This is a genomic window from Bacillus sp. SD127, from assembly GCF_058566445.1.
Genome location: NZ_CP191226.1, coordinates 1,614,089 through 2,068,176 on the forward strand (window position 1 = coordinate 1,614,089; position 454,088 = coordinate 2,068,176).

At 41.1% G+C, this 454,088-nt stretch carries 540 protein-coding genes, 1 tRNA gene, 1 other RNA gene, 9 pseudogenes, 4 riboswitches and 1 other annotated feature (1 of these 556 cut by a window edge); of the genes and pseudogenes, 432 read left to right on the forward strand and 119 right to left on the reverse strand.

The annotated features are described in order from the left end of the window. The 22 genes from floA to ACQVGS_RS08420 form a co-directional block, all read left to right on the forward strand. On the forward strand, positions 1–166 hold the 3' portion of the coding sequence (gene floA, locus ACQVGS_RS08315; RefSeq protein WP_024122095.1) for a flotillin-like protein FloA. It extends 830 nt beyond the left edge of the window; the window shows 166 of its 996 coding nt (coding positions 831–996); the start codon falls outside the window, past its left edge; it ends in the stop codon at positions 164–166. Between the two features lie 27 nt (positions 167–193). After that, positions 194–619, forward strand: coding sequence for a YqfB family membrane protein (locus ACQVGS_RS08320; protein ID WP_024122094.1), 426 nt, complete (start codon positions 194–196; stop codon positions 617–619). 55 nt (positions 620–674) lie between these two features. Further along, positions 675–956 carry a sporulation protein YqfC gene (gene yqfC / locus ACQVGS_RS08325; RefSeq protein WP_024122093.1) on the forward strand — a complete coding sequence of 94 codons (282 nt, stop codon included), beginning with the start codon at positions 675–677 and terminating at the stop codon, positions 954–956. Between the two features lie 18 nt (positions 957–974). Then, on the forward strand, positions 975–2,171 hold the full coding sequence (gene yqfD, locus ACQVGS_RS08330; protein ID WP_024122092.1) for a sporulation protein YqfD: 1,197 nt from the start codon (positions 975–977) through the stop codon (positions 2,169–2,171). Beyond that, positions 2,168–3,127, forward strand: a complete 960-nt coding sequence (locus ACQVGS_RS08335) for a PhoH family protein (protein WP_024122091.1) — start codon at positions 2,168–2,170, stop codon at positions 3,125–3,127. The genes yqfD and ACQVGS_RS08335 overlap by 4 nt, the downstream gene beginning before the upstream one ends. Positions 3,128–3,198: 71 nt before the next feature. Beyond that, positions 3,199–5,334 carry a cyclic-di-AMP phosphodiesterase PgpH gene (pgpH, locus tag ACQVGS_RS08340; RefSeq protein ID WP_106020117.1) on the forward strand — a complete coding sequence of 712 codons (2,136 nt, stop codon included), beginning with the start codon at positions 3,199–3,201 and terminating at the stop codon, positions 5,332–5,334. Beyond that, the gene (ybeY, locus tag ACQVGS_RS08345) at positions 5,335–5,808 is read left to right on the forward strand and encodes an rRNA maturation RNase YbeY (protein WP_010334982.1); all 474 of its coding nucleotides are present in this window, start codon (positions 5,335–5,337) and stop codon (positions 5,806–5,808) included. It abuts the gene before it with no gap. Continuing rightward, complete coding sequence (locus tag ACQVGS_RS08350) at positions 5,789–6,166, forward strand: diacylglycerol kinase family protein (protein WP_101864544.1); 378 nt, start codon at positions 5,789–5,791, stop codon at positions 6,164–6,166. The genes ybeY and ACQVGS_RS08350 overlap by 20 nt, the downstream gene beginning before the upstream one ends. Positions 6,167–6,279: 113 nt before the next feature. Further along, positions 6,280–6,690 (forward strand): cytidine deaminase, encoded by a 411-nt coding sequence (gene cdd, locus ACQVGS_RS08355; protein WP_024122088.1) that lies wholly within the window; start codon positions 6,280–6,282, stop codon positions 6,688–6,690. Then, positions 6,671–7,576, forward strand: coding sequence for a GTPase Era (gene era / locus ACQVGS_RS08360; protein ID WP_101864543.1), 906 nt, complete (start codon positions 6,671–6,673; stop codon positions 7,574–7,576). The genes cdd and era overlap by 20 nt, the downstream gene beginning before the upstream one ends. A 143-nt stretch (positions 7,577–7,719) precedes the next feature. Continuing rightward, positions 7,720–7,863: a YqzL family protein gene (locus tag ACQVGS_RS08365; protein ID WP_024122087.1), complete on the forward strand. Its 144-nt coding sequence runs from the start codon at positions 7,720–7,722 to the stop codon at positions 7,861–7,863. A 36-nt stretch (positions 7,864–7,899) separates the two neighbouring features. Next, a complete protein-coding gene (recO, locus tag ACQVGS_RS08370) occupies positions 7,900–8,667 on the forward strand; it encodes a DNA repair protein RecO (protein ID WP_127696758.1) in 768 nt (255 codons plus the stop codon). Between the two features lie 39 nt (positions 8,668–8,706). Continuing rightward, positions 8,707–8,881 (forward strand) — a binding site (T-box leader). 82 nt (positions 8,882–8,963) lie between these two features. Then, on the forward strand, positions 8,964–9,851 hold the full coding sequence (glyQ, locus tag ACQVGS_RS08375; RefSeq protein ID WP_010334976.1) for a glycine--tRNA ligase subunit alpha: 888 nt from the start codon (positions 8,964–8,966) through the stop codon (positions 9,849–9,851). After that, positions 9,844–11,883, forward strand: coding sequence for a glycine--tRNA ligase subunit beta (glyS, locus tag ACQVGS_RS08380; protein WP_400153481.1), 2,040 nt, complete (start codon positions 9,844–9,846; stop codon positions 11,881–11,883). The genes glyQ and glyS overlap by 8 nt, the downstream gene beginning before the upstream one ends. Before the next feature lie 133 nt (positions 11,884–12,016). Then, complete coding sequence (ccpN, locus tag ACQVGS_RS08385; RefSeq protein WP_024122084.1) at positions 12,017–12,655, forward strand: transcriptional regulator CcpN; 639 nt, start codon at positions 12,017–12,019, stop codon at positions 12,653–12,655. A 25-nt stretch (positions 12,656–12,680) separates the two neighbouring features. Next, the gene (locus ACQVGS_RS08390; RefSeq protein ID WP_003237056.1) at positions 12,681–13,493 is read left to right on the forward strand and encodes a pyruvate, water dikinase regulatory protein; all 813 of its coding nucleotides are present in this window, start codon (positions 12,681–12,683) and stop codon (positions 13,491–13,493) included. A 253-nt stretch (positions 13,494–13,746) separates the two neighbouring features. Next, complete coding sequence (locus tag ACQVGS_RS08395; protein WP_024122083.1) at positions 13,747–14,241, forward strand: YaiI/YqxD family protein; 495 nt, start codon at positions 13,747–13,749, stop codon at positions 14,239–14,241. A gap of 33 nt (positions 14,242–14,274) precedes the next feature. After that, entirely contained in the window at positions 14,275–16,086 is a 1,812-nt protein-coding gene (dnaG, locus tag ACQVGS_RS08400) for a DNA primase (RefSeq protein WP_185848816.1), read from the forward strand. A gap of 199 nt (positions 16,087–16,285) precedes the next feature. Then, the gene (gene rpoD / locus ACQVGS_RS08405) at positions 16,286–17,401 is read left to right on the forward strand and encodes an RNA polymerase sigma factor RpoD (protein ID WP_003226225.1); all 1,116 of its coding nucleotides are present in this window, start codon (positions 16,286–16,288) and stop codon (positions 17,399–17,401) included. Positions 17,402–17,729: 328 nt separating this feature from the next. After that, the gene (gene cccA, locus ACQVGS_RS08410) at positions 17,730–18,092 is read left to right on the forward strand and encodes a cytochrome c550 (RefSeq protein WP_003237051.1); all 363 of its coding nucleotides are present in this window, start codon (positions 17,730–17,732) and stop codon (positions 18,090–18,092) included. A 244-nt stretch (positions 18,093–18,336) separates the two neighbouring features. Then, positions 18,337–19,005, forward strand: a complete 669-nt coding sequence (trmK, locus tag ACQVGS_RS08415) for a tRNA (adenine(22)-N(1))-methyltransferase TrmK (RefSeq protein ID WP_400153669.1) — start codon at positions 18,337–18,339, stop codon at positions 19,003–19,005. Next, positions 18,998–20,119 (forward strand): Nif3-like dinuclear metal center hexameric protein, encoded by a 1,122-nt coding sequence (locus tag ACQVGS_RS08420; RefSeq protein ID WP_024122080.1) that lies wholly within the window; start codon positions 18,998–19,000, stop codon positions 20,117–20,119. Before trmK ends, ACQVGS_RS08420 begins: the two co-directional genes overlap by 8 nt. A 22-nt stretch (positions 20,120–20,141) precedes the next feature. Here ACQVGS_RS08420 and ACQVGS_RS08425 read toward each other — a convergent pair whose 3' ends face one another. Beyond that, a complete protein-coding gene (locus ACQVGS_RS08425; protein ID WP_024122079.1) occupies positions 20,142–21,086 on the reverse strand; it encodes a 4-hydroxy-3-methylbut-2-enyl diphosphate reductase in 945 nt (314 codons plus the stop codon). Between the two features lie 123 nt (positions 21,087–21,209). Continuing rightward, positions 21,210–21,917 (reverse strand): VrrA/YqfQ family protein, encoded by a 708-nt coding sequence (gene vrrA, locus ACQVGS_RS08430; protein WP_400153482.1) that lies wholly within the window; start codon positions 21,915–21,917, stop codon positions 21,210–21,212. Between the two features lie 168 nt (positions 21,918–22,085). On the opposite strand from vrrA, the gene cshB reads away from it, so the two are divergent. Both cshB and ACQVGS_RS08440 read left to right on the forward strand, forming a co-directional pair. Then, on the forward strand, positions 22,086–23,402 hold the full coding sequence (cshB, locus tag ACQVGS_RS08435; RefSeq protein ID WP_024122078.1) for a DEAD-box ATP-dependent RNA helicase CshB: 1,317 nt from the start codon (positions 22,086–22,088) through the stop codon (positions 23,400–23,402). 9 nt (positions 23,403–23,411) lie between these two features. Continuing rightward, positions 23,412–24,305: a deoxyribonuclease IV gene (locus ACQVGS_RS08440; protein WP_095713289.1), complete on the forward strand. Its 894-nt coding sequence runs from the start codon at positions 23,412–23,414 to the stop codon at positions 24,303–24,305. 32 nt (positions 24,306–24,337) lie between these two features. Here the strand turns inward: ACQVGS_RS08440 and ACQVGS_RS08445 are convergent, their stop codons facing one another. Further along, positions 24,338–24,592: a DUF2624 domain-containing protein gene (locus ACQVGS_RS08445; protein ID WP_024122076.1), complete on the reverse strand. Its 255-nt coding sequence runs from the start codon at positions 24,590–24,592 to the stop codon at positions 24,338–24,340. Between the two features lie 116 nt (positions 24,593–24,708). Here ACQVGS_RS08445 and ACQVGS_RS08450 point away from each other — a divergent pair, with 116 nt between their 5' ends. Further along, entirely contained in the window at positions 24,709–25,590 is an 882-nt protein-coding gene (locus tag ACQVGS_RS08450; RefSeq protein WP_010334965.1) for a YitT family protein, read from the forward strand. A gap of 140 nt (positions 25,591–25,730) precedes the next feature. After that, a complete protein-coding gene (gene zur / locus ACQVGS_RS08455; protein ID WP_010334964.1) occupies positions 25,731–26,168 on the forward strand; it encodes a zinc uptake transcriptional repressor Zur in 438 nt (145 codons plus the stop codon). Positions 26,169–26,210: 42 nt separating this feature from the next. On the opposite strand, the gene ACQVGS_RS08460 is transcribed toward zur, so the two are convergent. Continuing rightward, a complete protein-coding gene (locus tag ACQVGS_RS08460; protein WP_024122075.1) occupies positions 26,211–26,792 on the reverse strand; it encodes a nucleotidase in 582 nt (193 codons plus the stop codon). A 132-nt stretch (positions 26,793–26,924) separates the two neighbouring features. Between ACQVGS_RS08460 and ACQVGS_RS08465 the strand changes: the two genes are divergently transcribed. Further along, positions 26,925–27,314, forward strand: coding sequence for a DUF308 domain-containing protein (locus tag ACQVGS_RS08465; protein WP_082687864.1), 390 nt, complete (start codon positions 26,925–26,927; stop codon positions 27,312–27,314). Positions 27,315–27,339: 25 nt separating this feature from the next. On the opposite strand, the gene ispG is transcribed toward ACQVGS_RS08465, so the two are convergent. Both ispG and ACQVGS_RS08475 read right to left on the reverse strand, forming a co-directional pair. Beyond that, entirely contained in the window at positions 27,340–28,458 is a 1,119-nt protein-coding gene (ispG, locus tag ACQVGS_RS08470; protein WP_173400513.1) for a flavodoxin-dependent (E)-4-hydroxy-3-methylbut-2-enyl-diphosphate synthase, read from the reverse strand. Positions 28,459–28,595: 137 nt separating this feature from the next. Next, on the reverse strand, positions 28,596–28,895 hold the full coding sequence (locus ACQVGS_RS08475; protein WP_095713288.1) for a LysM peptidoglycan-binding domain-containing protein: 300 nt from the start codon (positions 28,893–28,895) through the stop codon (positions 28,596–28,598). A 187-nt stretch (positions 28,896–29,082) separates the two neighbouring features. Here ACQVGS_RS08475 and ACQVGS_RS08480 point away from each other — a divergent pair. Next, positions 29,083–29,230 (forward strand): annotated as a pseudogene (locus tag ACQVGS_RS08480) (transposase); the annotation flags it as partial. 892 nt (positions 29,231–30,122) lie between these two features. After that, positions 30,123–30,551: a cell wall-binding protein YqgA gene (gene yqgA, locus ACQVGS_RS08485; protein WP_044154538.1), complete on the forward strand. Its 429-nt coding sequence runs from the start codon at positions 30,123–30,125 to the stop codon at positions 30,549–30,551. A 535-nt stretch (positions 30,552–31,086) separates the two neighbouring features. On the opposite strand, the gene ACQVGS_RS08490 is transcribed toward yqgA, so the two are convergent. Beyond that, positions 31,087–31,848 carry a DUF1189 domain-containing protein gene (locus ACQVGS_RS08490; RefSeq protein WP_491831388.1) on the reverse strand — a complete coding sequence of 254 codons (762 nt, stop codon included), beginning with the start codon at positions 31,846–31,848 and terminating at the stop codon, positions 31,087–31,089. Between the two features lie 128 nt (positions 31,849–31,976). Here ACQVGS_RS08490 and ACQVGS_RS08495 point away from each other — a divergent pair, with 128 nt between their 5' ends. The 9 genes from ACQVGS_RS08495 (at position 31,977) to pstB (ACQVGS_RS08535) (ending at position 41,473) form a co-directional block, all read left to right on the forward strand. Next, positions 31,977–32,459, forward strand: coding sequence for a DUF456 domain-containing protein (locus ACQVGS_RS08495; protein ID WP_216394004.1), 483 nt, complete (start codon positions 31,977–31,979; stop codon positions 32,457–32,459). Positions 32,460–32,636: 177 nt separating this feature from the next. Continuing rightward, positions 32,637–33,245: a superoxide dismutase SodA gene (sodA, locus tag ACQVGS_RS08500; RefSeq protein ID WP_024122071.1), complete on the forward strand. Its 609-nt coding sequence runs from the start codon at positions 32,637–32,639 to the stop codon at positions 33,243–33,245. 107 nt (positions 33,246–33,352) lie between these two features. Further along, on the forward strand, positions 33,353–34,645 hold the full coding sequence (locus ACQVGS_RS08505) for an MFS transporter (protein ID WP_024122070.1): 1,293 nt from the start codon (positions 33,353–33,355) through the stop codon (positions 34,643–34,645). Between the two features lie 113 nt (positions 34,646–34,758). Then, positions 34,759–36,912, forward strand: a complete 2,154-nt coding sequence (gene pbpA, locus ACQVGS_RS08510; protein ID WP_216394005.1) for a penicillin-binding protein 2A — start codon at positions 34,759–34,761, stop codon at positions 36,910–36,912. Positions 36,913–37,065: 153 nt separating this feature from the next. Continuing rightward, positions 37,066–37,968, forward strand: a complete 903-nt coding sequence (locus ACQVGS_RS08515) for a phosphate ABC transporter substrate-binding protein (protein ID WP_400153483.1) — start codon at positions 37,066–37,068, stop codon at positions 37,966–37,968. A 68-nt stretch (positions 37,969–38,036) separates the two neighbouring features. Next, positions 38,037–38,966, forward strand: coding sequence for a phosphate ABC transporter permease subunit PstC (gene pstC / locus ACQVGS_RS08520; protein WP_024122067.1), 930 nt, complete (start codon positions 38,037–38,039; stop codon positions 38,964–38,966). Further along, a complete protein-coding gene (gene pstA, locus ACQVGS_RS08525; protein WP_024122066.1) occupies positions 38,966–39,850 on the forward strand; it encodes a phosphate ABC transporter permease PstA in 885 nt (294 codons plus the stop codon). Before pstC ends, pstA begins: the two co-directional genes overlap by 1 nt. Before the next feature lie 20 nt (positions 39,851–39,870). Then, a complete protein-coding gene (gene pstB / locus ACQVGS_RS08530) occupies positions 39,871–40,680 on the forward strand; it encodes a phosphate ABC transporter ATP-binding protein PstB (RefSeq protein WP_127696765.1) in 810 nt (269 codons plus the stop codon). A 10-nt stretch (positions 40,681–40,690) separates the two neighbouring features. Next, on the forward strand, positions 40,691–41,473 hold the full coding sequence (gene pstB, locus ACQVGS_RS08535) for a phosphate ABC transporter ATP-binding protein PstB (protein ID WP_024122064.1): 783 nt from the start codon (positions 40,691–40,693) through the stop codon (positions 41,471–41,473). A 30-nt stretch (positions 41,474–41,503) separates the two neighbouring features. On the opposite strand, the gene ACQVGS_RS08540 is transcribed toward pstB (ACQVGS_RS08535), so the two are convergent. Continuing rightward, positions 41,504–41,965, reverse strand: coding sequence for an MltG/YceG/YrrL family protein (locus ACQVGS_RS08540; RefSeq protein WP_106020104.1), 462 nt, complete (start codon positions 41,963–41,965; stop codon positions 41,504–41,506). Continuing rightward, positions 41,962–42,315: a hypothetical protein gene (locus ACQVGS_RS08545; RefSeq protein WP_010334943.1), complete on the reverse strand. Its 354-nt coding sequence runs from the start codon at positions 42,313–42,315 to the stop codon at positions 41,962–41,964. Before ACQVGS_RS08545 ends, ACQVGS_RS08540 begins: the two co-directional genes overlap by 4 nt. Before the next feature lie 179 nt (positions 42,316–42,494). Between ACQVGS_RS08545 and ACQVGS_RS08550 the strand changes: the two genes are divergently transcribed. From ACQVGS_RS08550 to ACQVGS_RS08605, 12 genes and pseudogenes are all read left to right on the forward strand, one after another. Then, the gene (locus ACQVGS_RS08550) at positions 42,495–42,965 is read left to right on the forward strand and encodes a hypothetical protein (RefSeq protein WP_223203881.1); all 471 of its coding nucleotides are present in this window, start codon (positions 42,495–42,497) and stop codon (positions 42,963–42,965) included. Beyond that, positions 42,962–44,047, forward strand: a complete 1,086-nt coding sequence (locus tag ACQVGS_RS08555; RefSeq protein WP_106020103.1) for a glycosyltransferase family 4 protein — start codon at positions 42,962–42,964, stop codon at positions 44,045–44,047. Before ACQVGS_RS08550 ends, ACQVGS_RS08555 begins: the two co-directional genes overlap by 4 nt. Positions 44,048–44,131: 84 nt before the next feature. Further along, positions 44,132–44,281 (forward strand): 50S ribosomal protein L33, encoded by a 150-nt coding sequence (gene rpmG / locus ACQVGS_RS08560; RefSeq protein ID WP_003153056.1) that lies wholly within the window; start codon positions 44,132–44,134, stop codon positions 44,279–44,281. An 82-nt stretch (positions 44,282–44,363) separates the two neighbouring features. Beyond that, complete coding sequence (locus tag ACQVGS_RS08565; protein WP_106020102.1) at positions 44,364–44,927, forward strand: 5-formyltetrahydrofolate cyclo-ligase; 564 nt, start codon at positions 44,364–44,366, stop codon at positions 44,925–44,927. 66 nt (positions 44,928–44,993) lie between these two features. Further along, the gene (gene yqgO, locus ACQVGS_RS08570; RefSeq protein WP_024122059.1) at positions 44,994–45,167 is read left to right on the forward strand and encodes a protein YqgO; all 174 of its coding nucleotides are present in this window, start codon (positions 44,994–44,996) and stop codon (positions 45,165–45,167) included. Between the two features lie 88 nt (positions 45,168–45,255). After that, entirely contained in the window at positions 45,256–46,776 is a 1,521-nt protein-coding gene (gene yqgP, locus ACQVGS_RS08575) for a rhomboid protease YqgP (protein WP_400153484.1), read from the forward strand. A gap of 130 nt (positions 46,777–46,906) precedes the next feature. Then, positions 46,907–47,123 (forward strand): annotated as a pseudogene (locus ACQVGS_RS08580) (YqgQ family protein). Between the two features lie 10 nt (positions 47,124–47,133). Beyond that, positions 47,134–48,099 carry a glucose kinase GlcK gene (gene glcK / locus ACQVGS_RS08585; protein ID WP_024122056.1) on the forward strand — a complete coding sequence of 322 codons (966 nt, stop codon included), beginning with the start codon at positions 47,134–47,136 and terminating at the stop codon, positions 48,097–48,099. A gap of 117 nt (positions 48,100–48,216) precedes the next feature. Further along, positions 48,217–50,133, forward strand: coding sequence for an LTA synthase family protein (locus tag ACQVGS_RS08590; protein ID WP_024122055.1), 1,917 nt, complete (start codon positions 48,217–48,219; stop codon positions 50,131–50,133). An 81-nt stretch (positions 50,134–50,214) separates the two neighbouring features. Then, positions 50,215–51,345, forward strand: a complete 1,131-nt coding sequence (locus ACQVGS_RS08595; protein WP_491831791.1) for a M14 family metallopeptidase — start codon at positions 50,215–50,217, stop codon at positions 51,343–51,345. A gap of 67 nt (positions 51,346–51,412) precedes the next feature. After that, on the forward strand, positions 51,413–52,471 hold the full coding sequence (locus ACQVGS_RS08600; RefSeq protein ID WP_024122053.1) for a YqgU-like beta propeller domain-containing protein: 1,059 nt from the start codon (positions 51,413–51,415) through the stop codon (positions 52,469–52,471). 3 nt (positions 52,472–52,474) lie between these two features. Continuing rightward, complete coding sequence (locus tag ACQVGS_RS08605) at positions 52,475–52,789, forward strand: MTH1187 family thiamine-binding protein (RefSeq protein ID WP_010334936.1); 315 nt, start codon at positions 52,475–52,477, stop codon at positions 52,787–52,789. 32 nt (positions 52,790–52,821) lie between these two features. Here ACQVGS_RS08605 and ACQVGS_RS08610 read toward each other — a convergent pair whose 3' ends face one another. Then, positions 52,822–52,995 carry a DUF2759 domain-containing protein gene (locus ACQVGS_RS08610; protein ID WP_010334935.1) on the reverse strand — a complete coding sequence of 58 codons (174 nt, stop codon included), beginning with the start codon at positions 52,993–52,995 and terminating at the stop codon, positions 52,822–52,824. A gap of 156 nt (positions 52,996–53,151) precedes the next feature. Here ACQVGS_RS08610 and ACQVGS_RS08615 point away from each other — a divergent pair, with 156 nt between their 5' ends. Next, positions 53,152–53,787: an MBL fold metallo-hydrolase gene (locus ACQVGS_RS08615; RefSeq protein ID WP_400153485.1), complete on the forward strand. Its 636-nt coding sequence runs from the start codon at positions 53,152–53,154 to the stop codon at positions 53,785–53,787. Positions 53,788–53,826: 39 nt separating this feature from the next. On the opposite strand, the gene ACQVGS_RS08620 is transcribed toward ACQVGS_RS08615, so the two are convergent. After that, a complete protein-coding gene (locus tag ACQVGS_RS08620) occupies positions 53,827–54,072 on the reverse strand; it encodes a DUF2626 domain-containing protein (protein WP_003226300.1) in 246 nt (81 codons plus the stop codon). A 233-nt stretch (positions 54,073–54,305) separates the two neighbouring features. Here ACQVGS_RS08620 and mgsR point away from each other — a divergent pair, with 233 nt between their 5' ends. Next, positions 54,306–54,686, forward strand: coding sequence for a transcriptional regulator MgsR (gene mgsR / locus ACQVGS_RS08625; RefSeq protein ID WP_026014741.1), 381 nt, complete (start codon positions 54,306–54,308; stop codon positions 54,684–54,686). Between the two features lie 65 nt (positions 54,687–54,751). On the opposite strand, the gene ACQVGS_RS08630 is transcribed toward mgsR, so the two are convergent. Then, a tRNA-Gln gene (locus tag ACQVGS_RS08630) sits at positions 54,752–54,822 on the reverse strand. Between the two features lie 96 nt (positions 54,823–54,918). Between ACQVGS_RS08630 and ACQVGS_RS08635 the strand changes: the two genes are divergently transcribed. Beyond that, positions 54,919–55,758 carry an STAS domain-containing protein gene (locus ACQVGS_RS08635; protein ID WP_286109036.1) on the forward strand — a complete coding sequence of 280 codons (840 nt, stop codon included), beginning with the start codon at positions 54,919–54,921 and terminating at the stop codon, positions 55,756–55,758. Between the two features lie 79 nt (positions 55,759–55,837). Here the strand turns inward: ACQVGS_RS08635 and ACQVGS_RS08640 are convergent. Further along, a pseudogene (locus ACQVGS_RS08640) lies at positions 55,838–57,167 on the reverse strand (hemolysin family protein). A gap of 143 nt (positions 57,168–57,310) precedes the next feature. Between ACQVGS_RS08640 and corA the strand changes: the two are divergent. The 10 genes from corA to ACQVGS_RS08690 all read left to right on the forward strand — a co-directional run bounded on the left by corA (position 57,311) and on the right by ACQVGS_RS08690 (position 63,250). Then, positions 57,311–58,264: a magnesium transporter CorA gene (corA, locus tag ACQVGS_RS08645; protein WP_095713277.1), complete on the forward strand. Its 954-nt coding sequence runs from the start codon at positions 57,311–57,313 to the stop codon at positions 58,262–58,264. Positions 58,265–58,326: 62 nt separating this feature from the next. Next, complete coding sequence (locus tag ACQVGS_RS08650) at positions 58,327–58,737, forward strand: CBS domain-containing protein (protein WP_024122048.1); 411 nt, start codon at positions 58,327–58,329, stop codon at positions 58,735–58,737. A 321-nt stretch (positions 58,738–59,058) separates the two neighbouring features. Beyond that, positions 59,059–60,129 (forward strand): competence protein ComGA, encoded by a 1,071-nt coding sequence (gene comGA / locus ACQVGS_RS08655; RefSeq protein WP_024122047.1) that lies wholly within the window; start codon positions 59,059–59,061, stop codon positions 60,127–60,129. Continuing rightward, positions 60,116–61,153 (forward strand): competence type IV pilus assembly protein ComGB, encoded by a 1,038-nt coding sequence (comGB, locus tag ACQVGS_RS08660; RefSeq protein ID WP_024122046.1) that lies wholly within the window; start codon positions 60,116–60,118, stop codon positions 61,151–61,153. The genes comGA and comGB overlap by 14 nt, the downstream gene beginning before the upstream one ends. A 13-nt stretch (positions 61,154–61,166) precedes the next feature. Continuing rightward, entirely contained in the window at positions 61,167–61,463 is a 297-nt protein-coding gene (gene comGC, locus ACQVGS_RS08665) for a competence type IV pilus major pilin ComGC (RefSeq protein WP_010334925.1), read from the forward strand. Further along, complete coding sequence (gene comGD, locus ACQVGS_RS08670) at positions 61,453–61,884, forward strand: competence type IV pilus minor pilin ComGD (protein WP_400153489.1); 432 nt, start codon at positions 61,453–61,455, stop codon at positions 61,882–61,884. Before comGC ends, comGD begins: the two co-directional genes overlap by 11 nt. Then, positions 61,868–62,215, forward strand: a complete 348-nt coding sequence (gene comGE, locus ACQVGS_RS08675; RefSeq protein WP_400153490.1) for a competence type IV pilus minor pilin ComGE — start codon at positions 61,868–61,870, stop codon at positions 62,213–62,215. The genes comGD and comGE overlap by 17 nt, the downstream gene beginning before the upstream one ends. 25 nt (positions 62,216–62,240) lie before the next feature. Beyond that, on the forward strand, positions 62,241–62,624 hold the full coding sequence (comGF, locus tag ACQVGS_RS08680) for a competence type IV pilus minor pilin ComGF (RefSeq protein ID WP_038954226.1): 384 nt from the start codon (positions 62,241–62,243) through the stop codon (positions 62,622–62,624). Then, the gene (gene comGG, locus ACQVGS_RS08685) at positions 62,625–62,999 is read left to right on the forward strand and encodes a competence type IV pilus minor pilin ComGG (protein ID WP_268544912.1); all 375 of its coding nucleotides are present in this window, start codon (positions 62,625–62,627) and stop codon (positions 62,997–62,999) included. It begins immediately after the preceding gene. A 71-nt stretch (positions 63,000–63,070) separates the two neighbouring features. Continuing rightward, entirely contained in the window at positions 63,071–63,250 is a 180-nt protein-coding gene (locus ACQVGS_RS08690; RefSeq protein ID WP_003236949.1) for a YqzE family protein, read from the forward strand. Positions 63,251–63,292: 42 nt separating this feature from the next. Here the strand turns inward: ACQVGS_RS08690 and ACQVGS_RS08695 are convergent, their stop codons facing one another. After that, positions 63,293–63,616, reverse strand: a complete 324-nt coding sequence (locus ACQVGS_RS08695) for a YqzG/YhdC family protein (RefSeq protein WP_101864527.1) — start codon at positions 63,614–63,616, stop codon at positions 63,293–63,295. A gap of 276 nt (positions 63,617–63,892) precedes the next feature. Here ACQVGS_RS08695 and tapA point away from each other — a divergent pair, with 276 nt between their 5' ends. The 3 genes from tapA to tasA all read left to right on the forward strand — a co-directional run bounded on the left by tapA (position 63,893) and on the right by tasA (position 66,060). Further along, positions 63,893–64,654 (forward strand): amyloid fiber anchoring/assembly protein TapA, encoded by a 762-nt coding sequence (tapA, locus tag ACQVGS_RS08700; protein WP_106020093.1) that lies wholly within the window; start codon positions 63,893–63,895, stop codon positions 64,652–64,654. Continuing rightward, positions 64,626–65,210, forward strand: coding sequence for a signal peptidase I SipW (gene sipW / locus ACQVGS_RS08705; RefSeq protein ID WP_105955579.1), 585 nt, complete (start codon positions 64,626–64,628; stop codon positions 65,208–65,210). The genes tapA and sipW overlap by 29 nt, the downstream gene beginning before the upstream one ends. 64 nt (positions 65,211–65,274) lie before the next feature. After that, positions 65,275–66,060 (forward strand): biofilm matrix protein TasA, encoded by a 786-nt coding sequence (gene tasA, locus ACQVGS_RS08710; RefSeq protein ID WP_106020091.1) that lies wholly within the window; start codon positions 65,275–65,277, stop codon positions 66,058–66,060. A gap of 86 nt (positions 66,061–66,146) precedes the next feature. Here the strand turns inward: tasA and sinR are convergent, their stop codons facing one another. The 4 genes from sinR to ACQVGS_RS08730 all read right to left on the reverse strand — a co-directional run bounded on the left by sinR (position 66,147) and on the right by ACQVGS_RS08730 (position 69,360). Next, the gene (sinR, locus tag ACQVGS_RS08715) at positions 66,147–66,482 is read right to left on the reverse strand and encodes a transcriptional regulator SinR (protein WP_003226345.1); all 336 of its coding nucleotides are present in this window, start codon (positions 66,480–66,482) and stop codon (positions 66,147–66,149) included. A gap of 33 nt (positions 66,483–66,515) precedes the next feature. Further along, positions 66,516–66,689, reverse strand: coding sequence for an anti-repressor SinI (sinI, locus tag ACQVGS_RS08720; RefSeq protein ID WP_024122036.1), 174 nt, complete (start codon positions 66,687–66,689; stop codon positions 66,516–66,518). 183 nt (positions 66,690–66,872) lie between these two features. Beyond that, on the reverse strand, positions 66,873–67,667 hold the full coding sequence (locus tag ACQVGS_RS08725; RefSeq protein ID WP_127696773.1) for a YqhG family protein: 795 nt from the start codon (positions 67,665–67,667) through the stop codon (positions 66,873–66,875). A 19-nt stretch (positions 67,668–67,686) separates the two neighbouring features. Then, positions 67,687–69,360 (reverse strand): DEAD/DEAH box helicase, encoded by a 1,674-nt coding sequence (locus ACQVGS_RS08730; protein ID WP_127696774.1) that lies wholly within the window; start codon positions 69,358–69,360, stop codon positions 67,687–67,689. A gap of 168 nt (positions 69,361–69,528) precedes the next feature. Continuing rightward, positions 69,529–69,630: riboswitch (glycine riboswitch) on the forward strand. A gap of 173 nt (positions 69,631–69,803) precedes the next feature. On the opposite strand from ACQVGS_RS08730, the gene gcvT reads away from it, so the two are divergent. From gcvT to gcvPB, 3 genes are read left to right on the forward strand one after another with little or no spacing between them, the layout of a single operon-like run. Continuing rightward, a complete protein-coding gene (gcvT, locus tag ACQVGS_RS08735) occupies positions 69,804–70,892 on the forward strand; it encodes a glycine cleavage system aminomethyltransferase GcvT (protein WP_188323131.1) in 1,089 nt (362 codons plus the stop codon). A gap of 28 nt (positions 70,893–70,920) precedes the next feature. Then, positions 70,921–72,267: an aminomethyl-transferring glycine dehydrogenase subunit GcvPA gene (gene gcvPA / locus ACQVGS_RS08740; RefSeq protein WP_103672264.1), complete on the forward strand. Its 1,347-nt coding sequence runs from the start codon at positions 70,921–70,923 to the stop codon at positions 72,265–72,267. Further along, on the forward strand, positions 72,260–73,741 hold the full coding sequence (gene gcvPB, locus ACQVGS_RS08745; protein ID WP_095713266.1) for an aminomethyl-transferring glycine dehydrogenase subunit GcvPB: 1,482 nt from the start codon (positions 72,260–72,262) through the stop codon (positions 73,739–73,741). Before gcvPA ends, gcvPB begins: the two co-directional genes overlap by 8 nt. A gap of 34 nt (positions 73,742–73,775) precedes the next feature. Here the strand turns inward: gcvPB and ACQVGS_RS08750 are convergent, their stop codons facing one another. Then, complete coding sequence (locus ACQVGS_RS08750) at positions 73,776–74,156, reverse strand: rhodanese-like domain-containing protein (RefSeq protein ID WP_024122030.1); 381 nt, start codon at positions 74,154–74,156, stop codon at positions 73,776–73,778. A 190-nt stretch (positions 74,157–74,346) separates the two neighbouring features. Here ACQVGS_RS08750 and lipM point away from each other — a divergent pair, with 190 nt between their 5' ends. The 3 genes from lipM to ACQVGS_RS08765 all read left to right on the forward strand — a co-directional run bounded on the left by lipM (position 74,347) and on the right by ACQVGS_RS08765 (position 76,714). Continuing rightward, positions 74,347–75,183 (forward strand): octanoyltransferase LipM, encoded by an 837-nt coding sequence (gene lipM, locus ACQVGS_RS08755; protein ID WP_024122029.1) that lies wholly within the window; start codon positions 74,347–74,349, stop codon positions 75,181–75,183. A 100-nt stretch (positions 75,184–75,283) separates the two neighbouring features. Beyond that, positions 75,284–75,712: a transcriptional regulator MntR gene (gene mntR / locus ACQVGS_RS08760; RefSeq protein ID WP_010334908.1), complete on the forward strand. Its 429-nt coding sequence runs from the start codon at positions 75,284–75,286 to the stop codon at positions 75,710–75,712. Positions 75,713–75,838: 126 nt separating this feature from the next. After that, complete coding sequence (locus ACQVGS_RS08765) at positions 75,839–76,714, forward strand: patatin-like phospholipase family protein (RefSeq protein ID WP_024122028.1); 876 nt, start codon at positions 75,839–75,841, stop codon at positions 76,712–76,714. Here the strand turns inward: ACQVGS_RS08765 and ACQVGS_RS08770 are convergent. Continuing rightward, positions 76,711–77,106 (reverse strand): SA1362 family protein, encoded by a 396-nt coding sequence (locus tag ACQVGS_RS08770; protein ID WP_263463234.1) that lies wholly within the window; start codon positions 77,104–77,106, stop codon positions 76,711–76,713. The two genes, ACQVGS_RS08765 and ACQVGS_RS08770, sit on opposite strands and share 4 nt — an antisense overlap. A 39-nt stretch (positions 77,107–77,145) precedes the next feature. After that, positions 77,146–78,099: a DUF1385 domain-containing protein gene (locus ACQVGS_RS08775; RefSeq protein ID WP_255003458.1), complete on the reverse strand. Its 954-nt coding sequence runs from the start codon at positions 78,097–78,099 to the stop codon at positions 77,146–77,148. A gap of 231 nt (positions 78,100–78,330) precedes the next feature. On the opposite strand from ACQVGS_RS08775, the gene ACQVGS_RS08780 reads away from it, so the two are divergent. The 28 genes from ACQVGS_RS08780 to ACQVGS_RS08915 all read left to right on the forward strand — a co-directional run bounded on the left by ACQVGS_RS08780 (position 78,331) and on the right by ACQVGS_RS08915 (position 101,450). Further along, on the forward strand, positions 78,331–78,864 hold the full coding sequence (locus tag ACQVGS_RS08780; protein ID WP_024122025.1) for a YqhR family membrane protein: 534 nt from the start codon (positions 78,331–78,333) through the stop codon (positions 78,862–78,864). A gap of 87 nt (positions 78,865–78,951) precedes the next feature. Continuing rightward, positions 78,952–79,392: a type II 3-dehydroquinate dehydratase gene (gene aroQ, locus ACQVGS_RS08785; protein WP_024122024.1), complete on the forward strand. Its 441-nt coding sequence runs from the start codon at positions 78,952–78,954 to the stop codon at positions 79,390–79,392. 2 nt (positions 79,393–79,394) lie between these two features. After that, complete coding sequence (papA, locus tag ACQVGS_RS08790; protein WP_263463235.1) at positions 79,395–80,456, forward strand: aminopeptidase PapA; 1,062 nt, start codon at positions 79,395–79,397, stop codon at positions 80,454–80,456. A gap of 24 nt (positions 80,457–80,480) precedes the next feature. Then, on the forward strand, positions 80,481–81,038 hold the full coding sequence (gene efp / locus ACQVGS_RS08795) for an elongation factor P (protein ID WP_024122022.1): 558 nt from the start codon (positions 80,481–80,483) through the stop codon (positions 81,036–81,038). Between the two features lie 143 nt (positions 81,039–81,181). Continuing rightward, complete coding sequence (locus tag ACQVGS_RS08800) at positions 81,182–81,463, forward strand: YqhV family protein (protein ID WP_010334901.1); 282 nt, start codon at positions 81,182–81,184, stop codon at positions 81,461–81,463. Positions 81,464–81,538: 75 nt separating this feature from the next. Next, positions 81,539–82,462 carry a stage III sporulation protein AA gene (spoIIIAA, locus tag ACQVGS_RS08805; protein WP_044154635.1) on the forward strand — a complete coding sequence of 308 codons (924 nt, stop codon included), beginning with the start codon at positions 81,539–81,541 and terminating at the stop codon, positions 82,460–82,462. Next, positions 82,456–82,971 carry a stage III sporulation protein SpoIIIAB gene (spoIIIAB, locus tag ACQVGS_RS08810; protein ID WP_400153491.1) on the forward strand — a complete coding sequence of 172 codons (516 nt, stop codon included), beginning with the start codon at positions 82,456–82,458 and terminating at the stop codon, positions 82,969–82,971. Before spoIIIAA ends, spoIIIAB begins: the two co-directional genes overlap by 7 nt. Positions 82,972–82,993: 22 nt before the next feature. Continuing rightward, positions 82,994–83,200 carry a stage III sporulation protein AC gene (gene spoIIIAC, locus ACQVGS_RS08815; protein ID WP_003153142.1) on the forward strand — a complete coding sequence of 69 codons (207 nt, stop codon included), beginning with the start codon at positions 82,994–82,996 and terminating at the stop codon, positions 83,198–83,200. 12 nt (positions 83,201–83,212) lie between these two features. Further along, on the forward strand, positions 83,213–83,608 hold the full coding sequence (gene spoIIIAD / locus ACQVGS_RS08820; RefSeq protein WP_081638335.1) for a stage III sporulation protein AD: 396 nt from the start codon (positions 83,213–83,215) through the stop codon (positions 83,606–83,608). 18 nt (positions 83,609–83,626) lie between these two features. Beyond that, positions 83,627–84,826 (forward strand): stage III sporulation protein AE, encoded by a 1,200-nt coding sequence (gene spoIIIAE, locus ACQVGS_RS08825; protein WP_069487194.1) that lies wholly within the window; start codon positions 83,627–83,629, stop codon positions 84,824–84,826. A gap of 13 nt (positions 84,827–84,839) precedes the next feature. Continuing rightward, positions 84,840–85,460, forward strand: coding sequence for a stage III sporulation protein AF (spoIIIAF, locus tag ACQVGS_RS08830; RefSeq protein ID WP_044154638.1), 621 nt, complete (start codon positions 84,840–84,842; stop codon positions 85,458–85,460). Continuing rightward, entirely contained in the window at positions 85,453–86,142 is a 690-nt protein-coding gene (gene spoIIIAG, locus ACQVGS_RS08835) for a stage III sporulation protein AG (protein WP_010334895.1), read from the forward strand. The genes spoIIIAF and spoIIIAG overlap by 8 nt, the downstream gene beginning before the upstream one ends. Then, complete coding sequence (spoIIIAH, locus tag ACQVGS_RS08840) at positions 86,143–86,793, forward strand: stage III sporulation ratchet engulfment protein SpoIIIAH (protein ID WP_024122016.1); 651 nt, start codon at positions 86,143–86,145, stop codon at positions 86,791–86,793. Between the two features lie 152 nt (positions 86,794–86,945). Continuing rightward, entirely contained in the window at positions 86,946–87,428 is a 483-nt protein-coding gene (gene accB, locus ACQVGS_RS08845) for an acetyl-CoA carboxylase biotin carboxyl carrier protein (RefSeq protein ID WP_024122015.1), read from the forward strand. An 11-nt stretch (positions 87,429–87,439) separates the two neighbouring features. After that, a complete protein-coding gene (gene accC, locus ACQVGS_RS08850; protein WP_044154640.1) occupies positions 87,440–88,792 on the forward strand; it encodes an acetyl-CoA carboxylase biotin carboxylase subunit in 1,353 nt (450 codons plus the stop codon). Between the two features lie 20 nt (positions 88,793–88,812). Then, positions 88,813–89,220 (forward strand): fatty acid biosynthesis protein YqhY, encoded by a 408-nt coding sequence (yqhY, locus tag ACQVGS_RS08855; protein WP_024122014.1) that lies wholly within the window; start codon positions 88,813–88,815, stop codon positions 89,218–89,220. A gap of 264 nt (positions 89,221–89,484) precedes the next feature. After that, a complete protein-coding gene (nusB, locus tag ACQVGS_RS08860; protein WP_024122013.1) occupies positions 89,485–89,880 on the forward strand; it encodes a transcription antitermination factor NusB in 396 nt (131 codons plus the stop codon). Positions 89,881–89,891: 11 nt separating this feature from the next. Further along, positions 89,892–90,743 (forward strand): bifunctional methylenetetrahydrofolate dehydrogenase/methenyltetrahydrofolate cyclohydrolase FolD, encoded by an 852-nt coding sequence (folD, locus tag ACQVGS_RS08865; protein ID WP_024122012.1) that lies wholly within the window; start codon positions 89,892–89,894, stop codon positions 90,741–90,743. 138 nt (positions 90,744–90,881) lie between these two features. Beyond that, positions 90,882–92,228 carry an exodeoxyribonuclease VII large subunit gene (gene xseA, locus ACQVGS_RS08870; RefSeq protein WP_024122011.1) on the forward strand — a complete coding sequence of 449 codons (1,347 nt, stop codon included), beginning with the start codon at positions 90,882–90,884 and terminating at the stop codon, positions 92,226–92,228. Beyond that, positions 92,225–92,479, forward strand: a complete 255-nt coding sequence (locus tag ACQVGS_RS08875) for an exodeoxyribonuclease VII small subunit (protein WP_024122010.1) — start codon at positions 92,225–92,227, stop codon at positions 92,477–92,479. The genes xseA and ACQVGS_RS08875 overlap by 4 nt, the downstream gene beginning before the upstream one ends. Continuing rightward, positions 92,469–93,359, forward strand: coding sequence for a polyprenyl synthetase family protein (locus tag ACQVGS_RS08880; RefSeq protein WP_101861024.1), 891 nt, complete (start codon positions 92,469–92,471; stop codon positions 93,357–93,359). The genes ACQVGS_RS08875 and ACQVGS_RS08880 overlap by 11 nt, the downstream gene beginning before the upstream one ends. A 177-nt stretch (positions 93,360–93,536) precedes the next feature. Continuing rightward, positions 93,537–95,438, forward strand: a complete 1,902-nt coding sequence (gene dxs / locus ACQVGS_RS08885) for a 1-deoxy-D-xylulose-5-phosphate synthase (RefSeq protein ID WP_024122007.1) — start codon at positions 93,537–93,539, stop codon at positions 95,436–95,438. Beyond that, complete coding sequence (locus ACQVGS_RS08890) at positions 95,435–96,280, forward strand: TlyA family RNA methyltransferase (protein WP_024122006.1); 846 nt, start codon at positions 95,435–95,437, stop codon at positions 96,278–96,280. Before dxs ends, ACQVGS_RS08890 begins: the two co-directional genes overlap by 4 nt. A 96-nt stretch (positions 96,281–96,376) precedes the next feature. Next, positions 96,377–96,826 (forward strand): arginine repressor ArgR, encoded by a 450-nt coding sequence (gene argR, locus ACQVGS_RS08895; RefSeq protein ID WP_010334883.1) that lies wholly within the window; start codon positions 96,377–96,379, stop codon positions 96,824–96,826. A 35-nt stretch (positions 96,827–96,861) separates the two neighbouring features. Further along, positions 96,862–98,592, forward strand: a complete 1,731-nt coding sequence (gene recN / locus ACQVGS_RS08900; protein ID WP_069487198.1) for a DNA repair protein RecN — start codon at positions 96,862–96,864, stop codon at positions 98,590–98,592. Positions 98,593–98,766: 174 nt separating this feature from the next. Then, on the forward strand, positions 98,767–100,044 hold the full coding sequence (gene spoIVB / locus ACQVGS_RS08905; RefSeq protein WP_024122004.1) for a SpoIVB peptidase: 1,278 nt from the start codon (positions 98,767–98,769) through the stop codon (positions 100,042–100,044). Positions 100,045–100,319: 275 nt separating this feature from the next. Continuing rightward, positions 100,320–101,123 carry a sporulation transcription factor Spo0A gene (gene spo0A / locus ACQVGS_RS08910; protein WP_010334880.1) on the forward strand — a complete coding sequence of 268 codons (804 nt, stop codon included), beginning with the start codon at positions 100,320–100,322 and terminating at the stop codon, positions 101,121–101,123. 147 nt (positions 101,124–101,270) lie between these two features. Beyond that, positions 101,271–101,450 (forward strand): hypothetical protein, encoded by a 180-nt coding sequence (locus ACQVGS_RS08915; RefSeq protein ID WP_024122003.1) that lies wholly within the window; start codon positions 101,271–101,273, stop codon positions 101,448–101,450. Positions 101,451–101,687: 237 nt separating this feature from the next. Here ACQVGS_RS08915 and ACQVGS_RS08920 read toward each other — a convergent pair whose 3' ends face one another. Beyond that, positions 101,688–102,806, reverse strand: a complete 1,119-nt coding sequence (locus ACQVGS_RS08920; protein ID WP_127696780.1) for an NADH-dependent flavin oxidoreductase — start codon at positions 102,804–102,806, stop codon at positions 101,688–101,690. Between the two features lie 72 nt (positions 102,807–102,878). Continuing rightward, positions 102,879–103,013 (reverse strand): hypothetical protein, encoded by a 135-nt coding sequence (locus tag ACQVGS_RS08925; protein ID WP_024122000.1) that lies wholly within the window; start codon positions 103,011–103,013, stop codon positions 102,879–102,881. 328 nt (positions 103,014–103,341) lie between these two features. Between ACQVGS_RS08925 and yqiH the strand changes: the two genes are divergently transcribed. The 9 genes from yqiH to prpB all read left to right on the forward strand — a co-directional run bounded on the left by yqiH (position 103,342) and on the right by prpB (position 111,983). Beyond that, positions 103,342–103,632: a lipoprotein YqiH gene (gene yqiH, locus ACQVGS_RS08930; RefSeq protein ID WP_024121999.1), complete on the forward strand. Its 291-nt coding sequence runs from the start codon at positions 103,342–103,344 to the stop codon at positions 103,630–103,632. 22 nt (positions 103,633–103,654) lie between these two features. Then, the gene (locus ACQVGS_RS08935) at positions 103,655–104,275 is read left to right on the forward strand and encodes an N-acetylmuramoyl-L-alanine amidase family protein (RefSeq protein ID WP_095713255.1); all 621 of its coding nucleotides are present in this window, start codon (positions 103,655–103,657) and stop codon (positions 104,273–104,275) included. A gap of 89 nt (positions 104,276–104,364) precedes the next feature. Further along, entirely contained in the window at positions 104,365–105,108 is a 744-nt protein-coding gene (locus tag ACQVGS_RS08940) for a glycerophosphodiester phosphodiesterase (RefSeq protein ID WP_400153494.1), read from the forward strand. A 122-nt stretch (positions 105,109–105,230) separates the two neighbouring features. After that, positions 105,231–106,412 carry an acetyl-CoA C-acetyltransferase gene (locus ACQVGS_RS08945; RefSeq protein WP_400153495.1) on the forward strand — a complete coding sequence of 394 codons (1,182 nt, stop codon included), beginning with the start codon at positions 105,231–105,233 and terminating at the stop codon, positions 106,410–106,412. 25 nt (positions 106,413–106,437) lie between these two features. Then, positions 106,438–107,304: a 3-hydroxybutyryl-CoA dehydrogenase gene (locus ACQVGS_RS08950; RefSeq protein ID WP_400153496.1), complete on the forward strand. Its 867-nt coding sequence runs from the start codon at positions 106,438–106,440 to the stop codon at positions 107,302–107,304. Positions 107,305–107,332: 28 nt separating this feature from the next. Continuing rightward, a complete protein-coding gene (locus ACQVGS_RS08955; protein WP_024121994.1) occupies positions 107,333–108,472 on the forward strand; it encodes an acyl-CoA dehydrogenase in 1,140 nt (379 codons plus the stop codon). Positions 108,473–108,503: 31 nt separating this feature from the next. Continuing rightward, complete coding sequence (mmgD, locus tag ACQVGS_RS08960) at positions 108,504–109,628, forward strand: citrate synthase (RefSeq protein ID WP_491831422.1); 1,125 nt, start codon at positions 108,504–108,506, stop codon at positions 109,626–109,628. A gap of 14 nt (positions 109,629–109,642) precedes the next feature. After that, the gene (locus ACQVGS_RS08965) at positions 109,643–111,061 is read left to right on the forward strand and encodes a bifunctional 2-methylcitrate dehydratase/aconitate hydratase (protein WP_487445878.1); all 1,419 of its coding nucleotides are present in this window, start codon (positions 109,643–109,645) and stop codon (positions 111,059–111,061) included. 16 nt (positions 111,062–111,077) lie between these two features. After that, positions 111,078–111,983, forward strand: coding sequence for a methylisocitrate lyase (gene prpB / locus ACQVGS_RS08970; RefSeq protein WP_106020077.1), 906 nt, complete (start codon positions 111,078–111,080; stop codon positions 111,981–111,983). 35 nt (positions 111,984–112,018) lie between these two features. Here prpB and ACQVGS_RS08975 read toward each other — a convergent pair whose 3' ends face one another. Beyond that, positions 112,019–112,261 carry a DUF2627 domain-containing protein gene (locus ACQVGS_RS08975; RefSeq protein ID WP_024121990.1) on the reverse strand — a complete coding sequence of 81 codons (243 nt, stop codon included), beginning with the start codon at positions 112,259–112,261 and terminating at the stop codon, positions 112,019–112,021. A 151-nt stretch (positions 112,262–112,412) separates the two neighbouring features. Here ACQVGS_RS08975 and ACQVGS_RS08980 point away from each other — a divergent pair, with 151 nt between their 5' ends. The 8 genes from ACQVGS_RS08980 to ACQVGS_RS09015 all read left to right on the forward strand — a co-directional run bounded on the left by ACQVGS_RS08980 (position 112,413) and on the right by ACQVGS_RS09015 (position 122,472). After that, positions 112,413–114,491: a sigma-54 interaction domain-containing protein gene (locus ACQVGS_RS08980; protein WP_106020076.1), complete on the forward strand. Its 2,079-nt coding sequence runs from the start codon at positions 112,413–112,415 to the stop codon at positions 114,489–114,491. A gap of 124 nt (positions 114,492–114,615) precedes the next feature. Then, positions 114,616–115,515, forward strand: coding sequence for a phosphate butyryltransferase (gene yqiS / locus ACQVGS_RS08985; protein ID WP_059293634.1), 900 nt, complete (start codon positions 114,616–114,618; stop codon positions 115,513–115,515). 11 nt (positions 115,516–115,526) lie between these two features. Beyond that, positions 115,527–116,621: a branched-chain amino acid dehydrogenase gene (gene bcd, locus ACQVGS_RS08990; protein ID WP_024121987.1), complete on the forward strand. Its 1,095-nt coding sequence runs from the start codon at positions 115,527–115,529 to the stop codon at positions 116,619–116,621. A gap of 23 nt (positions 116,622–116,644) precedes the next feature. Then, complete coding sequence (gene buk, locus ACQVGS_RS08995) at positions 116,645–117,730, forward strand: butyrate kinase (protein ID WP_024121986.1); 1,086 nt, start codon at positions 116,645–116,647, stop codon at positions 117,728–117,730. Between the two features lie 19 nt (positions 117,731–117,749). Further along, positions 117,750–119,174, forward strand: a complete 1,425-nt coding sequence (lpdA, locus tag ACQVGS_RS09000) for a dihydrolipoyl dehydrogenase (RefSeq protein ID WP_106022131.1) — start codon at positions 117,750–117,752, stop codon at positions 119,172–119,174. A 21-nt stretch (positions 119,175–119,195) separates the two neighbouring features. Beyond that, positions 119,196–120,188 carry a 3-methyl-2-oxobutanoate dehydrogenase subunit alpha gene (gene bfmBAA / locus ACQVGS_RS09005; RefSeq protein ID WP_024121984.1) on the forward strand — a complete coding sequence of 331 codons (993 nt, stop codon included), beginning with the start codon at positions 119,196–119,198 and terminating at the stop codon, positions 120,186–120,188. A 13-nt stretch (positions 120,189–120,201) separates the two neighbouring features. Then, complete coding sequence (bfmBAB, locus tag ACQVGS_RS09010) at positions 120,202–121,185, forward strand: 3-methyl-2-oxobutanoate dehydrogenase subunit beta (protein WP_103672249.1); 984 nt, start codon at positions 120,202–120,204, stop codon at positions 121,183–121,185. Positions 121,186–121,206: 21 nt separating this feature from the next. Next, positions 121,207–122,472 carry a dihydrolipoamide acetyltransferase family protein gene (locus ACQVGS_RS09015; protein ID WP_400153499.1) on the forward strand — a complete coding sequence of 422 codons (1,266 nt, stop codon included), beginning with the start codon at positions 121,207–121,209 and terminating at the stop codon, positions 122,470–122,472. 61 nt (positions 122,473–122,533) lie between these two features. Here ACQVGS_RS09015 and ACQVGS_RS09020 read toward each other — a convergent pair whose 3' ends face one another. The 3 genes from ACQVGS_RS09020 to ACQVGS_RS09030 form a co-directional block, all read right to left on the reverse strand. Further along, positions 122,534–123,370 (reverse strand): MerR family transcriptional regulator, encoded by an 837-nt coding sequence (locus ACQVGS_RS09020; RefSeq protein ID WP_024121981.1) that lies wholly within the window; start codon positions 123,368–123,370, stop codon positions 122,534–122,536. Between the two features lie 71 nt (positions 123,371–123,441). Then, on the reverse strand, positions 123,442–124,611 hold the full coding sequence (gene bmr, locus ACQVGS_RS09025; protein WP_024121980.1) for a multidrug efflux MFS transporter Bmr: 1,170 nt from the start codon (positions 124,609–124,611) through the stop codon (positions 123,442–123,444). A gap of 123 nt (positions 124,612–124,734) precedes the next feature. After that, a complete protein-coding gene (locus ACQVGS_RS09030; RefSeq protein WP_151175132.1) occupies positions 124,735–125,628 on the reverse strand; it encodes a YegS/Rv2252/BmrU family lipid kinase in 894 nt (297 codons plus the stop codon). Between the two features lie 161 nt (positions 125,629–125,789). Between ACQVGS_RS09030 and brxB the strand changes: the two genes are divergently transcribed. The 6 genes from brxB to ACQVGS_RS09060 all read left to right on the forward strand — a co-directional run bounded on the left by brxB (position 125,790) and on the right by ACQVGS_RS09060 (position 130,337). Continuing rightward, positions 125,790–126,227, forward strand: a complete 438-nt coding sequence (gene brxB / locus ACQVGS_RS09035; protein ID WP_024121978.1) for a bacilliredoxin BrxB — start codon at positions 125,790–125,792, stop codon at positions 126,225–126,227. 266 nt (positions 126,228–126,493) lie between these two features. Continuing rightward, entirely contained in the window at positions 126,494–127,261 is a 768-nt protein-coding gene (gene artP, locus ACQVGS_RS09040; protein ID WP_127696787.1) for an arginine ABC transporter substrate-binding protein ArtP, read from the forward strand. A 79-nt stretch (positions 127,262–127,340) separates the two neighbouring features. Next, positions 127,341–128,000 (forward strand): arginine ABC transporter permease ArtQ, encoded by a 660-nt coding sequence (artQ, locus tag ACQVGS_RS09045; RefSeq protein ID WP_014664528.1) that lies wholly within the window; start codon positions 127,341–127,343, stop codon positions 127,998–128,000. Next, complete coding sequence (gene artM / locus ACQVGS_RS09050; RefSeq protein WP_024121976.1) at positions 127,993–128,715, forward strand: arginine ABC transporter ATP-binding protein ArtM; 723 nt, start codon at positions 127,993–127,995, stop codon at positions 128,713–128,715. The genes artQ and artM overlap by 8 nt, the downstream gene beginning before the upstream one ends. Before the next feature lie 71 nt (positions 128,716–128,786). Beyond that, positions 128,787–129,755, forward strand: coding sequence for an aromatic acid exporter family protein (locus ACQVGS_RS09055; protein WP_400153501.1), 969 nt, complete (start codon positions 128,787–128,789; stop codon positions 129,753–129,755). A 51-nt stretch (positions 129,756–129,806) separates the two neighbouring features. Continuing rightward, the gene (locus ACQVGS_RS09060) at positions 129,807–130,337 is read left to right on the forward strand and encodes a L,D-transpeptidase (protein ID WP_106020071.1); all 531 of its coding nucleotides are present in this window, start codon (positions 129,807–129,809) and stop codon (positions 130,335–130,337) included. Between the two features lie 19 nt (positions 130,338–130,356). Here ACQVGS_RS09060 and prli42 read toward each other — a convergent pair whose 3' ends face one another. Continuing rightward, complete coding sequence (gene prli42 / locus ACQVGS_RS09065; protein ID WP_003226489.1) at positions 130,357–130,449, reverse strand: stressosome-associated protein Prli42; 93 nt, start codon at positions 130,447–130,449, stop codon at positions 130,357–130,359. An 89-nt stretch (positions 130,450–130,538) separates the two neighbouring features. On the opposite strand from prli42, the gene mce reads away from it, so the two are divergent. The 3 genes from mce to ACQVGS_RS09080 are packed head-to-tail and all read left to right on the forward strand — an operon-like array spanning position 130,539 to position 133,610. After that, positions 130,539–130,961: a methylmalonyl-CoA epimerase gene (mce, locus tag ACQVGS_RS09070; protein WP_127696788.1), complete on the forward strand. Its 423-nt coding sequence runs from the start codon at positions 130,539–130,541 to the stop codon at positions 130,959–130,961. Further along, a complete protein-coding gene (locus ACQVGS_RS09075; protein WP_127696945.1) occupies positions 130,954–132,477 on the forward strand; it encodes an acyl-CoA carboxylase subunit beta in 1,524 nt (507 codons plus the stop codon). The genes mce and ACQVGS_RS09075 overlap by 8 nt, the downstream gene beginning before the upstream one ends. Positions 132,478–132,494: 17 nt before the next feature. Next, positions 132,495–133,610, forward strand: coding sequence for a tripeptidase T (locus ACQVGS_RS09080; protein ID WP_044154721.1), 1,116 nt, complete (start codon positions 132,495–132,497; stop codon positions 133,608–133,610). Positions 133,611–133,659: 49 nt separating this feature from the next. On the opposite strand, the gene ACQVGS_RS09085 is transcribed toward ACQVGS_RS09080, so the two are convergent. The 3 genes from ACQVGS_RS09085 to ACQVGS_RS09095 form a co-directional block, all read right to left on the reverse strand. Further along, the gene (locus ACQVGS_RS09085) at positions 133,660–134,388 is read right to left on the reverse strand and encodes a YqjF family protein (RefSeq protein WP_491831432.1); all 729 of its coding nucleotides are present in this window, start codon (positions 134,386–134,388) and stop codon (positions 133,660–133,662) included. Between the two features lie 127 nt (positions 134,389–134,515). After that, entirely contained in the window at positions 134,516–135,343 is an 828-nt protein-coding gene (locus ACQVGS_RS09090; protein ID WP_024121969.1) for a membrane protein insertase YidC, read from the reverse strand. A gap of 29 nt (positions 135,344–135,372) precedes the next feature. Further along, on the reverse strand, positions 135,373–135,660 hold the full coding sequence (locus ACQVGS_RS09095; RefSeq protein WP_491831794.1) for a hypothetical protein: 288 nt from the start codon (positions 135,658–135,660) through the stop codon (positions 135,373–135,375). A gap of 72 nt (positions 135,661–135,732) precedes the next feature. Here ACQVGS_RS09095 and ACQVGS_RS09100 point away from each other — a divergent pair, with 72 nt between their 5' ends. From ACQVGS_RS09100 to ACQVGS_RS09110, 3 genes are all read left to right on the forward strand, one after another. After that, a complete protein-coding gene (locus ACQVGS_RS09100) occupies positions 135,733–136,977 on the forward strand; it encodes a DNA polymerase IV (RefSeq protein WP_491831434.1) in 1,245 nt (414 codons plus the stop codon). A 109-nt stretch (positions 136,978–137,086) separates the two neighbouring features. Beyond that, entirely contained in the window at positions 137,087–138,496 is a 1,410-nt protein-coding gene (gnd, locus tag ACQVGS_RS09105; RefSeq protein ID WP_044154734.1) for an NADP-dependent phosphogluconate dehydrogenase, read from the forward strand. 64 nt (positions 138,497–138,560) lie between these two features. After that, positions 138,561–139,241 carry a DUF3885 domain-containing protein gene (locus tag ACQVGS_RS09110; RefSeq protein WP_127696791.1) on the forward strand — a complete coding sequence of 227 codons (681 nt, stop codon included), beginning with the start codon at positions 138,561–138,563 and terminating at the stop codon, positions 139,239–139,241. 32 nt (positions 139,242–139,273) lie between these two features. On the opposite strand, the gene zwf is transcribed toward ACQVGS_RS09110, so the two are convergent. After that, positions 139,274–140,743 carry a glucose-6-phosphate dehydrogenase gene (zwf, locus tag ACQVGS_RS09115; RefSeq protein ID WP_491831437.1) on the reverse strand — a complete coding sequence of 490 codons (1,470 nt, stop codon included), beginning with the start codon at positions 140,741–140,743 and terminating at the stop codon, positions 139,274–139,276. A 223-nt stretch (positions 140,744–140,966) separates the two neighbouring features. Here zwf and rnz point away from each other — a divergent pair, with 223 nt between their 5' ends. Both rnz and rpmG (ACQVGS_RS09125) read left to right on the forward strand, forming a co-directional pair. Beyond that, a complete protein-coding gene (gene rnz / locus ACQVGS_RS09120; RefSeq protein WP_127696792.1) occupies positions 140,967–141,890 on the forward strand; it encodes a ribonuclease Z in 924 nt (307 codons plus the stop codon). A 74-nt stretch (positions 141,891–141,964) separates the two neighbouring features. After that, on the forward strand, positions 141,965–142,114 hold the full coding sequence (gene rpmG / locus ACQVGS_RS09125) for a 50S ribosomal protein L33 (protein ID WP_003226511.1): 150 nt from the start codon (positions 141,965–141,967) through the stop codon (positions 142,112–142,114). 34 nt (positions 142,115–142,148) lie between these two features. On the opposite strand, the gene ACQVGS_RS09130 is transcribed toward rpmG (ACQVGS_RS09125), so the two are convergent. Then, on the reverse strand, positions 142,149–142,919 hold the full coding sequence (locus ACQVGS_RS09130) for an alpha/beta fold hydrolase (protein ID WP_188323120.1): 771 nt from the start codon (positions 142,917–142,919) through the stop codon (positions 142,149–142,151). A gap of 119 nt (positions 142,920–143,038) precedes the next feature. Beyond that, positions 143,039–144,055 carry an NADPH dehydrogenase NamA gene (gene namA, locus ACQVGS_RS09135; protein WP_106020066.1) on the reverse strand — a complete coding sequence of 339 codons (1,017 nt, stop codon included), beginning with the start codon at positions 144,053–144,055 and terminating at the stop codon, positions 143,039–143,041. Between the two features lie 170 nt (positions 144,056–144,225). On the opposite strand from namA, the gene ACQVGS_RS09140 reads away from it, so the two are divergent. Further along, on the forward strand, positions 144,226–145,857 hold the full coding sequence (locus tag ACQVGS_RS09140) for a M20/M25/M40 family metallo-hydrolase (protein WP_254518316.1): 1,632 nt from the start codon (positions 144,226–144,228) through the stop codon (positions 145,855–145,857). Between the two features lie 47 nt (positions 145,858–145,904). Here the strand turns inward: ACQVGS_RS09140 and proC are convergent, their stop codons facing one another. Then, the gene (gene proC / locus ACQVGS_RS09145; protein WP_106020065.1) at positions 145,905–146,741 is read right to left on the reverse strand and encodes a pyrroline-5-carboxylate reductase; all 837 of its coding nucleotides are present in this window, start codon (positions 146,739–146,741) and stop codon (positions 145,905–145,907) included. A 402-nt stretch (positions 146,742–147,143) separates the two neighbouring features. On the opposite strand from proC, the gene ACQVGS_RS09150 reads away from it, so the two are divergent. The 5 genes from ACQVGS_RS09150 (at position 147,144) to ACQVGS_RS09170 (ending at position 151,767) form a co-directional block, all read left to right on the forward strand. Beyond that, on the forward strand, positions 147,144–148,103 hold the full coding sequence (locus ACQVGS_RS09150) for an MBL fold metallo-hydrolase (RefSeq protein ID WP_024121959.1): 960 nt from the start codon (positions 147,144–147,146) through the stop codon (positions 148,101–148,103). A gap of 5 nt (positions 148,104–148,108) precedes the next feature. After that, complete coding sequence (locus ACQVGS_RS09155) at positions 148,109–148,888, forward strand: SDR family NAD(P)-dependent oxidoreductase (RefSeq protein WP_106020064.1); 780 nt, start codon at positions 148,109–148,111, stop codon at positions 148,886–148,888. Between the two features lie 92 nt (positions 148,889–148,980). After that, the gene (dsdA, locus tag ACQVGS_RS09160) at positions 148,981–150,327 is read left to right on the forward strand and encodes a D-serine ammonia-lyase (protein ID WP_106020063.1); all 1,347 of its coding nucleotides are present in this window, start codon (positions 148,981–148,983) and stop codon (positions 150,325–150,327) included. Positions 150,328–150,415: 88 nt separating this feature from the next. After that, a complete protein-coding gene (gene coaA / locus ACQVGS_RS09165; RefSeq protein WP_024121956.1) occupies positions 150,416–151,375 on the forward strand; it encodes a type I pantothenate kinase in 960 nt (319 codons plus the stop codon). Positions 151,376–151,380: 5 nt separating this feature from the next. Then, the gene (locus ACQVGS_RS09170; RefSeq protein ID WP_106020062.1) at positions 151,381–151,767 is read left to right on the forward strand and encodes a VOC family protein; all 387 of its coding nucleotides are present in this window, start codon (positions 151,381–151,383) and stop codon (positions 151,765–151,767) included. Here ACQVGS_RS09170 and ACQVGS_RS09175 read toward each other — a convergent pair. Together ACQVGS_RS09175 and ACQVGS_RS09180 are read right to left on the reverse strand one after the other, a co-directional pair. Then, a complete protein-coding gene (locus ACQVGS_RS09175) occupies positions 151,764–151,925 on the reverse strand; it encodes a hypothetical protein (protein WP_024121954.1) in 162 nt (53 codons plus the stop codon). The two genes, ACQVGS_RS09170 and ACQVGS_RS09175, sit on opposite strands and share 4 nt — an antisense overlap. A 53-nt stretch (positions 151,926–151,978) precedes the next feature. Then, positions 151,979–153,208: an MDR family MFS transporter gene (locus ACQVGS_RS09180; protein ID WP_268544978.1), complete on the reverse strand. Its 1,230-nt coding sequence runs from the start codon at positions 153,206–153,208 to the stop codon at positions 151,979–151,981. A gap of 136 nt (positions 153,209–153,344) precedes the next feature. Between ACQVGS_RS09180 and ACQVGS_RS09185 the strand changes: the two genes are divergently transcribed. Next, entirely contained in the window at positions 153,345–153,719 is a 375-nt protein-coding gene (locus tag ACQVGS_RS09185) for an MBL fold metallo-hydrolase (RefSeq protein ID WP_095713227.1), read from the forward strand. 12 nt (positions 153,720–153,731) lie between these two features. Here the strand turns inward: ACQVGS_RS09185 and ACQVGS_RS09190 are convergent, their stop codons facing one another. Further along, positions 153,732–153,938, reverse strand: coding sequence for a YqzH family protein (locus tag ACQVGS_RS09190; protein ID WP_010334838.1), 207 nt, complete (start codon positions 153,936–153,938; stop codon positions 153,732–153,734). 165 nt (positions 153,939–154,103) lie between these two features. Here ACQVGS_RS09190 and ACQVGS_RS09195 point away from each other — a divergent pair, with 165 nt between their 5' ends. The 7 genes and pseudogenes from ACQVGS_RS09195 to ACQVGS_RS09225 all read left to right on the forward strand — a co-directional run bounded on the left by ACQVGS_RS09195 (position 154,104) and on the right by ACQVGS_RS09225 (position 158,283). Further along, positions 154,104–155,342 (forward strand): DNA polymerase IV, encoded by a 1,239-nt coding sequence (locus ACQVGS_RS09195; RefSeq protein ID WP_491831444.1) that lies wholly within the window; start codon positions 154,104–154,106, stop codon positions 155,340–155,342. Beyond that, complete coding sequence (locus ACQVGS_RS09200; RefSeq protein ID WP_024121949.1) at positions 155,339–155,677, forward strand: YolD-like family protein; 339 nt, start codon at positions 155,339–155,341, stop codon at positions 155,675–155,677. The genes ACQVGS_RS09195 and ACQVGS_RS09200 overlap by 4 nt, the downstream gene beginning before the upstream one ends. Before the next feature lie 183 nt (positions 155,678–155,860). After that, entirely contained in the window at positions 155,861–156,331 is a 471-nt protein-coding gene (locus ACQVGS_RS09205; RefSeq protein ID WP_127696800.1) for a GNAT family N-acetyltransferase, read from the forward strand. Between the two features lie 12 nt (positions 156,332–156,343). After that, positions 156,344–156,701 (forward strand): annotated as a pseudogene (locus ACQVGS_RS09210) (antibiotic biosynthesis monooxygenase family protein). Next, on the forward strand, positions 156,679–157,710 hold the full coding sequence (locus ACQVGS_RS09215; protein ID WP_491831447.1) for a GNAT family N-acetyltransferase: 1,032 nt from the start codon (positions 156,679–156,681) through the stop codon (positions 157,708–157,710). Before ACQVGS_RS09210 ends, ACQVGS_RS09215 begins: the two are co-directional and overlap by 23 nt. Further along, complete coding sequence (locus ACQVGS_RS09220) at positions 157,707–158,030, forward strand: iron-sulfur cluster biosynthesis family protein (RefSeq protein WP_024121945.1); 324 nt, start codon at positions 157,707–157,709, stop codon at positions 158,028–158,030. The genes ACQVGS_RS09215 and ACQVGS_RS09220 overlap by 4 nt, the downstream gene beginning before the upstream one ends. Positions 158,031–158,043: 13 nt before the next feature. After that, the gene (locus ACQVGS_RS09225) at positions 158,044–158,283 is read left to right on the forward strand and encodes a DUF2552 family protein (RefSeq protein ID WP_024121944.1); all 240 of its coding nucleotides are present in this window, start codon (positions 158,044–158,046) and stop codon (positions 158,281–158,283) included. Positions 158,284–158,319: 36 nt separating this feature from the next. On the opposite strand, the gene ACQVGS_RS09230 is transcribed toward ACQVGS_RS09225, so the two are convergent. Continuing rightward, complete coding sequence (locus tag ACQVGS_RS09230; RefSeq protein ID WP_151175122.1) at positions 158,320–159,225, reverse strand: alpha/beta hydrolase; 906 nt, start codon at positions 159,223–159,225, stop codon at positions 158,320–158,322. 170 nt (positions 159,226–159,395) lie between these two features. Between ACQVGS_RS09230 and ACQVGS_RS09235 the strand changes: the two genes are divergently transcribed. Next, positions 159,396–159,620, forward strand: coding sequence for a YqkE family protein (locus ACQVGS_RS09235; protein WP_151175121.1), 225 nt, complete (start codon positions 159,396–159,398; stop codon positions 159,618–159,620). Positions 159,621–159,649: 29 nt separating this feature from the next. On the opposite strand, the gene ACQVGS_RS09240 is transcribed toward ACQVGS_RS09235, so the two are convergent. Both ACQVGS_RS09240 and mciZ read right to left on the reverse strand, forming a co-directional pair. After that, positions 159,650–160,570 (reverse strand): aldo/keto reductase, encoded by a 921-nt coding sequence (locus ACQVGS_RS09240; protein WP_491831451.1) that lies wholly within the window; start codon positions 160,568–160,570, stop codon positions 159,650–159,652. 62 nt (positions 160,571–160,632) lie between these two features. Continuing rightward, positions 160,633–160,755, reverse strand: coding sequence for a Z-ring formation inhibitor MciZ (mciZ, locus tag ACQVGS_RS09245; protein ID WP_010334819.1), 123 nt, complete (start codon positions 160,753–160,755; stop codon positions 160,633–160,635). Positions 160,756–160,828: 73 nt separating this feature from the next. Between mciZ and nudF the strand changes: the two genes are divergently transcribed. Together nudF and ACQVGS_RS09255 are read left to right on the forward strand one after the other, a co-directional pair. Then, positions 160,829–161,380, forward strand: coding sequence for an ADP-ribose pyrophosphatase (nudF, locus tag ACQVGS_RS09250; RefSeq protein ID WP_044154761.1), 552 nt, complete (start codon positions 160,829–160,831; stop codon positions 161,378–161,380). 2 nt (positions 161,381–161,382) lie between these two features. Continuing rightward, on the forward strand, positions 161,383–162,546 hold the full coding sequence (locus ACQVGS_RS09255) for a TIGR00375 family protein (RefSeq protein ID WP_254517705.1): 1,164 nt from the start codon (positions 161,383–161,385) through the stop codon (positions 162,544–162,546). 7 nt (positions 162,547–162,553) lie between these two features. On the opposite strand, the gene ACQVGS_RS09260 is transcribed toward ACQVGS_RS09255, so the two are convergent. Beyond that, positions 162,554–162,904: a helix-turn-helix domain-containing protein gene (locus tag ACQVGS_RS09260; RefSeq protein WP_024121939.1), complete on the reverse strand. Its 351-nt coding sequence runs from the start codon at positions 162,902–162,904 to the stop codon at positions 162,554–162,556. 182 nt (positions 162,905–163,086) lie between these two features. On the opposite strand from ACQVGS_RS09260, the gene ansA reads away from it, so the two are divergent. The 23 genes from ansA to lysA all read left to right on the forward strand — a co-directional run bounded on the left by ansA (position 163,087) and on the right by lysA (position 182,956). Further along, positions 163,087–164,076, forward strand: a complete 990-nt coding sequence (gene ansA, locus ACQVGS_RS09265) for an asparaginase (RefSeq protein WP_024121938.1) — start codon at positions 163,087–163,089, stop codon at positions 164,074–164,076. Between the two features lie 45 nt (positions 164,077–164,121). Beyond that, positions 164,122–165,549, forward strand: a complete 1,428-nt coding sequence (aspA, locus tag ACQVGS_RS09270; protein WP_491831455.1) for an aspartate ammonia-lyase — start codon at positions 164,122–164,124, stop codon at positions 165,547–165,549. Between the two features lie 140 nt (positions 165,550–165,689). Beyond that, complete coding sequence (gene mleN, locus ACQVGS_RS09275; protein ID WP_024121936.1) at positions 165,690–167,096, forward strand: malate-H+/Na+-lactate antiporter MleN; 1,407 nt, start codon at positions 165,690–165,692, stop codon at positions 167,094–167,096. Between the two features lie 15 nt (positions 167,097–167,111). Further along, on the forward strand, positions 167,112–168,434 hold the full coding sequence (locus ACQVGS_RS09280) for an NAD-dependent malic enzyme (RefSeq protein WP_095713217.1): 1,323 nt from the start codon (positions 167,112–167,114) through the stop codon (positions 168,432–168,434). Between the two features lie 114 nt (positions 168,435–168,548). After that, on the forward strand, positions 168,549–168,746 hold the full coding sequence (gene brfA, locus ACQVGS_RS09285; RefSeq protein WP_254517701.1) for a ribosome rescue factor BrfA: 198 nt from the start codon (positions 168,549–168,551) through the stop codon (positions 168,744–168,746). A 97-nt stretch (positions 168,747–168,843) separates the two neighbouring features. Continuing rightward, positions 168,844–169,488 carry a stage II sporulation protein M gene (gene spoIIM / locus ACQVGS_RS09290; protein WP_024121933.1) on the forward strand — a complete coding sequence of 215 codons (645 nt, stop codon included), beginning with the start codon at positions 168,844–168,846 and terminating at the stop codon, positions 169,486–169,488. 112 nt (positions 169,489–169,600) lie between these two features. Further along, positions 169,601–170,050, forward strand: coding sequence for a ferric iron uptake transcriptional regulator (fur, locus tag ACQVGS_RS09295; RefSeq protein WP_024121932.1), 450 nt, complete (start codon positions 169,601–169,603; stop codon positions 170,048–170,050). Between the two features lie 124 nt (positions 170,051–170,174). Further along, positions 170,175–170,402, forward strand: coding sequence for a YqzK family protein (locus ACQVGS_RS09300; RefSeq protein WP_010334808.1), 228 nt, complete (start codon positions 170,175–170,177; stop codon positions 170,400–170,402). Between the two features lie 7 nt (positions 170,403–170,409). Beyond that, positions 170,410–171,300, forward strand: a complete 891-nt coding sequence (gene xerD, locus ACQVGS_RS09305) for a site-specific tyrosine recombinase XerD (protein ID WP_095713215.1) — start codon at positions 170,410–170,412, stop codon at positions 171,298–171,300. A gap of 161 nt (positions 171,301–171,461) precedes the next feature. Next, entirely contained in the window at positions 171,462–172,646 is a 1,185-nt protein-coding gene (gene deoB / locus ACQVGS_RS09310) for a phosphopentomutase (RefSeq protein WP_024121929.1), read from the forward strand. Between the two features lie 12 nt (positions 172,647–172,658). Continuing rightward, complete coding sequence (locus tag ACQVGS_RS09315) at positions 172,659–173,474, forward strand: purine nucleoside phosphorylase I, inosine and guanosine-specific (protein WP_024121928.1); 816 nt, start codon at positions 172,659–172,661, stop codon at positions 173,472–173,474. Positions 173,475–173,631: 157 nt separating this feature from the next. Further along, positions 173,632–174,801 (forward strand): D-alanyl-D-alanine carboxypeptidase family protein, encoded by a 1,170-nt coding sequence (locus tag ACQVGS_RS09320; RefSeq protein ID WP_127696805.1) that lies wholly within the window; start codon positions 173,632–173,634, stop codon positions 174,799–174,801. 95 nt (positions 174,802–174,896) lie between these two features. Continuing rightward, positions 174,897–175,250 (forward strand): anti-sigma F factor antagonist, encoded by a 354-nt coding sequence (gene spoIIAA, locus ACQVGS_RS09325; protein WP_010334804.1) that lies wholly within the window; start codon positions 174,897–174,899, stop codon positions 175,248–175,250. Then, positions 175,247–175,687 carry an anti-sigma F factor gene (gene spoIIAB, locus ACQVGS_RS09330; protein WP_010334803.1) on the forward strand — a complete coding sequence of 147 codons (441 nt, stop codon included), beginning with the start codon at positions 175,247–175,249 and terminating at the stop codon, positions 175,685–175,687. The genes spoIIAA and spoIIAB overlap by 4 nt, the downstream gene beginning before the upstream one ends. A gap of 11 nt (positions 175,688–175,698) precedes the next feature. Further along, on the forward strand, positions 175,699–176,466 hold the full coding sequence (gene sigF, locus ACQVGS_RS09335) for an RNA polymerase sporulation sigma factor SigF (RefSeq protein WP_024121925.1): 768 nt from the start codon (positions 175,699–175,701) through the stop codon (positions 176,464–176,466). Between the two features lie 127 nt (positions 176,467–176,593). Beyond that, positions 176,594–177,214 (forward strand): stage V sporulation protein SpoVAA, encoded by a 621-nt coding sequence (gene spoVAA, locus ACQVGS_RS09340; protein ID WP_106020337.1) that lies wholly within the window; start codon positions 176,594–176,596, stop codon positions 177,212–177,214. Beyond that, positions 177,204–177,629, forward strand: coding sequence for a stage V sporulation protein SpoVAB (gene spoVAB, locus ACQVGS_RS09345; RefSeq protein ID WP_106020050.1), 426 nt, complete (start codon positions 177,204–177,206; stop codon positions 177,627–177,629). Before spoVAA ends, spoVAB begins: the two co-directional genes overlap by 11 nt. 12 nt (positions 177,630–177,641) lie before the next feature. Next, entirely contained in the window at positions 177,642–178,094 is a 453-nt protein-coding gene (gene spoVAC, locus ACQVGS_RS09350) for a stage V sporulation protein AC (RefSeq protein ID WP_024121922.1), read from the forward strand. 12 nt (positions 178,095–178,106) lie between these two features. Continuing rightward, positions 178,107–179,123: a stage V sporulation protein AD gene (gene spoVAD, locus ACQVGS_RS09355; protein ID WP_106020049.1), complete on the forward strand. Its 1,017-nt coding sequence runs from the start codon at positions 178,107–178,109 to the stop codon at positions 179,121–179,123. Next, the gene (gene spoVAE, locus ACQVGS_RS09360; protein ID WP_003230467.1) at positions 179,124–179,474 is read left to right on the forward strand and encodes a stage V sporulation protein AE; all 351 of its coding nucleotides are present in this window, start codon (positions 179,124–179,126) and stop codon (positions 179,472–179,474) included. 7 nt (positions 179,475–179,481) lie between these two features. Further along, positions 179,482–180,099, forward strand: coding sequence for a stage V sporulation protein SpoVABEA (gene spoVAEA, locus ACQVGS_RS09365; protein ID WP_095713213.1), 618 nt, complete (start codon positions 179,482–179,484; stop codon positions 180,097–180,099). After that, positions 180,044–181,531, forward strand: coding sequence for a spore germination protein SpoVAF (spoVAF, locus tag ACQVGS_RS09370; protein WP_106020048.1), 1,488 nt, complete (start codon positions 180,044–180,046; stop codon positions 181,529–181,531). Before spoVAEA ends, spoVAF begins: the two co-directional genes overlap by 56 nt. Before the next feature lie 105 nt (positions 181,532–181,636). Then, positions 181,637–182,956 carry a diaminopimelate decarboxylase gene (lysA, locus tag ACQVGS_RS09375; protein WP_101860571.1) on the forward strand — a complete coding sequence of 440 codons (1,320 nt, stop codon included), beginning with the start codon at positions 181,637–181,639 and terminating at the stop codon, positions 182,954–182,956. A gap of 28 nt (positions 182,957–182,984) precedes the next feature. On the opposite strand, the gene ACQVGS_RS09380 is transcribed toward lysA, so the two are convergent. Beyond that, a complete protein-coding gene (locus ACQVGS_RS09380; protein ID WP_106020047.1) occupies positions 182,985–183,857 on the reverse strand; it encodes a DUF1002 domain-containing protein in 873 nt (290 codons plus the stop codon). Positions 183,858–184,114: 257 nt separating this feature from the next. Here ACQVGS_RS09380 and ACQVGS_RS09385 point away from each other — a divergent pair, with 257 nt between their 5' ends. The 4 genes from ACQVGS_RS09385 to ACQVGS_RS09400 all read left to right on the forward strand — a co-directional run bounded on the left by ACQVGS_RS09385 (position 184,115) and on the right by ACQVGS_RS09400 (position 186,504). Further along, a complete protein-coding gene (locus ACQVGS_RS09385; protein WP_003223931.1) occupies positions 184,115–184,546 on the forward strand; it encodes a peptidylprolyl isomerase in 432 nt (143 codons plus the stop codon). 461 nt (positions 184,547–185,007) lie between these two features. Beyond that, entirely contained in the window at positions 185,008–185,214 is a 207-nt protein-coding gene (locus tag ACQVGS_RS09390) for a zinc ribbon domain-containing protein (RefSeq protein ID WP_010334793.1), read from the forward strand. A gap of 154 nt (positions 185,215–185,368) precedes the next feature. Continuing rightward, positions 185,369–185,923, forward strand: a complete 555-nt coding sequence (gene sipS, locus ACQVGS_RS09395; RefSeq protein WP_106020046.1) for a signal peptidase I sipS — start codon at positions 185,369–185,371, stop codon at positions 185,921–185,923. Between the two features lie 236 nt (positions 185,924–186,159). Next, positions 186,160–186,504 carry a hypothetical protein gene (locus tag ACQVGS_RS09400; protein WP_024121915.1) on the forward strand — a complete coding sequence of 115 codons (345 nt, stop codon included), beginning with the start codon at positions 186,160–186,162 and terminating at the stop codon, positions 186,502–186,504. 62 nt (positions 186,505–186,566) lie between these two features. On the opposite strand, the gene ACQVGS_RS09405 is transcribed toward ACQVGS_RS09400, so the two are convergent. Further along, positions 186,567–187,717, reverse strand: a protein-coding gene (locus ACQVGS_RS09405; protein ID WP_188323054.1) for an IS3 family transposase whose coding sequence is annotated in 2 segments (ribosomal slippage) — positions 186,567–187,444 and positions 187,444–187,717 — 1,152 coding nt in all. Because the reading frame shifts where the segments join, the coding sequence is not laid out codon by codon here. A gap of 198 nt (positions 187,718–187,915) precedes the next feature. After that, positions 187,916–188,061, forward strand: a riboswitch (FMN riboswitch). 131 nt (positions 188,062–188,192) lie between these two features. Between ACQVGS_RS09405 and ribD the strand changes: the two genes are divergently transcribed. The 5 genes from ribD (at position 188,193) to ribT (ending at position 192,130) form a co-directional block, all read left to right on the forward strand. Further along, positions 188,193–189,278 carry a bifunctional diaminohydroxyphosphoribosylaminopyrimidine deaminase/5-amino-6-(5-phosphoribosylamino)uracil reductase RibD gene (gene ribD, locus ACQVGS_RS09410; protein WP_106022134.1) on the forward strand — a complete coding sequence of 362 codons (1,086 nt, stop codon included), beginning with the start codon at positions 188,193–188,195 and terminating at the stop codon, positions 189,276–189,278. Positions 189,279–189,288: 10 nt separating this feature from the next. Then, a complete protein-coding gene (gene ribE / locus ACQVGS_RS09415) occupies positions 189,289–189,936 on the forward strand; it encodes a riboflavin synthase subunit alpha (RefSeq protein WP_106020044.1) in 648 nt (215 codons plus the stop codon). A 14-nt stretch (positions 189,937–189,950) separates the two neighbouring features. After that, positions 189,951–191,147 carry a bifunctional 3,4-dihydroxy-2-butanone-4-phosphate synthase/GTP cyclohydrolase II gene (locus tag ACQVGS_RS09420; protein WP_024121912.1) on the forward strand — a complete coding sequence of 399 codons (1,197 nt, stop codon included), beginning with the start codon at positions 189,951–189,953 and terminating at the stop codon, positions 191,145–191,147. 32 nt (positions 191,148–191,179) lie between these two features. Further along, entirely contained in the window at positions 191,180–191,644 is a 465-nt protein-coding gene (gene ribH / locus ACQVGS_RS09425) for a 6,7-dimethyl-8-ribityllumazine synthase (protein ID WP_106020043.1), read from the forward strand. A 111-nt stretch (positions 191,645–191,755) separates the two neighbouring features. Beyond that, positions 191,756–192,130, forward strand: a complete 375-nt coding sequence (ribT, locus tag ACQVGS_RS09430; protein ID WP_003223910.1) for a GNAT family N-acetyltransferase RibT — start codon at positions 191,756–191,758, stop codon at positions 192,128–192,130. Positions 192,131–192,143: 13 nt separating this feature from the next. Here ribT and ACQVGS_RS09435 read toward each other — a convergent pair whose 3' ends face one another. Further along, positions 192,144–192,668 carry a DUF309 domain-containing protein gene (locus ACQVGS_RS09435; protein WP_106020042.1) on the reverse strand — a complete coding sequence of 175 codons (525 nt, stop codon included), beginning with the start codon at positions 192,666–192,668 and terminating at the stop codon, positions 192,144–192,146. An 87-nt stretch (positions 192,669–192,755) separates the two neighbouring features. Continuing rightward, complete coding sequence (locus ACQVGS_RS09440) at positions 192,756–192,845, reverse strand: YjcZ family sporulation protein (RefSeq protein ID WP_024121909.1); 90 nt, start codon at positions 192,843–192,845, stop codon at positions 192,756–192,758. 214 nt (positions 192,846–193,059) lie between these two features. Between ACQVGS_RS09440 and ACQVGS_RS09445 the strand changes: the two genes are divergently transcribed. The 15 genes from ACQVGS_RS09445 to aroD all read left to right on the forward strand — a co-directional run bounded on the left by ACQVGS_RS09445 (position 193,060) and on the right by aroD (position 206,937). After that, positions 193,060–193,815: a segregation/condensation protein A gene (locus tag ACQVGS_RS09445; protein ID WP_106020336.1), complete on the forward strand. Its 756-nt coding sequence runs from the start codon at positions 193,060–193,062 to the stop codon at positions 193,813–193,815. Then, positions 193,805–194,398, forward strand: a complete 594-nt coding sequence (scpB, locus tag ACQVGS_RS09450; protein WP_044154877.1) for an SMC-Scp complex subunit ScpB — start codon at positions 193,805–193,807, stop codon at positions 194,396–194,398. Before ACQVGS_RS09445 ends, scpB begins: the two co-directional genes overlap by 11 nt. A 57-nt stretch (positions 194,399–194,455) precedes the next feature. Beyond that, positions 194,456–194,995, forward strand: coding sequence for a YpuI family protein (locus ACQVGS_RS09455; protein WP_038954213.1), 540 nt, complete (start codon positions 194,456–194,458; stop codon positions 194,993–194,995). Positions 194,996–195,115: 120 nt separating this feature from the next. Continuing rightward, the gene (locus tag ACQVGS_RS09460) at positions 195,116–196,264 is read left to right on the forward strand and encodes a D-alanyl-D-alanine carboxypeptidase family protein (protein ID WP_106020041.1); all 1,149 of its coding nucleotides are present in this window, start codon (positions 195,116–195,118) and stop codon (positions 196,262–196,264) included. After that, the gene (gene spmA / locus ACQVGS_RS09465) at positions 196,252–196,842 is read left to right on the forward strand and encodes a spore maturation protein SpmA (protein ID WP_024121904.1); all 591 of its coding nucleotides are present in this window, start codon (positions 196,252–196,254) and stop codon (positions 196,840–196,842) included. The genes ACQVGS_RS09460 and spmA overlap by 13 nt, the downstream gene beginning before the upstream one ends. Positions 196,843–196,846: 4 nt before the next feature. Then, positions 196,847–197,383, forward strand: coding sequence for a spore maturation protein SpmB (gene spmB, locus ACQVGS_RS09470; RefSeq protein WP_010334782.1), 537 nt, complete (start codon positions 196,847–196,849; stop codon positions 197,381–197,383). Positions 197,384–197,474: 91 nt separating this feature from the next. Beyond that, complete coding sequence (gene rluB / locus ACQVGS_RS09475) at positions 197,475–198,209, forward strand: 23S rRNA pseudouridine(2605) synthase RluB (protein ID WP_491831469.1); 735 nt, start codon at positions 197,475–197,477, stop codon at positions 198,207–198,209. A 93-nt stretch (positions 198,210–198,302) separates the two neighbouring features. Then, positions 198,303–198,842 carry a thiol-disulfide oxidoreductase ResA gene (gene resA / locus ACQVGS_RS09480; RefSeq protein WP_044154915.1) on the forward strand — a complete coding sequence of 180 codons (540 nt, stop codon included), beginning with the start codon at positions 198,303–198,305 and terminating at the stop codon, positions 198,840–198,842. Beyond that, positions 198,839–200,467 (forward strand): cytochrome c biogenesis protein ResB, encoded by a 1,629-nt coding sequence (gene resB, locus ACQVGS_RS09485; RefSeq protein WP_106020040.1) that lies wholly within the window; start codon positions 198,839–198,841, stop codon positions 200,465–200,467. The genes resA and resB overlap by 4 nt, the downstream gene beginning before the upstream one ends. A gap of 19 nt (positions 200,468–200,486) precedes the next feature. Next, entirely contained in the window at positions 200,487–201,662 is a 1,176-nt protein-coding gene (ccsB, locus tag ACQVGS_RS09490; RefSeq protein WP_024121900.1) for a c-type cytochrome biogenesis protein CcsB, read from the forward strand. Between the two features lie 82 nt (positions 201,663–201,744). Further along, positions 201,745–202,467 (forward strand): DNA-binding response regulator ResD, encoded by a 723-nt coding sequence (resD, locus tag ACQVGS_RS09495; protein WP_095713202.1) that lies wholly within the window; start codon positions 201,745–201,747, stop codon positions 202,465–202,467. Then, complete coding sequence (resE, locus tag ACQVGS_RS09500) at positions 202,464–204,230, forward strand: sensor histidine kinase ResE (RefSeq protein ID WP_024121899.1); 1,767 nt, start codon at positions 202,464–202,466, stop codon at positions 204,228–204,230. The genes resD and resE overlap by 4 nt, the downstream gene beginning before the upstream one ends. Positions 204,231–204,433: 203 nt before the next feature. After that, positions 204,434–205,018, forward strand: coding sequence for an RNA polymerase sigma factor SigX (gene sigX / locus ACQVGS_RS09505; RefSeq protein ID WP_024121898.1), 585 nt, complete (start codon positions 204,434–204,436; stop codon positions 205,016–205,018). Continuing rightward, positions 204,954–206,063, forward strand: coding sequence for an RsiX family anti-sigma factor (locus ACQVGS_RS09510; protein WP_491831473.1), 1,110 nt, complete (start codon positions 204,954–204,956; stop codon positions 206,061–206,063). Before sigX ends, ACQVGS_RS09510 begins: the two co-directional genes overlap by 65 nt. Positions 206,064–206,175: 112 nt before the next feature. Then, positions 206,176–206,937, forward strand: a complete 762-nt coding sequence (gene aroD / locus ACQVGS_RS09515) for a type I 3-dehydroquinate dehydratase (protein ID WP_106020038.1) — start codon at positions 206,176–206,178, stop codon at positions 206,935–206,937. A gap of 58 nt (positions 206,938–206,995) precedes the next feature. Here aroD and serA read toward each other — a convergent pair whose 3' ends face one another. Continuing rightward, on the reverse strand, positions 206,996–208,573 hold the full coding sequence (gene serA, locus ACQVGS_RS09520; RefSeq protein WP_101860353.1) for a phosphoglycerate dehydrogenase: 1,578 nt from the start codon (positions 208,571–208,573) through the stop codon (positions 206,996–206,998). A gap of 206 nt (positions 208,574–208,779) precedes the next feature. After that, positions 208,780–208,914: riboswitch (FMN riboswitch) on the forward strand. A gap of 156 nt (positions 208,915–209,070) precedes the next feature. Between serA and fmnP the strand changes: the two genes are divergently transcribed. Beyond that, a complete protein-coding gene (gene fmnP, locus ACQVGS_RS09525; protein WP_024121894.1) occupies positions 209,071–209,643 on the forward strand; it encodes a riboflavin transporter FmnP in 573 nt (190 codons plus the stop codon). Positions 209,644–209,682: 39 nt separating this feature from the next. Here fmnP and ACQVGS_RS09530 read toward each other — a convergent pair whose 3' ends face one another. Beyond that, the gene (locus tag ACQVGS_RS09530; protein ID WP_003225461.1) at positions 209,683–209,931 is read right to left on the reverse strand and encodes a ferredoxin; all 249 of its coding nucleotides are present in this window, start codon (positions 209,929–209,931) and stop codon (positions 209,683–209,685) included. Between the two features lie 265 nt (positions 209,932–210,196). On the opposite strand from ACQVGS_RS09530, the gene ACQVGS_RS09535 reads away from it, so the two are divergent. The 17 genes from ACQVGS_RS09535 to fni all read left to right on the forward strand — a co-directional run bounded on the left by ACQVGS_RS09535 (position 210,197) and on the right by fni (position 226,075). Continuing rightward, positions 210,197–211,255 carry a YpbB family protein gene (locus ACQVGS_RS09535; protein ID WP_188323813.1) on the forward strand — a complete coding sequence of 353 codons (1,059 nt, stop codon included), beginning with the start codon at positions 210,197–210,199 and terminating at the stop codon, positions 211,253–211,255. Next, positions 211,248–212,738, forward strand: coding sequence for a RecQ family ATP-dependent DNA helicase (locus tag ACQVGS_RS09540; RefSeq protein ID WP_106020037.1), 1,491 nt, complete (start codon positions 211,248–211,250; stop codon positions 212,736–212,738). Before ACQVGS_RS09535 ends, ACQVGS_RS09540 begins: the two co-directional genes overlap by 8 nt. A gap of 14 nt (positions 212,739–212,752) precedes the next feature. After that, positions 212,753–213,334, forward strand: a complete 582-nt coding sequence (locus ACQVGS_RS09545; RefSeq protein WP_283912421.1) for a CPBP family intramembrane glutamic endopeptidase — start codon at positions 212,753–212,755, stop codon at positions 213,332–213,334. Next, positions 213,318–214,058 (forward strand): LysM peptidoglycan-binding domain-containing protein, encoded by a 741-nt coding sequence (locus ACQVGS_RS09550; RefSeq protein WP_127696814.1) that lies wholly within the window; start codon positions 213,318–213,320, stop codon positions 214,056–214,058. The genes ACQVGS_RS09545 and ACQVGS_RS09550 overlap by 17 nt, the downstream gene beginning before the upstream one ends. Positions 214,059–214,122: 64 nt before the next feature. After that, positions 214,123–214,566 carry a YpbF family protein gene (locus tag ACQVGS_RS09555; protein ID WP_127696815.1) on the forward strand — a complete coding sequence of 148 codons (444 nt, stop codon included), beginning with the start codon at positions 214,123–214,125 and terminating at the stop codon, positions 214,564–214,566. 85 nt (positions 214,567–214,651) lie between these two features. Next, on the forward strand, positions 214,652–215,431 hold the full coding sequence (locus tag ACQVGS_RS09560; protein ID WP_151175112.1) for a metallophosphoesterase: 780 nt from the start codon (positions 214,652–214,654) through the stop codon (positions 215,429–215,431). Between the two features lie 151 nt (positions 215,432–215,582). Beyond that, entirely contained in the window at positions 215,583–216,167 is a 585-nt protein-coding gene (locus ACQVGS_RS09565; protein ID WP_010334765.1) for a genetic competence negative regulator, read from the forward strand. 155 nt (positions 216,168–216,322) lie between these two features. Continuing rightward, a complete protein-coding gene (gene gudB, locus ACQVGS_RS09570; RefSeq protein WP_044154979.1) occupies positions 216,323–217,597 on the forward strand; it encodes an NAD-specific glutamate dehydrogenase in 1,275 nt (424 codons plus the stop codon). 108 nt (positions 217,598–217,705) lie between these two features. Further along, complete coding sequence (locus tag ACQVGS_RS09575; RefSeq protein ID WP_024121886.1) at positions 217,706–218,680, forward strand: YpdA family putative bacillithiol disulfide reductase; 975 nt, start codon at positions 217,706–217,708, stop codon at positions 218,678–218,680. Between the two features lie 120 nt (positions 218,681–218,800). Then, complete coding sequence (prsW, locus tag ACQVGS_RS09580; protein ID WP_024121885.1) at positions 218,801–219,457, forward strand: glutamic-type intramembrane protease PrsW; 657 nt, start codon at positions 218,801–218,803, stop codon at positions 219,455–219,457. 143 nt (positions 219,458–219,600) lie between these two features. Further along, positions 219,601–220,515, forward strand: coding sequence for a spore cortex-lytic enzyme (sleB, locus tag ACQVGS_RS09585; RefSeq protein ID WP_024121884.1), 915 nt, complete (start codon positions 219,601–219,603; stop codon positions 220,513–220,515). A gap of 36 nt (positions 220,516–220,551) precedes the next feature. After that, entirely contained in the window at positions 220,552–221,904 is a 1,353-nt protein-coding gene (gene ypeB, locus ACQVGS_RS09590; RefSeq protein ID WP_024121883.1) for a germination protein YpeB, read from the forward strand. 93 nt (positions 221,905–221,997) lie between these two features. Then, positions 221,998–222,654 (forward strand): cyclic di-GMP receptor DgrA, encoded by a 657-nt coding sequence (dgrA, locus tag ACQVGS_RS09595; protein ID WP_127696817.1) that lies wholly within the window; start codon positions 221,998–222,000, stop codon positions 222,652–222,654. 44 nt (positions 222,655–222,698) lie between these two features. Continuing rightward, a complete protein-coding gene (locus ACQVGS_RS09600; RefSeq protein ID WP_095713192.1) occupies positions 222,699–222,875 on the forward strand; it encodes a YpfB family protein in 177 nt (58 codons plus the stop codon). A gap of 78 nt (positions 222,876–222,953) precedes the next feature. Then, entirely contained in the window at positions 222,954–223,628 is a 675-nt protein-coding gene (gene cmk / locus ACQVGS_RS09605; protein WP_044155003.1) for a (d)CMP kinase, read from the forward strand. A 236-nt stretch (positions 223,629–223,864) separates the two neighbouring features. Then, positions 223,865–225,013 carry a 30S ribosomal protein S1 gene (gene rpsA, locus ACQVGS_RS09610; RefSeq protein WP_024121879.1) on the forward strand — a complete coding sequence of 383 codons (1,149 nt, stop codon included), beginning with the start codon at positions 223,865–223,867 and terminating at the stop codon, positions 225,011–225,013. Between the two features lie 12 nt (positions 225,014–225,025). Then, the gene (gene fni / locus ACQVGS_RS09615; RefSeq protein ID WP_127696818.1) at positions 225,026–226,075 is read left to right on the forward strand and encodes a type 2 isopentenyl-diphosphate Delta-isomerase; all 1,050 of its coding nucleotides are present in this window, start codon (positions 225,026–225,028) and stop codon (positions 226,073–226,075) included. 49 nt (positions 226,076–226,124) lie between these two features. Here fni and ACQVGS_RS09620 read toward each other — a convergent pair whose 3' ends face one another. Further along, on the reverse strand, positions 226,125–226,256 hold the full coding sequence (locus ACQVGS_RS09620) for a YpzI family protein (protein WP_010334754.1): 132 nt from the start codon (positions 226,254–226,256) through the stop codon (positions 226,125–226,127). A gap of 77 nt (positions 226,257–226,333) precedes the next feature. On the opposite strand from ACQVGS_RS09620, the gene ACQVGS_RS09625 reads away from it, so the two are divergent. From ACQVGS_RS09625 to ypjB, 36 genes are all read left to right on the forward strand, one after another. Then, positions 226,334–226,936 carry a YphA family membrane protein gene (locus tag ACQVGS_RS09625; RefSeq protein ID WP_059336631.1) on the forward strand — a complete coding sequence of 201 codons (603 nt, stop codon included), beginning with the start codon at positions 226,334–226,336 and terminating at the stop codon, positions 226,934–226,936. Continuing rightward, positions 226,933–227,826 carry a YIEGIA family protein gene (locus tag ACQVGS_RS09630; RefSeq protein WP_491831487.1) on the forward strand — a complete coding sequence of 298 codons (894 nt, stop codon included), beginning with the start codon at positions 226,933–226,935 and terminating at the stop codon, positions 227,824–227,826. Before ACQVGS_RS09625 ends, ACQVGS_RS09630 begins: the two co-directional genes overlap by 4 nt. Beyond that, positions 227,823–228,017 carry a capping complex subunit for YIEGIA gene (locus ACQVGS_RS09635; protein ID WP_024121875.1) on the forward strand — a complete coding sequence of 65 codons (195 nt, stop codon included), beginning with the start codon at positions 227,823–227,825 and terminating at the stop codon, positions 228,015–228,017. Before ACQVGS_RS09630 ends, ACQVGS_RS09635 begins: the two co-directional genes overlap by 4 nt. 153 nt (positions 228,018–228,170) lie before the next feature. Further along, on the forward strand, positions 228,171–229,481 hold the full coding sequence (der, locus tag ACQVGS_RS09640) for a ribosome biogenesis GTPase Der (RefSeq protein WP_010334750.1): 1,311 nt from the start codon (positions 228,171–228,173) through the stop codon (positions 229,479–229,481). Between the two features lie 16 nt (positions 229,482–229,497). Further along, positions 229,498–230,535 carry an NAD(P)H-dependent glycerol-3-phosphate dehydrogenase gene (locus ACQVGS_RS09645; RefSeq protein ID WP_103671758.1) on the forward strand — a complete coding sequence of 346 codons (1,038 nt, stop codon included), beginning with the start codon at positions 229,498–229,500 and terminating at the stop codon, positions 230,533–230,535. A gap of 336 nt (positions 230,536–230,871) precedes the next feature. After that, on the forward strand, positions 230,872–231,075 hold the full coding sequence (locus tag ACQVGS_RS09650) for a DUF2768 domain-containing protein (protein ID WP_024121873.1): 204 nt from the start codon (positions 230,872–230,874) through the stop codon (positions 231,073–231,075). Between the two features lie 21 nt (positions 231,076–231,096). Then, positions 231,097–231,831 (forward strand): YphF family lipoprotein, encoded by a 735-nt coding sequence (locus ACQVGS_RS09655; protein WP_024121872.1) that lies wholly within the window; start codon positions 231,097–231,099, stop codon positions 231,829–231,831. A 182-nt stretch (positions 231,832–232,013) separates the two neighbouring features. After that, positions 232,014–233,492 (forward strand): stage IV sporulation protein A, encoded by a 1,479-nt coding sequence (gene spoIVA / locus ACQVGS_RS09660; RefSeq protein WP_010334746.1) that lies wholly within the window; start codon positions 232,014–232,016, stop codon positions 233,490–233,492. A 372-nt stretch (positions 233,493–233,864) separates the two neighbouring features. Beyond that, a complete protein-coding gene (gene hbs, locus ACQVGS_RS09665) occupies positions 233,865–234,143 on the forward strand; it encodes a non-specific DNA-binding protein Hbs (protein ID WP_003153447.1) in 279 nt (92 codons plus the stop codon). Positions 234,144–234,318: 175 nt separating this feature from the next. Continuing rightward, on the forward strand, positions 234,319–234,891 hold the full coding sequence (gene folE / locus ACQVGS_RS09670) for a GTP cyclohydrolase I FolE (RefSeq protein ID WP_010334745.1): 573 nt from the start codon (positions 234,319–234,321) through the stop codon (positions 234,889–234,891). Between the two features lie 21 nt (positions 234,892–234,912). Continuing rightward, positions 234,913–235,140: a trp RNA-binding attenuation protein MtrB gene (mtrB, locus tag ACQVGS_RS09675; protein WP_024121871.1), complete on the forward strand. Its 228-nt coding sequence runs from the start codon at positions 234,913–234,915 to the stop codon at positions 235,138–235,140. Positions 235,141–235,305: 165 nt separating this feature from the next. Further along, positions 235,306–236,061 (forward strand): heptaprenyl diphosphate synthase component 1, encoded by a 756-nt coding sequence (gene hepS / locus ACQVGS_RS09680; RefSeq protein WP_024121870.1) that lies wholly within the window; start codon positions 235,306–235,308, stop codon positions 236,059–236,061. A 5-nt stretch (positions 236,062–236,066) separates the two neighbouring features. Next, positions 236,067–236,768: a demethylmenaquinone methyltransferase gene (gene menG, locus ACQVGS_RS09685; RefSeq protein ID WP_263463246.1), complete on the forward strand. Its 702-nt coding sequence runs from the start codon at positions 236,067–236,069 to the stop codon at positions 236,766–236,768. 25 nt (positions 236,769–236,793) lie between these two features. Further along, the gene (hepT, locus tag ACQVGS_RS09690; RefSeq protein WP_024121868.1) at positions 236,794–237,756 is read left to right on the forward strand and encodes a heptaprenyl diphosphate synthase component II; all 963 of its coding nucleotides are present in this window, start codon (positions 236,794–236,796) and stop codon (positions 237,754–237,756) included. Between the two features lie 115 nt (positions 237,757–237,871). Beyond that, on the forward strand, positions 237,872–238,321 hold the full coding sequence (ndk, locus tag ACQVGS_RS09695; RefSeq protein WP_081638330.1) for a nucleoside-diphosphate kinase: 450 nt from the start codon (positions 237,872–237,874) through the stop codon (positions 238,319–238,321). 232 nt (positions 238,322–238,553) lie between these two features. Continuing rightward, on the forward strand, positions 238,554–239,324 hold the full coding sequence (cheR, locus tag ACQVGS_RS09700; protein WP_024121866.1) for a protein-glutamate O-methyltransferase CheR: 771 nt from the start codon (positions 238,554–238,556) through the stop codon (positions 239,322–239,324). Positions 239,325–239,398: 74 nt separating this feature from the next. After that, the gene (aroC, locus tag ACQVGS_RS09705) at positions 239,399–240,571 is read left to right on the forward strand and encodes a chorismate synthase (RefSeq protein WP_024121865.1); all 1,173 of its coding nucleotides are present in this window, start codon (positions 239,399–239,401) and stop codon (positions 240,569–240,571) included. Then, positions 240,571–241,659, forward strand: a complete 1,089-nt coding sequence (gene aroB, locus ACQVGS_RS09710) for a 3-dehydroquinate synthase (protein ID WP_024121864.1) — start codon at positions 240,571–240,573, stop codon at positions 241,657–241,659. Before aroC ends, aroB begins: the two co-directional genes overlap by 1 nt. Further along, a complete protein-coding gene (gene aroH / locus ACQVGS_RS09715; protein WP_127696820.1) occupies positions 241,656–242,039 on the forward strand; it encodes a chorismate mutase in 384 nt (127 codons plus the stop codon). Before aroB ends, aroH begins: the two co-directional genes overlap by 4 nt. A gap of 217 nt (positions 242,040–242,256) precedes the next feature. After that, positions 242,257–243,804 carry an anthranilate synthase component I gene (gene trpE, locus ACQVGS_RS09720; RefSeq protein WP_101860364.1) on the forward strand — a complete coding sequence of 516 codons (1,548 nt, stop codon included), beginning with the start codon at positions 242,257–242,259 and terminating at the stop codon, positions 243,802–243,804. Beyond that, on the forward strand, positions 243,776–244,792 hold the full coding sequence (trpD, locus tag ACQVGS_RS09725; RefSeq protein ID WP_127696822.1) for an anthranilate phosphoribosyltransferase: 1,017 nt from the start codon (positions 243,776–243,778) through the stop codon (positions 244,790–244,792). Before trpE ends, trpD begins: the two co-directional genes overlap by 29 nt. Further along, entirely contained in the window at positions 244,785–245,537 is a 753-nt protein-coding gene (gene trpC, locus ACQVGS_RS09730; protein ID WP_095713181.1) for an indole-3-glycerol phosphate synthase TrpC, read from the forward strand. The genes trpD and trpC overlap by 8 nt, the downstream gene beginning before the upstream one ends. Positions 245,538–245,541: 4 nt before the next feature. Next, positions 245,542–246,195, forward strand: coding sequence for a phosphoribosylanthranilate isomerase (locus tag ACQVGS_RS09735; protein WP_024121859.1), 654 nt, complete (start codon positions 245,542–245,544; stop codon positions 246,193–246,195). Next, on the forward strand, positions 246,176–247,378 hold the full coding sequence (gene trpB / locus ACQVGS_RS09740; RefSeq protein ID WP_491831497.1) for a tryptophan synthase subunit beta: 1,203 nt from the start codon (positions 246,176–246,178) through the stop codon (positions 247,376–247,378). The genes ACQVGS_RS09735 and trpB overlap by 20 nt, the downstream gene beginning before the upstream one ends. Beyond that, a complete protein-coding gene (trpA, locus tag ACQVGS_RS09745; protein WP_024121857.1) occupies positions 247,371–248,174 on the forward strand; it encodes a tryptophan synthase subunit alpha in 804 nt (267 codons plus the stop codon). The genes trpB and trpA overlap by 8 nt, the downstream gene beginning before the upstream one ends. Before the next feature lie 11 nt (positions 248,175–248,185). Further along, entirely contained in the window at positions 248,186–249,268 is a 1,083-nt protein-coding gene (gene hisC / locus ACQVGS_RS09750) for a histidinol-phosphate transaminase (protein WP_024121856.1), read from the forward strand. Positions 249,269–249,316: 48 nt separating this feature from the next. Then, positions 249,317–250,432: a prephenate dehydrogenase gene (locus tag ACQVGS_RS09755; protein WP_491831501.1), complete on the forward strand. Its 1,116-nt coding sequence runs from the start codon at positions 249,317–249,319 to the stop codon at positions 250,430–250,432. A gap of 10 nt (positions 250,433–250,442) precedes the next feature. Continuing rightward, positions 250,443–251,729 carry a 3-phosphoshikimate 1-carboxyvinyltransferase gene (aroA, locus tag ACQVGS_RS09760; protein ID WP_254517688.1) on the forward strand — a complete coding sequence of 429 codons (1,287 nt, stop codon included), beginning with the start codon at positions 250,443–250,445 and terminating at the stop codon, positions 251,727–251,729. A 350-nt stretch (positions 251,730–252,079) separates the two neighbouring features. After that, positions 252,080–253,351, forward strand: coding sequence for a tetratricopeptide repeat protein (locus ACQVGS_RS09765; protein ID WP_059336621.1), 1,272 nt, complete (start codon positions 252,080–252,082; stop codon positions 253,349–253,351). 69 nt (positions 253,352–253,420) lie between these two features. Continuing rightward, on the forward strand, positions 253,421–253,960 hold the full coding sequence (locus tag ACQVGS_RS09770; protein ID WP_003225551.1) for a ReoY family proteolytic degradation factor: 540 nt from the start codon (positions 253,421–253,423) through the stop codon (positions 253,958–253,960). A gap of 58 nt (positions 253,961–254,018) precedes the next feature. Then, positions 254,019–254,465, forward strand: coding sequence for a YpiF family protein (locus ACQVGS_RS09775; protein WP_101860372.1), 447 nt, complete (start codon positions 254,019–254,021; stop codon positions 254,463–254,465). Between the two features lie 142 nt (positions 254,466–254,607). Next, the gene (locus ACQVGS_RS09780; protein WP_010334725.1) at positions 254,608–255,111 is read left to right on the forward strand and encodes a Rieske (2Fe-2S) protein; all 504 of its coding nucleotides are present in this window, start codon (positions 254,608–254,610) and stop codon (positions 255,109–255,111) included. A gap of 1 nt (position 255,112) precedes the next feature. Next, positions 255,113–255,787 (forward strand): menaquinol-cytochrome c reductase cytochrome b subunit, encoded by a 675-nt coding sequence (gene qcrB / locus ACQVGS_RS09785; RefSeq protein ID WP_003225560.1) that lies wholly within the window; start codon positions 255,113–255,115, stop codon positions 255,785–255,787. A gap of 32 nt (positions 255,788–255,819) precedes the next feature. Then, positions 255,820–256,587, forward strand: coding sequence for a menaquinol-cytochrome c reductase cytochrome b/c subunit (locus tag ACQVGS_RS09790; protein WP_010334724.1), 768 nt, complete (start codon positions 255,820–255,822; stop codon positions 256,585–256,587). 110 nt (positions 256,588–256,697) lie between these two features. Continuing rightward, positions 256,698–257,291 carry a lipoprotein heptaprenylglyceryl N-acetyltransferase LhaT gene (gene lhaT / locus ACQVGS_RS09795; protein WP_167492252.1) on the forward strand — a complete coding sequence of 198 codons (594 nt, stop codon included), beginning with the start codon at positions 256,698–256,700 and terminating at the stop codon, positions 257,289–257,291. 68 nt (positions 257,292–257,359) lie between these two features. After that, positions 257,360–258,154 (forward strand): sporulation protein YpjB, encoded by a 795-nt coding sequence (ypjB, locus tag ACQVGS_RS09800; RefSeq protein ID WP_101860373.1) that lies wholly within the window; start codon positions 257,360–257,362, stop codon positions 258,152–258,154. A gap of 43 nt (positions 258,155–258,197) precedes the next feature. On the opposite strand, the gene ACQVGS_RS09805 is transcribed toward ypjB, so the two are convergent. After that, entirely contained in the window at positions 258,198–259,070 is an 873-nt protein-coding gene (locus tag ACQVGS_RS09805; RefSeq protein ID WP_044155146.1) for a YitT family protein, read from the reverse strand. A gap of 139 nt (positions 259,071–259,209) precedes the next feature. Here ACQVGS_RS09805 and ACQVGS_RS09810 point away from each other — a divergent pair, with 139 nt between their 5' ends. The 18 genes from ACQVGS_RS09810 to ACQVGS_RS09895 all read left to right on the forward strand — a co-directional run bounded on the left by ACQVGS_RS09810 (position 259,210) and on the right by ACQVGS_RS09895 (position 275,436). Beyond that, positions 259,210–259,545, forward strand: coding sequence for a nucleotide pyrophosphohydrolase (locus ACQVGS_RS09810; protein WP_106020022.1), 336 nt, complete (start codon positions 259,210–259,212; stop codon positions 259,543–259,545). Positions 259,546–259,556: 11 nt separating this feature from the next. Then, entirely contained in the window at positions 259,557–260,360 is an 804-nt protein-coding gene (gene dapB / locus ACQVGS_RS09815; protein WP_095713173.1) for a 4-hydroxy-tetrahydrodipicolinate reductase, read from the forward strand. A gap of 15 nt (positions 260,361–260,375) precedes the next feature. Further along, a complete protein-coding gene (gene mgsA / locus ACQVGS_RS09820) occupies positions 260,376–260,789 on the forward strand; it encodes a methylglyoxal synthase (protein ID WP_044155160.1) in 414 nt (137 codons plus the stop codon). Continuing rightward, a complete protein-coding gene (gene bshB1, locus ACQVGS_RS09825; RefSeq protein WP_127696827.1) occupies positions 260,782–261,492 on the forward strand; it encodes a bacillithiol biosynthesis deacetylase BshB1 in 711 nt (236 codons plus the stop codon). The genes mgsA and bshB1 overlap by 8 nt, the downstream gene beginning before the upstream one ends. Next, complete coding sequence (bshA, locus tag ACQVGS_RS09830) at positions 261,489–262,622, forward strand: N-acetyl-alpha-D-glucosaminyl L-malate synthase BshA (RefSeq protein WP_024121846.1); 1,134 nt, start codon at positions 261,489–261,491, stop codon at positions 262,620–262,622. Before bshB1 ends, bshA begins: the two co-directional genes overlap by 4 nt. Before the next feature lie 4 nt (positions 262,623–262,626). Further along, complete coding sequence (locus ACQVGS_RS09835; RefSeq protein ID WP_487445859.1) at positions 262,627–263,820, forward strand: CCA tRNA nucleotidyltransferase; 1,194 nt, start codon at positions 262,627–262,629, stop codon at positions 263,818–263,820. After that, positions 263,805–264,788 (forward strand): biotin--[acetyl-CoA-carboxylase] ligase, encoded by a 984-nt coding sequence (locus tag ACQVGS_RS09840; RefSeq protein WP_445601604.1) that lies wholly within the window; start codon positions 263,805–263,807, stop codon positions 264,786–264,788. The genes ACQVGS_RS09835 and ACQVGS_RS09840 overlap by 16 nt, the downstream gene beginning before the upstream one ends. A gap of 240 nt (positions 264,789–265,028) precedes the next feature. Further along, a complete protein-coding gene (panB, locus tag ACQVGS_RS09845) occupies positions 265,029–265,862 on the forward strand; it encodes a 3-methyl-2-oxobutanoate hydroxymethyltransferase (protein ID WP_487445858.1) in 834 nt (277 codons plus the stop codon). Between the two features lies 1 nt (position 265,863). Beyond that, complete coding sequence (panC, locus tag ACQVGS_RS09850; RefSeq protein WP_487445857.1) at positions 265,864–266,724, forward strand: pantoate--beta-alanine ligase; 861 nt, start codon at positions 265,864–265,866, stop codon at positions 266,722–266,724. Between the two features lie 2 nt (positions 266,725–266,726). Then, complete coding sequence (gene panD / locus ACQVGS_RS09855; protein WP_101864651.1) at positions 266,727–267,110, forward strand: aspartate 1-decarboxylase; 384 nt, start codon at positions 266,727–266,729, stop codon at positions 267,108–267,110. A gap of 125 nt (positions 267,111–267,235) precedes the next feature. Next, complete coding sequence (dinG, locus tag ACQVGS_RS09860) at positions 267,236–270,031, forward strand: ATP-dependent DNA helicase DinG (RefSeq protein ID WP_491831508.1); 2,796 nt, start codon at positions 267,236–267,238, stop codon at positions 270,029–270,031. A gap of 142 nt (positions 270,032–270,173) precedes the next feature. Then, entirely contained in the window at positions 270,174–270,344 is a 171-nt protein-coding gene (locus ACQVGS_RS09865) for a YpmA family protein (protein ID WP_003225588.1), read from the forward strand. Positions 270,345–270,352: 8 nt separating this feature from the next. Beyond that, on the forward strand, positions 270,353–270,838 hold the full coding sequence (tseB, locus tag ACQVGS_RS09870; protein ID WP_024121839.1) for a cell wall elongation/penicillin-binding protein regulator TseB: 486 nt from the start codon (positions 270,353–270,355) through the stop codon (positions 270,836–270,838). 22 nt (positions 270,839–270,860) lie between these two features. Continuing rightward, a complete protein-coding gene (gene aspB, locus ACQVGS_RS09875) occupies positions 270,861–272,042 on the forward strand; it encodes an aspartate transaminase AspB (protein WP_185848880.1) in 1,182 nt (393 codons plus the stop codon). A gap of 140 nt (positions 272,043–272,182) precedes the next feature. Then, positions 272,183–273,475 (forward strand): asparagine--tRNA ligase, encoded by a 1,293-nt coding sequence (gene asnS, locus ACQVGS_RS09880; protein ID WP_095713169.1) that lies wholly within the window; start codon positions 272,183–272,185, stop codon positions 273,473–273,475. Positions 273,476–273,568: 93 nt separating this feature from the next. Continuing rightward, positions 273,569–274,267 (forward strand): DNA replication protein DnaD, encoded by a 699-nt coding sequence (dnaD, locus tag ACQVGS_RS09885; protein WP_185848882.1) that lies wholly within the window; start codon positions 273,569–273,571, stop codon positions 274,265–274,267. 18 nt (positions 274,268–274,285) lie between these two features. After that, the gene (gene nth, locus ACQVGS_RS09890; RefSeq protein WP_010334708.1) at positions 274,286–274,945 is read left to right on the forward strand and encodes an endonuclease III; all 660 of its coding nucleotides are present in this window, start codon (positions 274,286–274,288) and stop codon (positions 274,943–274,945) included. Beyond that, entirely contained in the window at positions 274,942–275,436 is a 495-nt protein-coding gene (locus ACQVGS_RS09895; protein WP_255003232.1) for a YpoC family protein, read from the forward strand. Before nth ends, ACQVGS_RS09895 begins: the two co-directional genes overlap by 4 nt. A gap of 73 nt (positions 275,437–275,509) precedes the next feature. Here ACQVGS_RS09895 and ACQVGS_RS09900 read toward each other — a convergent pair whose 3' ends face one another. Beyond that, positions 275,510–278,254 carry a PBP1A family penicillin-binding protein gene (locus ACQVGS_RS09900; protein ID WP_188323086.1) on the reverse strand — a complete coding sequence of 915 codons (2,745 nt, stop codon included), beginning with the start codon at positions 278,252–278,254 and terminating at the stop codon, positions 275,510–275,512. 21 nt (positions 278,255–278,275) lie between these two features. After that, positions 278,276–278,896 carry a Holliday junction resolvase RecU gene (recU, locus tag ACQVGS_RS09905; RefSeq protein WP_044155259.1) on the reverse strand — a complete coding sequence of 207 codons (621 nt, stop codon included), beginning with the start codon at positions 278,894–278,896 and terminating at the stop codon, positions 278,276–278,278. A 40-nt stretch (positions 278,897–278,936) separates the two neighbouring features. Here recU and ACQVGS_RS09910 point away from each other — a divergent pair, with 40 nt between their 5' ends. Beyond that, a complete protein-coding gene (locus tag ACQVGS_RS09910) occupies positions 278,937–279,899 on the forward strand; it encodes a DUF2515 domain-containing protein (RefSeq protein ID WP_188323085.1) in 963 nt (320 codons plus the stop codon). A gap of 25 nt (positions 279,900–279,924) precedes the next feature. Here ACQVGS_RS09910 and sspM read toward each other — a convergent pair whose 3' ends face one another. After that, on the reverse strand, positions 279,925–280,029 hold the full coding sequence (sspM, locus tag ACQVGS_RS09915; RefSeq protein WP_010334703.1) for an acid-soluble spore protein SspM: 105 nt from the start codon (positions 280,027–280,029) through the stop codon (positions 279,925–279,927). A 197-nt stretch (positions 280,030–280,226) separates the two neighbouring features. On the opposite strand from sspM, the gene ACQVGS_RS09920 reads away from it, so the two are divergent. Both ACQVGS_RS09920 and ACQVGS_RS09925 read left to right on the forward strand, forming a co-directional pair. Further along, positions 280,227–280,472: a DUF5446 family protein gene (locus tag ACQVGS_RS09920; RefSeq protein WP_095713163.1), complete on the forward strand. Its 246-nt coding sequence runs from the start codon at positions 280,227–280,229 to the stop codon at positions 280,470–280,472. A gap of 45 nt (positions 280,473–280,517) precedes the next feature. Continuing rightward, positions 280,518–280,889: a YppE family protein gene (locus ACQVGS_RS09925; protein ID WP_024121830.1), complete on the forward strand. Its 372-nt coding sequence runs from the start codon at positions 280,518–280,520 to the stop codon at positions 280,887–280,889. Between the two features lie 34 nt (positions 280,890–280,923). Here ACQVGS_RS09925 and ACQVGS_RS09930 read toward each other — a convergent pair whose 3' ends face one another. Beyond that, entirely contained in the window at positions 280,924–281,112 is a 189-nt protein-coding gene (locus ACQVGS_RS09930; protein ID WP_101864425.1) for a YppF family protein, read from the reverse strand. A 187-nt stretch (positions 281,113–281,299) separates the two neighbouring features. Here ACQVGS_RS09930 and ACQVGS_RS09935 point away from each other — a divergent pair, with 187 nt between their 5' ends. Beyond that, entirely contained in the window at positions 281,300–281,674 is a 375-nt protein-coding gene (locus ACQVGS_RS09935; RefSeq protein WP_263463253.1) for a YppG family protein, read from the forward strand. Positions 281,675–281,695: 21 nt separating this feature from the next. On the opposite strand, the gene ACQVGS_RS09940 is transcribed toward ACQVGS_RS09935, so the two are convergent. Further along, a complete protein-coding gene (locus ACQVGS_RS09940) occupies positions 281,696–282,115 on the reverse strand; it encodes an Hsp20/alpha crystallin family protein (protein WP_106020010.1) in 420 nt (139 codons plus the stop codon). Between the two features lie 136 nt (positions 282,116–282,251). Here ACQVGS_RS09940 and ACQVGS_RS09945 point away from each other — a divergent pair, with 136 nt between their 5' ends. The 9 genes from ACQVGS_RS09945 to ACQVGS_RS09985 all read left to right on the forward strand — a co-directional run bounded on the left by ACQVGS_RS09945 (position 282,252) and on the right by ACQVGS_RS09985 (position 289,626). Next, positions 282,252–282,758, forward strand: a complete 507-nt coding sequence (locus ACQVGS_RS09945) for a PTS sugar transporter subunit IIA (protein ID WP_106020332.1) — start codon at positions 282,252–282,254, stop codon at positions 282,756–282,758. 104 nt (positions 282,759–282,862) lie between these two features. Beyond that, complete coding sequence (gene mrfA / locus ACQVGS_RS09950; protein ID WP_263463254.1) at positions 282,863–285,112, forward strand: ATP-dependent helicase MrfA; 2,250 nt, start codon at positions 282,863–282,865, stop codon at positions 285,110–285,112. Positions 285,113–285,128: 16 nt separating this feature from the next. Further along, positions 285,129–286,370 (forward strand): ribonuclease H-like domain-containing protein, encoded by a 1,242-nt coding sequence (locus tag ACQVGS_RS09955; protein ID WP_263463255.1) that lies wholly within the window; start codon positions 285,129–285,131, stop codon positions 286,368–286,370. Between the two features lie 100 nt (positions 286,371–286,470). Beyond that, entirely contained in the window at positions 286,471–286,599 is a 129-nt protein-coding gene (locus tag ACQVGS_RS09960; protein ID WP_003230707.1) for a hypothetical protein, read from the forward strand. 85 nt (positions 286,600–286,684) lie between these two features. Beyond that, entirely contained in the window at positions 286,685–286,912 is a 228-nt protein-coding gene (gene cotD / locus ACQVGS_RS09965; protein WP_081638329.1) for a spore coat protein CotD, read from the forward strand. Positions 286,913–287,001: 89 nt separating this feature from the next. Then, positions 287,002–287,547, forward strand: a complete 546-nt coding sequence (locus tag ACQVGS_RS09970; protein WP_024121823.1) for an SLOG family protein — start codon at positions 287,002–287,004, stop codon at positions 287,545–287,547. 78 nt (positions 287,548–287,625) lie between these two features. Beyond that, complete coding sequence (gpsB, locus tag ACQVGS_RS09975) at positions 287,626–287,922, forward strand: cell division regulator GpsB (protein WP_010334692.1); 297 nt, start codon at positions 287,626–287,628, stop codon at positions 287,920–287,922. A 66-nt stretch (positions 287,923–287,988) separates the two neighbouring features. Next, positions 287,989–288,370: RNase P RNA component class B (rnpB, locus tag ACQVGS_RS09980), an RNA gene on the forward strand. 98 nt (positions 288,371–288,468) lie between these two features. Beyond that, positions 288,469–289,626: a THUMP domain-containing class I SAM-dependent RNA methyltransferase gene (locus tag ACQVGS_RS09985; RefSeq protein WP_095713153.1), complete on the forward strand. Its 1,158-nt coding sequence runs from the start codon at positions 288,469–288,471 to the stop codon at positions 289,624–289,626. 52 nt (positions 289,627–289,678) lie between these two features. Here the strand turns inward: ACQVGS_RS09985 and ACQVGS_RS09990 are convergent, their stop codons facing one another. Beyond that, entirely contained in the window at positions 289,679–289,831 is a 153-nt protein-coding gene (locus ACQVGS_RS09990) for a YpzG family protein (RefSeq protein WP_003153548.1), read from the reverse strand. Positions 289,832–289,992: 161 nt separating this feature from the next. Between ACQVGS_RS09990 and ACQVGS_RS09995 the strand changes: the two genes are divergently transcribed. Continuing rightward, positions 289,993–290,187 (forward strand): hypothetical protein, encoded by a 195-nt coding sequence (locus tag ACQVGS_RS09995; RefSeq protein ID WP_024121821.1) that lies wholly within the window; start codon positions 289,993–289,995, stop codon positions 290,185–290,187. Positions 290,188–290,289: 102 nt separating this feature from the next. Further along, positions 290,290–292,215, forward strand: coding sequence for an ATP-dependent DNA helicase (locus ACQVGS_RS10000; protein WP_024121820.1), 1,926 nt, complete (start codon positions 290,290–290,292; stop codon positions 292,213–292,215). A gap of 45 nt (positions 292,216–292,260) precedes the next feature. Here ACQVGS_RS10000 and kduD read toward each other — a convergent pair whose 3' ends face one another. Continuing rightward, positions 292,261–293,025 (reverse strand): 2-dehydro-3-deoxy-D-gluconate 5-dehydrogenase KduD, encoded by a 765-nt coding sequence (gene kduD / locus ACQVGS_RS10005; protein ID WP_095713151.1) that lies wholly within the window; start codon positions 293,023–293,025, stop codon positions 292,261–292,263. 1 nt (position 293,026) lies between these two features. Continuing rightward, positions 293,027–293,854 carry a 5-dehydro-4-deoxy-D-glucuronate isomerase gene (kduI, locus tag ACQVGS_RS10010; RefSeq protein ID WP_024121818.1) on the reverse strand — a complete coding sequence of 276 codons (828 nt, stop codon included), beginning with the start codon at positions 293,852–293,854 and terminating at the stop codon, positions 293,027–293,029. Between the two features lie 220 nt (positions 293,855–294,074). Between kduI and ACQVGS_RS10015 the strand changes: the two genes are divergently transcribed. The 14 genes from ACQVGS_RS10015 (at position 294,075) to ACQVGS_RS10080 (ending at position 308,719) form a co-directional block, all read left to right on the forward strand. After that, a complete protein-coding gene (locus ACQVGS_RS10015; RefSeq protein WP_127696831.1) occupies positions 294,075–295,094 on the forward strand; it encodes a LacI family DNA-binding transcriptional regulator in 1,020 nt (339 codons plus the stop codon). A 34-nt stretch (positions 295,095–295,128) separates the two neighbouring features. Further along, on the forward strand, positions 295,129–296,103 hold the full coding sequence (kdgK, locus tag ACQVGS_RS10020; protein WP_127696832.1) for a 2-dehydro-3-deoxygluconokinase: 975 nt from the start codon (positions 295,129–295,131) through the stop codon (positions 296,101–296,103). A gap of 1 nt (position 296,104) precedes the next feature. Then, complete coding sequence (gene eda, locus ACQVGS_RS10025) at positions 296,105–296,695, forward strand: bifunctional 4-hydroxy-2-oxoglutarate aldolase/2-dehydro-3-deoxy-phosphogluconate aldolase (protein ID WP_127696833.1); 591 nt, start codon at positions 296,105–296,107, stop codon at positions 296,693–296,695. 49 nt (positions 296,696–296,744) lie between these two features. Continuing rightward, positions 296,745–297,740 (forward strand): 2-keto-3-deoxygluconate transporter, encoded by a 996-nt coding sequence (gene kdgT, locus ACQVGS_RS10030; protein ID WP_024121814.1) that lies wholly within the window; start codon positions 296,745–296,747, stop codon positions 297,738–297,740. Between the two features lie 112 nt (positions 297,741–297,852). Further along, entirely contained in the window at positions 297,853–299,358 is a 1,506-nt protein-coding gene (locus ACQVGS_RS10035; protein WP_445601609.1) for a carboxypeptidase M32, read from the forward strand. 144 nt (positions 299,359–299,502) lie between these two features. Further along, positions 299,503–299,602: riboswitch (purine riboswitch) on the forward strand. A gap of 91 nt (positions 299,603–299,693) precedes the next feature. After that, complete coding sequence (xpt, locus tag ACQVGS_RS10040) at positions 299,694–300,278, forward strand: xanthine phosphoribosyltransferase (RefSeq protein WP_491831520.1); 585 nt, start codon at positions 299,694–299,696, stop codon at positions 300,276–300,278. Continuing rightward, positions 300,275–301,591 carry a xanthine permease PbuX gene (gene pbuX, locus ACQVGS_RS10045; RefSeq protein WP_106020004.1) on the forward strand — a complete coding sequence of 439 codons (1,317 nt, stop codon included), beginning with the start codon at positions 300,275–300,277 and terminating at the stop codon, positions 301,589–301,591. Before xpt ends, pbuX begins: the two co-directional genes overlap by 4 nt. A gap of 72 nt (positions 301,592–301,663) precedes the next feature. Then, positions 301,664–302,761, forward strand: a complete 1,098-nt coding sequence (locus ACQVGS_RS10050; protein ID WP_127696834.1) for a type III polyketide synthase — start codon at positions 301,664–301,666, stop codon at positions 302,759–302,761. A gap of 3 nt (positions 302,762–302,764) precedes the next feature. Next, the gene (bpsB, locus tag ACQVGS_RS10055) at positions 302,765–303,271 is read left to right on the forward strand and encodes an alkylpyrone methyltransferase (RefSeq protein ID WP_127696835.1); all 507 of its coding nucleotides are present in this window, start codon (positions 302,765–302,767) and stop codon (positions 303,269–303,271) included. Positions 303,272–303,341: 70 nt separating this feature from the next. Next, a complete protein-coding gene (gene fbpC / locus ACQVGS_RS10060) occupies positions 303,342–303,431 on the forward strand; it encodes a Fur-regulated basic protein FbpC (protein ID WP_100069434.1) in 90 nt (29 codons plus the stop codon). A gap of 178 nt (positions 303,432–303,609) precedes the next feature. Next, on the forward strand, positions 303,610–307,191 hold the full coding sequence (gene dynA / locus ACQVGS_RS10065; protein ID WP_127696836.1) for a dynamin GTPase: 3,582 nt from the start codon (positions 303,610–303,612) through the stop codon (positions 307,189–307,191). Positions 307,192–307,255: 64 nt separating this feature from the next. Next, on the forward strand, positions 307,256–307,513 hold the full coding sequence (locus ACQVGS_RS10070; protein WP_024121807.1) for a YpbS family protein: 258 nt from the start codon (positions 307,256–307,258) through the stop codon (positions 307,511–307,513). Positions 307,514–307,587: 74 nt separating this feature from the next. After that, on the forward strand, positions 307,588–307,734 hold the full coding sequence (locus ACQVGS_RS10075; protein ID WP_003230761.1) for a hypothetical protein: 147 nt from the start codon (positions 307,588–307,590) through the stop codon (positions 307,732–307,734). 97 nt (positions 307,735–307,831) lie between these two features. Next, complete coding sequence (locus tag ACQVGS_RS10080) at positions 307,832–308,719, forward strand: 5'-3' exonuclease (RefSeq protein ID WP_095713142.1); 888 nt, start codon at positions 307,832–307,834, stop codon at positions 308,717–308,719. Positions 308,720–308,727: 8 nt separating this feature from the next. Here the strand turns inward: ACQVGS_RS10080 and sspL are convergent, their stop codons facing one another. From sspL to ACQVGS_RS10095, 3 genes are read right to left on the reverse strand one after another with little or no spacing between them, the layout of a single operon-like run. After that, a complete protein-coding gene (sspL, locus tag ACQVGS_RS10085) occupies positions 308,728–308,856 on the reverse strand; it encodes a small, acid-soluble spore protein L (protein ID WP_010334670.1) in 129 nt (42 codons plus the stop codon). Positions 308,857–308,897: 41 nt separating this feature from the next. Further along, positions 308,898–309,296 carry a reverse transcriptase-like protein gene (locus ACQVGS_RS10090; protein WP_024121805.1) on the reverse strand — a complete coding sequence of 133 codons (399 nt, stop codon included), beginning with the start codon at positions 309,294–309,296 and terminating at the stop codon, positions 308,898–308,900. Beyond that, entirely contained in the window at positions 309,296–309,985 is a 690-nt protein-coding gene (locus ACQVGS_RS10095; RefSeq protein WP_024121804.1) for a queuosine precursor transporter, read from the reverse strand. Before ACQVGS_RS10095 ends, ACQVGS_RS10090 begins: the two co-directional genes overlap by 1 nt. An 82-nt stretch (positions 309,986–310,067) precedes the next feature. Between ACQVGS_RS10095 and ACQVGS_RS10100 the strand changes: the two genes are divergently transcribed. Both ACQVGS_RS10100 and ACQVGS_RS10105 read left to right on the forward strand, forming a co-directional pair. Next, positions 310,068–310,748, forward strand: a complete 681-nt coding sequence (locus tag ACQVGS_RS10100; protein ID WP_106020330.1) for a ribonuclease H family protein — start codon at positions 310,068–310,070, stop codon at positions 310,746–310,748. After that, positions 310,741–310,923, forward strand: coding sequence for a zinc-finger domain-containing protein (locus tag ACQVGS_RS10105; RefSeq protein ID WP_024121802.1), 183 nt, complete (start codon positions 310,741–310,743; stop codon positions 310,921–310,923). Before ACQVGS_RS10100 ends, ACQVGS_RS10105 begins: the two co-directional genes overlap by 8 nt. Positions 310,924–310,950: 27 nt before the next feature. On the opposite strand, the gene ACQVGS_RS10110 is transcribed toward ACQVGS_RS10105, so the two are convergent. Next, complete coding sequence (locus tag ACQVGS_RS10110) at positions 310,951–311,220, reverse strand: DUF2564 family protein (RefSeq protein WP_024121801.1); 270 nt, start codon at positions 311,218–311,220, stop codon at positions 310,951–310,953. A gap of 156 nt (positions 311,221–311,376) precedes the next feature. Here ACQVGS_RS10110 and degR point away from each other — a divergent pair, with 156 nt between their 5' ends. Next, positions 311,377–311,559 carry a transcriptional regulator DegR gene (gene degR / locus ACQVGS_RS10115; protein WP_010334663.1) on the forward strand — a complete coding sequence of 61 codons (183 nt, stop codon included), beginning with the start codon at positions 311,377–311,379 and terminating at the stop codon, positions 311,557–311,559. Positions 311,560–311,602: 43 nt separating this feature from the next. Here degR and cspD read toward each other — a convergent pair whose 3' ends face one another. The 3 genes from cspD to metA form a co-directional block, all read right to left on the reverse strand. After that, positions 311,603–311,803, reverse strand: a complete 201-nt coding sequence (cspD, locus tag ACQVGS_RS10120) for a cold-shock protein CspD (protein ID WP_003153604.1) — start codon at positions 311,801–311,803, stop codon at positions 311,603–311,605. 245 nt (positions 311,804–312,048) lie between these two features. Beyond that, positions 312,049–313,197, reverse strand: a complete 1,149-nt coding sequence (locus ACQVGS_RS10125; RefSeq protein WP_024121800.1) for a diglucosyl diacylglycerol synthase — start codon at positions 313,195–313,197, stop codon at positions 312,049–312,051. 230 nt (positions 313,198–313,427) lie between these two features. Then, positions 313,428–314,333, reverse strand: coding sequence for a homoserine O-acetyltransferase MetA (gene metA, locus ACQVGS_RS10130; RefSeq protein ID WP_024121799.1), 906 nt, complete (start codon positions 314,331–314,333; stop codon positions 313,428–313,430). Between the two features lie 353 nt (positions 314,334–314,686). On the opposite strand from metA, the gene ACQVGS_RS10135 reads away from it, so the two are divergent. The 11 genes from ACQVGS_RS10135 (at position 314,687) to ACQVGS_RS10185 (ending at position 323,763) form a co-directional block, all read left to right on the forward strand. After that, on the forward strand, positions 314,687–315,169 hold the full coding sequence (locus ACQVGS_RS10135) for a glutathione peroxidase (protein WP_127696837.1): 483 nt from the start codon (positions 314,687–314,689) through the stop codon (positions 315,167–315,169). Positions 315,170–315,200: 31 nt separating this feature from the next. Beyond that, a complete protein-coding gene (locus ACQVGS_RS10140) occupies positions 315,201–315,806 on the forward strand; it encodes an HD domain-containing protein (RefSeq protein ID WP_127696948.1) in 606 nt (201 codons plus the stop codon). 59 nt (positions 315,807–315,865) lie between these two features. Then, positions 315,866–316,996: a conserved virulence factor C family protein gene (locus tag ACQVGS_RS10145; protein WP_491831529.1), complete on the forward strand. Its 1,131-nt coding sequence runs from the start codon at positions 315,866–315,868 to the stop codon at positions 316,994–316,996. Positions 316,997–317,288: 292 nt separating this feature from the next. Beyond that, complete coding sequence (ilvD, locus tag ACQVGS_RS10150) at positions 317,289–318,965, forward strand: dihydroxy-acid dehydratase (RefSeq protein WP_024121795.1); 1,677 nt, start codon at positions 317,289–317,291, stop codon at positions 318,963–318,965. Positions 318,966–319,071: 106 nt separating this feature from the next. Beyond that, positions 319,072–319,506 (forward strand): bacilliredoxin BrxA, encoded by a 435-nt coding sequence (gene brxA, locus ACQVGS_RS10155; protein ID WP_024121794.1) that lies wholly within the window; start codon positions 319,072–319,074, stop codon positions 319,504–319,506. 39 nt (positions 319,507–319,545) lie between these two features. Then, entirely contained in the window at positions 319,546–320,331 is a 786-nt protein-coding gene (locus ACQVGS_RS10160; protein WP_106020000.1) for a class I SAM-dependent methyltransferase, read from the forward strand. 259 nt (positions 320,332–320,590) lie between these two features. Next, positions 320,591–321,205: a YpjP family protein gene (locus ACQVGS_RS10165; RefSeq protein ID WP_106019999.1), complete on the forward strand. Its 615-nt coding sequence runs from the start codon at positions 320,591–320,593 to the stop codon at positions 321,203–321,205. Positions 321,206–321,222: 17 nt separating this feature from the next. Beyond that, the gene (locus tag ACQVGS_RS10170) at positions 321,223–321,756 is read left to right on the forward strand and encodes a phosphatidylglycerophosphatase A family protein (protein ID WP_003230797.1); all 534 of its coding nucleotides are present in this window, start codon (positions 321,223–321,225) and stop codon (positions 321,754–321,756) included. Between the two features lie 85 nt (positions 321,757–321,841). After that, on the forward strand, positions 321,842–322,636 hold the full coding sequence (locus ACQVGS_RS10175) for a thymidylate synthase (protein WP_010334650.1): 795 nt from the start codon (positions 321,842–321,844) through the stop codon (positions 322,634–322,636). Then, positions 322,633–323,142 carry a dihydrofolate reductase DfrA gene (gene dfrA / locus ACQVGS_RS10180; protein ID WP_024121790.1) on the forward strand — a complete coding sequence of 170 codons (510 nt, stop codon included), beginning with the start codon at positions 322,633–322,635 and terminating at the stop codon, positions 323,140–323,142. The genes ACQVGS_RS10175 and dfrA overlap by 4 nt, the downstream gene beginning before the upstream one ends. Continuing rightward, the gene (locus ACQVGS_RS10185) at positions 323,143–323,763 is read left to right on the forward strand and encodes a lysophospholipid acyltransferase family protein (protein ID WP_103671792.1); all 621 of its coding nucleotides are present in this window, start codon (positions 323,143–323,145) and stop codon (positions 323,761–323,763) included. A 32-nt stretch (positions 323,764–323,795) separates the two neighbouring features. On the opposite strand, the gene trhA is transcribed toward ACQVGS_RS10185, so the two are convergent. Then, on the reverse strand, positions 323,796–324,437 hold the full coding sequence (gene trhA / locus ACQVGS_RS10190; RefSeq protein WP_044155470.1) for a PAQR family membrane homeostasis protein TrhA: 642 nt from the start codon (positions 324,435–324,437) through the stop codon (positions 323,796–323,798). A gap of 23 nt (positions 324,438–324,460) precedes the next feature. Continuing rightward, complete coding sequence (locus tag ACQVGS_RS10195; protein WP_254517665.1) at positions 324,461–325,465, reverse strand: sigma 54-interacting transcriptional regulator; 1,005 nt, start codon at positions 325,463–325,465, stop codon at positions 324,461–324,463. A 250-nt stretch (positions 325,466–325,715) separates the two neighbouring features. Here ACQVGS_RS10195 and ilvA point away from each other — a divergent pair, with 250 nt between their 5' ends. From ilvA to ACQVGS_RS10230, 7 genes are all read left to right on the forward strand, one after another. Continuing rightward, positions 325,716–326,984, forward strand: coding sequence for a threonine ammonia-lyase IlvA (gene ilvA, locus ACQVGS_RS10200; RefSeq protein WP_095713134.1), 1,269 nt, complete (start codon positions 325,716–325,718; stop codon positions 326,982–326,984). 90 nt (positions 326,985–327,074) lie between these two features. Next, entirely contained in the window at positions 327,075–327,326 is a 252-nt protein-coding gene (locus tag ACQVGS_RS10205) for a DUF2535 family protein (RefSeq protein ID WP_024121785.1), read from the forward strand. A gap of 157 nt (positions 327,327–327,483) precedes the next feature. Continuing rightward, complete coding sequence (locus ACQVGS_RS10210; protein WP_106020328.1) at positions 327,484–328,065, forward strand: SCO family protein; 582 nt, start codon at positions 327,484–327,486, stop codon at positions 328,063–328,065. Positions 328,066–328,142: 77 nt separating this feature from the next. Beyond that, complete coding sequence (locus ACQVGS_RS10215; RefSeq protein ID WP_095713132.1) at positions 328,143–328,910, forward strand: SGNH/GDSL hydrolase family protein; 768 nt, start codon at positions 328,143–328,145, stop codon at positions 328,908–328,910. Positions 328,911–328,919: 9 nt separating this feature from the next. Continuing rightward, positions 328,920–329,483 (forward strand): YpmS family protein, encoded by a 564-nt coding sequence (locus ACQVGS_RS10220; RefSeq protein ID WP_491831537.1) that lies wholly within the window; start codon positions 328,920–328,922, stop codon positions 329,481–329,483. An 11-nt stretch (positions 329,484–329,494) separates the two neighbouring features. Beyond that, complete coding sequence (gene ypmT / locus ACQVGS_RS10225; protein WP_044155479.1) at positions 329,495–329,689, forward strand: protein YpmT; 195 nt, start codon at positions 329,495–329,497, stop codon at positions 329,687–329,689. A gap of 72 nt (positions 329,690–329,761) precedes the next feature. Then, positions 329,762–331,099: an MATE family efflux transporter gene (locus ACQVGS_RS10230; RefSeq protein WP_106020327.1), complete on the forward strand. Its 1,338-nt coding sequence runs from the start codon at positions 329,762–329,764 to the stop codon at positions 331,097–331,099. 45 nt (positions 331,100–331,144) lie between these two features. Here the strand turns inward: ACQVGS_RS10230 and ACQVGS_RS10235 are convergent, their stop codons facing one another. After that, complete coding sequence (locus ACQVGS_RS10235; RefSeq protein ID WP_024121778.1) at positions 331,145–331,570, reverse strand: MarR family transcriptional regulator; 426 nt, start codon at positions 331,568–331,570, stop codon at positions 331,145–331,147. 133 nt (positions 331,571–331,703) lie between these two features. Here ACQVGS_RS10235 and msrA point away from each other — a divergent pair, with 133 nt between their 5' ends. Next, complete coding sequence (gene msrA / locus ACQVGS_RS10240; protein WP_127696847.1) at positions 331,704–332,252, forward strand: peptide-methionine (S)-S-oxide reductase MsrA; 549 nt, start codon at positions 331,704–331,706, stop codon at positions 332,250–332,252. Next, the gene (gene msrB / locus ACQVGS_RS10245) at positions 332,239–332,673 is read left to right on the forward strand and encodes a peptide-methionine (R)-S-oxide reductase MsrB (RefSeq protein WP_024121776.1); all 435 of its coding nucleotides are present in this window, start codon (positions 332,239–332,241) and stop codon (positions 332,671–332,673) included. Before msrA ends, msrB begins: the two co-directional genes overlap by 14 nt. 44 nt (positions 332,674–332,717) lie before the next feature. Here msrB and ACQVGS_RS10250 read toward each other — a convergent pair. Together ACQVGS_RS10250 and sprA are read right to left on the reverse strand one after the other, a co-directional pair. Then, positions 332,718–333,338, reverse strand: a pseudogene (locus ACQVGS_RS10250) (polysaccharide biosynthesis protein); the annotation flags it as partial. 15 nt (positions 333,339–333,353) lie between these two features. After that, positions 333,354–335,000: a serine-type integrase SprA gene (gene sprA / locus ACQVGS_RS10255; RefSeq protein ID WP_491831541.1), complete on the reverse strand. Its 1,647-nt coding sequence runs from the start codon at positions 334,998–335,000 to the stop codon at positions 333,354–333,356. A 495-nt stretch (positions 335,001–335,495) separates the two neighbouring features. Here sprA and ACQVGS_RS10260 point away from each other — a divergent pair, with 495 nt between their 5' ends. From ACQVGS_RS10260 to ACQVGS_RS10275, 4 genes are all read left to right on the forward strand, one after another. Continuing rightward, positions 335,496–335,696, forward strand: a complete 201-nt coding sequence (locus ACQVGS_RS10260) for a hypothetical protein (RefSeq protein ID WP_491831543.1) — start codon at positions 335,496–335,498, stop codon at positions 335,694–335,696. 296 nt (positions 335,697–335,992) lie between these two features. Then, positions 335,993–336,781 (forward strand): hypothetical protein, encoded by a 789-nt coding sequence (locus ACQVGS_RS10265; RefSeq protein ID WP_491831545.1) that lies wholly within the window; start codon positions 335,993–335,995, stop codon positions 336,779–336,781. Between the two features lie 113 nt (positions 336,782–336,894). Beyond that, a complete protein-coding gene (locus ACQVGS_RS10270) occupies positions 336,895–337,545 on the forward strand; it encodes a hypothetical protein (protein WP_491831547.1) in 651 nt (216 codons plus the stop codon). Between the two features lie 25 nt (positions 337,546–337,570). Next, positions 337,571–337,906: a hypothetical protein gene (locus tag ACQVGS_RS10275; protein WP_491831549.1), complete on the forward strand. Its 336-nt coding sequence runs from the start codon at positions 337,571–337,573 to the stop codon at positions 337,904–337,906. Positions 337,907–337,967: 61 nt separating this feature from the next. Here ACQVGS_RS10275 and yokF read toward each other — a convergent pair whose 3' ends face one another. Further along, complete coding sequence (yokF, locus tag ACQVGS_RS10280; protein ID WP_491831551.1) at positions 337,968–338,858, reverse strand: endonuclease YokF; 891 nt, start codon at positions 338,856–338,858, stop codon at positions 337,968–337,970. Positions 338,859–339,125: 267 nt separating this feature from the next. Here yokF and ACQVGS_RS10285 point away from each other — a divergent pair, with 267 nt between their 5' ends. The 4 genes from ACQVGS_RS10285 (at position 339,126) to yobK (ending at position 343,061) form a co-directional block, all read left to right on the forward strand. Next, positions 339,126–340,112: an HNH endonuclease signature motif containing protein gene (locus tag ACQVGS_RS10285; RefSeq protein ID WP_219144883.1), complete on the forward strand. Its 987-nt coding sequence runs from the start codon at positions 339,126–339,128 to the stop codon at positions 340,110–340,112. 21 nt (positions 340,113–340,133) lie between these two features. Next, positions 340,134–340,682, forward strand: coding sequence for an SMI1/KNR4 family protein (locus ACQVGS_RS10290; protein WP_491831553.1), 549 nt, complete (start codon positions 340,134–340,136; stop codon positions 340,680–340,682). A gap of 108 nt (positions 340,683–340,790) precedes the next feature. After that, entirely contained in the window at positions 340,791–342,593 is a 1,803-nt protein-coding gene (gene yobL, locus ACQVGS_RS10295; RefSeq protein ID WP_491831555.1) for an LXG family T7SS effector ribonuclease toxin YobL, read from the forward strand. 9 nt (positions 342,594–342,602) lie between these two features. Further along, positions 342,603–343,061 carry a type VII secretion system immunity protein YobK gene (gene yobK, locus ACQVGS_RS10300; RefSeq protein ID WP_491831557.1) on the forward strand — a complete coding sequence of 153 codons (459 nt, stop codon included), beginning with the start codon at positions 342,603–342,605 and terminating at the stop codon, positions 343,059–343,061. A gap of 651 nt (positions 343,062–343,712) precedes the next feature. On the opposite strand, the gene ACQVGS_RS10305 is transcribed toward yobK, so the two are convergent. Next, entirely contained in the window at positions 343,713–343,802 is a 90-nt protein-coding gene (locus ACQVGS_RS10305) for a putative holin-like toxin (RefSeq protein WP_072692678.1), read from the reverse strand. A gap of 227 nt (positions 343,803–344,029) precedes the next feature. Between ACQVGS_RS10305 and ACQVGS_RS10310 the strand changes: the two genes are divergently transcribed. Together ACQVGS_RS10310 and ACQVGS_RS10315 are read left to right on the forward strand one after the other, a co-directional pair. Continuing rightward, positions 344,030–344,497 (forward strand): DUF4879 domain-containing protein, encoded by a 468-nt coding sequence (locus tag ACQVGS_RS10310; protein ID WP_316274377.1) that lies wholly within the window; start codon positions 344,030–344,032, stop codon positions 344,495–344,497. 5 nt (positions 344,498–344,502) lie between these two features. Further along, positions 344,503–344,859, forward strand: a complete 357-nt coding sequence (locus ACQVGS_RS10315) for a hypothetical protein (protein WP_099043164.1) — start codon at positions 344,503–344,505, stop codon at positions 344,857–344,859. 41 nt (positions 344,860–344,900) lie between these two features. Here the strand turns inward: ACQVGS_RS10315 and ACQVGS_RS10320 are convergent, their stop codons facing one another. After that, entirely contained in the window at positions 344,901–345,236 is a 336-nt protein-coding gene (locus ACQVGS_RS10320; RefSeq protein ID WP_491831560.1) for a YolC/YozM family protein, read from the reverse strand. A 173-nt stretch (positions 345,237–345,409) separates the two neighbouring features. Here ACQVGS_RS10320 and ACQVGS_RS10325 point away from each other — a divergent pair, with 173 nt between their 5' ends. Both ACQVGS_RS10325 and ACQVGS_RS10330 read left to right on the forward strand, forming a co-directional pair. Then, on the forward strand, positions 345,410–345,742 hold the full coding sequence (locus ACQVGS_RS10325) for a YolD-like family protein (protein WP_491831562.1): 333 nt from the start codon (positions 345,410–345,412) through the stop codon (positions 345,740–345,742). Further along, positions 345,735–346,983 (forward strand): annotated as a pseudogene (locus ACQVGS_RS10330) (Y-family DNA polymerase). The gene ACQVGS_RS10325 and the pseudogene ACQVGS_RS10330 overlap by 8 nt, the downstream one beginning before the upstream one ends. Positions 346,984–347,145: 162 nt before the next feature. On the opposite strand, the gene ACQVGS_RS10335 reads toward ACQVGS_RS10330, so the two are convergent. The 10 genes from ACQVGS_RS10335 to ACQVGS_RS10380 all read right to left on the reverse strand — a co-directional run bounded on the left by ACQVGS_RS10335 (position 347,146) and on the right by ACQVGS_RS10380 (position 364,982). Further along, the gene (locus ACQVGS_RS10335) at positions 347,146–348,306 is read right to left on the reverse strand and encodes a response regulator aspartate phosphatase (protein ID WP_095533086.1); all 1,161 of its coding nucleotides are present in this window, start codon (positions 348,304–348,306) and stop codon (positions 347,146–347,148) included. Positions 348,307–348,459: 153 nt separating this feature from the next. Continuing rightward, positions 348,460–348,711: a phage holin gene (locus ACQVGS_RS10340; protein WP_042976275.1), complete on the reverse strand. Its 252-nt coding sequence runs from the start codon at positions 348,709–348,711 to the stop codon at positions 348,460–348,462. A 20-nt stretch (positions 348,712–348,731) separates the two neighbouring features. Next, the gene (locus ACQVGS_RS10345) at positions 348,732–349,124 is read right to left on the reverse strand and encodes a hypothetical protein (RefSeq protein WP_017696898.1); all 393 of its coding nucleotides are present in this window, start codon (positions 349,122–349,124) and stop codon (positions 348,732–348,734) included. Positions 349,125–349,239: 115 nt separating this feature from the next. After that, entirely contained in the window at positions 349,240–350,343 is a 1,104-nt protein-coding gene (blyA, locus tag ACQVGS_RS10350; RefSeq protein ID WP_491831565.1) for an N-acetylmuramoyl-L-alanine amidase BlyA, read from the reverse strand. A 170-nt stretch (positions 350,344–350,513) separates the two neighbouring features. Beyond that, a complete protein-coding gene (locus ACQVGS_RS10355) occupies positions 350,514–353,069 on the reverse strand; it encodes a peptidase G2 autoproteolytic cleavage domain-containing protein (protein WP_041337019.1) in 2,556 nt (851 codons plus the stop codon). A gap of 42 nt (positions 353,070–353,111) precedes the next feature. Next, positions 353,112–353,933 (reverse strand): hypothetical protein, encoded by an 822-nt coding sequence (locus ACQVGS_RS10360; RefSeq protein WP_491831803.1) that lies wholly within the window; start codon positions 353,931–353,933, stop codon positions 353,112–353,114. Positions 353,934–353,947: 14 nt separating this feature from the next. Beyond that, entirely contained in the window at positions 353,948–356,590 is a 2,643-nt protein-coding gene (locus ACQVGS_RS10365) for a DUF7361 domain-containing protein (protein ID WP_283912385.1), read from the reverse strand. Between the two features lie 12 nt (positions 356,591–356,602). Continuing rightward, positions 356,603–357,364, reverse strand: coding sequence for a distal tail protein Dit (locus ACQVGS_RS10370; protein ID WP_283912384.1), 762 nt, complete (start codon positions 357,362–357,364; stop codon positions 356,603–356,605). A 43-nt stretch (positions 357,365–357,407) separates the two neighbouring features. Further along, positions 357,408–364,301 (reverse strand): phage tail tape measure protein, encoded by a 6,894-nt coding sequence (locus tag ACQVGS_RS10375; RefSeq protein ID WP_491831568.1) that lies wholly within the window; start codon positions 364,299–364,301, stop codon positions 357,408–357,410. Positions 364,302–364,355: 54 nt separating this feature from the next. Further along, positions 364,356–364,982 carry a hypothetical protein gene (locus ACQVGS_RS10380; protein ID WP_041337015.1) on the reverse strand — a complete coding sequence of 209 codons (627 nt, stop codon included), beginning with the start codon at positions 364,980–364,982 and terminating at the stop codon, positions 364,356–364,358. Between the two features lie 214 nt (positions 364,983–365,196). Here ACQVGS_RS10380 and ACQVGS_RS10385 point away from each other — a divergent pair, with 214 nt between their 5' ends. Continuing rightward, on the forward strand, positions 365,197–365,607 hold the full coding sequence (locus tag ACQVGS_RS10385) for a hypothetical protein (protein ID WP_072557207.1): 411 nt from the start codon (positions 365,197–365,199) through the stop codon (positions 365,605–365,607). A 153-nt stretch (positions 365,608–365,760) separates the two neighbouring features. Here the strand turns inward: ACQVGS_RS10385 and ACQVGS_RS10390 are convergent. The 23 genes and pseudogenes from ACQVGS_RS10390 to ACQVGS_RS10500 form a co-directional block, all read right to left on the reverse strand. Next, a pseudogene (locus ACQVGS_RS10390) lies at positions 365,761–366,769 on the reverse strand (tyrosine-type recombinase/integrase). A 13-nt stretch (positions 366,770–366,782) separates the two neighbouring features. Then, positions 366,783–367,202, reverse strand: a complete 420-nt coding sequence (locus ACQVGS_RS10395) for a YomN family phage-derived protein (protein WP_069323067.1) — start codon at positions 367,200–367,202, stop codon at positions 366,783–366,785. After that, entirely contained in the window at positions 367,202–367,690 is a 489-nt protein-coding gene (locus ACQVGS_RS10400) for a hypothetical protein (protein ID WP_491831570.1), read from the reverse strand. Before ACQVGS_RS10400 ends, ACQVGS_RS10395 begins: the two co-directional genes overlap by 1 nt. 78 nt (positions 367,691–367,768) lie before the next feature. Next, the gene (locus ACQVGS_RS10405) at positions 367,769–368,608 is read right to left on the reverse strand and encodes a glycerophosphodiester phosphodiesterase family protein (RefSeq protein WP_491831572.1); all 840 of its coding nucleotides are present in this window, start codon (positions 368,606–368,608) and stop codon (positions 367,769–367,771) included. Between the two features lie 18 nt (positions 368,609–368,626). Beyond that, on the reverse strand, positions 368,627–368,779 hold the full coding sequence (locus ACQVGS_RS10410) for an XkdX family protein (RefSeq protein ID WP_491831574.1): 153 nt from the start codon (positions 368,777–368,779) through the stop codon (positions 368,627–368,629). Then, the gene (locus ACQVGS_RS10415; protein WP_032721617.1) at positions 368,779–369,069 is read right to left on the reverse strand and encodes a YomQ N-terminal domain-containing protein; all 291 of its coding nucleotides are present in this window, start codon (positions 369,067–369,069) and stop codon (positions 368,779–368,781) included. Before ACQVGS_RS10415 ends, ACQVGS_RS10410 begins: the two co-directional genes overlap by 1 nt. 17 nt (positions 369,070–369,086) lie before the next feature. Further along, positions 369,087–370,145 (reverse strand): hypothetical protein, encoded by a 1,059-nt coding sequence (locus ACQVGS_RS10420; protein ID WP_491831576.1) that lies wholly within the window; start codon positions 370,143–370,145, stop codon positions 369,087–369,089. After that, positions 370,145–370,504 carry a CBM20 domain-containing protein gene (locus ACQVGS_RS10425; RefSeq protein WP_491831578.1) on the reverse strand — a complete coding sequence of 120 codons (360 nt, stop codon included), beginning with the start codon at positions 370,502–370,504 and terminating at the stop codon, positions 370,145–370,147. Before ACQVGS_RS10425 ends, ACQVGS_RS10420 begins: the two co-directional genes overlap by 1 nt. Before the next feature lie 63 nt (positions 370,505–370,567). Beyond that, positions 370,568–370,795 carry a hypothetical protein gene (locus tag ACQVGS_RS10430; protein ID WP_491831580.1) on the reverse strand — a complete coding sequence of 76 codons (228 nt, stop codon included), beginning with the start codon at positions 370,793–370,795 and terminating at the stop codon, positions 370,568–370,570. Then, the gene (locus ACQVGS_RS10435; RefSeq protein ID WP_213383400.1) at positions 370,795–371,406 is read right to left on the reverse strand and encodes a hypothetical protein; all 612 of its coding nucleotides are present in this window, start codon (positions 371,404–371,406) and stop codon (positions 370,795–370,797) included. The genes ACQVGS_RS10430 and ACQVGS_RS10435 overlap by 1 nt, the downstream gene beginning before the upstream one ends. 17 nt (positions 371,407–371,423) lie before the next feature. Further along, a complete protein-coding gene (locus tag ACQVGS_RS10440) occupies positions 371,424–372,218 on the reverse strand; it encodes a YomU family phage tail tube protein (RefSeq protein ID WP_010328117.1) in 795 nt (264 codons plus the stop codon). A gap of 35 nt (positions 372,219–372,253) precedes the next feature. Next, positions 372,254–372,982, reverse strand: coding sequence for a hypothetical protein (locus ACQVGS_RS10445; protein WP_491831582.1), 729 nt, complete (start codon positions 372,980–372,982; stop codon positions 372,254–372,256). Then, positions 372,979–373,485, reverse strand: a complete 507-nt coding sequence (locus ACQVGS_RS10450) for a hypothetical protein (RefSeq protein ID WP_491831584.1) — start codon at positions 373,483–373,485, stop codon at positions 372,979–372,981. The genes ACQVGS_RS10445 and ACQVGS_RS10450 overlap by 4 nt, the downstream gene beginning before the upstream one ends. Beyond that, positions 373,482–374,132 carry a hypothetical protein gene (locus ACQVGS_RS10455; protein ID WP_491831586.1) on the reverse strand — a complete coding sequence of 217 codons (651 nt, stop codon included), beginning with the start codon at positions 374,130–374,132 and terminating at the stop codon, positions 373,482–373,484. The genes ACQVGS_RS10450 and ACQVGS_RS10455 overlap by 4 nt, the downstream gene beginning before the upstream one ends. Beyond that, positions 374,116–374,370: a hypothetical protein gene (locus ACQVGS_RS10460; protein ID WP_491831588.1), complete on the reverse strand. Its 255-nt coding sequence runs from the start codon at positions 374,368–374,370 to the stop codon at positions 374,116–374,118. Before ACQVGS_RS10460 ends, ACQVGS_RS10455 begins: the two co-directional genes overlap by 17 nt. Then, complete coding sequence (locus tag ACQVGS_RS10465) at positions 374,367–374,762, reverse strand: hypothetical protein (RefSeq protein ID WP_068947513.1); 396 nt, start codon at positions 374,760–374,762, stop codon at positions 374,367–374,369. The genes ACQVGS_RS10460 and ACQVGS_RS10465 overlap by 4 nt, the downstream gene beginning before the upstream one ends. Positions 374,763–374,776: 14 nt before the next feature. After that, the gene (locus ACQVGS_RS10470; RefSeq protein ID WP_019712890.1) at positions 374,777–375,247 is read right to left on the reverse strand and encodes a hypothetical protein; all 471 of its coding nucleotides are present in this window, start codon (positions 375,245–375,247) and stop codon (positions 374,777–374,779) included. Between the two features lie 35 nt (positions 375,248–375,282). Further along, the gene (locus tag ACQVGS_RS10475) at positions 375,283–376,299 is read right to left on the reverse strand and encodes a YonB family capsid-like protein (RefSeq protein ID WP_041337005.1); all 1,017 of its coding nucleotides are present in this window, start codon (positions 376,297–376,299) and stop codon (positions 375,283–375,285) included. Positions 376,300–376,337: 38 nt separating this feature from the next. Then, a complete protein-coding gene (locus tag ACQVGS_RS10480; protein WP_491831591.1) occupies positions 376,338–376,874 on the reverse strand; it encodes a hypothetical protein in 537 nt (178 codons plus the stop codon). Positions 376,875–376,898: 24 nt separating this feature from the next. Next, complete coding sequence (locus ACQVGS_RS10485; RefSeq protein WP_491831593.1) at positions 376,899–378,335, reverse strand: DUF8531 domain-containing protein; 1,437 nt, start codon at positions 378,333–378,335, stop codon at positions 376,899–376,901. 30 nt (positions 378,336–378,365) lie between these two features. Continuing rightward, entirely contained in the window at positions 378,366–379,886 is a 1,521-nt protein-coding gene (locus tag ACQVGS_RS10490; RefSeq protein WP_491831595.1) for a hypothetical protein, read from the reverse strand. Between the two features lie 17 nt (positions 379,887–379,903). Continuing rightward, the gene (locus tag ACQVGS_RS10495; protein WP_160245132.1) at positions 379,904–381,673 is read right to left on the reverse strand and encodes a terminase large subunit domain-containing protein; all 1,770 of its coding nucleotides are present in this window, start codon (positions 381,671–381,673) and stop codon (positions 379,904–379,906) included. Then, the gene (locus ACQVGS_RS10500; protein WP_491831597.1) at positions 381,660–382,580 is read right to left on the reverse strand and encodes a YonG family phage-derived protein; all 921 of its coding nucleotides are present in this window, start codon (positions 382,578–382,580) and stop codon (positions 381,660–381,662) included. Before ACQVGS_RS10500 ends, ACQVGS_RS10495 begins: the two co-directional genes overlap by 14 nt. A 188-nt stretch (positions 382,581–382,768) precedes the next feature. On the opposite strand from ACQVGS_RS10500, the gene ACQVGS_RS10505 reads away from it, so the two are divergent. Then, positions 382,769–383,494, forward strand: a complete 726-nt coding sequence (locus tag ACQVGS_RS10505) for a hypothetical protein (RefSeq protein WP_491831599.1) — start codon at positions 382,769–382,771, stop codon at positions 383,492–383,494. Between the two features lie 320 nt (positions 383,495–383,814). On the opposite strand, the gene ACQVGS_RS10510 is transcribed toward ACQVGS_RS10505, so the two are convergent. Both ACQVGS_RS10510 and ACQVGS_RS10515 read right to left on the reverse strand, forming a co-directional pair. After that, positions 383,815–385,032, reverse strand: a complete 1,218-nt coding sequence (locus ACQVGS_RS10510; RefSeq protein ID WP_283933497.1) for a hypothetical protein — start codon at positions 385,030–385,032, stop codon at positions 383,815–383,817. Between the two features lie 12 nt (positions 385,033–385,044). After that, positions 385,045–385,236, reverse strand: a complete 192-nt coding sequence (locus tag ACQVGS_RS10515; RefSeq protein WP_010328101.1) for a YonK family protein — start codon at positions 385,234–385,236, stop codon at positions 385,045–385,047. Positions 385,237–385,506: 270 nt separating this feature from the next. Here ACQVGS_RS10515 and ACQVGS_RS10520 point away from each other — a divergent pair, with 270 nt between their 5' ends. Then, the gene (locus ACQVGS_RS10520) at positions 385,507–385,680 is read left to right on the forward strand and encodes a hypothetical protein (RefSeq protein WP_491831601.1); all 174 of its coding nucleotides are present in this window, start codon (positions 385,507–385,509) and stop codon (positions 385,678–385,680) included. A gap of 439 nt (positions 385,681–386,119) precedes the next feature. On the opposite strand, the gene ACQVGS_RS10525 is transcribed toward ACQVGS_RS10520, so the two are convergent. The 4 genes from ACQVGS_RS10525 to ACQVGS_RS10540 form a co-directional block, all read right to left on the reverse strand. Next, on the reverse strand, positions 386,120–386,635 hold the full coding sequence (locus tag ACQVGS_RS10525) for a hypothetical protein (RefSeq protein WP_061187729.1): 516 nt from the start codon (positions 386,633–386,635) through the stop codon (positions 386,120–386,122). A gap of 982 nt (positions 386,636–387,617) precedes the next feature. Beyond that, positions 387,618–387,893 (reverse strand): HU family DNA-binding protein, encoded by a 276-nt coding sequence (locus ACQVGS_RS10530; RefSeq protein WP_491831603.1) that lies wholly within the window; start codon positions 387,891–387,893, stop codon positions 387,618–387,620. A gap of 252 nt (positions 387,894–388,145) precedes the next feature. Beyond that, the gene (locus ACQVGS_RS10535; protein ID WP_491831605.1) at positions 388,146–390,674 is read right to left on the reverse strand and encodes a hypothetical protein; all 2,529 of its coding nucleotides are present in this window, start codon (positions 390,672–390,674) and stop codon (positions 388,146–388,148) included. A gap of 39 nt (positions 390,675–390,713) precedes the next feature. Then, complete coding sequence (locus tag ACQVGS_RS10540) at positions 390,714–390,908, reverse strand: hypothetical protein (RefSeq protein ID WP_072692657.1); 195 nt, start codon at positions 390,906–390,908, stop codon at positions 390,714–390,716. 979 nt (positions 390,909–391,887) lie between these two features. Between ACQVGS_RS10540 and yonT the strand changes: the two genes are divergently transcribed. The 21 genes from yonT (at position 391,888) to ACQVGS_RS10645 (ending at position 404,375) form a co-directional block, all read left to right on the forward strand. Then, on the forward strand, positions 391,888–392,064 hold the full coding sequence (yonT, locus tag ACQVGS_RS10545) for a type I TA system toxin YonT (RefSeq protein WP_326365409.1): 177 nt from the start codon (positions 391,888–391,890) through the stop codon (positions 392,062–392,064). Between the two features lie 18 nt (positions 392,065–392,082). Then, on the forward strand, positions 392,083–392,334 hold the full coding sequence (locus ACQVGS_RS10550; protein WP_213417645.1) for a hypothetical protein: 252 nt from the start codon (positions 392,083–392,085) through the stop codon (positions 392,332–392,334). Positions 392,335–392,378: 44 nt separating this feature from the next. After that, positions 392,379–392,567: a hypothetical protein gene (locus ACQVGS_RS10555; RefSeq protein WP_332276186.1), complete on the forward strand. Its 189-nt coding sequence runs from the start codon at positions 392,379–392,381 to the stop codon at positions 392,565–392,567. 85 nt (positions 392,568–392,652) lie between these two features. Further along, positions 392,653–393,885, forward strand: a complete 1,233-nt coding sequence (locus ACQVGS_RS10560; RefSeq protein ID WP_491831608.1) for a YonV family putative phage-derived protein — start codon at positions 392,653–392,655, stop codon at positions 393,883–393,885. 341 nt (positions 393,886–394,226) lie between these two features. Next, the gene (locus ACQVGS_RS10565; RefSeq protein ID WP_491831610.1) at positions 394,227–396,107 is read left to right on the forward strand and encodes an LPD29 domain-containing protein; all 1,881 of its coding nucleotides are present in this window, start codon (positions 394,227–394,229) and stop codon (positions 396,105–396,107) included. A 49-nt stretch (positions 396,108–396,156) separates the two neighbouring features. Next, complete coding sequence (locus ACQVGS_RS10570) at positions 396,157–397,758, forward strand: DUF4942 domain-containing protein (RefSeq protein WP_491831612.1); 1,602 nt, start codon at positions 396,157–396,159, stop codon at positions 397,756–397,758. Between the two features lie 52 nt (positions 397,759–397,810). Next, the gene (locus ACQVGS_RS10575) at positions 397,811–397,948 is read left to right on the forward strand and encodes a hypothetical protein (protein ID WP_491831614.1); all 138 of its coding nucleotides are present in this window, start codon (positions 397,811–397,813) and stop codon (positions 397,946–397,948) included. Then, complete coding sequence (locus ACQVGS_RS10580; protein WP_491831616.1) at positions 397,935–398,138, forward strand: hypothetical protein; 204 nt, start codon at positions 397,935–397,937, stop codon at positions 398,136–398,138. Before ACQVGS_RS10575 ends, ACQVGS_RS10580 begins: the two co-directional genes overlap by 14 nt. A 15-nt stretch (positions 398,139–398,153) precedes the next feature. Beyond that, the gene (locus ACQVGS_RS10585; RefSeq protein WP_491831618.1) at positions 398,154–398,381 is read left to right on the forward strand and encodes a hypothetical protein; all 228 of its coding nucleotides are present in this window, start codon (positions 398,154–398,156) and stop codon (positions 398,379–398,381) included. Positions 398,382–398,513: 132 nt separating this feature from the next. Beyond that, a complete protein-coding gene (locus ACQVGS_RS10590) occupies positions 398,514–398,804 on the forward strand; it encodes a hypothetical protein (RefSeq protein ID WP_491831620.1) in 291 nt (96 codons plus the stop codon). A 325-nt stretch (positions 398,805–399,129) separates the two neighbouring features. Next, positions 399,130–399,492 carry a beta barrel domain-containing protein gene (locus ACQVGS_RS10595; RefSeq protein WP_491831622.1) on the forward strand — a complete coding sequence of 121 codons (363 nt, stop codon included), beginning with the start codon at positions 399,130–399,132 and terminating at the stop codon, positions 399,490–399,492. A gap of 75 nt (positions 399,493–399,567) precedes the next feature. After that, a complete protein-coding gene (locus tag ACQVGS_RS10600; protein WP_306644869.1) occupies positions 399,568–399,798 on the forward strand; it encodes a hypothetical protein in 231 nt (76 codons plus the stop codon). Between the two features lie 68 nt (positions 399,799–399,866). Beyond that, positions 399,867–400,178 carry a hypothetical protein gene (locus tag ACQVGS_RS10605; protein WP_491831624.1) on the forward strand — a complete coding sequence of 104 codons (312 nt, stop codon included), beginning with the start codon at positions 399,867–399,869 and terminating at the stop codon, positions 400,176–400,178. A gap of 77 nt (positions 400,179–400,255) precedes the next feature. Further along, complete coding sequence (locus ACQVGS_RS10610) at positions 400,256–400,657, forward strand: UPF0715 family protein (protein ID WP_491831626.1); 402 nt, start codon at positions 400,256–400,258, stop codon at positions 400,655–400,657. An 89-nt stretch (positions 400,658–400,746) separates the two neighbouring features. After that, positions 400,747–401,184, forward strand: coding sequence for a hypothetical protein (locus tag ACQVGS_RS10615; RefSeq protein WP_032721662.1), 438 nt, complete (start codon positions 400,747–400,749; stop codon positions 401,182–401,184). A gap of 91 nt (positions 401,185–401,275) precedes the next feature. Then, entirely contained in the window at positions 401,276–401,503 is a 228-nt protein-coding gene (locus tag ACQVGS_RS10620; protein ID WP_491831628.1) for a helix-turn-helix domain-containing protein, read from the forward strand. 94 nt (positions 401,504–401,597) lie between these two features. Beyond that, on the forward strand, positions 401,598–401,834 hold the full coding sequence (locus ACQVGS_RS10625; protein ID WP_061187748.1) for a hypothetical protein: 237 nt from the start codon (positions 401,598–401,600) through the stop codon (positions 401,832–401,834). A 599-nt stretch (positions 401,835–402,433) separates the two neighbouring features. Beyond that, positions 402,434–402,985, forward strand: coding sequence for a hypothetical protein (locus ACQVGS_RS10630; protein WP_491831630.1), 552 nt, complete (start codon positions 402,434–402,436; stop codon positions 402,983–402,985). A gap of 79 nt (positions 402,986–403,064) precedes the next feature. Further along, complete coding sequence (locus tag ACQVGS_RS10635; RefSeq protein ID WP_491831632.1) at positions 403,065–403,721, forward strand: AlbA family DNA-binding domain-containing protein; 657 nt, start codon at positions 403,065–403,067, stop codon at positions 403,719–403,721. A 34-nt stretch (positions 403,722–403,755) separates the two neighbouring features. Then, positions 403,756–404,190, forward strand: a complete 435-nt coding sequence (locus ACQVGS_RS10640) for a hypothetical protein (RefSeq protein WP_491831634.1) — start codon at positions 403,756–403,758, stop codon at positions 404,188–404,190. Then, positions 404,187–404,375 carry a hypothetical protein gene (locus ACQVGS_RS10645; RefSeq protein WP_075747637.1) on the forward strand — a complete coding sequence of 63 codons (189 nt, stop codon included), beginning with the start codon at positions 404,187–404,189 and terminating at the stop codon, positions 404,373–404,375. Before ACQVGS_RS10640 ends, ACQVGS_RS10645 begins: the two co-directional genes overlap by 4 nt. 28 nt (positions 404,376–404,403) lie before the next feature. On the opposite strand, the gene ACQVGS_RS10650 is transcribed toward ACQVGS_RS10645, so the two are convergent. Beyond that, positions 404,404–404,583: a DUF8096 family protein gene (locus ACQVGS_RS10650; RefSeq protein WP_491831636.1), complete on the reverse strand. Its 180-nt coding sequence runs from the start codon at positions 404,581–404,583 to the stop codon at positions 404,404–404,406. Between the two features lie 70 nt (positions 404,584–404,653). Here ACQVGS_RS10650 and ACQVGS_RS10655 point away from each other — a divergent pair, with 70 nt between their 5' ends. From ACQVGS_RS10655 to ACQVGS_RS10725, 15 genes are all read left to right on the forward strand, one after another. Beyond that, on the forward strand, positions 404,654–404,905 hold the full coding sequence (locus ACQVGS_RS10655; RefSeq protein WP_491831638.1) for a hypothetical protein: 252 nt from the start codon (positions 404,654–404,656) through the stop codon (positions 404,903–404,905). A gap of 3 nt (positions 404,906–404,908) precedes the next feature. Then, positions 404,909–405,124: a hypothetical protein gene (locus tag ACQVGS_RS10660; protein ID WP_086343972.1), complete on the forward strand. Its 216-nt coding sequence runs from the start codon at positions 404,909–404,911 to the stop codon at positions 405,122–405,124. Positions 405,125–405,134: 10 nt separating this feature from the next. Next, entirely contained in the window at positions 405,135–405,266 is a 132-nt protein-coding gene (locus tag ACQVGS_RS10665; protein WP_491831640.1) for a hypothetical protein, read from the forward strand. Between the two features lie 55 nt (positions 405,267–405,321). Next, the gene (locus ACQVGS_RS10670) at positions 405,322–405,594 is read left to right on the forward strand and encodes a permease (protein ID WP_437368094.1); all 273 of its coding nucleotides are present in this window, start codon (positions 405,322–405,324) and stop codon (positions 405,592–405,594) included. Positions 405,595–405,682: 88 nt separating this feature from the next. Continuing rightward, entirely contained in the window at positions 405,683–406,171 is a 489-nt protein-coding gene (locus tag ACQVGS_RS10675) for a hypothetical protein (protein ID WP_491831642.1), read from the forward strand. 55 nt (positions 406,172–406,226) lie between these two features. Beyond that, positions 406,227–407,069 (forward strand): DUF6414 family protein, encoded by an 843-nt coding sequence (locus tag ACQVGS_RS10680; RefSeq protein WP_491831644.1) that lies wholly within the window; start codon positions 406,227–406,229, stop codon positions 407,067–407,069. A 167-nt stretch (positions 407,070–407,236) separates the two neighbouring features. Continuing rightward, entirely contained in the window at positions 407,237–407,662 is a 426-nt protein-coding gene (locus tag ACQVGS_RS10685) for a hypothetical protein (RefSeq protein WP_491831646.1), read from the forward strand. Between the two features lie 170 nt (positions 407,663–407,832). Continuing rightward, positions 407,833–408,993, forward strand: a complete 1,161-nt coding sequence (locus tag ACQVGS_RS10690; RefSeq protein WP_491831648.1) for an AimR family lysis-lysogeny pheromone receptor — start codon at positions 407,833–407,835, stop codon at positions 408,991–408,993. A 26-nt stretch (positions 408,994–409,019) separates the two neighbouring features. Beyond that, a complete protein-coding gene (locus tag ACQVGS_RS10695) occupies positions 409,020–409,148 on the forward strand; it encodes a lysogeny pheromone AimP family peptide (protein ID WP_134819006.1) in 129 nt (42 codons plus the stop codon). 328 nt (positions 409,149–409,476) lie between these two features. Beyond that, the gene (locus ACQVGS_RS10700) at positions 409,477–409,677 is read left to right on the forward strand and encodes a hypothetical protein (protein WP_004399418.1); all 201 of its coding nucleotides are present in this window, start codon (positions 409,477–409,479) and stop codon (positions 409,675–409,677) included. 2 nt (positions 409,678–409,679) lie between these two features. Next, the gene (locus tag ACQVGS_RS10705; RefSeq protein WP_116315981.1) at positions 409,680–409,997 is read left to right on the forward strand and encodes a hypothetical protein; all 318 of its coding nucleotides are present in this window, start codon (positions 409,680–409,682) and stop codon (positions 409,995–409,997) included. A 48-nt stretch (positions 409,998–410,045) separates the two neighbouring features. Continuing rightward, on the forward strand, positions 410,046–410,258 hold the full coding sequence (locus tag ACQVGS_RS10710; RefSeq protein ID WP_116315982.1) for a helix-turn-helix domain-containing protein: 213 nt from the start codon (positions 410,046–410,048) through the stop codon (positions 410,256–410,258). Continuing rightward, positions 410,248–411,324, forward strand: coding sequence for a tyrosine-type recombinase/integrase (locus ACQVGS_RS10715; RefSeq protein WP_019712297.1), 1,077 nt, complete (start codon positions 410,248–410,250; stop codon positions 411,322–411,324). Before ACQVGS_RS10710 ends, ACQVGS_RS10715 begins: the two co-directional genes overlap by 11 nt. A gap of 106 nt (positions 411,325–411,430) precedes the next feature. Further along, positions 411,431–412,813, forward strand: a complete 1,383-nt coding sequence (locus ACQVGS_RS10720) for a DNA sulfur modification protein DndB (RefSeq protein WP_003231030.1) — start codon at positions 411,431–411,433, stop codon at positions 412,811–412,813. A gap of 23 nt (positions 412,814–412,836) precedes the next feature. After that, entirely contained in the window at positions 412,837–413,814 is a 978-nt protein-coding gene (locus ACQVGS_RS10725) for a phage lytic cycle repressor MrpR family protein (protein WP_491831652.1), read from the forward strand. A 188-nt stretch (positions 413,815–414,002) separates the two neighbouring features. Here ACQVGS_RS10725 and ACQVGS_RS10730 read toward each other — a convergent pair whose 3' ends face one another. Beyond that, positions 414,003–414,227, reverse strand: a complete 225-nt coding sequence (locus ACQVGS_RS10730) for a helix-turn-helix domain-containing protein (RefSeq protein WP_004399410.1) — start codon at positions 414,225–414,227, stop codon at positions 414,003–414,005. 182 nt (positions 414,228–414,409) lie between these two features. Between ACQVGS_RS10730 and ACQVGS_RS10735 the strand changes: the two genes are divergently transcribed. The 18 genes and pseudogenes from ACQVGS_RS10735 (at position 414,410) to ACQVGS_RS10820 (ending at position 422,742) form a co-directional block, all read left to right on the forward strand. Continuing rightward, on the forward strand, positions 414,410–414,628 hold the full coding sequence (locus ACQVGS_RS10735; protein ID WP_491831654.1) for a YopT family protein: 219 nt from the start codon (positions 414,410–414,412) through the stop codon (positions 414,626–414,628). Between the two features lie 71 nt (positions 414,629–414,699). After that, positions 414,700–414,897 (forward strand): hypothetical protein, encoded by a 198-nt coding sequence (locus ACQVGS_RS10740; protein ID WP_017697045.1) that lies wholly within the window; start codon positions 414,700–414,702, stop codon positions 414,895–414,897. Positions 414,898–415,008: 111 nt separating this feature from the next. Further along, positions 415,009–415,203: a hypothetical protein gene (locus ACQVGS_RS10745; RefSeq protein WP_003231036.1), complete on the forward strand. Its 195-nt coding sequence runs from the start codon at positions 415,009–415,011 to the stop codon at positions 415,201–415,203. 88 nt (positions 415,204–415,291) lie between these two features. Further along, positions 415,292–415,621 carry a hypothetical protein gene (locus ACQVGS_RS10750; RefSeq protein ID WP_283912356.1) on the forward strand — a complete coding sequence of 110 codons (330 nt, stop codon included), beginning with the start codon at positions 415,292–415,294 and terminating at the stop codon, positions 415,619–415,621. Further along, positions 415,618–416,040 (forward strand): YopX family protein, encoded by a 423-nt coding sequence (locus ACQVGS_RS10755; protein WP_283912355.1) that lies wholly within the window; start codon positions 415,618–415,620, stop codon positions 416,038–416,040. Before ACQVGS_RS10750 ends, ACQVGS_RS10755 begins: the two co-directional genes overlap by 4 nt. Beyond that, positions 416,037–416,237, forward strand: a complete 201-nt coding sequence (locus ACQVGS_RS10760; RefSeq protein WP_491831657.1) for a hypothetical protein — start codon at positions 416,037–416,039, stop codon at positions 416,235–416,237. Before ACQVGS_RS10755 ends, ACQVGS_RS10760 begins: the two co-directional genes overlap by 4 nt. A gap of 37 nt (positions 416,238–416,274) precedes the next feature. Beyond that, positions 416,275–416,565: pseudogene (locus tag ACQVGS_RS10765) on the forward strand (hypothetical protein). Continuing rightward, positions 416,562–416,744 carry a hypothetical protein gene (locus ACQVGS_RS10770; RefSeq protein WP_283912354.1) on the forward strand — a complete coding sequence of 61 codons (183 nt, stop codon included), beginning with the start codon at positions 416,562–416,564 and terminating at the stop codon, positions 416,742–416,744. The pseudogene ACQVGS_RS10765 and the gene ACQVGS_RS10770 overlap by 4 nt, the downstream one beginning before the upstream one ends. Before the next feature lie 58 nt (positions 416,745–416,802). Beyond that, positions 416,803–417,012, forward strand: a complete 210-nt coding sequence (locus ACQVGS_RS10775; RefSeq protein WP_491831659.1) for a hypothetical protein — start codon at positions 416,803–416,805, stop codon at positions 417,010–417,012. A gap of 12 nt (positions 417,013–417,024) precedes the next feature. After that, positions 417,025–417,759, forward strand: coding sequence for a hypothetical protein (locus tag ACQVGS_RS10780; RefSeq protein ID WP_491831661.1), 735 nt, complete (start codon positions 417,025–417,027; stop codon positions 417,757–417,759). Then, positions 417,759–418,106: a hypothetical protein gene (locus ACQVGS_RS10785; protein WP_491831663.1), complete on the forward strand. Its 348-nt coding sequence runs from the start codon at positions 417,759–417,761 to the stop codon at positions 418,104–418,106. Before ACQVGS_RS10780 ends, ACQVGS_RS10785 begins: the two co-directional genes overlap by 1 nt. A gap of 28 nt (positions 418,107–418,134) precedes the next feature. Then, positions 418,135–420,333, forward strand: a complete 2,199-nt coding sequence (locus ACQVGS_RS10790) for an RNA ligase (RefSeq protein ID WP_491831665.1) — start codon at positions 418,135–418,137, stop codon at positions 420,331–420,333. A 44-nt stretch (positions 420,334–420,377) separates the two neighbouring features. Continuing rightward, positions 420,378–420,584, forward strand: a complete 207-nt coding sequence (locus ACQVGS_RS10795) for a hypothetical protein (RefSeq protein ID WP_326128486.1) — start codon at positions 420,378–420,380, stop codon at positions 420,582–420,584. After that, a complete protein-coding gene (locus tag ACQVGS_RS10800) occupies positions 420,574–420,711 on the forward strand; it encodes a hypothetical protein (protein ID WP_326128487.1) in 138 nt (45 codons plus the stop codon). Before ACQVGS_RS10795 ends, ACQVGS_RS10800 begins: the two co-directional genes overlap by 11 nt. A gap of 39 nt (positions 420,712–420,750) precedes the next feature. Continuing rightward, positions 420,751–420,987: a hypothetical protein gene (locus ACQVGS_RS10805; RefSeq protein ID WP_061187771.1), complete on the forward strand. Its 237-nt coding sequence runs from the start codon at positions 420,751–420,753 to the stop codon at positions 420,985–420,987. A 191-nt stretch (positions 420,988–421,178) separates the two neighbouring features. Next, a complete protein-coding gene (locus tag ACQVGS_RS10810; RefSeq protein ID WP_254061191.1) occupies positions 421,179–421,691 on the forward strand; it encodes an SLOG family protein in 513 nt (170 codons plus the stop codon). A 17-nt stretch (positions 421,692–421,708) separates the two neighbouring features. Next, the gene (locus ACQVGS_RS10815; RefSeq protein WP_491831668.1) at positions 421,709–422,326 is read left to right on the forward strand and encodes a hypothetical protein; all 618 of its coding nucleotides are present in this window, start codon (positions 421,709–421,711) and stop codon (positions 422,324–422,326) included. A gap of 185 nt (positions 422,327–422,511) precedes the next feature. Continuing rightward, positions 422,512–422,742, forward strand: coding sequence for a hypothetical protein (locus ACQVGS_RS10820; RefSeq protein WP_072557195.1), 231 nt, complete (start codon positions 422,512–422,514; stop codon positions 422,740–422,742). A gap of 14 nt (positions 422,743–422,756) precedes the next feature. On the opposite strand, the gene ACQVGS_RS10825 is transcribed toward ACQVGS_RS10820, so the two are convergent. Further along, complete coding sequence (locus ACQVGS_RS10825; protein ID WP_163113709.1) at positions 422,757–423,131, reverse strand: YoqO family protein; 375 nt, start codon at positions 423,129–423,131, stop codon at positions 422,757–422,759. A gap of 119 nt (positions 423,132–423,250) precedes the next feature. Here ACQVGS_RS10825 and ACQVGS_RS10830 point away from each other — a divergent pair, with 119 nt between their 5' ends. Genes ACQVGS_RS10830 through ACQVGS_RS10840 form a run of 3 tightly spaced genes read left to right on the forward strand, consistent with a single transcriptional unit; the run spans position 423,251 to position 425,024 of the window. Beyond that, positions 423,251–423,766 carry a hypothetical protein gene (locus ACQVGS_RS10830; protein WP_255002992.1) on the forward strand — a complete coding sequence of 172 codons (516 nt, stop codon included), beginning with the start codon at positions 423,251–423,253 and terminating at the stop codon, positions 423,764–423,766. A gap of 43 nt (positions 423,767–423,809) precedes the next feature. Then, positions 423,810–424,565, forward strand: coding sequence for a Rha family transcriptional regulator (locus ACQVGS_RS10835; RefSeq protein ID WP_255002991.1), 756 nt, complete (start codon positions 423,810–423,812; stop codon positions 424,563–424,565). 60 nt (positions 424,566–424,625) lie between these two features. Continuing rightward, the gene (locus ACQVGS_RS10840; protein ID WP_283912353.1) at positions 424,626–425,024 is read left to right on the forward strand and encodes a YoqU family phage-derived protein; all 399 of its coding nucleotides are present in this window, start codon (positions 424,626–424,628) and stop codon (positions 425,022–425,024) included. Positions 425,025–425,098: 74 nt separating this feature from the next. On the opposite strand, the gene ACQVGS_RS10845 is transcribed toward ACQVGS_RS10840, so the two are convergent. Both ACQVGS_RS10845 and ACQVGS_RS10850 read right to left on the reverse strand, forming a co-directional pair. Beyond that, complete coding sequence (locus tag ACQVGS_RS10845; RefSeq protein WP_283912352.1) at positions 425,099–425,911, reverse strand: ATP-dependent DNA ligase; 813 nt, start codon at positions 425,909–425,911, stop codon at positions 425,099–425,101. A gap of 69 nt (positions 425,912–425,980) precedes the next feature. After that, positions 425,981–426,655 carry an SOS response-associated peptidase gene (locus tag ACQVGS_RS10850; protein WP_491831672.1) on the reverse strand — a complete coding sequence of 225 codons (675 nt, stop codon included), beginning with the start codon at positions 426,653–426,655 and terminating at the stop codon, positions 425,981–425,983. A gap of 70 nt (positions 426,656–426,725) precedes the next feature. Here ACQVGS_RS10850 and ACQVGS_RS10855 point away from each other — a divergent pair, with 70 nt between their 5' ends. From ACQVGS_RS10855 to ACQVGS_RS10965, 23 genes are all read left to right on the forward strand, one after another. Then, the gene (locus tag ACQVGS_RS10855; RefSeq protein WP_283912350.1) at positions 426,726–426,944 is read left to right on the forward strand and encodes a hypothetical protein; all 219 of its coding nucleotides are present in this window, start codon (positions 426,726–426,728) and stop codon (positions 426,942–426,944) included. A 2-nt stretch (positions 426,945–426,946) separates the two neighbouring features. Continuing rightward, complete coding sequence (locus ACQVGS_RS10860; protein WP_491831674.1) at positions 426,947–427,651, forward strand: HNH endonuclease; 705 nt, start codon at positions 426,947–426,949, stop codon at positions 427,649–427,651. A 56-nt stretch (positions 427,652–427,707) separates the two neighbouring features. Further along, positions 427,708–427,851: a hypothetical protein gene (locus tag ACQVGS_RS10865; RefSeq protein WP_216394158.1), complete on the forward strand. Its 144-nt coding sequence runs from the start codon at positions 427,708–427,710 to the stop codon at positions 427,849–427,851. 114 nt (positions 427,852–427,965) lie between these two features. Then, positions 427,966–428,790, forward strand: a complete 825-nt coding sequence (pghZ, locus tag ACQVGS_RS10870) for a gamma-polyglutamate hydrolase PghZ (protein ID WP_283912349.1) — start codon at positions 427,966–427,968, stop codon at positions 428,788–428,790. Then, entirely contained in the window at positions 428,787–430,547 is a 1,761-nt protein-coding gene (locus ACQVGS_RS10875; RefSeq protein ID WP_491831677.1) for a right-handed parallel beta-helix repeat-containing protein, read from the forward strand. The genes pghZ and ACQVGS_RS10875 overlap by 4 nt, the downstream gene beginning before the upstream one ends. An 87-nt stretch (positions 430,548–430,634) precedes the next feature. Next, entirely contained in the window at positions 430,635–430,928 is a 294-nt protein-coding gene (locus tag ACQVGS_RS10880; protein ID WP_240304174.1) for a hypothetical protein, read from the forward strand. 64 nt (positions 430,929–430,992) lie between these two features. Beyond that, positions 430,993–431,373: a hypothetical protein gene (locus ACQVGS_RS10885; RefSeq protein WP_283912347.1), complete on the forward strand. Its 381-nt coding sequence runs from the start codon at positions 430,993–430,995 to the stop codon at positions 431,371–431,373. A 76-nt stretch (positions 431,374–431,449) separates the two neighbouring features. After that, positions 431,450–431,764: an XkdW family protein gene (locus ACQVGS_RS10890; RefSeq protein ID WP_033885452.1), complete on the forward strand. Its 315-nt coding sequence runs from the start codon at positions 431,450–431,452 to the stop codon at positions 431,762–431,764. A 173-nt stretch (positions 431,765–431,937) separates the two neighbouring features. Then, complete coding sequence (locus tag ACQVGS_RS10895) at positions 431,938–432,309, forward strand: hypothetical protein (RefSeq protein WP_491831680.1); 372 nt, start codon at positions 431,938–431,940, stop codon at positions 432,307–432,309. A gap of 21 nt (positions 432,310–432,330) precedes the next feature. Further along, complete coding sequence (locus tag ACQVGS_RS10900) at positions 432,331–433,245, forward strand: hypothetical protein (protein WP_072692914.1); 915 nt, start codon at positions 432,331–432,333, stop codon at positions 433,243–433,245. Between the two features lie 82 nt (positions 433,246–433,327). Further along, positions 433,328–434,299 carry an ATP-binding protein gene (locus ACQVGS_RS10905; RefSeq protein WP_342412658.1) on the forward strand — a complete coding sequence of 324 codons (972 nt, stop codon included), beginning with the start codon at positions 433,328–433,330 and terminating at the stop codon, positions 434,297–434,299. Positions 434,300–434,341: 42 nt separating this feature from the next. Beyond that, a complete protein-coding gene (locus tag ACQVGS_RS10910) occupies positions 434,342–434,812 on the forward strand; it encodes a hypothetical protein (RefSeq protein ID WP_124058372.1) in 471 nt (156 codons plus the stop codon). 14 nt (positions 434,813–434,826) lie between these two features. Next, a complete protein-coding gene (locus ACQVGS_RS10915) occupies positions 434,827–436,341 on the forward strand; it encodes a replicative DNA helicase (protein ID WP_491831683.1) in 1,515 nt (504 codons plus the stop codon). A gap of 15 nt (positions 436,342–436,356) precedes the next feature. Continuing rightward, positions 436,357–437,493, forward strand: a complete 1,137-nt coding sequence (locus ACQVGS_RS10920; protein ID WP_491831685.1) for a hypothetical protein — start codon at positions 436,357–436,359, stop codon at positions 437,491–437,493. After that, entirely contained in the window at positions 437,493–439,223 is a 1,731-nt protein-coding gene (recJ, locus tag ACQVGS_RS10925; RefSeq protein ID WP_491831687.1) for a single-stranded-DNA-specific exonuclease RecJ, read from the forward strand. Before ACQVGS_RS10920 ends, recJ begins: the two co-directional genes overlap by 1 nt. A gap of 12 nt (positions 439,224–439,235) precedes the next feature. Next, positions 439,236–443,153, forward strand: coding sequence for a DNA polymerase III subunit alpha (dnaE, locus tag ACQVGS_RS10930; RefSeq protein WP_491831689.1), 3,918 nt, complete (start codon positions 439,236–439,238; stop codon positions 443,151–443,153). Positions 443,154–443,180: 27 nt separating this feature from the next. Beyond that, positions 443,181–443,897 (forward strand): 3D domain-containing protein, encoded by a 717-nt coding sequence (locus ACQVGS_RS10935; RefSeq protein WP_491831806.1) that lies wholly within the window; start codon positions 443,181–443,183, stop codon positions 443,895–443,897. Between the two features lie 108 nt (positions 443,898–444,005). After that, on the forward strand, positions 444,006–444,164 hold the full coding sequence (locus ACQVGS_RS10940) for a hypothetical protein (protein WP_491831691.1): 159 nt from the start codon (positions 444,006–444,008) through the stop codon (positions 444,162–444,164). 36 nt (positions 444,165–444,200) lie between these two features. After that, positions 444,201–444,401, forward strand: a complete 201-nt coding sequence (locus ACQVGS_RS10945) for a hypothetical protein (RefSeq protein WP_491831693.1) — start codon at positions 444,201–444,203, stop codon at positions 444,399–444,401. A 32-nt stretch (positions 444,402–444,433) separates the two neighbouring features. Further along, positions 444,434–444,649, forward strand: coding sequence for a YorP family protein (locus ACQVGS_RS10950; RefSeq protein ID WP_019712328.1), 216 nt, complete (start codon positions 444,434–444,436; stop codon positions 444,647–444,649). Continuing rightward, on the forward strand, positions 444,642–444,797 hold the full coding sequence (locus ACQVGS_RS10955; RefSeq protein ID WP_010331040.1) for a hypothetical protein: 156 nt from the start codon (positions 444,642–444,644) through the stop codon (positions 444,795–444,797). The genes ACQVGS_RS10950 and ACQVGS_RS10955 overlap by 8 nt, the downstream gene beginning before the upstream one ends. After that, a complete protein-coding gene (locus ACQVGS_RS10960; protein ID WP_491831696.1) occupies positions 444,797–445,294 on the forward strand; it encodes a nucleoside/nucleotide kinase family protein in 498 nt (165 codons plus the stop codon). The genes ACQVGS_RS10955 and ACQVGS_RS10960 overlap by 1 nt, the downstream gene beginning before the upstream one ends. Positions 445,295–445,318: 24 nt before the next feature. Further along, positions 445,319–445,546, forward strand: a complete 228-nt coding sequence (locus ACQVGS_RS10965; protein ID WP_491831698.1) for a hypothetical protein — start codon at positions 445,319–445,321, stop codon at positions 445,544–445,546. A gap of 169 nt (positions 445,547–445,715) precedes the next feature. Here ACQVGS_RS10965 and ACQVGS_RS10970 read toward each other — a convergent pair whose 3' ends face one another. Next, a complete protein-coding gene (locus ACQVGS_RS10970) occupies positions 445,716–445,973 on the reverse strand; it encodes a hypothetical protein (protein ID WP_217020734.1) in 258 nt (85 codons plus the stop codon). 121 nt (positions 445,974–446,094) lie between these two features. Here ACQVGS_RS10970 and dcm point away from each other — a divergent pair, with 121 nt between their 5' ends. The 6 genes from dcm (at position 446,095) to ACQVGS_RS11000 (ending at position 448,931) form a co-directional block, all read left to right on the forward strand. After that, complete coding sequence (dcm, locus tag ACQVGS_RS10975; RefSeq protein WP_491831700.1) at positions 446,095–447,552, forward strand: DNA (cytosine-5-)-methyltransferase; 1,458 nt, start codon at positions 446,095–446,097, stop codon at positions 447,550–447,552. Between the two features lie 51 nt (positions 447,553–447,603). Next, a complete protein-coding gene (locus ACQVGS_RS10980) occupies positions 447,604–447,822 on the forward strand; it encodes a hypothetical protein (protein WP_414958324.1) in 219 nt (72 codons plus the stop codon). 2 nt (positions 447,823–447,824) lie between these two features. After that, entirely contained in the window at positions 447,825–448,190 is a 366-nt protein-coding gene (locus tag ACQVGS_RS10985; RefSeq protein WP_491831702.1) for a hypothetical protein, read from the forward strand. Positions 448,191–448,229: 39 nt separating this feature from the next. Further along, positions 448,230–448,457 (forward strand): hypothetical protein, encoded by a 228-nt coding sequence (locus tag ACQVGS_RS10990; protein WP_414956937.1) that lies wholly within the window; start codon positions 448,230–448,232, stop codon positions 448,455–448,457. A gap of 12 nt (positions 448,458–448,469) precedes the next feature. Continuing rightward, positions 448,470–448,652, forward strand: a complete 183-nt coding sequence (locus tag ACQVGS_RS10995; RefSeq protein WP_106021389.1) for a hypothetical protein — start codon at positions 448,470–448,472, stop codon at positions 448,650–448,652. 66 nt (positions 448,653–448,718) lie between these two features. Beyond that, complete coding sequence (locus tag ACQVGS_RS11000; protein ID WP_414956938.1) at positions 448,719–448,931, forward strand: hypothetical protein; 213 nt, start codon at positions 448,719–448,721, stop codon at positions 448,929–448,931. A 120-nt stretch (positions 448,932–449,051) separates the two neighbouring features. Here ACQVGS_RS11000 and ACQVGS_RS11005 read toward each other — a convergent pair whose 3' ends face one another. Further along, positions 449,052–449,153, reverse strand: a complete 102-nt coding sequence (locus tag ACQVGS_RS11005; protein ID WP_437370846.1) for a YjcZ family sporulation protein — start codon at positions 449,151–449,153, stop codon at positions 449,052–449,054. A gap of 128 nt (positions 449,154–449,281) precedes the next feature. Between ACQVGS_RS11005 and ACQVGS_RS11010 the strand changes: the two genes are divergently transcribed. The 12 genes and pseudogenes from ACQVGS_RS11010 to ACQVGS_RS11065 form a co-directional block, all read left to right on the forward strand. Next, a complete protein-coding gene (locus tag ACQVGS_RS11010; protein ID WP_491831705.1) occupies positions 449,282–449,461 on the forward strand; it encodes a hypothetical protein in 180 nt (59 codons plus the stop codon). A gap of 207 nt (positions 449,462–449,668) precedes the next feature. Beyond that, the gene (locus ACQVGS_RS11015) at positions 449,669–449,791 is read left to right on the forward strand and encodes a hypothetical protein (RefSeq protein WP_491831707.1); all 123 of its coding nucleotides are present in this window, start codon (positions 449,669–449,671) and stop codon (positions 449,789–449,791) included. Beyond that, the gene (locus ACQVGS_RS11020) at positions 449,791–450,111 is read left to right on the forward strand and encodes a hypothetical protein (RefSeq protein ID WP_326235859.1); all 321 of its coding nucleotides are present in this window, start codon (positions 449,791–449,793) and stop codon (positions 450,109–450,111) included. Before ACQVGS_RS11015 ends, ACQVGS_RS11020 begins: the two co-directional genes overlap by 1 nt. A gap of 66 nt (positions 450,112–450,177) precedes the next feature. Further along, positions 450,178–450,531, forward strand: a complete 354-nt coding sequence (locus ACQVGS_RS11025) for a hypothetical protein (RefSeq protein WP_411809764.1) — start codon at positions 450,178–450,180, stop codon at positions 450,529–450,531. A 14-nt stretch (positions 450,532–450,545) separates the two neighbouring features. Further along, on the forward strand, positions 450,546–450,893 hold the full coding sequence (locus ACQVGS_RS11030) for a hypothetical protein (protein WP_491831709.1): 348 nt from the start codon (positions 450,546–450,548) through the stop codon (positions 450,891–450,893). Between the two features lie 13 nt (positions 450,894–450,906). Further along, positions 450,907–451,032 carry a hypothetical protein gene (locus tag ACQVGS_RS11035; RefSeq protein ID WP_219144940.1) on the forward strand — a complete coding sequence of 42 codons (126 nt, stop codon included), beginning with the start codon at positions 450,907–450,909 and terminating at the stop codon, positions 451,030–451,032. A gap of 359 nt (positions 451,033–451,391) precedes the next feature. Beyond that, positions 451,392–451,862 carry a YosH family protein gene (locus tag ACQVGS_RS11040; RefSeq protein ID WP_326235856.1) on the forward strand — a complete coding sequence of 157 codons (471 nt, stop codon included), beginning with the start codon at positions 451,392–451,394 and terminating at the stop codon, positions 451,860–451,862. A gap of 31 nt (positions 451,863–451,893) precedes the next feature. Next, positions 451,894–452,139 carry a hypothetical protein gene (locus tag ACQVGS_RS11045; protein ID WP_326235855.1) on the forward strand — a complete coding sequence of 82 codons (246 nt, stop codon included), beginning with the start codon at positions 451,894–451,896 and terminating at the stop codon, positions 452,137–452,139. Between the two features lie 33 nt (positions 452,140–452,172). Further along, complete coding sequence (locus ACQVGS_RS11050; protein ID WP_326235854.1) at positions 452,173–452,523, forward strand: hypothetical protein; 351 nt, start codon at positions 452,173–452,175, stop codon at positions 452,521–452,523. A 51-nt stretch (positions 452,524–452,574) separates the two neighbouring features. Next, entirely contained in the window at positions 452,575–452,922 is a 348-nt protein-coding gene (locus ACQVGS_RS11055; protein WP_396280704.1) for a hypothetical protein, read from the forward strand. After that, positions 452,922–453,317 (forward strand): class Ib ribonucleoside-diphosphate reductase assembly flavoprotein NrdI, encoded by a 396-nt coding sequence (nrdI, locus tag ACQVGS_RS11060; RefSeq protein ID WP_326235852.1) that lies wholly within the window; start codon positions 452,922–452,924, stop codon positions 453,315–453,317. Before ACQVGS_RS11055 ends, nrdI begins: the two co-directional genes overlap by 1 nt. Next, a pseudogene (locus ACQVGS_RS11065) lies at positions 453,280–453,999 on the forward strand (ribonucleotide reductase barrel domain-containing protein); the annotation flags it as partial. The gene nrdI and the pseudogene ACQVGS_RS11065, both read left to right, overlap by 38 nt. Positions 454,000–454,088 lie beyond the last annotated feature (89 nt).

Here is a 454,088-nt window from a genome sequence, read left to right on the forward strand (position 1 = left end):
TGAAGCCGAAGCGGAAGTGCCGCTTGCGATGGCCGAAGCCCTGCGCGAAGGAAATATCGGTGTCATGGACTACATGAATATTAAAAACATTGATGCAGACACAGATATGCGTGATTCATTCGGTAAATTAACGAAAGACCAATCGGATGAAGACCGCAAATCATAATCTCTCTATGCAGAAGGGAGAATAGTGATGGAAGATATACTGACGAATCCGCTTGTTATTGCAGCGATTATCGGAATTATTTCCACGATTTTCGGCAAAGTGAAAAAAGAAGAAGAAAAAAACAATCAAAATCAAAAAAGAAAAAAGCCGCAGACAATGAAACCTGCTTCTGTTCAAAATAAACAATCAGCTGAAGAAACGCCAGCACCTATTCCAAACCGCTTGGAACAGATGAGACAAGAAGCTGAAGACAGACGGAAGGAAACGGAAAGAAACCTGAAAGGGCTTGAGCGGGATCTTACTGCCGCCAAACATAAATCTGTGTATACCAAGCAAAAACTGCTTCAGGTCAATAAAGACACTGTGGTGCAAGGCATTGTCTTAGGCGAGGTATTCGGTCCGCCAAGGGCAAAAAAACCTCATCACACAATGCGAGCAGCCCGCAAAAATTAAGTGTTAGAACCCTCTTTCAAATCATACATATGAGATGAAAGGGGGTTCTTTTTGTATGGGGCAAAGAAAGAATCGTTTAAAAGCTTGGCTGACAAGAGCATTGGAAATTCCCCCGGACGTTATGATGGATCTGCCGCGGATCACAATGGTCGGCAGACTTCATATCTACATAGAAAACCACAGAGGCCTTCTGCTGTTCAGTGAGAATGAAGTGAGGCTGATGCTGAAGCAGGGCCAGTGCATCATATCAGGAAAAAACTTTGTTATCAAAGCGATTCTTCCGGAAGAAATACTTTTGGAGGGTACGATTGATGTCGTTCGATATGTTGAGTCATAAAGCCGAGGGGGAAATGTTGTGAAAAATAAATGGCTGTCTTTTTTTGGTGGTAAGGTCCAGCTTGAAGTGACGGGACGAGGCATTGAACGGCTCCTTAATGAATGCACAAGAAGAGGGATTCCAATCTTTCATCTGAAAAAAAAGAAAGAAGCCGTCTTGTTATATATACAGCTTCAGGATGTACATGCCTTTCGGCGTGTCAGAAGAGAATTTGACTGTAAAGCCCGTTTTATCAATCGAAAAGGTTTCCCGTTCTTATTGCTGAAATCCAAACTGAATTTAGGTTTTACCATTGGTTTTGCGCTTTTTTTTATCCTATTGTTTTTGCTCTCCAATATGGTGTGGAAAATTGAAGTGACTGGTGCAAAGCCTGAAACGGAGCACCAAATGATGCAGCATTTGAAGGAAATCGGCGTCAAAAAAGGGCGATTGCAATTTTTAATGCAGTCTCCCGAAAAAATACAAAAATCGTTAACCAACGGAATAGACAATATCACTTGGGTCGGAGTCGATTTGAAAGGCACGACCATCCACATGAAAGTTGTGGAGAAAAATGAGCCTGAAAAAGAAAAGTATGTCAGTCCGCGCCACATTGTCGCCAAAAAGAAAGCAACCATTACAAGAATGTTTGTCCAGAAAGGCCAGCCCATGGCCGCAATCCATGATCATGTGGAAAAGGGGCAAATGCTTGTCTCCGGCTTAATCGGAAGCGAAGATGAGCAGCAGGAAGTCGCCTCTAAAGCTGAAATTTACGGCGAGACCTGGTACAGATCTGAAGTAACGGTGCCCCTTGAAACATTATTTAACGTCTATACGGGCAAAGTAAGGACAAAGCACAAGCTTTCTTTTGGCTCATGGGCTTTCCCAATCTGGGGGATAACGCTTAAAAAAGAAGAATTAAAACATCCAAAAACAGAACAAGAGAAGCATTCGCTTCATTTTCTCGGTTTGGAGCTCCCTGTTTCTTATATCAAAGAGCAAACGAGAGAAAGTGAAGAGGCTTTGCGAAAATATACGAAAGAAGAAGCAGTTCAAGAAGGAATCAAAATGGGTAAACGGGATGTAGAGAGTAAAATAGGCGAGGACGGCGAGGTGAAAAGTGAAAAAGTTTTGCACCAGACAGTCGAGAATGGTAAAGTAAAGTTGATTATTCTCTACCAAGTTATAGAAGATATCGTTCAAACCACACCTATTGTCAGGGAGACTGAAGAATGACAGAACATTTACTTGCGATGAATCAAAAACTGAAAAGCCCGGACGAAGCGCTTTCACTGTTCGGGAATCAAGATTCTTTTTTGACACTGATGGAGAAAGATCTGGATGTAAATATCATTACGCGAGGCGAAACGATTTATATTTCAGGCGATGAAGAATCGTTTCAGATTGCCGACAGGCTGCTGGGATCACTTCTCGCATTAATTCGCAAGGGGATAGAGATCTCTGAACGTGATGTGATTTCCGCCATCAAGATGGCAAAAAAGAATGAACTTGAATATTTTGAAAGCATGTACGAAGAAGAAATTACAAAAAACGCAAAAGGCAAATCGATCCGTGTGAAAACCATGGGACAGCGGGAATACGTAGCCGCCATGAAACGAGATGATCTTGTATTTGGCATTGGCCCGGCAGGAACTGGAAAAACGTACCTTGCTGTCGTAAAAGCAGTCCACGCATTGAAAAACGGACATATTAAAAAAATCATTTTAACAAGACCTGCGGTAGAAGCCGGTGAAAGCCTCGGTTTTTTACCAGGTGACCTGAAAGAGAAAGTAGATCCTTATTTGCGCCCGCTGTATGACGCTCTTCATGATGTGCTTGGAACAGATCATACAGAACGTCTGCTGGAAAGAGGAGTCATTGAAATCGCTCCGCTCGCTTATATGAGAGGCCGGACACTTGATGATGCCTATGTTATACTTGATGAAGCACAGAACACTACGCCTGCCCAAATGAAAATGTTTTTGACGAGACTGGGTTTTGGCTCTAAAATGATCATTACAGGTGACGTTAGCCAAATTGATCTGCCGAAAGGCGTCAAATCGGGACTTGCAGTAGCGAGAGAGATGCTGAAAGAAATCGACGGCATTTCTGTGATTGAACTGGACCAGACAGACGTGGTCAGACATCCGCTTGTTGCGAAAATTATTGAAGCATACGATAAGCAAAATTAATCCTGAATGACCCGATCGCGCGTTATCGGGTCATTTTTGCTTATCAGCTTGATTTTCTAGAGGAGGTTCTTGTGTTGAAAAAGAAGGGGAAGACCAAAAGCGGCTCAAAAAATTGGCGCGGCTTTAAAAATGCCCGCTCCATGCATGTACTGCTGTATCTTCTGCTGGCTGCGATTATGTTCGCATTGCTTTTTGTACATGTGAAGCCGGAAACGCTTGATTTAGACCTGTTTTCAGTCAGCGACAAGACCATTTATGCTCCGGCAACCGTGGAAGATCAAAAAGCGACAGAGGAAAAAAAGCAAGCTGCTGAGGATGCGGTCGAAGATCAATATACCTTAAAGAAAGATTATACAGACAATCGAATTGATCTTGTGTCATCGATATTCGACAGTATCAGTGAAGTGAAAAAATCAGCAGAAGAAGACAGCAGTTCACCATCAGAAAAAACAATGATTAAGTCGGTGAAAAATAAGCTGACGTCAGATGTGAATGATTCTATATCAGAGGATGCCATCAAGACTTTGCTGAAGGCGGACCATGAAGATTTTTCATTTGTCAGAGATACTGTCATAACAGCAGTAAACTCAGTGATGAGCAGTGAAATCCCGTCGGATAAATTATCTGAAGCAAAAGATAAAGTGCAAAAAGAACTGAAGAGTAATTCTATCCCGTCTAAATATTTAGGAGCCGCCACGGAAATCGGGCGTTACGCCATTATTCCGAATTACGTCTTCGATCCAAAAGCAACAGAGGCAAAACGCCAGGAAGCGTCAGACAATGTTCAGCAGGTTCAGATCAAACAGGGGCAGGTGCTCGTGGAAGAAAATGACCTCATTGATCGGGAAGTGTACAGAAAACTTGAGCTGACCGGATTGTTAAATAACTCCAATTTGTTCAAACCGATTAGCGGCCTTTTGATTATGATCGGGCTTTTCATTGCTACACTCGTTTACTATTTCGAAAAACAGAATCAAAATCTGAAATTCAAAAACAAGTCGATCCTATTATTCTCCATTATTACAACGCTTTTGCTTGTTATTATGGAGGTTGTCAGTTTATTTCAAAAGATGGAATATAACAATATTGGCTATCTTGTTCCCATTGCGGCCGGTGCAATCTTAATCAAGCTGCTGATGAATGAACGGATCGCTATTTTAGGAAGTATCATTCTTGCGATTTGCGGAAGTATGATGTTTAATCAAGGTGTGACAGGAACATTTAATTATGTCATTGGTATTTATTATTTGATCAGCGGTATTTCCGGTGTTTTGTTTTTAGGAAAACACAATGGCAGATCAAAAATTTTGCAGACCGGGCTTTTTGTGGCGTTTATCAATATGATTGTGGTTCTATCTCTATTATTGATCCAAAACACCGCGCTGTCAGGCTTGGAAATCGGGACGCTCATGCTGATGGGGGTTGTGTCGGGTTTTGCTTCCTCCGTATTAATTATCGGACTTATGCCGTTTTTTGAGACAGGTTTCGGCATTTTGTCCACAATGAGGCTGATCGAGCTGTCCAACCCTAACCATCCGCTGCTTCGAAAAATACTGACAGAAACACCAGGTACATATCACCACAGCGTCATGGTCGCCAATTTGTCAGAGGCCGCCTGCGAGGCGGTAGGGGCAAATGGTTTGCTTGCAAGAGTCGGTGCGTATTATCACGACCTCGGAAAAACAAAGCGGCCGCAATATTTTATTGAAAATCAAATGAATATTGACAATCCGCATGATAAGCTTTCTCCGCAGCTCAGTAAAAATATCATTATTTCGCATACCACTGACGGGGCGAATATGCTGAGAAGCTATAAATTTCCAAAGGAGCTTGTGGATATTGCTGAGCAGCACCACGGGACCTCTCTTTTGAAATTCTTTTATTATAAAGCGAAGGAAAAAGGCGATCAGATTACAGAGGAAGAATTCCGTTACCCGGGGCCGAAGCCGCAGTCGAAAGAAGCCGCGATTATATCAGTGGCAGACAGTGTCGAAGCGGCTGTCAGATCGATGCATAATCCAAATCCTGAACGAATTGAAAAGCTTGTCAGGGGCATTATATCCGATAAGCTTCAGGACGGACAGTTTAGTGAATGCGATTTGACATTTAAAGAGCTTGATACAATCGCAAAAACGCTTTGTGCAACATTAAAAGGAATTTTCCACTCCCGGATTGAATATCCGGAGGCTACTAAGAAGGTGAAATAGATGAGTTTATTGATTGATATCGTAGATGAAACCGGAAGTGTCTCTGAAGAGATGCTTAAAGAAGTAGAAAATCTGCTTCAATTTGCCGCTGAGCGCGAAGGAGTTCAGGACCAGGCTGAGGTTTCTGTCACGATCGTTACCAATGAAGACATTCAGCAGATCAATAAAGAGTATCGGGGAAAGGATACGCCGACAGACGTCATCTCTTTTGCTCTTGAAGAAGAGGGAGAAGACGAAGTTGAAATTGTCGGTGCTGAAATGCCGCCGGTTCTAGGTGATATTATCATCAGTGCAGATCGTACAAGAGAGCAGGCTGAAGAATATAACCATTCTTTCAAGAGAGAGCTTGGCTTTCTAGCGGTACATGGATTCCTGCATCTTTTAGGATATGACCATATGACGAAAGAGGAAGAAGAGGAGATGTTTACTAAGCAAAAGGATTTGCTGGACGCCTATGGACTCAAGAGATCATAGAAATGAGCTGAAGCGATTCCTAATGAGCTTCGTGCACGCAGGGCGGGGCATATGGAGAACGGCGCGGACGGAGCGGAATTTTCAATTTCATGCCGCGGCTGCCTGCGCCGTTATCATTTGCGGTTTTCTCGTTAATCTCAGCCTGACAGAGTGGGCTATTATTTTTCTTTTGATTGGCGGAATGCTTTCACTGGAGCTTTTAAATACAGCTATTGAACACACGGTTGATTTAGTAACAGATAAACATCACCCGCTTGCTAAGGCGGCTAAGGACGCTGCTGCCGGGGCTGTTTGCGTTTTTGCCGTGATTTCGTGTATTATTGGTTTACTTATTTTTTTGCCAAAGCTGTATGGCTGAAAATTCTTACATTTATTTTACATTTTTAGAAATGGGCGTGAAAAAAGGAGCGCCATTATGTAAAATATAAAGTGATAGCGGTACCATTATAGGTAAGAGAGGAACATGTACACATGAACAGACAGAAATTGATAACAGAAGCTTTAAAAGCGCGTGACATGGCATATGCACCGTATTCCAAGTTTAAAGTAGGAGCCGCTCTTCTTACCAAAGATGGAAAAGTGTACAGAGGCTGCAATATAGAGAATGCGGCATACAGCATGTGCAACTGCGCTGAGCGTACCGCTTTGTTTAAAGCTGTTTCTGAAGGCGATACTGAGTTTCAGATGCTGGCAGTAGCTGCTGACACCCCGGGCCCAGTATCACCGTGCGGAGCCTGCCGGCAGGTGATTTCTGAGCTCTGCACAAAGGACGTTATTATCGTGCTGACCAATTTACAAGGACAAATACAAGAAATGACTGCAGAAGAATTATTGCCAGGCGCATTTTCATCGGAGGATTTACATGACGAACGAAAGCTTTAAATCAGGATTTGTATCCATTATCGGAAGACCAAACGTAGGAAAGTCTACTTTTTTGAACAGAGTGATCGGCCAAAAAATCGCGATCATGAGTGATAAACCCCAAACAACAAGAAATAAGGTGCAAGGGGTATTAACGACAGGCACATCACAAACGATTTTTATTGACACACCAGGAATTCATAAGCCTAAGCATAAGCTTGGAGACTTTATGATGAAAGTGGCGCAAAATACATTAAAAGAAGTCGATTTGATCTTATTTATGATCAATGCTGAGGAAGGCTATGGCAAGGGCGACGAGTTCATTATTGAGAAATTGCAGAATACCTCGACACCTGTTTTCTTAATCGTAAACAAAATTGACAAGATCCATCCTGATCAATTGCTTCTGCTAATTGACGAATACCGCAGGCGATATCCTTTTAAGGAAATTGTTCCGATCTCTGCATTAGAGGGAAATAACATTGAAACATTGCTGGCGCAGATTGAAGCATATTTGCCTGAAGGTCCGCAGTTTTATCCGAGTGACCAGGTGACCGATCATCCGGAACGCTTTATCATTTCTGAGTTGATCAGGGAAAAGGTGCTGCATCTGACAAGGGAAGAGATCCCGCACAGCATTGCGGTAAGCATCGAATCGATTAAAGGGCAGGACAACGGGTCCGTGCACGTGGCGGCAACAATTGTGGTCGAACGGGATTCTCAAAAAGGCATTGTCATCGGGAAAAAAGGCAGCCTGCTGAAAGAAGTCGGAAAAAGAGCGAGAGCGGATATCGAGGCCCTCTTAGGTTCTCGCGTCTATCTAGAATTGTGGGTAAAAGTGCAGAAAGACTGGCGTAACAAAATGTCCCAGCTTCGCGACTTCGGCTTTAAAGAGGATGAATATTAATCACTTGCTGTGTCATTATCTCACATGAACAGGGATACATTAGCAAATTTTGTTTAACATGAAATGGAGGACATCTGGTCAAGATAAAGGTAAGAATTTGGAGTTTAGGTAAGCTAGTTTAACTACAGAAAGGTGGGTTTCTTGTGTTGAATTTTACCTGGAACGTATTTTCTCAAACAGGAAATGTTGATACGTATCTTCTTTTTAAAGAACTGGAAAAAGAGAACATGGAAAGACCCGAAGAACTAGAAGATGAGCTAGCCCGATTTGATTTTCCAATTTTATAGACCTCTTGACCGCTCCTGTTTTAGGAAGGTGCGGAAATGCTGACAAAATGTGAAGGAATCGTTCTTCGTACCAATGATTACGGAGAGACGAATAAAATTGTTACTTTACTGACAAGAGAACACGGAAAAATAGGTGTTATGGCCAGAGGAGCCAAAAAACCGAACAGCCGTTTATCAGCAGTCAGCCAGTCCTTTTTGTATGGTTCATTCCTAATGCAGAAAACAACAGGCCTCGGAACCCTTCAGCAGGGTGAAATGATCCTCAGCATGAGAGGTATCAGAGAGGATTTGTTTTTAACTGCATATGCAGCTTTTATTGCTGAGCTCGTTGACAAAGGCACAGAAGAAAAAAAACCAAATCCCTATTTGTTTGAATTTATTTTAGAATCCTTTAAACAGCTTGACGAAGGAACAGACCCGGATGTTATTACCTTCATTGTTCAAATGAAGATGCTTGCTGTGATGGGACTGTATCCTGAGCTTAATCACTGTGTGCATTGTAAAAGCCAGGATGGGACATTCCATTTTTCTGTTCGCGATAACGGTTTTATTTGTCATCGCTGCTTTGACAAAGACCCTTACAAGGTGCCGATTAAACCGCAAACGGCAAGGCTTTTGAGACTGTTTTATTACTTCGATCTTTCAAGGATTGGCAATGTGTCTTTAAAGCAGGAAACGAAAAATGAATTAAAGCAAGTTATTGACTTGTACTACGAAGAATATTCAGGGGTTTATCTGAAATCGAAGCGTTTTTTAGATCAAATGGAGAGCATGAAACATCTTATGGGTGAAAACAAAAGTTGACATATGGCCCATCTTTTTATATGATCATTTATTATAAAATATGTTGCAGTGAGAGAAAGAAGTACTTGCGTTTACCTCATAAAAGCGACCTTAGGACGGTGTAAGCTAAGGATGAGCGCGCAACGAAAGGCATTCTTGAGCAATTTTAAAAAAGAGGCTGGGATTTTGTTCTCAGCAACTAGGGTGGAACCGCGGGAGAACTCTCGTCCCTATGTTTGCGGCTGGCAAGCATAGAGACGGGAGTTTTTTGGTTGCTGCCGCAGCAATTTTATGAAAGAAAAGTGGAGGTGCTTGAAATGAATATTCAAGACATGATTCTAACCCTGCAGAAGCATTGGTCTAATGAAGGCTGTGTGCTCATGCAGGCATACGATGTAGAAAAAGGGGCCGGCACGATGAGCCCGTATACATTTTTGCGCAGTATCGGTCCTGAGCCGTGGAAAGTGGCTTACGTTGAGCCGTCAAGACGCCCAGCTGACGGCCGATACGGAGAAAACCCGAACAGACTCTATCAGCATCATCAATTTCAGGTCATCATTAAACCATCACCTGATAACATTCAAGAGCTGTATTTAGACTCTTTGCGCGCTCTCGGAATTGATCCGCTTGAGCATGACATCCGTTTTGTTGAGGACAACTGGGAGAATCCGTCTTTAGGCTGTGCGGGTCTTGGCTGGGAAGTCTGGCTTGACGGAATGGAAATTACACAATTCACGTATTTCCAGCAGGTTGGGGGACTTGAGTGTAAGCCTGTTTCCGTGGAAATTACATATGGAATTGAGCGTCTGGCCTCTTATATACAGGATAAAGAAAATGTATTTGATCTTGAGTGGACGTCAGGGTTTACTGTGAAAGATTTATTTATGATGGCTGAGTACGAGCATTCCGTTTATACATTTGAAACATCTGACGTTGATATGCTGTTCCAATTATTCAGCACGTATGAAAAAGAAGCGATCAAGCAAATGGATAACGGTCTTGTGCATCCCGCATATGACTACGTGCTTAAATGCTCGCACACATTCAACCTTCTTGACGCCAAAGGGGCAATCTCTGTTACAGAGCGGACAGGCTATATCGGAAGAGTGCGGAATTTAGCAAGAAAAGTCGCAAAAACCTATTATGAGGAACGAGAAAAACTAGGGTTCCCAATGCTTAAAGGGGAGGGTTCTTCTCATGAGTAAACAGGATTTACTTTTAGAGATCGGATTAGAGGAAATGCCGGCGCGCTTTTTGAATGAAAGCATGGTTCAGCTTGGCGAAAAGCTGACAGGCTGGCTTGCAGAAAAAAATATTGTACACGGTGAAGTGAAGCTTTTTAATACACCGAGACGCCTTGCTGTTTTCATAAAGGGTGTAGCAGAAAAGCAGGATGATATAAAAGAAGAAGCAAAAGGGCCTGCAAAAAAAATCGCCCTTGATGCTGACGGCAACTGGACAAAAGCGGCGATTGGGTTTTCAAAAGGCCAAGGTGCCAGCGTGGAAGACTTGTACATGAAAGAAATAAAAGGCACGGAATATGTTTTTGTGCAAAAATTCCAAGCAGGACAAGAAACCAAAACGCTTCTGCCTGAACTGAACAGCTTAATTACAAGCCTCCATTTCCCGAAAAACATGAGATGGGGAAATGAAGATCTGCGTTATATCCGTCCGATTAAATGGATTGTCGCTTTATTTGGCCAGGATGTCATTCCGTTTGCAATCACAAATGTTGAGTCAGGCCGGACGACACAGGGGCACCGGTTCCTGGGGCATGAAGTGTCTATTGAATCACCTTCAAGTTATGAAGAACAGCTGAAACAGCAGCATGTTATTGCTGATCCAAATGTTCGCAAACAGATGATTCAATCGCAGCTGGAAGCAATGGCCGAAGAAAACAATTGGAGTATTCCGGTTGACGAGGATCTCCTTGATGAAGTCAATCATTTAGTAGAATATCCGACGGCTCTTTACGGCTCATTTGAATCTGAGTTTCTGTCCATTCCTGAGGAAGTGCTTGTAACGACAATGAAAGAGCATCAGCGCTATTTCCCTGTTAAAGACAAAAACGGAGATTTGCTGCCTTACTTTATCACAGTCCGTAACGGAAACAGCCACGCGATCGAAAATGTCGCACGAGGCAATGAAAAAGTGCTGCGTGCTCGTTTGTCAGATGCTTCTTTCTTCTACAAGGAAGACCAGAAACTGAACATTGATGAAAATGTGAAGAAGCTTGAAAACATTGTGTTCCATGAAGAGCTTGGCTCTCTTGCTGATAAGGTAAGAAGAGTAACAGCGATCGCAGAGAAGCTTGCTGTCCGTCTTCAAGCTGATGAAGATACATTAAAACATGTGAAACGTGCTGCTGAAATTTCTAAATTCGACCTTGTGACACACATGATATATGAGTTCCCTGAGCTTCAAGGAATTATGGGTGAAAAGTATGCGAGAATGCTTGGCGAACATGATGCTGTAGCCGCAGCTGTCAACGAACACTATATGCCTAGATCTGCAGGCGGAGAAACGCCTTCCACTTTCACTGGGGCGGTAGTTGCCATGGCGGATAAGCTGGATACAATCGCATCCTTCTTCTCTATTGGCGTCATTCCGACTGGTTCACAGGATCCTTACGGTTTGCGCCGCCAAGCGAGCGGGATTGTCGCTATTCTGCTTGACCGGAACTGGGGCATTTCGTTTGAAGAGCTGCTGACTTTCGTACAAACCGAAAAAGAAACCGAACTGTTAGATTTCTTCACTCAGCGTCTAAAATACGTCTTAAATGCGGAGCAGATCAGACATGATGTAATAGATGCCGTGCTGGAAAGCTCTGAGCTTGAGCCATATTCGGCGCTCCACAAAGCACAAGTGCTGGAACAAAAACTGGGTGCGCCAGGCTTTAAGGAAACAGCAGAAGCTTTAGGCCGAGTGATTTCTATCAGCAAAAAAGGAGTTCGCGCGGAAATTCAGCCTGATTTATTCGAAAATGAATACGAAGCGAAGCTGTACGAAGCTTATCAAACTGCTAAACAAAATCTGCAGGAAAGCTTCAGCAAAAAGGATTATGAGGCGGCACTTACTTCCCTTGCGGCCTTGAAGGAACCGATTGATGCTTATTTCGACCATACGATGGTTATTGCTGATAATGAGACATTAAAGGCAAACCGATTAGCGCAAATGGTAAGCTTGGCGGATCAGATCAAGTCCTTTGCTAATATGAATGCCCTTATTGTAAAATAAAGAAAGAAAAGGCGGTTGCTGTGTGATCGGTAATCGTCTTTTCCCCATTTGAAAGTTTTTTTGTTTGATTACAAAGCATTTACGTTATAATATGGTTTATTATTTCTTTACATAGATACGAAGTGAAAAGGTGGTGAGTACGATCGAACTAAATAAACGGCAAGAACATATTTTGCAGATTGTAAAAGAAAACGGACCGATTACAGGGGAGCATATTGCCGAACAGCTGAATTTAACAAGAGCAACACTGCGTCCGGATTTAGCCATACTCACCATGTCAGGTTTCCTTGAGGCGCGCCCGAGAGTCGGTTATTTCTATACTGGAAAAACCGGCACGCAGCTTTTGGCAGATAAACTGAAAAAGCTTCAGGTGAAAGACTTTCAATCTATCCCCGTTGTTATTCACGAGAACGTTTCTGTATATGATGCGATTTGCACCATGTTTTTAGAAGATGTAGGTACTCTGTTTGTAGTGGACCGTGATGCTGTTTTAGTCGGAGTGCTTTCACGAAAGGATTTACTACGAGCCAGCATCGGCCAGCAGGAGCTTACTTCTGTCCCTGTGCACATTATTATGACTAGAATGCCGAATATTACAGTGTGCAGACGCGAGGATTATGTGATGGACATTGCAAAGCACTTAATTGAAAAACAAATCGATGCGCTGCCTGTCATCAAAGATACCGATAAAGGATATGAAGTGATCGGCAGAGTGACGAAAACAAATATGACCAAAATACTTGTCAGTTTATCAGAAAATGAAATCCTATAAGAGCGCAGACTAACGGGGGGATAATATGAATAACCGCATCATCTATGTTGTATCGGATTCCGTCGGTGAAACGGCCGAATTGGTAGTCAAAGCTGCATTAAGCCAATTTAACGGCTCAGCGGATGATACACATGTAAGAAGAATTCCTTATGTTGAAGACATTGGCACTATCAATGAAGTGATTTCACTTGCAAAAGCAGATGGAGGCATTATCTGTTTTACACTTGTGGTGCCGGAAATAAGAGAATATTTGATTGCCGAAGCGGAAAAAGCAAATGTTTTATATTATGATATTATCGGCCCGTTAATTGATAAAATGGAAACAGCCTACGGTTTAACGGCGAAATATGAACCGGGACGGGTCCGCCAGCTTGATGAAGATTATTTCAAAAAGGTCGAAGCGATTGAATTTGCTGTTAAATACGATGATGGGCGTGACCCACGAGGCATTTTAAAAGCTGATATCGTTTTGATCGGTGTATCGAGAACCTCTAAAACACCGTTATCTCAATATCTTGCCCACAAGCGGCTGAAGGTTGCCAATGTTCCGATTGTTCCGGAGGTTGACCCGCCGGAAGAGCTCTTTAATGTTGACCCGAAAAAATGCATCGGCCTGAAGATTAGTCCGGATAAACTGAATCATATCAGAAAAGAACGGTTAAAATCGCTTGGCCTCAATGACAAGGCCATCTATGCAAATATCAACAGAATTAAAGAGGAACTGGAATATTTCGAAAAGATCGTGGATCGAATCGGCTGCCAGGTTGTAGATGTTTCAAATAAAGCAGTAGAAGAAACAGCAAATATTATCCATCATCTCAAAACGAAAAACATGTAACTCAGGACGCTCTATCCTGGGTTTTTGACTTTGCCAAAAGGGAATAATGAAAAACAATAGCATCTTTGTGAAGTTTGTATTATAATAAAAAATTGTGATAAAATGATTAATTTTAGGTTTAAGGTTAGTGTGATACGAATAAACTATTATGGGTAAGATGTCAAGAATTTCTCCCGGAAATTTTTCGACAAATTCATATACACCCGCATTTTTGCAGGGTGTGCGATTTTGCTTGCTTTTATGCAGGAGTTTAATGGAGGGATGGAGAATTACTCTTCTTAATGAAAAAGAAAAGACGATTTTTGTCGATGCTGATGCTTGTCCCGTAAAAGACGAAATTTTACAAACAGCATCCGATTATGAAGTTCAAGTTCTTTTTGTCGCTTCATTTGAACATTACCAGCTTTCAAGAAGTCAGGAAGAAAAATGGAAGTATGTTGATCCTCATAAAGAAGCTGCTGATTTATATATCGCAAATCATGTAAAACCGGGAGATGTCGTGGTGACGCAGGATATTGGTTTAGCATCCCTGCTTGTGAACAGGAATGTCACCGTCATGTCGGAGAGAGGGCGTCTTTACAAGGAAGATACGATTGATTTTGCCCTTGAAGGCCGTCATGTTTCCGGCAAACAAAGGAGAAAAGGCATATATGCCAAAGGGCCTAAAAAATTGAATCATGAAGATCGAGAACGATTTGTTACACTGCTGCAAAAAATCCTGTCGAACGATGAAGGGATTTTGCACTAAAACATCGAATAATGTACGACGGAGTGTTATAAGATGGGAAATCGGATACCAGATGAAATTGTAGACAAGGTGCAAAAGTCGGCAGATATCGTTGAAGTCATAGGTGATTATGTTCAATTAAAGAAGCAAGGCCGAAACTACTTTGGACTCTGTCCTTTTCACGGAGAAAGCACACCTTCGTTTTCCGTATCGCCAGACAAACAGATTTTTCATTGCTTCGGCTGCGGAGCGGGCGGCAATGTTTTCTCTTTTTTGAGGCAGATGGAGGGCTATTCGTTTGCGGAGTCGGTTTCCCACCTTGCGGACAAATACCACATTGATTTTCCAGATGATATAACGGTTCACACCGCAGTCCGGCCAGAATCCTCCGGAGAACAAAAAATGGCGGAGGCTCATGAGCTTCTGAGGAAATTTTACCATCATTTGTTAATAAATACAAAAGAAGGTCAAGAAGCGCTGGATTATTTGCTTGCAAGAGGGTTTACAAAAGAGTTGATTGATGAATTTCAGATCGGCTATGCTCTTGATTCTTGGGATTTCATAACAAAATTTCTCGTCAAGCGGGGCTTCAGTGAAACACAAATGGAAAAAGCGGGTCTGCTAATCAGACGCGAAGACGGAAGCGGATATTTTGACCGTTTCAGAAACCGGATCATGTTTCCGATCCATGACCATCATGGAGCTGTTGTGGCTTTCTCAGGCCGAGCGCTTGGCAGCCAGCAGCCGAAATATATGAACAGTCCGGAAACGCCGCTTTTTCATAAAAGCAAGCTGCTTTATCATTTTCACAAGGCCCGGCTTCATATCAGAAAGCAGGAAAGAGCTGTCTTATTTGAGGGATTCGCTGATGTCATATCAGCGGTAAACTCAGGCGTAAAAGAGAGTATAGCGACGATGGGCACGTCTCTGACAGATGATCATGTAAAGATTCTGAGAAGAAACGTGGAGGAAATCATTCTTTGCTATGACTCTGATAAAGCCGGATATGAAGCCACCTTGAAAGCTGCGGAGCTTCTTCAGAAAAAAGATTGTAAAGTCAGAGTCGCTATGATCCCTGACGGATTGGACCCTGACGATTACATTAAACAGTACGGCGGAGAAAAATTCAAAAACGACATTGTCGATGCAAGCGTTACGGTAATGGCGTTTAAAATGCAATATTTCCGCAAAGGAAAGAACCTGGCCGATGAAGGCGATCGATTAGCCTACATTAAAGAAGTGCTTAAAGAAATCAGCGCGCTGTCAGGATCACTTGAACAGGAAGTCTATGTGAAACAGCTTGCTTCCGAATTTTCGATTTCCCAGGAGTCATTAACTGAGCAGCTGACTGTATTCGGCAGGCAAAACAAACCTGCTGACAGCAGCGGTGAAACGAAAACAAGAAGAGCGCATTTGACAACTAAGGCAAGGCAAAAGCGGCTGCGCCCGGCGTATGAAAATGCAGAAAGGCTTTTACTGGCGCATATGCTTCGTGACAGGGGCGTCATAAAAAAAGTCATTGACCGGGTCGGGTTTGAATTTAATATTGATGAACACCGCGCTTTGGCAGCCTATCTGTACGCTTTTTATGAAGAGGGTGCCGAGCTGACGCCTCAGCACCTTATGGCCAGGGTGACGGATGATCATATAAGCCAGGTACTGTCTGATATTTTAATGCTTCAGATTAATCAAGAACTCAGCGAGGCCGAGTTATCAGATTATGTGAAAAAAGTGTTGAATCACAGAAAATGGTCAATGATAAAAGAAAAAGAGGCGGAAAGAGCCGAAGCCGAAAGGCAAAAAGATTTTTTGAGAGCGGCATCTCTGGCTCAAGAAATCGTTACTTTGAACCGATCTTTAAAATAACCGGGACAACTGATGAGGAGCTTTCATTGGCAATGATTCCTTGCGGAGGAGCAAATAGATCGCTTGACCTCATCATGAATTGTCATTTCATTATTCGCACATTGTTAAAGGCAGTTCACATAGAAAACGCCTGAATGGACCGAATAAGAATCATACCGCTTTTAGAATTCGTTGCAAGCTTTGGAAGGAGGGATCCATAATGGCTGATAAACAAACCCACGAAACTGAATTAACATTCGACCAAGTGAAAGAACAATTAACCGAGTCTGGTAAAAAACGTGGCGTTTTGACATATGAAGAAATTGCTGAGCGTATGTCCAGCTTTGAGATTGAATCAGACCAAATGGATGAGTATTATGAATTTTTAGGTGAACAAGGTGTTGAATTAATTAGTGAGAATGAAGAAACAGAAGATCCTAATATTCAGCAGCTTGCCAAAGCCGAAGAAGAATTTGACCTTAATGACCTAAGTGTACCGCCTGGTGTCAAAATCAATGACCCAGTTCGTATGTATTTAAAGGAAATCGGCCGGGTTAACCTTCTTTCTGCAAAGGAAGAAATCGCCTATGCGCAAAAAATTGAAGAAGGTGATGAAGAATCCAAACGCAGATTGGCTGAAGCGAACCTGCGGCTTGTTGTCAGCATCGCCAAACGGTACGTCGGACGCGGAATGCTGTTCCTTGACCTGATCCAAGAAGGTAACATGGGTCTGATGAAAGCCGTTGAGAAATTTGATTACCGTAAGGGTTATAAATTCAGTACGTATGCTACGTGGTGGATCAGACAGGCGATTACACGCGCCATTGCCGATCAGGCGAGAACGATCCGGATCCCCGTTCATATGGTTGAAACCATTAATAAATTAATCCGCGTACAGCGTCAGCTATTGCAAGACTTAGGCAGAGAGCCAACACCTGAAGAAATTGCGGAAGACATGGATTTGACACCTGAAAAAGTACGTGAAATCTTAAAAATAGCACAAGAGCCAGTGTCTCTTGAAACACCGATCGGTGAAGAGGATGATTCCCATCTTGGTGATTTCATCGAAGATCAAGAGGCTACTTCACCTTCAGATCACGCGGCATACGAGCTATTGAAAGAGCAGCTTGAAGACGTGCTTGATACGTTAACAGATCGTGAAGAAAATGTATTGCGGCTTCGATTCGGTCTTGATGACGGACGTACAAGAACATTGGAAGAGGTCGGCAAGGTATTTGGAGTTACGAGAGAGCGTATTCGACAAATCGAAGCGAAAGCGTTGCGGAAACTAAGACATCCTAGCAGAAGTAAACGTTTGAAAGATTTTCTAGAATAAGATGGAACGGGTCTTGCAGATCCGTTCTTCTTTTTTTAAAAAGATATATGGATAATATGCCTTTATTTTACTGAAAAATGGTGTCATTTGCAAATGAACATTGTGATGAAAAATTTCAATATACCAATCCATATTTTCTATTGTAAGCGTATACAATACATTATACAATAGAATAAAAGGAATGTTAGAGAAATAGGCATGTTTTGATTCAATTTTGTATAAAGTGTGAATAAAAAACTTTTGTATGCCAATCCATTTACTTTTTGTAAAAATAAGTTAGAATTAGAAGTGTTTACATAGGGGGAAGGATCATAAAGGGGGAAGGGAAATGAAATGGAATCCGCTTATTCCATTTTTACTGATCGCTGTTTTAGGAATTGGTCTGACTTTCTTTTTATCAGTAAAGGGGCTTGATGACTCTCGTGAGATTGCGAGCGGGGGAGAAAGCAAGTCTGCTGAAAAAGATGATGCGAACGCTTCACCGGAAGACATTTACAAGGCAAATTGTATCGCGTGTCACGGGGAAAATTATGAAGGAGTTTCGGGTCCGAGTTTAAAAGGTGTAGGAGATAAGAAGGATGTCGCTGAAATCAAAACAAAGATTGAAAAAGGCGGTAATGGAATGCCTTCCGGTCTTGTTCCGGCTGATAAGCTTGATGACATGGCAGAATGGGTGTCTAAAATTAAATAAAGGATGTATCTTTCTCCTTATACGTTCTCAGGCCGCCGAGATGTTCTCGACAGCCTTTTATTTTTGTCCGTCATCCCATACTTGATGTTGTTCCTGCAAAGAAATAAACTGAAAATCATTCGCTCAGCTTGGATTCCGGGCTGATTTTTTATATGATAGAAAAGGAAAAAATGATTGAGAAAAGTTGTGATGACTAGTGAACGAATTAAAATTATCAAAACGATTACAAACAGTAGCGGAGTACATACCGGTTGGAGCAGTAGTAGCGGATATTGGTTCTGACCATGCTTACCTTCCCTGTTATGCGGTGCTGAATCATAAAGCCAGCAAAGCTATTGCTGGAGAAATAACAGACGGTCCATTCTTGTCTGCCAAACGGCAGGTCGAAAAATCGGGCTTAAGCGCACACATAACGGTAAGGCAAGGAGACGGCCTGGAAGTGCTTCAGAAAGGTGAGGCTGACGCCATAACAATTGCCGGAATGGGCGGGTCACTGATCGCTCATATTTTAGAAGCAGGCAAAGAAAAACTGACAGGTAAAGAACGGCTTATTTTACAGCCGAATATTCATGCCGTTCATATTAGAGAGTGGCTGTATAAAGAAGGATACGCACTTATTGATGAAGTGATTCTTGAGGAAGACGGAAAGTGCTATGAGGTACTTGTCGCCGAATCCGGAGACAGAGATGCAGCTTATGCAGGAATTTCTTTGCCGGCCGGAATGCTCGTAGGCCCATTTTTGGCAAAAGAAAAGAATGCTGTATTTTTGAAAAAATGGACACAAGAGCTTCAGCATACTCAAAATATATATGAACAGATCAGCCGTGCTGCAACATCTGAAGATAACAAACAGAAATTGAAGGAACTAACCGATCGAATGAAGCTATTAAAGGAGGTTATCGATCATGGCTAAAACGGTAAACGGACAGCAAGTCATCCAGCTGTTTGAACAATTTTCTCCGAAAGCCTATGCAGTTGAGGGCGATAAAATCGGTCTGCAAATCGGCAGTTTAAATAAACCGGTTAAAAATGTGATGGTTACGCTGGATGTATTGGAAAGCGTTGTCGATGAAGCGATTGAAAAAGATGTTGATTTAATCATTGCGCACCATCCTCCTATTTTCCGGCCGCTAAAGCATATTTCAACTGATCAGCCCGGCGGAAGGCTGATTGAAAAGTGTTTGAAGCATGATATTGCTGTCTATGCGGCTCATACTAACTTAGATGTTGCTGATGGCGGCGTAAATGATCTGCTTGCTGAGGCCTTGGAGCTGAGTGAAACTGAAGTATTGGCCCCTACTTATACCGATCCTCTTAAAAAGCTGGTCGTATACGTGCCGAAAGAATATGAGGAGCAGGTCAGAGGAGCGCTGGGAAATGCGGGGGCAGGCCATATCGGTGAGTACAGCCATTGTGCGTTTTCATCTGAGGGCATTGGCAGCTTTAAGCCACTGGACGGCGCACAGCCTTTTATCGGAGAGGTAGGAGAGCTTGAGCTCGTTCATGAAGTCAGACTGGAGACTGTGTTTCCTAAAAGCATAGAAAAAGCCGTTATAAACGCAATGATAAAAAGCCATCCATATGAAGAAGTGGCTTATGATGTTTATCCTGTCGAACAGTCACCAGCTGAAAAAGGGCTAGGCCGTGTCGGAACACTTAAAAATGAAATGACGCTTCAGGAATTCGCTTTGTTTGTGAAAGACAAGCTTCAAGTGAACGGCGTCAGAATGGTGGGACAGGCTGACAGCATGGTGAAGAAAGTAGCTGTTCTCGGAGGAGACGGGAACAAGTATATCCACCAGGCAAAACGAAAAGGCGCAGATGTTTACGTTACAGGTGATCTATATTTCCATGTTGCCCATGATGCGATGATGCTTGGTCTGAATGTCATTGATCCAGGCCATTACGCTGAAAAAATCATGAAAGAAGGCGTCACAAAAAAACTGACGTCAATGTGTAAGGATAAAAAAGTAGACGTCAATATCTTTATTTCTGAAACGGATACAAATCCATTTACTTTTCTATAAAAAAACTGAGGCTGTGAGGGCCTCAGTTTTTTGCTTTCACTTTCGGAAGGATTTTTTTGAGCGGAACATTGTGTTCGATTGTCCAAGTTGATGGGTCTTCATGATCGAACTGTTCTAAAAAGCGAATCACTTCTTTGGTGATCGGTGTCGGTGTTGAAGCTCCGGCAGTAACGGCAACGGTATTTACGCCTTTAAGCCATTCCAATTTTAATTCGCTTAGATCGCCGATTCGGTACGCTTTTGTTCCGGCTATTTCCTCTGACACTTGAGCGAGCCGGTTTGAATTGTTGCTTTTCGGGTCGCCGACAACGATCGTTAAGTCCGCTTTTTTCGCCTGTTCCGATACAGCTTCCTGCCGTACCTGAGTAGCCAGGCAAATCTCTTGGTGATATTCAACGTGAGGATATTTTTCCTTCACAAGCTCCATAATATCGTGAACATCCCATTGAGACATTGTCGTTTGGTTTGTTACGATCAATTTTTCAGCTTGGGTATCGAGATTTTTGACATCTTCCGGCGTTTCAACCAAGTGAACGATATCAGGCGCAACGCCAACCGCTCCTTCCGGCTCCGGATGGCCTTTTTTGCCGATATAGATTACGTGGTATCCTTTTTCTTTCATTTCTAAGATTAAATTGTGGGTTTTCGTTACATCCGGACATGTAGCATCTATTGCGACTAATCCTTTTTCTTCGGCGATTCGTCTAACCTCGGGAGAAACGCCGTGCGCTGTGAAAATGACAGTTCCTTTGTCAACCTGCTTCAGGATGTCCAGTCGATTAGCGCCGTCCAATGTATAAATGCCATCTTCCTCAAACGCATCAGTGACGTGTTTATTATGAACAATCATCCCGAGTATATAAATGGGTCTTGGCAAGCTTTTATCCAGTGCCGCGTTTTTAGCGATTACCATAGCGTCAACAACACCATAGCAATAGCCGCGCGGCGAAATTTTAATTACGTCCATTTTCGGTTGTCCTCCAATACAGAAGTGAGTAAAGGCAATATAAAAAGCCGTAATCAAACGGCTCTAATCTTGCATTCTTCTGATCTCCATTATAGCCAAACTCACTCCAGATATCAAAGAATGTTAAATATATAATCTCGGCTTAGAACTGCCGGATGTTTTTTTCGGGGAAGGAGAGGGCGTTTCCTTTTTCTGTGAGACAGATGTTTTTGATTTTTGTTCCTTTAAGTCCGGTGCTTCTGTTTTTTTTGCAGGTGATGAACTGCTTGCTTTTGATTTTTTCTTTTCGGCAGAGTCGTTGGACGCAGTTTTCTTTTCTGTTTCTGCACTTTCTTCCGATTCTGTCTTCGTTTCTTCTTCAGTGCCCTCTGTATCATCGTTTTTGCTTAATTGACTGTAAAGCTTTATCATTGCCGGCAGATTGCGGACTAAGGGTCCGTACTGCTGGATCATTGGGGTGACTTGCTGCGCCATGCCGAGCACTTTTTGCACATTGTTGAGCATACTGGATAACGATGCCGGATTGGCGAGATTTTGAATGCCTTGCAGACCTGCTCCTCCGCCTGCGGCTGCTCCGGGGGCCCCTGTGCCTCCTGCGCCGGGCAAAAATTTAGACAGCATCCCTTTTAAGCCTGTACCCGCCCCATTTCTTGCTCCGGCGTTTGGCTGAGGAAGAAATTGCTGACCTGATTGCTGGAAACCTTGCTGCGGCGGACCAAATGAAGGCCTTCGCATTTCAGGCGCTGTTCTTCCCATCATGCGCTGGTTTTGCATAGGGCGGGGAGGACCGGGCTGCGGATAGTTTCTCATTGGCTGCTGCTGTGAAAACATACTTGTACCTCCTTTCAGTTCTCTCTGCTATTACAATATGCATGGGTTTCGGTATTTGCTTTCCTTATCTGAATAAAACAAACGCCTTCCAAACGTGGTGTTTTTAACGTAAATCGGGTATAATGTGATGATGGACACATAATGTGCCGCTTTAAGGAGCTGGGAAAAATGAAAGAAACTAAATTTGATGTGTATGAATTGAAACCGTTTATTATAGATGCAGTACATCGCCTTGGTTTTTATGAACCGACTGATATTCAAAAAAGGCTGATTCCTGCTGTATTAAAAAAAGAAAGCGTCATCGGACAGTCTCAGACGGGAACCGGAAAGACTCACGCTTACTTACTTCCTTTGTTAAATAAAATTGATCCTGCTAAGGATGTCGTTCAGGTGGTCATCACGGCTCCGACGCGCGAGCTTGCCAACCAAATTTATCAGGAAGCGCTGAAAATCACGCAGGGTGCAGAAGGCGATTCGATCCGTTCGAAATGTTTTATCGGAGGAACAGATAAGCAGAAAGCCATTGATAAACTGAAAACGCAGCCGCATCTAGTCGTCGGAACGCCGGGACGGATTGCGGATTTAATCAAAGAACAGGCATTAAGTGTTCATAAAGCTGAGTCTCTTGTTATTGATGAAGCGGATTTAATGCTGGATATGGGGTTCCTTGCAGACGTTGATTACATTGGTTCACGCATGCCGGAGAATCTGCAGATGCTTGTGTTCTCTGCAACTATTCCGGAAAAGCTGAAACCGTTTTTGAAAAAATATATGGAAAATCCGAAATATGCCCACGTGGAGCCGAAACAGGTCACTGCTGCAAAAATTGAGCATATTCTTATTCCTTCAAAGCACCGTGATAAGGACAAGCTCCTTTTCGATATCATGTCTAATCTGAACCCATACTTAGGCATTGTGTTTGCCAATACGAAAAACACTGCCGACCATATTGCCAAATATTTGATGGGCAAAGGTATGAAAATCGGACTTCTGCACGGCGGCTTAACGCCTCGTGAGCGGAAAAAAGTCATGAAGCAGATTAATGATTTGGAATTCACTTATGTAATTGCAACTGACCTCGCCGCAAGAGGCATTGATATTAAAGGTGTCAGCCATGTCATCAACTATGAGCTGCCTGATGATCTTGATTTCTATGTTCACCGTGTGGGCAGAACAGCGCGCGCGGGTTCTTCAGGACAGGCCATGACAATTTATGAGCTTTCTGATGAGGATGCATTGGTGAAGCTTGAGAAAATGGGTATTGAGTTTGATTACCTGGAGATTGAAAAAGGCGAATGGAAAAAAGGCGATGACCGCCAGCGCCGCCAAAAGCGTAAAAAGACGCCAAACGAAGCAGATGAAATCGCCCATCGTCTCGTGAAAAAGCCGAAGAAGGTTAAGCCGGGTTATAAAAAGAAAATGAGCTACGAGATGGAGAAAATTAAGAAAAAACAGCGAAGAAATCAATCTAAAAAAAGAAAGTAGGGGAACCGGTTGTTGAGAATAGGTTCACACGTCTCTATGAGCGGAAAACATATGCTTCTGGCTGCGAGTCAGGAAGCAGTCTCTTACGGGGCGAACACGTTTATGATTTATACAGGTGCGCCGCAAAATACGCGCCGAAAAAAAATTGAAGACTTAAATATAGAAGCCGGCCGCGCTCACATGCAGGAAAACGGGATCGACGAAATTATCGTACACGCGCCTTATATTATTAATATTGGCAATACGACCAATCCGGCTACGTTTGAGCTTGGTGTTGATTTTCTCCGCTCTGAAATTGAGCGGACAGCTGCTATCGGCGCGAAGCAAATCGTCCTTCACCCGGGTGCTCATGTTGGCGCGGGAGCCGAAGAAGGCATTAAAAAAATTATTGAAGGTTTAAATGAAGTCATTGATCCGAATCAAAATGTGCAGATTGCATTAGAAACAATGGCAGGCAAAGGATCTGAATGCGGCAGAAGCTTTGAAGAGCTTGCGCAAATTATTGATGGCGTGACACACAATGAGCATTTGTCTGTATGCTTTGACACATGCCATACACATGATGCCGGCTACAATATTGTCGAAGATTTTGACGGAGTGCTGAATGAGTTCGATAAAATTGTCGGTATTGACAGAATCAAAGTGCTCCATATCAATGACAGCAAAAATATCAAAGGCGCGAGAAAAGACCGTCATGAAAATATTGGCTTCGGGGAAATCGGGTTTGACGCATTGCAATATGTCGTTCATCATGAGCAGTTAAAAGACATTCCGAAAATCCTTGAAACGCCGTATGTCGGTGAAGATAAAAAGAACAAAAAACCACCGTACCGTTTTGAAATTCAAATGCTGAAAGAAAAGCAATTTGACAACACATTACTCGAAAAGATTTTACAGCAATAAAAAAAGGGGGGGGATTGAATTCCCCCCTTTTTTCAGCTTGTGAACTGTTTGAAAAGTTCATGAACGGTTTGAGCTGTTTCTTTTGAAGTAATGGATTCTACTTGTTTCAGCAGCCGCGTACGTTCCTGCTCATTAAAAATATTCACATTTTTCCCGTATAACAGGTTTGCTACTTCAACTGCCTGCGGTTTTGACAGACTGATTCCGTATTGCTTAGAGTACTTCAATAAATCTTCAGCAGTGGCTTGATTGAGCCTCTGCAAAATAATTCTTTGAAATAATATCATCGAACATTCCACCTCTCAGACATAATGTATGGGCAAATCAGTAAAATGTGTCAGCATTTCATGGTAAAATAGAGTCATAGTCTATTTAAAATAGTTATTGCAGGAAAGGAGATTTTATGACCCCAACAAAACAACACAAAAGAGAATCATTTACCCATTTTATATTCAGGGTCATCATGATTCTGATTGGAGCTGCGTCTGCGGCGGTAAGTATTGAATTATTTTTAGTCCCCAATGATTTTATTGATGGAGGCATTATCGGTGTATCACTTATTTTAGACCACCTCTTTATGTCAAACCCCTTTCTGAATTTCGCTGTATTCGTTGTCATCTTAAACATTCCTTTTATGATCTTCGGATATAAATATATCGGTAAGACCTTCCTCGTTTCTACTGTTATCGGGATTGTCGGCCTTGCCTTAATCGAATCCTCGCTTCACCACGTAGAAGCCATTACGACACAGCCTATTCTGGCTACAGTATTCGGAGGTCTTTTGCTCGGCTTTGGTGTCGGGCTGGTGATTCGAAACGGTGGTTCAATGGACGGCACAGAAATTCTCGGTATCCTTCTAACGAAAAAACTGCCGTTTTCAGTTGGTGAGTTTGTGATGCTCATCAATGTATTTATCTTTATTTGGGCCGGTTTTGTGTTCGGTCCTGAGCAAGCTATGTATTCTTTCATGACTTACTACATTGCCATGAAAACCATTGATGCGGTCATCCAAGGGCTGGATGAAACAAAAGCTGTGATTATTGTCTCGGACCAGTATGATGAGATTTCCGACGCAATATTACACCGTCTCGGACGCGGAACAACGAAGCTGAAGGGAAAAGGCGGCTATACAGACGAGGAAAAAGATGTGATTTATGCAGTTGTCACAAGGCTGGAAGTGACCAAGCTCAAATCCATTGTGTTTGAAGTCGACGATAATGCATTTATTACAATTATGAATACTCATGAAACAAGAGGCGGTAAATTCAAAACCGCAATCCACTAGGCTTTCATTTACTTTTATTCATTTTATGGGTATAATTTTATCAGTAGTAAAGAAAATGGCTTGCTGGTCAGACAGCTGCCATTTTCTTTTTGATATATAAGATACGTTCGTTCTTAAGCAAAGCGAAAAGGGGGCCCTTCATGAACGTACAAGAAGCGCTGAACTTACTGAAAGAAAACGGATATAAATATACAAGCAAACGGGAAGATATGCTTCAGCTTTTTGCTGATTCGGACAGGTATCTGACCGCTAAAAATGTACTGTCTGCACTAAATGATGATTATCCCGGTTTAAGCTTTGATACGATTTACAGAAACCTTTCTTTATATGAAGAGCTAGGTATTTTGGAAACGACTGAGCTCTCCGGTGAAAAGCTGTTCCGATTTAAATGCTCATTTACTCATCATCACCATCACTTTATTTGCTTGGCTTGCGGCAAAACAAAGGAAATTGAGTCTTGTCCGATGGATAAGCTCTATGATGATCTAGATGGCTATCAGATCAGCGGGCATAAATTTGAGATTTACGGGACATGTCCAAGCTGTGAACAGGAAAAGCAAGATCAACCTTCTGCGTAAGAGTTAAGGATAGAGAAAAAGGAGCCTGATCAGGCTCCTTTTTTAATTTTTCACACGTATGAAATAATGTTTATTTTCATTTATCCATTGAACCGCTTCGAGCCAGTTGTTAACTCTAATGATATTTGAATCGATCGGAAGCTGGTTATAAGGCGAATTGAATAAAATCACCGGTATACCGGCTTCTTTTGCAATCATCATTGCGTTTCCGTGATGATCCTCAAAAAACAAGTCGATGTCATGTTTTTTGACCGCTTCGACTTTATGATGCCCGCCCACGAGCTCTATGTGGTCATAATGGATGTTTTGTCTGTCAAACCATTCGAACGTAACATCGCTTAAATGAGTCCTTCTCGCCGTAATATAAATCAGCCGGTGCTCCTCTTTGAGGAGGTCAAGGGACTGTTTTGCATGCTGCGCAAGAAGTGCTTCTTTATATATGATTGCTTCATTTTGATTCATCCAATCCCAAAATTCTTCCTGTGTAATATGTAACAGTTTTGTTAAATCATAATCCGTCATATCGTTTAATGAAATGGAAAGATTAAACGAGCGGTTTAAATAAGGGACGAATGTATCCTGAGCCGTGATTGTGCCGTCAATATCTATTCCTAACCGTAACATGCCCACACTCCTTCAGTTTCATCCTTTCAAGTGTAACATAAACAATTAACATTACCAGAAAAGTTTAGCAAACATGAATCAGCAAAAATGGATCAAACTATAAAAGCTCCTTTAATAAAACAGAAGGGGGAATTGAAGGTGGCAAACGATTACGAAAAACGTGATAACAACAGTTACTATGTAGATCATGGTTCTGAAGGAACAAATATTACCCGCGACAATGATGGTTTTTTTGAGGAAACGGCTGCTGAAATTGCAGAGCCTTTCCGTGCTTCTGACCGAAGCGGTGACCAAGAGAATGACCGCAGCGGCGGAAATGTCAATGAAGGACGGGGGATAGGTTATATCGCTTTAGCCTTGTCCATTATTTCATTGTTTGTTCTTCCTGTTTTGTTGGGAGCTGCCGGTATTATTGTCGGCTATATCGCAAGAAGAAGAGGAGCCCAAAGCCTGGGTGCATGGGCTATGGGGATTGGTGTTGTTTCATTAGTGCTTGGAATATTTATTATTCCATTTTTCTAATACAAAAAAGCTTGACGGGTTTCCGTCAAGCTTTTTGTGTTTCTTCATCTAATTTCGCTTTTTCAGCCTCAAGCTTTGCGTAGTGCTCTTCAGCAAGTATGTCGATTTCTTTTTTCAGTTCTTCAACCATTGTTTCTTCTGGAACCTTACGGACAATTTTACCTTTTCGGAACAGAAGGCCTTCGCCGCGTGCTCCAGCGATGCCGATATCAGCTTCTCTTGCTTCACCCGGGCCGTTTACCGCACATCCGAGAACGGCGACTTTAATCGGCGCTTTCACTTTAGAAATATATTCTTCCACTTCGTTGGCGATACTGATCAAATCAATCTCGATACGGCCGCAAGTCGGGCATGAGATGAGGGTTGCAGCGTTAGAGGCCAAACCAAAGGATTTCAATAGCTCTCTCGCTACTTTAACCTCTTCAACCGGGTCTGCGCTTAATGAGATACGCAGGGTGTTACCGATGCCCTTGCTTAAAATCGCGCCAAGTCCTGCTGCGCTTTTTACTGTACCGGCAAACAGCGTTCCTGACTCGGTGATTCCGAGGTGAAGCGGGTAATCAAATGCTTTTGACGCTTTTTCGTAAGCCTCGATGGCAAGGTTTACGTCAGAAGCCTTCATGCTGACGATAATATCGTGAAAATCTAGATCTTCAAGAATCTTAATGTGATGAAGAGCGCTTTCTACCATGCCGTCTGCTGTCGGATATCCGTATTTTTCTAAAATCCGTTTTTCCAATGAACCTGCGTTTACACCAATTCGGATTGGAATCCCTTTTTCTTTTGCCGCTTTAACGACCGCTTCGACTTTTTCACGGCGGCCGATGTTGCCTGGGTTGATTCGTATTTTATCTGCGCCGCCTTCAATGGCTTTTAACGCAAGCTTATAATCAAAATGAATGTCAACAACGAGCGGAATGGAGATGCGTTTTTTAATATCCGCAATGGCGTTTGCCGCCCGTTCATCCGGACAAGCCACCCGCACGATTTGGCATCCGGCTTCAGCCAGCCGGTTAATTTCCGCAACCGTTGCTTCTACATCATGTGTTTTGGTTGTTGTCATGCTTTGGATAACGACTTCATTGTTACCGCCTATTGTTAAAGGTCCCACTTTAACGGGACGCGTTTTTGTACGATGGGTGATTTCACTCACTTGTCAATCGCTCCTTAATTGTAGTTGCCGCTTCTAGATAGAATAAACCTAGTATGGTGTATGTCAATGTATTTTACAAATTATATTGTAACAGTGTATTCGCCGAACTGACAAGAAATTAACGTTAATTATGGGTAGACCGGGAATTTGTATGCTGTTCCTGCTTGAATCGTATTGGCTTTTACACTTGGATTAAGCGTTTCAAAATCCTTTACAATATCGTCAGGGGAACTTGCAGACCCGACAATTGACATGACCGTGTCACCCGGTTTTACCGTCACCGTTTTATACGCTGTTTCCTGTACAGCTGTTTTTGCCGATGCTTTATAGACAGGGAGGTTCTGAATGGGGATCGTTCCAATTTTAAGATCATAAAAAATAATAAAAAGGATAAAGAGAATGCTGAATACAAAAGTGAGACGTTTCATTGATTTTGCCTCCCGCATACAAAATTTTTATAACATTGTATGCTTGTCCGTGTTGATTCATGACAAAAGAAAACCCTAGGCTAGACCTAGGGTTCCAAGAAAATTCCAGTATGACATGAAAAATACTCTCCAGAGTGCTATATATGTTTGGTTCGCCAACCAAAAATGAGCATACGGAGGAGTTATGATGTCAAAAGACAGTAATAGTTCAGCGCATACTACTTGGAATTGTAAGTACCACATCGTAATTGCTCCGAAGGACAGAAGACAAGTAATTTATAGGAAAATCAAAAAAGGTATTTCAGAATATCCCCCACCCCTTATGTGAAAGAAAAAGCGCGTTGAGAAGTTTCGTAAGTGTTTTGTATTCTGCATCGACTGCGATTGTATGAGGCATAGCTACGCGTTCATTTTTACTTTACTGAAAAAAATGTAAACACTTGACTGTCACGAACCATTGACAGATTCAACCACTGTCCCTCCAAGACAAGTCCGTTTCGGTTGAAAGTCATATGCAAATAAACGTTCCAATTTTATTTTTCAGAAAGTATCACTCTCACAATCGATTGTGCTCAATTTAAATTTCTCGATCCTCTGAGTAGGACTAGGCTCTAACGGTTTTTTGTTTACTTCGCGATCTATTTTTAATTTCTTGGGTCAACTTGATTTTGAATAGGCGCCGCATATTTTCTTCATAATGGCTTTGAGTGCGTCCTGTCGATGGAGGATAGACAAGATTGAGATTCATAGCTTCCGGTATACGATATTTGTGGAATATGGCCGATGGTCTCGCGAATGGAATGATGCTCAAATTCATATAGGATGAATACCGCCGAATCAACACTAGGCAGTCCATAATGGAAAATTAAGAAGTAGATTCACCATAAATTAAAAAAAGTACAATGTTTCTTATGATTTTCACACCAGTCCAAATGATCAGCTAAACAAGTTTACTCACTGCACAACGATTTGTTCACGTTGTTTTTTCGCTTTACATATTGAACAAAAAAGATTGTCGTTATATCCAACGAATGGACTTTGTCTCTTTTTTTATGTGATCGATTTTTGAAGGAATCTCTTTGACTAAAATATAATGCAGTCAAAAAGATGAGTGAGCTATAATAAAGTGGTGATTTATTATAATATAAAACGCATATACCATTATTTACAAAAGCTGAAGGATTTGTTAGGATTACATAGTAATAGTTTTAAAGGAGGAACATAGTAATGAAGCAAAGAAAATTTTCAGTGTTTTTAATTTTGCTGCTAATGGCAATGCTCGTAGCACTACCTAAAGAAAAAGCAGAGGCAGCAAGCAGTGGTTGGCAATCAGTAAGTGGTATCTCTGGTTGTAAGATAAGAGTTATTACTGATGCGTATACATATACTAAAAGTGCTACCTCTATTGATGCTTATGCTGAGACAAATGGAAAATGTGGTAAATTAAATTATAAGAGTTTTGGTGTTTCTATTGTCGAAGGTGGGGACATCGGTCCTCAATACTCAGGGTATTTTTCGAGTAGAACACCAACTAAAAAGTTTTATTTCAGTAAATTACCAAAACCGACAGGTGTACCTTGGGCAGTAGGTTTATCTGTGTACAAGGGGAAAGCTAAGGGAGCAGCATTTGTTTATATAAATCCTCAGAAAAGATAATAATATATTATTGCTAAAGCTCAAGAGGATTGGAAGAGATAATTCTAGTTTTTTTGGTACTAAATTTGAATTCGAATTAAAAAGCTAGGTGCCTGTCGGCACCTAGCTTTTTAATATATATTTTTAGACAAAATTATTTCATAGCACTTTTTTGAAAAATGTGGATATAAATTTATTTTCTGTTGGTGACTAAAAAAGAAAAAAGTTTTATATATCTTTACCCTGCGCTTCAATATTTTACAAAGGATTTGTTCTGAAGGATAGATTCTGGAAATTCAACGGTAATCATTACTGTTTTTTTAGACATTGTTTTAATTGGCTGAGATTAAAACATCAAATTATTTCACAACTGAAAATTTCCGGACCCAGTTCTCGTACAAAAAACTATTTATTTAGAATGAAATTCCTTCCCAAGAAAAGAAAGGGTAGCATCCAAGTTGTTAGATTGGCCTTTTTACACTGTTTGCTTAAAGAGAAAGTTACACATGTACCAGCCTTTTTTTGAAAAGATTCCTGAAAATTAACCGCTATTTTTTTAAGATTTCTTTTTTTTAGTCGGGAGCTCTTTTAATACGAGAAACAGGATGACAAAGTTAACAAACCAGTTGACTAAAAATTCACTTGGCACCGTTGTTTCTAACGCACGCATAATCGTAAAAAATATTGTTGAAAGGGTAATGGAGTAAGCAGAAAGCTTCCATAGCTGCTGGTAAGACAGCTGCTTTTGCTGAGCGTTCTTTATGATTAGCCCGATAAGCGCCAAGAATGATACCTCAATAAATTTTCCCGCCGCTGTCACGAGAAAAATGAGTACCGAGAGAACAGTCACGATCATTGTTTTATTTTGGTTTAACCCTGCAGTGACATCTTTTTTGGTTAAATCTGACGGCATCATTGAGTAAGCCATCTCTTGGGCCTGTCCGTCAATGGCCAAAACAAACTTATCCTGAAGTATACCTATTGCGTTTTGCTTTGCTTCGACTTGTTCCGTGCCATATGCATCCGTCGGATCAAACACAATGACAAAGCCGTTTGCCTTTGATTCTGTGGCTTTTTTTTCATCCGTCTGAAGTTTGCCGTTTGAAATTGTGAAATCAGGGAAATCTTTGTTTAATACGGATTTAAAGCCGTTCATAGATTGGACGGTCCCTGAGCTTACATAATAAGCAGTGGGGATCGCAAAAAGGACAGAAAGCAAAAATACATAAAGAATCGCTTTTCCGATTCCTTGAAATCTTGTTTTTGCAATATCCCGTGGAGAGTATGTACTTTTGATGAAAAGCTGAAATACATTCACTGTCTTCACTTCCTAGCTATACAATATATTTGCTTATTGTATCGTTGCCTGCGTATGAATACAAGGAAGACCTGCATTGGCAGAAGTGTAAGATAAGAGATGTAAGCATAATGAGGAGGATGGATTCTATGGATATTTTGTATTGGCTGTTGATCGCGGCACTATTTATCATCGCTTTTATCGGGCTTGTGTATCCTGTTATTCCAAGTGTTGTATTTATCGTTGCCGGTTTTGTATTATACGGATTTTTGTTTTCTTTCAGTCCGTATTCCTATATGTTCTGGCTGGTTGAAGCTGTATTCGCCGCAGTATTATTCGCCGCAGATTACGTTTCCAATCTGATTGGTGTAAAGAGGTTCGGCGGAAGCAAAGCTGCTATTTGGGGGAGTACGATCGGGTTGTTGATCGGTCCCTTTGTGATTCCGGTTGCGGGGATTATTTTAGGGCCGTTTATCGGAGCTGTTTGCGCAGAGCTTATCGTACATCAAAACGATGTAAAATCAGCGTTTAAAATTGGGCTAGGCTCATTGATCGGCTTTTTAACGGGGGTCATTGCAAAGGGAATTATTCAGCTTTTAATGATCGGATATTTTTTATGGACTGTCCTGTAAGAATTGCTGTCAGAAGGTTTAAGGGGGCAAAGTAACGGTTAAAGTGAAATATGTCTGCTGAAATAGCCAAATTGTGAGCTTTTTCATTGATTACACGGCGTTCTTTTGTTACATTGAATGAAGAAAGGCTCGCTGTGAAGCGGCATTTCAGTACATATATATTAAGGAGGAATTATCATGGCTTACGAACTTCCAGAATTACCTTATGCGTACGATGCTTTAGAACCGCATATCGACAAGGAAACTATGAATATTCACCATACGAAGCACCATAACACATACGTTACAAATTTAAACAAAGCGGTTGAAGGAAACACTGCTCTTGCAAACAAATCAGTTGAAGAGCTTGTTGCAGATCTAGATTCTGTTCCTGAAAACATCCGCACAGCAGTACGCAACAATGGCGGCGGACACGCGAACCACAAATTATTCTGGACACTTTTATCTCCAAACGGCGGTGGCGAGCCAACTGGCGAGCTTGCTGAAGAGATCAACAGTGTATTTGGAAGCTTGGACAAATTCAAAGAACAATTCGCTGCAGCAGCAGCTGGACGTTTCGGTTCAGGCTGGGCATGGCTTGTTGTAAATAACGGCAAACTTGAAATCACAAGCACGCCAAACCAAGATTCTCCGCTTTCTGAAGGCAAAACGCCTATCCTAGGTCTTGATGTTTGGGAGCATGCTTACTACCTTAACTATCAAAACCGCCGTCCTGATTACATTTCAGCTTTCTGGAATGTGGTAAACTGGGACGAAGTTGCTCGTCTTTACAGCGCAGCAAAATAATAACGCAAAACAAGGCCCTCATAAAAGGGCCTTGTTTTTTTATGTCTTCTCTTTACATATCTCGGTTTCAGTGAGACAGACTAAGGGGTAGTAAAGGGGAGTCAGTAATGAGCAAACTAAAAAAGGTAATTGGAGATGTAAATGTAAATAAAGGATTACTTCTTCTGCTGACCGTTGGCGGTCTTTACTCGTTAGGAATTGCGCTTTCCAATACATTTGTGAATGTGTATCTCTGGAAGCAGTCAGGAAAATTTATTGATTTGGCGATATACAACTTATCGATTGTGACGATGCAGCCGATAACATTTTATTTAGCTGGCCGTTTAGCCAAAAAAATAGACCGGGTTTTCATTCTTAGATTTGGAGTGATTTTTTTAGCAGCATTTTATTTAAGTGTGCTGCTGGCTGGAGAAACTGCTGCATCACGTCTTGTTCTCATCGGAGCGGTGCTCGGAGTAGGCTATGGATTTTACTGGCTCGCGTTTAATGTGCTCACCTTTGAAATAACAGAGCCTGATACGCGGGATTTTTTCAACGGCTTTATGGGCATCCTGTCCTCATCTGCAGGAATGATTGGTCCGATTGTTGCAGGATTTGTCATCTCAAGGCTTGAAAATAATACGGGTTACACTGTCATTTTCAGTCTCTCCCTCAGTTTATTTGCACTGGCTGTCGTGATGAGCTTCTTCCTAAAACGGAGAGAATCAAAGGGCCAATTTATGCTGAGTAAGGTATTTGGAGAACGCCACACTAATATGAACTGGCGGCGAATTACAAATGCGCATTTTTTTCAGGGCTTGAGAGAAGGGATTTTCGTCTTTTTAATCAGTGTTTTTGTGTTTATTGAGACAAACAGCGAACTGGCCCTCGGAACCTTTGGTCTCGTCAACTCCGCTGTTTCCTTTTTTGCCTATTATTTTGCATCAAGGCTGATCAAGAAAAAGGCCCGTAAAAAATCAATTTTGCTGGGCGGCCTTATTTTGTACGGTGCGCTGTTTTTGATACTCTTTCATATGAGCTTTACGACATTATTGACGTACGGCGTGTTTATTGCGATCGGCTATCCTCTTTTGCTCGTGCCTTATGTATCACTTACATATGATGTCATAGGACGGGCCAGACATGCCAGAAAAGCGAGAATTGAATATATCGTGCTGAGAGAAATGTTTTTAAACGCCGGCAGAATTGTTTCGATTTTATGCTTTCTCCTTATCGTGGCCCTTTTTAAAGAAGATATGGGTATACCGTTGTCGCTTGCCATCTTGGGTATCGGACATCCGCTCATTTATTACTTTGTCAAGGATATTCGTTTTAAAGAGAAAGAAGAGGAAAATGAAACTATGGAAGAAGACGGCCACAAACGGGTGACTGAACCGAACCTTTTAAAAGGCGAAAGATAATTTTTTGGCAATAAGGGGTTATCTGTAGAAAAAAGTCGAAAAAACCTTTAAAATGAAAAATGGCACTCTTACTTGAGTGTCTTTTCTTTCTGTAAATAGAAAAAGGTGATGTTATGAGGAGAAATAAACAAAAAAAGCAAAATCATAAAGAGAAAAAGAAGTCGCTTCCGATCCGGCTGAATATTTTATTTTTGGCCGCTTTTGTCATATTCACCTGGATTATTGTGGAGCTTGGCATTAAGCAGATCGTTCAAGGCGATGATTACAAAAATCAAGCCAATCAGCAGGAACAAAGTGAAGTCAGCTCGGCGGTGCCGCGCGGGAAAATTTATGATCGGAATTTTAATGCCATTGTAACAAATAAGGCTTTAAATGCGATTACATACACCAGATCTAAATCTACAACGCAAGAACAGCGTTTGAAAATCGCAAAAAAGCTGGCGGATATGATTAAAGTCGACACAAAAAAAGTAACAGAACGGGATAAAAAAGATTATTGGATTTTGACTAGACCAAAAGAAGCGAAAAAGCTGATTACTTCTAAGGAAAGACAGCAGGTAGAAAATAAAAAATTATCAGATGATGATTTATACCAGCTCCAGCTGAAACGGATTACCGATAAGCAGCTGAATGAATTGAATGATAAAGACATGCAGATTCTCGCCATTAAAAGACAGATGGACTCCGGATATGCGTTAACGCCGCAATACATCAAAAATGAAGATGTATCAGCGAAAGAAATGGCAGTTGTAAGTGAACATTTAGATGAGCTGCCGGGTGTTGATGTCACATCAGACTGGGAACGTGAATATCCGTATAAAAATCTTCTCCGCTCAGTGCTTGGAAGTGTATCAAGCTCTGATGAAGGATTGCCATCCAACTTGCTCGACCATTATCTGTCGCTTGGCTACAGCCGAAATGACAGGGTCGGAAAAAGCTACTTAGAATATCAATATGAAAGTCTTTTGCAGGGGCAAAAAGCGAAGGTGCAAAATATTACAGACTCTAAAGGCAATGTAACTGGGACAAAAACGGTGTCGGAAGGAAAAGCCGGTAAAGACCTTGTGCTGACAATTGATATTGATCTGCAAAAATCAGTCGAAAAAATTATTGAAAAAAAACTTAAAGCTGCTAAAGCAAGACCAAGTACTGAATTGTTAGACCGTGCCTTCGTTGTCATGATGGATCCTAGAAATGGTGAAGTACTGACAATGGCAGGGAAGCAGATTAAACGGGAAAATGGTGCCTATAAGTTTGACGATTATGCATTAGGAAATATGACTTCATCCTACGCTATGGGATCAGCTGTTAAAGGTGCAACTGTTTTGACCGGTCTTCAAACTGGAGCCATTAATTTGAATACGATATTTAAGGACGAACCATTATATATCGGTCGTCAAGATAAAAGAGGAAAAAAATCTTGGCAAAACTTAGGTCCGGTTGGTATTCAAACTGCTTTGGAGAAGTCTTCTAACGTGTTTATGTTTAAGACAGCGATAGCAGTTGGTAAAGGTGAATATAAACCTCACCAAGCCTTGCCTCTGGATACTTCTGCGTTTGATACGTTCAGAAATTATTTCAGCCAATTTGGTTTAGGGGTAAAAACAGGAATTGATCTACCAAATGAAATGACGGGATATAAAGGTACAAACAGATTATCAGGTTTCTTGCTTGACTACGCGATTGGGCAGTATGATACTTATACACCGCTTGAATTGGCTCAATATGTCTCTACCATAGCAAATGGCGGCTATCGCATGAAGCCTCAGCTTGTAAAAGAAGTCAGAAAATCAGATGCGAAAAAAGGAATCGGAGCTGTCGTTGAATCTGTTCAGCCTGAAGTATTGAATAAAGTCGATATGAAGAGTAGCTATATTAAAGAGGTTCAGGCTGGCTTTAGACGGGTCGCTACTAAAGGGACAGCCGCAGGTCAACTTGCTTCAGCATCATATAAACCGGCTGCTAAAACAGGAACAGCGCAGTCTTTCTATGATGGACCAGATAAATCAAAAACAGGAACAGCAACTTACAATACGACACTTGTCGCTTATGCACCTGCTGATAATCCTGAGATCGCCATTTCTGTGGTGGTTCCTTGGACCTACATTGATTATAATGACAGATATTCAATTACGAACGAAATCGGCAGAGAAGTATTGGATAAATATTTTGAGCTGAAATCGAAGCAGGACAAAGAAGATACTCAGCAAAAGAATAAAGACAAAATCGAAGAAAAAGCAGAAAACACCTCGTCTTCTGCTAACTAAACAGAAACGTCCACATCATGTGGGCGTTTTTTTATACAAAAAAATGCACGGATTTACAAAACCTTAACATTCGATTTAAACCTATTTTACATAGAACCTTTACTCTATACGTGTAGGACAAATTACACATTATACGCAGGGGGAATTCAGGAAATGAAAAAAAACAAATTGGTGCTTATGCTTCTGATGGCTGCTTTTATGATGGTTGCAGCTGCATGCGGAAACGCAGGAGAAAGTGAAAAAACAAATAGCGGCTCTGCAAAAGGAGAAGAAAAGGCATCAGGTTCTTTAACCATTTCTGGTTCATCGGCCATGCAGCCATTAGTACTTGCAGCTGCAGAAAAATTTATGGAAGAAAACCCTGATGCTGATATACAGGTACAAGCAGGGGGGTCTGGAACAGGGCTTTCTCAAGTATCTGAAGGGGCTGTTCAAATCGGAAATTCAGATGTTTTCGCTGAAGAAAAAGAAGGTATCGACGCAAAAGCGCTTGTAGATCATCAAGTTGCAGTAGTCGGTATGGCAGCGGCTGTAAACCCTGATACAGGTGTAAAAGATATCTCAAAAGATGAATTGAAAAAAATCTTCACTGGCAAAATCAAAAACTGGAAAGAGCTTGGCGGAAAGGACCAAAAAATTACGCTTGTAAACCGTCCTGATTCTTCAGGTACACGTGCTACATTTGTAAAATACGCGCTTGACGGAGAAGAACCGGCAGAAGGCATTACTGAGGATTCTTCCAACACTGTGAAAAAAATCATTGCTGATACTCCGGGAGCGATTGGATATCTTGCATTCTCATATTTAACAGATGACAAAGTAACAGCTTTATCTATTGACGGTGTGAAGCCCGAAGCGAAAAACGTTACAACTGGAGAATATCCAATCTGGGCTTATCAGCATTCTTATACAAAAGGCGAAGCGAAAGATCTAGCGAAAGAATTTCTTGATTATCTAAAGAGTGAAGACATTCAAAAAAGCATTGTAACTGACCAAGGGTACATTCCGGTGACTGATATGAAAGTGACTCGCGATGCCAAAGGGAAGCAAAGCTGATCTAAATAAAAAGAGGAGTGCGGAGACTTCCGTTTCTCCTCTTAACACATTCATAGGAGTGTAAAACAATGATAAACAATAGAGAAAATATGTCTGTGAGCGAACGTTTAATCAGCTCAAGGCAAAATAGGCAATTGGATGAAGTTCGGGGAAGAATGATCGTGACAGCCTGCGCGCTTATAATGATAGCGGCATCTGTGGCGATCACTATTTTCCTCGGCATTAAGGGGCTGCAATCTTTTCTTGTAAATGGTGTAAGCCCAATTGAATTCTTAACGAGTCTGAATTGGAACCCTACAGATTCTGATCCGAAATACGGAGTGCTGCCTTTTATCTTTGGCTCATTTGCAGTAACGATTCTCTCCGCTCTCATTGCTGCGCCGCTCGGCATAGCAGGTGCGATCTTTATGACAGAAATTGCGCCGAATTGGGGGAAGAAAGTGCTGCAGCCGGTGATCGAATTATTGGTCGGCATCCCATCTGTTGTTTATGGATTCATAGGTCTTACAGTATTGGTGCCTTTTATTGCTCAGTTCAAAACGAGCGGAACAGGACACAGTTTATTGGCGGGAACGATTGTGCTTTCCATTATGATTCTGCCGACGATCACATCTATCTCAGCCGATGCGATGGCATCACTTCCGAAAAGCTTAAGAGAAGGTTCTTACGCTCTCGGTGCGACAAGATGGCAGACCATTAGAAAAGTGCTCATCCCTGCAGCTTTTCCGACATTAATGACTGCCGTTGTCCTAGGTATGGCGCGTGCGTTTGGTGAGGCTCTGGCTGTCCAAATGGTCATTGGAAATACAAGAGTATTGCCTGAAAGTCTGTTTGACACCGCAGGAACATTGACAACCATTATTACGCTGAATATGGGCCATACCACATACGGAAGCGTTGAAAATAATACACTGTGGTCAATGGGACTTGTTCTGCTGGTGATGTCATTCTTATTCATCCTGCTTATTCGCTACTTGTCATCTAGGAGGAAAGTGTAATGAACCGCAAATTAACAGATAAACTGGCGACTGGAATGTTCGGTTTATGCGCAGCCATTATCGCCGCGATTCTAGTCGGTCTGTTTTCCTATATTATTATTAACGGTGTTTCTCAGCTCAGCTTTGATTTTATTACGACAAAATCAAGCGCCATTGCCGCAGGAGGCGGGATACGAGACCAGCTGTTTAACTCCTTTTATATTCTGTTTATCACGATGCTGATTACCATCCCGCTCGGAGTGGGCGGCGGAGTGTTCATGGCGGAATACGCGCCTAACAACAAAGTGACAGATTTTATCAGAACGTGTATTGAGGTCCTTTCATCTCTTCCATCAATTGTCATTGGAATGTTCGGCTTACTGATGTTTGTTAACCTGACAGGCTGGGGATATACGATCATAGGCGGGGCGCTGGCATTAACGGTCTTTAATCTTCCTGTTATGGTGCGTGTGACAGAAGACGCGGTCCGTTCAGTCCCTAAAGATTTGAAGGAAGCATCGCTCGCTTTAGGTGTTTCTCGATGGCATACCGTAAAAACTGTTTTAATACCAAGTGCGATCCCTTCCATCATTACAGGTGCCATTTTAGCGTCAGGAAGGGTGTTCGGGGAAGCGGCGGCTTTATTATTTACAGCAGGGCTTACAACGCCGCGCCTCAATTTTGCAGAGTGGAATCCGTTTTCTGAAACATCGCCGCTTAATATTTTCAGACCCGCTGAAACACTTGCGGTCCACATTTGGAACGTAAATACGCAAGGGATGATTCCGGATGCTGAAGCGATTGCCAACGGCGGTTCTGCAGTGCTGGTGATTTCAGTCCTAGTCTTCAATCTCGCGGCGAGATGGCTTGGAACAATAATCTATAAAAAGCTTACGGCAAATTAGACCGGAAAGAGGCGAAAACAATGTCTGAACAAATGGTAAAAGAAAAGCCTGAGAGTGCGGTTATGCTTCCTCAGCAGCAAAATGTGCTCGAGGTGAAGGATCTGTCTATTTTCTACGGAAACAAACAGGCCGTTCGTCACGTGAATATGGAGATTGAAAAAAATGCGGTGACTGCTTTGATCGGGCCGTCAGGATGCGGCAAATCTACTTTTCTTAGAAATATTAACCGCATGAATGACTTAATTCCTTCTGCAAGAAGCGAAGGTGAAATTTTGTATGAAGGATTAAATATACTGGGAAGCAATATTAACGTTGTCAGCTTAAGAAGAGAAATCGGCATGGTCTTCCAAAAGCCGAATCCATTTCCAAAATCGATCTACCATAATATCACGCATGCATTAAAATATGCCGGAGAGCGGAACAAATCAGTGCTCGATGACATCGTGGAAGAAAGCTTAACAAAAGCGGCGCTCTGGGATGAAGTAAAGGACCGTTTGCATTCATCTGCACTTTCGTTATCAGGCGGTCAGCAGCAGCGTTTATGTATTGCCAGAACGCTCGCGATGAAGCCGGCCGTTCTTCTTCTTGATGAACCTGCTTCAGCGCTAGATCCGATTTCGAATGCGAAAATAGAAGAATTGATTACGGAATTGAAAAGCGAATACTCAATTATTATTGTCACTCACAATATGCAGCAGGCTTTGCGGGTGTCTGACCGGACGGCTTTCTTTTTAAACGGCGAGATCGTTGAATACGGACAAACCGAACAAATTTTCACAAGTCCGAAGCAGCAAAAAACAGAGGATTACATTAACGGGAAATTCGGATAGGAGGCTGGCAATGAGTATTGCTACCGAAGCTGTAAAGAAACAGGAAGTATATCAAGTCAACGGAATGAATTTATGGTATGGGGAAAACCATGCCTTGAAAAATATCAATTTGAGCATTAATCAAAACGAAGTCACGGCGATTATCGGGCCGTCAGGATGCGGCAAATCGACATTTATTAAAACATTGAATTTAATGATTCAGATGACGCCGAATGTAAAGCTTGCGGGTGAGCTGAACTATAATGGCAGCAACATTTTAAAGGATAAAGTCGATATCGTAGATCTACGCAAAAATATCGGCATGGTATTTCAGAAAGGAAACCCGTTTCCGCAATCAATTTTTGATAATGTTGCTTACGGACCGAGAGTTCACGGCATCAAAAATAAAAAGAAGCTGCAAGACATTGTAGAAAAGTCATTAAAAGACGTGGCGCTGTGGGATGAGGTGAAGGATCGTTTGCATTCATCTGCACTCTCATTATCAGGCGGCCAGCAGCAGCGTCTCTGTATCGCCAGAGCTCTTGCGACAAATCCTGATATTTTGCTGATGGATGAGCCGACATCTGCGCTAGATCCAATTTCGACGAGAAAAATTGAAGAGCTCATTCTTCAGCTGAAAAATAAATACACCATCGTTATCGTGACGCACAACATGCAGCAGGCAGCGAGGGTTTCTGATCAAACTGCATTTTTCTACATGGGTGAGCTTGTTGAATGCGACAATACAAATAAAATGTTCTCTCAGCCGAGAGATCAAAGAACACTCGATTATATTACAGGGAAATTCGGATAAAAAAAACAGGCTGTTACATAGCCTGTTTTTTTATCGTGTTAATGTTTTAACGATCTTTTTGAAGGTCATATCTGATTTAACTTTAAATTCTCCGGCACGAATCTCCTTGTGATACCCAGCGTCGATCACGTAGTCATTAAAGTCCTTAGCTGAAGAAATAATGCCTTCTTTTTCAAGAATAGCTGATACATCTGCGGTGCTCATGCCGTCTTTAATGATGAGCTTGTACGTTTTTACTTTGTTTTTCGAGTCTGAGCTGCTGTCATCGCTCAGAGATTTCTCTTTTGAGTCGAGAAGCTTTTGATATTCATCACGGTTAACAGAAACCATTTTTTTAGAATCGAGATAATTGTTCACGTCCTGCTCGGTTACTGTTTTTTGTTCTTTTACAGCAGCGGCTTGATCTTCATCTGTCAGATAAAAAACACTTGCGAGAACGGCTGTCGCTAATATGATACCGCCGGCAAATGCCTGAATGCCTCGTTTTGTCATACGAGCACCTTCTCATTATCTTTTATAATCGTATTCACGTCTTCTACTGATACATGCTCAGCTTTAGCAATTGCTTCAGCTGACATGCCGTTATTATATTTAGAAAGTATTTGTTTGGCGATCTTTTGATTGATGCCGCTGTTCTTTGCTTTGCGGATCACAAGGTTTGTTTCAAGTAATTCTTCCTCAAGCACTGTCATTTTCTTTTTGAGCTTATAAATTTCCTGCATAGCAGAAAGCTGCAATGTTTCAAGCTCCTGCTCGACATCTTTCATCGGATCTCGTTGAGAATATGAGAATGCAATTAGCGCTATACTGACGATAAACAACGCAATAATAGCAATTTCCACGTTTCATCACCTTCTATTCTTTTTTTATCCTTCTTTTTTATACCATAAAACAAGTGGATTCTAAAGGAATTCGCGAAAAAAACGAGTTTTTGTCGAGAAATCTTTCTTTTCTTCCTTTATGGGTAATGGTTTAATAGGATCACCGAGCCAATGGAAGGAAAGGAGAATGTGAGAAGCCTATGGACAAACACTCATTTCCCCATAACATTCGAAGCGGGATTCCTTTTTTTAGGGACATATTCGACATGAACATCCAAAACTCTCACACATTGACAGTCCGATGGAATCTTTCAGTTGAGACGATGAAACTGGCGGAAACCGTGCTTTTCGAAAAAGCGCCGGACATGATAAAAGAAATCCGTATTTTCGTGAAAAGAAACGGTATAGAAGCTGTCAGGACGAAACGCATAAAACGGGGCAAAGGGAAATGGATCATTGTTCAGGTGCCTGGTCATGCTTTATATCGCGCAGAATGCAGAATACTGAATTCAATGAATGTTTCTCTCAAACTAGCTGAAACAGAGGACATCTTTCTTGCAGAAAACGGTGTCAGCGACATAAACAGTTTCCGCAATGCAGAAATACATACCAGGTGGGAGGAGCAATTTTCTGCTTATACCTGCTATCGCACTGAGGGAAAAGGGAAATGAACATCCTTATGCTTTCATTCGAGCATCCTAATAAACCGAAAAGCGGGCTTGGCGTTCATTTGAGCCGTCTTATTTCTTATTTAAATCCGCATATCAAAATAACGGTATGCGTTCCAAGCGGTAAGCTATGTTCCAATGCGAATGTTGAAGACTTTATAGCTGATGTCAATGTCAGAATGGTTCAACAAGTGTTGTCATGCAATGAACGCTTTGATCTGATTCATGCCCATGATGACATGACGGCTCCTGCCGCTCATTATTTGAAAAAGCAGCTTGGCATTCCGCTTGCTGCAACGATCCACGGGCTTGAAAGCAGAAGGAAGCGTGCATGCAAAGAAACGCCTCATCCGTACAGGCTGCTGACGGAGAGGCTCCTCCTTGAAATTTCCGACGAACTGATTGTGTTAAGCAGTTTTATGAAGAGATCGATGAATAAGGCGTATCCGTTTCGTGAAAAAATAACCGTCATCCCAAGCCCTCTGTCTCTGCAGGCAAAAAGTGGCCTAGCTGAAAGGATCATTCATAAAAGATACTTGTTTTCGTTTGGAAGGTTTGTTCCGGAAAAAGGGTTTTCACAGCTGTTGAAGGTATTTTCTATTCTGAACAAATGCCGGCCTGACCTTCAGTTGGTGCTAGCTGGACAAGGCCCGTTTCTGGCTGCCTATAAGAAACTGGCTGAGCAATTGAGCATAAAGGAAAGTGTAATGTTTTATCCTTTTTTAAATAGAAGAGAGATCGTGACGTTACTGTCTCAATGTGAAATGGCTGTTTTCCCAAGCTTTTATGAACCCTTTGGGCTCGCTGCACAAGAAAGCATGGAACAAGGCGTGCTGACAGCTGTTTCACAGTCGGGCGGTTTTTGTGACTTTGCCGTTCATGACAAAACTGCAATTGCTGCTGATTTTTCGCAAGAACGGGAAGCGGCCGATAGGCTTCACAACATATTAATAGATGAAGAAAAGGCCCGCCGGATAAAAGAAGCGGGCAGAGAACAGGTGATGAAACTGCATCATCCACGGATCATCCAAGCATCATATTTGCAGCTTTATCAGCGTCTATCCAATAATTCATCATTTCATTGAAAAACATCCTAGCATTCCGTGCATTATAGTGGTATTATATATAAGTCTGAATAAGTAAATGATATTTAGTTTGGAGGGAAAACAATGCGCGTTAATATTACTTTGGCTTGCACAGAATGTGGTGAGCGTAACTATATTTCTAAAAAGAACAAACGCAACAATCCAGACCGCGTTGAATTTAAAAAATATTGCCCACGTGATAAAAAATCTACGTTACACCGTGAAACAAAATAACAGCATAGCTGTTTGAGGTGTAAGAAAAAAGCCAGAGCTTTGAAAAAGGTTCTGGCTTTTTTCTATTCCGAGGGGGATGGAAATGAAATCACAATTAAGAAAAAAAACAATAGAAACGTTATCAGCGATATCGAATGAAGAACTGTCTAAGAAAACTGCGCGTATCAACGAGCATTTATTTTTTCTCCAAGAATGGCAAAATGCCAGCACCATAGCCGTCACCATTTCAAGAGGGCTGGAGGTACCGACACGGCCGATCATCGAAAAAGCCTGGGGCGAAGGGAAAGAAGTTTGTATTCCAAAGTGTGATTCCGACACGAAAAGAATGCAGTTCCGCACTTTCCAAGCGGATGATCAGCTTGAAACGGTTTACGCCGGACTTCAGGAGCCAATGATTGAGAAAACGAATGAAGTGATCCAATCACAGATTGATTTGATGATCGTGCCTGGCGTATGTTTCGATGCCAACGGCTATAGGATTGGCTTTGGCGGCGGTTATTATGATCGTTATTTAAGTGATTATAAAGGGAACACAGTTTCTTTGCTTTTAGAATGCCAGCTGTATGATCACGTGCCGCATCTGTCACATGATATCCCGGTTCAAATGCTGGTTACTGAGGATCGAATCATTTCTTGCTTTTCATAGCTTTCTCGTCCCTCCGTCAAGAATAAATAAGAAAGAATAACAAACCCTAATGGCAGGAGGGATATAATGAAAAAATTTATGATCTATGCCATTTGTGCTGTTTCTGCCGTGATGTTTTACCAAAACCGTTACCGTCTCATGAATACCGTGCTCAGCCAGCCGGGAATCAGACGGTCCTTTATTCATCTTTTTTTAAGAATTCCGTTTATCCGCAATAAGTTTATACAGCAAGCTTTTTAAAAATCCCGTTTTCACGGGATTTTTTGCTTTTAGTAGGCGTCAAGAGCACCAGCTGTTATAATGAAAAAAAACCATTGGAGCGGTAAACATGTATTTGTTGGAGTATACATATTGGAAGATCGCGGCGCATTTAGTAAGAAGAGGGTATGGCGTCATACAATCCGGTGAATCTGATGAAATATGGCTGGAAGCACCGGACAAATCCTCTCATGATCTGATTCGCCTCTTTAAACAGAATATTGATTTTCGCCAAGAAATTGCAAGGGACATAGAAGTGCAGGCGGAGCGAGTAGAGCATGTCAGGAAGTCTATCGGCAAGCGGCATTTGAAGCTGCTGAATGTGCTGATTACAGCGGAAGCCCCTGTCGATGACTGGGAGGAAATCGCTGAAAAGCCTTTTGAAAAAGGACAGGTATCCGTTGAAACGGCACTTGTGACTGGCACTTCGCTTCATGAAGATCTGCAGGCAGTTTTTCCCTCACTTGATGCTGTTGAATGGACGGAAGACCGAGACTCATTGGAACACGCGCAAATGGCGAAAGAACGCTTTTTTTCACTAGTGCAGAAACAAGAGGAACAGCGAAAAAAAGAAGCGGCGTTTTTCCAGAACGGAAAACCGATCTTTACATATTTGTTCATCGCGTTGCAGCTCGTGATGTTTTTCCTGCTCGAAATAAACGGAGGCAGCACCAATACGGAGACGCTTGTTGCTTTCGGTGCTAAGGAAAACGGCCTGATTGCAGCCGGAGAATGGTGGCGCCTGCTGACGCCGATTGTGCTTCACATCGGCCTTGCGCATTTAGCCTTTAACACGCTGGCTTTATGGTCGGTTGGAACCGCTGTTGAGCGCATGTATGGATCAGGCAGATTTTTGCTGATTTATTTGGCGGCGGGTATCACGGGATCGATCGCCAGCTTCGTGTTCAGTCCGTATCCTTCAGCCGGTGCTTCAGGCGCCATATTCGGATGCTTAGGCGCATTGCTGTATGTAGCTGTGTCAAACCGAAAAATGTTTCTAAAAACGATAGGCACAAATATTATTGTTATTATCCTGATAAACCTGGGTTTTGGCTTTGCGGTCTCAAATATTGATAATTCGGGGCATATTGGCGGCTTGGCCGGCGGTTTTCTTGCTGCGGCAGCACTGGGTTTGCCAAAAGCAAAAGACTGGGGCAAAAAACTGGTGTCAGCGATTCTGCTGGCTGCCCTGGCCGGCGGGTTTCTCTCTTACGGATTGCATTCACCGTCCCATCAGGAGACAGCGCTGATCCGGCAGGCAAATGAGCTTTACCAGGAAGGGAAATATAAGGAAGTAACCGAATTGCTGAACGGTGAAGCAGAGCAGAAAGACGCTTCAGCTGATCTTCTGAAAGTCCTGGCAGTTTCTGATATTCAAATGGGCGAATATGAACAGGCGATTTCTCTTTTGGAAAGAGCAGTGCAAAAAGAGCCTAAAGACCATGCGTCCTATTACAATTTGGCATTGCTGTATGCGGAAAAAAATGAACTTGGTCAAGCTGATCAGGCAATCAGGACCGCTGTAAAGCTGAAGCCGAAGGAGAAGCGTTACATAGAACTGCAGCAGCAAATTGAAAATAATAAAGAATAAATGACTGGATGAGAAAACGTTGAATTTGCCAAGGAATGAATCCCGGGTATTTTTGTCAGCGTTTTCTTCTTGACTGGCCGGTTCTTTATGACTACGCTATTTATAGTTAAGATCAAGAATGGTGAGGAATATGAATACATTTTATGATGTACAGCAGCTGTTAAAAACATTTGGACACATTGTTTACTTTGGTGACAGAGAGCTTGAAATTGAGTTTATGCTTGATGAATTAAAGGAACTATATATAAATCATATGATTGAGAAGGAGCAGTGGGCTAAAGCGGCAGCTGTCCTTCATAAAGAGCTGGAACAAACAAAAAAACGGAAGAGATTTACGTAAAGGTTAAGGTGATAAAAATGGACGAGATATGGTTTGCGGGAATCGATCTTGGAGGAACGACGATAAAACTCGCATTTATTAATCAATATGGAGAGATTCAGCATAAATGGGAAGTGCCGACCGATAAGTCCGGTGACACCATTACCGTGACAATAGCAAAAGCGATTGACAGCAAGCTGGATGAGCTTCATAAACCGAAGCACATCGTCAAATATATAGGAATGGGCGCACCGGGGCCAGTAGATATGGCAACTGGGGTCGTTTATGAAACGGTAAATCTGGGCTGGAAAAACTATGCTTTAAAAAATCATCTGGAAACGGAAACAGGCATCCCTGCGGTTATAGAAAATGATGCGAATATTGCCGCGCTCGGAGAAATGTGGAAGGGTGCGGGTGATGGCGCAAAAGACGTCATTCTCGTTACTCTAGGCACAGGAGTTGGCGGCGGTATTATTGTGAATGGGGAGATTGTGCACGGGATAAATGGCGCTGGCGGAGAAATCGGCCATATTTGCAGCATCCCTGAAGGCGGGGCGCCGTGCAACTGCGGTAAAACAGGCTGTATTGAAACCATCGCGTCAGCAACTGGCATTGTTAGAATTGCAAAAGAGAAAATTGCAAAAGCTAAAAAGCCGACTCAATTAAAAGCATCTGATCATTTAACGGCACGAGATGTATTTGAAGCAGCAAATGAAAATGATGAATTAGCTCTTGAAATTGTCGATTATGTAGCTAAGCATCTCGGCCTGGTGCTTGGCAATCTGGCCAGCTCGCTTAATCCGTCAAAAATTGTTCTCGGCGGCGGCGTTTCAAGAGCCGGAGAATTGCTGAGATCCAAAGTCGAGAAAACATTCCGTATATGTGCCTTTCCGCGCGCTGCGGAAGCGGCTGATATATCTATTGCGGCGCTTGGAAATGATGCGGGCGTTATCGGAGGGGCTTGGATTGCTAAGAATGAATGGCTGAAACACCAAAATTGTTAAATTTGTGAAAATGAAATTGATTTTTTGTTATGTTCAGGTTAAGATTTAATTTGATGTGTTAATGAGAATGTTGTGAATAGACTGATTTATTTGAGCGTGCTTGCATAGGAGGTTGAAATGCGAAAAACGTTTTTTTCGATGATTTCATTTATGCTGATTGCCATTTTAATGATGTGGCTGAAAACGTATGTTGTTTACAAAACCAGTTTTCATATTAAAATTGACAATCTTACGCAGGAATTTATTCTGTTTATCAACCCATTGAGCTTTTTGCTGCTTATTTTTGGCTTCAGCCTGTTTTTAAAGGGAAGAAACAGAAATCGTTACATTATTGCCATGAGTTGTGTTGTCACATTTGTTTTGCTGGCGAATATGGTTTTTTATCGTTTTTACAATGATTTCCTAACGATTCCGGTTCTTTTTCAAACAAGCAATATGGGCGATCTGGGAAGCAGCATCGGAACGCTTCTTGAGCCGACAGACCTCCTATTGGCTGTAGATATCGTGATTTTAATATGGCTTTATATGCGTCAAAAAGCCTTTCAATCAGACATCCCCTCCACGAAAAATGAACGGGCGGCATATTTTTTGTTTGTGGCTTCCGTTTATTTTTTCAACTTAGGTCTGTCTGAGGCAGAACGGCCGCAGCTATTGACACGCTCATTTGACAGAGAAATGCTCGTTAAAAATATCAGCCTGTTTAATTTTCATATTTATGACGGAGTACTTCAGTCGAAGCAATCCGCACAAAGAGCGCTGGCTGACAGCAACAGCCTGACGGAAATTGAAAACTATGTCACAGCCAATGCGAAAGATGCCAATAAGAACTTATTTGGCGCCGCAAAAGGCAGAAACGTCATACTCGTATCTCTGGAGTCGACACAAAGCTTTGTGATCAATGAAAAGGTGAACGGAAAAGAAATCACCCCGTTTTTGAATGATTTTATAAAAGAAAGCTATAACTTTAGTAATGTTTACCACCAAACCGGGCAGGGGAAAACCTCTGATTCTGAATTTATCGTTGACAATTCACTTTATCCGCTTGGACGAGGCGCTGTGTTCTTTACAAATGCGGGCAATCAATACATGGCCGCGCCGGAGATACTCAAAAATAACGGATATTATTCAGCGGTGCTCCATGCCAATAATAAAAGCTTTTGGAATCGCGACTTAATGTACGATTCATTTGGGTATGATTCATTTTTTGATATTGAATCGTATGATGTCAATGACGATAATTCAGTCGGCTGGGGGCTGAAGGATAAAGAATTTTTTGAACAGTCTTCAGAGCTGATGAAAAACCTGCCTCAGCCGTTTTACTCCAGGCTGATCACACTCACGAACCACTTTCCGTTTGACCTTGATGAAGAGGACAAATTGATTGAGGAATATGATTCAAGCAGCCAAACGTTAAACAAGTATTTCCCAACTGTTCGCTATCAGGATGAGGCGCTGAAACGATTTATCGAAAAGCTGAAGGAAGACGGGTTATATGATAACTCCATTATTGTTTTATACGGTGACCATTACGGGATATCGGAAAACCATAATGAAGCGATGGGGCAGTTTTTAGGGAAAGAAATTACACCATTTGAAGAAGTGCAGCTCCAAAAAGTGCCGTTTGTCGTTCACATTCCTGGAATTACAGACAAGAAGCCGAAAACGATTGATAAGGTAGGCGGACAAATCGATATCCGGCCGACGCTGATGAATCTGTTAGGTATTGATACAAAGAACTTCATTCAATTCGGCAACGATCTGCTTTCTGACGACAAACTGGACTTTACAGTGCTGCGGGACGGAAGCTTTATCACAGACCAGATCGTGTATACTGACGGTCTATGTTATGACAAAGCGAGCGGAAAGCCTTTGAAAGAGGCAAAACAATGTGAAACATTTGCAGATAAAGCGAAACAGGAGCTTTCACTTTCTGATGAAATCATTTACGGAGATTTGTTACGATTTTATGATCAGGAAAGACTGGACAATTCGTCAAAAAGAAAAGAAAAACAAATTCTTGATCAGGCTTCATGATCACAAAGTCTCCCGTATCAAAAAATGCGGGAGGCTTTCTTTTTTAAAAAACGCCGTCATATAGTAACAAAAAGGGGGATGATGATGGCGTTTATTTCGATAAAACCTGAGATCAAATACAATTTGGCTTTATTGGCAAGAGAACTGCAGGTAGATGAGACATTGCTTAGAAGTGCCAATCAAACAGCACAGAAACATCAATTGTACTGTCCGGGTTATAAGATTGAAGAAAGCACTGATAAGGAGCTTCAATCCATTCAGGAAGTAAAGCGCTTTTTACACCCGCTGCAGCTGCAGCCTGCTGATGACTGGCTGGAGCAAGAAAAAATCTATGACTTTCTAGCTGCCGAAGAGGAAATTAAAAAAATAATCAATGTGTTTCCGTTTGTTTCGTGCCGGGAAATCGGACGTTCCGTTTTGGGCAGGCCGATCTGGGAGCTGGCAGTTGGGGGAGAGCATACCTCCAAAAAAGTTCACATGAATGCATCGTTTCATGCAAATGAGTGGATTACCACGTCTGTACTGCTGAAGTGGCTGAAGGAATATTGCCTTTCTTTATGTCATAATACGAATTTCTTTGGTTTTACTCCTTTGGAGCTGTTCAGCCGAACCTCTCTGTCTCTTGTTCCTCTTGTGAATCCGGATGGCGTTGATCTTGTCTTACACGGATCAGCGGGCATGGGAGACAGGAGAGATGAACTTGATAGACTAAACTGCCATCGTCCGAATTTTAATGAATGGAAAGCAAATATTAACGGAGTTGATTTAAATAAACAATTCCCGTCTTTATGGGAAATTGAAAAATACCGCAAATCAAAAACGCCCAGCTACCGAGATTTTCCCGGAACTTCTCCGCTCACGGAGCCGGAATCCATTGCGATGCAGCAGCTGATAACAGCGGATCCGCCTGACAGGCTGGTGGCCCTTCACACTCAAGGAGAAGAAATCTATTGGGGATATAAAGGCCTTGAGCCCGAAGAATCGGCTGCAGTAATAAAGGATTTTGAGACGATAAGCGGAAACATTTATAAAGGAGTCAAGGATATTGACAGCTATGCGGGATTCCGCGACTGGTTTATTCATCACTATTTTAAGGAAGGTTATACGGTGGAGCTTGGAAAAGGTCAAAATCCCTTGCCGTTTGAGCAGTTTTCACATATTTTTCAGGCGACAAGCGGGATCTTATGGAGGTCGTTATTTTTTCCTGAATAACTGAAACTTTTTCTTTTTCGTACCGTATCAAATATGGGACAATAAATATGATCGGAGGGGGAGGCTGATGAGATCAGTTTGTTTGATTCTGCTGTCAGCATTGCTAGTTTGTTTATCGGCATGCGAACCATCTCATCAGCAGCAAAAACAGGCAGCGACGGCAAAAAGTGAGGAAAAAGAGATTGTTCCGCTGCCAGCAGGAAAAGCGGACGGAGCGGAAGGCTGGCTCAATAACAACACCATTCTGTATACAGCCTCAGATCCGACAAAAACAGAGCTTCTTGCATATCAAATCTTTAATGGCAAAACGAAAAAGCTCTATCAGACGGATGGTCAAATCGTTGATGTTCAAATCAATCCCAAGAAACAGATGATTCTGCTGCAGATCACGCATAGCCAACAGACAGCAGTAGTTTTGCTGAATCAAAAAGGGGAGAAGCTGTACCAGAAAGAATACGAAACGTACGAGCTGGAGGCAGCATGGAATCAGTATGATCCGTATCAAATGATGGTCACGGTATTCACTGAAAACTGGGACTTCAATACATATCACGTGGATGCCAAAAAAGACAAGTCTGCTTTAAGTCGAATACAGGTACCGTTTGTCCATTGGACCTCAAAAGACACATTTGACTATCTAAAAGAGGGAAGAAACGATAAAGAAGGCCCTTTGTATACGTATGATATTGCTTCTGAAGAGGAGAAAAAGCTGGAGGAGGATGTCCTTTACTTTGATTCTTTTCATAATATGAACTTTACCGTCAAAGCAGATTCCGGAGAGAACGGCTTGTATAAATTTACATCACCGCAATTGAATGGTGAAGCAGTTACGGCAGAATGGCCGCTCCAAACCAAATATACAAGTCTGGCTCCGATGGAGTATGATTTTGATGAGGATGGCGGTCTGTTTTACACGTTTAAAGAAAGCGGAGACGCATATAAGCTGTCTGCGATCGATATGAAATCAGGAGAGGTACAGGATCTTCTTACTTTGCCTGAAATGGAGCCGATCCAAGTATCCCCGAACGGAAAATATGCGTTGTACGGTTTTCATTTTGAGCGCATAATTTCATTAATATCACATGAAATGAAGCCAATCATCATTGATAAAAAGGAGATGGAATAATTAATGGCTATCGCAGATGTAACCATTATCCCAATCGGAACAGAAACACCTAGTGTGAGCGCCTACGTGGCGGATGTGCAGAAAATTTTAGAGGGCTACAAGGCAGAAGGGAAAATCAAATATCAGCTGACACCAATGAACACACTGATTGAAGGCGAACTCAGCGACCTTTTTACTGTGATTCAGGCGATTCACGAAGCGCCGTTCCAAAAAGGGCTTCACAGAGTGGCGACCAACATTCGCATCGATGACAGACGGGACAAAAAAACGACGCTTGAAAGTAAAATAGAAAGCGTGAATAAACATTTACAGCAATAAAAAATAAACCTGTATCCCATTGGATACAGGTTTTAATGTGCAGTAGGATAACCGCTGTTTATCACCGTCATCACTGTAAACCAGCCAAACACACACAAGGTGGCTCCGGCTAATAAAAATCCAAGTATATTTTTGTTTTTCACAGAACGCAAGACTCCCCATAAAGCGAAAAGAGCGACAAGGCCGAAAATCACGACAAGTAACATTACGCAGCCCCCTTTACATTGAAAAACCTGCAATTCTTTCCATTTTTATTCTACCCGTTTTCAGTGTGTTTGTCGATAGCGTTTTCATAGCGATTGTTTGAATCTTTTTTCAAAAACCCTCATAATAGGAGCATAAAAAGGAAAGAGGTGAGAAAAGTGAAATGGAGAAGAATGCCTGTAGGACCGATTCAAGCGAATGCATATTTTTTAATCAGTGATGATCAATGCCTGATTTTTGATCCGGGCGGCGAAGGAGATAAAATCAACCAATACATAAAAGAAAAAGGATTAACGCCTTTAGCCATTTTACTGACACACGCCCATTTTGACCATATTGGGGCGCTGGATGACGTGAGAGACAGATGGGATATTCCTGTCTATCTGCATCAAAATGAAAAGAATTGGCTTACAGATGCCTCATTAAACGGCTCAGGAATGCTGAGAGGGGTAGAAGTGACAGCTAAGCCGGCAGATCATTTGATTGAAGGGGACGGTGAGCTGAATATTGGGCCTTTCCATCTGGAGACGCTATTTACACCGGGACATTCCCCGGGAAGCGTTTCATATTACGTGAAGGATGCCGACCTGGTGATTTCCGGTGATGTCCTGTTTCAAGGCGGGATAGGCCGTACAGATTTACATGGAGGCGACCAAGAAACGCTGCTGACGTCTATCCATGAAAAATTGCTTACGCTGCCGGAGCACACATTGGTGTTAAGCGGACATGGCCCTGAAACTGACGTGCAGACTGAGCAGGATCAAAATCCGTTTTTAAATGGTTTTTCATTATAGAAAAAGAGACAAACCGATGAGGTTTGTCTCTTTTTGGCTTTAATGTCCTCCGCCGCCTGGTACCATAATAAAAATGGAATAGTATGTGAAGCCGGCAAAGAAGATGGTTAAATAAGCGCCAAAGATATAAATGTACATCCGTTCTGTTAAATTCAAATACGATAGAAACACAAATAAGATCGTCTGTCCAAAAAATAAAAGGGAAGCATCTTTCATATCACCTAAATAAAACATGACTGCAAATATTCCCGTCCAAAATCCTAACACCCGGAACATGCGATTCATTTTTTATCCCCTCCCGAGAGTCCCTCTGACTGTTATTATAATAGATCACGGACAAAAATGTAAACATTTTCATTATTAATATGAAAAATGGTATTTAACCCTTTGATTGCGTTTTCTATTATATGTGCGGTTTTTTAGAAATAACCCGAAAAAAAGTTCGATAAATGGTTTAAAGAAAAATTGTTACGGGTAGTTATTCTACAAAGAGATGGTTAACTGGAGGAGGAAAAAACATAATGGAACAATTAACTTTTTACTCATACCCAAGCTGCACGTCATGCCGAAAAACAAAACATTGGCTCAAAGCGCACCAGATTGAATTTAACGAACGGCACTTATTCAGAGAAACTCCAACGATGGATGAATTAAAGTATATTTTATCTTTAACGACAGAAGGAATTGACGAAATTTTAGCAACAAGAAGCCAAACCTTCAAAAATTTAAATTTAAACATTGAAGATATGACTGTAAACGAAGTGCTGGAACTTTTAATTGAGAAACCGAAGCTTTTGCGCCGTCCGATTCTCGTGGACAACAGGAAGCTTGTTATCGGATACAATCCGGGAGAACTGTTAAAGTTATCGAAGAAGAAAACGGTTCATCAATCTGCATGATGAAAAACCGAAGATCCGCTGATTTGCTTGAATCAGCTTATCTTCGGTTTTTCACGGTTCAGAAACTGGGCTAGCTGGATTCGAACCAACGATCACGGAGTCAAAGTCCATTGCCTTACCGCTTGGCTATAGCCCATTGAATATAAAAATAGTATGTGTAACGTGAGACAAGTTATACATATCAATCATACACTTTTTGAAAGATAAACTTCACAGGAGGTAACCGATTGAAATGAAAGCTCTAGAACAGTATTTAACAGAGCACAAAGAAGACATTACACTCCAATGGCTGGAAACATGCACGTTAAAAGGAAGTTTGCTGTATTCTGCAAAAGATCAGCAAAAATTAGAACGAAAATTAAAAGAGCAGCATGAATCATTGGTAGCCATTGTAGCAAAATCCATTAGAAAAGAAGAGGTGAAGGATCAGCTTAACCAATGGTCACTTCAATGTGCCAGAGACCGTGCTGTTCATGAAGTGACCGTGACGGAAAGTGTCAGTCAGTTTAACGCTTTCAGGCACATCATGTGGCAATGGATTCAAGACTTCAGCGAAGCCGCTTCTTCCCAAGAAATCGGCATTCAGGAGATATTTGAGTGGAGCAAGATTTTGAATCAAACGATTGATGAGATTATCGAGGTATTTACAGAAGAATATCATCAGGTCACGGTGATCCAATTAAATGCGCAAAAAGAAATGATCAATGAATTGAGCACACCGATTATGCCGATTTCTAAAGAGATTGGGATTCTTCCCCTTGTTGGTGAAATTGACACGTACAGAGCGAGAACCATTTTGGAATCCGTTTTGGCCCAATGCTCGGCGTTAAAGCTTTCATATTTATTTTTAGATATATCCGGTGTTCCCATCGTCGATACGATGGTTGCCTATCAAATCTTTAAAGTGATTGACAGCACCAAACTGCTGGGCATTGAGACGATTATTTCAGGAATCAGGCCTGAAATCGCCCAGACTGTTGTGAAGCTCGGATTAGATTTTTCGAATGTGAAAACAGAGCAAAGTCTTGCTAAAGCTTTAGCCAACAAAGGATTTAAGATAGAAGAATCTTAAGATGTCCCTTAAGGGATGTATTTTTTTGAAGTACGTTCAACAATGAAGAGAAGCAACAGCTGAACAGCCTGTGCTAGGGCTATTCAGCTTTTTTTACTTCGATAAACAAAATATGGTGACTGTCGATGTCTTTTACCTTGAATGAGTAGCCGTCATATTCAATGACACTTTCAGGCTCGGCGTCTATGTTTTGTGTGAGAAACCAGCCTCCGAGCGTATCGACTTCAGCATCTGATAAATCAGTTCCAAGCAGGTTATTCACGTCACTGATTAATAACTTCGCATTTAATAAATAATGATCTTTTCCCAGCTCACGAACATGAGGCACTTCATCTGCATCAAATTCATCGCGTATTTCTCCTACAATTTCTTCAATAATATCCTCGACGGTGATCAATCCTGAAGTTCCGCCATACTCATCAATAAGAATCGCCATATGAGTGCGTTCCTTTTGCATTTTGATGAGTAATTTGTAAATCGGAATGGTCTCAATGACATGAATGACGGGCTGTATGAAGGGTTCAATTTTGTGCTTCTGAAAAGAAAAATCTTTCGTCAGCAATGAAAACAGCACTTCTTTCATATTGATCACGCCGATGACGTTATCTTTATCTTCTTTTACAACCGGGTAACGGGTATATTTGGTCTGCTTAACCGTTTCCCTCATGCTTGGAATCGAGTCATCCTCAATAGACAAACTGACCATTTCGTTTCGCGGGACCATGATCTCCTTTGCCATTCGTTTATCAAATGTAAATATATTATTCATATATTTTAATTCGCTTTTTCTGATTTCTCCGCTTTTATAGCTTTCGGTCAACAGTACTCTAAGCTCTTCCTCCGTATAAGCCAGTTCATGCTCTGATGCCGGCTTCAGCCCAAAAAGTCCTGTGATCATTCTGGCAGACTGGTTAAGGAGCCAAATGAACGGAAACATGATTTTATAAAACCAGATTAATGGCTTCGCGAGCATCAGCGTAATGCTTTCTGCTTTTTGAATCGCGAAGCTCTTCGGTGCCAGTTCCCCGATGACGACATTTAAATACGTGACCACTAAAAAGGCGATAATAAGGGAAAGAAGATGGGTAAGCGACTCGTTTAAACCTGCCTTATGAAAGAGCGGACGAAGCAGAGTCTGTACAGTCGGTTCACCCAGCCAGCCGAGTCCTAAAGCTGCGACCGTGATGCCCAGCTGGCAGGCTGATAAATATTCGTCAAGATGTGTGACCACATGTTTTGCCGCTTTAGCGCCTTTTTTGCCTTTTGCGACAAGCTGATCAATTCTGGATCGCCTGACTTTTACGATCGAAAATTCTACGGCGACAAAAAATCCCGTTAACAAAATTAAAAACACGACTGCTAATAAATTGATAAATTCCAAAATAAACTGCCTTCTCCAAGGAAGGCATGCACCTCCCTTTCCGATGTCTTTCTACATTCCATACCACCGGCAAAAGCTCACAAAACATGTGATGAAGTGCCTAAATGGTTTAGGAATGCTTCTCCTTGGGCAATTAAAGAACAAAAGAATAAAAGTCTGGAGGATCGTAACATGAAGGTACATACAGGTGGGGATTGGTTTTGGTACCAAATGGGGCCTCAGGAAAGAGATAAGGCAAGAGATCTGATCCATTTTTCTCATTGGCCGCAATGTGAAAAGTGGTTTGAAAATAATCATCATATTAACTTTTTGCGCGTGGATACAACAGAAGCTGAGAATGAAGCGGTATTTGGCTCGATCGTATATGATCAGGGGCTTGGCGAGGAAAAAGACCATACCGTTTTTCATTTCTATATTACTAGGCAATATTTTTTCACAATTAACTTTGATTTTGCGATTTTGGAGGGGATTAAGGGAAAACAAGTTGTCCAGCAAATGGAGAGAGCGGATAGTACCATGGAGGGATTTTTGATCCTTCTCGGCGAGTTAATGAATGCGTATTTAATCGGTGTAGATGAATTTGAAGTAAAGCTGAGAAAGCTCAGATGGCAAATCAAAGACGACAATAGCAAAAGCATTTTAAACCGTGTTCATCTCCTGCACCATGAGCTGATGGTCTGGAAAAACTTAATCCTAAGCGCTAAAAAAATTGAAATGGCATTGAAAGAAACCTTTTTGCTCCAAAATGATAGTAAAAAGGTTTATCAGCGGATACAACTCAAAATTGACAGGGGGTTTACATACATCAGCGAATTTGAAGGGGAGCTTAATAGTCTGTTGCATTCAGAGGAAGTCATTACCTCTCACAGGGGAAATGAAATATTCAAAGCGCTGACCATTTTCACGACGCTTTTTACGCCGGTTACAGCACTCGGTGCCCTCTGGGGGATGAACTTTTCCGTGATGCCTGAGCTGAATTGGAAATACGGTTATGTCTTTTCTCTCTTATTGATTATCACTTCTACAGTCTTAATCTACCTATATTTGAAGAAGAAAGGCTGGACGGGAGATATGCTGCAGGAACGGAAGGATAAAAAGAAATCTCGAAAACGGCGGATCCTGTAGAATGTTTCATTTTTTGTGCAGCGGATAAAGAATAAATAGAACACGGTAAAGGAGGAATTGAAATGAAAGTAAGAGATATCATGACTGCGAATGTAGAATGCTGTGAGCCAACCGCATCAGTCACTGAACTAGCCAAAAAGATGAAAGACTCCAATGTCGGTTCTATTCCAATTTGTGAAAGCGGCAGACTTCAAGGCATCGTTTCTGATCGGGACATTGTCACCAGAAGCTTAGCTGAAGATCAAATGGAAGCGAAAGCAAGTGATATCATGAGCACCGAAATCGTTTCCGGTCATCCTGATATGTCTGCTGATGAAGCGAGTCAGCTCATGGCAGAGCATCAAATCCGCCGTTTACCGATTCTTGAAAATGAACGTTTAACGGGTATTGTTGCGTTAGGCGACCTTTCCGTTAAGAAAGACACAGACCAGAAAGCCGGAAAAGCATTAAGTGAAATTTCTAAATCAGCATAACAAACAGTTTGGAAGAGGTAACTGCCTCTTCCTTTTTATTTTGTATACAATAAACTGATTCGCCAATTTTAGAAAGCATCAAACTCCGATTTATAAATCCCTCTTTGGGTGCCAGAGCCGGACTGCGTACATCTGTCCATCAATCTCTTTTCAAATCCTTATTAAAATTAAAAATGATGTGATACATATAGCTGAATTTCTATTTTTGGTAGGGGCGAAATGTTTTTTTAGGTTGTAAATACATCAGAAAATCACATTTTCTTTGTTTGATTACCATGTCTTCTTTTTCTACAATACGCTTTGAAAGGAGAGGGAATCAAATTGGATTCGATAGAAAAAACAAGCAAAACTTTAATTGAAGAGGCATATAGGACGAAGGCCTCTGACATTCACATTGTGCCGAGGGAACGGGACGCAATCATTCATTTTCGGGTTGACCATGCATTGCTGAAAAAGCGAAACATGAAAAAAGAAGAGTGTGTAAGACTCATTTCTCATTTTAAGTTTCTCTCAGCTATGGACATAGGGGAAAGAAGAAAGCCGCAAAATGGATCTCTTACTCTAAAATTAAAAGAGGGTGACGTTCACTTAAGGATGTCAACGCTCCCGACAATTAACGAAGAAAGCCTCGTCATCAGAGTGATGCCTCAGTATAATATCCCTTCGATTGACAAACTGTCTTTATTCCCAAAGACAGGAGCCACCTTGCTTTCATTTTTAAAACACTCCCACGGCATGCTGATTTTTACCGGACCAACAGGCTCTGGGAAAACAACAACATTATATTCTCTGATCCAATATGCAAAAAAACATTTTAATCGAAACATTGTCACACTTGAAGATCCAGTGGAAACGAGGGATGAAGATGTTCTTCAAGTGCAGGTGAATGAAAAAGCCGGTGTCACATATTCCACAGGGCTGAAGGCTATTTTGCGCCATGACCCCGATATGATCATCTTAGGTGAGATTAGAGACGCTGAAACAGCCCAAATTGCGGTGCGGGCAGCGATGACTGGTCATTTAGTGCTGACGAGCCTTCATACGAGAGATGCGAAGGGCGCGATTTACAGGCTGCTTGAATTTGGCATTAATATGAATGAAATCGAGCAAACGGTTATTGCGATAGCGGCTCAGCGTTTAGTTGATTTGGCTTGCCCGTTTTGTGAAGACGGATGTTCATCAGTGTATTGCCGCCTGTCACGAAATGTCAGGAGAGCAAGCGTATACGAGCTGCTTTACGGGAAAAACCTTCAGCAGTGTATCCAGGAAGCGAAAGGGGACAATGCAAATTACCAATATCAAACGCTGCGTCAAATTATAAGAAAAGGGATTGCGCTCGGCTATTTAACGACAAACAACTATGACCGGTGGGTTTATCATGAAACAGATTAGAAAAGTTTGGCCGTTAAAGGATCAAGCCTATTTACTGAAAAGGCTGGGTGAAATGACAGCGGGCGGATACAGTCTTTTAGACGGATTGCGCCTGGTGCAGCTGCAAATGAATAAAAGGCAGCTGGCGGACTTGGCTAACGCAATAAGCCGGTTGAGAGAAGGGGAATCGTTTTACCATGTATTAAAGAGCTTGTCATTTCATAAGGAAGCCGTCGGTATTTGTTATTTTGCTGAAACACATGGGGAATTGCCGGCTTCCATGATTCAGAGCGGAGAGCTGCTGGAACGAAAAGCAGGTCAGGCAGAACAGATAAAAAGGGTGTTGCGATATCCTCTTTTCCTCATCTTTACCGTTGGTGTCATGCTTTATATGCTGCAATACATCATCATCCCTCAGTTTTCCGGTATTTATCAATCGATGAATGTAGAAACGTCACGCACAACAGACATCATTTTTGCGTTTTTTCAGCACCTTGATGCTGTGTTCATATTAATGGCCATTTTGGCTGCAGGAATAGGTCTTTATTATTGGTTTGTGTTCAAGAAAAAATCCCCTGACCATCAAATGCTCATTTGCGTAAGCATTCCTTTGTTTGGAAAGCTGGTCAGGCTGTTTAACAGCTACTTTTTTTCTTTACAGCTGAGCAGTCTGCTAGCATCAGGTCTTTCTATTTATGACAGTTTGAAAGCATTTAGGCATCAAACGTTTCTCCCTTTTTACCGCCATGAAGCTGAACAAATGATTGAACGGTTAAAAGCCGGTGAAACCATTGAAGCTGCTTTATGCAAACGGCCTTTTTACGAAAATGATTTTTCAAAAGTGATATCTCATGGCCAGCTAAGCGGCCGCTTGGATCGGGAACTCTTCACATACAGCCAGTTTATATTGCAGCGGCTTGAGGACAAGTCACAAAAATGGACAGGCATTCTTCAGCCCATTATTTACGGATTTGTCGCAGGGATGATTTTAATTGTTTATCTATCGATGCTCCTGCCTATGTATCAGATGATGAATCAAATGTGAAAGGAAGAGGCGGATGAATGAGAAAGGGTTTACACTTGTGGAAATGCTGATCGTGCTCTTTATTATTTCTATTTTGCTATTGATCACCATACCGAATGTAACAAAACATAATCAAACCATTCAGAAAAAGGGCTGTGAAGGCCTGCAAAACATGATAAAGGCGCAGGTAACGGCATATGAACTCGATCATGACGGGAAGACACCAAGCCTCGGCGATTTACAGGCAGAAGGTTATGTGAAAAAAGATGCGGTTTGTCCAAATGGAAAGCAAATTATCATTACCGGCGGGGAGGTTAAGGTTGAACATTAAATTAAAAGGGGAAGCTGGATTCACCTTTTTAGAAAGCCTGCTTGTTTTAAGCCTCGCCTCTATTATGCTGATTGCGGTGTTTACCACGCTTCCTCCTGTTTATGAAAATACAGCATTACGGCAGACAGTATCCCAGCTGAAAAATGATATTTTACTTGCGCAGCAGACCGCAATTTCCAATCATCAAAGAACAAAGATTCTTTTTCAAGAGAAAAAATATCAATTAATCATAGGTGACACTGTTATAGACCGTACTTATCATAACGGGCTTTCGGCAGAGTTACTGACATTAAAAGACCGCTTGGAATTTAACGAGAAAGGGCACCCGAATATAGGCGGGAAAATCCGTATAAAAGGACGTGCCGCCTATGACATAACAGTTTATTTAGGGAGCGGAAGAGTGAATGTGGAGAGAAAATAAAGGCTTTTCTACAATTGAAACAATGGCTGCCCTCAGCATATGGCTCTTTATGCTTCTGACGATCGTGCCGTTGTGGAACAAGCTGATAGCTGATGAACATATAGCGGAGTCGAGAGAAATGGGTTATCAGCTTGTTAATGAAAGCATAGGCAAATATATGCTGACAGGAAAAAGAAATTCGTCACAAACTGTTTCGATGAACAATAGCAAATACTCGATGACATGGGAGGAGGAGGGAAAGTATCAAAACGTATGCATCACATCAGACGCCTATAAAGACAAGCCATTTTGCCTCAGCATTTTGCGGACAGACTGGCTATACGCTTCTTAATGTATTATTTTCGCTCTCTGCTTATTTGCTCATATCAGGATCGTTAGCGATATTCTTTCATCTATTTTTGTCACGTCAACAGGAGAATGAGGGCTTCATGCAGCGGGAATGGGTCATTTCGGTAGAGCAGATCATGAATGAGTGCAAGCAGTCGCAGACAGTGCAGACAGATGAGCATGGCAGCGTCTTAATCTGCAGAAATCTGTCAGGGCAAGAGGTCCGTTTTGAAATCTACCATTCAATGATCAGAAAAAGAGTAGACGGAAAAGGGCATGTTCCGATTCTTGATCATATTAAAACAATGAAAGCCGGGGTTAAAAACGGGATGCTTTGGCTGAAAGTCAAGAATGAGAATGATAAAGAGTATCAAACCGCTTTTCCGGTATATACGTCGTTAGGAGGTGGGTGAATGTACTACTCAAAAGGGTTTATCTATCCGGCCGTTCTTTTTACATTTGCCCTTGTGATGCTGATTGTGAATTTCACCGCCCCTCAATTTGTTTCACGCCATATGTTTGAGCAGGAAACAAAAGAGTATTACACAGGAGAAAATCTGCTGCAAAATGGCGCGCTTCTATCCATCAGGCATATACTTGAGCACAGACCAGGCCGAAAGGGTTCACAGCAGTTTCAATATGGACATGTATCTTATGACATTCGCAAAACAACCATAAAAGAACAGCAAGAAATCACTCTTAAAGCCATCACAGAGTCGGGAACAGAAAAAAACGCTCAGCTGCTGTTCGATCAAAATCAGAAAAAACTGCTGAGCTGGACAGAATAAACCAGCGGTATGTGTATAAAAAAAGTCGTGTGAGCCAACACTTCATAATAACTGAATGATGAGGTGATCACGTGAAAACGAATGATTATGTCAAATATATGACTCAGCAATTTGTGAAATATATAGACACTCCAAAAGATGAGCGAAAAGAACGAAAAGAGGTTCGAAAAGAAACAAAAACGCCTGCTTCTCAGCATTGGTTCGGTATTTTACCTTATGGTTTTAGGCTATGGCTGAAAAGAAAAAAATAAATTGTACCAATATAACGAACAAGGTCCTTCACATGGAGGACCTTATTGATATTCTTCTAAAATTACAATTTTATTCACCTTTTGACTATGAGGATCGAAAGAAATTGTGACAAACACGCCAAATTCCTTTGAGCCTTCTCTCAGGGTTAAATGATATTGCTTCACAGCTTCGTCTTTTCTTTTGCGGTCCCAAACTTTTTGTTTAACCAGTACCTGTGCGAGCGGGTACCTTTTTTTTGCTTCTTTTACAGCAAGCTCTTCCCATTTTGACATGTGGCGGGCGGTTACAAGCGGCCCTTCTTCTGCTTGAGCGGCACTGGTGCCGAAACCGAGAAGAGACAGACAAATCACACATTGTTTGATCATAAGCCGTCACCCTTTCTTTGTTGTTTATTATTGCCAAATGTTAACCGGATATGCGTTTAATTTCTCACATAACAATCCCAAAAAATTCTAAAAACTTAAAAAGGTGAGCAATATTGAGTAAGGCTATGCAATATGATGAAAACATTCTTTTAAACGAACAAAATGGCGGATTTTGGTGTTTTTAAATCCTTCAATCGTTGATTATACTCAGTTTGTGTGGTTCTTAAAAGAGAACGATTGTCACATCAAGTTACAGTGTTTTACAGGGGGTAAGGTATGTTTCGATTGTTCCGCAATCAGCATAAGGCTAAGACAAAATTAAGAGTGCTGCTTGTTTTTCAGCTTTCAGCCATATTCAGTCTGACAGCCGCTATATGCTTACAATTTACCGGAGATACAAGCGCTGCTTTTTATGATATTGAAAACTTTGATGTTTCGCTTCAAACGTGTGAGAACTTTCAGCATACAGATAAAAACTGTCATTACGATAAACGGTGGGACCAAAGTGATTTACACGTGGTGAATCAAACAGATACAAAAGGTACTGTCTGTTCCCCTGTTCGTCTATTTGCCGAGCTGGAAAACAGAGGCGAGAAACTTAAGAAATCGAAATGGAAGTGGGAGCTTCATAAACTGGCAAACACCCGCAAACCGCTAAAAGACGGGAACGTAATAGATAAAGGATACGTTTCCACCCAAATAGGCGAATCACTTTACAAAATTGAAACAAAGAAAAAAGTGAAATCCGGCATTTATGTGTTTAAAGTATATAAACCGGCCGGCTATCCGGCGGACGGAAGCAAGTCTGAGTGGTCGGATCCAATGACAATTGTGAAGTGTGACGAAAAACCGACGACACCGAAAAAGGAAAGTCAGCCGGCTGTGAAAAAACAGCACAATCAAGCAGACAGTGACAGAAAAGACAAAACAGATAAAGAAAAAACAGCTGACAAAGCCGTAACTGAAGACAAAGAAAATCAACCAGTTCAGAAGGAAAGCGGGGAAGAGGATGAAGAAAGCATTAAAGCTGATCAGTAATATCCTTTACGTAATCATCTTTACTCTGATTATTGTGTTAACGCTAGTTGTCATTTCAACACGTTCATCCGGGGGAGAGCCGGCAGTGTTCGGATACACGCTGAAATCAGTACTGTCCGGCTCAATGGACCCTGAATTTAAAACGGGCTCATTAATTCTTGTTAAAGAAATCACGGATGTGAAAAAGCTCCAAAAGGGCGACGTGATCACATTTATGCAGGATGCAGACACAGCGGTGACCCATAGAATTATTGATATGAAAAAGCAAGGCGATCATTTGTTATTCCAAACAAAAGGGGATAATAACGCCGCAGCTGATTCTGCGCCTGTGTCGGATGAAAATGTCCGCGCGCAATATACAGGTTTTCAGCTTCCTTATGCCGGCTACATGCTTCATTTTGCCAGTCAGCCGATCGGCACTGCTATTTTACTGATTGTTCCCGGCGTTATGCTGCTGATCTACTCCTTTGTGACAATCAGCAGTGCGATCAGGGAGATTGAAAGAAAGACGAAAGCCTTGGAAACAGAGACAAAGGACAATACGATGTCCACTTAACATCAGTTGTAAACCTGGCAACAGGTTTCGATAATATAATCATTCAATAAAAGGGGAGTTTACCATGGGTATGAAAAAGAAATTGAGTTTAGGAGTTGCATCAGCAGCACTAGGGTTAGCTTTAGTAGGAGGAGGAACATGGGCAGCATTTAACGACATTAAATCAACGGATGCTACTTTTGCATCAGGCACGCTTGATTTAGCAGCGAAAGAAAATTCAGCCAGTGTCAACTTATCAAATCTAAAGCCGGGAGATAAATTGACGAAAGATTTCCAATTCGAAAATAACGGCTCACTTGCGATCAAAGAGGTATTAATGGCGCTGAGTTATGGAGAATTTAAAGCAAACGGGGGAAGTAATACATCCCCAGAAGATTTTCTCAGCCAATTTGAGGTTACATTATTGACAGTCGGCAAAGAGGGAGGCAATGGCTATCCGAAAAACATCATTTTAGATGATGCCAACCTTAAAGACTTATATTTAATGTCTTCTAAGAATGATGTTGCGGCGACTGAAAAAATTAAAAAACAAATTGATCCTAAATTCTTAAACGCAAGCGGAAAAGTCAATATAGCGACAATTGACGGTAAAACCGCTCCTGAATATGACGGTGTTCCAAAAACGCCGACTGATTTTGACCAGGTTAAAATGGAAATTCAATTTAAAGACGATAAAACAAAAGATGAAAAGGGACAAATGGTTCAAAATAAATATCAAGGCAACTCATTACAGCTTCAATTCTCATTTGAAGCAACACAGTGGAATGGCTTGACAATCAAAAAGGAACATACTGATAAAGACGGTTATATTAAAGAAAATGAAAAAGCGCATAGCGAGGATAAACATTAATAGAAAAAAGAGGTGGCTCAGTACATGCGTACTGAGCCATTCTTATGTTCATTGACAAAAGAGGAGTAAGTGCCTCTGCTCAGGCACTACTCCTCTTTTTGGGATTTTCTCCATTTTTGATAATCTAAAAATTCACGAAATTGTTTTTTCGATACCCCAGATGTCATCGCATCGCGAACCAATTTCTCCCATTCACTATCTAATTGACCATCGTATTCGGTTTCATGTTTTTCATCAAGCAAAGTATGAACCGAGACGTCCAGAACAGCGGAGACTTTTTCGAGAAATTGAATGGAGGGGTTCGTTTGTAGATTTCGTTCTATTGAGCTTAAATAAGACTTCGCTACCCCAGCTTTTTCTGCTAGTTCTGATAGTGAGTAGCCTTTTTCTTTACGGTATTGTTTAATACGCTGGCCAATCAATGTCATCACCTTCCTTGTGATATTATAGCACATTCAGAAAGGATTTATGGTATGACTTCTGGCTGCCGGACCAGGATGAGCAGACTTTTTGTTTAAAAGTAAATATTTGCGTATTTCCTCAGGGCTGATATTTGCTTCTCTGGCTTCCATCATTAATTCAACCCATTCTTGATCTAATTCGAAGTGCTCTTGTTTTGCATTTTTCATGCAGTTTCTCCTCCTAAAATACTTGTTTATGTATTTCAGCCAGTCCGGCCATGACCATTGTACGCCTTCTGTGGTCTCTGGAAGTCATTTGCCAATTGAATAGCCAGAATTTTTTTCCAATATACCTTTATTATAATAGCATTTTTCCAAAAAAAACGAGAACGATGTCGAATCTGAAAAAAGTTAGCTCGAAATATTATTTTGCAGAAAAAATAATCCGCCATTTTCGATCTGAACTGATATCTTTGGTTGATACAAGGCTTTTAACGCTTGTTTTTCAAGATGGTACTCTTCTGGTTTTTCTTCTGTATGCTCATAAAACTGATCAAGCAATTTCATATCGTTTTGCCACCTGTTTACCGCCTGCTCTGCCCAGTCTGACGGTTCTTGCATAGCGGCTTGGGTAATGTAGCTCTCCATCCGCTTAAGACCGCTTTCAGGTTTGATCATAGGCGATATGGTGAAACAATAGTCACATATTTGTGATGTCAATGAAAGCTGTACGAGCTTACTTTGAAAATCTTCAATCATGGTTCCAGAGACAAGGTGAAGACCTAGTGACAATAGCTTATCCTTTTTCATGTCGGACTGGTATGAAATCATGACATTTATACCAAGCCAAGGCTGAAGCGGAATTTTCGCTCCGGCTGATTCAATTTTCTCATACATTCTGGTAAATCTCCCATTTTGTTTAACTGCTTTAAATATTTGAAAAAGGCGTGGCGCCCCGAAGTAAATAAATTCGCCTTCTAGGTCTTTTGGAGTAGATTCCTTATCTGTAATGAACGTCATTTTCATCGGATTCGGGTCGCCGCCGGTCTTCTCACGCCAGTGCCAGTAAAAAGGCCGATTCATGATCTGTTTGTCCATTTCAACTGTAAGCTGAACCGTCATGTAACCGGGTCCTTGGTCGATGATCGGACAGCTGTTTGCCTGGAAAAAACGAAGTAGAAATTGGTGAACCTCTTGCTGTCTCACTTGTAAAACCTCCTTGCGGCTAAGAACCTCTTTTTTCAGCGGGCTGCTGTTTTTTATAAGACAAAAATGAGGTTAAGTTGTCCATTTTAATTTTCATTTCTTCTTCGGTTGCCGAATGGTACAAAATATCGTGCAGGTGCTCTTCAAAATTGTTGACTTGAATTTTTGTTAAAATGTCATCAAGCTCGCCGACCACTTTTTCAAATAAATGAATTTTTTCATATAAAAGCTTTAAAATATGCTCTTCCACTGTATGTTTGGTAGCCATGTTATAAATATGGACGTCACGCTCCTGCCCGAGCCTGTGGATTCTTCCGATTCTTTGTTCAAGCCGCATCGGATTCCATGGCAAATCATAGTTGATCATGTGATTGCAAAACTGCAGGTTGATCCCTTCGCCGCCTGCTTCAGTTGCAATCAGCACTTGAACCTTCCCGCGGAAAAGGTCCTTCATCCAGTCTTTTTTCCCGCGTTTAAATCCGCCTCTGAACGGCACAGAGCTGATGCCGTGTTGCTGAAGAAACCACTGCAGATAAATTTGAGTGGCACGGTATTCTGTAAAAATAATGACTTTATCGTCTATCTTTTTAATCAGATCGATGACTTGATTCGCTTTAGAATTTTGTGTCACTTGATTGATGCGGTCCATTAATATAGAAATGGTGTCTTCATCAATGGCTGGTGCCTGTTTTTCTTTTTGGTCGAGCATTTTTTTCAATGTCATGTACACAGCTTCCCTGCTTGAACAGCATTCTCTTTGGAGTGTCATAATGGAGAACATGCTGGCCGGTTTGTTAATGCTTTCTTTCAGTCGGGAAATCTCATCGTAAAGCGCCTGCTCTGATGGAGAAAATTCAATCGGCACTGTTTCGACGCGGCGCTGCTTCCAATTCAGCCCGGTGTCATGACGCCTGTTGCGAATCATGACTTTATTCACTAGATCTTTTAAATGATCATGCGCTTCTAAGCTGGATTTCTTTTTAGAAAACATTTCTTGAAAGTGATTCTGATTGCCTAAATGACCAGGTTTTAATAATGAAACCAAATTGAATATTTCTTCAACCCGGTTTTGGATTGGCGTCGCAGTCAGCAGCAGGCAGTATTTTTTCACAAGATTCCGGACAAATTCATAGTTCTTTGTTTTGCTATTTTTGAGCTTGTGGGCCTCATCAATAATGACGAGATCATATGGGATTGACAGCACAATTTCCCGGTGGGGCGAGCGCTTTGCCGTATCGATGGAGGACACGACGATATCGCACTGCTCCCACACATAGCTTTTCTTTTGCTCAACAGCCGGAATCAAAAATTTTTCCTGAAGCTCTTTCACCCACTGCGAAACAAGAGAAGCTGGCACAAGGATCAGAATTTTTTTGGCTAACCCGCGAATCATATATTCTTTTAGAATCAGTCCGGCTTCAACAGTTTTGCCGAGCCCCACTTCATCTGCTAAAATCGCTTTTCCGTTCATTTTTTCAACAACCTTCTGCGCAACCTCAAGCTGATGGGGAAGCGGCGTGAAGGAAGGGAGATATAATGGGGCACGCAAGCCTTCAAATTCAGGAATCGCCAATGTTTCCTGGATTTCTGATGAAAGCTTGTACAGCTCCCAGTTTGACCATGGACCGTCGTTTTTCAGTCTTTCGGCAAATTCTTCGGGCCATTTTGTGTCATATGTGATTTCTGCATTCATTGCTGTGAAACCGCCTTTCATATTCTTCAATTTTTTAAATGAACAATATAAGAAAAATCCGCCCAAATTGCTGTTGCCCCGCATATAGTGATGATGGTAGGATATGAGTATGTATTTGATGTAAGATATTGCTATAGTATGTCCATAACAGCATGAAAATATGAGCGAATGACAGCAAGGGGAGAGACCTGACCGAGAAAACCGGGATACAGGCGCCGAAGGAGCAAACTGCGGAGTGAATCTCTCAGGCAAAAGAACTCTTGCTCGACGCAACTCTGGAGAGTGTTTGTGTGAAATGCGCAAGCCACCAAAGGGGACGTCTTTGCTATTGCAAAGTAAACTTTCAGGTGCCAGGACAGAGAACCTTCATTTAATATGAGGTGTTTCTCTGTCCTTTTTTGTATGTTTTTTTAGCTGCGCCGTTGAAAAAGGGGAGGAATTTGATGCTGAAAAGAACACCGTTATTTGAATTGTATAAGGAATATGGAGGGAAAACGATTGATTTCGGAGGCTGGGAGCTTCCTGTTCAATTTTCTTCAATCAAAAAAGAGCATGAGGCTGTCCGAACAGCAGCCGGGCTGTTTGATGTATCTCATATGGGGGAAGTCGAAATCACGGGGGATGACAGTCTGTCTTTTTTACAAAAGCTGATGACAAATGATGTATCCGCGTTAAAAACCGGCCGTGCGCAATATACCGCGATGTGCTATCCGGATGGCGGCACCGTTGATGATTTACTCATCTATCAAAAAGCTGAAAACCGCTATTTGCTTGTCATAAATGCTTCAAATATAGATAAAGATCTTGCTTGGCTCAAAGAACACGCAGCAGGAGATGTCCAGATTGACAATTTGTCAGATCAGATTGCGCTTTTGGCCGTGCAGGGCCCGAAGGCAGAAACAATCTTAAAAAATCTGACAGCTTCAGATGTGTCTGCTTTAAAACCATTTGCATTTATTGATGAAGCTGATATCAGCGGCTGCAAAGCACTCATTTCGCGCACCGGCTATACGGGTGAAGACGGGTTCGAAATTTACTGCCGTGCTAATGACGCAGTCCGAATTTGGAAACAAATCATTGAAGCGGGTGAAAAACATGGGCTTATGCCATGCGGGCTAGGGGCGCGTGATACGCTCAGATTTGAAGCGAAGCTCCCGCTCTATGGCCAGGAGCTGACTCGGGATATCACGCCGGTTGAAGCAGGTATAGGCTTTGCCGTAAAACACAAAAAAGAATCTGATTTTTTCGGGAAGTCTGTATTGAGTGAACAGAAAGAAAACGGGGCGAAACGAAAGCTCGTCGGTCTTGAAATGATTGAAAAAGGAATACCGAGACACGGATATGAAGTGTTTCAAAGCGGCAAGTCCGTCGGAAAGGTGACAACAGGCACCCAGTCACCGACATTGGGGAAAAACGTGGGCCTTGCCTTGGTTGATGCTGGAGCGAGTGAGATCGGAACTGTTGTAGAAGTGGAAATTCGCAAAAAATTAGTGAAAGCAAAGGTAGTTAAAACACCATTTTATAAACGCTAAAAATTTTTCTTTGGAGAGGGGTCAACACATGAAGCACCGCTATTTGCCCGCGACAGAAAAGGATAAACAGGAAATGCTTGATGCCATCGGCGCAAACACGATCGATGATTTATTCGCCGATATACCTGAGAACGTCAGATTCAAAAAAGAGTATCAATTCAAAAAGGCAAAATCAGAAACAGAATTAACAAAAGAACTGACAAAGCTGGCGTCTAAAAACTGTGATACCGTTCAATACGCATCTTTCTTAGGCGCCGGTGTATATGATCATTATCAGCCGGTTATTGTGGATCATGTCATTTCAAGGTCTGAGTTTTATACAGCTTATACACCATATCAGCCGGAAATTTCTCAAGGGGAGCTTCAGGCGATTTTCGAGTTTCAAACGATGATTTGTGAATTAACTGGCATGGATATCAGCAACTCTTCTATGTATGATGGCGGAACAGCCTTGGCGGAAGCTGCGATGCTTGCCTCCGGACATACGAAAAAGAAAAAAATTGTGGTGTCAACAACCGTGCACCCTGAATCGAGAGAAGTGCTGAAAACATATGCAAAAGGACAGTATATTGAAGTTGTTGAAGTCCCTGCCGCAAATGGAGTGACTGATCTTGATGCTTTGCGCGAAACCGTTTGTGACGATACGGCGGCAGTCATTGTGCAGTACCCGAACTTTTTTGGTCTGGTTGAGCCATTGAAGGATATTGAGCCGATCGCTCATCAGGGAAAATCCATGTTTATTGTCTCAGCCAATCCGCTTGCATTGGGACTTCTGACCCCGCCGGGCGCTTTTCAGGCCGATATTGTGGTTGGCGACGCACAGCCATTCGGGATTCCTTCCGCATACGGCGGACCCCATTGCGGATTTTTTGCCGTCACAAAAAAATTAATGAGAAAGGTGCCGGGCCGCCTCGTCGGACAAACGGAGGATGAAAACGGAAAAAGAGGTTTTGTGCTTACCTTGCAAGCCAGAGAGCAGCATATTCGCAGGGATAAGGCGACCTCAAACATCTGCTCGAACCAGGCATTAAACGCACTGGCCGCTTCCGTCGCCATGACGGCTCTCGGGAAAAACGGCGTAAAAGAAATCGCCCGCCAAAATCTCTTAAAAGCCAATTATGCTAAGCAAGAAGCGAAAAAAGCGGGGCTCACTGTGATGTTTGACGGGCCGATGTTTAACGAATTCATCATCAAACTTGATGAACCTGTGAAATCGGTAAACAAAAGATTGTTGACAAATGGAATCATCGGCGGCTACGATTTGGGTCTGACGTACCCGGAGCTTGACCGCCATATGCTTATTGCCGTAACAGAGCTGAGAACAAAAGAAGAAATTGACGCACTCATTCAGGAATTGGGGGATCGCCATGAATAATCAGGATCAGGCACTTATTTTTGAGCTTTCAAGAGAAGGCCGTGTCGGCTACAGTCTGCCGGAGCTTGACATACCGGAAATGGAAGTGGAGGACCTCTTGTCAGACAGCTATATCCGTGATGAGGACGCAGAGCTGCCGGAGGTTTCTGAGCTGGATATTATGCGGCATTACACAGCATTGTCCAGACGGAACCACGGGGTTGATTCGGGCTTTTACCCGCTCGGTTCCTGTACAATGAAATACAATCCGAAATTGAATGAAAAAATCGCGCGGATTCCCGGTTTTGCCGCGATTCATCCTCTTCAGGACGAAGACACAGTGCAAGGCGCTTTGGAGCTTTTATATGACTTAAGCAAGCATCTCGAAGAAATTACGGGAATGGATGAGGTCACGCTTCAGCCCGCGGCGGGTGCGCATGGCGAATGGACGGGACTGATGATGATCCGCGCTTATCATGAGGCGCGCGGAGATATGAAACGGACAAAGGTCATTGTCCCCGATTCAGCTCATGGGACAAATCCTGCGTCTGCAACAGTTGCCGGTTTTGAAACGGTGACGGTGAAATCGAATGAAAACGGGCTTGTTGATTTAGAGGATTTAAAAAGAGCGGTGAATGAAGAAACCGCAGCTCTTATGCTGACGAATCCGAATACACTCGGATTATTTGAGGAACAGATCACCGAGATGGCGGAAATCGTTCACCAAGCCGGAGGAAAGCTGTATTATGACGGCGCTAATTTAAATGCCGTGTTAAGTAAAGCGAGACCCGGTGATATGGGATTTGATGTGGTGCATCTTAATTTGCATAAAACCTTCACAGGGCCTCACGGCGGAGGCGGTCCGGGTTCAGGTCCGGTTGGCGTAAAAGAAGATCTGATTCCTTATCTGCCAAAACCCGTTTTAATCAAAAAAGAAGGGCGATTTACTTTTGACTATGACCGCCCTCACGCGATCGGCCGTGTTAAGCCTTATTACGGCAACTTCGGCATCAATGTCAGAGCGTATACGTACATCCGCTCTATGGGCCCGGACGGGTTAAAGGCCGTTACTGAAAACGCGGTGCTGAACGCCAACTATATGATGAGAAAGCTTGCCCCTTATTACGATCTGCCGTTTGACCGCCATTGCAAGCACGAATTTGTATTGTCAGGGAAACGCCAGAAAAAGCTTGGGGTGCGTACGCTGGATATTGCAAAACGGCTGCTCGATTTCGGCTATCATCCGCCTACAATTTATTTTCCGCTTAATGTTGAGGAGTGCATCATGATTGAGCCGACAGAGACAGAATCCAAGGAAACACTGGATGCATTTATTGATGCTATGATCCAAATTGCGAAAGAAGCAGAGGAAACTCCGGAGCTCGTACAGGAGGCTCCGCATACAACAATCGTCAAAAGAATGGATGAAACAAAAGCAGCCAGACAGCCTGTACTTAGATACGAGAAAAACGTAAGCAGCGAACTTGTAAAATAAAAAAACAGCTGTCTGATATCAGACAGCTGTTTTTTTAATTTTTGGCTTTGATTTTTCCGCCCCATTTTTTAAAGCCGCCCTTAAGGTTATAAATCTCAGTGCAGCCGTTTTTGCGCAGGGTTTGTGCCGCGCGTCCGCTGCGGACACTGTTCTGGCAGTACAGATAGACAGGCTTGTCCGGCCGGATTTCATTTTTTCTCTGTTTCAGCTGAGAAAGCGGAATGTTGCGGGCGCCTAAAATATGTCCGCCATCAAATTCATTCGGTTCACGAACGTCGATAAGCTGCGCTTTGCGGTAACCAGCGCGGAATTCTTCTTCCGAAAGTGTTTTCATAATTCGCTGCTGATAGACATATGAAGCAATCATATAGACGATAAACGCAGCAAAAATAATTAAAACGATCATATTAGACAATGTGATTCTACTCCTTTAACGTATAAAATCAAAACCCTGCTTCTTTAAACAAGGGCATAGAGACGTTTTCGACAAATACTATTATAGTAAAGCACGGCGCGATTGTCATCCATAATGGAACTAAAATATTTTTCATTTTCCCGGCAGTTTGTTAAACTGATTCTATTAAAACGGTAAGGAAGGTCTCAAAATGGAAAAAGAAACTTGGCGGTTTATAGACTCAGGAAATGCAAGCCCGGCTTTCAATATGGCGCTTGATGAAGCGCTTTTATATTGGCACAGTGAAAAGAAAATTCCTCCGGTCATCCGTTTTTACGGCTGGAATCCGGCGACGCTTTCTGTAGGTTATTTTCAAAATATTAAAAAGGAAATCAATTTTGAAGCAGTACATAAGTATAATCTTGGATTTGTCAGACGCCCGACCGGAGGAAGAGGGGTGCTCCACGATCAGGAATTGACATACAGCGTAATCGTTTCTGAGGATCATCCGGAAATGCCGGCGACTGTAACCGAGGCATATCGGGTTATTTCAGAAGGCATACTTCAAGGCTTTAGAAATCTTGGTCTGGACGCTTATTTTGCCATTCCGAGAACCGAAAAAGAAAAAGAAAGCTTAAAGAACCCGCGGTCATCCGTTTGTTTTGACGCGCCGTCCTGGTATGAGCTTGTTGTGGAGGGGCGCAAGGTGGCGGGAAGCGCGCAAACGAGACAAAAAGGCGTCATCCTTCAGCACGGCTCCATTCTGCTTGATTTGGATGAGGACAAGCTGTTTGATCTGTTTTTGTATCCGAGTGAAAGAGTCAGAGAGCGGATGCAGCGCAATTTTAAAAATAAAGCGGTTGCGATTAATGAACTCACCGATCACCCGGTGACGATGGACGATGCACGCAAGGCTTTTAAATCCGGATTTGAAACCGGCTTGAATATTCACTTGGAGCCGTACGAATTATCCCAGGAAGAGCTTAATTTTGTTCAGGACTTGGCAGAAACAAAATATGCTTCTGATGAATGGAATTATAAGCGGTAAAAAGGGCTTTTTGGCCTGCAGAGCATCCTTGTTTTTTCAAGTTCATTAGTGTAAACTTGTAATGATTTATAAAGTTAAGGTGCTTTTTGGGAGGGTTTCGATGACGACACCAAGTATGGAAGATTATATTGAACAGATTTATATGCTGATTGAAGAAAAAGGATATGCAAGGGTTTCTGATATCGCGGAAGCATTGGCAGTCCACCCCTCCTCTGTAACAAAAATGGTTCAAAAACTAGATAAAGACGAATATTTAATTTATGAAAAATATCGCGGTCTCGTGCTAACGTCTAAAGGAAAGAAAATAGGCAAACGGCTAGTATACAGACATGAATTGCTTGAGCAGTTTTTAAGAATCATTGGTGTTGATGAAGAGAAAATATATAACGATGTCGAAGGAATCGAGCATCATTTAAGCTGGAACAGTATTGATCGCATCGGTGATCTTGTTCAATATTTTGAAGAAGACGATGCGCGTAAAAAAGAGCTGAAATCAATCCAAAAGAAAACAGAACATCATAATCAGTAAAAAGGCGGGTCTCAAAGGAGGCCGCCTTTTTTTGATGAAATGCGCCCTGCTTCATTCATTGGTCTATTTCTTCGCGTTTTTTCTTAAAATGATAGTAAGCCATTGGATGGAGGGGGAGGGTATGGGATGTATATTGACGGTGTGTTTTCTGGCGGAGGGGTAAAAGGCGTGGCGCTTGCCGGCGCTTATGAAGCGCTTGAGGAAAAAGGCTTCCGCTTTGCACGGCTTGCCGGCACAAGCGCCGGCGCCGTTATTGCCGCTTTTATTGCATCAGGTTATTCAAGCAAGGAAATTCACGCTTTGATTGAAGAAGTGGACGGAGAGAGGCTGCTGGACCAGCGATACTCATTTCTCCCCTTAAAAATGCTCCAATGGGTGTCCATTTACTGGCGTTTGGGCTTGTTTAAAGGAGACACATTAGAAAAGTGGATCGCCGACCTTTTAAGAGCGAAAGGCGTACGCGTCTTTGGCGATTTGAAAAAAGGCTCTTTGCGGCTCATCGCTTCGGATCTGACAAACGGTACAATGATCGTGCTGCCGGACGACTTGGTCCGCTACGGGTTAAATCCGGATATGTTTCCGGTTGCCAGAGCGGTAAGAATGAGCTGCAGCATTCCCTATTTTTTTGAACCAATAAAATTAAAAACAGATACAGGAACTGCCACCGTAGTGGATGGGGGCGTTTTAAGCAATTTTCCCATATGGCTGTTTTCTAAAGAAAGAAAACGACCTGTTATCGGGGTGACGCTTGCGCCGAATGAAAGGGAGCGGCCGAAAAAAAATATCGGAAACGCTTTCGAACTGTTTGGCGCTCTGTTTGAAACGATGAAGGATGCGCATGACGCAAGACATATTGCGTCACGCTATGAGCAAAATATCATTTTTCTTCCGGTTGACAACGTGATGGCGACCGAATTTCATTTAACACAACAAAAAAAACTAGCTCTGATTGAGCTAGGTAAAAGTCGGACAGAGCAGTTTTTAAAGCAGTGGACCTATTAAAAAAGCGCTCTGTTTTTCTTTTTATTTTTTTTCCCTTCTATGACAGTCAGCTGCGTCTGGCTTTTTTTCTTGAGAATCATCGGCTTAGGTTTGCTGGCGCTCGGAACGCTTCGCAGATGGCTCACCCGTCCTTTATGCCCGGCGCGGTGCTTTGCTTTTTGTTCTTTCAGCCGGCGCTGCGATTGTTTGGCCGCTTTTTTAAAAGCCGCTCCTTCACTGCCAGTATTTCGCTTCATTACATATTTCACAATAAAATAAATAATGATACCTGCCAAGATGATGGTTATCGCCATTTTTGCCATTTCTCCGGGATTGGTTACCAGCACATAGAGGAAACCGAACGCTCCCAGCGCAATTAATACAGCAATAATAGGTTGTACACGATGATTCATAACTGTCCACCTCCGAAAGTAATAGCAGGGCAACGGATATTAGATGACGTTGTGAGAAGGCTGCTCTTTTTGTTCAGATCTTTCTTCGAGTCTGAGAAGCTCGTTAAAGCTTTCGATTGCAACTTCAACTTGGTCATCCTTAGGTTCTTTAGTCGTTAACAGCTGAAGCCAGAGGCCCGGGTACCCGAGACATTTCAAACCGGGAATATCACGCACTTTATTTGTCAGCTGCAGCACTTCAAAGGAAATCCCAAGTACAACCGGTATGAGAGCGACACGATCTATAACACGCAACCAAAGTGGATCTGTCGGAACAAGCAAGTATACAAACATACCGACAATAATGGTAAATAAAATAAAGCTGGACCCGCAGCGGTAATGAAGCCGTGATTGATTTTGAACGTTCTCTACAGTAATTGGCAAATTCTGTTCATAACAGTTTATGACCTTATGTTCGGCTCCATGATATTGAAACACTCTTTTAATCAGCGGCGTCATGGATAAAAAATAAATATAACCGAGCAGCAAAATCAATTTGAAGAGACTTTCAACTGCGATTTGCGCTGTGTCCGATGGAAAAACCGGTCTTGTCAGTTCAGCTAAGAAAACAGGAACCAATGTAAATACGAATTTACTGAACAAAAATGATAAGACGCCGATCACTGCAAGGCTGAGATACATTGACAGCCCCGAGGCTTTTTTTTCTTCCTTAAGCGTCTCGTCCTCAGACGGATCAAGTCCATAGCGTTCACTCGAGAAATTCAAATGCTTTGTGCCGTTAGCGCTCGCTTCAATAATAGCCGCGATCCCTCTTATAAATGGTATTTTTTTTACCATGTTCAGCTTCTGATTGTGTTTCCGGGGAAGCTTGAAGAAATCAATGCTTCCGTCTGTTCTTCGTATGGCCGTAACGTAATTGTGTTTTCCGCCAAACATAACGCCTTCCACAACCGCCTGCCCGCCGTAAGCGGGCGGAATTTTATGTTTTGACATATTCATCAACCTGCCTATTTCTTTAGGATTGCTAACTATTTCCTTTCACTCTATTGTACAGGAAACAGCGCGAAACCTCTAGATTGACGGGCTGAAAATTTGCCAGAGCCTTGCTTTTTCTACATGCAGTATACCCGTTATTTTCAAATTTTACTCGCTGCTGTCAAAATGTGTGAGCTTTTTTATTGACATTTCATTTTTTGGGCACACTTTAACAAGGAGGTGGCCGTTATGACAAGTGAAAAAAATACAGATCAAAACGAACAAACAAAAGAGGATCAGGGACCGCCTGTGCCAATGGGCGCCAGGGTAGCGGCGACGGGTTTTTGCGGAGGCGTATTATGGAGTTTCGTCGGTTATATCGCCTACTTATTTCATTTTTCCGAAATCAGCCCCAATATGATATTGCAGCCGTTTGTACTCGGAGAGTGGAAGAAACATGGTTTAGGAACGATTATCAGCATCATTGTGATTGGCATCATTTCGATTGGCGGGGCGTTTCTTTATTATCTTCTCTTGAAACGCTTGAAAACGATGTGGCCTGGTATGTTATACGGCTTGCTGCTTTGGCTGCTCGTGTTTTTTGTGTTTAATCCGATTTTCCAGGATGTGCGCGCTGTAACTGAATTGAAATCAGATACGATTATTACAACAATTTGTATCTATCTGCTTTACGGGCTGTTTGTCGGATATTCAATTTCATTTGAATATAATGAGCTGAACTCGGAAAAGCTGGCACGTGCGCTGGGAACACAGAGAGAATAGTGTATTATCCTTTTTTGTTATGATAAAATGTTCACGAGAAGTGAACATTTTTTACATGAGAAACCCTCGCGAAAAGGAGAGAGCCATGTGCCTCATTTTTTGATTTTGAACGGCCCGAATGTCAATCGGCTGGGGAAGCGTGAGCCGGATGTATTTGGGCGTCACACACTGACAGATATTGAAACAGATCTTTTTCAATTTGCTGAAGCCTTACATATTCAGCTTACTTTTTTCCAGTCTAATCATGAAGGCGATTTGATAGACGCCATACACGAGGCTGAGGAACAATATGACGGAATTGTTTTGAATCCGGGCGCGCTGAGCCATTACAGCTATGCAATCAGGGATGCTGTTTCAAGCATCAGCCCTCCTGTGGTTGAGGTGCATTTATCAAACTTATACGCCAGAGAAGAATTCAGGCATCAGTCAGTGATCGCTCCTGTTGCGAAAGGGCAGATTGTCGGCCTCGGATCTGAAGGCTACAAGCTTGCTGTTCGCTATTTATTAAGCCGGCAAGGGGGAGAATAAAGATGAAACTTGAGAAATTAAGAAACTTGTTCGAACAGCTGGGGATAGACGGAATGCTGATTACAAGCAGCATCAATTTGCGCTATATGACCGGTTTTACAGGGTCAGCGGGCTTAGCTGTCATATCCGGAGACAGGGCTGCGTTTATTACAGATTTCCGTTATACGGAGCAGGCGAAGGTTCAGGTAAAGGGCTTTGAAATCATTGAGCACGGCGGCAGCCTGATTCAAACCACTGCCGACACAATTGAAAAGTTCGGCATCAAACTCCTCGGTTTTGAACAAAACAGGATGACCTACGGCACATACGCGTCCTACAACGCGGTTGTCAGTGAGGCTGAATTAGTGCCTGTGGCTGAATCCGTGGAAAAGTTGCGCTTGATTAAGTCTAATGAAGAGATTAAGATATTAGAGGAAGCTGCGAAGATTGCAGATGATGCTTTCAGCCATATCTTGACGTTTATGAAACCCGGCATTTCTGAAATAGCTGTTGCCAATGAATTGGAGTTTTATATGAGAAGCCAAGGAGCGGACAGCTCTTCTTTTGATATGATTGTCGCCTCGGGCCTTCGGTCAAGCCTTCCCCATGGAGTGGCAAGTGACAAACTGATTGAAAGCGGGGATCTTGTTACGCTGGATTTTGGCGCTTACTATAAAGGATATTGTTCTGACATTACCCGAACGGTCGCTGTAGGCCAGCCTAGTGATCAATTGAAAGAAATTTATCAGGTCGTATTTGATGCTCAGGCACTCGGCGTCGAACATATTAAGCCGGGCATGACAGGCAAAGAGGCTGACGCCCTGACTAGGGATCATATCGCTGCAAAAGGCTACGGCGAGTACTTCGGCCATTCAACCGGGCATGGGCTCGGCATGGAAGTTCATGAGTCGCCGGGGCTGTCAGTCAGATCTTCAGCTATTCTTGAACCGGGCATGGTGGTTACAGTGGAGCCGGGCATTTACATACCAGAAACAGGCGGTGTCCGAATTGAAGATGACATCGTGATTACAGAAAACGGCAACCGGACAATTACCCATTCCCCAAAAGAACTCATTATTTTGTGATTGGAATATAGGAGGACATTAAACATGATTTCAGTAAACGATTTCCGTACAGGATTAACAATCGAAGTGGATGGCGGCATTTGGCGCGTCGTTGACTTCCAGCACGTAAAACCGGGTAAAGGTGCGGCATTTGTCCGTTCTAAACTTCGCAACCTGCGTACTGGCGCGATTCAGGAAAAAACATTCCGTGCTGGTGAAAAAGTGGCAAAAGCGCAAATCGAAACAAAAACAATGCAATACTTATATGCAAACGGAGACCAGCACGTATTCATGGATACAAGTTCTTATGAACAGCTTGAACTGAGTGAAACTCAAATTGAAGAGGAATTAAAATATCTGCTTGAAAATATGTCTGTACACATCATGATGTACCAAGATGAAACACTCGGTATCGAACTTCCGAACACGGTTGAGCTGAAAGTGGTAGAGACTGAACCTGGTATTAAAGGTGATACGGCATCAGGCGGTACAAAACCTGCGAAAACCGAAACTGGTCTTGTTGTAAACGTGCCGTTCTTTGTCAATGAAGGCGACACTCTTGTAGTCAACACATCAGATGGTTCTTACGTTTCAAGAGCGTAAGGAGAAAAAAGAGGCCTGTTCCCAATTGGGAGCAGGCTTTTTTTGTGCGCAAAAACAGAATCTTTCTTTTATACGAAAATGGCAAGACTACTTCCGACAGCTAGAGCATATCATATAAAAAAATGGGAGGTTGGGAGAGTGCTATGAAATTTTTTCTTGGAAATATCAATTCTACTGTTTTGACAATGGCCGGATTGCGAGTTTTATCCTCCATGATTGAGCTGACGGCCGCGATTGTGATGCTTGTGACAAATGATGTCCGCAAAGCGGTTGTGGTCAACAGCATTCTTGCTATTGTCGGTCCGCTGATTTTTATCATCACCATGACTGTGGGAATCTACCAAATTGCCGGGCAGCTGTCATATGCAAAACTGATCTTGATTTTTACGGGTGTCGTGTTGATTTTAGCGGGTGTCCACAAATAAAGAGAGGCTTGTCATAAAGTCTGCCTCACATCATACATTTTAAAGAAGCCGATCGGTAGAAAGGAGGAGACTCTGTTGAATGAAATTGCTGACGTTCTCCCTGAATCCATGAAAAACGCCCTTTCTGAAATACCGGAACATCAATGGCTGGAAATCGAAGAAATCAGAATTCGGGTTAACCGCCCTGTTGAACTGATACGAAAAGGACAACCTCTTTTTTTGTCCTATGCGGGCACGGCCGAGGATGCCCACCTGATCCTCAGCCGGCTGAGCAATTATAGTATGTATACGCTCGAAGAAGAGCTGAAGAAAGGGTATGTCACCATCAGGGGCGGCCACAGAGTCGGACTTGCAGGCAGAGTCATTACAGAAAACGGAGGGGTGAAGGGCCTCCGCGACATTGCGTCTTTTAATATACGAATTGCCCGGCAAAAGCTTGGAATTGCAGAACCGCTGCTGCCTTATCTGCATCAAAACGGCTGGCTGAATACATTGATTATCGGTCCGCCGCAAACCGGTAAAACAACGCTGCTTCGTGATCTTGCCAGACTTGCGAGCAGCGGCAAGAACCGCATTCCGCCCGTAAAGACAGGCATTGTCGATGAACGGTCGGAAATTGCCGGGTGCCTGCGCGGCATTCCGCAGCATCAATTCGGACAGAGAATTGACGTGTTAGATGCCTGTCCGAAGGCTGAGGGGCTGATGATGATGATCCGGTCAATGAGTCCCGAGGTGATAATTGTTGATGAAATCGGAAGAACGGAGGATACAGAAGCACTTCTCGAGGCGCTGCATGCCGGTGTTTCGGTCATCGTATCCGCGCATGGCTGGAGTATTTCTGATCTGATGAAGCGGCCTTCATTAAAGCGTCTGTGGGAAGAAAAAGCCTTTGACCGCTATTTGGAATTATCCAGAACGAAGGGGCCGGGCACGGTAAGCCGTATTTATGACAAAGACGGAAACGTGCTTTCTGGAACGAGGGACGTGAAAACATGCTGAAGCTGTTAGGCGCTGTATTCATTGTAGCTGCGACAACATGGACAGGTTTCGAGACGGCGAAAATTTATACAGAACGGCCAAGGCAAATCCGTCAGCTGCGTGCGGCGCTCCAATCTCTCGAGGCGGAAATTATGTACGGCCATACACCGCTTCACACCGCTTCGCAGCAGATCGCAAAACAGCTTGCACAGCCTGTTTCGGCTCTGTTTCTCAGTTTTAGCGAACAGCTGGAGAAAGGCAGTGATTCCGCTAAAACGGCATGGGAGCAAAGCTTAAAAAAAGTGTGGGACAACATGTCACTGAAAAAAGCCGAATATGATGTGCTGAAGCAGTTCGGCGAGACGCTTGGGATTCACGATCGAATCTCACAGCAAAAACATATCAAGCTGGCACTTACACACTTAGAGGCATCGGAAGCGGATGCTGAGCAGGCACAAGTGAAAAATGAAAAGATGATAAAAAGTTTAGGCTTTTTAGCGGGCTTGTTACTCATTCTTCTATTGATGTAAACGTGAGGGGAGCAAAAATAAAATGGGAGTAGACGTTAATGTCATTTTTCAAATCGCCGGAGTGGGAATCGTGGTCGCTTTTTTACACACGATTTTGGATCAGATGGGAAAAAAAGAATACGCCCAGTGGGTGACGCTGTTAGGTTTTATCTATATTTTATTTATGGTCGCCACCATTGTGGATGACCTCTTTAAAAAGATAAAAGCTGTGTTTTTATTTCAAGGATAGGGGGGCTTACAGATTGACATTGTTCAAATTGTAGGTTTAGGGCTGATCGCCACCTTCCTTTCTTTGATCGTAAAAGAACAAAAGCCGACATTTGCCTTTTTAATTGTCGTATTTGCCGGATGTGTTATTTTTCTCTATTTGGTAGATCAAATCTACGACATTATCAGAATGATTGAAAAAATAGCCGTTAACGCCAATGTCAACATGGTATATGTTGAAACGATTTTAAAGATTATCGGAATCGCCTATATTGCTGAATTCGGGGCGCAGCTCACCAAGGATGCCGGTCAAGGGGCCATCGCCTCGAAAATAGAATTGGCGGGGAAAATTCTGATTCTCGTTATGGCTGTTCCTATTTTAACCGTGATTATTGAAACGATTCTCGGACTTATACCTTCCATGTCATAACCGAAAGGAGGCGGCAGATTGAAGCGTTTTCGATGGGCGTTAGTTCTTGCGGTGCTGCTCGTATTCGGCTGCACAGAAATTGTACAAGCAGCAGACGACTCGGTCCAAACAGAAGAACATACCGAAACACCGGAGCAATTGGCTGAAAAAACGGCAGAGTCGCTTGAAACAGACAAGATCGGTGAATTTTGGAATGACATAATGACGGAGTACGGCGGGCTTCTGCCGGAAAGTCAAAAAGGAAGTTTGCTTGAGTTTATAAACGGCGATAAATCTTTTTCACCGCAAGAATGGCTGAAGGCTCTCTTTTCTTATTTGTTTCATGAAGTGCTTGCCAATGGAAAGCTTCTCGGCACGTTGATTTTGCTAACGATTTTTTGCGTCATTCTTCAGCTTCTGCAAAATGCATTTCAGCAAAGCACAGTCAGCAAGGTTGCCTACGCAATTGTTTATATGGTGCTGATTATCCTTGCACTGAACAGCTTTCATGTAGCGATCAATTATGCGACAGAGGCGATTCAGACGATGACCAGTTTTATTTTGGCTCTCATTCCTCTCCTGCTGGCGCTTTTGGCTTCCTCTGGAGGAGCTGTATCTGCGGCCTTCTTTCATCCTGTTATTCTTTTTCTAATGAATACGAGCGGTCTGCTGATTCAAAATATCGTCATGCCGCTGATTTTCTTATCAGCAATTCTGAGCATCGTCAGTACAATGACTGAACAATACAAAGTAACGCAGCTGTCCAATCTTCTCAGAAATATTGCCATCGGAGCGCTGGCAGTCTTTCTCACTGTGTTTCTCGGCGTCATTTCTGTGCAGGGTGCCTCGGCGGCAGTGACAGACGGCATTACGCTCAGGACGGCTAAGTTTATTACCGGCAACTTCATTCCTGTTCTTGGAAGAATGTTTACTGACGCAACGGATACGGTGATCAGCGCTTCCTTATTGCTGAAAAATACGGTAGGAATCCTAGGTGTCGCCATTTTGATTTGTATTGCGGCTTTCCCGGCAATCAAAGTGCTTTCTCTCGCTTTTATTTACAAGCTGGCAGCCGCGATTCTCCAGCCGCTCGGCGGCGGTCCGGTCATTACCTGTCTCGATGTCATCAGCAAAAGCGTCATTTATATTTTTGCGGCTCTCGCTATTGTGTCTCTCATGTTTTTTTTAAGCCTTACCGTCATTATTACTGCCGGAAACCTCACGATGATGATGAAATAAAGGAGGCTGACGGATGAGTTTTTTAACTGAATGGCTTACCAGCATCGTCTTATTTATCCTATTTGCAATCGTGATTGATATGCTGCTGCCGAGCTCCAGCATGCAAAAGTACGCAAAAATGGTAGTCAGCCTGCTGCTGATCGTCGTCATGCTTACTCCAATCTTTAAGCTTTTCAAAACAGACCCCGAAGTCATCTTTGAATACCTCACAAAAAACGGGCAATCGGAATCTGCCGAAATAAAAAATCAGATCAATTCAAAAAAAATAGAAATACAAGCTTCCCAGCGCGCATATATTTTAGAAGAAATGGCTGTCCAACTAAAAAAGAAAGCGGAGGAGATGTTCAGTCATGACGAATATAAAGTAGACCAAATCAAGATCACGGCAGGAGAAAAAGTAGATTCAGAAGAGGATATCAAAACAATCAGCGTGTATATGGCCCCGTCTTCTGAAAAAACGGTCCAAACGGTCGCGCCGATCGACATTAATACGGATCATGCATACGTCACGAAAGAAAAAGCGGAACAAAAAGAAGCTAAACAGATTGAGACAAAGCTTGCGGACATTTGGGAAATCGGCAGTGAGAAAATTACGGTTCATATGGAAGGCGGGGAGAGGATCGGCAATGAATAAAAACGGATTATGGAACGTATTGAAAAAGCAGTTTCTTCCGGGGCAATCGAAGGACGGCGAAAAACCGAAGCTGACCAAATATCATTACTTTCTGTTCGTTTTTGTTCTCGGCGTCTCCTTTATGCTTGTCAGCCAGCTCTTTTCTTCACCGGAGAAAACGGAAAACGCCCAGACCATAACAGCACCGGCTTCAGCTGATTCGGCGGACAGCAAAGAGAAAACAGCTGAAGTGTTTAAAGCCTCTAAATCTGATGATCCTAAAAACTCTATTGGCGATTATGAAAAAGAATATGAAAACCAGCTGAAGGAAATTCTTGAAACCATTATCGGCGTGGAGGATGTCTCGGTTGTGGTCAATGTAGACGCAACGTCACTGAAGGTTTATGAAAAAAACAAATCAAGCAAAAATACAACAACTGAGGAAACAGACAAAGAAGGCGGAACTAGAAGTGTGACGGATCAAACATCAGAGGAAGAAATCGTCATGATCAGGAATGGGGATAAAGAAACCCCTGTTGTCGTTCAAACGAAAAAACCTGATATACGCGGTGTACTCGTTGTTGCTCAAGGAGTGGACAACGTTCAAATAAAACAAACCATTATTGAAGCGGTGACACGGGTCCTGGATGTTCCAAGCCACCGGGTTGCGGTTGCCCCTAAAAAAATAAAGGAGGATTCATAAATGCTCAAAAAACAAACCGTTTGGCTGTTAACAATGCTCAGTCTTGTTGTGGTGTTAAGTGTTTATTATATCATGTCGCCGGAAAGTAAAAACGCGGTGCAGATGCAAAGTGAAAAAAGCCCGTCAGACAGCGGTGAGGTAGCAACTGAAAAAACACCTGCCAAGGAAGACACAAAGGAAAAAAACGGTGCTGAAACAGAGAAAGAAGACGGAACAAAGGGTACGAAAGATTCTTCATCAGACAAAGAAACTTCCGCTGAAGCGAGTGAAAAAGGAACAGTTGTGACCGAAACCGCCGATGATGATCTCTTCACAACGTACCGCCTTGATTTAGAGGATGCCAGAAGCAAGGAAAGGGAAGAACTGAATGCGATCGTATCCAGCGACGATGCAACAGCAAAGGAAAAGAGCGAAGCATATGATAAAATGACAGCCCTCAGTGAAGCGGAAGGAACAGAAAAACAGCTTGAAACACTGATTAAAACACAAGGCTATGAAGATGCCCTCGTAAATGCGGAAGGAGACAAAATCAACATCACAGTCAAGTCTGACAAACACTCCAAATCTAAAGCTACAGCCATCATAGACCTTGTTGCCAAAGAAATTAAAACGATGAAAGACGTTGCTGTCACATTTGAGCCTTCCAAATAGTTAATGAACAACCGCCCGCTGAAACGCGGGCTTTTTGCATGCCAATCATATTAGAGTTGAATTCAAAAGTCCGCTCCTGTAAGATAAACATAGTATGTACTTTTAGTAGTAACCTATAAAAAAGAAATTTCAATACATAGGAGTGCGATGGAATGTTAAACATTAAAGAAATCCATGAGCTGATTAAAACAATTGACGAATCTTCAATTGATGAATTCGTATATGAAAATGAAGGTGTTTCCCTAAAACTGAAAAAACACGAAGCGGGTACTGTGCAAGTGATGCAGCAAGCACCGGCAGCACCTGTACAAGCAGCGGCTCCGCAAACGGCACAGCCTCAAGCGCAGCAAGCAGCGCCGGCACCTGCACAAGAGGCGCCGAAACAAGATGAAAACCTGCATCAAATCAAATCGCCGATGGTGGGAACATTTTATGCTTCTTCATCACCGGAAGCCGGTCCTTATGTAACTGCAGGCTCTAAAGTAAATGAAAACACAGTTGTCTGCATTGTGGAAGCAATGAAGCTATTCAACGAAATCGAAGCGGAAGTAAAAGGCGAAATCGTTGAAGTATTAGTTGAAAACGGCCAGCTGGTTGAGTATGGACAACCTCTATTTCTTGTAAAAGCAGAGTAAGGAGACTTAACATGATAAAAAAGCTATTGATCGCCAACAGAGGAGAAATTGCTGTCAGAATCATCAGAGCCTGCAAAGAGCTCGGCATTGAGACTGTCGCTGTTTATTCAGAAGCTGATAAAGATGCCCTGCATGTGCAAATGGCTGATGAGGCTTTTTGTATCGGACCGAAAGCATCAAAAGACAGCTATTTAAACGTTACAAATATCGTAAGTGTCGCCAAGCTTACCGGCACAGATGCTATCCATCCGGGATACGGATTTTTAGCTGAAAACGCCGACTTCGCGGAATTATGTGAAGAAGTGAATGTCACGTTTGTCGGACCTAGCGCTGAGGCCATTTCAAAAATGGGAACAAAAGACGTTGCGCGGGAGACGATGAAACAGGCGGGCGTGCCGATCGTTCCAGGTTCACAAGGAATTATAGAAAATGTGGAAGAAGCGGTTTCGCTGGCTAATGAAATTGGGTATCCTGTAATTATAAAAGCCACCGCAGGCGGAGGCGGAAAAGGAATCAGGGTTGCGCGCACCGAAGAGGAATTGATTAACGGCATTAAGATTACTCAGCAGGAAGCTGCAACTGCATTTGGAAATCCTGGAGTTTACATCGAAAAATACATAGAGGATTTTCGTCATGTTGAGATCCAAGTGCTTGCCGATAATTATGGAAATACCATTCATTTGGGCGAACGCGACTGCTCGATTCAAAGACGCCTTCAAAAGCTTTTGGAAGAATCACCATCTCCTGCGCTTGATTCAGAAATCAGAGAGCAGATGGGTGAAGCAGCGGTTAAGGCTGCAAAAGCAGTTGGCTACACAGGCGCGGGCACAGTTGAATTTATTTATGACTACAGAGAACAGCGCTACTACTTCATGGAAATGAACACAAGAATTCAAGTAGAGCACCCAGTCACAGAAATGGTGACAGGAACAGACCTGATTAAGGAACAAATCAGAGTCGCATCAGGAATGGAACTCAGCCTCAAACAAGAAGATGTTCTATTTGAAGGCTGGGCCATCGAATGCCGAATTAATGCGGAAAACCCAAGCAAAAATTTCATGCCGTCACCTGGTGAAATAAAAATGTATCTGCCGCCGGGCGGTTTAGGTGTCCGTGTAGATTCAGCCGCGTATCCGGGCTATACCATCCCTCCGTACTACGACAGCATGATTGCGAAAGTAATCACATACGGAAAAACGAGAGATGAAGCGGTTGCCCGCATGAAGCGCGCATTAAGCGAATTCGTCATCGAAGGCATAGAAACAACAATCCCGTTCCACATCAAACTGCTTGAACACGAAACATTTGTCAGCGGAGAGTTTAATACGAAGTTTTTAGAAACATATGATGTAATGGGCTCATAATTTTTACGGAGGTGAATTGAATGAAAGACAACAGCTTGCTTAAAATGGATCATGAAGACACGCATTTAGGTAAGGTTGAGATCGCACCGGAAGTCATTGAGGTGATTGCCGGTATCGCAGCTTCAGAAGTTGACGGCATTGCTGAAATGCGCGGGAACTTTGCGACAGGCGTCGTCGAGCGCTTCGGCAAAGTAAACCACGGCAAAGGCGTAAAAGTCGACTTGGCGGATGACGGAATTACGATTGATGTCTACTGTGTTGTCGCATTCGGCGTTTCCATTCCGAAAGTCGCAGCGGCCGTTCAGGAAAACATTCGTCAAACCTTATTAAATATGACGTCTCTTTCAATTAACGAGATCAATATTCACATCGTCGGCATTCAATTTGACACAAAAGCCCAGGAAGTCGAAATCGACGAAGAAATGTAAATGGCTTAACAGAAAACCAAGGGGAGGGCGGCCCTTTGGTTTTTTTACACGTTACCCTTTATTTCAAAGCATGAAGAAAGCCGGCTCGAGGCAGCCGAGTTTCTTCATGATCGTGAAATCCGAATGATCATATGAAGGTGTGTAAAAATATTCGGTAATAGGGTCGAAAAACCTTGATTTCAATATGCGGATACGAAAAAAATATGTTATGATCTCTTTATGGCTTAACGACAAGCGGATAAAGAGGATCAAAGGAGAAAGAAAATGAAAAGAAGAACAGCAAGAGAAAAAGCTTTGCAGGCACTATTTCAAATTGATGTCAGCGATATTGCAGTGAATGAAGCCATTGAACACGCATTAGATGAAGAAAAGACAGATCCTTTCTTTGAAAAGCTTGTATACGGTGTACTTGAACACCAGGTTCAGCTGGATGAAATGATTTCGAAACATCTGGTGAATTGGAAGCTTGACCGGATTGCCAATGTTGACCGTGCTATTTTGCGTCTGGCAGCATACGAAATGGCATATGCCGAAGACATTCCGGTAAATGTCTCCATGAACGAAGCGATTGAGCTGGCGAAACGGTTTGGTGATGACAAAGCGACAAAATTTGTAAACGGGGTTCTTTCTAACATTAAATCTGATATTGAACAATCATAGGAGGAAAGAAAATGACTGCAACAATCATCGACGGAAAAGAAACGGCAAAAGAAAAACGCGAACAATTGGCAAAAGAGGTAGAAGAGCTTAAAAAGCAAGGCGTCACTCCCGGCCTGGCGGTTATTTTGATTGGAGATGACCCAGCTTCTCATTCTTACGTGCGGGGAAAGAAAAAAGCAGCAGAAACAATGGGCATGAATTTTAAGCTTGATCAATTCGACAGCAGCCTCACAGAAGCTGAACTGCTTTCGATTATTGACAAATACAATGAAGACCCTGAGTTTCACGGAATTCTCGTTCAGCTTCCGCTTCCAGACCATATTTCTGAAAAAGCGGTGATTGAACGTATTTCTCCTGATAAGGATGTAGACGGTTTTCATCCGTTAAATGTAGGGAAAATGCTGCTTGGCGAAGATACATTTCTTCCTTGCACGCCGCACGGAATTGTTGAGCTTTTGAAGAAAACCAATATTGACCTTTCCGGTAAAGAGGTTGTTGTAGTCGGCCGAAGCAATATTGTCGGTAAACCTGTCGGCCAGCTTTTATTAAATGAAAACGCGACAGTGACATACTGTCATTCAAGAACAAAAGATATATCTGAACATACGAAAAAAGCGGACATCCTGGTGGTGGCGGTCGGTAAAGCCAACTTCATCACTGCTGACCAGATGAAGGAAGGCGCCATCGTTATTGACGTCGGCGTTAACCGTTTGGAAAGCGGAAAGCTTTGCGGAGACGTTGAGTTTGAAGGTGCGAAGGAAAAAGCATCCTTTATTACACCTGTTCCGGGCGGAGTCGGTCCTATGACCATCACGATGCTTGCGCATAATACTGTTAAATCTGCGAAACGTACGTTATCATAGATCTTTGGAGATATTCAGAGACAGGCTAAAACCCTGCCTCTGGATAATGAGCACGATACCCGCTTCTTCAGGCTCCTTAAGCCAGAGCGGGTTTTCTTTAGTTATGGTGCAGGAATGCTTACGAGAGGAGTTTGAGACATGGGTGAAACAGCGTATGTTACTGTCTCAGCGCTGACAAAGTATATAAAACGAAAATTCGATGTAGATCCTCACCTTGAAAATATTTGGATTAAAGGCGAATTATCGAATGTAAAGATACACACGAGAGGCCATATTTACTTCACGTTAAAAGACGAAAACGCCCGGATGCAGTCGGTCATGTTCGCCAGACAGAGCGAGCGTCTTCCTTTTAAACCTGAAAACGGTATGAAAGTGCTGGTGAGAGGCGGAATTTCCGTATACGAACCGAGCGGAAACTATCAATTATATGCAAAAGAAATGCAGCCTGACGGGGTCGGAGCGCTTTATTTAGCGTATGAAGAATTAAAAAAGAAGCTAGCCGGAGAAGGTTTATTTGACGAACGCTACAAAAAACAAATCCCCGCATTTCCAGCCACAATCGGGGTTGTGACATCACCCACAGGTGCTGCTGTCAGAGATGTCATTACAACTCTAAAAAGAAGATATCCCCTTGTAAAAGTCATTGTTCTTCCAGCGCTCGTTCAGGGTGAAAATGCGAGCAGATCAATCGTTAGGCGCATTGAAGAGGCGAATGAAAAACAGGCGTGCGACGTATTAATTGTCGGAAGAGGCGGCGGATCGATTGAGGAACTGTGGGCGTTTAACGAAGAAATCGTAGCGCGTGCGATCTTTGCTTCCAACATACCGATCATTTCGGCAGTCGGGCATGAGACGGATTTTACCATCAGTGATTTTGTTGCGGATATCAGAGCGGCGACACCTACAGGAGCAGCTGAGATTGCAGTGCCCCATACCACTGATTTAATTGAACGGACGAAAACGGCGGAAGTCAGAATGACAAGAGCGATGCAGCAGCATCTCATCCAAAAAAAAGAACGGGTTCAAACACTTCAATCCTCATATGCATTTCGCTTTCCTAAGCGGCTGTTTGAGCAAAAAGAGCAGCAGTTTGACCTTGCATACCAGCAGTTTCAAGCTCAGCTTACCGCGCTGTTGGACCGGAAAAGCAGACAGCTTGAGCGCGAAACATACAGATTAGAGGCGCTGCATCCCCATGAACAGCTGAAACAGGCGAGAAAACGGTATGAGGATCAGACGAATCAGCTGAAAAAAAATATGAATATCCAAATGAAGCAGCTGCATTCTCAGTTTCAAACCGTTCTTGGCAAGCTGAACGCGCTAAGTCCCCTTCAAATTATGGAAAGAGGATACAGCTTGGCTTATAAAGAAGATGAACTCATAAAAAGCGTCAGTCAGATAGAAGAGAAAGACCAGCTTGAGGTAAAGCTGAAGGATGGCGTGCTGACCTGTGAAGTATTAAATAAGAGAGGGGAAGAAAAATGACAGACATGAAAAAAAATGAAAGCATGACGTTTGAAGAAGCGATGAAAGGCTTAGAAAGCATTGTATCAAAGCTTGAAGAAGGCGATGTGCCTCTGGAGCAAGCAATTAACTACTTTCAAGAAGGAATGGCTCTTTCAAAAATGTGCCATGAAAAGCTTCAAAAAGTAGAAAAGCAAATGGACTTCATTTTAAAAGAAGACGGCGAACTGGCACCTTTTAGTGTTCAGGAGGAAGACGAAGGTGACAAATAAATTAGCTAGCTTTCTGGCGGAGCGTAAAAAAGCGGTTGAAAAACAGCTCTTTGTATATACAGAAAACCTTAATATCCCGGATTCATTAAAAAAATCTATGCTGTATTCCCTTGAGGCCGGAGGGAAACGGCTGCGGCCTCTCATCGTGCTGGCGGTTTTGAATGCGTACGGAAAAAGTGAAAAAGACGGTATCCCAGTCGGGTGCGCTGTTGAAATGATTCACACGTATTCATTAATTCATGATGATCTGCCTTGCATGGATGATGATGATCTGCGCCGCGGAAAGCCGACAAACCATAAAGTATTTGGTGAAGCCACGGCTGTTTTAGCGGGAGACGGGCTGCTGACGGAAAGCTTTAAGCTGATTACGTCCCATGTGTCAGACGAAGTATCCGCAGAAAAGCGGCTTCGTCTTGTGAACGAACTGATTTCAGCAGCGGGAACCGAGGGCATGGTCGGGGGGCAGATCGCCGATATGGAAGCAGAAAACCGTCAGGTCACGCTTGAAGAACTTGAATCCATTCATGAACGGAAAACAGCCAAACTGCTCGGTTTTGGCGTCATCGCCGGCGCTATTTTGGCGGATGCGCCTGAGGAAGAAATTGAAACATTGCGCGTCTTCAGCAGCCACATTGGAATCGGTTTTCAAATCAGAGACGACATTTTAGATGTAGAAGGCAGTGAAGAGAAAATCGGCAAACGTGTCGGCTCGGATACAACGAACGACAAATCAACTTATCCGTCACTTCTGTCACTGGAAGGGGCCAAAAAGAAATTGGACGGTCACATAAAAGAAGCAAAGCGCTTGATCGACGGGCTCTCCCTTCAAAAAGACCTTTTGTATGAGCTTTGTGATTTAATTGCGGCAAGAGACCACTAAAACGATCCTTATTTGAAGCGGCTGCACGACATATGGTAGAATGTAAGCAGTTTCGATGAAAATCAAAAGGAAGAGCGCGTTTGTCTTTTTTTATGCCTGAGAAATGATCTGAGTTCAGCTCGGCATTTAAGACATATATCAATGCAGAAATTCATGCTGAAAGTGAGTTGATCCGCTTTGGATCTTTTATCAATACAGGACCCGTCGTTTTTAAAAAACATGTCCATTGATGAATTAGAGAAATTAAGTGATGAGATCCGTCAGTTTCTGATTACGACTTTATCGGCTTCTGGCGGTCACATTGGCCCTAATTTGGGTGTCGTTGAGCTTACCGTTGCATTGCATAAGGAATTTAACAGCCCGAAAGACAAGTTTTTGTGGGATGTAGGCCATCAGTCTTATGTCCATAAGCTGCTGACGGGCCGGGGAAAAGAATTTGAGACCCTTCGTCAGTATAAAGGGCTTTGCGGATTCCCGAAGCGGAGCGAAAGCGAACATGACGTATGGGAAACCGGTCACAGCTCAACTTCCTTGTCAGGTGCGATGGGGATGGCGGCCGCTCGCGATATTAAAGGAACGGATGAGTTTATCATTCCGATTATCGGTGATGGTGCGCTGACCGGCGGAATGGCGCTTGAAGCGCTGAACCATATCGGTGACGAGAAAAAAGACATGATTGTTATCCTCAATGATAATGAAATGAGTATCGCTCCGAATGTCGGTGCTATTCATTCCATGCTCGGACGGCTGCGAACAGCCGGGAAATACCAATGGGTGAAAGATGAGCTTGAATACCTGTTTAAGAAGATTCCGGCTGTTGGGGGCAAGCTTGCCGCCACGGCAGAACGTGTCAAAGACAGCCTGAAGTATATGCTTGTCTCAGGCATGTTTTTCGAGGAACTCGGATTTACTTATTTAGGCCCTGTGGACGGACACTCTTATCATGAGCTGATTGAGAATCTTCAATACGCTAAAAAAACAAAAGGCCCTGTCCTGCTGCATGTGATCACCAAAAAAGGAAAAGGGTACAAACCTGCTGAAACCGATACGACCGGTACGTGGCACGGAACCGGCCCATATAAAATTAATACAGGTGACTTTGTAAAACCAAAAGCCGCAGCGCCTGCATGGAGCAGCCTTGTCAGCGGCACAGTACAGCGAATGGCACGTGAGGACGGGCGAATCGTGGCGATAACACCGGCAATGCCTGTCGGTTCGAAGCTTGAAGGCTTTGCGCAGGAATTTCCTGACCGAATGTTCGATGTCGGAATTGCAGAGCAGCATGCCGCTACAATGGCAGCCGCTATGGCATTACAAGGGATGAAGCCGTTTCTGGCTATCTATTCAACGTTCCTGCAGCGTGCATATGACCAGGTTGTTCATGACATCTGCCGTCAAAACGCCAATGTGTTTATCGGAATTGACCGTGCCGGATTAGTCGGTGCAGATGGCGAGACGCATCAAGGCGTATTTGATATCGCATTTATGCGCCACATTCCAAATATGGTCTTAATGATGCCAAAGGATGAAAATGAAGGGCAGCATATGGTTCATACAGCGCTCAGCTATGACGACGGTCCGATCGCCATGCGTTTTCCGCGCGGAAACGGCCTCGGCGTCAAAATGGATGAACAGCTTAAAACGATCCCAATCGGCACGTGGGAGGTGCTGCGTCCGGGTAGCGACGCGGTCATCTTAACATTTGGAACAACAATTGAAATGGCGCTTGAAGCTGCTGAAGAGCTGCAAAAAGAAGGCCTTTCCGTACGCGTCGTCAACGCGCGATTCATTAAGCCGATTGATGAAAAGATGATGAAGGATATACTAAATGAAGGCTTGCCGATTCTAACGATTGAAGAAGCGGTCTTAGAAGGCGGATTCGGAAGCGCGGTTTTAGAATTCGCTCATGATCAGGGAATGTATCATACGCCGATCGACAGAATGGGCATACCGGATCGATTTATAGAACATGGTAGCGTAACGGCGCTTCTTGAAGAAATAGGATTAACGAAACAGCAGGTGGCAGACCGAATTCGATTGCTGGCACCGCCGAAGACACATAAAGGAATTGGATCATGACGGCTAAGAAAGAACGATTAGATGTATTACTAGTGGAAAGAGGGCTTGCGGAAACGCGGGAAAAAGCGAAACGGGCCATTATGGCAGGGATCGTGTATTCGAATGAAAACCGCTTGGACAAGCCTGGAGAAAAAATTGACCGCGAGCTTCCGTTGACCATCAAAGGAAACCCGCTGAAATATGTGAGCAGAGGCGGCTTAAAGCTTGAAAAAGCGCTGAAAGAATTTCCTGTCTCTGTTCAGGACAAAATTATGATTGATATCGGTTCCTCCACCGGCGGCTTTACAGACTGTGCTCTGCAAAACGGCGCAAAACAGTCGTACGCGGTGGATGTAGGCTATAATCAGCTTGCGTGGAAGCTAAGACAGGACGAACGCGTCGTCGTGATGGAACGCACGAATTTCCGTTATGCGACTCCGGCAGACTTCACAAAAGGCATGCCGGAGTTTGCTACGATTGATGTATCCTTTATTTCACTTCGGCTGATCCTGCCCGTTTTAAAAACATTGCTTGTACCGGGCAGCGATTGTATTGCGCTTGTCAAGCCTCAGTTTGAAGCAGGCCGGGAATCTGTCGGCAAAAAAGGCATTGTCAGAGATCCGAAGGTGCATGCGGATGTTCTGCGGCGTATGATCAGTTTTTCGGCTGGCGAGGGCTATATCTGCAAAGGCCTGTCATTTTCTCCAATTACGGGAGGAGACGGAAATATTGAATTTCTCCTTCATTTGCACTGGCTGGGAGAAGGTCAAGAAGGTGCAGGTTTGCCTGAGGAGGAAATCAGCCGTATAGTGGAAGAAGCACATAAGACGTTAAAAGAAAAAAAAGCAGATGTACCGGAATAATAGGGCGCTATTATTCCTTTTTTCTGCATTCATGTACTTTTTGCGGAGAATCATATACCATATAAGAACAGATAAGCTGGAAATAGAGGTGCTTACATGAACAAAGGCCAGAGGCATATCAAAATCAGAGAAATCATTACAAGCAATGAAATCGAAACCCAAGATGAATTGGTCGACATGCTGAAGCAGGATGGATACAAGGTGACACAAGCCACGGTTTCACGTGATATTAAAGAGCTTCACCTTGTGAAGGTGCCGACAAATAACGGCTCATATAAATACAGTCTACCGGCGGACCAGCGTTTCAATCCGCTGTCTAAGCTGAAACGGTCACTGATGGATGCTTTTGTGAAAATAGACTCAGCAAGCCATATGATTGTGCTGAAAACCATGCCGGGCAATGCCCAGGCAATCGGAGCGCTTATGGACAATCTGGACTGGGACGAAATTATGGGGACCATTTGCGGAGATGACACCATTTTAATTATTTGCCGGACTCCTGAAGATACCGACGGCGTAAAAAGCCGGCTCCTAGAGCTGCTGTAAAGGAAATCTAACAAAGATAAGAGGTGTAATGCTGTTTGTTAGCTGAATTATCGATTAAAAACTTTGCCATTATTGAGGAACTGACGGTTTCTTTTGAACGCGGGCTTACGGTTTTAACAGGAGAAACCGGAGCCGGCAAATCCATCATCATAGATGCCATTTCACTTTTGGTCGGTGGCCGCGGTTCATCTGAATTTGTCAGATATGGAGAAACAAAAGCCGAGCTTGAAGGGCTGTTTCTGTTAGATAGCGGCCATCCCGTTTTTGACGTTTGTGCTGAACAGGGGATTGACGTTTCAGATGAAATGATCGTCATGAGAAGGGATATCAGCACGAACGGAAAAAGCGTATGCCGGGTTAATGGCAAACTTGTAACGATTGCGTCGCTTAGAGAAATCGGCAGGCTTTTATTAGATATTCACGGGCAGCACGATAACCAGCTGTTAATGGAGGACGAAAACCATCTTCAGCTTTTGGACAAGTTTGCGGGAGCCGAAGTGGAAAGCGCACTTCAAGCGTATCAGGAAGGCTATCAGCGATATATGAAGCTGCTTAAAAAGTTGAAGCAGCTTTCTGAAAGTGAGCAGGAAATGGCACACCGGCTTGATCTGATTCAATTTCAGCTGGAAGAAATCGAATCAGCAAAGCTTGAACTGAACGAAGATGAGCAGCTGCAAGAAGAGCGCCAGCAAATTTCGAATTTTGAGAAAATATTTGAATCACTGCAAAATGCTTATAACGCGCTGCGCAGCGAGCAGGGCGGTCTGGACTGGGTCGGAATGGCGTCGTCTCAGCTTGAAGATTTATCCGATATTAACGAACCGCTGCAAAAACTTTCTGAGAGTGTTTCGAACTCCTACTACCTTTTAGAGGACGCTACATTTCAGATGAGAAATATGCTGGATGAGCTTGAATATGACCCGGAGCGCTTGAATTTTATTGAGACGCGTCTTAATGAGATCAAGCAGCTGAAGCGGAAATACGGGGCAACCGTTGAGGATATTTTAGAATATGCTTCTAAAATTGAAGAAGAGATTGATCAAATTGAAAACAGAGACAGCCATCTGCAAAGCCTGAAGCAGGAGCTGGATTCGGTTGGTAAAGATGTTGCAGTGGAAGCGGCAAACGTTTCCCGAATCCGAAAAACGTGGGCGAAAAAGCTGGCTGAGGAAATCCATCGTGAACTGAAAAGCTTATATATGGAAAAGTCGACTTTCGATACGGAGTTTAAGGTCAGAACGGCGACCCGCGGTGAGGAAGCGCCGGTCGTAAACGGACAGCCTGTTCAGCTCACTGAACAAGGGATTGATCTGGTGAAGTTTTTAATTTCCACCAATACGGGCGAGCCGCTGAAATCTCTTTCTAAAGTCGCTTCCGGCGGAGAGCTGTCGAGGGTCATGCTTGCCATTAAAAGCATTTTTTCCTCACAGCAGGACGTTACCTCGATTATATTTGACGAGGTAGATACAGGCGTAAGCGGCAGGGTCGCTCAGGCTATTGCTGAAAAGATTCACAAAGTATCGATGGGATCACAAGTGCTATGCATTACGCACCTGCCTCAGGTAGCAGCCATGGCCGATACCCATCTTTACATTGCGAAAGAATTAAAAGACGGAAGAACGACGACGCGTGTAAAGCCGCTGACTAAACAAGAGAAGGTGACGGAAATCGGACGCATGATAGCAGGAGTCGAAGTCACAGACTTGACGAAACGCCATGCGAAAGAGCTGTTAAAACAAGCGGATCAAGTCAAAACAACTGGGTAAGCTGCGCGATATGCGCAGCTTATTTTTTTGTATACACATCCATTCGTTCATCAGTATATCCAATGTTTTTCTTTATAAGACAGTTATAAATAAGGGCTGAGAAGGCAAAAGTAATGATGTAGCAGCAATTCATAAAGAAGGTGTGGGGTAGGAGCGAGGAGAGTGAAGTAGTGAATGCCGGATAACATCAGAAAAGCAATAGGTTTAATTCTCCTTGTTTCGTTATTAAGTGTAGGTTTATGCAAACCATTAAAAGAGTATTTACTGATTCCAACGCAAATGAGAGTATTTGAAACCCAAACACAAGCCATTGAAACGAGTTTATCGGTAAACGCCCAGGAAAAATCATCAGAAGCGTTTACAGTTGAGAAAGACCCGCATGAAATCAAAGTCACAGGCAAAAAATCAGGCCAGTCAGAATTAGTATATGATCTTGCCGGATTTCCAATCAAAAAAACAAAAGTGCAAGTTCTTCCGGATTTAAAAGTCATACCGGGCGGGCAATCCATCGGTGTCAAACTTCATTCCGTGGGAGTCCTTGTCGTCGGATTTCATCAAATTAACACAAGCGAAGGGAAAAAATCCCCTGGTGAATCGGCAGGTATTACAGCAGGCGACATTATTATTGAGATGAATGGACAGAAAATTGAAAAAATGAATGATGTTGCCCCGTTTATTCAAAAGGCGGGAAACACCGGAGAGTCACTTGATTTGCTGATCAAACGTGATAAACAGAAGATCAAAACAAAGCTGATTCCTCAAAAGGATGAAGCTGAAGGCAAATACCGAATCGGTTTATATATCAGGGATTCTGCCGCGGGCATCGGCACGATGACTTTTTATGAGCCGAAAACAAAAAAATACGGAGCGCTTGGCCACGTGATCTCCGATATGGATACGAAAAAACCAATCGTCGTGGAAGATGGAGAAATTGTCAAATCGACTGTGACATCAATTGAAAAAGGGACAGGCGGAAATCCTGGAGAAAAACTGGCGCGATTTTCCTCTGAACGCAAAACGATCGGGGACATTAACAGAAACAGCCCATTTGGAATCTTCGGCACGTTACATCAGCCGATTAAAAACAAAATATCAGATAAGGCGCTGCCGGTTGCCTTTTCAAATGAAGTGAAAAAAGGCCCTGCGGAAATCTTAACGGTCATTGATGATGATAAAGTAGAAAAATTTGATATCGAAATCGTCAGCACGACACCGCAAAAATTTCCGGCTACAAAAGGAATGGTCTTAAAAATTACCGATCCGAGACTGCTGAAGGAAACAGGCGGCATTGTACAAGGCATGAGCGGGAGCCCAATCATTCAAAATGGAAAGGTCGTCGGCGCTGTCACCCATGTGTTTGTCAACGACCCGACAAGCGGTTACGGTGTGCATATTGAATGGATGCTGTCTGAAGCAGGAATCGATATTTACGGAAAAGAAAAAGCAAGCTGACTGCCGGATCTCCGGCAGTTTTTTTGCTTTTCTCCCTCTTCACTTCTCATCATACATACGTTAAAATGAACAAAAGAAGATTTTTCGACAAATTCACGTTTCCTTATTTGTCAAATTTCATTTTTAGTCGAAAAATAGAGAAAAACATAGAATAACGAAGATATGCCACTATTATTGTTAGTTATGATTTTTTTTAGAGGGTATATAGCGGTTTTGTCGAATGTAAACATGTAGCAAGGTGGAATCCTGTTAACTACATTTGGGGAGGAAGAAACGTGGAGAAAATTAAAGTTTGTGTTGCCGACGATAATCGAGAGCTGGTAAGCCTGTTGAGTGAATATATAGAAGGACAGGAAGACATGGAAGTCATCGGAGTTGCGTATAACGGACAGGAATGCCTGTCGCTATTTAAAGAAAAAGATCCGGATGTGCTCGTCTTGGATATTATTATGCCGCATTTGGACGGACTTGCTGTTTTAGAGCGACTGAGAGAATCCGATCTGAAAAAACAGCCAAACGTCATCATGCTGACAGCCTTCGGGCAGGAAGATGTCACGAAAAAGGCCGTCGATTTAGGAGCGTCCTACTTTATTCTCAAACCGTTTGATATGGAAAACCTTGTCGGCCATATTCGCCAGGTCAGCGGAAATGCCAGCAGTGTGACGCATCGCGCGCCGTCATCACAAAGCAGCATTATACGCAGCAGCCAGCCTGAACCAAAAAGGAAAAATCTCGACGCGAGCATCACAAGCATTATCCATGAAATCGGCGTCCCTGCACATATTAAAGGCTATCTCTATCTGCGTGAAGCGATCTCAATGGTGTACAACGACATCGAACTGCTCGGCAGTATTACAAAAGTCCTCTATCCGGACATCGCCAAAAAATTCAACACAACCGCTAGCCGTGTAGAAAGAGCGATCCGCCACGCGATTGAAGTGGCATGGAGCAGAGGGAATATTGATTCCATTTCCTCCTTGTTCGGCTATACAGTCAGCATGACGAAGGCAAAACCTACAAATTCAGAGTTCATTGCGATGGTTGCGGATAAGCTGAGATTAGAGCATAAGGCTTCTTAAGCATGATCAGCAAAAGCACTTAAATCAAACGTCTTTTATTTATTGGTTTCCGCTGATAAATAGGAGGCGTTTTGTTTTTGGATAAATCTGTTATAATGAATGTGGTAGATGGGTGAATATTTGTTTATACGCTTGGAGTGATCGAAAATGTGTGAAAAGTACGGGCTGCTGATGGCTATATTTATCCTTTCGCTTTGTGTCAATTCAAACATCATCGTGGAGTCACACAAAATAGGTATGCTGATTGACTTCATTTCATTTGCTGCAATGGTCGTATGTATATTCGTTGGTTGGACCATGAGAAACAGAAAGTCAAAAACGGATTGAAACCTTTTCCACTGTATGTTCGTAGTAAAAAGAGCAATTGAGGTATAAAGGAGACATATCATGAAAAAGAGAAAACATGACGGACTGCTGTTCGATTTTCTAACCGAAGGAATTGGTCAGCTTCTCATTTTGCCATTTAAATATGTGCACAAACTATTCGATTGACGAAAAGGACCCTTTCCTAAGGGTCTTTTTTTATCAAAAAGACTGCCGAAACATTCCGGCAGTCACATCAAATTAATCTTTATAAGGAACCCATCCAGGTGTGTTCACAATTGCTTGCCATAGCGGCTCAGGCAAGTGATATTTTTCTTTGTCTGTCCCTTTTATCACAGTTTCAATTTGTTTTTCGCGTCCTTCTTTTACTTTTACAGCCCAATCAGGATCAACTAAAATTTCACGCCCCATCGCCACCAGCGGAATACCGTTTTCAATCACAGCAAGCGCGTCATCAGCAGAATGGATGGAACCAACAGCAATCAGAGGCACCTTGTGTCCGACACGTTCATTCAATAAGTCCATGCGCGTACGTGTCGGGTCTGCCCCGCGGCGCGCTTTGGAGTTGACGTCCATCAATGAAATATGGAGGTAATCCAGTTCTTTTTCTACTAAGGCATCAACAAGCGTGAAGGTTTCTGTCATTGTCAGTCCCGGTGTATCTGGCTCTTCCGGAGACAGGCGGTAGCCGACTAAAAATGCACCTTTCGCGTGATCGGCAATTGCTTGTTTCACCTCATCCACAATAGCAAGCGGGAAGGCTAATCGTTTCTCATCGCTTCCTCCCCAGCGGTCTGTGCGCTGATTTGTTTTTGGGGAATAAAACTGCTGAATTAAGTAGCCGTTTGCACCGTGAATTTCGACACCGTCAAAGCCGGCTTCAATGGCGCGTCTTGTCGCTTCTCCAAAAGCTTTCACAATGTTTTCAACCTCTGCTTCTGTTAAGGCGCGAGCCATTTGTTTGCCGTTATCAGACACGTCACTTGGCGCGACAACATCCTGATTCGGAACGAGCTCAGCAGGGCATTCAATTCCGCCGTGATGAATTTGCACAATCGCTTTTGACCCTTGTGCTTGAATGGCTTGCGCTAATCTTTTTAGCCCGGCAATATGTGAGTCGTCATGGATGGCTGGCTGTCCGGGAAATGCTTTTCCATCAGGTGTGACGTTTGCGCATGCTGTAATCACCATTCCCATTTCTTTTGATCGGGGGATGATATAGTCCAGCTCCGCTTCAGAAATCGTGCCGTCCTCATTGGAAGAATAATGGGTCATTGGGGCAACCGCGATCCGGTTGTCAATCGTAACGCCGCTTCGAAATGTAAATGATTCAAAGAGCGGTTTGTACTTTGGATTCATAAGATCATCTTCTTTCGTTTGGATTCGCACATATTCTAGCCTATATGTAAAATTTGATGCAATCAATCTGCTTCACCGGCTGAATATCTTGAGTGCCGAATGTGGTTTTCTTCGCTCTTTTTCGGGGCTTTTGTAGCCGCCTTTGATTTGATGGCCAATGGAGCAAGTGATGACCGCCGCGGCTAGCAGCAGAACGAATTTTTTCATGAGCTGTAACTTCTTTCTGTAAAGTAAATATTCTTTAAAAGCTTACGCCTGCCCAACCCTTCCGTCAAACCATCTGCTCATCGTATTCATCAATTTTTTTAAAAATGAATATAAAGTTGCTTCTTTCAGCTAATTTTTTCTAAAATGCTGCTCTTTTAGAGACATCCTCATAGACAGATCCGCTTGCTTTCTTTCTAACAACAGGAAATCAGCAGGTCAGATAGCCCTTTTGAAAATCATGGAAATGTTGTGCCGGCTTTTGTGCAAGCTTTACAAATCCGCCATTCTGGTCAAAGATAAAAGCCAAACATCAGGAAGAGGTGATCATGTGAAACAAGCTGGTCTATTTCTGTTTACTGTACTGCTGCTTTCCGGATGCAGTATTGCAAGCGCGGATGAATCAGCCCCGAGGTTTACAGAAGAGGGCAAATACATCGGCTCGGCCGATCCTCATACAATCGCTGTTTCCCTTAACGGAGAAGAAACCATGATACAAGTTCCAAGAGACAAGCGCGATGATTGTGAGGATCTGCCAGATCACACAAATGTCCAGGTGAAATATATAAAAAAAGAGAACGGAACCTTACAGCTGGAAGATATTCAGCAAAAGAATTCGTAATGACAGACCGGAGGGAGAAACGTTGAGAATGTTATGGAGGAGTTTAGCGATATGCGGATTGGCTTTTATGCTCGCACCCTGTGCGCAAGCGGCAGAGCCGGTAGCAGGGAAGACGGTATATATTGATGCCGGCCATGGCGGCAAAGACAGCGGGGCAGTCGGAAACGGGCTCTTAGAGAAAAATATTAATTTGGCTGTCTCCCGTCATGTTGTGGACAAGCTGAAAGCGGAAGGAGCGAATCCTATCGCTACAAGGACAGATGATCATTTTCTGACCTTGGAGGAAAGAGTGGCAAAAGCAAGTGCAAACCATGCCGATCTTTTTGTCAGTATTCATGTGAATTCGGGCGTTTCCTCCGCTTCAGGCACGGAAACGTACTTTCAGTCTGATTATGAAGCGGAAAACAGTCAGCGGCTGGCATCGGATATTCAGTCAGAGCTGGTATCATCCTTGCAAACAAGAGACAGGGGTGTGAAAGAATCAGATTTTTATGTCATTACATATTCACAAATGCCGAGCGTGCTGGCTGAGCTTGGATTTATTACAAACAGCTCTGATGCGGACAAGCTTGGGAGTGAAGTATATCAGGAAAAAGCTGCAGACGCGATTGTCGCGGGGATCGATTCTTATTACGCGCAATAGTCTGAGTACAAGAAACCTTAATTCTAGAGTGACAAGGCCAAAATCAGTATAATGGAGAAAACGGGCAACTTTAGGCTTGAGGTGAAACAATGACAAAGATTTTTGCGCATCGGGGGGCATCAGGTCATTATCCCGAAAATACAATGATTGCATTTGAAAAAGGGATTGAAAACGGAGCGGATGGTATCGAGCTTGATGTTCAGCTGACAAAAGACGGACGTATTGTCGTTATTCATGATGAAAGGCTCGACCGGACGACATCCTTAAAAGGTTTCGTAAAGGACACGGTGTACGATGTCTTGAAATCCGCGGATGCGGCTGCCGGTCATCATCAAACAGTCGGCGATGTAAGGGTGCCGCTGCTTGAAGACGTGCTCTCGTGGGCTGAAAAAAAGGATTTTCTGATTAACATTGAATTGAAAAATAGCGTGATCCGCTATGAAGGAATGGAAGAAAAAGTGCTTGAGGCAGTAAAGCGATTTAAAATAGAAGAAAGAACGATTCTGTCCGCATTTAATCATGAAAGCTTAGCGTTATGCGGCCGGCTGGCACCCCATATTGAGCGGGCGGTACTAACCTCAGATGTGCTTTATCAGGCTGATCAATATGTAAAATCTATTCCGGCAGCCGGCTACCACCCAAAGCTGCATAGCCCGGCGGTAACGGATGAAATGCTGGAGCAAATGCGGAACAGTTCGATTAAGGTAAGGCCTTTTACAGTCAATCGGCTAGACGATATGGAGTATTTGATGAAAATGAGAGCAGACGGCATTTTCACAGATTTTCCTGAGCGGGCTGCTGCCATCGCTAAGAAATTGAATAGAAGAAATTAGTTTTCAAGAAGGCTGCCGGTGCAGCCTTCTTTTTCATTCATTCATACCTGTTTCAAAGCATACATTCATAGAAGACACCCAGAAATGTAAGCGCTGTCTATCTTTTGATTTGAGGTGAAACCATGAGGAAAACAGTCATTGTAAGTGCCGCAAGAACCCCGTTTGGCAAATTTGGAGGTGCGTTAAAAGAAGTAAAAGCTGCTGAACTCGGGGGCGCTGCTATGAAAGAGGCGTTAAAGCGTGCCGGAGTCTCTGGAGATCAGGCGGAAGGCGCCATCATGGGTATGGTTGTCCAAGCCGGTGCGGGCCAGATACCTTCCCGGCAAGCTGCCCGTATAGCCGGACTGCCTTGGAGTGTGCCATCGGAAACGCTGAATAAAGTTTGTGCCTCCGGCCTTCGCGCTGTCACTCTATGTGACCAAATGATTCGGGCGCATGATGCGGACATTCTTGTTGCCGGAGGCATGGAGAGCATGAGCAATATTCCGTATGCTGTTCCCGCTGGCCGCTGGGGCGCGCGGATGGGTAACGGTGAGCTAAGGGATTTAATGGTTTATGACGGATTAATGTGCGCTTTTGATGAAGTGCACATGGCCGTTCACGGAAATACGGCGGCCAAGGAATATGGAATTTCACGTAAAGAGCAGGATGAATGGGCCCTTCGAAGCCACAAGCGGTCGGCCGAGGCGGCCGATGAAGGAAAGTTTGATGAAGAAATTGTTCCTGTCAGCTGGCTTGGCCGGAAAGGAAAAACAAACATTGTTGACAAAGATGAAGCGATTCGCCGCGATACCACTCTCGATCAGCTTGCGAAACTATCTCCGATATACTCGAGTGACGGATCCATTACAGCCGGCAATGCGCCGGGCGTCAACGACGGAGCGGGAGCATTTGTATTAATGTCTGAGGAAAAAGCCGCTGAACTTGGAAAGCGTCCTCTTGCAACCATTCTTGGTTTTTCAACAGCCGGAATGCAAGCGCATGAGCTTGCGGCTGCTCCGGGATACGCAATAAACAAGCTGCTGAAAAAGACCGGCTTTACCTTACAGGATATTGACCTTTTTGAAGTCAATGAAGCATTTGCTTCTGTTGTATTAACATGTGAAAAAATCGTCGGGTTTGATCTTGAAAAAGTAAACGTGAATGGCGGAGCGATTGCGCTGGGCCACCCGATCGGCGCTAGCGGTGCGAGAATTTTGATGACACTTGTGTACGAATTAAAGCGCCGGGGAGGCGGACTGGGTATTGCTGCTATTTGCAGCGGGGCGGCTCAGGGAGACGCTGTGTTGGTTCAAGTTCATTAAAACATTGACGGAGAAGGGGATTTGAATGGAAATCAAACATATCATGGTAGCCGGCGCCGGACAGATGGGAAGCGGAATTGCCCAAACAGCGGCTGAAGCCGGCTTTTATGTGCGGCTGTATGATTTGAATCCGGAGGCAGCGGAAACTGGGTTTCAGCACATAAAAAAGCATTTGAACCGTGCTGCTGAAAAAGGAAAAAAGACGGAAGCTGAAGTGAAGGCTGTTATCAGCCGTATTTCGCTTTCCACCGCGCTGGAGGAGGCGCAGCATGCGGATGTTGTGATTGAAGCAATTGCAGAAAGCATGACGGCAAAAACTAAATTGTTCAAAAACCTTGATCATATTTGCCCGGCTCATACGCTTTTGGCCAGCAATACATCTTCCTTGCCTATAACAGAAATTGCAGCTGTCACAAACCGTCCTGAACATGTCATTGGCATGCATTTTATGAACCCCGTTCCTGTGATGAAACTGGTTGAAGTCATTCGCGGCCTGGCGACATCAGATGAAACTGCGTCAGCCATTATTGCATTAGCGGAAAAAATGGGGAAAACGCCGGTCAAAGTCAATGATTTTCCCGGATTTGTCTCCAACCGTGTGCTTCTCCCAATGATTAATGAAGCCATCTATTGTCTTTATGAGGGGGTAGCTGAGCCAAACGCAATAGACCAGGTTATGAAACTTGGCATGAATCACCCGATGGGTCCGCTTAAATTAGCTGATTTTATCGGGCTGGACACGTGTTTGTCGATAATGGAAGTCCTTCACTCCGGGCTTGGAGACTCCAAGTACCGTCCTTGCCCGCTGCTTCGTAAGTACGTCAAAGCAGGGTGGCTCGGCAAAAAGAGCGGACGCGGCTTTTATCATTACGGCGAGGAGAAGAATACCTGAAGTCAATTCCAATCCGGGGGTGGCCGAGTTGCATTTAACCCAAGAGCAAGTCATGATGCGAAAGATGGTGCGTGATTTTGCCCGAAAAGAAATTGCTCCTGCTGCGGAGGTCATGGAGAAAACAGATGAATTTCCATTTCAGCTAATGAAGAAAATGGGTGAACACGGCTTGATGGGAATACCAGTGCCGGAACAGTATGGCGGCGCTGGAGCGGACGTTGTTTCTTATATTTTGGCCATTCATGAGATTTCTAAAATCAGCGCGGCGGTCGGTGTCATTCTTTCGGTTCATTCCTCAGTGGGCACAAATCCGATTTTGTACTTCGGAAACGAAGAGCAAAAAGTGAAATATATACCGAAACTCGCCTCAGGCAACTACTTGGGTGCATTTGCGCTGACTGAGCCTTACTCTGGATCGGATGCCGGGAGCCTTCGCACCACAGCAATCAAAAAGAACGGCAAATATATTTTAAACGGATCGAAAATTTTCATAACAAACGGCGGTGCCGCTGACCTCTATATTACGTTTGCTTTAACTGCTCCAGGCCAAAACAGGAGCGGGATTTCGGCTTTTATCGTTGAAAAGAACACACCGGGTTTTACAGTCGGCAAAAAAGAAAGAAAGCTGGGGCTTCACGGGTCCAATACAACAGAGCTGATATTTGAAAATGCGGAAGTGCCGGAAGAGAATTTGCTGGGCGAAGAGGGCGATGGATTTAAAATTGCGATGGCGAATCTGAATGTGGGGCGCATCGGCATTGCAGCACAAGCGCTGGGAATCGCAGAGGCTGCCCTAGAATATGCGGTTGCTTACGCGAAACAGCGTGTCCAATTCAACAGGCCTATCGCAGCCAATCAAGGCATATCGTTTAAGCTCGCCGATATGGCGACAAGAGCAGAGGCGGCAAGGCACCTTGTCTATCATGCGGCAGATCTCCATAACCGCGGCCTGGCCTGCGGAAAGGAAGCGTCCATGGCTAAACAATTTGCTTCCGATTCAGCGGTGAAGGCTGCCCTTGAGGCAGTCCAGATTTATGGAGGATATGGTTATATGAAGGATTATCCGGTCGAACGGCTGCTTAGGGATGCAAAGGTAACACAAATTTATGAAGGTACAAATGAAATTCAAAGACTCATTATTTCCAAGCACCTGCTTGGCGCAATCTGACAGATAATAACGCAAAGCGGAGGTTGAGAATATGGATGGTAAACAGCATTTTTCTCCAGGTCTGGATGGGGTCGTCGCGGCAGAAACGGATATTTCTTATCTTGACACACAGTACAGCCAGATATTGATTCGAGGCTATGATTTAATTGATCTTTCAAAAACCAAAAGCTATCTAGAACTGGTACATCTATTGCTGGAGGGGAGGCTGCCGGATGAAAATGAAACGGAAACGGTCAAAAGGAAGGTCAACAGCGCTTCAAACCTGACGGCTGACATTGTCCGTCTTCTTGAGCTGCTGCCTGAACATACTCATCCGATGGATTGTCTGCGAACCGGGGTATCGGCTCTTGCCGGCTACGACCGCCAAATTGACGATCGGTCGCCTTCTGCAAACAAGGAACGCGCCTATCAGCTTTTAGGGAAAATGCCTGTGCTCACAGCAAGCAGCTATAGAAAGATAAATAAAGGAAAACCGATTCCCCCGCTTCAGCACCTATCCTACAGCGCGAATTTCTTATACATGATGACAGGGAAAATACCGTCCGCATTGGAAGAGCGGATCTTTGACCGTTCACTCATTCTGTACAGTGAGCATGAGATGCCGAATTCAACCTTTACGGCCAGGGTGATTGCTTCAACACAATCGGATCTTTATGGCGCATTGACAGGAGCTGTAGCTTCTTTGAAGGGGAATCTTCATGGGGGCGCAAACGAAGCGGTCATGTATATGCTTTTGGAGGCTAAAACAAAGCCTGATTTTGAACAAATCCTGTTATCAAAACTGAGAAAAAAAGAAAAAATCATGGGCTTCGGCCACCGGGTGTACATGAAAAAAATGGACCCGAGAGCGCTAATGATGAAAGAAGCGCTTCAGCAATTATGCGATCAAGCCGGAGATCACCGTTTATACGAAATGTGTGAAGCAGGGGAGCAGCTGATGGAGCGGGAAAAAGGGCTTTATCCGAATTTGGATTATTACGCCGCCCCGGTGTATTGGATGCTTGGCATACCAATTCCGTTGTATACACCTGTCTTTTTCAGTGCGAGAACGGCAGGCTTATGCGCACATGTGATTGAACAGCATACCAATAACCGCTTGTTCCGTCCGCGTGTCCGCTATACCGGCCCGCGATATGAGAACAAATCCAAATCATGAAAGGAATGGGTCGAATGCTGAAAACGGATCATGTCATTGAAGAAATAACAGACTATGTGCTTGAGAAAGAGATTACGAGTTCAGAAGCGTTTACAACGGCAGGTCACGTTTTGCTGGATACACTCGGCTGCGGGATTTTAGCGCTCCGCTATCCCGAATGCACCAAGCTGCTCGGCCCGATTGTCCCCGGAACCATTGTGCCAAACGGAAGCAGAGTGCCGGGAACGTCATATGTTCTTGATCCTGTACGGGCGGCATTTAACATAGGGTGTATGATCCGCTGGCTTGATTACAACGATACGTGGCTTGCGGCGGAGTGGGGGCATCCGTCAGATAACTTGGGGGGCATTCTTGCGGCGGCTGATTATGTATCAAGAGTGAGGCTGTCTGAAGGAAAAGAGCCATTAACGGTTCGCGACGTCCTTGAAGCGATGATCAAGGCTCACGAAATTCAAGGTGTGCTGGCTTTAGAAAACAGCTTAAACCGTGTCGGGCTTGATCATGTGTTGTTTGTCAAGGTGGCAACGACGGCTGTAGCCGCAAAGCTGCTGGGCGGCGGAAGGGAAGAAATCAATCATGCGCTTTCGAATGCTTGGATTGACAATGCAGCCTTGAGGACATACCGGCATGCACCTAATACAGGCTCGCGCAAATCGTGGGCCGCAGGAGATGCGACCAGCAGGGGCGTTCATCTCGCACTGATGGCATTAAAAGGGGAAATGGGTTACCCGACAGCTTTGACAGCTCCGGGCTGGGGGTTTCAAGACGTATTATTCAACAAGAAAGAGATCAAGCTCGCCCGCCCGCTTGACGCGTATGTCATGGAAAATGTGTTGTTCAAAGTCTCTTATCCTGCGGAATTCCACGCCCAGACAGCGGCAGAGTGTGCCGTCATTCTTCATCCGCAGGTCAAAGACCGTATCGATGAAATTGACCGTGTTGTTATCAGAACGCATGAATCAGCTATTCGCATCATTGATAAAAAAGGCCCGCTGCATAATCCCGCGGATCGCGATCATTGTCTGCAATACATCACAGCGATTGGTTTAATATTCGGTGATATCACTGCACAGCATTATGAGGCTGATACGGCAAGTGATCCAAGAATAGATAAACTTAGAGAAAAAATGGAAGTGACTGAAAACAAAGCATATACGGAAGATTATCTCAAACCAGATAAACGCTCCATTTCAAATGCCGTTCAGATTTATTTTAAAGACGGAACGAGTACAGAGATGGTTGAATGTGAATTTCCGCTGGGCCATCGTTTTCGAAGAGGCGAGGCTGTGCCAAAATTGTTAGAAAAGTTTTCTGCGAATCTCAAAACCCATTTTTCTGAGAAGCAGCAAAAACATATTTACAAGCGCTGCACCAGCTCTGAAACATTACAAACGATGCGTGTAAACGATTTTGTCGATATGTTCTGTATGTGAAAGGAGGATTCATATCTTGTCTTGGATCGTCAATAAGCAATCGTCACAAGAAGAGCTTGCTGAACGCTTCCGCAAGCTGATGTGTGCGCCGGAAATATTGCAAATTCCCGGTGTTCATGACGGGATGGCCGCCTTGCTTGCGAAGGAGGCCGGTTTTTCTGCCTTATACTTATCGGGTGCGGCTTATACGGCCAGCAGGGGGCTGCCTGATCTCGGAATTGTTACGTCGGCAGAAATTGCCGAACGGGCAAAAGATCTTGTCCGCGCAGCAGACCTGCCTTTGCTCGTTGATATCGATACGGGCTTTGGCGGGGTATTAAACGCTGCCCGCACCGCCCGCGAGATGCTGGAAGCAAGGGTGGCAGCTGTGCAAATAGAGGACCAGCAGCTTCCGAAAAAATGCGGGCATTTGAATGGCAAACAGCTTGTCCCGGCTCAGGAATTGGCGCAAAAAATAAAAGCCATTAAACAAGCGGCACCATCCCTTGTGATTGTCGCCCGTACAGATGCAAGAGCGCAGGAAGGACTTGAATCCGCAATAAAACGCGCTTTGGCATACATTGAGGCGGGAGCGGACGCAATTTTCCCTGAAGCGCTTCAAACGGAAAACGAATTTCGCCAGTTTGCTGAACAGATCCCTGTCCCGCTTCTTGCCAATATGACTGAGTTTGGGAAAACGCCGTATTATCATGCAGATGAATTTGCTGCTATGGGGTTTCAGATGGTGATCTATCCGGTCACCTCGCTCAGAGCTGCGGCAAAGGCTTATGAACGGATGTTTAGCTTGATAAGGGAGCGCGGATCGCAAAAAGAAGGGCTTGATGATATGCAGACGCGTAAGGAGCTGTATGAAACGATTTCTTATTATGATTATGAAGCACTGGACAAAACGATTGCCAAAACCGTCTTGCCTGATAAATAATGCGAACAAAAAAGCCGGAGCACTCTCCGGCTTTTTTACATCTTTTGTTTTCTGAATCGCGGACTGACTTGATTGCGTTTTCTGTCTCTGTACAAGATGAACCCGGCCAGCACATACAGGCCGAAAACGAAAAAGATTAATCCTGATAAACCTTGGAGCCAAAGAGAAGAAAATGGCTTTACCGTATGGCCGAAAAGCATATCTCTCATCAGTTTAATGCCTAAAGCAGAAATGGCGCCGGGGAGCACTAAAATCAAAAGCGCAAGAAGTCGGCTCATGTTCAGAAAACCCCTTTATTTTTCATTTCCTTTATTGTCCAGCGGAAAAAATATTTTGTCAAGAGAAGAAAACGTGGTAACATAGGGTTGTGCAAATTATTGCAACGGAAAAAACAGGTATGCAAATTTTTTCATACAAAGGGGTATCGGGATGCAGAAGGTACTGATCGTAGGTGCCGGTAAAAGGGGAACGGCGTTATTACAAATTCTCATTAAAACAGCCATCATAGACATTATTGCCGTGGTTGACAAAAACCCCGAAGCGCCGGGATTAAAAGAAGCAAAACATTATGGAATTGCCGTTTCATCTGATTGGAAACCATACATACAACAAAAGCCGGATATCGTCATTCATACAACGGGTGATCAAGCTGTACTTGACGAACTCCTTCAGGAAAAACATGAGCAGACCATTGTTATGCCGGGAAAGATGGCTTACATTGTGTTTCAGCTTATGGAAGAAAAACAGCAGCTGATTCAAATGCTAAAAGAACAAACATACAAACATGACCGAATCTTTAATTCCACCCACGACGGAATGATTTTTATTGATATCAATGAAGAGATCATTCTGTTTAATCATATGGCTGAAAATATGGTGGGAAAACAACGTGAGGAAGTCATTGGACGCCCGATCAAAGAAGTCATCCCGAGCACAAAGATGCCTCGGATTTTAAAAACGAGAGAGCCTGAATACAATCAAAAACAGCTCTTGGGTGAAAATTTGCAAATTGTAACAACAAGGCTGCCGATCATTGATGAAGGCGGACGTCTGCTCGGAGCACTCAGTGTATTTAAGGATATTACAGATGCGGTCGAGCTGGCGGAGGAAGTGACAAATTTAAAACAGGTGCGCACGATGCTGGAGGCGATTATACAATCCTCCGACGAGGCGATTTCTGTCGTTGATGAAAACGGCATTGGCCTGTTGATCAATAAAGCATACACAAAAATGACTGGGCTTTCTGAAAAAGAAGTCATCGGCAAGCCGGCGAGCACTGATATTTCTGAAGGGGAAAGCATGCATTTAAAGGTGCTTGAGACAAGACGCCCAGTGCGCGGCGTCAGAATGAAGGTCGGCCCGAATAAAAAAGAGGTCATCGTCAATGTAGCGCCGGTGATTGTGGATGGCATTTTAAAAGGCAGTGTCGGAGTGATCCATGACGTGTCAGAAATTAAAATGCTGACCGCGGAGCTTAACAGGGCCAGGCAGATTATCCGCACGCTCGAAGCGAAATATACCTTTGACGATATTATCGGCAAAAGTGAGCAAATACTGGTTGCGCTTGAGCAGGCGAAGCTTGGAGCGAAAACGCCGGCAACGATTTTGCTGCGCGGAGAATCGGGCACGGGCAAAGAGCTGTTTGCCCATGCCATCCATAACGAAAGCGACAGGAAATACAATAAATTCATCCGCGTAAATTGCGCCGCTCTTTCAGAAAATCTTCTGGAATCAGAACTGTTTGGCTACGAGGAAGGCGCGTTTTCGGGAGCGAAGCGCGGCGGCAAGAAGGGCTTATTTGAAGAAGCCAATAACGGCAGCATTTTCTTAGACGAAATCGGCGAGCTGACGCAAAATATGCAGGCGAAACTGCTGCGCGTCCTTCAAGAAAAAGAGATCGTCAGAGTGGGAGGCACGAAGGCAATCCCTGTTAATGTGAGAATTATTGCAGCCACAAATGTAAATATCGAAAAAGCCATGGCGGATGGGACGTTCCGTGAAGATCTGTATTACCGCATCAATCGCTATCCCATCTCTATTCCCCCTTTGCGTCAGCGGATTGAAGACATTGAAGCGCTCAGTGAAAGGCTCATTCAAAAAATTAACCGCGATTACGGCCGGAATGTAAAGGGACTGACCCAGCAAGCTTTGCGGGCATTGTCGGCTTACCATTGGCCGGGGAATGTCCGCGAGCTGGAAAATGTCCTTGGACGAGCAATGATTTTTCTGAAGCCGCACATGGAATGGATTGAAAAGGAGCATTTGCCTGTATTTGAAATAGAACAAAAAGAAAACAGCGCAGAACAGGGAGCCGGTTTTGATTTTCCTGACATCGAAGGCGAAAAGCTGTCTAAGGCCGTTGAAAAATTTGAAGCGCACTTGATTCAGCAAACGCTGGAAAAGCATCATTTTAACCGTACGAAAACAGCGAAAGCCCTCGGCGTCAGCATTCGAAATTTATATTACAAAATGGATAAATACGGCCTTGCAAATGAAGGCATGCAATAATTTGCAGAATAAGCGCAAACGTCTGCACGAATCTTTCTTCGCATCCATCATGACAGCATCGCACCGAGCTGGCATAGAACTTGCATAATAAAAAGCGGAGTCGAGACACGAAAGGTGGTAACTGATGAAGCTGAAAGATTTGATCGGCAAAGCGTCGATGTACAAAAACAAGACCATTGCGGTTGCTCATGCTGAGGATGAGGAAGTGATCCGGGCTGTGAAACTGGCAGCCGAGCATTTGTCCGTCCGTTTTTTATTAGTGGGCGACAGCAAAAAACTGAACGACCTGACATCCTCCATGCAAGGGCATCAAGTGGAAATCATTCATGCCAATACGCCGGAGGAATCGGCGAAGCTAGCGGTTCGCGCTGTTCATCAAAAAAAAGCAGACGTCTTAATGAAAGGGAATGTGCCGACTTCTGTTTTGCTTAAAGCGGTATTAAACAAACAGGAAGGGCTGCGGAAATCCCGTGTCCTTTCTCATGTGGCCGTGTTTGATATTCCTGACTTTGAGAGACTGATGTTTGTGACAGATTCGGCTATGAATATTGCCCCTTCGCTGGAGGAGCTTCAGCAGATTCTTCAAAATGCTGTTCATGTCGCGCGTGCAGTAGGGAACAATATGCCAAAAGCGGCTGCCCTTGCAGCGGTAGAAACGGTAAATCCGAAGATGGAAGCGACGGTCAATGCAGCTGCTCTCGCCCAAATGTGCAAAAGAGGGCAGATTAAAGGGTGCATTGTAGATGGACCGCTTGCCTTGGATAACGCAGTATCGCAAATTGCCGCGGCTCAGAAAAAGATTTCGGGAGACGTAGCGGGCAGCGCCGATATCCTTCTTGTCCCTTCGATTGAAGCGGGAAATATTTTATATAAATCACTGATTTATTTTGCGAAAGCACACGTGGCGGCTGTCATTACGGGGGCCAAAGCGCCGATTGCATTAACGAGCAGAGCGGATTCCGCTGAAAACAAACTGTATTCGATCGCGCTGGCATTATGCGCATCTGAAGAATACACACTTTAGGAGGAACTGATATGGAACTTTTTAAATATATGGAGCAATACGATTATGAGCAATTGGTTTTCTGCCAAGACGAACAATCAGGATTAAAGGCAATTATCGCAATTCATGATACAACACTGGGACCAGCGCTCGGCGGAACGAGAATGTGGACGTATGAAAATGAAGAAGCTGCGATTGAAGACGCACTGAGACTTGCAAGAGGCATGACCTATAAAAACGCGGCGGCAGGCTTAAACCTGGGTGGCGGAAAAACGGTTATCATCGGCGATCCGCGCAAGGATAAAAATGAAGAAATGTTCCGCGCGTTCGGCCGTTATATTCAAGGGCTTAACGGCAGATACATTACGGCTGAGGATGTCGGCACAACGGTTGAGGATATGGATATCATTCATGATGAAACAGATTTTGTCACAGGTATTTCCCCAGCATTCGGCTCTTCAGGAAATCCGTCTCCTGTTACTGCTTACGGGGTGTATAAAGGCATGAAGGCTGCCGCTAAAGCTGCATTCGGCACGGACTCTCTTGAAGGAAAAACCATCGCTGTACAGGGTGTTGGCAACGTGGCTTACAATCTATGCCGCCACCTTCATGAAGAAGGAGCAAGCTTAATCGTTACGGATATCAACAAGCAATCAGTTGAACGTGCGGTACAAGATTTTGGCGCTCGTGCGGTTGATCCAGAAGATATTTATTCTCAGAACTGCGATATTTATGCGCCGTGTGCTCTTGGTGCAACCATCAATGACGATACTATTAAGCAGCTGAAAGCTAAAGTGATTGCAGGCGCGGCTAACAATCAGCTGAAAGAAACTCGCCACGGCGATCAAATTCACGAAATGGGCATTGTTTACGCACCGGACTACGTCATCAACGCGGGCGGCGTTATCAACGTTGCGGATGAGCTTTATGGCTATAATGCGGAACGTGCACTGAAAAAGGTTGAGGGCATTTACGCTAACATTGAACGTGTCCTTGACATTTCCCAGCGTGACGGCATTCCGACGTATTTAGCGGCTGACCGCTTGGCTGAAGAACGAATTGAACGCAATCGCCGCTCAAGAAGCCAGTTTTTGCAAAACGGCCACCATATATTAAGCAGACGCTAAGAAATTGATCTGGAGGTTTTGAAATGCTACATGATGAAAAACGCATTCTCACCATTAATCCAGGCTCAACTTCAACGAAAATCGGTGTTTTTCATAATGAACGCAGTATTTTTGAAAAAACACTGAGACACGACATAGAAGAGCTGCAGCAGTTCGACCATATTATTGACCAGTATGAGTTTCGAAAAAAGCATATCCTCGAATCGCTTCATGAACAGGGCATCAATATTTCAAAATTTGATGCTGTCTGTGCCAGAGGGGGTCTTCTCCGTCCGATAGAAGGCGGGACATATGAAGTGAATGACGATATGATTGAGGACTTGAAAAGCGGTTATGCAGGACAGCATGCCTCCAATTTAGGAGGCATTATCGCAAGAGAAATTGCTGATGGCCTCAACATTCCATCTTATATTGTAGACCCTGTTGTAGTTGACGAAATGTCAGAGCTCGCTAAAATATCAGGCATGCCGGAAATTGAACGGAAAAGCATTTTTCATGCTTTAAACCAAAAAGCTGTCGCCCGTAAGGCGGCAGACTCTCTTGGCAAACGATATGAGAATATGAAAATGATCATTACTCATTTGGGCGGCGGCATTACAATAGGTGTACATGACCGGGGCCGGGTGGTGGACGTCAACAACGGCCTTCACGGAGAGGGACCGTTCAGTCCTGAACGCGCAGGAACAGTGCCTGCGGGGGATCTCGTCGATTTATGCTTTTCAGGAGAATATACAAAAGAAGAAATGATGAAAAAACTGGTGGGAACCGGCGGGCTCTCCGGTTATCTCGGTACAAATGACGCTGTGAAAGTAGAACAAATGATTCAGGAGGGCGATGAAAAAGCCCGCTTAATTTTTGACGCCATGGCGTATCAGGTAGCGAAGGAAATCGGAGCAGCAAGCGCCGTTTTAAAAGGCGAAGTCGAGGCCATTGTTCTGACAGGAGGTCTGGCTTACGGCAAAAGCTTTGTTTCCAGCATCAGATCATACATAGATTGGATTTCGGACGTTTTAGTATATCCGGGAGAAAACGAACTGCAATCTCTGGCACAAGGGGCGCTCAGGGTATTGCAGGGCGAAGAGCAATCCAAACAATATCGCATTGAATAGACAGACAGGAGTGAGTCAGATGGCAACTGAGTATGATGTAGTCATTCTGGGCGGCGGTACAGGCGGTTATGTCGCGGCGATCAGAGCGGCGCAGCTCGGCTTAAAAACAGCCGTTGTAGAAAAAGAAAAGCTCGGTGGAACATGCCTGCATAAAGGCTGTATTCCGAGTAAAGCGCTGCTGAGAAGCGCGGAAGTGTACCGGACAGCCCGTGAAGCCGATCAATTCGGAGTCGAAACGTCCGGCGTTTCCCTCAACTTTGAAAAGGTACAGCACCGTAAGCAGGCTGTTGTTGATAAGCTTGCAGCAGGCGTCAATCATTTAATGAAAAAAGGAAAAATTGACGTGTATGACGGATATGGGCGCATCCTCGGACCGTCTATTTTCTCTCCGCTGCCGGGAACGATTTCTGTTGAACGGGGAAATGGCGAAGAAAATGACATGCTGATCCCGAAGCAGGTCATTATAGCTACAGGTTCAAGGCCGAGAATGCTTCCGGGTCTGGAAGCGGACGGAGAGTTTGTTTTGACCTCGGATGAAGCGCTCCAAATGGAGGAGCTTCCAAAATCGATGATCATCGTCGGCGGAGGGGTCATTGGAATCGAATGGGCATCCATGCTTCATGACTTTGGCGTAAACGTAACGGTTATCGAATATGCGGACCGGATATTGCCGACTGAAGACCAGGACATTTCAAAAGAAATGCAAAGCCTTCTTACGAAAAAAGGAATTCAGTTTGTCACAGGAGCTAAAGTGCTGCCTGATACGTTGAAAAAATCATCAGGCGAAATCAGCATACAGGCGCAAAAAGACGGAGAAACCGTTACCTACTCTGCTGAAAAAATGCTCGTTTCCATCGGCAGACAGGCAAATATCGAAGGAATCGGTATAGAAAACACCGATATCGTCACTGAAAACGGCGTCATTTCAGTAAATGAAAGCTGCCAAACGAAGGAATCTCATATTTATGCAATCGGAGACGTAATCGGCGGCCTTCAGTTAGCTCATGTTGCATCGCATGAAGGAATCATTGCCGTTGAGCATTTTGCGGGTCTCAATCCGCATCCGCTTGATCCAACACTTGTACCGAAGTGCATTTACTCAAGCCCTGAAGCTGCCAGTGTCGGCTTAACAGAAGATGAGGCAATAGCGAATGGGCATAATGTCAAGATCGGCAAGTTCCCATTTATGGCAATTGGAAAAGCGCTTGTATATGGAGAAAGCGACGGATTTGTAAAAATCGTGGCGGACCGTGAAACGGATGATATTCTCGGCGTGCATATGATAGGCCCGCATGTCACTGACATGATATCAGAAGCAGGTCTTGCAAAAGTGCTAGATGCGACGCCATGGGAGGTCGGACAAACGATCCACCCGCACCCGACGCTGTCTGAAGCGATTGGAGAAGCAGCGCTTGCTGCAGATGGCAAAGCCATTCATTTTTAAAAGCATAAAGGAGGCGCTCGAATGAGTACAAACCGACATCAAGCATTAGGGCTGACTGATCAGGAAGCCGTTGATATGTATAGAACGATGCTGTTAGCTAGAAAAATCGATGAAAGAATGTGGCTGTTAAACCGCTCTGGTAAAATCCCGTTTGTTATCTCTTGTCAAGGACAGGAAGCAGCACAAGTAGGAGCAGCTTTCGCCCTTGACCGTGAAACGGATTATGTGCTGCCTTACTATAGAGACATGGGTGTCGTGCTTGCGTTTGGCATGACTGCGAAGGACTTAATGATGTCCGGGTTTGCCAAAGCAGCAGATCCAAACTCAGGAGGCCGCCAAATGCCGGGGCATTTCGGTCAAAAGGAAAACCGGATCGTGACGGGGTCTTCTCCGGTAACAACGCAAGTGCCGCATGCGGTCGGCATTGCGCTGGCTGGACGAATGGAGAAAAAAGACATTGCGGCTTTTGTCACATTTGGAGAAGGATCTTCAAACCAAGGCGATTTCCATGAAGGGGCAAACTTTGCCGCTGTTCATAAGCTTCCGGTTATTTTTATGTGTGAAAACAACAAATACGCGATTTCGGTCCCTTACGATAAGCAAGTAGCATGTGAAAATATTTCAGATCGTGCCGTAGGCTATGGAATGCCTGGCGTAACGGTGAATGGAAACGATCCGCTCGAAGTTTATCAAGCGGTGAAAGAAGCGCGTGAACGGGCGCGAAGAGGAGAAGGCCCTACCTTAATTGAGACGATTTCTTACCGCCTGACACCGCATTCCAGCGATGACGACGACAGCAGCTACAGAGGCCGTGAAGAAGTAGAGGAAGCGAAAAAAAGTGATCCCCTATTTACTTATCAAGCCTACTTAAAGGAAATAGGCCTGCTGACCGAAGAGATAGAACAAACCATGCTGGACGAAATCATGGCAATCATAAACGAGGCGACAGATGAAGCGGAGAACGCTCCTTATGCAGCTCCTGAGTCAGCGCTCGATTATGTGTATGCGAAGTAGGGAGGAAGTACAAATGTCAGTAATGTCATATATTGATGCGATCAATTTGGCAATGAAAGAAGAAATGGAACGAGATTCACGTGTCTTCGTTCTTGGGGAAGATGTAGGAAAAAAAGGCGGGGTATTTAAAGCCACAGCCGGTCTGTACGAACAATTTGGAGAAGAGCGTGTCATGGATACGCCGCTTGCTGAATCAGCGATCGCCGGAGTCGGTATCGGAGCGGCTATGTACGGCATGAGGCCGATTGCCGAAATGCAGTTTGCTGATTTTATTATGCCGGCGGTAAACCAGATTATTTCTGAGGCTGCTAAAATCCGCTACCGCAGCAACAATGACTGGAGCTGCCCGATCGTTGTCAGAGCGCCGTACGGTGGCGGCGTGCACGGAGCGCTTTATCATTCTCAATCAGTCGAAGCGATTTTCGCCAATCAGCCCGGACTGAAAATTGTGATGCCTTCAACGCCATATGACGCGAAAGGACTCTTAAAAGCCGCAGTTCGTGATGAAGACCCGGTGCTGTTTTTTGAGCACAAGCGCGCGTATCGTCTGATCAAAGGAGAGGTTCCGGCAGATGATTATGTACTTCCTATCGGCAAGGCTGATGTAAAAAGGGAAGGCGACGACATCACGGTGATCACATACGGGCTTTGTGTCCACTTTGCTTTACAGGCTGCAGAACGTCTCGAAAAAGACGGCATTTCTGTACATGTGGTGGATTTAAGAACGGTATACCCGCTTGATCAAGAAGCGATCATCGAAGCGGCATCCAAAACCGGAAAGGTCCTTTTGGTCACAGAAGATACAAAAGAGGGCAGTATCATGAGTGAGGTGGCTGCCATTATATCCGAGCATTGTCTGTTCGACTTAGACGCGCCGATCAAACGGCTTGCAGGTCCTGATATTCCGGCTATGCCTTATGCGCCGACAATGGAAAAATACTTTATGGTCAACCCTGATAAAGTAGAAGCGGCGATGAGAGAATTAGCGGAGTTTTAAAGACGTAAGGAGGATACGATCATGGCAATAGAACAAATGACGATGCCGCAGCTTGGCGAAAGCGTAACAGAGGGCACGATCAGCAAATGGCTTGTCGCCCCTGGAGATAAGGTGAACAAATACGATCCGATTGCGGAAGTCATGACAGATAAGGTAAACGCGGAGGTTCCGTCCTCTTTTACCGGTACAATAACAGAGCTTGTGGGAGAAGAAAGCCAGACCCTGCAAGTCGGAGAAGTGATTTGCAAAATCGAAACAGAAGGCGCAAAGCCGGCTGAACAAAAACAAGATCAGGCGGAAGCGCCAACTGCCGGGCAAGCTGCTCCTGAAAGCCGCACTGAAGCAGCCAGTCAGGCCAATAAGAAACGTTTTTCTCCAGCCGTACTTCGTTTGGCCGGAGAGTATGGCATTGACCTTGAGCAAGTGACAGGAACGGGCGCCGGCGGAAGGATCACGAGAAAAGATATTCAGCGTATCATTGATTCAGGCGGCGTTTCAGAACAGACTGAAGAGCCAAAAGCAGCAGCTCCTGCACCAGCGCAAAAACAGGAGACGAAAGAAAACGTTTCTCATCCTGCTTCAGCAGCCGGGGATAAAGAAATTCCTGTCACAGCTGTTAGAAAAGCAATCGCTTCAAATATGAAACGAAGCAAAACAGAAATTCCTCACGCTTGGACGATGATGGAAGTCGATGTCACAAACATGGTGGCATACCGAAACAGTATAAAAGATTCCTTCAAGAAAACAGAAGGCTTTAATTTAACTTTTTTCGCTTTTTTCGTAAAAGCGGTCGCTCAGGCGTTAAAGGAATTCCCGCAAATGAACAGCATGTGGGCGGGGGACAAAATCATTCAGAAAAAAGATATCAACATTTCAATCGCGGTTGCCACGGAAGATTCTTTATTTGTTCCGGTGATCAAAAACGCTGATGAAAAAACGATTAAAGGCATTGCGAGAGAAATTACCGACCTTGCCAAAAAGGTAAGAGACGGAAAACTGTCAGCAGACGATATGCAGGGAGGAACGTTTACCGTCAACAATACAGGTTCGTTCGGATCTGTTCAGTCGATGGGAATCATCAATTATCCTCAGGCTGCGATTCTTCAAGTGGAATCGATCGTCAAACGCCCGGTTGTCATGGATCATGGCATGATTGCGGTCAGAGATATGGTCAATCTGTGCCTGTCTTTAGATCACAGAGTGCTTGATGGCCTCGTGTGCGGAAGATTCCTGGCACGTGTCAAAGAAATTTTAGAATCGATAGATGAGAAAACATCTGTCTACTAAACAAACAGAAAGAGCATTTTTTGAACGATAACTTCGAAAAATGCTCTTTTTCTATGTACCATTATTCTGCGATTCGGATTTTCATTTCAACCCGATATTCTTCTTGTTTTTTCGGAGAATAATGAATCGGTATGATTAACTCGTAAACATCACTGATAACCGTTAATTGACGGTCCGTGATATACTTGATCAGCTTTTGTAAGTTGAGAAAATAATGCTCTGGCGAGAAATTATAAGCGATACAAACATATTTGCCTTTTGGTATTGTTGTGATTTCCATATCCGGCGTAATCGCAGAAATTTGTTTATTCGTTAAGACAGGCGTAAAAATATGCCGGTAAGTCATTTCATCAATGTTGTTGTACGGCTGAAACGAGAAAGTAGCACCGTAGCTATTGTTCGAAAAACCATCGGCTGATTCGATAAATGTTTTTAGTTTGCTGTATGAGGCGTTGAGCACGTTTTCAGGCCCGATTCCCTCTGCCTCTGTCTGTATAATCCGTATTTCTGCTTCATCTAGAACAAACACCTCGCCGAGCGCAGGATATTCCATCTGCCGTTTCATTCGCTTTTTCACCAGAGAAATGGTCTGCTCCAATGTTGATAAAAAATCTAATTTCTCCCTGATTTGCTTTTCCTGCTCTGTATAAAAAGCAAACAGTTCCTCCATCTCTAATTCCTGTGCCTTTTTCATCTCTTCTAAAGGTGTGCCGATATATTTTAATGATTTGATCAAATCAAGATGATAGAGCTGGGAGTCAGTATAATAGCGGTAGTTCGTATCCGGGTCGACGTAGGCGGGTTTAAATAAATCAATCTTATCGTAATAACGAAGCGCTTTAATCGACACATTTGCCAGTTTTGAAACTTGTCCAATTGAGTAAAACGAGTCCTTCATGCCATCACTCCCCTTAAGATCAGTATAATAAAAAAGCGCATCCTTTGCAGTACACAAAGAATACGCCTTTTTTACATGCTGGCTTTTATATGGGCAGGGGCTTTCCAGGCAATGGTCAGCGCAATGCCTATGGCTAATGCTACTGTTGCAAAATAGAATGGATAGTTTAAGTCAATATCGAATAGCATTCCACCGATGATGGGGCCGAACACATTGCCGATACTCGTAAACATTGAATTCATCCCGCCGGCAAATCCCTGTTCATTTCCCGCAATTTTTGACAGATAGGTTGTTACTGCCGGGCGCATAAGATCAAATCCGACAAATACGGTGAAGGTAACTAATAAAATCGCAGCATATGAATTTACGATGGTCAGCAAAAACACAAGACTTGTTGAGAGAATTAAGCTGTAGCGGATTAAACGGATTTCCCCAAACCACCTTGTGAAGCGGTCGAATAAGACGACTTGCGTGATGGCTCCGACAATTGCTCCCCCAGTTATCAAAATGGCAATGTCACTGGCCGTAAATCCGAATTTATGATCAACGAATAACGCAAATAAAGATTCAAACGATGCTAATCCAAAAGACGATATTAAAATGATGAGAAAAGCAATGAAATACATAGGTGCAAAAATCCGCTTGAATCCTGTCTTTTGGCCCTCTATTTTCTCATTCTCAGGATTTCGCTCCGGTTCCCGAAGCGTTAGCATCGATAAAATGGCTGCTATTAACGCAAAGGCTGCCGCAAAGAAGAAAGGCAGACGGGAATGGATTTCCGCTAAAAATCCGCCAATGCCGGGACCGATAATAAAACCTGTTGAAATAGCGGCTGACATATAGCCGAGCGCTTTCGGCCGTGTTTTAACAGTAGTGATATCGGCGATAAAAGCCGTGACCCCGGGCATAATGAAAGCAGCACTGATGCCGCCAAGCATACGGGATATAAATAAAATGTCAACTGTTTTTCCGATGCCGAATAAAAACTCTGAAACACTAAAAAACAACAGGCCAATCACGATCATAATTTTGCGTCCGAAGCGGTCAACCCAGCGTCCGGCGATTGGTGACACAATAAGCTGCGTAACAGCGAAGCATGCAACCATATAGCCGACCGCGGTACCGGATAAATGCAATTCATTCATAATCGCGGGCGTTACCGGAATCACAAGCCCGATCCCTAAAAAAGCAATGAATAAATTGGTTAATAATATAGCTAATGTGATGTTCTGTTTCTTCATGTGACTTCCCCTTTTTACGAAAGTGTATCCCTTATACTGTAAGACCTCCTCTTAGGGGAGAGTCAACGGATTTCTTTCTATGAAGCTGTTCGCACTTTATAAACGTCCTTTACCAGCGGACAGTTATTCATTGCTGGGAATAAGCATGTCAATGTGCTGCGGAAGGACTTGAATCACAGCGGGTGTATGTGTGTACACTTCTCCATCTGTATCAGCCTTTTTGACGGTATCCGTTTCAATTTCGACGCGAGAGGCCTGAACATAGGACAGCTCACCGGTGAACCGCTCTGTTGTGCCCTGTTCCATATTCATCAGCTCGCGCAAAGCGGAGAGATTGGTGCTGCGGCAAATGAGGATATCAAGTAATCCGTCACATATACTGGCATCCGGCAGGGGAATTCGATTCGTTCCGATGTACTGTCCGTTCATGACAAGAAGCATAACGGCTTCATCTTTTATCTCTTGCCCATCGATTGTCAATGAAATAGGAAAGGATTCAGCAGATGAGACGGTCCGTAACGCGCTTGTAAAATAGCTGATTTTTCCTAATAGCGCTTTTTCCGTTTCGTTGATTTGATTCGATGTTTCTGCGATCAGGCCGATCCCCCAGAAATTCAAAAAATAACGATCGTTCATCTGGCATACATCAACCTTGGATTTTTTTCCTGACACGAGTGCTTCGGCTGCCTTTGCAAGATGTTGAGGAATGCCCAGCACTCTTGAAAAGTCATTGCACGTTCCGCCAGGCAAAATACCGACAGCTGGCCTTCTTTCTAAAGTACTGATGCCATTGATGCATTGATGGACTGTACCGTCGCCGCCGAGAATAAAGACAGTCTCGATAGAATCATCTATTGAACGGCAAAAATGATAGGCATCGTCTTTTTTCTTTGTCTGTTTAATGATCACCTCATCTAACGATTGTGATAACACCGGCACAACAGCTCCTAATGCTTTTTCTATATTTTTGTTGCCGGCGTTTCCGTTATGAATAAGTAAAGCTTTCCTGTGGCTCATACAAAACTGCTCCTTTATTTATACATCTGATTATATAATTCCCTTATCTTGTAAGGAGTAAACGGAAAGCAAAAAATCCTCCGATATAAGCGGTGGCATTTGCCGATAAGGCGGTTTCCTTGCTATCATAAGAACAGATGATGAAAAAGGAGAGGTCTTCATTGAACATGGACTTTAATTTATTTATGAATGATGTTGTCCGCCAAGCGAGACAAGAAATTACAGCTGCCGGATATACCGAACTGAAAACAGCTGAAGAGGTGGACGAGGCACTTACGAAAAAAGGAACGACGCTTGTCATGGTCAATTCTGTCTGCGGATGCGCGGGCGGGATCGCAAGACCGGCTGCATACCATTCCGTTCATTATGACAAAAGACCTGACCAGCTCGTGACTGTGTTTGCGGGACAGGATAAAGAAGCGACGGCAAGAGCGCGCGAATATTTCGAAGGATATCCGCCATCCTCTCCGTCATTTGCTATTCTAAAAGACGGAAAGATCATGAAAATGGTCGAGCGTCATGAAATTGAAGGACATGAGCCAATGGCAGTTGTCTCAAAACTGCAGGAAGCCTTCGAGGAATATTGCGAAGAAGTATAAGATAAAACCCCGGATGCCCGAGTGGCACGGGGTTTTTTTGTGCATAAAATTCTAAGTCATGATGAATAAATATTAGAGTTTATTCAATGGATGCGCTATAAAAGATGTCCTTTTGCCTAGTGATAGGAGAAGAGATTGCTGGAAAAATAAGCTTCGAGATAATTTTTAAAAATAGTATTGCATAAAAATAAGAAAGTGTTTAAAATACAAATTAACGAATAAATATTCAAATATGATAAAAGTAATGAATATGGGGGAAATGGATCATGAAAAAATGGCTCTTATTACTGGTAGCTGCGTGCATCACCTTTGCATTATCTGCTTGCGGCTCAAGCAGTTCAGGTTCAGAAAGCGGCAAGAAAAAATTAGTTATGGGAACTTCGGCGGATTACAAACCGTTTGAATATAAAGATGGCGATAACATTGTCGGTTTTGATGTAGATTTGGCAAAGGCCCTTGCGAAGAAAACCGGCTACGAAATTGAAGTGCAGGATATGGACTTTAACAGCTTAATTACAGCACTGAAATCAAAACAAGTTGATTTGGTTTTGTCAGGAATGACACCGACGCCTGATCGTAAAAAACAAGTTGATTTTTCCGATGTATATTACACAGCGAATCATATGATTGTCAGCAAAAAAGACAGCGGCATTAAGTCTTTAAAAGATCTCAAAGGAAAAACAGTCGGCGTTCAGCTTGGCTCCATTCAGGAAGAGAAGGGGAAAGAGCTTTCTCCGGAATATGATTTTAAAACAGAAGACCGCAACAGAATTTCTGATTTGGTGCAGGAAATCAAATCTGACCGCTTTGACGCCGCGATTATTGAAGACATGGTGGCAGAAGGGTATTTCAAATCAAATGATGACCTGCAGGGCTTCGTGATTCCTGATGCGAAAGCGGAAGAAGCCGGTTCTGCGATTGCTTTCAGAAAAGACAGTGAGCTGACGGACAAATTCAATAAAGCGCTCAAAGAAATGCAAGATAACGGAGAGCTCGAAAAATTGAAGAAAAAATGGTTCACTGGCGAGAAGTAAAAAAGCGGCTCAACTTTTTCGTTGAGCCTTTTTATTGAATAGGAAATCTTTTTTCCTGTAAGAAAAGGAGACAAAGGCTATGAATTTGGATTTTTCAGCAACGATCCCCCAAATTCCTTTTATATTAGAAGGCTTAGCAATCACATTAAAAATTGTTGTTGTATCTGCTATTATCGGACTTATATTAGGGATTGTGCTAAGCTTATGCAAGATCAGCACATTCCGCCCGCTGATCTGGATTGCTGATTTTTACACATCAGTATTTCGCGGCACGCCTTTAGTGCTGCAGCTTATGATTGTTTATTTCGGGCTCCCGCAGCTGCTCGGCTTTCAAATTGACCAGTTTTGGGCGGCGGTTGTCGCATTGTCACTGAATTCCGCTGCTTATGTATCGGAAATTATCAGAGCGGGAATCAACGCAATTGATAAAGGGCAAAAAGAGGCTGCTGTCGCACTGGGTGTTCCGTACGGCAAAATGATGAAGGATCTGCTTTTGCCGCAGGCCTTCAAAAATATATCACCTGCCATTGTAAATGAATTAATTACGTTAACAAAAGAATCGGCGATCGTTACAGTTATTGGTCTTGGCGATGTCATGAGACGCGCGTATCAAGCTGGCGCCGCCACTTACAATTACCTTGAGCCGCTGATTATCGCCGGATTGATTTATTATGTGCTTGTCCTTATTTTAACGTTTATCGGCAAGGCTGTAGAAAGGAAGCTGAAATCCAATGATTAAGGTTGAAAAGCTGTCAAAATCATTTGGGAAACATGAAGTATTAAAAAACATTTCAACAAACATCGCTGAAGGTGAGGTTGTTGCCGTCATCGGCCCTTCAGGCTCAGGCAAATCAACATTTCTTCGCTGTTTGAATCTCTTGGAGAAACCTAACGGCGGAACCATCACAATTAAAGACAAAGAGATTACGCAGCCGAAAACCAATACATTAAAGGTACGGGAAAACATCGGAATGGTATTTCAGCATTTTCATCTTTTTCCGCACAAAACGGTTCTCGAAAATATCATGTACGCGCCTGTAAATGTCAAAAAAGAATCCAAGCAGACTGCACAGGGAAAAGCCGAAGAGCTGCTGCGCAAAGTCGGATTGTTTGAAAAGCGAAATGACTATCCAAACCGTTTATCAGGCGGACAAAAGCAGCGTGTCGCCATCGCTCGTGCTTTGGCAATGAATCCTGAAATCATGCTGTTCGACGAGCCAACGTCCGCGCTTGACCCTGAAATGGTCAAAGAAGTGCTCCAGGTCATGAAAGAACTGGTCGAAACCGGTATGACCATGGTAATCGTTACACACGAAATGGGCTTTGCAAAAGAAGTGGCCGACCGCGTGTTATTTATGGATGAAGGAATGATCGTCGAGGACGGCAACCCGAAAGAATTTTTTCTTTCGCCAAAATCCAAAAGAGCGCAGGACTTTTTAGAAAAAATATTATAGAATATAGGGAAAAAGGAGAAGGCTTGTGCTTCTTCTTTTTTGTTGAAGAAACAAATAGAATGGAGTCCGACATGTTTAAAATTGGTTACCGCACAATAAAGACCGCACTTGGAACAGCTCTGGCTATTTATTTAAGCCAGCTATTGCATTTGCAAAACTTCGCATCAGCAGGAATCATCACCATTTTGTGCATACAAATCACACAAAAACGGTCGCTTCAAGCGTCATGGGCCCGATTTGCAGCATGCTGTCTGGCAATTTTCTTTTCCTATCTCTTTTTCGAACTGATTGGTTATCATCCATTTGTCATTGGATTGCTTTTGCTGATTTTCATCCCGACAACAGTTGTATTAAAAATCAACGAAGGTATCGTCACCAGCTCTGTTATTATCCTTCATCTGTATATGTCCGGCGGCATTACGCCCCAATTCATCTGGAATGAAGTCCAGTTAATTACGGTGGGAATCGGCGTTGCTCTTTTAATGAATCTGTATATGCCGAGCCTTGACCGGAAGCTGATCGCCTATCGAAAAAAGATAGAGGACAATTTTGCTGTCATTTTCGCAGAAATCGAACGGTATTTGTTAACTGGTGAGCAAGATTGGACAGGAAAAGAAATTCCGGAAACACACCAGTTAATCACTGAAGCCAAAAACCTGGCGTACCGAGATGTACAAAACCACATTCTGCGCCACGAAAATCAGCACTATCATTATTTTAAAATGAGAGAAAAACAATTTGAAATCATCGAGGGTCTTCTTCCTAAAGTGACATCCATCTCCATTACGGTGGATCAGGGAAAAATGATTGCTGAATTTCTTCGTGATCTGCGGGAAGCAATTCACCCGGGGAATACAGCCTACAAATTTTTGAAAAGACTTGCTGACATGAGAAAAGAATTCGAAGAGATGCCGCTTCCTGCGACAAGAGAAGAATTTGAAGCGAGAGCCGCACTCTTTCATCTTCTTGGGGAAATGGAGCAATATTTAGTGATCAAAAGTTATTTCAAAGGAATCAAAGCAGAAAAATCGCTCGCTTAACTCGCATGAGCTCATCCTCCATTGGTCAACCTAATGGAAAAGGAGGAGCTTATGCGTTTTTTCTTATGTTCAATATTGATGATTATTTCTCCGATATGGCCTCTTGGCGAAAATCCGCTTCCAGGTGACCCGTATGTTATTGTCAACAAGAAAACAAATGAGCTTGCTGTCATCATCGACAACAAAATTGAAGGCGTTTATCGTGTGGCAACCGGAAAGTCGGATGATCTGACGCCTGAGGGAGAATTTTCGATTACAGTAAAAGCGGCGAATCCTTATTACAGAAAGAAAAATATTGAAGGCGGAGCTTCTGAGAATCCGCTTGGGGCAAGATGGATTGGGTTTGATGCGAGAAGGACAGACGGCCGGATATACGGTATTCACGGAACAAACCGGGAAGAATCTATCGGTCAATTTGTATCTAACGGCTGTATACGAATGCATAACGATGAAGTTGTCCATCTGTTTCAAGAGATTCCGGTGGGGACGAGAGTGCTGATCACGAAAGACTCCCGGTCTTTTGAGGAGATTGCCATTGAGCATAAAGCCCTGATAAAAAAGCAGGTTGTTCCTGTTCAATAGGCCGCCTGCTTTTTTATCATTATAAAAACATAACGATTCCTGAGAGTACTGTTGAAAGAATAAAAACTCCCAAAATCACGATTAAAACGCTTTTCATCAGTTTTTGAGACATGGTTTCACTCCTTAGACAATCTGATTATATTTTATCGTGTTTTGTATGGGCGGACAAGCGATATCTATTGCCGGAAAGCAGGGATGAAAATGACCGGACTTGACCATATTGGGATTGCCGTTTATTCCATAAACAAGGCCAGAGCTTTTTATGAAGATGTATTGGGATTAACGTTTCTTCATCAAGAAACGGTTGAAGAGCAAAAGGTGACCATTGCTCTTTTCCGAGCGGGAGGCGTTTATTTGGAGCTGATCGAGCCGTTAACGCCTGACAGCCCTGTCCGTACATTTTTAGATAAAAAAGGAGAGGGGCTGCACCATGTTGCGTTTCTATGCAGCGGCTTAACAGATCAGCTTCAAGCATTATCAAACCGGCAAATTGATGTAATAGACAGGCAGCCGAGACAGGGAGCAAACGGGAAACAGATCGCGTTTATTTCTCCGCGGGAAACAAATGGCGTGCTTGTAGAGCTCTGTGAACCGAAAGGAGATCAAGACATTGAACATGAATGAACATATCGGTCATCTATACAACAGGCGCAGGCAGGCGGAAGAAGGCGGGGGACATGCAAAGCAGGCTGAACAGCGGAAAAAGGGAAAGCTCACAGCGCGGGAAAGGATCGCCTATCTCCTGGATGAGGATAGTTTTATCGAATTATATCCTTTCATGGAGAGCCGAAGCTTAACGAGGGAGCAGCGTATATTGGGAGATGGAGTCGTGACGGGCTACGGGACGATTGACGGCCGCTCTGTATATGTGTTTGCGCAGGATTTTACCGTATTCGGCGGGGCGCTTGGCGAAACCCATGCGAAAAAAATCACCTCACTGATGGATCTTGCAGCAAAAAATAAAGCACCGATTATCGGGCTGAACGACTCAGGTGGTGCGAGAATTCAAGAGGGTGTGGTATCATTAGATGGATACGGTCACATATTTTACCGAAACGTCTTATATTCCGGAGTCATTCCGCAAATCTCGGTTATATTAGGGCCGTGCGCTGGAGGCGCTGTGTACTCTCCGGCACTTACTGATTTTATCTTTATGGCAGAACAGACGGGCCGAATGTTTATTACCGGTCCGAAGGTCATTGAAAAAGTAACAGGAGAACAGGTTGATGCGGAGAGCTTAGGAGGAGCGGGAATACATAATGCCGTCAGCGGAAATGCCCACTTTTCCGGAAAAACGGAAGAGGAGGTTCTGGCAGGAGTGAAGAAGCTGCTGTCTTATTTGCCGCTCGACAAACAGATATCACTACCTTCATCTGTGGATGAGGCCTCCAGCTCGTTAATAAACCGCCTCGTGCCGGCTGACAGCACAAAGCCGTATGATGTTCGGGCGGTGATTCAGGAATTGGCTGATCCGCAGTCTTTTTTTGAGATTCAGCCGTATTTTGCGAAAAATATAGTCATCGGATTTGCAAAGCTTGGCCAAAAAACGATCGGAATTGTGGCAAACCAGCCGAAACATTTAGCAGGAAGCCTGACGATTGACGCGGCTGATAAAGCAGCGAGATTTATCCGGTTTTGTGACGCCTTTGACATCCCGCTGTTAACTGTCGAAGATGTTCCGGGGTTTTTGCCCGGCATTCAGCAGGAGCATAACGGCATTATCAGACACGGAGCCAAATTGCTGTTTGCTTATGCAGAAGCGACGGTCCCGAAAGTAACGCTCATTATCAGAAAAGCGTATGGCGGGTCGTATGTCGCCATGAACAGCAAATCCATCGGAGCGGATCTCGTGTTTGCTTGGCCAAATGCCGAAATCGCAGTGATGGGTGCTGAAGGTGCGGCATCTATTTTGTATGATAAGGATATTGAAGCGTCAGCTGACCCGCAAAAGACAAAACGCGAAAAAACAGCTGAATACAAAAAACAAAACTCCAGCCCTTACAAAGCGGCGGCATGCGGAATGATCGATGACATCATTTTGCCGGAAGAATCAAGGAATAGACTCATCCAAGCTTTTCACATGCTTGCACATAAGACAGAAGAGAGACCGAAAAAAAAGCACGGTAACATACCGCTTTAACATGGAGGGACTAACAAATGGTGAATGAAAAACGCCTGCTGGAAGAATTTTTAGAGCTTGTTCAAATCGATTCAGAAACAAAGCACGAGGCTGAAATCTGCAAAGTGCTGAAACAAAAATTTTCTGATTTAGGTGTAGACGTAAAAGAAGACGATACGATGGATATCACTGGCCACGGAGCCGGTAACCTGATCTGCACATTAAAAGGGACGAAAAAGACAGATACAATTTATTTTACATCTCATATGGACACAGTCGTACCCGGAAACGGCGTAAAACCGGTTGTTGAGGACGGATATGTCAAAACAGACGGCACAACGATTTTAGGCGCCGATGACAAAGCCGGATTGGCTGCCATGTTTGAAGCAATTAAAGTGCTCAAAGAAGAAAACATTGAGCATGGCACGATTGAATTCATCATCACTGTAGGTGAAGAATCAGGTCTTATCGGGGCAAAGGCGCTTGACCGTTCCATGATGACAGCATCCTACGGTTATGCTCTTGATTCAGACGGAAAAGTCGGCAATATCATTGTTGCGGCACCGACTCAGGCGAAGGTAAGAGCGGCGATTTACGGTAAAACTGCACACGCTGGAGTTGAACCAGAAAAAGGTATATCAGCGATTACAATCGCAAGCAAGGCGATTTCAAAAATGCCATTGGGCCGCATCGATGAAGAAACAACAGCAAACATCGGCCGGTTTGAAGGCGGCACACAAACGAACATTGTGTGCGATGAAGTGCATATTCTCGCTGAAGCGCGTTCTTTAGTTCCTGAAAAAATGGAAGCGCAGGTTCAAAAAATGAAAGCTGCTTTTGAAGAGGCGGCAGCTGATATGGGCGGACGTGCAGAAGTTGAAATCGAAGTCATGTATCCAGGGTTTAAATATCAAGATGGCGACCAAGTCGTTGAAATCGCGAAAAAAGCAGCTGCGAAAATCGGACGCACAAGCGAGCTGCAAACGAGCGGCGGCGGAAGCGACGCAAACGTAATCGCAGGCCATGGCATCCCAACGGTCAATCTTGCTGTCGGGTATGAGCAAATTCATACGAAGAACGAAAAAATGCCGATTGAAGAGCTGGTGAAAACAGCAGAAATGGTTGTTGCCATTATTGAAGAAGCAGCAAAATAATGAAGAAAAACCCGAGTGCGGATCTGGCATTCGGGTTTTTTTCTGACAGTCAGTGCCATTGTCGAAGCGGCCAAAATAACACGTCTTGTTTTTTGGCAAAATGAAGCAGCGGTTCTGAGTCTGGTAAAGTGATTTCGTGAGCATCAGCCACTGTATTGATTGAAAACTGGGCCTCGGCTCTTTGAAGAAGCCAAGGATGATGGTGAATGTCCTCATAATAGAGCTTGTCACGATGGGCGGTGTAGAGTCTGTAGCGCTCCGTCAGCCAGTAATCAAGCGAACCCTCTTGCGCTGTAAAAGGCGCAGAGAGCGGCCGGTACTTGGCGCCGAATTCTGCTTTTCCGGCGTCTCTCCGTTTGCTTCTATATTCCATAGCAGCCCCATTTTTTTCGGCTTTCATATCGGCGTAAAAATAAGGCAAATGAAAGAAAGTCCGTGCACCTTGAACTGCCAGCCGATGATCAGCATCTAAGCTGAAGAAATAAATGCCCGGCTTGCCTTTATAGGTGACATAAGTGCGCAGGTTAAGCTCTGGAAAGGACTGGGCTCCGGGAATAGGAGGGAGAAAACGCGCGCGAAGGTTTGTGAGCATAAAGGGAAGCACGCTGACCCAAGCTTGTCCGTTATATGTATCTATGTCCAATATCGGCGGAATCTTAGCTCGAAGGGTAGAGTAATCAACCGGCCAATGAGCAAATAAGACATCATTCCATGTTTGTTTCATGATCCAAATTCCCTCAGGCACAGAAATATTTTTTTGTTGAGACTGTTCCGTCACGACACCAGCTCCTTTCCTTTGGATGTGAGTAAAGGTATTCCCGATTTTCTTCTTTTTAAACGGATGCAGGTTCTAAAAAGTGATGGAAATAAAAAAACAACTCCGAACAAAAGCCGGAGTTGTTTTTTTATTTCACCGGCTCTGTAAGAGCGGCTGTTTTTTTATGTTTATGGTGTGTCATCTGAAGTACGACGTTTTGCACTGTCAAGAACAGGCCGCTGGTGAACCAGTACAGCGGAAGGGCCGCAGGTACATTAAGCGAGAAAATCGTCATCATCACAGGGAAGATAAACACCATTAGCTTTGCAGATTGCTGCGCTGCCGGATTTTGCGGGACAGCGGAATATTTCGCACTCAGCTTTTGAGCGACATAGGCTTGGACAAAATACATAATCCCTGCACTAAGGGACACGAGAATATCAGATTGTCCTAAACTGAACCATAGAAACGAGTGCGACGCAATTTCAGGTGTTGAACGAATTGCGTAATAAAACCCAATCATAATCGGAAACTGAATCAGCATTGGAAGACAGCCCATCGCAAGCGGGTTGATATTATGCTCCTGATACAGCTTCATCATTTCCATTTGAAGTTCTTTCTGCTTTTCCGGGTCCTTTGTCTTTTTGATTTTGGCTTGAATGCTGTCTACTTGCGGTTTAATGACTGCCATTTTCTCTTGGAACACACGCTGTTTTTTAAACTGATTGACAAACAAAGGCAGTACCACAACGCGCACAATAACGGTTACAAGAATGATAGACAACCCGTACTCTCCGTGAAACAGTCCGGCAACGCCTTTCAGCAGCGAGGAAAACGGCTCAATTAAATAGTCGTGGAAAAAACCGACGTTACCGAGACCTCCCACCTGATTTGTTGCAGCAAAAGCTGCGTTGCCCGAGCATAATACGATCAAAAAGGCCCCTAAAGCCAAAAGTTTTTGATATGTTTTTAACAATTTGTTCTCCTCCTTTTTATAAATGCGGTTTATAAAAGAAGGGAACTGACGTCTTCATCATCATTCACAGGTAAATTCATGCGGAAGACTTTACGTATCCAAGTTGTAATGCGATGATATATAATAATAAGAAAGTCTGTTCGGTTTATTCGAAAGGCCGTCTGATGTTCATCTGTTCGTTTTGATTTCCACTGCTCGCCGGCACGGCACTCTCGCAAGAGAAAAGCAATCCCGATGGCGGTCAGAGCCGGAAGAATAATTGTGAAAAAATCGACTAAGAATAAAACGTCATTTATCGATTCCACAAACATTGTAATCACATCCATTCAATACCTTCATTTTACTATATGTACAAGCCGTTGTCTAATGAACGGAAAGGAGATATGTTTATGCCGGGGAAGGGCCGAATTATTTTCCATATTGATATGAACAGTTTCTATGCATCGGTGGAAATGGCATATGACCCGGCTCTCCGAGGAAAGCCGGTTGCAGTTGCCGGAAACGTCAAAGAACGCAAAGGCATCGTTGTCACATGCAGCTACGAAGCAAGGGCGCACGGCGTGAAAACAACCATGCCGGTTTGGGAAGCAAAGCGCAACTGTCCTGAGCTCATCGTCCTTCCGCCGAACTTCGACCGCTACAGAAGCTCTTCAAGAGCGATGTTTAGCATCCTCCGTGAATATACAGATTTGGTGGAGCCTGTATCCATCGACGAAGGCTATATGGATATGACGGATACACCATACAGCTGCAATGCCTATGAGACGGCAAAAGAAATACAAAGCAGACTGCAGAAAGAGCTGCTGCTTCCGTCAAGCATCGGAATTGCCCCTAATAAATTTCTCGCTAAAATGGCATCCGATATGAAAAAACCGCTTGGGATCACCATCCTGAGAAAAAGAGAAGTGCCTGATATCCTTTGGCCTCTCCCAGTTGGAGAAATGCATGGCGTAGGTAAAAAGACGGCGGAAAAACTGAACGGGCTCAGTATTGATACGATTGGAGATTTAGCAGCCGCTGACGAACACTCGCTAAAACGGCTGCTCGGCATCAACGGGCCCCGTCTAAAAAATAAAGCGAACGGCATTCACCATGCTCCTGTTGATCCGGAGCGCATTTATGAATTTAAAAGCGTAGGCAATTCATCCACACTTTCTCATGATTCTGCCGATGAGGATGAGCTGTTAGCTGTTTTTCGCAAACTGTCCGCATCAGTTAGCGACCGTTTGCAGCGTAAGGAAGTAATGGCTTCAAAGCTGTTTATTATGATCAGATATGCGGACTGGAAAACCATTACGAGAAGCATCACACTGAAGAATCCGATAGATCAAAAAAACGAAATATATAATGAAGCAGAACATCTCTTCTTTAAGCATTGGAACAAAAACCCCATCAGGCTGCTCGGCATTACCGGAACGGATTTGGTAGAAAAAGAGCATGCCTATAAGCAGCTCGATTTGTTCAGCTTTACAGAGGATGCGAAGGATGAACCGATTCAGCAGATGATGGAAAAACTGAATGAAAAGTACGGCTCCAAGCTGATCAGAAAAGGTGCAAAGGTTAAAAAAGACGAGAGCAAAACAAGCGGGACAAGCTTTAATAAAGATTTTTTTCAAGATGAAAAGAAAAGCTGAATGTCTTGAAATAAGGGGGTGAAGTATGGTAATTTCAATAGTATAAATATCATTTTATTTTAATGTAAATTTTAAAATGGTTAAACGTTTGCAGAAGGGACGTTAGAATATGTCAAAACAACAAATCGGAGTTATCGGACTTGCGGTAATGGGTAAAAATCTGGCTTTAAATATTGAAAGCCGAGGATTTTCTGTTTCTGTTTACAACAGATCAAGCAGCAAAACCGAGGAATTTTTGCAGGAGGCTAAAGGCAAAAACGTTGTTGGCACCTACAGCATTGAAGAATTTGTTCAATCCTTGGAAACACCGCGCAAAATTTTGTTAATGGTTAAAGCGGGAACTGCTACAGATGCGACAATTCAATCTCTTCTTCCTCACTTAGAGAAGGACGATATTTTAATTGACGGCGGAAATACATATTATAAAGATACACAGCGCCGAAACAAAGAGCTTGCTGAAAGCGGCATTCATTTTATCGGCACAGGCGTTTCAGGCGGAGAAGAAGGAGCGCTTAAAGGGCCTTCTATCATGCCTGGCGGACAAAAAGAAGCTCATGAACTTGTGAAGCCAATTCTTGAAGCAATTTCTGCAAAAGTTGACGGTGAGGCGTGTACGACATATATCGGTCCGGACGGTGCCGGCCATTATGTAAAAATGGTGCACAACGGTATTGAATACGGGGATATGCAGCTGATCTCTGAATCTTATTTCATCCTGAAGCAGGTACTCGGCCTTTCAGCTGATGAGCTTCATGAAGTATTTGCTGAATGGAATAAAGGCGAGCTTGACAGCTATCTGATCGAGATTACTGCTGATATCTTCACGAAAAAAGATGAAGAAACAGGCAAACCGCTTGTTGATGTAATTCTTGATAAAGCGGGTCAAAAAGGAACAGGAAAATGGACAAGCCAAAGTGCACTTGACTTAGGTGTTCCGCTTCCGATTATCACTGAATCTGTATTCGCACGTTTTATTTCAGCGATGAAGGATGAGCGTGTGAAAGCAAGCGGCCTTCTTTCAGGGCCTGAAGTGAAGCCTGTTACAGAAAATAAAGAAGAGCTGATCGAAGCAGTCAGAAAAGCGCTGTTCATGAGCAAAATCTGTTCTTACGCCCAAGGATTTGCCCAAATGAAAGCAGCTTCTGAAGAATACAACTGGGATCTCAATTACGGTGAAATCGCTATGATCTTCCGCGGCGGCTGCATCATCCGTGCGGCATTCCTGCAGAAAATCAAAGAAGCTTACGACCGCGATCCTGAGCTTGATAACCTGCTGCTTGACAGCCACTTCAAGAACATTGCAGAAAGCTACCAAGGAGCGCTTCGCCAAGTGATTTCACTTGCAGTTGCCCAAGGCGTGCCGGTACCTTCATTCTCAAGCGCACTAGCTTATTATGACAGCTATCGCACAGCCGTGCTGCCTGCAAACTTAATCCAAGCGCAGCGTGACTACTTCGGCGCCCATACTTATGAGCGCACAGACAAAGACGGTGTCTTCCATACGGAATGGATGAAATAATGATGTGGAAATCCCGCAGCCTGACAGCTGCGGGATTTTTTTGAAATAGAGTGCCGACGAAAGGATGTATATTTTGCCTGTAAATGAGTATCTACTTGAAAATTTTCCTGGTTTACGACTTATGCCTCCTTTGTTTTATAACTGGCAGATCGGAATCCGGTTTGAAATAGGTGTAGGGTATAATGTGAACGATGCCTATCTACACGGCCCTTATGTAGATAACGCATATAAGAGAGCTGTCACTTTATTTAAATCTCTACATGCCGAAGATGATGATATATTTGTTATAGCTGATGCTGTTGGTTTTGAAGGGGGAAGGGGATATAAGAGCAAATTGTATATTTTCTCACGGTACATTCGAGAAAAAGCTGTGTTGAAAAAACTGCAGCACATTGCTGTTCCTTATACTTGTTCTGATGATTATGATGATAAAACGCATAGATTTTTTCTTAGATGCAAAGCTGGTGATGTAAGATATATTTCAATGCTGAGAGCGATATGTAATCAAGATATGGGGATAAAACCAAGCATTTCTCAAGATATTTACTTTATCAATATAAAAAAGAGAACCATTTTTCATCTTTATGATGATCAAGGCTGCGATATTTTAGCTGCTGCAGCTGAAACAATACGGGATATGTATGAAACATATAACAGTTGGATATTAGATTACGACAGAGAGAAAATCAATTGTCTTTTTGAGCCGCTTAGAAGCAGAGAGCTTGGTACATCAATAAAAGGCTGAAAATGCTTTACAAGCACTTTCAGCCTTTTTCTTTATATATTCCACCAATGCAAGCCGTCTTTCGCCAAAAGATCATCTGATTCTTTTGGACCCATAGAACCTGCTTCGTAGTTTGGCGATAGGGTTTTGTTGGCTGCCCATGTTTCAGAAATGGAATCGACAAAGCTCCAAGAAAGGGCCACTTCATCCCAGTGTGCGAAGTTCGTCGCATCGCCAAGAAGACAGTCGTGAATCAATTTTTCATATGCTTCAGGAGTGTTCAGCTCATCATTGCAATTGCTGCAGTAATCCAGTTTGATTGGCTGCGCGTGTGCTGCCCCTCCGAGTTTTTTAGCGTTTAAGTACAGTGTAATGCCTTCGTCAGGCTGAATATGAATGACGAGTAAGTTCGGATTCATGTTGTTTTCATTGCCGTAGTACAGGTTCATCGGAATGTCCTTAAATTGAACGACAATTTTTGTAGACTTTTCTTTCATTCGTTTTCCGGTACGAATGTAGAATGGAACACCAGCCCATCTGAAGTTGTCGATCAGAAGCTTTCCAGAAACAAAGGTTTCTGTATTTGAGTCAGGAGCGACGTTATCTTCATCTGTATAAGCAGGGACTGGCAGACCGTCAATTTCACCGGCTTGATATTGTCCGCGCACAAAATACTCATCCACTTCGTCTTTTGCAATAGGGCGGAGGGCTCTCAGCACCTTCACTTTTTCGCTGCGAATTTCTTCTGTGTTCAGTTTAATCGGCGGCTCCATTGCGAGAAGCGCAACCATTTGCATAATATGGTTTTGGACCATGTCGCGAAGGGCGCCTGATTTTTCGTAATATCTAGCACGGTCTTCAACACCAAGTGATTCGCTTGATGTGATTTGGATATTTGAGATGTAGCGATTTGTCCATAGCGGTTCGAAAATCGCATTGGCAAATCGAATGACCTCAATATTCTGCACCATTTGTTTTCCTAAATAGTGATCGATTCTGTAAATTTGATCTTCTGTAAATGCTTCACGAATTTCTTGATTTAATGCTTGCGCGCTCGGCAAGTCATGGCCAAACGGCTTTTCAATCACAAGGCGGGACCAGCCTGTAGTTGCTGTAACACCTTCTGATTTTAATGTCTTTGCAATTGTCCCAAAGAATTCTGGGGCCATTGCCAAGTAGAACATTCTGTTGTTCGGGATTTGATATGTATCTTCCAGCTGGTTGAGCAGTACGTTAAGCTCTTGATAAGAACCAGGGTTTGTCACGTCAAACGGGTGATAATAGAAATGAGACGTGAAATCATCTATATGTTTATCAGCACCTGAGGAAATAGATGTTTTGACGGTTTGGCGAAGATCCTCATTGGACCAGGGTCTTCTTCCGACTCCTACAACTGCAAACTCTTCTCCGATTTGTCCGTTTTTATATAAACGGTGAATGGACGGATAGAGTTTTCGTTTTGCTAAATCTCCCGTTGCACCGAATATGACAATTACTGCTTTTGGTTGTTGGTTTGTTTTCACTAAAAGTACCTCACTTTATTCGAAGCTTTATTTTAGTACCCCGCATATTTCCTTCATTTTAAATCTAAAATTCAACGAAAGCAAACATTTAAGACCTTTTTTTGCAGAATGGCGCAAAAATATTTCTAGAACGAAAGGATTGCCCGAATCAGAGGCAAGATTCACATTTTACGCATGATCCTGTATTCTTGTAGGTAACTAGTTCTAGTAGGAGGAAGGAAATGTGGAATTACTTTTTTTAGGGACGGGAGCCGGAATTCCCGCTAAGTCGAGAAACGTGACGTCGATCGCATTAAAGCTGCTTGAAGAAAGGCGATCTGTATGGCTGTTTGACTGCGGGGAAGCCACACAGCATCAAATTTTACATACATCGATTAAACCTCGAAAAATAGAAAAAATCTTCATTACTCACATGCACGGCGATCATGTATACGGTCTTCCAGGGCTTCTTGGCAGCCGTTCTTTTCAGGGCGGTGAGGACGAGCTGACGGTTTACGGACCGAAAGGCATCAAGGCGTTTATTGAAACAAGTCTTGCCGTCACGAAAACTCACCTAACATATCCGCTTGTGATACAAGAGATTGAAGAGGGAGCGGTATTTGAGGACGATCAGTTTATCGTCACAGCTGTATCCGCGATTCATGGTGTAGAGGCCTTCGGGTACCGCGTACAGGAAAAAGATGTGCCTGGTTCTTTAAAGGCGGCGTTATTAAAGGGAATGAATATTCCGCCTGGACCTGTATATTCGAAAATAAAAAAAGGTGAAATCGTGACGCTTGAAGACGGACGCACCATAAATGGGGAGGATTTTCTGGAGCCTCCTAAAAAGGGAAGAGCTGTCGTGTTTTCCGGGGATACGAGAGTGAGCGATAAGATAAAAGAGCTTGCGCGGGACTGTGATGTGCTTGTGCATGAAGCCACCTTTGCTAAGGATGATGTGAAGCTTGCTTTTGATTATTTTCACAGTACAACAGAACAAGCAGCTATAACTGCCAAAGAAGCTGGGGCGAAGCAGCTCATTTTAACTCATATCAGCGCGAGATATCAGGGAGAGGCTTCTTTGGAGCTTCAGAAAGAAGCGGCAGCCGTTTTTCCGAACAGCATCACGGCTTATGATTTCTTAGAGGTACAAGTTCCAAGAGGCTGAGAAGGTGTTTGACAATCTGTTATTTAGCTGTATAATAAAACGTAATCATTACGCTTTATAAGGAGATGTTAAACATGAGAGTAAATGTTACTTTGGCTTGCACTGAAACAGGGGACAGAAACTACATCACAACCAAAAATAAACGCACAAATCCTGATCGTTTAGAGCTGAAAAAATACTCACCGCGGTTAAAAAAATATACCCTTCATCGCGAAACAAAATAATAAAAGACCCGGCTGCTTTAGCCGGGTTTTTTGTTTAATTGACTGCCTGGTACAGCGGGGCGGCCTGCTGGCAGGCCGCACACCAAACATCATAAATCGCCAGATGGACGATATGAGGTTCATCATGATGAATGTTATGTGAGCTGTTTTTAGCTTGTATCCAGCCGCTTTGATCGGATAGAGACAAAATGCTGCTATGCAGGTTTCTCCAGTCCTCTTCACCGGAGGCGAATTTCTCAGTGCGTTCACCTGATGACAGGACAATAAGCGGCATGTTCCCTAAATGGACTTGCTGCTGTTTGAACTGCCGCAGACTTTTCGAAAAGTCTGCATGTGTCTCCTCGAGCATCATCTGCTTTCTGTATGCTGTATGCATTTCTTCAGGAATAAATGTAAAGCCGCCATTGCCGTAATCTCCTAAAGCGGGATCAAGGAGCACCATGCCGATAATATCCTGTCGGTTTTTACAGGCCCATAAACTGCTGATAACCGATCCGTATGAATGTGAAACAGCCAGATAAGGCGGTCTTATACCTGCTGCCTTAAGCAAGCTTTCTAATTCTCTCACCTTTTGGTCGGCTGTTCGTTCTGCCTTGCTTTGTCCGCTTTTCCCAATGCCCGCTCTATCATATGTGAATATGCCAAATTCGTCATCAATGTCCGCTGTTAGTGGTTTCCACGTCTCTGAAGAAGTGCCATAGCCGGCTTCAAAGACAATGGTTACACCGCTAAATCCTTTTCGGTGTTTTGTATGAAATTCACAACCGTCAACCGTATAGGTCCTTTCGATCCATGCTGCATTCATTGGAGTCATCTCCTCTAATTGGTTCTACTAGGGAGACGGAGAACGTCAGCTGATCGTTTCTCCAAAAATAAAAAAAGAGATATCCGGCGGCGGAGCCGCGGATATCTCGAATCTCAAGATTACCAGCCTCTTTCGTATTGAACAGGGGCTTGAATATCTGTATTGAGCTGTTTTGCGGCAGTTCTTGCAAAGTAAGGATCGCGTAATAGCTCTCTGCCGATAAAGATGAGGTCTGCACGGTTATTTTGAAGAATTTCTTCAGCCATTGAACCATTTGTAATCATTCCGACAGCACCAGTCGCCATATCAGCCTGTTCTCGGATTTTCTCGGCAAAGCTGACCTGATAGCCAGGGAATACGTTAATGTCTGCATGAACAAGGGCACCTGAGCTGCAGTCAATTAAATCAACGCCCTGCTCCTTCATCCATTTTGCAAAACCGATATGATCCGCGATGTCTAAGCCTTTGTCTGTATAGTCAGAAGCCGATACACGGACAAATAAAGGACCATCCCACACTTGATTGACTTCATCAATGATTTCTCTTAAGAAACGGTATCGGTTTTCTGGTGAGCCGCCGTATTCATCTGTGCGATGGTTAGAAAGCGGAGATAAAAATTCATGAATTAAGTATCCGTGTGCCGCATGAATCTCAATCACATCAAAGCCTGCTTCTTTTGCACGGGCTGCTGCTTGTTTGAACTCCTGCACGGTCTCTTTCACTTTTTCAGTTGTCATTTCAACCGGTGTGCTGGATTGCTCGTCAAACGCAATCGCAGACGGAGCGAAAATATCGCCTTCAAGCTCTGCTTTTCGTCCTGCGTGGGCAAGCTGAATTCCGATTTTTGAGCCTTGCGCTTTTACCTGCTCAGTCAGCTTTGCAAAACCTTCGATATGCTCGTCGCTCCATATCCCTAAATCTTGGTCTGTGATTCGTCCTTGAGGATTTACCGCTGATGCTTCCACAATAATCAATCCGACCTGGCCGACTGCGCGCGTTATGTAGTGAGCCATGTGGAACGGCTGTAATTTTCCGTCCTTTTCGTGAGAAGAGTACATGCACATTGGTGACATCACAATGCGGTTTTTTAACGTTACATCTTTAATCGTAATAGGTGTGAATAATTTTCTGGCCATTTCTTTCGCCTCCCGTAAGGTTTTTAGAGATTGATTATAACAAGTCATTTCTTTCACGTCATATAAACTGCTCAAACGATCCGAATTTGTCAAACATTTCTGTATAATAGACAGGGAATCATTTTATTTTTTAGGATCAAATCGTTTTTATACATAGGAGGGCGGAAATGATGAATTGGCAGACTAAGGATGATTTGCTTACCCTTTTAACTTCTCTTGTCCAGTATGAAAGTGTCACCGGTTCAAAAGGGGAGGCCGCACTTGCAGAATATCTTTATTATCTTTTAAAGGACAAGCCTTATTTTCAAAATAACCCTGATCATGTAACACTCCATCCGATGGAAGACGGCAGAACGTTTTTGACAGCGCTTGTCAAAAAGAAAGATGTCAAACAGACGGTGCTCTTGCTGAGCCATTTTGACGTCGTGGACATAGAGGACTACGGAGAATTCAAGCATATGGCTTGTAAGCCGGCTGAGCTTTTGAACTCCTTTTTAGAGAAAAAAGAGTTGCTTCCTGAACGTGTGAGAACAGACGCGGAAAGCGGCGACTGGCTGTTCGGGAGAGGCACGATGGATATGAAAGCGGGGCTGGCTGTTCAGCTGTCGATGCTTGAGCGGGCAATGAATGGTCATTTTGATGGGAATGTGCTTTTGATTACGGTTCCTGACGAGGAAGTGAATTCAAGGGGAATGATCGAAGCCGTTCCTGCGCTGAAAGAAATGGAGAAAAAATATCATCTTACATACACTGCTTGTTTGAATAGCGAACCGATGTTTGAAAAGTTTCCGGGCGACCAGCAGCAATATGTGTATTCAGGAAGCATCGGCAAGGTTCTCGCAGGGTTTTTCTGCAAAGGGATAGAGACGCATGTCGGAGAGCCGTTTTCCGGTTTAAATGCAAATTTAATGGTTTCTGAGATCAACCGTCTGCTGGAACTGAACGTGAATTACTGCGAAATGGCTGACGGGGAAGTCACCCCGCCGCCGGTAAACTTAATGCAAAAGGACTTGAAGGAGGCATATTCCGTCCAAACACCGCATACGGCCGTTACGTTATTTAATGTACTGACAATGAAGCGCTCTGCGAGTGAGCTGCATAACATGCTGCGGAGAACCGCAGAGCAGGCGGCAGAGAAGATTTCAAACCATATTCAGCAAAAAACACGTGATTTCCAGAAGTTTGAGCCATTTCATCCAATTGAACGAACTGTCTCTGTTTTTACATTTGATGAGCTGCTTGCACGTGCGAAAAGGCGTGTCGGAAGCTCAGAAACAGAACGGGTGCTGAATTTCACTTATGCAAACAGGGGAGATCTTGGAGACAGGGATTTTTCGACTAGAATTGTATCTGAGCTCGCAGCGCTGTGTAAGGAAGATGCGCCGCTCATTGTTCTCTTTTACAGCCCTCCATTTTATCCGGCAGTGTCATCAAAGAACGATCAGGTAATCAAGAATACTGCTGGCAAGCTCATTCAATATGCAGCTGACAGGTACGGCATTGCTTTACGGGAGGTTCAGTATTTCCCAGGACTCTCGGATTTGAGCTATCTTCAGCTGGAAAAACAGGAGGTTGGTGCATACACAAGCAATATGCCGCTCTTTAACAGAGGATATTCACTTCCCAGCAGTAAAGACAAGGTGCTGTATGTCCCGGTATTAAATGTCGGCCCGGCTGGAAAAGACCCGCACAAATGGACAGAAAGACTGCATGTGCCTTATTCCTTTGAGGTGCTTCCCGACTTGCTGTCCTTTACAATCTCTGCATTATTAAAACAATCAGAAGCTGCCAGCCAGCCTTAAGATAAAAGAAGACAGAAAGCGCTTTGCCTTCTGTCTTGTGTTTTTTTCTATAAATGCTTCTCTATGGCGGCTCCGGCAAATTGCTCTTTGATTTCAGCGCTTCGTTTGGCTGTTTCTTCAATACAATGAATGATCGCTTCTTCAAAGCGGGCTTCCGTTAAAGCGCGAAGGCCTGCCTCTGTTGTTCCCCCGGGGCTCGTAATCTCCCTGCGCAGCTGTGCAGGCTGTTTTCCGCTTTGACGAAGCATGTCTGTAGCGCCGGCCATTGTCTGCAGGATCAATTTTTTAGCCGTTTCCTCCTCTAAACCGACCGTTTGCGCCGCTTTTTCCATCGCTTCGATATAGCGATACAGGTAAGCGGGACCGCTGCCTGCTATCGCGGTAACGGCATCAAGGTGCAGCTCCTCAACCAATGTGGCGTCTCCGATTGTTTCTAGCAATGCTGTAGCCGCCGTGATATCGTCTTGGCTTGCTTCAGCGCTTACGGAAAATCCGGTTGCTGATTTTCTGATGGCAGCTGAAGTATTCGGCATCACCCGTATGACAGCAAGCTTTCTGCCGAAATAATGCTGAATGGTTTCGATGGTAAGGCCTGCAAGCACAGAAATGACAAGCTGATCCTTCATGTAAGAACGAATGCTGTCAATGCTCTCTGCCGCATCCTTAGGCTTAAAAGCGAGAACGACGATATCTGTTTGTGTGAAAAACTCGCTCTTATCCCTGCATGGACGCACGCCGTACATTTCCTTTAATTCATTGAGTCTCTCTTCGTTTGACCTGTTTGTGATATAAATATTTTCAGGTTTTGTAATGCCGCTTTGCAAAAAGCCGTTGATCATTGCTTCAGCCATGGACCCGGCGCCGACAAATCCTATCTTTTTCATGGATATCCTCCTTCTATCAGAACAACAAAAAACCTTTTCATCACGTAAAGGACGAAAAGGTTCGCGGTACCACCCTCATTAGCACAACTTGTGCTCAGCTCAAATCCCGTAACGCGGGAAACGTTTAGGTTTTCCTAACCGCGACTTGAGGGCAGGTTCTACAAACAAGCGGGCCGCGATACCTTTCAGCCTGGGGATATCGCTCTCTCTGGCCATTGCCTGTATACTATTCCTCGTCATAGCGTTCCAATGGTTCTCATTTTAGTTGTTGTTCATTATGCAATGGGGGATAAGCTAATGTCAATAGCTTTTTCAAAAAGGGACATTCTCATACGGCAATAATGACACAGGACCGAGAAAAAGCTAAAATATGAGTAATGAATGAAGACAAGGAGCAAAAGAATGACAACTGCAGATATCATTCCGATTCGCGTCCCGACACCGTTTGCCGTCGGTGATGTCATCGTTTACTTAGTGAAAGGTGACGCGCTGACACTGATCGATGCCGGACCGAACACTAAAGAAGCAGCTGAAGTCCTAAAAGAGCAGCTTGCTAGTATACATATAGAAATGTCAGATATTGAGCAGATCGTGCTGACTCACCATCACGCGGATCATGCGGGGTTGCTTGATGTTTTTTCTGATGATATTAAAGTGATTGGACATCCGTTTAACGAACCATATATCAGCAGAGACAAGGCATTTATGGAGTGGCAAAAACATTTTTTTCAAAAGCTGCTGCCTGAGTTAGGCGTTCCATTTGATGATGTGAAAGCAGAAAGGCTCATCCGGTCGGCGTACGCATTTTCCTGTACAAGATCCTTGACCCAAACGGTTACGGAAGGGATGAAAATTGACGGGATGGGTGACTGGACTGTTCTGGAAATGCCCGGACATGCAGAGTCGCATATTGTTCTCTTTCATGAAAAGACCGGAAGAATGCTTGGCGGTGATTTGCTGCTGGCGAACAGCTCGTCTAACCCGATTCTTGAAGCGCCAAAAACGGGAGAAAAAAGATCGGAGCCTTTACTGGATTATCAGCGGTCGTTGCGGAGGCTGTCTGAACTTGCCCCGAACACAGTGTTTCCCGGTCATGGCGAGACGATTGGCAATGTACGAGCACTGATCAAGAAGCGGTTTGACAAGCAGAGCAGCCGAACCGAGGATGTGCGTCATATGCTGTCGGAAAAACCGCTTACCGCTTTTCAGGTCTGTCAGCAGCTCTTTCCTGCCGTTTATGAAAAAGAGTTGTTTTTAACGATGTCAGAAACGGTTGGGCATCTTGATATATTGGCAGCCGAAGCAGGCATCACGTCATATTGGGATGGAAATACCGCATACTTTAGAGCAATAGAGAGGTGAACAGGTTGAAAAATATAGCTGGCAAGCGTATTTGGATTACAGGTGCTTCAGGAGGGCTTGGTGAAAGAATCGCTTATTTATGTGCGGCTGAAGGAGCCCATGTTTTGCTGTCGGCAAGACGTGAGGATCGTTTGAAGGAAATCAAAAGAAAAATGACCGAGGAATGGAGCGGACAGTGTGATATTTTCCCTCTGGATGTCTCCCGTCTTGAAGATATCACCCTCGTCCGTGATCAGATCGGTCCGGTTGATGTGCTGATCAATAATGCAGGCTTCGGTATTTTTGAAACGGTTTTAGACTCTACACTTGATGAGATGAAATCAATGTTTGATGTCAATGTTTTCGGTCTGATCGCCTGTACAAAAGCTGTTCTTCCGCATATGCTTGAGCAAAAAAGCGGCCATATCATCAATATTGCCTCTCAAGCAGGGAAAATTGCCACGCCGAAATCCAGCCTTTATTCAGCGACAAAACACGCTGTGCTCGGCTATTCAAACGCTTTGCGTATGGAGCTGGCGGGCACGGGCGTCTATGTGACGACAGTCAATCCAGGGCCGATTCAGACTGACTTTTTTTCTATTGCTGATAAAGGCGGAGACTATGCCAAAAATGTCGAACGCTGGATGCTTGACCCAGATGATGTGGCAGCACAAATCGCGTCTGTCATTATGACGAACAAACGTGAAATCAACCTTCCTCGTTTGATGAATGCCGGCACAAAGCTATATCAGCTGTTTCCAGCCCTTGTGGAAAAGCTGGCTGGACGGGTGTTCATGAAAAAATAAGCATGGAACTGCCTGTGTGAGGCGCCTTTTAGTGTGTTTGCAGGCAGTTTTTTATAAAGATATACATTTGTTAAAGGAAGGAGAAATGGCTGATGTCGATAAATCAAGAAACTTTGCGTAATCTGATAAAAGATCCATTTATTCAGAAATTGATTGATGCACGACCGGTATTCTGGGCTAATCCCGGCAAGAAAGAGGGGATGGTATTACAAGCGGCTGAGTGGGAAAGCGAGATAGCCGAGGCGGACAAAAGACTTCGGCGGTTTGCTCCTTATATTGCCGAGGCGTTTCCGGAAACAAAAGCTGCCGAAGGGATGATTGAATCGCCGCTTTTTGAAATACGCCATATGAAAAAGAAGCTGGAGGAAGTGTATGGCGAAACGTTTCCGGGGAGATGGCTTTTAAAGTGCGATCATGAGCTTCCGATTTCGGGATCGATTAAAGCACGCGGCGGTATTTATGAAGTGCTGAAACATGCGGAGGAGCTTGCGCTTCAAGAAGGAATGCTTAAGGAAACAGATGATTACAGCATCTTGCACGAAGAGCGGTTCACTTCATTTTTTTCACGCTATTCCATTGCTGTCGGCTCAACAGGCAATCTTGGTTTAAGCATCGGCATCATTGGCGCCAAACTAGGTTTTCGAGTGACGGTGCATATGTCCTCCGACGCTAAACAGTGGAAGAAGGATTTACTTCGCAAAAAGGGTGTCACCGTAATCGAGTACGAATCAGATTACAGTGAAGCGGTTAAAGAAGGACGGCGGCAGGCGGAACAAGATCCATTCTGTTATTTTATTGATGATGAACATTCCCGCCAGCTGTTCCTAGGATATGCGGTAGCGGCCAGTCGTTTAAAAACACAGCTCAGCTTTATGGATATCGAGCCTGGTCCTGAAACACCGCTGTTTGTGTATTTGCCTTGCGGAGTCGGCGGAGGGCCGGGCGGTGTGGCATTTGGACTGAAGCTATTGTACGGAAACCATGTCCATGTATTTTTCGGGGAGCCTACCCATTCACCGTCTATGCTCTTAGGTCTATATTCCGGCTTGCATGACCAGATCTCTGTGCAGGATATCGGCTTGGATAATGTAACGGCTGCTGACGGGCTTGCCGTAGGGCGTCCGTCAGGATTTGTCGGCAATCTGATAGAACCTTTGCTGAGCGGCTGTTATACAATTGAAGACGAAACGCTGTATACCTTGCTTCATTTGCTGGCTTTATCTGAAAATAAGCATTTAGAGCCGTCTGCGCTTGCCGGCATGTTCGGGCCTGTTCAGCTGTTTTTATCGGATACCGGGAAACACGACATGTCTGAAAATGATCTGCGTCACAGCATGAAAAATGCCGTACATGTTGTCTGGGGAACGGGAGGCAGTATGGTTCCGAAAGAAGAAATGGCTGCATATAACCGAATCGGTGCTGACTTGTTAAAAAGGTAAATTGAAAAAATAAGCAGACAGTAGGAATGTTTTCCGTTACAATCTTTGTAAGCGTTTGTTTAAAGCTACAGAGAGTCAGGTGTAAACAGTGAAAAATAAAGAGCTTAATTTACATACTTTATATACACAGCACAGCCGGCAGTCTTGGTCAGGATTTGGGGGCCATTTGTCGATTGCTGTTTCTGAAGAAGAGGCAAAAGCTGTTGAAGGGCTGAATGATCATCTATCCGTAGAGGAAGTGGAGACGATCTATATTCCGCTTGTTCGCCTGCTTCATTTGCATGTCAAGTCCGCTGCCGAACGAAATAAGCATGTGAATGTTTTTTTGAAGCACCCTCATTCAGCCAAAATTCCGTTTATCATCGGCATTGCCGGCAGTGTCGCAGTCGGGAAAAGCACAACAGCGCGGATTTTGCAGAAGCTGCTTTCGCGTTTGCCGGATCGCCCCAAGGTCAGCCTGATCACGACAGACGGCTTTTTATTTCCTACAGCTGAGCTGAAGAAGAAAAACTTGCTGTCAAGAAAAGGATTTCCTGAAAGCTATGATGTGAAAGCGCTCCTTGAATTTTTGAATGACGTAAAGTCAGGAAAAGAAAGAGTGAAGGCCCCTGTATATTCTCATTTAACCTATGACCGCGAGGAAGGTGTGTTCGAGGTTGTAGAACAGGCTGATATCGTGATCATCGAAGGGATTAATGTTCTTCAATCGCCGACCTTGGAGGATGACCGGGAAAATCCCCGCATCTTTGTTTCCGATTTCTTTGATTTTTCAATTTACGTAGATGCGGACGAAAGCCGGATTCTTACCTGGTATTTAGAGCGTTTCCGACTTCTTCGGGAAACAGCCTTTCAAAATCCGGACTCGTATTTTCATAAATTTAAAGACCTGTCTGACCAGGAGGCTGACGAGATGGCAACCTCGATTTGGGAGAGTGTCAACCGCCCTAATTTATATGAAAATATTTTGCCGACTAAATTCAGGTCAGATTTAATATTGCGAAAGGGAGACCGGCATAAGGTAGAAGAAGTGTTAGTGCGAAGGGTGTGACCATTATGCATCATATTGAACTGTATGTCTCCGATTTGAAAGCGTCTAAGCGGTTTTGGGGATGGTTTTTAGCAGAGATTGGCTATAATGAGTTTCAAAAATGGAGTTCCGGCATCAGCTGGAAGAAAGATCACTTTTACCTTGTGATTGTTCAGGCAAAAGAAGAATGTCTAGAGCCGAAATATCACAGGTGCCGTGTCGGGCTGAACCATCTCGCGTTTCATGCTGAATCCAAGCTTCAAGTCGACCTGATGACTGAAAAATTGATGGCGAAAGGCTATCGTGTGCTGTACCGAGACCGGCATCCTTTTGCCGGAGGAGACGGGCATTATGCAGTCTATTGTGAGGACCCTGACCGGATCAAGGTAGAGCTCGTTGCCCCAAGCGGTTAATCGTTTTGGTCTTCGGACATGCTGTTAAGCTTTTTTTCGATTCGGTCCAGCTGTGCTTTACGGTTTTTCGCATATGTAGAGCCGATCACAGCCGCCGAGATAACAGCGGCAAACATAAAAAATACGATCAGCTGAAACATGATATCACCTATATTCATATTTCATCACCTCGTTTTTGCGGGAGAGAGCGATTCTCTCCCCTCTTCTTGTGTTAAAGCGGCTTCCCCAGTCCGGGTTGCTGCTCAGTGATTTCCGCTTTCATCCTCCGATAGGCAAACACTAAAAACGGCAGGCCAAGCAGGGTGATGCCGCTAAGGACAGAAAAAATGGAACTTGGATGCCCGGCACCAAATGCATCTATACATAAGCCGCCGGCCCAAGGGCCAATCACATTCCCAAACTGCGAAAAGCCGATCGCTCCGAAATACGTTCCTTTTAATCCGGGTTTTGCAATCTGGTCTACAAACAAATCCATCATACAGAATAAGAGCACTTCTCCAATTGTAAATGCAACCACAATGATAACAAGTGAAGAAACCCCGTGTGACATGGTAAGGATCATCATGCTGGCGCTGATCATGATATTGCCGAGCATCAGGGAGCAAAGCGGCGAAAACCGTTTACCAAGGTGGACGATGGGAAACTGTGTTGCCAAAACAACAATTGCGTTTAATGTCAGCATCAAGCCGTACAATTTTGTCCCATTTTCGATAAAGGGATTTTGCGCCATATATTGCGGAAATGTAGAGCTGAACTGCGAATAGCCGAAGATGCATAGTGTAATGCCGATAAGAGCAACTGTAAAAAGACGATCCTTTTGCGTTACCATAAACGCTTCCCGAACGTTCAGATTTCTGGATTGTTCTAATGTCGCGGGTGGATGCTTTTTAAATTGGATGGCAAGGATGACACCGTACATCCCATAAATCACCGCGGGCACCAAAAAAGGAGCGGTAGATTGTGATGAACCAAAGTACAGACCGAGCACAGGGCCGAAGACAACGCCGATATTAATGGCTGCATACCGTAAATTAAAAACCAGCAATCTTGTTTTTTCTTCTGTCATATCTGACAGCAAAGCTTTTGAAGCAGGTTCAAACAGTGATTTACAAAGTCCGTTTAACGCATTTACCACAAAAAATACCCAGAGGTGAGAAGCGGCTGCAAACCCTGCAAACACCAGCATCCAGCCGAAAATGGATACAAGCATCATGTTCTTTCTGCCGAATTTGTCCGAGATATATCCGCCATAAAAGCTTGCAATGATACCGACTGATGAGCTCGCCGCAATGACAAGCCCCGCATAGGACGCTGAAGCGCCTTGGACAGCTGTTAAATAAATCGCTAAAAACGGAATGCTCATCGATGTTGCCATCCTGCCAAAAATGGTTCCGATAATAATTGTCCAGCTGATTGGGTGGATATCTTTCCATGTCTTCATGTTTATTGTTCTCTCCTGTTAGTAAGATCTTTTTCTATCATACATGAAAAAATTTCCTTATCCAACGGGGGATTAAATTTTTTTACTTACTGGTTTATATGGGATTGTATTACACTATGTGTGCGCAGGATGACCTTTGTTTTTTGAATGGTTCATGTTTCACGTTGACGATGGCGTTTACGCCGTTGAAGTGGAGGGTGAAGTACACGGATTTTTGTTCGGCGCTTATATCATGAAAGTGCAATTCTCATTGAGCAGGAAATGCCCGGTCAGTTTAAAGACATTAGGAAGGCGGGAGAAGCAAACGGATTTCCGTTCGAAGACGTTGACCCATCAGGCTGTAGATCATATCGGCGGGGTTCCTGAAATGCTGAGTGAGACCGGGCATCAGATTAAAGTTTATGCTGACGGGCTTGAGCGCCCGTATATGAGAAGGGGCGCTTCCCGTCGATATCAGCCGCGTCCCTTCTGGCCATACGAAAACAGATATACGAAATTTCTCCAACAATGAAGGTGCATGTCACTAAGAAAACAGCCCTTGGTTTGTGACGTAGTCATAAATGATATCCTCTATATGCGCATGCAGGTCCTCGTCTGGATCTTCATTTTGTCTTTCCTCTAAAGCAGCTTTCAGGCTTTGTTTTTCATACGGGCTTAACGGATCAATGGCAACATTTCGGCCGTATTGGCGCAATGCCTGTCCCAACATTTTTTCGACAAATTTCTCCATATTGACTCTCCTATCTTTATGCTCGCTTTCATTCTACTAAAAGTTTTACCTCTCTCAAACCCTTGCATCATATTTTCTGTCAGACAAGAATCATTTACCAGTATAAATCGAACATATTTTCGCATATAATATGAAAGCGAACATAAGTTCTTTTTAGAGGTGTGTATGATGAAAGAAAAAGTGATTTTTCTCGTTGACATGCAATCGTTTTATGCATCTGTAGAGAAAGCGGAAAATCCACATTTGAAAAATCAGCCGGTGATTGTTTCGGGTGATCCGGAAAGGCGGGGCGGAGTTGTATTGGCTGCATGCCCGCTGGCGAAACAAAAAGGGGTAGCCAATGCCTCACGCCTGTGGGAAGCGCAGGAAAAGTGCCCTGAAGCTGTTGTGCTCCGGCCTCGTATGCAGCGGTATATTGATGTATCGCTGCAAATCACCGCCATTTTAGAGGAATATACAGATCTTGTGGAACCCTATTCCATTGACGAGCAGTTCATGGATATCACAGGCAGCCAGAAGCTGTTTGGGGCGCCCGAGGAGATTGCTAAAAGCATTCAGGACAGAATCATGCGGGAGGTCGGCATTTATGCCCGGGTCGGAATCGGCCCTAATAAAGCGCTTGCCAAAATTGCGTGTGACAATTTTGCCAAAAAGAATAAGAACGGTATTTTCACGTTAACGAAAGAAAATATGAAAACCGAGATGTGGCCGCTTCCGGTGGGGAGTATGTTTGGCGTCGGGAGCCGGATGAAACATCATTTAAATCGAATGGGCATCAGCACGATCGGCGGGCTTGCGGTTTTTCCGCTCGAGCTTTTAAAAAAGAAATGGGGCATTAACGGACACGTGCTGTGGATGACGGCGAACGGAATCGACTATTCTCCTGTGTCAATGGCATCGCTGGACGGACAAAAAGCGATTGGCCACGGAATGACACTCCCGAAAGACTATGAACACTTTGACAAAGAAATAAAGGTCGTTCTGCTGGAGCTGAGTGAAGAGGTATGCAGGCGAAGCCGAAACGCCGGGATGATGGGGCAGACGGTTTCGGTGAGCTGCAGGGGGGCTGACTTTGATTTGCCGACCGGCTTCAACCGGCAAGTGAAGCTGGCGGAACCGACCAATTCTACGCAGGATGTGTACCAGGCTGTATGCAGACTGTTTCTCAAGTTTTGGGACGGGAAGCCTGTCCGCCGCCTCGGGGTCAATCTCTCTCAGCTCTCATCTGATGAAGTATGGCAGCTTAATTTATTTCAGGATTATGCAAAGAAGATGAGCCTCGGCTATGTGATGGACGGGATTAAAAACCGGTTCGGCGACACGGCGATCATCAGGGCGGCCTCACTGACAGCGGCAGGCCAGGCGTTTGAACGAGCGGCTAAAATAGGAGGGCATTATAAATGAATGAGCATTTAAAAAGAGGCAATCTGCTGTGGGAAGGAAGCCGAATGTTTCTGCCTGAACATAAACAAAGCCTGCTTGAGAGAAAACACCATAAACAGAAGCTGCAAAGGCCAATCCTTGATTCGGATAAGCTGGAGGAGATGAACCAAACGCTTTGCATGGCAATGGAATTTGCTCAGGACATTACTGTCAGCTGCTTTCAAGATGGCGAAATTGTCACCTGCAGCGGGAAAATCTGCCGCTATGAAGAATTTGAAAAAACAGTGTGGATAAAAGGGGACGCCGGCAAGCTCTGTAAGCTGAGACTTGATCAGGTGCTTGATATTTTTCTGTAAATGTTCCCCCTCCTGGAGGGGGAGAACTAGATGTGAAAATAGCAAACATTGTTCCGTCAGCAGTCTGGAAACGTATGATACAGAAAAGAAGGCATTTACAATTCCAGTCAGGCAAAATATAATTTTTATATTGTGAGAAAAAAGAGACATTCGTTTTGCCAGACGGAGGGAGATCAAATCGTAATGGATATTCGAACAATCACGTCTTCAGATTATGAAATGGTAACGTCTGTAATGAATGAATGGTGGGGCGGCAGGCAGCTGAAAGAAAAGCTCCCGCGATTATTTTTTGAACATTTTCAGGACACCAGCTTTATCACACATGAACATAACAGCATGACTGGATTTTTAATCGGATTTCAATCGCAATCAGATCCTGTAACGGCATACATCCATTTTTCCGGTGTGCATCCGGATTTCAGAAAAATGCAAATTGGAAAACAATTATACGATGTGTTTATTGAAGCAGTTAAGAAGAGGGGATGCACCCGGGTAAAGTGCGTCACGTCCCCGGTAAATAAGGTGTCAATCGCGTATCATACAAGACTGGGATTTGAAATTGAAAAAGGCGGCAAAACAGTGAATGGCATCTCAGTATTTGCAAATTACGATGGACCGGGCCAAGACAGGGTTCTTTTTGTGAAAAACATATGAGGAGGAACCGCTATGGATTTTTTGTCAAAAACACCTGAGCCTCCTTATTATGCTGTTATCTTTTCTTCTGTCAAAAGTGAAAATGACGAAGCATATGGAGAAACAGCAGAGCGGATGGTTTCGCTTGCGGCGAGCCAGCCCGGATTTTTAGGTGTGGAAAGCGTTCGCGAAGCGGATGGAACCGGCATCACAGTTTCCTATTGGGAGAGTATGAACGCAATCAATCATTGGAAGCATCACACCGAACACCAGGCAGCGAAAGAAAAAGGAAAAAGCGTATGGTATGAATCGTATGCGGTCCGCGTCGCCAAAGTCGAGAAGCAGCGGCTGTTTTCAGGAGAAAACAAATGATTGCATTTCTTCAGCATAAGGAAGAGGATGTATCGCGTGAGATTATTGACGTTCAAAAGCCAGCTTATGTAAAAGAAGCGGAGCTTATCGGTTTTGACGGAATCCCTGCTTTACACGAAAAAGCTGAGGATATCAGAGCCTCTCAGGAGCGATTTGCGGGATACCGGGAAGACGGGAAACTGCTCGGTGTCATTTCATACGAGAAGTTTATGCATGAGCTGACCATTTGCAGGCTTGTTGTGCATCCCGACGGTTTCAGAAAAGGCATCGGACGAGCACTCGTGCAATTTGTTATTGATCAGAACGAAGACGCTGAGAAAATCGAGGTAGTAACAGCCGAGAAAAACAGCCCGGCCGTGTCGCTGTATACGCAGGCAGGATTTGTAAAGACGAAAACCGTCAAAGCGTCAGAGGGGCTTTTGCTGTCAGTCTTTCATCTCTATCCGAAAAGAAAGGTTGAAGTCGTTCACTACAATGAAGAATGGGCAAGGCTGTTCAGTGAGGAAAAAGATCGTCTGAAGCTTGTGCTCGGCCCGGAGATCATTGACGTGCATCATGTCGGAAGCACATCGATACCAAATATGGCGGCAAAGCCGGTCATTGATATCCTGATTGCAGTAAAGGATATCGCGGCCGTGAACCAATATGATTCGAAAATGGCGGAGCTCGGCTATATGCCGAAAGGAGAAAACGGCATGATTGGCAGACGCTATTTTCAAAAGGGCGGAAATAAGCGTACCCATCATGTCCATATTTATGAGGGAGGGCATCCTGCTATTGAACGGCATTTGGTGTTCAGAGATTATCTCACAGCTCATCCGGAAATAGCGAATGAATACGCCGCGCTCAAAAAACAGCTGGCGGCCCAGTACCCGGACAATATCAAGCCGTACATACAGGGAAAAACCGATTGGATCAAGGCTGCAGAAGAAAAAGCGAAGCGGTGGAAAAAAGGCAGAAACAATGCGAACGGACGCGTGGTGTGCTACAATAGCGAAAATGAAAAAAACGGGGGTTTCACCTTATGAACATTCATGTGACAGATGCAGCAAAACAGGCACTGCAGCAGGCGCTTGACGCCAACCCGGGAAAAAAGGCACAGCTCCGTTATGACGCTGAAGGATGCGGCTGCGCAGTAAGCGGTGTACCGACCATCTGGGTGACAGAGGAATTAGCGGGACAGTGTGAGCAGCTGGAAACGAACGGCATTCCGCTATATATCCAGTCGTCGCAAAAAGTGTTTTTTGACGATCAAATGACAATCGATTACAATGAAAAAGCCAAAACGCTGGCGCTGAAAAGTCCGGCTCAAATGCTCAGTCCAAGAATGAGCATATTAGTAAAGTAGGGAGACACGAAACGTGGAACAAAAGCTGAAGTCAATTAAGAATACAGCACAGAATAAAACGTGGGTATCCTTTCTGAACAAAAACCATCCCTACACCCTGCTGCATTGGTCAATCGGAGGAGCGCAATCCGTCGAGAAGGATGTTTGGCTTTTGCAGGATGAAATGACATTTGAAGCGCAGGAGTTTACTACGATAGACCTTGCGATTGAATGGATCAGTGAAAATATGGATGGCATCACCGACGTTTTATGATGGAAAAGCGAAAGGCCGAAAGGGGCCTTTCGCTTTTTACGTTATTTTGTCTAAAAAGGCTTGCACGGTTTTTCGATACGTGTCCCGATTTTTTGTATACGACATGGCGTGTTCTCCAGCTTCAGCAATATAGAGTTCCTTTGGACCGGGCTTTTTTTTATAAAGCCGCTCGGTTGCAGAAACAGGAATATAATCATCGTGCCTGCTGTGAATAAAGAGGACCGGCTTTTCGATCGTTTCGATGACGGCAAGCGGAGATACATCGCGTGCGCGGTAGCCGTCCCTGAACCGCAAAAAGGAGTCGGCAATGGGAAGAATCGGCCAGGAAGGCAGCCGGTATTCCGCTTTCAGACGATACGCAAGCTGTTCCTCGAAGCTTGCAAACGGGCAATCGGCAATATAAAAATCAGCGCCATCGTCAGGATGTGCGCCTGCATACAGCAGAGCAGTCACTGCTCCCATTGATTCACCATGAATTCCGACCAATCCGCGGTTACAGGTTTTGTCTTTGACCCATTTGACGACCTCGTTTAAATCATCCTTTTCATAAAAACCATAGCTTGTAGTCTTTCCGCCGCTTTGTCCGTGCCGGCGATGATCGTAAATCAGCACATTCCAGCCGAGATCAAGAAATAAATCCATATATTTGACAGAATTCAATACATTCACGGTCACACCGTGGCAGATGACCATTGTATTTGATGTATCGTGTGGTGCAACATAGTAGCCTTTTATATCATATCCGTAAGCCGATGGAATCACAAAAGCCGTTTTCTCCATGCGTTCAAACGATTCAAATACATCATGCCCGTCATCTGTTTCTCTTTTCATAATCTCTTCGTCGGTTTTTTTCTTTATGAACATAATGATATTTGTGAAACAAATACCGATAGCAGCTACAGCTGCCAAGACAGCGCCGACGGCTAAAAGGAATCTTTTCAAAAGACACAGCACCTTTCAACTCTATTATGGATAACCTTCTAAAACCATTATACCTAAACGCTGCTGAGCCGGCAGAAAAATATGACAGCGTTTTTCCGAAGAGAGTCTGCTTGTTCAGCCTGAATCTCCATGATAAACTGGCTTCAAAACAAAACACGGGGGAAGCGAGCATGAAAAAACAAAAATCCACTGACAAACACCAGTTAAAAGACGACCTTCAATCCGATATAAAAGAAAAGCTGATGCAGATGAAAAGCCAATTGAAGGAAGAGGATCAGGAGAGACAGAAAAGAGAAAAAGCAGAACAGATCAGAAAGAAAAAGGAGATCGAAAAAAACAAAAGCTTTGAACAGCTCCTCGATGAAAGCCAGCTTGATTGGCATCAATACAAATAAACCAGCACCCGGTCAGGTGCTGGTTTTCTTTATGAACGGTGCGCTTCGTAAACGTCTTGTTTCGTATGAGATTGGAGCGCTTTGATTTCCTCTTCACTTAAACGCCGTGCGTTTGCAGCATAAACGTTTTCCCGTAACTGCTCAATCTTACTGGCGCCTGTAATCACTGAGGCGACAGCAGGCTGTGCTAACAGATACTGCAGCGACTTTTCTGTCATAGACAGATCTGGCGCGACATTCTCCATCGCTTTGCGGGCATTTGTCAGTGTCTCGAACGAATAGGATAAGTACCCGTTTTGTTTGATACTGTCAGCCGTTTGTTCAAGCGGTTTCTCAGTCAGCAGCCCTTTAGCGACCGGGCCCCTGGCAACGACACTGATCTGATGTTCCTCTAAAAACGGGAGCCATTCCTCCGGCCGTCTGTCAAACAGGCTGAATTGCATCATAATGCTGACGATGTTTGACTTTTTCACATATTCTTTAATGACGTTCGGGCGAATAGAAGAAATTCCATAATAACGAATGACACCTTCTTGTTTTAATTCTTCAAATGCTTCAATCGTTTCATCAATGTTATCTTCTATTGTGCCGCCGTGAAGCTGATACAGGTCGATATAATCCGTTTTCAGACGTGACAAGCTCTTTTTCACAGCTTCTTTTATGTAAGCTTTTGAAGGGTCCCAATACCAGCCTTCACTTTCGTCACTCCAGCGGTTTCCGGCTTTTGTGGCCAAAATGATATCCTGGCGTCTGTTTTGAATCGCTTCGCCGACGATTTCTTCATTGCGGCCGCGGTCATACAAATCAGCTGTGTCCAGATAGTTGATGCCAAGCTCAATGGCTTCATCAAGGATCGACAGCGCTTTATTTTTTTCGGTTCCAAGGGACATACAGCCAAGTCCGACTTCGCTTATTTCTATATCAGATGAACCTAGTTTGCGCTTTTTCATGTGCACACTCCTTTTTTAGGCTTTGTAATGACCGTAATATAAAGGAGCGGAGTTTTCAACTTTTACGGCTCGGAAATCCAATCTTTCACATACCGGAATGTGCGCCCGTATTCCTTGAGCTTCGCCCGCACCTCCCACGCTTTTCCCACTAAAACGACGCCCTTTTGCATACGGTACACTTTCATAAAGAAGCCCCCTTTTCTCTAGTATGATAAAATGTATGGGGCATGATATAGAGACAGAACGGGAGATGAAGAAATGAAACACTTAGAAGAAAAAACAATTGCTAAAGAACAGATTTTTTCGGGTAAAGTTATTGATCTTTATGTAGAGGACGTCGAGCTCCCAAACGGAAAAACGAGTAAACGCGAAATTGTAAAACACCCGGGTGCGGTAGCGGTGCTGGCTGTCACAGACGAAGGGAAAATCATAATGGTGAAACAATTCCGGAAGCCGCTGGAGCGGACGATCGTTGAAATACCGGCCGGAAAGCTGGAAAAAGGAGAAGAGCCGGAGTATACGGCGCTTCGGGAGCTGGAAGAAGAAACAGGATACACAGCGAAAAAGCTGACTAAAATCACAGCATTCTATACATCGCCCGGTTTTGCCGATGAAATTGTCCACGTTTTTCTTGCGGAAGAGCTGTCTGTGCTTGAAGAAAAACGGGAGCTTGATGAGGACGAGTTTGTTGAAGTGATGGAGGTGACGCTTGAAGACGCACTGAAGCTGGTTGAGTCGCGTGAGGTATATGACGCAAAAACAGCCTATGCGATTCAATATCTTCAGCTGAAAGAAGCGCTGCAAGCATAAAAATGAAAAAGATTTACGCGGATTTACACATTCATATCGGCCGGACCTATACAGGAAGGGCTGTCAAAATAACAGGTGCAAAAACCCTGACGCTGGACCGGATTTTGGTTGAGGCCAGTGAATATAAAGGGATTGAACTTCTCGGGATTATTGACTGCCATTCCCCGGAAGTCATAATAGAGCTTGAGGAAGGCATTGCTTCAGGCAGGTATCACGAGCTTGAGGGCGGCGGAATCCGTTATCGCAGCACAACTCTTTTATTGGGAAGCGAGCTGGAGATTTACGATGAAGCCTGCAGCGGGCCGATTCATGTGCTCGCTTTTATGCCGACACTCGCTGATATGAAACAATTTTCAGCCTGGCTTTCAGCGCGGATGAAAAATATTCACTTAAGCTCGCAGCGGATATACGAAACAGGCTTGAACCTTCAAAAAAAAGTAAAGGAAATGGGCGGATTGTTTATCCCCGCCCATATTTTCACGCCCCACAAAAGCTTGTACGGAAAAGGGGTTAAGTCAAGTTTAACTGAGGTTTTTGATCCTTCTATGATAGATGCGGTCGAGCTTGGTTTAAGCTGTGACACACCTATGGCTTCACGGGTATCCGAATTGAATAAATATTCATTTTTAACAAATTCTGATGCGCATTCCTTAGGGAAGATCGGCAGAGAATATAATGAATTATATGTGCAGTCAGCTGATTTTTCTGAGTTTGCTCTTGCATTAAAGGGGCAGGACAACAGGAAAATTACTGCAAATTACGGATTAGATCCGCTGTTGGGGAAGTATTATCAAACGGCTTGTGAAGTATGCGGGGAGCGTACAGTGAGCGGGGCAACGGCGTGCGCGGAATGCGGAAGTGCCAGATTGACAAAGGGTGTCAGCGAAAGACTGCGCGAACTGAGTGATCAGTCTGGAAAAGGCATAACGCGTCCTAGATATGTCCATCAGATACCGCTGCAATTTGTTCCGGGTGTCGGACCGAAAACCCTTGACAAGCTGAAGACTGCCTTTGGCACAGAAATGGCTGTTCTCCATGAGACTTCAGAGGAGGATCTGGCGCGGGTTGTTCCGCCGAAAACCGCCGCTCTTATTGTGAAAGCGAGGTCAGGAAAGCTTGAACTGAAAGCCGGAGGAGGAGGAACCTACGGGAAAGTTAAGTCGTGAGTGAAAATTAACTCAGTTCCTCCTGGACTTTTCTCTTTGTCCGGATAAAGGTGATCAGCTGTATAATTTCGTCTTCAGACAGCGGCTTGCCGTCAACAGCAATATCAATGTCAAGGCTGCTCCACGTGGTCAATTCAATGGTCTGAGGAGCAGTCTGCTTTTGCTTTGGGCGGCCTAAGAGGTCATCGCAGGTTGTGTCAAAAAGGTCTGCCAGCATTGCCAGCGCCTCAAGTGAAGGGCGGCGGTAGCCGGACTCGTATCCCGCGTATGTGCTTTTTGCGATGCCCAGGAGGTCAGCCGTATATTGAAGCGACCAATTTTTCTTTTTTCTCAATTCAGTTAAACGATCTAAATTCATGGACTTCCGCTCCTTTTTCAACTTGAGCTGATTATATCATATAGGTATTCGGAAGTGTACGCGAATTGAATAATAATGTCTTGCGTATTTTATTTTCCGTGTCTATAATTGCATTAAAAGTATGCGAAAAGCGAATGCCTTCTCGCAAACCCATCTTTAGATATAGTGAAGAGGTGTATGGTATGAAAAAATTATTGATGTTGACAACTGGGGGAACGATCGCTTCAGTTGAAGGGGAAAACGGGCTTGCCCCGGGGGTGAAGGCTGACGAGTTGTTAAGTTACGTATCAAAACTTGATAACGATTACACGATGGAAACCCAATCGCTTATGAATATAGACAGCACCAATATGCAGCCTGAATACTGGGTAGAGATAGCGGAAGCCGTTAAGGAAAATTATGATGCCTATGACGGGTTTGTTATTACCCATGGTACAGATACAATGGCCTATACATCTGCCGCATTATCTTATATGCTGCAGCATGCTAAAAAGCCGATTGTGATTACAGGCTCGCAAATTCCGATTACCTTTCAAAAGACAGATGCCAAAAAAAATATTACAGATGCCATTCGCTTTGCCTGTGAAGGCGTAGGTGGGGTTTATGTTGTGTTTGACGGCAGAGTCATTCAAGGAACACGTGCGATCAAGTTAAGAACGAAAAGCTATGACGCGTTTGAAAGCATCAATTATCCATATATCGCTTTTATTACAGAAGACGGGATTGAATACAACAAACAAGTAACGGAACCTGAGAACGACTCCTTCACGGTTGACACGTCACTATGCACAGATGTTTGTCTGCTTAAGCTGCATCCGGGCTTAAAGCCGGAAATGCTGGACGCTCTGAAAAGCATGTACAAAGGAATTGTCATCGAAAGTTATGGCAGCGGAGGCGTTCCGTTTGAAGGCAGAGACATTTTGTCCAAAGTAAATGAGCTGATTGAAAGCGGCATCGTTGTCGTCATTACGACTCAATGCTTGGAAGAAGGCGAAGATATGAGTATTTACGAAGTCGGCCGCAGAGTCAATCAGGACTTGATTATCCGCTCTAGAAATATGAACACTGAAGCAATCGTTCCTAAATTAATGTGGGCACTCGGCCAATCCTCAGATCTGCCGGTCGTAAAAAGAATTATGGAAACACCGATTGCCGATGACGTTGTCCTGTAAAAAAGCTAAAATTATAACCATTATAGAGAAAGTAGGTTAAAGATTATGTTAAACGGCCAAAAAGAATACCGCGTGGAAAAAGATTTCCTTGGAGAAAAACAAATTGAAGCAGATGTCTATTACGGCATCCAAACGCTGCGTGCTTCAGAAAACTTTCCGATTACGGGATATAAAATCCATGAAGAAATGATTAACGCGCTGGCGATTGTAAAAAAAGCTGCCGCTCTTGCAAACATGGATGTAAAACGGCTGTATGAAGGAATTGGCCAAGCTATCGTACAAGCCGCTGACGAGATTCTGGAAGGCAAGTGGCACGACCAGTTTATCGTCGATCCGATTCAAGGCGGCGCTGGTACATCCATGAACATGAATGCGAACGAGGTCATCGGAAACCGCGCGCTCGAAATCATGGGTCATAAAAAGGGAGAATACATCCACTTAAGCCCTAACACACACGTTAATATGTCACAGTCAACAAACGATGTGTTTCCGACAGCCATTCATATTTCTACACTGAATCTGTTGGAAAAACTGCTTAATACGATGGAAGACATGCATGGTGTGTTTAAACAAAAAGCACAGGAATTTGATTCTGTCATTAAAATGGGACGGACTCACCTTCAAGACGCTGTTCCGATTCGTCTCGGCCAGGAATTTGATGCATACAGCCGTGTTCTTGAGCGTGATATTAAACGCATTAAACAATCACGGCAGCACCTGTATGAAGTCAACATGGGCGCTACTGCAGTCGGCACTGGCCTGAACGCCGATCCGGGATATATCAAACAAGTCGTTAAACACCTTGCTGATATTAGCGGACTGCCTCTTGTCGGCGCTGACCATCTTGTCGATGCAACGCAAAATACAGACGCTTACACAGAAGTTTCTGCATCATTAAAAGTCTGCATGATGAACATGTCGAAGATCGCAAACGATCTTCGTTTAATGGCATCGGGACCGCGCGCCGGACTTGCGGAGATTTCTCTGCCTGCCCGCCAGCCGGGATCTTCCATCATGCCGGGTAAAGTCAATCCGGTTATGGCGGAGCTCATTAACCAAATTGCGTTCCAGGTGATTGGAAACGATAATACCATCTGCCTAGCTTCAGAAGCAGGTCAGCTTGAGTTAAACGTTATGGAGCCAGTGCTCGTCTTTAATCTGCTGCAATCAATCAGCATTATGAACAATGGTTTCCGTTCCTTCACTGACTATTGCTTAAAAGGCATCGAAGCTAATGAAAAACGCTTGAAACAATACGTAGAAAAAAGCGCTGGCGTTATTACCGCTGTGAATCCGCATCTTGGTTATGAAGCGGCTGCCCGAATCGCCAGGGAAGCGATTATGACAGGCCAATCCGTCCGTGATCTTTGCCTTCAGCATGATGTGCTGACAGAAGAAGAATTGGATATCATTTTAAATCCATACGAGATGACAAAGCCAGGGATTGCTGGAAAAGAGCTATTAGAAAAATAAAATTTAAACAAAATGCAGCTTATTCACCCCTGGTTAGCCGGTGAATAAGCTGTTTACAAGCATAGGGATGAGGAAGTATAGTATACGTGTTGCACTATTTATTGAAAGCGTTTTAGCTTTTTCATTAAGGGGGACTTCTTTTGAAGGATGTAAGATTGCCAACACTATTTGAAATTATTATCGTACTAGGAGCATTTTTAGCACTTGTTCTGTCGTTTACAGTCTTTTTAGACTTGCCAATACAGCTAGCGCTTTTTGTTTCTTGGTTTATTGCAATGATTCTCGGAATCAGACTGGGTTATTCATATAAAGATCTGCAAAACGCGATTGTTCATGGGATATCTAATGGTCTTGAAGCTGTTCTGATTCTCGTTTCAGTCGGAGCGCTCATTGGAACATGGATTGCCGGAGGCGTCGTGCCGACCTTGATTTATTATGGATTAGAATTTATTCATCCTAGTATCTTTTTACTCGCAACGTTAATTATTTGTTCTATTATGTCTGTAGCGACAGGAACGTCATGGGGAACAGTAGGAACAGCCGGCATTGCCATGATCGCAATTGGTGAAGGCCTCGGAATCCCGCTTCCTCTTGTAGCTGGAGCCATTCTTTCCGGAGCTTACTTCGGGGACAAGCTGTCTCCTCTGTCTGACAGTACAGTCCTGGCTTCTTCATTATCAAAAGTGGATGTATTGGCTCACGTCAGAGCGATGCTTTATTTATCAATACCAGCATATGTGATTACGGCTATTCTCTTTACAGCTGTTGGATTTATGTACGGCGGGAAAAATATTGATCTCGACAAAGTTGAATTTTTGAAATCTTCATTGCAGAATACATTTGACATTCATATTTGGATGCTGATTCCGGCTGTTGTCGTAATCGTCTTATTAGCGATGAAAAAGCCGTCTATGCCGGTTATCGTAATTGGTGCATTGCTTGGGGCTGCTTGGGCTGCTATTTTCCAAGGCATGAATATCGCCGATGCGATTGCAACTGCGTACAACGGATTCTCTATTAAAACAGATGTTGAGTTTTTAAACGGCCTCTTAAACCGCGGAGGCATCGTCGGTATGCTTGACTCTCTCGTCGTGATTATCTTTGGTCTCGGCTTTGGCGGATTGCTTGAAAAACTCGGTGTATTAAAAGTGATTGTCTCTACTTTTGAAAAGAAATTAACATCAGCAGGCAATGTGACATTATCTACGCTGATTGTAGCATTTTTGGCGAACATCTTCGGGTGTGCTATGTATGTATCTCTTATTTTGACACCGAAGATTATGGAAGACAGCTATGACCGTTTGCATCTGGACAGAAGAGTTCTATCCCGTAATTCAGAGGTCGGGGGAACTTTGACTTCAGGTATGGTCCCTTGGTCTGATAACGGCATTTACATGGCCGGGATTTTAGGAGTTTCTACCTTCTCTTATCTGCCATTTATGTGGCTCAGTTTTGTCGCAATAGGTCTTGCCATTATCTATGGTTATACAGGAAAATGTATATGGTATACGAAAAACGATACAGCTCAAGCTGAAAAACTAGGCTAAGGGGAGGATCACTGAATGATAGCGAAACACATGATTCGGACACTGATGATAGAAACGCCTTCGGTTCCCGGAAATCTCGGAAGAGTGGCTACAGCAATCGGCCTTCTGGGCGGAGACATTGGTGATGTGGAGACGGTAAAAGTCGGACCCAATTACACGATGCGCAATATTACTGTACAAGTGGAAAATGAAGAACAGCTTCAGGAAGTGATCATGGCTGTTCAGGCTCTTGGCGAAGGGATCAGGCTTCACACGGTATCTGATGAAGTCCTGTCTGCTCATGAAGGCGGAAAAATCCAAATGAAAAGCAAAATGCCAATCCGTTCGCTGGCAGAGCTCGGGCGTGTCTATACCCCAGGTGTAGCAGACGTCTGCAGACTGATCGAGAAAGAACCTCAGAAGGCTGATATCTACACAACAATCAGCAACTCGGTCGCAATTGTAACCGATGGAACAGCGATTCTCGGCCTTGGTAACATCGGCTCTGTGGCGGGAATGCCTGTTATGGAAGGAAAGGCAGCGCTGTTTGATCAGCTGGCAGGGATCAGCGGTATCCCGATTTTGCTGGATACAAGTGATCCTGAAGAAATTATCAATACGGTAAAACATATTTCACCAGGATTTAACGGCATCCTGCTTGAGGATATCGGGTCACCGCATTGCTTCGAAATTGAAGATCGCCTAAAAGAGGAGCTCAATATCCCTGTCATGCACGATGATCAGCATGGGACAGCTGTCGTCACGCTGGCAGCTGCCATTTCGGCATGTGAAAGCGCGGGCGTTGACTTGAAAGAAGCAAAAGTGGGGCAGATCGGCCTCGGCGCAGCGGGCGTAGCCATCTGCCGGATGTTTATGGCTTACGGCGTCAAAGCTGTATGCGGTACAGACAAATCAGAGGCGGCGATGAGTCGTCTTGAGCAATACGGCGGACAGACAGCTGACAGCATCGAAGAGTTAATGGGAACATGTGATATTGTCATTGCCACAACAGGAGTTCCTGGTTTAATTAAACCTGAATTCGTACGATCTGGTCAGGTCATATTGGCATTATCCAATCCGAAGCCGGAAATTGAGCCTGAGGCTGCTTTGCAGGCCGGCGCAGCGTATGCGGCTGACGGGCGGTCTGTGAATAATGTGCTTGGCTTCCCGGGTATATTCAGAGGAGCACTGAATGCCAAAAGCAAGGAGATCAATCACGATATGCTTGTGGCGGCAGCAGAGGCCATTGCAGCCTGCACAAAGCCAGGCGATGTGGTTCCGCAGCCGCTGGATTCAAAGGTCCATCACGAAGTGACAGCCGCCGTTGAACGCGCAGCTCTTACAGCAGTCAAACATTAAAATGAAAACAGCACCTGGCACGACAGGTGCTGTTTTTTTCTGACAGATTCAAAACATTTTAATAACATGTTCCATTTGCTATCATGAACCAAAATGAAACAGGGAGTGGTCAGCATGGCAAAAAGCCGAGCGAAAAGAAAACGGGAGCATCTGCTTAGAAACAGCGGACGGGACGCCTTATTATCAAGAGGCAGTTCTCCATCCTTCAGCACCCATGAAAGAATGGTTAAAAGAAAGCATAAACACAAAAATCCTTATGATCATAATGCCTTTGATGATAGGGATTTTTTTATGCCCGAAACAGCCGCCTAGCAATCTCTATCGTTTCTTTTTGAAAAAGAGCATGTTTTTTCGTTTCTTTCATACAATCTATTAAATCAAATCAATAGAGCGGGCGGGAGGAAACGATATGCGGAAAATTTCTTATAAGGACATGTTTCTCGGGCATGTAAAGGATCATCTCTCACTTTATATATTTGTGTCTGTCCTGTTTTTCATGGGTGTGATTTTTGGCGCTATTATTGTGAACAGCATGACGATCAGCCAGAAAGAAGATTTATATTATTATTTAAGCCAATTTTTCGGACAGCTATCAGACGGAAAGCAGGCCAGCTCATCCGATATGTTTTGGCAAAGCATTTTTCATAATGTAAAGTATTTAGGGCTGATGTGGATTTTAGGCATTTCTGTGATTGGTATGCCGATCATTTTCATTATGATTTTTCTAAAAGGAATTGTTGTCGGATTTACTGTGGGATTTCTCGTCAACCAGATGGGAATCAGCGGTTTTTTCTTATCCTTTGTCTCGGTTTTGCCGCAAAATGTGCTGCTTATTCCGGCTTACCTCATTATGGGCACGTGTGCGATTGCATTTTCTTTAAAGCTGATCAGGCAGCTGTTCGTCAAACGAAGTCTGCATGATGCGCCGATCCAGTGGTTCGGGCGATATGCTGTTGTTCTCCTGATCATTTTATTTTTAGCGCTGATCTCGTCTCTCTTTGAAGCATACATGTCGCCTGTTTTGATGGAAAAGCTGACATCGCGACTTTTTTAAAAATATTATTAAAAGAAAATCATTTTATTTATCAGTTTATAATAATTATAGTTGGAACTCCGCGCTTATTTTGTTATAATGAGTCATGGAATGCGGCGTAGGAGGGAAAGACATGGAAAACCGTATTGATCGAATTAAGAAACAGCTGCACTCATCCAGCTACAAACTTACGCCTCAGCGTGAAGCGACAGTAAGAGTGCTGCTTGAAAACGAAGAAGACCATTTAAGCGCAGAAGATGTATACCTCCTCGTAAAAGAGAAATCTCCTGAGATCGGTCTCGCAACAGTATACCGTACGCTTGAATTACTAACTGAATTAAAAGTCGTTGATAAAATTAACTTTGGAGACGGCGTGTCCCGTTACGATCTTCGTAAGGAGGGGGCAGCTCACTTCCATCACCACTTGGTGTGCATGGAGTGCGGAGCCGTTGATGAAATTGAAGAAGATTTGCTTGAAGACGTAGAAGAAGTCATTGAACGTGATTGGAAATTTAAGATCAAAGATCATAGATTGACGTTTCACGGCATTTGCCACCGCTGTAACGGAAAAGAAACTGAATAGACGATGCCGGGCTCGAACCTTTTCTCTTGGGGAAAGGGTTTTTTGCTGTTTCGACGTATAATTCCTTTCTGATTTGGCATATGGTTTAAATAACTGGAACCATAGAGAAAGGATCGATTGGGACATGGGAAGATTCCTGAAAACGGCTGTTGATACATTGAAGGTTTTTATTCTGTTCACAGGTTTTACCGCTCTCTTCTATTATGCTATGATATGGGTAAATCAAGAGTATGAAAACTATCATCGGTACGATAAACCGGAAGGCTCTGCCGTAAAAGTTGTTGAAATGGATGCGGAAGAAAAAGGCGGATGGTTTGACCGGTTAATCTTTTTTTACCAAAATGGGGAGTAGATCTAGAGTGAAAGATCAAATAAAGGATTTCATCCACTATGTCATGGTAGAGAGAGGGCTTTCTCAAAATACGGTGGTCTCCTATGAGCGTGACTTGAAAAGCTATTCTCTTTATTTAACAGAAACCCTTCATATCAACAATTGGAACGATGTGACCCGTATACATATTATCCAATATTTGAAGCACTTGAAGGACTCGGGGAAATCCGGAAAGACATCAGCGCGGCATTTGGCATCGATTCGCTCTTTTCATCAATTTCTGCTTAGGGAAAAGGTGACGGACAAAGACCCTTCCGTACATATCGAAACACAAAAAACAGAACGGACGCTTCCGAAGGTGCTGGCGCTGAACGAGGTTGAGCGGCTGTTGGACACGCCTAAGCTTACGAGTCCTTTTGGCTATCGGGATAAAGCGATGCTGGAGCTGCTCTATGCCACAGGTATCCGAGTCAGTGAAATGATTGAATTGAAAACGACAGATGTCCATTTGTCAATGGGATTTGTCCGCTGCTTCGGAAAAGGAAGGAAAGAGCGGATTGTGCCGATCGGTGAAACCGCTGCTTCTGCTATTGAAGAATATATGATGAAAGCCAGGGGGAAACTGCTGAAGAACAAAGTGTCTGACGCACTCTTTTTAAATCATCACGGCAAGCAGATCAGCCGCCAGGGGTTTTGGAAAAATCTGAAGAAAATCGCGCTCGAAGCCGGAATCAAAAAAGAGCTCACCCCGCATACACTCAGGCATTCCTTTGCAACGCATCTGCTTGAAAACGGGGCTGATTTAAGAGCGGTGCAGGAAATGCTCGGCCATGCGGATATATCTACGACGCAAATCTATACGCATGTGACGAAAACAAGGCTGAAGGATGTGTACAAGCAGTACCATCCGCGTGCCTAGCCGCAGCAGGCTGCGGCTTTTTTCTTTAGGCCAGACAGAAAATAATGAAGTTTCTCATTATTTTCAAATGCATTGTCAACAGGAATGAAAACGGTTTATACTTGAGTTGTCAGACCTCTAGGCGATACAATAGACGTATAGAAAAAAAGGAGGCTTTTATGATGCCTGCATACAAATATAATCGCGTGTTTTTAATCGTAATGGATTCAGTCGGAATTGGCGAAGCGCCTGATGCCGCCGACTTTAATGACGTAGGCGCCAATACGCTCGGGCATATTGCCGAGCACATGAACGGATTACATATGCCGAATATGGCAAAACTCGGCCTTGGCCTTATTGGTGATATCAAGGGCGTTGAAAAAACAGAACAGCCGCTCGCGTACTTTGGAAAAATGCAAGAAGCGTCAAACGGCAAAGATACAATGACAGGCCATTGGGAGATCATGGGCTTATACATTGATAAACCGTTTAAAGTGTTCCCTGAAGGCTTTCCTGATGAACTGCTTCAGGAGCTTGAGAAAAGATCGGGCCGCAAAATTATTGGAAACAAGCCGGCTTCTGGCACAGCTATTTTGGATGAACTCGGCAAAGAGCATATGGAGACAGGCGCTTTAATTGTGTACACTTCAGCTGACTCTGTTCTGCAAATTGCCGCTCACGAAGAAGTTGTTCCGCTTGAAGAACTGTACCGCATTTGTGAAACGGCGAGAGAGCTGACGCTTGATCCGAAATATATGGTAGGCCGTATTATCGCACGGCCGTTCGTCGGCGAGCCGGGACATTTCAAACGGACACCAAACCGCCACGACTATGCGCTTAAGCCGTTTGACCGCACTGTGATGAATGAATTGAAAGACAGTGGCTTAGATGTCATTTCAATCGGAAAAATTTCTGATATTTATGATGGAGAAGGAATTACGTCTTCCCGCAGAACGGTATCCAATATGGATGGAATGGACAAGGTGGTTGACACGCTCGGAGAAGACTTTACGGGTCTGAGCTTTGCAAACCTTGTTGATTTTGACGCCTTATACGGCCATCGCCGTGATCCGGAGGGCTACGGACGCGCGCTTGAAGAATTTGATGCTCGTCTTCCGGAAGTATTCGAACAAATGAAAGAAGATGATCTGTTAATCATTACAGCCGATCACGGCAATGATCCGATTCATCACGGAACAGACCATACACGTGAGTATGTGCCGATTCTTGCATACAGCAAAAAACATGAGAAAGCGCAAATGCTGCCGCTCGCAGATACATTTGCCGATATCGGCGCAACCATCGCCGATAACTTCCAAACAAAAAAACCGAAATACGGTAAAAGCTTTTTATCTTTATTACAATAGGGGGACTGTTTCTTGAAAGACAGAATCGAACGCGCAGCCGCTTTTATTCAACAAAACTTGCCTGAATCACCAAAGATCGGCCTTATTTTAGGCTCAGGTCTTGGTATTTTGGCTGATGAAATCGAAAATCCTGTTAAGCTGAAATATGAGGATATCCCGGAATTCCCGGTATCAACGGTTGAGGGACACGCCGGACAGCTTGTGCTTGGCACACTTGAGGGAGTTACCGTCATCGCCATGCAGGGCCGCTTTCATTTCTATGAAGGCTATTCAATGGAAAAAGTCACTTTTCCTGTTCGCGTCATGAAAGCGCTCGGAGTCGAGGCTTTGATCGTGACAAATGCGGCAGGGGGCGTAAACACTGAATTCCGTGCGGGAGACTTAATGATCATTACAGATCACATTAACTTTATGGGGACAAACCCATTAATCGGGCCAAATGAAGCAGATTTCGGCGCCAGATTTCCTGATATGTCTTCAGCCTATGATAAAGATCTATCCAGCCTGGCTGAAAAAATGGCGAAAGACCTTAACATTCCAATTCAAAAAGGTGTGTATACCGCTGTGACAGGTCCTTCCTACGAAACACCGGCGGAAGTGCGCTTTTTAAGAACAATGGGTTCTGATGCAGTCGGCATGTCTACCGTACCGGAAGTGATTGTGGCAAACCATGCGGGTCTCCGCGTACTCGGCATTTCCTGCATTTCGAACGCAGCAGCCGGAATTTTGGATCAGCCTTTATCTCACGATGAGGTCATGGAAGTGACAGAAAAGGTGAAAGCCGGATTCTTGCAGCTTGTGAAAGCGGTAGTTGCTAAGTACGAATAAAAATGGAATTCAGAAAAAATAAGAAGACAGCTGTTTCTAATCGAAACAGCTGTCTTTTTTTATGTCGAAAAAGTCCTGAAACATTTTCCAACAGTGGTGTATAAAACCATTCAGCTTGGAAAAAATAAAAAGGATTATGAAATGGAGGGCTTTTGAGATGAAACGTCTTTTATCCACTTTGTTGATTGGTATGATGCTGCTTACATTTGCACCGTCCGCATTTGCAAAACAAGACGGAAAACATACATCGGAGCTTGCTCATGAAGCCAAGTCTGCGGTGCTGATTGAACGTGATACTGGAAAAGTGCTTTACAACAAGAACAGCAGTGAGAGACTGGCGCCTGCAAGCATGACAAAAATCATGACGATGCTTTTAATCATGGAAGCCTTAGACGAAGGAAAAATCAAGATGAGTGATAAGGTCCGTACGAGCGAACATGCTGCTTCAATGGGCGGATCACAGATTTTCCTTGAGCCCGGGGAGGAAATGACAGTTACAGAAATGCTGAAGGGCATTGCGATTGCATCAGGAAATGACGCATCCGTAGCGATGGCTGAATTTATTTCAGGCTCCGAGGATGAATTTGTGAAAAAAATGAACAAAAAAGCGAAAGAGCTGGGATTAAAAGATACATCCTTTAAAAACCCGACTGGCTTGACTGAGGAAGGGCATTACAGCTCGGCTTATGACATGGCAATTATGGCTAAGGAATTATTGAAATATGAATCAATCACCAAGTTTACAGGTACGTATGAGGATTATTTACGTGAAAACACAGATAAAAAGTTTTGGTTAGTGAATACAAATAGGCTTATCAAATTTTATCCCGGTGTAGACGGCGTCAAAACAGGCTATACAGGAGAAGCGAAATACTGCCTGACCGCTTCGGCTAAAAAAGGGAACATGCGGGCGATTGCCGTTGTGTTCGGGGCAAGCACACCTAAGGAAAGAAATGCGCAAGTCACAAAGATGCTTGATTATGCTTTCAGCCAATATGAGACACATCCTTTATACAAACGAAATGAAACGGTAGCAAAAGCAAAGGTCAAAAAAGGCAAACAAAAAGTGATAGAACTCACCACTTCTGAGCCGATTTCTGTATTGACGAAAAAAGGCGAGGATATGAAACATGTGAAAAAAGAAATTAAAATGAACAACAATGTAAGCGCTCCGGTTCAAAAGGGCCAAGAGCTTGGCACGCTGGTGCTGAAAAAGGACGGAAAAGTGCTTGCTGAAAGTCCTGTCGTCGCCAAAGATGATATGGAAAAAGCCGGATATTTAACGTTTTTAAAGAGGGCAATGGGAGATTGGACAAAATTTAAGTAATTATGCCGAATGATCACTAGTTTTGTCACGGTGAAGGAATTCATTCCTGCGAAATCGAAACACTCATTATCCGATCATATCAAGGAGGAATGAGCATGAGCCTTGGAATTGACATGCATGTCAAAGAATCAGTGCTTTGTATTCGATTAACAGGCGAACTCGATCACCATACGGCTGAAACGCTGAAACAAAAAGTAACGGAATCATTGGAAAAGGATGATATTCGTCATATCGTGCTGAATCTGGAGGACCTTTCCTTTATGGACAGCTCGGGGCTTGGCGTTATTTTAGGCAGATACAAACAAATTAAGCAAATTGGCGGGGAAATGGTCGTTTGCGCCATCTCTCCGGCAGTGAAACGGCTGTTTGATATGTCTGGCCTGTTTAAAATTATTCGCTTTGAACAATCTGAGCAGCAGGCACTGCTCACACTGGGGGTGGCATCATGAAAAATGAAATGCACCTTGAATTTTCCGCCCTCAGCCAAAATGAATCGTTTGCGCGTGTGACAGTTGCTTCATTTATTGCACAGCTTGACCCGACCATGGATGAACTCACCGAGATCAAAACTGTGGTATCAGAAGCGGTGACGAATGCCATCATCCATGGTTATGAAGAAAATGGCGATGGAAAAGTATATATCTCGGTGACGCTGGAAGATCATGTCGTATATATGACCATCCGTGATGAAGGGCTCGGCATTACAGATCTGGAAGAAGCCCGGCAGCCTTTATTCACAACAAAGCCTGAGCTGGAGCGTTCTGGAATGGGCTTTACCATTATGGAAAATTTCATGGATGATGTCAGTATCGATTCATCACCCGAAATGGGGACGACGATTCGCTTAACAAAGCACTTATCAAAAAGCAAAGCGCTTTGTAATTAAGGAGATTTGTTATGGATGTGGAGGTTAAGAAAAACGGTAAGAACGCTCAGCTGAAGGACCATGAAGTAAAGGAATTAATCAAACAGAGCCAAGATGGCGACCAGCAGGCAAGAGACCTCCTCATAGAAAAAAACATGCGTCTTGTTTGGTCTGTCGTACAGCGGTTTTTAAACAGAGGATATGAGCCTGATGACCTCTTTCAGATTGGCTGCATCGGGCTGTTAAAATCTGTTGATAAATTTGATTTAACCTATGATGTGCGCTTCTCGACATATGCAGTGCCGATGATTATCGGCGAAATCCAGCGTTTTATCCGTGATGACGGAACTGTCAAGGTGTCAAGATCATTAAAAGAGCTTGGCAACAAAATCCGCCGAGCGAAAGATGAACTTTCAAAAACACTGGGCAGGGTGCCGACCGTACAGGAAATCGCCGAACACTTGGAAATTGAAGCTGAGGATGTCGTGCTTGCCCAAGAGGCAGTAAGAGCCCCGTCTTCGATTCATGAGACAGTTTATGAAAATGACGGAGATCCGATTACCCTGCTTGACCAAATCGCCGATAACTCAGAAGAGAAATGGTTTGATAAAATTGCGCTGAAAGAAGCCATAAGCGATTTAGAAGAAAGAGAAAAATTAATCGTCTATCTTCGGTATTATAAAGATCAGACGCAGTCAGAAGTTGCTGAGCGGCTGGGGATATCCCAGGTGCAGGTATCCAGGCTTGAAAAGAAAATATTAAAGCAGATCAAGGTTCAAATGGATCATACGGAAAGCTAGTCTGTCACTGCAGGCTGGCTTTTTGTTTTGCGAAAGCGTGGTAATTTATGGTCTTTTCAAGCGGATGAATGAGAACAAAATCGAACCACATACTACATATATAACCACCGAAAGATGGTGATCAATGATGGAACGACGACTATTTATCAGGCTTCGCCACCGCGTTTTGGCACATCCGGGGGATATCATAACGGTCGGGGATGCCGCGCAAATAGAAGGGCAGCACCTGCTGAAAAAGAAACTCTCGGCTATGCCGCTTTATCAGGTGAGCGAAAAAGATAAAAATATCGTAATTCTGGATATCATAAAAGTGCTCAAAGCCATTCATCAGCAGGATCCCACACTTGATGTTCAAACTGTGGGCGGAGCTGAAACCATTGTTGAAATTCAATATCAGAAACGGCACATATCAACTGTTCTCTTTATTGGTGTCTGGCTGTTGCTGTTTATCGGATCGTGCCTTGCCATCATGAATTTCCATGAGGATGTCAGCATGGGGGATGTTCATATTGCACTATATGAAATCATAACCGGAGAGCGGAATGACTATCCATATTTACTTCAAATCCCTTACAGCATCGGTTTGGGACTGGGGATGATTGTGTTTTTTAACCACATTTTTAAAAAGCGCCTTAATGAAGAGCCTAGCCCGCTGGAGGTTGAAATGTTTAACTATCAGCTTGATCTCGATCAATATGTGGCCATGCATGAAAATGAAGAAACAATAAAGGACCTGCATGATCGTTAGTGTATTGTTCATCATTTTTGTCGGGCTCGGCGGGGGCATCACGGTCGGGGCTGGTTTCGTGGCTTTTTTAACCGTGATGGGAATCATTCCGCGTCTGATGCAGCTCACCAAAACGATGAGATTTGTTCAAGCTTATGAAGCGGCTGTTATTCTCGGTGCGGTTTGCGGGGGATGGGAAACACTGCATATGCACCATCTCTTTTTATCAAAATGGCTTGCCGTACCGGTCGGGCTGTTGGCCGGAGTATTTGTCGGGATGCTTGCAGCCGCGCTGACAGAAGTGTTAAATGTCCTGCCGATCTTGGCTAAACGAATCGGCCTCAGAAGTAAAATCATTATTTTATTAATGGCCATTGTCATTGGAAAAATCGCGGGATCTTTATTTCATTGGCTGTATTTTATTCATCATTCATAAGGAGGTTTTAATATGACAAACATAAAAGAAAACTACAAATCAAAAGTAAAAACATATCAGCCAAAGCCGCCTTACGTATGGAACTGTGTAAAAGCCTTTCTTGTAGGCGGTTTGATCTGCATGATCGGACAAGGTCTGCAGAATTTTTATATCCATTTTTTTGATTTTAACGAAAAAACAGCAGGAAACCCTACGGCGGCAACGCTGATCCTATTGTCAGCGTTGCTCACCGGATTCGGCATTTATGACAGAATCGGTCAGTTTGCAGGCGCAGGATCAGCTGTACCTGTCACCGGCTTTGCCAACAGTATGGCAAGCGCGGCTCTTGAGTATAAAAGCGAAGGTTTAGTATTGGGAGTAGCGACAAACATGTTTAAACTGGCGGGAAACGTCATCGTATTCGGTGTTGTGGCTGCTTACATCGTCGGAATGATTCGGTTTGCTTTTGAGAAACTGATGTCATAGGAGGAGAAAGAAATGAAATTAACAGGAAAGCAAACCTGGGTGTTTGAGCATCCCTTATTTGTCAATGCAGCGGGAACAGCAGTAGGGCCTAAGGAAAAAGACGGTCCGCTCGGGTCTTTATATGATAAAACCTATGACGACATGCACTGTAATCAAAAAAGCTGGGAAATGGCTGAAAGGCAGCTAATGGAGGACGCCATCAATACCGTGCTGCAAAAAAACAATTTGAAAAAAGATGATATTGATCTTTTGCTTGCAGGCGATCTGTTGAATCAAAATGTCACAGCCAACTATGTGGCAAGGCATCTGAAAATCCCGTTTCTTTGCATGTTTGGCGCATGCTCAACATCAATGGAAACAGTTGCTGTTGCATCTGCCTTAGTCGACGGCGGATTTGCAAATCGGGCGATTGCTGCTACAAGCAGTCACAATGCCACGGCCGAAAGACAGTTCCGCTATCCGACGGAATACGGCGGGCAAAAACCGGATACTGCGACATCTACTGTAACTGGGAGCGGTGCGGTTGTTATCAGTCAGACACCGAGTGATATTCAAATTACAAGTGCAACTGTAGGGAAGGTGGCTGACTTAGGAATTACCGACCCGTTTGATATGGGATCAGCCATGGCTCCTGCTGCTGCTGATACCATTAAACAGCACTTTCAAGACATGAACCGCACAGCAGACGACTACGATCTGATCCTGACGGGAGACCTTTCCGGCGTCGGATCTCCTATTGTCAAAGATATCTTGAAAGAAGAGGGATATCCGGTCGGCACAAAACATGATGATTGCGGGCTTCTGATTTACACTCCGGATCAGCAGGTGTTTGCCGGAGGAAGCGGCTGCGCTTGTTCCGCGGTTGTAACCTACTCACATATTTTCAAGCAGCTGAAAGAAGGAAAATTAAACCGTGTGTTTGTAGTAGCAACCGGGGCGCTGTTAAGCCCGACTATGATCCAGCAAAAACAAACCATTCCGACCATCGCACACGGGGTTGTATTTGAACGTGCAGGAGGTGCATCTTAAGTGGACTATCTTTTGGCTTTTGTTTGCGGAGGCGCCATTTGTATTGTCGGGCAGCTGCTGCTGGACATATTTAAATTGACGCCTGCCCACGTCATGACATCCTTTGTCGTCATCGGGGCGATTTTAGATGGTTTTGGCATTTACGATAAATTTATTGAGTTTGCTGGAGGAGGCGCCACGGTTCCGATTGTCAGCTTTGGCCACAGCCTTCTGCACGGTGCCATGCATCAGGCGCATATACACGGATTTATCGGAATCGGTATGGGGATATTCGAGCTGACATCTGCCGGTATCTCAGCCGCCATTCTATTCGCCTTTATCGTCGCTGTTATTTTCAAACCGAAAGGATAATGCCGAGATGACGACAAAACGCAAGGTCATACTGGTAACAGACGGAGACGTGTATGCCGCTAAAACAATTGAATACGCCGCAAGAAGAGTTGGAGGGAGATGTATTTCTCAATCAAAAGGCAATCCCTCCACCCGCAGCGGCGCCGAGCTTGTCAGGCTGATTACATCAGCACCATATGACCCTGTATTTGTCATGTTTGACGACTCCGGCCTTCAAGGAGAGGGACCGGGAGAAACCGCTCTGACCTATGTGGCCACTCATCCGGCAATTGAAGTGCTCGGTGTGATTGCGGTAGCGTCGAAAACCCATCAGGCTGAATGGACCAGGGTTGACGTAAGCATTGACCGCAATGGAGAGATAACAGAATACGGCGTGGATAAAATCGGAGAGAGGGAATTCGATGAACACAGAATGAACGGGGATACGGTCTATTGCCTTGATAAACTTGATCTGCCGCTTATCGTTGGTATCGGGGATATCGGCAAAATGGGCAGGAAAGACGATATATCGAAAGGGTCGCCAATCACCATGAAAGCGGTCGAGTTTATTTTAGAAAGGAGCGGGTATCATGCCGGACAAACAGGAAGAGAAAATCCGGGTTTATCGGAATCCAGACAAAAATGAAGCTTATTTTAAAAATCGAGTCGGAATGGGAATCAGCTATGATGTAGGTGTTCGCAAGCTTACCATTTTAGACAGAGAAGTTCAGCTGTACTATTTGAATGGATTATGTGACACTGCCTTTATCATTCACTTAATGAGAGAGCTAGTTGCCATTAACAACCGGACAGGAAAAGAGGACCCTGAAGAGCTGGTCGATATCGTTGAAAACAGGCTGCTCAACGCCCAGGTCGAAAAAGTAAAAACGCTGGATGAAACCACCGACCAGGTGCTGTCCGGGTTAGTCGCAGTTATTGTCGAAGGTGCAGGATTTGCTTTTATCATTGATGTCAGAAGCTATCCGGGAAGAAATCCGGAAGAACCGGATACGGAAAAGGTGGTCAGAGGGGCCAGAGACGGATTTGTTGAAAATATCGTCGTCAATACCGCGCTTCTCAGAAGACGGATCAGGGACGAACGCCTTCGCGTCAAGATGACAAAGGTCGGCGAGCGTTCAAAAACGGATCTGAGCATTTGTTATATAGAAGACATTGCTGATCCGGATCTGGTTGACATCGTGGAAAAAGAAATTGCCGCCATTGATGTCGACGGATTAACAATGGCAGACAAAACAGTCGAAGAGTTTATTATCAAACAAAGCTACAACCCGTTTCCGCTCGTCCGTTATACAGAAAGGCCCGATGTGGCGGCCAATCACGTACTTGAAGGCCATGTCGTGATTATGGTTGATACATCGCCGAGTGTGATCATAACGCCGACAACCTTATTCCATCATGTTCAGCATGCTGAAGAATACAGACAGGCTCCTTCTGTGGGAACTTTTTTAAGATGGGTACGATTTTTCGGCATTCTTGCTTCTACTTTATTTCTCCCCATCTGGTTTCTCTTTGTTCTTCAACCGGAACTGCTGCCAGAGAATCTAAAATTTATCGGGTTGAATAAAGATATGCACATCCCGATCATTCTGCAGATTTTCTTAGCTGATTTAGGAATTGAGTTTCTCAGAATGGCGGCTATTCACACACCGACCGCTTTATCTACTGCAATGGGATTAATTGCCGCGGTTCTAATCGGGCAAATTGCCATTGATGTGGGGCTGTTCTCTCCTGAAGTCATACTGTATGTCTCGCTTGCCGCTATTGGAACCTTTACGACGCCAAGCTATGAATTAAGCCTGGCAAATAAAATGGCCCGTCTTACACTTATGATATTAGTAGCACTCTTTCATGTAAAAGGGCTCGTTATAGGATTTACTGTTCTGATTATTGCCATGGCCAGCATAAAATCCCTTCAAACCCCATACCTATGGCCACTCATTCCGTTTAACGGAAAGGCGCTGTGGCAGGTGCTGATTCGCACGGCGAAACCTGGTGCGAATGTAAGACCAAGCATTGTTCACCCAAGAAATCGCTTAAGACAGCCTACCAATTCATAATCGCATTGAAACTGACTGAAGAGTATGATAATGTATGTCTTAATTATGAAAGGACAGTCCATAAAACTGTCCTTTCACCCATAAGCGGAGAAAGAGGGAATGACATTGTTCTTACACGGCACTAGCAGACAAAATCAACATGGGCATTTGGAAATCGGAGGTGTGGACGCTCTCTATTTAGCTGAAACATATGGCACGCCTCTTTACGTATATGATGTGGCTTTAATACGTGAGCGTGCTAAAAGCTTTAAGCAGGCATTTATAACTGCAGGATTGGCAGCGCAGGTCGCGTATGCGAGCAAGGCATTCTCTTCTGTTGCGATGATTCAGCTTGCCGAGGAAGAAGGGCTTTCCTTAGATGTCGTGTCTGGAGGAGAACTTTACACAGCTGTTGCAGCAGGATTTCCGGCGGAGCGCATTCACTTTCACGGAAATAACAAAAGCAGGGAAGAGCTGCGAATGGCGCTTGAACACCGTATCGGCTGCATTGTGGTTGATAATTTCTATGAAATCTCGATACTTGAAGACCTGTGCAAAGAAACTGGGCACTCAATTGATGTTCTCCTGCGGATTACCCCCGGAGTAGAGGCGCATACACATGACTACATTACAACGGGACAGGAAGATTCAAAGTTTGGTTTTGACCTTCATAACGGACAAACTGAACAGGCGATTGAACAGGTTTTACAATCAGAACACATTCAGCTGCTAGGTGTTCATTGCCATATCGGTTCGCAAATTTTTGATACAGCCGGTTTTGTGCTAGCGGCAGAAAAAATCTTCAAAAAACTTGACGAATGGAGAGAAGCTTACTCATTTGTTTCAAAGGTGCTGAACCTTGGAGGCGGTTTTGGCATTCGTTATACGGAAGAAGATGAACCGCTTCATGCCACTGAATATGTAGAAAAAATTATCGAAGCAGTAAAAACAAATGCAGCCCGCTATGGGTTTGACATACCGGAAATTTGGATCGAACCGGGCCGCTCGCTTGTAGGAGACGCAGGCACAACACTTTATACAGTCGGCTCCCAAAAAGAAGTGCCGGGTGTCCGGCAGTATGTAGCTGTTGACGGAGGAATGAACGACAATATCCGTCCGGCTCTCTATCAGGCAAAATATGAAGCCGTTACAGCTAACCGTATCGGTGAAGCGCACGATAAAACGGTATCGATTGCCGGCAAGTGCTGTGAAAGCGGAGATATGCTCATTTGGGATATTGACCTGCCGGAAGTAAAAGAAGGAGATCTGCTTGCTGTTTTCTGTACAGGCGCTTATGGCTACAGCATGGCCAATAATTATAATAGAATTCCAAGACCTGCTGTTGTATTTGTAGAAAACGGAGAGGCTCATTTAGTCGTAAAAAGAGAAACGTACGAGGATATTGTAAAACTGGATCTGCCATTTAAAACGAGTGTGAAGCAATGAAAAAAGCGCCGGGAATTCGGCGCTTTTTTTATTTGAATATAGAAACAATCGCGTTCCAGATGGAAACGAAGAAATCAATGATTTTCTGGATAAAGTTCTTGCCTTCATCTGAGTCTAAAAATTTACTAATCTTATCTTTCGCTTTATCAAGCTGGTCACCGACCTGTCCCCAGTCGATATCAACATTTTTCATCTTATTGAACAAGGATACAAGCTGATCCTTTTGGCTGTCTGTCAGTGTGACGTTTAAATCGGAAGCCGCATCATCCACTTTTTTCTCAATATCGGCTTTATTGTCAGGCACACCGTTTTTAGCAAACTCTTCTTTTATTTTTGCAATCAGCGCAGCCGCATTTTCGTCACCGATTTTGTCACCAAGCTCTGAGGTCGTCACAAGCTCTTGGTTGGCGACTTGCTTAACGTCTTCAGAAATCGCTTCGTCAGAAGAAACTTCATATGCTTTAATCAAGCCTGTCAAAGCCGCAGTACCGGACACTTCAAACGGAGCGGTAACATAAACCTTCGCGTCCTTAACGCCGGCTGTCATCAAGGCATTGAGGTACATTTCATCCGTAATGCCGCTAATATTATGTGTCTCAACATTTAATCCGGAGCCTTTTTTGGCAATGGTAATAGACGATGATGAAATCGCTCTTGAGCCAATTTGCGCGCTTGGTATATATTTTCCTAAATATTCGTGTTCTTCCTTATTGGTAACGGTCACGGTTGTGGCATTATCAGGGACATTCATTTCATCAAGCACTTTTTGCTTATCTGATTCTGACAAATTTGCACCAAGTGTCACGATGACATCTCCGACTGCGGCATCCGCGAGACTGACTTTCGGAATCGTCAGCAGCAAAACGGCCGCTGCCAGCATTCCAATCCATATTTTTTTCAAAGCAGTTGACCTCCTTCATTTCACAAGCAGCAGTTAAAGCTGCTTTGCGAGGACCTGAATCATGATGAAAAATACAGTTCCGATAGGTTAGACGGAGATAGAGAGGTTCAGGTTTCATTTTTATTTTGGAGAAAAGCCGGGAGAGTCGTTTTCCCCAAAAAGGTGTGGTATAATAGCCGCGACAAGGAGAGACAAGCCATAATGATGATACATAAATTTCTCCTTTGAAAATTAAAATAAAGAAAGTGGGCATACAATTGAAAACAGGTTACTTTTTATTAGAAGACGGCAACAAAATTGAATTTGAACTTTATCCGGAAGCAGCACCGGGTACAGTTGCAAACTTTGAAAAGCTTGCAAACGAAGGATTTTACGACGGACTTACATTCCACCGAGTAATTCCAGGCTTCGTCAGCCAAGGCGGATGCCCGCACGGTACTGGCACAGGCGGTCCCGGATACACAATCAAATGTGAAACAGAAGGAAACCCGCACACACATGAAGCGGGCGCACTCTCTATGGCACACGCAGGAAAAGATACTGGCGGCAGCCAATTTTTCATCGTCCATGAGCCGCAGCCTCATTTAAACGGTGTTCACACTGTATTCGGCAAAGTAACAAGCGGTTTAGAATTCGCGAAAAACATGTCTAACGGTGACGTGATGAAAGAAGTTCGCGTAGAAGGCTAATAGGCAGGCAGAAAGCTCCCCGATATGAGGGAGCTTTTTCTTTTCGCTCACAGCCTGATCTGGCTGTGGCAGTTAACAAACAGACGTTTTTAAGGTAGAACGAGGAGGCATAGAGAGATTTGAGTTAAATCCTATAGCTATGTTTCAAATCATAAGTGTTCAATCACAATTGTATTCAATCCGACGGAACCAAAACACTGATTTTGATACGTTCAGCGGGCTTATAGAACATGCATTGCGTACACTGTTCCCTTCAATATGATTCATCGTAATGGGAAAATCATCCCTATCTCTTCTCATCTTCATACATATTAGAGACCGTATGAAATAGCTTAAAGTCAAAATACACCCATCGGGGAAAATTTAAACAAATTTTAAAGTTGACATGTTTCATCCCAAACGGCATTTGTAGTAAAATGAAATAATATCAATGTCATTTTTTTGAAAAGGAGCTGCGTTTGATGAACAACAAGGGCTGTATAAAATGCGGAAGCACTGAAGCTGGCCAAAAAGAAATTGCCACAACCGGAACCGGATTGTCAAAGTTGTTTGATGTGCAGCATAACCGTTTTCTCGTCGTCTACTGTAAGAAATGCGGATATTCGGAGTTTTATAATAAAGAAACTTCAACTGCCGGCAATATATTGGATTTGTTCTTTGGAGGCTGATTAATTCTTCTCCCGATTTCATTAGGAAATGGAACAAATTGATTCTGGCAAAAGAATAAATAGATGTGAAAATTCGCTTCAATGGTTCTAATGGGATTTCTTATTGATTCGTGATAACATAAATTGAAGACCGTTGTTTATTGGAGGAACTCAGTTGAAATCGGAAAACGTTTCTAAGAAAAAATCAATATTTGAATGGGCCAAAGTGATTATTATCGCAGTTGTTCTGGCATTACTCATCCGCAATTTTATTTTTGCGCCGTATGTCGTTGACGGTGAGTCCATGGAGCCTACCCTTCATGACCATGAAAGGGTATTTGTCAATATGACAGTTAAGTACATAGGCGAGTTTAAGAGAGGGAATATCATCGTGCTAAACGGGGATGATGTCCACTATGTCAAGCGGCTGATCGGCTTGCCGGGAGACACAGTCGAAATGAAAAACGACCAGCTTTATATCAATGGAAAAAAAGTGGCTGAGCCTTATTTGAAGGCAAATAAAAAGCAAGCAAAAGAAGATGGATATGACCATCTAACTGATGATTTCGGCCCGATCAAAGTGCCTGATAACAAATATTTTGTGATGGGTGATAACCGCCGATACTCAATGGACAGCCGAAACGGGCTTGGACTCTTTACGAAAAAACAAATTGCGGGTACGTCAAAGTTTGTTTTCTTCCCATTTAACGACATTCGTAAAACCAACTAGGTATAAGCAGTTTCCTGAAAAGGAGCTGCTTTTTTATTCTTTTTCTCATGCATCCCCTAAAACCAGAACATAAATTCGTATATCTATAGAAAAGAAATTTTTGCAGAAATGCGAAACATATTCCCGTTATGCATCGTTATATTAATAATTTACGAGAATTTACGGTTTTTTATTCATGAAAAAAAGGAATAACTCATATGAATGAATAGATTCATATTGGCTGGAGGTTTTTTAAAATGGGAAGAATAAAAACCAAGATTACCATTCTGTTAGTGCTACTGGTTTTACTTGCAGGGGGGTATATGTACATAAATGATGTTGAACTGAAAGACGTTCCGACAGCGATTGGACAAACCTTGTCCTCCGAAGAAGAAGAGTATACAATCGAGGAATATCAAGTGACAAAAATTGACGGCACCGAATATCATGGAGAAGCAGAAAACGGCACGAAGATCATCTTCAACGGAAAAAAGTTAAATCAAGATTTGTCTGATATAAAAGAAGGCGATAAGATTAAGGCGTACTTCAGCAAATCAAAGCGGATCGACGGTTTAATCAAGGTTGCAAAAGTAAATGATTAAGTGAAAAAACACCTTTCGGAAGGGACTGACCCCCGTTTTTGAGACAGGGATCAAAACACCTTTTATACAGCCAATTGCCGATAGCTTATCGGTGATTGGCTGTTTAGTTTCGTTTGAATACGAATGTTGTTATAATAATAAATGTATTCTTTGACAGTGCGTTCTACGATGGCGGTCGTGGTTCGATCAATGCTGTTAAGATAGAACGTTTCAGACTTTAGTGAGGAATGAAACGATTCGATGGAGGCATTATCAGCGGGCGTCCCTTTGCGGGACATGCTCATGGTAATGCCTTTTGTTTTAACAGCTTTCTGATACTCATAAGATGTATACACAGATCCTTGGTCACTATGTAACACGCAGTTCTGAGGCAGTGTTGGCAGCTGATCAAGTGTGTTTAAGACAAAGTCTGTGTCCTGCTTATCTCCAATCGTGAAAGCAATTACTTCTCCATTGTATACATCCAATATACTGGAAAGATACAATTGTTTCTGTCCATAAGGCAAATACGTGATATCCGTTACTAGTTTTTCAAGAGGATGATCGGACTGAAAGTTCCGATCTAATATATTATCAACCACGGCATATGGCTGCCCATTCTTCTTGCGCTTTTTCACCTTAACCCGGCACTGCCACTGATTTTTCTGCATGATACGCTGAACCGTTTTATGGTTAATACGCATTTCCTTTTTTAATATAGCTGTAATTTTTCGATATCCATATCGATACTTGTGCTCTCGGCACAACGTGCCGATTTGTTTTTCCAAATGGCGCTTGGGATGATCTTTCATCAGGTTCTTCTTCCAACGATAATAAGACGCTCGTGAGATACCTAAATGAACACAGATATTCTGTACGGTCATTGTGCCGTGCAATACTTCTACAAGTTCGACTGACGTTTGGCTATCAACTTCCTTTCCAATTCGTTGTACTTTTTTAAAACTTCATTTCGTTGTCTCAGATAACGGTTCTCTGCCTGCAGTTTCTCTAATTCGGAAGAATACTCCGGACCTTTTCCGTAAGTGTATTGCTTACCAACAGGCTGTTCAAATCGATGTGTATCCCCAGCTTTATGCCATCTAACCCATGTCTGAACCTGCGTCTTATTCTTGATATTCAATTCCTGCATGATCGCTTTCATAGGCACGCCTGCCAATCTCATTTCTACAGCCTTCTGTTTGACTTCAATCGGATAACTCATTCTTGTTCCCATACAAAAAACACCTCCAAGTCTTATTTCGGATAACAACTATCCGTTTTCAAACTTGAAGGTGTTTTTTATTTGTCTCATCTTATGGGGTCAGTCCCGAACGATGGGTGTTTTTTTTGATTTCTCAAATTGTAAGTTTATTTCATTGCGTACTTAAGAAAGGATCGCTATAATAGCCATTAAGGACAAATGAATAAAGATTGTATCCTTCGGGGCAGGGTGGAAATCCCGACCGGCGGTAGTAAAGCGACATGCGCTTTAGAGCCCGTGACCCGTGTGCATATGTACGCGGTGGATTCAGTTTAAGCTGAAGCCGACAGTGAAAGTCTGGATGGGAGAAGGATGAAGAACCGCTATGCAAAATGTATCAACATGCATAGTGTTATTTCCTATTGCGTAAAATACCTAAAGCCCCGAATTTTTCTTAAATTCGGGGCTTTTTTGACGGTAAATGAATAAAGAAGGGAGGGGAAAACAGATGGAAGAGTATTATATGAAACTGGCGTTGGATCTTGCGAAGCAGGGTGAAGGACAGACCGAATCGAATCCGCTCGTAGGCGCTGTTGTGGTGAAGGACGGACAGATTGTCGGGATGGGCGCCCATTTAAAATACGGTGAAGCTCACGCGGAAGTCCATGCTATTCATATGGCAGGCGCACATGTGAAAGACGCTGATATTTATGTCACCCTTGAACCATGCAGCCATTACGGAAAAACACCGCCTTGTGCCGAACTGATTATCAAGTCCGGGATAAAGAGAGTATTTGTCGCAATGAGAGATCCTAACCCGCTTGTGGCCGGACGGGGAATCAGCATGATAGAAGAAGCCGGCATCGAAGTAAAGGAAGGCATTCTGGCAGATCAGGCGGAACAGCTGAATGAAAAATTTCTGCATTTCATGAGGACAGGCCTCCCTTACGTCACATTAAAAGCTGCCGCAAGCCTAGACGGAAAAACAGCGACCAGTACAGGTGACAGCAAATGGATCACATCAGAAGCTGCAAGACAGGATGCTCAGCAATACAGGAAATCACATCAAAGCATTTTGGTCGGAGCAGGCACTGTGAAGGCTGACAATCCAAGCTTAACCTGCAGGCTCCCGAATGTTTCAAAACAGCCGGTCAGGGTGATACTTGATACCGAACTTTCGATTCCCGATGACGCCAATGTGATTTGCGATCAGGCAGCGCCGACTTGGATTTTTACAACAACACGTGCTGATGAGGAGAAGAAAAAACGGTTTTCCGCTTTTGGCGTGAAATTATTTACTCTGGAAACAGATCGTATACCAATTTCCGATGTACTGAAAATCCTTGCGGAAGAAGGCATCATGTCGGTGTATGTGGAAGGCGGATCAGCTGTTCACGGAAGCTTCGTCAAAGCAGGCTGTTTTCAAGAGATCATCTACTATTTTGCCCCTAAATTAATCGGAGGAACGCTTGCTCCCAGCTTAATCTCCGGTGAAGGTTTTCAATCAATGAAAGATGTCCCCTTATTACAATTCACAGATATAACCCAAATTGGCCGTGATATCAGACTGACGGCAAAACCGAAAAACGAGTAGGATGGTGACCATGTTTACAGGAATTATAGAAGAAACAGGCACAATCGAATCCATGAAAAAAGCTGGCCTCTCTATGGCCTTAACAATTAAATGCTCAAAAATATTAGAGGATGTTCATTTGGGCGACAGCATTGCAGTAAATGGCATTTGTCTGACTGTTACTGATTTCACGAAAAGTCACTTCACAGTTGATGTCATGCCTGAAACAGTCAAAGCAACGTCGCTGAACGATTTATCAAAAGGCAGCAAAGTGAATCTGGAAAGAGCCATGGCGGCAAACGGGCGTTTTGGAGGCCATTTCGTTTCAGGCCATGTCGACGGAACCGCAGAAATCACGCGTATTGAAGAAAAAAGCAACGCAGTTTACTATGATTTGAAAATGGATTCGTCATTAACAAAAACGTTGGTTTTAAAGGGATCTATTACCGTGGACGGCGTCAGTTTAACCATCTTCGGGCTGACAGATGATACCGTGACGATTTCTTTAATCCCTCACACCATCAGCGAAACGATTTTTTCAGAAAAAACAATCGGCTCTAAAGTGAATATCGAATGCGATATGATCGGAAAATATATGTATCGATTTTTGCATAAAGCCAATGAAAATAAGAACCAACAAACCATAACAAAAGCCTTCTTAAGCGAAAACGGCTTTTAGAGAGGAAGATTTGCATGTTTCATCCGATAGAAGAGGCATTAGACGCTTTAAAAAAAGGCGAAGTCATCATTGTTGTGGATGATGAAGACAGAGAAAACGAAGGAGACTTTGTGGCTCTTGCGGAGCATGCGACTCCTGAAGTGATTAACTTTATGGCGACACACGGAAGAGGGCTGATTTGCACGCCTCTCAGTGAGGAAATCGCTGACAGGCTCGATCTTCATCCTATGGTTGAGCACAATACAGATTCCCACCACACTGCTTTTACAGTAAGCATTGACCACCGTAAGACAAAAACGGGAATCAGCGCACAGGAAAGATCATTTACTGTCAAAGCTTTGCTGGACAGCGGTTCAGTGCCGGCAGATTTTCAGCGTCCAGGGCACATTTTTCCGCTGATTGCGAAAAAGGGAGGTGTCCTGAAAAGAGCGGGCCATACAGAAGCGGCAGTTGATCTTGCTGAAGCCTGCGGTTCTCAGGGAGCTGGCGTCATTTGTGAAATAATGAATGAAGACGGAACGATGGCAAGGGTACCTGAGCTCATTGAAATTGCGAAAAAGCATCAATTAAAACTGATCACCATTAAGGATTTAATTGAGTACCGCTACAACTTGACAACACTTGTAGAGCGGGAAGTCGATATTACCTTGCCTACTGATTTTGGCACATTTAAGGTGTACGGATACACAAATGAGATCGATGGAAAAGAGCATGTCGCATTTGTGATGGGAGATGTGCCGTTTAATGAAGAACCAGTATTGGTTCGGGTTCATTCAGAGTGTCTCACAGGTGATGTGTTTGGGTCTCATCGCTGTGACTGCGGCCCGCAGCTTCACGCCGCGCTGACGCAAATTGCCGCAGAAGGCCGGGGAGTGCTTTTGTATCTCCGCCAAGAAGGCCGGGGCATCGGTCTGATCAATAAGTTAAAAGCTTATAAGCTTCAGGAAGAAGGGTATGACACCGTAGAAGCTAATGAAGCGCTCGGCTTTTTGCCTGATTTGCGCAATTACGGCATTGGTGCTCAAATTTTACGCGATCTCGGCGTGCGGAATATGAAGCTCTTGACGAATAATCCGCGAAAAATTGCCGGACTTGAAGGGTATGGTCTCAGCATTACAGAAAGAGTGCCGCTTCAAATGGAGGCCAAAGAGCACAACAAAAAATATTTGCAAACAAAGATGAATAAACTAGGTCATTTACTTCATTTCTAATAACAAAAATCACAAAAAAGGATGGGAATCATATGAATATCATACAAGGAAATTTAGTTGGTACAGGTCTTAAAATCGGAATCGTAGTAGGAAGATTTAATGATTTTATTACAAGCAAGCTGCTGAGCGGGGCAGAAGATGCTTTGCTCAGACACGGCGTGGATACAAACGATATTGATGTGGCTTGGGTTCCGGGCGCATTTGAAATTCCTTTCGCTGCTAAAAAAATGGCGGAAACAAAAAAATATGACGCCGTTATTACACTCGGCACTGTCATCAGAGGCGCGACGACTCATTACGATTACGTCTGCAACGAAGCTGCAAAAGGCATCGCGCAAGCAGCGAACACAACAGGCGTACCTGTGATCTTTGGAATTGTCACTACGGAAAACATTGAGCAGGCCATTGAACGGGCTGGAACAAAAGCGGGCAATAAGGGCGTAGATTGTGCTATTTCTGCCATAGAAATGGCAAATTTAAACCGTTCATTTGAATAATTTGCTGAAAACAGTTTAAAAATATGGCGAAAATGATATAATGTGAGAAAACGGATCACCTATACTTATCCGTTTGATAGAACTGGACATTTAGGATATAGAGGGGTTTTTATGTTAATTCGTTATAAAAAATCGTTTGAAAAGATTGCGATGGGACTTCTTTCATTTATGCCAAATGAAAAAGATCTTAAGCAGCTTCAGCAGACAATTAAGGACTACGAAACGGATACAGACCGCCAGCTCTTTCTTTGGAAAGAGGACGAGGATATCGTCGGAGCAATCGGAGTTGAAAAAAAGGATTCCGAGGTTGAAATCCGGCATATCAGTGTGAATCCTTCTCATCGCCATCAAGGAATCGGAAAACAGATGATGGATGCTTTAAAGCATTTATTCAAAACGCAGGTACTGGTTCCGAATGAATTAACGCAGAGCTTTTTCGAACGCTGTCAAGGTCAGCAGGATCAAGACATTTCATACAATAATTAAGCAGAGGCTGTTATCAGCCTCTGCTTTTTTTTCTTCGTTCAATTTCTTTCTCGCGTTCGCGGATGACATCAGTCCGATCCCGCAAACGATGTTTATGAATTAGAAATCTATCAGTGAGTGTGCTGGGCTGTCCCCACGTGTAAGCTTTTCGCTTGCATTCAATGCGGCATGCTTCCTTCAGCTTCTCATCTTTAATTGGCAGCATGATGCTTTTATAGGAAGATCCCAGTTCAATTTGTTCGTAAACCGACTGCATAAGCTCCAGTAAACGGGTATGATCAAGCCCCAAATCTTCCACCGCTTGTTTTTTCGCTTGAAGAATCCGTATGCTGTTTGCCAGCAATCTTTTGGCCCCGGCTGTATTCTGTCTTCTGTGATGATACAAAGAAACAGCAAGCTGGATAAAGCCGACCCAAAGTATGTTTCGTTTGTTCGGAGGATCTTCCTTCCAATATTCTTCTAGTATTTCATGGCATTCAAAATAATCCCGTGTTGCGTGAAATTCAACGAGATAATCGATATAAGCTTTCGGGTACAAGATGCTTCCTCCTTTTAATCCGCCTTTAGTGTAACACAGGACAGATAAAAGGAAAAAACAGCGCATTGGACCTGCTCATTTTTAGTTCTAGCAAATCCAAGCGGCACCTACGATAATCAGCAGAATAAACAAAACGACAATTAAAGCGAAACCGCCGCTGAAGCACTTTTCTCCCATGAACATTCAGCCTCCTTTGTTGTGGTCTACGCGAGCATCCTATGTACACCTGCCCTTTTTTGTGTAGGCGGATATCTTGTTATTTGAATATTCAGCACAAATCTCCTGAAATGCAGGAAATGAAATAGTATTGGACGAGAGCTTTTTGGTGGCTTATACTAAAGGGTAGCCAGTTTATCCGGCAATGAGAGTGATACTTGAAAATGGTGAGATGATGGAAGAATATCAAGTAAAAATTGATACGTTTGAAGGCCCATTGGACCTGCTGCTTCATTTAATCAATCGTCTTGAAATTGACATATATGATATACCTGTGGCGAAGATTACTGAACAATATTTATTATATGTACATACGATGCGTGTGCTTGAGCTTGATATCGCCAGCGAGTATTTGGTGATGGCTGCCACACTGCTCAGTATTAAAAGCAGAATGCTGCTCCCGAAGCAAGAGGAAGAGCTGTTTGAGGATGAATTGCTTGAGGAAGAAGACCCGCGGGAGGAACTGATTGAAAAGCTGATTGAGTATAGAAAATATAAAGACGCGGCGAAGGAATTAAAGGAACGGGAAGAAGAAAGACAAAAATCATTCACGAAACCGCCGAGTGACTTGAGCGAATATGCAAAAGAAGTGAAACAGTCGGAGCAAAAGCTGTCAGTCACAGTCTACGATATGATTGGCGCTTTTCAAAAAGTGCTGAAGCGAAAAAAAATAACAAGGCCGATGGAAACAACAATTACAAGACAGGAAATACCAATCGAAGACAGAATGAATGAAATCGTGCACACCCTGAAATCAAAAGGGAAAAGAATCAATTTTATGGATCTTTTTTCATATGAGCAAAAAGAACATTTGGTTGTCACCTTCCTGGCGGTTTTAGAACTGATGAAAAATCAGCTGATTTTGATTGAGCAGGAGCAAAATTTTTCAGATATTTACATTATGGGGAGTGAATCCATTCATGGGGCTTGATATCGTGAATTGGAAAGCTATAGTGGAAGCCCTTCTATATGCGGCAGGCGATGAAGGACTGACCAAAAAACAGCTGTTAACAGTGCTTGAAATAGAAGAGCCTGAACTGAACACCATTATGGCGGATGTCGCAGACGATTACCGTCATGATACAAGAGGCATTGAACTAATTGAATATGCAGATACGTACATGCTTTCCACCAAAAAGGACTTTGCGCCGTACTTGAAAAAACTGATCGAAGTACCGTCGAAAGGCCTTTCCCAGGCATCTTTGGAGGTGCTGGCGATTGTTTCATATAAACAGCCGATTACGAGAGCGGAAATTGAAGATATCAGAGGCGTGAAATCAGAAAGAATTTTACACAGCCTTGTCGCCAAGGCGCTGCTGTGTGAAGTCGGACGCGCTGACGGTCCGGGACGGGCCATTTTATACGGCACGACGCCGACTTTTCTTGAGCAATTCGGCTTAAAAACGCTGGACGAGCTTCCGCCGCTGCCTGAAAATGCGGAAGATGACGTTCTTCAAGAAGAAGCGGATTTATTCTTTGAAAACTTTAACCAAACCTTTGAAGACATAAAATAGAGATTTAATGAATCGCGCTTTTTCATCAACATAAGATATAAGGAAGAAGTAGCTATCATGAAAGAAGCAAAATGTGAGAGACAAAGACATGAGGGGAAGATACCAAACGAAATGGGACATTCGATTGTGCGAGTGCAGACTCAAAAAACAGGCGAATTCTTATCAATGGTTGTCAATACCGTTAATGATTATTTAAATCAAACCACACTGGCGTCTATGCAGGCTGAATTGCCTGTTGAAGAGGCATACTGCTGTGATGTGCTGAGCACGCTGAGAAGAATGACAGTATTTTGTGAAGGAGGCGCTGAAGCATGCCGCCGTCTCCTTATGCAAGAGCCATTTCAGGAAACCAGAGCGGAAAAAACACTTTACAATGTGTATCATCAATGCATTGAAGAGTTCTTTATGCCAAAGAAAGACACCTGGTGTGAAAACAGCCGGGCGTCATATACCGGAGTCAGCGCAATTGAGTTCTACCATGCTGTTCCGCAGTCTCTGGAGCAATTATTATTGCCGCTGAGCGCAGCGTTTCTGAAGATGAGGGAAGAACTGGCTCATTACGAAGCGTCCGGATCTAGCATGGCATCAATCAGATAACACTTACTCTCCCTTTATGGGAGAGTTTTTTTATGTTTGCAGGCCAAGACACAATTGTTATTCATAACTGATGGACATGCGCATAAACTTGTACAAACCACCACAAGGACGTGAACAAACATGCGCATTTTTAAAAAAGCTGTATTAATAGTCATCATTTCTTTTCTATTTGCAAATGTAAATGTGAACACAGCACATGCAGCTATAAATGTCAGTGCGAAGAGCGCCATTGTCATTGACGGCACATCAGGAAGAGTGTTATTTGCCAAGGACGAGCATGAAAAAAGGCGGATTGCCAGTATTACAAAGATCATGACCGCTGTTCTCGCCATTGAATCCGGAAAAATGGAAGAAACCGTGACTGTTTCTGCAAATGCGGTCAGAACAGAGGGCTCGGCCATTTATTTAACCGAAGGGCAAAAAGTAAAATTGAAGGATCTTGTGTATGGCCTGATGCTGAGATCCGGGAACGATGCTGCTGTTGCGATTGCTGAGTATGTCGGGGGAAGCCTCGATGGATTTGTCTATATGATGAACCAAAAAGCAGAACAAATCGGTATGGAGAATACCCGTTTTCAAAACCCGCACGGATTGGACGACCATGAAAATCACTACTCAACAGCTTATGACATGGCTGTTTTAACGAAATACGCCATGAAGCTCAAAGACTATCAAACCATCTCCGGCACAAAAATATACAAAGCAGAAACAATGGAAAGCGTATGGAAAAACAAAAATAAATTGCTGACGATGCTGTATCCATACAGCACAGGGGGGAAAACAGGCTATACCAAGCTTGCAAAACGCACACTCGTTTCAACCGCTTCAAAGGACGGCGTTAATCTGATAGCCGTTACCATTAATGACCCCGACGATTGGGATGATCATATGAATATGTTTAACTATGTATTTGATCATTATCAAACATATTTAATCGCAAAAAAAGGAGATATTCCGAAGCTCAAAGGTACATTTTATGAGTCTAAAGCTTTCATCAAACGGGACATCACCTATTTGCTTACCGAAGAAGAAAAAGAAGATGTCAAAATCAACACTACCCTGCTCAAACCGAAAAAAGCCTGGGAAAAGGATGTCTCAAAAATTCCGGATATTGTAGGACATATGAAAGTCATGTTCAACAATGAAACCATCGCAAAAGTGCCGATCTATTACGAAAACGAACGAAATCAAAAACCGAAAAAAAAGTTTTTTGAAACGTTTCAATCCATTTTTCTGAATGCGGCTGGCGGGGCAAAATGGTCAATATAATCTGGGTCAGCTTAACTGTGATCGGGCTAGTATTTGCGATGTGCAATGGAACGCTGCAGGATGTAAATGAGGCGGTGTTTAAAGGAGCCAAAGAAGCTGTCACAATCTCATTTGGACTTATGAGCGTGCTTGTTTTTTGGCTGGGTTTAATGAAAATAGCTGAACAGTCTGGACTGCTGGATATTTTCAGCCGTATGTGCAGGCCTTTTATTTCTAAGCTGTTCCCTGACATACCGCCGGATCATCCCGCAATGGGCTACATTTTATCAAATCTCATGGCGAACTTCTTCGGCCTCGGGAACGCGGCCACACCTCTTGGCATTAAAGCAATGGAGCAAATGAAAAAGCTGAATGGAAACCGTTCGGAAGCGAGCCGTTCCATGATCACTTTTTTAGCTGTTAATACTTCGTGCATTACTCTCATCCCGACAACGGTTATCGCCGTGCGAATGGCCTATTCCTCCAAAACGCCGACAGATATCGTCGGACCGAGCATTTTGGCGACACTTATTTCTGGAATCGGCGCCATTATTATTGACCGTTATTTTTATTACCGCCGTAAAAAGAAGGGGAGGTAATCCGATGGAAATTATCAACTGGCTGTCTTTAGCCATGATCCCTATCATTATTGCCGGCATTCTACTTTATGGAACAATCAAAAAGGTGCCGACATATGAATCCTTTGTTGAAGGCGGAAAAGAAGGAATTGAGATCGCATTTTCGATTATCCCCTATTTAGTCGGGATGCTTGTTGCAATTACCGTTTTCAGATCATCAGGCGCGCTTGACTTTTTTATGGATCTTTTAAAGCCGGCCTTTTCCGCCATCGGCATACCGGCTGAGGTGGTTCCGCTTGCGCTGATCCGTCCGATCTCCGGTACGGCTGCTCTGGGAATGACGACCGATTTAATTGCAGTTTATGGACCGGACTCCTTTATTGGCAGGCTGGCATCTGTGATGCAGGGATCAACGGATACAACACTTTATGTGCTGACGGTGTATTTCGGAGCTGTTGGCATTAAAAAAATGGGTGATGCGTTAAAGGTGGGACTTCTTGCTGATTTAATCGGTGTAGTTGCATCTATCATCATCGTTACGTTATTATTTGGGAGCGCCTGAAAATGGCGTTTTTTTAGATAAAGCATGCGAAATCTGAAAAAGCTTGTTTGTTCAGGTTGAAAAAAGTAAGATAATACTTGAGGTGAAAGACATGGAAAGACTGCAAAAAGTAATTGCTCACGCCGGAGTTGCATCGCGCAGAAAGGCAGAAGAGCTGATTAAAGAAGGAAAAGTAAAGGTGAACGGCAAAGTAATAACAGAGCTTGGTGTTAAAGTCACCGGTTCTGATCAGATTGAAGTAAACGGCTTGAAGGTGGAACGTGAAGAGCCTGTTTATTTTCTGCTATATAAACCAAGAGGCGTGATCTCCGCAGCGGATGATGACAAAGGGCGCAAAGTCGTGACGGACTTTTTTAGAGAAGTGCCGCAGCGCATCTATCCGGTCGGACGTCTGGATTACGATACAAGCGGTCTTTTGCTTTTAACCAATGACGGCGAGTTTGCCAACAAGCTGATGCACCCTAAATATGAAATAAACAAAATATATGTAGCAAAGGTAAAAGGCATACCGTCTAAAGAGCTGATCAGAAAGCTGGAGCGCGGCATTATGCTGGAGGAAGGCAAAACAGCGCCTGCCAAAGCGAAGCTGCTTTCATTGGATAAGAAAAAACAAACAAGCATTATACAGCTGACCATCCATGAAGGACGGAACAGGCAAGTGCGCCGCATGTTTGAAGCAATCGGACATGAAGTAATTAAGCTGAAGCGGGAAGAATACGCATTTTTAAATCTGAGAGGCTTAAATACGGGAGACGCAAGAGAGCTTACGCCGCATGAAGTCAAAAGACTCAGAGCGCTAGCGGAACACGGTAAAAACGCTTTCTAAGTTTCACATAACCTTCAAAAAGTTAGAAATGTGAAATGATTGTGAAATGATATAATTGAATGGATCTGCAATAGGGGAAGGGGGCAGTGGACAATGAAGAAAAAAAGGCGTTTATTCATTCGGACCGGCATCCTTCTCGTTTTAATCTGCGCGCTGGCCTATACAATATACAATGCTGTATTTGCCGACAAAGAGAGCATATCCGAAGGGTCCGAGGCACCGAATTTTGTCCTTGAAGATACGAATGGGGAACGTATTGAGCTGAGTGACTTAAAAGGAAAAGGTGTTTTTTTGAATTTCTGGGGCACCTGGTGTGAGCCGTGCAAAAAAGAATTTCCTTATATGGCGAACCAATACAAATATTTTAAAGACCAAGGCGTTGAAATTGTCGCGGTAAATGTTGGGGAGTCAAAGATAGCAGTACATAATTTTATGAAATCCTACGGAGTGAATTTTCCGGTTGTCCTGGATACAGATCGTCAGGTGCTTGATGCCTATGGCGTATCTCCGCTTCCGACAACCTTTTTAATCAATCCGGAAGGAAAAGTTGTCAAGGTGGTGACCGGCACTATGACAGAAAGCATGATCCATGACTATATGAATCTGATAAAACCCGGAGCGACTTCGGGATGAAGCAGGTAAAATGTGAATGCGGACATATCAACCCGGTCGGAACCGTTTTATGTGAATCGTGCGGCAGGGCGCTTCAGGAAACGCAGCCCCCGCTTGCTGATATGAGATACGATGGAAGTGCGAGACGTTCACAAACCTATAACAAAACGTTCATTGATAAAATATGGAACTTCTTTTCTTCGGTTAAGGTCGGAATATGGCTTATCGTCATAACCCTTGCAGCATCAGCATTCGGGACTATATTTCCTCAAGAAGCCTATTTGCCCCCCGGCGCTCAGGCTGATACATATTATAAAGAACAATACGGCACGTTTGGCCAGCTTTATTATTTACTCGGGTTCCATCATTTATATGGATCTTGGTGGTACTTGCTGCTGATTGCCTCTATCGGCATTTCTCTTGTCATCTGCAGCCTTGACCGCGTGATTCCCCTGTACAGGGCATTGAAAAATCAGGGGGTCAGGAGAAGCCCTGTTTTCTTAAAAAGACAGCGGCTGTTCAGTGAAACGGAGACCGAGCTCAACCTTGAAGAAAAAGAAAAGATTGTGACTCTCTTAAAGAAAAAGCGTTATAGAATACGAGAACAAGAGGGCAGCCTTCTGGCGGAAAAAGGGCGTTTTTCCCGCTGGGGTCCGTATGTCAATCACATAGGATTAATCATTTTCCTGATTGGCGCAATGCTGAGATTTGTGCCGGGCATGTACGTCGATGAAACGCTCTGGGTCAGAGAAGGCGAAACTGCGGCAATTCCAGGCACAGACGGAAGATATTATTTGAAAAACAATCAATTCAGCGTAGAGACTTATAACAGCGATACAGAAAAAAAGGTGTTCGCTGATGCAATTGACAGAGTCGGAAGCGGAAAGGTCGCGAAAAATTTTCAAACAGACGCGGTTCTCTATAAACGGGAAGGCAAAATTGTCTACGGAGAGAAGCCGAAGCTGAAAAAAGTAAAAGAAGAAGATATTCGTGTCAATCAGCCGCTGCGCTTTGATTCGTTTTCTGTTTATCAGGTGGATTATAAAGAGAATCAGCTCGATCAGATGGTGTTTCAGCTGATTGACAAAAAATCAAAAAAATCCTTTGGGAGCTTACAGATCAACCTATTGGATCCAGATTCGGTTTATGATCTTGGCAACGGTTACAAAGTTGAGGTCGCCAGCTACCTTCCTGACTTCTATTTTAATCAGGACGGAGAGCCGAGCACAAAAACAAAAATCCCTAACAATCCGGCGTTTGTTTTTAATATCATAACGCCAGATAAGCCAAAAGGCGAAAAAAGCTTTGTTGCCATTCAAGAAACAATTGAAGGGTCGGGCAGCAATAAGTACAAGTTGAAATTTGACCATGTCGAAACGAAAAACATAACCGGTCTGACAGTCAGAAAAGATCTGACGCTTTGGGTGCTTGCCATCGGCGGAGCCATTTTTATGATTGGCGTCATTCAAGGAATGTACTGGCAGCACCGCAGAATCTGGCTGCATACACAGGAAGGTGCAGTCATGGTTGCCGGCCATACCAATAAAAACTGGTACGGACTAAAGCAGGATTTAAAATTTGTTTTAGCCGATACGGGGCTGACTGAACCAGCAGACCAAAAAGAATTAATGAAAACACAGAAATAGGCGAAAAGGGAGTGGTGTCATGGCGGAGCTGAGCGGAAATTTTCTTTATGCGGCCTTTCTTGTGTATTTAATTGCGGTCCCGATTTTCGGCGGGGCCATACGCGGAAGGAAAAATAAAAAAGACAGGGCAAACCGGTGGGCGACGATCGGGATTACCCTTTCGATTATCGGTTTTCTCTGCCACCTGGGCTATTTTATTACAAGGTGGGCTGCCAGCGGCCATGCGCCTGTCAGCAACATGTTTGAATTTACAACGGCCTTTGGCATGATGCTTGTGCTTGCGTTTATTATCCTTTATTTTATCTATCAATTGCCTTCATTAGGTCTGTTTACATTATCGATCGCTTTATTGCTGATCGCATACGCCAGCATGTTTCCGACGGACATTTCGCCTTTAATTCCGTCATTGCAGAGCAATTGGCTGTATATCCACGTAACCACGGCCGCGCTGGGGCAAGCTATACTCGCCATCAGTTTTGTCGCAGGTGTCATTTTTCTTTTGAAGCATGTTGACCAGACAAAACCAAGTAAAAAAACCTTTTGGCTTGAAGCTATCATGTTTATTATGGTGACGGCAGTTGCCTTTATTGTGATAACATCTGTGTTTCGTTTTGCCGGCTATGAAGCTGAGTTTAACTGGGTGGATAAGAATAAGGAAAAAAGCGTGATGGTCTATGAAATGCCCGCACTTGTAGGTCCGCATGAGGGTGAGCTTATCACCAAGGGGAAAATGCAGCCCATTGCAGAGCTTCCGGCCCTTTTCTCAGGCAGAAAGGTAAACACAGTGATTTGGTCGTTTGGAGCTGGACTCCTATTGTACGGAGCGCTTCGCCTGATCGTCAGAAAAAGAATCAGTGCCTGTTTACATCCTCTGGTGAAAAACGTGAATCTTGATCTGGTGGATGAGGTTGGCTACAGAGCCGTTTCCATCGGTTTTCCGATTTTTACACTCGGCGCGCTGATCTTTGCAATGATTTGGGCTCAGCTCGCTTGGACGAGATTTTGGGGCTGGGACCCGAAGGAAGTATGGGCGCTGATCACGTTTTTGTTTTACGCCGCTTATTTGCATTTAAGGCTGTCAAGAGGGTGGCACGGTGAGAAATCAGCATGGCTGGCCGTAATCGGTTTTGCCATCATTATGTTCAATTTAATATTCGTAAATCTTGTGCTTGCCGGACTTCATTCTTATGCATAGTCCAGAACAAAGCGATACAGTTATCAAACTTTCTCACGATTTGATAAAATGAAAGTAACAGAAGGAAAGCAGGGGGAAAACGATGGACCAATCCAATGAAACCAAAATATTAGTAGTTGATGACGAAGCCAGAATTCGCCGCCTTTTAAAAATGTATCTTGAACGTGAAAATTATGTGATTGAAGAAGCGGAAAATGGTGATGAAGCCATTGCCAAAGGCCTCGAAACCAATTATGACTTAATTTTGCTTGACCTAATGATGCCTGGCACAGACGGAATTGAGGTCTGCCGCCAAATTCGCGAAAAAAAAGCTACACCAATTATCATGCTGACCGCAAAAGGAGAAGAAGCAAACCGGGTGCAGGGGTTTGAATCGGGAACAGATGATTACATTGTCAAACCGTTTAGTCCGAGAGAAGTTGTGCTGCGGGTAAAAGCGCTTCTGAGAAGGGCATCTCAAAACTCTTATTTCAATGCGAATACGCCGACGAAAAACGTATTGGTGTTTTCTCATCTGTCAATCGATCATGATGCCCATCGGGTAACTGCTGACGGAACTGAAGTGAGCTTAACACCGAAAGAGTATGAGCTCCTTTACTTCTTAGCGAAAACACCTGACAAAGTGTATGATCGGGAAAAGCTTCTCAAGGAAGTGTGGCAGTATGAATTTTTTGGCGATCTGCGTACAGTAGACACACACGTCAAACGTCTCCGGGAAAAGCTCAATAAAGTATCACCGGGAGCTGCCAAAAAAATCGTCACCGTATGGGGCGTCGGTTATAAATTCGAGGTAGGCGCTGAATGAAATTTTGGAAAAGCGTAGTAGGCAAGCTGTGGGCTACGATCCTTTCTCTTGTCCTGATCGTATTATTTATTTTAACGGTGCTTTTACTCGAGTTTATCGAAAATTATCATGTGGAAGAAGCCGAAAATGATTTAACCCAGCTTGCAAATAAAGTCGCAGTCATCTTAGAAAAACACGAGGATCAGGCGCTGGCAAGGTCGATCACCTGGGAGCTCGCTGATAACTTAACAAGCATTGCGATCATACAGGATGAGAAAAAATACTGGTATTCGCCGAACGATAAAAATCGGCTCTCATCTATCACGCTTGAGCAAATACAGCGGGACAAGGATTTACATCAGGCTCTGGACAACCATAAAAAAGTCAGTAAACGCACGGGCCTGAGTGGCAGAGACACGGATAATGAACGCCTGATTGTGGGTGTTCCGTATGAAAAAGACGGAAAAAAAGGCATGGTCTTTTTATCTCAATCTCTGCTTGCCGTCAAAGACACAACAAAACACACGACCCGTTATATATTCCTTGCCGCAGGCATTGCGATTGTGCTGACCACATTTTTTGCTTTCTTTTTATCAAGCAGGGTCACGTATCCGCTTCGAAAAATGAGAGAGGGCGCACAGGATTTGGCGAAGGGCAAGTTTGACACGAAAATCCCGATTTTAACCCAGGATGAAATCGGTGAGCTGGCAACCGCCTTTAATCAAATGGGGCGGCAGCTTAACTTTCATATCAATGCGCTCAACCAAGAAAAAGAACAGCTTTCAAACATATTAAGCAGTATGGCTGACGGAGTGATTACCATCAATATCGACGGCACGATTCTCGTGACAAACCCGCCGGCCGAACGTTTTCTGCAGGCTTGGTATTATGAGCAGAATATGAATATTAAAGAAGGCGACAATCTTCCGCCAGAAGCAAAAGAACTGTTCCAAAATGCTGTCAGCACAGAAAAAGAACAAATGATTGAAATGACGCTGCAGGGCAGATCATGGGTGCTGCTGATGTCGCCGCTGTATGCGGAATCGCATGTCAGAGGCGCGGTTGCCGTTCTTCGAGATATGACCGAAGAACGCCGCCTTGATAAATTGCGCGAAGACTTTATCGCAAATGTCAGCCATGAATTAAGAACGCCGATCTCCATGCTTCAAGGGTATAGTGAAGCCATTGTCGATGACATTGCGAGCTCCGAAGAAGACCGAAAAGAGATTGCTCAAATTATTTATGACGAGTCGCTGCGAATGGGCCGCCTTGTCAACGATTTGCTTGATTTAGCGCGAATGGAATCAGGGCATACTGGATTGCATTATGAACAAATCAATCTTAATGAATTTATAGAAAAGATCATGCGCAAATTTTCCGGCGTTGCCAAAGAAAAAAATATTTCTTTGCATCAGGACATTTCTCTCACTGAAGAGGAATTTATGTTTGATGAAGATAAGATGGAGCAGGTGTTTACCAATTTAATTGATAACGCGCTGCGTCATACTCAATCAGGCGGCAATGTCTCCATCTCCGTTCATACGGTTAAGGATGGAATAAAAATAGACGTCAAAGATTCCGGCTCCGGCATACCGGAAGAGGATCTCCCATTTATTTTTGAGCGGTTCTATAAAGCGGATAAAGCACGGACAAGGGGCAGAGCAGGAACCGGACTGGGACTCGCTATTGTTAAAAATATTGTGGAAGCTCACAACGGTACCATTACGGTGCACAGCCGGATGGACAAAGGAACGACGTTTACGTTTTATATTCCGACAAAATGATCAAGTCGAGTCTGAATTTGCCGAAGAATCTTGTTCCATAAGAAACACCCGCTGATCCGAGCGGGTGTTTTTTAAAAGGTTTTTCTTAATAAAATTTAAGGATATGTTAATATAAATTCCCTTCCAAATTCCAGTTTCTCGTAATATAGTTGTAATGTAACTTTTAAGCTATTATTACGACTAAAGGAACGGAGGGGTTTCCTATGGAAGAAACCTTTCAAGCGTTATATAAAACTTACCATCAAGATTTATATCAATTTTTATTTTATATGGTAAAGGATAAAAGCCAGGCTGAAGACCTTCTTCAGGAGGTTTATATTCGTGTATTAAATTCATATCATACGTTTGAAGGAAGAAGCAGTGAAAAAACATGGCTTTTGTCGATTGCACGCCATGTGGCGATAGACTGGTTCCGTAAGCAGCAGACGATCAGACAGCGTGTACTCGGGACATTTGATTGGGACACACAGGATGTCAGAGATCAGCAATTGCTTCCGGACGAACTCGCGGTTCAACATGAAAATGTCCGGGAAATTTATGCTGCGCTCGATCAATGTACGATCGATCAAAGAGCTGTGATTATCTTACGGTTTATTCAGGGATATTCAATACAGGAAACAGCCAATGCTCTGCGCTTCTCGGAAAGCAAAGTGAAAACGACCCAACACAGAGGGCTCAAAGTACTTCGGAAACATATGGAGCTTTTGAGGGAGGAGCTAATGGATGATGAAGTCAGATTGGAACGAAGAACAGATAAAGGAGTTGTTAAGTCAACTGCCGGCAGTTAAAGACCATCGTTCTCCGCAAGACATATACAAGCGGCTTTCGATGGCAAAAAGCAAAAAAAAGTCCGCTGTTAGGTGGATTGGCCCCGCATGTGCCACTGCGGTTGCGGTTTATATCGCCTTCATTATTTCTCCTCATTTCTTTGATCAGGCACAGCCTCAACAAAAAGAAGCGTCCCAAGAAAACGCTATAACGAAAACTGAGACAGCAGACAGCAAAAAAGCTGCATTATCCCTGGATCAGTCATCGTTAGTTGTTCCTGAAAAGGAGCAGAACAATTATACGACTGTAGCAATTGCCGATGCCGAAACATCCACAATTATACCCGTCAGCATTAAAAAAACGAAATCAAACCAAACCATACAGGAGGTGCTGTTTGAAAGTGACCAATTGGATATCCTTGATCACGCCATCACGATTCCCTCCTTCATGGATGAAGTGGAGGTAAAGGAAAACCAAAACCATAAGGAATTAAATATACAAGTCGATCAGCCCATTGAGGCTTTTTCTGTAAAAGACGACGCAATACTAAAAAAATTGCTGAAAGAATCTTTAAAATGGAGTCCTTATGAAAAAATCAAAATTTACTCATCGGAGCAGAAAAAGGACGGCGCCAGTATTGGCTCAAATGGTACTTTTACTGAAATTCCTATTCCTAAACAGTCGAACAGAGCCTACTCCTTGTACCAAAATGAACAAGGACAAGACTTTCTCGTTCCAACAGAAAGAACATTTAATACTGTAAAAGAAGCTATTAAAGAAATGGAATCGAGCACTCAAACAAATACTGCACCTCTTATTCAAGCGGGTGCCGTCAAATCTGTAACGGAGAAACAGAATCACTTATATATCCATTTCTCAAAACACTCAGGAGTTGAGGATTCTATTGCCGGCATCTTAATGCTGGAGGGACTTCTTTTAACAGCAAAGGAGTTTGGCTTTACAGAAGTGACCTTTGCGGAAACGGGAACAAAAAAAATCGGCAGATACGATGTAACAGAAGCTATTCCGGTTCCTGCTGCTCCAAATCCGATTTCCTTAAATTAAAAGAGCCTTTTTTCAGGCTCTTTTTTCGTTGCTTTTCATATAATAGAAATTTTCAAAAAAAACTTGTCCGTGTATAATAAAACAAGGTAAAGATTGAAAGGATTTGAGACGAGTGAACGTGTTAACAATCAAAGGAGTTTCCATCGGTGAAGGGATGCCGAAAATCATCGTTCCGCTGATGGGGAAAACAGAAAAGCAAATTTTAAAAGAAGCAGAAGCTGTGAAATTACTGGATCCGGATATTGTCGAGTGGCGAGTCGATGTATTTGAAAAAGCAGACGACAATGAAGCAGTCATAAAGATGATCTCAAAGCTGCGAGAGTCTTTGAGAGACAAGCTGTTTCTATTTACATTCAGATCGCATAAAGAAGGCGGGAGCAAAGAAATGGATGTAAGTTCCTACATCGCTTTGCTGGAAACGGCTATCCGCACAAAAGATATAGACTTTATCGATATTGAATTATTTTCAGGAGAGGCAAACGTTGAAGCCTTAGTATCTTTAGCAGGAGAAAATGGTGTCTACGTGATTATGTCTAATCATGACTTTCAGAAAACACCTGCAAAGGACGAGATCATTTCTCGGCTTCGTAAAATGCAGGAGTTAGGAGCGCATATTCCGAAAATATCCGTAATGCCGAAGGATGCAGGAGATCTTTTAACCTTGCTTGATGCGACGTATACGATGAAGACAAATTATGCGGACCGACCGATGATCACAATGTCAATGGCGGGAACGGGATTAGTCAGCAGGCTGAGCGGTGAGGTATTTGGATCAGCTTGCACATTCGGCGCAGGAGAAGAGGCTTCAGCACCTGGGCAAATACCTGTATCCGAACTGAGAAACGTGTTAGAAGTACTGCACAAACATACATAAACAGGAAACCGTTAAAAAGCAGAAAAAAACTCAAGCTGCAGAGCTTGAGTTTTTTTCATTATGGAAGATCGATAAGTTTCACAGACACGATATCAGGAACATCTGTTAGTTCTTTCACAATTTTATCTTCTAAATGTCTGTCAAAAGAAAGCATCATGATGGCTTCTCCGCCTTTTTCTTTACGGCCAACCTGCATGGTTGCAATGTTAATATCGTTATCTCCGATAATACGTCCCACTCGGCCGATGACCCCCGTCGTATCCTGATGCTGGATGTAAACCAGGTGGCCTGTTGGATAAAAGTCGATATTAAACCCGTTGATTTCGACAATGCGTTCTCCGAAATGAGGGATATAGGTAGCTGTAACGGTAAAGGTGCTGCGGTCTCCTGTCACTTTTACGCTAATGCAATTATCGTATCCAGATTCAGAAGTGGAAATCTTTTCACTAAAGCTAATGCCGCGTTCTTTTGCGACACCGCCCGCATTTACTTCGTTAACTGTTGAGTCAACGCGTGGTTTTAAGAAGCCTGACAGAAGGCTTTTTGTAATAAACGATGTTTCAAGTTTAGCAATTGTGCCTTCATATTGAATCGCGACATCCTGTACCGGCTCTTTCATGCATTGTGATACGAGGCTGCCGATTTTTCCTGCGATTTGGTGGTACGGCTTAATCTTAGCGAATTCATCTTTTGTCATGGCAGGCAGGTTAATGGCTGACATAACAGGAAGACCTTTTGCGAACTGCAGAACTTCTTCTGATACTTGCGCTGCAACATTCAGCTGCGCTTCTTTTGTCGATGCCCCTAGGTGAGGAGTGGCAATCACTAACGGGTGGTCAACGAGTTTATTATCAACTGGCGGTTCAACTTCAAAAACGTCAAGAGCCGCACCGGCAACATGGCCGCTTTCTAAAGCTTCAAGAAGAGCTGCCTCATCGATAATGCCGCCTCGTGCACAGTTAATTAAGCGAACACCTTTTTTCGTTTTTGCAATCGTTTCTTTGTTTAATAAGCCTTTTGTTTCTTTTGTTAACGGTGTATGCACAGTGATGATATCTGCGCTTTCCAAGACTTCTTCGAACGTACGGCTGTTAACACCGATTTTTTTCGCTCTTTCTTCTGTTAAGAAAGGATCAAAAACGTGCACGGTCATACCGAAGGCTCTCGCACGCTGTGCAATTTCGCTTCCGATTCTGCCTAATCCTACAATTCCAAGTGTTTTGCCGTAAAGTTCCGAACCGACATATGCTGTGCGGTTCCATTCTCTGGATTTTACAGAGATATTGGCCTGAGGGATGTGTCTCATTAAAGATGAGATCATCGCGAATGTGTGCTCAGCTGTGGAAATTGTGTTTCCGTTTGGCGCATTAATAACAATTACCCCATGTTTCGTCGCTTCGTCAATGTCGATATTATCAACACCGACACCGGCTCTTCCGACAATTTTTAAAGAAGTCATTTTTTGAAAAAGGTCTTCTGTTACTTTTGTCGCGCTTCGCACCAATAGAGCATCAAAGGTATGTAATTCATCCTCTGCATCTGCTACGTTTTTTTGGACGATTTCAATAAAGTCTGATTCAATAAGTGGTTGTAAGCCGTCGTTGCTCATTTTGTCTGAGACCAATACTCGAAACATCGTAAGATTTCCTCCTAAATTGACAAACTAAATATCTGATAATTTAACATATTCTCAATAGAGTGTCAATGTGTATTGACGCAGTAAAGGATAAAAGGAAAGTGAGGAATTGACCAGTTTTAGAGACTTTTGGCGTTATATTTAATTTGAAGCAATTATCTATACAACCAACCGTTTATCGTTTATAATGGAACCAAATTCATATGATCAATCTTCGGGGCAGGGTGAAATTCCCTACCGGCGGTGATGAGCAATGGCTCTAAGCCCGCGAGCTGTTTTTGACAGCAGGATTCGGTGCGATTCCGAAGCCGACAGTATAGTCTGGATGGGAGAAGATGGAGGTTCAGCAGCGTTTTGAAAGAAAGGTTTTCAAACGTTTCTTTACCAAGCCAAATTTTTGAAACCCCGCTTTTATATCATAGAGCGGTTTTTTTATTGGCTGGAAAAAGAACCTTTCCGCTTTTCGAGTAAGATGTGATCGAAAAGGAGAGAGCAAATTGAAAGTAAAAAAATTAGTCGTGATCAGCATGCTGAGCAGCATCGCATTTGTTTTGATGCTGTTAAATTTTCCGTTTCCGGGGCTTCCTGATTATTTAAAAATTGATTTCAGTGATGTCCCTGCCATTATTGCGATTCTTATATACGGACCTTTAGCGGGTATTGCCGTTGAAGCGATAAAAAACGTTCTTCAATATATCATTCAGGGGAGCATGGCTGGAGTGCCTGTAGGACAAATTGCAAATTTCATTGCCGGAACACTCTTTATTTTGCCGACTGCTTTCTTATTTAAAAAGCTGAACTCAGCAAAAGGCCTGGCAGTAAGTCTTCTGCTTGGAACTGCAGCTATGACGGTGCTGATGAGCATTCTGAATTATGTTCTGATTCTTCCGGCCTACACATGGTTTTTACACTCCCCGGCATTATCCGACAGTGCGCTGAAAACAGCGGTAGTCGCTGGTATCCTGCCATTTAACGTCATAAAAGGCATTGTCATTACGATCGTGTTCACACTTATCTTTATCAAGCTTAAACCGTGGATTGAACAGCAAAGAAGCGCGCATATTCATTAAATAAAAAAAGCTCCCATAGGGGAGCTTTTTCGATTACTTCTATTCAAATTTAAGCGGGTCGCCCTCAAACGGCTCATCCGCCACTTTGATGGAATCAGTAGGGCATCCTTCAAATGCGTCAATCATATCTTCTTCCAGTACTTCAGGAACTTCGACAACGCCTTTGTTTTCGTCAAGCGTTACGAACGCGATGCCTTCATCATCGTAATCGTAAATGTCTGGTGCAGCCGCTCCGCAAGCGCCGCATGCAATGCATGTATCTTTGTCTACGATTGTGTACTTTGCCATGAATAAAACCTCCCAGATTGTTCTTGGTGGAACAAATGGATCAATCTTTATATTTAATCAATTTAACACCTATTCCTCTTACTTATTGTAATGATGTTGATGCCACATTTCAACAGAAAAATGATTGAGAATGCTTATCACATAAGGGGTTATCTACATAACATCCCCCCTAATGATGACTTTAAACGTCGATTTCTGTTTAAAATCTGTTAAAATAAAAAGAACAAACCAGCGATTTTTGTCAGGAAGAATGTGGGTGGATAGGTTGTCATTAAATTACTTTGATATCATGGTTCTCGATTGCCTTTCTAAAATAAACGGGGAACGGACAGGAAGTGCCGTTTTTCACTTATTCAAAGGAAAAAGATCGTCACAAACCATTCAAGATGCTGGCTTATTTCAGACTGCAAGATATTTTGGAATGGCTCCGCAATGTTCAAGAAGCGACATTTCAGCCTCACTTCGCAAGCTTGAACAGCAGTCATTTCTGGAACCGATGTCAGAAACAGATACATACAGAGTGACTATTAGAGGCGAAAGCATGTTGAGGCAGGCGCTGAGTGAACGGCCTTGGCCAGCCCATTGCCACGGCGCTTATTTTCAGCAGGCCGCAAGCGTGCTTTGGAAAAGACTTTCCCTTCTCGTACAGGTATTGTCAAATAAGCAGCACAGCAGCAGACAGTATATTCCCGTCACAAAAGATTATAAGACGCTTCACTGGGTCAAGCGATACATGCACAAGCAAAAGGATCATGAAAAACTGGCAAGAGGCTTGCAGGATATGCTGGAGAATCATTTGCAAAAGCTTGACGAGAAAGCAGCTCTTATCTTTGTCTACTCATTAACTTCATATAATAGGATCGGTTATACGAGCAGGCAGCTTGCTGACAATCTGAAAGAAGACGAGTGGTACGTTTATGTCTTGTTTTGGGCTGGGGTACATTATTTTATTCATTCCTTGCCGCAATGTGAAGATTCTATATTAAAGGATCTTCTTTCTGATGTGCATTTGGAGAACGCACTGACTGAGTCTACGAGAAAAACATGGCAGATGGTCAGACAAGGGATTCCGATTCAGCGAATTGCTGAAATCAGAAAGCTGAAAACCGCCACAATTGAAGACCATATCGTCGAAATTTCTCTTCATGAGCCGGCTTTTGTGATTGATGGATATATTTCGGCTGAAGATCAGCTCCAAATTGCTGAGTTCGCCAAACGCATGCGGACAAACAAGATCAAACAAATTCGAGAAGGCCTAGAGCAGCGGTTCAGCTACTTTCAAATCAGGCTGGCATTGGCAAAGCAGGTGAAACAGTATGACTAAATTACAGCAAGCGTTATATCAGTTTTTTGGTTTTCATTCCTTTAAAAAAGGGCAGGAGGACATCATCAGAAGCGTACTCAGCGGAAAGGATACCATTGCAATGCTTCCGACAGGGGGAGGAAAGTCTCTTTGCTACCAGTTGCCCGGTTATATGCTTGACGGTATGATATTAATCGTTTCTCCTTTGCTTTCTTTAATGGAGGACCAGGTGCAGCAGCTGAAAGCGCGGGGAGAAAAACGAGCTGCCGCATTGAATAGCATGCTCGGCAGGCAGGAAAGACATTTCGTTTTGGAGCATATCCACCGCTACAAATTTTTGTATCTGTCGCCCGAAGCATTGCAGTCGTCATATGTCCTGGAAAAATTAAAGAGCGTTCCGATCAGTCTTTTTGTTATTGATGAAGCGCATTGTATATCGGAATGGGGACATGATTTTAGACCTGATTATTCAAAGCTTGGACAGCTGAGAAAAAAACTAGGGCATCCGCCGGTGCTTGCTCTGACGGCTACGGCGACGAAGGATACGCTGCATGATGTCATGAATTTGCTTGATCTGCAGCATGCCGAACAGCATCTTAACTCAGTTAACCGGCCGAATATTGCGCTCAAAGTTGAAAATACCGCGGATACTGCCGAAAAAATAGATAGGGTCATTCAGCTGGTTGAAAACCTGCAAGGACCGGGAATTGTCTATTGTCCGACAAGGAAATGGGCAGAGGAATTAGCGGAGGAAATTAAATATAAAACAAGCAGCAGGGTTGATTATTACCATGGCGGCATGGATTCTGGTGACAGAATGTTAATTCAGCAGCAATTTATCAATAATCAGCTTGATGTCATTTGCTGTACAAATGCGTTCGGCATGGGTGTTGATAAATCTGATATCAAATATGTCATCCATTTTTATCTCCCGCAGACGGCTGAAGCTTTTATGCAGGAAATCGGCAGAGCAGGGCGTGACGGAAAACCGAGTGTCAGCATTTTGCTCAGAGCGCCTGGAGATTTCGAATTGCAGGAGCAGATTATCCAAATGGAGAGCCTTGCGGATGGAGAAATCGCCAATGTTATTCGCGTGCTGGAAGAAACGGAAGAACAGGACGAAAGAAAACTGCGCGAATTATTCATGCAATATGGTATCACAGAGACGCAGTCGCGCATGATCATCCATCTCTTTATGCAGGGGAAAACATCAATTGATCTGATCAAGCGGGAAATCACGTATCGCATGGAGCTGAAACTTGAAAAAATGCGTCACGTGGCAGCTTTACTTCATCGCGATGGCTGTTTAAGACAATCGCTGTTAGCCTATTTTGATGAAACATACGAGCCCGATAAAGGAAGCATGCCATGCTGTTCACATTGCGGTTTTGATCTTTCGCTGTATGAACAAAAAGAGGAGCGCGTCCAAAAAGCGCCATTAGACGGCTGGAGATCGGAATTGCACCGTATATTCAGTCTAGAGACTGTAGGTGAGCCGAACTGAAACAGCAAAAGGATTTGATCCAGCATCTGTCTGACCGTGATATACTGAAGCAGCTATACATGACACAGCTTCTGATCATCATGGTGTCCGCTGCTGCCGTTTTGTTCTTTTTTCAGGATATAAGTGATTTTTTCAGCCTCTGGCATATTAGAGATACAAGAATCATTTGGTATGGTGTTTCTTTGGCGGTTATTGTCATTTTAGCCGACATGGCAATCATGAAATGGTGTCCGCCTCATTTATATGATGACGGCGGAATCAATAAAAAGTTATTCAGTAAAAGGCCAATCCCTCATATTATATTTTTAACGCTTCTGATTTCTTTTGCTGAAGAAATGTTATTCAGGGGAGTGCTGCAGACCCATATTGGTTTATGGGCGGCCAGTCTTGTATTTGCTGTTCTTCATTTTCGGTATTTGACAAAATGGCTGCTATTTATCATGGTGACGGCAATCAGCTTTTTGCTTGGACTGATTTATGAATGGACCGGCAATCTATTTGTTCCGGTAACGGCGCATTTTATTATTGATGCCGTGTTTGCCTGTCAGATTCGTTTTGAACATGTTAGGAGGGATACACATGACGAACATGTCTAGAGTAGAGAGAAGAAAAGCCCAGAATCTTTATGAAGACCATAAAACCTCATTGGCGGACGACCTTTTCGAAGATGATGAAGAAAGCCTTCCGACAAGACAATCTGTAAAAAATCAAAGAGAGAAGAAAAAAAAGCAAGGCAAAACAAGAACGCCGTTATTTACCACTCTCGCAGTACTGTTTGTATTTGTGCCGGTTATCGTCTTTGTCACCTTATTTTATCTAATGAAAAGCCATCCGGGAAATCCCGATGATTATGAAGATGTTTTTATAAACAGCAGCCAGAGTAAATACGAGGTGGTCCAAAAACCAGAGGCCAAAAAAGAAACGGCAGAGACAGTTCTGCGCGAAGAGTCAAAAAAAAAATCTGAAGGCAAAAAGACAGAGAAACAAACAGAAGCAACAACTGATAAGAAGCAGCCTGCTGTAGCGGAAAAAGAGAACACAGCAAACAAACAGGAAGCAAAAAGCGCGGCTGCTTCCCCTTCCCCGGAAAAAACAGTCCAAAAAGAGCAGGAACAGGTACAGCAGCAGTCTGAACCAGTTCAAGATACGGAGGCAAAACGTATCGTTCAGCACACCGTTCAAAAGAAAGAAACGCTGTACCGCATTTCCATGAAATATTATAAAAGCAGATCAGGAGAAGAAAAGATCCGTGCCTATAACCATTTGAACGGAAATGACGTTTATACCGGGCAAATTTTGGACATCCCTTTGACTTATTAGCGGGCATCTTTTTGATCGCAGGCTCATATATTGTAGCAATGAAAAGGGACAAGGTGTGAAGCGTATGGAATCCTTATGGAACCAGCTGGACCGATTTACGGACGCGCCGACCAAACAGATGCTACAGGCGTTGGTGAAACGAAAACAAAAATACGAAAACTATGCTGCGCAATGCCGCAGGTGGCGGTGGACCTCACTCATTTGCCTGGGCTTATTATGTCTTCTAATGATGATCAAAAGTCCGGCGCCTCAGCTCATTCTTCAAGAAACGCTCAGCCATACCTTTTATTTATTTTGGATGATGGCAACTGCTTTTGCATACTGCACTTCATATTATTTTAAGAAAAAAGAAGAAAAAGCCGAGGGTGATTTCCATAAACTGAGATGTGAAATTATTCAGAAAAGCACTGATCTTTGGCCGCAGCCTGATAAATGGAAGGCGAGAGAATCTGTTTTTCAATTGATGAAGCACCAATACGATATTAATCTATATTTTGAAAGTAAATAAAATGGGGCGTTTTCTCAAACGATAGAAACGTCTTTTTTTTATTGTCCGTCTTATTGATAAGTTCTAAAAGAATGGAGAGTTTTTAATGAAGCGATCAATGAAAATTGCCGGTGCATTGGCTATTGCAGCAGCGGCAATGACGGCAAAAATGTATTCAGTGGCAAAAGGCAATCACCTAAAAATCCATACATTTACGTTATCAAAAATGAAGGGGAAGCCGCCTCTTACGATCTTTTTTATATCTGACATTCATAAACGTATTGTTGATCACGGTCTTTTAGAGGAAGCGCAGGGCCATCAGCCGGATCTGGTTATAATCGGGGGTGATTTAGCTGAGGGCGGGGTGTCCTGCTCGAGAATTGAGGAAAACGTCAGAAGGCTTGCGGGTTTGGGAGTCCCTGTCATGTTTGTCTGGGGAAACAATGATTATGAAATCAGTCAGCGGAAACTGTATGCTATATTTAAAACGCACCGTATTATTACGCTGCGAAATGAATCGGTTCCTTTTGCGTATAACGGACATACCATCACCATAGCCGGAGTGGATGACATCAGGATGGAGATGGATGATTATGAAGAAGCGATTAAAGAAATTGACGGGAACCAGGTGAACGTTCTGGTTTGCCATAACCCTGAGATCCATCAACAAATCAATGAAACTGACGGTATTGATGTTATATTCAGCGGGCATACCCATGGCGGGCAGATTCGATTTGGGAAATTTGGCCCTTATGAGCTTGGTACAACCGGTTTTGTTAAAAATGCTGCGTACCTCATCAGCAATGGGTACGGCACAACAAAAGTGCCCCTTCGTTTAGGGGCAGAGCCTGAGGCACACATCGTGACACTTGCAGCACCTGAATGACTTCCCTAAAGAGTGTGTCAATAAAAAACTGCATTGTGCTTGTCTTACTAGTGAACTCAGTGTAAACTGATAACAATTAAGAACCTATGACTCATCATCTCATATAATGTGTTATATGATTTGTGTGCAAGTAGAGGCAGGAGGGAACGTTATGCGGCTTGAGCGTCTGAATTATAATAAGATCAAAATCTTCTTGACCCTCGATGATTTAACTGATCGTGGATTAACAAAAGAAGACCTCTGGAAGGACTCATTTAAAGTCCACCAGTTATTTAAAGATATGATGAATGAAGCAAATACAGAGCTCGGCTTTGAAGCGAATGGACCGATTGCAGTGGAAGTGTATTCTCTCCAAGCACAAGGGATGGTTGTGATCGTAACAAAGAACCAAGAAGCGGATTCAGAAGAAGATGAGTATGATGATGATTACATCGAAATGCAAGTCAAGCTTGACGAGAGCGCGGACATCATATATCAATTCCATTCCTTTGAAGATATCATTCAGCTTTCTGAAAGCTTACAGCGGATCGGTATCACAGGAGGAACTGTCTACCACTATGAAGGACAGTACTTTCTGAGCCTTGAAGACTTGGGATCACAGACTGCCGAGGGTGTTGTGGCGGTCCTGGCTGAATACGGCAATCCGACAACATTAACGATTTATCGCTTACAAGAGTATGGTAAGCTCATTATGGACGGAAATGCTGTAGAGACAATCCAAACTCATTTTTCATAAGAATGGAAGAAAAACTGCTGTTTTTTACAGCGGTTTTTTTGTTAAAAAACATGGAAAAACATAACGTTTATCCTATGCATAGATCATATGAAGGTGTATACTATTCTCTGAAAGGGAGCATGTGAGAAACAGAAGATTCTAGGAGGTTAACTCAAATGGCAGCCGATCGAAACACCGGTCATACAGAAGAGGACAAACTTGATGTATTAAAATCAACCCAAACCGTAATACATAAGGCTCTGGAAAAATTGGGATATCCTGAAGAAGTATACGAACTGTTAAAAGAGCCGATGAGATTATTAACGGTAAAAATACCAGTTCGTATGGACGACGGTTCAGTCAAGATTTTTACGGGTTATCGTGCCCAGCACAATGACTCTGTCGGTCCGACAAAAGGCGGGATACGTTTTCACCCGAACGTAACTGAAAAAGAGGTGAAGGCACTTTCCATTTGGATGAGTTTAAAATGCGGTATCATTGATCTTCCATATGGCGGTGGTAAAGGCGGAATTGTTTGTGATCCAAGGGATATGTCGTTTAGAGAGCTGGAGCGTCTAAGCAGGGGTTATGTCAGAGCTATCAGCCAAATTGTCGGTCCGACGAAAGACGTGCCGGCACCGGATGTATTTACAAACTCACAAATCATGGCTTGGATGATGGATGAGTATTCAAGAATTGATGAATTTAATTCGCCTGGGTTCATTACAGGCAAACCGCTTGTGCTTGGCGGATCTCATGGGAGAGAATCAGCGACAGCAAAAGGTGTAACCATCTGCATAAAAGAAGCGGCGAAGAAAAAAGGCATCGATATTAAAGGTGCGCGAGTTGTCGTTCAAGGCTTCGGAAACGCCGGAAGCTATTTGGCAAAATTTATGCATGATGCAGGGGCAAAGGTTGTCGGCATATCCGATGCATACGGCGGACTGTATGACCCTGAAGGCCTGGATATTGATTATTTACTCGACCGCCGCGACAGTTTTGGCACAGTGACAAAGCTTTTCAACGATACCATTACGAACCAAGAGCTGCTGGAACTGGATTGTGATATTTTAGTTCCTGCCGCGATTGAAAACCAAATTACAGAAGAAAATGCCCATAACATTCAGGCGAAAATCGTTGTTGAAGCAGCAAACGGCCCAACTACGCTTGAAGGAACAAAAATTCTTTCAGACCGTGACATTCTGCTTGTTCCGGATGTACTGGCAAGCGCGGGAGGCGTAACGGTTTCTTATTTTGAATGGGTTCAGAATAACCAAGGCTTCTACTGGGGCGAGGAAGAAGTAGAAGAGAAATTAGAAAAAATGATGGTAAAATCATTCAACAATATTTATGAAATGGCCAACAACCGAAGAATCGACATGAGACTTGCCGCTTATATGGTAGGCGTGCGTAAAATGGCGGAGGCTTCGCGCTTTAGAGGCTGGATATAAGTTGATGATTTGCATAAAAAATAAAAATCTCCTATGATAAAATAGGAGATTTTTTTATTTGGAAATAGAAAAATGTGAATCGAATGCCAATCGCAGGAGTTGACGGAAATGATTGAAGAAAAAGCAATAATTATTGGCGGAGGTCCTTGCGGGTTATCTGCGGCCATTCACCTAAAACAAATTGGCATTGATGCCCTCGTCATTGAAAAAGGCAATGTCGTTAACAGTATTTACAATTATCCGACGCATCAAACCTTTTTCAGCTCAAGTGAAAAGCTTGAAATCGGTGACGTGGCATTTATTACCGAAAACAGAAAGCCTGTCAGAATTCAGGCTTTGTCGTACTACAGGGAAGTCGTGAAGCGGAAAAAGATCCGTGTGAATGCATTTGAAATGGTGCAAAAAGTGACAAAAGCAGAAAACAATTCATTTGTTATCGAAACGTCAAAAGAGACGTATTCAACACCATACTGCATTATTGCCACAGGCTATTATGATCATCCAAACTATATGAACGTACCCGGTGAGGATTTGCCGAAAGTATTCCATTATTTTAAGGAAGGACATCCGTATTTCGATAAAGACGTCGTCGTTATCGGCGGGAAAAATTCAAGTGTAGATGCTGCGCTTGAACTCGTAAAATCAGGAGCGCGTGTCACCGTTTTATACAGGGGCAATGAATATTCTTCTAGCATTAAGCCATGGATTCTGCCAGAATTCGAATCTTTAGTAAGAAACGGTACAATCCGAATGGAATTTGGCGCTTGTGTAGAAAAAATCACTGAAGATAAAGTCGTTTTCCGCTCCGGCCAGCAGGAACTGATTACCATTAAAAACGACTTTGTATTTGCCATGACGGGTTATCACCCTGATCATCAATTTCTGAAAAAAATCGGTGTGAAAATCGATGAGGAATCAGGACGTCCGTTTTTTAATGAAGAAACGATGGAAACCAATGTGGAAGGCGTTTTTATTGCAGGGGTCATCGCTGCCGGAAACAATGCAAATGAAATATTTATTGAAAACGGAAGATTTCACGGCGGCCACATCGCAAATGAAATCGCAAAAAGAGAAGATAAGTGAAAAGAGGAGAGCATATGAAGGATTCGTATGCTCTTTTTGTTTTTTTAAGGGCAGACAGATGTAAATTCATACACAACATGGTAGGATAGACATAGGAATATAAAGGAAAGAGGTTGCCTGATGTTTGCAATCATCTCTGCAGGAATTGCTCCCGGCATCGCGCTGTTAAGTTATTTTTATTTAAAAGATCAGTATGATAATGAACCTGTACATATGGTGCTTCGGTCATTTTTTCTTGGGGTTGTTCTTGTATTTCCCACCATGTTTATCCAGTATGTGCTTGAAAAAGAGAATGTGGGAGGCGGAAGCTTTTTTGTTTCTTTTTTGTCTTCTGGCTTTTTGGAGGAATCATTAAAATGGTTCATTTTAATGATCAGTGTTTACCCGCACGCCCACTTTGATGAACATTATGACGGAATTGTATACGGCGCAAGTGTATCGCTTGGTTTTGCGACACTCGAAAATATTCTTTATTTAATCGGTCATGGCGTGGAGCATGCGTTTGTCAGAGCGCTGCTGCCCGTTTCATGCCATGCCTTAATTGGAGTGATTATGGGGTTTTACCTAGGGAAAGCGCGTTTTTCCGCTGAAAAAGCACGTGTAAAATGGCTTTTCCTTTCGTTGGCCGTACCTTCACTTTTACATGGGTCGTATGACTTTATCCTGACAGCCCTCAGTAATTGGATCTATTACATGTTTCCATTTATGTTATTTTTATGGTGGTTTGGTTTGCGAAAAGCAAAAAAAGCCCGTTCCGTCAATATGATGCAGATATAGAAGAGCCGCACAGCGATAGTGCGGCTTTTTGATTTGCTGAAATTTTTAAGCTGTGAGGGATAAGAAGGAAAGAGTGTATAAAAATAACCTCGTTACAGAAAATACGATTACACTCAAAAATTTGCTGTAGGAGGCTTGAAAAGATGAAGTCCAAAGGATCGATTATGGCATGTCTCATCTTATTTTCCTTTATAATTACGACGTTTATCAATACTGAAACAATTTCAGCCTTTTCTAATCAAGTCATTCAAAGAGGGGCAACAGGGGACGATGTGATCGAGCTGCAGGCGCGTCTTCAATATAACGGATATTATAATGGGAAAATTGACGGGGTTTATGGATGGGGGACATACTGGGCAGTACGGAACTTTCAGGATCAATTCGGCTTAAAAGAGGTAGACGGTCTGGTCGGAGCCCAAACCAAACAGACCTTGATATCTAAGTCTAAATATTACCGTGAATATGTCATGGAGCAGCTTCAAAAAGGAAATAAATTCACGCATTACGGAAAAATACCGCTGAAATACCAAACGAAACCGTCAAAAACAGCGACTCAAAAAGCAAGGCAGCAAGCAGAGACGCGGCAGAAACAGCCTGCTGAAAAAATAACACAGCAGCCGCAAGCGAATAAACAGCAAAACAACAACACGCCTGCAAAAACCAGAAAACAGGATGCGGTTGCAGCTAACATGCCGGGCGGTTTTTCCAATAATGATATTCGGCTGCTTTCTCAAGCGGTTTACGGGGAAGCGCGTGGCGAGCCGTACGAGGGACAGGTTGCTATTGCAGCAGTTATCTTGAATCGTTTAAACAGTCCGTTATTTCCAAATTCAATAGCAGGTGTTATTTTTGAACCGCTTGCCTTTACAGCGGTGGCTGACGGACAAATTTATATGCAGCCGAACGAAACAGCAAGAGAAGCAGTATTAGACGCCATTAATGGCTGGGACCCTTCCGAGGAAGCGCTGTATTACTTTAATCCGGATACAGCTACCAGCGCGTGGATTTGGGGGCGCCCGCAGATTAAGAGAATCGGTAAACACATTTTCTGTGAGTAGCAGGACATAAGAAAGCATAAAAATGAGGTGTGATAAATGATCAGAGCTATTTTAATCGCAGTGCTAGGTATTGCAATTGTCGGTACTAGTTACTGGGGATACAAAGAGCACCAGGAAAAAGACGCTGTCCTTCTTCATGCTGAAAATAACTATCAGCGGGCGTTTCATGAGCTCACCTATCAGGTAGACCAGCTGCATGATAAAATTGGTGCAACGCTTGCCATGAACAGCAAAAAATCACTGTCCCCCGCATTGATAGATGTTTGGAGAATTACATCAGAAGCCCATAACAGTGTCAGTCAGCTGCCGCTTACATTAATGCCGTTTAACAAAACGGAAGAGCTGTTATCCAAGATCGGCGATTTCAGCTATAAAACGTCAATCAGAGATTTGGATCAAAAACCGCTCGACGAAAAAGAGTATACTTCGTTAAATAAGCTTTATCAGCAATCAGAAGATATACAAAATGAACTGCGCCACGTTCAGCACCTTGTCATGAGCAAGAACTTGCGCTGGATGGATGTAGAGATGGCGCTGGCCTCTGATGAAAAACAGAGTGATAACACGATCATCAACAGCTTTAAAACGGTTGAAAAAAATGTTGGATCCTTTGCATCAGGAACAGATCTTGGGCCAAGTTTCACCAGCACCAAAAAAGAAGAGAAGGGTTTTGCCCATCTGAAGGGAAAAGAAATTTCTGCACAGGAAGCCAAACAAATTGCCCAACGCTTTGCACCTGATGACAATTATGCAATCAAAGTGATAAAGAGCGGAAAAAAAACAAACCGTGACGTCTACAGTATCAGTATGAAAGATCCTGATCATAAAGCAGCGATATATATGGATATTACAAAAAAAGGCGGACACCCGGTTTATTTAATCCAAAACAGAGAAGTGAAAGATCAGAAAATCAGCTTGAATGACGGATCGAATCGAGCCCTTGCTTTTCTAAAGAAAAACGGATATGAAACAAAAGATCTGGAAATCGATGAAAGTGCGCAATACGATAAAATCGGTGTATTCTCATATGTTCCAATAGAAAATAATGTCCGGATGTATCCAGAAGCCATCCGTATGAAAGTTGCCTTGGATGACGGCGAGGTTGTCGGCTTTTCAGCACGAGATTTCTTAACATCCCACAGAAAAAGAGACATACCAAAGCCGGCTATCTCTGAACAAGATGCGAAAGCAAAATTAAACAAAAGTGTAGAAGTGAGAGAAACAAGGCTTGCTGTGATCACAAATGAATTAGGACAGGAAGTATTATGCTATGAAATGCTTGGTACGATTGAAAATGATACATTCAGAATGTATATAAATGCTAATGACGGAACGGAAGAGAAAGTTGAAAAACTAAAAAATGCTGAACCTATATATAAAGACCTATAAAAACTAGGAGGAAAGGACTAAAAGTCTTTTCCTTTTTTTCATTACATGATTTAATAAAAAAGTGAGTATATTGAATGCGAAAGAGTGAAGTCAATGATAGAGATTGGGGAAACTGTACACTTAGAATACATAGAAGAAAATGATTTAAAAATAGCAAAGAGCAAAGCCGTGAGTATAGAAAACGGAGAGCTCCTGATCGCATATCCGGTTGATGTAAACACAGGAAGAACCGTGATTTTACATCATGATACTGAAGTAACGGTAGAGTTTGTCGGTAAAGACGAAGTGCCTTACCGCTTCTCAAGCCGAATTAAGGGAAAAGTGACGGACAAGCTTCAAATGATCTGCCTTGAAGTGCCTCCCCGTGAAAAAATGAAGCGAATTCAGCGCCGGCAATATGTAAGAACTGACGCGGTATTGGATGTGCTTGTCGAGCCGGCAGATGAAAAAGACGGGTTTCATACACTCTCGTACAATATCAGCGCCGGCGGTATTGCTTTGATTGTGACAGATGGCTATTCTTTTCAGCACGGGGATACGCTGCGCCTGTTCATCAGCCTTCAGGATGAGGAAAAAACGCATCAAATAGAGGCTGACGCGGTTGTCAGGCGTGTGTTTAATGATTCAAAATCAGGCAAACGTAAAATGACCTTGGAGTATTCGGAGATTTCATCCGGTAATCAGCAGCTCCTTCTTCAGTATTGCATTCGCCGCCAGTTAAACAAGAGAAGAAAGGGACGATTGGAATAAACATCGGCAAACACTTCCATACTATTTGTGATGGAGGTGGGCCGATGAAGACCTTTGAACGGCTGCTGCTCAAATTATTGTTCATTCAGGCAGTGATTTTAATTGGTATCCAGTTTCTTTTTCACTATCAGCATATTGAACCTTATGTCTCAAAAGTGATTCAATATGAAGGGGTGGATAAAATGGAAGTTAATGATTGGGTAGAAACCTTCAAACATTAATTATTCATGAATTTTTCACCCTTTTTCATAAAGTTCATGATACAATCCATAGAGGAGAAAAGAGCAAGGAGAGGAATTATGGAAAAGAAATTATCGATTGCGATCGACGGCCCGGCTGCTGCGGGGAAAAGCACCGTTGCCAAAATTGTGGCTGAGAAAAAATCGTACATATATATTGATACGGGAGCGATGTATCGGGCCATTACATATGTGGCTTTACAAGAAAAAGTTGATTTGACAGATGAAGCAAAATTGGCTGAGCTGTTAAAGCAAACCGATATTGAGCTGATTACAACAAAAGAAGGACAAAAGGTGCTTGTCAACGGCACAGATGTGACTGAGGACATCAGAAAAGACGAGGTCAGCAATCAAGTCTCAATTGCTGCCAAGCACAGAAGCGTCAGGGAAGAAATGGTGAAACGCCAGCAGCAGCTCGGGGAAAAAGGCGGCGTTGTCATGGACGGACGTGATATCGGAACTCATGTGCTTCCAAATGCCGAAGTGAAGATCTTTCTTTTGGCATCTGTTGAAGAGAGAGCGAAACGCCGTTATGAAGAAAATGTAAAAAAAGGCTACGATGCCAACTACGAAACATTAATTGAGGAAATTGCAAGAAGAGATAAACTCGATTCAGAGCGCGAAGTTTCTCCGCTTCGAAAAGCAGATGACGCGCTTGAAATCGACACGACTTCTCTCTCCATTCAGGAAGTTGCTGAAAAAATCCTTGATGTAGTGGAGCAAAAGTCCCGCTGATACCGGCGGAGGCCACTTTTTTTGAATTTTTCAACAAAGAAAGAATGTTATTGCTTGACAAACCTGTCCTTTTATTAGAAGTTAATACTAATAAAACTTTTTATTGATCATTCAAAATCTTTTTTGGATGATTCTTTAATACATATTCGGCTAAAAGCGGACATGCATGATACGTGTTCAGCTTTCAAACCGTTTTTAATTAAGCTGTGTAGGTTTGGACCAAGGAGGTTATTCAAATGACAGAGGAAATGAATCAAATTGATGTTCAAGTACCAGAGGTTGGAGATGTAGTAAAAGGGATTGTGACAAAGGTAGAGGACAAGCATGTGGATGTTGAAATTATCAATGTCAAACAGTCCGGTATTATTCCAATCAGTGAATTATCAAGTCTTCATGTAGAGAAAGCATCGGATGTCGTAAAAGTAGACGACGAGCTTGACCTGAAAGTAACAAAAGTGGAAGACGATGCTTTGATTTTATCTAAACGTGCTGTTGATGCAGACCGGGCTTGGGAAGACCTTGAGAAAAAATTTGAAACAAAAGAAGTGTTTGAAGCTGAAGTGAAAGATGTCGTAAAAGGCGGTCTAGTCGTTGATATCGGCGTTCGAGGCTTTATTCCGGCATCACTTGTAGAAGCGCATTTTGTAGAAGATTTTACCGACTATAAAGGAAAAACACTGTCTCTGCTCGTAGTAGAGCTTGACCGTGATAAAAACCGCGTCATCCTTTCACACCGTGCGGTTGTTGAAAGTGAGCAGGCGAATAAAAAACAAGACCTTCTTCAGTCTCTAGAAGTTGGAAGTGTGCTCGATGGTAAAGTGCAGCGCCTGACTGACTTTGGCGCGTTTGTTGATATCGGCGGTATCGACGGGCTTGTGCACATTTCACAGCTTTCCCACTCCCACGTTGAAAAGCCGTCTGATGTTGTGGAAGAGGGACAGGAAGTGAAAGTGAAAGTATTATCGGTTGACCGGGATAATGAGCGTATTTCTTTATCTATTAAAGAAACTCTGCCTGGGCCTTGGAGCCAAATTGGGGAGAAGGTCAAGCCGGGTGATGTGCTTGAAGGAAAGGTTCAGCGCCTCGTGAGCTTCGGTGCGTTTGTTGAAATTCTTCCTGGCGTAGAAGGTCTCGTTCATATTTCTCAAATTTCTAATAAACACATCGGCACGCCGCATGAAGTCCTTGAAGAAGGACAGACTGTAAAAGTGAAGGTTCTTGATGTGAATGAAAATGAAGAGCGCATTTCATTAAGCATGCGTGAGCTTGAAGAAGCTCCTAAAGCCGATCAAGAGGATTACCGCCAATATCAGGCGAAGGAAGAAACAAGCACTGGCTTCCAGCTTGGAGATCTGATCGGAGATAAGCTTAATAAACTAAAATAATTGGTGATAAACGTGACTCGAGCAGAACGGAAAAGAGAACACATCAATCATGCCCTGTCTACCGGCCAAAAGCGGGAGACGGGTCTTGATGATATTACGTTTGTTCATGTCAGTCTGCCCGATCTTGCATTAGAACAAGTAGATATTTCCACAAAAATCGGCGAACTTTCAAGCAGTTCGCCGATTTTTATCAATGCAATGACTGGCGGCGGCGGACAACTTACATATGAAATTAATAAGGCGCTTGCTAGAGCAGCTCGTATAGCTGATATTCCTCTCGCTGTCGGCTCACAAATGTCGGCGTTAAAAGACCCGTCTGAACGCTATTCGTATGAAATCGTCCGAAAGGAAAATCCGAATGGGCTGATTTTTGCCAACTTGGGCAGTGAGGCGACAGCTCGTCAGGCGAAGGAAGCTGTCGAAATGATTAAGGCGGATGCGTTGCAGATTCACCTGAATGTGATTCAGGAAATTGTCATGCCTGAAGGCGACAGAAGCTTTAGCGGCGCTCTTTCCCGTATTGAACAGATCTGCAGCGAAATCAAAGTGCCTGTCATAATAAAAGAAGTAGGCTTCGGAATGAGCAAAGAATCAGCAAGAAAGCTGTATGAAGCTGGTGCGGCAGCTGTTGATATCGGCGGTTACGGAGGGACAAATTTCTCGAAAATAGAAAATCTCCGAAGACAGCGGAAGATCACTTTTTTCAACTCATGGGGGATTTCAACAGCAGCGAGCCTGGCGGAAATCCGCTCTGAGTTTCCCGGTAAAACAACGATTGCGTCCGGCGGCCTTCAAAATGCGCTTGATGTCGCGAAGGCGATAGCTCTTGGGGCTTCCTGTACCGGAATGGCAGGGCACTTCTTAAAAGCGCTGACTGAAAAAGGCGAAGAAGGGCTGCTTGAAGAGATTCAGCTGATCCTAGAGGAATTAAAAATGATTATGACTGTGCTTGGCACCAGTACGATTTCTGATTTGCAAAGGGCTCCTCTTGTCATAAAAGGTGAGACTCATCACTGGCTGACTGAGAGAGGCATTCATACTTCCAATTACAATGTGCGTTGACAGCTGTATAAGAAAAGCCCAAAACGGTGTGAGTTTTGGGCTTTTTGTATTATGATTTACGCTTTTTAAATTTGCCGTTTTGTTCAAGGCTGGTGGCTCCGTCATAGTGAATCGATTGGTCCCGGTCTGATTCCACTCTGCCCGAAGCCTTGAGTTTTTTCTCCTGTCTGTCTTTTCCCATGATCATTCTCCTTTACGTGAAGCGGTTTGTTTAAAAAAAGTGTTTAGACTCCATACTGGGAGTATGGAGGAAGCGAAATGGAACAATTTTATTATTATTGGTCAATGTGGTTTTTGTGGGTGCTGACAACCTTTATTCTTGGAAAGACGAAAAGGCGCTTTGCCGTCTCAGTATTTATTTTGACTAATATCATCTTAAGCATACATCACTTTACTTTATATTTTTCTCTGAATGCAGCGTACGTAATGTTTCTCGTTTGCGGGTGCGTCTATGCCGGATATTTAGGGATGTATAAACGATTTCGCTATATCATGGTGCACCTGACGCTTGTTTCCGGGTATGCGTTTGTTTATCTTTTTGCATTATATGATCCGGTTTGGTTCATCATAAAACCTGAGTGGACCGCTGTTGTATTATGTGTGCTTTTGACTGCTTCTGTTGAAAGGGATTTTCAGATGCAGCTTGCCTTATATGTTCTAGGAATGTGCCAAGGTGAACTGGTGTATTCTTTTGTCATTCAACAATTGGCAGGGCATACGGCTGTCGGAGGTTTTCAATGGCTTAACGCGTGCTCTGCGGGAACGATATTGCTGTTTGGCATATCAAAGTATGAACAGCTCGCCAGTCAAATTGGCCAGAGAGGCAAAAGATCAAACAAAGGAGCTACTAAAATGTCATGAGTGATTACATCTATCCGATTATTGCGGGGGTCGTAGCAGGAGTCGCCACAAGGCTGTATATGCTGAAAACAGATTACCGTCAGTATCCGACCTATATTCACGGAAAAGTCATTCATATTGCACTTGGGCTTATTGCGGCAGGGTTAGGGGCCATTATTATGCCTGCGCTATTACAGGAGGAGTTTACGGCCATCACGTTTTTGACACTTGCAGCCACTCAATTCAGAGATGTCAGAAATATGGAGCGGAATACGCTGACACAAATGGATTCGTACGAACTTGTCTCAAGAGGAAGCACTTATATTGAAGGAATCGCCATTGCGTTTGAAAGCAGAAATTATATCGTAATTTTTACTGCTCTTTTGACAACATCGGCGTACGTGTTTTTCTCAATCTGGGCTGCTGTCATCACCGCTGTTGTTTGTTTTTTGTTAGCAATGAAATTTATGTCCGGCAGTGTATTGAAAGATATTGTCGATATTGAGTACATAGAGCCTCACTTCGAAGGGCCGGGTCTGTTTGTAGATAATATTTATATGATGAACATCGGACTTCCGGAGAAACAGGAGCTGATTTTAAAGCATGGCATGGGGTTTATTTTAACCCCTAAAAATTTTAATTCAGCTGCAACCATTGCCAACCTGGGTCAGCGCCAGGCCATTTTATTTGATGTCTCCAATGTGCTGGGGGTGTATCGGGACTCAGGAGAGCCGTCCCTGACGCCAATCGCGAAAAGGGATCTTAATGACGGAAGAGTGGGCGTTTTTGTCCTGCCGCAAATTCATCACCCGGAAACAGCTGTTCAGATTATCAGTAATGTTCCGACCTTGGAAAACGCAATCAGAATGCCTACGGAATTTATCAAAAAACAGGATAGGGTGATAGGATGAGTGAATCGCTGACGAAAGTGATTTTGTCTGTTATCACGACAAACCGGAACCGTGCTTCAGGAGGGACACCCATCTTTTTTTGTAATGACCAAAAAGAGATGGAGCTTTTCGCTAAAAACCTTGAGGCAATCCTCGACGGAATTGCCCATAGAATTGGGGAAGATGTTTATTTGATCGTGAAACATTTTTAAGAATAGTTGTGATCCCAGTAAAAACTGATATAATAAATGAGTTAAGCCCTTCCTCTGAAGGGTTTCTTTTCATAAAAGTGAATGAGATGATTTAAATAACCGGTTGAGAATTTATGTAAAAATGAAAGCGGCTGGATCGAAAGGAAGGGTACTATGGGTAAACCTGTCGTAGCCATTGTCGGGAGACCGAATGTAGGAAAATCCACAATCTTTAACCGGATTGCGGGTGAAAGAATTTCAATAGTAGAAGATACCCCTGGTGTGACAAGGGATCGGATATACAGCTCGGCTGAATGGCTGAATTATGATTTTAATTTGATTGATACGGGCGGTATTGATATCGGTGATGAGCCGTTTCTAACACAGATACGCGAGCAGGCCGAAATCGCCATGGATGAAGCGGATGTCATTATTTTTATGGTGAATGGCCGTGAAGGTGTGACTGCTGCTGATGAAGAAGTAGCGAAAATTTTGTACCGCACGAAAAAGCCTGTTGTTTTAGCGGTAAATAAACTGGATAACACAGAAATGAGAGCGAATATTTATGATTTTTATTCGCTGGGCTTTGGTGAACCGTATCCGGTTTCAGGAACACACGGGCTGGGACTCGGTGATTTATTGGATGCCGCAGCGGAGCATTTTAAAAATATCCCTGAGACAAAATACGATGATGAAGTCGTTCAATTTTGCCTGATCGGACGTCCGAATGTAGGGAAGTCTTCTCTGGTAAACGCGATTCTTGGCGAAGATCGTGTCATTGTGAGTAACGTGGCAGGAACAACAAGAGATGCCGTTGATACAACATTTACTTATAACCAGCAGGATTTTGTCATTGTAGACACTGCCGGCATGAGAAAAAAAGGTAAAGTGTATGAAACGACTGAAAAGTACAGCGTGCTGCGGGCGCTGAAAGCCATTGACCGCTCTGAAGTTGTTGCGGTGGTGCTTGACGGTGAGGAAGGCATTATCGAACAGGACAAGCGAATCGCGGGTTATGCACATGAAGCAGGCAAGGCTGTCGTGATCGTAGTAAATAAATGGGATGCTGTTGACAAAGATGAAAGCACGATGAAAGAATTTGAGCAAAATATCCGCGACCACTTTCAATTTCTTGACTATGCACCGATTCTGTTCATGTCAGCATTAACGACAAAACGGATTCATACGCTCATGCCTGCAATCATTAAAGCAAGTGAAAATCACTCACTTCGTGTCCAGACGAATGTCTTAAATGACATCATTATGGATGCTGTGGCAATGAATCCGACACCGACTCATAACGGGTCGCGCTTGAAAATTTATTATGCGACTCAAGTTGCGGTGAAGCCGCCGAGTTTTGTTGTGTTTGTAAACGATCCGGAACTGATGCATTTTTCATACGAACGATTTTTAGAAAACCGAATCAGAGACGCGTTCGGTTTTGAGGGGACACCAATCAAAATATTTGCAAGAGCTAGAAAATAAAAAGGTGTGAATCAAAATGAAAAAAGTAACAATGCTTGGAGCAGGGAGCTGGGGAACCGCGCTGGCTTTGGTTTTAACCGATAACGGAAATGAAGTATGCGTTTGGGCTCACCGTGCAGAGTTAATACATCAAATCAATGAGCTGCATGAGAATAAAGACTATTTGCCAAATGTTAAGCTGCCTACAACTATGAAAGGGACAACCAATATGAAAGAAGCTGTGTCAGACGCAGATTTCATCATAGTTGCTGTTCCGACTAAAGCGATTCGGGAAGTGTTGAGACAGGCAGTGCCTTTTATGACGAAAAAAGCAGTTTTTGTTCATGTGAGTAAGGGGATAGAGCCGGATTCGCTCCTGCGTATTTCTGAAATTATGGAATTTGAGCTCCCGAGTGATGTCAGAAAGGACATTGTCGTGCTCTCCGGGCCGAGCCATGCTGAAGAAGTAGGACTCCGGCATCCGACAACCGTCACTTCCTCTTCAAAGAGCATGCAGGCTGCAGAAGAGGTGCAGGATCTGTTTATAAACCACAATTTTCGGGTGTACACAAATCCTGACATTATCGGTGTAGAAATCGGAGGCGCTCTGAAAAATATTATCGCCCTTGCTGCTGGAATCACAGACGGCTTAGGATACGGCGATAATGCCAAAGCTGCTTTGATTACGCGGGGTCTTGCTGAAATTGCGAGACTCGGCACAAAAATGGGCGGGAATCCGCTAACGTTTTCCGGATTGACAGGTGTCGGAGACCTGATTGTTACGTGCACAAGTGTTCACTCCAGAAACTGGCGTGCCGGCAATTTACTCGGAAAAGGGTACAAGCTTGAGGACGTTCTCGAAGAAATGGGAATGGTCGTTGAGGGAGTGCGCACGACAAAAGCGGCTTACCAGCTTTCAGAAAAATATCAGGTGCAAATGCCGATTACAGAAGCCCTTCATCAAGTTCTGTTTAATGGACAAAAGGTAGAAACCGCTGTTGAATCCTTAATGGCGAGAGGGAAAACCCACGAGATGGAGGACTTGGTGAATACATTTGATAACCAAGTTAAATAAAAGTGTCAACGGAATAGAATTCCGCATATTCTAATTGCACGAAAGCCCGAAACACAGAAGAATACCCATGCCTTGGGATCTCCTGAAACATTTTGCCGATTTAGGCAAGAGAGGATGCATCTGTATGCAAAGTCGCATACTATAGCATCGAAGTCCAAGAGAGTGTTTCTTAAACGTAGGTGAATATAGTCAATTTGACTGAAGCAAAGTCCCCCTCTTTGCTTCAGTTTTTTTATTCTATCAAAGGATGGAAAATCTGGTTGATCTTTTCAAGCGCTGTATATTAAAATAAAATGTAACGCTTACAAAACAAATGTCGGAGGGGGCGCGGGTCATTTGAGTCTGGCATTGATCAAAATGTGGTTTGCCCTTGGTTCCATGGGGCTGATGTTTCTGGCCGTAGCATGCATCTATTTAAGCCGTTTTAAATGCCGAAACCGTTTTCTGAAGATTGCAGTTTCATCGTTTGCTTACATGTGTGTATTGATTTCAGGAATTATTGTATTTGTGGTGGTATTCAGCGGCCCTGTTAATGAATAAAGCTGTAAAAGGAAGTGCTGTATGGGTAAACTGAAGTGCGCTATGATTTTTGTAGCAGTGATTTTCTTATCTGGATGTTTATATCCACATGAGCGGAAAAGCAGTGTACAAGCCACTCCATATCAGGACCAATTAAAGCTGGTTCAATCAGCCGTTGATGAATTTCAAAAGGCAAACGGAGGACTGCTTCCGATTCAAACAAAAGATATGTCAACACCGCTTTATCAAAAATATCCGATAGATTTTAACCGTTTAGCGCCGAGATATATGGCTGAACCTCCAAGCACGGCATATGAAAGCGGCGGAGACTATCAATACGTGCTTGTCGATGTAGAGAATAATCCGACTGTTAAACTGATTGATGTAAAGATGGCGGAAAAAATACGTGATATCAAATTACGCGTTCAAATGTACCGCCAAGAACATAAATATCCGCCATATCAGGATGTATTAGCGCGTGACTTGTTTACGCTTGATGGGAAAAAACTAGGGGAGGCTGACTCTCTTTCTGTCACAAGCCCAATCTCAGGAAACTCCCTGCCGCTTATGATTGACGGAGACGGAGAAATTTATGCCGACTATCGGACAGAGCTCGTTTCCTGTCTCAAAAAAAGCAAAAAAACTTTTAAACCCGGCACGGAAATACAGGACATAATATGGGAAGAGACGCCTTTCGTCCCCGCATTTTCAGTGAAATATACCGTTAATGACAAACAAGAACCTGTTTTTTTAGAAAATGATATAAAAAAGGAATGAACCTTTCTCCCTTGCATACAAATAGGGAGAAAGGTTTTTTTATACTTTAATAGATTAAGGATGGAAAATTTTCTAAAGATGTCATATTGAAATAGGACAACGTCATACACATATAGTGTCCTGTGTTTGATTGAAAAAGGTTAATAAAATTGATAAGGATAGGAAGTCCGGGAGGGGATCACTTGGAAAAGGTCGATATTTTCAAGGATATCGCTGAACGAACAGGAGGCGATATATACTTAGGAGTCGTTGGTGCTGTCCGTACAGGGAAATCTACGTTTATTAAGAAATTTATGGAGCTTGTGGTGCTCCCGAATATCAGTAATGAAGCAGACCGGGCACGTGCGCAGGATGAACTGCCTCAAAGCGCAGCCGGAAAAACGATTATGACTACAGAGCCTAAATTTGTTCCGAATCAGGCGATGTCTGTTCATGTATCAGACGGACTCGATGTCAATATAAGATTAGTAGATTGTGTAGGCTACACAGTGCCGGGTGCAAAAGGATACGAGGATGAAAACGGCCCGCGGATGATTAATACACCTTGGTACGAAGAACCGATCCCATTTCACGAGGCTGCTGAAATCGGAACGCGGAAGGTGATTCAAGAACATTCGACCATCGGAGTGGTTATTACGACAGACGGCACGATTGGTGATATCGCCAGAAGTGACTATATAGAGGCAGAAGAAAGAGTCATTGAAGAGCTGAAAGAAGTTGGAAAACCCTTTATTATGGTCATTAACTCAGTAAAACCGTATCACCCGGAGACAGAGGCGATGCGCCAGGATTTAAGCGAGAAATACGATATCCCTGTTTTGGCAATGAGCGTAGAAAGTATGCGGGAAAACGATGTACTGAATGTTCTCAGAGAGGCTCTTTATGAGTTTCCTGTGCTTGAAGTAAATGTAAATCTTCCAAGCTGGGTCATGGTGTTGAAAGAAAACCATTGGCTGCGCGAGAGCTATCAGGAATCAGTGAAGGAAACTGTTAAGGATATTAAACGGCTCCGTGATGTCGACAGGGTTGTCGGTCAATTCAGCGAGTTTGAGTTTATTGAAAGTGCCGGATTAGCCGGGATTGAGCTCGGCCAAGGGGTTGCAGAAATTGATTTGTATGCGCCCGACCATTTATATGATCAAATCCTAAAAGAAGTGGTAGGCGTTGAAATCAGGGGCAGAGACCACCTGCTTGAGCTGATGCAGGATTTTGCCCATGCGAAAACGGAATATGACCAGGTGTCCGACGCTTTAAAAATGGTCAAACAGACGGGATACGGCATTGCAGCGCCTGCTTTAACTGACATGAGTCTGGATGAGCCGGAAATTATACGGCAAGGCTCCAGATTCGGCGTAAGATTGAAAGCTGTCGCACCGTCAATCCATATGATCAAAGTGGATGTCGAAAGCGAATTTGCGCCGATTATCGGAACTGAAAAACAAAGCGAGGAACTGGTGCGTTACTTAATGCAGGACTTTGAGGATGATCCGCTTTCAATTTGGAACTCTGACATTTTTGGAAGATCGCTCAGCTCTATCGTGAGAGAAGGGATTCAGGCTAAGCTGTCACTGATGCCTGAAAACGCACGATATAAATTAAAAGAAACATTAGAAAGAATCATAAACGAAGGATCAGGCGGCTTAATCGCCATTATCCTGTAATGCGGGGAGACCTCTTTATAGAATAGGAGGTCTTTTTTCTTTGCTCTTAATATTGGAAAAGGATCAAGGAATAGGATGAAAAAAGGAAAAAAAGGAATATTTGTTCGATAAATCACGTTAAATCCTTGACGAGCAAGGGATTGACGCTTTAAAATGCTTGATATGGCTTTTTATATGTGTTACTCTACATACAGAAATTCTTCACTCTGATGGACAAACATTCCTTGGAGTGCAGTTTTTCTTAAAAGCCGTTTAATTGTCTTTCTCTTGCTTGTCTGATTTTTTTCTCAGGCAGGTTTAGAATCAGACTGAACTGTGAAGAAATGATAATAAACGAACTGAGCTTATTCCTTTTGGGAGGAGGTGAAAGGCATGAACAAAACAGAACTTATTAATGCGGTTGCGGAAGCAAGCGAATTGTCTAAAAAAGACGCGACAAAAGCAGTTGACTCTGTTTTTGATACGATCTTAGATGCACTTAAAAACGGTGATAAAATCCAACTGATCGGTTTTGGTAACTTCGAGGTGCGTGAACGTTCTGCACGTAAAGGACGCAACCCTCAAACAGGTGAAGAAATCGAAATTCCAGCAAGCAAAGTACCTGCTTTCAAACCAGGTAAAGCGCTTAAAGACGCAGTTGCCGGAAAATAATTGTGAATATAGATCGTGTATGCATCTAGATTACATACACTTTATTTCTTCACAGAAAAGCCCCTTCTTAAGGGGCTTTTCATTTTTTTAGGAGCGTGTGCATTCACTTTGCTTTTAGCGGGGCATGTGTGCTAGAATCGAAATTAAATGTATTCATTGGTGGAGGACACAGAACATGAAAGAAGTTAATAAAGAACAAATCGAACAAGCTGTTCGTCAAATTTTAGAAGCGATCGGAGAGGACCCAAACAGAGAAGGGCTTCTTGATACTCCGAAACGAGTCGCAAAGATGTATGCCGAAGTATTCTCCGGCTTGAATGAAGATCCAAAAGAACATTTCCAGACTATCTTCGGTGAAGACCATGAGGAGCTTGTTCTAGTAAAAGATATCGCGTTTCATTCTATGTGTGAGCATCACCTTGTTCCTTTTTACGGAAAAGCACATGTTGCATATATACCGCGGGGCGGAAAAGTCACAGGGCTCAGCAAATTGGCGCGTGCTGTTGAGGCAGTTGCTAAGCGTCCGCAGCTTCAGGAGCGCATCACTTCTACAATTGCAGAAAGCATTGTAGAAACGCTTGATCCGCATGGCGTAATGGTTGTTGTTGAAGCAGAGCATATGTGCATGACAATGCGGGGCGTAAGAAAGCCGGGCGCCAAAACAGTCACTTCAGCTGTCAGAGGCATTTTCAAAGATGATGCTGCTGCACGTTCAGAAGTATTGGAACATATTAAACGCCAGGACTAATAAAGATAGAGGGTGCTATAAATGAACGAAAAGCATTCAAGCGATTTTGTCGTCATTAAAGCAATTGAGGATGGAGTGAATGTGATCGGCCTGACAAGGGGAACGGACACAAAGTTTCACCATTCCGAAAAACTCGACAAGGGAGAAGTGATCATTGCTCAGTTTACAGAGCATACTTCTGCCATTAAAGTCAGAGGAGAGGCGCTCATTCAAACCGCATACGGAGAAATGAAAAGCGAAAAAAAATAAGCTGGCTGTCCCCGCTGTTTTAAAGCAAATGCTCGCAAACAGCGGGAGGATACAGCCAATTTGTTTTTTTTATGCTATAATGATACCTGCGTAATCTTATGACAAAATAAAACTCATACATATGATTTAGAAATAAATGTGAATTTGGGGACAAGGGTGATATTTTTGCAAGACATCTACGGAACTTTAGCCAATCTGAACACGAAAATAAAACAAAAGCTGTCTCATCCTTATTTAGCGAAGCATATTTCTGCGCCTAAGATCGATGAGGATAAGCTTCTTCTTTTTCATGCATTATTTGAGGAAGCCGACATAAAAAACAATGACAGAGAAAATTATATTGTAACAGCGATGCTTGTACAAAGCGCCCTTGATACCCATGATGAAGTAACGACAGCCAGAGTCATAAAACGAGACGAAAACAAGAACCGCCAATTGACTGTTCTTGCAGGCGATTATTTCAGCGGACTGTACTATTCATTACTATCTGAAATGAAGGATATCTACATGATTAGAACGCTCGCTACAGCAATTAAAGAAATCAATGAACATAAAATTCGTCTGTATGACCGATCTGTAAAGGACGAACACCATTTTTTCGAAAGTGTCGGCATCGTTGAATCAGCTCTATTCCATCGGGTGTCTGAACATTTCAATCTCCCGCGCTGGAAGAAGCTATCGAGTGATTTTTTTGTATATAAGCGGCTTATGACCGGAAATGATACATTTTTAGATGTGATCGGCAGTGTTATACAGCTGGGGAAAACAAAAGAAGAGATGCTGGAAGAGTGTTTTAAGAAAGCAAAGAACAGCATTGAGTCACTTCTGCCTCTAAGCTCACCTATTCAGCAAATTTTATTAAACCGCCTGAAGACAATCAGCCAAGACCAAACTTATCATCAGAAAGTGGAAGAAGGGTAACCATTATGCAGGACTCAAAAGAACAGCGCGTACACGGAGTATTTGAAAAAATATATAAAAACTACGACCAAATGAACTCTGTCATCAGTTTTCAGCAGCACAAAAAATGGCGTGATAAAACGATGCGCATCATGGGTGTAAAAAAAGGCGCCAAAGCTCTTGATGTTTGCTGCGGAACAGCTGACTGGACGATTGCTCTTGCAAAAGCAGCCGGTAAAACCGGTGAAATAAAGGGTTTGGATTTCAGCGAAAACATGCTGAGCGTCGGCAAACAGAAAGTAAAAGACGGCGGTTTCAGTCAAATCGAACTGCTGCACGGAAATGCAATGGAGCTCCCTTTTGATGATAATACATTTGATTTTGTAACAATTGGCTTCGGACTGCGTAATGTGCCGGATTATTTGACCGTACTGAAAGAAATGAGACGTGTGGTGAAGCCTGGCGGACAAGTAGTATGCCTGGAAACCTCACAGCCTGAAATGTTTGGATTTAGACAGGCTTATTTTATGTACTTTAAGTATATTATGCCGTTTTTCGGGAAGCTGTTTGCGAAAAGCTATAAAGAATACTCGTGGCTCCAAGAGTCAGCCAGAGAATTCCCTGGTATGAAGGAACTGGCAGGCCTGTTTGAAGAGGCGGGTCTGAAAAATGTCAAATATCATTCGTTTACTGGCGGAGTTGCTGCCACGCATATCGGATGGAAATGAAAACACAGATGTTTGGGTGAATGATATGAAATTTAAAATGGCCTACTCTTTTTTAAATGACGATATTGATGTAATTGAAAGGGAGCTTGAACAAACCGTACGCTCCGATTATCCGCTTTTGAGCGAGGCGGGTCTTCATCTTTTGCAGGCAGGAGGCAAACGGATTCGGCCTGTCTTCGTTCTGCTTTCCGGCATGTTTGGCGATTACGATATCAATAAGATTAAATATGTCGCTGTCACTCTGGAAATGATTCATATGGCATCGTTGGTTCATGATGATGTTATTGACGATGCGGAGCTTCGCCGGGGAAAGCCGACGATCAAAGCCAAATGGGATAACCGAATTGCGATGTATACAGGCGATTATATGCTTGCCGGATCTCTTGAAATGATGACGAGAATTAATGAACCGAAAGCTCATCGGATCTTGTCACAGACCATTGTTGAAGTGTGTCTTGGAGAGATTGAACAAATCAAAGACAAATACAACATGGAACAGAATCTCAGAACGTACCTGCGGCGCATAAAGAGAAAAACGGCGCTTCTTATCGCTGTCAGCTGCCAGCTGGGGGCTATTGCTTCCGGAGCTGAAGAAAAGATTCATAAGGCGCTCTACTGGTTTGGATATTATGTCGGCATGTCTTATCAAATCATTGATGATATTCTTGATTTTACTTCAACTGAAGAAGAACTGGGTAAACCGGTTGGAGGCGATTTGCTTCAAGGAAATGTTACATTGCCTGTCCTATATGCATTAAAAAATCCAGCTTTAAAGAATCAGCTTAAATTAATTAACAGCGAGACGACACAAGAACAGCTTGCGCCCATTATTGAAGAAATCAAAAAGACAGATGCAATTGAAGCATCGATGGCAGTGAGCGAGATGTATCTGCAAAAAGCTTTCCAAAAACTTAACACGCTTCCGAGAGGGCGTGCGCGTTCTTCTCTTGCAGCCATCGCAAAATATATCGGCAAAAGAAAATTTTAATTTTTTGTAGATATTAAGAAATTTCTCCGCCCCGGATTGATTAATTATCTGAAAGATGTTACGATTTCGGTGTGCAATGTGAGAGCCTATACATACATATGATGGGGTGGAGAATGTGATGGAAAAGACTTTTATCATGGTGAAACCGGACGGTGTCCAACGGCAGCTGATCGGGGAAATTTTATCTAGATTCGAACGTAAGGGCTTGCAATTAGCTGGCGCAAAGCTGATGAGAGTAACTGAACAAATGGCTGAGAAACACTATGCCGAACATCAAGGGAAGCCTTTCTTTGGAGAACTTGTTGAGTTTATTACTTCCGGACCAGTTTTTGCGATGGTGTGGGAAGGCGAAAATGTCGTTGAAGTGACCAGGCAGCTGATTGGAAAAACAAACCCTAAAGAAGCATTGCCAGGCACCATTCGCGGGGATTTCGGCATGTTTGTCGGAAAAAATATTATCCACGGCTCTGATTCTCTGGAAAGCGCTGAGCGTGAGATTAATATTTTCTTTAAGGATGAAGAGTTAGTATCATATCAACAACTCATGACAGGCTGGATCTATTAATCATTGCTGAAAAAGCCGAGAGAAGAGCCGGCATCTGCACTCCGCCGGTTCCGGCTTTTTTGTAAAGGTTTACATTGACTTGAATATATGGCTAAACGGCAGGGGATCCACCACTGTCATTACCAATCATCTGAAATCAGCTGAAAAGCTGATTTTTTTATTTGAAACAATACAATTTCCTGATAAAACAAGCTATACTAGGACAAAAGACAGCGAGACTGGGAGAGAAGAGATGGATACATACAGCGTATTTACAACCAAATGGAAGCAATTAACCGGAGTTGATTTAACTTTATACAAAGAAGCGCAAATGAAGAGAAGGCTGACATCCCTTTATGAGAAAAAAGGTTTTCAAAGCTTTAAGGATTTTGCAGCGGCATTAGAAAAGGATCAGGCGCTTTTAAATGAAACATTGGACAGAATGACGATTAATGTTTCAGAATTTTATCGAAATTATAAAAGATGGGAAGTACTTGAAACAGCTATTTTGCCTTTAATCAAACATTCAAAGCCTTTAAAAATATGGAGCGCGGCATGCTCTACAGGGGAGGAGCCTTATACGCTCGCAATGATTTTAGATCAGCAGAAAGGGCTCCCAGGCTATCAGATTTTAGCGACTGATATAGATGATAAAGCATTGGAAAAAGCGAAAAAAGGCGTGTATCAGGAGCGGTCTTTGCAAGAAGTGCCGTCTTCTGTGAAGGATCGTTATTTTACTCAAAACGCTGATAAGAGCTATGAAGTGAAACATGACATAAAGAAGAACATTAGGTTTCAAAAACATAATCTGCTTGCGGATCGCTACGAGCAAGACTTTGATTTGATTGTGTGCCGCAATGTTTTTATTTATTTTACAGAAAACGCAAAGGAAGAGCTGTACTTAAAAATGGCGCATAGCTTAAAAAAGAATGGGGTTCTCTTTGTCGGCAGCACAGAGCAGATCTTCAATCCGGAGAAATTCGGCCTTTCTCCCGCGGATACATTCTTTTATCAAAAAAGATAGACTGACTTTTTGCCGAAAAATATGTTATAGTAGTTTTACTTAAAAGCGTTAATGCGATGAAGGGAGAAGAAGTCATGAGATATTTAACAGCCGGTGAATCACACGGCCCCCAATTGACAACCATTATTGAAGGTGTGCCTGCGGGGCTTTACATAACTGAGGAAGATATCAACTTTGAGCTTGGCAGACGCCAGAAAGGCCATGGCCGCGGGCGCCGCATGCAGATCGAAAAGGACCAGGCGAAAATTATGAGCGGGGTGCGCCATGCCCGCACTCTCGGTTCACCAATCGCTCTTGTTGTAGAAAATAACGATTGGAAACACTGGACTAAAATTATGGGTGCGGCTCCGATTACTGAAGAAGAAGAAAAGGAAATGAAACGCCAAATTTCCAGACCAAGACCGGGACACGCAGATTTAAACGGTGCGATTAAATATAACCACCGCGATATGAGAAATGTGCTTGAGCGCTCTTCAGCACGTGAAACGACCGTAAGAGTGGCGGCAGGCGCTGTCGCTAAAAAGATCCTTTCTGAGCTTGGTATTAAGGTAGCGGGCCACGTATTACAGATTGGGGCAGTTAAGGCTGAAAAAACGGATTATACTTCAATTGATGACTTGAAGCGTGTGACTGAAGAGTCTCCGGTCAGATGCTACGATGAAGAAGCAGGCAAAAAAATGATGGATGCCATTGACGAAGCGAAGGCAAACGGAGATTCCATCGGCGGAATTGTGGAAGTGATTGTTGAAGGAATGCCGGTGGGCGTGGGCAGCTACGTTCATTATGACCGTAAACTGGACAGCAAGCTTGCTGCGGCAGTACTGTCTATTAATGCATTTAAAGGTGTGGAATTCGGCATCGGTTTTGAAGCGGCCGGAAGAAACGGAAGCGAGGTTCATGACGAGATCATTTGGGACGAAGAAAAAGGATATACGCGTGCTACGAACAGACTTGGCGGATTGGAAGGCGGCATGACGACAGGAATGCCAATCGTTGTCCGCGGAGTCATGAAGCCGATTCCGACATTATATAAACCGCTGAAAAGTGTGGATATTGAAACGAAAGAACCATTTTCTGCCAGCATTGAACGTTCAGACAGCTGCGCAGTGCCAGCAGCAAGTGTAGTGGCGGAAGCTGCTGTTGCATGGGAAATTGCTAACGCTGTTGTTGAACAATTCGGCTTAGACCAAATTGACCGCATTAGAGAAAACGTGGAGAATATGAGAAAACTGTCGAGGGAATTTTAATGAGAACACTGCATGTTCAAACCGCTTCCTCTTCGTATCCTGTATTTATCGGACAAGGAATCAGAAAAAAGGCTTGTGAACTATTAACCTCGCTAAACAGGCCATTAACACGCATTATGCTTGTTACCGATGAAGAAGTGAATCGCCTGTACGGTGATGAAATGCTTCACCTGCTGGAAGAAAAATGGCCTGTGAAAAAAGTGACGGTGCCGAGCGGAGAGCAGGCGAAATCAATGGATATGTACACGAAGCTGCAGAGTGAAGCGATTCGATTTCATATGGATCGCTCCTCATGCATCATCGCTTTTGGAGGCGGTGTTGTAGGAGATCTTGCTGGATTTGTGGCTGCCACTTTTATGCGCGGCATTGATTTCATTCAAATGCCTACAACGCTTTTGGCGCATGACAGCGCGGTCGGAGGAAAAGTAGCGGTGAATCATCCGCTTGGAAAAAATCTGATCGGCGCATTTTATCAGCCCAAAGCCGTGCTTTACGATACGGACTTTCTCCGTTCCCTACCGGAAAAAGAGCTTCGGTCCGGGATGGCAGAAGTGATTAAGCATGCTTTTATTTATGACAGAGAATTCCTGAAAGATCTGCTGGACATTCACTCATTGAACGATATCACCAGTGAGCAGCTGAATGACATGATTTTTAAAGGTATTTCGATTAAAGCGTCTGTCGTTCATCAGGATGAAAAGGAAGAAGGAATCAGAGCCTATCTTAACTTTGGGCATACGCTAGGCCACGCAGTTGAGGCGGAGTATGGCTACGGACAGATCACCCACGGTGATGCGGTAGCACTCGGGATGCAGTTTGCTTTATATATAAGTGAACAGGAAGCCGGCTGTGAAATGGACAGAAATCGATTAGTCAGCTGGCTTAAGAACCTAGGCTATCCAAGCCGCATTAAAAAAGAAACGGCAACTTCCGTGCTTTTAGACCGTATGATGAATGATAAAAAAACCCGCGGCGGTATGATTCAATTCATCGTTCTCAAAGAATTAGGAAAAGTCGCCGACCATACGTTTTCAAGAGATGAACTTGAGAGCTGGCTGAACAAATGGCGAATGGAGGAGACATCATGATGATTCGTGGAATTCGCGGAGCAACTACAGTAGAAAAAGATACTGAAGAAGAGATTTTGCAAAAAACCAAACAGCTGTTAGAAAAAATGATAGAAGAAAACAAAACAAAGCCGGAAGATGTTGTTCAAATGCTTCTATCGGCGACGCCTGACCTGCACTCTGTTTTCCCGGCAAAAGCTGTCCGCGAGCTTTCTGGCTGGCATTATGTGCCGGTGACATGTATGCAGGAAATGGATGTTACAGGCGGTCTGAAAAAATGTATAAGGGTCATGATGACTGTTCAGACTGAAGTTCCTCAGAATCAAATCAGACATGTCTATTTAGAAAAAGCGGTTGTATTAAGACCCGATTTATCATTGACAAAAAATAATGAATTGTAATACGATTAGAACAGCTTAGAAATACACAAAAGTGTGTATAAAGCTTAGTGAATGAGTTGAGTTAGAGAATAGGGTAGCAGAGAATGAGTGTAGTTGAGCTGAGACATGTATGTTTATTCTACCCAAAAGAAGCCTTTCTTTTGGGTTTATTTTGTTATATCTTGATTTTCCCTCTCATGCCTTCTTCTCATTCTCCTTGCCAAAAGGAGTGAGAGCAATGAATTTCCAATCAAACATTTCTGCATTTTTAGAGGACAGTATGTCCTACCGCACCATACCGATTGTGGAGACATTCACAGTTGACACACTGACACCTATCCAAATGATCGAGCAGCTGGACAGGAAGATCACTTACCTTCTTGAAAGCAAGGATGACACATCAAATTGGTCCAGATATTCGTTCATCGGCCTTCAGCCATTTCTCACGATCAAAGAACAGCAAAATGATTTTACTGCTCAAGATGAGAATGGACGATCCCTTTACACTGGAAAAGAATTAAAAGAGGTTCTGGATTGGATGAATGCAGCATACAAAATCAAAACGCCAGAGCTTGCCATTCCCTTTGTAGGCGGAGCTGTCGGGTATTTAAGCTATGACATGATCCCGATGATTGAACCTTCTGTTCCTCGCCACAGGAAGGAAACGGAATTTGAAAAGTGTATGCTGTTTGTTTGCAGCACATTAATTGCTTATGATCATGAAACAAAAAACGTCCACTTTATTCAGTATGCTAGATTGAATGGACAAGAAACTGAAGCTGAAAAAATTGCTGTGTTCAATAAAAATCACCGAGAGCTACAAGGCCTCATTGATAAGATGATGGATCAAAAAAACATAAAAGAACTGTTTCTTTCATCTGAGTCATATAAGACACCAGGTTTCGATTCAGTATCTTCAAATTACGAAAAATCAGCGTTTATGGCAGATGTAGAAAAGATCAAAGAATATATAAAAGCAGGCGACATCTTTCAAGGTGTCCTGTCACAAAAATTTGAGATTCCGATAACAGCAGATTCCTTCGAATTGTACAGAGTGCTGCGAATCGTCAATCCTTCGCCGTATATGTATTATATAAAACTCCCGGACAGAGAGATTGTCGGCAGCTCTCCGGAACGGTTAATCCACGTTCAAGACGGGCATTTGGAAATCCATCCGATTGCCGGAACAAGAAAAAGAGGCGCAGACAAAGAGGAAGATGAAAAACTCAAAATTGAGCTGATGAAAGATGAAAAAGAAAAAGCGGAGCATTATATGCTCGTTGATCTAGCTCGAAACGATATCGGCAGAGTGGCAGAGTATGGATCGGTTGCTGTGCCGGAGTTCACAAAGATCGTCTCATTTTCACATGTTATGCACATCATTTCAGTCGTCACAGGGAGGTTGAAAGAGGGAGTTCACCCTGTTGATGCGTTAATGTCGGCTTTTCCTGCGGGAACTTTAACCGGGGCCCCAAAAATCCGCGCCATGCAGCTTTTAAATGAATTGGAGCCGACACCGAGAGAGACATACGGCGGCTGCATCGCCTACATCGGATTTGACGGGAATATCGACTCCTGTATTACGATCCGCACCATGAGCGTAAAAAACGGTGTCGCATCCATACAGGCTGGAGCAGGTATTGTTGCTGATTCTGTGCCGGAAGCCGAATATGAAGAAAGCTGCAACAAAGCGGGCGCACTGCTGAAAACCATTCATATTGCTGAAGACATGTTTCGTAGCAAGGGGGATGAAGCCGATGAACCAATTTCTGCAAACGTGCGTTGACGGTAAGACACTTACTGCTGTTGAAGCGGAAGCGCTTATGAATATGATGATGACAGCAGAAATGACTCCTTCTGAAATGGGCGGTATATTGTCTATCCTGGCTCATCGGGGCGAAACTGCAGAAGAGCTGGCGGGCTTTGTGAAGGCCATGCGGACACATGCCCTTACGGTAGACGGACTTCATGATGTGGTTGACACATGCGGTACAGGCGGTGACGGCATCTCTACCTTTAATATTTCAACGGCATCGGCAATCGTTGCTTCAGCAGCAGGAGCTAAAATTGCTAAGCACGGCAATCGCTCCGTATCTTCTAAAAGCGGAAGCGCCGATGTTCTAGAAGAGCTTGGGATACCAATCCAAACCACACCTGAAGAAGTCAGAATCAGCATTGAAACAAATAACATGGGATTTCTCTTTGCGCCGCTTTATCATTCGTCCATGAAACATGTGGCGGGTACAAGAAAAGAGCTCGGATTCAGAACGATTTTTAATCTGCTCGGACCGCTCAGCAATCCTTTGCAGGCGAAGCGTCAGGTGATCGGTGTCTATTCTGCTGAAAAAGCGGGATTGATGGCAAGCGCACTGGAAATGTTCCAGCCGAAGCATGTACTATTCGCAGCAAGCCGTGACGGTTTAGATGAGCTTTCGGTTACATCACCGACCGATGTGATTGAAATAAAGGATGGAGAGCGCCGGGAATATACTGTTTCACCCGAAGACTTCGGCTTCAAAAATGGCAGACTTGAAGATATACAGGTGCAGTCACCGACAGAAAGCGCTCATCTGATTCAGAATATTTTTGAAAATAAAAGCAGCCGATCAGCTTTATATATTACAGCCTTTAATGCCGGCGCTGCGATATACACGGCGGGTATTGCCGAAACACTGAAAGAAGGAACGGAGCTTGCGTTAGAAACGATTGCAAGCGGAGGTGCCGCAGCGCAGCTTGATAGACTGAAACAGAAAGAGGGAGAGATCTATGCTTGAAAACATAATCAATCAAAAAAAAGAAGAAGTCAAAACTCTCATCCTGCCAGAAGAGCAGCCTTTTGAAAAACGGTCTTTTAAAGAGGCGCTGGCTAACCCGAACCGTTTTATCGGATTGATTGCCGAAGTCAAAAAAGCGTCGCCGTCAAAAGGACTCATTAAAGAAGATTTTGTTCCGGAGCGGATTGCAAAAGACTATGAAGCTGCGCAGGCAGACGCGCTTTCTGTTTTAACTGACTTTCCGTTTTTCCAAGGGAAAAACAGTTATTTATCAGACGTAAAGCGTGCTGTTTCGATTCCGGTGCTGAGAAAAGATTTTATTATCGATTCTATTCAAGTGGAGGAATCAAAGAGAATTGGAGCAGATGCCATATTGTTAATCGGAGAGGTGCTTGATCCTGTACAGCTTCACGAGTTGTATCTCGAAGCAGGGGAAAAGGAAATGGACGTGTTAGTGGAGGTTCATGATCAAACGACGCTTGAACAAATAGTGAAGGTATTCACCCCTGATATTCTCGGTATTAATAATCGAAACTTAAAAACGTTTGAAACTTCGCTTGAACAGACGAAACAGATTGCATCCCTAGTTCCGAAAGAATGCTTGCTTGTCAGTGAAAGCGGCATTGGTTCTTTAGAACATTTAACATTTGTCAAAGAACATGGAGCACAAGCTGTTCTAATCGGAGAGTCATTGATGAGACAGCATTCACAGCAAAAAGCAATCCATGCTTTGTATGGGGAGTGAGGTTGTGAAAAAACCGGCATTAAAGTATTGCGGTATACGGTCACTGCAGGACCTGCGGCTTGCAGCGGATTCACAGGCAGATTATCTGGGTTTTATTTTTGCTGACAGTAAACGAAAAGTATCTCCGGCAGATGTGAGAAAGTGGCTGAGCCAAGTTCGTACCGAGAAACAGATTGCAGGCGTTTTTGTGAATGAATCGCTGGGAACGATTGCCCGTATAGCAGACGATTTGCAGCTTGACGTCATTCAGCTTCATGGTGATGAGACTCCAAAGGATGCTGAAGTCCTCCGTCTGCTGACAAATTGTGAAATATGGAAGGCGCTCCATCATAACAGCACAGCAATTCAGAATTTGGACCGCTTTAACGATTCTGTAGACGGTTTTGTGATTGACTCATCTGTAAAAGGGGCAAGAGGCGGGACTGGAGTGGCTTTTGCTTGGGAGTGTGTGCCTGAATATCAGCAGAAAGCTGAACAAACGGGGAAACGGTGTTTCATCGCAGGCGGTGTGAATCCCGACACAATCGCAGACTTATTGAAATGGAAACCGGGCGGAGTCGATCTTGCCAGCGGAATAGAAAAAAACGGACAAAAAGATGACAAACTGATTAGGCTCTTAGAAGAAAGGATGAACCGATATGTATCCATATCCGAATGAAATAGGCAGATACGGCGATTTTGGCGGGAAATTTGTTCCGGAAACTCTTATGCAGCCGTTAGAAGAAATTGAAACAGCATTTAAGGAAATAAAGGATGATCCTGTTTTTAAGGGAGAATATCATAAGCTGTTAGCTGAATATTCCGGCAGGCCGACCGCATTAACATATGCCGATCGAGTCACAGAGCATTTAGGCGGCGCTAAAATTTATTTGAAAAGAGAAGATTTAAACCATACAGGTTCCCATAAAATCAACAATGCTTTAGGCCAGGCATTGCTTGCAAAAAAAATGGGCAAAACGAAAATCATTGCAGAAACAGGTGCCGGACAGCATGGAGTAGCCGCCGCCACAGTTGCTGCAAAGTTTGGTTTTTCCTGCATTGTATTTATGGGCGAAGAGGATGTCGCCCGCCAGTCTCTGAACGTATTCCGAATGAAGCTTCTTGGAGCAGAGGTTGTGCCGGTCACAAGCGGAAACGGGACACTGAAGGATGCGACAAATGAGGCTATCCGCTATTGGGTTCAGCATTGTGAGGATCATTTTTACATGATCGGATCGGTTGTCGGACCGCACCCTTACCCGCAAATTGTCCGGGAATTTCAAAAAATGATCGGAGAGGAAGCGAAGGATCAGCTGAAAGACATTGAGGGAACACTGCCTGATAAAGTCGTTGCCTGCGTAGGCGGCGGAAGTAATGCGATAGGCATGTTTCAGGCATTTTTAGACGAAGATGTTGAACTGATCGGTGCTGAAGCGGCAGGAAAAGGAATTGACACTCCGCTTCATGCCGCTACCATTACGAAAGGAACTGTCGGTGTGATTCACGGTTCGCTCACTTACCTCATTCAAGAGGAGTACGGTCAAATTATTGAGCCTTATTCAATTTCAGCAGGACTTGACTATCCGGGAATTGGTCCGGAGCACGCTTATTTGCATAAAAGCGGCCGTGTCACATACGATAGCATAACTGATGAAGAAGCAGTAGATGCGTTAAAACTATTGTCAGAAAAAGAAGGGATTTTACCAGCGATCGAATCTGCTCATGCATTAGCGAAGGCATTTAAAATCGCAAAAGAGATGGGGCGGGATCAAACTATCCTCGTCTGTTTATCAGGAAGAGGAGATAAGGATGTCAACACATTAATGAACGTATTGGAAGATGAGGTGAAAGCGCATGTTTAAAGTAGATCTGCAGCAGTCGGGAAAGTTGTTTATCCCGTTTATTACAGCGGGTGATCCGTTGCCGGAAGTTTCAGTCGAACTGGCTAAGTCTCTTCAAAAAGCGGGTGCCACGGCACTTGAGATCGGTGTAGCATATTCAGATCCGCTGGCAGACGGTCCGGTGATTCAGCGGGCTTCAAAACGGGCGCTTGAGAACGGGATGAATATTGTAAAAGCGATTGAATTAGGCGGAGAAATGAAAAAAAATGGCGTCAATATTCCCATTATCCTCTTTACGTATTATAATCCTGTGTTACAATTGAACAAAGAATACTTTTTCGCTTTACTGCGGGAAAATCATATAGACGGCCTGCTTGTTCCGGACCTGCCTTTAGAAGAGAGCGCCAGCCTTCAAGCGGAATGCAAAACCCATGAGGTAACGTATATTTCTTTAGTTGCACCGACAAGCGAAAGCCGTTTGAAAACGATTATTGAACAAGCCGAGGGCTTCGTCTACTGTGTATCTTCGTTAGGTGTGACCGGTGTCCGAAATGAGTTCAATTCATCAGCTTATCCATTTATCCGGACAGTGAAGAATCTCAGTTCTGTGCCGGTTGCTGTAGGGTTTGGTATTTCCAGCCGCGAGCAGGTGGTCAAGATGAATGAAATCTGTGACGGTGTCGTAGTGGGAAGTGCGCTCGTCAAAAAGATAGAAGAATTAAAGGAACGGCTCATCAGCACTGAGACGAGAGATCGTGCAGTGCAGGAGTTTGAAGATTACGCGAAGACGTTTGGCGGTTTGTACAGTTTAAAATGAGGTGACTGGATTTGCGTATCAAAGAACATTTAAAACAACTGAAGCCTTATCAGCCGGGTAAACCGATTGAAGCAGTAAAAGCAGAATATGGCTTGGATAAAGTCGTGAAGCTTGCATCAAACGAAAATCCGTACGGCTGTTCGGAAGCTGCAAAAGAGGCACTTCATCATGAAATTCAACAGCTTGCGCTTTATCCCGATGGATATAGCGCCGCTTTGCGGACAAGGCTCAGTGAGCACCTCAATGTGAGCGAAACATCACTTATTTTCGGCAATGGTTCAGATGAAATCATCCAAATTATATGCCGGGCTTTTTTAAACGACAAAACAAACACGATTGCAGCAGCACCGACTTTTCCGCAATATAAGCATAATGCGGTGATTGAAGGCGCTGAAGTTCGTGAAATTGCCCTTCGTTCTGACGGCTCTCATGATTTAGACGCGATGCTTGAAGCGATTGACGAACAGACTCAAGTCGTTTGGATTTGCAGCCCGAACAACCCGACTGGCACTTATACAGCTGAAGGAGAATTGATTTCATTTCTGGAACGTGTTCCTTCTCGTGTCCTCGTTGTTCTTGATGAAGCATATTATGAATATGTAACAGCTGAGGATTACCCGGAAAGCATACCGCTTTTGAATACGTATTCTAACTTGATGATATTGCGTACGTTTTCAAAGGCATACGGTCTGGCGGCGCTTAGAGTCGGATACGGTATTGCTGACGAAAAATTGATCCGCCAAATAGAGCCGGCAAGAGAGCCGTTTAACACCAGCCGTCTTGGCCAGGCTGCAGCGATTGCAGCGCTTGACGATCAAGAATTTATCGCTTCTTGCATCGAGAAAAATCAAGCAGGCCTTCAGCAGTATTATGATTTTGCGGAAACACACGGATTAAAATGCTACCCTTCACAGACAAACTTTGTTTTAATAGATTTTAACCGCCCGTCTGATGAATTGTTTCAGGCATTGCTGCAAAAAGGTTATATTGTCCGATCAGGAAATGCATTAGGGTTCCCGACTTCACTCCGGATTACGATCGGCACGAAAGAGCAAAACGAGGAAATTCTCGCAACTTTAGCTGAAATTTTATAAGAGGTGGTCAAGAATCACCTCTTTAGTCTATGAACCAGGTGATGACGAATGAATCAAATCAAAGATACAATATTGCTCGCCGGTCTCGGATTGATAGGCGGTTCTATTGCGTTAGCCATCAAAAAAAAACATCCGGAAAAACGCATTATTGGGGTCGATATCTCAGATGAGCAGGTAGTGGCTGCCTTAAAATTAGGTGTGATAGACGAGAGTGCTGATTCGTTTATTGACGGCGCGAAAAAAGCTGCAACCGTTATTATTGCAACACCTGTTGCGCAAACGCTGCTTATGCTTGAAGAGCTGGCCCATTCAGAAATTAAGCATCCGCTTTTGATTACTGACGTAGGAAGCACAAAGCAAAAAGTGGTTCATTACGCCGATCAAGTGCTGCCTGCCGGCTACCAATTTGTTGGAGGGCATCCGATGGCGGGCTCGCATAAATCAGGAGTTGCCGCTGCAAAGGAATTTCTGTTTGAAAATGCTTTTTATATTTTAACCCCGGGCCGTAAAACGGACAGACAAGCGGTCAATCAGTTAAAACATTTGCTGCAAGGGACGAATGCCCAATTTGTAGAAATGTCGCCTGAAGAGCATGATGGCGTAACAAGCGTGATCAGTCATTTTCCGCATATTGTTGCAGCCAGTCTTGTGCATCAGACCCTTCACTCGGAAGAGCTTTATCCGCTTGTGAAACGGTTTGCTGCCGGCGGTTTTCGGGATATTACCCGGATTGCATCAAGCAGTCCTGCAATGTGGCGTGATATTCTGTTACATAATAAAGATAAGATTTTAGATCGTTTTGATGAGTGGACTCGTGAGATTGAAACGATCCGGACATATGTAGAGCATGGAGATGCGGAAAAACTATTCAATTATTTTAAAACGGCAAAGGACTACCGTGATGGACTGCCTCTCCGCCAGAAGGGCGCAATACCTGCATTTTATGATTTATACGTAGACGTGCCGGATCATCCTGGTGTGATTTCCGAGATAACGGCTATACTTGCTGCGGAACGCATCAGTATAACGAATATCCGCATTATTGAAACGAGAGAAGATATTAACGGGATTTTAAGGATCAGTTTTCAATCCGATGATGACCGCAAACGGGCCGAACAGTGCATAGAAGCCCGCGCGGAATACGAAACTTTTTATGCTGATTGAGGTGGAAACAATGAAAAGAGAAAAGGTGCAGGCGTTAAACGGCGAAATACATATTCCCGGTGATAAATCTATTTCTCACCGCTCTGTTATGTTTGGCGCGCTTGCGAAAGGCACAACAACTGTTAAAAATTTTCTGCCGGGAGCAGACTGTCTGAGCACCATCGATTGCTTTAGTAAGATGGGTGTTCAAATTGAGCGAAACGGCAGTGATGTAGTCATTCACGGGAAAGGGATGGATTCCCTGCGAGAACCAGAAAGTCTGTTAGACGTCGGTAATTCAGGCACAACGATTCGTCTGATGCTCGGAATCCTTGCGGGCCGCCCTTTTTACAGCGCGGTAGCTGGGGATGAAAGCATTGCGAAACGCCCGATGAAACGTGTAACAGAACCTCTGAAACAAATGGGCGCTAAAATTGACGGCAGAGCCGGCGGAGAATTTACACCGCTGTCAGTAAGCGGCGGTACATTAAAAGGCATTGACTATGTATCACCTGTGGCCAGCGCGCAAATTAAATCAGCTGTTCTGCTTGCCGGGTTACAGGCTGAGGGGACTACCACTGTCACCGAGCCTCATAAATCCAGAGATCATACTGAACGGATGCTGTCGGCTTTCGGAGTGAAACTGGCAGAGGACAAGACAAGCGTTTCCATAATAGGCGGCCAGCAGCTCACGGCTGCAGATATTTTTGTTCCAGGAGATATTTCTTCAGCCGCGTTTTTCCTTGCAGCTGGCGCAATGATTCCAAACAGCAGAATTGTACTGAAAAACGTGGGGTTAAATCCGACTCGCACCGGTGTCATCGACGTGCTTCAAAACATGGGGGCAAAGCTTGAAATCATACCATCTGTTGACGAAAGCGCAGAGCCTTATGGAGATTTAATCATTGAAACGTCATCTCTTAAAGCGGTTGAAATTGGCGGAGATATTATTCCGCGCTTGATTGATGAGATACCTATTATTGCGCTTCTTGCGACTCAGGCGGAAGGAACAACAGTCATTAAGGATGCCGCAGAGCTTAAAGTGAAAGAAACGAACCGTATCGACACAGTTGTTTCAGAGCTTCGAAAGCTCGGTGCTGAGATTGAACCGACTGAAGACGGAATGAAGGTATACGGCAAACAAACTCTTAAAGGCGGCGCGAAAGTATCCAGTCATGGTGATCATCGGATCGGAATGATGCTCGGCATAGCTTCCTGTTTAACAGAGGAGCCGGTTGAGATCGGACAGACAGACGCCATTCATGTGTCATATCCAAACTTTTTTGATCATTTAAATAAGCTTTCAAACAAATCCTGAAGTTTTATGCTTCAGGATTTGTTGTGTGAGCGTTTATCAGTCATAAACTGAAGGGGAAAAACATAGCCTGTCTTATAAAGGAATATAAAAACTAAAAAAGAGGGAGGGGTGCTTTACTTACAAGTCGGCAGGTCAAGGGCTGCTTTACTGTAATAGAGGGCTATCTTCCTTTTTTTATTTGCTATCGCAGGATCTTTTGATAAACTAATAAGACTCAGAAATTCCTTGACGTACAGTGTAAGCATCTTATTTGCCGAGGGCTTTCCTCTGAATTATGATAGGATTAACCCAAACAAGTAAGACTTTTATGTATGATTGATGTTGTTAGGAAAAGAAAGGACCGGTCCGATTTGAATACATTAATTCAAGAAGCCATAAAATTAGTTGAAGCAGGAGAAACAGAAAAGGGACTCAACACCCTCTCGAAGGCCGAAAAACAGCTTCATGATGAAGATAAAGCCATCGCAGCACAGCTTTATTACGAGTGGGGAAATGTAGAGAAAGCGATCTCACTGATCAGTGATTTGCATGATTTATATCCGAATGAAACAGAACTGACGAATTTTTATGCTGAACTTTTAATAGATATTGACGAAGAAGAAAAAGCATTGGCTGTGCTGGAAACGATCCCGGAATCAGACCCATCATATCCGGAAAGCCTGCTGCTCATGGCTGATCTTTATCAGATGCAGGGGCTGTTCGAAGTAAGTGAGCAAAAGCTTTTACAGGCAAAGTCTATTCTTGAAAATGAACCAATCATTGATTTTGCGTTAGGCGAGCTATACTTTACTCAAGGAGCCTATGCAAAAGCTGTTCAATATTTTAAAAGAACGGCTGGGGAGCAGAGTGAGATCGGAGGCGTTAATGTCCACCAAAGACTGGCGGAATCGCTAAGTGCATCAGGAGATTTTGAGGAGGCCATTCCGTGGTATGAAAAAGCTGTAGATGAGAATCCTGACCCTAATACAATTTTCGGCTATGGATTTACAGCCTCGCAGGCGGGACTGATCAAAACGGCTATTAAACAGCTGTCCGATTTAAAGGAGCTTGATCCATCCTATTCATCACTTTATATGCCGCTTTCAAAGAGCTATGAGGCTGAAGGGATGTATGAAGAGGCATTAAAAACGGCAAAAGAGGGTATCAGGTATGATGAATATAACAAAGAGCTTTTCCTCTATGCCGCGAAGATGGCGTTAAAAATCGGGAAGTCAGAAGAAGGGAAAAAACTGCTTCAGGAAGCGCTTGCTCTTGATCCTGGCTTCGTCGAAGCACTCCATACTTTACTTGCTGTGTATCATAAGGAAGAGGATTATGAGCAAATTATTGATCTGATTCAAGAGGTGCGGGGCTACGGGGAAGAAGATCCGAAATACAATTGGTATCTGGCCAGCGCTTACACCGAATTAGAGCAGTACGAAGAAGCAAAACAATCCTTTGAAGCTGCTTTTCTTCACTATCGTGAGGACAGAGATTTCTTATACGAATACGCAACCTTTTTATTAGAAGAAGGCCTCCAACAAGAAGCGCTGCCGCTATTGAAAAAGGTACTCGAAATAGACGGAGCCAATGAAGAGCTGGAAGAAATAATCTTGCGGATCGAGGATGAATTTTCGAGATAAGCAGGAAATTTAACCGCTTATGTGGAACATATAAGTATAGATTATACGAACGATAGAGGAGGGAATTACATGCAGACCCCTGTTTCTGTCAATGAGAAAAAGGATTTTATCCGTTGGTTTTTAAACCATTATCAGCTAAAGCGCAGAGAGTGCGTATGGATCTTGAACTATTTAATGAGCCACGATTCTTTAATGGAAAAGGTTCATTTTGTAGAGCAGGCAGAATTTTGCCCTAGAGGCATTATAATGTCAACACATTGTGTTGAAGAAGTTCCGTTTCGGTTTTATAAAGAGAATGTTATGACAACCGACGCGGAAAAATCTTTTCATGATATTAGATTAAATAAACAGCAGGATTTGTTTATCCAGCTTAATTTCCGTTCAGCCTACAGTTCTCCTGAGTATGCGGCGGTGCTGGAGTCCAACCCTCACATTCCGAAAGATCTGTTTGAAAACAAAAAAGATCAGGGGCTGGCTGAACAAATCCTGGAGCACGCCATTTCTACATTCCAAAGAGAAAAATTATTAAAAGACATTGACGATGCGCTTGATCGTCACGATAAAGAAGCATTTGAACAATTATCGCGCCAATTGAATCAGCTCACATAACATGACCAGCCTTGCAGTGTAATGCAAGGCTTGTTGTCGTAAAAAGGGGAGAACGATGATGAGGTGGAAAATGCCTGATGCCAAGGACTATTTACAATCTAAAGATTACATTGATACCGCTGTCATACCATTAATTAACATAAAAATGGGGAGCCAATTAAAAATAGCAGCTGAAAGAGGCGAATTTACGCAGCTTCTAGCTGATGAATTGGAAAGGCAGTTAAAAGGACGGGTATATTTATTGCCTGCTTATACATATGTTGATAGAAATGAAAATACCGTTCAAGGGCTGAAAGATTTACAGGAGGAGGTCAAATCAGATTTTCAGCATGTTGTACTGCTGACAGCTGATGATCATTGGAGTTGCGAAGAGTCATTGGGGAAGATGATTGTTGCGCCTTCTGTTCCGTTAGAGCACTTAAATGACTCCATAAAAAGAAAAATATTAGATGAACGCACAGCTGAAATTTTGAACGTTTTGTTACAGTTATGGAACGCCTCGTAAAAACACTTACATTTCCTTATAAACAATATTTTGGCTATATTGACCTTGCTGAGAGATTCATATATTATGAGGGTGTCTAGAGTTATGAAATATTTTCTATTTTAGTCAGTTTGCAGGGTTGACCTTGAGGGGGGGAGAAGAGATGGGCGGAAGACATGATATATCGAGACGTCAATTTTTAAATTATACGCTTACAGGCGTAGGGGGGTTTATGGCGGCTAGTATGCTCATGCCTATGGTTCGCTTTGCACTCGACCCGGTATTAAAATCGACAGGAAAGCAGGACATGGTTCAGGTTGTCAGCGTAGATGAGCTGACAAAAGAGCCGCAGCGCTTTGATTTCAAAATTAATCAAGTCGATGCCTGGTATGAGTCGGAAGAATCGAGATCAGCTTGGGTTTTCAAAAATGGGGATGAGATTGTAGCACTTTCACCAATTTGTAAGCATTTGGGGTGTACGGTGAACTGGAACAGCGATCCTAAAAATCCGAATAAATTTTTCTGTCCTTGCCACTACGGACTCTATGAAAAAGACGGCACCAATGTCCCGGGCACGCCGCCGCTTGCGCCTCTTGATCATTACGAGCAAGAAGTTAAAGACGGCTTCCTGTATCTTGGAAAAGCAAAGCCTAAGGGGGAAGGGTGACATGCTGAACAAAATTTATGACTGGGTAGATGAACGGCTTGATATTACACCGATGTGGAGGGATATTGCCGATCACGAAGTGCCGGAACATGTGAATCCCGCCCATCATTTCTCTGCGTTTGTGTACTGCTTTGGGGGACTGACGTTTTTTGTAACCGTTATCCAAGTGTTGTCTGGGATGTTTTTAACGATGTACTATGTGCCTGATATTAAAAATGCCTGGGAATCGGTATATTATTTGCAAAATGAAGTTGCATTCGGCCAGATTGTCAGGGGAATGCACCATTGGGGCGCCAGCTTGGTCATTGTGATGATGTTTTTACATACGCTGAGGGTCTTTTTCCAAGGGGCGTATAAAAAGCCGCGGGAACTGAACTGGATAGTCGGTGTGTTAATCTTTTTTGTCATGCTTGGGCTTGGGTTTACAGGCTACTTGCTACCTTGGGATATGAAGGCTCTGTTTGCCACAAAAGTCGGGCTGCAGATCGCTGAAGCCACTCCTTTGATCGGGACGCAAGTCAAAACACTCCTGGCAGGGCATCCGGATATTGTAGGCGCCCAAACGCTGACTAGGTTTTTTGCGATCCATGTATTCTTTCTTCCTGCCGCCTTGTTTGGATTGATGGCCGCACACTTTATTATGATCCGCAAGCAGGGGATTTCAGGACCGCTTTAAACTTGATCTGCTAATAAAAGGGAGGGGATGACATGCACCGGGGCAAAGGGATGAAATTTGTAGGAGACTCAAGGATACCGGCTGAGAAAAAGCCGAATATACCGAAGGATTACTCAGAGTATCCCGGTAAAACAGAAGCCTTCTGGCCAAATTTCCTATTGAAGGAATGGATGGTCGGAGCTGTCTTTCTGATCGGTTTTCTTGTTTTGACGATTGTACACCAGCCGCCTTTGGAGCGGATGGCGGACCCGACGGATACAGGTTATATTCCGCTGCCGGACTGGTATTTTCTTTTCTTATATCAGCTTTTGAAATATGAATACGCCGCTGGGAGCTTTACGGTGGTCGGCGCTATGATTATGCCGGGGATCGCCTTTGGCGCTCTGCTTTTGGCACCATTTCTCGATAGGGGAACGGAAAGAAGACCTTGGAAGCGTCCCGTGGCTGTCGGGATGATGCTCTTGGCTATTTCCGCGGCTGTATTTTTGACCTGGCAGTCCGTAGCTACTCACGACTGGGCAAAAGCGGAGGAGCAGGGGAAAATCACAAAAGAAGCGGATATCGATACCAGTGCCGAAGGATATAAAATTTTTCAGGAGCAGGGCTGTATTTCATGTCACGGGGATAATCTTCAAGGCGGAGCGGCCGGGCCTTCATTGGTAGACACCGGACTGAAGCCGGAAGAAATCAAAAAGATCGCTGTTGAAGGAAAAGGCCAAATGCCGGCAGGCGTGTTCAAAGGAAATGATAAGCAGCTTGAAGAACTTGCGAAATTCATTTCCGAAACAACGGCAAAATAACGTATTGTGAATTGCGAAACGGAAGGATATACTTTTATTATCAAAAGCTGACCAGGCGTCAGCTTTTTTATATGGACACATTATTTTTACAGACTGAGAGTTGATTTGATGTGAAATGGTTTCAATATGTATTAGGACAGCGAACGATGCTTATTCTTGTCTTAGCGATCAATTTTCTGGGAACGGTTTACGGATACTATTGGTACTTGCCTCAGCTTTTGGAGACGCCGGCCCGTTTCCTCATCTTTGTCCCGGACAGCCCGACAGCAACGTTTTTCTTCTTGTTTGTGCTGCTGGCCTTTCTCATGAAGCGTAATGCTCCGCTTTTTGAAGCGCTTGCGTTAGTGACGCTCGTGAAATATGGCTTGTGGGCGGTCGGAATGAATCTTCTCGTATTGGCTGTAACGGGTGATTTGCCATGGGAAGGCTATATGCTGATTGCCTCGCATTTTGCAATGGCTGTCCAGGGGGTGCTGTACAGCCCGTATTTTCGATTTTCGCTATGGCATCTTGTTATCGCTGCGGCCTGGACGCTACATAATGATGTCATTGATTATCTGTTTGGAATGATGCCGCAATACTCCATGCTTTCTGAATATATGACTGACATAGGATACGGAACGTTTTGGCTGAGCATCTTTTCAATCGGACTTGCCTTCTATCTCGTCATTTCGAAAAAGCAAACAAAGCTTCAACTGACGTAAAGACAATCTTGGTCTATCCTTGTCCTTTCCTTCATATTCTGTAAGGAGAGAGAGTGGGAGGGACCTGCATGAAACGAAAGCTGACGATCTGTTTGTTGATTGCTCTTATTTTTTATAATGGGAATGCCAAGGCTGAAGAGCGGGGAAGCCTCAAGGAATTGAATGATTTATCCGATACGGTTTTTCAAATGACCCGTCAGTCGAAATATGAAGAGGCGCTGCAAGTCTTATCTTATTTTGAAAAAACATTAAAATCCGCTGAAAAACAGAAGCAAGACAGCATGTTAACTGGAGCCCAAATTCGCCAAATTACTTTGGGCTATAACGATATGGTACGGAGTTTAAAACAGGCTGATGCATCAGACACACAAAAGCTCAGAGCAGCCGCGCAGTTCAGAATGCTGATGGATGCTGTTGACAATCAGTCTGATCCCCTTTGGGGGTCACTGGAGAAGCCGATTATGGAGGTCTTTGCCGCACTCAAGCAGGATGTCCAAAAAAATGAAAGTACGAGCTTTCATGAAAAGTGGAACGAATTTATCAGCTTGTATGATTTGATTTATCCAAGTCTTACAATCGATATATCAGAAGATCAGCTTGATACAGTCGGAAAACATATTGAAGTGATTGAGCAAGAGGGGTTTCAGCAAATGACCGAGAGTACGAAGCTTGAACGGCTTTCCCTACTCCAGAACGATCTGAAGAGTGTATTTGACAGGGTGGAAGAGGATGATGCAGATCCGTCTTTGTTATGGGTGATGATCACTACAGGCGGTATCATCATTACTGCACTTACTTATGTCGGTTACAGAAAATACAGAGCGGAGAAAAAGAAACTAAAAAAGCGGGATTATCCAAAATGAGTAAGAGGGGCGGCGGCAGCCGCCTTTTGTTATCAAAAAAACATTAGCGCGGGAGCGGATTTTTATTTTCATCGAGTGTAAATCCTTCTCCAAGCACATCGTGGACATCGCTGACCGCGACAAAGGCATGAGGGTCAATGGAGTTGATCACACTTTTCAGCATGACCAGTTCGTTTTTAGGCACTACACAATACAGCACGTCTAGATCCTCTTTCGTGTAGGATCCCTGTCCTTTCAAAATGGTAACGCCCCGTTCCATTTCCTCAAGAATTTTCTTCTGAATCTGGTCGTTTTTCGCAGAGATGATTGTTGCACCTTTAGCTGCGTATCCACCTTCCTGGATAAAATCAATCAGTCTTGCCGCCACAAATACGGCAACCAATGTGTACATGGCTTCTTTGTAAGAGAGATAGGTAAGCAATGATAAAATGATCACGCAAGCATCGAAAGCAAACATCGTTCGGCCCATCGGTATCCCAAAATACTTATTGACCAAACGGGCAATGATATCAACCCCGCCCGTCGTACCGCCGAACTTAAAAATAATGCCTAAGCCGGCTCCAATGAATACGCCGGCAAATAAAGCGGCAAGCGCAAGATCATGCTGAAGGGGCATATGTATTTCATATCGCTGAAAAATGCTGAGGAATAAAGACAGTGCTACAGTACCGACTAGGGTGTATACAAACATTGTCTTGCCCAGCAAACGCCAGCCGATAAAAAAGATCGGGATATTCAAAACCAGGTTTGAAATAGAAGGACTAATATGGAAAAGGGCATAAAGCAATAGCGTAATTCCCGTGAATCCACCCTCTGCCAGATTGTTTTGCATATTGAAATGAACCAGGCCAAATGAAAAAATTGCTGCACCGATTAAAATAAAAAATATGTTTTTTAATCTAATTTCTCCAAGCATCACACAAAACCCCTTTTCCTTCCATTAGATAGCGTTTATATTATAGTGGATGCAAAAGAAAACAGCAAACGTGCTTAAACATTTGTCAAACGTATCCGAATTAGCTAACATGTAAGAGGATGATAGGAGGTTTCGTGCAGTGAGTGATAAAACAATGAAAGATATACAGGCTGAGGTGGACCGCTACATCGGCCAATTTAAAGAAGGGTATTTCAGCCCGCTTGCCATGATGGCAAGATTAACCGAAGAACTGGGCGAGCTTGCAAGGGAAGTCAATCATCGTTATGGAGAAAAACCAAAAAAAGCGACTGAAGATGATAAAAGCATGGAAGAGGAAATGGGCGATGTGCTGTTTGTATTGGTTTGTTTAGCCAATTCACTTGATATTTCATTAGAGGAAGCCCACGACCGAGTCATGCATAAATTTAATACAAGAGATAAAGAACGCTGGACAAGAAAAGAAGAAGGAAAGTAGAGGAGATCAAGATGTCAAACGAAACAATTAAAGTAGTCATTGCAGGACCGCGGGGAAGAATGGGGCAAGAAGCTGTTAAATTGGCGGAAAAAACACCTCATTTTGACCTAGTCGGAGCAGTTGACCATACATACGATCAGCACAAATTATCTGATGTGATGTCTGTTGAGTCTGATGCTCTTATTTACACAGATATCCATGCCTGCTTTACAGAAACAAAACCAGATGTATTGATTGATTTAACTACACCCGAAATCGGGAAAGTACATACAAAAGTTGCATTAGAACACGGTGTCCGCCCTGTAGTGGGTACGACCGGTTTTTCTGAAGCTGATTTGAAAGAACTTACATCTCTGACAGAAGAAAAAGGGATCGGGGCTATCATCGCTCCAAATTTTGCATTGGGTGCGGTACTCATGATGAAATTCTCAAAAATGGCTGCCAATTACTTCGATGATGTTGAGATTATTGAGCTTCACCATGATCAGAAGCTTGACGCGCCAAGCGGAACGGCTCTCAAAACAGCTGAAATGATTTCCGAGGTTCGAAAAGAAAAACAGCAAGGACATCCAGATGAAAAAGAAATCCTTCCAGGAGCAAGAGGTGCGGAGCTAAACGGAATCCGTCTGCATAGTGTTCGTCTTCCAGGGTTGATCGCCCATCAGGAAGTGATGTTCGGCATGGACGGCCAAACGCTGCAGATCCGTCACGATTCTTATAACCGTGCTTCCTTCATGTCCGGTGTAAAACTGTCTGTAGAACAAGTCATGAAGATTGATCAGCTTGTCTACGGATTGGAAAATATCATTGATTAGACAGGGGGATAAATGATGAAAATTGCTTTGATCGCGCATGACAAGAAAAAACAGGATATGATCCAATTTACAACCGCTTATCAAGAGATTTTGAGTCATCATGATCTATATGCAACGGGAACAACGGGATTGAAAATTCAAGAGGCAACCGGCCTTCAAATTCAGCGTTTTCAATCCGGCCCTTTAGGCGGAGACCAGCAAATCGGCGCGTTAATTGCCGCTAACGCACTTGACCTAGTTATCTTTTTGCGCGACCCGCTGACCGCACAGCCGCATGAACCGGATGTCTCGGCATTAATCCGTTTATGTGATGTTTATTCGATTCCGCTTGCCACCAATATGGGAACTGCAGAAATACTTGTTCGCACACTTGATGAAGGCGTTTTTGAATTCCGCAATCTTCTTCGGGGAGAAGAACCTCATGTATAATGCTGACGTTCTTGCTTTTGGCGCCCATAGTGATGATGTCGAGATCGGTATGGGCGGCACAATAGCAAAGCTTGTCAAACAGGGAAAAAAAACCGTGATATGCGACTTGACTGAAGCGGAGTTGTCTTCAAACGGAACAGTCAGTTTGCGAAAAGAAGAAGCGGCCGAAGCAGCCCGTATATTAGGTGTGGACAAAAGAATTCAGCTGACGCTCCCTGACCGCGGGCTGATGATGAGTGGTGAGGCGATTCGGGCGATTGTCACAGTCATTAGAACCTGCCGGCCGAAAGCGGTGTTTATGCCATATAAAAAGGATCGTCATCCGGATCACGGCAATGCTGCCGCACTGGTAGAAGAAGCGATCTTTTCAGCAGGAATTCATAAATATAAAGATGAAAACAGCCTGCCTGCGCATAAAGTAAGTAAGGTCTACTATTATATGATAAATGGTTTTCATCAGCCTGATTTTGTTATTGATATCTCGGATACAATAGAGGATAAAAAGAAAAGCCTCAATGCCTACAAAAGCCAGTTTGTACCGTCACAGAATTCTGTTTCAACACCATTGACGAACGGTTATATCGAGATCATTGAAGCAAGAGAAAAGCTGTACGGCAAAGAAGCGGGTGTAGGGTACGCCGAGGGCTTCTTTTCCAATCGGATGCTGATGCTGGATCATGATGTGCTTGGGGGCGAACAATGAAAAAGTTAAAGATAGGCATTACATGCTATCCGAGCGTCGGCGGCTCAGGTATCATTGCGACAGAACTCGGGAAACAGCTTGCTGAAAAGGGTCATGAAATCCATTTTATAACATCGAGCATCCCGTTTAGATTAAATACATACCATCCTAATATTCACTTTCATGAAGTTGAAGTTAACCAATATGCCGTTTTTAAATATCCGCCGTATGATTTAACATTGGCAAGCAAAATCGCTGAGGTTGCAGAACGGGAGAATTTAGACATCATCCACGCTCACTACGCTCTGCCGCATGCGGTTTGCGCTTATCTCGCAAAGCAGATGCTGAAACGGAATATCGGCATCGTAACAACTTTGCATGGAACGGATATTACAGTATTAGGCTACGATCCATCCTTAAAAGATCTTATCCGTTTTGCGATAGAGGCTTCAGACAGGGTGACAGCGGTCTCATCAGCCCTTGCTGCTGAAACGTACGATTTAATTAAGCCGGAGAAAAAAATAGAAACGATTTATAATTTCATAGATGAACGTGTATATCTTAAGAAAAACACAGCGGCCATTAAAGAGAAACATGGCATACTGCCGGATGAAAAAGTCGTGATCCATGTGTCCAACTTCAGAAAGGTCAAACGTGTGCAGGATGTCATCCAGGTGTTTCGCAATATAGCCGGCAAAACAAAAGCAAAACTGCTCTTAGTCGGAGACGGTCCTGAGAAATCAGTGGCCTGTGAGCTTGTCAGAAAATATGGGCTGGAAAAACAAGTGCTGATGCTTGGAAATCAAGACCGTGTCGAGGAGCTTTACTCAATCAGTGATTTGAAGCTGCTGCTGTCTGAAAAAGAAAGTTTTGGCCTTGTCCTGCTTGAAGCGATGGCATGCGGAGTGCCTTGCATCGGAACGAATATTGGCGGTATCCCTGAAGTGATAAAAAACAATGTGAGCGGGTTTTTGGTGGATGTCGGCGATGTCGAAGCCGCTTCAGCCAAAGCGGTTCGCATTTTAGAAGACGAACAGCTGAGCAAGCGGTTTACCGAAGCGGCCATGGAAATGCTCAATAATGAATTTTCGTCACAAAAGATTGTCAGCCAGTATGAACAGATATATGCCGATTTAGCAGAACCGGAGTGATGACATGGAACAAGTTTTTATTAAAGCACTTCCCGTGCTCCGCACATTAATTGAAGCAGGCCACCAAGCTTACTTTGTCGGAGGCGCAGTTCGTGACAGCTATATGAAACGAACAATTGGAGATGTCGATATTGCGACAGATGCGGCACCGGACCAAGTAGAACGGCTTTTTAAGCGGACAGTTGATGTCGGCAAAGAGCACGGGACCATTATCGTGCTCTGGGAAGATGATACCTATGAAGTCACTACATTCCGGACTGAATCAGATTATGAAGATTACAGAAGACCGTCAGAAGTGCACTTTATCACCTCATTAGAAGAGGATTTGAAACGCAGGGATTTGACGATTAATGCGATGGCCATGACAGCTGACGGTCAAGTTCTTGATTATTTTGGCGGCAAGAAAGACATTGATCAGCAGCTGATTCGAACGGTTGGAAAACCGGAGGACCGCTTTCAGGAGGATGCGCTTCGCATGCTGAGAGCGGTGCGATTTATGAGCCAGCTCGGATTTACGCTTTCGAAAGAAACAGAAGAAGCGATCATAAAAGAGAAAACACTTCTGTCTCATGTATCAGTCGAACGGAAAACAATAGAGTTCGAGAAGCTTTTACTGGGAAAAGCGTCCCAAGAGGCCATTCAAATGCTTGTACATACGGGGCTTTATGAAGAACTGCCCGGTTTTTATCACAAACGAGAGAACCTGCTGACGGCGAGCGAGTTTCCGTTTTCTCTTCTCGCTTCTCGTGAGGAGCTTTGGGCAGCGCTTTTAATTGATCTTCAGATAGACTTGAAAGAAGCGATGCTTTTCCTGAAAGCCTGGAAGCTCCCTGGAAAAGTGATGAAGGAAGCCGCTCACATTGCCGATACGTTTGGCCAGAGCCTTGACGCTATGTCCATGTACAAGGCTGGTGAAAAAGCGCTTTTATCCGCGGGCAAAATATCAATGCTCCGGCAAACCAAGAAGCTGAACGGTGAGAGACTGAAGGAAGTCAGAGAAGCTTATCAAAGCCTGCCCATCAAAAGTTTGAAGGATCTTGCCATCACGGGGCGGGATTTACTTGCACTGCGAAACCAGCCCGCTGGAAAATGGGTGTCTGAAGAATTACAGCGGATAGAGCAGGCTGTTGTAACGGGAAAGCTCTCCAATCAGAAGAAACACATAGAGGAGTGGCTGAAGACATGCGATCAACCTTAAGAAACGATCTTATTGAATTATTTTCTCAGGCCGGAAGCGAGTTTATTTCCGGCCAAAAAATCAGTGATGCTCTCGGATGCTCGAGAACAGCTGTATGGAAGCATATTGAGGAGCTTCGCAAAGAAGGCTATGAAGTGGAAGCTGTCAGAAGAAAAGGGTATCGGCTTATCAAAAAGCCTGGAAAACTCAGTGAAAGTGAAATTCGGTTTGGGCTGAAAACAGAAGTGATGGGCCAGCATCTTTTTTATCATGACGTCCTTTCATCCACTCAAAAAAAGGCTCATGAGCTTGCTAATGATAACGCGCCGGAGGGCACTCTTGTTGTCGCGGATAAACAAACAGCCGGCAGAGGGCGTATGTCAAGGGTGTGGCATTCTCAAGAAGGAACAGGCATCTGGATGAGCCTGATTTTGCGTCCAGACATTCCGCTTCAAAAAACACCTCAGCTTACGCTTCTTGCTGCGGTAGCTGTTGTGCAAGGAATAGAGGAGGCAACAGGTCTCCAAACGGATATTAAATGGCCTAATGACATATTAATTCACGGAAAAAAAGCAGTCGGCATCTTAACTGAAATGCAGGCGGAAGAAGACCGCGTCCGTTCAGTCATTATCGGAACAGGCATAAACGTTAATCAAGAGGCCGATGATTTTCCAGAGGAGCTAAAGGAAACCGCAACGAGCCTCAGTCTGGCAGCCGGTGAAAAAATAGATCGGGCCAGCGTCATGCAGCATATTTTGCTTACTTTTGAAAAACGGTACCGCGATTATTTAGCGCATGGTTTCACACCGATTAAACTTCTGTGGGAAAGCTATGCGCTTGGAATCGGCAGTGAATTAAGAGCAAGAACGCTAAACGGAACATTTTACGGGAAAGCTTTAGGAATAGACGAAGAGGGTGTTCTTCTTTTAGAAACAAAGGAAGGCATAAAAAAAATCTATTCGGCAGATATCGAAATGGGTTCATTGTAGTTGGTACAAGCCTGTTGATTTTGATATACTTCCATTGGGCAGTATCGCCTGCGAACTGCACCTATTCATAAAAAATAGATAGACATTGCAGCAGTCTGCCTTGATCCAAAAAGGACTGGGACAGAGGGATGAAACTCGCCGAACTTTAGAAAGTGAAGAATCCTTCTCGTGTAGCGGAAGGTTTTTTGGCTTGTATAAGAAACGGCAGCTCATCTCCTCTAAAAATGAGGAGGAGAAAAAGTGAAAACAAAACTTGATTTCTTAAAAATGAAAGAAAATGAAGAACCGATTGTCATGCTGACGGCATACGATTATCCGGCAGCCAAGCTTGCTGAGCAAGCGGGAGTGGATATGATTTTAGTCGGCGATTCACTAGGAATGGTCGTGCTAGGCCTTGATTCAACTGTCGGCGTGACAGTTGCTGACATGATCCATCATACGAAAGCGGTCAAAAGAGGTGCGGCAAATACATTTATCGTAACCGACATGCCGTTTATGTCCTATCACTTGTCTAAAGAGGATACGCTGAAAAATGCCGCAGCTATCGTTCAGGAAAGCGGAGCCGACGCGCTGAAGCTGGAAGGCGGTGAAGGGGTGTTTGAATCCATCCGCGCCTTGACGCTCGGTGGCATTCCTGTTGTCAGTCATTTAGGGCTGACACCGCAATCAGTCGGTGTATTAGGCGGATATAAAGTACAGGGCAAAGATGAACAAAGCGCTAAGAAATTAATAGAAGACAGTATAAAATGTGAGGAAGCGGGAGCCATGATGCTTGTGCTTGAATGTGTGCCTGCAGAACTCACGGCAAAAATCGCAGAAACATTATCCATTCCTGTCATTGGAATCGGAGCTGGTTTAAAAGCGGACGGACAGGTTCTTGTTTATCACGATGTTATTGGCCATGGTGTTGTTAGAACACCTAAATTTGTGAAACAATATACGCAAATTGACGGCACTATAGAAACAGCAATCAGTGGATATGTCCATGATGTAAGACATCGTGCTTTCCCTGAACAAAAGCATTCCTTTCAGATGAATCAGGCAGTCCTGGAAGGCTTGTACGGAGGAAAATAAGATGAAGCAGATTACAGATATCTCACAGCTGAAAGAAATCATTACACAATATCAGTCAGAAGGCAAAACAATCGGATTTGTTCCGACGATGGGATTTCTTCATGAAGGGCATTTAACCTTGGCAGACAAAGCCAGACAAGAAAATGACGCCGTCGTTATGAGTATTTTTGTGAATCCGACGCAATTCGGTCCCGGGGAGGATTTTGAAGCGTATCCGCGCGATCTTGAACGTGATGCCGCTCTTGCGGAAAATGCCGGCGTTGATATTCTTTTCACTCCTGATGCCCGTGACATGTATCCCGGTGAAAAAAATATAACGATACATGTTGAGAGACGTACAGATGTTTTATGCGGGCGTTCAAGAGAAAGACACTTTGACGGAGTTGCCATCGTGCTGACGAAGCTGTTCAATCTTGTTAAACCGACACGCGCTTATTTTGGTTTAAAGGATGCGCAGCAGGTGGCAGTTGTTGATGGTTTAATCAGTGATTTCTTCATGGATATTGAACTGGTTGCTGTAGATACGGTCAGAGAGGAAGACGGGTTAGCCAAAAGCTCCCGGAATGTGTATTTAACGGCTGAGGAAAGAAGAGAAGCGCCTAAGCTTTACCAAGCCCTTCAGACGAGTGCCGAGCTGATCAGAGCAGGTGAGAGAAATCCTGAAACGGTCATCAATGCTGCAAAAGACATCATTGAAACGACAAGCGGCAGAATTGATTATGTTGAGCTATATTCTTATCCGGAACTTGAGCCTGTGAACAAGCTCGAAGGAAAGATTATTCTGGCTGTAGCAGTTGCATTTTCAAAAGCGCGTTTAATAGACAATATCATTATTGATATTCGAGAAATGGAGAGAATATAATGATGTATCGCACGATGATGAGCGGAAAGCTCCATAGGGCAACGGTTACAGAAGCAAATCTTAACTATGTGGGCAGCATTACAATTGATGAAGATCTGATTGATGCGGTAGGAATGCTTCCTAATGAAAAAGTGCAAATTGTGAATAATAACAATGGAGCACGCCTGGAAACGTACATTATTCCCGGTCAGCGCGGGAGCGGAGTCATCTGTTTAAACGGAGCAGCCGCACGTCTTGTACAGGAAGGCGATAAGGTTATTATTATTTCTTACAAAATGATGTCTGATCAAGAAGCGGCAAGCCATCAGCCGAAAGTTGCCGTTTTGAATGACCAAAACAAAATTGAACAAATGCTTGGACAAGAACCTGCCAGCACCATTTTGTAGATATACCGCCCCCTTTATCGGGGGTTTTCGTTTAAGATTTTCAGCGTAAAACGGTTTTGCCGCTCCATTTCCGTACAAAACGTGTTACACTTTTGTCGTATGCAAGAATTGAGGTGTCCATTTTAATGAATAAGCAACGGTTCGTTGTTATAGATGTAGAAACAACAGGGAATTCGCCAAAAAAGGGCGATAAAATCATTCAAATCGCAGCGGTTGTAATTGAAAATGGACAAATTACTGAGCGGTTTTCAAAATATATTAATCCAAATAAATCCATTCCGGTTTTTATTGAACAGCTTACGGGAATCACGAACCAAATGGTAGAAAATCAGCCGCCGTTTAAAGCAGTGGCTGAAGAAGTGTTTCATTTGCTTGACGGCGCTTACTTTGTCGCCCACAATATCCATTTTGACCTCGGGTTTGTGAAGCATGAGTTACATAAAGCGGGTTTCCAGCTCCCAGATTGTGAAGTGCTGGATACTGTTGAGCTCTCCCGTATCGCATTTCCGGGATTTGAGGGATATAAGCTGACTGAATTAAGCGAAGAGCTTCAGCTGCGGCATGATCAGCCGCATCGAGCTGACAGCGACGCTGAAGTCACAGGACTTATTTTTTTGGAAATTCTTGAAAAGCTAAGGCAGCTTCCTTACCCGACATTAAAGCAGTTAAGAAGGCTGTCACAGCATTTTATCAGTGATCTGACGCATTTGTTAGATATGTTCATTTATGAAAACAGACATACAGATATGCCAGGCTTTACGCGTTTTTCATCTTTTTCTGTCAGAGAACCTGAACCTGTGATTGAACGTCTCAAAGAAGATGAAGAATTTCTATTTGAGATAGAAAATTGGGCAGCAGGAAATGAAAAAGCGCTCTCTGAGTTCATGCCCCAGTACGAAAAAAGAGAAGGCCAAATGCTGATGATGAAAGAAGTGGCTGAGGCCTTTGCCAATCGTGAACACGCGCTGATTGAAGCTGCTCCGGGAATCGGAAAAACGATCAGCTACCTGATTCCGGCTGCGCTTTTTGCTAAAAAGTCAAAAAAGCCGGTCGTCATCAGCACGTATTCAACCCTTCTTCAGCAGCAGATTTTGACGAAGGATTTGCCGATCATCAAAGATATGTTCCCTTTTTCGGTGAGTGCGGCTATTTTAAAAGGGCAAACGCATTATCTGTGCCTTTATAAGTTTGAGCAGGTGCTTCATGAGGAAGACGATAACTATGATGCCGTTTTGACAAAAGCCCAGCTTCTTGTTTGGCTGACAGAGACAAACACGGGAGATGTAGCAGAACTGAATTTGCCGTCAGGCGGAAAACTGCTGTGGGACAGATTGGCATATGATGATCATTCTTATAAACGAAAACAGAGGGATCAAGTGATTGGTTTTTATGAACGGGCCAAACAAAGTGCGATGCGGTCTGATCTGGTGATTACGAATCATTCTCTTCTGCTAACCGATGAGGCAAGCCGGAGAAAAAGACTCCCGGATAGCGGGACTTTTGTCATTGATGAAGCACACCATTTTGAACGTGCCGCAAGCGAACATTTAGGAAAAAGAGCAACTTACATAGAACTGCATACAAAATTGAGCAGAATCGGAACGCTGAAAGAGCAGGGGCTTCTGAAAAAAATGAGACAGCTTTTTCAGCGCCACAGCCTGCCGGTGGATTCATTTTTTGAAGTGGAGGAGTGGATTCAGCATATTCAGGCGGAAAGTGATGCTTTTTTCAGCTCTGTGCATTCTTTTGTCAAACGAAGAAAACCTAAAGAAGACTTAAACCGTCTTGTCTTTAACGTGAACAAAAAAAGTCACGATAAAGGATGGCCTATTTTAACAGATGGAGCGGAAAGGCTTTGTTCTATGCTGGCGCATTTGCAGCAGCTTTTTGAGACCCAGACGGCTCTGATGGAAGAACATCTGACGGTTATGAAAAGCAAAAATGCTTTTTTGGCCGATGAATATAATAGAAGCATGAATGATTTGGGGGAGTACTGCCAGACTCTAAATCAGCTGTTCTTTGGCTCAGATGACAATGAAGCGGTTTGGATTGAGATAGATGCTAAAGGTGCGAAGAATGCAGTAGCTATATATGCGCAGCCGCTGGAACCGGGCGAGCTTCTTGCTGATCAGTTTTTTGCCCGGAAAAACAGTGTCGTTCTTACATCTGCAACCCTAACGATAGAAAATTCGTTTCAATTTATCATTGAGCGTTTGGGGTTAAGCGACTTTTTCCCCCGCACAATGAGGATCGCGTCGCCTTTTTCTTATGATGAGCGGATGCAGGTAATGATTCCAAAAGAAATAAAATCGATCCAAGATACGGGGCAGACTGAATTTATACAGGATACCGCACGTTATATCGAACTGATGGCAAAAGAAAAACAGCCGAAAATCCTTGTGCTGTTTACGTCTCATGACATGCTGAAAAAAGTGCATCAGGAACTCAAGCTCGCCATGAGTGTTTCAGGCATTCAGCTTTTGGCTCAGGGCATAACCGGCGGCAGTCCCGGAAAACTGATGAAAACGTTCAAAACAGCCAATCAGGCCATTTTGCTTGGAACGAATCATTTTTGGGAAGGCGTTGATTTCCCTGGTGATGAGCTGACGACAGTGATCATCGTGAGACTTCCTTTCCGGGCTCCGGATCATCCGCTGCACGCTGCAAAATGTGAGTTGGCGAGGAAAAAAGGGCGCAATCCGTTTCAAACGGTCTCACTGCCGGAAGCGGTGCTGACGTTCAGACAAGGAATTGGGCGCTTGCTCCGGACAGCCGGAGACAAAGGAACGATTGTCATATTAGACAGACGGGTCAAAACCGCTGGTTACGGGCGCCTGTTTCTTGACGCTCTGCCGACGTCCGCAATATCTGAAGTGACTGACAGTGAGATTGAAGCTTATGTTGCCGGAAAAAGTGAATAAAAGCCGCATAAAGCGGCTTTCCGGTGTGGGAGTAGGACGTGTTTTATTTGTAAAAGCGGTTTTTCCGCTCTGTGGTACTAGTATGGCGCGTCCTGAAAAGGAGTATGACTAACAATATTTGTTCAATTTGGAGGATGAAAAAATGGAAAGCAAAATCGAAATTCTTTCAACAATTAATGTAGAGCATTCGGATGACCTTTATAAAATTGTAGACACGCTGAATCGGACACTGAAAAGAGATAATCTGATGTTCGGTCTTGCGCTTGATGAAGAAAACAAAAACCAAGCCGTTTTTACCATTTATCGTACGTAGGTGAGAAGATGAGAAAAAAAGCATTAATATTTACCGCCATATTTGGTATTATTTTTTTAGCAGTACTTCTTGTCTCGGCAAACATTTATAAATCAGCCATGGCACAAAAGGAAAAGGGGCACGAAGCAGCAGCTGCTGAAGCGAAAAAAGAAACCGACCTCACCAGCGTTGATCAAGTCGAAACATTTGTCGGAAAAGAAAAATATTATATCGTAAAGGGAACTGACAAAAAAGGCATCAAATTATATGTATGGGTTCCTGAAGATAAAAAAGCAAAAATTCTCTCAAAAGAAGCAAAAGAGGGAATCACCGAGGACAAAGCGGCGAAAATCATACAAGATGAAGGGTTGGTTTCAAAGCAAAAAGAGGTTCACCTGGCAAGAGAAGGGAACGTCCTGCTTTGGGAAGTAACGTACTTAGACAAAGAAGGACAATACAGTTTAAGTTATGTGGACTTTACAACTGGAAAGATTCTCAAAAATATCACGCCTTAAGACGAATTAGGGGGAGTTCAAGTTGAAACTGGCAAAAAGAGTATCCGCATTAACACCGTCTACCACACTAGCCATTACAGCGAAAGCGAAAGAACTGAAAGCGGCAGGCCATGATGTCATCGGCCTTGGAGCGGGCGAACCCGACTTCAATACACCGCAGCACATTATTGATGCAGCTGTACGCTCAATGAACGAAGGACATACGAAATATACGCCTTCAGGCGGTTTGGCTGAATTAAAGAACAGCATTGCAGAGAAATTTAAACGTGACCAGAATATTGAATACAAACCGTCTCAATTGATTGTCTGTACTGGTGCCAAACATGCACTGTATACCCTTTTCCAAGTGATTTTGGATGAAGGAGATGAAGTGATTATCCCAACGCCGTACTGGGTAAGCTATCCGGAACAGGTGAAACTCGCTGGCGGTCAGCCTGTTTATGTGGAAGGGCTTGAGGAAAATCACTTTAAAATTTCTCCTGAGCAGCTGAAAAAAGCGATTACAGAAAAAACAAAAGCAATCGTTATTAATTCACCAAGCAATCCGACTGGCGTTATGTATACGGAAGAAGAGCTGGCCGCGCTTGGCGATGTATGCCTTGATCATGACATCCTGATAGTATCTGACGAAATTTATGAAAAACTTACATACGGCGGAAAAAAACACGTTTCCATCGCACAGCTGTCTGACCGTTTGAAAGAGCAAACGATCGTCATCAACGGCGTATCAAAATCACACAGCATGACAGGCTGGAGAATCGGTTATGCGGCTGGAGCAGAAGAGATCATCAAAGCGATGACAAACCTTGCAAGCCACAGCACGTCAAATCCGACATCTATTGCACAATACGGAGCGATTGCCGCATACAACGGACCTTCTGAGCCAATGGAGGAGATGAGAAAAGCATTTGAGCATAGATTAAACACGATTTATGATCAGCTCGTTGAAATCCCGGGCTTCAGCTGCGTGAAGCCGGAAGGTGCTTTTTACTTATTTCCGAATGCAAAAAAAGCAGCTCAAACTTGCGGTTTCAAAGATGTAGATGAATTTGTCAAGGCGCTTCTTGAAGAAGAAAAAGTCGCGATTGTTCCAGGTTCCGGATTCGGCTCTCCTGATAATGTCCGGTTGTCCTACGCGACATCATTAGACCTTCTAGAAAAAGCGGTGGAACGAATCAAACGTTTTGTAGAAAAACATAGCTAACGGATCAGAAAGCGGCTGACAAAAAGCCGCTTTTTATCTGCATTGACCCGGTCAGTTAAGACCGGGTATAATAAAGTGATGATAAAAGAGTTCGCGGGGCAAAAGCTTCCGAATGTCTTCTTGTTTTGGAGGGAAATATTTTGAAAACAACAATCAACCAAGTGTACAAGCACGTAGGTGAGGAAGTAACGATCGGAGCTTGGATCGCTAATAAGCGTTCAAGCGGGAAAATCGCGTTTTTACAGCTGAGAGACGGTACAGGTTTTATTCAAGGTGTCGTTGTAAAAGCGGAGGTTGAAGAAAGCATTTTCCAAACGGCTAAATCTGTGACGCAGGAAACGTCACTCTATATAAAAGGAATTGTCAAAGAGGACGAGCGTTCTCCGCTTGGTTATGAATTAGCTGTGACAGATATTGAAGTCATTCACGAAGCGACTGATTATCCAATTACGCCAAAGGAACACGGTACGGAATTTTTGATGGATCACAGACACTTATGGCTTCGTTCAAAACGCCAGCATGCGATCATGAAAATCCGCAACGAAATCATTCGCGCGACTTACGAATTCTTTAATAACGAAGGCTTCGTAAAAGTAGATCCGCCGATTTTGACTGGAAGCGCGCCTGAAGGAACAACTGAGCTCTTTGCGACAAAATACTTCGATGAAGATGCTTACCTTTCTCAAAGCGGACAGCTGTACATGGAAGCTGCGGCGATGGCATTAGGAAAAGTATTCTCCTTCGGACCGACGTTCAGAGCAGAGAAATCTAAAACAAAACGTCACTTAATCGAATTCTGGATGATCGAACCGGAAATGGCGTTTGTTGAATTTGAGGAAAACCTTCAGGTACAGGAAAATTACGTTTCTTTCATCGTGCAATCAGTTCTTAAGAATTGCAAAATTGAATTAAACACACTAGGAAGAGACACGTCAAAACTTGAGCAAATCAAAGCGCCGTTCCCAAGAATTACGTATGACGAAGCGGTTGATTTTCTGAAAGAAAAAGGCTTTGACGATATCGAGTGGGGAGACGATTTTGGAGCGCCTCATGAAACAGCGATTGCCGAGCACTATGACAAACCGGTTTTCATCACTCGCTATCCGACGTCCTTAAAGCCGTTCTATATGCAGCCGGCATCTGACCGCGAAGATGTAGTGCTTTGCGCAGATCTGATCGCGCCTGAAGGCTACGGAGAAATCATCGGCGGTTCTGAACGGATTCACGATATGGAACTTTTGGAAGCGCGCCTTAAAGAACATGGACTGGATTCTGACGCATATAAATGGTATGCTGAACTTAGAAAATATGGATCAGTTCCACATGCCGGATTCGGCCTTGGATTAGAGCGTACAGTAGCTTGGATCAGCGGAGCGCCTCACGTACGTGAAACAATTCCGTTCCCAAGACTGTTGAACCGTCTGTATCCGTAATACATTTAAATGAAACAAAAAAAGAGTCTCCTGCAAGGGAGACTTTTTACAGTAAAGGGGAAAACACTATCCTTTACAGTAAGAGGTGTAACGATGAAAAAACAGCAATTTATTGATATGCAGGAGATGGGGATGTCGACGATCCCCAATCTTCTGCTGACCCATTATAAACAGCTTGGACTTAATGAAACAGAACTGATTCTGCTGTTGAAAATCAAAATGCATTTAGAAAAGGGATCTTATTTTCCTACACCGCATGAACTGCAGGAAGGCATGACGATTTCTGTTGAAGAATGCACAAACAGATTGCGTATGTTTATCCAAAAGGGTTTTCTGTTTATTGAGGAAGGCGAAGACCAAAACGGCATCAAGTTTGAGAAATATTCGCTCCAGCCTTTATGGGGCAAGCTCTATGAGTATATAGAGCTTGCACAGAATCAAACACAAGAAAGAAAAGCAGAAGGGGAACAAAGAAGCCTTTATACGATTTTTGAAGAAGAGTTTGCAAGACCGTTATCTCCTTTGGAGTGTGAAACGCTGGCCATTTGGCAGGATCAGGATCAGCATGATGCACAGCTGATTAAACACGCTTTAAAAGAGGCTGTATTATCAGGAAAACTCAGCTTCCGCTACATTGACCGGATTTTGTTTGAATGGAAGAAAAACGGGCTGAGAACAGTGGAGCAGGCCAAAATCCACAGCCAAAAATTCCGGCGTGTTCAAACAAAACAGAATGAACCGCAAAAAGAGTATAAGAGGCAGGTTCCTTTTTACAATTGGCTTGAACAATAAAGTGAAAAGGTGACAATCGTGTTAAATCTAAAACAAATTGAATTCTGTTTAGAGAAGATAGGCGACATGTTTCCCCACGCGGAGTGTGAACTTGTTCATTCCAATCCTTTTGAATTAGTGGTGGCAGTCGCATTATCTGCGCAATGTACAGACGCACTTGTAAACAGGGTGACCAAAACATTATTTCAAAAATATAAACGGCCGGAAGACTATTTATCTGTTTCTCTGGAAGAGCTTCAGCAGGATATCAAATCAATCGGTTTGTACCGTAATAAAGCAAAAAATATTCAGAAACTGAGTAAAATGATTATTGAAGATTATGGCGGAGAAGTACCGAAGGACCGTGATGAGCTTGTGAAACTCCCAGGAGTTGGCCGGAAGACCGCCAATGTTGTCGTATCTGTTGCCTTTGGCGTACCGGCCATTGCAGTGGATACACACGTCGAGAGGGTCAGCAAGCGTCTGGGAATCTGCCGGTGGAAGGATTCGGTGCTGGAAGTCGAAAAGACACTGATGCGCAAGGTTCCTAAAGAAGATTGGTCCGTTACCCATCATCGTCTCATATTCTTCGGAAGATATCACTGTAAGGCACAATCGCCGCGCTGTGCGGAATGTCCATTGCTTTCTCTGTGCAGAGAAGGGCAGAAGAGAGATAAAAAAGGGCTGGTGAAACGATGACGGCAGCGAATGAATTGTTAGCTTCTTATGAGCAATATTTGCGCAGTCTGGGCCACATTGACTTCACCGATACCAAGGAAGCATTAAGGGGCAATCCTTTGTATTTTGACTTCTCTGAGACCACGCAAGACATATTGCCGTGGGAAAACAGCGGAAAGTACGTTCCGTATCTATTTCAAGTGTGGGAAGAAACAAAAGAATCACTTCTCCCTGTATTTCAAACAAGAAAGTCCAGATGCGACCAAAACGACATGCTTAAAGGGATTGTATGTTTACTGGCTTCATTTCATTGGACAGCGGGTGAGCGGGTGATATCGCTGAATTGGTCAGAACTGACAAAGAAATCATTTCCGGCTAAGCCGATTAATTGGGCTGAACGAGTGGAGTTCATTTTGCTGAAGCCGACCCAGTATCATTGCTTTATCCAGCTAGATGAACTTTTTACAGAAATGAAGAAGCATTTCTATAAGCATCACGCGATGAATCGATAAAACCTCCCCTAAAAAGGGAGGTTTTATCGTGCAGAAAAAAGCCATCACCTTTAAAAGGGTGATGGCTTTGTCTTTAATTCGTTTTTTCAGTTGATGATGAATTCGTTTGTGTATTGTCAGATGTATTTGTTTTGTTTTTATCTGTATTAGACCCTGATGAATCATCCGTTGAGTCACCATCTGACGCGTCCTCTTCTTTGCGGCCGTTGTTATTGCTGCTGTTATCGTTAGATTGGTCTTGGTTGCTGTTGTCGGACGGATTGGTGTTCGTGTTGTCTTGTTTTTTGTCTTGATCGTTTGTTGAATCATCTGTCTGATCTTGATCTGTCTGACTGTCATCTGTTTGAGAATCATCAGTTTGTGTGTCATCCTGAGTCTTCTCATCATCTTTATTTTCATCATCCGGTTGCTGCTGGTCTTCTTTATCTTCATCCTCTTCGGCTTTTGGCACTTCATAGGATGTCGACGCTGAACTTTTGCCATCATCACTGACGGCTGTCACTTCGAATTTGTATACAGAGCCTGGCTGCACGCCCGAAATGACTGCTTCTTTTGCAGAGCTGTTTTGAACTTCAGAGTAGCTGCCGCCATCAACAGATTGCTTAACAGCAAAGGTCGCATCTCCGTCGTACTTCCAGCTTAATGTCAATGATTGATTATCTTTATCATATTTCACATTTAAACCAGACAGTTTTGCTGTTTCTTCTTTCTCTTCTTTCTCATATGTTTTAGAAACAGTAGAAGGGGATGTACCTTTTACAAAGTACTCTGTGACCTTTTTATCGCTTGGCGTATTCGGCCCTGCCAGTTTTGCCGGATTAGAGCCTTTTTCCACAGTCGCTTCCACTACGCTATCAGGTTTCTCAAATGATCCGCTTCCGTCATCGACATCGGCAATGAGCTGGGCGAAGATGCGTTTTGCAACTTTTTGCTCTTCAGTTGAAAGAGATTTCTTTCCAGCTTCGTTTTCTCCCATACCCGTCCAGACGGCTGCTGTATATTGCGGTGTGTAGCCGACAAACCAAGAATCTCGGGCACCGTCGCTTGCGATATTGTACCTTTGGATTTCACTTTCTTCAAAGTTGGTCGTCCCTGTTTTTCCTGCTACTTCCACACCGGGTACTTGTGCAAGCTGTCCAGTACCTGTCTTAACAGCTGTTTTCAGCATATCTGTAATCATAAACGCAGTATAATCGCTCATTGCTGACTTTGATTTTGGTGTTAAGTCAAGCTTCGTGCCATCGTTAAATTCAATAGACTTTACAAAATGCGGTTCATTATATGTTCCGTTATTTCCGAAGGCGCTGTATGCTCCTGCCATCGTCAGTGAAGAGACACCAACATTGCCTTTTCCGAATCCACCGATAGAATACGATTCATATACTTTATCTTTATCTAATCCTAGTCCCAATCCGTTAGCAAAGTCTACAGCAGCATCTCTACCCACTGCTTGGTATGCTTTTAAAGCAGGAATGTTCCGAGATTGCGCAAGTGCTTCACGCATAGACATTAGTTCTTTATATTTGTGGTCAAAGTTACGGATCGGTGTTCCATCAGAATACGTATAAGCTGAGTCATCAATTTGTTCGTATGTGGACCATTTTTTATTTTCAATAACTGGACCGTAGTCGAGAATAGGCTTAATGGTAGACCCAGGCTGTCGCTGAGCTTGGGTCGCGTAATTGTAGCCACCAACCGTAGAATTTCTTCCCGCACCAATCGCGCGGACTTCTCCGGTTTTTGTATCGAGAAGCGTTACACCGCCCTGCATGCCTTCAGTAAATCCGACAGTGTCTCCGTCCATTAATTCATCAAGTTTGTCTTGTGCTTTTGTATCTAATGTCGTATAAATCTTTAATCCGTCAGTACCTGGATTGACATCAGATTTTTCTTCAATTTCTTTCATGACTTCTTCAACAAACGCACTGTATTTATTTGAATTTGTTTTTTCATATTCTTTCTGTGATACAACGCCTTCATCTTTCACTGCCACTTTTTTCGCTTTGTTATATTGAGAATCAGAAATGAATCCTTGTTTTTTCATGAGACTGAGTACGATGTTCCGTCTTTTTTCCGCTTTATCCGGGTTTTTAACGGGATTGTACGCCGTCGGGCTTTGCGGCATACCCGCAAGTGTCGCAGCCTGTTCCACTGTCAATTTGCTTAAATCAGTGACGCCGAAAAATTCTTCCGCCGCTTTTCCGATTCCGTAAGCTCTAGGAGAAAAATAAATTCGGTTTAAATACATTTCTAAAATTTCATCTTTAGAATAATTACGTTCCAGCTGTATAGAAAGCCAGACTTCTTGCACCTTCCGTTTCAGCGTTTTCTGATGTGACAGAAGGGAGTTCTTTACGACCTGCTGGGTGATGGTACTTCCGCCTTCAGCTCCGAAGCCGTCTTTAAAGTTGGCGACAAGGGCACCTCCGATACGGACAGGGTCAATCCCGTGGTGTTCGTAAAAACGTGCGTCCTCTGTCGCGATAAAGGCTTCTTTTACGACATCAGGTATTTCATCTATCGAGACATAGGACCGCTTTTCGGAGCCGTATTCAGCGATTTCTTTTCCGTTTTTATCATAAATTGTCGATGAATAAGGCGTCTTCAATTTGTTTTCGTCCAGTGATGGCGCATCAGAAACCATGACGGCAAATGTTACAGCACCGCCGACTACGCCTAAAACAAACAGAATGAGTAAAGTGAATAGCGTCTTTTTAAACAATCCGCCTTTTTTTCGTTTCTTGCCTTTTTTCGGTGAAGGGCTCGACTTGCTGTTCGCTTTACGTCGAGCTTCACGACTCGTAAATTGATCTGACATAACATCTCAACCTTTCGTTAATCAACCTTTCGCACTTGATGATGGCGAAAAATAAAGCTGCTCAATAATACTAATATAATCAATTCTTGGCGCGTATCCAAGAGAAATCGGATAAGCTGCTTCCTCTAACTCATCTTTTCGAATGGATTTTCTGCCGTTTTTTTCTTTTCTTTCCCAGAAATAAAACAGCCTATCGGCTTCTAAAAAATAAACCTGGCCGAAAGCGGATATAATAACAAAACAAATACCGTCTTGAGCCGTTACCTGCTTCATATGCTCAATTTGATGGTCATGGAAATTCTGCAGGGGGAAAGAGGTTTTGTTTTTTGTCTCTTTCGCCTCAAAGTCAATGTACCGCCCTTTATAAATTCCGTTATAATCTGTTGTCGATGATTGTTTAAAATAGGCTTCTTTTATGACTGCAGCGCTTCTTTTTGGATAATGGACATTTACAATTTGAACAGGTGTCGGCTTTTTGTGTATCACGGCAATTTGGTTTGTCAGATAATACTTATTCGTTTCGTTTAAGTCATCTTCGAGGGTCATTCCGCGATTACTGTAAGATGGCGCTCTTTTATGACTGTTTTGGGATGAAACCGGATGTTTCGGCTGAAACGTTTTTCCGTTAGGATACCGAATCACTTTCTCATCCTCCTTATTAAACTATTAGTGACGGAAGTGAATGAACGTGCAAGAACAACAGGCCATCAGAAAGCTTCTTCGCCGGATTGAGCGGCAGACGGCAGTCGAAAACGCCGATAATATTTCAAGAACGAATGCTTACAAAGCATTCTATGACCGTCATCCAGAAATTAAATGGTCACTCTTAGCTTCCTTCGTTTCACGCAATGCCGGCTGGTCAATGACTGATTTAAAGGGCAGTCTGTTTCAGCTTGGTCTGCGTGAGTCACAGCAAAGGTGGTTCTTTTTGGCCTACGAGAGAGCGAATTGGCTCATCTTTTCAGATGCCTATCCGCAGCTTCTTTTGTACCACTGGTCTGTAAAAAACGGGAAGCCCCTGTTCAACTATCTGCAATTGTTTGGCGTATCACAATTTATGACAGAAGAGTGGACCCGTTTTTGGCATGAACGAAACACGGAGCGGCTCATGTATGCTCTCATTATAAATGAACAAAACACTATCCAAACACCTATTATACAAAATCCTTCGTTCAAAAAGAACGTTTTTGGCACGATTCCTTTTTATTTAAGTGACTGGTTTCATTTCAACACCGTTATTTTTCCTTCTTCAGACGGCATTCTCTACGGTATTTCGGCCAAGCGTTTTTCTAAAACCGAAGAAAGGATAAGGCTTGGAAAACAGCTGTCACAATTGCTGTTCAGTCCGGAACTGTTTTCTTCTTTTTATGACTTTTTGCACACAGTGCCGCATACAGGCTCCCGTTTTGATATGGAAAAAATGATCGGAATCACAAAAAGGACATCTCCTATGCTAAGGACATGCTACCCTGAATTAACTCACTCATTAGACGGAAAGAAAACAGATTGGTTTCATGGAAAGATAAAGAAAGGCCTCTTTGCACGGGAGGCATTGCCGCGGCAGATAGAATTGACCGACTGGTATGTAAATAAAAAACGTCAGCTGCATGCGCTCTTTGCGGTGGAGCATTGGCTGAAGAAATAAAAGAAGCAAGGAATTTCCTTGCTTCTTACGTAGAAGGACGGTTCGGGCCGCCTAGTTTTTTATCTAAAGAATCAACTGCTTTTGATTCCGTCTTTTTTTGCTGGCCGGCTTTTTTCGGTCTAGATTTCATACGGCACCTCCTCACAAGTATCGTGTGCATTAAGCGTGAGGATCATACAATTTTTGCGTGTCTTTTTGTCGAAAACTTCAGCTTTTCGTGGAATACCTGTTTGTTTGGCGATTTGCTTCTAGTTTTGTCATGCGGAAGGATTGCGCCGTGCGAGCAAAGAATTTAACCGGGAGAGAAGAGTAAAGGGAGGAACACAAATGTCCGGTTACGTAAGCAAGACAGATATTCTCCGAATGCTTTCTGATATAGAAACTGAAATAAACTGTGCTGAACAGAGCCTTAGCCGTTCTATAGATGTATTCGAGGCTGAAATGCGTGAAACGGAGGACGAACGTTTGAGTGTTCTGGAAGAAGAAATCATGGATCTTCATATATGTATAAACGAACTGTACCGATCCCCTCAAGAGAGGTATGCTGTGGACAAGGTATACCGTATCGGCTGAATTTATGAGCAAAATTTGGTACGATAAGCTATGAGGTGAAGGATGTTGCAACCACAAACATTGCTGAAAGTTACCGAGCAGATGATTGAAGCCGCTGAAACAGGTGCTGCACGATATCAGGAAGGGAAAGAAAATAACCATTCGTACGATTTTTTTGAGACGATAAAGCCTGCTGTGGAGGAGAATGATGCCCTGGCAGCTCACTGGGCGGAAGGGACGCTTGAATTTATAAAGGCTCGCCGCCCGAAATATGTGCATGCTGAGCAAATAGAGACCGCAAAAGATAATTTCCTGGAATTGATTCTTCAGTCATATGTTCATCACATTCATAAAAAGCGATTCAAAGACATCACTGAATCAGTCATTTACACATTGCAGACAGTGAGGGATGAAATTGCAAGTGAAGACAGCCAATAAGGCTGTCTTCATTTTTATTATAGGGGGCCGGACATTAATTCAGCTCATATGCCGGGCTTTCTGCTCCATTTGCTTCCAGAACCTTCATACTGTTACGAAATTCAGTTGCGTTGAGGTGTCCTTGAATATAGAGGAACTTGGCAAAGTCCATCAGTTTATTCACACAGTCTGTTTCATATTTCTTCATTTCTGCAAAACGTTTGCTTAAGTATGATACGTTCATTATGGTGCATCCCCTCTCATCTGTATTGAAAATATGGTATCATAATGATTCGACTTTTTTCTGTTTTTAAAAAATTTAAACTTTCGACACAATTTGACAAACACGCTTGATGGCATCAGACACAAACAAAAGAAATGATTCATACATATATAGGAGAGAAACTGTTGAGTCTAGGGGGGAAATCGCAATGAAAAGGAGACCTCAAAACGATCCTCGGCAATTGGGTTATTATTACCCTCAGCAAGTGCAGGGATATTATCAGCAGAATGCGCCTGTTCATTTTGAACAGTACGTTCCGCAGCATTACGGACAACAGGAGTTTTATCAGCCGTATATTCCGCCTCAGTCTATGCCTATGCAGCCGCCGGTATTTCCTAATCCTTATCCTATTCCGAGACCGAATCAGCAGCAGCCTTCACAGGTTCAAAGTATTATGTCACAATTCAAAAAAGCGAACGGGCAGTTTGACTTTAATAAAATGATGGATACGACAGGCCAAGTCATGAGTGCCATGAATCAAGTCGGCTCATTAATAAAGGGATTTACCAGCTTTTTCAAATAACAGAAGCATGAATGAATCAAATCATTCATGCTTATTTGTTGGGAAGAAAAGCGTCATTGTCTGCTCACTCCATGACGTTACCATTTCTTCCTTGTGTACCTCATAAGGCAGCTGTACGGTTCTTGTCATGCTTGTTAATGTGGAGGCGTTTTGCTCCTTCTGTTTTTCCTGAAGCGTTACATGGAGGTACCGGGACTTAATGTCGATGAGAATCTCGCCATCTCGAAACGTTGCTGGAATTGTGATATCGACATACAGCCCGTCATCACTTTCTCTGACGTCTATCGTTGTCTGTACATCTTTGAAACTAGAGTCGATCAAGTTTTGAAAACCATGTAAAAGATTTCCTAATGCAGAAGACTGAAACAGATGGTCCATTGCTTGATTGATGATCTCTTCTTTCTTAGACAATTCATTCTTTTTGTCATCTTTACATTCCAAATGAGCCACCCCCTTTTTTTATCAGACTATGCGTTTGTGCCGGATGTTGTTATAAATTGAAGCGAAATTGAAAGTGTGGTTAAATAGGTGGTGAATGAAGGGATAACGGTTGATGAATTGGAAGGGAGATAACACATTGCTGAAAAAATTATTCGGAATGGGAAAATCAGAGGAAAAAATTACGGAAGAGGTCATCTATTCTCCGGCAGACGGGACGGTAATGGATCTGACAGATGTGCCGGATCCTGTTTTTTCACAAAAAATGATGGGCGAAGGAATTGCAGTTGAACCCTCTAATGGTGAAATTGTTTCACCTGCTGAAGGTGAAGTGATTCAGCTGTTTCATACAAAACACGCCGTGGGCATCCGGACACGTTCGGGAATCGAGCTGTTAATTCACGTCGGATTAGAAACCGTAAATATGAATGGAGAAGGATTTACCGCTCATATTAAAGAAGGTGACAAAGTAAAGGTCGGCGACCCGCTCATCACGTGTGATTTGGAGTTAATAAAAGAAAAAGCGAGCAGCACAGTCATCCCAATCGTCATTATGAATGGGGAAGCTGTGGAAACAATAGAGCCTGCAGGCGAAAAGGCTGCACACAAAGGCGAAACAAAGCTGTTCACAATAAGAGCGAAATAAGCAGGGCGGATGCCTTGCTTTTTTGTTGTCCGATTGTATAAAATTTGCACCTAGCCATGCAAACAAATATTCGGTAAACTGTACTTGATAAAGAGGTGTAAAGAATGAAAAAGAAATCACTGACTGAACTCATTTCTGAATTGAAAGGAAATGAAAACGTTGTGAACTGGCATGAAATTGAGCCTCGTGAAGCAAGGACAAGGCCGATGCCTGAACGTATAGATGAGAGACTCAAAACAGCCCTTTCCAAAAGAGGAATTGATGCCTTATATACCCACCAATATGCCGCTTTTCAATATGTGCAAAAAGGTGAAAGCATTGTAACTGTAACGCCTACGGCATCCGGAAAAACATTATGCTACAACCTGCCTGTCCTGCAATCTATCGCTGAGGACGATACAAACCGGGCGTTATATTTATTTCCTACTAAAGCGCTGGCCCAGGATCAAAAAAGTGAACTCAATGAAATCATTGATGAGATGGGCATTGATATTAAAAGTTTTACATATGACGGAGATACATCTCCAGCGATCAGACAAAAAGTCAGAAAAGCAGGGCACATTGTGATTACAAACCCTGATATGCTCCACTCGGCAATTCTTCCGCATCATACAAAATGGGTGAGTCTGTTTGAAAATCTTAAATATATTGTGATAGACGAACTGCACACGTATCGCGGTGTATTCGGAAGCCATGTGGCAAATGTAATCCGCCGGCTGAAACGGATCTGCCGGTTTTATGGAAGTGACCCGATCTTTATTTGTACCTCGGCAACGATCGCGAATCCAAAGGAATTGGGAGAGCAGCTGACCGGAAACTCAATGAGGCTGGTCGATGACAACGGTGCACCAAGCGGACGGAAGCACTTTGTATTTTATAATCCTCCAATTGTTAATCAGCCGCTTAACATCAGAAAAAGCGCAACAGTAGAAGTAAACGAGCTGGCGAAAGAGTTCCTGAAGAACAAAGTGCAGACCATTGTTTTTGCCAGAAGCAGAGTCCGGGTGGAAATTATTTTAAGCCATATTCAAGAGCTTGTGAAAAAAGAGATCGGGACAAAGTCAATCAGAGGCTATCGGGGAGGCTATCTTCCGAAAGAGCGGAGAGAAATCGAAAGAGGGTTAAGAGAAGGCGAGATTTTAGGAGTTGTCAGTACGAATGCCTTAGAGCTTGGTGTTGATATCGGACAGCTGCAAGTGTGTGTGATGACGGGTTATCCTGGAAGTGTGGCAAGTGCATGGCAGCAGGCGGGACGAGCCGGCAGAAGGCACGGTGAGTCTTTGATTATCATGGTCGCCAATTCAACACCGATTGACCAATATATTGTGCGCCATCCTGAATACTTTTTTGACCGTTCGCCGGAATCGGCAAGAATCAACCCGGAGAATCTAATTATTTTAGTTGATCACTTAAAATGCGCTTCTTATGAACTTCCTTTTAAAGCCGATGAAGAGTTTGGGCCGCTGGACGTCAGTGATATTCTCGAGTACCTTCAGGAAGAAGATGTCCTGCACCGCAATGGGGAACGTTATCATTGGGCAAACGAATCGTTTCCTGCTTCCAATATCAGTCTGCGTTCGGCTTCACAAGAAAATGTGGTCATTGTCGATCAAACGGATATTGCGAATGTGAGAATCATCGGTGAAATGGATCGGTTTAGTGCGATGACGCTTCTTCATGATGAAGCGATTTATTTGCATGAAGGCGTGCAATTCCAAGTGGAAAAGCTTGATTGGGATCATAAAAAGGCTTATGTCAGAAGAGTTGATGTGGAGTATTACACGGATGCCAATCTGGCAGTCCAGCTGAAGGTGCTGGAAATTGACAAAACAAAAGAGAGGAGCCGTACATCCCTACATTACGGCGATGTTACGGTAAATGCATTGCCCACTATTTTTAAAAAGATTAAGATGACTACTTTTGAAAATATCGGATCAGGCCCTATCCATTTACCGGAAGAAGAACTCCACACGAGTGCGGCTTGGCTTGAAATCAAAACAATTGATGAAGACATTGGAGAAAAGACACTCGAACAGCTGCTTCTCGGCATATCGAATGTTTTGCAGCATATTGTCCCTGTGTATATTATGTGTGACCGAAATGATGTCCATGTCGTTTCGCAAATCAAAGCTGCCCATACCGGTTTGCCAACGGTATTTTTGTATGACCATTATCCGGGCGGAATCGGCTTGGCAGAGGAAGTCTTTACACGGTTTGCTGACATTAATGAAGCGGCTAAGCGGCTGATAAAACAATGTCCTTGTCATGATGGCTGTCCGTCTTGTATAGGTACTGAAATAGAAGGAATAAAAGCCAAGGAACGAATTTTGCAGCTGTTGGACCAAATGTCATAAGGAAAGGAGGTTAGGCATGTCGTTAAAAGGAAAACTCCAGCGTATGAAAAAGCATATGGTGCTGGAGGAAGCAGAACACAAGATAGAAGAGAATGGGACCTCAGACATTCGCTCTGATATACCGTTTCTTAAAGAGTGGGAGGCTTATGGCGTGAAGCCTTTCTTCTTTGAGAATGAATACTGTCTGATCAGGGAAGTAGAATATCCGCTCTCCCATCGGCACGGACATTACTGTTTTTCCGAGCTTGATGAAGTCATCGCGTTATGGAATAAAAGCAGCCTGTCGCATACACTATCTTCAAAAGGATATGAAAACAACAGCCTCTTTTTCTTTGATACAGAAACAACAGGTCTTGGCGGTGGAGCCGGCAATACGATTTTTTTGCTCGGCCATGCAAGGGTATATAAAGATCGAGTGGTAATCAAACAGCATCTTCTGCCCAAACCGGGGAATGAAGTCGCCTTGTATCAGAGCTTTTTAAGCGAGGTTGATATTACATCACTTGTTACCTACAACGGAAAAGCTTTTGATTGGCCGCAGGTAAAAACAAGGCATACACTGATTCGTGACAGAGTTCCGAAGCTCCCGGAATTCGGGCATTTTGACCTCTTGCATGGAGCAAGGCGTTTGTGGAAGCACAAAATGGAACGCGTGTCGCTTGGCTCAGTTGAAAAAGAAGAGCTTGGCGTACGCAGAAAAGAAGACACCCCGGGCTATTTGGCACCGATGCTGTACTTTCATTTTATTAAGGCACAGGAACCGGATCTTTTAAAGGGTGTGCTGCACCATAACGAGATGGATGTGCTGTCGTTAATTTCACTGTACATTCATATGTCAAAGAAAATTCTTTCCGCTTCTGATATGCCAAAAGAGCATGATGAAGCATACGCAATGGCGAAATGGTTTATGGCCCATAAGGAAACAGGCCAAGCAGTCAATCGGCTTGAAAGACTTAAAGAAAAGTCATTTGAAAATAAAGACAGAGCCCTTTTAGATTTATCAATGCTGTACAAAAAACAAAACCGCCTAGAAGATGCAGTCCCGCTTTGGGAGAAACTATCTCATTCTCAGCACCAAAAATGCAGGTACACTTCAGCGATAGAGCTTGCGAAATATTTTGAGCATAAGAAAAAGGAATTCGGGAAAGCTTTACATACAGTTGAACAATTACTTGCCGATGAGGCATCCTTATCAGAAAAAGAAACGGAAAATCTGCACGTGAGAATTACCCGTCTGAAGAGGAAATATTCCTCTTAAATATTCCCCGGGAAAGCGCAAAAGACGACTTCTTTCGCCATGAAATTTTTTTGCTGGATTCACATCGATTTTGTTGTAGAATACCGGCGAATCCTGTAAAATGACGTTAGTTATTTTTAAAGGGAGAGTTGGTATGTATAAGGGTGTTTTTTATTTGTTCTTCGTCGTTGTGTTTTTGATTGCTTTCGTATTTTCAAACTTTAAAGACAGCTTAATTGCACACTTTTAAAATAGGTCTTTGCATCAGAACATGTACCCTCTATTTTTCATAGCTTAGTATTGTAATAAAGTTTATGGAAAGGGGATTTTAAATCATGCATCACTGCAGACCGCACATGATGGCGCCGATTGTCCATCCTACTCATTGCTGTGAACACCATACGTTTTCAAAAACAATCGTGCCGCACATTCACCCACAGCACACAACAAACGTAAATCACCAGCATTTCCAGCACGTTCACTACTTTCCACACACTTTCTCAAATGTTGATCCGGCTACGCATCAGCATTTTCAAGCAGGAAGACCTTGTTGCGATTACTAGTATGGAAACGTGCAGCTTGATGGTGTAAACCAACGCAGCACATCAAATGGGGCCCAATGGGAGCCCCATTTTTTAAAGCAGGTGAAAAGATGAAAGTATTAGCAATAACAGGATATAAACCGTTTGAACTCGGGATATTTAAACAGGATGACAAGGCGCTGTATTACATAAAAAAAGCCATTAAGAACCGGCTGATTGCTTTTTTGGATGAAGGATTAGAATGGATTTTAATTTCAGGGCAGCTTGGAACGGAACTCTGGTCGGCCGAAGTTGCATATGATTTGCAAGAAGAATACCCTGACTTAAAGGTTGCTGTCATCACACCATTTTACGAGCAGGAAAAGAACTGGAAAGAGCCGAATAAGGAACTGTATGAAGCTGTTCTGGCCCAGGCGGACTATGAGGAAAGCCTGACTCATCGTCCGTATGAAAGCCCGCTTCAGTTCAAACAAAAAAATCAGTTCTTCATTGATAAGTCTGACGCGCTTATGCTTTTATATGACTCTGAAATGGCAGGTTCCCCAAAGTATATGCTTGAGACAGCGGAAAAAAGACGCGAACAGGATGGCTATCCGATCTACTTTATCACAATGGATGATCTGAGAGTGACAGTAGAGGAAGACAGCTTCTCATAACAAAGAAAGAGAAATTTGACAATCGTACAGATTTCTGAAAAAATATAAGATGATGATTCACGATACGAGGTGAAAAAGATGCTTGCTGATAAAGTAAAGCTTTCTGCGAAAGACATTTTGGAAAAAGAATTTAAAACAGGCGTTAGAGGTTACAAACAAGAAGACGTTGACAAATTTTTAGATATGATCATTAAGGATTATGAAACCTTCCATCAAGAAATTGAAGAACTGCAACAGGAAAATTTGCAGCTGAAAAAACAGCTTGAAGAAGCCAGCAAAAAACAGCCAGTGCAATCAAACACAACGAACTTTGATATCTTAAAACGGCTGTCTAACTTAGAAAAGCATGTTTTTGGCAGCAAGCTTTATGATTGATCTGCGCTTGTAAAAAATGGCGCTTGTAAATGACAATCAGTTGTTATATAATAATTCATGTTCTTAACGTTCGGGTAATCGCTGCAGATCTTGAATCTGTAGAGGAAAGTCCATGCTCGCACGGTGCTGAGATGCCCGTAGTGTTCGTGCCTAGCGAAGTCATAAGCTAGGGCAGCCTTGATAGGCTGACGGCAGGAAAAAAGCCTACGTCCTTTGGATATGGCTGAGTATCCTTGAAAGTGCCACAGTGACGAAGTCTCACTAGAAATGGTGAGAGTGGAACGCGGTAAACCCCTCGAGCGAGAAACCCAAATTTTGGTAGGGGAACCTTCTTGACGGAATTCAACGGAGAGAAGGACAGAATGCTTTCTGTAGATAGATGATTGCCGCCTGAGTACGAGGTGATGAGCCGATTGCAGTACGATGGAACAAAACATGGCTTACAGAACGTTAGACCACTTAAATTAAATGATGAAATCAAGCTCTCCCGTATAAGGAGAGCTTTTATCTTGATGAGAGAAAAGTTTTAAAAGACAGGGTGATACGATGAAGAAGTATACACTAATTGCAACAGCGCCGATGGGCATTGAAGCTGTAGTTGCAAAAGAAGTTCGTGACTTAGGATATGAATGCAAGGTTGATAACGGAAAAGTTATCTTTGAAGGAGATGCGCTTGCGATTTGCCGTGCGAATCTTTGGCTGAGAACGGCGGACCGTGTAAAAGTTCAAGTTGCTACATTTAAAGCAAAAACATTTGATGAGCTGTTTGAAAAAACGAAAGCGGTTAACTGGCGTTCATTTATACCGGAGAACGGGAAATTCCCTGTCATCGGTAAATCCGTTAAATCAACACTTGCAAGCGTTCCCGACTGTCAGCGGATCGTCAAAAAAGCGATTGTTGAAAAGCTGAAGCTGCAGTCCGGCAAAGCCAATGACTGGATCGAAGAAACAGGCGCCGAATATAAGGTGGAAATTTCTTTATTGAAAGATCAGGCGGTTATTACACTTGATACGTCAGGGACAGGCCTCCACAAACGGGGATACCGCGTGGATCAGGGAGGAGCGCCCATTAAAGAAACGCTTGCTGCCGCTTTGGTGCAATTAACAAATTGGACTCCGGACCGTCCATTTGTCGATCCTTTTTGCGGTTCCGGAACGATCGCGATTGAAGCCGCATTAATCGGCCAAAATATCGCCCCGGGATTTAACCGCGATTTTGTCTCAGAGGATTGGGAGTGGATCGGTAAAGATCTGTGGGACAAAGCACGTCTTGAAGTCGAAGAAAAGGCAAACTATGATCAGCCGCTTACGATTTTCGCCAGTGACGTAGATCACCGGATGGTGCAAATCGCAAAAGAAAATGCAGAGGAAGCGGGACTGAGCGAATTAATCGAATTTAAACAAATGCAGGTAAAGGACTTCACTACAAAACATGAGTTTGGCGTGATTGTCGGAAACCCGCCGTACGGAGAACGTCTCGGCGAGAAAAAAGCCGTTGAGCAGATGTACAAAGAAATGGGACAGGCGTTCGAACCGCTTGATACGTGGTCTGTGTATATGCTGACTTCAAATGAAAATTTTGAGGAAGCATATGGAAGAAAAGCAACGAAGAAACGAAAGCTCTTTAATGGATTTATTAAGACGGATTACTATCAGTACTGGTCTAAAGTAAGACCTCAGCGTAATAAAACGGAACACGCATAAAAAGAAGACGCTCTGGATGCGTCTTCTTTCATCTTTCAGCCATATTCTATCGTTACCAACGGTGCGCTTTCGCGTTACTTCTTAATATAATGTTGGTTTGGGACATTTCGGTGTGACCGTTTACTTGAGACTTAGAACGTTTAGGCCGCGTCCAATTGTGATGAAACAGTTCAGAATGCTGATCTAATCGGTCTTTATAACTCATGTCAACATCACTCCCTGATAGAATATTGTTGATAAGACGGATAGTCCATGACGGAGTATCGGATGTAGTTTGTGCACATTTCAGTGATAACATGCGGAAAGCATGTATATAAAATGAAAAGTTCGCATACAATGATGATTATTTCAATTAGAGGTGATCTCATGCTGAACAGCGAACATTTTAATCTCATTCAAAGGGCGCTTGACGCAACCGCAAACGAGCTGAAGGAGCTCAGAGCTGATGATGCGTCTCCGTCTGTGATTTCACATGCGCAAAATAATTTAGAAAAAGCGGTGGAACATATTCATTCAACAGACCATCCTTTTTTATCCTCGCATGTGATCAACCGAAAGTAAGTCACAAAAAGCTTGGCACTGCCAAGTTTTTTTATTGTATTCAGCGGCGGGAAATGATAATATTGATGGTCTGAATGCCGAATAGTTAGGGGTTGGAACTGGGTGACAACATCACGTTTGCCTTTTTCTTTAACAAAAACAAAGAATTTTTATGAAGAATTGAACAATTGGATTGGTGACGTGTTTTACGATATTCTTCCCGAAAAAGGGTTTGATCTTCGAGATGAGCAAGTGTTCATGGCTTTTCAGCTGGAACGGGCGTTTAAAGAGAAAAAAGTCATGTTTGCCGAAGCAGGAGTAGGAACGGGGAAAACACTTGTTTACCTTCTTTTTGCGATCAGTTATGCAAGATATGTCGGAAAACCCGCTATTATCGCTTGTGCTGATGAAACGTTAATCGAACAGCTCGTGAAAAAAGAGGGAGACATTTCGAAGCTGGCTGAACATTTGGATCTTAAGATTGACACAAGGCTATCGAAATCACATGAGCAGTATCTTTGCTTGAAAAAGCTTGAAAAAACAATGCAGCGATCTGATGATGAAAAGTGGCTTGATCTTTATGAAGCTTTACCGTCATTTGTCCATGAGTCACAGGCCATGCAGCGGTTTTATCCATATGGTGACCGAAAGCAGTACGCTAACCTTTCGAATGAAGAATGGTCGCAAGTAAGCTACGACTCGTTTCAAGATTGCCTGACCTGTGATATGAGACATAGATGCGGCTTGACGCTATCAAGAGATTTTTATCGCAAGTCAACAGACTTGATCATTTGTTCTCATGATTTCTATATGGAACATGTATGGACGGAAGAATCGCGCAAACGGGAGGGACAGCTGCCGCTCTTGCCTGATCATAGTGCGGTTGTATTTGATGAAGGGCATCTGTTAGAGTTTGCTGCGCAAAAAGCATTAACCTACAGAGTCAAGCAATCAACTCTTGAATTATTTTTAGAACGTTTGCTTCAAAATGACATTAGAGAAGAATTTGCTGAATTGATAGAAGACGCACTTGCTGCAAACGACGAATTTTTCTATGTTCTTTCTGAAGAATCAAGAGAAGTTGCCGGGTCGCACCGTTTGGAAATAAAGAATGATCAGCGTGTCAAAAAGGCGGCGGACGAGCTGTGCCGGTTGCTTGATAAAATTGGTGAAGCACTCGTATTTGAGTCAGAAATGTACACCATTGATCAATACGAGCTGTCAGTCGTAGAGGAATACGTTGAGCAAATGGCGTATTCATTATCTTTATATCAAAAGGATGCGATCAGCTGGCTGGAGCAAAAGGAAGCGGAATCCACTTTTGTCGTGATGCCGAGAACAGTAGCAGAAGTGCTTGGCGAGAAAGTGTTTTCAAAGAAAATTCCGTATATCTTTTCTTCTGCAACGCTGTCAGAAGGCGGTTCGTTTGACTATATTGCGGACAGTCTGGGGATTCACGATTACTTATCGTTAACGGTTGATTCTCCTTATGATTATGACGAACAAATGACCGTTACCCTTTATGGGAAAACAGAAATGAGCGCAGAACAAAAAACAGCTCAAACAATAGAGACAATTAAGCACTATAAAGGCAGAACGCTGGTGCTCTTCCCGTCTTTTGAGGAATTAAACGAGTTTAAGGAGCTCGCAGCTGCTTGGGAGCTGCCGTATCCGATTTACTTTGAAGGCGACGAGGAAATCAGCAGCTTAGTAGAAAAATTCCAAGGGGAAGAGGAAACGGTTTTATGTTCAGTTCACCTATGGGAAGGGCTTGATATTCCTGGTGACGCATTGAAGAATGTCACGATCTGGTCATTGCCGTTTCCGCCTCATGACCCTGTATTTACGGCAAAACGCAACAGTGCGAGAAAAGACCCGTTTGAAGAGGTTGACCTTCCGTATATGCTGTTGCGAGTGCGGCAGGGGATTGGCCGTCTGATTCGCTCAAATCAAGACAGCGGCTCGATTCATATTTATGCGGGCGGAGAAAATGAACGCATCATTGATGAAGTGAAAAAGGTCTTACCTGTTGAACCGCATATGATGTAATCACGAAAAAGCTGATGATCCATGATCATCAGCTTTTTCATTTTGTCAGCGGGCAAGCCAGCCGCCGTCTACTGCTAAAATATGTCCATTGACATAATCAGAAGCGCGAGATGCCAGAAAAACAGCCGTCCCGCCGATATCATCAGCTTTGCCCCAGCGGCCGGCAGGAATCCTTTTTAAAATGTCTTCATTTCGCTTTTCATCATCCCGGATAGGCTGTGTATTGGCAGTTGATATATAGCCAGGCGCTATCGCGTTAACTTGTACGCCGGATGCGGCCCACTCATTTGCAAACGATTTTGTTAAACCAGCAACGGCATGTTTGCTTGCTGTATAGGCTGGAACAAGAATGCCGCCTTGAAAAGAGAGGAGAGAGGCAATATTGATAACCTTCCCATGACCTCTTTTCAGCATGTGTCTGCCCGCCAGCTGGGTCAGGATAAATAAGCTGTTTAGGTTCACATTCAGCACGTTATGCCAGTTCTCTTCAGCGAAAGTGTCCGCTTTTTCCCGGTGAATAATCCCGGCGTTATTGACAAGGATATCGATTTGCTGTGTTTCAAACAGTTCAGCCGCTGTATCCTTTATTGCATCAGGCTTACTCATATCCAATGTAAAGGTAGTGAATGTGCGGCCTTCTTGTTCCACAAGCTGCTGTGTTTCAGAGAGGCTGCTTTTATGTGATGTGCCGATAATATCAGCACCGGCGCCTGCCAGCGCTTTGGCGATTCCTTGGCCGATTCCTGTACCCGGCCCTGTCACCAGTGCCGTTTTTCCTTCTAATGAAAATGCCTCTTGCAGATAACTCATCTTATTTCAGCCCATCCATCGGCACAAGATCCATGTCCGTAAATGTGTAGTTTTCACCAGCCATCGCCCACACAAAACTGTAGTTAGATGTTCCTGCGCCAGAATGAATGGACCAGGCAGGAGAAAGGACAGCCTGCTCGTTTCCGACGACAAGGTGGCGTGTTTCATCCGGCTGACCCATGAAGTGAAAAACCTTCGAATCCTTCTCAAGATCAAGGTAGAGATAAGCCTCCATCCGGCGATCATGAACGTGTGCCGGCATGGTGTTCCAGTTATTGTTTTCGTCTAGCATCGTGATTCCCATCATCAGCTGACAGCTTTGAATGCCATCTTGATGAATGACTTTGTACAAGCTTCTTACATTTGATGCTGCTGCGTCACCGAGCCGGTCCGGTGTCAGTTCAGAAAGAGCGGCTTTTTGCGTCGGATAGCTTTGATGCGCGCCCGAGGAGACGAAGTAAAACTTTGCTGTTTCTCCGTTTAGGCTTTTAAATGCTACATCCCGATTGCCCATCCCGATATATAGAAAATCCTTTGTTTGAAGCACATATTCATCATCGCCAACTTTAACCGCACCAGGCTGGCCGACGTTAATAATACCGATTTCACGCCGTTCCAGAAAAAAGTCCGTTTTAAGAAAGTCTCCGGCATCAAGCTTCAGTTCGCTCTGTCCGGGTGCTGCACCGCCGATCACAACACGGTCTTCATGGGAGTAATACATGGTCAGCTTATTTTCCGTAAATAACGTATCCATTAAAAAATGACTGCGAAGCTCCTCGGTTGTAAAGCGTTTTACTTGTTCAGGGTGTACAGAGTAACGATTTTCCATTGGATTTCCCCCTTGGTTAGGATTTCAGCATCATGAATGAAAATATTTTGGTAACGGTTTCAAAGAAAATTTTAGGATAAATAGAGAAAAGAGTCAACCGAAATTTTGTGAATAAGCACATTATTAAAAAAAACTTTTCAATTTTAAAAAATATGGTATTCTTGTGTTGTAACGGTTTTGAAATCGGTTTCAAATTATAAGACGATACAGGAGCACTTGAATGAAAAAGAAAACAACAGGCCATATCACCATCAAAGACGTAGCTGAATTTGCAGGAGTATCAAAATCAACTGTTTCTCGTTATATTAACGGGAAAATTGACGCGATTTCTCCTGAAAAGGTAAAAAACATAAAAAAGGCAATCACTGAGTTGAATTATCGGCCGAGTAAAATGGCACAAGGTTTGAAAATAAAAAAAAGCAAATTAATCGGATTTGTTGTTGCCGACATTACAAATCCCTTTTCAGTCGCAGCATTTAGGGGAGTTGAAGAGGTTTGTGATCAATATGGCTACAGCATAATGGTGTGCAACACTGATAACAGTCCTGAAAAAGAACGGGAAATGCTGCTAAAGCTCGAAGCACACTCTGTAGAAGGGCTGATTTTGAATGCAACCGGGGAAAACAAGGATATTTTATATTCCTTTGCCGAACAGCAGGTGCCGACAGTATTAATTGACCGCAAATTGCCGGATCTGAAACTGGATACCGTAACGACTGACAACAGAAGGATAACTGAAGAGATCCTTCAGCAGATTTACAAAAAAGGGTACACAGATGTCGCGCTGTTTACTGAACCGATTGCATCCATCAGCCCCCGGGCGGAAAGAGCGGCTGTTTATCAGGAGATTGCTGCGGTGCGAAATGTGAATGGACTCAGGCGAATGTATGAAATTGACGTCAAAGACAAAGAGCAGCTTGAGAAGGCGCTGTGCTCTTTTATGAATGAGATGCCTGAGCAAAAAAAAGCGATTCTTGCTTTAAATGGGTTGATTATGCTGAAAATTATTAGCTGTATGGAAGAAATAGGGCTGCGCATTCCCGAAGATACGGGGATTGCCGGATTCGATGATACGGAATGGTATAAACTCATCGGCCCGGGCATTACAACAATCGCCCAGCCGTCACATGATATGGGCAAGACGGCGATGGAACGCGTATTAAAAAGGATTGAAGGTGACGAGGGAGCGCCTCAAACCATCGAATTAGAGGCAAAAGTCATCATGAGAAAGTCACTTTAATCCAAGGTGCCCTCAACTAAGGGGAGGTTGGGAAATGAAGCTTGATGCGATTACTTTCGGCGAATCGATGGCCATGTTTTACGCAAATGAGTACGGAGGCCTTCATGAAGCTTCCACATTCTCAAAAGGACTGGCCGGGGCAGAAAGCAATGTGGCTTGCGGCCTGGCCAGACTTGGCTTTCAAATGGGCTGGATGAGCAAAGTCGGCAATGATCAGCTCGGAACATTTATTCTTCAGGAGCTGAAAAAAGAGGGAGTGGATGTGTCTCGCGTGATCCGGTCTCAGGATGGCAATCCAACCGGGCTGCTGCTAAAGTCCAAAGTGAAAGAAGGCGATCCTGAGGTAACCTATTACAGGAAGAACTCGGCTGCAAGCACTTTAACAGCTGCTGAATACCCAAGAGACTATTTTCAAAGCGCAGACCATCTGCATGTTACAGGTATTCCCCCGGCTTTGTCCGCCGATATGAAAGAATTCGCCTATTATGTGATGAAAGACATGAAACAGGCTGGAAAAACCATCTCATTAGATCCTAACCTAAGACCCGCACTTTGGCCTGATCAAGCTACAATGGCACATACGATTAATGATTTGGCGGGACTTGCGGATTGGTTCTTCCCTGGAATCGCAGAGGGAGAGCTATTGACTGGTAAAAAAACGCCTGAAGGCATTGCAGATTTTTATCTGAAAAAAGGTGTCAGCTTTGTCGCTATTAAACTTGGAAAAGAAGGCGCTTACTTTAAATCAAAGGAAAGTGAAGGATATACAGAAGGCTTCCGGGTTGATCAGGTTGTTGACACAGTCGGCGCCGGAGACGGATTTGCTGTCGGCGTCATCAGCGGAATTCTTGATGGCTTGCCGTACAAGGAAGCAGTGCAAAGGGGTAATGCGATCGGCGCATTGCAAGTTCAGGCACCGGGGGACATGGACGGTCTGCCGACAAGGGAAAAATTAGCCGCATTTCTATCTGCTCAAAGAACAGTTCACCACAAGAAAGGGGATTGTTAATATGGAGTCCAATGTAGTAGAAAACCGTCTGAAAGAAGCCAAGCTGATTGCAGTCATTCGTTCAAAGGATAAACAGCAGGCCTGTCAGCAGATTGAGAGTTTGATAGATAAAGGGATTCGGGCAATTGAAGTCACTTATACGACACCTGGAGCTTCTGCTATTATTGAGTCCTACAGAAATCGGGAAGGTGTCTTAATCGGAGCGGGCACGGTCATCACTGCGCAGCAGGCGGGAGAAGCTGCGGAAGCAGGAGCACAATTTATTGTCAGTCCGGGTTTTTCAACAGATCTTGCTGAACACCTATCGTTTATGAAGAGGCATTATATCCCTGGCGTACTGACACCGAGCGAAATTTTGAAAGCGTTGACATGCGGATTTACTACATTAAAGCTGTTTCCAAGCGGTGTATTCGGCATCCCTTTTATGAAAAATTTAGCGGGCCCTTTTCCGCAGGTTACTTTTATACCGACTGGCGGGATCCATCCGTCTGAGGTTCCGGAATGGCTCAAGGCAGGGGCAGGTGCCGTCGGAGTCGGAAGCCAGCTGGAAAGCTGTTCAAAAGAGGATTTACAGGCTGTTTTCCAAGTGTAGCCACATAAGGGGTATTGTTTTTCCATAACCGGAGGATGGGAGAATATATATGAAAATCAAAGCGACAATTGAACGGGTACCTGGCGGAATGATGATTATTCCGCTGTTTCTGGGAGCAGCGCTTAATACGTTTGCGCCTGGAACAGCAGAGTTTTTTGGAGGGTTTACGGGTGCGCTTATTACAGGAACCCTTCCCATACTAGGCGTTTTTATCTTTTGCGTTGGAGCGACGATTGATTTCCGTTCTTCAGGCTATATTGCGAGAAAAGGGATTACCTTATTATTGGGAAAGATCGGGTTTGCGGCACTGCTCGGTGTGATTGCGGCTCAATTTATACCCGATGAAGGCATACAATCCGGATTCTTTGCAGGTCTTTCTGTTCTAGCCATTGTTGCAGTGATGAATGAAACGAACGGCGGCCTCTATTTGGCGCTCATGAATCATATGGGCAGAAAAGAAGATGCCGGCGCATTCGCGTTTATCAGTACAGAATCTGGACCTTTTATGACCATGGTTACATTCGGTGTTACCGGACTGGCTGCTTTTCCGTGGGAAACGCTGGCGGCAACAGTCATCCCGTTTTTGCTCGGCTGCATACTTGGAAATCTTGATCATGATCTGAGAGACTTATTCAGCAAGGTAGTGCCGGCAATCATTCCGTTTTTTGCATTTTCACTTGGGAACACTTTAAATTTTGGAATGCTGATTCAGTCAGGGTTATTAGGCATTTTGGTCGGTGTCTCTGTTGTCATCTTATCCGGCGGCTCCTTGTATTTGCTTGATCGTTTCATTGCCCGGGGAGATGGTGTCGCGGGGGTGGCAGCTTCATCAACAGCGGGAGCGGCCGTCGCCGTGCCATACGCCTTAGCGGAAGCGAATTCTGCGTTTGCACCCGTTGCTGAATCGGCAACTGCAATCATTGCGACAAGCGTTATTGTCACCTCTTTGTTAACACCTTTGGCAACAGTGTGGGCGGATAAAAAAATCAATGCGAAAAAACGAAAAACACCGCCGCCGCCAAACAATCAAATGACGATAAACTGAGTGATGAAGGCTGCCGATAACTAGACCGGCAGCCTTTTATACAAACAATTTGACTTTCAAACACCCTTCCAGTAGCCTGTAATGGAACGGCTAGAATAGGGAGGGAATGGATATGGAGATACATACATATGAAAAGGAATTTTTTGATCTTTTAAAAAGAATCTCACATTATAGTGAAGCGGTTGCATTAATGCATTGGGACTCCAGAACAGGCGCGCCGAAAAACGGCTCAGAGGACCGTGCTGAAAGCATCGGTCAGCTTTCGACAGATATATTCAATATCCAGACATCAGATCGGATGAAGGAACTTATTGATGCGCTTTATGAACGGTTTGATGATCTGGCTGAAGATACGAAAAAGGCTGTAGAGCTGGCGAAAAAAGAGTATGAAGAAAACAAAAAAATTCCTGAAGCAGAATACAGGGAATATGTTATTCTTTGTTCAAAGGCTGAAACAGCATGGGAGGAAGCGAAAGGAAAATCTGATTTCAGCTTGTTTGCCCCTTATTTGGAGGAGCTGGTCGAATACAATAAACGATTTATTGAATATTGGGGTTATGAAGAGCATCCTTATAATGCATTGCTTGATTTGTTTGAACCAGGTGTGACGGTCAAGGTGCTTGATCAGCTGTTTTCTGAGCTGAAAGAAGCGATCATTCCTCTTATCAAACAAGTGTCAGCCTCAGAGAATAAACCGGATACAAGCTTTATCAGTGAAGAGTTCCCTAAGGAAAAACAAAAAGAACTCAGCCTTTATTTCCTGCAAGAGCTCGGCTACGATTTTGACGGCGGAAGGCTTGATGAAACCGTTCATCCATTTGCGACAACAATGAACCGCGGGGATGTTCGGGTGACAACGAGATATGATGAAAAAGATTTCCGGACAGCTATTTTCGGCACAATTCATGAATGCGGTCACGCGATCTACGAGCAAAATATTGACGAAGCGCTGAGCGGGACGAATTTATCAGACGGTGCTTCAATGGGAATTCATGAATCTCAATCATTGTTTTACGAGAATTTTATTGGACGGAACAAGCATTTCTGGACACCATACTATCAGAAAATACAAGAAGCGTCTCCTGAACAGTTCGGCAACATATCGCTTGATGATTTTGTTAGGGCTGTCAACGAATCAAAACCTTCATTAATTAGAGTTGAAGCGGATGAATTGACGTATCCTTTGCATATTATTATCCGTTATGAAATTGAAAAAGCGATTTTCAGCAATGAAGTATCAGTGGAAGAACTGCCTTCACTTTGGAATCAAAAATATCAGGATTATTTAGGTATTACTCCTTCTGAGGATGCAGAGGGAATCTTGCAGGATGTTCACTGGGCGGGTGGAGATTTTGGCTACTTCCCATCGTATGCACTTGGTTATATGTATGCAGCACAGCTGAAGCATAAAATGCTCGATGATCTGCCTGAATTTGATACCCTCTTGGAAAGAGGGGAGTTTCATCCGATTAAACAATGGCTGACGGAAAAAGTGCATATTCACGGAAAACGGAAGAAGCCATTAGACATTATTAAAGAAGCAACAGGTGAAGAGCTGAATGTACGCTACCTGATTGATTATTTGCAAAATAAATACTCAAATCTGTATTTATCTTAATGAAAAAGCCTGGCGTCTCAAACGTCAGGCTCAATTTATTATCGAAATATTCATAAAAAACGAATGATTTTTTCAAAAAAAGAATTAAAGTTCGGAAATTTTTATTTTTGTCTATGCAAGAGGTTAGAATCTTGATATAATTTGTAACAATATGATAGGAACACTCATATAATCGCGTGGATATGGCACGCAAGTTTCTACCGGGCACCGTAAATGTCCGACTATGAGTGAGCAATGAGACCGGACGTGTACGGTTTTTTGTTATTTTAGCATTGCTTGCTCTTTGTTTTGAGCGGGTAATGCTTTTTTTATTATCTAAACGGAGGTATGACAGGATGGAAGCACTGAAACGAAAAATAGAGGAAGAGGGCGTCGTTTTATCAGATCAGGTATTGAAAGTGGATGCTTTTTTAAATCATCAAATTGATCCGCTGCTCATGAACAAAATCGGTGACGAGTTTGCCGCCAGATTTGAAAAAGACGGAGTAACAAAAATTGTTACAATCGAATCATCCGGAATTGCTCCGGCCGTAATGGCTGGTTTACAAATGGGTGTGCCAGTCGTCTTCGCGAGAAAACATAAGTCTTTAACGCTCACTGACAATTTGCTGACATCGTCTGTTTATTCCTTTACGAAGCAAACAGAAAGCCAAATCGCAGTATCAGGAAATCATCTGTCAGATCAGGACCGCGTTTTGATTATTGATGACTTTTTGGCAAATGGACAAGCCGCACTTGGGCTGGTATCGATCGTACAGCAAGCTGGAGCTTCTGTCGCGGGACTTGGCATTGTCATTGAAAAATCGTTTCAGCCGGGAAGAGAAGAACTTGTGAAGCTTGGCTATCGGGTGGAATCTTTGGCAAGAATTGAATCTTTAGAAAAAGGAAAAGTATCCTTTGTACAGGAGGTTCGTTCATGAAAAACGGATTCGGCAAAACGCTGTCACTAGGGATCCAGCATGTACTCGCCATGTACGCCGGCGCCATTGTCGTTCCCCTGATTGTGGGGAAGGCGATGGGGCTGACGGCGGAGCAGCTGACCTACTTGGTGTCGATTGATATTTTTATGTGCGGTGTTGCTACACTTCTCCAAGTTTGGAGCAATCGGTTTTTCGGCATCGGGCTTCCAGTTGTGCTTGGCTGCACATTTACAGCTGTGTCACCAATGATTACGATAGGCTCCGAATATGGGGTTTCTGCCGTTTATGGAAGTATTATCGCTTCAGGTATTCTTGTGATTCTCATTTCTTTTTTCTTTGGAAAACTCGTCTCGTTTTTTCCGCCTGTCGTTACAGGTTCTGTCGTTACCATCATTGGCATTACGCTTATGCCGGTGGCCATGAATAATATAGCCGGCGGGGAAGGCAGTCCAGACTTCGGTGATCTTTCTAATCTCGCTCTCGCTTTTATCGTTTTGAGCATCATCGTGCTTCTATACCGCTTTACAACAGGATTTATCAAGTCCATCTCCATTTTGATCGGTATTTTGATCGGGACATTTATTGCGTATTTTATGGGGAAAGTTCAGTTTGATAATGTTTCAGACGCTGCCTTTGTGCAAATGATTCAGCCGTTTTATTTCGGCACACCGTCTTTTCATGCGGCCCCTATCATTACAATGTCCATCGTTGCCATCGTCAGCCTTGTGGAGTCAACGGGCGTTTACTTTGCTTTAGGCGATTTGACCAACCGCCGTCTGTCAGAAAAGGACTTATCCAGAGGATATCGTGCAGAAGGACTTGCTGTTTTGCTGGGCGGTATATTTAACGCATTTCCTTACACTGCATTTTCTCAAAACGTCGGTCTTGTCCAGCTGACAGGAATCAAGAAAAATACAGTGATTGTGGCGACAGGCGTGCTTCTAATGGCTTTTGGCCTGTTTCCCAAAATTGCTGCTTTTACGACAATCATTCCATCTGCCGTGTTAGGCGGAGCGATGGTGGCCATGTTTGGAATGGTCATTGCTTATGGCATCAAAATGCTCAGCCGAATTGATTTTGCAAAGCAGGAAAATCTGCTGATCGTTGCCTGCTCAGTGGGGCTTGGGCTCGGTGTGACAGTTGTGCCGGACATATTTAAACAGCTTCCAAGTGCCTTAACGCTTCTTACAACAAACGGCATTGTTGCCGGCAGCTTTACAGCTGTTGTCTTGAATGTGATATATAATATGTTTTCGAAAACTGAAAAAACAGAACAGAAAGCTGATGTCAATCAGCAAAAAACAGCAGTGTAAACTCCGCTTCGGCGGGGTTTTTTGCATATAAAAAAGAAAGTTGCGGCACAATGTATGCTAAGAGGTGATCAAATGGCGTTTGTTTTGTCGATCGGGACAAGTCTTCCTGAGAATGATGTGAATCAAGAAAAGGCGGCGGAGTTTGCAAGATATATGTTTCAGCAATCCTTTAAAGATATAGAACGGCTGTTAACCTCCTTTAAAAACGGGCAAATTGAATCGAGACAATTTGTGAGACCGATTGAATGGTATAAAGAAGGGCACAGCTTCGAAGAAAAAAATCAAATTTACATAGAGGAAACACTCAGGCATAGCGTCAGTGCTGTTCAAAAGTGTCTCGCAAATGAAGCCTATCTTCAAGAACCCATTCCTTATGAAAAAGTGGATGCTGTTTTTTTCGTCTCCAGCACGGGCCTTTCCACACCAAGCATTGAGGCGCGGCTGATGAATGAACTCCCGTTTTCTCCTTATACGAAGCGAATTCCGCTTTGGGGACTCGGCTGTGCAGGAGGGGCGAGCGGGCTTGCGCGCGCTGCTGAGTACTGCAAAGCGTATCCGGAGGCTTTTGTTCTTGTCATTGCTGCTGAGCTGTGCAGTCTGACATTTCAGCCTGAAGATAAAACGAAAAGCAATTTGATCGGCACATCACTTTTTGGGGATGGCGTTGCAGCGGCATTATTATGCGGGGAGAAGGCGGACCGCCGGCTGACAAGGCTCCAGCTTTTGCCGAATATATCGGATTCGCAATCTGTATTGATGAAACAATCTGAAGATGTTATGGGCTGGGACTTTACCGATCATGGTTTCAAAGTCATTTTTTCAAGGGATATTCCGACTTTGGTTGAAAAATGGTTGAAGACAAATGTCCAGGCTTTTTTGAATGGACATCAGCTTTCATTCAGCGATATTACGGTCTTTCTGGCTCATCCAGGCGGAAAAAAAGTCATTGATGCATACATTAAATGTCTTGAACTGTCACCTGAGCAGCTTGCGTCTTCGCAAACTATCCTTAAAAAATACGGAAATATGTCATCAGCCACCATTCTGTATGTAATCGACCACCATCTGCAGAACGGAAGCAAAAACGAAGCAGAACGGGGGCTGATCGGTGCATTGGGGCCGGGATTTTCATCAGAATTGCTGCTGTTCAGCTGGGAAAAGGGGGCATAACTCATGTTTTGGATGCTAATCACTGTGCTCACTGCTCAAAGAGCAGCGGAAATGGCTGTGGCGAGACGAAACGAACAAAAGGTGAAAAAACAAGGGGCGATAGAATGCGGGGAGGGCCACTATCCGTATATTATCATCATGCACATTCTTTTTTTTCTATCGTTAATTGCCGAAGTACTGCTGCTGCACAAACAGCCTTCAAACTGGTGGTCAGGCATAGCAGCGGCTATATTGGCAGTACAGACGATTCGATATTGGGCGCTTTGTTCCTTGGGAGCATACTGGAATACAAAAATTCTTGTTGTTCCGGGTGCTGAACTTGTCAAAAAAGGGCCTTACAAATGGCTGAAGCACCCAAACTATACAGTTGTCGTATTAGAAATCATCCTGATTCCGCTCTTGTATCAAGCGTACTTTACCATGTGTCTGTTTTCACTTTTAAATGCCGTTATGCTGTCTGTCAGAATACGTGCAGAGGAGCAAGCATTACGAGAATATACAGCAAAATAGAGATTGAATATCATTCTCATCCATGTTAGAATGAACTTGAAAAAGATTCTCAATCAGGATGGTGAAGCAAATGACAATGCTGTTTTTGCTTGGGGCAGTTTGTACATATAGTGTATTAATTGGTTTTGTATTGAAAGGAATCTCTAATAAATCTGTTTAAAGAATCTGGAACTTGTAAAAAAGTTGCAGATTTTCTTTTATAAAAGCTGCCGTCTTCGGCAGCTTTTTTCTATTCTCATAAAGAAATTTGGGTCATTCTTGTGTAAAATGGAAGTGGGATTTATTCAGATCTTTCAAAAAAGATTCATAATTGAAACGGCACAAAGGGGTTCAGACTTATGACAGAACGCAGCAGACAAGAACTTTTGTACAAAACTGGGGCACTTTATGAACAATTGATTGAGAACCAGGATGAAAAAAGGGCGGCTAAACTGGCTTCAGTTGTTAAGAAAGCCGCAGATGAAGAAATTTATATCGCGTTTACAGGGCATTATTCAGCGGGGAAATCGTCATTGCTGAACTGCCTGTTAATGGAGAATATTCTGCCGACAAGTCCAATTCCGACCAGCGCTAACCTTGTTGTGATCAGAAACGGAGAAAAGCGTGTTCGTCTTCATACAACAGACGGAGCGTGTGCGGAGCTGGAGGGTGCCTATCATAAAGACAAGGTGCAGCAATATTGCAAGGATGGGGAGCAGATTGAAACCGTAGAAATTTTTGACCGGTATACTGAAATTGAACCAGGAGTTGCGTATATTGATACCCCCGGGATTGACTCAACAGATGAGGCTCATTTTTTATCGGCGGCATCTATTCTTCACCAGGCAGATGCGCTGTTTTACGTCGTACACTATAACCATGTCCACTCTGAGGAAAATGTACTGTTTCTTAGGTCAATCAAAGACAGCATTCCGAATGTCTATTTTATCGTTAATCAAATTGACAGACATGATGAGACTGAGACACGCTTTGAAGATTACAAAGCGCAAGTGGAGGAGATGCTTTGTCAAGAAGGAATTCCGAAGGATGCACTCTTTTTTACGTCGGTGACGGAACCGAATCACCCATTCAATCAAATCGGTATCCTGCGAAAAGAGTTAAAAAGAATTGAACAGCATTCAAAAAGAAATTTGCATTCCATTACTGAACAAAAAGTACAGAATTTACTGAGAGAGCACACAGAGATGCTCATGAAAGAGGATACGGACAGTCCAAGTTTTGGAGAACAGCTTGAAAAACAAGTGCGGCTGGTGGATTCCCTGCAGCTTCAATCAACCGAAGCAGCAAATAAACCGATTGAGGCAGAAAGCACGATGCAGGAGGAAGTCAATCGAATTTTAAGAAACGCTAATTTGACGCCTTTTGAAATGCGTGAACTGGCAGCAGCTTACTTAGAATCACGTGAGCCCTCTTTTAAGACCGGTTTTTTCTTTTCTAAAGCAAAGACTGCACAGGAAAGAGAAAAAAGGAGAAAAGAGTTTTTCTCTGATGTGAAAAAAAGAACGGAAGCTGAATCGGATTGGCATATCATAGATATTTTGCATAAACTCGCCAAGGGATTTGGTATTCAATCAGCTGAAAGTGAAAAGCTGATCCAGGCTTATCGCACGCCGCTTCATATTGATATCATTGAACGTGCAGTCAAGCAAGGTGCAGCATTTTCTTCTGAATATGTCTTGCAATATACAAAAGATTTGGCGGAGCTGATCCGTAAAGAGGCGAAAGCTGAAGCGTCAGACATCATCAAAACACTTACCTCCACGGTAAAAGAGAGTACTTCTATAGAACAGGAATTGATCAATGGCCGGCTCGCGCAGGAATCGGAAAAGCTGGCTTATCTTCAAGAACAGGCCAGTCATGAACAACATGCCCGTGAGAAAGCCGACCGGATGTGGGCGATCTGGGAAGAGAAGTCTGCAAGCCCAATAAACATAGATCCGGACTGGTTTAGAACGAAGAAAAAAAAGGTCGAGGCTCCAGAACAGAAACAAAGCCAAGCACAGCATACAAAGCAGCAGACGCTAAAAACAGAAGTGAAAAGCGGGAAAGAGCTGCCGCTTCAAGAGCAGATAAAACGCTTTTACACACTGTCTGATCTATTGGGCGGATATCGTATGCTGTCAAAACAAACCTCAGCTTTTCGTGAAAGGATTAAAAGGCTGGAAGACCGAAAATTTACACTTGCTCTATTTGGCGGATTCAGTTCAGGAAAATCCTCATTTGCCAATGCGCTGGTTGGTGAAAGAGTGCTGCCGTCATCACCGACACCGACAACAGCAACGATTAACAAAATAACGAAACCGGTAAACGGCAAATCTCACAAAACAGCGGATGTCATGTTTAAGACGGAGGGTGACATAACAGCTGAAATCATGCAGCTCACAGGAATGCAAGAGGAACCACAAGGACGGTCATTTGCGGAAAAATGGAAAAAGGCAATCAAAAAAGAGCGTCTGCAAGAAGAACAAATCAACATGATCAGTCATTTCCTGCTTGCATATGAAAAATATCAGCAATATATTCAGGCCCAAAAGATATTAACGATTCCGCTCTCCGAATTAAAACCGTATGTAGCTGAGGAGACAACGGCTTGTGCTGTAAAGGAAGTGACCGTTTATTATAAAAGCCCGCTGACTGAAAAAGGGATTACGATCGTTGATACACCTGGAGCCAGCAGTCTGAATAAACGGCATACAGAACTTGCGTTTCAATATATCAAGGATGCCGATGCGTTTTTTTACATGACTTATTATCAGCATTCTTTCTCGAAAGGAGACCGCTCATTTTTACGGAAGCTGGGACTCGTGAAAGAATCGCTTAGCATGGATAAAATGTTTTTTGTCATTAATGCCGCTGATCTTGCGAAAGATAAAGCAGAGCTCGAAACGGTCACGGATTATGTCAGATCAGAGCTTTTAAAAGAAGGAATTCATGATCCGCAGCTCTTTTACGTGTCAAGTAAAGAAGAGCTTTTAGGAAAACCGGAAACGTATCATAATCAGTTCTCAAAAGCAAGAGCACATTTAGACCAGTTTATTGAGGTCGATGTAAAGAAAGCGGCTGCGGCCCAGCTTAGCTCAGAAGCAGACAAACTATGTGAGACGGTCTTACAGCTTCATCAATCTCAGCATCAGTCCAAAGAAGAAAAGGAAGCGCAAAAAAAGCGCCTTCTGTTATCGTTTGAGCGGGCAGTTGCTGATATCAAGGAACGCCGCAATTCAGAAACCATTATTGAGAAAGTAAAAAAGGATACAAGGGAGCAGCTTTATCACATTACACAGCGTTTGTCCTTTTTTGCGAATGATTTGTTAAAATCTGCATTTCATCCGGGTCTTCAAAATGGAGATTGGAAAAAGAATATCAGTGCGGCGATAAAAAGCGCATTACATGATTATCAATTTGAATATATTCAGGAGATCAAAACGCTCGACATTCGAATGAGCGGTTTCATCGAACGGCATATCACTGAAGAGTGGCTGGAAAGCTGTCAAAAAACATTGGAAGAAGACGGATATTTCTCCATTTATGCGGATGATCAGCTCTCTAACAGCATACAGCTCAAAGAAGTTGAACCTGAAATCGATGAACGTGCCTTTGAACAGGAGCAAAAACAAATCAAATCTCCGAAGCAGTTTTTTGAACAGAAAGGAAAAGCAGGCTTCATTGAAGCAGTGCGGACGAAGCTTATGAAAATAACGGAGGCCTGGATTAAAAATGAAGAAGAAAGCCTTATATCTCATTATGCTGAATATGTCAGACACCAGCAGTATGGAATGGCGGAAAAAGCATTGGCGCAAATAGAGGGCCAAAGAGATACGTATGTAAAAGGATACGCAGAGGGGGAACATGTGAAAGAGATAGAAGATGCATATCAAGCATGTATTTCTTGGCAGAGAAAAGGCGATACAATCAAAATGTAAAAATTCAGTTGGCTTGCATTTCAAGTCATGATAGACTAAATAGAAAAAGCGAGATGAACGATTGATGTCAGAGGTACATAAAGCAATTTCTGCACATTCTGCAAAACAGCACGAGCATATTAAAACATTTATGCAGCTTGAACACCTTCGTGAAATGGCGATTGAAGAAGCTGTTGCTAAATGCAAAAACGATGAGCCATTTTCAACAGATGCCATTAATGAAATTACAGAAAAGATGAATCAGCTGGCCAAGAAAGGCATCGTACCGACTAGACGTCTGGTATCAAAAGAAATGGTCAACGAATACGTCAGCCGCACATAAGCTGGATGATCCTGCCTCGAGTGTAGATCCTCCGTTACGCGCATACTATATGTATCCGACGTAAGGGGGGATTTATGTTGGGCAGAACAAAGCTGGGTAACAGAAATGCACAGGCCAATAACAATGCCAAAAAGAAAAACGGGTTTCAAACCCATTTCGACTCTTACGCAGGACGCGAAGCTGAAAAGCTGATTGCCAGCAATAAAAGACACAACGATTAATTTAACCGCAAACAGTATCTCTATACAGAGATGCTGTTTTTTATTTTCGCGGCACTTATGGTAAAATAGATCGACTGATAGAAAAAGGAGTTATCATATGAAAAATAAATTATTGCTTGTTGACGGCATGGCTCTATTATTCAGGGCATTTTTCGCCACAGCCGTGCATCGCAACTTTATGATAAATGACAGCGGGGTTCCGACAAACGGCGTTAACGGTTTTTTGAAACATTTAATCACAGCCGTGGAAACATTTCAGCCTACACATGTTGTATGCTGCTGGGACATGGGCAGCAAAACGTACCGGAATGATCTGTTTCAGGATTATAAGGCGAACCGAAGCCAGCCGCCGGTTGAGCTGATACCGCAATTTGATCTGGCAAAGGAAGCGGCCGCTGAACTTGGCATCATGAATATTGGCCTTGCCGGGTACGAAGCGGATGATTGTATTGGAACACTTGCAGCTTTGTTTTCTGAAGAAACGGATATTACGATCGTAACAGGCGACAGGGATTTACTTCAGCTGTTAACGGACGAAGTAAGCGTTGCGCTGCTTCAAAAAGGAATCGGCAATTATAAAATGTATACAAAAGAAGTATTTTACGAAGAAACAGGTGTCCTGCCCAAGGCTTTAATTGACATCAAAGCGCTGATGGGCGATTCCAGTGATAATTATCCCGGAGTAAAAGGCATTGGAGAAAAAACCGCGTATAAACTGATTCGTGAATACGAAACAATTGACCGCTTGCTGGAGAATCTGTCTCTTCTTCCAAAGGGACAGCAGGGGAAAATTCAGCAAGGTTTAAGCGACTTGGAAATTTCGAGGAAGCTTGCTGAGATTAACTGCTCTGTGCCGTTAGCCTGTACGCTGACAGAAGCCGTTTTTACATTGAATATGGAGCAGGCGGCTGTCATGCTTCGCCGCCATCAGATCAAAGGAATAGAGCGTATGCTTGAAAAACTGAACGCTAGAGAGATCGTTTAAGATCTTCTCTAGCGTTTTGTATTGCTTTTTTTAGCTCTTTCCTCAAGCTCTGTTTTAGGGTCATTATGTGTATTTCCTTCTAAATCGCCTTGCGGGGAAACACCGCCGGTCAGCCGGCCCTTATCTTTCTTTTTCATGTTTGTTCACCTCATCAATAGGATGAACCATTCAGCTTGATTTAATTCTTATCATTCATCCGAATCGCTTCTTTTGCCAGCTGGTCGGCTTTTTGGTTTTGCTTTCCCGGAATCCATTTGATGAAAAAAAGAGGGAAGGCCATTTTTAATCGGATGATTTCTTCGACAAATGACTGAAACGCTTTATTTTTCACGATTTCAAGATCGGCTGCGCGTTCCACGATATCCGAGTCAGTTCGAAAGGAGACCGATTGATACCCGCGCGCTGCACACAGTTTCATGCCTTCAATTAACGCCAGAAATTCCGCTTCCTGATTGGTATGCATTCCAATTGGAATCGAGAAAGATTCTGCTTTTCCTTCATGTTTGATAAAAATGCCGATGCCGGAAGGCCCTGGATTACCGGCGCTCGCTCCGTCAACATAAATTTCTGTAGGCATCATGTACTCCTTTCGTCACTCGGAATCATTTTTTTCGCCGCATAAGCATAGGGCAGAGAAATCAGAGATACCGCAAACTTAATCAAATATGTAGAAATAAAAATATGTAGCCAAACATCCGCCGGATATGTACCGAAAAAAGCGACTCCGGTAAAAATGAATGTATCGAACAGCTGGCTGACTGCTGTACTGCCGCCGTTTCTCAGCCATAGAAGCCGATCGGAAGGAAATATCCTTCTAATTGCCGAATATACATAAACATCCAGTGTTTGGCTGAAGATAAAGGCAAGCAGACTTCCCAAAGCAACTCTCGGGAGAAAACCGAAAATTGTTTCCAGCGCTGTTTGTGAAATATCGCTCGAAGCGGGTTCGAAAAGCAGAACGCCCTGCATAACAAAAGTCAGTGTCAGGAGAGTCGAAAACCCGAGCCATACAGCTTTTCTCGCTTCAGCTGGCCCATATTTTTCATTCAGCACATCTGTAGCAAAAAAGATTGTGCCGTACATCACATTCCCGAGCGTTGCTGTTAAGCCAAACAGTTCAACCGTTTTGACGACTTGAAGGTTGGCACAGACTGTTGCAAAGCCGATCCACACAAATAAACCCATTTTGCCAAATCCTTTATAAAATAAAAGAACAATGATAAAATGAATGATCGCAAAAAAGATCCAAAAAGAGTTATTAAACAAAATGAAGAAGCTTCCTTTCCGGGTTAAGAATGGTTTGATTATAGCACAAGCCCGGCAACTAATGAATGGTAAGGTGATTATATTGAATCTCAGACCGCACATGAAAATAGAAGCAAAAGGGACAGGGCCTGTCTCGTTTTTGGGCGAAAACTGGCTGACTGTTCAGGAAGCACGTATGCTCGCGAGGGAACTCGGCCGTTTTCCTTATATGAAGGAACTTGAATTCGAAGATGAGAAGGGCGGCGTCTGGACGCTGAAGGAATTAGAAAAGCTGACTGAGGAGCTTGCGCATGAACCTGATGACATTACCGTTTATTTTGACGGCAGTTTCGATAAGGAAAGCCAGCTGGCCGGGCTCGGAATCGTCATTTATTATTCATTGGGAGGGGCGCGCCACCGCTTAAGAAAAAATAAAAGCTTCCGTCTGAAAACCAATAACGAAGCTGAATATGCCGCTCTTTATGAAGCGATAAGAGAAGTAAGAGAGCTCGGAGCTAGCAGAAATTCAATCACGATCAGAGGGGACTCTCTTGTTGTGCTGAACCAGCTTGACGGCAGCTGGCCTTGCTATGATCCCTCCCATAATGAATGGCTGGATAAAATAGAAGCGCTTCTTGAGTCACTAAAGCTGAGTCCGACATACGAAACGATACAGCGAAAAGAAAATCAGGAAGCTGATGGCCTCGCAAAAAAAATCCTATCTCATCAATTCGTAGAAAGCCACATGAAATTAGACTGTAACGGAGATGACAATATTGGATAAGAAAGCTATATATAAGGAACTGACAGAACTGCAAGATGAATATTGCAAAGACTGTTTTATTAAGAAGCAGTTTCGCAAGGAGTTTGGCAAAACATACGCACATTCATTTTGTATCAATAAATGTACCGTGGGGGAAAAGCTTAAATCATATGGAGATGTCTTAACCAAGCACTAAAAAAATAAAACCGCAGCTTCTGCGGTTTTATTTTTTAAATTCATCCAGCTGATGCTGGCAGGCATCTAACAGCTGCTGTTGCTGCTGTACAAATTCAGGATCATCAAGAGCTGCCAGTTCTTGAGACAGTGAAAGCTCCCTGGCGTCCTCGATGGCTTGGTATGCGGAATTGAGTAATGTTGAGCTTCGGCCTCTTGTGGCGGCGCCGGTCGTTTTCTGCGCTGTTTCCACCGCTAGCTCCAGCTGCCGTTTATCGGTAAATCCAGTTTGATCCTCTTCATGAAATTCTGAGTTCACAAAAAAACACCTCCGCAACTATTTTGCTGAGTTTTTTTAAATTTATGTGCCAAAATAGAAAATAAAATAAAAAATAAGCCGATATAACCATTGAACCTGAATGAGTAGGTCTGTTTTACTATTTAAGGTATCTTGGTAGAGAAGGGGAGCACAGCTATGGATGATAAAGACTTAAAATCGATCCTTCACAAAACATTTATAGAAATATACAATGATTTAGAAGAACTTGCGGATATTGCGAAAAAAGGAAAGCCGTCAATGGAAAAGCATATTGAAGAGATTGAGCAGAGGTGCAAACAAAACATTTTAGCGATCGAAATTCAGATGAAAATCAAATAGGAGAGGCATTTGCCTCTCCTCTATTTGTCAACTTATATTGAGTTTAGAGTTTTACAACATTAGAAGCTTGAGGTCCACGATTACCTTCGACAATTTCAAAAGAAACTTCTTGTCCTTCTTCTAATGATTTGTATCCTTCTCCTTCGATAGCTGTGAAGTGAACAAATACATCGTCTCCGCCTTCAACTTCAATGAAGCCGAATCCTTTTTCGTTGTTGAACCATTTTACTTTACCGTTTTGCATATTGCTTAATTCCTCCTAGTACTGTAGCACCTATGTGCTAAAAAAAATTTTGTATCATTTAACTTCGTTTCGTTGTTAAATGATGGTTCAACTATACACCATCTGGCAGCACGCGTCAAGTTGCGAAACTGCTTATTTTTGAAAAAAAGGGCAAGTTTCTCAAAAAAATGTAACCGCTTTTACGAAAAGATGAATGCGAATAAAAAGAGCACACGATTTTTCGTGTGCTCCTGCAAGAACATCAGTTAAGAAAGCGCCTTGGCTTTTTGTTTGGTCGTCATCATTTCTGATTCCTTCAAAATATCCTCCAAAATCACTTCAGAGGAGTGTGCCAAATGAAGACTCTTAATGTTTTTCTTCATTCGCTGTAAGGTATCTTCATCTGAAAGAAGGGAGGTGACAGACTCGAGAATCTCTTCATGTCGGTTCACGACAATTGCAGCTCCGCGGTCCTCAAAGAAATTTGCATTTTCTTTTTCTTGTCCGGGCACTGGTTTGTACAGAATGACAGGCACGCCGATAGCAGTGGCTTCTGTCAAAGTAATGCCGCCTGGTTTTGTAATCATGCAATCTGTGACCCGGAAGAGCTCGTCAATTCGCTCTACATAGCCGAGAACCTTTAAGTTATCGCTGTTTTCTGCTTCAAGTATGCTCAAGGATTCTTTTAAAGCCGTATTTTTTCCGCATACGACCACCACTTGCACCTGATCATCCATAACAAGGTTTTCGCACAGCTCTTTTACGTTCTTTAATACACCGTGTGCGCCAGCCATGATGAGCAGCACTTTTTTATCAGGCGAAAGATCGTACTTTTTATAAATCGGCTCTACCGGCAGCGATTCTTCAAATTGAGGCCTGATCGGAATTCCCGTAATTTTCACGTTGCTGGGATGGGTCCCGATCTCAATCAGTTTTTCCTTCACATAATCTGTCGCCACATAATATTTATCCACATTTTCGTGAACCCAAATTTTATGAAGACAAAAATCAGTCATGACGTTGAAGGTAGGAATAACTCTTCCTGTTCTCCGTCTGTATTCGGGTACGACGATCATCGGAAATGTATTAATAATGATGTCGGGCTGATGTTCATCGACAAGTTCGCCCAATCGTTTATTTCCCATTTTAAAGTAAATATTAAATTTACGTTTATTATAGATTTTGTCAACTCCGTAATAAAACAAACGATAAAACTGTTTTCCGATTGAGAAGCTTTTTAAATAAAGGTACTGAGTTACCTCTGAAACAATCGGATTTGACTCTTGATACAAATTAGAAACTGTTACATGCTGAAAGCCGAGACGTACACATTGTTCATAAAGCGTTTTGGCTACCTGTACATGTCCATTTCCGTAATTTGCAGTCAAAATTAATACTCTTTTATTGGTATTCAAGTAAATTCACCTCAATGTAATCAACAACAAGCAAGCTTCATGCATCGTAAGGAGTTATTGTCTATACATAAACATAACACAAATACATAATCGAATTATTAATGCAGTGAAAAAATTAAACTAATTTTAAAAGATTCGGATTCCAGTATTTTAAATTTTTGTTATACGCATACTGAATCAGATGTATTTTATCATATTTTTTGCTCAGCGTATCACTTTAAAAAGAAAAATTAGTCCCATTCATAAGGAGTTTCTTGGTAAACATAATAATTAAGCCAGTTCATAAACAATAATGTCGCATGTGCTTTCCAGCGATTGACAGGTTCTTTGCTGTCTTCTGCGAAATAATGTTTCGGCGCCTCGACAGTCGAAAGGTTTCGTTCCAGATCTCTTTCATACTCTTGAAGCAACGTATTTGTATCATATTCAGGGTGTCCTGTTAAAAAGACTTGTTTTTCGTCTTTTGACACAATTAAGCAAACCCCAGCTTCCTTTGATGCAGTAAGAATGTTTAACTCGGGCACTGCTTGCAGTTGTTCCATATTTATATCTGTATGCCGGGAATGCGGCACGTAGTATAGCTCGTCAAAACCTCTTACCAATCTTTCGTGCTTGGAAAGAACAGTATGTTCAAACACACCAAAGATTTTTTTCGGCATTTCAGTTTTTTCCACGCCGTAATGATAATACAAACCTGCCTGAGCACCCCAGCAAATATGCAAGGTTGACGTGACATTCGTTTTGCTCCATTCCATAATCTCTTTGAGCTCTTCCCAATAAGAAACATCTTCAAACGCCAAATGCTCGATCGGCGCACCGGTGATGATCATGCCGTCAAATTTCTTATGACGGATATTGGAGAATGTCGTATAAAACTCATCAAGGTGTTCCCTTGCTGTATTTTTCGGTGTATGAGTGCTTGGGATTAAAAATGTAAAATGAACCTGCAAAGGCGAATTCCCAAGCAGTCTGAGCAGCTGAGTTTCCGTTTGGATTTTTTTCGGCATTAAATTTAAAATAATAATTTTCTGCGGCCGGATATCCTGATGAAATGCTCTGCTTTCATCCATTACAAAGATATGTTCACTCTCAAGCACCTGTTTTGCCGGCAGGTGTGTAGGTATATTAATAGGCAACGTGCCACCTCCATCATTTCCCCGTTAATTTTCTTCATTATAGGAATTTTCCCGCCAATTTTCAATCTATCTATAAGGGTTTGAAGGGGAACAGCAGAAAATACTATATAATAAACGCAAACATATGACTTTTGGTTTCACTGTAATGAGTTTTCCAGGTGTCATGCAATATATAGAATAATAGCTCCTTCTCAAGAGATGTTTCTGTTCATAAACAAATGATCCGATGAGGGAAGAACATCCGTTGAACACGATGTCTGTACAATTGATAAACCTAGAGCTTCCGTTTTGTTTTGAAACAGGAAAAAAGGTAAAATAATCACAGCACTCAGGTTCATTAGGAGGGAATTTCAATGTCTATATACAATATGAGGGTCCGCACCATTACAGGCAAAGACATGACACTTCAGCCATTTGCCGGAAAGGTGTTGTTGATTGTTAACACAGCCAGTAAATGCGGTTTTACTCCTCAATTTAAGCAGCTTCAGGAGTTGTATGATACATACCAGCCGGAGGGCCTGGAGATTTTAGGGTTTCCCTGCAATCAATTTATGAATCAGGAGCCTGACGACGAGGAAGGCATACAGGAATTTTGCGAAATAAATTACGGTGTGACGTTTCCCATGTTTTCAAAAGTCGAGGTGAACGGAAAAAATGCCCACCCGCTTTTTGCGTATTTGACAGACAATGCGAAAGGCATGCTTGGAACAAAGGCAATCAAATGGAATTTCACTAAATTTGTAGTGGACAGAAACGGAGAAATAGCCGGACGCTATTCACCAAACACAAATCCGAAAGAACTGGAAGACGTTATTGCGAAGTTATTAGGACAATAAAGAGGGTGTTTTGGTGCGGGATCGAAAACTGATGCAGACAGAGCAAATCAGGACATGGGTCAAATCTGTTCTGAGCGGGGAAAGCACGGGTCATGATTGGCTTCATGTGTCAAGAGTTGCAGAGCTTGCTTTATATATTGGAAAAAAGGAAAATGCGGATTTGTTCGTTGTTGAAGCGGCAGCCTTGGTTCATGATTTGATTGATGTGAAGCTGCCTGACGCAATCAGGCTTTCAGTCAGTGAGGTGGACAAACGGCTGGTTTCTTTAGGAGCCGGAAAAGATGAGGCTGAAAGAATTATTCACATTATTACTAGAATGTCCTTTCGGGACAGGGAAAAGCTTGGAAAAGAACCGCTTTCACTTGAGGGGAAAATCGTACAGGATGCTGACAGGCTGGATGCGATCGGCGCAGTTGGTATAGCACGGACGTTTATGTTTGCGGGAGCAAAGGGACATAGCCTTTATGGAAATGATAAGAGTGCCTATACCCACTTTTTCAGCAAGCTGCTGCTCCTAAAAGATATGATGAATACAGATACCGCAAGAGAAATGGCTGACGAGAGGCATAAATTTATGCTTCATTTTGTCAGTCAATTAGAAAAAGAAATTCCCGGAATTGATATTGAAACATCGTAATAGAAGGCGCGGGGCGACTATGTTAGAATAAGTCACAGATAGGCTATAGGAGGACAATCATGAAGATAAAATCAATTGAACCGACGCCAAGCCCGAATACAATGAAGGTCATCTTAACGGAAGAGCTTCCGGCGGGCAAAAGCAATAATTATAAACCGGATCAGGCAGAAGGCGCCCCGCCTGTTGTCGTGGAAATCCTAAATGTTGAAGGAGTTAAAGGGGTATATCACGTTGCCGACTTTCTTGCGGTTGAACGGAACGCCAGATATGACTGGAAAGACATTTTACCGCAAGTCCGGACGGCATTTGGAATGGAGAGCGCTGAGAGTGCAGAAAACCGCTCGGATCAGGAGTCATTTGGAGAAGTGAAAGTGTTTGTACAGATGTTCAGCGGAATTCCTATGCAAGTCAAATTAACAGATGGTGAGCGTGAAGAGCGGTTCGGGCTTCCTGACCGTTTTCAGCAGGCGATCTTAAAACTCAGATCTGAAGCGTCAAATGTTGTGTTTGAACGAGCTTGGAAAGAACAAGGCGTCAGATTCGGCGATTTTACTGAAATCGGCCATGACGTGACAGAAGAGCTTCAGGCCGCTTACAGTGATGAAAGGCTGAAACGGCTAACGGAAGCAGCGATCCAAGGTAAAGGCGAAACGAAACAAACAGCACAGCGCAAAGCCTATAAAGTAACGCTTGACATGCTGGATGATGAGGACTGGAAGCGGCGATACGCACACTTGGAGCAGATGAATCCAAAAGAAGAGGACATCCCCGTTTTGCAAAAAGCATTGGATGATCCGAAGGTGTCCATTAGAAGACAGGCTGTTGTGTATTTGGGAATGATTGAATCACCTGATGTTCTTCCTCTATTGTATAAGGCGCTTGAGGATAAGTCTGTATCGGTGAGAAGAACGGCTGGAGACTGCCTGTCTGATATCGGCGATCCTCAAGCCATCCCTGCGATGATAAAATCGTTAAGCGACTCAAGCAAGCTGGTCCGCTGGCGCGCCGCTATGTTCCTTTACGAAGTCGGTGATGAAAGTGCAATAGAAGCTTTGCGGGCTGCTGAAGATGATCCGGAATTCGAAGTCAGCCTTCAAGTGAAAATGGCGCTGGAACGAATCGAACATGGGGAAGAGGCAAAAGGTTCAGTCTGGAAGCAAATGACAGAGAGCAGAAAAAAAGGCGAATAAAAAAGAAGATGAAGGTGCAGATCATGCACCTTTTTTGTTTGAATTCACTTTTTATAAAAATTATTTCGAATATTGTTGAAAAATAATCAAAAACTATATATAGTAAGTAACAATATTAATAGTTGGAGGGTTCACATCGACAGAAAGCTATATAAATATAAAAACATGAATCAAACAACAGAGGAAAGGGCGGCCTGAAATCATGCGATTTAGCTAAAACGGCCCGCAAATAAACTGAAAATTGTTAAAATAAAATTCAATCTAACAATTGAGACTATTTAGGAGGATCACCATGGCAGAATTACGCAGTAACATGATCACACAAGGAATCGATAGAGCACCGCACCGCAGTTTGCTCCGCGCAGCAGGTGTAAAAGAAGAGGATTTTGGTAAACCGTTTATTGCGGTTTGTAACTCATATATTGATATCGTTCCCGGTCATGTTCACTTGCAGGAGTTTGGAAAAATCGTAAAAGAAGCAATCAGAGAAGCCGGAGGCGTACCGTTTGAATTTAATACAATCGGTGTAGATGACGGAATTGCGATGGGGCATATCGGAATGAGATATTCGCTCCCGAGCCGTGAGATCATCGCGGACTCAGTGGAAACTGTCGTATCAGCGCACTGGTTTGACGGAATGGTCTGTATTCCGAACTGTGATAAAATCACGCCGGGAATGCTTATGGCGGCTATGCGCATCAACATTCCGACCATTTTTGTCAGCGGAGGGCCGATGGCGGCAGGAAGAACAAGCGACGGCCGCAAAATCTCTCTTTCTTCAGTATTTGAGGGAGTCGGTGCTTATCAAGCTGGAAAAATCGGCGAAAGCGAACTTCAAGAATTAGAACAGTTCGGCTGCCCGACATGCGGATCTTGCTCGGGAATGTTTACAGCAAACTCAATGAACTGTCTGTCAGAGGCGCTTGGATTGGCTTTGCCTGGTAATGGAACCATTCTCGCGACATCACCGGAACGAAAAGAGTTTGTCAGAAAATCAGCTGCGCAATTAATGGAAACCATTCGCAAAGACATCAAACCGAGAGATATCGTTACAGTAAAAGCGATTGATAACGCGTTTGCGCTTGATATGGCGCTCGGCGGTTCAACAAATACTGTACTTCATACGCTTGCCCTTGCAAATGAAGCTGGCGTTGAATACTCTTTAGAACGCATCAATGAAGTCGCAGAGCGCGTGCCGCATTTGGCTAAGCTGGCGCCTGCATCTGATGTATTTATTGAAGATCTTCATGAAGCGGGCGGTGTGTCTGCAGCATTGAATGAGCTTTCCAAAAAAGAAGGAGCACTTCATTTGGACGCGCTGACAGTTACAGGTGAGACGCTTGGAGAAACCATTGCCGGACATGAAGTGAAGGATTATAACGTGATTCATCCGTTAGATCAGCCATTCACTGAAAAGGGCGGCCTTGCCGTATTATTCGGAAATCTGGCTCCGGACGGCGCTATCATCAAAACCGGCGGCGTACAGAACGGAATTACGAGACACGAAGGGCCCGCTGTCGTATTCGACTCTCAGGATGAGGCGCTAGACGGCATTATCAACCGGAAAGTAAAAGAAGGCGATGTCGTCATCATTCGTTACGAAGGGCCAAAGGGCGGGCCGGGTATGCCTGAAATGCTTGCACCTACATCACAGATTGTCGGAATGGGGCTTGGTCCGAAAGTAGCGTTGATTACAGACGGACGTTTTTCCGGAGCATCCCGAGGCCTTTCAATCGGACACGTATCACCAGAGGCAGCAGAAGGCGGACCGCTTGCCTTTGTTGAAAACGGCGATCATATCATCGTTGATATTGAAAAACGCATCCTGGACGTTCAAGTGCCTGAAGAAGAATGGGAAAAACGGAAAGCAAATTGGAAAGGCTTTGAGCCAAAAGTGAAAACCGGCTATTTAGCCCGTTATTCTAAACTTGTGACAAGTGCCAATACGGGCGGTATCATGAAAATCTAGACATAAGGATCACATTCTATTGTTTTAAGACATGAACATTTGAAATCCGGCTCTCTCTATAGTATCCTTTACTTCAGATGAAGGATAATAGAGGGGGCTTTTTTTTATGTCAATGGCTTATGAAGAATATATGCGCCAGCTTGTCGTTCCGATGCGCCGCGAGCTGACTGGTGCCGGTTTTGAAGAATTAACAACGGCAGAAGAAGTGGAGAATTTTATGGAAAAGGCAGAGGGCACAACTCTCGTAGTCGTTAACTCTGTTTGCGGCTGTGCAGCTGGTCTTGCGCGTCCTGCGGCAACTCAGGCAGTCCTGCAGAACGACAAAACACCTGACAATACGGTGACAGTATTTGCGGGCCAAGATAAAGAAGCCACTGCAAAAATGCGGGAGTATTTTACAGGCCAGGAGCCTTCTTCACCGTCAATGGCTCTTTTGAAAGGCAAAGAAGTCGTGCATTTTATTCCGCGTCATGAGATTGAAGGGCACGAAATGGAAGAAATCATGAAAAACTTAACTGACGCCTTTGATGCACACTGCTAAATGCCCGTTTTCCGGGCATTTTCTTTGGGAGTATAGATCATGATTACAACAAGCTATAGACCGTCTGACCACACGATAAAGATCGCAAAAATGCTTTCGGAAGAGCTGGGTATACGATATTGCGACCGAAATAAACAAACGGTTGAAAATATGCTGAAGTCAGCTGAGCGTGATTTGCTCGTGATTGGAAAAGAGCGGTTCGAACTTTATACAAAACAAGGCGGTAAATTCTTTTTTCATCCGAATACAGCGATGTTCAGAGCTAAACGGTTTATGCGCGGCGAGCAAGAGCCGATGCTTCGGGCAGCCGGCTTAACGGACGGAGATTCTTTTTTGGATTGCACGCTCGGTCTGGCTTCCGACGCTATTATCGCAAGTATGGCCGTTGGCGAAACCGGGTCGGTGATCGGGCTGGAAAAAAACAAGCTTGTGTCCGTTCTGGTGAATACGGGGCTCCATTCATGGGAAACCGGTATAGAACAGCTTCAAGCTGCCATGAGAAGAATACAAGTGAATCATGCGGATTGCTTTGACTACCTAAAGCAGCTGCCTGACAAATCAGTAGATGTCATTTATTTTGATCCGATGTTTCATGAGCCTGTAGAGTCGTCTGATGGCATCGCGCCATTACGAGAGCTGGCTGAGGATTCTGCATTGGCTGACGGCTGCATCAAAGAAGCGGTGCGGGCAGCCAGAAAAAGCGTTGTACTCAAAGACCATTGGAAAAGCCCGCGCTTTGACCAATTTGGTTTTAACGTATTGAAAAGAAAAACAGCGCTTTTTCACTACGGTGTTATTCAAATCGCAAGCGAAACAAGCCCGTGAAGAACCTCACGGGCTTGTTTCTAATCGGTGACTTCCATGACGACAAAGTATAATAATGTTAAAAGTGAAACCGTTGCAAACAAGGCGTCAATCATGCGGAAGGCCTCCTTTCATATTATATTGTAAGCGTTTTTATACACGCGGCAAAGCAACAAATCTCCTAAATTGACTTAGAGCTTCATATAGTACATGACTTGTAAGTTCGACCTATGATAAAATAAGAGAAACATGACAATAAAATAGAGAGGAATAAGCAGTCATGAAATTGTGGATGAGAAAGACCCTTGTGGTTTTATTTACCATCGTAACGTTCGGGCTCGTATCTCCTCCGGCTGCTCTCATGGCAGACAAGCCTTCAGGACAGCCGAGCAGTCTTGAGCAGAATGATTACACCGCTTTTTATGATGAGCATGATTTGTACGATGATTATGAATCGGAAGACAGGCGAGACCCCGAATTACTTTTTCAATCGTACAAGGAACAGCTCCTTGACAGCGCTGAAAATCAGTCCTTTTTGAAATTTGGCAGCAAAATTGCTCCGGTCATTGAGGATGACTATCGGAAAGAGATTCTGCCGAAAATCGAAAACGTCATATGTGACTTTTTAGCGACATTACAAGATGACGAAGCGTATCAAGATGTTGTGATTTCAAGCAAGCCTTCAGCGGGGAAAACGGAGAAAATCTTTCACGTTTTTAATCGGTCAACCGGAGAAGACCTCCTCAGGTTTCATGTGCGCAGAGACCACCCTCCGCATGAGGGCTACTGGTTTAATTTTCATTATCATACAGCAGAAGATGGATTTCAATCACACCATGAGCTTGGGAGCATTTATTGGGACCGCAACACACCTCCCAACTGGATGAGTGCCTAAAGGAGATGCCATTAGATATGAAAAAGTACACAATGAATGAAATGGTCGATATAACAAAAGATATGCTGAACAAACGGGGCGTTATGATAGAAGATATTGCGCGTATTGTTCAAAAACTTCAGGAAAAATACAATCCAAATCTCCCGCTTAGTGTATGTATGGAGAATGTAGAAAAAGTACTTAACAAGCGTGAAATTATCCATGCTGTTTTAACTGGGCTGGCGCTTGATCAGCTTGCAGAGCAGAAACTGCTTCCTGAACCGCTGCAGCATCTTGTTGAAACAGATGAACCGCTGTACGGCATAGATGAAATTATCCCTCTTTCAATCGTTAATGTGTACGGTTCGATCGGCTTGACCAACTTTGGTTATTTGGATAAAGAGAAGATCGGAATTATTAAGGAGCTCGATGAAAGTCCTGACGGCATCCATACGTTTTTGGATGATATTGTGGCAGCACTTGCAGCCGCAGCAGCGAGCAGAATTGCCCATACGCATCAGGATCTGCAAGATGAAGAAAAAGAACAGGACGAAAAGCCTGTTGTCAGCTGACTTATAAAAAAAATCATTTCTGGGTTCAGAAATGATTTTTTATTGTGTTACACTACTATAAGACTACTTTTAAAGGATGAATAAAATGAAACAGTATAAAGAATTATGCCGACATGTTTTAGATCATGGTGAAAAAAAGGGCGACCGTACAGGAACCGGAACAATCAGCACCTTCGGCTATCAAATGAGATTTAATTTACAGGAAGGCTTCCCGATGCTGACCACAAAAAAACTTCACTTTAAATCAATTGCGCACGAGCTGCTTTGGTTTTTAAAGGGTGATACCAATGTACGCTATCTGCAGGAAAACGGAGTGCGTATTTGGAATGAGTGGGCCGATGAAAACGGCGAACTCGGACCTGTATATGGTTCGCAATGGCGTTCGTGGCGGGGAGCTGACGGAGAAACCATTGATCAAATTTCACGTCTTGTGGAAGATATTAAAACAAATCCGAACTCAAGACGCTTAATCGTCAGTGCATGGAATGTTGGTGAAATCGATAAAATGGCCTTGCCTCCGTGCCACTGCCTGTTCCAATTTTATGTATCTGACGGCAAGCTGTCCTGCCAGCTTTATCAGCGCTCAGCCGATGTTTTCCTCGGTGTGCCGTTTAATATAGCTTCTTATGCGCTGCTTACGATGATGATCGCGCATGTAACAGGGCTTGAGCCGGGCGAGTTTATTCATACATTCGGCGATGTTCATATTTATCAAAATCACATTGAACAGGTTAACTTGCAGCTGACTAGAGATGTCCGCCCGCTGCCGAAGCTTCGTTTTGCCAGAGAGGTTGATTCGATTTTCGGCTTTACGTTTGATGACTTTATCATTGAAGATTACAATCCGCATCCGCATATTAAAGGAGCGGTCAGCGTATGATTTCATTCATTTTCGCGATGGATGCCAACCGGCTTATCGGGAAGGACAATGATTTGCCGTGGCATTTGCCGAATGACCTTGCATACTTTAAAAAAATAACCTCAGGACATTCAATCATCATGGGGCGAAAAACATATGAATCAATTGGACGTCCGCTTCCGAATCGGAAAAATATTGTTGTGACATCTGCACACGATTCAGAATTTCCCGGTTGTACCGTCGTCAGTTCAATAGAGGATGTGCTCCAGATTGCCTCAGATACTGAGGAATGCTTCGTGATCGGAGGCGCACAGCTTTACACGGCGCTGTTCCCTTATGCGGACAGGCTGTATATGACAAAAATTCATCACCAGTTTGATGGAGACCGCTACTTTCCTGAATTTGATGAGAGCAAATGGAAACTTGTTTCTTCTGAGCAAGGGACTAAGGACGAAAAAAATCCGTATGACTATGAATTTTTAGTGTATGAAAAAAAGAATGTATCATCTGAAGCGGGAGGATTTTAATTGATTCGCTACAGCTGTCTAGTGATTTACATTGTGTATATGCTGTTAAAAAATATAAAACAATTGTTTAATCAAAGAATGCTGGATCCGCGTCTGTCATACAAAAAACAGATGACGCTCGTTTACGAGCAGCCAAAGGCGTTTTTGGAAGGCTGTATCGGCATTTCAGGATCTGTCATCACCATTCATCAGCCAGAGCCGATACCGAGCGGTCCTGTTTTGTATGTGCATTCTCGTTTAGGATTGCCTGAACTTGCTTTGATTGCCGGGTATATTGAAGAACCAGCCGGATTTATCACAAATCCCAAAGTGTTTCGTTTACCGATTATCGGGCAATGGCTTGAACGGATGAATGTCATTCGAGAGAGCAGTTCAGACATGGTATATGAAGATATTTTGACCCAATTAGAAAAAGGCCAAAGCATGATTCTTTCTTTAGATGGCTGTATCAATCCATTGGAACTTGCAGCCCGCTGCAGCCTTCCGGTTGTAATGGTGGAAACGAAAGGAACCGATGAACTGCTGAAGGGATCGCTTGTTAAACGCTTAAAGCCAGCAGATATAGAAGTGTCATTTTCCAAGGCTTATATACCGGCAAGTGAGAAGCAATTACGGGCCTAAAAAAGCGCAGTCACTGAGACTGCGCTTTTTCATTAGGATAAAAACGGCACTTTCACACAATAGAACAGCACGCAGAAAAACATCGCCGCACTCCCGCCTAAAACAAAGCTGTGCCAAATGGCATGATGGAAGGGGATCTTTCTCCAAATATAAAAGATCGTTCCGGCTGAATACAACAGACCGCCAAGCAAAAGAAGGCTGAATCCAGCTCCTGTCAGTGAAGCATATAAAGGCTTAACCGCGATAATCATTAGCCATCCCATTAATAAATACATCAAGGTAGATAAAATGATAAACCGTTTTACGAAGAAAATTTTGAATACGATTCCGCCAAGGGCAAGCGCCCAAACGATGATCAGCAGGGTGAAGCCGAGTGTGCCTTTTAACGGCCCAAGCAGAAAAGGGGTATAGGTTCCGGCGATCAACACGTAAATAGCGCTATGGTCAATAATCTCCAAAATATCTTTCGTCTTTTTGTGCTGAATGCTGTGAAGCAGGGTGGAGCTCAAATAAAGCAGCAGCATGGAAACACCAAATATGGTAAAACTGACGATATCCCATGCGGACCCGTAATTAGCCGCAAATATGATGAGAAACACTAATGCTGGTATGGATAAGAACACACCGATGCCGTGGGTAATGGCGTTGGCGATCTCTTCTTTTATTGTATACACGTACATTCTCCTCTCTTTCGCTGCTACATCATTTGTTTTTGCAGCGTTTCTAAAAAATTCAGCCCTTCTAAAGTGATTTTCGTGCCCGCACGTCCGCGGCTTTTTGTCACATACTCTTTCTTCTCCAAATAATCGAGACGGCTTCTGACCTGCTGCGGCGTTAAAGAGATTTGGCTGTTTTTGCTGCTTTCAGAGATAATCCGTCTGCTTGCCGGTTCGCCTTTTTCATTTAACACTTTTATGGTTTCCAAAATAAACAGAAACTCGGCTTTTTCCATTAAAGTCAGAAGCTTCGCTTTTTTCTTCGTCGTTTTTTCATTTAGCCCGTCCCGTATATACGGCGGCACGTCATACGGATGAATGGTTCCTCCGCTTGATACAGCCGCCATATAATATGCAGCGTTTTTTAATTCTCTTACATTCCCATCAAAGGGATGCTGTTCAAGCAGCGGAAAGACTGAGGGGTCAATTAACAATTGCTGACCCGGTTCCGAAAGGAAATACTGGGTCAAAAGGGGGATATCGCTTTTTCGCTCGGACAGCACCGGCAATGTGAGCGTTAAAATGTTCAGCCTGTAAAATAAGTCCTGCCTGAATGTATTTTCAGCAACTTCTGTTATCGGGATTGCAGAAGCACAGATGATTCTCGGTTTTTCCCCATCTGAGTCAAGTGCTTCTAGAAGCTTAGCTTGTACAGAAACCGGCATACTCCATACGTCATTAAGAAAAAGTGTACCTCGGGCGGCTTTTTGAAACGCACCCAAGGCATCATCAGCGCCAAAAAGCTCGTATGCAAGGCTTTCTTCTGAATGGGTGCTGCAATTGATACTGATCAATGGTTCGCCGTTTCTTGAAGAGCCTTGGTGTATGGCTTGTGCAAAATGATCCTTGCCTGTTCCGACCTTTCCTGTGATCAGGACAGGAAGCTCTGATAGGGCGAACTGCATGGCGACTCGTTTTGTTTCGAGAAATAGTTGATGCTCTCCAATTAGATTATGAAAAGTGCAAGGTCGAGGTGCGGTAATCATTTATTGGCTCCTTTTGGTTCTAATTGGTTCTATTATAGCATGCCTTTCAGATGAAAACATCTTTTATCTTTAAGAAACTTTTTTCTTAGGCTGCTGGATACAGGTCACGCAGATGTTATCACGGGTGGGGAGAACTTAGAATACGATCCATTTTTTTATTTACTAAATAAAAATAATTGTCTTATTATTTGAATATTCGTGTTATAATGGCATATTAAATAGGGATTTAAAACAAGAAAGGAATCTGTACATGAAACCGTTGCTTAAAGAAAACTCTCTCATCCAAGTGAAAGACATTTTAAAGGCTCATCAAAACGTGAAGGACGTTGTGACTCACACACCGCTGCAAAGGAATGACAGACTTTCTGAGAGATACGAATGCAATATTTATTTGAAACGAGAAGACTTGCAGGTAGTCAGATCTTTTAAACTCAGAGGGGCTTATAACAAAATGAAGCAGCTCTCTGACGAGCAGACTAAAAATGGAGTCGTGTGCGCAAGTGCCGGAAACCACGCGCAAGGTGTAGCGTTTTCGTGTAAACACCTGGGCGTTCACGGGAAGATTTTCATGCCTTCCACAACACCAAGACAAAAAGTGTCACAAGTTGAACTGTTCGGAAAAGGGTTTATCGATATTATTTTGACAGGTGATACTTTTGATGATGCGTATAAAAACGCAGTTGAATGCTGTGAGCAGGAACACCGCACCTTTATCCATCCGTTTGATGATCCGGATGTAATGGCCGGCCAGGGGACTCTGGCGGTTGAAATTTTAAACGATATTGATACAGAACCGCATTTTCTATTTGCAAGTGTCGGGGGAGGCGGGCTTCTTGCAGGGGTCGGCACGTATATGAAAAACGTGTCTCCTGAAACCAAAGTAATCGCGGTTGAACCGGCGGGTGCTGCGTCTTATTTTGAATCTAACAAAGCTGGACATGTTGTCACGTTAGATAAAATTGATAAATTTGTGGACGGAGCGGCTGTAAAAAAAATCGGCGATGAAACCTTTCAAGCGCTAGAAACCGTTGTTGATGACATACTTCTCGTGCCAGAAGGGAAGGTATGCACAGCCATTCTTGAACTATATAATCAATGTGCGATTGTCGCTGAACCGGCGGGTGCTCTTTCTGTCGCGGCACTGGATTTATATAAGGAAGAAATTAAAGGGAAAAACGTAGTATGTGTTGTCAGCGGCGGCAATAACGATATCGGAAGAATGCAGGAAATGAAGGAGCGGTCTATGATTTTCGAAGGCCTTCAGCATTATTTTATCGTCAATTTTCCGCAAAGAGCTGGGGCACTCCGTGAATTTCTTGATGAAGTTCTTGGGCCGAATGATGACATTACGCGATTTGAGTATACGAAGAAAAACAATAAAAGCAACGGACCGGCCCTGGTCGGCATTGAGCTTCAAAACAAAGCTGACTATGGACCGCTGATTGAACGGATGAATAAAAAAGCGTTTCATTATTTAGAGGTAAATAAGGATCAAGATTTATTCCATCTGCTGATCTGATTTTTTCAGCACAACCGCGCAAAATGACAGACAGCCCGGCCGGCATTGTATATAATAGAAGAAAACAATCAAAAAATGAGGATTGATAGCTTGTTACTCAAAAGCCTAGAGTTCAAACGCAGCGACGGGATTCAGGTGAAAGTGACAGAAATACCTGTGTTAAAGGAAGATGAACATTATTTCTTTATGTTAAATCAGCATTTGCAGATCTACTTAAAAGAAGTATTTTCATCAAAAAGCAGGGCAAAAGTGTATTCTTTCCGACAATATATGAAGCGCCGGATGAAATGGACTGATTATCAGGCTGTTTTTCATCAAGAGGTGTTAAAACACAACGCGTGATACGCCGTTTATTCCTGTGTGTCCCCTTTGCTATGCCGCTCGAAGGCGGACGAAGGGGCATGCAGGAATTTTTTTTGCGCGTATAGAATTAAACAAAGGATGTAAGAAGGTGAGAGCGGCATTTAGTAAGCGCTTTAAGCTGGAAAGGGTGAACGGCATGAAGATGATCAAAGGGTTGGCGGTGGGGCTGATTTTTCTGCTTTTGTGTGCCTGTGGAGGACATCAGATTAAGGATCCGCTTAATTACGAGGTGGAGTCTTTTACTTTTAAAAACCAAGATGGCAAAAATGTTTCTTTAGACAGTTTAAAAGGAAAGGTTTGGCTCGCAGACTTTATTTTTACCAATTGTGAGACCGTGTGTCCGCCGATGACGGCTCATATGACAGATCTTCAAAAGAAATTAAAGGCTGAGAATATAGATGTGCGTATCGTATCCTTTAGTGTTGATCCTGAGAATGATAACCCGAAGCAGCTGAAAAAATTTGCGGCAAATTATCCTTTATCTTTTGATAACTGGGATTTTCTAACGGGATACAGTCAAAGTGACATCGAGACGTTTGCGTTTGATAGCTTTAAAGCGATCGTGAAGAAACCTGAAGGCCAGGACCAGGTCATTCACCAATCCTCTTTTTATTTAGTAGGCCCTGACGGTAAAGTGCTGAAAGATTACAATGGAGTAGAAAATACACCATACGATGACATCATCGCTGATGTGAAAGCGGCTAGTAAACTCAAGTAATCTCGAAGACAAGGCATTTTCAAATCTCCTAAAACATGATACACTTTCCACTAGTAGAATGGGGAGGAGCAACAAGATTGAAACTGCGCATTTTTGCACTCATGGCCAGTTTGATTTTGCTTCTTACTGCATGTACGAGCATACGTACAGCATCTGAGGGAAAACAAAAAGCCCATGAACTGAAAACGAAGGAACACATTGTCATTGCCGCTGTCGGAGATTCGCTTACAGAAGGTGTCGGAGATCCTGAGGGCAAGGGATATGTCGGCAAGGTGGCGGATTCTATCCGGTCAAATGAGCAAGTCAAAAAGGTTGACGTTAAAAATTATGCCGTCAAAGGGAATCGTTCGGAGGATTTGTTAGAGAAACTAAAAGATAAAAACGTTCAAAAAGGCATAAAAGATGCAGATTATGTCTTTTTAACAATTGGCGGTAATGATCTGATGAAGGTCCTTCGTCAAAACTTCCTGCAATTAACCGTCGAACCGTTTCAGGAAGAGGAAAAGCCGTACGAAAAGCGTTTTAAAAAAATCATTTCAGAAATCCGCGCGCTGAATAATCACGCAGAGCTGATTTATGTCAGCATGTATAATCCGTTTACATTTACTTTATCTGAATTACAGGAAATAAACGGGGTAGTCACTGATTGGAACAACATTGCTAAAAAAGAGCTGAAAAAAGATAAACATGCAAAAATCATTAATATAGAAGACTTGTTCAATCAAAAAAGTGACAGTAAACGAATTTCTGAGGAAGATGATTTTCATCCTAATGGAACGGGTTATTCCTTAATAGCGAAGCGGGTCTATCAAGCAATTGAAAAAGAAGGATTACCGAAAGAGTAGGGTGAAATCATGAATAACTGGAAACGACTGTTTTTTATATTGCTTGCCATCAATATTGTATTAGCAGTAGGATTTGTGACGCTGGTCATGCTGCCGGGCAAGCAAGCGGAGGTAGAGGATACCTCTAAAAGCGAGTACGGATTTCAAGTGACAAGCACAAAAGAATCCTTAGCTGCGTTTGTCAACTCATATTTAAACGAGAAAGCGTCAAATCAGCTTGATTACAAAGTGGATATAGATGACGATGTCCATGTGGCAGGGAAAATCAAAGCATTTTCCACGTCAATTGACGCGTTTATCGCATTTGAGCCGACCGTGAAAAAGAATGGCGATGTCGAGCTGAATGTAACGAAATTTTCCTTAGGGAAATTGAGTATTCCTATTAGCTTTGTGTTAAATTATATGGACAGCTTCTATGAACTTCCATCCTTTGTGCATGTTCATCCCAGCGATAAAAGCATTGAGGTTCGTTTGTCTGAAATGCCATTAACGAACGGTATGTATGTCAAAGCAGATAAAATTAATTTAGAAAAAGATGAAATTGAGTTTTCCTATTACCATCCTAAACAATAGAGGTGACTGAAATGAAGCGGATTTACCAGTATTTCAGTTTGTTATCATTTACGTTTTCCCTTTACTTCGGCTGGCTGGCTTATCATCATCTGGCGGCTGAGGATATGGATCAAATGTACTTGAACATTTCGTACTGCGCATTGTTTTTGAGTGTGATGGTGTTTACATTTGGCATGAAAGACCGAAAAAAAACCGATAAATCATGAAAAAAAGAGACATGCTGCACCGTCTCTTTTTTCATGCGGCTGGACGAAAATATAAGAGAACAAGGAGAAGAAATGAAAGCATACGATTTTACGAAGGGAACCGTGCTGAGGCAGCTTATCCTGTTTTCGATGCCTATTATGCTGGGAAATGCTCTGCAGGTTTCTTTTCAATTCATAGACAGTTTATGGATCGGCAATTTGCTGGGGGCAAAAGCGCTTGGCGCGGCCGCGGTATCAAGCACGATAGTTTTAACCGTGCTGTCTTTTATTTTGGGACTTAATAATGCGACCTTAACCATTTTGTCTCAGCAAAAGGGAAAAGATGATGAGAAAGGAATGGCGTCGTATATAAATGCCTTTGTGGTTTTATTAACAGGCTTAAGCATCGGGTTCGGCGCAGCCGGTTTTTTCCTGTCAGAACCATTGCTGCGTCTTCTGCAAACGCCGGAGTCCATGATTCCGCTTGCCGAGATCTATTTGCAGATTCAATTTATCGGCATACTGTTTTTGTTTGGTTATAACTTTATCAGTACGGTTCTTCGGGCGCTAGGCGACAGCAAAACACCGCTGCGGTTCATCGCTTTTGCCGTTGTGCTGAATGCTGTGCTGGCACCGCTCTTTATTTCTGTTTTCCGCATGGGGATTGCAGGAGCGGCTTATTCAACTGTTTTGTCACAGGGCATTGCGTTCCTTTACGGTTTGTTTTATGTCATCAAACATCAGCTGGTTCCGTTTTCTATGCCAAGAGCACCTAAGTGGGAAGAGACTGTATTGATTCTGAAACTTGGTATTCCCGCCGGTCTGCAGATGATGGTGATTACAGGCGGAATGATGGCGATCATGAGCGTCGTCAACTCCTATGGAGAGCATGTGGTCTCTGGATTTGGCGCGGTGCAGCGGCTGGACAGCATCATCACACTTCCGGCTATGGCGGCCGGTACGGCGGTCAACAGCATGGCGGGACAAAATATCGGGCTCGGAAACTATAAAAGAGTGGAATCGATTGCGAAGCTTGGTGTGATGTCTGTTTTTTCTTGCATGCTCGTAATTGCTATTATCATTTGGATATTTGGAAAATACTTGATGAGATTATTTATTAGTGAGCCTGACGCGGTAGCGTTTGGTGAACAATATTTGCGGTGGATTGCGTTTTTCTATCCCTTTATCGGTATTAATTTTGTGCTGAATGGAATTGTCAGAGCTGCTGGGGCAATGATGCAGGTTTTGGTTTTAAATTTGATTTCTTTTTGGGTTTTGAGATATCCTTTTACGGCTCTGTTTTCAGCTTGGCTTGGACAGAAAGGGATCGGTCTCGGAATCGGTATGAGTTTCTTATTCAGCAGCTGTGCGGCGTTTTTGTACTACAGATACGGCCGCTGGAAAACGATGAAATTGTTTACTGAAAGATAAGAAAGGCGCTGCGAAAAGCACATACCCTAATTGGGTATGTGCTTTTTACCGTTTTTTATCAAGTTTGCTGAAAAGCTCGATTAATGTGGCGAGTTCAGTATCCGTATAACAATCAAAACGTTTAAAGAAATATTCAGTTTTTTTCTCATTGAAATGCTGAACGATTTTTTCACCTGCTTCAGTGATATGGATGCGGATGATCCGCCGATCTTCCTTCGATCTGATTCTCGTGATCCATTCTTTTTCTACCAGCGCGTCAGTCACTGCGGTAATATGGCTTGCTGATACTTCCAAAATGGGCGCAAATTCCGTCACTTTCTTAGGTCCCTGTTCACTTAGAATGCGCAAAATGGTAAATTCATTCCGCGAAAGCTCTTTATCTAGAATATCGTTGATTTCATTGCGTATTTGTTTAAAAACTTTACGGAGTAAAGTTTCCATATCATACATCATTTGTGTTCTTACTTTCAAATTTGTGAACCCCCATTACATAATTGCTAATACTCAAAACCTATAGATTTTTATTGAAAAGCAGAATCATTTTCATTCTATTTTTACATGCTATAATATAATAATACCACGTATTAACAAAGGAGGCACCAGTATGTCTGAAAAAAAAGAACTCGCCACATTTGCAGGCGGCTGTTTTTGGTGTATGGTCAAACCATTTGACGAACAGCCGGGAATTGAAAAAGTGGTGTCCGGGTATACAGGCGGCCATACTGAAAACCCTACGTATGAAGAAGTATGCAGCGAAACAACAGGGCATCGTGAAGCCGTACAAATCACGTTTGAGCCTGATGTATTCCCTTATGAAAAGCTGTTAGAGCTGTTCTGGCAGCAAATTGATCCGACAGATGCAGGCGGTCAGTTCGCTGATCGCGGCAGCTCTTACCGTGCAGCGATTTTTTATCATAATGAAAAACAAAAGGAACTTGCTGAAGCATCAAAACAGCGGCTGGCGGAAAGCGGCATTTTTAAAGATCCTATCGTGACAGATATTTTAAAGGCTGAACCATTCTATGAAGCGGAAGATTATCATCAGCATTTTTATAAAAAGAATCCAGGGCATTATCAGCGTTACCGGACAGGCTCCGGAAGATCTGGATTTATCAGTGAGCATTGGGGGGGCGAAATAAATGACGCTAAATAAAGAAGAAAGAATAAAGTCATTAAACCGTATGCAATACGAGGTCACACAAAATAACGGAACGGAGCCGCCGTTTCAAAATGAGTATTGGGATCATAAAGAAGAAGGGCTTTATGTTGACATTGTGTCAGGAAAGCCTTTGTTTACTTCCAAGGATAAATTTGATTCCCACTGCGGCTGGCCAAGCTTTACAAAGCCGATTGAGGAAGAAGAAGTGGAAGAAAAACAGGATACGAGCCACGGAATGATTCGGACAGAAGTCAGAAGCCGAACAGCTGATTCCCATCTGGGACATGTATTTAATGACGGACCTGGACCTAGCGGACTTCGTTACTGCATTAATTCTGCGGCGCTGCGGTTTATTCCTAAGGATAAGCTCAAAGAAGAGGGATATGAAAGCTATCAGCACCTATTTGACAAATAAATGCAAGAAAAAACAAGCCTGCCTAATGGATAGACAGGCTTGTTTTATGCCTTTTTTTCTTTATGCAGGTCTTCAATAATTTGGGCAATTCTGTCTTTTGTAATAAGAGGAGCCTGATCAGACTGATACCCGGGCAAATTGACTTTGCGAAAATCAGGATGTTTTTCAGGTTCTGGGAGGATAGCATATAGGTTGCCCCATTCATATAGTGACTCTACTTCGTGGGGAGATGTCAATTCTTCGTGAAGCTTTTCACCTGGACGCTTGCCGACTTCTATTGCGGCCGGGTGCGGGAGACCGTGCTGCGCTGCGTATTCTTCAAATCCATGAATCAATTCCTCGAGTTTCAGTGATTCCATTTTAAAAATAAAAGTTTCTCCGCCTGTGGTTATAGCGGCTGATTGCAGTGTCAGTGTGGCCGCATCATTAATAGACATAAAAAATCTGGTCATGTTCTTGTCTGTGATGGTCAGCGGTTCACCTTCCATCATCTGTTCAAATAAAATAGGAATGACTGAACCTCTTGAGCCGAGAACATTTCCGAAACGGACGGAACAAAAAACAGTTCCTCTATTTTGAACGTGGCGGTTAGCTTGATGAAACAGCTTTTCAGATAACAGCTTAGTGGCACCCATTGTGTTTACAGGGGACACAGCTTTATCTGTTTATCGAGATACTGACTACGAAAACGAACTTTCCTTAGTATCAGTCAGCGTATCACCGGTTAGAAGGCCGAACCTAAGAATAGGTGTTATCTCAAATTGTGCAGGTACTGGGCCTTTTCTTTTAGCTGTCATTTTAACAATTACTTTTTCTAATGCTATTCTGAGTAAGTTGTTTTTTTCTTCTTTATCATTTGATGTCTCGTAAATTTGAATCAAGTTTTTCATTTGGCTTCTTACTTTACTGATATCAATACCTGATTTAATATCTGTCAGACCATTTAACTCATCTTGGGCTTTTTTTAGTTCTTTCATTTCCTTGTCCAATGTTGCTTTTCGCTGAAGAAAAATTTCGTCAGAGTAAATACCACTTTCGTACTTATCAAAGATGAAATTCAGTTTATTTTGTAACTCTTTCTCACGTTGCTCAAATTGTTCATTAATCTGTTTTTGAGATTTGATGTTGTTCTTATTCTCGTGTGAATGAACCATGTCTTCAATAAGGTTTGTAAGTTCCTTATCATTTAATGTTTGAAACAGTCTAAAATAATCTAATATTGCTTCTTCAACATCATTATACCGAACATTCATACACTTGTTATTGAGGCATCTGAGCACTTTAACATGATATAAGCTTTCAGTACCGTTTTTGTTTTGTCTCTTTCTTTTGGCTTCATATTTTGACAATGGGCCACCGCAGTCAGCACAAATACATACACCAGCCAATTCATTTAATTTATAATCGCTTCTATTTGGCAGCAAAGGTATTTTGTTTTCGATTTTTTTATTCGCCTCCTCGAATTGATCTTTATCAATAATGGGAGTGTGTGCGTCAGGTACAATTATTTGTTCATTCTCAGGTCTAATTGTTCTCTTACCGTCTTTTTCTTTCTCTCTGACTTTATACTTAACAGTTCCTATATAAACTTCATTTTCAAGAATGGCTTTCACAGTGAATCGATTCCACTTTTTCTTTCCGGCAGGGGAGGGGATTTGCAGATTGGTCAAATGAGTGGCAATTGCATTGTAACTGTAATCCTTCCCGTTGAGACCATTCAAGAATAAATCAAAAATTAGTTCAACAACCTTTGCTTCATCCTCAATTGGGTCTAGCTTAGAGGACTTTTTGTTTAATTGGTATCCATAAGGTGCCAGTCCAGATATCCATTTCCCTTGTGCTGCATATGTGTATTTAGCACCTGTCATACGCTCTCTAGTCATTTCAAATTCTTCTCTAGCCATAAATAATTCAAAACGAATTTGGCGCATGTCTACAGGGTTTCTAGGGTCATAAACCTTATATGGTGTAATTATGATCAATCGTTTGCTTTGAAGAAGGTTAACAATCTGTCCTGCATCGCTATAACTCCCACGACTAAGTCTTGTTATTTCTTTAACTGCAATTGCCTGATATTTGCCTTCCTCAAGATCTTTAAGGCACTCTTTAAAGACAGGACGACCCTCAATGCTTTCTCCTGATCCAATCTCCATTTTTAATTCATAAGGGATCTCAATAGCCGTAAGTATTTTATTCATGAGTTCTTTTTGTTCTGTGAGTGTGTCTTCACCTGTTCTTTTTTCTCGTTCCATATCCTGACGAGAACGTCTAAGATAACCTAAAATATTTGTGATGTTGTAAGAATTGACAATGTTTTTTAACTCCAAAAATTTAGCACCTCTTTATTGTGTTTAATGTCAAAACAGAAGTATCTGTAAAAACATTCTATCTAATATTGAATACGAAAACAATAAAATAATTTGAAAGATTTGTATACTTTGAAAGTTGATCTATCGGTTTTTGTTTATTTTACGAAGTTCCTGTACATCTATGTGTAACGGAAGAAATTTTGCGAAAAGGTGTCCGATTTGAAAAGGAACTTTGCAGTTATTTATGAAAAGGTTGTGCCAATTGGGAAGTTAAACTCGCAGTTATTAATGATGAAAGAATTTTTCGTTAAATTGTGCGGATAGCAAAAGTCACGGGTATTATCTATTGAAGGATATAAGAGAGGGATTAATCATTGACTATGAGTAACTCTAGGATAAAACAAGGTTCTTCCGCAGCCTTGTTAAATATCTCAACTAACTATCTATAATGCTTGTGTATGCCTTGCTTAAACTTCAATAAAAGTCTAATGAAAATTATAGGGGGAAAGAATAATGAATCAAACACAAATCGCAATTTTATCACTAATCATCGTTGCTATTGGTGAGATCAAAGCTCTATTAATTGATTTGTTCCCAAAACTATTTCCTGCAATAGGAACATTCCTGATTAGTTTGAACCGTTACGTATGGATAATAATTCTTCTGCTGCTTATTATTGCTGGGCAACAAATTTTCATTTATATAAAAGTTTAATATACATATTTAAGAGGAGGTGATCTCGATAAAATTCCCATTTTATTTAAACATGAAAGCTGCTTGAATACATCCCAAATTTAAAGCATTCTATATATACATCATAGTTGGTATATCAGCCACTATTAAGCCAGAGAGTCCCCTCACAAATAAAACAATGAAATAAAGAAGACTTAAACAAATTTTTACTTTAGAAAGGTAGACAAGATATTTATTTTGAACTGGTTTGTATTTTATTTATTTAAATGGGCAGTTTATAAAACGCAAACATTCTAAACAGAAAGGGTAGATGGATAATGGCTACTGGAGACGCAATACAGCAAGCCGCCAAGTTAGGTGATATCGGTTTTCCAGAATTCACAACAAAACTCATAACAGACACTTTTGATGCTCTTATTGCTGCCAACCTTCGTCAAACAGAAAGCTATATAGAGTTGTTTAACAAAGTAAATGAGAAGCTCCCTAAGTTTATTGAATCAACTAAGGACGAAATAAATGGGGAGATGATACTTGAGTTTTTAACCGTACTATTGCCAGATAATAAACAACCTGAAAATTTAACTAAAGTTAGAGCAGGAGGAGATTTAACGCCAGAAGAAACTGACAAACTTAATGTTGCTTTAAAAATTTCCGATGATGTTCCACAAGAAGAAGTAAAACCTGGAGCAATTAAAGAAGATGATTACAAAAAGATAATTGAAGCTGTAGCTAAACGTATTGCATCAGACAAATACACAATACTTCAAACGTTAGTGAACCAAGGATATTCAAGACTAGTGGTTGAGAATGGTGAAATTGAAACAAAGCTTTCATTTAATGTGACGGGAAAAGACAATTTAGATGCATTTCATACAACTACTAGCACAATTAATGAAAATCGACAAGGCGGTGGAAAAATTTATGGTGGTGGACTCTTTGGGATTGGTCGCGTATTAAAAGTGGCTGGGAGTGCTAATTATAATAAGGTTACAGTTACAACAGCTACTACTAATAATACAAGCTCATCGGAGGCTATGATAGACATCTTCGGACATGTCAGAATAAATTTCAAAACTGATTATAGTCCTCTTAGCATAAAAAAATAAGAAAAGGAAAAAGGCTGCGAAGCATGTTTTTTAGTCGTAGTCTTTTTTTATGATTAAGATTTGCTTATTTTGTCTATCATATAGAAACTAAAGAAATTGAAGGAGCAACGGTAATGAAGGATTATTTTGTTGAATTTACAGAATATACATCACTCCTAATTAATAATACTTTAGAATCTATACTAAGCAGCATTGTTAAACAAGAAAACAAAATTTTAGAAATAAGAGAAGATGCATTTATTGATTTGGATTCCTTTAGACAGAAATATGTTGATGAAACGGAAATCCGTAAAACTATACAGCACTTATTCCCAGCTAAAACAAATTCAGCTACTGAATCTTCAGTTGATTATTTACAGCCTTACACTCCTTATAATGAAGGGTTAAATGAAATCCCGGAGATATTCGAAAAAATCGGTTATAGCATGAGGTTTGAACAAGACTATGTTAGAACAGATACGAATTTATACACTATTACACACTTAGGCTATAAAGGAATATTTGATAAAGTGGCTTTATTAATTGCAGAAAAACAGCAAGGGATTTTAAAAACCTTAATTGCAGATGGAATTCCTAGGGTGAAATTAGATAATGGTCGCATAGCCTCCAAAATAATGTTTTTATTAGATGGAAATAATGAAAATTCAAATCAAGGGTCTAAGTTATTTGTAAAAACACTCAATTTGAATAACTCATTCGGGAATTCTTTGAATAACAGCCTTATTTCCGAACTTGAAATTAATTTTAAAGTAATTGTTCAATAATTAGTTTTAAAAAGGAGTGATACAGATGAATGAAAATAAGTTATTATTAAATGATCTGATTTTAATTGTTCATAATGAGGTACAGAGCGCTGTTGAAAAAATTTCAAATAAAGGTTTTGATGAAGAAAAAGTGACAGTAAGTACACCAAAAATGAGTATAGAGATGTTTAGAATAAAATTCCCTCTAACTCTAGTACAAGGGAATATATCCAGCAGTGATCCTAAAAAAATTAAGAATGATTTGAATTGTGAAAGTGGGTTAATTGTTAAATTAAATGAAGATATGGTTAACAAAGAAGGGAGTATAAAAGAACACCTTGCTTTAGGCGAGATCGAAATAAAATTTAATCCAACCTTATAGAACCTTACATTTTTCAAAAAAGTACGAAAGAAATAACAAGAAAGCCACAAAGGGCTTTCAATTAGCGTTCGCATGCATAGTTGTCATGATCTCTGTCCATTTTAGATTGGTAAGCAGGGTGGGAACTAGGCACTCCATTCGGATATTTCTTTCTTAACTCTGTACAATTTTTAAATGTTTCTGTTTCTCCAGTTGACTCTGAAGAAGCTTCGTTTTCAGTTGTAGTCGAAGTTTCACTTGATGCTTTTGGAGTTGTAGGCTGTTTAGCTACCGGTTTAGATGTTGTTGCTTTTTTAACTGCAGTGGTTTTCTCTTTCACACAGCCATTAAATCCTCGGTCAGTCACATATCCATTCTTACTCCAAATAGAAAGGTTCTCTGTTTTTGCTTCTTGCTCGTCTTTCTTAAATTGGTCTATGTATTTCGTATTTGGCTCATATACAAATGCTACTCTGGTCAATCCTTCTTTCAATAATGTCTCTTGAACAGACTTGCCATCGACATAAACGTAAGCTAACAGTCTTCCATACTTATCTCTGCGGTCACCTTTATCAAACTCCAGCTGCAGCTTACCACTGCTGACCAATTCTTTATTTCGTTTTGATGCATCTTCACCGTACGGTTGAACACAAGAATTTGGTTTCTTCGTCTCAGGTGTGTCTATGAGCAAGTAGCGCACTGTGTCTATATTTCCGTTATAGCTAACTTTAATTGTGTCACCATCAACAGCTCTATCTAGAGTAACATCGACCAATTCCTTTTTCTCTTTTTCCTTAGATTTGTCAGCAGTTTTTTCTTTAGCAGCTTCCTTTTGTTCTGTTTTCTTTTCTACATCCGTAGACGCTTGTGGCGTTTCTTTTTCTGTGCTTACTTTTACAGAATCATTTGAGCTGCAGGCTGCCAACGATAAGCTCAAAGTGAATGCTACAAAACCTAATAATACTTTCTTCAACTTCATTTCCCCTTTTTAGAATGTTTGTTCTCTATCTATATCGGTAGACCATCAATAATTATAATCCTTTATCCAATCTTTTCAAATTGATTTTTAAATAAAATCTTACATAAATAATAGTTTAAAAGTGAGCAAAAAGCATTGTTTGAAAAAAAGGTCAGTGGTACTATATTTCTTGGAAGGAGGTATTAAATGTAAAAAAAGAAAAAATATTCATCTGTGAGTTCTCATAAGAGGTTGAAATTTAACAATAAAGGAGAAACCATTATGAAAAAATTTGTTCCACTAATTTTATTTGCAGTTTTATCATTTACCATGCTACTTTTCTTAAACACTAAAGAGGTTGAAGCAACTTCCTCTAATTCTGAGAAGAATGTTACCTCGTTGTTTAAGGGAACACTTAAATTTGAAGTAGATGAAAATAAAAATGCCAAATTAAAAAAAGTTGATCTTGGAAATGAAAAAGAACAAATTAAACAAGCAGATATTCTCGCATCTGAGTTAAATCATGATTATCTCTACAACTACGATTCAAGTATCTCAGGAGATCGAGTTGATCTATATTCTAATAAAGAGACCAAAATAAAGAATAAAACTAAAGGGAAAGTACCTGGCTATGTAGAAGTACAAGTTGAAACATTATTAAGTGAGAAGAACAAATCAATAACAAACGTTATTAGAATCACTAAAGTTGTTGGCACAAAGCCTATGTACGTGAATGCTTCAAATAACTTACTAGCCAATAAATCCGTAAATGGAAAGTACATTAGAGTTCTTGCACACACTAAGAAATTTATGCTTGGAGAAATAAAGGCAGGAGCAAGTTCTTCAAAAAGTTTTAGAGTGGGTGGAACTAGCTTCTATAAAAGAGAATTTTCGGCTTCAGTTGTATGGAAAGACTCTCCTCCAGTAGTTGACTCTAAAACGTCTTCACCATTTCTTGCAAATAAAAAAGCAGTATTATACCCATATGCAAAAAACAATCATAACAAAAAAGTAATGCCGGCACCGGCTTATGCTAACATGAAAGTTATCCCAGTTGAAGATAGAGAGAAAAGGGATAAAAAAATTAGAGACAAATATAAAAGTTGGTATATAAAGAAATATGGAGACCCTAAATGGAATTGGAGTGATTATGAAATTCACCATATTATTCCTCTTCAGTACGGAGGGAATAATGATATGAACAATTTATTCCCATTAAAAAAGGATTTCCACCGAAAAACTGTGTCTCCTTGGTGGACTGGATATTAACAAGTAAGTGGGGCGATTTATTTGACTAACTTTGTTCATAAGACTGTAAATGGTTTGAAAAGTCTCTTAGATGAAAAAGGAGCCATTAAATTGTTTTGTTCTGAAGGAGATACCATGGAATGCCTTGTTACTTTTTCCTCGGACAAAGCAACCCTTAATGAGATTCAAAGTTTTGAAACTAAACACCAGATCACCCTTCCAGAGGATTATCAGAAGTTCATCACACTACATAACGGTGCGAAAATTTTTGAGATTCTTTCTGATGGAGAGAATATAGGTGGAGGACTTCAGCTATTTAGCCTTGAAGAGATTGAAGAGGAACTAAAATATGAGGATTTGTTTGAAGGTATCAATGGCATCCCAATTGGCTACTTATTGGAAGAATGCCATTTAATGATCGATAAAGATAAAATTAATCAAGGTGATCCTAACTATCTCTATATATTTGAAAGTGGTTTAGAATACAATCCATTAAATTTAAACTTTGAAATATTTTTAGACCGGTATATATTGGCTAATGGGGAACCTTTTTGGGATTGGCGCTACTATACCGCAGAAAATTATTATTGAACAAGATAGTGTGATGTATAAGACAGTCATTTTGGCTGTCTTTTTCTGTTATTCAAATAGATGGTTGTGGTAAAATTTACATAGAGTAGGGCTAGGAAGGAGAATGATATGAAGTTATTTGAGGCTGATTCATTACTCTCTGAAGCAGATAAAAGAGCCAAAGAGTATAAGGAACTAAGGTCGCAAATGGTTAAGCTAAGAAAAGCGTTTAAGGACGTAGCTGACCTAGATGACAGTGAGTTTTCAGGTAAGGGAGCAGACAACATTAAAGCATTTTATCATGATCATGTCGGTGTTACCGATCAATGGATTGACCTTATTGATATGAAAATTGCTTTCTTAAGCAGCATTTCTGCAAAACTTGAAGATGCCAAGATGTCTGATGCTTACATAGAAGAATCTTTTTTAGAGCATGAACTTGTCAATGCATACACAAAATCAAAATCCATTATGTCTGAACAAAAGAAAGCAATGAAAGATATTTTAAACGACATCAATGATATTCTCCCCCTTGAGATATTCTCAACAGAAGACTTCAAAGACAGACTTTCTTCTGCAGATAACAAACGTGAAAAAACAATCGATAAGCTAAACAAACTTGATGAGGATTTAAAAACTGAGTACGCTGAAACAGAACCAAACGAACAATTTATTCAGCAAGACTTTAAAAAGCTACAGGAATCAACAGGCAAAGGGAAGAACGCCACTCCGATTCACTATAATGCCAAAGCGTATAGAGAAAGTGACATACATAAGAAAAAAGGCGATATTGAGAAGCATTCTGAATCTTATTTAAGCGTAAAAAAAGAAGAAGCTAGAGAACGTGAAATAAAAGAATTGAAAAAGAAGCTTAATGACGGTGTATCTGACCCTGATGAATATTTAGAGATTGCTAAGAAAGTAGGGTACGAGAATCTGGAGCCAGCTCAAGTGCAACTTGCAGTGCAAATTGAACAAGCGAAGCAGCTAGAAGGAGCAGGAGAAATCACCTGGGATATCGTAAAAGGTGTAGGAGTAGGCTTATATGATGTAGGAAAAGACACTGTAACCGGCATTTGGGACTTCATCACCGATCCAGGAGAAACACTCTCAGCACTGGGGAATGCAATTATTCATCCAGTGAAAACATATGATGCAATATCTGCTGCAATTGAAGAGTCCTATCAAAAGGATATGGTGAATGGGGATGCCTACTCTAGATCAAGATGGGTGACCTACGCTGTTGGTTCAACAGTTACAGCAATTGTTGGAACAAAAGGTGCAGGGGCTATCAACAAAGCAGATGTTGCAGGAAAGGTCATAAACAAGGCAGGGCAAGCAGGGAAGAAAATGAAGGACGTTAAGATTCCAGATTTACTACCTTACAATCCTAAGTATAAGCTTGCTCTAGCAGATAACGTACCATACAATGTGGTTGATAGCCAAAACCTTAAGAATGAACTTCTGACTAATGCGAAGAAATTACCAGATGGAACAAGAAAGCCGTTTACTGGACAAAAGATTAATCCACCATGGATAAATAAAGAAAAGTATGAAGCGTATGAAATAAAGGGGAAGGTGAAGGCGAAGGGGAAAGTTAAAGATGTAAGCCGAAGAGTGTATACTATGAAAGATATAGATATTAATCAAAAAACAGAATTCGGCGTTACAAATCTTCAACTAATGAAAAACGGGAATGCCCCTTATGCAAAAGATGGCACACAGATTAATTTACATCACTTGATTCAAGAAGAACCTGGCCCAATGCTTGAAATCCCGAACAGTTTACATACAAAATATAGTGATGTCATTCATAAGCTTAAGTCTGATGGTGAAAGTTTTAGAAATGATAAGGTTTTAAAAGCACAATACGAGAGCTTTAGAAAGAGATATTGGAAGTGGAGAGCGAAACAATTTGAGAACGGAAATTGAGGTGTTCAAATGATTTATTCGAAGGTTGAAAACTTTATTAATGAAAATAAACAAAATGCCATATTTACAGAAGGCGCAAGTCATGAAAACATTGGTCGTATTGAAGAAAACCTTCAATGCGACCTTCCCAACAGTTATAAATGGTTTTTAGAAAAATACGGTGCTGGTGGTTTATTCGGTGTTTTAATTTTAGGCTACAACTTTGATCATGCATCAGTTGTAAATAGAACTAATGAATATAAAGAACACTATGGTCTTACTGATGGACTTGTGGTAATTGAAGATGTTGATTACTTTGCTTACTGTCTAGATACAAATAAAATGAAAGATGGAGAATGCCCTGTAGTTGAATGGGATAGGATAATTGGTTATCAAGATACTGTTGCAGAAAGCTTTATTGAATTTTTTTATAATAAGATTCAGGAAGCGAAAGATGACTGGGATGAGGATGAAGACTGGGACGATTAAGCAAAAGTATTGCAATTGACAGTTTTTAAAGACCGGTACTTATTGAATCTGAACTCAATACATTAAGGTATCAAGGGCTTTAATGGTAAATGATACTGAAAAGGAGTGAGATTCATGGGGGGATTTTATTTCTTTGGTGGTTTGATTTTAGCTTTTCTAATATGTGTTGGTTTATTATCTCTTGGTGCTTATATGCTTTGGAAACTTATAAAGATGAGCTAGGTTTGATGGAAGCTGGGATTTGATTTAAAATAGCTATTTGCTTAATCTCACTTTTAGTAAGTTGGAAATATTCTTATGCTTGAGAAGCTGTACTGTAGGCCTAGTTGAAGATAGGGCTGCTGATCCGATTAACACAATACCAAAGTATTGTTGCTTGTCGAACCTACATCTTCAATCTAAATAAAATAATGGTTTTAACCATAAAGCAATAGTATTGCAAATACCATTTCTATATGGTTATAATTAGGGTAATGATACAATTATATAATTATTTTATGCATTTGTTTAATTGGATTGCATAAAATAAAAAAGACCAGGGTGCTACCAACACCCCGGCTCTGTACAAAAAGCTGCCCATCAAAGGGCTTGCTCATTGGTTCTTAGTTGAGATAGACCATTCCCTGAACTTTCTGAGGGCTCAAGGGAGGTCTATTTTTTGTTTATATACGTCAACAGGGCAATTATAAAAGACCCAAATGCAAGCATGAGTATTAATGCTTGGAATGTTGACATTAGCATCACCCCCTTTCATAGGGGATGAGCAAGACTCCCTTGAGTGAGCAAACTTTATGTACAGGAAATATTATACTATACATAAATGTCCTTGTCGTTAAAAATTCACAATAAATTGACAGTATGAAAAGAACGTGCTTAATGCAGGTTCTTTTTTTTATTTCAAATATTAAACAATTTCCTTCAATTGACGATATTTAACATGTAAACTTGTTCCAAGGAGGATTTAGGAAATGAATAAGAGAATTACATATGTACTGCTTGCTCTTCTAGCAGTTGTTGCTTTCGCTTTCACTGGTTCATCAAAAGCAAAAGCAGCAGAAGCATTACCACTCTACTATCTACAAATTACAGGGATTACATCAGACGGAAACGATTTTGCTTGGGATAACATCACTTTTAGTCAAACCAAAGCGCCAAACGTTTTGAAGGGGAATAAACTATATGTGAAAGCTCGGTTTATGGGTTATACCAAGTTAACAGTTATCACAGGCAAAGATGGTAAAAATCTGTTGTATGACGGCACAGCTAAAATGTTTAAATCTGATGCTATCCTTGGTCAAAATAAGGTGGTAATAGGCTGGGATAAATATTTTGAGATTCCAATGGACGCACTTCAAGATAACTCAATTCAGATAAGAGCACTAAGCTCAGGTACTACTTTTCTTTATAGCCAAAAAATTGATTTTGAAAGAGAGTGAACCAGGTGATTAGCACTTCTAATTATGATGTAACTAAAGATCCAAAATTCTTAGCTTTTTGTAGCTTAGCAACAGAAGGGTATGGTCAGAATAATACTCAGCAATCTTCCATAGGTTTTAACGAGTTTTGCGAAAAACTTGAGAGAAATGAGATTGTTAAACCCGAGAATAAAAAAAGCACGCCTGATTTGAATAAGTCTTTAGAAGACTGGAAATTAAGATTTACTGCAGGAGGAAACCTTTCTGCAATGGATTCGCAGGTATTAGATATTATCAAAAAAGCTTATAACTTAGGCATGGTTAATAAAGATAATATGCTGTTACGAAATGAAGCAATTAATGCTTATAGAAATTCTATTTGAATAATGAAAACAATGCCCAGCTTAATAAAGTGCTGGGCGTTTTACTTATTGAGGTTATTTACTTTCAAATACTCTCGATGTTCTTTCTCCAACTTTTCAATATCATCTTTGAATATATAGATCTTATATTTTTCCTTTGCTTCTCTAGAAAGATTATCTTTTAAATATTCACGGAGCTTTGCTTCACTTTTGGTTTGATCCATGCCAATTGTAATTGCCGGATCTGTTTGACCAATTTGCACACTGAATAAACCAAATTCATCCCGAATATTATCAATTACTTCCAAAGGGGACTTTTTATTTGCTTCGATTAAAGTAATACCCGACATAATCAAAGTAGGAACTAAGACCAAAAATCCGATTAGCCTCTTCTTCATTAACCATTACACTCTCCTTCGTGGAAAAGAATCCCTCCTTTATTAATACTACGTATATCATTATTGACCTTTATATTTTATTACCAACATTTACATCGAACTTTCGTTCGTATTTTTGTTGAATAAGGAACGTTTGTTCTGTTAATATTAGATCAATAAAGGAGTGAGTCGATATGCTTAGAGATCGAGGAACAATCAAATATACGTCAATTATGCTTCCAGAACATTTGACACAGCTTAAACAAGACTTACTTGATGCATCAAAAATTGAAAAGCCGTCCTTAGACGCTCAACAAATTGAAGAGATGGATATTCTTGTTTCTGAAGCACTTGAATTTAATAAAGAGTTGAAATTCAAACTCTTTAACAATGGATTCGTTGAAAATGTCGCCGGCCGAGTCCATTACATTAATTTTGAACAACAAAAGCTTCACGTTAAAGATCCGAACGACAATACAGTCTATATCAACATGAATAACATCATAGGAGTCACATACAATGATTGATTACTCACAATTTCCACGTAAAAATATACTTTGTGTCGATATGAAATCCTTTTATGCTTCTGTATCGGCTGTCACAATGGGTTTGAACCCCTTAACTTGCTATCTTGCCGTTGTAGGGAATACGGAGAGACAGGGAAGTGTAGTATTAGCTTCATCTCCTGCACTTAAAAAAGATTTTGGAATCAAAACAGGATCGAGACTATTTGAGATACCTGAAGATCCAAGAATACACATTGTAAATCCGCAAATGAAGCTTTTCATCAGAGTTTCGACTGAGATTACAAAGCTGTTTTACAGATTTGTTCCTGAGAAATGTGTCCATACGTATTCAATTGATGAATCTTTTTTAGATGCAGGAAAAGAAGATCCTGAAGAAATGGCCAAAGCAATTCAAAGCAGCATGTGGAGAGAATTTGGTTTGATGTGTACAGTAGGCATTGGAGATAACATGTTACTCAGTAAGCTTGCGCTTGACCTGGAGAGTAAGAAAACAAAGAGTGGTATTGCACGTTGGAGATATGAAGATGTACCAAATAAACTCTGGAAGGTTCACCCGCTGTCTAAAATGTGGGGAATAGGAGGGAGGATGGAAAGAAATCTGAATCGGATGGGAATATCAACTGTAGGTCAGTTGGCTAAATTTCCTTTAGAGCTGCTTGAAAAGAAGTTTGGAATAATGGGAAACCAGTTGTACTACCTCTCACGGAATTGATTTATCAGAAATAGGTGCTCCGTTGATGCAAGGTCAGATTAGTTTTGGTAAGAGTCAAATTTTAATGAGGGATTACACAAGAAAAGAAGAGATTAAGGCTGTTCTGTTAGAGATTTGTGAGGAAGTCGCAAGAAGGGCACGTACCCATAATAAAGTTGGCCGAACAATCAGCCTGGGAATTGGATACAGCAAGGATGAGCTTGGTGGTGGTTTTCACCGATCCAAAACAATTGATCTTCCCACAAATATCACCATGGACATTTATAGGTGCTGTTTGATGCTCTTTAATAAGTTTTACTCGGGTAAAACAGTGAGAAGTATCTCAGTTACGTTATCAAATATTGAGGATGATGTTAATCAGCAGTTGAGTTTATTTGAAGTGGATAATGAAAAGAGAAGGAAACTCGGGTTTGTAATGGACGGGATTAGAAGCAAATACGGATCGAAAGCGATTCTGAGAGCAGTTTCTTATACACCTGCTGGTACTGCGCTTCACAGAGCAGGGCTTACTGGTGGACATAAATCATGAGAATAGAGGGAAGCTCCCTCCATTCTCCTTACTTAGTTATTAGTTTTTACGTTTCGGCTCTTTCAGCAACTTTGAGCGTATCGTTTTGTTGTTGGAGATAGGAAGCACCCACTGTTCCGGCAACACCGAATAATAGAACTGCGCAGATAATTAGTTTTGTTTTCATATTGCTTCTCCCCTTTTAATTTGTCTTCTTGCTTCATTTGCCAAACGATAAAATTCAATTGCACCCCAAGCTTCTTTTTTTGCTGTGAGAAAATCAGCTATGACAACTCCATAGCTTTCCATATCAGGGTACATACCTCTTTCTCTGAAGAACTGGAACGCTTCTCTTACTAAATTTAAATCCGAGTCCAAGAAAAGACCTTTAACCATTTTCAGCTTTTCAATAACTACTTCATTGTTGTACTGTTCTGCTATCTGCTTTGATTGTTCATAAAACGCTTGAGCATTTTTAGTATCGTTTTGCCTTCCTTTTAAGAAGGAGATAACAAACAATGTTTTAGCTGCATAATCATGGTTTTCTGGCTCAATGATTTGGAGCGACTTATTAAAGTGAAAAAATGCTTTATCAAGTTCTTCCATTTGATTATAACATAATCCAATATTAAACAGTGCTGAACGTATTAAATGTCCACGATTCTTCTCATTTTTATTCAGCTCTTCTGCTTCTTGGTAAGCTTTATATGCTCTTTTTAACGCCTCATCAAACTTCATGCTGTCCAGTAAATTGCCAAATATGACGAATTGACAGCGTACTTTTTGTACCCCGTATGTAGAGTTTCCATCAACATCAGGTTGCTTTTTAAAAATATTATAGGCTCTCATGGCATAATTCATTGAAAAATAAGTTTGTTTCATGTGGTAATACACTTCTGATAATTTAAAATAAAATTCAGCTTTTTCAACTTCAATATCTTCGCTATCGATGGAGTCCAAATGTTTCTCTGCTTGTCTATAGTGATTAAGGGAGAACGTCAACTCTTTTTGTCTAAAATAGAACATGCCCATGAAAAAATAATAGTAATATTCGAGCATTCCTGTTAAGTTTTCATGACCTGCATACTCTTTTAACTCACCATAATTTTTCTCAATGTCCTTTATGGCGTTAGGGTACATATACGATAGCATTAATTTATGTCTAAATTCGAGTAGAGAGTAGTATAGCAAGACATCTTGATTCTCTTCCATAATCTTTATTTCTTGCATAACTTCTTTTCGCATTTCCTCTGCTCTACCGACCCAATTCTTTTTAATTGCTACATACCAATGATTCATTTTTGTCGCTACCAAGTCATAGGGAATGACTTTTTCAGTCTTCAAGTTTCAAACCCCTTTCTGTCCTTTTTATTATATAGTTGCACTGGAGGAAAGAAATGTAAAGAGATTTGTATGAAAATTACAAATAAATTGATTATGCGTAAAAGTTGAAAAAACGAAAAAAATACCCTCCTCAATTAAGAGAAGGGTAGGGGGTTATCTCGGTGAATCATAATCCATTGCTTGTTCACTATCAGAAATACCTTGAGTTGTTGGGTCAACAATGATGCCCATTGCAGTTAAAAAAGTTAGAAGTGCATTAAATTTCTCTGTCAAATTGTCACCAAATACCGTCAAGTCGTATCCAAATGCAGAGGCAATTGCTTGTACGAATAAAAGCGTTGCAGAGAAAATTGCAACAAGAAATGTCTTCTTTTTCAGTCTTACTTTCCAGTTGATTTTAGTCATTTAATCGTCTCCTGTTGATTTTATTTAAGGCCAAAATGTATGAGCAACCATGCACCTATAATAGTGGCAATCACACTTGGTAGCACCTTGAATACAAGGTCTTTAGTAAACTGTGAGGGATCAATTTTACGAGTAGAATCAGAGCGTTCCAATATTTCAACTCGATTGTCTAGTTTTTCATATGATTTGCTTAGATTTTTTAAACTGTTACTCATTTCGTTAAGAGTACTGAACTGTTCTCTTGATTGTGCTTGAGAGTCTTTATTAATTTCGACTTGTTGCTCAACAAGTGTAGCTATACGACCGATAACATTTGTTCTTTCTTCAAGAGAGTCAATCTTGTTATTGGTGTGTTTTGCTTTTTCTTCTAGTGCACTTAATCTTGAAATGGTGCTTTGCTCAAAGTTATCCATTTGTCACCAACCTTTAATGAATATAGGAAGGTGACTTTACATCACCTCCTAAATTAAGAGGATATTCGCTGATATGAATAGAGCAGCAAAAATCCTCCGAGATTATTGAATATAATTAAATCTTTGAACCGAATTGCCCTGAGATGTATCCACGTTTACCGTTATAAATAACTTCCCAGTAACCTTTTGGATTGTTTTTACCTTTAACTGAACCAGAAATTGAAATAGTGCTTCCAAGCTTAACTGTGCCAATATTTTTAGAACTATTTCGATCAGGTTTGTCCATTACGATTGCTGCGCTTGATACACCGACAATTTTGATTTTTCCCACGGATTTAATAGATGAGGAGCTTGAAGAAGTTGATGTTGTTTTTGGGGCAGAGGAAGAAGTTTTAATTGTTCCTGTAACATCAACATATTTGTCAGAAGCAGTGATGTAATATGTAGCACCTTTAGAGTTCTTAACTTTATATTGATACGCAGATACAACTTTAACTTTCTCAACAACTGTAGGAAATCCAATGCCTTTATTTACTGTGCCGACAACATCTTTATCTTCCCAAGATGGTTTTGAATAGAAGCGAAGACCGTCAACTTTTGATTTTAGTGAACCACTTACTGCTGATGAAGAGGAAGGGGAGGAGGTTGTTGGTTTAGTTGGAGAAGCTTTTGAAACAGATTTGCCTGACATTTTTGCCTTTACTCGATTTTTAAAGTCTACAAATTTTTGGCCGTTAGATACCCATGGTGCAGGGCAATTCTTATGAGTGATGTCATAATGACGAACAATATCAACAATAGGATCTAAACCAAACTTATTACATAATTCAACGAATACATCCTCAGTTCTTTCAACTGTATCTGAATGGAATGAACCGTCTTTTTCAAGGCACATTTCAACTCCAATAGATAAAAAGTTAGCGTTAGGTTTTAGCGCAGCAACTCCTCGATAAGGATTTCCGGCACTATCTCTTTGCTGAATATCATTTGCATGGTAAGCTACTTCATTTAACGGAATGATACAAATTGCTTCAGCCTTATCTACGAAAATGTGAGCTGATGCATAAACTTGTGCATTGCTGAAGTATCTGCGATGATTGTCTGCGCCGGCGCCCGGATTGGCTGTATAATGAACAACTAATTTCTTAACACCATTTAACTTTAAACCAGGTCGAGTATACTTGTTTACCGGAATATAATTATTTGTATAAGCTGACAAAAAACATCTCTCCTAAAATTAAATTTGAACACAAAAAAGAGAGAAGGAGACTAAACCCAATCTCTCTTTATCTCACGTATGCTCTTGTTATCTCTGTCTTTCAAGTATGTGTTTTGAATAAAATCTATATTTTATCTAGAACGTAAACACCTCCTTAATTTTTAATGCATTTAGATTGTAGGGGTGATAAGACATAGCGCTACACCATATCCTCGTTCTTGTGAATACGGGGTTGTGATACGCATTACATAGTAACCTGAACCATCCTCAGATTTTGACCCTTTACCGGCTTTAGGAATTATACGATCACCAGCTGCAACAGTCCCATCAATACGTACAAATATCTGGCCAAACATTCCTACGACATTCCATTCAGGCCGATCAGACCGAGCAATATAATCTTCAGCAGGTTCATAATAAGGATTTTCTTTCGGAACTGTTTTAGTTTCGATTCTTTGTGTACCGTCTTCATTTGTAACTGTTACATCAATATCTTCGTAAATCAAACCGCCAAATTCGTTCTTCAAATAACGGCCTTGCCAGTTAAATGCTGCTTCGCCTAAAACTACACCAGCTGTTTCAGAAATCACTCCTAAAACTTTATCTCCTGCGTTGGCTTTTCTGATTTTGTCACCTTCTAGAGTTACAAAATAACCAGAAGGAATGGCTTTACCATCAATCGATTCAAAATACTCGGCGTAATCTGAGAAAGTGGAGGCACCTTTAACTTGACCGGTAAGATTAATATTCCCATTCTTTGCATCTAATTGAATCTTTGTATTTGCTGTAGAGGGTGCACCTGTAGCAGCATATCCTAAAGCAACTGTGTAACCTGTTTTATTGGCAACACCTTGGGAAGCTATGACCATCCTAGATGATCCAGTGCCTTCAATTGAAGAGTTATTTGAAGCGGCAACCATTGAACGACTGCCTTCAGATGTGGTTTTAGAACCGCCAGATGAAGCGATTACTACGTTACGAGGGCCATCGGCTTTAGATCCACCAGTTGTTGCTATAACTGCAGAAGCAGTACCCGTTGCTTGTCCACCACCAGAAGAAGCAGCTACAAGACTAGTATTTTTAGCAGCGTAGCCAGAAGTTGTCGCAATCCTTGTGCCACCTTTAATATTTTTTGGTACAAAGGATGTATAGGTTTTTCCGGCAATCTTCGAGGGGATAGCGTATTTATCACAATTGACTGCGTTAATGTCAACTTGAGAGTTTGTACAATACAAGCCAATAGACCCTTCTTTGCTGTAACCAATTAAACTTGCTTGATTTACACTAGCGTTCTTAATAGCACTGCCAATTCTGATGCCAATTAATGCAGACTCAAGAACATTTATATTTGATAAGGACACAAAGTCAGATTTTTGACTTCCTCCATAAATATAAATATCTGCTCCAGCTGTTTTAAATCCAGATGAAGAAACATTATTAAAAGTAATGTTCCTGCTTTTATATTGAGTTGCAATAGCTGGATTACCTTTATAGTCATAAGAAGGGTCACCGATAGCTGTGAAATTAGAAATGTTAACATTTTTGTAAGCAGAAATAACCAAAGCTCTTGGTGTCATTCCAGCGTATAGCCTATCGTTGAAAATTGGTTTTATTGCTGTGCAGTTAGAAGCCATAATATTTCTTGCAGTTTTAGATTCTGGGTCACTAGCTTTATGGAATCCAATGTGTCTAAAATCAAAACTTCGAATATCATTTTCAGATACACAATTTAAAAAGGTGACATTCTGTGCTGCTGGTGCATGTTCATGAGCTTTAGCTTCAAATCCTCGGCAGTTATTCTTACTGACACAGTTGATCAGCCACACTTTCATTGAACCATCATCAATTTCAAATCCATTTGTGTTGCTGGCGCCTGATGTATGAGCTGATCCGTTTCCATCATATGAATAACAATTTGTTATAAAAACATACTCTGAGAAGTGGGTTGTGAAACCATCGTCGCCAAAGTTCGTTGCTGTACAGTTATTAATCCAAACGTATTTACTTCCACCTGGTTGATAAACATCTTCTGTATCAGTAAGGGAGTTATAAGAAGGAGAGGTTACATCAAACCCGTGTAATCCTGCATCTTTTGCATGAACATTATTTACCCATACAAATTGTGAATTGGTAATGTTTAAGCAACTTGAGTTGGGGCCAGAGGAAATGCTGTTGTTAGTCTTCTGAAGGTTCCAGTCAAGCAAGAGGTTTTCAAAAATGATGCACTTTGAATTTTGAACAGTTGTGATGACGTGGCTGTATGCGGGGGCATCTTTATGAAGTTTAATAACTGAGAGTTTACCTGTTCCATATAATCTAGTATAGGATGGAACTTTCAATCCTTTAACCATATATGTTCCAGCTGGCACAAATACTTCTGCATATCCCATTTCAAAAGCTTTGTTAAAGGCTGCAGTGTCATCAGTCACACCATCGCCTTTAGCTCCAAAATCCGTAACGCTAACTCTACGCTGAATTAATGCATTTAATATCTTCTCGACAAGGTTTGTACCCGTAATATGAAAATCATCTATGTTCCCAATTTGATTAGATAGTCCATCAACTTTCTCAGTGACGCTACTTGAAACACTGCTTACTTGTTTTAGGATATCCTCGAAAGTTTGCTTAATTGATGGCGCAGTGTAAGAAACGCCATCTGATTTAAGCAATTCAATCGACATGGGAACATAGGAACCAGTATTTTTATCATAATATTTAAATCCCATCTAATTCCTCCAAATTAAAAAAGAGACTAGTAGATTCTCTTTCTAATCAATTTCATACCAAATCATACCTGATTCAGGTGCAACATTTGATATGATTACTCTTTGTTTTTCAGGTACCAAGCCTTCATCTTGATACCATATATAATTCGCACTAAACGGTTCGACAGCACTTAATAAAATATTAAAACCTTCATATACTTCTGAAGTACCAATGTCTACCCAGTCAAATCCATCCCACCTATAGACTGTTTTTGTTTCTTTAACTGCAACAGTCCAGCCAATAAGTGGGTTTGGATACGTTGTAATAATATCGGCGTATGTATAAACTGAAGGCTTATAAATTTTTCTTGTGTTTTCAACAACATATTCATAATCGGATGTAGCTTCTCTGCACCATTTAGTTATTTCAATACATCGCTTTGTAACACGTTCACATTCAGCAATCCGTTCATTCATTCGAATTATTGCATCTTCAGCTTCATCAATAAGCCCTTGTAGAGTTTCAATTACCATATTCCCTTGACGCTTTATCCAAATTCGAGAGGCGGGAAAGAAGGAAGCTCCTTCGCCACTGTAATTGAAGGTAAGTGATTTTCCTTCGTTTGAAGCATTAAAAAAGACAACTCCCATAAGGTAATCAACCTTAAAATAGTTGTCGTCAAGTTCTCCATCTTCAATCTCTCGCCATTCCTTATTGTCCCCAGTAACTTCAACACGAAATTCTCTGTTCGGAATCTCAGTTAGGAGTGCTCTTCCATTAAATATTGTCAATGTTTCATTGTAAGTTAGGTACGGGTCTTCAACTGAACCTATTCTCTTTTTACTTAGTATCGGGTCATTGTATAATTCAGCAAAATCCGCCAGTTTAATCACCTCCGTTAATTTTGTTGATAAGCTTCCCAGATATATTTAACGTTTAATTTATTGCCCCTAAAATTGCTATCTGCTCCTGTAATAAACATGAAGTTGCCTAAAGCGCCGTAACCTGTATCTCCGCCTTTTAAGGATAATCCGGTTGAAGTTACCTGATAGGTATAACCGCCCAAAGTGCTTTCAATAACAAGTTGACTGTCCTCGGTTGAAATTGGAGTTATTTTTACCAAATCGGGAGTAAAGGTGAGTGGGATTGCTTTACTTGGAGTACCATCACCTATATAAGAACCCTTTGCAAACTTTGGGGGAGTGAGGATATCTTCAACTAATACATAATCAGATGCTGCCCGTCCACCTAACATCTCTGCATTACCATCTATAGAACCACTAATTATCCCTGATTCATTTCGAACGGGGATTGAGTTTGGGGAAGTAGATGTAGAAGCAGGAAAACCATTCAAGGAGTCTGCTGATCCTGCAGATGAGACAATCCATTCCTCTCCGTTAAACAGTTCCTGTTTATTAGTCTTTGGGTCAATCCAAATTGTCCCTGTTTCTGGATCTTCTGGCTTAGCTTCCGTGGAGATTGTATAGAGACCGTTAACTTTTCCACTAAGGCTTCCTTTTACTTCAATTGAAGGAGAAGGGAGGTAGGGGTTTTCAGAAGGATGGCTTGATTTAACTATATCCGAAAGAAGAATCTGATTTATATCTATATCTGCATCTACTCTTCGATATGCTTGAACACCAATAGTGTAGTACATATTTGAAGGTAATCCGGTAAAAGTGGCTGTACGTCTGTCATATTTAACATTTTGTAAGTTCTCACTAGCTTGCACAGAGCCAAATGTGTACTCCTCATTGTCATCACTACCGTGTAAGTAAACCTCAAACCCATCGATGTTGTATTTGTCTTCATTGGAATCAACATAGTTCCACTGAATGGTAATATCAACTGAGCCGTTATCATTTACCTTATGGGTGATTGCCGTGCCATCAGAAGCAATGGTAGGGGGTGCTGGCTGCACTGAGATTCTATCATTTCGAATATTGAAGTTTTCAGTTACTTTGTCCCATTCAATCTTTCTTTTGTTTAATTCAGTACTTATTTTGTTTGTTCTGTAAACGGTTTTTATGATTTTCTCAAAATCAGATTGAACTCTTTTTCCATTTGTAACTGTGACACTAATATTTGATTGTTCAAAATCAATTGTTATTGCTGAAAGTATGGCTTTAATATCGGTATTTAAATCACTCTGTTGAACTCGTACTGTGTCTCCTAAACTGAACCTATCCCAGTTATGTTTTTCACTAAGACAGTTAAAAAAGTTTACTATATCGAGTGTTACATTCACTGGCGGTGTATTACGACTTTCGAGTTCTTCGTTGGCATCATCATAAAGTTCATTCTCATCATAGATGCTGTCATTTGACCACTCAGTTGTCGAAATGAAACGTGAGAGCAGTTTTTGCTGATTTTCACTAAAATTGTTCTCAAAAGAAAGCTTTTCTTTAAGCTTAGAAATTGAAGCAGATATTTGGGAAATTGTTGATTCAATCGTAGCAATTTGGTTTTTCTTTTCTGCAACTGCTTTCTGCTTTATGGCGAGTTGAGCTTTTAGTTGACTTGTGTCATCTCCAGCTTTCTTCGCAACTTCAATTCGATCTAATAACTTTTGGACTTCAAGATCGAGGGTGTAAAGCTCGTTATTTAATTCGGTTAAACTAGTCTCAGCTTCGTTCTTTTGGATGAGAAGTTTATTAAACGCATTTCCTTCGCTATTAACAAGGTCATTATAATCAAGAATTGCATGACAAAGTTCATCTGGCATATAGGCACTGTGGGAAATTACATTTCGTTGTTCGTCACGTTGAAAGGGGAAGAGGAAATAAGAGAAATCATCAATGTACGATTGTCCAGTCGGGTTCACTGAATTAATACTTATGCCATCTTTTCCAATAGCATACAGTCTTGTTACCAATTCGTCTGCATCATCAGAATCGTCCATGCTAATCATATATTGCCGAGGGTTCAGTTTAAGGCCTTTGTATTTCGAAATGTCTGATTCTTTATAAAAGCTTACAGTTTCATTTACTGTATCAAAGACTGGGACTGCATCGAACTTCTCGCAGATTGAATATAAAAAATCAAGCTTGTTAGTTGATGATACGTCAAACTGTCTCCGTTTTATGTTAAAGAGAGTATCTATGTATCCAACCGTCCAACTGGTATTCTTTAAACAGTCTGTAACTACTTCCTGGAGATTTTTAGATGTCTCCTCATATTTAAGAACGTTTATTCTACTCAATTCATGTTGAAGAGATCTGCACTCAATTTGTACAGTATCCATTTCACTGCTGAAAGACTTGGTTCTTTTTGTGATAATAAACCAAATCGTAAGCCCATAGAACTCAGTTTTAATTAGGTACCAGGGTTTTAGTAAATCTACAACATGATTCCTTTTAATGACCCCATCATAGGTGGCCTTAAGCGGAATAGAGAAGGAGAGTTCGTGAACGCTGCTTCCATGATTTAAAGTTACAGTTGGATTCAGAACTTCATCAATGTTGGCTATTTTAGTCTTATCTGGCTTAGCAAGGGATAAGCGTATGTTTTTTATCTCTGTATCCTTGCGAATAGTTATCAATTTTTCACCTTCTTACCGATACTTAAATCTGAAAGTGAATCTCAGTTTGCATTTTCCGGTCACTTTTAATCGATTTTTCCCGTAATCCAATCTAATATAATTGTCATTAAAATCATCATATCTTTCATTCCCATATAAAGACGACTCAATAATTTCTTTGAAGCCATTCACTTTAACAATTTCTCTGTCTTTTAGATTGCTGAATATAAAGGGATCAGTATAATCACTCAGGTTCTCGATTTTTACATCGCCGTCGCCAATTTTAAGAATTTCAACAGTAGGGTAAATCGCAACATCGCCTTTGTTATGGAGTTCAATGATTTTCATTCCTGATGATATATCAAAGGAATGAGTACTTGTGTTTCGACTATATGCATAAGGGGAGTTGCATTTCATTGTCAAACGAACATATCCATGTCTAGCCGCATTATGAACTAGATCACTGGTATCTACGGGCATTGCATAATACACAATGTCTAAATTTTCACTGAAAGCTAAGGGCTTGTAATCATCGACATCTAGCCAGCGCTTAATTGCTCTTATTTTTTTCTCATCATAATTTTCACCAACATAAAAGTTTAAAGGGAATTGTTTTGATTCTCTTTTGACTCCTTCAGTGTACGGCTCTGATCTTCCTTTTACATAAGTTTCATTAACTGATCGTGAGCCCAAAAAAGATTCCTCAACTAACCCTGATTCTGTATTAACGTTTTCTACACCGTATTCGATCGACTTTACGTTATCAAACATGAAATATTGGCTCTGTTTAATCACTTTTTCACCCCCAATATAAATAGAGCCGGCAATCTTAGCCGACTCATGTGATGTTGAAATTTAGTCCAGTATTTTTAAGCCCATTTGCTAATTGTTTGTACACTAAGCTCGCAGTTTCTTTAGCATTACTAGCTTCTGTTACATTAATTGTGAATGAGTTCTGATTGTTTGATGTATTCCCTTGAGGTGTAGAAGGGGTTACAGTAGGTGTCGAGAAGTTCTTAAGAGTTGGAATTAAGCCTTTAGTTAGACTTGTTTGACTAGCAACTGCAGCGTTCATTGCTGGTGTAACAAGAGAAATACTCTTACTTAAAACATCTGAAATTTTACCAGGTTGACCCCATTTAGAGGTAGTCTTTACTGAATTGTCAGTGGACGTTTGACGAACTTGTTTCACAGCTTCCAGCATGTTTTCAGTATCTGTCTTGTTTAAAATAAGTTCCTTGTCATGTAAGAATGCAAGCTTTCCTGCTCCAAGTCCTGTGCCTGTATATCCACCAGAAGCAAATGATGACACCTTTTTACCTGTTGTATTTCCTGTTGTAACGGTATTTAATGCACTGGCAGCGTCCTTAAGCTTATCAATCAAGTTATTGGAAATACTTTTCCCAATCGACTTCATATTCTCGTTAATGAACTTGGTGAATTCATTAAGCTGTTTAGCGATATCAGTGATTTTACCATCCATAAGCTTATCTTCAAGCTTTTTGAATGCTCGTTCATCATTTACCAGGTCATCGTACTTGTTGTTAATTGATTCTTCATCTTTATCAAGCTGATCTTGAAGGGCTTCTTTCCGTTTTGTGTTGCTACGATCTTTTATATACTCATCCAAAGCTTCCTGTTGTTCTTGAAGTTGTTTCTCTAGGTCTTTGACTTGCGATTTAGCCTCAGAGGAGTCGTCCATGGAAAGTTTACTGATCTTATCTTTTGTTTCCTGTATTGCTTGGTTTTTCTCCTTCAATTCCTTTTGATATTTAGCTTCTTCGTCTTCTTTGTCGATCTCATCAATCTTATCTTGTGTCGCTTTCTGATGGGCTTCTAACTCAATATCCCGCATTTTTTCGTACATCTCTTTGTAGATGGATACAACTTCATCAGCCAATGATTTATAGATATCCTTGATCGACTTCTTGGTGTTATAAAGCTCAAGGTTAAAATCTTTCTGTTTATCTTTCCAGTTTTCGATTTCTTCAGTGATCTGTTCCTGGATGTCAGGGAAACCTTTCGCAGCTTTCTTTTGCTCTTCAAGCTGTTTGATATATTTTTTGGCTTCCTTTTGTTGTTGCTGAATGAGCTTTATCTGCTTGCTATAGTACTTAACCTTGTCCTCATCTTCTTCAGTCATTGAAATTTTATTATCAACATCTTTAATTTTCCCTTGGGTTTTAGAAGATGACTTTTCAATTGACTTAAGCGTCTCATCAACTTTAGATTGGACAAGTTGCTTCTGTAGCTCACGAACCTGATCTTGAACAGAAATTAAATCTAGCTTGGCTTGTTTAAGCTCTTCTTGAAGCTGGGCACGTTGAGCGGAGTTTAATGCTTTATTTGTTTTTATTTCTTTTTGAATCCAATTAACTTTTTGTTGTTGGATTTTAGCTTGTTCTGCAACAGCTTTTTTCTGATCAGAGGTGTATTTGCGGAATTCCTTGCTGTCAGAAGTGTATCGGTTAGCCATTGATTCATCTTTAGCTATCCGAACATCAAAATCCCCAATTCTTTTATCAAACTCATCGAGTTTGGATTGAACTAGTTCATACTGAAGTTCTTGAATCTGATCATTGACTGAATCTATATCTCCTTGAAGGGAGAGAAGATCAGATTTAGCCTGGGCTATCCCTTGTTGCCGTTCTGCCTCAGCTTGTGACGCATCTGAAATAGATGTTCCAATACCTTGCATGTACTTTTCAGGATCGATTGTTTTTCCATTTTGTTCGATCTGTAAATGAAGGTGGTTCCCAGTCGAGTTCCCTGTGCTACCAACTTTACCAATAGTTTGACCGGCTTTAACTGATTGACCTGTTTTAACAGAAGGAGTGTTAAGCATGTGCATGTACTTGGCAACTGTTCCATCATCCTGTTTAATAACAACCCAGTTACCTGCAGTTTTACTGTAGCCAGCAATTTGGACTTTACCACTTTGAAGAGATTTAATTGCTGTACCTGCTTTTGCAGCAAAATCAGTTCCTTTGTGTGGGGAAGAGCGGAGACCGGATTCCTGCTGTCCATATTTGGAGCTTACCCTAAAAGCGCTATTATTTGTATAATAGCTGGCGATTGAAGAAGTGGCAGAGGAGAGGGATTTGCTGTAGTTGGACATGATCTTCTTGACGTAATTCTGTGTTTCTTTAAAAGGAGGGATACCACCATATTTAATTACGTTACCAGGCCCAGCATTATATGCAGCCAATGCTTTTTCAACATTACCGCCAAACTTTTCAAGCTGTTGGGCGAGGTACTTTGTTCCACCCATAACATTTTGATAAGGATCGTATGCGTTATTTACTCCCAGGCTTTTTGCTGTTGCTGGCATCAGTTGCATTAATCCCATGGCACCTACACCAGATCGTGCTTTAGCATTAAACCCTGATTCTTGCTGAATTACAGCTGCAATAAGGGCAGGATCAACATTGTATTTACTAGCTGCTGAATTAATGTAGCTTGAATACTTTCCTGAATATGATCCACCAGTTGAGGAGAGGGTTCCGCCAGAAGAAGTTGTAGAGGTTACAATACCGTATTGAGTAATGTTACCGGATTTAATTTGATCTTTAAGCAGCTTAGCTTGTTCCTGCATAAGCTTTTTCTTTTGCTGAAGTGCTTTAATTTCTTTCTTAATTGCATCTCGATATTTCTGAGAGTATTTTGGATAATCATTGACCTGCTTGTTGTACTTGTCAATCTCAGCATTAACTTTTTCTAATGCTTCCTTGTATTTATCAACAACATACATGGAAGTTTTTACTTCTTCAGAAGCTTTTTCTGCAGATGAAGACATATCTTCCATTGATGTACCAGTCTCTGATAGAGAAGAGGAGGCTAAATCAGCTAATTTATCAAGTTCATCAAGTTGATCAGTAATGTCAGTAACTTGATTTAAATCTTCTTGGGTTTTAGGAAGGTATTGAATTGCTCCGCCATTACCTTTTTTCATTTCCTCAAGAATTTTCTGTTTTTGTTTTTCAAGATCTGATTTCAAATTATAAGCATCTTGAACAGTTTTGATTGCTTTAACTTCAGATTTATACATATTAATCTTCTTGTTTAAAGCATTAGCTTGATTTATTAGATCCTGCTTAACAGACTGCTGCATGTCATTGTATGCTTTTAGCTTGGCGTCACGTAGCTTAACAACTGCATCTCTGTTTATTTTCACAACGCCATTTTCAATTGAAATAGCGTCTGCAAGATCGTTTTCTTTCTGGATTAACTTCATAGCTTCCGAAGCTGATAAACTTTTACCTTCAGCCATTTTCTCAAGCAATTCATTTAAAGGGGAGATGTTATCAGCCATGGCATCATAAGCATCGTTTTGCAGTGCGGAAATTGCTAAATCATTTTGTTTAGAATCAACAAGGTCACTAATAATGGAACTAATTTCTTCAAAGTCACCTTTGGCATCTTTAAGTTTGTCAGATAGGGTGCCAACAGATTCTCCTAAAGCATCTATACCTTCTCCATTTTCATCCCATGTTACTTTAGCTGATTCGGCTGAATTGTTTGTTGAGTCAATAGCATCCTTAAGATCCCCATAAGAGAGTACAAGACCATTTGCCTTATCAGAACCATTTACATATTGACTTATGAGGTTTTCAAGACCTTGAGAGGCTTTAGAAAAGTCGGTCTGATTTCCAGATTGTAGAGCCTTTTGTATCTTATCCATATATTGAGACACATTGATAGAAAAGGACTCTAACTGCGATGCATCCATTTTGCTGAAATCAATTTTGTTAAATGCATCATTGACTTCCTTGGTAAGCTGAGGGTTAATTTTTACGGAGTTAAATGCTTCGACTGTTTTGGAAACTTGCTCACGGATTTTTGACTGTGAGCTAGAGAGTGATTGTTCAACACGAAGAGCCTCTTGTTCAGCTTTAACACCTTGATTTTTAATTGAGCTGTCATCTGCAAAAGGATTTTCAAAGAATGACCAAAAACCCTTACCTTTTGAGTATGTATCAGCCATCTTTTTATATTGATCAACTTCAGCCTGAAGATCCTTAATTTCTTTCAAACTATCAGAAAAAGTATCTTTAGCACCCGTTTGAATATCTTTCTTATTGAGGTCAGCTAGTTCTTGTGTATATTTGATGGCATCTTGTAGAGCATCATTATTTTTAATTATTGCTTGCCCTTGTGAGTCGTAACCAGCAACTAAATTAGGAAACGTTTGAGCTAATTGTTGCGTGACCTGAAGATACTCCTGTTCTTTTTCAGAACTTAAGGTACCTGATTCTTTTGCTTTTTGAAGATCTTTATATTGAGCAATTAATTGATCAGTTGTGTCTTTATTAGTTGTAATGGCTTCAATACTTGTGATTTTAGCTTGTTCAAAGTCTTCGCGGGCTTGTTTTAATTTTGAATATGAGGATATTAGCTTCTCAATAACAACACCAAAAGCCATCATTGCTGCCATAGGGAGGAAGCTGCCAGCTAAGAAAGCTCCTGTAGTCATTGCTGCCTTTTTTAAGCTTGTTAGTGAAGTTGAAAAAGCAGTTGTGATTTTACTCCAAATTGCTGTTTTGGCTGAAGCTGCTGTCACTCCAACCGTAAAAGTATTAAAGTTAAGGATAAGATTTTTTAGAGCTGCACCCATTGCAGTACCTGAAGTTATAGCACTTGCACGAAGTGAAGAGTTAAATAATATTACTGCAGCTGTCGCTGCTCCAAATACTTGCGGAAGTAATCCAACGGACTTGGTTACTTGGGCACTTAATTGCATTAAACTTTTTAACGCATCAGCGAACACTACGATACTATCAGATATTAACGCTTCACCTGATGCCACAGACATTTCTGTAAAAGCATTGGATAAACGATTAACTCTTGCTTGCAAGCTATCGGCATATTTTTGTTGCTCTTTCCATGAACTGCCGACTGAATTAGCAGCAGTATTCGCAGCACTTTGGGCAATGGAGAAGTTATTCATCATTGCGTTAAAACGAGATAACTGGTAAATACCCGCAACGCCTATTGATGTATTTTGTTTCTGAGCATCACTTAACGTATCCCATTTCTCAGCGAGTTCCTCAATTAATTCGCTCGAAGACTTAGCTTCACCGCCAGCTGTTTTAACTGAGATACCAATCTCTTCTAATGCCTTGATTGAACTTTGGTTATTGCCAATACGAGCAAAAATGGTCTTTAGTGAGTTACCTACAACATTTCCTGACTCACGAGTAGTACTGGCAATTGCTGTTGTGTAACCAATCAAGTCGTTTAATTCAACACCGAAAGTAGAGGCTGTAGAGCCGGCTTTTCTAATACTGTTTGCAAGGTCTAAGGTACTAACTGCATAGTTGTTATCGACTTCATTTAACTTATCTGCAATTGATATAGAATCACCGGCTGCTACATTAAAGTTAAGCATTGCAGCTGTTAAGGTGTTAACAGTATCGTTAGGATTCAAATCAGAAATGTTCTGTAAGACCTGAGCGGTTTTAGTTACATCTCCAAGTTCAGATTCACTAAAGCCCATTCGTCCAAATGAACCAGTGATTTCAAGGATATCCGAAATTTTATTAGATAGCTGATCACCAAGATCAATTGAGGATTGCAGTAGTTCATTAAATTTGTAATCAGGTAAGTCCATGACTCGTCTAATGTCTGTCATTAAAGTATCGATTTGAATGACTTGTTCCACCATTGACTTTAATGCTTGAACCCCTGAATAGAACATCGTCCCACTCAGAAAATATGCGGGCATACGACTAAATGATTGTGCTAATTGTTCTCCAAAGCCTGAAACATTAGAAGAAGCAGATGATGCATTCGCAGATACTTCTCTGAACTGCATATTTAGATTCTGCATTTGTGTTCTTAAATTAGGAGTTCTTGCCGTAAGTTGGTTAACTGAGTTGAGATAATTCTGAAGGGCAGAGGAGTTAGCGGTACTAAGTGAACTGCCGTAACGAGTATTGAGGTTTTGAACATTTATTTGCGCTTGACGTTGATATAATTGAACTTGATGCTCAAGTTCTTTTGTTTTTGCTTTAGCGGTAGAGGAATCATCAAGTCGTTTAATACGATTTGCAATTTGATCAATTTGAGCAGCAGTTTGAGCACCGTTAATTGAAGTGGAAAGTCGAGAGAGCGCCTGGGAAGAGACTAATCCTTTTTCTCTTAACTTTTCTAGGCTTTGGTTTAGTTGTTCAATTGCTTTCCTTTGTTGATCGTAATTGGTTGTGGTTCTTGAAGAAGTTGCATTAGTTTTAGGGTCAGTCGTATAAACAATGTCTTCAAAACCGTTACGGTTTTTCTGTACAACCTTTGTGGTTTGGCCTTGTAAGTTCTTTTGTTCGGTCTTTTTTTGTACTTGACCTAATTTTTCAGTGGCTTGAGCGAGTTTGTTAACTTCTTGAGTTTCTTGCCTTAGAGCAGCATTGCGATTATTAATTATTTTAGTTTCACGTTGAAGAATCTCACCGTTTTTCTTGTATTGCTGGGTGAGCTTTTCAACTGATCCATCAGCATTCTTAATTACTGTGGACGTTTCTTTTACTGTTTGATTATAGGATTTTAGATTTTTTTGATACGCATCTACAGCAGAAGAGAATTCTTGCAGAGCTTTTAAGGTTGTAGAATCAATATTTGTGTTGAGTTTGAGGGAGTTAAGCTTCTTTTCTAAAGATTTGATTTGCTGATTTAACTGGTCGACAGTTTTTGATGAGGTATCAGCTTGCGGGGTTAATATGATTTTGAGGTTTTGACTCAAGTAAGAATCACTTCCTTTCAGTAGGGGAGGGAGGGAAATAAAAAAGCCACTCAGCTATTGAGTGACTCTACTCCCTTTACGTATTGCTATTTCCATAATCCCTTGCCAAATTTCAACATTCGATAAAGCTTCCTTAACTTTTTGATCATCTTGTTTATATCCTTTAGTGTTTTGTAAGCCAGTATCAGTTTTCCTTGGTAAGAATTCTATTTTAGTTATGGGGTTAGAGAAATCATCAAGCTTTAACTTAAGATCAATCTTTCTAAAATATTTGGACTCAGTTCTGTCTGAAGATAACCCTCCAACGAGAGCCCCAATACCTCCTGCAGCAAGTCCTCCGATAACGGCTCCAGTCATTTGACTACCTCTAGAAATTCTTGTTACGGATTGATCATCAATGGCTATCTCAGCTTCGATTATTTTGCTAAATGGGATTGATTTTTCTTCAATTGCCAATATTTCATTGAAATGATGAATAACAAACTTATTTTCGGATTCAACCAAAGTCAGCTTTTTATTTTTATCTGGGGTTAAATATGATTTATAATCCTTTGGGTAATTTCCTGCGGAAATTATTTTCTCTAAATTTTGTTTTTCTATTTCCTTTTGTTTATCTACACCAAAATCCCCAATTATAAAGAAAGCAGCTATTATTAACAAAACAATAATTGCCCAGATCATTCAACCACCACCGGAACCATTTTCCTGCATTATACCATGGTTTCCAAAAGTTTAGAACAGGTGAGATATGTAGTGAGTATATTATCCTGCAAAACTATTATCGCAAGTGTCAAAAAATGCAGAAATATAAGTAAAATTCTTTTATTTTATAGGTGCTAAATGTTATAATGCAAACAGAGGTTCTTAAATCATAAAAGGGAAGGAATGGTTATTATTGAGTAACAAAAATCTTTTTTATCTTGTAAGTGGCAACTTGGTTTTATACATAATCTTCCTATATTTTCATTTCACCACAAGTTCTGTAAAGACTGCTCGAGAGTTCTTAGATAACACTCAAATAGACCCTACATTTTATGTAGCACCTTTGATTACATTTATTTTATCATTGGCATATACAGGACTAACTGTCTTTTTATCCTTTAAACAAGGAGCAGTATCCTTGAGATACGGAGAATGGAGAGAATCTATATTCCCATTTTCTATTTCTATTGCAGGCGTTATAGGATTAATAACACTTGTGCAAATGTTTTTAGGGAAATTTTCAGGAGTTGTTAGTGGATTTATTTTAATACTAGCCTTTATTTATGCACTTACAAGCTCAACTGGAAATTACTCTAGAAGATAGCTCAATTTTACGAATTATACCCCTTGATAAAGGGGTATTTTTTGTTCTTATTAATTGTTTAAATTAAGTTTCATACATAAGCAAAATCCCTCAAGAGGAAGGATTTTGATTCTGAATAAAAGAGGGATTTTATTTAGAAGGAGAGGGGGAGTGTTATAAGAATATCTTATTTTTCTCTTCTTCAAATTCCCTAAGATCATAGTGGGCAATAGTGGTTGATACATCTTCGTGGTGTGCAACATACTTTGAAACGAGTTTTAAATCCACTCCACTTTCAAGAAGGTAAGTTACACAAGAGGCTTTAAATATATGAGGATTGACTCTTCGTTGGAGAATATCGCTTAAAACATTTGAACAAAAATAATCTGCCCATGACTTTGAAGCTTGTTTAACTTCGCCACCGTATTTAGTTGAAAATATGTACTCCGATTCATAACCTCTCTTCTCAACCCATAATCGCATGTATTTTAATGCCTCAAGATTAATCATATAAGGCTCTACTTTCCCATCATCACCTTGTCCTTTTAGGCGCACGTTATGACTGTATACAAACGTTTTACCATCAGGTATTGGATAATCAAGTATTTCGGTTTTGAATTGTATAATTTCACTTCTTCTAGCTCCAACATTAAAGGCTGTTGCAAGCCAGGCCATACCTAAATAATTCTCGTCCTTTTCAAGTACATCCATCATATCTTTGTACTCATCAAAAGTAATTTTCACTTTGTCATATACTTTGTTTTTGGGGATGGGAGGGAGTCCACGAGTTAAATTTCTAAAGCTACGGTATTCTTTGAAATCCTCGTCATCAGCAATAACATTCTCGATGTAGTTAAACATGGATGAAACACAAGCTTTTTTAAAACTTTGTGCAGAGGAGGAGAGTTTGCGATTATCACGAAGGTAGCTTAAATAGCGAAGAATATCTCTTTTGGTAAGCTTATATAAAGGTTTGTTATTCATTGATTGATATACATAATATCCAAACTGTCTTAGTCCAGATTGATATTGTTTTTTTTGTATCTGGACTAAAGTTTTGAACAGCAATAAACTCATCAACAATTGTCCTTAATTCATCATTTACATGTAACCACATTTCATCTGTGATTTCAGGAAGTTTTTTAGCCCTATCCCGTAACATGTTTTTCTTAATTTTGACCATTAATTCACCGCCACTAGTCTGTTTTAATTCCGTCTGCTTTTAAATCTCTTTTTAATGCATCTGTTAGTCGTCCATCTTTTAGAGTCTCGGCAGTATACTTCATAAAAGGACGAGGTTTACCGTAGCCATATCCATATGAATCAGGGTAGGTATAACCCCGTCCGGTCTCAATGACTGTAGCAACATCTTTCTCATCATCTTCTCTAATATTATCCAATGATACCCCGTTACTCTCGTTGGTGGTTATAAAAGCGTCTTTAAGCTTTCCTGTACGTTCATAGAGTAGGGGGCTATAGGTGCCGTAAACATCTTCTTCAACATGATCTTGACCTGTTTTCGTCATGACTTGCTTAACGTTAGAGGAAGATTTATGTATAGACTGAATTGTAGCTTGTTCAATCATAACCTTAATTTCCTTAATGTTTCTCGCCATCATTGTGGGGCAGCACTGCCTTCAATTTCTTCGACCTTCTGAAGGATAAGATTATTTGCTTCTTCCTGAGATTTTTTTGATAACTCATCTATGTTTTGTTGCAGCATAACAGTGGCTTTACCCAGTTTTTCTAAGCTCTCTTTAGGAAAGCTATTGATAATTAAAGGAAAGTACTCTGAATCTACAAGTTTAAGATACCACTTAACTTTATTTTTAATGTCATTTGGAATGCCCAAATCTGTAAATTCTTTGATTAGTGAGAAGAATGCCCAGTGAGCTTGATTTATATCCTTGAAGGATTTGATACCTGCTTCTTTTGCTTCTTGTGGATCTGAAATCAATCCTGTTAACATTTTTGTTAACCGAGAAGGGGAGAAGTGTGGATAAATAAACACATGCGCCTCATCAGTTAATTGGACTTTTTCTTTCTTGTCATATTTACTGACGCTTTCCTCGATTAATCCCAAGTTCAACTTTTTTGATGCCATTTTATTTCCTCCTTTTTATCCTCTTCATAACAAAAGACACCCGCAAGAAGGGGTGTCTTGGAAAACTTCAATATGATTTTATTTTAGCTCGTTTAGAGTATAAGCTGGATCATTGGTAAACAATCCATCAACCTTTAAACCAAGCATTTTCTTGGTTAGCTTTCTCTCATTTTCTGCATCAAAGAACACATGTATTTTTAGATTTGCATCGTGGACTCTCTTTACAACTGACTCATCAACTAATTTAGCGTTAGGGCCAACTGCATAAGCATATTTTTTGATATCTTTTAGAGTATCCCTTGTTAAACTTTTCACCTCTTCATCACCAATTAGACGAACAAGGGGAATATCTTTATTTATTGAGTGTAACTTCTTTAAACTCTTTTCGCTAAAAGACTGTAAGACAACTTTATGTTTAACGATTAAGTTATATTTGTTCAGTATATCGACAAGTTCCTGTTCCATTACTAAATTGCCATTATTATCTTCTCTGGTTTCAATGTAATAATGGGTCGAGAGACCAAATTCTTTGATAATCTCTTCAATTGTTAATATTTTTTGACCTTTACCTGCATTGAATTTTTTCAATTGTGACAAAGTCAGTTCCTGTACTTTTCCTTTTCCATTAGTTGTTCTTTCAACATCCTTATCATGTATTGCGACTAACTTGCCATCTTTAGTTTGTCTCAGGTCAATTTCTATAAAATCTGCCTTATCTTTAATTGCTCGTTTGTAAGATAATACGGTATGTTCTGGTTCTAAACCAGACGCTCCTCTGTGAGCAATAATCAGTGGGTTGTAGTTACTAATGGGAGGATTTTCAGTTTTTTCCGCCCCTTTAATAGAAGAGTGGGAAGCGTTGGAACATCCACTTATGAAGATTAGAAATACAATTATTAAGTTTTTTAATATATTCATAAATACAAATTATCACATTTACATCTCGTCTTCAATGTAATCTTTTCCGGTTATTTCTTTGTATTCTTCGGGTGTGATTTTTCCTTTGATAACAGCTTGCTTAACTCGGTATTCGTCCCAAACCCCGATTCCATCATTGTAATAATCCTTAATTATAGCGTACCAATTCATTAAATAAAGCCTCCCATCATGAGTTGAAATGTCAAGTCACCCAAATGTTGCTTTACTTTGTCCAAATCTGTTGGAACAGGAGTTAGAGGTGTTAGGCTATCGATGTACTCCTGGGTAGCAGACTCGAACCATTCTTGTTTGTTAATATCAAACTTTGCTTTAAAAAAAGAAGGAGGTTGGATTTCTGTGCAACGCTCTGGAAGAAGAAACTCATCCCCTTCATTTACATCTTCAATTAGGATAGGTTTTTCAAATATGAAATCTTCATCATATCTATAGACTTGTACCATTTTAACCTCCTTGCTGTTTACTGTAGCGGAACAGCAATATCCAAATAATAACCTGTAACTTTTGAGGAATCAGTTGGTGTTGGATATTTTATTTTCATTTCTCCAGTATCATAGATAATTAATCCTGCACTTCCGCCAGTACCGCTGATTGGAACTAGATTTACAGAGCCACCAATTGGTACAGCAGTTGTTGGGATTGTGCCAAAAATAATGTCTGCTGATGTTACGATATGTCCTCTGATTAACAGTAAGTTGCCCCATTTAGAATATATAGGAGTACGGGTGCCAGCGGTGGCTCCATTTTGTAATGTAATATTAGACCAGACTGCTTTATTAAATGACTCTGAGCTAAGGTTAGAATTCCATTTTGAACGTTCATCTGCGGTAATGTGGCGAATAGAATTAGAATTATGAGCATTAAAGTCGGTCAATGATGCTTGTTCAACATCTTTAACGTTACCTAATCCGATTTGGACTTTTGTCACGCCGTGCGGATTATCTTTTCGACTAGCGTGTTCATCTGTATAGCCTTTGGCATTATCCTCGGCAGTATTCCATTTGTTTCGTTCATCCTCTGAAACATGAATAGTTTTATCAGACGCATGATTGTCAAAATTAGTTTTACTGGCTTGTTCAACATTAGTGACATTCCCTAATCCTATCTGCTCTTTTGTTACAGAATGGGGATTAGATAAATTTTTAACGTGATCATCAAATTCAACTTTTGTAGCTTGCTTTTCATTTAGAACATTACTAAGTCCAATTTGAGCAGCTGTGACATTATGCGGATTTTCAATGTTTGAGGCATGTAAGTCAAACTCTGTTTTTGAAGCTTGTTCCACATTTAAAACTTTATCGAGGCCGATTTGTGTTTTAGTCACCTTGTGAGGATTGTTTATATCTTCAGTGTGCGATTTAAGCTCGAAATTTTGTCTTTCCATAAACGAATTAATCTCATTAGACAATTCTTTTTCATAATCAGTCATATGTTTTTCAGTACGTGATAGGGAATCTTTAAGATTGTTGATTTGTATGTTGTTTTGTTTAAGTTGTCCTACAAATTTGCTGCTACTCATTAGCTAACTGCAATTCCTTTCACTGTAACATCTCCGCCACTAACTGAGATTAGTTTAACTATAATTTTATACAGACCTGCGATATCAATATCCCAATTTTCATTGGTATTTAGAGTACCCGTTCCTAATTGGAAGTCTGTTTTGTTCGTTGCTCCCAGCTCCGTTTTTTCACCGTTTTCATCAATTGAAAAGAATTTTAATTCCCTAGAAGTAGAGGAACCAGAGATCTTAACAGTAAGTTCCCGAAAATGACCCACTACAAATTCTTCACCTTCTGATGCGGTTGTTGCAGAGTCGTGAAAAGTAAATGAAGTTTTGTCTGGAATCGTGATTACGACATTTTCAGTCGTTTCTGTCAACAACTCCACCTCCTTAATCTGTATAAAAACTGTCTTTTATCTAGAAAAATAAGAGGGGAGGACTTATTCAAAAAGCCCATCCTCTTGTAGCTTATTCCATATGCCTTCCCAAGCTGGGGAAGAAGAAGGGGATGACTGAAGCGAACTTAAAGGTTCGTACTCATTGAAGTCGCCTTCAAAGCGTTGCTTGAAATCATCAACACTGATATAGGATCCATCTGATAGCAATAGGAATTTTTGTTCCAAGCCATCAAATTGTTTGAACAGACCACATATTTCATCAAATGTCATTATTCCATCCCCCAAACAACGATTTTTAACCCAGTTAGATCAACTGTCCCGGCTGCTTTAACTGTCAGATGTATTTTTGGAGCAGTGAAAGTTAATTGTTTTTGCAAAGGGTAATTCTGAACAAAGGCAATGCTGTTGAATAAAACAGAACTATCATTACCTGATGTAGTTGCAGAATAAAATGGGATGTTTTTCGGTACAGAATAAATACTTGCTAAAACTTTGCTGTTTGAGCTGTCTGTTTGAGTTGTGTACATAGCAACACCGTAAGTTCTGAAAACACCAAGTGAATCGATTAGATCAACTGTATAAGACTTAGTTGCACCTGTAGCTACGGTATCAGCATCAGTAACAACAAATTCAGAATAGGATTTTTGAACTTGGGTTTTAATTGCTGCAGTGTTTTTAACCAAAACAGGGACAGAAGCCGTATTAGTTATATTTACATCAAGTGCAGTGTTGGCCACATTAACATTAAGAGGCTGGTCATTATTGAGACCAACCTCCAAGGGGACAGTGGAACGTTCAATTGATACAGCTGTTATGGGATTACCTGTCCCATCATCTTTTGCAGAGGTGTATTTATCACCGTCCTGGTTTAAAAAAGCAATAATAAACGCCTCCTTAATTATTCAGTTGTTCCGCCAAGATCTGAGCTTTGAGTTGAACCTGTTGTATCCTCAACCGGAGCTGCGGTATTTTCATCTCTACTTGCTTCGATTACTACAGCCATTTCGTCTGTATCTGTATCTGCTAACGCTTCAAACTTAATTTCAGGTGCTAAAGCATTTCCATTTTCTAATGACATTTCAAATTCCCCTGAAGGAGAAACATTAGGGAACTGGATATAGATGTCACTGTAAACTTCTTCTGTATCAGGGTTATAAGCAATGGTGCGATATTCAACTTCATATCGTTCTGAGAACTTGCTGGCTTTAATGGCTAAACGTCTACCGACTTTTTCAATTTGATACACAGCTGTTAGTTTGTCTTTAGCAGCCGCAAATGCTGTTGGAATTGTATATGTGCCATCAGTTGAAACAGCAATTTTATATGTTAAACCTTTTTTGTTATAGAAAGTAACATCGCTTACAGGTTTTCCTTTTAGAGTAACTTTGTTTGTATCATCTACAATCAGTCCATGTTCTCTATCGAAAACCTTTACTTTTGTTTCTTCCTGAATTGTTTCACCCTGTGTCATTGCAAGCCATTCTAAATCAAAGAAAGCATTTTTGACAGTTAGGTTAATTTCCTTCTCAGATTTAAGAATGTAAAGTGGTTTATTTCCGATTCCACCTCTGAGTTTTTCTTCGGAGATTGCTTGGGAGAATGATGCTGTTTGTGCCTCGGCTGTGAATACAAGCTTACCGTCAGATTTTCGTTTAAAATAAACGTCAGCTGTATCTTGAATAACTGTTTTCATCTAATTGTTGCCTCCTTAAATAATAAAAAAGACAGCTATGCGCTGCCTTTACCAAAACCTTTAGTTTGTTTCATGAAACTTTCTCTGCTTATGTAGTGTTTTTCTTCTTCAAATAAGTCGATATGTTTGCCCCAGCTTTCCATGTGTTTGGCTGCATCAGGTGAAACGGTTGCAAACAGGGTGGAGGTATCGTACTGTTTGAATTGACCAACTCTGTAGTAAGTCATGTATAACTGAAACAGAGTCATTTCATTTATATCTTTGTACAAATATCCAGTGTGAGCAGCAACACTGCTCATGATGTCTGCCATATCAACCATATCTGAATCCTGACTTTTTACCCTTTTGCTGCGCTCGTTAGCTCGCTGTATCTCTGGGTTAGAGCTGATTTTTTCCTCTTTTAGACAAGACATTCTCAAGACCAATTCTCTTAGGGCTTCAAAGTTTTCCGGTGTAAGTTTCTCTAAAATTTCAACGCCATTAAAAACTGTACTAAATATTACTTCATACGCTTCTTTAAAATTCGGAAGGATACTTGTAATTTCAAATAATGACAGTTTTTTAAGTTCGGCAATAAGACCATCTAATTGGCCAAATTGATTATTTTCCTTTTTGCTGTAAGTATAAATAATCTCTTTCTTAGACATCTTAAACCAGCTGAGGTACGGAGTTAAAAAAGCATATTCCTTAACTTTTATAAAACGACAACCGCCAAATTCAGTAGGGATTGGTTCACCGGTTATAAAGAATTCACTATCAATCATTTCATTGCCCCAAAGGTATAAATTAATTTATATCCGAGGTAACCATCAGGAGGATTAGTGATTAGCAGTCTTTTGTAAGAGTTTGTCTTACCAATACCAGCAAAATTCTGATTGAACAAGAGCTTGTTAATTCTGTCATTAATCTTAAGATTTCTAAATTCGGTTTCTTCAAAGGTGTTAATATGGGTGAAAACATCAATCATCAAGTCTTGATCAAGAAGCATCGCACTTTGGTTGGATGTTTTTGGTAATGCATTCCCTAAATAAACACACATTCTACATAAAGGTGAATCCGATAGATCATCTGTTTTAGGTGCTCGCTTGAATATGGTATTGATTATAGCGGGAGAGTCATTTGTGGAGTCATAATAATTTTCGAGTGATTGAACATCTGGATGAGAAGGGGAGAGAGGATCAGTTTTGTAATACAAGAGCCGATTCAGTTCAACATCATCCATAACTAATCGGAAGACTTTTGTCATCTGTTCAACAGTCATGCTCATGTCTTTTCACCAACTTTCTTTTTGGCAACTAATTTTATTGTTCCGTGGTCTCCATAAACTTTAGAATAGTCTATATCATTGACTTGATAATCTTCGCCAAAGAAGGTGAGGGTAAGTCCGATTTTCAATTTTTCATGAACAAGATAAGGGATTGTAATGTTTGCTTGACCATCTGGAAGATTTACCGCCAATTCAGTGCCATTTATTGAAGTTGTCCTTTCGAATATACAGGGGACTTCAGTTTTTTCACCAGGTACTTTTTCATAAATTGGCTTACCAGTGATTTCGTTAATTTTGCCAGTATCGATTAGCTTGTCTTCTGAAGTAAGAAAAAATGATGTTCCACATATTTTTATCTCAGCCTTTTTGTAAATCTTGTTACTGAGAGGGTGGGAGGTGACGAGCCATGTTTCATCATTAAACTTAACAACTCCGCCACGATAAATGTCAGCAATTTCACCTAATATATATCTTGCAGAACCATCGCCACTAGAGTACTTAGAGGTGATCATAACTATTTTTTCGATTCCATCAATTGTGACTTTTTCAGATTCAAACCCCTTAAGGCCTTGTTGGAAAATAAGCTTACCATCATGAAGAAGTTTATTATTAATGTTAACCTTGTGGTAATTACTGTAGTCCTTCAATTGAATCACCGTCTGTTACTAAGTTATACTTAAGTCTGTTTAACTCCCCACTTACTGTTAAAATAGTGTCCCTGATCTCTGTAAGTTCAGTATCACTTAGTAGCTTTTTATTAAGGTATTTCTCCAATTTGAAAAGGACTGAATTGTTTCTCTTACACAGTTTATTGCAAAAAACATCTAAGTCCTCAAGCTTTATTTGTCCATCTTTATTTGCAGATTTAACTTTAATTGTACTCATAGATAATCCACCGCAGCATTCAATATCAAACGTTCAATTTCGTTTTTCTGATCTATTACACTTTGTTTAAGGGAATTGATTTGTGTGCCAAAGTTTTTAATCCCCACGTCATTAGTGAATGGCTGCCACGTATTCTCAAACAATGTCTTTTTATTTAGCAAAAAGATGTATCTCAAGAAATGTGCAAGAATAAGAAGATCATCCTCCGATAATTCCCTATTTACAGTTTCTGTTGAATCATCAGCTCTTAAATTGTCTCTGAGCCTGTTATTGAAATGAAGGATTGCATTTCGAATTGATTTATAAATGTCCTCTTCTTCTTGAGGAACATCAAAATCGGACGTCTCGCAGTTGTTTAAAAAGGTTTCCCATATTTGATCATAAGATGTCATAAAAATCCCTCCTCTTAGTCAAAGAGAAGGGAAGGATCAGCCACTCCCATCCAATCAGCCAAAACTTTTAATTTGCCTGCAGCAATGTCATCGCTAAATTCAGAAGCAACGTCAATAATAAATTGCTTCTCAGAATCCACTGTGATTTTATCGAGCTTATTTTTTAGTTGAGCAATATTTCCCGATTTAATCATCTTTTCAATTTCTTCTTTGGTATGGATGTTATTTTCATAAGCCTCCGACTCAACAATAGAATCTTTAATTTCTTTGGTTGTCTCATTATCTTCAACAATAACTAATTCACCTTTATCGAAACAAACGCTGTTCATTGTGAGCCATTCAACAACTTCTTTTGGAACTTCTTTAATATCAGCCTTACCATTTTTACTACCAGCCCAAGTGTATTGTTTATGTCCACCATCGCCGGTATACCCAACAAAATAAGATGTACTTCTGTATCGTGCTAACTTAATTTTTTCAGTCAAATTTATATCCTCCTAAAAAATCCTTATATTTTGATTTAGATAGATACTGCAGCTTGTTCTTCAATAATTCCGATTGCTTCTCCAAAAAGAAGGTTAACAGAAGCATCTTGAACAATTTTCATTTTGATTCTTTCATCTTCGATGTCTTGTTCTGTCAATTGACGTAGTCCACCATACTCAACAACAGAAAATGGTTTCTGTGAAACTCCACCTGCAAACATATAACCTTTGTTGACAGGAAGTTCGACTTTACTATTTGTATCATCTGTAAATGGGTTAGTAAGGTTAACAGCAGTAGTTCTGCCGATTGTAGTTGGATTTAGGGCAGTGAGGAGTTCTCCTTTAACTTCTTCTGTTAAGAAGTTCTTAAACGTAGAGTCTGTTCCTTGTTGGAATGCGAAGTAGTCAATGAGAAGAGTGTCAGCGACGAAGATTGGTTTTCCACCATAACGTTGAAGCACGGAAGCTACTTTGTTGTATTGTTGAAGAGTAAGGTTTGAGCCTGTTTGAACATTTTTTGCAGGTATTTTACCAGCTGTAATTGCGCTTGCAGTTAATTGATGAATTTTATCGAGGTACAAGCGGACTTTAGCATCTGCAATATCATTCACCAATTTATTGAAGTAAACAATTGAGTCTGTTACCAGATCTAGGGGTTCATAATAGAAACCTGTTGACATAGTTTTCGGAACAGCAGGAACTGTTTCTTGCCCTTCAACACGAACTAAATCAACACCAGAGCCTGTAGCAGACCAAATGACTTTTGCTTTATTCTTTTTTGGAATTTTAATTTCTTTAATATTGCCTCGTTTTTCTTGTTGGACATTGGCCAGAAGGGAGAGGAGCTGTGTTACTTTTGGTTTCGCAATTTCATCAGCTTGTTCAACGACAAGGTTATTAAATTGATGGAGCATGGAAGGGTCAGGTGTAGTACCGCCATCACCAAACACTTTCTTAATGTAAGTTTGGATATCAGCTTGGTCTGTACCGTCCATTTTGTTATTTAATACACGGCTAAACAAGCCTTTGATTTTCACAGTATCTAATTTCATTTAAAATACTCCTTTTATTGAAATTTATTTGTTATGTATTAGGCCTCGATTACTTCAAGGCGAACAAGCTTTTGACCCATTGTGTAAACAAGGTCATCTTCATTATTTACAACTAGGAACTTAGCAGAAGAATCTGCATAATCTTCATGAGGAGAAGCAGGATCACTAAGAATATACTTTTGAGTAGCAATATCAAAGTGAGCTACTTGACCTTGTTTAACCTCAGTCACTCCTGTATTAAATGAAAATGCAGAAACATCAAAACGGGTATAAGCTGGCTCAAGGATAACAATTCGAGCATGCTCTCCTACACCGTTATAAAAATCTCTCATTGATTCACCAAGGTAGCGTGCTTCAGGAGATGCAATTAAATATGATTTTTTTGTTTTATCTGATAACTTCGAAACTGTACGGTTTCCCTCAGCATCAAATCCAAGTTCAACAAGCATAAAATTGTCAATATCTGATCCAGTTACTTTTGCACCGTGAGCAACTGTTTTAATTTTTAAAGAATTCAAGTTTCCAGTAGTATGATTACCTACTTCAGTAAGGGCTTTTTGTAATCTTGTAGCCATATTTTATTCCTCCGATTTTAAAATTTATTGTGAAAAGCGGGATTCAAAAGAGTCATCGTTAGGGATTAAATTTTCCCGTTTGCTAGAAAATTCTCTAATGGTTGTATTTGTTTCAGCAGGAACACTAACTAAATCAACTAACATTGTGTTAAGTTGTAATACAGCTTTTTCTCCTTCTTCACCTTGTTTAATGGAAGCCTGGATAAGGTTTTGTACTTCTTCTGTACTGAATTTATCCTCAGCATTTAAAGCTTCAAATTTCGCTTTGTAGAATTCATTTTTTTCACTTAGTTTTTGCTCTAATAAAGTTTTCTCGTGTTTTTCTTTATAAGGCTTCAATTGTTCCACTTCAGAATTTAATTGCACAAGCTTTTCACTGGCAGTGTTGAATTGCTGCTCAATATCTGCCTTATTCTTATTGACTTGATTTACTTGATTAGTTAAATCTTTAATATGTTCATCTTTTTGGTTAAGTTGTGTTTGAATAGGTTCAGGAACAACTTCCTCCCAGTTACGTGTCACGAATACCTCAGTTTTACTATCAAAATCAATTGAAACAGTATCGCCTGTTCTTGTGTAGTTGAACTTAAAGTATTTGTCATAGCTATTTTCATCTGACCAGCTATACACGTTTACGATGAAATATGTATCATATACATCTGCAATATAAGATGCTGACTCCTTGTCAAGGGTTGGATCTAATTGGTTATAAAGAAGTGTTCGAACGTCAGAATGAGACAATTCAAACACTTTTCTAAACTTATTCATTTTTTCACCTTCCTCATTATTTTGTCTTGTAGCTGCTTGAGCAACTAATCTTTCAAATTGTTGAATTTCATTAAAGCTAAGGAGTTTGGAAGAGTCATAAGCGGGGAGGACAATGTCATGCTCTCCACGTTTCTCTGAATTTAAAATTGCATGACCTTCGAAATAGATAGGGGACTGTAAGTGTTCAATGCCATCTTGCATAGTGTAATTTGAATAAAGGATCTCACAACTTGTATTAATGTTAATACCCCGACCATACCATTCAAGTAAAAGTTCACATGCATCTTTAAATCGGGAGCTCCAAAGTATTGCATCTGCTGCCAATACTTCTTTTTTACCTTCTGGGGTTTCAATTTCAGTTATGTATCCCTCAGATGTAAAGACACCAATTGGGACAGTGTCTCTTTTTACTTCAAGTTCTCCGTGCTTGTCCGTGTCTAGATAAGCTTCATGAGTTCCCAATGCATCTGTGAAAGTATTTAATTCATCAACCTCGTAATATTTTGCAACAATCGGTTTATTAATAATTGTTGAAGCAGCTTCAAGAGCAACGTCCTTAGAAATTACTGCGTTATTGTGAGAGACATCGAAATCAAAAATGACAAAGCTACATGACAACTTTGTTGGGTCATCTGATGTTTTAATCTCATTCAATTGAAGTTGGCATAGTTTTTTCTTTTGCTTCTTTGTCAAATAATTTCACCTCCCTTCAAAAGTGAAGTTTTAAATAGGATTGTCATTACCGTTGGATGTAGCTGACTTCACTGTGTTGTCGTTGTTTTTATTTCCTTCATTTGGGCGACCTGATTTATTCCCAGTGAAGGTATATGAAGTTTGATAAGGTCTAATTTTTTCTTGGAGTTTCAGCTCTTCAGTTTCATATAGAGTTTGTTCAAGGTAACTTTCCCAAGACACTCCTGCCAAATTATCAACTACGTGCTTAATAGACCAACCTTTATCGTTTAATTTAATTAAGATGTCCATTTTTTCTTTAAGAGTGAGCGGCTTGTCTTTATCGTAATTCATATAGTAATTGTCTTTTTGGGCAGCAGGCAAAACAAGGTTGAATAACTTTTGATAAACCTCTTGTTCAATATCCTCCATTAAAACGCCAATACGCTTATAAAATGTATCCAAGTTTAATGACGAAGTTGCGTAGTTACCGCCATCACCATTTAAAAGAGAGCCGGATAATCCGTAAGCAGATTGAATGTCGCTATTGATATGATCAAATTTTGCTCCATCTAATCCATCTGCTTTAACATCTGGAAAATTGATATCAGCAAAGTCAGGGATTGATACTACAGTCACTCCATCTTTTTGGTTTTTTTCCAAAGCCGTTTTAACGCCACCATGAATTTTTTGTTTAACTGCTTTAGGCAGCTTCATGTTTGTGTATTCGCCATTACCTTTATCTGTTCCAATCGTTAGAACTGCAACAGCGTTAATAATTTTATTTGCAATCGATCTTTCAACATCTTTAAGTTTCTTTTTATGGAGAACGTCATATAGACCTGGTGTAACCCAAGATGTTCCCAATCCTTGATTTCTTTTTAGCGTCCCTGTGCGTAGTGGAAAAGTTCTTTCTTGTGGCAATTCCTTAAACCGATATTTCTCTCGATCTTTCATGAAGTTTTCATAATCGCTTTGTTTAATATAAGGGGAGAGGCTTTTTAACAATTCGTTTCTTTGATCATCTTTATACTTAGTGAACATCTCCATGTCAACTACACATACCCAGTCCCCATTTCTCCTAAAAGAGGGGAACACATATTTAATCTCATCAAAGATAAACGGATAGGGACTCTTAGCATCCCCAAGCCATATACCAACAAGAGTACCAGCTGTAGCTACCTGTTTTAACAGATCCCTAGTAAGTCTTTTGTGTTTAACCTTATGTAAGGATTTATTCAAAAGGGAAATATGCTTATCTGAAGACTTAACTTTATTAAAGGAGTCAATTTTATAGTTGAGGGTAGGGAGGGCTTCAATCAATTCAAACAATTGGTGAATCTCTGCAGTCGAAATGTAAAAATACTCAGCAAGATCTTCAATTTCTTCTTGAAATTCATCGGGGTTAGAAAAATAATTCTTTAATTGTTCGGCCTCAATTTCCGTAACAATGCCATTGGAAAACATATTTGAGATAAAGCCGGAAGCAAATGTAGAAGTATAAGTTGAATAGTCATTCAGCATTTGCTTATACTCTTCAGACTCAATGTCAACTTTATTTAAGGTTACCATGTTTCACCTCATTTCTTTTAAAAATAGACTAGTTCATCTTCAACGTCATATTCAGTTTGTTTGTTTAACTGCCTTTCTAATACAGTAGCAATATAGTTGCCATAAGCCACTGAGCTATATCTGTCTTTTCGTTTACTCTTTGGCTCTTTAAGCTTAACTTGTCCGTTATCGCTATATTCAGCTTCCAAGTTGATCATTTCATTTATTAGAAGGGTAATCTGAGCATAGCTTGAAAGGAATTTCCCTTTGACTTCAGGAGATAACCCTTCATAGCCTTTAAATCTTTTTAGATATTCTTTTCCTTCATTTTCGCTGATAGGAATTTTGATTTTCCCTCGTTTGAATCCATCTTTGAGTAATACAGCAATTTCACTGTTCAATTGTGCATTACCTTTAATGCTATAAATTACTTTTTCGGCATTTTGATAAGTGCAACGCTCAGCCATTCTTTCATCGTTAATACATGAAAATGGTTCATATTCTTTTGCACGTTCTTTATCATATAGAGGCTGGCATAATGCATCATACACACCTAGTCCGATACTCTGAGTATCCAATACAATATAATCGCAATCATAATCTTCGTATATTTGTCGAATTCTTGTTGCCTGAGTTCCTGTGTGACCGCCTACGATGCTCTCCATGTATACAATATGACGATCATACCCATTGGAGTTTGGAATCAGTCTGAATACAGTGTAAACACTGGCATCATTATCCTTACCGGCCATTCCAGCGATATCATTGCTTACAAGTCTAATTTCTCCTGGTTTCTTGCCTTCATATTTGAAGTTGGAATCCTTGATTAGACTGTAATAGTCGGGAGGAAAGAGGGGAGAAGCAAGCTTGCGGTTCTTTTCGATGTCTTCAAATTTAAAATAAGCTTTTTCAGATTCACCAAACCATAGAGCTTCCATTTCCATTGACCAACCAATAGGGTCAAAGTCTTCTTCGGCCATTTCATCTCTAACCTGATCTTTATCCAAAAGACCTTCTTTAATTGCGATCTGGTAAGGAAGACCACAAACAAAGTATTTGGATCCTTTCATCATGGCATTGTAGTAAGTTATGAATCTGTTAAATGACCAATGAACCTTATACCAGCAGGATGACAAGTAAATTTCTTTGTTTCGCTCTTTTAGATGAGCATATTCTTCTTTTTCAAGATATTTAGGAGAACGGGGAGCTGTCAGGAATTTTCGAAGTACCTTACTGATGATTTCAAAATCAACCATTCTGAATTCATCTACAATAAGGAGGTTTGCACGCTTGGAGCGGGCGCCATCATTTGAGGCTACGATTTTAATCCAGCTGCCATTATGAAACTCCACTTTAGCATCATTTGTTGAGGTTTTTAAATCTTCAATTTCTCGCCTTAAATTAGGCGATTCTTTGCGTAAGTCATCAATTTTCTCTATGACTTCACGAGCTTGTCCCTTTGTGCCCGATGCGATAACTATTTTAGTACCCGGGAAGAGTATGGCTTGCACACAGCAGTATACAGAGGTTAACCAAGTTTTACCTTGTCCACGACTGGCCAAGTACATAAAATAATGGTTATGTACCATCATGTAAATCAAAATACATTGAAACAATTTAAGTGTAATACCCAAGTATTCTTTTACAAAACGATGTGGGTTTGCTCTATAGAAAGAAGTCCATGCGCCGATACCATCCATTAATCGTTCAGATTTGGATTTCTTTTTAAAGTTGTTTCCCTTTTTAAAGATATTGATTCCTCGGCTGTGCTTGTTGCGATCTGTTGTGAAATGTTTATGTGAGGTCATTTTCTCGATCCTCTTCTTCTGCAACAGGTTCTTCAACAGTGTGCTTATTCATTTCTTCCCAATATTCCTCTGAATATTGATTTTTCAAACCAAGCATTCGGGACAGATGCCCAAGGAAAAATACCTTAATGTATTTCCCGATTTTATCAGGATCTTTCCACCTAGGCTCCGGCTCAGGAATAGGTCTCTCATTCTCATATTTTTTGATCAGAGTGCCAAAAGACTCTTGTTCAACTCCACTTGCTCCAGTTTCTTGAACTGGTTTTAAATTACTTGATCCAAGTAAATCTTGAAGAGTTTTTTGCTGCTGATCGACTTTTTCACCATTTTCACGCCGTTTACGGATATCTAGCCGAGTCAAACATATTTCATTTATAAGAAGTTCCATTCCTTTAGAATCACATTCATACCTATTTGTGAAGTCAATGTACTCATTCTGAAGCCAAATGTAATCTTCAACATCAAGACCACGACCCCAGAATTGCATTAATTCATCTATGTCATCCTTAGATATATCTTCTGTACTTTTAGCTAGTAACAATTGTGTTGTGTATTCTTGTTCCTCTTCAAAGTCAAACTCACTGTCTGCCCAAGTTTTTGACTTGTAATCTTTCATTCCGATATTTTTCATATACGTACCCAACACATTTCCAGCTGATTTTTTCTTGGACTCTGATTCATTAACAGCGGAAACCCACAAGTCGTAAACAAAAGGACGGTCAATCATTCTTAAGATGTTTTGAACATTCTTTAAGTTATCTTTGTCTTTTTGGAATTCATTTTGGAGACAGCTCTTACATACTGACAGTTTGCCGGTTGCAGAATTGAAAGGAGATTCCGATATATAATATTGATTGGCATTTTGTTCTTTGCCGCAGCATGAGCATTTGATTTTTTCTGTAGACATATTTCACCTCCATAAAGTTAGTTGATGTAAACACGTTTTATAAAACGCCCAGTAATAGAGCAGAAGGAGAGAACCGCAATCATTACTGGGCGTTCTAAAAAGGTGTTTTATTGTTTTAAAAAACATTCCATTTCAAACAGCTTTTGGGTATTATTAACCATGGAAATAATAAGAAAAGAGGGATAACCATGAAGATGAGATTTTATTGTTTAGAATGTGAAAGTGTATCTCCAATTGATGTAGAAATAAGTGAGAAATCTGATTATGTATTAACTTGCCCAAATGGACATAAAAGAAATTATTTATTGCAATTAAAGCAGTTTGAACTACTCTATGAATTGGGAGTACATGCATTAATGGATGGTTATACTAGGGAAGCGGTGACTAGTTTTGCAGTTTCTGTTGAGAGGTTGTATGAATATTGTATTAAAATATTCATGATCAAAAATGGGGTATCAAAAGATGTACGGGACAGAACATTTAAAATGATATCTAATAGTTCTGAAAGACAATTAGGTGCATTTTATTTTTTATATCTAAATGAGTTTAAGGAGTCTCCAGATCCCATAAAGAATGAAATGGTTAACTTTAGAAATAAAGTTACACATAAAGGTGAAATTCCATCGTACAAGGATACTTTGGCTTACGCTGAGTATATATTCAACTATATTATAAAGAATTTAAGACAGTTAAGAACAATCAATAATATTGACCATTATGAATTACAATATTATTCTGATTATCAAGTAAACCCCAATTTTCACACCGATACTTTAAATGGTAATCCACCAATTGGTAATGTTATTAGCACAATGATCGACACATCAAGTGGCGATATGGATTTTATTGATAGAGATTTTACTGTACAATTTCAAAAAATTAAATCTAGGCAAGAGAGATGGCTGTTTAATTAACATTAAGAACGATACACCCTGTATCGTTCTTAAGTATGTATAATATTAAACTATCTATTGTTACACACATAACATTCTGGACAGTCGCAGCCCTCACAGTCTCTATGAGGTATTCCACATTCAATACAACATTCACACCAGGACATGCCGCAGATGTCACACATCCATATTGAAACACCATCATCTGTCCACATAAATTAATCAGCGATAATTTTTGAGATTTGATGTTTAAAATCAGATGAAAAGTGATTCCAATACTTACTTAATTCTTGAATAAACCAGTTAGATTTCATTTTCAGTCTCCTTGAGAGGTTGGTATTTTAATTCAATATGTAATCGTACTGAATAGTCCGGCCTTTACCAGACTCATAAATTGATAGGTTTGCTCCAGCTTTGGCACCTGTCATTAAGCTGTCACTGTATTCATCGGAACCCATTACAGAAGGGAGTTGTATAACTTGGATATTATGAGTGGCTGCTTCACCTACAGTGAGCATGTTTCCGTGGTGGAAGTGGGAGATGTACATGTAATCGTAGAATTTTCGTTTCATCTGTGAGATGTCACGAATGGCATTCTTTTTGTTTTTAATCTGGTGTCCGTGACATGCGACAATTTCAAATTCAAGTAATTTAAAATCCACAATTCCTTCGTCGTATAAAGGAACTTCAATTCGCTCATTGTCTTTGAGTACGTCATGGATATAAGTAGCTATAATACGCTCTACATCTTCCTTAGGCATTTCCGAGCGATTTGTATTATGTAATCTTAGTTCAGTATGATTTGCAGAAGGGATATGTATGTACTTAATTTTGACGTACTTAGAAAGTTCTAGTAGCCATTCAGCTTTGTACCTAGAATATTTAATTACCTGGTCAATAAAACCGTACTGAAGGGCAGTCAATTGTGATACGCGCAATGCCATACCTTCAACACTATCAGCACCATTTAACACAACCAGCTCATCTAAATTTTCTTTGCGAATGTACTCAACAGTTTCAGAAAGAATTTGATTCATACGCTGCAGATATATCTGTTCGTTGTATTCATTGTTGTTGCTTTTAAATTGCTTCCCGAAATGTTCATCTCCAAATCCTAGAACTGCAGCTCTTTTTCTTTCGCTTCTTTTCAATGGATAGAAGGAAGGGGAAGGGAGAGTGCCTACTTTCTCAATTGCTTCAGTTACATTTTCATATAGAAGCTCTGTTCGTCCTTTGACACGTGTGCTTTTATGTATTTCATGCTTTACAGCTTGAAGCTTCTTTCTCTCTTCCATGATTTCAACCTTTTTCATTTCCAGTTCAAGGAGAGAATAGTTTGATTCAGCTGACTTTTCTTTTTGGTATTCAACCCCCTCAATGAAGTTGTTGAACCATTTCCTATAAGCTGATTCACCTTTAGATTCGCCGGTTTCTTTGTTTATTAACTCTTTGATTTCTTCCCAGTTTAGATTATAAATGTCTTTATTAGAGCAGATTCTTATTTTCCATTCTTTAAGGTTTTCATCTGAGTGACGCTTAGTTTGAATAGGATCGATCATTCAGTCATCTCCTTACTCAACGTCTTTAACAGGAAGTTCATTTTCTTCTTTTACAGTAATTGAAACATTCTTTCCATTAAACTCTGAGAGAATTTCTTTGAAGTCATATGTGTATTCAGCTTCTTTAGTTTGTTCAGTAACTTCCATTACGTCCATATCGAAAAAGCCTTTAACATTAATTTGATGTACTTTTTTGCTTGCCATTTAAATTCCTCCAATAGTTTTCTATTTACATACAATAAGCTCCTTCGGAAGCCCGATGATCCGAAGCATCGGTAACGTCCGAGAAGGGGATATAAAGGAGATGAAAGATAAGTCGGATAGGCGTTGGGGAAACGCCCGAAGGAGATTATTGAAAACTTGCGTACATATGTATTACAGACCTATTTGAATTATCAAGAACTGCTCTGTGTGGTAAAATAATCCACAATAGGTATAATGAAGTGTAGATGAATTTGAAAAAGGGGTGTTTTTTTGATAGACAAAGTTTTGAATGCCTTTATTATAATAGGTGTTTTGTTGATAGTTGGAGCGGTTACTGTTTTTAAAGATTTTGAGTATCACCAATATCTTCGTTTTGGTGGGGCAGCATTGATAGCTTTTGGCTATATGTTTGGTTATGACAAAGGTAAAGCTAAAAAAGAGTAAAGGACTTTTAAATTCTATTGTTCTAGTTATTTTATCCCCCCTCTCACCTGCATCAGTAACTCACGTAGGAACGTAAGCCTTCGGATCGACAGGGAAATCTGAAAATAACAAAAGACGTCATAATGACGTCTTCAGGAACTCCTTGTACAGCTTGGCACATGAGTTAAATTATTGGAACAACAGAGAACAGAGTATATTTTTGATTAAAATATCACTAATAAAGGTTTGCGTCCGTAAACTCGTAAATCTCGTAATTCGTAAGCTGTAAAACGTAATCCGTCTCCAACCTAGGAAATAAATGAGTTTTGGTATTACAGTTTAGATACGCTCTAAACTAAAGCGGCTTTCTACTTCTCTGTTGTCCAAGCTGGGCAGTTTTACACCCAGCTATCAAGATAAAAGTGATTTTACCCTCATAGCTAAGTTAAAACCTTAGCTTTTATAGATACTTATCTGCAGCTTCAAACTCAATTTCATAATTATGATTAGCTTTTTCAATAGAGTTTGAAAGACGATTAGCCATTCTTTCTAACTTTAATCCTTTAGTTTGCATCTTATCAGGATCAAACAAGGCTTCACGATAACTAATAACATCAGAATAAGAATTTACTCGTTCAGTTTTCTGAGAACGACCGTAACTTTTGAGTTTATTCGCTTCACCTCTAAGTTGCTGTGCTAATTCAAGCGCTTCTGTGATCGATAATTCTTTTTCATCCCACAAAACTTTTGCATCCAGGTTGGCTTTAGCGATTAGTACTACTAATTCACGATAATCTTTTTTAGTCGATTCCAGCTCAGCTGTGATTTGGTCTACAGTTTTTGTTGGTTTTGTATATTTTTCATCTTTATCATGTTCAACATATGCAACACTATCTCGTTCCTGTAACAGTTCCTGAATACGTTTTGAGATTGCATTTCTTAAAGGTAAAGCTTCGAACAAAGCGATTTTTGACATTTATTATCTTCTCCTTTAGACATACATCTTTTATATTCTAATAGATTCTTAAATAAATTGCCAATAAAACAAATTTTATCCTTCGTTTTAATCAAAAGTAATCGAAAAGGTAAGACCCATATAACCCTTTTCAGAGACATTCCTGTCTTTTCATGTCAGGTCACACACCTTATCTACATACAATGCGTGTAGATCGCCAGCCTCTTATTTTGCATAGTTTTCTCTGACCCGTGTAAGGAGGTATGTGCATGGGAAAGATGAGTCTCCATTCAGAATGAAGGAGAAGTAGCGAATAAATAGCGAATATGTTGCTAAGTGAAATTTGAGGTAAGGAAGACGCATCTGCCTTACCTAAGTGTAAGCCGAAGCAGTACACCGCAATTAATATTCAGGTTACATGTCACCCATAGTAAGACTGTGATGGGATTCACCCTACATAAACAGCTTGAGTAGCATAGGTCTTACCGACATGTTTAGCCCGATAATAGTCATTTACCTGTCTCCTTTAGATACAGACATCCGAGTTAACCTCGCACCCTCATAAATGACTATTATCCGACTAACTGCAATGACCAACCGCAGTTTTGTGTCAGAATGATACAGAAAATAGGGGAGTAGATATTGTTTAATCAAGAAAAGCTAGTCCACACAGGAGAGGAATCTCCACTAATGTTCATTCAAATTAGTCTGTACCTTCATAAATGAACATTAGTCGAGAACTGATATCCCATATATCAGTAATCAACTTGTTAATTGACAACACCCCCATGTTGGCAATTAAATAATTTCTCTTAACACCTGAAGTGAATGCGGTGAGGATTTGCACCTCCCATGACAGTATGCTCTAGGAACGTCTGCACCATTTAACTGACCAGTATTGGCTCATGAATCGATTGATCCAAGACTAGATTGTGCGTCTGCCAATTCCGCCACCGCATTTATAGGTGAAGAGAGGAGGATGCTAATCCCTCATTATAGATTGTTAAGCTTTCACTGCATCTTTGAGAGCTTTTGCAGCCTTGAAGGCAGGTGCTTTTGTTGCTGGAATATCAATTTCCTCGCCTGATTGCGGATTTCTCCCTTTACGTGCTGCACGTTCGCGGACTTCAAATGTACCAACTCCAGGAATCTTGATTGATTCACCTTTTGCTAGTGTTTCAACAATAACATCAAATACTGCTTCTACTTTTGGCGTAGCTTCTTTCTTAGTAACACCTAATTTTTCTGAAACTGCTCCAACAAATTCTGTTTTGTTCATGTTTTAATTCCTCCTAGTGATTTTGTTTATTTTTGTGTTAAAGTATAATTACGGTAACGTTTGTGATTTTTTTGAAAAAACGGGAGACTTACTCACCCTTTTATGTGGAAATTAGCTTTCTTTCTCCCTTATGGCGATTATCTCAAAAGGGGCTTTCAGCCCAGTCGTACCAAGGGTTCAAGGTGCTTTTTTGTTAATTTTTTTTGCCGAGAAACGCTGTAGCCCTTGGGGGAGTAAGGCTCAAGGCACTTTCTATTTCGTCATTTTCTTCTTACTGTATTTTTTTTGTCTTACTCGATGGTTCTTTTTTTCAGTTTCTAAAGCACATTTAGTGCAGTATTTAGATTTATTTGAGGCTGACTTATACATACTTCCACAACTATAACAAGCTTTAAAATTTTTAAAATTGTCCCGTATATTTTCTAAAATAACCTCTCCAAAACATTCCCACAAAGTAGATTTAAATTTGCTCTTTTTCTTATATAGATGCTTTACCAAAACATCTGTAATATAATGCTCATTGTCATGTAAATCCATTAATCTATCTTTTATAATCTTGTAGACATAAAGCTTTTGCCCAGGTTTTAAATCTTCATCATTCATAAGCCATTTTTTGTTGCGGTCAAGCAGTTTATATTCATTTATTAATACTTCATCTAGCTTCACCTTTTTGTTTTTGAGTAAGAAACGGTAATCAAATTTTCCAGCAACTGTGTTAAAGTTGATTCGTTCATTAGGGATAATTGAGTCTAACTTATTTATTGTACTTTCATTAATCAACTCTACGCTATGTTCTTCTTTATCCTTTGCATTGATGAAGAAATGGGGCACTTTATTTTTTTTGTAATCTTTGATTTTCTCATCAACGTGATCAGGGCGGGTGGGCATGAACAAGGTTTTTGCAAAATCGATAGTAAAGTTATTCTCCATGCATAACCATTTGATCACGTCCAGGTTTATATTGTCACTGTTCCATATCTTAGTGATGTTGTTACTGTACTCCCCGATATTGATTCCATAAGCAAGAGTTAGTGCTTCATAGATGTTTCTGCTATTAATCTCTTGTTTCTGGGCTACAGACATTTCATAATACAAAGGAACGATGTTCTCCATATTACGCTTGGCAATATTGACGATTAGCTCATCAGAAATAATTAAGGCCTTATCCCCGTCATTGTCAAACTGCAGCAGTTTAGATATCGGATCATGAATGCTGGTGTAAACACCTGGGGTAATGAACCACTTTTCATATCCCTCATCTTTTTTGTTCCACCTAACACCATGCTCCCTGAATAGGTGAGGGGAGCGAAGGATATCAATGTACCCTTCATCATATAAAGAACAATGGACATCGCTTCCTGAAAGCAGTCCTTTCGGATTCTCAATTCCAAGAAACAATCTTTCACAAAAAGCATATAGATCTGGACATAAATATGTATACCGGGCGTCACTAACAAGTAATTTTCCTGATTTGGCGTCCTTAATCATACTCTTCTTCTTATTCTTAATGATTTCTTTGGTGTGATCATCATTTAGCAGCTCAGGATATATTAGTAGAGCTTCTTGAAGGCTTGTCTTATGTTTATTTTTCTCGGTAGCCCCTAAAACTTTCATCATTGTTTCTTTATCAGTGCCTAATTGAGTAATCTCACTAACAGTCTTTGAGCTGATTTGTTTCAATTCCTCATCTGTTATATCCGTGAGTGTTTGTAGCATCTGGTAAGTCAGTTTTCCCTCAACAGATGGATCTTCTTCATTTAATTTAGCTCCTAAACATCCATACTTTTTAAATTTAAAGCGATAATCATCCCAAGAATCATAGTACTTCCACATCTTAAACTGGCTTTTCGTAAAAATTATTTGGATATCATCTTTAGTAATGTCCCATTCTTTACCGTAGACGTCCTTAACTATAAATGAACTGTGTTTTTCAGCAAACTTTCTAAAATCAAATGGAACTAACAGACCCTTAACCCAAGGTAATCTGACCATAAAGCTTTTCTGGCTCAAACTAGGAAGCATCATTCCGCAACCATCTGTATGTTCTATAGGAATATCCATAACTTTACGAGTGATTTCATATGTATCACGGTCAATATAATCAACCAGGCTGGAAACGTTTGTTTCTAAGTCATTTACGACAATTGTTTTATCAATATCAATTTCCCATGGACTGCTGGCGCTATTCGATAAGGCCATGTAGCTATTCCATTTGTTTATGCTACTCCCACCATGAGCATTGATTTGCTCCACACTAAGGCCACAAGTTAAAGCATTTTGATACTTATCTAAGGTGCTTTGCTTGATAAAACAAGACTTTTTGGTTCGTATTTGACCGGCACTGCTAGTGAAATAAACGTATTTCTCATTGTTATGTATGAATCCTTTATCAATAATGCCCCTTAAAATTTGAAAGTGATAAGTTTGGACAACCATGATCTCTTCAGAGAGAGAGTTTTCTTTGATTCCCAATGTTCGGGTTAAGACTGAATCAAATAATGAAATCACATTATTATCTTTCAGGGAATCTGTTCTAAGTGTTCTTATTTGATTATGATTGTTAAAGGCGTTATAAAGATTTTCTTTTAAGGAAATAATCCTTTGCGTTATGTACTTCTTATGTTTTTTATCAACATGTTCAAGTTTTCTGAGATGATCTCTGTACCTATATGATTTTAAAATCTTGTTATGTAATTTGTTTTCTTGATCATTATAAAAAGCAGAAGTATCAATACTGTAAATATGTACTTGCTTATTAAGACCGTCTTTTTTTCCTTTCAATAAATTCTCCCCTTATTACTATTATGCATATTTTTTGATTTAATAGTCGCTTTTTAGATACTTATGTACAAGATTTTTGTATGTATAGCTCTGTTTATCGATTGTTCCAAAAAGTTTATAGTCCTCATAAAGAGTGTTTTCTTCTTGTGAAGCAGTTCCTTCAATAATAGTAGTCTCTAAAAATCCAATTAAATTACTAAACATGTACGTTACTTTCTTTGAATCCTTTTGCATTATTTCACCTCCTTACTCATGTGATTATTATATACATATTATTTGTATTTGTCTATTGTTTTTCGCAAGTGCGTTAGTTGGAGTGATTATCGTAATCTAAAAACATGCCTATCGTAAAAAATTTTAAAGAGCTTAAAAAGCCAGTTAACATAAGGGTATTTGCTGTATCGAATGGTAATTAGGGGATAAACGATCGTAAAACATAAGTGAGAGTAGGGGGAAGTGGCTGCTTAATCTAAATATTGAAGAAAACGAGTAAATTTGAAGAGGGGAAAATGTTGATATTTAAGGCTTTTACGATAGCGATTACGATGTGAAAAAGGGTGATTTTGAGGTGGAATTAGGAAAATGAAAATTTGGATAGGGTGTGGAAATGGAAGTGCTATGGGCACATCTGTTCCCTTAATTTTACCATTAGATGTAAATATACCCCCATATATTGGTATTGTAATACGTGTATAAGGAACATTATACGTGCATTTAATGACTTGGGGAGGTCTGCACCAGCACTAACATAATTCCAGGCCAAACACAAGAATTAATTTTAAAAAATAAATTGGTTATCAATTTAAAAATGAATAACCATTCATTAAAAATAATCGTATTTATAACGAATCCGAGGGGATCGAAGACATATTTATTTTATCCTAATCACTATACTTAACCATATCTTACCCAATCATATATCCTACACTAATCATTCTTCACACTAACCTCATCCGATTCCCACATCATATATACACAACACTCATCATCATCCAATCTAAGCACACTCACACGCTCTCAGAGCCAATATAACACGTCTCTAAGCATCCTTAATCAATTCCCAATCAATTGTATTTCTTCCCAATCAAACAGCACACAAGGCATCTTAATACCATCCATCAACACACAAATAACTTACCACAAATATAAAAAATATGTATATAAAAATCACTAATTATGTTATAATAGAGTCATAGGAAAGGAGGTGTACATAGTGCTTGAGAAAGTGGGTATCATAGTTGCTTTCCTCATATCTTTAACGGTTCTTACAATCAACAGTCTAACAATAGTTGAAAAGGTAAGAAACTTAATGAAGGGGACAAGCAAAAAGAAAAAGCGTACACGTAAGCGGCTCCGTAGCAAGAGACAACGCAAACGTATACGCAGATGAGTACCAAGCTAAAGGGGAATGAACTTCTCCTTTAGTTCCTACCCATATTATAACATGATCAAGCACATTGTAAACATGAAACGATTCTCATTATGGTTTACCCATATCACATTCATTGGCTTATTCTTGATGTTTCAACTCATTAAAGATTACTTCAGCAGCGAAGCACAAACACTAATCAATACAATATTTGTAGTCACATGTATCATTATCTTTCTGATATGGATCATCTATTTTGTATTCCTTAAACTAAGAAACAAGTCACACTAATCGTATAGGCCTCATGATATAGTTAAATCATTGAGGTGAGATGAGTGGAGAATAAATTCCTGGATGCTATTCGGCAGCTTACTAAGGAATTGGAAATGCTCAAGAAAGATATAGACACCATCAAGGAAACTACTGACAGAATTGATTTAGACCTTTTAGAGTATAAAGAAGAGATAAGCAAAATAAAACAAGATGATTCAGTATTAATCATTCAGCAAAAAGAAAAAGGATAATTAAATATGGATTATAAATTAAGGAGCGGTAAACCAATTATCGTTCCTTATTTTTAGATTCAAATTGAAAATATAAGGAGAATATATGGAAAAGGTTAAAGTGATTGATTCTATTATGGGATCTGGTAAAACAACTTACATTATTAAGATGATGAATGATGCACCAAAGAATGAGCATTTTATCTTTATCACACCATATCTTGATGAGGTAACAAGAATAAAGAGGTCGTGTACGAATAGAAAGTTTTACGAACCGAAAATACATAGTGAAGAAGGGGAAACACTCTATAAACTGGATTCATTACATAAACATTTAGCAGATAACAATGACATTGTGACAACCCATGCCTTATTCAGTATGGCTAATGAAACGACTAAAGAATTGATTTACTCAGGCAATTATACTCTTATCCTGGATGAAACTATGGAAGTAGTAAAGAAATTGAATATATCCAAGGATGATCTGGATATGCTGTTCCAAAATGAATGGATTAAGAACAATAATGGCACAATCATTTGGAATGATGAACAAGAAAGAAACCTTAACAGGGAATATAAAGGAGAGTTCCAAACGCTTAAACATTTGGCCAAGAGTAAAAACTTAATATTGCATAATGAGTCTGTATTGTTTTGGCAGTTTCCAGCAGACATCTTTGCCCAATTTAAACAGGTCTATAATCTTACATATTTGTTTGATGCTCAGATTCAGAAATATTATTATGACATTAACGGAATAGAATATGAACTTTATGCAATAGTCAAAGACAATGACAGTTATAAATTAATGCAGCATAGTAGGCAATTTGATAAAGCAAAGAAGGATGTTCTAAGACATAAAATTAAAATATATGAAGGTGACTTAAATAAAATTGGTGATGATTATTATGCGTTATCAAAAAACTGGTTTGAAAAACGTTCAGTGTTACATAAACGGCTTAAGAATAATATTCTGAATTACTACCAGAATATACTTAAATCAAAGTCTAAGGATAATCTATGGACAACTTTTAAATCACATAAAAGTAAACTAAGTGGGAAAGGTTATACGAAAGGCTTTTTAGCCTGTAACATCAAAGCAACTAACGAATACAGTTATAAAAAATCTTTGGTTTATTCAATAAACAGATTCGTTAATCCTGCAATTGATGATTATTTTAGATCCAAGGGAATAATCATTAACGAGGACAATTTTGCTCTATCTGAAATGATTCAATGGATTTGGAGATCAGCCATAAGAAATGGACAGGGTATTAATATATATGTCCCATCATCACGAATGAGAAAGCTGTTTAAAGATTGGTTAGAGAATGAGAGATAAGAATAGTGTATGAAAAAAAAAGCAATAAATCGTTTTTGAAACCCTTGGTACATAAAGGTTTTATAGGGGTCTCTCGTAGAAGAAAAGAAGTAAATAAATTAAATAATAAAATAAGAGAATGGGGGTGCTGCTAATTGTTCAAAACGGTTCGTTCCTCACCTGAACAATTTTTGCTCACACCACCCCCAAACCCCCTCATGAGCAATTAATATTTAAACACTACATCAAATACAAAAAATATGCATTAAAGTATTGATTATTATTGATTATCAAGATATAATATAATTAACAAATACAAAAAATATGTACAAAAAAACAATTAAAGAGTGGAGAGGTTGAAAATGACAGCTGTTTTAAGAATTAATGAAGAGTTAAACGGAATTGAACTTTATTTTGATAGTAAACCAGAACAAGAGGTATTAACTCATCTTAAATCAAACGGTTTTCGATTCTCTGGATTCAAAAAATGCTGGTGGAACAAACGGACAGCAAAATCAATGCAGGTCGCTAATGACATTACCAAACAAAAAAATACATCGTCTAACACAATCACCATCACTAACACCAGCAGGAAAGATAAGGGTGTGAAAATTAGTCTGTGGGATGCAACGAAATGGAATGAGTTCGAGGTTAACAAGGAACAGGAAGTTAAAGAAATGGCAAAGGAAATAAGAAAGCATGTAAGACAACGTTTCCCACAATGCAAATTTTCTGTTACTACTGGGGGAAGCTATTTACATAGCACTATTAACATCAAAATCAAATCAAGTCCTTATGAAAAAGGCTCTGCTTATTTGACTGCGATTTATGATTATTGCAACAGTCTTTTAAACAATTATCGCCACTGCTACAGCCCAGCAGATCCGTACACTGATTACGCAGGTAGTTACAACTTTTATGGTCATGTTTCATTAGACTGGGAATACAAGGAAACAGAACAGACAGAAGAAATTAAAAAAGATATGACATTGTTTGATTCAAAGCTTGAAGAATTTGAAGAAGCCGAGAAAGCAAGAAAAGAAAAAGAACTTCAGGAATACCTAAAAGAACAAGAAATCAAAAATGCTGAATATAAGAGACAGCAACAAGAAGAAAAGAAACTAATTGAAAATATCTATAGCAGCATTGTAGTAAAACAATTGAACGAAGAACAACAGTATTTTGTTATTGATTCACAGTCCGCAAACTTAAATAAGAATTGCACACTTAAACAGTATAAAGATGAGGTTACTAAAGGTGCTTTTACTCTTGAAAATGTAAAAATAACAAAGGAAGTGCATTTCAATACCGAAGAAGCTCTAAACAACTTTTCTAACATGCTACTAAATGATTTTGATTTCTTAGATGAAACAGGAGGGAGCTTTACGGAAGACAATAGAATCAATTCAATGATTGACTATTACAATATGAACGATCTAGAAAAGAGAACGGTTCAATGGAGTTTGTACGGTGTAGGTGTGTACTACAATGGCAAATTACAATTTATTGTAGATGCTCAAGGTTATTCTTATGCAAGATATGTCGGCTTAGTGGATAATGCAAAAATTGAAAAGTCGATTTCTCATAAGCAAGCGTTAAACGAAGAAGAAGTACAGGAGTTAAAAAATCAAGCAGATAAGTTAGAAGACATTTCAACTTCGGTTATTGAAGAATTGAATATGTTTGAGACTTGGAAAAAGGAAGACTGGAACAAATATAAAGCTTCATTAAAAGAAAAGCTAAGGTTAAATAATTTCAAGTTGAGTAAAAATGTTGTCCAACAAGTAGGTATAGAGGAATTGAAAATTTCTTTATACAGAATTCTCCAGGAAGTTGACAGTATTCAAGAGCAATTCAAAAATGCTGAACTTGAAAAAGGTGAAAAATATACTCTATTCTACATATCTGATCTTGGGTCTTTGATTACTGAAAGAATAACGTATGACAGTTATCGGCCAACTAAATATGCCCAATATGATAATGCAGTCAAGTTGACATACCGGCCTGAAAATAAAAGAAAATTATATTATCGTCACTTCTATTCAGAATTATTGATATTCAAAGGGTGGCACTCGCTGCCTGAAACAGTATTGAATAATGTAGAGCTTAAACCAGATGGGATGAAAATAATTCATAGTAAGTACCACTCTTGTGATAAAAGACAATTTGATGAAGTTTTAGGTTACTTAAATAAAAAAAGCTTCAAACCAATAATCAATACATATAAGCCTAATCTAAACTAATAGGGGATGGGAAAACATCTCATTCCCTTATAAAAAGGGGAGAATAAAAATGTTTAAAGATAATCCGGATTTTTATCCGACACCACCACAGTTAATCCGAAAGATGACATCTAAAGTAGAATGGAAGTACATTAACTCTGTTCTAGAGCCGTCAGCAGGTAAAGGAAACTTAGTAGAAGCCATTTACACTCAATTTAAAAACACTAAGAACTACAGAAGGAATTCAAAGTATGACATGGATACAATTGAGCAAGATGAAAACTTACAGCACATACTTAAAGGCAAAGATTACAGAGTGATAGCAGACGATTTTTTGACCTTTAACACTTACAAGAAGTACGATTTGATTTTTATGAATCCACCTTTTAGCAGCGGTGTTAAACACTTATTAAAGGCGATTGAATTAATAGAGAAGCAACAAAGACCTGGTCAAATTGTTTGCGTACTAAATGCCGAAACATTAAAAAATCCGTATTCAAATGACAGGAAATTTTTGATTCGTAAGCTAGAGGAAATAAATGCAGAAGTTGAATACATTCAAAACGCTTTTTCGAACTCAGAGCGAAGCACAGAAGTTGAAACGGCACTAATATACATAAGCATTGAAAAACAAGAATATAGCAGTGTCCTAATAGAAGACTTAAAAAAAGATGAGTCTCATAGAATTAATGAGGATTATAAAGCAACACAGTTAGTGAATGCAGACTTTATAAAAGGGATAGTAGAACAATTCAATTATGAAATCAAAGCGGGTTTAAAATTAATCAATGAATACAACAGTTTAAAACCCTTAATGCTGCATAGCTTCAATAATGACAGTACTCCAATATTGAAGCTGCAAATTGATAAGAATAAAGAAGAAAATGATATAGAGAATGCATATATAAAACAAATCAGGGCGAAGTATTGGAATACGTTATTTAATAATGATCAATTTATGGGGCTCTTTACAAGCAATCTGAAGCAAAAATATTTGCAGCATGTTGAGGAATTAAAAGACTATGACTTTTCTTTATTCAATATCTATACATTGAGAATTCAAATGAGCAAAGAGATGACGCAGGGAGTAGAAGACACAATACTTAATCTTTTTGAAGAATTTAGCCACAAGCATTACTATGATGAATCATCAAAAAATGTGCACTTATATAATGGGTGGAAAACAAATAAATCGTACAAGATTAACAAAAAAGTGATTATCCCATTGAACGTTTATAGCTGGCTAGATGGTCGGTATAATCCAACCGACTATAAGGTCTTAGAAAAGTTGAAAGATATCGAAAAAGTTTTCAATTATCTTGACAATGGATTGACAGAAGACATAAATATTGATGAAGCTTTAAAATTAGCTGAGTATTACGGGGAGACAAAAAAAATAGAGTTAAAGTACGTCTATGTAACTTTCTATAAAAAAGGGACATGTCACATCGAGTTTAAAGATGAGGAAATACTTAAGAAGTTTAATATTTTTGGCAGCCAAAAGAAAAACTGGCTTCCTCCATCATATGGGAAGGTTAAGTATCAAGATATGACTACAGAAGAAAAAGATGTGATAAATGATTTTGAGGGCGAGCAATCATACAGTGAAACGCTAAATAACAGATCATATTACATCATTGATATATCAAGGCTTCTCATGCTTACATCATAACATTCCTGAATTCAAATAAAATGCATATTTTAAACAGAACGGGGAGATTGAAATGAAAGAAGTTAGCCACAACGAATGGATGGATACAGTCAAAAAGTTGAATGAAGGGCAACCAAGCGTTAGTGATCTGGTTGATCAGCAAATTGAATCATATGAGAATGACAAAGAGGGCAGGGATGAAAATGAATGAGAGTACAGTGAAACAATACCTTGAAACAGTTTTTAAATTGGATGGGCTAGAATTTATGTTCAATGATGGTGAAAAGATTGTCTTCTCTAGTCCTATGGGTGATGTTGTTGTCTGTATCGAGACAAGAAAAGTTTATGATCATGAGGAAAATTTAGTAGGTGAAATCAGTTCAATATACAACATGAGTTAAAAAGGTGGCGTGAAGATGACAAATAATAAAATAGTCTGGCAGTTGCCTGTCATCCAAAGCGATCTAACAGATCATGATTGGATTCATCCAAAAGCAAAATACCACGCTTTTATTGGTAACAAGTCTGTTTGTGAAAAGTATGATCAAATTACAGACTGTTTCGAAACAGGCGAAGAATCTGAGCTGATGGCAAATAAGGATTGGGCTTGCAAAGTGTGTTTGAAGAAGTTAGGACTTTCTTAAATAAAAAGAATGGAGGTAATGCAAATGTTTGATCTTGAAGAAATGTTAGATGATTTTGAGTGCCCAGATTGTGGAGGAAGACATGAGTCGTGCAATTGTGATTATTAATTAAACAGAACGGAGAGAAAAGCAATGGAGATTAAGGTTGGACAATATTATGCTCTTGAAAGCACAGAAGAAGAAAGCACAGAAGTAAATATAATTAAAATCTTACCAAGCAAACCTAATATGCTAGATGTCTTTGTATGTACAGAAACGTTGTATGTCAAAGATGGTCAAGTGTGTGATCTGTATACAAATGATTGGGTTAAAGATTCAATTCAGCGTGAAGCTACAGAAAGCGAAATTCAACTGTTTAAAAACACAAGAGAAAAAATGATCGATCTAAAATCATATGGTGAACTTGTGAGTTCTGAATTTTAATCAGAAAAAGGAGAGCTGTTGTGGCTAATAAACTGTATATCATAAGAATTGATGTTGCCTATAACGGTGATTTTATTGTCATCCTCATACCAACAGAAAAGTTGCCTTAAAAGATTTCTATGAACGTATTAAAAAATGGGAGGATGGCTTAAAAGAACCTGCCAAGAAGCTTTTAGAAACAGATACACAAATAGAAATAGATGTTAGAGACCCAAAGAGTGAGGAAGGTGCTAGTTTCTACTTCAATGAAGTTGCATCAGCAGAAGAATTGATTTTGTAATTGAATAAAACAACAATTTTATACATAGTGGAGGATGATTAAAAAATGAACAAAGAAAAAATAAAAGTTGGTGCCACAGTTTATCTTAAACCAGTTAATAATGCCGCACGTTATGGAAGAAAAGATATTTTAGAGAAAAACGTACTTAAAAAAGGAAGGAAATACTTCTATGTCGGAAATACGGGAGAGACAGAAACGAGACGCATGTTCAAATTTTCTTTGGAAGACATAACACAAGTGACAGAATACAGCGCTGACTGGGAGCTTTATTTATCCAAGCAAGAGATTATTGATCAGGAAGAGAAGAAAAAGTTAATTTTCGATATACGCTCAGTCTTTGATAGATGGTCATCGGTTGATTTAACGTTAGATCAATTAAGAAGGATACATGCAATCATATTTGAATAAAACAGCAGTTTCAAAGAGATTGAGAAGTAAATAGTAATAGACTAGGGAAATGATTAAGTTAAAGGAGTAGAGCACATGAAAAAAATTAAGTACGTTGTCACTATGGTGGTTGAAGTTGAGGTATCAGAGGAAGAAGAGAAAAATTTTTATCCAAATGGATTAAATAAAGATTCATTGATTGAAAATATGCAATCAGATACATTCGATGAATTGCTTCATAGCAACCTAACAGAATATAAAGCTGAAGGTTATTTACTTGAAAATGGAAAGGTAGTAGCTGAGCATGAAGAGGTTTTTAAAGAGTAAACGGAAATAGAGTATTTGGTAGAAGTATAACGTATACACTAAAAATTAATTAAGACGGAGACTTAATTATGACAACTTTAAATGAAAACAACCTTAAATTTTTACTGGATAATGGCTTTGAACTAAAGCGGTATGAGGAGCAGGGATTATCATTTTATACAAAAGAAATAAAGGACAGCCACTCTTTGAAGAAATTGATTGAGTATCATTATGAAATTGGGGAAGATGAAGAGATTAATACAAAAGGGACTAGTTTTATCATGGAGATACAAACAAATGGAGAATCCCCACAATGGCTTTTTACCGGTGAATATGAAAAGCTTGGTAATCTTCAAGACCAAAATCAGTTTATTGAATATGTAAAAGAAATCGTTAATTAATCTAATTAACTGAATAAAACATGGATTTTAAAGTGATTTTAAGGAGGTGTCTGAACAATGTTGAAGAAGATTTTATCATGAAAGGGGTTATAAACATGCAAGTTTTAAGGATTTTTATTGTTCATGTCTTGTCTGCATTATCTGCTGCTGCTGTTTATGTTTTGGGCATTGATTATGATGGCTACATTCCATACTTCTTAATAAGTGTTATTCTCTTTATCTTCTATTTAATCTTTGCTGCACCTGTTCAATATTTCTTGAATCGCAATCCAAAAAGGTTTAGCCTGAAATATTTGCTTACATACATATTCTTTTCCTTCTTAGTGTGGTTAATCTTTGCTATAACTACTGACCCAAAAACCACAATAGACTTTCTAATGGGATATGAAATTTACTTATTTAGCATTTCCTTTGCTGTAATCTTTTGGATCTGGGATTCAGTTTTTCTGCAAAACAAGGCAAAGAAAGCAGCTAAGTAAGAACGTCATAAAATTTCTTCCTTATTAAGAAAAAGACTATCCTTTAATTACCAATTTATATTATAATTGGAATAAAAGGGGGAGAGGGAATGAAAAAATTAATCGCTCTGACTATGATTTGCCTTGGCTTTATGTCGAGTTTTAGTATTCCAAATGCCGAGGCAAAGCTTACATTAGAGTACAAAAATGTTAACTTTCACATGAGTGAGGATTCAGAAAGTTTTTCTATGGCAGATTATTTTGATCGTGATTATGACCGTACTTGGCTATTTTACAAATTCACAATTCGCAATGCTGAAGGTTGTACTCTAAATATGAAAATCAGCAGAATTACTCTTGCTGGCTGGGTATTCCCACGTAGTGAGAAAGAATTTACCGGAAATTATTTAGACTATACTGCTACAGACCGAGTAGAGGGAGATGCTAATCGTAATCACGTGTTAGAGATTACAAAGAATCCAGGTTGTGGAGATGTTTGGATAAACGGTATTTATGGATTTGAACATGAAGAGCCTGATGAGTATTAAATTCAGCGAGGCCAAGGAGAAAAAAGCCTTGGCCATTATTATTTATTTAATGATCATTTTAAGTGATCAGAAATAACCAAGAGGTGAGAACGTGATTAAATCAAATTTAAAGCCCTTATTAGACGAAAGGAAGATCAGCATCAGGCAGCTATCCAGAGAAATTGATCATGAGTATCCGACTGTCAGAAAGCTATACAGAGATGAAATGGAGCGGTATCCAAGAGAGCTGTTAGATAAAGTCTGTACATATTTAAACATAGAGCCGCATGAGTTATTGATTTTCCAAAAAAATCATAATCATATCGATCGCTCAGGATGAAAATGGTATACTAAAGTTACAAACATAGGAAGTAATTACAAGTTTTCTAGGTCTGTATAAAATCGTACTTTTATAGGGAATAGGAGAGGTTATAATGCAAAATACAGTAAAAGTAACTTTCAATGTTAATGGTGTAGAAATCAAGACAGATGCGGGTGTACCACAAATGCCTAATGGCATTAATGCAGATAATATGATTGTTTTACATGCTAAAAGCAATTTGAAAAAAAATCTTGGAATTGATATTTATGAGGTTATGAATGCAGAGCACTATGATGACATTGAACATCTCGTAACTATTGACAAATCAGGCTATACTCAAGGTGTTTAAATAAAATCATTCTTTTATTTAATAACCGACATCAGTGCAAAGTTATCAAGAATATAAGTAGGAGAGGGTTGCTTGTTTGATAATCGAGAAGATCTAATTCCCTATATGTTATATAATGACGCAAAGCAAAAGAACAGGAATTATCAGAGTGAATGGGTTAAGTTTGCTAGAAAAATGCAAAAGAATCCTTATATGAAAGAGTACATATTTTCTCGTCATAAAGGTAGATGCCAATGGTGTAAGAAAAATATTCAAAATGAGTTTGTTCTTCATCATGCAGATTATGACCATATATGTATGCATCCCCATAATATCAGAATAAGCTCTTCAAATAAAAGAACACATCTCAAGATACCAGACTGCGAAAATTGTTATAAAACAAAGAGGCATTTGTTCATGGGGTGTGCAAGAAGGGTCGCATGTGTTCACAATTTATGCAATAAGTTAATAGATGAAAGATCTAAGAGACCTTTTAAACACAAAGTAGAACAGTTAAATCTTTTTGATTTTTAAAGCTAGTGCACAAATATACTTGTAGTATCAAAGGGGGTAATCAAATACTGCCCCAACTAATCCAAAAAGTGAAGGAGAGATAACACATGATAATCAGCGAAAAAATAAATACATCCTTATATAAAAAAATTGAAAAGTGTACTATGTTGCTACCATCGTCTATTCTTAAAGAGTGCTCTGACTTTAAAATTGTATTTTTTACAAGAAAAGAAATTGAGGACAAATTAAAAAACGATCCGACCAATAAAGATTATGAGTATATCCTGTCTGGTAATGGGCCTGGTGGAAGTGTAGATAAGGATACTAAAGAAATTCGTATTTATTTAACTTATAACGATATTGAAAACAACATAATGGATACTGTTAATTTTATTGGTAATCTTTTTCATGAAATCCGTCATGCTTGGCAGGTAAATAAAAATAAATATCAAGATGAACAAGTAATTAATCCTTATGATGATTACATTGCTTATTTGAATCAGCCTAGTGAAGTAGATGCATATACTTTTCAATTGTTACAAATGAGAAGGCACCTGGGAAAAATACTAAAAATATTTAATTATAATGTTCCAACACTACCGCCCTATAATCTAAAAGACGATATCATGGGAGTTCTAGGGAGAGAAATAATTAAATAATGACTTTAAATAGAATCAAGATAAAAGAAGTGTTTTATTCCAAAAATCATTCCTTTAACGATACAGATAGGGAGAAATTATGATGGAGAAATTAGAAAATAAGATAAACAGGTTGTTGAGTTTAGGGTATGAAGGAGAATACTGGGATTTTAAAGAAAAATGGCATACTGATAATGGGAAATTGGTACATGATATTCTATGTTTTGCAAATACAGTTCACGACAAAGATTGTTTTATAATAGTTGGAGTTTCCGATTCGGGTGAACTTAAAGGTTTGGATGAGCATGAGAGAAAACAACAAGCCAACATTATAGATATGCTTAGAAATTTAAATTTTTCCGGTGATAGACCTAACGTATTTTTAAGATCGTTAAAGTTAAGAGGGAAAACAATTGACGTTTTAATAATACTCAATTCAATTAAAGTGCCTTATTTTTTAAAAAAGGATTACAAAAAAGTAAAATCGGGTTTTATTTACACAAGAACTGGTGACAGTAATACTCCAATTGACCAAAACTCTACAATTTCTGTAATAGAAACTTTATGGAGAAAGAGATTTGGTTTGAATAAAACAGGGTTAGAGCGGTTTAATCAACTCTTGAAAGACAAACTTTCTTGGGAATACAATGATTATGGATACTACTATACTTATAGTCCTGAGTATGAATTAAGGTATAAATACACCGATTCTCCAAGAGAGACAATAACAGAGTTTTTATTCTTATGCTGTGTATAATGAACACACTACAACTCAACAAGCTGAACTTATAGTGAATGGTACAGTTCTTAAGGAAATACAGTTAGTTACGTTAGATGGGGGCAAATATATGACTCCTTCACCTGAGTGGGAATATATTAAGTTTGGGTTCGATGATATATATGATTTTAAATATTTTATTATAGGAGACCTTTTATACAATTTACATAATTTCTTTATAGATGAACAAAGTGAAGATGGAATGATTGCTTGCAGAAATTTTTTAGAAGTAGTTTTAATATTTAAAAATGAAGAAGAAAAGGAAAAGTTCTTAGAATTTGTGCAGGATAAACAAGATGATTTCAAAAGTAATTTAAAGCATGCAAATAATAACAATCATAAAATCGATAACAAAGTTCATCAAAGACGCTTTGCCACTGCTAAAGTATTAAAACAAATGTTTAAGGAGTTTAGAGCAAAAGGAAATGAAAGGTTGATTAATGTATGAGAGAAAAAATTGAAGAGTTGTTGAATGAATTTAAAGAGAACGGAAGTGTGCTAGTTAATACATCTGTGCAAAACTTAGAAGATTCTTTTGAAAAAGCCCTGATTTCAATTACCGAACATTATGATAAAGATTACAAAAATGGATACGTGCGTTTCTTTAAATCAAACAGAAGCTTTTTCTTATGATTATAATTTAAACAAAAAGAGCATTAAACTAAATGCTCTTTTTCATACCGCATCGCCGGCATTCCCGCAAGAATATTCCACTCTTCACAGAGCTTTTGAACAAAGTGTAATCACAATTGTCGCAGCGGCCGTATTTTACATCAGGATATTCTTTATAATCATAAACGATTGAAGTATCATACCCGTTTGTTTCGTATGCCTCTTCCACAAGATCACCTACATAATTTATTCAACATACTCAAGAATACCAAATTACGTTCGATATAGGGAGGGAACAAATGATTGGATTAGCTTATTTTTTAATTATCTGGCTTGGAGTTGGATTATTGACTGGCATTAAGTTTATTTTTGTTGATCAGGTCTATGACGAAGAGTTTAAAGAACTCATGGATAAAGAAACAACAGCGGGCATGGAAAGGAATTTGGCCAGCCTGTTTTTCAAAAATAAACTTAACGTTATTGCTTTTTTCATGTTAATTGGTTTGCTTCCATTAGTAATGAGGATTACAAAATTATTTAAAAGAGGTTGATTTATGCCTTTGATTGATTATTTTTATGTACTGCAGTTTGAAAACAAGGAATACTTCAAATCATTTAAGTTAGATGAGGACGGTTATTTGACATCTAGCGACCTCCATGAAGCATCTAAAATGCATAATATGTTAGAAGTCATCGAGGTAGCAAGTGAGCTGAAAACGAAGTGTAATGTGCAATGTGAGGTGAGGGAAATTCAAGTCGTAAAGCGTTAGGAGTGTTCAGGTGTACTGGATAGAGTGGATTGAGGATGGGGAAAAGAAGAGTATTGTTGCTGAAGGATGGATTGAATGGGCTGCTATACTTGAAGACTTGTATCAGAAGCGGTTTGAGTTTGTTGAATGGAAGCGGCTTTGAAAAGGGGTGAAATGGCATTAAAAATTTAGTTTTATTGTCCAGCTTTTTCGGGGTTATGCTATCAATTATAGGGCAATTATTTGGAGTCCTAACAGATTTCTTTATTCCAGGTATTGCACGGCTTATGGGGGTTTTAGCTGGCCTCCTAGTATTACTTTGCTTGAAGTCAAGAAACATAGACATGCAGACATTTATATTGATCTCTAGTACTGCATTAGGAATAATAGGTGCAGGAGTTTTATATCTTCCGGCTGCGATTGTCAATGTTTTAATTGGATTCAAGCTAAACAAAAAGTTAAAAGAAGAAAACACCAAGGAGCAGATCTGAATAGACTGCTTTTTGTTTAGTGTGACCATGGAAAATTGTAGTATAATAGTAATAAAATAATCATTTTATTCAGAATGGGGTTACATATATGGGGCAGGATGGAGGAAAGTTAGTATTTAAAAGTTCAAGGCATGCTGATATAGCAGGAAAATTTGGTGAACAAATGATTCTTTTTTATTTATCCAGCAAGGGGTTTGAGTGTGTGAAATTTGATTATGTGGGGATTGATATCTTTGCTAGAAGTGAAGAGGGTGAAAACTGGGGAATATCAGTTAAATTTAAATCTCTAGTTGACGGAAAGCCCAGCATTGGAATTACTCAGAAAGCTCTTGAATCAGCTGAAAAAGCCTGTGAAAGATTAGGTTTCAAACCATTTATAGCTACAGTTTTTGAAAGAGGAGCAGACTTAATTGTCTTTTTTTGTTCAATAGAAATTTTTAAAAGTATTGCAAATAAAAGTAAAATGAAGTATAGGCTAGATCTTAGAGAAGAGTCATGGAGGAGGTATAAATCTAATCCACATCTACAATTCTTCTGTTACACAAGGAACAATTTAAAAAGTAAATGGTTTGAATAAAACATCCTCAATCTTTTATTTCTATTATTTTAAATAAGAATTGGAGTGTTGTTACATGATATATAAAGACATTGTGTACTTTAATGGAGACAAAATTCAATCGATTCTTGCTCAGTTAAATAAGGGAATTGTTGAATCAATAATTGAAACTAAGGAGAAAAATCATGAGTTAGAAGGGACAGCTAAATCATCGAAGATCTTAGAGCTGCTGGGGGTACCTTTATCTGCAGAAGGAAAGTATACATACAACAACACAAAAGGACTGCAAGAACAAAAGACACTTCATGATTTTGCACTAACTGAACTTCTTAACGTTTTACCATATAAAGATGTTTCAAAATTAGATAGGAATGCATTAGGTAGAAATGAAAGAATTTTTGTAAAAGTTAAGGGTGAATTTTCAATATACGATTATCAAGATTTAGGGAGTACAATAGAGAAAATTGGTACTGTAGATAGTTTAATAAGAGGTGGTCAAAAAAATGATGATATAAGTGGCTTTACAGATTTTATTCAAAGTGTTTACTCTGACTTAACCACAATTGAAGTCAAAAATCAAAAAGGGATTAATTTTATTGGAGCAATTAATCCTGAAAATTTGCGTGAAACAACTAGAAATATGATTTATAAATACGGTTCTAAACCAAAAGGTGAATGGGATATGATTTGTCAAATAACGAAAATCCCGCCTAATAAACCAGGGAATATTGAAGATAACTTTAAAGACTTTGGTGCCAGTATTAAGATGGATAATATAAAAAGTGAAAAGTCTCTAGAAAGAGTAATAAACGAAATTTTGAAAGAGTTTTCGAAAATTAATGACATGTTCGCCTCTGTTTCTTACCCTAATATAGCTGTTGAACCAATTGCAGTTTATCATGAAGTAAAATTAAAATAAATTAGGATAGGAAAGAGGTTTTCATATGGATGAGTTCGCTCATTTTAAATTAAAAATTGATGCTAAACCAACTATGTTTCATGGAAAGACAGTTAGAAAAAATCTAACTCAATCATTGTGGCTAAAGAAGATTAGACCCCAGATTCTAAAAGAGAATAACTACACATGTGATATATGCAAACACCACCCAAAGGAAGAAAATTATAAAGAATTATGTACATGAAATAGAAGAATACGATTTTGATAATGGGGTTGTCAAGTTAATTGGTCTGGATTTAATTTGTGCAAACTGTCATGCATTCCAGCATTTTAAAAGGTCGCAATTAGTTTTATCTTCAGAGCAGTTGGATAGATTGATAATTCATTTTACAAAAGTAAACAATTGTTCAATTGAGGATTATAAGCGGTATAGAAAAAAACTTCAAAGTTATGCTTTTGAACGAAATAATATAGAAAGAATATTGTCGCAAGAGACGCAAAGCAACAGAACAAAAATTGATCATATTCGGTTTGCTATTTTGGGAGATATCCCTTTTAAAGACTTAGTGATTGAAAGACTGAAGCAAAAGGATGTCTATTACGAATACGGTTAGAAAATATGGGACAGGGGCACTTTACAAGCCTAAGCCCTTGTCTGGTTAAAATAGGAATTTTAAAGAGAATACAAATGCAAAAAATATGTATAAAATAATTGACTCGTAATATGATCTATAGTATTATTAAGTTAACCAATAAAGACAACAAAAAGAAATGAGGGGAAATAATGGAGTTAATAAGGATAGCTATGAAGAAAGACTTGGAAAATGACAACTCTTTAATGAATAAATGGGCAACAGTAGCTGGCCTTAAAAACCCCAATCCTCTTTATGACTTCTTAAACCATGATGGGAAAACTTTTAATGAATTTTCTTCAATAGTCAACATTGTTAAGAGTCAGTATCCAGACCGTGAATATGAATTAATGAAAGATTACTGTTTAAACCTAGATGTAAAGACAAAGGCAGCAAGAAGTGCATTGGAGTATGCTGATGCAAATATGTTTTTTGAAATAGAGGATGCTTTAATAGATTCAATGATTTCTTGCAGCAATATGAAAAGTAAAGAATATGGAAAAGTGTATAGAATACATAGAGAACTGTCAAAAGGGGAAATAGATGTTTTTGAAGCCTCTGCAAACATTGGAAAACAAAGAATTAAAACTGCAGAGATGAACATATTCTCAAAAATGCTCCTTATGTATGATTGTTTAAATAAAGGAAACTTCGCTCCGATGATGCTTTTATTTCAGCAAATAGACCTTAGTGAAATAAAAGAAAATCGATATTTAAAAAACTCTTTTGAAACTCGCATAAATGTGCTCTTATCAAATATTTATTTGAATGAAAATAATCTTGAATTGTGTAGGGAGTATGCACAAAAAGCAATATCATCTACTGACACTCAAAGATTTTTGGTATTTAGTTATTTAACCATTGGAACTTCATACATTTTTTCAGACTTTAATTTAAGCAAGCAGAATTATTTAATTGGATTGAAGTTTGCTAAAGGGAATCCAGGGTTTGAGGAGTTTTTCAAAAGAAATTTAAGTTTTTTAAACAATTTTTGGAACAAGGAAAATGAATGGATCAATTATGACTCAGATGCAGTGACAGACATGCAAGAGGTTATATTCGAATTAATTAATCATAAAGAACTAAGCAAAGCACTTCAATTGTTAAACAAACTAGAGGAAAGAGACCAAAATGAGAACGAATTGGGGTTCCATTATTATTTAAAAGGACTTATAACGAACGAGAAAGAAGCATTTTTTAAATCTGTCGAGTATTTCAAAGCATCGCAGGACAAGCTCTCTATTAAAATGCCTCTTATTCAGTTAGAAAAAATGGGCGAAAATCCAAGATTACTAAAGATTATTACTATGTAAACTTAATAATGAAAGGAGGTGATAAAATGAAGAAATTTATTATGGCAATTACTATTGCGGCTGTTTTATCAATCTCGTTTGTGGGTGCTAAAGCATCTTCAAATGAACAAGCTTCAGGGGACTATCAAGTTGCTGGCATTGTCCGTGGAGCGTAATTAAACATTGACACATAGAATTATTAGTATTATTATTTACTTAATTAAATTAACCAAAGAAATGGAAGACGTTTGGCTCTTTTGAGCTAAGCGTCTTTTGTAGTTTTAAGGCCATCACTTAAATATTAAGTTTTTATAACATCTAGTGATCAACTTCAAGTACATACGCCCTAATTAAATGAAATACATTACAAAGCAGCACATTCGCAAAAAAAATTGCGTAGAATGTGCTATTTGTCGTTAAAAAAATCTTTACTTCCCTTTTGTAATGCATTACAATTGCTATAGATGCAAAAGATAAAAAATATGTATATAGGAGGTTGGTGGTATGTCCGCAATTAGTTACTTGAAAAACAGTATGACAATGCATAAAACCATTTACCAAAAGAAAGTTGAAAGCTTAGTTAAAAATGATTTGTTCTTTCATGAAAAAAGCATTGAAAAGTCAAAAATAATGAAGAATGAAAATGTTAGAAAACAACTAACTAAAGGATACATGAAATTGCTAAGTGAATACAAGGAGGATTAATAATGCATGTTGTAGAACTTAGGTCTACAAATCATAAAGATATTGATGCCGATTTTGTTTTAAATGCGAAACAAACTTACATAGAGAGCGTACTAAACATTAGGAAAATGATTGTTAATGCAAAAACTGAAGATGATCTACATGGTGCAAAAATAGAGGTAGCAACATTATTAAAAGATCTAAATAGAGTATTATTAGGTGGCGATGGATTAAAAAGAAACATTGAAAATAATCCACATTTTAGATCCCTAATACATTTTGTTAAGAATTTAAAACGACACATTGCAATTGAATTTGAAGAGTTTATTTATCAACCATAACATATACGCACTGCATTCTATAGTTTACATAAAAAATAGGAGGTTGACATGTCAGAGCGAATAAAACAGCTAATGGTCAAACGTGGCATCACAATAGAGGAATTGTCGAGGGAGACAATGATTGATATTCAGACATTAAACAAAATCATTGAAATGCCAGATGAATCAGATGTTACAACCATAAAGCTTATCGCTCTGGTGTTGAATGTCTCTATTGATGAGTTATTAGATGAGAAAGGAGGAGAAGATAATGCAAAATAAAGTTAAACAATTAAAAAATTATGCGGTTTACGATGATATCGAAGGATTTTTAATCAATAAAGATATAAGAAGTAGCTCAGGGAATTCTAACTATATGATGCCTTCATCAACTAGAAGGGTGTCGAACACCAGAAAGAATTATGAAGGGGATATTAAGCAGTTCTTTAGTGTGATTAAAGGTAAAGATGTCAAAAGTTTAGTTCCCGATGATTTAGTTGTAAGTAAAAGCGAATTAAGCAACTATGTGAAGTATCTTCAGGAAAAGGGATTAGTTAATAATAGTATTAACAGAAAAATGACCTCCCTGAAGATGCTCTATACATATTTGGAGCATGATTATAAGGATTATATTGACTTGTCGGTGTTTAATACTGTCGAAAGGCTTAAAACAGTAACTAAAAACTGGGATAAAACAACCCAGACAGAAGCCGAAAGAATCGCTCAGGATATGTATATAAATGAAAGACAGAAACCTTTAATGAAAAAGCTGTTTGTTAAATTCGCCATCAGAACTTCTTTTCGTGTAAGTGCGATTTTGCGAGTAAGATGGAAAGACATACAGCTTGATGAAAGTACAGGCCATTATATAGTAACAGTTATTGATAAAGGATCTCAGGTTGTGTCTACAGGCATTAACCAGGTATTTTATGAGGAATTGTTGCAGCTGAAGGAAGAGGATGACAGCGAAACTGAATTGGTTTTTCAGGGGCTTTCGGAACAATCTTTACGACACTCCTTAAAAAGGTCGAAAAAAAGGTTAGGAATACCTCCTGAAAGAGAATTAGTCTTACACTCATTTAAGGGTGTAGGAATTGACTATGTCTATGAGAATTCTGGTCACGATTTACTTGCAGCAAAAGAACAAGGAAATCATAAAAACACATTAACAACAGAGAGATATATGAGCAGAAAGATTAACATAGCGAACTCTGCTGGTGTAACAATGGATGAAAAAATCGATTTAAATCCACTATATGAAGCAACCCAAGAGGATTTTATTAGTTTTTTTGAAAACGCTGATCTTGTTACATTAAAAAAGTTTATAAAGCATGTAAATGAGCGATAATCATTTTTTCGGTATATTACTCAGTTCAAATGATAATTCTTCTTGATTAACCAGATTGCCTTTGGTAACTTTAAATTTAGCAACATGACATGAGGTGAAAGGCTATATGACAGTGATCTTTGATCAGTCTGCAAATGAGAAACTGCTTTCAGAAATGAAAGATGCTATCTCGAAAAATAAACACATAAGATCTTTTATTAACGATATTCAATTAGAGATGGCTAAAAATAAAATTACTCCAGGGACAACACAAAAATTAATTTATGATATAGAAAATCCAGAAGTCGAAATTTCTAAAGAATATATGTACTTTTTAGCCAAGTCCCTATACTCAGTTCTTGAAAGTGAAAGGTTTAATCCACGAAATTACTTCACAGAAACGGATATGAGAGAAATTGAAACGTTATGGGAAGGATCTGTGGAGGAAGATATAAAATTTCCGTATACATTCAAACAAGTTGTAAAGTATTCGGATGATAATTATTTCTTCCCCATCACTGCTAAAGAGTTGTTTATGCTATTTGAAAATAAGTTATTGCACTATAATCCTAATGCTCAAAGAACGAACAAAACGAAAAAACTAGAGGGCTCAGATATTGAGATACCTGTACCGCAGCTCAATAAACAATCGGTTGAAGAAATAAAGGAACTGTTCTTAGATGGGAAATTAATTAAATCAGTTTTTACGTTTAATGCACGTGTTGGAAGCGCAAGTTGTGGCGAAGAATTAAAATATGATGACGACACTATGTCGCTTACAGTGACTGAAGACACCATTTTAGACGTTTTAGACGGGTATCACCGGCTAATAGGCATTACTATGGCTATAAGACAGCATCCTGAGTTAGATCATTTGTTTGAAGAAACCTTTAAAGTGGACATCTATAACTACACTCAAAAAAGGGCGAGAGAGCATTTTGGGCAACAAAATACAATAAATCCAGTGAAGAAATCTAAAGTAGCTGAGATGAGTCAAAATGTTTATTCTAATAAAATTGTTAAGTTCATTCAGGATAATAGCATAATTGGTGATTATATAAAGACAAATGGAGACTGGATAAATCAGAATCAGAACTTACTTATAACTTTTTCTGACTTCAAAAAGGCAATTGAAAGAAGTTATTCTAAAAAAGATTTTTCAACTCAGGCAGATATTTTAAAAACTGCAAGATACCTTACATCTTTCTTTGATGCTTTAGCTACACAATATGTGGATGAGTTCTTAGGTGATATAGCAAAAGAAAGAAAGAGAAGTTTTGTGAACAACTATTTGTTCTTTAACGGCTACGTTGTACTAGCTAAGAAGTTGCAGTTAGATGGAGTAAGTCTAGATGATTTAGAAAGTAAAATTACCGATGTTTTAAGCTCTATAGACTTTAGTAAGAAAAATAAATTGTGGGATGAATTAGGTGTAGTAGACAAGAATGGAAATGCTAAATCACCACAAAAGATATGGAATTTCTTTAACAATTTAAAAATAGACGAGTAATTACTTAGGAGTTGTTTGTTGCAATGTTCAATAATGAGATTAAGGAAAAATATTTAGATACCTTATCTGAGGGTATGGTTATGCAGATGAGGCCTATTTTTGCAAAAGCAGAGATTACTGAGACTTTATATAATAAAGACATTTATGATTTCACATCAATGCAAATTTTAGAACTTATACGATCATTCGATCAAACCACTATTGGTAGTGTTCGAAGAACCTTAGCATTATTGTCATTGTATATTGATTGGGCAATTTCATATAAGTTAAGTAAAGGATTAACCAATTTGGCAAGAACTATTTCTGAAGAAGAGCTTTATGAATGTCTCGGAGACAAAAAATTATATATTACTTATAGTGAATTAGAGGAAATGGAAAATCAATTAGTTAACTATCAATCAAAGGCTGTATTAAGGCTGTTGTTTGAAGGGGTTTCAGGTTTAGCTCATTCTGAATTGCTAAGTTTAACGAAAAAGCAAGTTGAGGATGCGATGCTAAATGGTAACGTTTTAACCCTCTATGATTCAAAGCACGGTGAACGAAAACTAAAAGTTAGTAGTGAATGTCTTGTTATTGCCTTAAATGCAGCTCAAGAAACTAAATATAAATTAAAGAATGGGAAGGCAAAAGGCCAAACAAAAGAAGTCTTTTTAGTTGAAAATGATTATGTAGTTAAAACAAAAAGAACGTCCAACAAAGGAGACGGCCAAGCAAGTAAATTTGTCATAACTAATCTAATTACTGATATATCTGAGTTCTTTAAAATTAACTTTTTAACACCAAATACTATTGTTAGATCTGGTCATTTGTATAGAGCATATCAGCTTTATAAAGAAAAAGGGGTTATTGATAACTCTGTAAGGTATCAGATTATAGATGACTTTAATTTAAGAGTGAAATCCAAATATCGAGCAGTTTATTCAATGCAAGATTATATTAATGAGGAAGAAGTTAATAAATATTACGCAGAAGAACTAGGTATAAAAGAGACGACCATTTAAATATGAAATCCATTTGACTATTTTGGTTAAATGGATTTTTCTTTTATCTCAAAAAATTGTGAAAAAATTCGCATTTCGACAAAAATAGACAAAATAATCACTTTAAATACATGTTTAAATGTAGTAAGATGGTCATGTAAACCATATGGTTTACTAAGGAGGAGACCAAGACCAAAGTCTTAGTCGTTTCAATGCCTTTCAACCTTGAATTCATAGAGGTCTTCGACATTACAATCTAAAGCAGCAGCAATTCTTTTTGCAGTTCGAATAGACATATCTACTTTAACTAATCGATTATAGTCGCTCAGCTGCTGTTTCTTAATCCCAGTTATCTCTGAAAGTTCATTGATTGTAATGTCTTTCTTTCTACATAATTCAGGTATCAAGCATTGCCCGATCTCAACTTTAATCATAATCGGACATCCTCCTGCGTTCTGTTATGGAAAGACATAATACATATCATACCATACGAAGCCGATAAATAACCACTAGCATAACACCTACTTTCTATGTATAATGATTATACAAAACAGAACGCACGTTCCCTTAACGCCTTAAGGGTTTATCACAGAAAATTGAACATAGGAGAATGAGGATGGCAGGTTATTTAAACAATATTGAACTGAATCTGGAGATTGTACTCAAAAACAAAGCAGATAGTCCAGAAGTCTCTGAAACATTGGTAACCAGGATTTGTGAAAATTTACTTTTATCTAAAGAAGTCTCGTTTTTAAAAGCTGACGGATCAGTTGAAAATTTTAAATTAAGTGATATGGAATATGAAATAACAAATACAGAAGAATTGTCTGAGTAAAAATAAAAAAAAAAGAAAGACTCCATTAAACATAATGTAATCAGCAGCAAGAGGAGAATGAAGGTATTGTTTTGAATATATTTGTTGATCAAGATAATTACAAAGAGGTTAGTCTGAAACTTACAAAAAAATTGCTGACTTCAGAACATTATCAATTCCTACTTGGTTTCAAGGGAGAGAAATTAGATATTACAATTTCAGTTACACCACAAAGCCTCGTTAAGCTTAGGGATGACATCAATGAATTGATCTTTATGTTCTCAGATTAAAATTAGATTCGGTCACATAAATTGGCCGAATCTAATTGACAGATATTGAATGATGGGTTATAGTTTATTCAAATACAAATAATATGTATATAGGAGATGATAAAAGGAGCTATGTTGCTTGATGAAAAGCTCGATAAATTAATGAAAACGATTCTGCGATTAAAAGCATACAAAGAAGAGGAAAATTTACGAAGAGTCATCGGAGAATTTCATTCAATAATTGATTATGCTTACGAGGGGATGTATATAGCTGAAGATATGTTAAGAGAAGAAGAAAGTAAGGGCAAAGAAGTAAGTACATATTGAATTGTGTAATTTTCACTAAGGTAACAAAATTAAAATTAGTGGATAAAATGTAAGTTTTATCGAGATTGAAATTGGAGGGGGATATCACTTGGAATTATCATTAGATGAATTGAAGCTCTATCTTAAACCATTAGTGTTTTTCGGTGAGTTAAAACTTGAAATCAGTGATTATGAAGAAGGTAAGAAAATTGAAGTGCTCGATCATGATGAAGGGTCTTTAGTTAATTTAGAAGGCCAAACCGAAAATTATGTGTGTACTACATGTAATTGTACTTTATATACCGATGAAAATAATGAAGTATGTTTCATAGAGCATCCGTATGGTGCAATCACAGCTGTAAATAAAGATCAAGTGATTCATTTAACTAAGCTAATTGGAGCAATCATAAATACGGATGAGGAGGATCCAGTTGAATGAACACAGCATACAGAGTTTGGGACGGCGAGAAGATGCATTATTGGGATGATGATGAGCTGAGTCTTATTATCTCAGGTGGAGAATGGGGGCTGTATCGCAATATCGTTGGAGCTCTTTATCCCATCCGTATTGCATCTGGTACTCAAAAAAATACGTCTCTCATGTGGGGAACAGGGTTAAAGGATAAAAACGGCAAGGATATTTACCAAAAAGATATTACCGAAGAATCTTATGTAAGTCCTATGACTAAGAGAAATGTCATTGAGCGATATGTTATTGAGAGAGGGAAAGGCATTGACAAAATGAAGCACGTCAGCAATATAAGTGCTTTAGATAGGTTTTTATGCTATCGACTCGATGAAATTGAAGTTATCGGAGACTCTTATCTTAATCCGGAGTTATTGGAGGGCGCAGAGTGATTGATACTGAAGTAAAGCGTATTGAATATAAGCTTTGGTACGAAGTTGAATTCGGTTGGAAGCATTTCAGTTTCGTTGCCAATGATGATAAAACTGCATTGAAATACGCAGAGGAATACGTGAAAAATAATAATCTCATAAATTATAAAGTGGAAAAAATAACGAATGAGAGATTGTTTTGGCTGAGGAGGACGTGAAGTGAATCCTGAAGAAAAGAACGAATTGAAGTTCCGAATGATTACGCCAGAGGGAAAGGTATTTCCGGTTAACCCTTAACCCATTGAAAATTGGGATAATGATATTTGGAAAGCATTTGATGAACAGAAACAGGTTTTCGACGCAGAGATTAAAAAGGCATTTGAACACTGTAACGTACCAGCTGAATTAGCCACAGATAAGGACGACAACACTGTTCTGACAATAGACAAACGATCGGTTTTAATCTCATATAAACCTGAATTTTTATATTCTGAAGGAAAAGCGGTACAGAGATTCAAACGACTTTATGAGGAGGATGCAGAGTGAGTAGGTTAGATGGATTGATTACAGATAAATACGGTGATGCGTTGTATAGAAGTGGTTTTTGTATAACCATTGAAGAGAACTCACACTCTCGGATGATTACGGCAGATTTCACATTGAACAAAAGTCACCTTCCGTTTTTAAAAGAAATTGTAAAAGACTTGGAGGAAGAAGCGGAGTGATTTGAGGTTACAGTCTAGATAAAAGATGCATTTTAAAGTGTTACAAGGGAGTGGTGAAATGAATACGAATGAGTTGAAAAAAGCACTTGAATACAATACGAAGAATGCAGGACAACAACTACTGCAGCTGACTAATGATTGGATTGTACACATTGACAGTATTCAAAAGAAGGACATCATAAACACTATTCACGATATTGCGATACATATGCTTCAGCAATGGGAAAAGTATAAAAAATATGAGGATATGAGGGAATCAGTTAAGTAAAGGAGTGGAAAGATGGAATTGTTACAACCAAATCAGTATTTTGAAATGATTAAATCAAAGAAAAATAAGGTTACAGACAAAGAACTTCAAAGATATTACGACAATTGCTTGGTATTACTCAATAAGTATAAGCAAACTAATCAAATTAAAGCTGCAAAGAAACTGATATTCCACTTAGAATCAATAGAAAAAGAACGCGAGATTGTAAAGCTTGGCATTGATACGTTTGTTTATCGAGATGACATTGAAGAATACATAGATAACATTGCAAAAGATACTGTCAAAATTATTGAGCTTGAAAATTACGAACGTGAAATCCCTGATGATGTAATCATTAAATACAACAAAGTGAAAGACAAATTGGATCGGTTTTATGTGGTGTTTACAGATTATACGGGGAAGGTTGAAAGGCAGATCGAAAAAGAACGGAGAGATAAGGATCCAATTTTATTCGGCACTTTTCAAGATGAGTCGAGCGGTACTTTGATTGAACGTTTTTATTTCATAGGCGACTGGGAAGATGAGTATTGTGATCTCACTTTAGATAAGATGATTTCCGAAGTACAGGAAGTAAAAGAATCAAATATTTCAATGACCATCAATACACCCCAAGATATTGAGCAATTGAAGAAGCAGTTAAATAGCATGGACAAGATAGCAAATGGGTTTAGGATGAATAATCCCGGATTTGCAGTGGTTAACAAAAAGAAAAATTGGTTTGAAAACCTGTTTAAAAGGACGAAGTGATGAAAAGAACAGTTGATCTTACTGAAAATAGAGAGTTCATGAAGATTGGAAATAGCCGAAGCAATTCATTATTGCAAAGGTACTTAAAGAAGCGAAAATACCCATGGAGCATAGAAGCAGTAGTAAGACAGAGCGACCTTTATAGTAACGGCTTATTGTTAACTGGCAACGGCTTTGAAAGAGAAAAACAAAAGGAGACAGCAGCCTTTGAAAAGACCTGTCACTGTTGTGGCAAGTGGGACTCATTTCATATGACAATAACTAAATCAACTCTGTGCAAATGTTGTGAAGAAATGCTTGATCACAGTGTTGTCGGCAATGTCCCTTGGAGAAAGCAGTTTGGATAAAAGCAAAAAATAGAAAGGTTGATAGAAAATGAGAACATTAGTGTTATTAAGAGGGTGCCCAGGAGTGGGGAAATCAACTTGGATCAAGGAAAATGGACTTGAGCAATACACTCTTTCTGCAGACAATATTAGATTACTGTTTCAGTCACCTGTGTTAAACAAAAGTGGAAAATATGAAATCTCTCCAAAACACGACAACAAGGCGTGGGATTTATTAATGAAATTGCTTGAAGACAGGATGGATCGCGGTGAATTCACAATTGTCGATGCAACTCATTCAAAGCAAAGTGCGATTTCAAGATATAAGCCACTAGCTCAAAAATATAGATACCGTGTATATGTAGTTGATTTTTCTGATGTTGATGTTCGGAGAATCTTAAAAAGAAATAAAAAGAGGGCTGAACATAAACATGTTCCTGAAAGCAGTATTCTAAATATTTATGAAAGAATGACAACAGAAAAAGTGCCATCTTGGGTAACTGTTCTAAAACCAGATGAGTTTGAAAACACGATGACTTATAAGCCGAGATGTTTTGACGATTATAAAAAGATCCATATTTTCGGAGATGTTCATGGGTGTAATACTGTGCTTCAAGAGTACTTAAACGGTGATTTGAATGAAAATGAACTATACATTTTTGTAGGAGATCTTATCGACAGAGGTATTGAAAATGCACAGCTGTTAGAATTCATGATCAAAATTAAAGATTATAAAAATGTGATTATTCTCGAAGGAAATCATGATAGATATATCAATATGTATGGGAATGATGAAGAAACACCTAGCAACACATTTAACAACAAAACTAAGCCAGAAATCGAACAATCCAACATTGATAAAAAAGACATTAGACAGTTGGCCAGGAAGTTTCATCAGTTAGCTTACTTTACATATAAAAACACTACATACATTGTAACTCATGGAGGAGTTTCAACCGTACCTGAAAATCTCTTGATGACCGCAACAACACAATTTATCAATGGAGTTGGAGATTATTCAGACGATATTGATTATGAATTTGCAAAAAATACGGCTGACCAAAATGTTGTACAGATTCATGGACATAGAAACATGTACCGTTTACCTGTGTTAGCAGCAGAAAGATCTTATAACCTGGAAGGGCAAGTGGAAAGAGGAGGTCATCTTAGAGTCGTTACACTGTCTGAGAACGGAATTGAAACGCATGAAGTGAAGAATAAAGTTTTTAAACAAAGTTCAAGTGATGTGCAGAGTAATAGTGTAACTGTTGGAACAATTGATGATTTGGTTTCCCACTTACGTGATCATGAATATGTCCAAGAGAACAAGATGCCAAACAATATCTCATCATTTAATTTTACAAAGCAAGCATTTAGAAAGAAAAAGTGGGATGAAACAAATATTAAGGCAAGGGGTTTGTTTATTAACACCCAGAATAATGAAATTGTAAGTAGAAGCTATGATAAATTTTTTAACATTGGAGAACGATCTGAAACAAGAATGCATCATCTCGTAGATACAATGAAGTTTCCTGTAACAGTGTTCGATAAGGCAAATGGATATTTAGGGACTGTGGGGTATGACTCTTTGTCAGATCAGTTATTATTCACTTCTAAATCCTTTACATCTCAATTATCAAATGACCATGCGAAATGGGTCGAGGAGTTGTTCTTCAAGACCTTTGATGAATTTACGGTAAATGCCATTAAATATTATCTGAAGCTAAATAATGTTTCATTCGTTTTTGAAGTAATACTTCCAGAAAAAGATCCACATATCATTGAATACAATCAAGACAAACTAGTCCTCTTAGACATAGTAAAAAGACAGATGTCATATGAAAAACTCCCTTACAGTGAAGTGAAAGCTACTGCAGAGTGTTTATCCATTGAGTGCAAAAAACAAGTTGCGGAGTTTAGTAACTGGACAGATTTCTATAGATGGTATCTGGACGTGTCACAAGATTTTTCAATTGAGGAAGAGGGTTATGTAATTGAAGATGCTGCTGGGTTCATGACAAAACTTAAGCTCCCTTACTATAACTTTTGGAAACAAATGAGGGGAGTAAAGCATAAGATCAGCAACAAACATGAGCATATGGTTAACACAGGAAGCCTTTACACTCCTTTGCATAATAGATTTTTTGCATGGGCTAAGACAAAGGACAGAGGGTATCTAAAATCAACTTCCATTATCAAATTGAGAAATGATTTTGAAAAAGAAACTGTGGTATTGGAAGCCAAATGAATTCTAGATAAAAGTAAAATTTTAAAGAGAAAGGAAGAGGAGAAATGATTAAAGGGATGGTTAAACATGAGCTACTTAAAACAAGTGATGGTGTTTTAAGGTTGGCTGAGGATAGATTGTGTGGCGGTTTTTCTCTTGGTATTAGAACGCCTGAAGGAGCTGACTGGAGATATATTAGTGATGAACTCGGACAATTGTTAATTAAGGAGCTTTCTGACGATCAGATAGGAGGCCCCAATAATGAAAAATAAAGTACTGGTTGTTGATTTAAAGGAAATGATTGAAAATAACATTTCACAAAGGGGAACAGATGGCACTAGATATTACCGGATCAGCAGGGATCAATTAGAAGAGATTATTGCAGCATTAGAAAACTAAATAAAATTGAAGTTTTAAAGAAAAAGGAGCTGTTTTAAAGTGCAAGATATCCGTGTGATATATGACAGAAACAAAACTTTGGAAGCGGTCGTTGTCCAGTTTGGAGATTATATGTGTGAGCTAACAGATTCACAAGTAATTAATGAAGAAAATAAAGAATTTGATGTACTTAATGATGAATATCAAGGAGCTTGGAAATATGAAAATGGACAACACTGCGAAGTCGAAATTTACGATGGTGTAGACAAGTGGGTCTGTCAAGCATTCTTACACTGAATAAAAAGACTGTTTTAAAGAAAGGGTGAGAACCGATAGTCAATTTCAAAAAACTTAGTGATCCTGATTATATTAAGCAGATGGAAATTGAGAGAAAAGAACGTGAGCGGATAGATCAAGAAAAGGAGGCTTTAAGAAAGAAAACGGTGTGCTTCACTGGTCATAGGCCGAACAAATTGGGTGGATACGATATGAAAAATCCAACAATGCTTAAACTAAAAGATAAGCTGCTTGAAGTAATTGAAGAATTAATCAATAAGGAAAACAAGTCCATGTTCATAACTGGCGGAGCGTTAGGAACTGATCAGGCTGCTTGCTGGTGTGTACATATTCTAAAGAAGAAATACCCACATATCAAAAACATAATTGCTACACCTTTCAAAGAACAAGATAAAGTGTGGTCTGCAGAACAAAAAATGTGGTACAAACGTATGCTTGATGTGGCAGATGAGATTATTAATGTTGAAGAATTAGATAAATATAAAGTTAGTGGAGCTGTACCAGGTGAGTTTTCACCGGCTAAAATGCAAAAACGAAATGAATACATGATTGATCACAGTGAAGCAATAGTAGCTGTTTATGACGGAAGTAAAAGTGGCACAAGAAACTGCTTAAATTACGCCAAGAAAACTTACTTAGGACATCAACTATGGAGACTTCATCCCAATTTTAATTTTGAACTAGATATTACTTATTTCAATTAAAAAGGAGACACTATCAAATGAAAATTCATGAAGTGTTGTTAGACAACAAATTAAATCCAGGTGAAAAATGCTATTTAAATCAGGAAAAGTATACGTATAGAGGGGTTGCCGGAGACGGTAGACATGTTTTAGAAAAACAAACGCAAGATGGGGTAGAGTTTATTTACACAGACAAACGTCCTGTTGTACCCGTCTTACCATTAGAGCTATATTTTAAAAATAAAAGAACTGGAAGCTTTGCTGAGCTTGTGAGTTACACTCATATGCTTGGGGAAATGTATTATAAGCTCAAACTATATGACAATGTATTTAATGGGTATGACAACGAAACCTTAGGAGAGTTAGAGCAAGACTGGGAACTGCTATCTGAAAATCCGTTTAAAGACGAAGAAATGTTAATTGAAGAATTAGATGAAGTTAACGAGAAAATCGAGCAGTTTGAAAAAGAAATTAGAGAGTTTAAAAAGGAAAAAATCGAACCATTAGTTAAACAAAAAAGTGAACTGCAAAAACAATGTAAGCATGAATGGTATAAGAATGATGAAGAACAGGTTGGAAACAACAGCTATGAGCAGGAATGCGTCTGTGAGATTTGCGGACTTGAGAAAACGAATAGATACAGTAAGCTATTTTGATAAAAAACAGAATAAAAGGATTGTTTCATTGTAAGGAGGAAGGCACATAGGTTATTTAAAGCACATAATTGATACAGCCTGGTTTAACTTAGTTTGGTTTAGATGGCATCTTGGAGCGGACATAAGCGTATTTGACGGCTGCGGATGGAATACATATAAATATTTAAAGGATAAAAATAAAATATATGGAGGTTATAAGGGTGATAAAGAGGAATCTGCTTAGCAACCACGTTGATGAGATTATTGGTGAATATTACGCTGCTAAAGGATATTCAGTCCATAGCATTGAACGCCAGGAAAATGGACAACTGATTGTTGTTACGGAACGAGTAGCAGAGGAGAAGGAACCGGCAAAGGTTGATATCGCATTTGATTTTGTACATAGAAGATCGCACAGGAAGAAGTATTTAGCTTAAAAAAAAGCAAAGAGTCAAAGCTCTTTACCTTTAGGTGTTTTCCTTAACCGGTTCGCAATGTACTTCATTACGTTTACTGCAATCGACACTAAAGCAATAATCAATACTATTTCAACTAAAAGGATGTATCCAAAATTCACATTAAGCTCTTCAAAGTAATCGCTGGCAAAAGAGAGGAGTTTATAAATCACTAGCATAAAAACAATAAAGGAAACTCCTAAAATTACAAGTGACTTTTTAGAATAGTCTTTAGCATGTTCAAAATTATAAATCATTATTGATAAAAATAACAAACCCGTAGCAATCTTGTGGGATAGCGAATCATCGGCCGAAAATGATTGCACTACTATGCTGATGATTAATCCAGTAATACCAATTGTTTTATTCAAGGAATCACCCACTCGTATGTAAGTTAGGTATGAGTTTACCAATTAAAGGGGATTTTCTCAAGGCAATACACATTAAAGTTAAATTAAAATCGTGATTTTAAACAGATAGGAGGAAACGAATGAATCAAGATATTCAGTTTTTAAAAGAACTTCAGCAAGAGTTGAAAAATCAAGACAACGACGGTCAAGCTGCACCACGTTTCTGGACAGTTGGTGATTATGAATGGGTCGAAGCTCGAGAGGAAAATGCAGAACGGTATTCTGTATACCTGCCATATATTGCAGAAGCATATGTTTTAGATGATTATTTAGAAGATTTAAAAGAAGATAGTGAGCTCTCTAAGGAAGCTTTAACAGAGTTAAAAAAGGACGACTTTGACGATCCTATTGAGTGGATTCAAAAATACATTGATGAAGAAGCAGATTTAATTCCAGAAAGAAAGGTTCATATTGTACGGCCGGATACAATGTTTTTGACCAAAGCAGAAGCGAAGGCTCATATCAAATTAAATAGGCATCACTACACTTCAGAAGCTCATACTTACGCAATGACAGCTTGGAGAGCACCGAAAGTTGAGCAGCTGTTTAAGATACTTGAAAAGTTTGACTGGAAATCAATAGAGACTTCTAAATAAAAGATAGTTTTTAATGAAATCAAAATAAATGGAGGGATTTTATTTGAATAATAATTTAACTGTGATCGAACGAGATGGACAACTTTTGGTGGATAGTCGTGAAGTGAAGGATATGCTTAATATAAGACACTCTGATTTATTAGAGAAGATTGATGGGTATTTATCGGTATTACATCAAAACGGAAAATTCCGTTCTGACCAATTTTTCATTGAGAGTTCCTATCAAGCAGGAACTGGAAAACCGTACAAACATTACTACCTCACTCGTAAGGGGTGTGACATGGTTGCAAACAAAATGAATGGGACAAAGGGCGTTTTGTTTACGGCACATTATGTCACTCAGTTTGAAGAGATGGAAAAAGAATTAAAACAACCACAAACAGAGTTAGAGGTTTTAGCTGCAACAGTAAACAATATGGTGCAACAAGAAAAACGAATAACTGTTATTGAAAATGAACAAAAAAGAATCTTTGATTTGATTGGATTGAATCCATCGAATTGGAGAAAAGAAATCAACAAAATTATTAGATTAATAGCAAAAGAAAGTGGGTTAAGTCACTCGGCAGTATGGTCTGAGAGTTACAAAACCTTAGAAACTCGAGGAAAATGTAATCTGCGAAGAAGACTTGATAATAAAAGAAATAACATGAAAAAAGAGGGAGCGTCTAAAACAAAAGTAGAAAAAGCAAACTTTATGGATATCATTGATGAAGATCCAAAGCTTACAGAGATTTTCTTAGCGATTGTTAAAGATATGGCTGTGAAGTATAAGGTGACTCTCAAGAAAGAAACTGCATAAAATATTTATTTTATTGAAAGAGGGTAAGGGAAGGGCTAAAGGGAAGGGCTAATTAAACGCATGAATGATATTAATGACCTGATAAAGCTTATCGCAAGCATTGATCGTCGAACTTTCTATAGCAAAGAAAACATCTCAGGACAATCCAATCAAAAAGCGTATTTCAAATTCAGGACACAGCTATTCTTTGTTGATAAATACACGGGAGAAGACGTTTATCCGTATGAATTACGCCACGATCCAAACGGCTTTTCACACGGAGGTAACGTGTGGCAGATGATCAATAGCTTTAGACGTTTTATAATCACAGGGAAATACGGTGAATTAAGAGATTATAAGGAAATCTGGGCTTACAGCTATGAGGGATGTATGAAAATCCGTCAGAAGGCGAAGGAGATCGGATTTATAGAGACTGCCGATTATCCCTATAGCTTCGATGAATGGATGAAAAACAAATAAACTAATTGAATCATGTACTAAGTTTTCACTTTGCTTTTATAGGCTATGCTCTAAGGAGTTATGTAACGGAGAGATTACACTCTCCATGATTCGAAGGAAGGTATGCGGAGTTTTCCGTGCTTAGTCTTAAATCTGTGCTTAACCTTACATAAGATAGGTTCAATAAATACATAATCATCAGATTCAGACTTTACTTGTTTCATAGAATGAAATTTGCCACGTTCTGCGTTTGGTATGAATTCCATAAATCCAGCTGCAGTTCCATCAGGATAAGACAGAAGGAATTTTATATCCTTTTTCGTGTAGCCGGTTATGAGAACTTCAGTGTAATCATAATTAATCACTTTAAGCCAATTATGCGAACGTTTATTGGTCTCATAAGGGGAGTCAGCTTTCTTGAGTACGATTCCCTCTAAATTCTTTTCTTTGGCCAGGTTGAAGTAAGCGAGTCCGTTACCTTCAATTCCTTCGATTACAAAGACATTGGGATGATTCAGCTCAAGTGAGTTAAGAGCTATCTTACGCTCAGTGAGTGGCTTAGCTGCTATTGACTGACCGTCTTTATAGATAACATCAAAGACACAGTAAACGATATTGTGGGCTGATTTTTTGGACATGAAACGTTCCATTACAGCCTCAAAGTCAGGAGCACCCCCTGGGGCAGCTACAATAACTTCACCATCGAGTACTGTTCCATCTGGAATATCTAAGTCCAAGAGTTCTGGAAACTTGCTTGTTACTTCGTTGTTGTGACGAGTGTATAGCTTAATCTGATTATCAAATTTAGAAAGGATGAGTCTGATTCCATCAAATTTGAGCTCAGTGATATAGTTCTCGTCGTCAAATGGCTCTTTTATTGAATGCAATAGCATTGGCGATACAAACAAAATATCACCTCCTACTTAGAACATATTAGCTAAGAGAAGGTGATATATAAAGCGATATGGCAGTGGTACTTAATGGGATTCAATGAGCTCAGGTGAATTGTTTTTAGGTGAATTCACTAAAGATGAAACCTGGTATGCTTCCATGTCATCAGCATCATAAGGCTGCAGTAAGCTTTGTAGATAATCAGGGTCAGTATTTTTAGGGTTTAGCCATTCCTTTTCGTTCTCATCAGTAAGGATAACTGGCATCCGATCATGAATGTTTTCCATAAGCTCATTAGGCTTTGTTGTGATGATTGTGCAAGTGTACAAAGGATTGCCTTGTGGTGTGTTCCACTTTTCATATAATCCGGCAAAAGCAAAGAGATTGGATGATTTAAGCTTAATCCGTATAGGAATCTTAGTCTTTGGATCAAGGCGTTTCCATTCGTAAAAACTGTCAGCTGGTATGATACAACGTTTGCTTACGAGCGGCTTTCGAAAGCTGGGTTTCTCGGACAATGTTTCAGCTCGAGCATTAATCATTTTATAGCCGATTTTTTCGTCTTTAGCCCAAGGAGGGATAAGACCCCATCTAAGTTTGCCCAGACGATTATTGGATCCATCGTTGATGATTGTCAGGATGTTTTGTGAAGGAGCGACATTATAGCTTGGGTGATATTCACCTTCGGGTAAGAATTGATCTATGTTGAATTGCTCGATGATGTCATCAAACTCAGAAAATAAAGTGAACCTGCCACACATGTTCATCATCCTTTAGGGTTTTTGAATATTGTACAGGCTTGATACACGAAAATCAAAAAGGAGGAATGTGATGCAGCAGCAAACAGTTGAGGTTAAAGAAGTTGATGTGTTGATTAGGGGAATCTGGAGTAAGAAAAAGTTCACTGATATTCAAAAGGGACAAACCTTCAAGATTGAGGAGAACGGAAGAATAAAGAAGTACATAGCAAGGACAGATCCTTACTGGGATGACATGTATGAGACTTACATAATTGATTTGTTGGATAAAAATAAAATTAGAAGAGGGTGAAAGTGATCGGATTAACACAAGAAGAGAAAGTTAGAAGAGCAATTCAAAGGAAAAAGGACAAATACAATAAAACGCACAAAACAATCAATGGAGTTGAATACAAGCTTTGTTCGATATGTAATGATTGGCTGTTAACAGATGTGTACTATAAAAATAAAAGTAATAACGTAGATGGATTATACCCAAATTGCAAATCATGCGCTATCAATAAAGCCCATAAATGGGCCATTAATAATCGAGAATCTTCTAGGATCTTGAAAGAAAAATATGCTAAGAGTGACAAAGGAAGAGAACGGAACAATATTGCTTGGAAGAAGAGAACTCAAAACGGTTACATAAGAGAATACCAAAGGTTAAATAAAGAAAAAATAAAGTTTTACCAGTTGAAAAGGAAAGAGAAAAAACACAAAATTTCTGAGGTTGAGAGAGACAGGTGTAAATCATATTTTAACTACAGTTGTGCCTATTGTGGATTATCGGAGATAGACCATTTTAAAGTTAACAATCAAAAACTCCATTTAGACCATGTTGACCCTAATGGTGCAAACGATTTAAGTAATAATGTCCCTGCTTGTAAATCTTGCAATTCAAGCAAAGGAACTAATTCACTTTATAGCTGGTATTTAAACAAGTCCTTTTATAGACAAGAAAGATATGATTTACTACTCAAATGGCTTAATGAAGATTATAAAATAGCACTGGAGTAAAAATAAAATTAAACATTCAATAAAAACGATATTTTACAGAAAGAGGAGGAGTGAAAATGTTTACCTGCTTCTGCAACGAATGTGAAAAAGTAATCGAAAAAGATGAAGTTGATTATGAGGTTGACTTGGTAGAAGGGCCTTGGGAAGGAGATTGGGAACACGTGCATTTAGAATGCGGTAGTATTGTGTCTTGGATTTAACTTGTATGTCTAAATAAAAGTAATTTTTTATTCGGATAAGGGGGTGGTACTAATGTGATTCCTTATAAGATGAGAAAAAGAATAAAAATAAAATTATATAAGGAGAGTTGTTAATTGTTGAAGTTTAAAAACAGAATAGAAGAAAAAGAGGTTAAGGGGGCAGAGAAGGCGAGCTTTGGCGGGCCTAACCTTCTCTACCGCACACTTCGCAAGGTTACGAAGCTATATAAGTATATCACAGACAAGAAGTCTTTTCCAATCCTAGTTGCTTCATTGTTTGCATTGTTTAATCCCAATTCAGTTCTAGCTGCAGATAAGTATAGTAATTTTGAAGAGTTGAAAGAAAATGAGTCACCTTTGAGCTATAACATTCTAACTACCGATGTTGACAGGAGAGTGCTTATTCTGGCTCCCCATGGTGGAGGTATTGAAGGAGGGACTAGTGAGCTTGCAAGAGAATTAAGTAAGTCTTACTCTGCCTATCTATTTGAAGGTTTAAGGATACCAGGAGCTTCTGAGTTGCATATTACAAGTACGAATTTTGATGAACCTCAAGCTTTAGATTTATTGAGTAAGCATGATTTAACAATCTCAATTCATGGGTATGCATCAAGTAAGAAACACACTTTAGTTGGTGGGACAGACAGAGAAAAAGCAGCAAAGATTACATCATTACTTACCGATGCAGGCTTTTCTGCAGAATTGCAGTCTGAAGATTCCCGTTTAGCCGGCACAAATGAGCAGAACATTGCTAATAAAAATAGCACTGGTATGAGTATTCAACTTGAAATAAGCACTGAGCAACGAAAAGAAATGTTTAATACTTTTACACTGGCTGGACGCAATGGAACACAGAATCAAGTTTTTTATGACTATATTGCTGTTCTCACTAAATTCATTAATGAAAATGTGTATTGTATGGCCGGTGTAGCACCATGACATTGTTGAATAATACCTTACGATACTATGTTGACTTTGATCAGTGGGGAATAAATGCCTTTAACTCGAATCCAAATGAAACAACTAAAGGGTTTAATGAGGCTCTTTTATACGCATCAAAAAATAAATTCCCTATTGTGGAAATTCCAAAAGGCAATTTTATTATTGATTCAGTAAATACATTAAACCAACGAAATCCTGAAATTGGCGGGGGAATTAAAATCCCATCCAATATGGAGCTTCTTTTAGATCCAGAAGCAGTATTTCAAGTAAATCCTAATGGGTATCAAGGCTATTCTTGTTTTTATATTGGGCTTGCAGAGAACGTAATAATTAAAGGAGGGCGTATTATAGGTGACCGATATCAACATGATTATTCTCTAATTGATACCGATAGAAAAACACATGAATGGGGATTTGGAATACATGTTCATGGGAGCAAAAATGTTTTGATTGAAAATGTAAAAATCTCAGATTGTATTGGAGACAACATTTGGATTGCAGCACACGGAATGATGAATTACCCGGGGATGGTTTATACGCCTTCCAAAAGTGTGACCGTAAGAAAATGCGAACTAAAAAGAGGGAGACGGAACAATTTAGCTACTAACGGTTGTGAAGGATTATTGGTTGAAGACTGTGATATAGAGGAAGCTGGGGGAGATACAATTGGCCCTCAACTAGGTATTGATTTAGAGGGCTACGGAGAAAACGGAAGAAAGTATGATCATCCTTATGAGTTAACAATATCGGATTGCAGGTTTAGAAAAAATGGTCGTGGTTCGGTTACTGCTCATACAAGCGGTAAAGTTTCCATCAAAGATAACTACTGTGACAATGTTATTTCATATGGCTACAGTACAGATGTGAGTATTAAGGGTAACAAGATAATAAATGAAGGGGAGTCTAAAGAGTATGGAATAGACTCTGTAGGCGTTTCGAGCACTGAGACTGGCAACAGAATTCAAATTACTGATAACAATATTCAAGGGTTTAAAATAGGCATGATGATTAGAGGGAAAGGGGTATCGATTGATAATAATACCGTAAAGAACGCTTCAAATTGTGCAATAGCAACACATATGGCCGAAGATGTTACCATTTCAAACAACAGAATACAGGACAGCGATTGTATTCAGATCCAGGTGAGAAATTCATCAGATATTAAAGTAAGCAATAATAAAGGGAAAGGTACAACTTCAGCATATGCAATTAAAGTGATGGATTCGAATGACGTTAAATTCTTAAATAATACGTTCTCCAATCTTTACGGAGGTCTATATTGTGAGAGATCTCAAGCAGTCAGAATTAAGCTAAACGATTTCTTATTGAGTGGAAAAGGTTACGGTATATATTGGGATAAAGATTCAGAAGTCTTCCTAACAAGGAATGAGATATTTGAACCAAGAAATGTTGCAATTATGGGGGCAGCTGATATGTACAATATCAGAATAAGTGATAACCAGATATATAATTGCAAAGCAATCATTGCGATCCACTTAATAGGCGGTTCTGAGCATATGGTTAGAGGAAATGAAATCATGTTTAACAGAGATTCAGATCAAGGCTATGGAATATATTTAAACGGGACAAAAAAGGTTCGTTTAATTAGGAATGATGTTCAAGGTATTGGCACAAGAGTGCTTTCACATCCATATGCAACATTTAATGCTTCCAGTACAACTTTAATCCATAATACATACGACAGCGGCACACCTAGATTAGCATTAGATGATACAGTAATCGATTATAAATAAAAAATCTCAACAAGAACACTTGTTCCCTTTATGGGTTTTGGTATATAATTTAGAAGTACCAAAAATTTCAAAATAGGGGATGAGACTATGAGTGAGCAAAAGCTTAGAATCGGTGAAATACGGTATGAGGTTTTTGATGATTATGATCCATTTACAGAGGAGTATTTAGGAAAAAATCTAGCAAATGCTTATTTTATTGCTGAAATTAAAAAGGAAAATGTAGCTCAAGTAGGGAATAGGAAAATTAATTACTCAAGCGATGTTAAAGTTGGTTTTGATGCTTTCGGGGAAGAAACAAAAAAGAAAATCAAAGAGCATCTTCTGGCTGCATATAGTTTAATAGCAGAAGGGGCTAAAGATGATGGACTTGTAGAGTTTTAATCAGAGTCAAGCTGGGTTAATCTAAGATTAGCCCAGTTATCAAAACAAAAAAGGGGTTAACTGGATGCCAAACATAATTTCTAAAGAGCAAGATGAAGCAATTAAATACTTTAGAAACAAATTGAATTTATCAGACAAAGACTTATACATACCGTTGATTAATTTTGAACTACTTAGAGACAAGAACGAACAATATGCGAACATTCTTTATGAGCTGTATAAAAATGATCCCTATTTGTTTATTAGAGCTTTAAAGGAAGGTTATGTGGTTAATCAGCCAATTGCATTTGATGAGGCCATTGTGCGATTCTTTAATGGAGAAGAACTGGCTATTGTACATAAAACAACCGGCAGAAGATACAATGTAAATGTGAAAATGAAGCAGCTGCCTGATGGCTTTTCAATGCAAACAATGGATATGTGGTTGTGGAGTGAGCTTGTTTGAAAATAGTAAACTCTTTACCTATATAATGAAAATATGATAGAATATAGAAGAATTTGATAATTGAGGAGATGTTTTTGTGGAGTTTAAAGTTGGACAAGACGTATCAGAAATTTGGAATATTCATGGATCAATTCTTCCGGAAGTTTTAATGTATATGTTCCCTCGTTCAGACGAATCTTATGATTGGGAATTTGTAAATGACAACGGAAGACATATCTTTACTGCCTGGAGAAAAAGTGAACCTATTCCTACAGTAGAGGAAATTGAAAAAGCAGCAATTGAGCTTGAAGAGAAGAAAAATGCACCTAAGCCAAAAACTCTCGAAGAAAGAGTTGCTGATTTAGAAAAACAAGTAGCTTACTTAACGAGTAAGGTTGAAGGAACAAACTAACAAGAGTCCCTTATTGGGGCTTTTAAATTTAAATAAAATGATAATTTTATTCGAATTAGAAAGATCGCAAATGAAATACAAAAATAAAAAATATAAAAGTTTATAAAACATATAGACAAAGATAAAAAATATGTATATAATAAAATCAAGTTAAAGGGAAGGAGGCGAATTATTTGGAGGTACTTGGGATAACAGAGAAGGCATTAAGCTATTACAGAGAAAACGTTAAAGGCAACAAGACAATTACTCCTGATCAGGCACTGTTAAAGATGATAAGGAATGTCCTACTTGTCAAAGAAACTCATCCTGAGCGAATGAAAAAACGTTTATTTTGCACAGAGTACGCTTACGGAAATATGATAATCAAAGTTAACAGAAAAAAGCAGGTATTTGAAATTGTAAATAAATCAGGATGCTTTTCTGACCAAAATGATTGGAAGTTCCCAAAAAGAAGGTACATAGAACTTAGTAAAGAACTTGGAATCAAAGACTGCAAGTTTAGCAAAATTACATATTCAAAGAAAAATCACAATAGACAAAAATAAAAATAGAGGATGATTAAAAATATGACAGAAAACAAAACGGTATTACGTGAAGCATCAAACGTTGTAACACTTGAAGGAACTCTGGCAGAAGTAAGACACACTGAGTGGAAAAATGGAAATGGACTAAATATTGAATTAGATATTGAGGTTGCACCTAACGAAGTGCATACGGTTAAAGGCTTTTCAAAATATAAGAAAGCTGATGGTACAGATAATGCTATTGCCAAAGGGTATCAAACTATCATAAGTGATTATAAGTCCATCGCAGAACATGGAAGAGATCAAGCTGATAAAGTGAGAATCACCCAAGGTAAGATTGGATTAAATGAATATTACTCTCAAGGAGTATTAAAGGCGTACCCACAGCTAACCACCAACTTTGTAAACAGACTGGATGCTAATGAAGAATTTAATCCTAAAGCTGAATTTGATGTTGAACTGTTTGTTAAAAATGTAACTGAAGAAAAAGTAAAAGGAGAAGAAACAGGAAGAGTTAATTTAAATGGTTATATCCCTTTGTATGGCGGGAAAGTCATTCCTTTTACATTTGTAGTGACTAAGGAAGGTTCTCAATATGTTGAAAACAATTATGAAAAAGGATCTACGGTTAATGTCTTCGGAAAGATTATTAATTATAAAGAACAAAAAGTAACAACCAAAACTGCTGCATTTGGAGAAGACAAAAAAGAAATCACCTCCATTACAAAAAGAGAGTATCTAGTTACAGGTGGGAACGATCCTTATGATGAAGATAGTAAAAATGCTTTTAATCCAGAAGTAATTAAAAAAGCATTGACTGAAAGAGAGACTTATCTAGAAGGACTTAAGAACGAAAGCAGCAATGAAAACAATAAAAAGTCTGGCTTTGGTGGAAGTGCTCCTAATAACAAGCCTTCAAAGCCGGTTGAAATTTCAGATGATGATCTCCCTTTCTAAAATAAAATAGATCATTAATCTAATACATAACTGGGGTGAGCTCCGACTCACCCAACAAATTCAAAATAAAAGGAGAACTATAATGGCAATCGATATTTTCAACCCACAAGTTTCTGTAGTAGCAAAAGGATTAGAAGGAAAAGTTATCACAATCTACGGTTCTAACAACTTAGGTAAAACTAAGCAAAGCACTCGGATGAAGAAACCGTTATATCTGCCATTCGAAAAAGGATTAAATGCCATTGCCGGTGTTCAATTCATGCCTATCAATAGTTGGGCTGATTTTAAAAAGGTAAACAAACAGTTAACTAAAAATGCTGAAAAAGCTAAAGAAATGTATCAGACAATCATTGTTGATGAAGTAGACGCTTTTGCTAAATATGCGACTAGATATGTATGCGAGCAATATGATGTAGAACGGATTAAAGATGGTAATGATGGGTTTGGCCTTTGGAAAGAGTATGAAACTGAAGTATGGGAAGAAATCAATAAATTAATTGGCGTAGGATTTACGGTTATCTTTATTGCTCATGCTGCTGAAGACAAAAAAGGTAAAGTACATCCAAAGGGAGATAAACGAGTTTTAGCTCCAGTAATTGATAACAGTGATATTGTTCTCTATCTAAGTTCTAATGGTGTTGATGAAGATAGAAAGGTAATCAAATCAAGCGCCTGGTTGGCTGAAACTGAAGAACATTTTGCTCGTAGCAGATTTGATTACATTGACACATACCTTCCTGAATTTACTGCAGAAAACTTAGAAAAAGCAATTATTGAGGCAGTCGAAAGACAGGAGCAAGAAGAAGGAATTGTTGCTGTTACTTACGAAGAGCAAAAACAAAACAACGCTTCAGAAGAACTTGATTTCAACTCATTAATGGATCAAATTAAAGAAATTGGCATGAAGCTTAATGAAGAAGGTCGTTTAGAAGAAGTTAATGAGATTACAGAAAAACATTTAGGTAAGGGTGTAAAAGTTACTGAGTGCAGCCGTAAGCAAGTAGGTGTCATGTCTGTAATTCTAGATGATCTAAAAGACCTTCTAGCTGAATAAAAGAGGAGGGATTATTCTCTCCTCCTTATTAGGAGTGATTATTTGGGGAGACAAGTTAAATGTCCATATTGCGAGACCAAGTTAGACAAAGACTCAGCCATTCCTTATAAAAAAAGATATTACCATGAAAAGTGTTTTAATACCTGGAAGCAAGAATCAGATCACAGAAAAGAGTTAATTCAATACATATGCAATTTATATGGTCTTACATCTCCAACTGGCATGATGTTGAAACAAATTAAAGAGTTTCAAGAGGAATATGGGTATAAGCTTAAAGGCATTGAACTAGCGCTTAGGTACTTTTATGAAACTTTGGATAATCAACCCAGAGAAGGTGATGGCATTGGAATCGTTCCATTTGTTTATGATGAAGCAAAGCGGCATTACATTAGACAAAAAGCCATCCGAAAATCAGCTGAAGATCCAAAGAATCATAAAAGAGAAGAAATTACGTTAGTCATAAAAAAAGGAATGAGAAAGAAAAGAAGACTAGTTGATATCTCAACGCTATAGGAAGGAGAGTCCATTTGCTACAAGACAAACAGGCAATAATTCAAGTTTTAGGGAGCATTTTAAAAGATCCCACAATCTTGTCAGAGAGCAATAAATATAAGATAACTTCGGATGATTTTCCTTCAAGGTTTCATTCAATATTGTTCTTTGCTATGAGCAATCTATTTCATCAAGGAACTGAAGTATTGAATGAGGTTGAAATAGATGGATATCTAAAGGATTACGATATTCAGTATAAAATTTTCCATGATAATAACGGTCTTGAATATATAGAAAGAATTCAAGAGTTGGCAGTTGTCGAAAACTTTGATTACCACTATAAAAGATTAAAAAAGTTTAGTCTGCTTAGAGAAATGGATGGATTGGGATTCGATATTAAGGAAATATATGATGAATCTCTGATTGACCCAAAAGAACAGGAAAAGATGCAAGAACAGTTTGATAAGAAGTCGATTGATGAGATTTTAGCAGCTTATGAAATGAAGATTGTAGACATAAAAGAAAAATTCAGAACTTCATCTGAAAGTGTGGGAATCCAGGGCGGAGAAGGTATTAATGAATTATTGGATTCATTCGAAGAGTCCCCGGATATTGGAGTTCCATTAAATAGCGAAATGCTCACCTCAATATTTCGTGGATCACGGAAGAAAAAGTTCTATCTGCGCTCAAGTATTACAGGTGGCGGTAAAACAAGAAACATGGTCGCTGACGCTTGTCGCTTAAGTGCAACCGAACTTTATGATCCTAAAAAGAAGGAATGGGTATCAAACCCATGGAGTGAAAGTTCTACGGTTATTTCAACAGAAATGATGGCCGAAGAATTGCAAAGCTTAGCACTTGCCTACATTAGTGGTGTAGAAGAGAAAAAAATCCTTAGAAACACAATCAATGAACAAGAAAAACAACTTGTGCGTAAGGCTGCTAAAGTTCTTCAGGAGTCTAACATATGGTTTGAACATCTGCCTGATTTTAATGTTCAGGAGATTGAAAGAACCATTGAAAAGAACGTCATTAAAAACAATGTAGAGTACGTTTATTTCGATTATATACACTCATCAGTAACCATTTTTTCAGAGATGAGCAAAAAAAGTGGGGTCAATTTAAGGGAAGATCAAATTCTTTTGCTTATGTCGGATAAGTTAAAGGGCTTATGTAACAAATATGATGTCTATATGATGAGCGCAACTCAGTTGAATGGTGATTGGAAAGAAGCATGGTTAAAAGGACAAGTAATAGATGCTTCTTACTTGAGAGGAAGTAAGGCCATCGCAGATAAAACAGATGCTGCAATGATAATTCTTCCTTTAAGTAAAAAAGAGAAGGATGCAATTGATCCAATCTTAAAAGAAGGATTTTATCCAGAGCCAAATTTTGTTACACATGTATTTAAAAATAGAGGAAATGAGTATGACAAAGTTAAAGTCTTTTCCCATATCAATATGGGCAACATGCGGATTAAGGACTGTTTCACAACAAATCTTGACAATGAACTAATCACAGTTGAGAAATTGAATATAAAAGCAGGATGAGGGGTGTAGCGCCCTTTGAAGTATGATAAAGACAGAGTAAAAGAAAGCCTAACCATTGAGGATATACATAAGATTTTAAAAGATTTAGGTAGTGAGAACAATCTGTGGGATCAACAAGGAAATCCAATTTACAGAACCGTTTGTCACAATGCTTCTGGTGGGAGCTATAAGCTGTATTACTATCATGAAGCAAAACAGTTTCACTGTTATACAGAGTGTGGGGATAATTTTGATGTATTCGAACTTGTTATAAGAGCAAGAAGCCAAAAAGGTATTAATATCTCTTTTAATCAGGCTATCGAATATGTTGCCAAAATAGCAGGAAGAACATTTGGATTTGGGAATAAAGAGACATACATAAACAATGATTTGAATGATGACTGGGAATGGATGGGGAAGTTCAAAAAGAAGAAAAAAATACATATTGAGCTTCCCAGCTTTGATGAAACGGTTCTAGATGTATTTGTGCCTTATCCTCACCAATTGTGGCTAGGTGAGGGAATAAGTCACAATACATTAAAAGAGTTTGAGATTGGGTACTATTTTAGAACTCATACAGAAGGGATTACCATCCCTCATCGAGATTTAAATAATAGGTTGGTTGGTATACGTAGGCGCTCAATGATTAAAGAAGAAGTAGATGCAGGCTATAAATATATGCCTTTAAAAGTTGGCAATACCTTATATAACCATCAAACAATGATGAATTTATATGGATTACATAAAACAAAAAATTCGATAGAAAGGTTTAAGAAAGTATTGATTTTCGAATCAGAAAAATCAGTATTAAAATGCCAAGATTTTTACGGTGAATCAAACTTTACCTGTGCTGTTTGTTCAAGTAATATTTCTAATTTTCACTGGGACATTTTATTGTCTCTTGGTGTTGAAGAAGTTTTTATTGCTCTTGATAAATACCGACCACCAAAAGAACATGAAACAGAGGAGAAATATCAAGAAAAACTGGTTGAATATCAGAAGAAAATTCTAAAGCTCGCAGCAAAATTTACTCCTTATGTTCGTGTATATGTTTTGTGGGATTATGAAGGCTTACTGGATTATAAGGACAGCCCAGCTGACAAGGGAAAGGAAACTCTAGAGGAGCTAATGAGAAGGAAAATTGAGATTGGCACGGATGAAGGGGGAATTTAATGGAGTATAGACTAATTGGCGACAATGATTATAATTTCGATCCTTTAGCTACTATCTTAAAAAATAGAGGTATAGAAGATCCAAAGTTGTTTGTTAATGTTGATCACAGTTCAGTTATTCATTATTCAAAACTTAATAATATTGATAAAGCTGCAGATTGTCTTATTAAGCATTTAAATAATGATAATAAATTGTTTGTTCAGGTAGACAGTGATGTTGATGGATACACATCTAGCTCAATCATTATAAATTACATAAAGAAGATTTGTCCGAAAGCTAATATACATTACAGAATTCAAGATGGGAAAGAGCATGGGATTTTTATTGATACAATTCCTGATGATGTTGACTTAATCATAATCCCAGATGCAGGTTCAAGTCAATTTGAGGAACATGAGGCTCTTAATAAGAGAGGCACAGAAATAATTGTTATTGATCACCATGAATGTGAACGAGTGTCTGAACACGCGATCGTAGTAAATAATCAACTTTCGCCTAATTATTCGAATAAAACTCTGACAGGTGCAGGAATGGCCTATAAATTTTGCCAGGCAGTTGATGAAAAGCTAAATAAAAATGAAGCCGAACAATTCTTAGACCTTGTCTCTATTGGTAACATTGCTGATTCGGCTGATTCAAGAAACCTTGAAACCAGGTATTTTATGAATGAAGGCTTGAAGAAAATTAAGCATCCATTATTAAAGAAGCTGTTTAAGAAGCAAGAGTTTTCAACCAAGGGTGACAAGAACATACAGAATACACAATTCTTTATTAACCCTTTAATTAATGCTGCCATCAGGGTTGGAAGCAGTGAAGAAAAAGATCAAATGATGAGAGCATTCCTCCTTTCTAAAGAAAAGGTTCCCTACAAAAAACGTGGGCAAAGTGAAACTGAACTTGTTTCAATACATGATGACACAGTTAGGATTCTAGGAAATCTAAAAGCAAAGCAGAAACGGATTGCAGATGCAGCTGGAGTGGAAATTAAAAATAGAATAGAGGAGAAAAGTTTAACAGCGAATAAAGTACTGATTGTTTACATTGAAGGAATTCTAGATAAAAGCCTAACTGGACTGGTGGCCAATCAGCTTGCAGAAGAATATAAAAAGCCGGTCTTGTTAGCCAGAAACGATCCCGAAAAAGGTAAAGATATTTTGAGTGGCTCTATACGAGGATATGATAAAGGGTTTATAAAGGATTTTAAGAAAGAGCTTATAGATACTGGATTATTTGAGTTTGTTGAAGGTCACCCAAATGCAGCTGGCTTTGCAATTAAACGACAGAACTTAATCCTGGTGAACAAAGTGCTGAATGAAAAATTTAAAGACATAGATATCGAAAAAGATATTCAGAATGTTGATTTTGAGATCCCAGCAAAACGATTGAGAAAAGAATTTATCCTTCAACTTGATGGTTACAAAGACTATTGGGGTTACAAAGTTGAAGAACCCTTAATAGCTATAACGGATCTTGAAATTGAAGTCGAACAAATTGAACATTTAGGGAAAAAGAATAAGACAACAGTTAAATTCAAGCATGGTGATATTGAATACATAAGATTTAAAAGTGATGAGAATTACTTTAATCAGCTTACAGAAACAAATGGAACATTAATCATTAATGTAATTGGTAAAGCAAAGGCAAATGAATACAAAGGTAAGAAAACACCTCAAATAGAGATTTATGAATTGGAGGTGGTTCGCACAAAACAAAAAGAACTTGTGTTTTAAGGGGGAATAAAGTTGATAGGATGTCACTGCCACACAGATAGGAGTAACATAAGGCTTCTAGACTCAACAAACTCAGTTAAAGAACTGCTCAAAACTGCAGTGAAGATGGAATATAAGGGGCTGGCCATAACAGACCATGAAGTCCTCTCAGCACATTTAGATGCTATTCGAACAGTTAGAGAAATGAAAAAGAAGGGGGATATGCCAGAAGATTTTAAACTGATATTGGGCAATGAAGCGTACCTAGTCGATTCTTTAGAGGAAGTTCGAGATAACTATAAATCGGGAGTGACAAAATTTCCGCATTTCTTGATGTTGGCAATTGATCCAAAAGGACATGAGCAGTTAAGAATACTGTCTTCTCAAGCCTGGGAAAACTCATTTTATACAGGAACAATGGAAAGAGTGCCGACAGTAAAAAAGGATGTAGAGGAGCTATTAAGTAAAGATCCAGGCCACATCATTGCTACCACAGCTTGCCTGGGGTCTGAGGTAAACATTCACCTGTTAAAGATAAAGGCTTTTGAAGAAACTGGTGATTCTCAGTCAATTAAGCAGCACAAACTAAAGATTCATGAGTTTATAAATTGGTGTATAGAGGTTTTTGGGAAGGATAAGTTTTTTATCGAGCTTCAACCTGCACTGAGTGAAGAACAGATTTACTGTAACAAGAAGCTGATAGATATAGCCAACGGGTATGACTTGCAAATGATTGTTACAACAGATGCTCACTATCTAAGACCAGAAGATAGAGCAATTCATCAAGCCTTTTTAAACGCAAAGGATGGAGAAAGAGAAGTTGATTCGTTTTATGAAGCCTGTTTCGTTCAAAACGTTGATGAAATTCATGAGAGAATGGATTACATTGATAAAGAAGTCATCGATCAGGCCATAAAAAATACAATGCTCATTGGTGAGATGATTGAAGACTATACTATAGAGCACGATCCAATTATTCCTAAGATGGAGCTTCCTAACTTTAAATTAAGACATTTATTTAAACCAGCATATGATCAATATGAATATATAAAAAAGATGTCTGAATCAGCAGATGAACAAGATAGATATCTCCTTAAGTTAATTGAGGACGGATTTGAAGAGAAATTAAAAACAAGCGAACTAACGAGAGAAGCTTTTCATAAAATATTGAACAGGATTAACGTTGAGCTGGGTGAACTTTGGGAAATCAGCCAAAAGCTGAATCAGTCTATGCCTTCTTATTACATAACAGTTAGAGAAATCATTAATATTATTTGGGATGATGAGTGTGGAGGAGATAGTTTAGTTGGAGCAGCCAGGGGAAGTGCTGCAGGTTACTTAGTTAATTATCTACTCGACAATACTCAAATTAATCCAATGCAATATGATTTACCACATTGGAGACATATACATAAATCGAGACCTGACCTTCCAGATATCGATATTGATACTGAAGGATCAAAAAGACAAAAAATTCTTAAGGCACTTAGAGAAAGGTTTGGAGACAAACGTGTTCTTCAAATTGCTACTTTTGGAACTGAGGGTTCAAAATCAGCGCTTCAGACAGCATGTAGAGGCTTAGGAATCGATAATGATATATCCCAGTATTTAAGTGGAATGATTCCATTTGAAAGAGGATCTAACTGGCCTTTGAAGCATTGTTTTTATGGTGACAAAGAAACTGGCAGGAAGCCGATTAAAGAGTTTATTAGGGAGGTTGAACAATACCCTAATCTTAAAGAAACAGCTTTAAAAATTGAAGGGTTAACTAATAAGCGCTCTTCTCATGCAGCCGGAGTAATTATCTTTAACGATGAATATACAAAGTCGAATGCAATGATGAAAACTCCTAAAGGAGCTTATATTACACAGTTTAATATGGGTGACAGTGAAGCCATGGGCTCAGTAAAGTTTGACCTTCTTACAATTGAAGCTTTAGATAAGATTAGAGTAACATTAGACCAATTAATCGAGAATAAAGAAATTGAATGGCAAGGAAGCTTGAAGGAAACATACAACAAATACATCCATCCAGACGTAATTGAGTATGAAGATGATAAGCTATGGGAAATGGCTGGTAATGGGGAGATCATGGATTTATTCCAGTTCTCAACTGAAGTCGGTCATCAATCAGTTGTCAAAGTAAAACCTAAGAACTTACTTGAAGCAGCAGTAACCAATTCTTTAATGAGGCTTATGTCAGACGGTGAAGAACAGCCTGTAGATACATATGTTAAATACAAAAATAACCTTAATAAATGGTATGAAGAAATGACACGGTACGGTCTAAGCGAAAAGGAAATCAGAGTAATGGAGAGGCACCTTAAGGACATTTATGGTGTTGCTGATACTCAAGAAGTGGTTATGCAGATGGTTATGGATAAAGATATAGCTAACTTTGACATTAAAGAATCAAATTATCTTAGGAAATCCATAGCAAAAAAGAAAGAAGATGTACTAAAAGAAGTGGAAGAATTGTTTTTTAAAAAAGGAAAGGAGATTGGCACTTCTGATAACCTGTTGAATTATGTCTGGAATGTTCAATTTAAAAGACAGTTTGGCTACAGTTTTAGTTTACTTCATACCTTGGCATATTCAATTATTGCATTACAGGAATTGAACTTAAACTATCGATATAATCCTTTATACTGGAATACTGCTTGTTTAACGGTAAACAGCGGAGGAATAGATACCGAGGATACAAAAGACAACAAAAAGACAGCTGCTACAAACTACGGAAAAGTTGCTTCAGCCATCGGAAACATTAGACAAAGAGGGATTAAAATAGACCTCCCAGATATAAATAAGGCTGATTTTGGTTTTAGGACTGATATTAACAACAATTCAATTTTATTTGGACTTAAAGGAATGAATGGAATTGGAGACGATGTTATTCATCATATAGTTCTAAATAGACCATATAGTGACTTTAACGACTTTATTGAAAGAATGTTTAAGAGCGGCTTTATTAAGAAAGGACAAGTAATCCAATTAATAAAAGGAGGCTGCTTTGATTCTTTTGGAAACAGGCAAGAAATCATGAAGGCCTTTATTAGCTTAATATCAGAACCAAAAAGTAAGCTTACGTTGTCTAATTTAAAAATGCTAATTGAAAACAACATTGTTCCTTCAGAATTTGCACAAGAAGTGAGATTCTTTCGTTTTAAAGATTACATCAGCAAAAAGGTGTACAAAACATTAAAGTCGCCAAAAGATAAACTTTTTTTATTGGATGATGTATCAGCTTCGTTTTATAACCAGCATTTCAGTGAGGATAGTGTAGTTGACATGTTAAACGGGCAGCTTGTCATTTCTGAAAAAGCTTTTAAAAAAGAATATGATAACAAGATGTCTAATATAAAGTCCTGGATAACAACAGAAGAACCACTGAAGAAATTGAATGATTGTTTATTAATAAAAGAGTGGGAAAAATACGCCGATGGGTCATTAGGAAAGTGGGAAATGGATTCATTGAGCTATTATTATAATGACCATGAGCTTTCTGGTGTAAACTTTGCCAAGTATGATATTGCTGACTTTTATAAACTGCCAGCAGAGCCGGTCAAAGGTAAACCTTATCAATGGAGAGGGAAAACTCTCTATGAATATGAGACTACACGGATTATAGGCACTGTTTTAGATAGGGATAAAAACAAACATACAATTACTCTTCTAACCCCTACAGGGGTGGTTACAGTTAAACAGTGGTCGGGCAGCTTTAGTCATTACAATAAACAGATTTCTAGATCCATTGGTGGCGGAAAGAAAGAGGTAGTCGAGAAATCTTGGTATACCAGAGGAACATTGCTCATGTTTACTGGTTTCAGAAGAGGTAACAATTTTATTCCGAAGGTCTATAAAGATAGCATATATAATCACACAGTCTGCAGAATAGATTTTGTTGATAATGAAGGAACTATGAGTTTGACAACTAAAAGGGCAGAAATATAAATCTTAACTGATATAGGAGAGATAAAAATTTTCAAAAAACTTATAGACAAACATAAAAAATATGTATATCATAGAATTAACGAAATGACACTTTTTGCTACAATTGGTTTGTTAGGAGTAGGGCTCGTATATAGCGCTAAAAACTTGTATACACATCAAGATAATCAAGTCTCAATAAAAGAGTCATTTTATCTAAATAAAAAAGAGGTGAGGCAAAAACTTATTCATGAAATTGACGTTCCAAGAATCCTTCCCAGGCTAAAGAGTGAGGAAGAAAAGCAGGCTGAAAGTAGAAAAAAGTATCTTAATGCGACGATTACATATCTAACAGAAGAAAATAAAAAAGCAGCAAAACATACAAAAACAAAAAAAGTGCAAAAAACCAACAAAAAGAGAAGTGTAAATAAACCAACTTCAAAAAGTACTAATGGCAAGGCAGTGAAGAGTCATGAAGTTGTTGCCACTGCTTACACAGCGTTTTGTTCTACAGGTTGCACAGGGAAAACAAGAACCGGCTATGATGTATCAAACACATCCTATTACAATGGAAAAAGAATAATCGCTGTTGATCCAGAAGTAATTCCTTTGTATTCATTAGTACAAGTTTCATATGAAGGGAATAGCTTTCAAGCATATGCAATAGATACAGGAGGAGATATTAAAAACAATAGTATTGATATTCTGATGGATAGCGAAAAAGAAGCAAACGCATTTGGTCGTAAAACTGTCAGAGTCAGCTGGTAAATCGATCCAAATGACTGAAAGGTATAAACATTTCAACAATTCGTTCGATGCAATACATAACATGAAATATATCCCAAGGAAAACTATTACATAGAGAGAGTGAAGAGAATGTTCATTTTAGATAAAGAGGCTAAGGTCAAATCAACTGGGGAGTACGGGGTTATTGAAGCGATCTATCCCGAAACAAAGACAGTGGAACTTTGTTATTATGATGGAACTTATGATGAAAGGGGTTTTGATGATGTTGTTATGGCAACAAGCAGTTAAAATTTCAAGACAAAATTAAAAAATAGGGTGAGACAATTGAAGTGTATTCAAATTGAAATGTCATTCACAGACGAATATGGACAGGTAACCAGATTAAATAAGACTTATAAACCGTCGATTATTGAAGAACATAAAGGGGAAATCCCTGGATTGTTGTTAGATGATTTTAAGAGGTTCTTGTCGTCCCTTGGGTTTAATGAAAAACAGGTTTCTAGAATAGTAAGAACAGAAGATTAAGAGGTTTTTTATTGAGGGGAGGTGGTATTAAATTGCCTAAATACTGGAGTTATCCTGTTGGGCTAGCTGTAGAAATTAACAATAATGCACGATATGGATGCCCACATCATGTGGGGAGAAAAGGAAAGATTATCGAGCATTTACATTCAGCTACATATGACTATGCAGTTAGCGATGAAACAGGTGACATTACTTACTTTAAAGAACATGAATTAACGCCACTAAAGGGAGGTTTAACTTATGTTTAAAAAAGGTCAAAAGGTAATTGTTGATTTTACAGATGAGATTGGAGCTGTTGCGAAAGTTGATTACCGATACAACCAGGTAGAAGTGAAGTATCCTGACGGTACTTATCAGGTTGTTGGATTTCATAAAATAAGAAAGGTGGAGGATTAATGGCATTAATTATCTTGGAGGGGCCTGATTGCTGCTTTAAATCAACAGTTGCAGCAAAGCTTAGCAAAGAACTGAAGTACCCAATTATCAAAGGTTCAAACTTTGAGTTGGCCATAAGCGGGAATGAGAAATTATTTGAGCACTTCAACAAATTGGCTGACGAAGACTATGTGATTATTGACAGGTTTGTTTATTCTAACTTGGTATATGCAAAGAAATTCAAAGATTACTCGATCCTTACAGAGCAACAGCTTAGATTTATTGAGGATAAAATTAAAGCAAAAGCGAAGGTTGTATACTTACATGCTGATCCAATCATTATTAAGGAACGGTTAAGCGTACGGGGAGATGAGTATATAGAAGGAAAAGACATTGATTCAATTTTGGAGTTATATAGAGAAGTTATGAGCAGTGCTGGATTACATACATATTCATGGGATACTGGTCAATGGGGCAGCGATGAGATCGTAGAGGATTTGCTTCAACTATTTGAATAGATATCAAATGTAGGGGGAGAAAAAGTGAAAAGGATGTTACTTGAGTTACAAGATATAGATGGAAATGTTCACGAAAAGAAAATCATAAATATAAATAAAAATGATAAGGTAATTGTAAGATTTGATGAAACTGTATCTCAGCAGCAAGCGGGTATGATTTTTAATTCTTTAGGTACTGCGTTGCAGGATGAACATAACAATGTAATTGGAATTCCTAGTGGCATAACGCTAGAGGTTTTGAAAATAAACTAGCCATGTTCCATGAAGGGGGATTAATTATTAACAAGTTTTTAAAAAGGTTGTCCAAGGTGTGTAAAAGAACAATACATAATCAAATTTATAGTGATATTGAATTGATAAACAAAGAAATGAGCAAGTTGCTCAGCAAATTAAAATAAAATATCTCTTTTATTGAGTTGGATTAAATATGATGAATAACAAGCACGTATCCATTTTCTAAAAGCTCATTCAAATTTTCACTTACTTTACTTGGATATGGATGCACCTTAATTAAATCAGAGTACTCGATGTAAGTGTTAGACTCACAAAAGTCTGCAATGAATAACAAAAGACTTAAAGCACTTGAACTTATGTTTGTTTTAAGCCTATTAACATCACGGTAAAAGGTTACTTCATCATTGTATTCTTTATTAAAAATGGAAGATGGTTTAAGTTTCATCGTCTCACCCTGCTTTCCTTTTAATGATACTGAATACAGAGGGGCAGCACAAGAACATAGGAAATCTATATAAAAGATCAATTTTATTTAGAGTAAAAATAAAATATATGGAGGTTGTTTGTTGAGTAAACTACGAGTAATGAGTCTTTTTAGTGGAATCGGTGCATTTGAAGCTGCACTAAGAAACATTGGGGTTGAATATGAACTGGTTGGCTTTAGCGAAATTGATAAATATGCTATCAAATCGTATTGTGCAATTCACAACGTGGATGAGCAATGTAACTACGGTGATGTAAGTAAAATCGATAAGAAGATACTGCCTGATTTTGATCTTTTAGTTGGGGGGTCTCCTTGTCAAAGCTTTAGTGTAGCCGGTCATCGGAAGGGGTTTGAAGATACAAGGGGGACATTGTTTTTTCAATACATTGAGACTCTAAAGGAGAAGCAACCAAAGTTCTTTGTTTTTGAGAATGTCAAAGGGTTAATTAATCATGATCAAGGCAATACCCTAAATGTGATGTCAGAGGCTTTTAGCGAGGTCGGTTACAGAATTGATCTGGAATTACTTAATTCTAAATTCTTTAAAGTCCCTCAAAATCGTGAACGTATATACATAATTGGCATTAGAGAAGATTTAATTGAAAATGATGACTGGGTTATAGATAAAACAAGACAAGATGTTCTAATTAAAGGGAAAAAGAGATTAAAAGATTTAAATATAAAAAGGTTTAAATTTAATTGGCCCTTGCAAGGTATTGTCCAAAAGAGATTAAAAGAAATTCTTGAAGAGTATGTTGATGAGAAATACTACTTAAGTGAAGAAAAGACAAAGAGACTTGTTGAACACCTTGGAGTTTCACAACAGAAAGAATATGAAACAAAAGAGCCGTTAATGGTCGGACACGTGGATATAAAAGGGCACGATGCAATCAAAAGAGTTTACTCACCTGAGGGAGTTAGTCCGACTTTAACAACTATGGGAGGCGGCCACAGAGAACCTAAAATTGCAATAGAACAATTTTCCTTTGGGGACGGAGTATCTTGTTGTTTAGATGCAAATTATACAAAAGGAACATCACCAGGAGAAGTTGGGAAGGGCAGAAGAACACACATTATTGAGAAAGAAATAATGACTAGAGAGTACTCAAGAAGAACAGGGATTGGGAAAGAACTTGAGGTATCTCATACACTTTCTGCTTCTGACTGGAGAGGGTTGAACAGAAATCAAAAACAAAATGCTGTAGTTGAGGTTCGACAAGTTTTAACTCCTGAAAGGGAAGAAAAGCGACAAAATGGAAGAAGATTTAAAGACGATGGTGAACCGGCATTTACGGTAAATACTATTGACAGGCATGGGGTAGCAATTGGAGAATATCCAAAATACAGAATTAGAAAATTAACACCGTTAGAGTGCTTTAGGCTACAAGCTTTCGATGATGAAGATTTTGAAAAAGCTTTTGCAGCGGGAATAAGTAACTCACAATTATATAAGCAAGCCGGTAATTCAATTACTGTAACTGTGCTTGAATCAATATTCAAGGAATTAATACATACATACGTTAATAAAGAATCTGAATAAAATTTGTCTTTTATACAAATGCAAAATAAGAGGAATTGAGAGGTGAAGCAGATGGATAGTTACCCAGAGTCTTTAAAAAGAGAGACAGAGGAAATTAAAGAGCGTGTTAGGAATGGAAATATCAAAGAAGACAGGATTAAAGAAATTGCAGAAACGACAGTTAAGTTTTTGAAATCAGAGGAGAAAAGACATAAATACTTTTCTGAAGTTGCTGCAGCTATGGCTGATAACTTAAGTGAGTTTTTCAAGTCGTATTTAAAAGGAGAGTGAATATGCTAACTGATCAAGAAAAAATTGACTTGGTAAACGCTCTTGATTTTGTAGTTATTGAACCACATACACAAAGAATTTACGTACATAACGATGAAAAGACCAATGGAGTATTAGCTAGGGTTTTGCACAATATTTCAGTAGATGAGTATATTGAGAGCTTTAAAAAAGGGAGTCTAATTGATATCTTTCCAGCGGCAATGCAAGAAGCCGGTGCGGAAGGATTTAAAGATGGTCAGTTTGTGATTATGCCAAAGAAATTTTATGTTGATCAATGTTATGTGATGAGTAAGGAAATCGAGCGGTTAACTAACCTAATCGATCTACACAATATTAAACCAAATACATATCGAGGCTTGATTCATTGAATTGTTTCAAGAAAAAACGAAAGGATAAAGGGATGTTTATTGAAAAAGTATTATGTAAGGTGTAAAGACAGCAAAGGTGAGAATGCGTCTCTAGTTATTGAGGCGCTATCACCTGAACAAGCAAAAGAACAAGCATATGAAGTACATAAGGTAAGGAATATTTATAATGTAAGTCTGGGAGAAGGAACGTCAAGGAATTATCTTGAGCGAAAATATTCTCCATACATAAAAAATGACAATGGAAAAGCCATAACCATATTTTCATAAGGAGAGGGTATCATTAAGGATATTGTTAGAGATCTTGTAATTGATGATATTGATGCTGCTGAAGGAGTATTGGATAAGCTTTATATTTACTTAGAAAACACTTTAAGGCCTGAAGAAAAGCGTGTTTGGGAGCGGTGTGATAAAGATATAATGTCTGTTTTTGCAAAGCTAAAAAACATTAAAGAAATTATTTAAAAACCAATAGACAAATACAAAGAATATGTATATAATAAACTTAAATTAAGACAAAGGAGAGTGTTAATGAATCATATATGTGACATCTGTAAAGAGTACATAAGCGGAAAAACAATTTGTCTTAGAATCAGTGATGAAAAAACTTATGAAAACTTAAACTGTTGTGAACGTTGTGCAAAGAGTTATTCCGAGAGAGTGAAGAATGAATGCAGCAATTTAAGTGTAAAAAAGACATTAGATTATTTAGGACTGAACAACAAATACAAAAATAGAGGATAAAATATTCCTTTTATCTAGTTTTAAATAACCCTTACAAAAATAAAAACGCCATAAAAACATCTTATGGCGTCTACCGAACAGGGGGAGGTGCTGTTACGGCGGAGGCAGGTAAAGTTAAACTTAATATTTAAAGAAAACTGCTCCAACAATGATCAACAAAATGAATAGTACCACGATCAAAGCGAAGGAGCTACCATAACCGTTTGAGCAAGAGTAACCCATATTCCCACCACCTTTAGTCAGGATAATACATGATATGTAAAATGATAATTTTCGACATGGATTGTGGTCTAAATAAGGAAAAATGAAGTTTTGTCTAAATTTAAGAGTTGAATTAGGAGAGTTGATAAATGAACATGTTCGTAATTGCTGCAAAGAGTGAAGGGAAATATCTCTATGGTTACCACCCACATATTTACTCAAACCGTAAACAAGCAGAAAATGCATTGAAGATAATGAGAAAAAACGGAAAGTTAACTGGTAGAGATAAGGTTTATGGATTAGACGGTCTTATGTTGATGGATTTATAAAAGACTAAGAATAAAAGGGAAACAAACCAGAAAGAAATAATCAAAATTTCCCGGGCAAGCGCAGTATACGACAAATCAAAACAAATAATGAGGAGTGACAGGGTGCAATTAGCAATTAATATTCTTGAAATCATCGGTCTTTTGTTGAATTGATTATCAGTAATGTCTAAATAAAATTCAATTTTTATCGTGAAAGGAGTAACTGATATGAAGAATAAATTAACATCAGCAGTTCACTTTATTGAGGTCAATCGAGATGAAATGGGTGACAAGGAATCACTGAACATGCTTCTAAAAGCATTAAAAAAAATCATCAATGAGGAAAGATAATGAAGTTTCATATTCTTGAACAAAAACAAATGAGGGATATTGGTTTTACGGATCACGTGAAAACAAAGTGGTACTTCATAAAATCAATTCAACCTAACATCACATTTAATTTAACAATACATAAAAAGAGTCTCAAGGGTGAAATTGACGTATTAGATGAAAGATACTTACAGCCATATGATTATCAATACTATATGAAAGTTTACACAAGAGAGGAACTTGAATTCCCATACGTTACTAATGATAAAGTGCAAGAAATTATAGCTAATTTTATTGAACAAGGAATTATAACAGAATATGAAATGGGGAGCTACATTTAAGGAGGTGAATAAGTGGGAAGACATCAAGCTAAGTTTGAAGGCAAGGTAATCAATAAATCATATGGATTGGATGTACTCGGTCGTTTTTCTGAAAAGGAAAAAGTGGAGTACAACTGTTTCTTCGAAGGAATCATTGACTTAGATCCAATTGAAGTTGGGGGCAAAGTATACATCCCTGGTTTTAATGAATATGTAGTTGTTACTGATAGGCAACGGAACACCAATAATGAATGGACGTATCAGACTGATAAGATCATTAAAACAATTGAAGACAAAGAAAGCTTTGAAAGAGCCATTCAAGAGCAAACGAAACTTGAAGAAGAATGGCAGCAACATGTCAGACGAGAGAATCAATGTGTTAAAGAACAAAATGGCAATCGCAAAACTTCCTGGTGGAAGAGACTAATTACTAAAAATTAAAGGAGAGATTTTTATTGAATAAAGATACAAAAGATATTTGGAGCGGTTTCTTTATTGGGTCAGGTTCGTTAATTGTAGTTGGATTACTTATTTTTGTTGAAGCTCTGACAATGTCATTGGTTGTTTACTACGGATTGAATCACGTGTTAAACCCTTTACTTATTGATACATACAATATTCAAAATGTCCATGTCACTTTACCTCATGCATTTGTTATTGGTGTTTTACTCAACGTATTTGTCAAAGGTGTAAAACGGTCAGATCAGGAAAAAGATGAGAACATTTTCAAGAAAGCCTGTAAGTCTTTATTTCATTCAGCTTTCGCATTGATTGTTCTGTATATTAGCACATTGTTTATCTAAGGAGGCACTCAAGATGAGTAATGATAATGCTGCAAAGATTATTTTCAAAAAGAAATCAACTGGTGAAATAGTCGGCGAAATGAAAGTTACAACTTTACCTGCTGACACCATTTTGCAAAACGACAATAAGTCTAAATAAAAGTTTTATTTGAATGAAAGGCTGGTGGAGGAAATAACATATTATTTGAAAATGAATGGATTTGAAGGGATTGTTAAATTCCTTTATGAGTTTACTAGTTGGAGCTATCTTTCTGGAAAGAAAGTTCTTGAAACTAAGCGATATTGCTTTCAAGACAGAAAGGACAACGTGGAAATATTTGATTTATTTCTTTCGCTAAAAGATGAACAAATTGACATTGTAATGAACAAGGAAATCAAGACTATGAAAGTTTTGTACTTAAATAACTCTTTAATGTTAGATGAAGTATTAAGTTAAAAGGATGATTTTAAAGAGATTAGTGGATTCGAAAAAATAAATATTAAAGGGAGCATTGTGCTATGGGAATTAAAGCAGCAGTTTTTGAAATAAAAGCAACTTGCTACGCTCATGAAGGATTTAATGACGAAAGTCCATCTGTTCAAGGGGCTGCGTTAGAACAACTAGGCAAGGACATGGTAGATCATTTGCTCGAAAACGGAGTTGATGATGTGAAAATTAAAGGCGATTACGTAGAGGAATTGGAAGTTGAGAAGCCCGTTATGAAGTATTTTGAAGTGTTTGACCCCTATTATGCGTTAATTAAGGCTTATACAAAAGAAAAGGCAATGGAACTGTATACAGATACTGTTACAGATGATGATGATGGAGAGTTAAGTGATGAAATGACAGAAGTTGGACAAGTTTATGCGGCAATACAGCATGGAAGGGCACCAGGAGAAGATAAAGAGCTCATGCCATTAAAACAGGTTCTTGAGGAGATTTCTAATGACGAAGAGATGGTATTGCTTATTGATGGAAGTTTACTTTAAAGAATAAAAATAAATTAATAGGATGATGACAATGACTGCGAAATTCGGATTATATGTTAAGGGAGCGCACGTTAAAACTTATGATGATGCTATCCAAGCTCACAAAGATGCTATTTTTGCTCAAGAAGAAATTGGAGTTCCGCATGAGGTGATTCAAGTGAATTTGCATATGGATGAGGCAATTGAATTCCTCAATAAATATGATAACAGTTCAAAAAGCGCACAAGATGCTCAGGCATTGTTAAGAAATTTAAGGGCAATATTCCAACAAAACTAGATAAAAGCACAGTTTTATTAGAGGAGTGATGAAATGAAAAGTTGGATTAAAAGCAAAGTAACATCTTTTTTAGGTATAGATTCTCTTGAGCAGAAATTATTAGAAGAGAATAAACGGCTAAAGTTTAAGCTGAAAAACTTAGAATCTCTAAACCATAAAATCATTGAAGAGAATAATTCTATCATGAAACAATTTAATATTTCAGCAGATATTAACCATTATGGAAATCATAGTTGGGCAGTAATATCAATTCAAGGTAAACCCGAATATGTGAAATTTGTTAACCTATCAAATCAAGATATGCGAAGCGTACATAGTTTCTTAAAGCAATTTGAAAGAACAAATAGGACAATCGATAGTCCTTTAAAGTTTTTAAATTTTTGATAAAACTTCTATCTAATTCAAACCAAAAAACAAATAAAAAGGAGATGTAAAATGGGGGCAGCTAGACAGTTATACGTAAAGCGTAATGATCTGGTGACTATGGAGGAAGCAAAAGAAAATAAAAAGATACATATGCAAAATGGTGAGTCATTTACAGTATTTAAAGGTGAACTGATTGCAACTGACTTAGAAGGACATCAAATGGTTATCCCGCAAAGCCAAAAGGATAACTATATCCCCGTTGAATTAGAGGAGTTGTCTCCTTATGAGGCTCAAATGGCTAAAGGTTATGCTGAGATGGGAGCCATTAATAGTGAAATAGCTGAAGCATATTACCATGTTGAAAATGAAGCTGAATTTGCAACTACAAGATTAATTACAGGGGCATATAACGATTAGTGATCATTACATATGAGAGTAAAACTGGCAATGTAAGAAGGTTTGTAAAAGCTCTGCAACACAAATTAGATATTGAGGCCATTGAAATAACTGATGATACGATCATCAATCAAGAGTTCATACATATTACATATACGATAGGCTTTGGGGAAGTACCTGAAAGGACTTTGAGTTTTATCAAAAAGAATAAAAATAAAATTAGAGGAGTTGTTGTTAGTGGTAACAAGGTTTGGGGTGATAACTATGGTTTAGCTGGAGACAAGCTTTCAGCAAAGTTCCACATTCCATTGTTATTAAAGTTTGAACTTAGTGGAACGAAACAAGACTTAGAGAAGATCATTCAGGAGGTAAAACTTATTGACAAACACAATACCAAATTGGATCAAGCTCAATAATGAAATCATGATCCAGAAAGATGGGAAGTATCAATTTGAAAAGGATAAGGAGGCCGTTCATAGTTACTTTGTTGATTACATTAATCAAAACACAGTCTTTTTCCATGATCTAAAAGAGAAACTTGATTATTTGATTAAAAATGATTTTTACGAGGAAGAATTCTTAAGCAAATATACATTTGAGCAGATTAAATCGATTTATAAGATTGCTTACAGTTACAAATTCAGATTCCCATCTTTTATGAGTGCGTTTAAGTTCTACAATGACTACGCATTGAAGACAAATGATAAAACAAAGATCCTGGAGAGGTACGAGGATCGTGTCTCAATTGTGGCTTTATATTGCGCGGATGGTGATTACGAGAAAGCAGTTGAGGAAGTACATACTATGATGAAACAAGAGTATCAGCCGGCAACACCTACATTCCTTAATGCTGGACGTAAGCGAAGAGGTGAAATGGTGAGCTGCTTCTTACTTGAAGTAGGCGACAGTTTGAATGATATTTCACGTGCTATTGATATCTCTATGCAGCTTTCTAAGCTAGGTGGAGGAGTAGCATTAAATCTAAACAAACTAAGAGCCAAAGGTGAAGCGATTAAAGACGTAGAGAATGCGACTAAAGGTGTCGTAGGTGTTATGAAACTTCTAGATAATGCCTTCAGATATGCCGACCAAATGGGTTGATTTGGCCCCTTTCGTCAGAAATGACGATCGAAAACCTCTTTAATTCATGGGAACTCCTCAGAAGGTTTGGGACAAACACAAGCCAA

Excerpts from the sequence above, each read along its gene's own strand:
- spoIIAA (WP_010334804.1), top strand. The coding sequence starts at position 174,897 with ATGAGCCTTGGAATTGACATGCATGTCAAAGAATCAGTGCTTTGTATT.
- ACQVGS_RS10905 (WP_342412658.1), top strand. The coding sequence starts at position 433,328 with ATGGCAATCGATATTTTCAACCCACAAGTTTCTGTAGTAGCAAAAGGA.
- ACQVGS_RS09900 (WP_188323086.1), bottom strand. The coding sequence starts at position 278,254 with ATGTCAGATCAATTTACGAGTCGTGAAGCTCGACGTAAAGCGAACAGC.
- namA (WP_106020066.1), bottom strand. The coding sequence starts at position 144,055 with ATGGCCAGAAAATTATTCACACCTATTACGATTAAAGATGTAACGTTA.
- gcvPB (WP_095713266.1), top strand. The coding sequence starts at position 72,260 with ATGAATAATCAGGATCAGGCACTTATTTTTGAGCTTTCAAGAGAAGGC.
- ACQVGS_RS10490 (WP_491831595.1), bottom strand. The coding sequence starts at position 379,886 with ATGGTAACCTTAAATAAAGTTGACATTGAGTCTGAAGAGTATAAGCAA.
- ACQVGS_RS09530 (WP_003225461.1), bottom strand. The coding sequence starts at position 209,931 with ATGGCAAAGTACACAATCGTAGACAAAGATACATGCATTGCATGCGGC.
- ACQVGS_RS10865 (WP_216394158.1), top strand. The coding sequence starts at position 427,708 with ATGTTTACCTGCTTCTGCAACGAATGTGAAAAAGTAATCGAAAAAGAT.
- ACQVGS_RS10775 (WP_491831659.1), top strand. The coding sequence starts at position 416,803 with ATGAATACGAATGAGTTGAAAAAAGCACTTGAATACAATACGAAGAAT.
- trpB (WP_491831497.1), top strand. The coding sequence starts at position 246,176 with ATGTATCCATATCCGAATGAAATAGGCAGATACGGCGATTTTGGCGGG.
- rpsA (WP_024121879.1), top strand. The coding sequence starts at position 223,865 with ATGACAGAGGAAATGAATCAAATTGATGTTCAAGTACCAGAGGTTGGA.
- yqiS (WP_059293634.1), top strand. The coding sequence starts at position 114,616 with ATGAAGCTGAAAGATTTGATCGGCAAAGCGTCGATGTACAAAAACAAG.
- ACQVGS_RS09625 (WP_059336631.1), top strand. The coding sequence starts at position 226,334 with ATGGAACAATTTTATTATTATTGGTCAATGTGGTTTTTGTGGGTGCTG.
- ACQVGS_RS09990 (WP_003153548.1), bottom strand. The coding sequence starts at position 289,831 with ATGAGTTATAAAGACCGATTAGATCAGCATTCTGAACTGTTTCATCAC.
- serA (WP_101860353.1), bottom strand. The coding sequence starts at position 208,573 with ATGTTTCGAGTATTGGTCTCAGACAAAATGAGCAACGACGGCTTACAA.
- ACQVGS_RS09080 (WP_044154721.1), top strand. The coding sequence starts at position 132,495 with ATGGTGAATGAAAAACGCCTGCTGGAAGAATTTTTAGAGCTTGTTCAA.
- ACQVGS_RS10560 (WP_491831608.1), top strand. The coding sequence starts at position 392,653 with ATGGAAAAGGTTAAAGTGATTGATTCTATTATGGGATCTGGTAAAACA.
- ACQVGS_RS10260 (WP_491831543.1), top strand. The coding sequence starts at position 335,496 with ATGAATCAAACACAAATCGCAATTTTATCACTAATCATCGTTGCTATT.
- recO (WP_127696758.1), top strand. The coding sequence starts at position 7,900 with ATGCTGACAAAATGTGAAGGAATCGTTCTTCGTACCAATGATTACGGA.
- ACQVGS_RS09150 (WP_024121959.1), top strand. The coding sequence starts at position 147,144 with ATGACAACTGCAGATATCATTCCGATTCGCGTCCCGACACCGTTTGCC.
- ACQVGS_RS10985 (WP_491831702.1), top strand. The coding sequence starts at position 447,825 with ATGCTAACTGATCAAGAAAAAATTGACTTGGTAAACGCTCTTGATTTT.
- fbpC (WP_100069434.1), top strand. The coding sequence starts at position 303,342 with ATGACAATGCTGTTTTTGCTTGGGGCAGTTTGTACATATAGTGTATTA.
- recJ (WP_491831687.1), top strand. The coding sequence starts at position 437,493 with ATGGAGTATAGACTAATTGGCGACAATGATTATAATTTCGATCCTTTA.
- spoIVB (WP_024122004.1), top strand. The coding sequence starts at position 98,767 with ATGCCGGATAACATCAGAAAAGCAATAGGTTTAATTCTCCTTGTTTCG.
- ACQVGS_RS10220 (WP_491831537.1), top strand. The coding sequence starts at position 328,920 with ATGAATAACTGGAAACGACTGTTTTTTATATTGCTTGCCATCAATATT.
- ACQVGS_RS10795 (WP_326128486.1), top strand. The coding sequence starts at position 420,378 with ATGATTAAAGGGATGGTTAAACATGAGCTACTTAAAACAAGTGATGGT.
- ACQVGS_RS08925 (WP_024122000.1), bottom strand. The coding sequence starts at position 103,013 with ATGAAAAAATTCGTTCTGCTGCTAGCCGCGGCGGTCATCACTTGCTCC.
- ACQVGS_RS08515 (WP_400153483.1), top strand. The coding sequence starts at position 37,066 with ATGAAAAAAAACAAATTGGTGCTTATGCTTCTGATGGCTGCTTTTATG.
- ACQVGS_RS10780 (WP_491831661.1), top strand. The coding sequence starts at position 417,025 with ATGGAATTGTTACAACCAAATCAGTATTTTGAAATGATTAAATCAAAG.
- panC (WP_487445857.1), top strand. The coding sequence starts at position 265,864 with ATGAAGCAGATTACAGATATCTCACAGCTGAAAGAAATCATTACACAA.
- ACQVGS_RS08620 (WP_003226300.1), bottom strand. The coding sequence starts at position 54,072 with ATGAATCGCATGTTCCGGGTGTTAGGATTTTGGACGGGAATATTTGCA.
- ACQVGS_RS08610 (WP_010334935.1), bottom strand. The coding sequence starts at position 52,995 with ATGTTACTTGTCGTGATTTTCGGCCTTGTCGCTCTTTTCGCTTTATGG.
- ACQVGS_RS10510 (WP_283933497.1), bottom strand. The coding sequence starts at position 385,032 with ATGATCGATCCTATTCAAACTAAGCGTCACTCAGATGAAAACCTTAAA.
- spoIIIAG (WP_010334895.1), top strand. The coding sequence starts at position 85,453 with ATGAATAAAAACGGATTATGGAACGTATTGAAAAAGCAGTTTCTTCCG.
- ACQVGS_RS09220 (WP_024121945.1), top strand. The coding sequence starts at position 157,707 with ATGAACATTCATGTGACAGATGCAGCAAAACAGGCACTGCAGCAGGCG.
- cotD (WP_081638329.1), top strand. The coding sequence starts at position 286,685 with ATGCATCACTGCAGACCGCACATGATGGCGCCGATTGTCCATCCTACT.
- spoIIAB (WP_010334803.1), top strand. The coding sequence starts at position 175,247 with ATGAAAAATGAAATGCACCTTGAATTTTCCGCCCTCAGCCAAAATGAA.
- ACQVGS_RS09320 (WP_127696805.1), top strand. The coding sequence starts at position 173,632 with ATGAAACGTCTTTTATCCACTTTGTTGATTGGTATGATGCTGCTTACA.
- ACQVGS_RS10610 (WP_491831626.1), top strand. The coding sequence starts at position 400,256 with ATGAAAGGGGTTATAAACATGCAAGTTTTAAGGATTTTTATTGTTCAT.
- ACQVGS_RS11005 (WP_437370846.1), bottom strand. The coding sequence starts at position 449,153 with ATGGGTTACTCTTGCTCAAACGGTTATGGTAGCTCCTTCGCTTTGATC.
- ACQVGS_RS09130 (WP_188323120.1), bottom strand. The coding sequence starts at position 142,919 with ATGAATGCAGCATGGATCGAAAGGACCTATACGGTTGACGGTTGTGAA.
- ACQVGS_RS09060 (WP_106020071.1), top strand. The coding sequence starts at position 129,807 with ATGCGTTTTTTCTTATGTTCAATATTGATGATTATTTCTCCGATATGG.
- ACQVGS_RS09400 (WP_024121915.1), top strand. The coding sequence starts at position 186,160 with ATGGGAAGAATAAAAACCAAGATTACCATTCTGTTAGTGCTACTGGTT.
- tapA (WP_106020093.1), top strand. The coding sequence starts at position 63,893 with ATGTTTCGATTGTTCCGCAATCAGCATAAGGCTAAGACAAAATTAAGA.
- rpmG (WP_003153056.1), top strand. The coding sequence starts at position 44,132 with ATGCGCGTTAATATTACTTTGGCTTGCACAGAATGTGGTGAGCGTAAC.
- ilvD (WP_024121795.1), top strand. The coding sequence starts at position 317,289 with ATGGCAGAATTACGCAGTAACATGATCACACAAGGAATCGATAGAGCA.
- ACQVGS_RS10230 (WP_106020327.1), top strand. The coding sequence starts at position 329,762 with ATGAAAGCATACGATTTTACGAAGGGAACCGTGCTGAGGCAGCTTATC.
- spmA (WP_024121904.1), top strand. The coding sequence starts at position 196,252 with ATGGTCAATATAATCTGGGTCAGCTTAACTGTGATCGGGCTAGTATTT.
- ACQVGS_RS09510 (WP_491831473.1), top strand. The coding sequence starts at position 204,954 with ATGATGAAGTCAGATTGGAACGAAGAACAGATAAAGGAGTTGTTAAGT.
- rpmG (WP_003226511.1), top strand. The coding sequence starts at position 141,965 with ATGAGAGTAAATGTTACTTTGGCTTGCACTGAAACAGGGGACAGAAAC.
- ACQVGS_RS09075 (WP_127696945.1), top strand. The coding sequence starts at position 130,954 with ATGAATGAACATATCGGTCATCTATACAACAGGCGCAGGCAGGCGGAA.
- ACQVGS_RS09790 (WP_010334724.1), top strand. The coding sequence starts at position 255,820 with ATGCACCGGGGCAAAGGGATGAAATTTGTAGGAGACTCAAGGATACCG.
- sspM (WP_010334703.1), bottom strand. The coding sequence starts at position 280,029 with ATGAAATCTAGACCGAAAAAAGCCGGCCAGCAAAAAAAGACGGAATCA.
- ACQVGS_RS10540 (WP_072692657.1), bottom strand. The coding sequence starts at position 390,908 with ATGCAAAAGGATTCAAAGAAAGTAACGTACATGTTTAGTAATTTAATT.
- ACQVGS_RS08635 (WP_286109036.1), top strand. The coding sequence starts at position 54,919 with ATGAAAGCTCTAGAACAGTATTTAACAGAGCACAAAGAAGACATTACA.
- proC (WP_106020065.1), bottom strand. The coding sequence starts at position 146,741 with ATGAAAAAGATAGGATTTGTCGGCGCCGGGTCCATGGCTGAAGCAATG.
- ACQVGS_RS09970 (WP_024121823.1), top strand. The coding sequence starts at position 287,002 with ATGAAAGTATTAGCAATAACAGGATATAAACCGTTTGAACTCGGGATA.
- trpC (WP_095713181.1), top strand. The coding sequence starts at position 244,785 with ATGCTTGAAAACATAATCAATCAAAAAAAAGAAGAAGTCAAAACTCTC.
- sinI (WP_024122036.1), bottom strand. The coding sequence starts at position 66,689 with ATGAAAAATGCAAAACAAGAGCACTTCGAATTAGATCAAGAATGGGTT.
- ACQVGS_RS11015 (WP_491831707.1), top strand. The coding sequence starts at position 449,669 with ATGAAGAATAAATTAACATCAGCAGTTCACTTTATTGAGGTCAATCGA.
- ACQVGS_RS09235 (WP_151175121.1), top strand. The coding sequence starts at position 159,396 with ATGAAAAAACAAAAATCCACTGACAAACACCAGTTAAAAGACGACCTT.
- mce (WP_127696788.1), top strand. The coding sequence starts at position 130,539 with ATGACCGGACTTGACCATATTGGGATTGCCGTTTATTCCATAAACAAG.
- spoVAC (WP_024121922.1), top strand. The coding sequence starts at position 177,642 with ATGACAAACATAAAAGAAAACTACAAATCAAAAGTAAAAACATATCAG.
- ACQVGS_RS11045 (WP_326235855.1), top strand. The coding sequence starts at position 451,894 with ATGACTGCGAAATTCGGATTATATGTTAAGGGAGCGCACGTTAAAACT.
- ACQVGS_RS08695 (WP_101864527.1), bottom strand. The coding sequence starts at position 63,616 with ATGATCAAACAATGTGTGATTTGTCTGTCTCTTCTCGGTTTCGGCACC.
- ACQVGS_RS10980 (WP_414958324.1), top strand. The coding sequence starts at position 447,604 with ATGGATAGTTACCCAGAGTCTTTAAAAAGAGAGACAGAGGAAATTAAA.
- ACQVGS_RS08390 (WP_003237056.1), top strand. The coding sequence starts at position 12,681 with ATGAATAACCGCATCATCTATGTTGTATCGGATTCCGTCGGTGAAACG.
- ACQVGS_RS09655 (WP_024121872.1), top strand. The coding sequence starts at position 231,097 with ATGGGTAAACTGAAGTGCGCTATGATTTTTGTAGCAGTGATTTTCTTA.
- ACQVGS_RS08320 (WP_024122094.1), top strand. The coding sequence starts at position 194 with ATGGAAGATATACTGACGAATCCGCTTGTTATTGCAGCGATTATCGGA.
- artP (WP_127696787.1), top strand. The coding sequence starts at position 126,494 with ATGAAAAAATGGCTCTTATTACTGGTAGCTGCGTGCATCACCTTTGCA.
- ACQVGS_RS10575 (WP_491831614.1), top strand. The coding sequence starts at position 397,811 with ATGAAAGAAGTTAGCCACAACGAATGGATGGATACAGTCAAAAAGTTG.
- ACQVGS_RS10730 (WP_004399410.1), bottom strand. The coding sequence starts at position 414,227 with ATGATTAAAGTTGAGATCGGGCAATGCTTGATACCTGAATTATGTAGA.
- ACQVGS_RS10675 (WP_491831642.1), top strand. The coding sequence starts at position 405,683 with ATGGGGCAGGATGGAGGAAAGTTAGTATTTAAAAGTTCAAGGCATGCT.
- msrA (WP_127696847.1), top strand. The coding sequence starts at position 331,704 with ATGTCTGAAAAAAAAGAACTCGCCACATTTGCAGGCGGCTGTTTTTGG.
- ribH (WP_106020043.1), top strand. The coding sequence starts at position 191,180 with ATGAATATCATACAAGGAAATTTAGTTGGTACAGGTCTTAAAATCGGA.
- ACQVGS_RS08980 (WP_106020076.1), top strand. The coding sequence starts at position 112,413 with ATGCAGAAGGTACTGATCGTAGGTGCCGGTAAAAGGGGAACGGCGTTA.
- ACQVGS_RS09445 (WP_106020336.1), top strand. The coding sequence starts at position 193,060 with ATGGAAGAATATCAAGTAAAAATTGATACGTTTGAAGGCCCATTGGAC.
- ACQVGS_RS09190 (WP_010334838.1), bottom strand. The coding sequence starts at position 153,938 with ATGGAGAAATTTGTCGAAAAAATGTTGGGACAGGCATTGCGCCAATAC.
- kduD (WP_095713151.1), bottom strand. The coding sequence starts at position 293,025 with ATGAGTTATCTGCAAGAGGCATTTTCATTAGAAGGAAAAACGGCACTG.
- era (WP_101864543.1), top strand. The coding sequence starts at position 6,671 with ATGACGAACGAAAGCTTTAAATCAGGATTTGTATCCATTATCGGAAGA.
- bmr (WP_024121980.1), bottom strand. The coding sequence starts at position 124,611 with ATGAAGAAACAGAACATCACATTAGCTATATTATTAACCAATTTATTC.
- hbs (WP_003153447.1), top strand. The coding sequence starts at position 233,865 with ATGAACAAAACAGAACTTATTAATGCGGTTGCGGAAGCAAGCGAATTG.
- spoIIIAB (WP_400153491.1), top strand. The coding sequence starts at position 82,456 with ATGCTGAAGCTGTTAGGCGCTGTATTCATTGTAGCTGCGACAACATGG.
- zur (WP_010334964.1), top strand. The coding sequence starts at position 25,731 with ATGAACGTACAAGAAGCGCTGAACTTACTGAAAGAAAACGGATATAAA.
- ACQVGS_RS10340 (WP_042976275.1), bottom strand. The coding sequence starts at position 348,711 with ATGACTAAAATCAACTGGAAAGTAAGACTGAAAAAGAAGACATTTCTT.
- ACQVGS_RS11000 (WP_414956938.1), top strand. The coding sequence starts at position 448,719 with ATGAATCATATATGTGACATCTGTAAAGAGTACATAAGCGGAAAAACA.
- ACQVGS_RS09805 (WP_044155146.1), bottom strand. The coding sequence starts at position 259,070 with ATGCTTGGAGAAATTAGATTAAAAAACATATTTTTTATTTTAATCGGT.
- ACQVGS_RS10320 (WP_491831560.1), bottom strand. The coding sequence starts at position 345,236 with ATGAAGAAGAGGCTAATCGGATTTTTGGTCTTAGTTCCTACTTTGATT.
- dgrA (WP_127696817.1), top strand. The coding sequence starts at position 221,998 with ATGATAGAGATTGGGGAAACTGTACACTTAGAATACATAGAAGAAAAT.
- mntR (WP_010334908.1), top strand. The coding sequence starts at position 75,284 with ATGACGACACCAAGTATGGAAGATTATATTGAACAGATTTATATGCTG.
- ACQVGS_RS10755 (WP_283912355.1), top strand. The coding sequence starts at position 415,618 with ATGAACACAGCATACAGAGTTTGGGACGGCGAGAAGATGCATTATTGG.
- dnaG (WP_185848816.1), top strand. The coding sequence starts at position 14,275 with ATGGGAAATCGGATACCAGATGAAATTGTAGACAAGGTGCAAAAGTCG.
- pbuX (WP_106020004.1), top strand. The coding sequence starts at position 300,275 with ATGAAAAACGGATTCGGCAAAACGCTGTCACTAGGGATCCAGCATGTA.
- msrB (WP_024121776.1), top strand. The coding sequence starts at position 332,239 with ATGACGCTAAATAAAGAAGAAAGAATAAAGTCATTAAACCGTATGCAA.
- gcvT (WP_188323131.1), top strand. The coding sequence starts at position 69,804 with ATGCTGAAAAGAACACCGTTATTTGAATTGTATAAGGAATATGGAGGG.
- ACQVGS_RS10440 (WP_010328117.1), bottom strand. The coding sequence starts at position 372,218 with ATGAAAACAGTTATTCAAGATACAGCTGACGTTTATTTTAAACGAAAA.
- mgsA (WP_044155160.1), top strand. The coding sequence starts at position 260,376 with ATGAAAATTGCTTTGATCGCGCATGACAAGAAAAAACAGGATATGATC.
- ACQVGS_RS10615 (WP_032721662.1), top strand. The coding sequence starts at position 400,747 with ATGAAAAAATTAATCGCTCTGACTATGATTTGCCTTGGCTTTATGTCG.
- ACQVGS_RS10715 (WP_019712297.1), top strand. The coding sequence starts at position 410,248 with ATGCAAAATAAAGTTAAACAATTAAAAAATTATGCGGTTTACGATGAT.
- spoVAF (WP_106020048.1), top strand. The coding sequence starts at position 180,044 with ATGCCGGACAAACAGGAAGAGAAAATCCGGGTTTATCGGAATCCAGAC.
- ribE (WP_106020044.1), top strand. The coding sequence starts at position 189,289 with ATGTTTACAGGAATTATAGAAGAAACAGGCACAATCGAATCCATGAAA.
- ACQVGS_RS08450 (WP_010334965.1), top strand. The coding sequence starts at position 24,709 with ATGACCCCAACAAAACAACACAAAAGAGAATCATTTACCCATTTTATA.
- yqgO (WP_024122059.1), top strand. The coding sequence starts at position 44,994 with ATGAAAAAATTTATGATCTATGCCATTTGTGCTGTTTCTGCCGTGATG.
- cdd (WP_024122088.1), top strand. The coding sequence starts at position 6,280 with ATGAACAGACAGAAATTGATAACAGAAGCTTTAAAAGCGCGTGACATG.
- comGG (WP_268544912.1), top strand. The coding sequence starts at position 62,625 with ATGTACTACTCAAAAGGGTTTATCTATCCGGCCGTTCTTTTTACATTT.
- ACQVGS_RS08890 (WP_024122006.1), top strand. The coding sequence starts at position 95,435 with ATGACGGCTAAGAAAGAACGATTAGATGTATTACTAGTGGAAAGAGGG.
- ACQVGS_RS08540 (WP_106020104.1), bottom strand. The coding sequence starts at position 41,965 with ATGACAAAACGAGGCATTCAGGCATTTGCCGGCGGTATCATATTAGCG.
- bpsB (WP_127696835.1), top strand. The coding sequence starts at position 302,765 with ATGTTTTGGATGCTAATCACTGTGCTCACTGCTCAAAGAGCAGCGGAA.
- folD (WP_024122012.1), top strand. The coding sequence starts at position 89,892 with ATGACTGCAACAATCATCGACGGAAAAGAAACGGCAAAAGAAAAACGC.
- glyS (WP_400153481.1), top strand. The coding sequence starts at position 9,844 with ATGAGTAAACAGGATTTACTTTTAGAGATCGGATTAGAGGAAATGCCG.
- ACQVGS_RS10445 (WP_491831582.1), bottom strand. The coding sequence starts at position 372,982 with ATGATTGATAGTGAATTCTTTATAACCGGTGAACCAATCCCTACTGAA.
- ACQVGS_RS09175 (WP_024121954.1), bottom strand. The coding sequence starts at position 151,925 with ATGAATATAGGTGATATCATGTTTCAGCTGATCGTATTTTTTATGTTT.
- ACQVGS_RS11040 (WP_326235856.1), top strand. The coding sequence starts at position 451,392 with ATGGGAATTAAAGCAGCAGTTTTTGAAATAAAAGCAACTTGCTACGCT.
- cheR (WP_024121866.1), top strand. The coding sequence starts at position 238,554 with ATGGATACATACAGCGTATTTACAACCAAATGGAAGCAATTAACCGGA.
- ACQVGS_RS09555 (WP_127696815.1), top strand. The coding sequence starts at position 214,123 with ATGGAATCCTTATGGAACCAGCTGGACCGATTTACGGACGCGCCGACC.
- ACQVGS_RS08445 (WP_024122076.1), bottom strand. The coding sequence starts at position 24,592 with ATGATATTATTTCAAAGAATTATTTTGCAGAGGCTCAATCAAGCCACT.
- ACQVGS_RS10900 (WP_072692914.1), top strand. The coding sequence starts at position 432,331 with ATGACAGAAAACAAAACGGTATTACGTGAAGCATCAAACGTTGTAACA.
- ypmT (WP_044155479.1), top strand. The coding sequence starts at position 329,495 with ATGAAGCGGATTTACCAGTATTTCAGTTTGTTATCATTTACGTTTTCC.
- ACQVGS_RS10625 (WP_061187748.1), top strand. The coding sequence starts at position 401,598 with ATGCAAAATACAGTAAAAGTAACTTTCAATGTTAATGGTGTAGAAATC.
- ACQVGS_RS09240 (WP_491831451.1), bottom strand. The coding sequence starts at position 160,570 with ATGAAAAAGCGCAAACTAGGTTCATCTGATATAGAAATAAGCGAAGTC.
- dinG (WP_491831508.1), top strand. The coding sequence starts at position 267,236 with ATGAATAAGCAACGGTTCGTTGTTATAGATGTAGAAACAACAGGGAAT.
- ACQVGS_RS08555 (WP_106020103.1), top strand. The coding sequence starts at position 42,962 with ATGAACATCCTTATGCTTTCATTCGAGCATCCTAATAAACCGAAAAGC.
- ACQVGS_RS10515 (WP_010328101.1), bottom strand. The coding sequence starts at position 385,236 with ATGGCAAGCAAAAAAGTACATCAAATTAATGTTAAAGGCTTTTTCGAT.
- ACQVGS_RS08475 (WP_095713288.1), bottom strand. The coding sequence starts at position 28,895 with ATGAAACGTCTCACTTTTGTATTCAGCATTCTCTTTATCCTTTTTATT.
- ACQVGS_RS10345 (WP_017696898.1), bottom strand. The coding sequence starts at position 349,124 with ATGGATAACTTTGAGCAAAGCACCATTTCAAGATTAAGTGCACTAGAA.
- brfA (WP_254517701.1), top strand. The coding sequence starts at position 168,549 with ATGGCAAAAAGCCGAGCGAAAAGAAAACGGGAGCATCTGCTTAGAAAC.
- scpB (WP_044154877.1), top strand. The coding sequence starts at position 193,805 with ATGGGGCTTGATATCGTGAATTGGAAAGCTATAGTGGAAGCCCTTCTA.
- ACQVGS_RS10940 (WP_491831691.1), top strand. The coding sequence starts at position 444,006 with ATGTTCATTTTAGATAAAGAGGCTAAGGTCAAATCAACTGGGGAGTAC.
- ACQVGS_RS10815 (WP_491831668.1), top strand. The coding sequence starts at position 421,709 with ATGAAAATTCATGAAGTGTTGTTAGACAACAAATTAAATCCAGGTGAA.
- deoB (WP_024121929.1), top strand. The coding sequence starts at position 171,462 with ATGCCTGCATACAAATATAATCGCGTGTTTTTAATCGTAATGGATTCA.
- ACQVGS_RS08550 (WP_223203881.1), top strand. The coding sequence starts at position 42,495 with ATGGACAAACACTCATTTCCCCATAACATTCGAAGCGGGATTCCTTTT.
- ACQVGS_RS08600 (WP_024122053.1), top strand. The coding sequence starts at position 51,413 with ATGAGATCAGTTTGTTTGATTCTGCTGTCAGCATTGCTAGTTTGTTTA.
- ACQVGS_RS09300 (WP_010334808.1), top strand. The coding sequence starts at position 170,175 with ATGGGAAGATTCCTGAAAACGGCTGTTGATACATTGAAGGTTTTTATT.
- gpsB (WP_010334692.1), top strand. The coding sequence starts at position 287,626 with ATGCTTGCTGATAAAGTAAAGCTTTCTGCGAAAGACATTTTGGAAAAA.
- trpD (WP_127696822.1), top strand. The coding sequence starts at position 243,776 with ATGAACCAATTTCTGCAAACGTGCGTTGACGGTAAGACACTTACTGCT.
- accC (WP_044154640.1), top strand. The coding sequence starts at position 87,440 with ATGATAAAAAAGCTATTGATCGCCAACAGAGGAGAAATTGCTGTCAGA.
- aspA (WP_491831455.1), top strand. The coding sequence starts at position 164,122 with ATGTTAAACGGCCAAAAAGAATACCGCGTGGAAAAAGATTTCCTTGGA.
- ACQVGS_RS10600 (WP_306644869.1), top strand. The coding sequence starts at position 399,568 with ATGAAAAAAATTAAGTACGTTGTCACTATGGTGGTTGAAGTTGAGGTA.
- kdgK (WP_127696832.1), top strand. The coding sequence starts at position 295,129 with ATGAAGCTTGATGCGATTACTTTCGGCGAATCGATGGCCATGTTTTAC.
- ACQVGS_RS10820 (WP_072557195.1), top strand. The coding sequence starts at position 422,512 with ATGGAGGTTATAAGGGTGATAAAGAGGAATCTGCTTAGCAACCACGTT.
- ACQVGS_RS09960 (WP_003230707.1), top strand. The coding sequence starts at position 286,471 with ATGACGTTAGTTATTTTTAAAGGGAGAGTTGGTATGTATAAGGGTGTT.
- spoIIIAF (WP_044154638.1), top strand. The coding sequence starts at position 84,840 with ATGAGTTTTTTAACTGAATGGCTTACCAGCATCGTCTTATTTATCCTA.
- ACQVGS_RS09260 (WP_024121939.1), bottom strand. The coding sequence starts at position 162,904 with ATGAATTTAGATCGTTTAACTGAATTGAGAAAAAAGAAAAATTGGTCG.
- gnd (WP_044154734.1), top strand. The coding sequence starts at position 137,087 with ATGTCAAAACAACAAATCGGAGTTATCGGACTTGCGGTAATGGGTAAA.
- ACQVGS_RS09180 (WP_268544978.1), bottom strand. The coding sequence starts at position 153,208 with ATGAAGACATGGAAAGATATCCACCCAATCAGCTGGACAATTATTATC.
- cmk (WP_044155003.1), top strand. The coding sequence starts at position 222,954 with ATGGAAAAGAAATTATCGATTGCGATCGACGGCCCGGCTGCTGCGGGG.
- ACQVGS_RS08950 (WP_400153496.1), top strand. The coding sequence starts at position 106,438 with ATGGAAATCAAACATATCATGGTAGCCGGCGCCGGACAGATGGGAAGC.
- ACQVGS_RS10790 (WP_491831665.1), top strand. The coding sequence starts at position 418,135 with ATGAGAACATTAGTGTTATTAAGAGGGTGCCCAGGAGTGGGGAAATCA.
- bcd (WP_024121987.1), top strand. The coding sequence starts at position 115,527 with ATGGAACTTTTTAAATATATGGAGCAATACGATTATGAGCAATTGGTT.
- ACQVGS_RS08765 (WP_024122028.1), top strand. The coding sequence starts at position 75,839 with ATGTATATTGACGGTGTGTTTTCTGGCGGAGGGGTAAAAGGCGTGGCG.
- prsW (WP_024121885.1), top strand. The coding sequence starts at position 218,801 with ATGTTTGCAATCATCTCTGCAGGAATTGCTCCCGGCATCGCGCTGTTA.
- ACQVGS_RS09755 (WP_491831501.1), top strand. The coding sequence starts at position 249,317 with ATGAATCAAATCAAAGATACAATATTGCTCGCCGGTCTCGGATTGATA.
- ACQVGS_RS10450 (WP_491831584.1), bottom strand. The coding sequence starts at position 373,485 with ATGAGCATGACTGTTGAACAGATGACAAAAGTCTTCCGATTAGTTATG.
- ACQVGS_RS08975 (WP_024121990.1), bottom strand. The coding sequence starts at position 112,261 with ATGAGCCGACTTCTTGCGCTTTTGATTTTAGTGCTCCCCGGCGCCATT.
- ACQVGS_RS10140 (WP_127696948.1), top strand. The coding sequence starts at position 315,201 with ATGCAGACAGAGCAAATCAGGACATGGGTCAAATCTGTTCTGAGCGGG.
- ACQVGS_RS10395 (WP_069323067.1), bottom strand. The coding sequence starts at position 367,202 with ATGGCGAGAAACATTAAGGAAATTAAGGTTATGATTGAACAAGCTACA.
- ACQVGS_RS09985 (WP_095713153.1), top strand. The coding sequence starts at position 288,469 with ATGAAGAAGTATACACTAATTGCAACAGCGCCGATGGGCATTGAAGCT.
- ACQVGS_RS10690 (WP_491831648.1), top strand. The coding sequence starts at position 407,833 with ATGGAGTTAATAAGGATAGCTATGAAGAAAGACTTGGAAAATGACAAC.
- ACQVGS_RS10465 (WP_068947513.1), bottom strand. The coding sequence starts at position 374,762 with ATGACATCTTATGATCAAATATGGGAAACCTTTTTAAACAACTGCGAG.
- nudF (WP_044154761.1), top strand. The coding sequence starts at position 160,829 with ATGAAACACTTAGAAGAAAAAACAATTGCTAAAGAACAGATTTTTTCG.
- ACQVGS_RS10135 (WP_127696837.1), top strand. The coding sequence starts at position 314,687 with ATGTCTATATACAATATGAGGGTCCGCACCATTACAGGCAAAGACATG.
- dapB (WP_095713173.1), top strand. The coding sequence starts at position 259,557 with ATGTCAAACGAAACAATTAAAGTAGTCATTGCAGGACCGCGGGGAAGA.
- cspD (WP_003153604.1), bottom strand. The coding sequence starts at position 311,803 with ATGCAAAACGGTAAAGTAAAATGGTTCAACAACGAAAAAGGATTCGGC.
- ACQVGS_RS10050 (WP_127696834.1), top strand. The coding sequence starts at position 301,664 with ATGGCGTTTGTTTTGTCGATCGGGACAAGTCTTCCTGAGAATGATGTG.
- lpdA (WP_106022131.1), top strand. The coding sequence starts at position 117,750 with ATGGCAACTGAGTATGATGTAGTCATTCTGGGCGGCGGTACAGGCGGT.
- ACQVGS_RS10070 (WP_024121807.1), top strand. The coding sequence starts at position 307,256 with ATGTCAGAGGTACATAAAGCAATTTCTGCACATTCTGCAAAACAGCAC.
- ACQVGS_RS10415 (WP_032721617.1), bottom strand. The coding sequence starts at position 369,069 with ATGGTACAAGTCTATAGATATGATGAAGATTTCATATTTGAAAAACCT.
- ACQVGS_RS09030 (WP_151175132.1), bottom strand. The coding sequence starts at position 125,628 with ATGAGCCACAGGAAAGCTTTACTTATTCATAACGGAAACGCCGGCAAC.
- ACQVGS_RS10355 (WP_041337019.1), bottom strand. The coding sequence starts at position 353,069 with ATGGGATTTAAATATTATGATAAAAATACTGGTTCCTATGTTCCCATG.
- ACQVGS_RS09995 (WP_024121821.1), top strand. The coding sequence starts at position 289,993 with ATGCTGAACAGCGAACATTTTAATCTCATTCAAAGGGCGCTTGACGCA.
- ACQVGS_RS08425 (WP_024122079.1), bottom strand. The coding sequence starts at position 21,086 with ATGGACGTAATTAAAATTTCGCCGCGCGGCTATTGCTATGGTGTTGTT.
- aroC (WP_024121865.1), top strand. The coding sequence starts at position 239,399 with ATGAGATATTTAACAGCCGGTGAATCACACGGCCCCCAATTGACAACC.
- ACQVGS_RS09215 (WP_491831447.1), top strand. The coding sequence starts at position 156,679 with ATGATTGCATTTCTTCAGCATAAGGAAGAGGATGTATCGCGTGAGATT.
- ACQVGS_RS08595 (WP_491831791.1), top strand. The coding sequence starts at position 50,215 with ATGATGGCGTTTATTTCGATAAAACCTGAGATCAAATACAATTTGGCT.
- ACQVGS_RS10875 (WP_491831677.1), top strand. The coding sequence starts at position 428,787 with ATGACATTGTTGAATAATACCTTACGATACTATGTTGACTTTGATCAG.
- ACQVGS_RS08650 (WP_024122048.1), top strand. The coding sequence starts at position 58,327 with ATGAAAGTAAGAGATATCATGACTGCGAATGTAGAATGCTGTGAGCCA.
- ACQVGS_RS10735 (WP_491831654.1), top strand. The coding sequence starts at position 414,410 with ATGGCAGGTTATTTAAACAATATTGAACTGAATCTGGAGATTGTACTC.
- ACQVGS_RS09420 (WP_024121912.1), top strand. The coding sequence starts at position 189,951 with ATGTTTCATCCGATAGAAGAGGCATTAGACGCTTTAAAAAAAGGCGAA.
- eda (WP_127696833.1), top strand. The coding sequence starts at position 296,105 with ATGGAGTCCAATGTAGTAGAAAACCGTCTGAAAGAAGCCAAGCTGATT.
- ACQVGS_RS10645 (WP_075747637.1), top strand. The coding sequence starts at position 404,187 with ATGAGAGAAAAAATTGAAGAGTTGTTGAATGAATTTAAAGAGAACGGA.
- ACQVGS_RS10380 (WP_041337015.1), bottom strand. The coding sequence starts at position 364,982 with ATGATCTGGGCAATTATTGTTTTGTTAATAATAGCTGCTTTCTTTATA.
- ACQVGS_RS09565 (WP_010334765.1), top strand. The coding sequence starts at position 215,583 with ATGCGGCTTGAGCGTCTGAATTATAATAAGATCAAAATCTTCTTGACC.
- ACQVGS_RS10725 (WP_491831652.1), top strand. The coding sequence starts at position 412,837 with ATGTTCAATAATGAGATTAAGGAAAAATATTTAGATACCTTATCTGAG.
- dnaD (WP_185848882.1), top strand. The coding sequence starts at position 273,569 with ATGAAAAAACAGCAATTTATTGATATGCAGGAGATGGGGATGTCGACG.
- ACQVGS_RS10405 (WP_491831572.1), bottom strand. The coding sequence starts at position 368,608 with ATGAATATATTAAAAAACTTAATAATTGTATTTCTAATCTTCATAAGT.
- qcrB (WP_003225560.1), top strand. The coding sequence starts at position 255,113 with ATGCTGAACAAAATTTATGACTGGGTAGATGAACGGCTTGATATTACA.
- ACQVGS_RS10810 (WP_254061191.1), top strand. The coding sequence starts at position 421,179 with ATGAAAAATCCAACAATGCTTAAACTAAAAGATAAGCTGCTTGAAGTA.
- ACQVGS_RS08505 (WP_024122070.1), top strand. The coding sequence starts at position 33,353 with ATGAGCAAACTAAAAAAGGTAATTGGAGATGTAAATGTAAATAAAGGA.
- xseA (WP_024122011.1), top strand. The coding sequence starts at position 90,882 with ATGGGTGAAACAGCGTATGTTACTGTCTCAGCGCTGACAAAGTATATA.
- ACQVGS_RS10885 (WP_283912347.1), top strand. The coding sequence starts at position 430,993 with ATGCCAAACATAATTTCTAAAGAGCAAGATGAAGCAATTAAATACTTT.
- ACQVGS_RS10265 (WP_491831545.1), top strand. The coding sequence starts at position 335,993 with ATGGCTACTGGAGACGCAATACAGCAAGCCGCCAAGTTAGGTGATATC.
- menG (WP_263463246.1), top strand. The coding sequence starts at position 236,067 with ATGCAGGACTCAAAAGAACAGCGCGTACACGGAGTATTTGAAAAAATA.
- ACQVGS_RS10745 (WP_003231036.1), top strand. The coding sequence starts at position 415,009 with ATGTTGCTTGATGAAAAGCTCGATAAATTAATGAAAACGATTCTGCGA.
- ACQVGS_RS10970 (WP_217020734.1), bottom strand. The coding sequence starts at position 445,973 with ATGAAACTTAAACCATCTTCCATTTTTAATAAAGAATACAATGATGAA.
- bshA (WP_024121846.1), top strand. The coding sequence starts at position 261,489 with ATGAAAAAGTTAAAGATAGGCATTACATGCTATCCGAGCGTCGGCGGC.
- ACQVGS_RS10325 (WP_491831562.1), top strand. The coding sequence starts at position 345,410 with ATGCTTAGAGATCGAGGAACAATCAAATATACGTCAATTATGCTTCCA.
- ACQVGS_RS09455 (WP_038954213.1), top strand. The coding sequence starts at position 194,456 with ATGAAAGAAGCAAAATGTGAGAGACAAAGACATGAGGGGAAGATACCA.
- degR (WP_010334663.1), top strand. The coding sequence starts at position 311,377 with ATGGATGATAAAGACTTAAAATCGATCCTTCACAAAACATTTATAGAA.
- ACQVGS_RS09390 (WP_010334793.1), top strand. The coding sequence starts at position 185,008 with ATGAACAACAAGGGCTGTATAAAATGCGGAAGCACTGAAGCTGGCCAA.
- ACQVGS_RS08350 (WP_101864544.1), top strand. The coding sequence starts at position 5,789 with ATGGACTCAAGAGATCATAGAAATGAGCTGAAGCGATTCCTAATGAGC.
- ACQVGS_RS09280 (WP_095713217.1), top strand. The coding sequence starts at position 167,112 with ATGATAGCGAAACACATGATTCGGACACTGATGATAGAAACGCCTTCG.
- ACQVGS_RS09255 (WP_254517705.1), top strand. The coding sequence starts at position 161,383 with ATGAAAAAGATTTACGCGGATTTACACATTCATATCGGCCGGACCTAT.
- tasA (WP_106020091.1), top strand. The coding sequence starts at position 65,275 with ATGGGTATGAAAAAGAAATTGAGTTTAGGAGTTGCATCAGCAGCACTA.
- ACQVGS_RS09560 (WP_151175112.1), top strand. The coding sequence starts at position 214,652 with ATGAAGCGATCAATGAAAATTGCCGGTGCATTGGCTATTGCAGCAGCG.
- hepT (WP_024121868.1), top strand. The coding sequence starts at position 236,794 with ATGAAATTTAAAATGGCCTACTCTTTTTTAAATGACGATATTGATGTA.
- ACQVGS_RS10705 (WP_116315981.1), top strand. The coding sequence starts at position 409,680 with ATGCATGTTGTAGAACTTAGGTCTACAAATCATAAAGATATTGATGCC.
- ACQVGS_RS10500 (WP_491831597.1), bottom strand. The coding sequence starts at position 382,580 with ATGTCTACAGAAAAAATCAAATGCTCATGCTGCGGCAAAGAACAAAAT.
- ACQVGS_RS10630 (WP_491831630.1), top strand. The coding sequence starts at position 402,434 with ATGATAATCAGCGAAAAAATAAATACATCCTTATATAAAAAAATTGAA.
- ACQVGS_RS08945 (WP_400153495.1), top strand. The coding sequence starts at position 105,231 with ATGAGGAAAACAGTCATTGTAAGTGCCGCAAGAACCCCGTTTGGCAAA.
- mciZ (WP_010334819.1), bottom strand. The coding sequence starts at position 160,755 with ATGAAAGTGTACCGTATGCAAAAGGGCGTCGTTTTAGTGGGAAAAGCG.
- ACQVGS_RS09140 (WP_254518316.1), top strand. The coding sequence starts at position 144,226 with ATGAATTGGCAGACTAAGGATGATTTGCTTACCCTTTTAACTTCTCTT.
- glcK (WP_024122056.1), top strand. The coding sequence starts at position 47,134 with ATGGACGAGATATGGTTTGCGGGAATCGATCTTGGAGGAACGACGATA.
- ACQVGS_RS09550 (WP_127696814.1), top strand. The coding sequence starts at position 213,318 with ATGACGAACATGTCTAGAGTAGAGAGAAGAAAAGCCCAGAATCTTTAT.
- panD (WP_101864651.1), top strand. The coding sequence starts at position 266,727 with ATGTATCGCACGATGATGAGCGGAAAGCTCCATAGGGCAACGGTTACA.
- corA (WP_095713277.1), top strand. The coding sequence starts at position 57,311 with ATGAAGGTACATACAGGTGGGGATTGGTTTTGGTACCAAATGGGGCCT.
- yqfC (WP_024122093.1), top strand. The coding sequence starts at position 675 with ATGGGGCAAAGAAAGAATCGTTTAAAAGCTTGGCTGACAAGAGCATTG.
- ACQVGS_RS09935 (WP_263463253.1), top strand. The coding sequence starts at position 281,300 with ATGAAAAGGAGACCTCAAAACGATCCTCGGCAATTGGGTTATTATTAC.
- brxA (WP_024121794.1), top strand. The coding sequence starts at position 319,072 with ATGTCAATGGCTTATGAAGAATATATGCGCCAGCTTGTCGTTCCGATG.
- ACQVGS_RS10590 (WP_491831620.1), top strand. The coding sequence starts at position 398,514 with ATGGAGATTAAGGTTGGACAATATTATGCTCTTGAAAGCACAGAAGAA.
- ACQVGS_RS08495 (WP_216394004.1), top strand. The coding sequence starts at position 31,977 with ATGGATATTTTGTATTGGCTGTTGATCGCGGCACTATTTATCATCGCT.
- sigF (WP_024121925.1), top strand. The coding sequence starts at position 175,699 with ATGGATGTGGAGGTTAAGAAAAACGGTAAGAACGCTCAGCTGAAGGAC.
- pstA (WP_024122066.1), top strand. The coding sequence starts at position 38,966 with ATGAACCGCAAATTAACAGATAAACTGGCGACTGGAATGTTCGGTTTA.
- ACQVGS_RS10785 (WP_491831663.1), top strand. The coding sequence starts at position 417,759 with ATGAAAAGAACAGTTGATCTTACTGAAAATAGAGAGTTCATGAAGATT.
- ACQVGS_RS08590 (WP_024122055.1), top strand. The coding sequence starts at position 48,217 with ATGCGAAAAACGTTTTTTTCGATGATTTCATTTATGCTGATTGCCATT.
- ACQVGS_RS09630 (WP_491831487.1), top strand. The coding sequence starts at position 226,933 with ATGAGTGATTACATCTATCCGATTATTGCGGGGGTCGTAGCAGGAGTC.
- ACQVGS_RS10475 (WP_041337005.1), bottom strand. The coding sequence starts at position 376,299 with ATGAAATTAGATACTGTGAAAATCAAAGGCTTGTTTAGCCGTGTATTA.
- nusB (WP_024122013.1), top strand. The coding sequence starts at position 89,485 with ATGAAAAGAAGAACAGCAAGAGAAAAAGCTTTGCAGGCACTATTTCAA.
- ACQVGS_RS09110 (WP_127696791.1), top strand. The coding sequence starts at position 138,561 with ATGTATATTTTGCCTGTAAATGAGTATCTACTTGAAAATTTTCCTGGT.
- resD (WP_095713202.1), top strand. The coding sequence starts at position 201,745 with ATGGACCAATCCAATGAAACCAAAATATTAGTAGTTGATGACGAAGCC.
- tseB (WP_024121839.1), top strand. The coding sequence starts at position 270,353 with ATGAGAAAAAAAGCATTAATATTTACCGCCATATTTGGTATTATTTTT.
- kduI (WP_024121818.1), bottom strand. The coding sequence starts at position 293,854 with ATGGAAAATCGTTACTCTGTACACCCTGAACAAGTAAAACGCTTTACA.
- mrfA (WP_263463254.1), top strand. The coding sequence starts at position 282,863 with ATGAAAAAGAAATCACTGACTGAACTCATTTCTGAATTGAAAGGAAAT.
- ACQVGS_RS10165 (WP_106019999.1), top strand. The coding sequence starts at position 320,591 with ATGAAATTGTGGATGAGAAAGACCCTTGTGGTTTTATTTACCATCGTA.
- ACQVGS_RS10505 (WP_491831599.1), top strand. The coding sequence starts at position 382,769 with ATGAAGATGAGATTTTATTGTTTAGAATGTGAAAGTGTATCTCCAATT.
- resA (WP_044154915.1), top strand. The coding sequence starts at position 198,303 with ATGAAGAAAAAAAGGCGTTTATTCATTCGGACCGGCATCCTTCTCGTT.
- pstB (WP_024122064.1), top strand. The coding sequence starts at position 40,691 with ATGAGTATTGCTACCGAAGCTGTAAAGAAACAGGAAGTATATCAAGTC.
- trpA (WP_024121857.1), top strand. The coding sequence starts at position 247,371 with ATGTTTAAAGTAGATCTGCAGCAGTCGGGAAAGTTGTTTATCCCGTTT.
- mtrB (WP_024121871.1), top strand. The coding sequence starts at position 234,913 with ATGAACGAAAAGCATTCAAGCGATTTTGTCGTCATTAAAGCAATTGAG.
- ACQVGS_RS09770 (WP_003225551.1), top strand. The coding sequence starts at position 253,421 with ATGCAGACCCCTGTTTCTGTCAATGAGAAAAAGGATTTTATCCGTTGG.
- sleB (WP_024121884.1), top strand. The coding sequence starts at position 219,601 with ATGAAGTCCAAAGGATCGATTATGGCATGTCTCATCTTATTTTCCTTT.
- ACQVGS_RS08395 (WP_024122083.1), top strand. The coding sequence starts at position 13,747 with ATGGAGGGATGGAGAATTACTCTTCTTAATGAAAAAGAAAAGACGATT.
- ACQVGS_RS08965 (WP_487445878.1), top strand. The coding sequence starts at position 109,643 with ATGCTGAAAACGGATCATGTCATTGAAGAAATAACAGACTATGTGCTT.
- ACQVGS_RS09910 (WP_188323085.1), top strand. The coding sequence starts at position 278,937 with ATGAACGTGCAAGAACAACAGGCCATCAGAAAGCTTCTTCGCCGGATT.
- ilvA (WP_095713134.1), top strand. The coding sequence starts at position 325,716 with ATGAAACCGTTGCTTAAAGAAAACTCTCTCATCCAAGTGAAAGACATT.
- ACQVGS_RS09930 (WP_101864425.1), bottom strand. The coding sequence starts at position 281,112 with ATGAACGTATCATACTTAAGCAAACGTTTTGCAGAAATGAAGAAATAT.
- spoVAB (WP_106020050.1), top strand. The coding sequence starts at position 177,204 with ATGATCGTTAGTGTATTGTTCATCATTTTTGTCGGGCTCGGCGGGGGC.
- ACQVGS_RS10495 (WP_160245132.1), bottom strand. The coding sequence starts at position 381,673 with ATGACCTCACATAAACATTTCACAACAGATCGCAACAAGCACAGCCGA.
- ACQVGS_RS08875 (WP_024122010.1), top strand. The coding sequence starts at position 92,225 with ATGACAGACATGAAAAAAAATGAAAGCATGACGTTTGAAGAAGCGATG.
- ACQVGS_RS10830 (WP_255002992.1), top strand. The coding sequence starts at position 423,251 with ATGAATCAAGATATTCAGTTTTTAAAAGAACTTCAGCAAGAGTTGAAA.
- bfmBAB (WP_103672249.1), top strand. The coding sequence starts at position 120,202 with ATGTCAGTAATGTCATATATTGATGCGATCAATTTGGCAATGAAAGAA.
- ACQVGS_RS10430 (WP_491831580.1), bottom strand. The coding sequence starts at position 370,795 with ATGACATTTGATGAAATATGTGGTCTGTTCAAACAATTTGATGGCTTG.
- xpt (WP_491831520.1), top strand. The coding sequence starts at position 299,694 with ATGGAAGCACTGAAACGAAAAATAGAGGAAGAGGGCGTCGTTTTATCA.
- ACQVGS_RS10285 (WP_219144883.1), top strand. The coding sequence starts at position 339,126 with ATGAAAAAATTTGTTCCACTAATTTTATTTGCAGTTTTATCATTTACC.
- ACQVGS_RS09635 (WP_024121875.1), top strand. The coding sequence starts at position 227,823 with ATGAGTGAATCGCTGACGAAAGTGATTTTGTCTGTTATCACGACAAAC.
- fur (WP_024121932.1), top strand. The coding sequence starts at position 169,601 with ATGGAAAACCGTATTGATCGAATTAAGAAACAGCTGCACTCATCCAGC.
- ACQVGS_RS10855 (WP_283912350.1), top strand. The coding sequence starts at position 426,726 with ATGCAGCAGCAAACAGTTGAGGTTAAAGAAGTTGATGTGTTGATTAGG.
- sspL (WP_010334670.1), bottom strand. The coding sequence starts at position 308,856 with ATGAAAAAGAAAGATAAGGGCCGGCTGACCGGCGGTGTTTCCCCGCAA.
- spoIIIAC (WP_003153142.1), top strand. The coding sequence starts at position 82,994 with ATGGGAGTAGACGTTAATGTCATTTTTCAAATCGCCGGAGTGGGAATC.
- bshB1 (WP_127696827.1), top strand. The coding sequence starts at position 260,782 with ATGTATAATGCTGACGTTCTTGCTTTTGGCGCCCATAGTGATGATGTC.
- ACQVGS_RS10525 (WP_061187729.1), bottom strand. The coding sequence starts at position 386,635 with ATGTCAAAAATCGCTTTGTTCGAAGCTTTACCTTTAAGAAATGCAATC.
- comGB (WP_024122046.1), top strand. The coding sequence starts at position 60,116 with ATGAAACAGATTAGAAAAGTTTGGCCGTTAAAGGATCAAGCCTATTTA.
- ACQVGS_RS08940 (WP_400153494.1), top strand. The coding sequence starts at position 104,365 with ATGACAAAGATTTTTGCGCATCGGGGGGCATCAGGTCATTATCCCGAA.
- spoIIIAH (WP_024122016.1), top strand. The coding sequence starts at position 86,143 with ATGCTCAAAAAACAAACCGTTTGGCTGTTAACAATGCTCAGTCTTGTT.
- ACQVGS_RS09460 (WP_106020041.1), top strand. The coding sequence starts at position 195,116 with ATGCGCATTTTTAAAAAAGCTGTATTAATAGTCATCATTTCTTTTCTA.
- prli42 (WP_003226489.1), bottom strand. The coding sequence starts at position 130,449 with ATGTCTCAAAAACTGATGAAAAGCGTTTTAATCGTGATTTTGGGAGTT.
- ACQVGS_RS09575 (WP_024121886.1), top strand. The coding sequence starts at position 217,706 with ATGATTGAAGAAAAAGCAATAATTATTGGCGGAGGTCCTTGCGGGTTA.
- pstB (WP_127696765.1), top strand. The coding sequence starts at position 39,871 with ATGTCTGAACAAATGGTAAAAGAAAAGCCTGAGAGTGCGGTTATGCTT.
- ACQVGS_RS10635 (WP_491831632.1), top strand. The coding sequence starts at position 403,065 with ATGATGGAGAAATTAGAAAATAAGATAAACAGGTTGTTGAGTTTAGGG.
- ACQVGS_RS08770 (WP_263463234.1), bottom strand. The coding sequence starts at position 77,106 with ATGAATCATCGTGTACAACCTATTATTGCTGTATTAATTGCGCTGGGA.
- gudB (WP_044154979.1), top strand. The coding sequence starts at position 216,323 with ATGGCAGCCGATCGAAACACCGGTCATACAGAAGAGGACAAACTTGAT.
- sigX (WP_024121898.1), top strand. The coding sequence starts at position 204,434 with ATGGAAGAAACCTTTCAAGCGTTATATAAAACTTACCATCAAGATTTA.
- ACQVGS_RS10550 (WP_213417645.1), top strand. The coding sequence starts at position 392,083 with ATGAACTTCTCCTTTAGTTCCTACCCATATTATAACATGATCAAGCAC.
- ACQVGS_RS09440 (WP_024121909.1), bottom strand. The coding sequence starts at position 192,845 with ATGGGAGAAAAGTGCTTCAGCGGCGGTTTCGCTTTAATTGTCGTTTTG.
- ACQVGS_RS08420 (WP_024122080.1), top strand. The coding sequence starts at position 18,998 with ATGGCTAAAACGGTAAACGGACAGCAAGTCATCCAGCTGTTTGAACAA.
- pbpA (WP_216394005.1), top strand. The coding sequence starts at position 34,759 with ATGAGGAGAAATAAACAAAAAAAGCAAAATCATAAAGAGAAAAAGAAG.
- vrrA (WP_400153482.1), bottom strand. The coding sequence starts at position 21,917 with ATGTTTTCACAGCAGCAGCCAATGAGAAACTATCCGCAGCCCGGTCCT.
- ACQVGS_RS10170 (WP_003230797.1), top strand. The coding sequence starts at position 321,223 with ATGAAAAAGTACACAATGAATGAAATGGTCGATATAACAAAAGATATG.
- ACQVGS_RS10530 (WP_491831603.1), bottom strand. The coding sequence starts at position 387,893 with ATGAACAAAACAGAATTTGTTGGAGCAGTTTCAGAAAAATTAGGTGTT.
- ACQVGS_RS10175 (WP_010334650.1), top strand. The coding sequence starts at position 321,842 with ATGAAACAGTATAAAGAATTATGCCGACATGTTTTAGATCATGGTGAA.
- ACQVGS_RS10305 (WP_072692678.1), bottom strand. The coding sequence starts at position 343,802 with ATGCTAATGTCAACATTCCAAGCATTAATACTCATGCTTGCATTTGGG.
- ACQVGS_RS10695 (WP_134819006.1), top strand. The coding sequence starts at position 409,020 with ATGAAGAAATTTATTATGGCAATTACTATTGCGGCTGTTTTATCAATC.
- ACQVGS_RS10460 (WP_491831588.1), bottom strand. The coding sequence starts at position 374,370 with ATGAGTACAATTAAAGTTAAATCTGCAAATAAAGATGGACAAATAAAG.
- ACQVGS_RS08775 (WP_255003458.1), bottom strand. The coding sequence starts at position 78,099 with ATGTCAAAACATAAAATTCCGCCCGCTTACGGCGGGCAGGCGGTTGTG.
- lipM (WP_024122029.1), top strand. The coding sequence starts at position 74,347 with ATGGAAAAAGAAACTTGGCGGTTTATAGACTCAGGAAATGCAAGCCCG.
- ACQVGS_RS09865 (WP_003225588.1), top strand. The coding sequence starts at position 270,174 with ATGGAAAGCAAAATCGAAATTCTTTCAACAATTAATGTAGAGCATTCG.
- spoVAA (WP_106020337.1), top strand. The coding sequence starts at position 176,594 with ATGGAACGACGACTATTTATCAGGCTTCGCCACCGCGTTTTGGCACAT.
- ACQVGS_RS10090 (WP_024121805.1), bottom strand. The coding sequence starts at position 309,296 with ATGCCTACAGAAATTTATGTTGACGGAGCGAGCGCCGGTAATCCAGGG.
- ACQVGS_RS10955 (WP_010331040.1), top strand. The coding sequence starts at position 444,642 with ATGTTTAAAAAAGGTCAAAAGGTAATTGTTGATTTTACAGATGAGATT.
- ACQVGS_RS10015 (WP_127696831.1), top strand. The coding sequence starts at position 294,075 with ATGAAAAAGAAAACAACAGGCCATATCACCATCAAAGACGTAGCTGAA.
- papA (WP_263463235.1), top strand. The coding sequence starts at position 79,395 with ATGAAACTTGAGAAATTAAGAAACTTGTTCGAACAGCTGGGGATAGAC.
- cshB (WP_024122078.1), top strand. The coding sequence starts at position 22,086 with ATGAAAGAAACTAAATTTGATGTGTATGAATTGAAACCGTTTATTATA.
- ACQVGS_RS10605 (WP_491831624.1), top strand. The coding sequence starts at position 399,867 with ATGACAACTTTAAATGAAAACAACCTTAAATTTTTACTGGATAATGGC.
- ACQVGS_RS09170 (WP_106020062.1), top strand. The coding sequence starts at position 151,381 with ATGCATCATATTGAACTGTATGTCTCCGATTTGAAAGCGTCTAAGCGG.
- comGC (WP_010334925.1), top strand. The coding sequence starts at position 61,167 with ATGAATGAGAAAGGGTTTACACTTGTGGAAATGCTGATCGTGCTCTTT.
- ribT (WP_003223910.1), top strand. The coding sequence starts at position 191,756 with ATGTTAATTCGTTATAAAAAATCGTTTGAAAAGATTGCGATGGGACTT.
- ACQVGS_RS10680 (WP_491831644.1), top strand. The coding sequence starts at position 406,227 with ATGATATATAAAGACATTGTGTACTTTAATGGAGACAAAATTCAATCG.
- bfmBAA (WP_024121984.1), top strand. The coding sequence starts at position 119,196 with ATGAGTACAAACCGACATCAAGCATTAGGGCTGACTGATCAGGAAGCC.
- ACQVGS_RS08780 (WP_024122025.1), top strand. The coding sequence starts at position 78,331 with ATGACAAGTGAAAAAAATACAGATCAAAACGAACAAACAAAAGAGGAT.
- ACQVGS_RS08915 (WP_024122003.1), top strand. The coding sequence starts at position 101,271 with ATGTGTGAAAAGTACGGGCTGCTGATGGCTATATTTATCCTTTCGCTT.
- ACQVGS_RS10710 (WP_116315982.1), top strand. The coding sequence starts at position 410,046 with ATGTCAGAGCGAATAAAACAGCTAATGGTCAAACGTGGCATCACAATA.
- ACQVGS_RS09540 (WP_106020037.1), top strand. The coding sequence starts at position 211,248 with ATGACTAAATTACAGCAAGCGTTATATCAGTTTTTTGGTTTTCATTCC.
- ACQVGS_RS10035 (WP_445601609.1), top strand. The coding sequence starts at position 297,853 with ATGGAGATACATACATATGAAAAGGAATTTTTTGATCTTTTAAAAAGA.
- argR (WP_010334883.1), top strand. The coding sequence starts at position 96,377 with ATGAACAAAGGCCAGAGGCATATCAAAATCAGAGAAATCATTACAAGC.
- mmgD (WP_491831422.1), top strand. The coding sequence starts at position 108,504 with ATGGATGGTAAACAGCATTTTTCTCCAGGTCTGGATGGGGTCGTCGCG.
- ACQVGS_RS09600 (WP_095713192.1), top strand. The coding sequence starts at position 222,699 with ATGAAGACCTTTGAACGGCTGCTGCTCAAATTATTGTTCATTCAGGCA.
- ACQVGS_RS08800 (WP_010334901.1), top strand. The coding sequence starts at position 81,182 with ATGAAATTTTTTCTTGGAAATATCAATTCTACTGTTTTGACAATGGCC.
- ACQVGS_RS09205 (WP_127696800.1), top strand. The coding sequence starts at position 155,861 with ATGGATATTCGAACAATCACGTCTTCAGATTATGAAATGGTAACGTCT.
- ACQVGS_RS10580 (WP_491831616.1), top strand. The coding sequence starts at position 397,935 with ATGAAAATGAATGAGAGTACAGTGAAACAATACCTTGAAACAGTTTTT.
- kdgT (WP_024121814.1), top strand. The coding sequence starts at position 296,745 with ATGAAAATCAAAGCGACAATTGAACGGGTACCTGGCGGAATGATGATT.
- ansA (WP_024121938.1), top strand. The coding sequence starts at position 163,087 with ATGAAAAAATTATTGATGTTGACAACTGGGGGAACGATCGCTTCAGTT.
- trpE (WP_101860364.1), top strand. The coding sequence starts at position 242,257 with ATGAATTTCCAATCAAACATTTCTGCATTTTTAGAGGACAGTATGTCC.
- aroA (WP_254517688.1), top strand. The coding sequence starts at position 250,443 with ATGAAAAGAGAAAAGGTGCAGGCGTTAAACGGCGAAATACATATTCCC.
- ACQVGS_RS10800 (WP_326128487.1), top strand. The coding sequence starts at position 420,574 with ATGAAAAATAAAGTACTGGTTGTTGATTTAAAGGAAATGATTGAAAAT.
- dfrA (WP_024121790.1), top strand. The coding sequence starts at position 322,633 with ATGATTTCATTCATTTTCGCGATGGATGCCAACCGGCTTATCGGGAAG.
- ACQVGS_RS10275 (WP_491831549.1), top strand. The coding sequence starts at position 337,571 with ATGAATGAAAATAAGTTATTATTAAATGATCTGATTTTAATTGTTCAT.
- spoIIM (WP_024121933.1), top strand. The coding sequence starts at position 168,844 with ATGCGGAAAATTTCTTATAAGGACATGTTTCTCGGGCATGTAAAGGAT.
- spoVAEA (WP_095713213.1), top strand. The coding sequence starts at position 179,482 with ATGACGACAAAACGCAAGGTCATACTGGTAACAGACGGAGACGTGTAT.
- ACQVGS_RS09895 (WP_255003232.1), top strand. The coding sequence starts at position 274,942 with ATGACGGCAGCGAATGAATTGTTAGCTTCTTATGAGCAATATTTGCGC.
- ACQVGS_RS10595 (WP_491831622.1), top strand. The coding sequence starts at position 399,130 with ATGAACAAAGAAAAAATAAAAGTTGGTGCCACAGTTTATCTTAAACCA.
- yobL (WP_491831555.1), top strand. The coding sequence starts at position 340,791 with ATGAAGTTATTTGAGGCTGATTCATTACTCTCTGAAGCAGATAAAAGA.
- ACQVGS_RS09200 (WP_024121949.1), top strand. The coding sequence starts at position 155,339 with ATGAATGAGCATTTAAAAAGAGGCAATCTGCTGTGGGAAGGAAGCCGA.
- ACQVGS_RS10660 (WP_086343972.1), top strand. The coding sequence starts at position 404,909 with ATGCCTTTGATTGATTATTTTTATGTACTGCAGTTTGAAAACAAGGAA.
- ACQVGS_RS11035 (WP_219144940.1), top strand. The coding sequence starts at position 450,907 with ATGAGTAATGATAATGCTGCAAAGATTATTTTCAAAAAGAAATCAACT.
- ACQVGS_RS09020 (WP_024121981.1), bottom strand. The coding sequence starts at position 123,370 with ATGAAGGACTCGTTTTACTCAATTGGACAAGTTTCAAAACTGGCAAAT.
- cccA (WP_003237051.1), top strand. The coding sequence starts at position 17,730 with ATGAAATGGAATCCGCTTATTCCATTTTTACTGATCGCTGTTTTAGGA.
- ACQVGS_RS11020 (WP_326235859.1), top strand. The coding sequence starts at position 449,791 with ATGAAGTTTCATATTCTTGAACAAAAACAAATGAGGGATATTGGTTTT.
- resB (WP_106020040.1), top strand. The coding sequence starts at position 198,839 with ATGAAGCAGGTAAAATGTGAATGCGGACATATCAACCCGGTCGGAACC.
- yqgA (WP_044154538.1), top strand. The coding sequence starts at position 30,123 with ATGAAGCAAAGAAAATTTTCAGTGTTTTTAATTTTGCTGCTAATGGCA.
- rluB (WP_491831469.1), top strand. The coding sequence starts at position 197,475 with ATGGAAAGACTGCAAAAAGTAATTGCTCACGCCGGAGTTGCATCGCGC.
- ACQVGS_RS08335 (WP_024122091.1), top strand. The coding sequence starts at position 2,168 with ATGACAGAACATTTACTTGCGATGAATCAAAAACTGAAAAGCCCGGAC.
- ACQVGS_RS10310 (WP_316274377.1), top strand. The coding sequence starts at position 344,030 with ATGAATAAGAGAATTACATATGTACTGCTTGCTCTTCTAGCAGTTGTT.
- yqgP (WP_400153484.1), top strand. The coding sequence starts at position 45,256 with ATGTATTTGTTGGAGTATACATATTGGAAGATCGCGGCGCATTTAGTA.
- ACQVGS_RS09955 (WP_263463255.1), top strand. The coding sequence starts at position 285,129 with ATGTCGTTAAAAGGAAAACTCCAGCGTATGAAAAAGCATATGGTGCTG.
- ACQVGS_RS10145 (WP_491831529.1), top strand. The coding sequence starts at position 315,866 with ATGAAGATAAAATCAATTGAACCGACGCCAAGCCCGAATACAATGAAG.
- spmB (WP_010334782.1), top strand. The coding sequence starts at position 196,847 with ATGGAAATTATCAACTGGCTGTCTTTAGCCATGATCCCTATCATTATT.
- ACQVGS_RS11055 (WP_396280704.1), top strand. The coding sequence starts at position 452,575 with ATGGGGGCAGCTAGACAGTTATACGTAAAGCGTAATGATCTGGTGACT.
- ACQVGS_RS09920 (WP_095713163.1), top strand. The coding sequence starts at position 280,227 with ATGTCCGGTTACGTAAGCAAGACAGATATTCTCCGAATGCTTTCTGAT.
- gcvPA (WP_103672264.1), top strand. The coding sequence starts at position 70,921 with ATGAAGCACCGCTATTTGCCCGCGACAGAAAAGGATAAACAGGAAATG.
- ACQVGS_RS10400 (WP_491831570.1), bottom strand. The coding sequence starts at position 367,690 with ATGGCATCAAAAAAGTTGAACTTGGGATTAATCGAGGAAAGCGTCAGT.
- ACQVGS_RS10410 (WP_491831574.1), bottom strand. The coding sequence starts at position 368,779 with ATGAATTGGTACGCTATAATTAAGGATTATTACAATGATGGAATCGGG.
- ribD (WP_106022134.1), top strand. The coding sequence starts at position 188,193 with ATGGAAGAGTATTATATGAAACTGGCGTTGGATCTTGCGAAGCAGGGT.
- ACQVGS_RS09645 (WP_103671758.1), top strand. The coding sequence starts at position 229,498 with ATGAAAAAAGTAACAATGCTTGGAGCAGGGAGCTGGGGAACCGCGCTG.
- ACQVGS_RS08605 (WP_010334936.1), top strand. The coding sequence starts at position 52,475 with ATGGCTATCGCAGATGTAACCATTATCCCAATCGGAACAGAAACACCT.
- resE (WP_024121899.1), top strand. The coding sequence starts at position 202,464 with ATGAAATTTTGGAAAAGCGTAGTAGGCAAGCTGTGGGCTACGATCCTT.
- accB (WP_024122015.1), top strand. The coding sequence starts at position 86,946 with ATGTTAAACATTAAAGAAATCCATGAGCTGATTAAAACAATTGACGAA.
- dsdA (WP_106020063.1), top strand. The coding sequence starts at position 148,981 with ATGTCGATAAATCAAGAAACTTTGCGTAATCTGATAAAAGATCCATTT.
- ACQVGS_RS11010 (WP_491831705.1), top strand. The coding sequence starts at position 449,282 with ATGAACATGTTCGTAATTGCTGCAAAGAGTGAAGGGAAATATCTCTAT.
- ACQVGS_RS10585 (WP_491831618.1), top strand. The coding sequence starts at position 398,154 with ATGACAAATAATAAAATAGTCTGGCAGTTGCCTGTCATCCAAAGCGAT.
- ACQVGS_RS10670 (WP_437368094.1), top strand. The coding sequence starts at position 405,322 with ATGCTATCAATTATAGGGCAATTATTTGGAGTCCTAACAGATTTCTTT.
- ACQVGS_RS10210 (WP_106020328.1), top strand. The coding sequence starts at position 327,484 with ATGAAGATGATCAAAGGGTTGGCGGTGGGGCTGATTTTTCTGCTTTTG.
- ACQVGS_RS10700 (WP_004399418.1), top strand. The coding sequence starts at position 409,477 with ATGTCCGCAATTAGTTACTTGAAAAACAGTATGACAATGCATAAAACC.
- spoVAD (WP_106020049.1), top strand. The coding sequence starts at position 178,107 with ATGAAATTAACAGGAAAGCAAACCTGGGTGTTTGAGCATCCCTTATTT.
- sipW (WP_105955579.1), top strand. The coding sequence starts at position 64,626 with ATGAAGAAAGCATTAAAGCTGATCAGTAATATCCTTTACGTAATCATC.
- aroB (WP_024121864.1), top strand. The coding sequence starts at position 240,571 with ATGAGAACACTGCATGTTCAAACCGCTTCCTCTTCGTATCCTGTATTT.
- ACQVGS_RS09835 (WP_487445859.1), top strand. The coding sequence starts at position 262,627 with ATGGAACAAGTTTTTATTAAAGCACTTCCCGTGCTCCGCACATTAATT.
- yobK (WP_491831557.1), top strand. The coding sequence starts at position 342,603 with ATGATTTATTCGAAGGTTGAAAACTTTATTAATGAAAATAAACAAAAT.
- ACQVGS_RS10270 (WP_491831547.1), top strand. The coding sequence starts at position 336,895 with ATGAAGGATTATTTTGTTGAATTTACAGAATATACATCACTCCTAATT.
- ypjB (WP_101860373.1), top strand. The coding sequence starts at position 257,360 with ATGAAACGAAAGCTGACGATCTGTTTGTTGATTGCTCTTATTTTTTAT.
- ACQVGS_RS10720 (WP_003231030.1), top strand. The coding sequence starts at position 411,431 with ATGACAGTGATCTTTGATCAGTCTGCAAATGAGAAACTGCTTTCAGAA.
- ACQVGS_RS10565 (WP_491831610.1), top strand. The coding sequence starts at position 394,227 with ATGACAGCTGTTTTAAGAATTAATGAAGAGTTAAACGGAATTGAACTT.
- ACQVGS_RS08565 (WP_106020102.1), top strand. The coding sequence starts at position 44,364 with ATGAAATCACAATTAAGAAAAAAAACAATAGAAACGTTATCAGCGATA.
- rpoD (WP_003226225.1), top strand. The coding sequence starts at position 16,286 with ATGGCTGATAAACAAACCCACGAAACTGAATTAACATTCGACCAAGTG.
- aroH (WP_127696820.1), top strand. The coding sequence starts at position 241,656 with ATGATGATTCGTGGAATTCGCGGAGCAACTACAGTAGAAAAAGATACT.
- ACQVGS_RS09195 (WP_491831444.1), top strand. The coding sequence starts at position 154,104 with ATGATGAAAGAAAAAGTGATTTTTCTCGTTGACATGCAATCGTTTTAT.
- ACQVGS_RS10960 (WP_491831696.1), top strand. The coding sequence starts at position 444,797 with ATGGCATTAATTATCTTGGAGGGGCCTGATTGCTGCTTTAAATCAACA.
- ACQVGS_RS10655 (WP_491831638.1), top strand. The coding sequence starts at position 404,654 with ATGATTGGATTAGCTTATTTTTTAATTATCTGGCTTGGAGTTGGATTA.
- sodA (WP_024122071.1), top strand. The coding sequence starts at position 32,637 with ATGGCTTACGAACTTCCAGAATTACCTTATGCGTACGATGCTTTAGAA.
- ACQVGS_RS10850 (WP_491831672.1), bottom strand. The coding sequence starts at position 426,655 with ATGTGTGGCAGGTTCACTTTATTTTCTGAGTTTGATGACATCATCGAG.
- ACQVGS_RS09055 (WP_400153501.1), top strand. The coding sequence starts at position 128,787 with ATGTTTAAAATTGGTTACCGCACAATAAAGACCGCACTTGGAACAGCT.
- ACQVGS_RS10075 (WP_003230761.1), top strand. The coding sequence starts at position 307,588 with ATGTTGGGCAGAACAAAGCTGGGTAACAGAAATGCACAGGCCAATAAC.
- buk (WP_024121986.1), top strand. The coding sequence starts at position 116,645 with ATGCTACATGATGAAAAACGCATTCTCACCATTAATCCAGGCTCAACT.
- ACQVGS_RS10195 (WP_254517665.1), bottom strand. The coding sequence starts at position 325,465 with ATGATTACCGCACCTCGACCTTGCACTTTTCATAATCTAATTGGAGAG.
- artQ (WP_014664528.1), top strand. The coding sequence starts at position 127,341 with ATGAATTTGGATTTTTCAGCAACGATCCCCCAAATTCCTTTTATATTA.
- ypeB (WP_024121883.1), top strand. The coding sequence starts at position 220,552 with ATGATCAGAGCTATTTTAATCGCAGTGCTAGGTATTGCAATTGTCGGT.
- pstC (WP_024122067.1), top strand. The coding sequence starts at position 38,037 with ATGATAAACAATAGAGAAAATATGTCTGTGAGCGAACGTTTAATCAGC.
- folE (WP_010334745.1), top strand. The coding sequence starts at position 234,319 with ATGAAAGAAGTTAATAAAGAACAAATCGAACAAGCTGTTCGTCAAATT.
- artM (WP_024121976.1), top strand. The coding sequence starts at position 127,993 with ATGATTAAGGTTGAAAAGCTGTCAAAATCATTTGGGAAACATGAAGTA.
- comGE (WP_400153490.1), top strand. The coding sequence starts at position 61,868 with ATGTGGAGAGAAAATAAAGGCTTTTCTACAATTGAAACAATGGCTGCC.
- glyQ (WP_010334976.1), top strand. The coding sequence starts at position 8,964 with ATGAATATTCAAGACATGATTCTAACCCTGCAGAAGCATTGGTCTAAT.
- ACQVGS_RS10480 (WP_491831591.1), bottom strand. The coding sequence starts at position 376,874 with ATGGCTACAAGATTACAAAAAGCCCTTACTGAAGTAGGTAATCATACT.
- der (WP_010334750.1), top strand. The coding sequence starts at position 228,171 with ATGGGTAAACCTGTCGTAGCCATTGTCGGGAGACCGAATGTAGGAAAA.
- ACQVGS_RS09840 (WP_445601604.1), top strand. The coding sequence starts at position 263,805 with ATGCGATCAACCTTAAGAAACGATCTTATTGAATTATTTTCTCAGGCC.
- ybeY (WP_010334982.1), top strand. The coding sequence starts at position 5,335 with ATGAGTTTATTGATTGATATCGTAGATGAAACCGGAAGTGTCTCTGAA.
- ACQVGS_RS09620 (WP_010334754.1), bottom strand. The coding sequence starts at position 226,256 with ATGGGAAAAGACAGACAGGAGAAAAAACTCAAGGCTTCGGGCAGAGTG.
- ACQVGS_RS09015 (WP_400153499.1), top strand. The coding sequence starts at position 121,207 with ATGGCAATAGAACAAATGACGATGCCGCAGCTTGGCGAAAGCGTAACA.
- ACQVGS_RS09100 (WP_491831434.1), top strand. The coding sequence starts at position 135,733 with ATGCCGGGGAAGGGCCGAATTATTTTCCATATTGATATGAACAGTTTC.
- ACQVGS_RS10570 (WP_491831612.1), top strand. The coding sequence starts at position 396,157 with ATGTTTAAAGATAATCCGGATTTTTATCCGACACCACCACAGTTAATC.
- ACQVGS_RS10080 (WP_095713142.1), top strand. The coding sequence starts at position 307,832 with ATGAAAAATAAATTATTGCTTGTTGACGGCATGGCTCTATTATTCAGG.
- ccsB (WP_024121900.1), top strand. The coding sequence starts at position 200,487 with ATGGCGGAGCTGAGCGGAAATTTTCTTTATGCGGCCTTTCTTGTGTAT.
- ACQVGS_RS10420 (WP_491831576.1), bottom strand. The coding sequence starts at position 370,145 with ATGAGTAGCAGCAAATTTGTAGGACAACTTAAACAAAACAACATACAA.
- ACQVGS_RS10840 (WP_283912353.1), top strand. The coding sequence starts at position 424,626 with ATGAATGATATTAATGACCTGATAAAGCTTATCGCAAGCATTGATCGT.
- dynA (WP_127696836.1), top strand. The coding sequence starts at position 303,610 with ATGACAGAACGCAGCAGACAAGAACTTTTGTACAAAACTGGGGCACTT.
- ACQVGS_RS09780 (WP_010334725.1), top strand. The coding sequence starts at position 254,608 with ATGGGCGGAAGACATGATATATCGAGACGTCAATTTTTAAATTATACG.
- ACQVGS_RS09775 (WP_101860372.1), top strand. The coding sequence starts at position 254,019 with ATGAGGTGGAAAATGCCTGATGCCAAGGACTATTTACAATCTAAAGAT.
- ACQVGS_RS11050 (WP_326235854.1), top strand. The coding sequence starts at position 452,173 with ATGAAAAGTTGGATTAAAAGCAAAGTAACATCTTTTTTAGGTATAGAT.
- efp (WP_024122022.1), top strand. The coding sequence starts at position 80,481 with ATGATTTCAGTAAACGATTTCCGTACAGGATTAACAATCGAAGTGGAT.
- yqhY (WP_024122014.1), top strand. The coding sequence starts at position 88,813 with ATGAAAGACAACAGCTTGCTTAAAATGGATCATGAAGACACGCATTTA.
- ACQVGS_RS10160 (WP_106020000.1), top strand. The coding sequence starts at position 319,546 with ATGATTACAACAAGCTATAGACCGTCTGACCACACGATAAAGATCGCA.
- ACQVGS_RS10880 (WP_240304174.1), top strand. The coding sequence starts at position 430,635 with ATGAGTGAGCAAAAGCTTAGAATCGGTGAAATACGGTATGAGGTTTTT.
- ACQVGS_RS08730 (WP_127696774.1), bottom strand. The coding sequence starts at position 69,360 with ATGAATGCAGAAATCACATATGACACAAAATGGCCCGAAGAATTTGCC.
- ACQVGS_RS08460 (WP_024122075.1), bottom strand. The coding sequence starts at position 26,792 with ATGTTACGGTTAGGAATAGATATTGACGGCACAATCACGGCTCAGGAT.
- ACQVGS_RS08920 (WP_127696780.1), bottom strand. The coding sequence starts at position 102,806 with ATGAATCCAAAGTACAAACCGCTCTTTGAATCATTTACATTTCGAAGC.